This window comes from Hyphomicrobium sp. 802 (assembly GCF_000526135.1).
GTDB lineage: Bacteria > Pseudomonadota > Alphaproteobacteria > Rhizobiales > Hyphomicrobiaceae > Hyphomicrobium_B.
Window position 1 is genome coordinate 2340102 of sequence record NZ_JAFM01000001.1, and the last position, 456637, is coordinate 2796738.

General features: G+C 60.7%; 436 protein-coding genes, 4 tRNA genes, 1 pseudogene and 1 riboswitch (2 of these 442 only partly in view). Of the genes and pseudogenes, 197 read left to right on the plus strand and 244 right to left on the minus strand.

The genetic code is table 11. The annotated features are described in order from the left end of the window. Positions 1-288 carry the end of an FAD-binding oxidoreductase gene (locus HYP802_RS0111735; RefSeq protein ID WP_013947493.1) on the plus strand. The gene continues 825 nt to the left of window position 1, outside the view, so only the last 288 of its 1113 coding nucleotides appear in the window; the start codon falls outside the window, past its left edge; the stop codon is at positions 286-288. Positions 289-320: 32 nt separating this feature from the next. On the opposite strand, the gene choV is transcribed toward HYP802_RS0111735, so the two are convergent. The 4 genes from choV to HYP802_RS0111755 form a co-directional block, all read right to left on the minus strand. Next, positions 321-1511 carry a choline ABC transporter ATP-binding protein gene (choV, locus tag HYP802_RS0111740; RefSeq protein WP_013947494.1) on the minus strand — a complete coding sequence of 397 codons (1191 nt, stop codon included), beginning with the start codon at positions 1509-1511 and terminating at the stop codon, positions 321-323. Further along, complete coding sequence (choW, locus tag HYP802_RS0111745) at positions 1508-2362, minus strand: choline ABC transporter permease subunit (protein WP_024275816.1); 855 nt, start codon at positions 2360-2362, stop codon at positions 1508-1510. Before choW ends, choV begins: the two co-directional genes overlap by 4 nt. 96 nt (positions 2363-2458) lie before the next feature. Further along, positions 2459-3388, minus strand: a complete 930-nt coding sequence (choX, locus tag HYP802_RS0111750) for a choline ABC transporter substrate-binding protein (RefSeq protein ID WP_013947496.1) — start codon at positions 3386-3388, stop codon at positions 2459-2461. A 268-nt stretch (positions 3389-3656) separates the two neighbouring features. Beyond that, on the minus strand, positions 3657-4703 hold the full coding sequence (locus tag HYP802_RS0111755; RefSeq protein ID WP_013947497.1) for a GlxA family transcriptional regulator: 1047 nt from the start codon (positions 4701-4703) through the stop codon (positions 3657-3659). Between the two features lie 412 nt (positions 4704-5115). On the opposite strand from HYP802_RS0111755, the gene betB reads away from it, so the two are divergent. Both betB and betA read left to right on the plus strand, forming a co-directional pair. After that, positions 5116-6576 carry a betaine-aldehyde dehydrogenase gene (gene betB / locus HYP802_RS0111765; protein ID WP_013947498.1) on the plus strand — a complete coding sequence of 487 codons (1461 nt, stop codon included), beginning with the start codon at positions 5116-5118 and terminating at the stop codon, positions 6574-6576. A gap of 43 nt (positions 6577-6619) precedes the next feature. Then, positions 6620-8281 carry a choline dehydrogenase gene (gene betA / locus HYP802_RS0111770; RefSeq protein WP_024275818.1) on the plus strand — a complete coding sequence of 554 codons (1662 nt, stop codon included), beginning with the start codon at positions 6620-6622 and terminating at the stop codon, positions 8279-8281. 29 nt (positions 8282-8310) lie between these two features. On the opposite strand, the gene HYP802_RS0111775 is transcribed toward betA, so the two are convergent. Further along, positions 8311-9861, minus strand: a complete 1551-nt coding sequence (locus tag HYP802_RS0111775; protein ID WP_244421004.1) for a DHA2 family efflux MFS transporter permease subunit — start codon at positions 9859-9861, stop codon at positions 8311-8313. Further along, on the minus strand, positions 9848-10729 hold the full coding sequence (locus HYP802_RS0111780; RefSeq protein WP_013947501.1) for an HlyD family secretion protein: 882 nt from the start codon (positions 10727-10729) through the stop codon (positions 9848-9850). The genes HYP802_RS0111775 and HYP802_RS0111780 overlap by 14 nt, the downstream gene beginning before the upstream one ends. Positions 10730-11457: 728 nt before the next feature. Between HYP802_RS0111780 and HYP802_RS0111785 the strand changes: the two genes are divergently transcribed. Further along, entirely contained in the window at positions 11458-11952 is a 495-nt protein-coding gene (locus tag HYP802_RS0111785; protein ID WP_210164811.1) for a GNAT family N-acetyltransferase, read from the plus strand. Between the two features lie 100 nt (positions 11953-12052). Here the strand turns inward: HYP802_RS0111785 and HYP802_RS0111790 are convergent, their stop codons facing one another. The 3 genes from HYP802_RS0111790 to HYP802_RS23630 all read right to left on the minus strand — a co-directional run bounded on the left by HYP802_RS0111790 (position 12053) and on the right by HYP802_RS23630 (position 14921). Beyond that, entirely contained in the window at positions 12053-12235 is a 183-nt protein-coding gene (locus HYP802_RS0111790; protein ID WP_013947505.1) for a hypothetical protein, read from the minus strand. Positions 12236-12462: 227 nt separating this feature from the next. After that, positions 12463-14121: a L,D-transpeptidase family protein gene (locus HYP802_RS0111795; RefSeq protein ID WP_013947506.1), complete on the minus strand. Its 1659-nt coding sequence runs from the start codon at positions 14119-14121 to the stop codon at positions 12463-12465. Between the two features lie 239 nt (positions 14122-14360). Beyond that, positions 14361-14921, minus strand: a complete 561-nt coding sequence (locus tag HYP802_RS23630; protein ID WP_155831217.1) for a hypothetical protein — start codon at positions 14919-14921, stop codon at positions 14361-14363. A gap of 531 nt (positions 14922-15452) precedes the next feature. Here HYP802_RS23630 and HYP802_RS0111810 point away from each other — a divergent pair. After that, on the plus strand, positions 15453-16832 hold the full coding sequence (locus HYP802_RS0111810; RefSeq protein ID WP_244421005.1) for an undecaprenyl-phosphate glucose phosphotransferase: 1380 nt from the start codon (positions 15453-15455) through the stop codon (positions 16830-16832). Between the two features lie 264 nt (positions 16833-17096). Next, on the plus strand, positions 17097-17843 hold the full coding sequence (locus HYP802_RS0111815; RefSeq protein WP_013947510.1) for a DUF1194 domain-containing protein: 747 nt from the start codon (positions 17097-17099) through the stop codon (positions 17841-17843). 335 nt (positions 17844-18178) lie between these two features. Here HYP802_RS0111815 and HYP802_RS0111825 read toward each other — a convergent pair whose 3' ends face one another. The 4 genes from HYP802_RS0111825 to HYP802_RS0111840 are packed head-to-tail and all read right to left on the minus strand — an operon-like array spanning position 18179 to position 22862. Beyond that, positions 18179-18991 carry a formylmethanofuran dehydrogenase subunit C gene (locus tag HYP802_RS0111825; RefSeq protein ID WP_013947511.1) on the minus strand — a complete coding sequence of 271 codons (813 nt, stop codon included), beginning with the start codon at positions 18989-18991 and terminating at the stop codon, positions 18179-18181. Continuing rightward, positions 18991-19896 carry a formylmethanofuran--tetrahydromethanopterin N-formyltransferase gene (gene fhcD, locus HYP802_RS0111830; RefSeq protein WP_013947512.1) on the minus strand — a complete coding sequence of 302 codons (906 nt, stop codon included), beginning with the start codon at positions 19894-19896 and terminating at the stop codon, positions 18991-18993. Before fhcD ends, HYP802_RS0111825 begins: the two co-directional genes overlap by 1 nt. After that, positions 19893-21557, minus strand: a complete 1665-nt coding sequence (locus HYP802_RS0111835; RefSeq protein WP_013947513.1) for a formylmethanofuran dehydrogenase subunit A — start codon at positions 21555-21557, stop codon at positions 19893-19895. The genes fhcD and HYP802_RS0111835 overlap by 4 nt, the downstream gene beginning before the upstream one ends. 21 nt (positions 21558-21578) lie before the next feature. Further along, on the minus strand, positions 21579-22862 hold the full coding sequence (locus HYP802_RS0111840) for a formylmethanofuran dehydrogenase subunit B (protein ID WP_013947514.1): 1284 nt from the start codon (positions 22860-22862) through the stop codon (positions 21579-21581). Positions 22863-23085: 223 nt separating this feature from the next. Here HYP802_RS0111840 and HYP802_RS0111845 point away from each other — a divergent pair, with 223 nt between their 5' ends. From HYP802_RS0111845 to HYP802_RS0111860, 4 genes are all read left to right on the plus strand, one after another. After that, on the plus strand, positions 23086-23631 hold the full coding sequence (locus tag HYP802_RS0111845; protein WP_013947515.1) for an SRPBCC family protein: 546 nt from the start codon (positions 23086-23088) through the stop codon (positions 23629-23631). Between the two features lie 66 nt (positions 23632-23697). Further along, positions 23698-24594: a beta-propeller fold lactonase family protein gene (locus HYP802_RS0111850; protein WP_050976771.1), complete on the plus strand. Its 897-nt coding sequence runs from the start codon at positions 23698-23700 to the stop codon at positions 24592-24594. Positions 24595-24780: 186 nt separating this feature from the next. Continuing rightward, on the plus strand, positions 24781-25473 hold the full coding sequence (locus HYP802_RS0111855) for a hypothetical protein (protein ID WP_013947517.1): 693 nt from the start codon (positions 24781-24783) through the stop codon (positions 25471-25473). Further along, positions 25470-25844, plus strand: a complete 375-nt coding sequence (locus tag HYP802_RS0111860) for a hypothetical protein (protein ID WP_013947518.1) — start codon at positions 25470-25472, stop codon at positions 25842-25844. The genes HYP802_RS0111855 and HYP802_RS0111860 overlap by 4 nt, the downstream gene beginning before the upstream one ends. Before the next feature lie 57 nt (positions 25845-25901). Here the strand turns inward: HYP802_RS0111860 and HYP802_RS0111865 are convergent, their stop codons facing one another. Further along, positions 25902-26870, minus strand: a complete 969-nt coding sequence (locus HYP802_RS0111865; protein WP_024275825.1) for a quinoprotein relay system zinc metallohydrolase 2 — start codon at positions 26868-26870, stop codon at positions 25902-25904. Positions 26871-27317: 447 nt separating this feature from the next. Between HYP802_RS0111865 and HYP802_RS0111870 the strand changes: the two genes are divergently transcribed. The 10 genes from HYP802_RS0111870 to HYP802_RS0111915 all read left to right on the plus strand — a co-directional run bounded on the left by HYP802_RS0111870 (position 27318) and on the right by HYP802_RS0111915 (position 40783). Next, complete coding sequence (locus HYP802_RS0111870) at positions 27318-29138, plus strand: methanol/ethanol family PQQ-dependent dehydrogenase (protein ID WP_013947521.1); 1821 nt, start codon at positions 27318-27320, stop codon at positions 29136-29138. 293 nt (positions 29139-29431) lie between these two features. Further along, on the plus strand, positions 29432-30103 hold the full coding sequence (locus HYP802_RS23260) for a c-type cytochrome, methanol metabolism-related (RefSeq protein WP_244421006.1): 672 nt from the start codon (positions 29432-29434) through the stop codon (positions 30101-30103). Between the two features lie 181 nt (positions 30104-30284). Continuing rightward, positions 30285-31247: a substrate-binding domain-containing protein gene (locus tag HYP802_RS0111880; RefSeq protein ID WP_013947524.1), complete on the plus strand. Its 963-nt coding sequence runs from the start codon at positions 30285-30287 to the stop codon at positions 31245-31247. Between the two features lie 86 nt (positions 31248-31333). Next, a complete protein-coding gene (locus HYP802_RS22335) occupies positions 31334-31945 on the plus strand; it encodes a PQQ-dependent catabolism-associated CXXCW motif protein (RefSeq protein WP_013947525.1) in 612 nt (203 codons plus the stop codon). Positions 31946-32190: 245 nt separating this feature from the next. Beyond that, entirely contained in the window at positions 32191-34050 is a 1860-nt protein-coding gene (locus HYP802_RS0111890) for a monovalent cation:proton antiporter-2 (CPA2) family protein (RefSeq protein ID WP_013947526.1), read from the plus strand. 164 nt (positions 34051-34214) lie between these two features. After that, positions 34215-36224, plus strand: a complete 2010-nt coding sequence (gene tkt, locus HYP802_RS0111895; protein WP_013947527.1) for a transketolase — start codon at positions 34215-34217, stop codon at positions 36222-36224. Positions 36225-36267: 43 nt separating this feature from the next. Further along, positions 36268-37479, plus strand: a complete 1212-nt coding sequence (locus HYP802_RS0111900; RefSeq protein WP_013947528.1) for a phosphoglycerate kinase — start codon at positions 36268-36270, stop codon at positions 37477-37479. Between the two features lie 27 nt (positions 37480-37506). Continuing rightward, entirely contained in the window at positions 37507-38304 is a 798-nt protein-coding gene (locus HYP802_RS0111905) for a cytochrome c biogenesis protein CcdA (RefSeq protein ID WP_013947529.1), read from the plus strand. Between the two features lie 14 nt (positions 38305-38318). Next, positions 38319-39137, plus strand: a complete 819-nt coding sequence (thiD, locus tag HYP802_RS0111910) for a bifunctional hydroxymethylpyrimidine kinase/phosphomethylpyrimidine kinase (RefSeq protein WP_013947530.1) — start codon at positions 38319-38321, stop codon at positions 39135-39137. 455 nt (positions 39138-39592) lie between these two features. Further along, positions 39593-40783: an outer membrane protein transport protein gene (locus HYP802_RS0111915; RefSeq protein WP_244421007.1), complete on the plus strand. Its 1191-nt coding sequence runs from the start codon at positions 39593-39595 to the stop codon at positions 40781-40783. 66 nt (positions 40784-40849) lie between these two features. Here HYP802_RS0111915 and HYP802_RS0111920 read toward each other — a convergent pair whose 3' ends face one another. After that, the gene (locus HYP802_RS0111920; RefSeq protein ID WP_013947532.1) at positions 40850-41398 is read right to left on the minus strand and encodes a hypothetical protein; all 549 of its coding nucleotides are present in this window, start codon (positions 41396-41398) and stop codon (positions 40850-40852) included. A 152-nt stretch (positions 41399-41550) separates the two neighbouring features. Between HYP802_RS0111920 and HYP802_RS0111925 the strand changes: the two genes are divergently transcribed. Then, complete coding sequence (locus HYP802_RS0111925) at positions 41551-42756, plus strand: MFS transporter (protein ID WP_013947533.1); 1206 nt, start codon at positions 41551-41553, stop codon at positions 42754-42756. A 6-nt stretch (positions 42757-42762) separates the two neighbouring features. On the opposite strand, the gene dgcA is transcribed toward HYP802_RS0111925, so the two are convergent. Beyond that, positions 42763-43755 carry an N-acetyl-D-Glu racemase DgcA gene (gene dgcA, locus HYP802_RS0111930; RefSeq protein WP_013947534.1) on the minus strand — a complete coding sequence of 331 codons (993 nt, stop codon included), beginning with the start codon at positions 43753-43755 and terminating at the stop codon, positions 42763-42765. Between the two features lie 15 nt (positions 43756-43770). Beyond that, positions 43771-46590: a hypothetical protein gene (locus HYP802_RS0111935; RefSeq protein WP_013947535.1), complete on the minus strand. Its 2820-nt coding sequence runs from the start codon at positions 46588-46590 to the stop codon at positions 43771-43773. 378 nt (positions 46591-46968) lie between these two features. Here HYP802_RS0111935 and HYP802_RS0111940 point away from each other — a divergent pair, with 378 nt between their 5' ends. The 3 genes from HYP802_RS0111940 to HYP802_RS0111950 all read left to right on the plus strand — a co-directional run bounded on the left by HYP802_RS0111940 (position 46969) and on the right by HYP802_RS0111950 (position 48933). Further along, positions 46969-47364, plus strand: a complete 396-nt coding sequence (locus tag HYP802_RS0111940; protein ID WP_013947536.1) for an Hpt domain-containing protein — start codon at positions 46969-46971, stop codon at positions 47362-47364. A 157-nt stretch (positions 47365-47521) separates the two neighbouring features. Continuing rightward, complete coding sequence (locus HYP802_RS0111945; RefSeq protein ID WP_013947537.1) at positions 47522-47842, plus strand: 2Fe-2S iron-sulfur cluster-binding protein; 321 nt, start codon at positions 47522-47524, stop codon at positions 47840-47842. Between the two features lie 26 nt (positions 47843-47868). Next, entirely contained in the window at positions 47869-48933 is a 1065-nt protein-coding gene (locus HYP802_RS0111950) for an NAD(P)/FAD-dependent oxidoreductase (protein ID WP_013947538.1), read from the plus strand. A gap of 19 nt (positions 48934-48952) precedes the next feature. Here the strand turns inward: HYP802_RS0111950 and HYP802_RS0111955 are convergent, their stop codons facing one another. From HYP802_RS0111955 to HYP802_RS0111980, 5 genes are all read right to left on the minus strand, one after another. Then, positions 48953-49318, minus strand: coding sequence for an ABC transporter permease (locus HYP802_RS0111955; protein ID WP_013947539.1), 366 nt, complete (start codon positions 49316-49318; stop codon positions 48953-48955). Positions 49319-49348: 30 nt separating this feature from the next. Then, a complete protein-coding gene (locus tag HYP802_RS0111960; RefSeq protein WP_013947540.1) occupies positions 49349-49873 on the minus strand; it encodes a hypothetical protein in 525 nt (174 codons plus the stop codon). A 154-nt stretch (positions 49874-50027) separates the two neighbouring features. Beyond that, entirely contained in the window at positions 50028-51203 is a 1176-nt protein-coding gene (locus HYP802_RS0111965) for a VWA domain-containing protein (RefSeq protein ID WP_013947541.1), read from the minus strand. Between the two features lie 119 nt (positions 51204-51322). Continuing rightward, complete coding sequence (locus HYP802_RS0111970) at positions 51323-52609, minus strand: hypothetical protein (protein ID WP_013947542.1); 1287 nt, start codon at positions 52607-52609, stop codon at positions 51323-51325. A 396-nt stretch (positions 52610-53005) separates the two neighbouring features. Further along, a complete protein-coding gene (locus HYP802_RS0111980; protein WP_013947544.1) occupies positions 53006-54295 on the minus strand; it encodes a porin in 1290 nt (429 codons plus the stop codon). 1098 nt (positions 54296-55393) lie between these two features. Between HYP802_RS0111980 and HYP802_RS0111990 the strand changes: the two genes are divergently transcribed. Together HYP802_RS0111990 and mdoH are read left to right on the plus strand one after the other, a co-directional pair. Beyond that, positions 55394-56968, plus strand: a complete 1575-nt coding sequence (locus tag HYP802_RS0111990) for a glucan biosynthesis protein (RefSeq protein ID WP_013947546.1) — start codon at positions 55394-55396, stop codon at positions 56966-56968. Further along, complete coding sequence (gene mdoH, locus HYP802_RS0111995; protein WP_013947547.1) at positions 56953-58926, plus strand: glucans biosynthesis glucosyltransferase MdoH; 1974 nt, start codon at positions 56953-56955, stop codon at positions 58924-58926. The genes HYP802_RS0111990 and mdoH overlap by 16 nt, the downstream gene beginning before the upstream one ends. 28 nt (positions 58927-58954) lie before the next feature. Here the strand turns inward: mdoH and HYP802_RS0112000 are convergent, their stop codons facing one another. The 3 genes from HYP802_RS0112000 to HYP802_RS0112015 form a co-directional block, all read right to left on the minus strand. Next, positions 58955-59992: a TIGR01620 family protein gene (locus HYP802_RS0112000; RefSeq protein ID WP_013947548.1), complete on the minus strand. Its 1038-nt coding sequence runs from the start codon at positions 59990-59992 to the stop codon at positions 58955-58957. Beyond that, the gene (locus tag HYP802_RS0112005; protein WP_013947549.1) at positions 59989-61434 is read right to left on the minus strand and encodes a YcjX family protein; all 1446 of its coding nucleotides are present in this window, start codon (positions 61432-61434) and stop codon (positions 59989-59991) included. Before HYP802_RS0112005 ends, HYP802_RS0112000 begins: the two co-directional genes overlap by 4 nt. Before the next feature lie 337 nt (positions 61435-61771). After that, the gene (locus tag HYP802_RS0112015; protein WP_013947550.1) at positions 61772-62269 is read right to left on the minus strand and encodes a hypothetical protein; all 498 of its coding nucleotides are present in this window, start codon (positions 62267-62269) and stop codon (positions 61772-61774) included. 86 nt (positions 62270-62355) lie between these two features. Between HYP802_RS0112015 and HYP802_RS0112020 the strand changes: the two genes are divergently transcribed. Then, a complete protein-coding gene (locus tag HYP802_RS0112020; RefSeq protein ID WP_013947551.1) occupies positions 62356-63798 on the plus strand; it encodes a malonyl-CoA decarboxylase in 1443 nt (480 codons plus the stop codon). Positions 63799-63935: 137 nt separating this feature from the next. Then, entirely contained in the window at positions 63936-64898 is a 963-nt protein-coding gene (locus tag HYP802_RS0112025) for a neutral zinc metallopeptidase (RefSeq protein ID WP_013947552.1), read from the plus strand. A 98-nt stretch (positions 64899-64996) separates the two neighbouring features. On the opposite strand, the gene HYP802_RS0112030 is transcribed toward HYP802_RS0112025, so the two are convergent. Continuing rightward, on the minus strand, positions 64997-65800 hold the full coding sequence (locus tag HYP802_RS0112030; RefSeq protein WP_013947553.1) for an SPOR domain-containing protein: 804 nt from the start codon (positions 65798-65800) through the stop codon (positions 64997-64999). Between the two features lie 362 nt (positions 65801-66162). On the opposite strand from HYP802_RS0112030, the gene glmU reads away from it, so the two are divergent. From glmU to HYP802_RS0112055, 4 genes are all read left to right on the plus strand, one after another. Then, complete coding sequence (glmU, locus tag HYP802_RS0112040; protein ID WP_013947555.1) at positions 66163-67524, plus strand: bifunctional UDP-N-acetylglucosamine diphosphorylase/glucosamine-1-phosphate N-acetyltransferase GlmU; 1362 nt, start codon at positions 66163-66165, stop codon at positions 67522-67524. A gap of 128 nt (positions 67525-67652) precedes the next feature. After that, positions 67653-69473 (plus strand): glutamine--fructose-6-phosphate transaminase (isomerizing), encoded by a 1821-nt coding sequence (gene glmS / locus HYP802_RS0112045; protein WP_013947556.1) that lies wholly within the window; start codon positions 67653-67655, stop codon positions 69471-69473. Positions 69474-69593: 120 nt separating this feature from the next. After that, the gene (locus tag HYP802_RS0112050; RefSeq protein ID WP_013947557.1) at positions 69594-70973 is read left to right on the plus strand and encodes an SPOR domain-containing protein; all 1380 of its coding nucleotides are present in this window, start codon (positions 69594-69596) and stop codon (positions 70971-70973) included. Between the two features lie 45 nt (positions 70974-71018). Next, positions 71019-71849, plus strand: coding sequence for a DUF502 domain-containing protein (locus HYP802_RS0112055; RefSeq protein ID WP_013947558.1), 831 nt, complete (start codon positions 71019-71021; stop codon positions 71847-71849). A 173-nt stretch (positions 71850-72022) separates the two neighbouring features. Here the strand turns inward: HYP802_RS0112055 and recG are convergent, their stop codons facing one another. Further along, complete coding sequence (gene recG, locus HYP802_RS0112060; protein ID WP_013947559.1) at positions 72023-74137, minus strand: ATP-dependent DNA helicase RecG; 2115 nt, start codon at positions 74135-74137, stop codon at positions 72023-72025. A 199-nt stretch (positions 74138-74336) separates the two neighbouring features. Here recG and HYP802_RS0112065 point away from each other — a divergent pair, with 199 nt between their 5' ends. Together HYP802_RS0112065 and mfd are read left to right on the plus strand one after the other, a co-directional pair. Next, positions 74337-74612, plus strand: a complete 276-nt coding sequence (locus tag HYP802_RS0112065; protein ID WP_024275831.1) for a succinate dehydrogenase assembly factor 2 — start codon at positions 74337-74339, stop codon at positions 74610-74612. Between the two features lie 9 nt (positions 74613-74621). Beyond that, complete coding sequence (gene mfd / locus HYP802_RS0112070) at positions 74622-78107, plus strand: transcription-repair coupling factor (protein ID WP_013947561.1); 3486 nt, start codon at positions 74622-74624, stop codon at positions 78105-78107. A gap of 287 nt (positions 78108-78394) precedes the next feature. Here the strand turns inward: mfd and HYP802_RS0112075 are convergent, their stop codons facing one another. Both HYP802_RS0112075 and HYP802_RS0112080 read right to left on the minus strand, forming a co-directional pair. Then, the gene (locus HYP802_RS0112075) at positions 78395-79936 is read right to left on the minus strand and encodes a class I adenylate-forming enzyme family protein (protein WP_013947562.1); all 1542 of its coding nucleotides are present in this window, start codon (positions 79934-79936) and stop codon (positions 78395-78397) included. After that, positions 79933-81723 (minus strand): extracellular solute-binding protein, encoded by a 1791-nt coding sequence (locus HYP802_RS0112080; protein WP_024275833.1) that lies wholly within the window; start codon positions 81721-81723, stop codon positions 79933-79935. The genes HYP802_RS0112075 and HYP802_RS0112080 overlap by 4 nt, the downstream gene beginning before the upstream one ends. Before the next feature lie 344 nt (positions 81724-82067). On the opposite strand from HYP802_RS0112080, the gene HYP802_RS0112085 reads away from it, so the two are divergent. Next, a complete protein-coding gene (locus HYP802_RS0112085) occupies positions 82068-82880 on the plus strand; it encodes an invasion associated locus B family protein (RefSeq protein WP_013947564.1) in 813 nt (270 codons plus the stop codon). A 271-nt stretch (positions 82881-83151) separates the two neighbouring features. Here the strand turns inward: HYP802_RS0112085 and hspQ are convergent, their stop codons facing one another. Beyond that, on the minus strand, positions 83152-83484 hold the full coding sequence (hspQ, locus tag HYP802_RS0112090; protein WP_013947565.1) for a heat shock protein HspQ: 333 nt from the start codon (positions 83482-83484) through the stop codon (positions 83152-83154). 50 nt (positions 83485-83534) lie between these two features. Then, positions 83535-84596, minus strand: a complete 1062-nt coding sequence (locus tag HYP802_RS0112095; protein WP_013947566.1) for a CoA ester lyase — start codon at positions 84594-84596, stop codon at positions 83535-83537. Between the two features lie 584 nt (positions 84597-85180). Here HYP802_RS0112095 and HYP802_RS0112100 point away from each other — a divergent pair. Together HYP802_RS0112100 and HYP802_RS0112105 are read left to right on the plus strand one after the other, a co-directional pair. Then, positions 85181-85615 (plus strand): GNAT family N-acetyltransferase, encoded by a 435-nt coding sequence (locus tag HYP802_RS0112100; RefSeq protein ID WP_024275834.1) that lies wholly within the window; start codon positions 85181-85183, stop codon positions 85613-85615. A gap of 21 nt (positions 85616-85636) precedes the next feature. Next, on the plus strand, positions 85637-87280 hold the full coding sequence (locus HYP802_RS0112105; protein WP_024275835.1) for an isovaleryl-CoA dehydrogenase: 1644 nt from the start codon (positions 85637-85639) through the stop codon (positions 87278-87280). A 9-nt stretch (positions 87281-87289) separates the two neighbouring features. Here the strand turns inward: HYP802_RS0112105 and HYP802_RS0112110 are convergent, their stop codons facing one another. Further along, positions 87290-87676 (minus strand): YidB family protein, encoded by a 387-nt coding sequence (locus HYP802_RS0112110; RefSeq protein ID WP_024275836.1) that lies wholly within the window; start codon positions 87674-87676, stop codon positions 87290-87292. Positions 87677-87886: 210 nt separating this feature from the next. Between HYP802_RS0112110 and HYP802_RS0112115 the strand changes: the two genes are divergently transcribed. Then, complete coding sequence (locus HYP802_RS0112115; protein ID WP_024275837.1) at positions 87887-88936, plus strand: hypothetical protein; 1050 nt, start codon at positions 87887-87889, stop codon at positions 88934-88936. Between the two features lie 135 nt (positions 88937-89071). On the opposite strand, the gene HYP802_RS0112120 is transcribed toward HYP802_RS0112115, so the two are convergent. Next, positions 89072-89419, minus strand: a complete 348-nt coding sequence (locus HYP802_RS0112120) for a DMT family protein (protein ID WP_013947571.1) — start codon at positions 89417-89419, stop codon at positions 89072-89074. Between the two features lie 347 nt (positions 89420-89766). On the opposite strand from HYP802_RS0112120, the gene HYP802_RS23635 reads away from it, so the two are divergent. Then, entirely contained in the window at positions 89767-89922 is a 156-nt protein-coding gene (locus HYP802_RS23635) for a hypothetical protein (RefSeq protein WP_155831218.1), read from the plus strand. A 77-nt stretch (positions 89923-89999) separates the two neighbouring features. On the opposite strand, the gene HYP802_RS0112135 is transcribed toward HYP802_RS23635, so the two are convergent. Then, on the minus strand, positions 90000-90299 hold the full coding sequence (locus tag HYP802_RS0112135) for a hypothetical protein (protein ID WP_024275839.1): 300 nt from the start codon (positions 90297-90299) through the stop codon (positions 90000-90002). A 218-nt stretch (positions 90300-90517) separates the two neighbouring features. Between HYP802_RS0112135 and speB the strand changes: the two genes are divergently transcribed. From speB to HYP802_RS0112150, 3 genes are all read left to right on the plus strand, one after another. Continuing rightward, positions 90518-91543, plus strand: coding sequence for an agmatinase (gene speB, locus HYP802_RS0112140; protein ID WP_024275840.1), 1026 nt, complete (start codon positions 90518-90520; stop codon positions 91541-91543). Positions 91544-91672: 129 nt separating this feature from the next. Beyond that, positions 91673-91984, plus strand: a complete 312-nt coding sequence (locus HYP802_RS0112145; protein ID WP_013947576.1) for a hypothetical protein — start codon at positions 91673-91675, stop codon at positions 91982-91984. 135 nt (positions 91985-92119) lie between these two features. Then, positions 92120-92818, plus strand: a complete 699-nt coding sequence (locus HYP802_RS0112150) for a ParB-like protein (protein ID WP_013947577.1) — start codon at positions 92120-92122, stop codon at positions 92816-92818. 17 nt (positions 92819-92835) lie between these two features. On the opposite strand, the gene HYP802_RS0112155 is transcribed toward HYP802_RS0112150, so the two are convergent. The 3 genes from HYP802_RS0112155 to HYP802_RS0112170 all read right to left on the minus strand — a co-directional run bounded on the left by HYP802_RS0112155 (position 92836) and on the right by HYP802_RS0112170 (position 94740). Further along, on the minus strand, positions 92836-93234 hold the full coding sequence (locus HYP802_RS0112155) for a hypothetical protein (protein ID WP_013947578.1): 399 nt from the start codon (positions 93232-93234) through the stop codon (positions 92836-92838). A 318-nt stretch (positions 93235-93552) separates the two neighbouring features. Continuing rightward, positions 93553-94047, minus strand: a complete 495-nt coding sequence (locus HYP802_RS0112165; protein ID WP_013947579.1) for a DUF992 domain-containing protein — start codon at positions 94045-94047, stop codon at positions 93553-93555. A 270-nt stretch (positions 94048-94317) separates the two neighbouring features. Next, positions 94318-94740: a lysozyme inhibitor LprI family protein gene (locus tag HYP802_RS0112170; protein WP_013947580.1), complete on the minus strand. Its 423-nt coding sequence runs from the start codon at positions 94738-94740 to the stop codon at positions 94318-94320. Between the two features lie 168 nt (positions 94741-94908). Here HYP802_RS0112170 and HYP802_RS0112175 point away from each other — a divergent pair, with 168 nt between their 5' ends. From HYP802_RS0112175 to HYP802_RS0112185, 3 genes are all read left to right on the plus strand, one after another. Further along, complete coding sequence (locus HYP802_RS0112175) at positions 94909-95370, plus strand: DCC1-like thiol-disulfide oxidoreductase family protein (protein WP_013947581.1); 462 nt, start codon at positions 94909-94911, stop codon at positions 95368-95370. Between the two features lie 33 nt (positions 95371-95403). After that, on the plus strand, positions 95404-96327 hold the full coding sequence (locus tag HYP802_RS0112180; protein WP_013947582.1) for a pirin family protein: 924 nt from the start codon (positions 95404-95406) through the stop codon (positions 96325-96327). 235 nt (positions 96328-96562) lie between these two features. After that, the gene (locus HYP802_RS0112185; RefSeq protein ID WP_013947583.1) at positions 96563-96862 is read left to right on the plus strand and encodes a hypothetical protein; all 300 of its coding nucleotides are present in this window, start codon (positions 96563-96565) and stop codon (positions 96860-96862) included. Between the two features lie 42 nt (positions 96863-96904). Here the strand turns inward: HYP802_RS0112185 and queF are convergent, their stop codons facing one another. From queF to queE, 3 genes are all read right to left on the minus strand, one after another. Further along, positions 96905-97366: a preQ(1) synthase gene (gene queF / locus HYP802_RS0112190; RefSeq protein ID WP_013947584.1), complete on the minus strand. Its 462-nt coding sequence runs from the start codon at positions 97364-97366 to the stop codon at positions 96905-96907. A gap of 6 nt (positions 97367-97372) precedes the next feature. Continuing rightward, a complete protein-coding gene (locus tag HYP802_RS0112195; protein WP_013947585.1) occupies positions 97373-97759 on the minus strand; it encodes a 6-carboxytetrahydropterin synthase in 387 nt (128 codons plus the stop codon). A gap of 86 nt (positions 97760-97845) precedes the next feature. Then, complete coding sequence (gene queE / locus HYP802_RS0112200) at positions 97846-98478, minus strand: 7-carboxy-7-deazaguanine synthase (protein WP_013947586.1); 633 nt, start codon at positions 98476-98478, stop codon at positions 97846-97848. A gap of 64 nt (positions 98479-98542) precedes the next feature. Between queE and HYP802_RS0112205 the strand changes: the two genes are divergently transcribed. Continuing rightward, entirely contained in the window at positions 98543-99250 is a 708-nt protein-coding gene (locus tag HYP802_RS0112205) for a queuosine precursor transporter (protein WP_013947587.1), read from the plus strand. A 12-nt stretch (positions 99251-99262) separates the two neighbouring features. Next, on the plus strand, positions 99263-99751 hold the full coding sequence (locus HYP802_RS0112210) for a PaaI family thioesterase (RefSeq protein WP_013947588.1): 489 nt from the start codon (positions 99263-99265) through the stop codon (positions 99749-99751). Between the two features lie 180 nt (positions 99752-99931). On the opposite strand, the gene HYP802_RS0112215 is transcribed toward HYP802_RS0112210, so the two are convergent. The 3 genes from HYP802_RS0112215 to HYP802_RS0112225 are packed head-to-tail and all read right to left on the minus strand — an operon-like array spanning position 99932 to position 101232. Further along, positions 99932-100177: a hypothetical protein gene (locus tag HYP802_RS0112215; protein WP_013947589.1), complete on the minus strand. Its 246-nt coding sequence runs from the start codon at positions 100175-100177 to the stop codon at positions 99932-99934. Continuing rightward, positions 100156-100863, minus strand: coding sequence for a 7-cyano-7-deazaguanine synthase QueC (gene queC / locus HYP802_RS0112220; protein WP_013947590.1), 708 nt, complete (start codon positions 100861-100863; stop codon positions 100156-100158). Before queC ends, HYP802_RS0112215 begins: the two co-directional genes overlap by 22 nt. Before the next feature lie 9 nt (positions 100864-100872). After that, the gene (locus HYP802_RS0112225; RefSeq protein ID WP_013947591.1) at positions 100873-101232 is read right to left on the minus strand and encodes a GFA family protein; all 360 of its coding nucleotides are present in this window, start codon (positions 101230-101232) and stop codon (positions 100873-100875) included. A gap of 154 nt (positions 101233-101386) precedes the next feature. Between HYP802_RS0112225 and eno the strand changes: the two genes are divergently transcribed. The 4 genes from eno to HYP802_RS0112245 all read left to right on the plus strand — a co-directional run bounded on the left by eno (position 101387) and on the right by HYP802_RS0112245 (position 104757). Next, entirely contained in the window at positions 101387-102673 is a 1287-nt protein-coding gene (gene eno / locus HYP802_RS0112230; protein WP_013947592.1) for a phosphopyruvate hydratase, read from the plus strand. 153 nt (positions 102674-102826) lie between these two features. Next, positions 102827-103141 (plus strand): hypothetical protein, encoded by a 315-nt coding sequence (locus tag HYP802_RS0112235; RefSeq protein ID WP_013947593.1) that lies wholly within the window; start codon positions 102827-102829, stop codon positions 103139-103141. Positions 103142-103249: 108 nt separating this feature from the next. Then, positions 103250-103744, plus strand: a complete 495-nt coding sequence (locus HYP802_RS22345) for a hypothetical protein (RefSeq protein ID WP_013947594.1) — start codon at positions 103250-103252, stop codon at positions 103742-103744. Between the two features lie 20 nt (positions 103745-103764). Continuing rightward, entirely contained in the window at positions 103765-104757 is a 993-nt protein-coding gene (locus HYP802_RS0112245; RefSeq protein ID WP_013947595.1) for an SDR family oxidoreductase, read from the plus strand. An 11-nt stretch (positions 104758-104768) separates the two neighbouring features. Here HYP802_RS0112245 and HYP802_RS0112250 read toward each other — a convergent pair whose 3' ends face one another. Beyond that, the gene (locus tag HYP802_RS0112250; RefSeq protein ID WP_155831219.1) at positions 104769-105197 is read right to left on the minus strand and encodes a hypothetical protein; all 429 of its coding nucleotides are present in this window, start codon (positions 105195-105197) and stop codon (positions 104769-104771) included. A 212-nt stretch (positions 105198-105409) separates the two neighbouring features. On the opposite strand from HYP802_RS0112250, the gene HYP802_RS0112260 reads away from it, so the two are divergent. The 3 genes from HYP802_RS0112260 to HYP802_RS0112270 all read left to right on the plus strand — a co-directional run bounded on the left by HYP802_RS0112260 (position 105410) and on the right by HYP802_RS0112270 (position 107327). Beyond that, complete coding sequence (locus HYP802_RS0112260; RefSeq protein WP_024275845.1) at positions 105410-105598, plus strand: hypothetical protein; 189 nt, start codon at positions 105410-105412, stop codon at positions 105596-105598. Positions 105599-105773: 175 nt separating this feature from the next. After that, positions 105774-106649: a ParA family protein gene (locus HYP802_RS0112265; RefSeq protein ID WP_013947598.1), complete on the plus strand. Its 876-nt coding sequence runs from the start codon at positions 105774-105776 to the stop codon at positions 106647-106649. A 132-nt stretch (positions 106650-106781) separates the two neighbouring features. Beyond that, on the plus strand, positions 106782-107327 hold the full coding sequence (locus tag HYP802_RS0112270; RefSeq protein ID WP_029670964.1) for a peroxiredoxin: 546 nt from the start codon (positions 106782-106784) through the stop codon (positions 107325-107327). 60 nt (positions 107328-107387) lie between these two features. Here HYP802_RS0112270 and cysC read toward each other — a convergent pair whose 3' ends face one another. The 3 genes from cysC to HYP802_RS0112290 all read right to left on the minus strand — a co-directional run bounded on the left by cysC (position 107388) and on the right by HYP802_RS0112290 (position 109229). After that, on the minus strand, positions 107388-108029 hold the full coding sequence (gene cysC / locus HYP802_RS0112275; RefSeq protein ID WP_013947600.1) for an adenylyl-sulfate kinase: 642 nt from the start codon (positions 108027-108029) through the stop codon (positions 107388-107390). 211 nt (positions 108030-108240) lie between these two features. Continuing rightward, the gene (locus tag HYP802_RS0112280; protein WP_024275848.1) at positions 108241-108579 is read right to left on the minus strand and encodes a hypothetical protein; all 339 of its coding nucleotides are present in this window, start codon (positions 108577-108579) and stop codon (positions 108241-108243) included. 203 nt (positions 108580-108782) lie between these two features. Beyond that, the gene (locus tag HYP802_RS0112290) at positions 108783-109229 is read right to left on the minus strand and encodes a DUF1810 domain-containing protein (RefSeq protein ID WP_024275849.1); all 447 of its coding nucleotides are present in this window, start codon (positions 109227-109229) and stop codon (positions 108783-108785) included. 490 nt (positions 109230-109719) lie between these two features. Here HYP802_RS0112290 and HYP802_RS0112295 point away from each other — a divergent pair, with 490 nt between their 5' ends. The 5 genes from HYP802_RS0112295 to cysQ all read left to right on the plus strand — a co-directional run bounded on the left by HYP802_RS0112295 (position 109720) and on the right by cysQ (position 115434). Beyond that, positions 109720-110922 carry a YbfB/YjiJ family MFS transporter gene (locus tag HYP802_RS0112295; protein ID WP_029670965.1) on the plus strand — a complete coding sequence of 401 codons (1203 nt, stop codon included), beginning with the start codon at positions 109720-109722 and terminating at the stop codon, positions 110920-110922. Positions 110923-111077: 155 nt separating this feature from the next. After that, on the plus strand, positions 111078-111578 hold the full coding sequence (locus HYP802_RS0112300; RefSeq protein ID WP_024275853.1) for an anthrone oxygenase family protein: 501 nt from the start codon (positions 111078-111080) through the stop codon (positions 111576-111578). 127 nt (positions 111579-111705) lie between these two features. Then, entirely contained in the window at positions 111706-113571 is a 1866-nt protein-coding gene (locus HYP802_RS0112305; protein ID WP_013947605.1) for a sensor domain-containing diguanylate cyclase, read from the plus strand. A 208-nt stretch (positions 113572-113779) separates the two neighbouring features. Beyond that, on the plus strand, positions 113780-114598 hold the full coding sequence (locus HYP802_RS0112310) for a hypothetical protein (protein ID WP_013947606.1): 819 nt from the start codon (positions 113780-113782) through the stop codon (positions 114596-114598). Between the two features lie 11 nt (positions 114599-114609). Then, complete coding sequence (gene cysQ / locus HYP802_RS0112315) at positions 114610-115434, plus strand: 3'(2'),5'-bisphosphate nucleotidase CysQ (protein ID WP_013947607.1); 825 nt, start codon at positions 114610-114612, stop codon at positions 115432-115434. Positions 115435-115664: 230 nt separating this feature from the next. Here the strand turns inward: cysQ and HYP802_RS0112325 are convergent, their stop codons facing one another. Beyond that, positions 115665-116555 (minus strand): aldo/keto reductase family oxidoreductase, encoded by an 891-nt coding sequence (locus HYP802_RS0112325; protein WP_024275854.1) that lies wholly within the window; start codon positions 116553-116555, stop codon positions 115665-115667. Positions 116556-116649: 94 nt separating this feature from the next. On the opposite strand from HYP802_RS0112325, the gene HYP802_RS0112330 reads away from it, so the two are divergent. Further along, the gene (locus HYP802_RS0112330) at positions 116650-117546 is read left to right on the plus strand and encodes a LysR family transcriptional regulator (protein WP_013947610.1); all 897 of its coding nucleotides are present in this window, start codon (positions 116650-116652) and stop codon (positions 117544-117546) included. 126 nt (positions 117547-117672) lie between these two features. Then, positions 117673-118218: a hypothetical protein gene (locus tag HYP802_RS0112335; RefSeq protein WP_013947611.1), complete on the plus strand. Its 546-nt coding sequence runs from the start codon at positions 117673-117675 to the stop codon at positions 118216-118218. 28 nt (positions 118219-118246) lie between these two features. Here HYP802_RS0112335 and HYP802_RS0112340 read toward each other — a convergent pair whose 3' ends face one another. Further along, positions 118247-119221 (minus strand): arsenic resistance protein, encoded by a 975-nt coding sequence (locus tag HYP802_RS0112340; protein ID WP_013947612.1) that lies wholly within the window; start codon positions 119219-119221, stop codon positions 118247-118249. Between the two features lie 514 nt (positions 119222-119735). On the opposite strand from HYP802_RS0112340, the gene HYP802_RS0112350 reads away from it, so the two are divergent. Next, positions 119736-121541: an AI-2E family transporter gene (locus HYP802_RS0112350; RefSeq protein WP_244421009.1), complete on the plus strand. Its 1806-nt coding sequence runs from the start codon at positions 119736-119738 to the stop codon at positions 121539-121541. 90 nt (positions 121542-121631) lie between these two features. Beyond that, positions 121632-121823 (plus strand): CsbD family protein, encoded by a 192-nt coding sequence (locus HYP802_RS0112355; protein ID WP_013947614.1) that lies wholly within the window; start codon positions 121632-121634, stop codon positions 121821-121823. A 74-nt stretch (positions 121824-121897) separates the two neighbouring features. Here the strand turns inward: HYP802_RS0112355 and HYP802_RS0112360 are convergent, their stop codons facing one another. Continuing rightward, on the minus strand, positions 121898-122377 hold the full coding sequence (locus HYP802_RS0112360) for a hypothetical protein (RefSeq protein ID WP_155831220.1): 480 nt from the start codon (positions 122375-122377) through the stop codon (positions 121898-121900). A gap of 203 nt (positions 122378-122580) precedes the next feature. Here HYP802_RS0112360 and HYP802_RS0112365 point away from each other — a divergent pair, with 203 nt between their 5' ends. Next, positions 122581-123708 (plus strand): putative zinc-binding peptidase, encoded by a 1128-nt coding sequence (locus HYP802_RS0112365; protein ID WP_024275856.1) that lies wholly within the window; start codon positions 122581-122583, stop codon positions 123706-123708. 141 nt (positions 123709-123849) lie between these two features. Here HYP802_RS0112365 and HYP802_RS0112370 read toward each other — a convergent pair whose 3' ends face one another. Further along, positions 123850-124134 (minus strand): PepSY domain-containing protein, encoded by a 285-nt coding sequence (locus HYP802_RS0112370; protein WP_013947617.1) that lies wholly within the window; start codon positions 124132-124134, stop codon positions 123850-123852. A gap of 139 nt (positions 124135-124273) precedes the next feature. On the opposite strand from HYP802_RS0112370, the gene HYP802_RS0112375 reads away from it, so the two are divergent. From HYP802_RS0112375 to HYP802_RS0112400, 6 genes are all read left to right on the plus strand, one after another. Then, complete coding sequence (locus HYP802_RS0112375) at positions 124274-124597, plus strand: PepSY domain-containing protein (RefSeq protein ID WP_013947618.1); 324 nt, start codon at positions 124274-124276, stop codon at positions 124595-124597. Further along, a complete protein-coding gene (locus tag HYP802_RS0112380) occupies positions 124597-125262 on the plus strand; it encodes a response regulator transcription factor (protein WP_013947619.1) in 666 nt (221 codons plus the stop codon). The genes HYP802_RS0112375 and HYP802_RS0112380 overlap by 1 nt, the downstream gene beginning before the upstream one ends. Continuing rightward, positions 125259-126626: a HAMP domain-containing sensor histidine kinase gene (locus tag HYP802_RS0112385; RefSeq protein WP_024275857.1), complete on the plus strand. Its 1368-nt coding sequence runs from the start codon at positions 125259-125261 to the stop codon at positions 126624-126626. Before HYP802_RS0112380 ends, HYP802_RS0112385 begins: the two co-directional genes overlap by 4 nt. 212 nt (positions 126627-126838) lie before the next feature. Beyond that, positions 126839-127459, plus strand: coding sequence for a hypothetical protein (locus tag HYP802_RS0112390; RefSeq protein WP_013947621.1), 621 nt, complete (start codon positions 126839-126841; stop codon positions 127457-127459). A 64-nt stretch (positions 127460-127523) separates the two neighbouring features. After that, positions 127524-128288, plus strand: coding sequence for a hypothetical protein (locus tag HYP802_RS0112395; protein WP_245261496.1), 765 nt, complete (start codon positions 127524-127526; stop codon positions 128286-128288). Positions 128289-128386: 98 nt separating this feature from the next. Next, positions 128387-129130: a phosphatase PAP2 family protein gene (locus tag HYP802_RS0112400; protein ID WP_155831221.1), complete on the plus strand. Its 744-nt coding sequence runs from the start codon at positions 128387-128389 to the stop codon at positions 129128-129130. On the opposite strand, the gene HYP802_RS0112405 is transcribed toward HYP802_RS0112400, so the two are convergent. The 4 genes from HYP802_RS0112405 to HYP802_RS0112420 form a co-directional block, all read right to left on the minus strand. Then, positions 129122-130507 carry a HAMP domain-containing sensor histidine kinase gene (locus HYP802_RS0112405; protein WP_024275860.1) on the minus strand — a complete coding sequence of 462 codons (1386 nt, stop codon included), beginning with the start codon at positions 130505-130507 and terminating at the stop codon, positions 129122-129124. The two genes, HYP802_RS0112400 and HYP802_RS0112405, sit on opposite strands and share 9 nt — an antisense overlap. Next, positions 130497-131171: a response regulator transcription factor gene (locus HYP802_RS0112410; protein ID WP_013947625.1), complete on the minus strand. Its 675-nt coding sequence runs from the start codon at positions 131169-131171 to the stop codon at positions 130497-130499. Before HYP802_RS0112410 ends, HYP802_RS0112405 begins: the two co-directional genes overlap by 11 nt. A 425-nt stretch (positions 131172-131596) precedes the next feature. Further along, on the minus strand, positions 131597-132835 hold the full coding sequence (locus HYP802_RS0112415) for an MFS transporter (RefSeq protein WP_024275861.1): 1239 nt from the start codon (positions 132833-132835) through the stop codon (positions 131597-131599). An 86-nt stretch (positions 132836-132921) separates the two neighbouring features. Beyond that, a tRNA-Ser gene (locus HYP802_RS0112420) sits at positions 132922-133011 on the minus strand. Between the two features lie 230 nt (positions 133012-133241). Between HYP802_RS0112420 and HYP802_RS24125 the strand changes: the two genes are divergently transcribed. The 7 genes from HYP802_RS24125 (at position 133242) to HYP802_RS0112455 (ending at position 140803) form a co-directional block, all read left to right on the plus strand. Next, positions 133242-134456, plus strand: coding sequence for a septal ring lytic transglycosylase RlpA family protein (locus HYP802_RS24125; RefSeq protein WP_013947652.1), 1215 nt, complete (start codon positions 133242-133244; stop codon positions 134454-134456). A gap of 121 nt (positions 134457-134577) precedes the next feature. Beyond that, on the plus strand, positions 134578-135756 hold the full coding sequence (locus HYP802_RS0112430) for a D-alanyl-D-alanine carboxypeptidase family protein (protein WP_024275862.1): 1179 nt from the start codon (positions 134578-134580) through the stop codon (positions 135754-135756). Positions 135757-135786: 30 nt separating this feature from the next. Next, positions 135787-136416 carry a dTMP kinase gene (gene tmk / locus HYP802_RS0112435; protein ID WP_013947654.1) on the plus strand — a complete coding sequence of 210 codons (630 nt, stop codon included), beginning with the start codon at positions 135787-135789 and terminating at the stop codon, positions 136414-136416. Continuing rightward, positions 136416-137537 carry a DNA polymerase III subunit delta' gene (locus HYP802_RS0112440; protein ID WP_024275863.1) on the plus strand — a complete coding sequence of 374 codons (1122 nt, stop codon included), beginning with the start codon at positions 136416-136418 and terminating at the stop codon, positions 137535-137537. Before tmk ends, HYP802_RS0112440 begins: the two co-directional genes overlap by 1 nt. A gap of 49 nt (positions 137538-137586) precedes the next feature. Then, a complete protein-coding gene (gene metG, locus HYP802_RS0112445) occupies positions 137587-139137 on the plus strand; it encodes a methionine--tRNA ligase (RefSeq protein ID WP_024275864.1) in 1551 nt (516 codons plus the stop codon). Between the two features lie 53 nt (positions 139138-139190). After that, on the plus strand, positions 139191-140009 hold the full coding sequence (locus HYP802_RS0112450) for a TatD family hydrolase (RefSeq protein ID WP_024275865.1): 819 nt from the start codon (positions 139191-139193) through the stop codon (positions 140007-140009). After that, positions 140006-140803 (plus strand): MBL fold metallo-hydrolase, encoded by a 798-nt coding sequence (locus HYP802_RS0112455; protein ID WP_024275866.1) that lies wholly within the window; start codon positions 140006-140008, stop codon positions 140801-140803. Before HYP802_RS0112450 ends, HYP802_RS0112455 begins: the two co-directional genes overlap by 4 nt. Positions 140804-140831: 28 nt before the next feature. On the opposite strand, the gene HYP802_RS0112460 is transcribed toward HYP802_RS0112455, so the two are convergent. From HYP802_RS0112460 to rpsF, 11 genes are all read right to left on the minus strand, one after another. Further along, positions 140832-141224 carry a DUF930 domain-containing protein gene (locus HYP802_RS0112460; RefSeq protein WP_024275867.1) on the minus strand — a complete coding sequence of 131 codons (393 nt, stop codon included), beginning with the start codon at positions 141222-141224 and terminating at the stop codon, positions 140832-140834. A gap of 206 nt (positions 141225-141430) precedes the next feature. Beyond that, positions 141431-142162: an SDR family NAD(P)-dependent oxidoreductase gene (locus HYP802_RS0112465; protein ID WP_013947660.1), complete on the minus strand. Its 732-nt coding sequence runs from the start codon at positions 142160-142162 to the stop codon at positions 141431-141433. A gap of 41 nt (positions 142163-142203) precedes the next feature. Then, the gene (gene purF / locus HYP802_RS0112470) at positions 142204-143694 is read right to left on the minus strand and encodes an amidophosphoribosyltransferase (RefSeq protein ID WP_013947661.1); all 1491 of its coding nucleotides are present in this window, start codon (positions 143692-143694) and stop codon (positions 142204-142206) included. A 91-nt stretch (positions 143695-143785) separates the two neighbouring features. Further along, on the minus strand, positions 143786-144421 hold the full coding sequence (locus HYP802_RS0112475) for a CvpA family protein (RefSeq protein ID WP_013947662.1): 636 nt from the start codon (positions 144419-144421) through the stop codon (positions 143786-143788). 55 nt (positions 144422-144476) lie between these two features. Beyond that, positions 144477-145853, minus strand: a complete 1377-nt coding sequence (radA, locus tag HYP802_RS0112480; RefSeq protein ID WP_013947663.1) for a DNA repair protein RadA — start codon at positions 145851-145853, stop codon at positions 144477-144479. Positions 145854-145858: 5 nt separating this feature from the next. After that, on the minus strand, positions 145859-147001 hold the full coding sequence (gene alr, locus HYP802_RS0112485; RefSeq protein ID WP_013947664.1) for an alanine racemase: 1143 nt from the start codon (positions 146999-147001) through the stop codon (positions 145859-145861). A gap of 35 nt (positions 147002-147036) precedes the next feature. Continuing rightward, on the minus strand, positions 147037-148548 hold the full coding sequence (locus HYP802_RS0112490) for a replicative DNA helicase (protein WP_013947665.1): 1512 nt from the start codon (positions 148546-148548) through the stop codon (positions 147037-147039). A gap of 159 nt (positions 148549-148707) precedes the next feature. After that, the gene (gene rplI / locus HYP802_RS0112495; protein ID WP_013947666.1) at positions 148708-149289 is read right to left on the minus strand and encodes a 50S ribosomal protein L9; all 582 of its coding nucleotides are present in this window, start codon (positions 149287-149289) and stop codon (positions 148708-148710) included. A 42-nt stretch (positions 149290-149331) separates the two neighbouring features. Continuing rightward, the gene (locus HYP802_RS0112500; protein WP_024275868.1) at positions 149332-150282 is read right to left on the minus strand and encodes a DUF2232 domain-containing protein; all 951 of its coding nucleotides are present in this window, start codon (positions 150280-150282) and stop codon (positions 149332-149334) included. 276 nt (positions 150283-150558) lie between these two features. Continuing rightward, entirely contained in the window at positions 150559-150813 is a 255-nt protein-coding gene (gene rpsR, locus HYP802_RS0112505) for a 30S ribosomal protein S18 (RefSeq protein ID WP_013947669.1), read from the minus strand. A 3-nt stretch (positions 150814-150816) separates the two neighbouring features. After that, complete coding sequence (gene rpsF, locus HYP802_RS0112510; protein WP_013947670.1) at positions 150817-151356, minus strand: 30S ribosomal protein S6; 540 nt, start codon at positions 151354-151356, stop codon at positions 150817-150819. A 434-nt stretch (positions 151357-151790) separates the two neighbouring features. On the opposite strand from rpsF, the gene HYP802_RS0112515 reads away from it, so the two are divergent. From HYP802_RS0112515 to gmk, 9 genes are all read left to right on the plus strand, one after another. After that, positions 151791-152033, plus strand: coding sequence for a hypothetical protein (locus HYP802_RS0112515; protein ID WP_013947671.1), 243 nt, complete (start codon positions 151791-151793; stop codon positions 152031-152033). Between the two features lie 239 nt (positions 152034-152272). After that, positions 152273-152812: a VOC family protein gene (locus tag HYP802_RS0112525; protein WP_013947672.1), complete on the plus strand. Its 540-nt coding sequence runs from the start codon at positions 152273-152275 to the stop codon at positions 152810-152812. A gap of 148 nt (positions 152813-152960) precedes the next feature. Further along, positions 152961-153908, plus strand: a complete 948-nt coding sequence (gene fabD, locus HYP802_RS0112530; protein WP_013947673.1) for an ACP S-malonyltransferase — start codon at positions 152961-152963, stop codon at positions 153906-153908. Between the two features lie 10 nt (positions 153909-153918). Further along, positions 153919-154665, plus strand: a complete 747-nt coding sequence (gene fabG / locus HYP802_RS0112535) for a 3-oxoacyl-[acyl-carrier-protein] reductase (RefSeq protein WP_013947674.1) — start codon at positions 153919-153921, stop codon at positions 154663-154665. A 400-nt stretch (positions 154666-155065) separates the two neighbouring features. Next, complete coding sequence (locus tag HYP802_RS0112545) at positions 155066-155308, plus strand: acyl carrier protein (RefSeq protein WP_013215676.1); 243 nt, start codon at positions 155066-155068, stop codon at positions 155306-155308. A gap of 141 nt (positions 155309-155449) precedes the next feature. After that, a complete protein-coding gene (gene fabF / locus HYP802_RS0112550; RefSeq protein ID WP_013947676.1) occupies positions 155450-156712 on the plus strand; it encodes a beta-ketoacyl-ACP synthase II in 1263 nt (420 codons plus the stop codon). Between the two features lie 280 nt (positions 156713-156992). Then, positions 156993-158192 carry an endolytic transglycosylase MltG gene (gene mltG, locus HYP802_RS0112555; RefSeq protein WP_244421010.1) on the plus strand — a complete coding sequence of 400 codons (1200 nt, stop codon included), beginning with the start codon at positions 156993-156995 and terminating at the stop codon, positions 158190-158192. Positions 158193-158289: 97 nt separating this feature from the next. Further along, entirely contained in the window at positions 158290-159180 is an 891-nt protein-coding gene (locus tag HYP802_RS0112560) for a YicC/YloC family endoribonuclease (RefSeq protein ID WP_013947678.1), read from the plus strand. A 1-nt stretch (position 159181) separates the two neighbouring features. After that, on the plus strand, positions 159182-159853 hold the full coding sequence (gene gmk / locus HYP802_RS0112565) for a guanylate kinase (protein ID WP_013947679.1): 672 nt from the start codon (positions 159182-159184) through the stop codon (positions 159851-159853). On the opposite strand, the gene rsmA is transcribed toward gmk, so the two are convergent. The 6 genes from rsmA to lptF all read right to left on the minus strand — a co-directional run bounded on the left by rsmA (position 159850) and on the right by lptF (position 168112). Continuing rightward, complete coding sequence (gene rsmA / locus HYP802_RS0112570; RefSeq protein WP_013947680.1) at positions 159850-160722, minus strand: 16S rRNA (adenine(1518)-N(6)/adenine(1519)-N(6))-dimethyltransferase RsmA; 873 nt, start codon at positions 160720-160722, stop codon at positions 159850-159852. The genes gmk and rsmA overlap by 4 nt on opposite strands. Further along, positions 160719-161747, minus strand: coding sequence for a 4-hydroxythreonine-4-phosphate dehydrogenase PdxA (gene pdxA, locus HYP802_RS0112575; protein WP_013947681.1), 1029 nt, complete (start codon positions 161745-161747; stop codon positions 160719-160721). Before pdxA ends, rsmA begins: the two co-directional genes overlap by 4 nt. 50 nt (positions 161748-161797) lie before the next feature. Beyond that, on the minus strand, positions 161798-163120 hold the full coding sequence (locus HYP802_RS0112580; RefSeq protein WP_155831222.1) for a peptidylprolyl isomerase: 1323 nt from the start codon (positions 163118-163120) through the stop codon (positions 161798-161800). Positions 163121-163289: 169 nt separating this feature from the next. Then, the gene (locus HYP802_RS0112585) at positions 163290-165827 is read right to left on the minus strand and encodes an LPS-assembly protein LptD (RefSeq protein ID WP_013947683.1); all 2538 of its coding nucleotides are present in this window, start codon (positions 165825-165827) and stop codon (positions 163290-163292) included. Positions 165828-165830: 3 nt separating this feature from the next. Continuing rightward, entirely contained in the window at positions 165831-166925 is a 1095-nt protein-coding gene (gene lptG / locus HYP802_RS0112590) for an LPS export ABC transporter permease LptG (protein ID WP_013947684.1), read from the minus strand. After that, positions 166922-168112, minus strand: a complete 1191-nt coding sequence (gene lptF / locus HYP802_RS0112595; protein WP_013947685.1) for an LPS export ABC transporter permease LptF — start codon at positions 168110-168112, stop codon at positions 166922-166924. The genes lptG and lptF overlap by 4 nt, the downstream gene beginning before the upstream one ends. A 379-nt stretch (positions 168113-168491) precedes the next feature. On the opposite strand from lptF, the gene HYP802_RS0112600 reads away from it, so the two are divergent. Then, entirely contained in the window at positions 168492-170021 is a 1530-nt protein-coding gene (locus tag HYP802_RS0112600) for a leucyl aminopeptidase (protein WP_013947687.1), read from the plus strand. Between the two features lie 155 nt (positions 170022-170176). Here HYP802_RS0112600 and HYP802_RS0112605 read toward each other — a convergent pair whose 3' ends face one another. Both HYP802_RS0112605 and HYP802_RS0112610 read right to left on the minus strand, forming a co-directional pair. Further along, a complete protein-coding gene (locus HYP802_RS0112605; protein ID WP_013947688.1) occupies positions 170177-170530 on the minus strand; it encodes a hypothetical protein in 354 nt (117 codons plus the stop codon). 15 nt (positions 170531-170545) lie between these two features. After that, a complete protein-coding gene (locus tag HYP802_RS0112610; protein ID WP_013947689.1) occupies positions 170546-171274 on the minus strand; it encodes a hypothetical protein in 729 nt (242 codons plus the stop codon). 170 nt (positions 171275-171444) lie between these two features. On the opposite strand from HYP802_RS0112610, the gene mazG reads away from it, so the two are divergent. Beyond that, a complete protein-coding gene (gene mazG, locus HYP802_RS0112615; protein WP_024275870.1) occupies positions 171445-172377 on the plus strand; it encodes a nucleoside triphosphate pyrophosphohydrolase in 933 nt (310 codons plus the stop codon). On the opposite strand, the gene HYP802_RS0112620 is transcribed toward mazG, so the two are convergent. The 9 genes from HYP802_RS0112620 to dusB all read right to left on the minus strand — a co-directional run bounded on the left by HYP802_RS0112620 (position 172374) and on the right by dusB (position 183975). Then, positions 172374-173600, minus strand: a complete 1227-nt coding sequence (locus HYP802_RS0112620; protein WP_024275871.1) for an FAD-dependent oxidoreductase — start codon at positions 173598-173600, stop codon at positions 172374-172376. The genes mazG and HYP802_RS0112620 overlap by 4 nt on opposite strands. An 11-nt stretch (positions 173601-173611) precedes the next feature. Beyond that, a complete protein-coding gene (gene hflX, locus HYP802_RS0112625) occupies positions 173612-174910 on the minus strand; it encodes a GTPase HflX (protein ID WP_029670970.1) in 1299 nt (432 codons plus the stop codon). A 110-nt stretch (positions 174911-175020) separates the two neighbouring features. Then, positions 175021-175269, minus strand: coding sequence for an RNA chaperone Hfq (gene hfq, locus HYP802_RS0112630; protein ID WP_013947693.1), 249 nt, complete (start codon positions 175267-175269; stop codon positions 175021-175023). 182 nt (positions 175270-175451) lie between these two features. Then, positions 175452-176315: a D-amino-acid transaminase gene (locus HYP802_RS0112640; protein WP_013947695.1), complete on the minus strand. Its 864-nt coding sequence runs from the start codon at positions 176313-176315 to the stop codon at positions 175452-175454. Positions 176316-176326: 11 nt separating this feature from the next. Then, entirely contained in the window at positions 176327-177727 is a 1401-nt protein-coding gene (locus HYP802_RS0112645) for a sigma-54 dependent transcriptional regulator (RefSeq protein WP_013947696.1), read from the minus strand. A gap of 33 nt (positions 177728-177760) precedes the next feature. Continuing rightward, positions 177761-180127: a PAS domain-containing sensor histidine kinase gene (locus HYP802_RS0112650; RefSeq protein WP_024275873.1), complete on the minus strand. Its 2367-nt coding sequence runs from the start codon at positions 180125-180127 to the stop codon at positions 177761-177763. A gap of 250 nt (positions 180128-180377) precedes the next feature. After that, positions 180378-181823, minus strand: coding sequence for a nitrogen regulation protein NR(I) (ntrC, locus tag HYP802_RS0112655; protein WP_013947698.1), 1446 nt, complete (start codon positions 181821-181823; stop codon positions 180378-180380). Next, positions 181823-182992, minus strand: coding sequence for an ATP-binding protein (locus HYP802_RS0112660; protein WP_013947699.1), 1170 nt, complete (start codon positions 182990-182992; stop codon positions 181823-181825). The genes ntrC and HYP802_RS0112660 overlap by 1 nt, the downstream gene beginning before the upstream one ends. Next, on the minus strand, positions 182989-183975 hold the full coding sequence (dusB, locus tag HYP802_RS0112665) for a tRNA dihydrouridine synthase DusB (protein ID WP_013947700.1): 987 nt from the start codon (positions 183973-183975) through the stop codon (positions 182989-182991). The genes HYP802_RS0112660 and dusB overlap by 4 nt, the downstream gene beginning before the upstream one ends. 288 nt (positions 183976-184263) lie before the next feature. Here dusB and HYP802_RS0112670 point away from each other — a divergent pair, with 288 nt between their 5' ends. The 5 genes from HYP802_RS0112670 (at position 184264) to HYP802_RS0112690 (ending at position 188190) form a co-directional block, all read left to right on the plus strand. Then, a complete protein-coding gene (locus HYP802_RS0112670) occupies positions 184264-185448 on the plus strand; it encodes a bifunctional 2-C-methyl-D-erythritol 4-phosphate cytidylyltransferase/2-C-methyl-D-erythritol 2,4-cyclodiphosphate synthase (protein ID WP_024275874.1) in 1185 nt (394 codons plus the stop codon). After that, complete coding sequence (locus tag HYP802_RS0112675; protein WP_013947702.1) at positions 185445-186065, plus strand: cation transporter; 621 nt, start codon at positions 185445-185447, stop codon at positions 186063-186065. The genes HYP802_RS0112670 and HYP802_RS0112675 overlap by 4 nt, the downstream gene beginning before the upstream one ends. 184 nt (positions 186066-186249) lie before the next feature. Beyond that, complete coding sequence (locus HYP802_RS0112680; protein ID WP_024275875.1) at positions 186250-186735, plus strand: MarR family winged helix-turn-helix transcriptional regulator; 486 nt, start codon at positions 186250-186252, stop codon at positions 186733-186735. A gap of 106 nt (positions 186736-186841) precedes the next feature. After that, positions 186842-187333, plus strand: coding sequence for a CinA family protein (locus tag HYP802_RS0112685; RefSeq protein ID WP_024275876.1), 492 nt, complete (start codon positions 186842-186844; stop codon positions 187331-187333). Further along, on the plus strand, positions 187330-188190 hold the full coding sequence (locus tag HYP802_RS0112690) for a pentapeptide repeat-containing protein (protein ID WP_024275877.1): 861 nt from the start codon (positions 187330-187332) through the stop codon (positions 188188-188190). The genes HYP802_RS0112685 and HYP802_RS0112690 overlap by 4 nt, the downstream gene beginning before the upstream one ends. On the opposite strand, the gene HYP802_RS0112695 is transcribed toward HYP802_RS0112690, so the two are convergent. From HYP802_RS0112695 to HYP802_RS0112730, 8 genes are all read right to left on the minus strand, one after another. Then, positions 188180-188653, minus strand: coding sequence for an SRPBCC family protein (locus HYP802_RS0112695; RefSeq protein ID WP_024275878.1), 474 nt, complete (start codon positions 188651-188653; stop codon positions 188180-188182). The two genes, HYP802_RS0112690 and HYP802_RS0112695, sit on opposite strands and share 11 nt — an antisense overlap. Before the next feature lie 97 nt (positions 188654-188750). Then, positions 188751-189005 carry a GlsB/YeaQ/YmgE family stress response membrane protein gene (locus tag HYP802_RS0112700; protein WP_013947707.1) on the minus strand — a complete coding sequence of 85 codons (255 nt, stop codon included), beginning with the start codon at positions 189003-189005 and terminating at the stop codon, positions 188751-188753. Positions 189006-189075: 70 nt separating this feature from the next. Then, entirely contained in the window at positions 189076-189360 is a 285-nt protein-coding gene (locus HYP802_RS0112705) for a hypothetical protein (RefSeq protein WP_013947708.1), read from the minus strand. Between the two features lie 232 nt (positions 189361-189592). After that, entirely contained in the window at positions 189593-189964 is a 372-nt protein-coding gene (locus HYP802_RS0112710) for a hypothetical protein (protein ID WP_013947709.1), read from the minus strand. 216 nt (positions 189965-190180) lie between these two features. Beyond that, positions 190181-190510 (minus strand): DUF5076 domain-containing protein, encoded by a 330-nt coding sequence (locus HYP802_RS0112715; RefSeq protein ID WP_013947710.1) that lies wholly within the window; start codon positions 190508-190510, stop codon positions 190181-190183. Positions 190511-190638: 128 nt separating this feature from the next. Next, positions 190639-190965 carry a septum formation initiator family protein gene (locus tag HYP802_RS0112720; protein ID WP_013947711.1) on the minus strand — a complete coding sequence of 109 codons (327 nt, stop codon included), beginning with the start codon at positions 190963-190965 and terminating at the stop codon, positions 190639-190641. 142 nt (positions 190966-191107) lie between these two features. Then, positions 191108-191467, minus strand: coding sequence for a hypothetical protein (locus HYP802_RS0112725; RefSeq protein WP_244421011.1), 360 nt, complete (start codon positions 191465-191467; stop codon positions 191108-191110). Positions 191468-191722: 255 nt separating this feature from the next. Next, positions 191723-193081: a porin gene (locus HYP802_RS0112730; RefSeq protein WP_013947713.1), complete on the minus strand. Its 1359-nt coding sequence runs from the start codon at positions 193079-193081 to the stop codon at positions 191723-191725. 242 nt (positions 193082-193323) lie between these two features. Here HYP802_RS0112730 and HYP802_RS0112735 point away from each other — a divergent pair, with 242 nt between their 5' ends. The 3 genes from HYP802_RS0112735 to HYP802_RS0112745 all read left to right on the plus strand — a co-directional run bounded on the left by HYP802_RS0112735 (position 193324) and on the right by HYP802_RS0112745 (position 196427). After that, a complete protein-coding gene (locus tag HYP802_RS0112735; protein ID WP_013947714.1) occupies positions 193324-194529 on the plus strand; it encodes an FAD-dependent monooxygenase in 1206 nt (401 codons plus the stop codon). Between the two features lie 10 nt (positions 194530-194539). Beyond that, positions 194540-195529: a lipid A biosynthesis acyltransferase gene (locus HYP802_RS0112740; protein ID WP_024275880.1), complete on the plus strand. Its 990-nt coding sequence runs from the start codon at positions 194540-194542 to the stop codon at positions 195527-195529. A gap of 82 nt (positions 195530-195611) precedes the next feature. Continuing rightward, complete coding sequence (locus tag HYP802_RS0112745) at positions 195612-196427, plus strand: hypothetical protein (protein WP_013947716.1); 816 nt, start codon at positions 195612-195614, stop codon at positions 196425-196427. Positions 196428-196509: 82 nt separating this feature from the next. Here HYP802_RS0112745 and HYP802_RS0112750 read toward each other — a convergent pair whose 3' ends face one another. The 5 genes from HYP802_RS0112750 to HYP802_RS0112770 form a co-directional block, all read right to left on the minus strand. Further along, positions 196510-196758 (minus strand): DUF883 family protein, encoded by a 249-nt coding sequence (locus HYP802_RS0112750; protein ID WP_013947717.1) that lies wholly within the window; start codon positions 196756-196758, stop codon positions 196510-196512. A 240-nt stretch (positions 196759-196998) separates the two neighbouring features. Further along, complete coding sequence (gene thrS / locus HYP802_RS0112755) at positions 196999-198942, minus strand: threonine--tRNA ligase (RefSeq protein ID WP_013947718.1); 1944 nt, start codon at positions 198940-198942, stop codon at positions 196999-197001. 114 nt (positions 198943-199056) lie between these two features. Beyond that, a complete protein-coding gene (gene yidD, locus HYP802_RS0112760) occupies positions 199057-199335 on the minus strand; it encodes a membrane protein insertion efficiency factor YidD (protein WP_013947719.1) in 279 nt (92 codons plus the stop codon). A gap of 66 nt (positions 199336-199401) precedes the next feature. Next, complete coding sequence (locus HYP802_RS0112765) at positions 199402-200031, minus strand: hypothetical protein (RefSeq protein ID WP_013947721.1); 630 nt, start codon at positions 200029-200031, stop codon at positions 199402-199404. A gap of 316 nt (positions 200032-200347) precedes the next feature. Further along, positions 200348-200809 carry an iron-sulfur cluster assembly scaffold protein gene (locus HYP802_RS0112770; RefSeq protein ID WP_013947723.1) on the minus strand — a complete coding sequence of 154 codons (462 nt, stop codon included), beginning with the start codon at positions 200807-200809 and terminating at the stop codon, positions 200348-200350. A 256-nt stretch (positions 200810-201065) separates the two neighbouring features. Between HYP802_RS0112770 and hisI the strand changes: the two genes are divergently transcribed. Together hisI and HYP802_RS0112780 are read left to right on the plus strand one after the other, a co-directional pair. Further along, positions 201066-201479, plus strand: coding sequence for a phosphoribosyl-AMP cyclohydrolase (hisI, locus tag HYP802_RS0112775; RefSeq protein WP_013947724.1), 414 nt, complete (start codon positions 201066-201068; stop codon positions 201477-201479). A 170-nt stretch (positions 201480-201649) separates the two neighbouring features. After that, positions 201650-202648, plus strand: coding sequence for a patatin-like phospholipase family protein (locus HYP802_RS0112780; RefSeq protein ID WP_013947726.1), 999 nt, complete (start codon positions 201650-201652; stop codon positions 202646-202648). Here HYP802_RS0112780 and HYP802_RS0112785 read toward each other — a convergent pair. Together HYP802_RS0112785 and HYP802_RS0112790 are read right to left on the minus strand one after the other, a co-directional pair. Continuing rightward, entirely contained in the window at positions 202630-203058 is a 429-nt protein-coding gene (locus HYP802_RS0112785) for a CBS domain-containing protein (protein ID WP_013947727.1), read from the minus strand. The genes HYP802_RS0112780 and HYP802_RS0112785 overlap by 19 nt on opposite strands. Positions 203059-203249: 191 nt before the next feature. Beyond that, positions 203250-203987 (minus strand): rhomboid family intramembrane serine protease, encoded by a 738-nt coding sequence (locus tag HYP802_RS0112790; RefSeq protein WP_245261497.1) that lies wholly within the window; start codon positions 203985-203987, stop codon positions 203250-203252. A gap of 233 nt (positions 203988-204220) precedes the next feature. Here HYP802_RS0112790 and HYP802_RS0112795 point away from each other — a divergent pair, with 233 nt between their 5' ends. The 3 genes from HYP802_RS0112795 to HYP802_RS0112805 all read left to right on the plus strand — a co-directional run bounded on the left by HYP802_RS0112795 (position 204221) and on the right by HYP802_RS0112805 (position 206497). Continuing rightward, a complete protein-coding gene (locus tag HYP802_RS0112795; protein ID WP_244421039.1) occupies positions 204221-204856 on the plus strand; it encodes a PAS domain-containing protein in 636 nt (211 codons plus the stop codon). A 171-nt stretch (positions 204857-205027) separates the two neighbouring features. Continuing rightward, the gene (locus tag HYP802_RS0112800) at positions 205028-205657 is read left to right on the plus strand and encodes a PilZ domain-containing protein (RefSeq protein WP_013947730.1); all 630 of its coding nucleotides are present in this window, start codon (positions 205028-205030) and stop codon (positions 205655-205657) included. Positions 205658-205816: 159 nt separating this feature from the next. Beyond that, positions 205817-206497, plus strand: a complete 681-nt coding sequence (locus HYP802_RS0112805; RefSeq protein WP_013947731.1) for a transglutaminase-like cysteine peptidase — start codon at positions 205817-205819, stop codon at positions 206495-206497. A gap of 136 nt (positions 206498-206633) precedes the next feature. Here the strand turns inward: HYP802_RS0112805 and HYP802_RS0112810 are convergent, their stop codons facing one another. Genes HYP802_RS0112810 through cysE form a run of 3 tightly spaced genes read right to left on the minus strand, consistent with a single transcriptional unit; the run spans position 206634 to position 208246 of the window. Continuing rightward, positions 206634-207164: a gamma carbonic anhydrase family protein gene (locus HYP802_RS0112810; protein WP_013947732.1), complete on the minus strand. Its 531-nt coding sequence runs from the start codon at positions 207162-207164 to the stop codon at positions 206634-206636. 14 nt (positions 207165-207178) lie between these two features. Further along, on the minus strand, positions 207179-207394 hold the full coding sequence (locus HYP802_RS0112815) for a DUF3126 family protein (RefSeq protein ID WP_013947733.1): 216 nt from the start codon (positions 207392-207394) through the stop codon (positions 207179-207181). A 24-nt stretch (positions 207395-207418) separates the two neighbouring features. Further along, positions 207419-208246 (minus strand): serine O-acetyltransferase, encoded by an 828-nt coding sequence (cysE, locus tag HYP802_RS0112820; RefSeq protein ID WP_013947734.1) that lies wholly within the window; start codon positions 208244-208246, stop codon positions 207419-207421. A 201-nt stretch (positions 208247-208447) separates the two neighbouring features. Here cysE and HYP802_RS0112825 point away from each other — a divergent pair, with 201 nt between their 5' ends. From HYP802_RS0112825 to HYP802_RS0112835, 3 genes are read left to right on the plus strand one after another with little or no spacing between them, the layout of a single operon-like run. Beyond that, complete coding sequence (locus tag HYP802_RS0112825) at positions 208448-209251, plus strand: enoyl-CoA hydratase (RefSeq protein WP_013947735.1); 804 nt, start codon at positions 208448-208450, stop codon at positions 209249-209251. 8 nt (positions 209252-209259) lie between these two features. Next, positions 209260-210366, plus strand: a complete 1107-nt coding sequence (locus tag HYP802_RS0112830) for a polysaccharide deacetylase family protein (RefSeq protein WP_024275882.1) — start codon at positions 209260-209262, stop codon at positions 210364-210366. Between the two features lies 1 nt (position 210367). Next, positions 210368-210838 carry a GNAT family N-acetyltransferase gene (locus HYP802_RS0112835; protein WP_013947737.1) on the plus strand — a complete coding sequence of 157 codons (471 nt, stop codon included), beginning with the start codon at positions 210368-210370 and terminating at the stop codon, positions 210836-210838. A 694-nt stretch (positions 210839-211532) separates the two neighbouring features. Here HYP802_RS0112835 and metH read toward each other — a convergent pair. The 5 genes and pseudogenes from metH to HYP802_RS0112865 form a co-directional block, all read right to left on the minus strand. After that, a complete protein-coding gene (gene metH / locus HYP802_RS0112845) occupies positions 211533-214229 on the minus strand; it encodes a methionine synthase (protein ID WP_024275883.1) in 2697 nt (898 codons plus the stop codon). Between the two features lie 49 nt (positions 214230-214278). Beyond that, complete coding sequence (locus tag HYP802_RS0112850; protein ID WP_157135422.1) at positions 214279-214971, minus strand: class I SAM-dependent methyltransferase; 693 nt, start codon at positions 214969-214971, stop codon at positions 214279-214281. Between the two features lie 16 nt (positions 214972-214987). Then, a pseudogene (locus HYP802_RS0112855) lies at positions 214988-216037 on the minus strand (homocysteine S-methyltransferase family protein); the annotation flags it as partial. A 26-nt stretch (positions 216038-216063) separates the two neighbouring features. Beyond that, positions 216064-216978: a methylenetetrahydrofolate reductase [NAD(P)H] gene (metF, locus tag HYP802_RS0112860; RefSeq protein WP_013947741.1), complete on the minus strand. Its 915-nt coding sequence runs from the start codon at positions 216976-216978 to the stop codon at positions 216064-216066. Then, positions 216978-217991: a metalloregulator ArsR/SmtB family transcription factor gene (locus HYP802_RS0112865; RefSeq protein WP_244421013.1), complete on the minus strand. Its 1014-nt coding sequence runs from the start codon at positions 217989-217991 to the stop codon at positions 216978-216980. The genes metF and HYP802_RS0112865 overlap by 1 nt, the downstream gene beginning before the upstream one ends. A gap of 155 nt (positions 217992-218146) precedes the next feature. Between HYP802_RS0112865 and HYP802_RS22350 the strand changes: the two genes are divergently transcribed. The 3 genes from HYP802_RS22350 (at position 218147) to HYP802_RS0112885 (ending at position 220376) form a co-directional block, all read left to right on the plus strand. After that, complete coding sequence (locus HYP802_RS22350) at positions 218147-218767, plus strand: hypothetical protein (protein WP_024275885.1); 621 nt, start codon at positions 218147-218149, stop codon at positions 218765-218767. A 279-nt stretch (positions 218768-219046) separates the two neighbouring features. Then, entirely contained in the window at positions 219047-219496 is a 450-nt protein-coding gene (locus tag HYP802_RS0112875; protein ID WP_244421014.1) for an ABC transporter substrate-binding protein, read from the plus strand. A gap of 262 nt (positions 219497-219758) precedes the next feature. Then, the gene (locus HYP802_RS0112885; RefSeq protein ID WP_024275887.1) at positions 219759-220376 is read left to right on the plus strand and encodes a PRC-barrel domain-containing protein; all 618 of its coding nucleotides are present in this window, start codon (positions 219759-219761) and stop codon (positions 220374-220376) included. Between the two features lie 64 nt (positions 220377-220440). Here the strand turns inward: HYP802_RS0112885 and ettA are convergent, their stop codons facing one another. Continuing rightward, entirely contained in the window at positions 220441-222099 is a 1659-nt protein-coding gene (gene ettA / locus HYP802_RS0112890) for an energy-dependent translational throttle protein EttA (protein WP_013947747.1), read from the minus strand. A gap of 153 nt (positions 222100-222252) precedes the next feature. Here ettA and HYP802_RS0112895 point away from each other — a divergent pair, with 153 nt between their 5' ends. Continuing rightward, entirely contained in the window at positions 222253-222987 is a 735-nt protein-coding gene (locus HYP802_RS0112895) for a DUF1003 domain-containing protein (RefSeq protein ID WP_013947749.1), read from the plus strand. Positions 222988-223096: 109 nt separating this feature from the next. Here the strand turns inward: HYP802_RS0112895 and HYP802_RS0112900 are convergent, their stop codons facing one another. Together HYP802_RS0112900 and HYP802_RS0112905 are read right to left on the minus strand one after the other, a co-directional pair. Beyond that, positions 223097-223846: a type II CAAX endopeptidase family protein gene (locus HYP802_RS0112900; protein ID WP_013947750.1), complete on the minus strand. Its 750-nt coding sequence runs from the start codon at positions 223844-223846 to the stop codon at positions 223097-223099. A gap of 22 nt (positions 223847-223868) precedes the next feature. Then, positions 223869-224918 carry a mitochondrial fission ELM1 family protein gene (locus HYP802_RS0112905; protein ID WP_013947751.1) on the minus strand — a complete coding sequence of 350 codons (1050 nt, stop codon included), beginning with the start codon at positions 224916-224918 and terminating at the stop codon, positions 223869-223871. Positions 224919-225033: 115 nt separating this feature from the next. Between HYP802_RS0112905 and HYP802_RS0112910 the strand changes: the two genes are divergently transcribed. Then, the gene (locus HYP802_RS0112910; RefSeq protein WP_013947752.1) at positions 225034-225522 is read left to right on the plus strand and encodes an Lrp/AsnC family transcriptional regulator; all 489 of its coding nucleotides are present in this window, start codon (positions 225034-225036) and stop codon (positions 225520-225522) included. A 27-nt stretch (positions 225523-225549) separates the two neighbouring features. Next, positions 225550-226113 carry a hypothetical protein gene (locus tag HYP802_RS0112915; protein WP_013947753.1) on the plus strand — a complete coding sequence of 188 codons (564 nt, stop codon included), beginning with the start codon at positions 225550-225552 and terminating at the stop codon, positions 226111-226113. Between the two features lie 24 nt (positions 226114-226137). On the opposite strand, the gene greA (HYP802_RS0112920) is transcribed toward HYP802_RS0112915, so the two are convergent. The 7 genes from greA (HYP802_RS0112920) to carA form a co-directional block, all read right to left on the minus strand. After that, a complete protein-coding gene (greA, locus tag HYP802_RS0112920) occupies positions 226138-226626 on the minus strand; it encodes a transcription elongation factor GreA (protein ID WP_013947754.1) in 489 nt (162 codons plus the stop codon). Between the two features lie 125 nt (positions 226627-226751). Continuing rightward, positions 226752-230027, minus strand: coding sequence for a carbamoyl-phosphate synthase large subunit (gene carB, locus HYP802_RS0112925; RefSeq protein ID WP_013947755.1), 3276 nt, complete (start codon positions 230025-230027; stop codon positions 226752-226754). Between the two features lie 152 nt (positions 230028-230179). Next, a complete protein-coding gene (locus HYP802_RS0112930) occupies positions 230180-231403 on the minus strand; it encodes an MFS transporter (RefSeq protein ID WP_013947756.1) in 1224 nt (407 codons plus the stop codon). Positions 231404-231523: 120 nt separating this feature from the next. After that, positions 231524-232225, minus strand: a complete 702-nt coding sequence (locus tag HYP802_RS0112935) for a hypothetical protein (protein WP_013947757.1) — start codon at positions 232223-232225, stop codon at positions 231524-231526. A gap of 33 nt (positions 232226-232258) precedes the next feature. Further along, positions 232259-232888 (minus strand): hypothetical protein, encoded by a 630-nt coding sequence (locus tag HYP802_RS0112940; protein WP_013947758.1) that lies wholly within the window; start codon positions 232886-232888, stop codon positions 232259-232261. A gap of 115 nt (positions 232889-233003) precedes the next feature. Continuing rightward, a complete protein-coding gene (locus HYP802_RS0112945; RefSeq protein WP_013947759.1) occupies positions 233004-234041 on the minus strand; it encodes a ChaN family lipoprotein in 1038 nt (345 codons plus the stop codon). Positions 234042-234064: 23 nt separating this feature from the next. Then, positions 234065-235264: a glutamine-hydrolyzing carbamoyl-phosphate synthase small subunit gene (gene carA / locus HYP802_RS0112950; protein ID WP_013947760.1), complete on the minus strand. Its 1200-nt coding sequence runs from the start codon at positions 235262-235264 to the stop codon at positions 234065-234067. A gap of 174 nt (positions 235265-235438) precedes the next feature. On the opposite strand from carA, the gene HYP802_RS0112955 reads away from it, so the two are divergent. The 4 genes from HYP802_RS0112955 (at position 235439) to HYP802_RS0112970 (ending at position 240989) form a co-directional block, all read left to right on the plus strand. Next, positions 235439-235876: a GatB/YqeY domain-containing protein gene (locus HYP802_RS0112955; RefSeq protein WP_013947761.1), complete on the plus strand. Its 438-nt coding sequence runs from the start codon at positions 235439-235441 to the stop codon at positions 235874-235876. A 232-nt stretch (positions 235877-236108) separates the two neighbouring features. After that, positions 236109-238103 carry a DNA primase gene (gene dnaG, locus HYP802_RS0112960; RefSeq protein ID WP_013947762.1) on the plus strand — a complete coding sequence of 665 codons (1995 nt, stop codon included), beginning with the start codon at positions 236109-236111 and terminating at the stop codon, positions 238101-238103. Positions 238104-238214: 111 nt separating this feature from the next. Next, positions 238215-240194, plus strand: a complete 1980-nt coding sequence (rpoD, locus tag HYP802_RS0112965) for an RNA polymerase sigma factor RpoD (RefSeq protein WP_013947763.1) — start codon at positions 238215-238217, stop codon at positions 240192-240194. 300 nt (positions 240195-240494) lie between these two features. Then, positions 240495-240989: a VOC family protein gene (locus HYP802_RS0112970; protein ID WP_013947764.1), complete on the plus strand. Its 495-nt coding sequence runs from the start codon at positions 240495-240497 to the stop codon at positions 240987-240989. A 10-nt stretch (positions 240990-240999) separates the two neighbouring features. On the opposite strand, the gene greA (HYP802_RS0112975) is transcribed toward HYP802_RS0112970, so the two are convergent. After that, the gene (gene greA, locus HYP802_RS0112975) at positions 241000-241458 is read right to left on the minus strand and encodes a transcription elongation factor GreA (protein WP_013947765.1); all 459 of its coding nucleotides are present in this window, start codon (positions 241456-241458) and stop codon (positions 241000-241002) included. A gap of 37 nt (positions 241459-241495) precedes the next feature. On the opposite strand from greA (HYP802_RS0112975), the gene HYP802_RS0112980 reads away from it, so the two are divergent. Beyond that, the gene (locus HYP802_RS0112980) at positions 241496-241915 is read left to right on the plus strand and encodes a secondary thiamine-phosphate synthase enzyme YjbQ (RefSeq protein ID WP_013947766.1); all 420 of its coding nucleotides are present in this window, start codon (positions 241496-241498) and stop codon (positions 241913-241915) included. Between the two features lie 87 nt (positions 241916-242002). Continuing rightward, positions 242003-242578 (plus strand): carboxymuconolactone decarboxylase family protein, encoded by a 576-nt coding sequence (locus tag HYP802_RS0112985; protein WP_013947767.1) that lies wholly within the window; start codon positions 242003-242005, stop codon positions 242576-242578. Between the two features lie 6 nt (positions 242579-242584). On the opposite strand, the gene HYP802_RS0112990 is transcribed toward HYP802_RS0112985, so the two are convergent. Next, positions 242585-243205, minus strand: a complete 621-nt coding sequence (locus HYP802_RS0112990) for a TIGR02466 family protein (RefSeq protein WP_013947768.1) — start codon at positions 243203-243205, stop codon at positions 242585-242587. Between the two features lie 125 nt (positions 243206-243330). On the opposite strand from HYP802_RS0112990, the gene HYP802_RS0112995 reads away from it, so the two are divergent. The 3 genes from HYP802_RS0112995 to HYP802_RS0113005 all read left to right on the plus strand — a co-directional run bounded on the left by HYP802_RS0112995 (position 243331) and on the right by HYP802_RS0113005 (position 245408). Next, complete coding sequence (locus tag HYP802_RS0112995) at positions 243331-243765, plus strand: ketosteroid isomerase-related protein (RefSeq protein ID WP_013947769.1); 435 nt, start codon at positions 243331-243333, stop codon at positions 243763-243765. A 14-nt stretch (positions 243766-243779) separates the two neighbouring features. Continuing rightward, positions 243780-244388, plus strand: coding sequence for a hypothetical protein (locus tag HYP802_RS0113000; RefSeq protein WP_013947770.1), 609 nt, complete (start codon positions 243780-243782; stop codon positions 244386-244388). 111 nt (positions 244389-244499) lie between these two features. Beyond that, entirely contained in the window at positions 244500-245408 is a 909-nt protein-coding gene (locus HYP802_RS0113005; RefSeq protein ID WP_013947771.1) for a carbon-nitrogen hydrolase family protein, read from the plus strand. Positions 245409-245499: 91 nt separating this feature from the next. Here HYP802_RS0113005 and HYP802_RS0113010 read toward each other — a convergent pair whose 3' ends face one another. Further along, positions 245500-246228 (minus strand): SIMPL domain-containing protein, encoded by a 729-nt coding sequence (locus HYP802_RS0113010; RefSeq protein ID WP_013947772.1) that lies wholly within the window; start codon positions 246226-246228, stop codon positions 245500-245502. Between the two features lie 212 nt (positions 246229-246440). On the opposite strand from HYP802_RS0113010, the gene HYP802_RS0113015 reads away from it, so the two are divergent. After that, a complete protein-coding gene (locus tag HYP802_RS0113015) occupies positions 246441-247208 on the plus strand; it encodes a hypothetical protein (RefSeq protein WP_013947773.1) in 768 nt (255 codons plus the stop codon). A 97-nt stretch (positions 247209-247305) separates the two neighbouring features. Continuing rightward, positions 247306-247381: transfer RNA gene (locus tag HYP802_RS0113020), tRNA-Ile, on the plus strand. Between the two features lie 190 nt (positions 247382-247571). Here HYP802_RS0113020 and fae read toward each other — a convergent pair. Further along, complete coding sequence (gene fae / locus HYP802_RS0113025; RefSeq protein ID WP_013947803.1) at positions 247572-248111, minus strand: formaldehyde-activating enzyme; 540 nt, start codon at positions 248109-248111, stop codon at positions 247572-247574. Positions 248112-248540: 429 nt separating this feature from the next. Between fae and HYP802_RS0113030 the strand changes: the two genes are divergently transcribed. From HYP802_RS0113030 to HYP802_RS0113040, 3 genes are all read left to right on the plus strand, one after another. After that, positions 248541-249479, plus strand: coding sequence for a c-type cytochrome (locus HYP802_RS0113030; protein ID WP_244421040.1), 939 nt, complete (start codon positions 248541-248543; stop codon positions 249477-249479). Positions 249480-249542: 63 nt separating this feature from the next. Beyond that, the gene (locus HYP802_RS0113035) at positions 249543-250325 is read left to right on the plus strand and encodes a transcriptional initiation protein Tat (RefSeq protein ID WP_013947805.1); all 783 of its coding nucleotides are present in this window, start codon (positions 249543-249545) and stop codon (positions 250323-250325) included. Beyond that, entirely contained in the window at positions 250315-251289 is a 975-nt protein-coding gene (locus HYP802_RS0113040; RefSeq protein WP_013947806.1) for a substrate-binding domain-containing protein, read from the plus strand. The genes HYP802_RS0113035 and HYP802_RS0113040 overlap by 11 nt, the downstream gene beginning before the upstream one ends. A gap of 39 nt (positions 251290-251328) precedes the next feature. Here the strand turns inward: HYP802_RS0113040 and HYP802_RS0113045 are convergent, their stop codons facing one another. Beyond that, a complete protein-coding gene (locus HYP802_RS0113045; protein ID WP_245261498.1) occupies positions 251329-252987 on the minus strand; it encodes an autotransporter outer membrane beta-barrel domain-containing protein in 1659 nt (552 codons plus the stop codon). Between the two features lie 326 nt (positions 252988-253313). On the opposite strand from HYP802_RS0113045, the gene HYP802_RS0113050 reads away from it, so the two are divergent. Continuing rightward, the gene (locus HYP802_RS0113050) at positions 253314-254540 is read left to right on the plus strand and encodes an MFS transporter (RefSeq protein ID WP_013947808.1); all 1227 of its coding nucleotides are present in this window, start codon (positions 253314-253316) and stop codon (positions 254538-254540) included. Between the two features lie 7 nt (positions 254541-254547). Here HYP802_RS0113050 and HYP802_RS0113055 read toward each other — a convergent pair whose 3' ends face one another. The 4 genes from HYP802_RS0113055 to HYP802_RS0113075 form a co-directional block, all read right to left on the minus strand. After that, a complete protein-coding gene (locus tag HYP802_RS0113055; protein ID WP_024275889.1) occupies positions 254548-255684 on the minus strand; it encodes an alpha-hydroxy acid oxidase in 1137 nt (378 codons plus the stop codon). 51 nt (positions 255685-255735) lie between these two features. Then, entirely contained in the window at positions 255736-256116 is a 381-nt protein-coding gene (locus tag HYP802_RS0113060) for a cyclophilin-like fold protein (protein WP_013947810.1), read from the minus strand. 237 nt (positions 256117-256353) lie between these two features. Beyond that, positions 256354-257601: a beta-ketoacyl-[acyl-carrier-protein] synthase family protein gene (locus tag HYP802_RS0113070; RefSeq protein WP_013947812.1), complete on the minus strand. Its 1248-nt coding sequence runs from the start codon at positions 257599-257601 to the stop codon at positions 256354-256356. A 92-nt stretch (positions 257602-257693) separates the two neighbouring features. Beyond that, positions 257694-257963, minus strand: coding sequence for a phosphopantetheine-binding protein (locus HYP802_RS0113075; protein ID WP_013947813.1), 270 nt, complete (start codon positions 257961-257963; stop codon positions 257694-257696). 331 nt (positions 257964-258294) lie between these two features. Here HYP802_RS0113075 and HYP802_RS0113080 point away from each other — a divergent pair, with 331 nt between their 5' ends. After that, positions 258295-260019: a long-chain fatty acid--CoA ligase gene (locus HYP802_RS0113080; protein WP_013947814.1), complete on the plus strand. Its 1725-nt coding sequence runs from the start codon at positions 258295-258297 to the stop codon at positions 260017-260019. Beyond that, positions 260016-260456, plus strand: coding sequence for a MerR family DNA-binding transcriptional regulator (locus HYP802_RS0113085; RefSeq protein ID WP_013947815.1), 441 nt, complete (start codon positions 260016-260018; stop codon positions 260454-260456). Before HYP802_RS0113080 ends, HYP802_RS0113085 begins: the two co-directional genes overlap by 4 nt. 100 nt (positions 260457-260556) lie before the next feature. Here the strand turns inward: HYP802_RS0113085 and HYP802_RS0113090 are convergent, their stop codons facing one another. From HYP802_RS0113090 to HYP802_RS0113110, 5 genes are all read right to left on the minus strand, one after another. Beyond that, positions 260557-261870, minus strand: a complete 1314-nt coding sequence (locus HYP802_RS0113090) for a cyclopropane-fatty-acyl-phospholipid synthase family protein (RefSeq protein ID WP_013947816.1) — start codon at positions 261868-261870, stop codon at positions 260557-260559. Between the two features lie 85 nt (positions 261871-261955). Next, on the minus strand, positions 261956-263257 hold the full coding sequence (locus tag HYP802_RS0113095) for an acetyl-CoA C-acetyltransferase (RefSeq protein ID WP_024275892.1): 1302 nt from the start codon (positions 263255-263257) through the stop codon (positions 261956-261958). A gap of 149 nt (positions 263258-263406) precedes the next feature. Further along, positions 263407-265425, minus strand: coding sequence for a 3-hydroxyacyl-CoA dehydrogenase NAD-binding domain-containing protein (locus HYP802_RS0113100; protein ID WP_013947818.1), 2019 nt, complete (start codon positions 265423-265425; stop codon positions 263407-263409). Positions 265426-265462: 37 nt separating this feature from the next. Then, positions 265463-267940 (minus strand): acyl-CoA dehydrogenase, encoded by a 2478-nt coding sequence (locus tag HYP802_RS0113105; protein ID WP_024275893.1) that lies wholly within the window; start codon positions 267938-267940, stop codon positions 265463-265465. Positions 267941-268161: 221 nt separating this feature from the next. Next, positions 268162-269493, minus strand: a complete 1332-nt coding sequence (locus HYP802_RS0113110; RefSeq protein ID WP_013947820.1) for an FAD/NAD(P)-binding oxidoreductase — start codon at positions 269491-269493, stop codon at positions 268162-268164. A 206-nt stretch (positions 269494-269699) separates the two neighbouring features. On the opposite strand from HYP802_RS0113110, the gene HYP802_RS0113115 reads away from it, so the two are divergent. The 6 genes from HYP802_RS0113115 to HYP802_RS0113140 all read left to right on the plus strand — a co-directional run bounded on the left by HYP802_RS0113115 (position 269700) and on the right by HYP802_RS0113140 (position 274134). Then, on the plus strand, positions 269700-270194 hold the full coding sequence (locus tag HYP802_RS0113115; RefSeq protein WP_013947822.1) for a thiosulfate oxidation carrier protein SoxY: 495 nt from the start codon (positions 269700-269702) through the stop codon (positions 270192-270194). Between the two features lie 11 nt (positions 270195-270205). Then, positions 270206-270532, plus strand: coding sequence for a thiosulfate oxidation carrier complex protein SoxZ (soxZ, locus tag HYP802_RS0113120; RefSeq protein ID WP_013947823.1), 327 nt, complete (start codon positions 270206-270208; stop codon positions 270530-270532). Between the two features lie 353 nt (positions 270533-270885). Continuing rightward, on the plus strand, positions 270886-272001 hold the full coding sequence (locus tag HYP802_RS0113125; protein WP_024275894.1) for a hypothetical protein: 1116 nt from the start codon (positions 270886-270888) through the stop codon (positions 271999-272001). Next, entirely contained in the window at positions 271998-272294 is a 297-nt protein-coding gene (locus HYP802_RS0113130; protein ID WP_013947825.1) for a MoaD/ThiS family protein, read from the plus strand. Before HYP802_RS0113125 ends, HYP802_RS0113130 begins: the two co-directional genes overlap by 4 nt. Before the next feature lie 152 nt (positions 272295-272446). Next, positions 272447-272686 carry a hypothetical protein gene (locus HYP802_RS0113135; protein WP_013947826.1) on the plus strand — a complete coding sequence of 80 codons (240 nt, stop codon included), beginning with the start codon at positions 272447-272449 and terminating at the stop codon, positions 272684-272686. Between the two features lie 164 nt (positions 272687-272850). Then, a complete protein-coding gene (locus HYP802_RS0113140) occupies positions 272851-274134 on the plus strand; it encodes a cystathionine gamma-synthase family protein (protein WP_024275895.1) in 1284 nt (427 codons plus the stop codon). A 25-nt stretch (positions 274135-274159) separates the two neighbouring features. On the opposite strand, the gene cimA is transcribed toward HYP802_RS0113140, so the two are convergent. Next, complete coding sequence (cimA, locus tag HYP802_RS0113145; protein ID WP_013947828.1) at positions 274160-275791, minus strand: citramalate synthase; 1632 nt, start codon at positions 275789-275791, stop codon at positions 274160-274162. Next, a complete protein-coding gene (locus HYP802_RS0113150) occupies positions 275788-276297 on the minus strand; it encodes a GNAT family N-acetyltransferase (protein WP_013947829.1) in 510 nt (169 codons plus the stop codon). Before HYP802_RS0113150 ends, cimA begins: the two co-directional genes overlap by 4 nt. 298 nt (positions 276298-276595) lie before the next feature. Here HYP802_RS0113150 and HYP802_RS0113155 point away from each other — a divergent pair, with 298 nt between their 5' ends. Further along, a complete protein-coding gene (locus HYP802_RS0113155) occupies positions 276596-277033 on the plus strand; it encodes a hypothetical protein (RefSeq protein ID WP_013947830.1) in 438 nt (145 codons plus the stop codon). Between the two features lie 42 nt (positions 277034-277075). On the opposite strand, the gene HYP802_RS0113160 is transcribed toward HYP802_RS0113155, so the two are convergent. Then, on the minus strand, positions 277076-277912 hold the full coding sequence (locus HYP802_RS0113160; protein WP_013947831.1) for a helix-turn-helix transcriptional regulator: 837 nt from the start codon (positions 277910-277912) through the stop codon (positions 277076-277078). 90 nt (positions 277913-278002) lie between these two features. Between HYP802_RS0113160 and HYP802_RS0113165 the strand changes: the two genes are divergently transcribed. Continuing rightward, the gene (locus tag HYP802_RS0113165) at positions 278003-278890 is read left to right on the plus strand and encodes an SDR family oxidoreductase (RefSeq protein WP_024275896.1); all 888 of its coding nucleotides are present in this window, start codon (positions 278003-278005) and stop codon (positions 278888-278890) included. A gap of 142 nt (positions 278891-279032) precedes the next feature. Here the strand turns inward: HYP802_RS0113165 and HYP802_RS0113170 are convergent, their stop codons facing one another. Together HYP802_RS0113170 and cysS are read right to left on the minus strand one after the other, a co-directional pair. After that, the gene (locus HYP802_RS0113170; RefSeq protein WP_013947833.1) at positions 279033-280190 is read right to left on the minus strand and encodes a hypothetical protein; all 1158 of its coding nucleotides are present in this window, start codon (positions 280188-280190) and stop codon (positions 279033-279035) included. 169 nt (positions 280191-280359) lie between these two features. Next, positions 280360-281769: a cysteine--tRNA ligase gene (gene cysS / locus HYP802_RS0113175; protein WP_024275898.1), complete on the minus strand. Its 1410-nt coding sequence runs from the start codon at positions 281767-281769 to the stop codon at positions 280360-280362. Positions 281770-282027: 258 nt separating this feature from the next. Here cysS and HYP802_RS0113180 point away from each other — a divergent pair, with 258 nt between their 5' ends. Beyond that, a complete protein-coding gene (locus HYP802_RS0113180; RefSeq protein ID WP_013947835.1) occupies positions 282028-283311 on the plus strand; it encodes a DUF2865 domain-containing protein in 1284 nt (427 codons plus the stop codon). 67 nt (positions 283312-283378) lie between these two features. Here the strand turns inward: HYP802_RS0113180 and gltX are convergent, their stop codons facing one another. The 8 genes from gltX to rpiA all read right to left on the minus strand — a co-directional run bounded on the left by gltX (position 283379) and on the right by rpiA (position 291968). Beyond that, on the minus strand, positions 283379-284749 hold the full coding sequence (gltX, locus tag HYP802_RS0113185) for a glutamate--tRNA ligase (protein WP_013947836.1): 1371 nt from the start codon (positions 284747-284749) through the stop codon (positions 283379-283381). A 206-nt stretch (positions 284750-284955) separates the two neighbouring features. Beyond that, a complete protein-coding gene (locus HYP802_RS0113190; RefSeq protein ID WP_013947837.1) occupies positions 284956-286680 on the minus strand; it encodes an NAD+ synthase in 1725 nt (574 codons plus the stop codon). A 54-nt stretch (positions 286681-286734) separates the two neighbouring features. Then, a complete protein-coding gene (locus tag HYP802_RS23640; RefSeq protein WP_155831225.1) occupies positions 286735-286899 on the minus strand; it encodes a hypothetical protein in 165 nt (54 codons plus the stop codon). 92 nt (positions 286900-286991) lie between these two features. After that, positions 286992-288395 carry a 3-deoxy-7-phosphoheptulonate synthase class II gene (locus HYP802_RS0113200; protein WP_013947838.1) on the minus strand — a complete coding sequence of 468 codons (1404 nt, stop codon included), beginning with the start codon at positions 288393-288395 and terminating at the stop codon, positions 286992-286994. A gap of 137 nt (positions 288396-288532) precedes the next feature. Next, positions 288533-289288, minus strand: coding sequence for a glucose 1-dehydrogenase (locus HYP802_RS0113205; protein ID WP_013947839.1), 756 nt, complete (start codon positions 289286-289288; stop codon positions 288533-288535). Positions 289289-289345: 57 nt separating this feature from the next. After that, positions 289346-290728 (minus strand): glutathione-disulfide reductase, encoded by a 1383-nt coding sequence (gene gor / locus HYP802_RS0113210; RefSeq protein ID WP_013947840.1) that lies wholly within the window; start codon positions 290726-290728, stop codon positions 289346-289348. Between the two features lie 17 nt (positions 290729-290745). Next, positions 290746-291243 carry a DUF2059 domain-containing protein gene (locus tag HYP802_RS0113215; RefSeq protein ID WP_013947841.1) on the minus strand — a complete coding sequence of 166 codons (498 nt, stop codon included), beginning with the start codon at positions 291241-291243 and terminating at the stop codon, positions 290746-290748. Between the two features lie 2 nt (positions 291244-291245). Further along, positions 291246-291968, minus strand: a complete 723-nt coding sequence (gene rpiA / locus HYP802_RS0113220; protein ID WP_013947842.1) for a ribose-5-phosphate isomerase RpiA — start codon at positions 291966-291968, stop codon at positions 291246-291248. Between the two features lie 207 nt (positions 291969-292175). Between rpiA and HYP802_RS0113225 the strand changes: the two genes are divergently transcribed. Beyond that, complete coding sequence (locus HYP802_RS0113225) at positions 292176-292859, plus strand: HAD family hydrolase (RefSeq protein ID WP_013947843.1); 684 nt, start codon at positions 292176-292178, stop codon at positions 292857-292859. A 3-nt stretch (positions 292860-292862) separates the two neighbouring features. On the opposite strand, the gene HYP802_RS0113230 is transcribed toward HYP802_RS0113225, so the two are convergent. Continuing rightward, the gene (locus HYP802_RS0113230; RefSeq protein WP_013947844.1) at positions 292863-293240 is read right to left on the minus strand and encodes a DsrE family protein; all 378 of its coding nucleotides are present in this window, start codon (positions 293238-293240) and stop codon (positions 292863-292865) included. An 84-nt stretch (positions 293241-293324) separates the two neighbouring features. Further along, entirely contained in the window at positions 293325-295640 is a 2316-nt protein-coding gene (locus tag HYP802_RS0113235) for an MMPL family transporter (protein WP_013947845.1), read from the minus strand. A gap of 318 nt (positions 295641-295958) precedes the next feature. On the opposite strand from HYP802_RS0113235, the gene HYP802_RS0113240 reads away from it, so the two are divergent. From HYP802_RS0113240 to msrA, 5 genes are all read left to right on the plus strand, one after another. Beyond that, the gene (locus tag HYP802_RS0113240) at positions 295959-296486 is read left to right on the plus strand and encodes a hypothetical protein (protein WP_013947846.1); all 528 of its coding nucleotides are present in this window, start codon (positions 295959-295961) and stop codon (positions 296484-296486) included. 91 nt (positions 296487-296577) lie between these two features. Continuing rightward, positions 296578-296652, plus strand: a tRNA-Val gene (locus tag HYP802_RS0113245). Between the two features lie 310 nt (positions 296653-296962). After that, positions 296963-297445, plus strand: a complete 483-nt coding sequence (locus tag HYP802_RS0113250) for a hypothetical protein (protein WP_013947926.1) — start codon at positions 296963-296965, stop codon at positions 297443-297445. 211 nt (positions 297446-297656) lie between these two features. Next, positions 297657-298205 carry a YSC84-related protein gene (locus HYP802_RS0113255; RefSeq protein WP_013947927.1) on the plus strand — a complete coding sequence of 183 codons (549 nt, stop codon included), beginning with the start codon at positions 297657-297659 and terminating at the stop codon, positions 298203-298205. Between the two features lie 175 nt (positions 298206-298380). Then, complete coding sequence (gene msrA, locus HYP802_RS0113260; RefSeq protein ID WP_024275900.1) at positions 298381-299124, plus strand: peptide-methionine (S)-S-oxide reductase MsrA; 744 nt, start codon at positions 298381-298383, stop codon at positions 299122-299124. Between the two features lie 23 nt (positions 299125-299147). On the opposite strand, the gene HYP802_RS0113265 is transcribed toward msrA, so the two are convergent. From HYP802_RS0113265 to HYP802_RS0113285, 4 genes are all read right to left on the minus strand, one after another. After that, positions 299148-299540, minus strand: coding sequence for an ester cyclase (locus HYP802_RS0113265; protein WP_013947929.1), 393 nt, complete (start codon positions 299538-299540; stop codon positions 299148-299150). Positions 299541-299553: 13 nt separating this feature from the next. Further along, the gene (locus HYP802_RS0113270; protein ID WP_013947930.1) at positions 299554-300732 is read right to left on the minus strand and encodes a decarboxylase; all 1179 of its coding nucleotides are present in this window, start codon (positions 300730-300732) and stop codon (positions 299554-299556) included. Positions 300733-301009: 277 nt separating this feature from the next. Then, complete coding sequence (locus HYP802_RS0113275; protein ID WP_013947932.1) at positions 301010-303349, minus strand: DUF4384 domain-containing protein; 2340 nt, start codon at positions 303347-303349, stop codon at positions 301010-301012. Between the two features lie 576 nt (positions 303350-303925). After that, on the minus strand, positions 303926-305185 hold the full coding sequence (locus tag HYP802_RS0113285; RefSeq protein ID WP_013947934.1) for a threonine ammonia-lyase: 1260 nt from the start codon (positions 305183-305185) through the stop codon (positions 303926-303928). Positions 305186-305338: 153 nt separating this feature from the next. Between HYP802_RS0113285 and HYP802_RS22925 the strand changes: the two genes are divergently transcribed. After that, the gene (locus HYP802_RS22925; protein WP_013947935.1) at positions 305339-306019 is read left to right on the plus strand and encodes a hypothetical protein; all 681 of its coding nucleotides are present in this window, start codon (positions 305339-305341) and stop codon (positions 306017-306019) included. A gap of 125 nt (positions 306020-306144) precedes the next feature. Continuing rightward, a complete protein-coding gene (locus HYP802_RS0113295; protein ID WP_013947936.1) occupies positions 306145-307026 on the plus strand; it encodes an NAD(P)-dependent oxidoreductase in 882 nt (293 codons plus the stop codon). A gap of 11 nt (positions 307027-307037) precedes the next feature. Here HYP802_RS0113295 and HYP802_RS0113300 read toward each other — a convergent pair whose 3' ends face one another. From HYP802_RS0113300 to HYP802_RS0113310, 3 genes are all read right to left on the minus strand, one after another. Further along, positions 307038-307538, minus strand: coding sequence for an Lrp/AsnC family transcriptional regulator (locus HYP802_RS0113300; RefSeq protein WP_013947937.1), 501 nt, complete (start codon positions 307536-307538; stop codon positions 307038-307040). A gap of 126 nt (positions 307539-307664) precedes the next feature. Then, entirely contained in the window at positions 307665-308276 is a 612-nt protein-coding gene (locus HYP802_RS0113305; RefSeq protein WP_013947938.1) for a glutathione S-transferase, read from the minus strand. 3 nt (positions 308277-308279) lie between these two features. Beyond that, positions 308280-308843 carry a thermonuclease family protein gene (locus HYP802_RS0113310; RefSeq protein ID WP_013947939.1) on the minus strand — a complete coding sequence of 188 codons (564 nt, stop codon included), beginning with the start codon at positions 308841-308843 and terminating at the stop codon, positions 308280-308282. A gap of 204 nt (positions 308844-309047) precedes the next feature. On the opposite strand from HYP802_RS0113310, the gene HYP802_RS0113315 reads away from it, so the two are divergent. The 4 genes from HYP802_RS0113315 (at position 309048) to HYP802_RS0113330 (ending at position 313602) form a co-directional block, all read left to right on the plus strand. Then, entirely contained in the window at positions 309048-310640 is a 1593-nt protein-coding gene (locus tag HYP802_RS0113315) for a HAMP domain-containing sensor histidine kinase (RefSeq protein ID WP_245261499.1), read from the plus strand. A gap of 31 nt (positions 310641-310671) precedes the next feature. After that, a complete protein-coding gene (locus tag HYP802_RS0113320) occupies positions 310672-311370 on the plus strand; it encodes a TIGR02281 family clan AA aspartic protease (protein WP_013947941.1) in 699 nt (232 codons plus the stop codon). Between the two features lie 48 nt (positions 311371-311418). Then, the gene (locus HYP802_RS0113325; protein WP_013947942.1) at positions 311419-311988 is read left to right on the plus strand and encodes a TIGR02281 family clan AA aspartic protease; all 570 of its coding nucleotides are present in this window, start codon (positions 311419-311421) and stop codon (positions 311986-311988) included. A 108-nt stretch (positions 311989-312096) separates the two neighbouring features. Continuing rightward, positions 312097-313602: a phosphomannomutase/phosphoglucomutase gene (locus HYP802_RS0113330; protein WP_013947943.1), complete on the plus strand. Its 1506-nt coding sequence runs from the start codon at positions 312097-312099 to the stop codon at positions 313600-313602. A gap of 100 nt (positions 313603-313702) precedes the next feature. Here HYP802_RS0113330 and HYP802_RS0113335 read toward each other — a convergent pair whose 3' ends face one another. Both HYP802_RS0113335 and dusA read right to left on the minus strand, forming a co-directional pair. Then, positions 313703-314530, minus strand: coding sequence for a sulfite exporter TauE/SafE family protein (locus HYP802_RS0113335; RefSeq protein ID WP_013947944.1), 828 nt, complete (start codon positions 314528-314530; stop codon positions 313703-313705). 9 nt (positions 314531-314539) lie between these two features. Beyond that, complete coding sequence (gene dusA / locus HYP802_RS0113340) at positions 314540-315544, minus strand: tRNA dihydrouridine(20/20a) synthase DusA (protein ID WP_013947945.1); 1005 nt, start codon at positions 315542-315544, stop codon at positions 314540-314542. A 257-nt stretch (positions 315545-315801) separates the two neighbouring features. On the opposite strand from dusA, the gene HYP802_RS0113345 reads away from it, so the two are divergent. Further along, complete coding sequence (locus HYP802_RS0113345; protein WP_348623904.1) at positions 315802-316605, plus strand: LssY C-terminal domain-containing protein; 804 nt, start codon at positions 315802-315804, stop codon at positions 316603-316605. A gap of 78 nt (positions 316606-316683) precedes the next feature. On the opposite strand, the gene HYP802_RS0113350 is transcribed toward HYP802_RS0113345, so the two are convergent. Beyond that, positions 316684-317382, minus strand: coding sequence for a hypothetical protein (locus tag HYP802_RS0113350; protein ID WP_155831226.1), 699 nt, complete (start codon positions 317380-317382; stop codon positions 316684-316686). A gap of 316 nt (positions 317383-317698) precedes the next feature. Between HYP802_RS0113350 and HYP802_RS0113355 the strand changes: the two genes are divergently transcribed. Beyond that, a complete protein-coding gene (locus HYP802_RS0113355) occupies positions 317699-318397 on the plus strand; it encodes an SDR family NAD(P)-dependent oxidoreductase (RefSeq protein WP_013947949.1) in 699 nt (232 codons plus the stop codon). A 24-nt stretch (positions 318398-318421) separates the two neighbouring features. Here the strand turns inward: HYP802_RS0113355 and HYP802_RS0113360 are convergent, their stop codons facing one another. Continuing rightward, the gene (locus tag HYP802_RS0113360; protein WP_013947950.1) at positions 318422-320332 is read right to left on the minus strand and encodes a hypothetical protein; all 1911 of its coding nucleotides are present in this window, start codon (positions 320330-320332) and stop codon (positions 318422-318424) included. A gap of 449 nt (positions 320333-320781) precedes the next feature. On the opposite strand from HYP802_RS0113360, the gene HYP802_RS0113370 reads away from it, so the two are divergent. The 3 genes from HYP802_RS0113370 to HYP802_RS0113380 all read left to right on the plus strand — a co-directional run bounded on the left by HYP802_RS0113370 (position 320782) and on the right by HYP802_RS0113380 (position 323787). Further along, complete coding sequence (locus HYP802_RS0113370) at positions 320782-321237, plus strand: MarR family transcriptional regulator (RefSeq protein ID WP_013947952.1); 456 nt, start codon at positions 320782-320784, stop codon at positions 321235-321237. 129 nt (positions 321238-321366) lie between these two features. Beyond that, positions 321367-322377, plus strand: coding sequence for a helix-turn-helix domain-containing protein (locus HYP802_RS0113375; RefSeq protein ID WP_013947953.1), 1011 nt, complete (start codon positions 321367-321369; stop codon positions 322375-322377). A 198-nt stretch (positions 322378-322575) separates the two neighbouring features. Continuing rightward, complete coding sequence (locus tag HYP802_RS0113380) at positions 322576-323787, plus strand: extensin family protein (protein ID WP_013947954.1); 1212 nt, start codon at positions 322576-322578, stop codon at positions 323785-323787. 21 nt (positions 323788-323808) lie between these two features. Here HYP802_RS0113380 and HYP802_RS0113385 read toward each other — a convergent pair whose 3' ends face one another. The 3 genes from HYP802_RS0113385 to HYP802_RS0113395 all read right to left on the minus strand — a co-directional run bounded on the left by HYP802_RS0113385 (position 323809) and on the right by HYP802_RS0113395 (position 330795). Next, complete coding sequence (locus HYP802_RS0113385) at positions 323809-326316, minus strand: tetratricopeptide repeat protein (RefSeq protein ID WP_013947955.1); 2508 nt, start codon at positions 326314-326316, stop codon at positions 323809-323811. 102 nt (positions 326317-326418) lie between these two features. After that, positions 326419-329589, minus strand: a complete 3171-nt coding sequence (locus HYP802_RS0113390) for a multidrug efflux RND transporter permease subunit (RefSeq protein ID WP_013947956.1) — start codon at positions 329587-329589, stop codon at positions 326419-326421. Between the two features lie 15 nt (positions 329590-329604). After that, positions 329605-330795: an efflux RND transporter periplasmic adaptor subunit gene (locus HYP802_RS0113395; protein ID WP_013947957.1), complete on the minus strand. Its 1191-nt coding sequence runs from the start codon at positions 330793-330795 to the stop codon at positions 329605-329607. Positions 330796-331053: 258 nt separating this feature from the next. On the opposite strand from HYP802_RS0113395, the gene HYP802_RS0113400 reads away from it, so the two are divergent. The 11 genes from HYP802_RS0113400 (at position 331054) to HYP802_RS0113455 (ending at position 344586) form a co-directional block, all read left to right on the plus strand. Beyond that, entirely contained in the window at positions 331054-331692 is a 639-nt protein-coding gene (locus tag HYP802_RS0113400) for a TetR/AcrR family transcriptional regulator (RefSeq protein WP_029670981.1), read from the plus strand. Positions 331693-331825: 133 nt separating this feature from the next. Continuing rightward, positions 331826-331933, plus strand: a riboswitch (guanidine-I (ykkC/yxkD leader). Between the two features lie 199 nt (positions 331934-332132). Then, on the plus strand, positions 332133-333143 hold the full coding sequence (locus HYP802_RS0113410; RefSeq protein WP_245261533.1) for a putative urea ABC transporter substrate-binding protein: 1011 nt from the start codon (positions 332133-332135) through the stop codon (positions 333141-333143). A 45-nt stretch (positions 333144-333188) separates the two neighbouring features. After that, positions 333189-334007, plus strand: coding sequence for an ABC transporter permease subunit (locus HYP802_RS0113415; protein ID WP_013947960.1), 819 nt, complete (start codon positions 333189-333191; stop codon positions 334005-334007). Further along, positions 334004-334840: an ABC transporter ATP-binding protein gene (locus tag HYP802_RS0113420; RefSeq protein ID WP_024275907.1), complete on the plus strand. Its 837-nt coding sequence runs from the start codon at positions 334004-334006 to the stop codon at positions 334838-334840. The genes HYP802_RS0113415 and HYP802_RS0113420 overlap by 4 nt, the downstream gene beginning before the upstream one ends. A gap of 103 nt (positions 334841-334943) precedes the next feature. Next, positions 334944-335675 carry an urea amidolyase associated protein UAAP1 gene (locus HYP802_RS0113425; protein WP_024275908.1) on the plus strand — a complete coding sequence of 244 codons (732 nt, stop codon included), beginning with the start codon at positions 334944-334946 and terminating at the stop codon, positions 335673-335675. Next, positions 335675-336322: an urea amidolyase associated protein UAAP2 gene (locus HYP802_RS0113430; protein ID WP_013947963.1), complete on the plus strand. Its 648-nt coding sequence runs from the start codon at positions 335675-335677 to the stop codon at positions 336320-336322. The genes HYP802_RS0113425 and HYP802_RS0113430 overlap by 1 nt, the downstream gene beginning before the upstream one ends. 5 nt (positions 336323-336327) lie before the next feature. After that, entirely contained in the window at positions 336328-339948 is a 3621-nt protein-coding gene (uca, locus tag HYP802_RS0113435; RefSeq protein WP_013947964.1) for an urea carboxylase, read from the plus strand. Then, positions 339945-341729 (plus strand): allophanate hydrolase, encoded by a 1785-nt coding sequence (gene atzF / locus HYP802_RS0113440; RefSeq protein WP_013947965.1) that lies wholly within the window; start codon positions 339945-339947, stop codon positions 341727-341729. Before uca ends, atzF begins: the two co-directional genes overlap by 4 nt. A gap of 182 nt (positions 341730-341911) precedes the next feature. Then, a complete protein-coding gene (locus tag HYP802_RS0113445) occupies positions 341912-342733 on the plus strand; it encodes a quinoprotein dehydrogenase-associated SoxYZ-like carrier (protein ID WP_024275909.1) in 822 nt (273 codons plus the stop codon). A gap of 25 nt (positions 342734-342758) precedes the next feature. Then, positions 342759-344051, plus strand: a complete 1293-nt coding sequence (soxC, locus tag HYP802_RS0113450; RefSeq protein ID WP_013947968.1) for a sulfite dehydrogenase — start codon at positions 342759-342761, stop codon at positions 344049-344051. Next, on the plus strand, positions 344038-344586 hold the full coding sequence (locus HYP802_RS0113455; protein WP_013947969.1) for a cytochrome c: 549 nt from the start codon (positions 344038-344040) through the stop codon (positions 344584-344586). The genes soxC and HYP802_RS0113455 overlap by 14 nt, the downstream gene beginning before the upstream one ends. Positions 344587-344595: 9 nt before the next feature. Here HYP802_RS0113455 and HYP802_RS0113460 read toward each other — a convergent pair whose 3' ends face one another. Then, the gene (locus tag HYP802_RS0113460; protein ID WP_013947970.1) at positions 344596-345426 is read right to left on the minus strand and encodes a sulfotransferase; all 831 of its coding nucleotides are present in this window, start codon (positions 345424-345426) and stop codon (positions 344596-344598) included. A gap of 214 nt (positions 345427-345640) precedes the next feature. Between HYP802_RS0113460 and HYP802_RS22930 the strand changes: the two genes are divergently transcribed. From HYP802_RS22930 to HYP802_RS0113490, 6 genes are all read left to right on the plus strand, one after another. After that, a complete protein-coding gene (locus HYP802_RS22930) occupies positions 345641-346375 on the plus strand; it encodes a class I SAM-dependent methyltransferase (RefSeq protein ID WP_024275910.1) in 735 nt (244 codons plus the stop codon). 186 nt (positions 346376-346561) lie between these two features. After that, a complete protein-coding gene (locus tag HYP802_RS0113470; protein ID WP_013947972.1) occupies positions 346562-347776 on the plus strand; it encodes a saccharopine dehydrogenase family protein in 1215 nt (404 codons plus the stop codon). Continuing rightward, complete coding sequence (locus HYP802_RS0113475) at positions 347776-348213, plus strand: hypothetical protein (protein ID WP_013947973.1); 438 nt, start codon at positions 347776-347778, stop codon at positions 348211-348213. The genes HYP802_RS0113470 and HYP802_RS0113475 overlap by 1 nt, the downstream gene beginning before the upstream one ends. Positions 348214-348246: 33 nt before the next feature. Further along, positions 348247-349416, plus strand: coding sequence for a carboxynorspermidine decarboxylase (gene nspC, locus HYP802_RS0113480; RefSeq protein ID WP_013947974.1), 1170 nt, complete (start codon positions 348247-348249; stop codon positions 349414-349416). Positions 349417-349492: 76 nt separating this feature from the next. Further along, a complete protein-coding gene (pepN, locus tag HYP802_RS0113485) occupies positions 349493-352150 on the plus strand; it encodes an aminopeptidase N (RefSeq protein ID WP_013947975.1) in 2658 nt (885 codons plus the stop codon). A gap of 205 nt (positions 352151-352355) precedes the next feature. Continuing rightward, positions 352356-353402 (plus strand): HAMP domain-containing sensor histidine kinase, encoded by a 1047-nt coding sequence (locus HYP802_RS0113490; RefSeq protein ID WP_013947977.1) that lies wholly within the window; start codon positions 352356-352358, stop codon positions 353400-353402. A 43-nt stretch (positions 353403-353445) separates the two neighbouring features. Here the strand turns inward: HYP802_RS0113490 and HYP802_RS0113495 are convergent, their stop codons facing one another. The 16 genes from HYP802_RS0113495 to HYP802_RS22935 form a co-directional block, all read right to left on the minus strand. Next, positions 353446-353961 carry a periplasmic heavy metal sensor gene (locus tag HYP802_RS0113495; protein WP_013947978.1) on the minus strand — a complete coding sequence of 172 codons (516 nt, stop codon included), beginning with the start codon at positions 353959-353961 and terminating at the stop codon, positions 353446-353448. Further along, on the minus strand, positions 353958-354470 hold the full coding sequence (locus HYP802_RS0113500) for a hypothetical protein (RefSeq protein ID WP_013947979.1): 513 nt from the start codon (positions 354468-354470) through the stop codon (positions 353958-353960). The genes HYP802_RS0113495 and HYP802_RS0113500 overlap by 4 nt, the downstream gene beginning before the upstream one ends. 20 nt (positions 354471-354490) lie before the next feature. After that, positions 354491-355123 carry a sigma-70 family RNA polymerase sigma factor gene (locus HYP802_RS0113505; RefSeq protein WP_013947980.1) on the minus strand — a complete coding sequence of 211 codons (633 nt, stop codon included), beginning with the start codon at positions 355121-355123 and terminating at the stop codon, positions 354491-354493. Between the two features lie 120 nt (positions 355124-355243). Next, complete coding sequence (locus tag HYP802_RS0113510) at positions 355244-358201, minus strand: bifunctional [glutamine synthetase] adenylyltransferase/[glutamine synthetase]-adenylyl-L-tyrosine phosphorylase (protein WP_244421019.1); 2958 nt, start codon at positions 358199-358201, stop codon at positions 355244-355246. 4 nt (positions 358202-358205) lie between these two features. Beyond that, entirely contained in the window at positions 358206-359651 is a 1446-nt protein-coding gene (locus tag HYP802_RS0113515) for a HAMP domain-containing sensor histidine kinase (protein ID WP_013947982.1), read from the minus strand. Then, positions 359635-360315 (minus strand): response regulator transcription factor, encoded by a 681-nt coding sequence (locus HYP802_RS0113520; RefSeq protein WP_029670984.1) that lies wholly within the window; start codon positions 360313-360315, stop codon positions 359635-359637. The genes HYP802_RS0113515 and HYP802_RS0113520 overlap by 17 nt, the downstream gene beginning before the upstream one ends. 119 nt (positions 360316-360434) lie before the next feature. Then, on the minus strand, positions 360435-362018 hold the full coding sequence (locus tag HYP802_RS0113525) for a Do family serine endopeptidase (RefSeq protein WP_013947984.1): 1584 nt from the start codon (positions 362016-362018) through the stop codon (positions 360435-360437). A 129-nt stretch (positions 362019-362147) separates the two neighbouring features. Beyond that, positions 362148-362624, minus strand: coding sequence for a cytochrome c-type biogenesis protein (locus HYP802_RS0113530; RefSeq protein WP_024275913.1), 477 nt, complete (start codon positions 362622-362624; stop codon positions 362148-362150). Positions 362625-362626: 2 nt separating this feature from the next. Beyond that, entirely contained in the window at positions 362627-364606 is a 1980-nt protein-coding gene (locus tag HYP802_RS0113535; protein WP_013947986.1) for a heme lyase CcmF/NrfE family subunit, read from the minus strand. A gap of 12 nt (positions 364607-364618) precedes the next feature. Continuing rightward, complete coding sequence (gene ccmE, locus HYP802_RS0113540; protein ID WP_013947987.1) at positions 364619-365089, minus strand: cytochrome c maturation protein CcmE; 471 nt, start codon at positions 365087-365089, stop codon at positions 364619-364621. A gap of 29 nt (positions 365090-365118) precedes the next feature. Then, on the minus strand, positions 365119-366291 hold the full coding sequence (gene ccmI, locus HYP802_RS0113545) for a c-type cytochrome biogenesis protein CcmI (protein ID WP_013947988.1): 1173 nt from the start codon (positions 366289-366291) through the stop codon (positions 365119-365121). A 137-nt stretch (positions 366292-366428) separates the two neighbouring features. Further along, positions 366429-366920, minus strand: coding sequence for an RT0821/Lpp0805 family surface protein (locus tag HYP802_RS0113550; protein ID WP_013947989.1), 492 nt, complete (start codon positions 366918-366920; stop codon positions 366429-366431). Positions 366921-367080: 160 nt separating this feature from the next. Continuing rightward, positions 367081-368460: an ATP-binding protein gene (locus HYP802_RS0113555; RefSeq protein WP_013947990.1), complete on the minus strand. Its 1380-nt coding sequence runs from the start codon at positions 368458-368460 to the stop codon at positions 367081-367083. After that, positions 368450-369121, minus strand: a complete 672-nt coding sequence (locus HYP802_RS0113560) for a response regulator transcription factor (RefSeq protein ID WP_013947991.1) — start codon at positions 369119-369121, stop codon at positions 368450-368452. Before HYP802_RS0113560 ends, HYP802_RS0113555 begins: the two co-directional genes overlap by 11 nt. Positions 369122-369202: 81 nt before the next feature. Further along, positions 369203-369493, minus strand: a complete 291-nt coding sequence (locus tag HYP802_RS0113565) for a hypothetical protein (RefSeq protein WP_013947992.1) — start codon at positions 369491-369493, stop codon at positions 369203-369205. Between the two features lie 90 nt (positions 369494-369583). Next, positions 369584-370615: a putative peptidoglycan-binding domain-containing protein gene (locus HYP802_RS22935; RefSeq protein ID WP_024275915.1), complete on the minus strand. Its 1032-nt coding sequence runs from the start codon at positions 370613-370615 to the stop codon at positions 369584-369586. 212 nt (positions 370616-370827) lie between these two features. On the opposite strand from HYP802_RS22935, the gene HYP802_RS24130 reads away from it, so the two are divergent. Next, on the plus strand, positions 370828-370950 hold the full coding sequence (locus tag HYP802_RS24130) for a hypothetical protein (RefSeq protein ID WP_256380124.1): 123 nt from the start codon (positions 370828-370830) through the stop codon (positions 370948-370950). Between the two features lie 154 nt (positions 370951-371104). Here HYP802_RS24130 and HYP802_RS0113585 read toward each other — a convergent pair whose 3' ends face one another. From HYP802_RS0113585 to HYP802_RS0113645, 12 genes are all read right to left on the minus strand, one after another. Next, positions 371105-372346, minus strand: a complete 1242-nt coding sequence (locus HYP802_RS0113585) for a phage major capsid protein (RefSeq protein ID WP_013948006.1) — start codon at positions 372344-372346, stop codon at positions 371105-371107. Between the two features lie 202 nt (positions 372347-372548). After that, the gene (locus tag HYP802_RS0113590; protein WP_013948007.1) at positions 372549-373253 is read right to left on the minus strand and encodes an HK97 family phage prohead protease; all 705 of its coding nucleotides are present in this window, start codon (positions 373251-373253) and stop codon (positions 372549-372551) included. A gap of 540 nt (positions 373254-373793) precedes the next feature. Beyond that, a complete protein-coding gene (locus HYP802_RS0113600) occupies positions 373794-374132 on the minus strand; it encodes a hypothetical protein (protein WP_024275916.1) in 339 nt (112 codons plus the stop codon). 606 nt (positions 374133-374738) lie between these two features. Then, entirely contained in the window at positions 374739-375017 is a 279-nt protein-coding gene (locus HYP802_RS23645) for a hypothetical protein (protein ID WP_013948010.1), read from the minus strand. 14 nt (positions 375018-375031) lie between these two features. Then, entirely contained in the window at positions 375032-375742 is a 711-nt protein-coding gene (locus HYP802_RS24165) for an RNase A-like domain-containing protein (protein WP_348623907.1), read from the minus strand. Further along, positions 375669-376004 carry a hypothetical protein gene (locus HYP802_RS0113615; protein ID WP_013948012.1) on the minus strand — a complete coding sequence of 112 codons (336 nt, stop codon included), beginning with the start codon at positions 376002-376004 and terminating at the stop codon, positions 375669-375671. The genes HYP802_RS24165 and HYP802_RS0113615 overlap by 74 nt, the downstream gene beginning before the upstream one ends. Before the next feature lie 696 nt (positions 376005-376700). Beyond that, entirely contained in the window at positions 376701-377096 is a 396-nt protein-coding gene (locus tag HYP802_RS0113620) for a hypothetical protein (protein ID WP_013948014.1), read from the minus strand. After that, positions 377086-379023: a phage portal protein gene (locus HYP802_RS22365; RefSeq protein ID WP_013948015.1), complete on the minus strand. Its 1938-nt coding sequence runs from the start codon at positions 379021-379023 to the stop codon at positions 377086-377088. Before HYP802_RS22365 ends, HYP802_RS0113620 begins: the two co-directional genes overlap by 11 nt. A gap of 143 nt (positions 379024-379166) precedes the next feature. Continuing rightward, positions 379167-380660 carry a terminase family protein gene (locus HYP802_RS0113630; RefSeq protein ID WP_029670988.1) on the minus strand — a complete coding sequence of 498 codons (1494 nt, stop codon included), beginning with the start codon at positions 380658-380660 and terminating at the stop codon, positions 379167-379169. Then, positions 380578-381093: a hypothetical protein gene (locus HYP802_RS0113635; RefSeq protein WP_013948017.1), complete on the minus strand. Its 516-nt coding sequence runs from the start codon at positions 381091-381093 to the stop codon at positions 380578-380580. Before HYP802_RS0113635 ends, HYP802_RS0113630 begins: the two co-directional genes overlap by 83 nt. 256 nt (positions 381094-381349) lie before the next feature. Continuing rightward, on the minus strand, positions 381350-381781 hold the full coding sequence (locus HYP802_RS0113640; RefSeq protein ID WP_013948018.1) for a SufE family protein: 432 nt from the start codon (positions 381779-381781) through the stop codon (positions 381350-381352). A gap of 120 nt (positions 381782-381901) precedes the next feature. After that, positions 381902-382294 carry a DUF5330 domain-containing protein gene (locus HYP802_RS0113645; protein WP_013948019.1) on the minus strand — a complete coding sequence of 131 codons (393 nt, stop codon included), beginning with the start codon at positions 382292-382294 and terminating at the stop codon, positions 381902-381904. 257 nt (positions 382295-382551) lie between these two features. Between HYP802_RS0113645 and HYP802_RS0113650 the strand changes: the two genes are divergently transcribed. The 3 genes from HYP802_RS0113650 to HYP802_RS23650 all read left to right on the plus strand — a co-directional run bounded on the left by HYP802_RS0113650 (position 382552) and on the right by HYP802_RS23650 (position 384082). Further along, a complete protein-coding gene (locus HYP802_RS0113650; RefSeq protein WP_013948020.1) occupies positions 382552-383283 on the plus strand; it encodes a peptidoglycan-binding domain-containing protein in 732 nt (243 codons plus the stop codon). Between the two features lie 33 nt (positions 383284-383316). Beyond that, positions 383317-383661 carry a DUF1491 family protein gene (locus HYP802_RS0113655; protein WP_013948021.1) on the plus strand — a complete coding sequence of 115 codons (345 nt, stop codon included), beginning with the start codon at positions 383317-383319 and terminating at the stop codon, positions 383659-383661. 214 nt (positions 383662-383875) lie between these two features. Next, a complete protein-coding gene (locus HYP802_RS23650; RefSeq protein ID WP_024275922.1) occupies positions 383876-384082 on the plus strand; it encodes a hypothetical protein in 207 nt (68 codons plus the stop codon). A 230-nt stretch (positions 384083-384312) separates the two neighbouring features. Here the strand turns inward: HYP802_RS23650 and HYP802_RS0113665 are convergent, their stop codons facing one another. From HYP802_RS0113665 to HYP802_RS0113675, 3 genes are read right to left on the minus strand one after another with little or no spacing between them, the layout of a single operon-like run. Continuing rightward, positions 384313-384870 (minus strand): hypothetical protein, encoded by a 558-nt coding sequence (locus HYP802_RS0113665; RefSeq protein WP_013948022.1) that lies wholly within the window; start codon positions 384868-384870, stop codon positions 384313-384315. Continuing rightward, complete coding sequence (locus HYP802_RS0113670; protein ID WP_013948023.1) at positions 384867-385520, minus strand: DUF1214 domain-containing protein; 654 nt, start codon at positions 385518-385520, stop codon at positions 384867-384869. The genes HYP802_RS0113665 and HYP802_RS0113670 overlap by 4 nt, the downstream gene beginning before the upstream one ends. A 30-nt stretch (positions 385521-385550) precedes the next feature. Next, the gene (locus tag HYP802_RS0113675; protein ID WP_013948024.1) at positions 385551-387872 is read right to left on the minus strand and encodes a PBP1A family penicillin-binding protein; all 2322 of its coding nucleotides are present in this window, start codon (positions 387870-387872) and stop codon (positions 385551-385553) included. Between the two features lie 215 nt (positions 387873-388087). On the opposite strand from HYP802_RS0113675, the gene HYP802_RS0113680 reads away from it, so the two are divergent. Beyond that, complete coding sequence (locus tag HYP802_RS0113680) at positions 388088-388609, plus strand: YcgN family cysteine cluster protein (RefSeq protein ID WP_013948025.1); 522 nt, start codon at positions 388088-388090, stop codon at positions 388607-388609. Between the two features lie 201 nt (positions 388610-388810). Here HYP802_RS0113680 and HYP802_RS0113690 read toward each other — a convergent pair whose 3' ends face one another. The 3 genes from HYP802_RS0113690 to HYP802_RS0113705 all read right to left on the minus strand — a co-directional run bounded on the left by HYP802_RS0113690 (position 388811) and on the right by HYP802_RS0113705 (position 390781). Beyond that, positions 388811-389380: a DUF6456 domain-containing protein gene (locus HYP802_RS0113690; RefSeq protein WP_013948026.1), complete on the minus strand. Its 570-nt coding sequence runs from the start codon at positions 389378-389380 to the stop codon at positions 388811-388813. Next, on the minus strand, positions 389371-389808 hold the full coding sequence (locus HYP802_RS0113695; protein ID WP_013948027.1) for a helix-turn-helix domain-containing protein: 438 nt from the start codon (positions 389806-389808) through the stop codon (positions 389371-389373). Before HYP802_RS0113695 ends, HYP802_RS0113690 begins: the two co-directional genes overlap by 10 nt. A 565-nt stretch (positions 389809-390373) precedes the next feature. Further along, a complete protein-coding gene (locus HYP802_RS0113705; protein WP_024275924.1) occupies positions 390374-390781 on the minus strand; it encodes a MucR family transcriptional regulator in 408 nt (135 codons plus the stop codon). Positions 390782-391127: 346 nt separating this feature from the next. Between HYP802_RS0113705 and HYP802_RS0113710 the strand changes: the two genes are divergently transcribed. The 3 genes from HYP802_RS0113710 (at position 391128) to HYP802_RS0113720 (ending at position 394411) form a co-directional block, all read left to right on the plus strand. Next, entirely contained in the window at positions 391128-393299 is a 2172-nt protein-coding gene (locus HYP802_RS0113710; protein WP_024275925.1) for a S9 family peptidase, read from the plus strand. A 51-nt stretch (positions 393300-393350) separates the two neighbouring features. Further along, the gene (locus HYP802_RS0113715; RefSeq protein ID WP_013948030.1) at positions 393351-393662 is read left to right on the plus strand and encodes a YciI-like protein; all 312 of its coding nucleotides are present in this window, start codon (positions 393351-393353) and stop codon (positions 393660-393662) included. Between the two features lie 221 nt (positions 393663-393883). Next, the gene (locus tag HYP802_RS0113720) at positions 393884-394411 is read left to right on the plus strand and encodes a cytochrome P460 family protein (protein ID WP_244421042.1); all 528 of its coding nucleotides are present in this window, start codon (positions 393884-393886) and stop codon (positions 394409-394411) included. A gap of 511 nt (positions 394412-394922) precedes the next feature. On the opposite strand, the gene HYP802_RS0113730 is transcribed toward HYP802_RS0113720, so the two are convergent. Beyond that, positions 394923-395708: a pentapeptide repeat-containing protein gene (locus tag HYP802_RS0113730; RefSeq protein ID WP_013948034.1), complete on the minus strand. Its 786-nt coding sequence runs from the start codon at positions 395706-395708 to the stop codon at positions 394923-394925. Positions 395709-395914: 206 nt separating this feature from the next. Then, positions 395915-397246, minus strand: a complete 1332-nt coding sequence (locus HYP802_RS0113735; protein ID WP_013948035.1) for a hypothetical protein — start codon at positions 397244-397246, stop codon at positions 395915-395917. Positions 397247-398038: 792 nt separating this feature from the next. Between HYP802_RS0113735 and HYP802_RS0113740 the strand changes: the two genes are divergently transcribed. Beyond that, on the plus strand, positions 398039-399181 hold the full coding sequence (locus HYP802_RS0113740) for a hypothetical protein (RefSeq protein WP_024275927.1): 1143 nt from the start codon (positions 398039-398041) through the stop codon (positions 399179-399181). A gap of 5 nt (positions 399182-399186) precedes the next feature. On the opposite strand, the gene cutA is transcribed toward HYP802_RS0113740, so the two are convergent. Beyond that, entirely contained in the window at positions 399187-399513 is a 327-nt protein-coding gene (gene cutA / locus HYP802_RS0113745) for a divalent-cation tolerance protein CutA (RefSeq protein ID WP_024275928.1), read from the minus strand. A gap of 133 nt (positions 399514-399646) precedes the next feature. Here cutA and HYP802_RS0113750 point away from each other — a divergent pair, with 133 nt between their 5' ends. After that, entirely contained in the window at positions 399647-400429 is a 783-nt protein-coding gene (locus tag HYP802_RS0113750) for an NAD kinase (RefSeq protein ID WP_013948038.1), read from the plus strand. 3 nt (positions 400430-400432) lie between these two features. On the opposite strand, the gene HYP802_RS0113755 is transcribed toward HYP802_RS0113750, so the two are convergent. Further along, complete coding sequence (locus tag HYP802_RS0113755; RefSeq protein WP_024275929.1) at positions 400433-400933, minus strand: hypothetical protein; 501 nt, start codon at positions 400931-400933, stop codon at positions 400433-400435. Between the two features lie 288 nt (positions 400934-401221). After that, positions 401222-401797: a nitroreductase gene (locus tag HYP802_RS0113760; RefSeq protein ID WP_024275930.1), complete on the minus strand. Its 576-nt coding sequence runs from the start codon at positions 401795-401797 to the stop codon at positions 401222-401224. A gap of 114 nt (positions 401798-401911) precedes the next feature. Here HYP802_RS0113760 and HYP802_RS0113765 point away from each other — a divergent pair, with 114 nt between their 5' ends. Together HYP802_RS0113765 and HYP802_RS0113770 are read left to right on the plus strand one after the other, a co-directional pair. Continuing rightward, a complete protein-coding gene (locus HYP802_RS0113765; RefSeq protein ID WP_024275931.1) occupies positions 401912-403855 on the plus strand; it encodes a VWA domain-containing protein in 1944 nt (647 codons plus the stop codon). Further along, the gene (locus HYP802_RS0113770) at positions 403852-404925 is read left to right on the plus strand and encodes a hypothetical protein (protein WP_024275932.1); all 1074 of its coding nucleotides are present in this window, start codon (positions 403852-403854) and stop codon (positions 404923-404925) included. Before HYP802_RS0113765 ends, HYP802_RS0113770 begins: the two co-directional genes overlap by 4 nt. On the opposite strand, the gene HYP802_RS0113775 is transcribed toward HYP802_RS0113770, so the two are convergent. Further along, complete coding sequence (locus HYP802_RS0113775; protein ID WP_013948042.1) at positions 404912-405496, minus strand: hypothetical protein; 585 nt, start codon at positions 405494-405496, stop codon at positions 404912-404914. The genes HYP802_RS0113770 and HYP802_RS0113775 overlap by 14 nt on opposite strands. Positions 405497-405549: 53 nt before the next feature. Beyond that, a complete protein-coding gene (locus HYP802_RS0113780) occupies positions 405550-406587 on the minus strand; it encodes an amino acid ABC transporter substrate-binding protein (RefSeq protein WP_024275933.1) in 1038 nt (345 codons plus the stop codon). 187 nt (positions 406588-406774) lie between these two features. Here HYP802_RS0113780 and metC point away from each other — a divergent pair, with 187 nt between their 5' ends. Then, complete coding sequence (gene metC, locus HYP802_RS0113790) at positions 406775-407959, plus strand: cystathionine beta-lyase (protein ID WP_024275934.1); 1185 nt, start codon at positions 406775-406777, stop codon at positions 407957-407959. A 20-nt stretch (positions 407960-407979) separates the two neighbouring features. Here metC and HYP802_RS0113795 read toward each other — a convergent pair whose 3' ends face one another. Together HYP802_RS0113795 and HYP802_RS0113800 are read right to left on the minus strand one after the other, a co-directional pair. Further along, positions 407980-409893 (minus strand): L,D-transpeptidase family protein, encoded by a 1914-nt coding sequence (locus HYP802_RS0113795; RefSeq protein WP_029670991.1) that lies wholly within the window; start codon positions 409891-409893, stop codon positions 407980-407982. Positions 409894-410047: 154 nt separating this feature from the next. Continuing rightward, positions 410048-410123 (minus strand) — tRNA-Arg (locus HYP802_RS0113800). A 216-nt stretch (positions 410124-410339) separates the two neighbouring features. Between HYP802_RS0113800 and HYP802_RS0113805 the strand changes: the two genes are divergently transcribed. Further along, complete coding sequence (locus HYP802_RS0113805) at positions 410340-410690, plus strand: hypothetical protein (protein WP_024275936.1); 351 nt, start codon at positions 410340-410342, stop codon at positions 410688-410690. Positions 410691-410795: 105 nt separating this feature from the next. Continuing rightward, on the plus strand, positions 410796-411122 hold the full coding sequence (locus HYP802_RS0113810; RefSeq protein ID WP_024275937.1) for a hypothetical protein: 327 nt from the start codon (positions 410796-410798) through the stop codon (positions 411120-411122). Positions 411123-411213: 91 nt separating this feature from the next. Here HYP802_RS0113810 and HYP802_RS23655 read toward each other — a convergent pair whose 3' ends face one another. Further along, a complete protein-coding gene (locus HYP802_RS23655; protein WP_024275938.1) occupies positions 411214-411756 on the minus strand; it encodes a hypothetical protein in 543 nt (180 codons plus the stop codon). Between the two features lie 355 nt (positions 411757-412111). Here HYP802_RS23655 and ligD (HYP802_RS0113820) point away from each other — a divergent pair, with 355 nt between their 5' ends. Then, positions 412112-413791, plus strand: coding sequence for a non-homologous end-joining DNA ligase (gene ligD / locus HYP802_RS0113820; RefSeq protein WP_024275939.1), 1680 nt, complete (start codon positions 412112-412114; stop codon positions 413789-413791). A 121-nt stretch (positions 413792-413912) separates the two neighbouring features. After that, on the plus strand, positions 413913-414866 hold the full coding sequence (gene ligD, locus HYP802_RS0113825) for a non-homologous end-joining DNA ligase (protein ID WP_155831227.1): 954 nt from the start codon (positions 413913-413915) through the stop codon (positions 414864-414866). Between the two features lie 246 nt (positions 414867-415112). Here the strand turns inward: ligD (HYP802_RS0113825) and HYP802_RS0113835 are convergent, their stop codons facing one another. Next, on the minus strand, positions 415113-416012 hold the full coding sequence (locus HYP802_RS0113835) for a Ku protein (RefSeq protein ID WP_013948052.1): 900 nt from the start codon (positions 416010-416012) through the stop codon (positions 415113-415115). 332 nt (positions 416013-416344) lie between these two features. Here HYP802_RS0113835 and HYP802_RS0113840 point away from each other — a divergent pair, with 332 nt between their 5' ends. The 10 genes from HYP802_RS0113840 to HYP802_RS0113885 are packed head-to-tail and all read left to right on the plus strand — an operon-like array spanning position 416345 to position 423838. Next, positions 416345-417460, plus strand: a complete 1116-nt coding sequence (locus HYP802_RS0113840; RefSeq protein ID WP_013948053.1) for an alpha/beta fold hydrolase — start codon at positions 416345-416347, stop codon at positions 417458-417460. Positions 417461-417475: 15 nt separating this feature from the next. Then, complete coding sequence (atpD, locus tag HYP802_RS0113845; RefSeq protein WP_013948054.1) at positions 417476-418885, plus strand: F0F1 ATP synthase subunit beta; 1410 nt, start codon at positions 417476-417478, stop codon at positions 418883-418885. After that, the gene (locus HYP802_RS0113850; protein WP_013948055.1) at positions 418882-419295 is read left to right on the plus strand and encodes a F0F1 ATP synthase subunit epsilon; all 414 of its coding nucleotides are present in this window, start codon (positions 418882-418884) and stop codon (positions 419293-419295) included. Before atpD ends, HYP802_RS0113850 begins: the two co-directional genes overlap by 4 nt. Then, positions 419292-419579: an AtpZ/AtpI family protein gene (locus HYP802_RS0113855; protein WP_013948056.1), complete on the plus strand. Its 288-nt coding sequence runs from the start codon at positions 419292-419294 to the stop codon at positions 419577-419579. Before HYP802_RS0113850 ends, HYP802_RS0113855 begins: the two co-directional genes overlap by 4 nt. After that, a complete protein-coding gene (locus HYP802_RS0113860; RefSeq protein WP_013948057.1) occupies positions 419576-419857 on the plus strand; it encodes an ATP synthase subunit I in 282 nt (93 codons plus the stop codon). Before HYP802_RS0113855 ends, HYP802_RS0113860 begins: the two co-directional genes overlap by 4 nt. Continuing rightward, positions 419854-420549: a F0F1 ATP synthase subunit A gene (locus tag HYP802_RS0113865; RefSeq protein WP_013948058.1), complete on the plus strand. Its 696-nt coding sequence runs from the start codon at positions 419854-419856 to the stop codon at positions 420547-420549. The genes HYP802_RS0113860 and HYP802_RS0113865 overlap by 4 nt, the downstream gene beginning before the upstream one ends. Continuing rightward, positions 420546-420791 (plus strand): F0F1 ATP synthase subunit C, encoded by a 246-nt coding sequence (locus HYP802_RS0113870; protein WP_013948059.1) that lies wholly within the window; start codon positions 420546-420548, stop codon positions 420789-420791. Before HYP802_RS0113865 ends, HYP802_RS0113870 begins: the two co-directional genes overlap by 4 nt. After that, positions 420788-421516 carry a F0F1 ATP synthase subunit delta gene (locus HYP802_RS0113875; protein ID WP_013948060.1) on the plus strand — a complete coding sequence of 243 codons (729 nt, stop codon included), beginning with the start codon at positions 420788-420790 and terminating at the stop codon, positions 421514-421516. Before HYP802_RS0113870 ends, HYP802_RS0113875 begins: the two co-directional genes overlap by 4 nt. After that, entirely contained in the window at positions 421509-423002 is a 1494-nt protein-coding gene (locus tag HYP802_RS0113880; RefSeq protein WP_013948061.1) for a F0F1 ATP synthase subunit alpha, read from the plus strand. Before HYP802_RS0113875 ends, HYP802_RS0113880 begins: the two co-directional genes overlap by 8 nt. Next, a complete protein-coding gene (locus HYP802_RS0113885; RefSeq protein WP_013948062.1) occupies positions 422999-423838 on the plus strand; it encodes a F0F1 ATP synthase subunit gamma in 840 nt (279 codons plus the stop codon). The genes HYP802_RS0113880 and HYP802_RS0113885 overlap by 4 nt, the downstream gene beginning before the upstream one ends. Positions 423839-423896: 58 nt before the next feature. Here the strand turns inward: HYP802_RS0113885 and HYP802_RS0113890 are convergent, their stop codons facing one another. The 39 genes from HYP802_RS0113890 to HYP802_RS0114095 all read right to left on the minus strand — a co-directional run. Further along, the gene (locus tag HYP802_RS0113890; RefSeq protein ID WP_013948063.1) at positions 423897-424439 is read right to left on the minus strand and encodes a flavin reductase family protein; all 543 of its coding nucleotides are present in this window, start codon (positions 424437-424439) and stop codon (positions 423897-423899) included. A 650-nt stretch (positions 424440-425089) separates the two neighbouring features. After that, a complete protein-coding gene (locus HYP802_RS0113900; RefSeq protein WP_024275940.1) occupies positions 425090-425524 on the minus strand; it encodes a hypothetical protein in 435 nt (144 codons plus the stop codon). A 44-nt stretch (positions 425525-425568) separates the two neighbouring features. Further along, entirely contained in the window at positions 425569-425778 is a 210-nt protein-coding gene (locus HYP802_RS0113905) for a hypothetical protein (protein WP_024275941.1), read from the minus strand. Next, a complete protein-coding gene (locus tag HYP802_RS22370; RefSeq protein WP_024275942.1) occupies positions 425779-426384 on the minus strand; it encodes a hypothetical protein in 606 nt (201 codons plus the stop codon). Next, positions 426384-427394, minus strand: coding sequence for a hypothetical protein (locus HYP802_RS22940; RefSeq protein ID WP_024275943.1), 1011 nt, complete (start codon positions 427392-427394; stop codon positions 426384-426386). Before HYP802_RS22940 ends, HYP802_RS22370 begins: the two co-directional genes overlap by 1 nt. 46 nt (positions 427395-427440) lie before the next feature. Then, complete coding sequence (locus HYP802_RS0113920; protein ID WP_024275944.1) at positions 427441-428490, minus strand: contractile injection system protein, VgrG/Pvc8 family; 1050 nt, start codon at positions 428488-428490, stop codon at positions 427441-427443. Positions 428491-428494: 4 nt separating this feature from the next. Beyond that, a complete protein-coding gene (locus HYP802_RS0113925; RefSeq protein WP_024275945.1) occupies positions 428495-428716 on the minus strand; it encodes a tail protein X in 222 nt (73 codons plus the stop codon). Beyond that, positions 428716-429114 carry a phage tail protein gene (locus tag HYP802_RS0113930; RefSeq protein ID WP_024275946.1) on the minus strand — a complete coding sequence of 133 codons (399 nt, stop codon included), beginning with the start codon at positions 429112-429114 and terminating at the stop codon, positions 428716-428718. Before HYP802_RS0113930 ends, HYP802_RS0113925 begins: the two co-directional genes overlap by 1 nt. Next, complete coding sequence (locus HYP802_RS0113935) at positions 429114-431363, minus strand: phage tail tape measure protein (protein ID WP_155831228.1); 2250 nt, start codon at positions 431361-431363, stop codon at positions 429114-429116. The genes HYP802_RS0113930 and HYP802_RS0113935 overlap by 1 nt, the downstream gene beginning before the upstream one ends. Positions 431364-431490: 127 nt before the next feature. Then, positions 431491-432087 carry a phage tail assembly protein gene (locus tag HYP802_RS0113940; protein ID WP_024275948.1) on the minus strand — a complete coding sequence of 199 codons (597 nt, stop codon included), beginning with the start codon at positions 432085-432087 and terminating at the stop codon, positions 431491-431493. Positions 432088-432162: 75 nt separating this feature from the next. Further along, on the minus strand, positions 432163-432675 hold the full coding sequence (locus HYP802_RS0113945; protein WP_024275949.1) for a phage major tail tube protein: 513 nt from the start codon (positions 432673-432675) through the stop codon (positions 432163-432165). A gap of 76 nt (positions 432676-432751) precedes the next feature. Next, positions 432752-434248 (minus strand): phage tail sheath subtilisin-like domain-containing protein, encoded by a 1497-nt coding sequence (locus tag HYP802_RS0113950; RefSeq protein ID WP_024275950.1) that lies wholly within the window; start codon positions 434246-434248, stop codon positions 432752-432754. 79 nt (positions 434249-434327) lie between these two features. Continuing rightward, a complete protein-coding gene (locus HYP802_RS0113955; protein ID WP_024275951.1) occupies positions 434328-434675 on the minus strand; it encodes a hypothetical protein in 348 nt (115 codons plus the stop codon). Further along, the gene (locus HYP802_RS0113960; RefSeq protein ID WP_024275952.1) at positions 434672-435991 is read right to left on the minus strand and encodes a hypothetical protein; all 1320 of its coding nucleotides are present in this window, start codon (positions 435989-435991) and stop codon (positions 434672-434674) included. The genes HYP802_RS0113955 and HYP802_RS0113960 overlap by 4 nt, the downstream gene beginning before the upstream one ends. A 34-nt stretch (positions 435992-436025) precedes the next feature. Continuing rightward, positions 436026-436574 carry a DUF4376 domain-containing protein gene (locus HYP802_RS0113965; RefSeq protein WP_024275953.1) on the minus strand — a complete coding sequence of 183 codons (549 nt, stop codon included), beginning with the start codon at positions 436572-436574 and terminating at the stop codon, positions 436026-436028. A 12-nt stretch (positions 436575-436586) separates the two neighbouring features. Beyond that, complete coding sequence (locus HYP802_RS0113970; protein ID WP_024275954.1) at positions 436587-437273, minus strand: hypothetical protein; 687 nt, start codon at positions 437271-437273, stop codon at positions 436587-436589. Next, complete coding sequence (locus tag HYP802_RS0113975; RefSeq protein WP_024275955.1) at positions 437273-437668, minus strand: hypothetical protein; 396 nt, start codon at positions 437666-437668, stop codon at positions 437273-437275. Before HYP802_RS0113975 ends, HYP802_RS0113970 begins: the two co-directional genes overlap by 1 nt. Continuing rightward, positions 437668-438075 carry a hypothetical protein gene (locus HYP802_RS0113980; protein WP_024275956.1) on the minus strand — a complete coding sequence of 136 codons (408 nt, stop codon included), beginning with the start codon at positions 438073-438075 and terminating at the stop codon, positions 437668-437670. Before HYP802_RS0113980 ends, HYP802_RS0113975 begins: the two co-directional genes overlap by 1 nt. Positions 438076-438120: 45 nt before the next feature. Further along, on the minus strand, positions 438121-438489 hold the full coding sequence (locus HYP802_RS0113985) for a hypothetical protein (protein ID WP_024275957.1): 369 nt from the start codon (positions 438487-438489) through the stop codon (positions 438121-438123). Between the two features lie 21 nt (positions 438490-438510). After that, a complete protein-coding gene (locus tag HYP802_RS0113990; RefSeq protein WP_024275958.1) occupies positions 438511-439071 on the minus strand; it encodes a DUF4376 domain-containing protein in 561 nt (186 codons plus the stop codon). Next, entirely contained in the window at positions 439071-440963 is a 1893-nt protein-coding gene (locus HYP802_RS22945) for a hypothetical protein (RefSeq protein ID WP_024275959.1), read from the minus strand. Before HYP802_RS22945 ends, HYP802_RS0113990 begins: the two co-directional genes overlap by 1 nt. Before the next feature lie 40 nt (positions 440964-441003). Then, positions 441004-441228 carry a hypothetical protein gene (locus HYP802_RS0114010; protein WP_024275960.1) on the minus strand — a complete coding sequence of 75 codons (225 nt, stop codon included), beginning with the start codon at positions 441226-441228 and terminating at the stop codon, positions 441004-441006. Positions 441229-441285: 57 nt separating this feature from the next. After that, on the minus strand, positions 441286-443529 hold the full coding sequence (locus HYP802_RS0114015) for a hypothetical protein (protein WP_024275961.1): 2244 nt from the start codon (positions 443527-443529) through the stop codon (positions 441286-441288). A 16-nt stretch (positions 443530-443545) separates the two neighbouring features. Then, a complete protein-coding gene (locus tag HYP802_RS22950; RefSeq protein WP_024275962.1) occupies positions 443546-444859 on the minus strand; it encodes a phage tail protein I in 1314 nt (437 codons plus the stop codon). Continuing rightward, positions 444856-445722, minus strand: coding sequence for a baseplate J/gp47 family protein (locus tag HYP802_RS0114025; RefSeq protein WP_024275963.1), 867 nt, complete (start codon positions 445720-445722; stop codon positions 444856-444858). The genes HYP802_RS22950 and HYP802_RS0114025 overlap by 4 nt, the downstream gene beginning before the upstream one ends. Next, positions 445719-446120, minus strand: a complete 402-nt coding sequence (locus HYP802_RS0114030) for a GPW/gp25 family protein (RefSeq protein ID WP_024275964.1) — start codon at positions 446118-446120, stop codon at positions 445719-445721. The genes HYP802_RS0114025 and HYP802_RS0114030 overlap by 4 nt, the downstream gene beginning before the upstream one ends. 2 nt (positions 446121-446122) lie before the next feature. Further along, positions 446123-446305, minus strand: a complete 183-nt coding sequence (locus tag HYP802_RS0114035; RefSeq protein WP_024275965.1) for a hypothetical protein — start codon at positions 446303-446305, stop codon at positions 446123-446125. A 12-nt stretch (positions 446306-446317) separates the two neighbouring features. Next, complete coding sequence (locus HYP802_RS0114040; RefSeq protein ID WP_024275966.1) at positions 446318-446851, minus strand: phage baseplate assembly protein V; 534 nt, start codon at positions 446849-446851, stop codon at positions 446318-446320. Then, the gene (locus HYP802_RS0114045) at positions 446848-447639 is read right to left on the minus strand and encodes a hypothetical protein (protein WP_024275967.1); all 792 of its coding nucleotides are present in this window, start codon (positions 447637-447639) and stop codon (positions 446848-446850) included. The genes HYP802_RS0114040 and HYP802_RS0114045 overlap by 4 nt, the downstream gene beginning before the upstream one ends. A gap of 3 nt (positions 447640-447642) precedes the next feature. Continuing rightward, on the minus strand, positions 447643-448032 hold the full coding sequence (locus tag HYP802_RS0114050) for a hypothetical protein (protein ID WP_024275968.1): 390 nt from the start codon (positions 448030-448032) through the stop codon (positions 447643-447645). 11 nt (positions 448033-448043) lie between these two features. Further along, the gene (locus HYP802_RS0114055; RefSeq protein WP_024275969.1) at positions 448044-449057 is read right to left on the minus strand and encodes a major capsid protein; all 1014 of its coding nucleotides are present in this window, start codon (positions 449055-449057) and stop codon (positions 448044-448046) included. A gap of 91 nt (positions 449058-449148) precedes the next feature. Beyond that, on the minus strand, positions 449149-449520 hold the full coding sequence (locus HYP802_RS0114060; RefSeq protein ID WP_024275970.1) for a head decoration protein: 372 nt from the start codon (positions 449518-449520) through the stop codon (positions 449149-449151). A 52-nt stretch (positions 449521-449572) separates the two neighbouring features. Further along, complete coding sequence (locus HYP802_RS0114065; RefSeq protein ID WP_024275971.1) at positions 449573-450613, minus strand: head maturation protease, ClpP-related; 1041 nt, start codon at positions 450611-450613, stop codon at positions 449573-449575. A 4-nt stretch (positions 450614-450617) separates the two neighbouring features. After that, positions 450618-450857, minus strand: a complete 240-nt coding sequence (locus tag HYP802_RS0114070) for a hypothetical protein (protein ID WP_024275972.1) — start codon at positions 450855-450857, stop codon at positions 450618-450620. Between the two features lie 11 nt (positions 450858-450868). Continuing rightward, the gene (locus HYP802_RS0114075) at positions 450869-452542 is read right to left on the minus strand and encodes a phage portal protein (protein WP_024275973.1); all 1674 of its coding nucleotides are present in this window, start codon (positions 452540-452542) and stop codon (positions 450869-450871) included. A 7-nt stretch (positions 452543-452549) separates the two neighbouring features. Continuing rightward, entirely contained in the window at positions 452550-454595 is a 2046-nt protein-coding gene (locus HYP802_RS0114080; RefSeq protein WP_024275974.1) for a terminase gpA endonuclease subunit, read from the minus strand. Continuing rightward, positions 454525-455226, minus strand: a complete 702-nt coding sequence (locus HYP802_RS0114085; RefSeq protein ID WP_024275975.1) for a hypothetical protein — start codon at positions 455224-455226, stop codon at positions 454525-454527. The genes HYP802_RS0114080 and HYP802_RS0114085 overlap by 71 nt, the downstream gene beginning before the upstream one ends. Positions 455227-455357: 131 nt before the next feature. Continuing rightward, a complete protein-coding gene (locus HYP802_RS22955) occupies positions 455358-455918 on the minus strand; it encodes a hypothetical protein (protein ID WP_024275976.1) in 561 nt (186 codons plus the stop codon). 589 nt (positions 455919-456507) lie between these two features. Then, on the minus strand, positions 456508-456637 hold the final stretch of the coding sequence (locus tag HYP802_RS0114095; protein ID WP_024275977.1) for a hypothetical protein. Its footprint extends 212 nt past the window's final position; the window shows 130 of its 342 coding nt (coding positions 213-342); its start codon lies beyond the right edge, outside the window; it ends in the stop codon at positions 456508-456510.

A 456637-nucleotide genomic window follows, 5' to 3' on the forward strand; every position in this document is an offset into this window, starting at 1 on the left:
GTTGCGGCAGAATCTGTGCCGAGCGTCGGCTTCAAAATCGAGTTCACCAAGTCGGGCCGCACGATTGATTGCCGTCCCGATCAATTCATTCTCGAAGCGGCGAAGGCCGCTGGCCTGCGTCTGCCATTTTCGTGCAGCAAAGGTGTTTGCGGTACGTGCAAAAGCAAGAAAGTCGACGGTCAGGTGGTGATGACACATGGCGGCGGCATCCGGCAACGCGAGGTCGATGCGGGCATGATCCTGATCTGCTGCAGCAAGCCGCTCAGTGATGTAACGATCGAAAAATAACTGAGGTCGTGGGCAGCGCCTCCGCCGGAAAATCAATCTGAACGGCGCAGAATGGCCTGCAGTACGTCTCGGACGCCGATCGAACCGACGAAGCGGTCGTCATCATCGAACAGTGCAACCGGAGCTGTGCCCGATTTATGCATCGCGAGGATCACGGTCTTAAGGCTGGTACCGGGTCTTGCCCAGTAGACTGGTGAGAACTCGTCGGACGGCGTTTCTTCGATTTCGCCGCACGTCACCCAGCTTGCTTGTTTTCCGCGGCATTCGGCGGCTTCAACTTTGCCCGTGCCGTCGATCCTAAATTTGGTCGTTTGCCGCCGGTCGAGCCAGAGCCAGTTGTCGCCGGCTGTTTCAAGGTCGCGCTTGTCGCGCATGACGTTCCAGGCCGTCAGCACGGACAACGGATTGACGTTAGCGATGAAGTCGCGGACGTAATCGTCGGCTGGGTTAAGGACGATGTCTTCCGGCGTCCCCGACTGTACGATGCGTCCGCTTTCCATGATGGTAATGCGGTTGCCGATCTTGAGCGCTTCTTCAAGATCGTGGCTGACGAAGATGATCGTTTTCTTGATGGTCTTTTGAAGCTGCAGCAACTCATCCTGCAGCTTGGTGCGGATCAGCGGATCGAGCGCGGAGAAAGGCTCGTCCATTAACAGGATTGGGGCGTCCGTCGCAAAGGCGCGAGCGAGGCCGACGCGCTGCTGCATGCCGCCTGAAAGTTCGTGTACGTATTTGTCGGCCCAGCTATCGAGCCCGACGAGATGGAGTTGGCGATCGACGCGCTCCTTGAGTTCGGCGGCCGGAACGCCTGCCAGCTCCAAGCCAAGGCCGGCATTCTCGCGCACGGTACGCCACGGCAGCAGCGCGAACTGCTGAAACACCATCGCGACCTGGTTCTGTCGCATGTGGCGGAGGGTTGCTGCATCGCAGGTTGCGATATCGACCATGCGGTCGCCGTCCTTCACCAGGAGCGAACCACGCGAGACCTTGTTAAGGCCGTTGACTGCGCGCAGGAGGGTCGATTTCCCGGAGCCGGACAGGCCCATCAGAACGGAAATCTCGCCCTCGTTGACCGTCAGGTTCGCACCGGCGGCGCCGAGCACGGCTCCCGTTTTGGCGAGGATCTCAGCCCGCGTCGCGCCGGCATCGACCATAGCGAGCGTGCGGGCAACGTCCTTGCCGAAGATGATATCGACGTTTTTGAAATCGACCGCGACGCTCATTTGCGGACCTCCGGTTTAATGGCAAGGACGCGATCAAGGATGATGGCGAGGATCACGATTGCAAGGCCGGCTTCGATGCCCAGCGGAATGTTGCGGTTGGCCAACGCGCGGTTGACCGGATTGCCGAGGCTTGGTGCACCGATCAGCGTGGCGAAGACGACCATCGACAACGACAGCATGATGCATTGGGTGAGGCCGGCCATGATGGACGGAAGCGCTGCGGGCAGCTCCACCTTCCATAAGAGTTGGCGTTTCGTGGCGCCGAAACTTTCTCCGGCTTCCAGCATCGGCTTGGGGATTGAGGTCAGGCCTAGATACGTCATGCGCACGGGGGCGGGCATAGCGAAAATGATCGTGACGATCAGCGCGGGCGCAGCACCGAGGCCGAACAGGATCAGAATGGGGATGAGGTAGACGAAGGTCGGCATCGTCTGCATCAGGTCGAGGATCGGCTGTGTGATGCGCCAGACGTGAGGTTTATGCGCAGCCCAAATTCCGATGGGCACGCCGATGATCATTGAGAGCGCGGTGGCCGACAGAACCAGCACGAGCGTCTGGACTGTCTCTTTCCACAAGCCCTGGTTCAGAATGAACAGCAGGCCGATCAAAACGCCGACGGCGAGAACGGCGGAACGCCGAAGCCAATAGGCGAGGCCGGCGAGAATAACCGCCAGAACGAGAGGCGGGATTTGCAGCAGGAAATCGGACGTTCCGTCGACGAACGTCTCGAGAACCGTCGATATGGCATCGAAAAACCACTGAAAATAGTCAGTGACGAAGTCGAAGATCGCTTTGCCGAATTGTCCAACCGGAATTTTCCAGGCAGTTACAAGCTTCGATACGGGGTCCATCTGCGCCATTCCCAGTGCTCAAGCTTCATTCGGCAACGGACGGCCGCTTGTGAAGCAGCCGTCCAGTCCTTTGCCGGGCGGATAGTGACAGGACCCCTACTTTGCGAGGTAGGCCTTCAGCGCAGCCTGTGGGTCGCCACCATCGAACGTGGTTACGCCTGCCAGCCACGGTGTTACGGCTTCAGGATTTTTCTTGAGCCATTCGAGCGCGGTCGCCTTTGGATCGGCACCGCTTTTCAGTACCGGCTCCATCATAGCGCCTTCCATGGCGAGATTGAATTTTTCGTTCTTCAGGAACTTGGCGACGTTCGGGCATTCTTTTTCGTAGCCGGCGCGAACGTTGGTGCTGACGGTTGCAGCGCCGAAACCGGAATCGCCCATGCCGTCGAGGTAGTGGATTTTCATGGCGCCCATGACCGGGTGGGGTGTCCAGCCGAGGAAGACGATCCACTTCTTCTTCTTCATGTCCTTTTCGGCTTCGGTGAGCATGCCCGCTTCGGAGCTTTCGACCAATTCGAAGCCCTGGAGGTTGTTCTCCGGCTTGGCGATCATTGTGCTGATGATGCGATTACCGTCGTTGCCAGCTTCGATGCCGTAGATCTTGCCGTCGAACTGATCTTTATGGGCGCCGAGGTCTTTAAGGCTTTTGACGCCCGCGTCGGCGACGTAGTCGGGGACGACGAGACCGTAACCGGCGTTATCGAGGTTGACGCCAAGCACCTCAACGGACTTGTCGTCGATGTAGGGCTTGATGTCGGCGGTCATGCTGGGCATCCAGTTGCCCAGGAACACGTCGATGTCCTTGTTTTTCAACGAGGCGTAGGTGACGGGAACGGAGAGCGTCTTGACCTCGGGCTCATAGCCGAGCGCTTCGAGAATGTTGCTGGTCAGTCCGGTCGTCACTTGAATGTCGGTCCAGCCGACGTCGGCGAAGCGGACTTTTTTGCAAGTGGTACTGTCGGCAGCGTGCGCCGCTGTTGCGGCCAGGACGAGGGCAAAAGTGGCCCCAATCGCTATGCGTGTCATGACAACTCCTGTTGTTGGCAATGGCAGGCGTGATGGACAACAGTCCGCTTGCTGGGGATCTGAAATCGGATCGCCCTTCTGTCGGTTGCCTGTTGAAGGCGCCACCCGGCGTGGGCGACCCCACCAGCTAATAGCAGCGGCGGGCTATCTATTTTTGCAATTGCGACGCGATCTAGCGCTTACGCGCCTCAGGCTACACTCCTTTCGCGAAGGGTGTCCATTTGATCCTGCGTAAATCGACGGTCTTCCGGTGCTCGCGAGCGCCGATCTAAATCGAAGGGACGCGTGCGCGCACCACAGACTTACGCTGTCGTGGCAGCGGCGGCGCGCTGAATTCGGCTGGGACCGTCTGGGGCTGGCGTTCGCTGCGCGGCGTGCGTCCGTAAAGGGCCCGATATGATTTGCTGAAATGGCAAGTCGATTGAAAACCGCAGGAAATAGCGATCTGCGTGATCGACATTTGCGATTGCACTAGCAGCTCGCGGGCGCGCCGGAGACGCAATTGCAAATAGTACTTTGTCGGTGTCGTTTCGAGCGAAACCTGGAACATGCGCTGGACTTGGCGCAAAGAAAGGCCCGCCAATTTTGCCAATTCGACAGCTGTCAGCGGTTCTTCGAAATTGGCTTCCATGAGTGCGGCGATGTCCACCAGCGCACTGTTGTTGTATCCCAGGCGCGCCGCCATCGGGATGTGCTGGCGGTCGAACCCGTCGCGCACGCGTTCCAGAATGAATTGGTTGGAAATATCGGCAACCAGCGTTTTACCGAATGCGCTTTTCACAACGGAGAGCATCAAGTCGGCGGGCGCTATCCCGCCCGTGCAGGTGACGCGGTCGCGGTCGATAACGAAAAGCTCTTCCTGGAACTGCACGCGTGGATGGAATTCGCGAAGGCCCGCCATGTTTTCCCAATGGACGGTGCATTTGTAGCCGTCGAGAAGGCCGGATTTCACGAGCGCGTAGGTGCCGGTGCACAGGCCACCAAGCACGATGCCATCGTGCGATATCCGGCGGAGAAGATTGATGAGCTTGTCGCTGACGTATCGCTCGACGTGCGTGCCGCCGCAGACGAGTACCATATCGAGATCGCCGGCATCATCGTAGGTTTTAGCGTCGGCGAAAGACAGGCCATTACTGCAGGACGTCGGCTTGCCGTCGACGGAAAGGATGGTCCACGAATAGTGGTCCTGCCCGCTCAAACGGTTGGCCATTCGCAAAACCTCGATCGCACTCGAAAGCGCGATCATGGTGTATTCATTCAGTGTCAGAAACCCGATCCGACGGATCGTTCTGAGTTTCGACGGAACCTCATTCACGCAGCAAAAGCTCCCGGATGCTCCGCAAATCTATGGCCTCCGCTTCTAGTCAAAGACTGAGGCGGGGTGATCGTTACGCCTGAGTATGACATCGAGCAGATCATGAGAAAATCTTAGCACCGCGCCGTGTTTTGACAAGTTCCAGAAAGTTCAATTCCTGCCGCAGAAAGAGGCTTTCGGTGCTGCAAAAGAAGGCGGTTGCAGCGCGAGATCGTTCGACTTTCGTCGGTCTTCCAGTGCGGTTTCGACTGTCGCGGGGGATAACATTTGTGTCGTATCTGACAATGCTTTCAGGCCTCTGGACCGGCATAGCGTGATGGGTGATCGGCGCAGGTTTTGGCGCCGGAAGTTGCTGCGAGCGAAGGGTGCCGCGCTCGGTTTGCAGCATGGGCAAATTCAATGAGTGTGGTCGATGGCGAAAGTTCTCCAAAACTATATCGGGGGCCGTTTTGTTGCGGCATCGGACGGGGAGACGTTCGCGAATGTCGATCCGGCGACGGGCGAGTTGATTTCACAGGTCGAGATCGCGCTTGCGCCTGAAATCGATGCTGCGCTGCAATCAGCAAAAGAAGGACTCGCTCGCTGGTCTGGCATGTCCGGTGCGGAGCGTGGGCGTGTTCTGAACAAGGCGGCACGGATTCTTCGCGACCGCAATCGCGAGTTGGCCGAGATCGAGGTTCGTGACACCGGCAAGCCAATTCAAGAAGCGGAAGTCGTCGATATCGTCAGCGGTGCCGATTGCATCGAATATTTCGCCGGGGTGGCGGCCACGTTGCACGGCGAGCAGATCGCACTGAATAATGCGTTCGTTTATACCCGCCGCGAACCGATGGGAATTTGTGTCGGTATCGGGTCATGGAACTATCCGATCCAGATCGCGTGCTGGAAGTCGGCGCCGGCGCTGGCATGCGGCAATGCGATGATCTTCAAGACGTCGGAGATGACGCCGACGACCTCCGCCAAGCTTGCCGAGATCTACACGGAAGCAGGGTTGCCAGATGGCGTCTTCAATGTTTTGCACGGAGACGCACGCACCGGTTCAATGCTGACGACAGATCCGCGCGTTGCGAAAATCTCGCTGACCGGTTCGGTGGGCACTGGCAAGAAGATCGTAGCTGCGGCGGCCGCTACTTTGAAGCGTACAACGATGGAGCTCAGCGGCAAGTCGGCACTTCTTGTGTTCCAGGACGCTGATCTTCGGCAGGCCGTTTCCGCGGCGATGCTCGGAAATTTTTACACGCAGGGCGAAATATGCACGAACTGCACGCGCGTGTTTGTCCACGACGACATCTACGATGCCTTCGTCGATATGGTGGTGGAGCGGACGAAAAAGCTGCGCATCGGTTTGCCACTCGATCCTGAAACACAAGTAGGGGCGTTGATTTCGCGGCCGCATATGGAACGGGTCTTGAGTTTCATCGAGGCCGGAAAGGCGGAAGGCGCACGGCTCTGCTACGGTGGCGAACGAGTTGATGAGGTTCCGCTCGATCGCGGCAACTATGTGCGTCCGGCCGTTTTCACCGAGTGCACGGACGAGATGAGCATTGTGCGAGAAGAAATCTTCGGGCCGGTCATGTCGGTTTTGCGGTTCCGCGACGAGGACGATGTCATAGCGCGTGCGAATGCGACGCGCTTCGGATTGGCCGCGGGGCTTTTTACGCGCGATCTTGCACGCGCGCATCGCGTCGCTGCGCGCCTCGAAGCGGGCATCTGCTGGATCAACAACTATAACATCACGCCCGTCGAGATGCCGTTCGGCGGCATCAAGGAGTCGGGCTTCGGCCACGAGAACGGCCAGGTCGCCATCGAGCACTACACGCAGTTGAAGAGCGTCTATGTGGAACTGGGCGATGTGCAGTGCCCGTACGAATGACGCATCGTCAGATTAAGACAGAAAGACTGAGGTCCAAGGAACGATGAGCAAAACCCAAGACTTCGACTACATCATCGTCGGTGCCGGGTCGGCGGGATGCGTCCTTGCCAACCGCCTGACGGAAGACGAAGGGGTTCGCGTTCTCGTTCTCGAAGCCGGGCCGCAAGACAACAGCATTTTCATTCATATGCCGTCGGCGTTCGCGTATCCGCTGGCCGGCACGAAATACAACTGGTGGTACGAGTCGGAGCCGGAGCCTTATCTCGATAATCGGCGGATGTACTGTCCGCGTGGACGCGTCGTCGGTGGCTCGTCGTCTATCAACGGCATGATCTATATTCGAGGTCATGCCTTCGATTACGACGCTTGGGCGCGTCATCAGGGCTTGCAGGACTGGTCGTATTTCAACTGTCTGCCGTATTTCAAGAAGGCCGAGACGCGGCTCAAGGGCGGCGATAAGTATCGCGGCAATTCCGGGCCGCTTTATGTGACGACTGCGCCGTGCACGAATCCGCTTTACGATACCTTCATTGAGGCAGGCCGGCAGGCGGGCTATCCGGTGACCGAGGATATGAATGGTTACCAGCAGGAAGGCCTCGGCCGCATGGACATGACGGTCTACAAAGGCCGTCGCTGGAGCGCCGCTCAGGCGTTTCTGCGGCCAGCGCAGAAGCGTGGCGGCGTTGAACTCAAGGCGAAAACGCTCGTCACGCGCATCCTGTTCGAAGGACGTCGTGCCGTCGGCGTCGAGTTCAGCCATGGCGGCAATCTGCAGTCGGCGCGCGCAACGCGCGAGGTGATCGTCAGCGGCGGCGCGATCAATTCACCGCAAATCTTGATGCTGTCGGGTATTGGCAATGCGGATGAATTGAAAAAACACGGCATTCCGGTCGTGCAGGATTCGCCGGGCGTTGGAGAAAACCTGCAGGACCACATCGAGGCCTACGTCCAGTACGAATGCACCAAGCCGGTTTCGATTTACAGCGCCAATAATCCGCTGGCAAAATTGAAGATCGGCATCGAGTGGCTGCTGACGGGGAAGGGCCTCGGCGCGACGAACCATTTCGAGTCCGGCGGTTTTATCCGCAGTGAAGCCGGCGTTTTGCATCCCGATCTACAATATCACTTCTTCCCGATGGCCATCAGCTACGACGGCACGTCGGCGGCGAAGGGGCATGGCTTCCAGGCGCATATTGGGCCGATGCGACCGACGAGCCGGGGCTATGTGAAGCTTAAATCAGCCGATCCGCGCGAGTATCCAAGAGTACTCTTCAACTACATGCAGACGGAGCAGGACCGCAAAGAGATGCGGGCGGGCATCCGTTTAACGCGCGAGATCTTTTCGCAGCAGGCCTTCGACCAGTACCGTGGTGCCGAATTGGCGCCGGGGCCATCCGAAACGAGTGACGCCGCCATCGACGCCTTCATCCGTGCGAAGGCCGAAAGCGCCTATCATCCGTCATGCTCGTGCCGGATGGGAACCGATGAGATGGCCGTCGTTGACGGTACGGGCAAGGTTTATGGCGTCGAAGCATTGCGGGTGGTCGATGCGTCGATCATGCCGGATGTCGTCAGTGGTAACCTCAACGTGCCGACCATCATGATGGCCGAGAAGCTGGCGGATGCAATCCGTGGACGGCCGCCACTGCCGGCGGAAGAGGTGCCGGTGTGGTTCAATCCGAACTATCAGACACAGCAGCGATAAGCCAGGGTGCTGAAAGCTCGGCAAGCGCCCTAGTGCTTGCCGACGTCCCCGAAGGGTGAAGCGGCGCCGGTTTGCCGCAGCAACAGCACGAATGGAATAAGCAACAGGAAGCTCAGCGTTACGAAGCCGAAGGCTTCGATGAAGCCGATCATTGTCGATTGGCGTGTCAACTCATAGCCCAGAATCTGCATCGCACGCGGATCGGTTGGCAACAGTCCCGTCGAGTTAAGCCACATGTGCAGGGCGGGATTGTAGGGATTGATCCCGGCCGAGAGGGTCTGAAGGTTCTCGTGCGTCGCGCGCGTCAGAATCGTTGCGCCTATCGCGATGCCCAGCGAGCCGCCAATCGTACGTGCGATGTTGAAGATGCTCGCGGCCTGATCCGAAGCGTTTTTCGGTAGCGTTTGATAGGCGAGTGTCGAGAGCGGCACGAAGATCATGCCCATGCCGATGCCTTGGACGATGCTCGGCGCGATAATCCAGAAGCGATCGACGTCGAGGTTATATGTCGTCGTCACGTAGGTTCCGGCGGCGGACAGTGTCAGTCCGACGAATACCAGCCAGCGGGAATCGATGTGCTGGATCAGCGTTGCGACCACGACCATGCCAATGGCGACGGCGATACCGCGCGGCGCCATCACCAGACCGGCGGTGCTTGCCGGATAGCCGAGCAAATGTTCCAGGAACAGCGGCTGCAGCGCGATGGTGCTCAGCATGCCGACACCGAACGCCATGATCAGGAATGTCGACGTCGCCAGATTGCGATCTCGCAGAAGATTGAGCTTCAGGATGGCGTCCGGCCGATTGAAGCTTCGAACCGTGAACCAGGTTAGGCATGCGAAGGATAGGAGCGCGAGGCTGACGATCATTTGCGATGCAAACCAGCCTTCGCTGTTGCCGCGGTCGAGCAGCATTTGCAGGCTGCCGACACCGATTGCCAGGAGCGCAGCGCCGAGCCAATCAATCGGCGAGCCCGAATGGGGCGTCGCTTTGATGTAGGCGGAGATCAGAAGCAGGTTGATGATGCCGATGGGAAGGTTGACGTAGAATACCCATTGCCAACCGAGGTGGTCGGTGATGAAGCCGCCGACCGTTGGCCCCATGATCGGGCCGAGCAGGACGCCGATACCCCAGATCGCCATGGCCTTGCCGCGCTTCTCCGGCTCGAAACTGTCGACCATCGTCGCTTGTGAGAGAGGGACGACGCTTGCCCCGAATGCACCCTGAAGCAAGCGGAAGATGACCATCTGCATCAGTGAATGCGATTGGCCGCACAGCATCGAGGACACGACGAAGCCTGCGACGCTGACTGTCAGCACGCGTTTTCGGCCGAAGCGCTCAGCGAGAAAGCCGCTCATCGGAATGACGATGGCTTCGGCGACGATATAGGACGTTAAAACCCAGGTGATCTGATCGGGCGTCGCTCCAAGGGTGCCCATCATGTCGGGCAGGGCGACGTTGACGATGGTCATGTCGAGAATGACCATCAGCACCGCCAGCAGCACCGCGAGCGAACTCAGCAGCCTGCTCGGTCCGGCGGCGGCGTCGGCTGGGGCCGCGACCTGATTATTTGGTGGCACTACCCGCTCCATCGGACGTGGTGTCGATGGTTACAGACGCAGACGCGCCGACGCCCAGCGGCAGGTCGCCAGATTCGACCGTAAGGGCGATCCTGACGGGAAAGCGCTGGACGACCTTGACCCAGCTGCCCGTCGCATTTTCCGAAGGCATCAGCGAGAACGCCGAGGCGCTGGCGCGGCTCACGGCTTCGACCTTCCCGGTCAACTTTTTCGACGGATCGCTGTCAAGCCACACGGACGCCGTTTGGCCGGGCTTGATGCGGGCAAGGTCGGTTTCCTTGAAATTCGCATCGACCCACCACGTCGAGGTATCGACGAGCGGGAAGAGCGGTACGCCGGCTTTCGCGACTTCGCCGGGCTGGACGCGGACTTTGCCGACCGTGCCGTCGACCGGCGCCTTGATCGTCGCGTGCGAAAGTTCAGCATTGGCTTCGGCGACGGCGATATCGGCCTCTTCAGCATTGCCTTTGGCGGCTGCGGCCTGGGGGCCGGTCGCCTGGGCGGCTTGCTGCTTGGCGATGTCGCGGCGAATTTCAGCGCGTTTGAGGGTAGCGCGGAAAGGCGCTTGATTGAGCTCGATCAGAACGTCGCCTTGCTGGACGGTCGAGAATTCCTTGACTTTCACGTCCATGATGAGGCCTGTCACCAACGGCGTGATCTGGATTATATTGGCTTCGACCTGGGCGTTGTCCGTCGATGGATAGAGCGTTTCGTGCTGCCAATAGGCGTAGCCGGCAGCGATGAGGGCGAGGAGACAGACAAAGCTAAGAAGGCCTATGCCCCGCTTCGAAAGCAGCGGCTTTTTATCGGAAGGCGTGACCTGGCCACCGTTGGCCGGTGGCTTTTTTTCTGGCAATCGGTCTTGCATTGGCTTCTTCCGTTTATTCGAAGGCTGCAACTTCCGTAGTCCTTTTGCAGTTGCCAGGAACGGGAATGTCTGCCGCAACAGGCAAAATGGGCACGCACGCCGTCCGACGCCCAATCACGGTATACGACTGGCCCGGCCGAAATATTGAGCTTTTTGATTGCCGCCGGCGCGGAAGTCTATCCCGACGCGGCGCACAAAAAGAGACAATCGATGCCCCCTCTACAGGCTCTTAGGGGATTTGTCACCAACGCGACGATTACGCGTGCCGGGTCGCCGAAATGTCGCGGTAGTGGGCTTTCGGGCGAGGCCCGCCGTTTATCTTCGGCTGGCGCTTTCAACCTGAAAAACGGTCGGCTTTACGGATTCGTTCCGGCAGTTTCCGCTGGATCGGAGGCGGGACAGGGCCGGGTGGGGCAGCGTTAACGGTCGTTCCAGGATGCGTGCATCATCAGAAACCGAAGTTTTAACCGGTCGAAGGAGCTAGGCCCCGACGTTAACGGATCGGGAGCGATTGGGGGCGCAATAATCGGTTCTCATTCCTAAGCTGACTTTAAAAACCATCCGTATTGCAAAAGGATACTCCCGTCGTGATCGTTTCGGGGCGATTGGATGAGGCTGAGGCGAGATATTCCCGTCTCTTAGCGCAGCGCACGAAGACACTTCAGGAATCGGAGGACGTCGATAAGCGGTTGGCCACGCTTATTTGCCAGGAGCCGATCGTTGAGTTGATGACGAAAAGCCAGCGGCTTTTCTTCGTGAGCCGTGGAATCTCCGACGTCGGTGTGGTCTATCGTGTCTTCCGAACGGAGCTGTCGGCTATCATCGGCGAGGAGCCGATCGGGTTTTGCGATATCGTAAAGCCGAAGAACGGCATCTGCGTCATCAGCAGCGCCGAGGTTTCGCGGTCTTGTCAGCGCAAAGGTATCGCGAGCGCAGTGTACGATCTTATCACGGCCGATATGTCCAAGATCGGCGGCCTGCTTTGGCCGGTCTCACCGAAAAATATGTCGGACGCAGAATTCAAGGTTTGGTGGCGGCGTTCGCCCGCCCTGGTCTTTTATTACCCGCATCGAAGCCGACTAGGCCTCAGCCGTCGCGCTGAATTCGAAGAGTTGTTCGACGAGACGGTGAACCTGGGCGTCTGGGATCGACTTCTGTCGCATAGCTCGGTGCTGATGGCTCGCATGCGGCGGTCTTGGCGCCTTGGCTGCTTTCGCCGCTGACGATCCGAGCATAGTGATCGGGTGTAGTCACAGGGCATCTCTGCGCGGGGCAGCCGTTCCGTCGCCGGCCGTCGTTCGACTATGCCAATGCCTATTCCGGTCAGTCGTACCGGTTCTGGGCGCTCGCAAGTATGCGTTCCGCTAAGTCGAGGGCCTCCCGCACCTTGGTTGAGATGACGCAGCGTTTCTGAAGCTCGTTGTCGGCAAACTTCAGGGCGTCCCGAAGCTGCTCAATAACCCCCAATGCGGTAATATCGTTCGGCAGACGTTCGTGTGCGTTCATTGTGGTTCCTCCCGGCCCCTTATTCTGGGAGGCAATATCTTTCTCGCGGCAATTTCAAGGAATAGCCGCCTGCATGTGTCGGAGCGACCCTCAGGGCAATTCGCACGGGGAATGTCATGGCATCGCCGATAACGGCCGTGCTTGCAACCTACCGGGCCGCGGACCGGCAGAGCCACTTTGAAATCGATCCGTGCCGCTACGCAGGCGTGCCAAGATTTGGGATCGTTTCACCACCAGCCAAACATTGATCGTTGGCGAGGATAGGCCCGGCGCCCGTAGCGATCATAGCCGTAGTAGTAGTAGTCGGCGCTGTCGCTCATGAAATTATCGTTGCGGAAGAACTGTTTCGGCCGCTTCTTGATGCCGCCCTGAGGTTCCGTGCTGATGAGGACGATAAAATCTGTGGCTTTTCCGGTTTCCTTGCTCATCGGTTCGTCCGAGACGATCAGCGACGATCCCGGCCATACGGCGCTGCTCAACCTGGCGGACACATCCGGCGAGATAGTGATGCGATCGAGTGCTGCGCTCGCTTCGGCCACGTTGGTCGGGGGAGGCGTGCCAGCATCGTTGAGCCTATACCTGCGGTCTTCGTTAAACGCATAATCGGCGTTGTCGTTGTGTTCGAGCGAAACAGCCGTCCAGCTCACGTCCTTGCCGCCATTTTTGTATCCAACCGCCGTGAAGACGTGCGTACCGATAGGCTGTTGCGGATCGGCGATGGTGACGGGCGCGTCGAAAACGGGCTCATTGCCTTGACGGACATAGAGCCGTTGCGTCTTCAGGCTTATGAAGACGGAGATCGGCAACGCCTTGCGTTTGGCTTCATTGAGAACGGCAACCGCCTGATCTCGTGCCGCTAATGCCGGGGCGGCCTGATCTGTTGCCTTCTGCAGTTCGGCCTCAGCGGCCTGCAAAGCTTCCGTGGCCGTGGCAACTTTTGCAGCAGCTTCATCGGATTTCTTGGCGGCGCGTTCTTTCTCTGTTGTCCATTTCTTCTTGAGCTTATCGGACTTGGCGTTCGACAGGCGCTTGTCGATCGCGGCCAAGCTGCTGTCGGCAGACTTTTTGGCCGCTTCGGCTTTGCGCAGCGCTTTCGCGGCCCTGTCTCGCGGCGCCTTCTTGTCGGCGATGATCTGCTCCATCTCCTTGGCCTGATCGAGGGCGGCGTCGGCAAGGATCTGCTTGCCGTCGGCGATTGATTTTAGGGCATTGAGTTCCACTTGGCGTTCCGGCCATGCGCGGAGGTCGGGAGAGAACGTCGGGCTGGAATCGGGATCGTTCACGATCGGATCCTGGTACGACATCGGGATGGCCGTCGCGGTCTGGACGGATTGCAGCGGCGTCGGCTTCATCAGCAGCGGGTGAGAAATCTCGACCGGCGCAACGTCGTCGTAAGCAACAACGACACGCATGCCGAGTTTCGTCAGCGGGAAAAGGCGCTGGGCAAAGCTGTCGGGCATGCGAACGCAGCCATGGGACGCGGGATAGCCAGGCAACTGACCGGCGTGCAGGGCAATGCCTGACCATGTGATCCGCTGCATGAAGGGCATCGAGGCGTCATCGTAGAGGTTCGAATAGTGTTCTTCTTCTTTTTGAAGAACGCTGTAGACGCCGACCGGAGTTTCGTAGCCGTCGCGGCCGCTTGATACCCGGCCGCTCATGGAGCCACCGTTTGCGTCGTAGACCGTGACGCGTTGATCTTTGATGGAGACGATCGCGATGACGGGAGGGCCGGATAGGGTTTCCCGGGCCGTCTCTTCGATAGGGCGCTGATTGCGTTTTCCGGCGTCTGCGGGGGTGAAGGCGGCACTGATGGCCAGGGTTGATAACGCGATGGTTGCCAACCGGACGATCGAACGCTTCCACTGAAGACGCAAACTGAACATTTGTCAGACCTTAAATATGCAGCTGATGCGAGAAAACAGAGGCCTCCAACATAATCTCAATCAGGTTGCCTATTGATTAGCGCATGCTCCGTAATCGTTGTCTCTGCCAGGGCGTGTGGCTCGAAAACCTCAGAATACAGGTTAACGGCCAATCAAGACCATCGCTTGACGGCCGATAGGGAAAGCGCCCCAGAACGAAAAGGTTCGGGGGCGCTGGCCAAAATGGGTATCAGTTGCGCTCAATAATCCGGGCAGGCCCAGCGATGATAGCGGCTGCTCCACCAACAATCATCGCCATAGTCGTCATCATAGTAGCCGTCATCATAATAGAAGTAGGGATAGCCGCCGATGAAGAAGCGGTGACGGTGGTGATGACCGTGTCCATGTCCGTGATGGAAATGGCGACCGTGATTTAGGTTCGCGCGGGCCAGAGACTGGGTGCGGACGTGCGATCGTCCCGCCATGTGTCCACCGTGAAAGTGACCGCCGTGGAAGCCCCCGAAGCTGCCACCATGGAATCCACCACCATGGAACCCTCCGCCGCCAAAACCGCCATGAAAGCCTCCGCCCCCGAAGCCTCCGCTGTGACCTCCGCCGCCACCGAAGCCCCCACCGTGGCCGCCGCCACCACCGCCTCCAAACCCGCCACCGCCACCGGCGTGCACTGGGATGAGGAATCCTTGAACGTTGCCTGACGTCAGGGTTGTTAGTGGCGTTATTGGTCCCGCCACCGCGGCGCAGGCGCCGGCAGCCAAAGCGAAAGCTCCGGCGACCAGCGGAAATAAGAATCGTTTTGACATTGCTGTCTCCTTGATCAGATGCGAGTGCATTCGGCCTTCGTGCCGTCGAGTGGCGGGGCCTTCGCGCGCAGGTCTGAGGATTCAGGGACGTGCGTGGGGGCGCGGCTGCGTCGGATCGGGAAGGCCGACGAACGGAACGTCTCTCCGTTAGCCATAAGGTAGGAAGAGGTGGCCTGGTTACCTGTTCCCAAGGGAACAGCCCGCGCATGGGGATTGATGTCGAGATCAAAGGATCGCGGCCGAGCGTATCATTTTGCGGCACACAATTACGTTATCTTTGCCGTGCCGATTTTGTTTTGTGACCCTTTTCTATTCTACGGATGCCTCCGGCGCTTTCATTTACCAGAGCCTCACTGGCATGCGCGTATGCCCATTTTGGCAGTTGGCGGGTACGCGGTTTGCGCAATGATTGAGGAAACGGGTCGAGCCCGATCCATTTTCGAGAAGGATGCTTCGGCGCCCGTGTCGGAGTGGGCGCCTCGGCTGAGGTCGCTGTTTTTCGACCGTCGTGGCAACGCCTCAAGGCCAAAATTGCTATTCGCCGTCGCATGCGCCGACGCCCTGTCGGTGATGGCCGCTTGGCCGCTGGTCAACTTACTCCTTCATCAATCTTTCACGCCGACGTGGCGCAGCTTCTGGGCGACGGTCTTTGTGGCCGGGTTGTTCATTGCCGCGCTGCGCGTGCAGTGGTCATATACAATTCCATCTCTCCGCAAGTTTGTTCAGCAAGTCTGGAAAGTGCTGATTTCCGTTGCCGTCGTCTCGCTCGCGATATCGGGTGTGATTTTTCTTGCGGGTGAGACATCGGTGTCACCGGAGGACGTCGGTGGATGGATGGAGCTGTCAGCCGTCCTTTTGTGTTTCGTGCGTTTCGTTGCGGCGTTGGTGGCTCGTCGGTTGACACGCGCCGGCCTGCTGGTCCGCCGAACGGTCATCGTTGGCGGCGGTAAGGATGCGGAGCACCTTATCCGCGAGTTGAACAACGACCCGGACAATCACTTGTGCATTCTGGGTATCTTCGACGACCGGCAAGATGATCGCTCAGCCGGCGACTTCGGAGGTGTCGCGCGGCTCGGGACATTCGAAGACCTGGCAGACTTCTGCCGCAAGTCGAGTGTCGATCTCTTGATCGTTACGGTGCCGGCGCGCGCCGAAGAACGTTTGATGCAGATTCTCGACAAGCTGTTCGCATTGCAAGTCGATGTACGGATCTCGGCGCTGAATTCAAAGCTCCGGATCAACTCGCGAGCCTATAGCTTCATCGGTCAGGTGCCGATGCTGGCGGCGATGGACAAGCCGCTCGGCGACTGGGATCATATGCTCAAGGCGGTCGAAGATCGGCTGATCGGTTCGCTGCTGTTGATTCTGGCGTCGCCAATCATGGCGATCGTCGCGATTGCGATTCGTCTCGAAAGCCGCGGACCGATTTTCTTCCGGCAGAAGCGGTACGGATTCAACAATGAGCTGATCGAAGTCCTGAAGTTCCGCTCGATGTATGTCGACCAGCAGGACGCCACGGCGAGCAAGCTCGTTACGCGCGACGATCCGCGTGTCACTCGTGTCGGGCGGATCATTCGGCGCACAAGCCTCGATGAACTGCCGCAGCTCATCAACGTTGTGCAGGGGCAGATGTCTCTCGTTGGGCCGCGGCCGCATGCAACGGGTGCGCGCGCGGAGCGAGATCTCTACGAGAATGTCGTGCGGGGCTATTTCGCGCGCCACCGCATGAAGCCCGGTGTTACCGGCTGGGCACAGATCAATGGCTGGCGCGGGGAAACCGATACCCACGAGAAGCTTGTCCGGCGCGTCGAGCACGACCTCTATTACATCGACCATTGGTCGGTGCTGCTCGATCTTTACATCATCGCGATGACGCCGATTTCATTGCTGACGGGCAAGAACGCTTACTAGCGTTTCGTCGTGAGCCTGATCGACCTTTTGGCCTAGTCCGAGATCTCTCGCGCGGCGGGAAAATATGTGGCGATGCACAAGGATGCCTCTTCAGCGAGGAAATGGCGCGTAGCAGCGCGAGTATTACGACCGGCGCAGATGGCTTGCGCAATCATGCCTGTTTGCTAGCTTGGTAGGAATTCGGCGTTCGCGCCGCGCTCGCGCCTGCAGGAGCCTCGCATTTTTAATTTTGTCGGACAGGGACGAGCGACCATCGCAGCGATCTTGGCTATTGTCGCCGGTGTTGGCTTCGCTGTGACGTCTGCCAACGCGCAAGAAGGGCCGCCGGTCGATACGGCGCTGGTTGTGTCTGTCGACGTGTCGAACTCCGTCGACGAAGGCCGCTATAAGCTGCAGATGGAAGGTATTGCGAAGGCGCTGGAAGATCCCGGCGTCATCGATGCCATTACCGGCGGTTCGGCGGGCGGCATTCTGTTTTCCATGGTGACGTGGGCCGACACACCGTCGTTCGTCATTCCGTGGATCAGGATTGCGAACAAGGCTGATGCCTTGGCTGCGGCGAAGCGCGTGCGATCCCTGCCGCAGCAGGGCGGCGAATTCACATGCATGACGCGGATGCTGCGATCTGCGAACGACAAGATCGTGCCGCAGATTCCCGCGAAGGCGTCGCGCATCATCATCGACGTTTCGGGCGACGGCCCCGACAATTGCAATGCCGAGGAGCCGATCGACAAAGTCCGCAATGAACTCGTCAGCAATGGCGTGACGATCAACGGATTGCCGATCTTGCTCGACACGCCCGAGGATTCAGCGCTGCTGCCGAAGGCCGTTCCGGGAGGGAAGCCACCGCTCGAACAATGGTATCGCGCGCACGTTATGGGCGGTCCGAGCAGTTTCGTGCTGCCGGCGCTGGGTTACGGTGATTTCGAGCGGGCGATCCGGCAAAAGTTCGTCATCGAAGTCAGCAGCGTGGCTTCGCAAAAGTATTCGGTCGCCACGTCCGGCCGATGATCGAGACGGCTGATAATCAGGCCGCTTGATAGCTCAGATTTTATCTTCGCTGGTCGGACCGCAATGCCAGCGCTTAACAGTCCAGCCGGGATGATCTGCAGACCATCGGGCGAACTGTGGCTGGGCATGTGCCAAGCACGTTCTTGCGTCGACGTCCGCATCAATCGGGATTTTATATTCGCGGCAGACGTTTGGATCGTTCGTCAAGCAAGCCGACAAAATGAGGGCGATCATGGCGAGGTTCCCGGGCGATGCGTCTTTGAAGCGTCATCATACTGAGACGCTCCGCACCGGGAATCCGTTTCTTATGTCGGCCGACCGCAAAGGGCGGCAGCTTAAGCCGCCGGCAACAGGATTTCGCCCCGTCCAATTGTAGCGGTGTCACCGCCAATCTTCTGGACAAACAAGGGCATGGGCTTAGGCGCGAGATGGCCAAGCGTTTCCTTCAGATAGCGGGCGATGACGCGCAGGATCACGAGATCGTGTTTGCCGCAATCGACGAACGTCGGCAGCAGGCTTTCGACGCTCGGGCCGATCAGTGTGCCGCGGCGCATCATAAGACCGGGTTCGGCACCGAAGCCGCCTTCCGCCCAGATGGTGCCGCCGATCATACGCGAACCGGCGCCAGGGCCGGTCTTGCCTTTGACGACGATAACGCCACGACGCATCTTGTCTCCGGCGCGGGCGCCAATGTTGCCTTCGATGACAACGGTACCGCCGAGCATGCCGAAACGATCGCCGGTCGCGACGCCGCCGAGATTGTCTCCGGCGTTGCCGGAAACGAGGATCATGCCGCCGGTGGAACCCGACGCCAGATAGTCACCGACATTGCCGCGAACTTCGATCTTGCCGCCGGTCATCAGGCGCGCCGCGAACGAGCCGATGTCGCCGACGACGCGGATCGTGCCGCTATCGAGGCCGCCGCCGACGAAATCAATCTCTGACGTTGCGCCTTCGATGGTCAGGGTATCGCCGACGCTGCCGGAAATATCGAATGCATCGCCGAGGGCGACGCCGCCTTTTTCGATGCCGACATTCAGCTTGCCGATCTCGTGGGACGATAGCGCGGCGAGCTTGGCGGGCGTGATGCCGTCGAGAGTGATCCGCTCCGTCGCGGGCGCCTTGAAGCGCAGCGTGAGGCCGCTCATCAGATCAGATCCTTCAGATGATAATGATGCTGTCCGAGCTTGCCGCCGTAATTGCCGGCGGTGATCCGCGTAACGCCGCGGCTGGCGCCGACATCCGTCACGGCTTTGAGACCCGCGTGCATGGCATCGGCGACGGCTTTGGACGTCAGACCGTCGATGACGATTTCGAGCACGGCGAGGGTATCGGGCGATACCTCACTGTGCTTGATCGTGCCGCGCAGCGTCGGGCAGAACGCGTCGTTAGACGAAGCGTGCATGCCGGCGTATTTCGCGCCGACCTTCGAGCCCGAACGAACAATGCCACCGGGGAACGGCGTGATGACGTCGTCGATCTTGGCGATCTCTTCGACAGCGTGTTCGGCCGTTTCGAGCAGGCCTTTGCGGTCGCGGCCGACGATCAGCATGTTGCCGCCGCCCACTGCATCCGTCGTGACGCCGGTGTCTTCTTCGATGATGAACTCACCGTCCATCACAGGTACGCGCCAGTAGCGGCTATCGCCGAGTTTTTTAGCCGTCTGATAGCCGTCGCCGAATAGACGCGTGCCTTTTCCGAGAGGCATCGTCTTTTCGGCCTTGAGGCCCGCATAGCAAGCCGAGCCGGGACTCGTCAGCACGCACTGGCCGATACGATTGCGGACCTGCGGGAGCAGGGCGTCGGGCGAAAATCCGAAGATCAGGATGCGAACGCCGGGACGACCATCAGGCGTTTCGTCCTCCGACAGTTCCTTATCGATACCGCATTCAGCGCCGGCACCGATAACGGAGGTGCCGAAGCCTGTCGCAACCGTCGCTGCGATTTTGGCCCACTTCATCGAGTCGGCCGTGATGATGATCCCGGTGCCGCTCATGCCGAAGGCTTCGGCGAACGTATCGTCGATCGAGATACCGTTAACGGTCTTGCTCATGCTACGCGCGCCCCGGTCGGTTGGATGATCAGCGAGCCGCGGCCACCATTGATAATCTCGTCATCGGAGAGGCGGAAATTATCCATGCGGATCGTGTGATAATCTTCGAAGTAAGGTTTGAGAGATTTTTCGATCGACGGATCGTACGACGGCCGCGCGACGTGCGTTGCGCCGTTGATGACCTTGATGATCTTGCCGTTGCGCACGATGAGCTCGCCGTTCTTGAAGAGCAATTCCGGCGTCGTGAACATCGCCTCGCGGTCGGGATTATCGTCATAGACCGTGATGTCGGCCCAGGCGCCGACGCCCAGGTGACCGCGATCCTTCAGGCCAAGGCTGCGAGCCGGACCGGCGCGCGTCATGATCGCGATCTCGTAGAGCGAATATTCGCGATCGAGCGAGGCCAGCGTCGAATACTTCAGCGCGTCCGGGTTGATCTTCTGCATCATGTCGTTGCGGAAGGCTTTGTCCATCAGCAGGCGAATGAGGTGCGGATACCAGGTGAATGGACCGCCGTTCGGATGGTCTGTTGTGAGGAACAGGCGCCACGGATCGTTGACCAGCAGGAACAGCTCCAGACCGATCGCCCACTGCAGCGCGTTGACGAAGCTCTTGTCGCGATACTTGAACGGCACGACACCGCAACCGGCGTCGCACTCGATGTCCATCACGACCCACTTCTTCGGTGTAGCCGAACGAGACGTCACGAACTGGCGCATGGAGTCACCGGATGCCGTGCACGTCTGGCCGAACATGACCTGACCGACGTCGCACGAGACGTTCGGATTGTCGTTGATGGCTTCGGCGATGGGGGCGGCGGCCGACGAGAACTTGAGATCGCCTTCAGTGCCGTAGCTGTGGAACTGAATGTGCGTCAGGTGGATCGGCAGGCCTTCCGCGCCTTTGATCGTATCGAGCGTCGTTTCATAGCCGCCGGGCACACCGAGGTTGCAGCCGTGGATGTGCAGCGGGTGGACGACGCCGAGTTCTTTCAGGCCGCGCGCCAGCGTCACGATGATGTCTCGTGGAGTGACGCCGTAGTAGACGTGCTTTTCGTTCAAGTCGAGCTTACGCTGATTGAACTTGAAGGCGCTGATGCCGCCGGGATTGACGACCTTGACGGCGATCGCCTGCGCGGCGTGCATCGTCCAGGCGATGTAATCCTTGATCGCGGAGAAGTCTTTCTTGCCTGCGAGCTGGCGCAGGAAGAAGTCATCCGAGCCGAGCATGACGAAGGCGCCCTTGTCGATGATCGACGTGTCGGCCATCTCCATGTGCGCCTGGCGGGCGTTGGCAGGCAGCATCGCAGGCTCGAATGCCGCAGTGTAGCCCATCTCGGCGTAGCGATAGCCGGTCAGCATCGTCGACGGAACGGCATGGCCGACGCCCGCGCGCGTCAGATCGGTGCGTGCAACGGTGTCATGCATATGATCTTCGGGCAGCATCATGCGGGCGATCGTCATCTTGCCGCCGCCGATGTGCGAGTGAGGGTCGATGCCGCCGGCCATGATCACTCTGCCATGGAGCGCGTATTCATGCGCGACCTTGGCATTCGGATCCGGGGAGACGATGCGGCCATCCTCGATGAAGATATCGCGGACTTCGCCGTCGACCCCATTCGCGGGGTCGTAGACTTTGCCGCCGGTGAGCTTGATGAGCATTCGCGATCTCGGAATTGTGCCTTAGAGGGCAGCTTCAATTTTTTCGAGGACGTCAGCCGCGCGCGGAAGCGTCGACTGGCGAAGTTGTCTCAACGGCAGTGAGACGACATTGTCGACGCGCACCATTGTGCCGGCGTGATCGACGCCCGGCGTTCCCACCGGAATATAGACCTTCGGTGTGCGCGACGGCTTGATGCCAGGTGCGCCGAGGAAGATCGTCGGGACGTCCGTCTCAGGCTCCGTAATGTTCGACGAGAACGACGAGAGCCACAACAGGAGATCGCCTTCTTTCGCCGCGAGCAAACGGTTTGCCGAATAGCGCTCGGGGTCATAATCCGGTTTGCCCGATGCATATGATACGCGCAGAGGGAAGCCTGACTGCCAGCTGCACACCGCGCCGGCGGACGTTGCGCCGTCATGGCCGCCAAGAGAGAGGCCGGCGAAACGCGATGTCAGGTTGATCTCTTTGACGAACTCGGAGATCGCCTGGACGGTGAGATCAGCGTTCGGGAAGGTCAAGCTCGGCGGCGCCCAGATGATGACGCCGTAGCTCGCTGCCTTACAACGCGCGAGGAGATCTTCGACAGCGGCGCGCGGCAGATCACCGATGCTATCGCCCGAGACGGTGCCGCCCTTGTTCATGGCGCGCATGGCGTCGAGAATTTCGGCGATGCGATCGGGCTCAACGGGCAACGACAGAACTTCGCCGATGCGTTTGCCTTTTACTGCGGACTGGTCGAGCTGATCGCCAAGGAACACAACGGTCCGCTTCGGCGGATCATCGGCAAACATCGAGGCCTCGTTGCACACGATGCGCTCGAAGAAGCGCGGGTGATGCTGATGGATATCGCTACCCGCAACGATGAAGAGATCGGCGCGGTTGCGGGCTTCCGTCAGCGTCGTCAAAACCCAGCCCGTCGATTGGAGCACACGGAAATTGCGATACTGTCCATCGCTCAGTGCGTGATCAACGATGCCGCCGCCTTTTTCAGCGAGGGCGATGGCCGCGCGAATGCCGTCGACGTCGGTGCCAAGTCCGCCGAAGATCGGCAGACGGCTCTCATTGATGAGGCGGGCAGCGGCAGCGACGGCTTCGTCGAGCGTAACGTCCTTGCCATTGATCTGCGGTTTCGGCTCGCTGAGCGGCCGCTCGAAACCAGCAACAGATTTTACGCAGCCGTTCTTGAGGACTTTCAGTCCATCACCGGAAGGGCCGATATCGAGATCATCGCAAAGGATGCCACAAAACGGGCAGGCGACGTTCTCAAAATGGTTCGCGCCGTTCCTCGACTTTTCGGATTCCAAATCGAGCTCCTCATGGACCCAGAGCCTCTCGGCCGCGGGATTCGACCAAAGTACGCCGGCGCAGGTAAAACAACGCGACGCTAACGGTCAAGCACAGCGAAGGGGCAGATCGAATGCGACACATTTTGCCGTCTTTCCGTCCATCCTGAACACGCATAATGTCCGCCCGCTCGTTGTCGGGCTCAGGGCTGGGTCCCACACCAGAAATCTCCGGAGGAAATGCATGCTGAAACGCTTGGTGATCGCCGCAACGATCGTCGGACTGGCGCCGCTCTCGCTCGCTGGGGCAGCTTGGGCACATGGTCCGAGCCGCCAGAAGGTTACGGAAACAATTGAGATCAACGCGCCCGTCGACAAAGTCTGGAAGGTCGTCGGTAACTTCCAGGACATGAGCTGGCTCGGTATCGTCGCCAAGACCGAAGGCAAGGGCGGCAACGAAGTTAACGCCACGCGGACGCTCACACTCAAGAACGGTGGTACGGTCGAAGAGATGCTCGACAAGTACAACCCGGAAGATCACATGTACGCCTACGAGATCACGAAGGTCGATGTGAAGGTTCTACCCGTCAACGATTACTCCTCGCACATTACGGTTGAAGCTGACGGCGCCGATAAGTCCACGGTGACGTGGTGGGGTGGTTTCTATCGCGGCTACATGCTGAACGATCCGCCGCCGAACCTGACGGACGAAGTGGCGCTCAAGGCCGTGACTGACCTCTACAAGCAAGGTCTCCAGGACCTGAAGAAGAAGGTCGAGAGCGGCGGCTGAGTGCGTAAAAACGCACATAAATTGCGCCTTTTGAAACTTGGGCAAGGCCTGATCGCGGTATGCGCGATGGCCTTGCCCGCGTCGGCGCACGAAGCACTGTTGACGGATCAGACGTCCGATACGCTGTCCTTTGTCGATCTCGATACGATGAAGGAAACGGCGCGGCTGACCGTGACCGGCAAGCCTGCCGGCATTGCGCTTTCTCCCGATAAGGCGACGGCTTACATCACGGCGCCCGACAGCAAGGAGCTGATCGAGGTCGATGCTGTTGCGCGCAAGGTGAAGCGGCGGCTTTTCCTAGATGGCGGACCACTCGGAATTGCTGCCAATCCGGTGCGGCCGGAAGTCTACGTCGCCGACTGGTATACGCATAAAGTTCGCATCATCGATACGAAGAGCCTGACCGTTGTTGGGGAGGTCAGGGTTGGCGACTCACCATCGGGGCTCGCCGTGACGCCCGACGGAAAATTGCTCGTGTCTGCGGATCGCGACAGCGATGCGATTTCGATTGTTGATGTTGCGAGCCGTAAGGTGCTGGCATCAATTCCGGTCGGCAAGCGTCCTTTCGGCATTACGATCGACGCGCGCGGCGAGCGTGCCTATACCGCGAACGTGAAGAGCGACGACGCAACCGTCATTGATATTGCAGCGCGGAAAGTCGTTGGCAGCGTCAAGACGGGGCGTCGGCCATATGCTGTGGCGCTTGCGCAGGGGAATGGGTTCGTCACGGACCAATACGGAGGGACGGTTACGGTTTTCGATCTGGCAACGCTCGCTCCGGTCAAGCGGATCGACACGTGCGATCATGCGGAAGGTATTGAAGCCGATGCCGGGGAAAAGAATGTTTACGTCTCATGCTGGGGTGAAGACGTTTTGCTTCGCATCGATCCCGTGAAGCTCGTCGTTACGGGGAGGGCAGCCGTCGCTGACGGGCCGCGCGCCTTCGGTAAGTTTCTTCGTTAAATTTTGTAGGGTTACCGGCTTGTAAGTTGTGAGTTGCCGTTCTTCCGGCAACTTTCGGGATGTTTTGCAACCCGGCAAGCGGCCCTGCGGTGTTTGGCAGATTTCTCTCAATCTCTGTTCAAGCGATCCATGTCCCGCTAAATAGCCGGGAAAAATTACCTAGACGATCTAGGAGGATCGCCCTTTATGTCAAAGTTTTCATTCCGTTATGCCGGTCTGGCAGCTCTTGCGGTAATGTGCATGGCGTCGGCCAGCGTATCGGCGGAGGAAACTCCAAAGCCGGCCGACATTCTGTTCGAACGGCCTCACATTGCGTCCGTCGCGCCAGGTACAAACCTAGTCTACAAATTCGAGCGCGCACCATCGGATCCGAAGACTTTAGGGCCCGGCTTTTCCGATAACATTACGCTGACGGTCGAGAGCGATGGCGCTCCGGGCAAAAAGAACGTTCGGCTGCAGATCTATTCGGGTGACCGCGCGAGGGATCCGCAAGAAATCACCGACATGGACGGCAATCCGCTGCTCGTCGTCTATCTCGACGATGCGGTGGCGCATTTCAGGCTTCTTGCCGGTGGCGACGGCGCCTATCTCAAGAACATGTTCAAGAAGAGCTTGGCGCAGGACGCAAAGATTGCGCCGGTGAAGATCGACTACAAAGGGCAATCCGTCGATGGTTTTCGCGTGAGCCTCACGCCCTATATCAACGATCCGGCGAAGGCACGCATGAACGGCTTCGAGGGCTCGGTCTTCACGATTGCGCTATCGGACAAGATCCCGGGCTATTTTGCGAAGATGGTTTCGGACTATACGAACAACGACAAAAAAGGTCCGTCGCTCAAAGAGACGTTGACCCTTGATGGTGTAGGAGACGTCAAATGAAAAGCCGTCTTGTGAATGTCGGCGTGAGCGGTTTTCTCGCGATTGCGGCGATTCTCGTTCCAGGTTTCACGACGCACTTGTGGGCGCAGGAATTGCCGGCCAACGACTATCCGACCGTTGCACGCGCCGACTATGTTTACGCGTGCATGGCCGTCAATGGTCAGACGCGGCCGATGCTCGAAAAGTGCTCGTGCTCGATCGACGAGATCGCAAACATTCTGCCTTATGCGCAGTATGAAGAAGCCGAGACGCTCATCTCAGTCGGCCTGAAGGGCGGCGAGAACGTCGCGTGGACCCACGCGCCGGAATTCCAGGAAAAGGTCAAAAACCTGCGCCGCGCGCAGGTTGAAGGCGAATTGCGCTGCTTTTGATGTTTGTGCCCGGCGACTCCCCAAAGGGGAGCCCGCCGCCGGGCACAGCATCGTCTTTCATTCCCACTCAAGCTCGGTGTAGGCCGCTGTGACGTTGCGCGGATTGTGCTCGTCGAAAAGGGCCCATTTATCCCGCTCGGACTGAGCCGCAGTCGCGACGGCCTGTTCGAGCGTTTTTCCGTCCTTGATCATCTTGCGGACGTCGGTTGCCAAGACTGTCAGGTAGCGCTGCACGGGCAGGATGGCGTCAGGCCACGTCATGGACTTTGGCCCGTGGCCGGGGACGGCGCGCTCGGCCTTTTCCTGCATCAATTCGGGAATGAGCTTGAGCCAGCCGACGATCGAGCCATCGAGCGTCGGAATGTGCCCCGAGAACAAGAGATCGCCTAAAAAGAACGTCCCGGTCGGTTGGTCGTGGATCGTCAAGTCATTGTCGGTGTGAGCTGTCGGCCAGGCCTTGAGCGTCAGGACGCGCCTGCCAAGGTCGAGTTCGAGAGTGTCTTTGACGAGCACCGTCGGCGGGATGATTTCGGTGCCTTTAAAGGCGGCTTCGCCGAGGCGCTCGCGGGCATTCGCCAGATAGCTTTCCTTACGCGCGTAAAGTGCGGCGGGAAGCTTGTAATGGCCCACGAATTCCAGGTTCGACGCCTTGAAGGCAGCATTGCCCATCACGTGATCGGGATGCATGTGCGTGTTGATCACGTAGCGAATGGGCTTGTCCGTGATCTGCTTGATGGCGGCGTGGAGATCGCTTCCCATAGCGAATGATCCGCTGGTGTCGATGACGGCTGCCGCCTCCGAGCCGACGATACAACACGGATTGGAGATATCGCCCCGGTTGGCCTTGTTCACGAGCTGATATTTGCCGACGTGAACGAAAATTCCTGGAGCGATTTCAAGAACTCCGATCCGTTCAGCCTCGGCGCGCGAGATCTGGGGCAGGAGGGGCAGCAGTGCTGTCAGCGCAGCGCCTCGCAGAAAGTCTTTTCGGGAAGGTTTTCCAATGGGGAAGGGATAATCGATCATGCATGCGAGCCAGTTGATTACGGCTCCTAGTATGCGCCTCTTTCCGCGGCATTTGAATTTACGCCCTTCACGAAAGCGCGAGTTTTTGTGATCGGATGCCGCGATTTTCACATTCGGGAACAATTAGACGTGCAGCGCACCATTTTTGCTGCGCCGCAATTTTCCCCCATAAACACAGGGGTTTTTTGGGTCAGAAGGGTTGTCCTAATTTGCCGCACGAGAATGATCGTCGCACTTCGTGTTGCGGCTTGAAAAAAAAAGTGTCTACATGCCCCCCGTTCACGCGGACTACCGGTTTCTACACGGTTTCGTGAAGACTCCTGCTGCGGCCGGGCAAAGACGGGAAAAAATCCCGCAAAACCTGAGATCGGAGTTGGGAGATATCGGCAGTCCGCGGGATCGACTTGCAAGCGTGGCAAGACATTTGTCTTAAACGGAGGAAGCGCGATGCGCAAAAGTGCATTCGCATGCGGCTTGCTCGCAACTGCCGCATTCTCGGCGTCCGCATGGGCGAACGAGGATGTGATCAAGTTGTCGAGCAATCCGAATAACTGGGCGCAACAGTCCGGTGACTATGCTGGTACCCGCTACTCAAAGCTGGACCAGATCACGACCGAAAACGTCGGTCAGCTGAAAGTGGCTTGGACGTTCTCGACGGGCGTTCTTCGCGGCCATGAAGGCGGCCCGCTCGTGATCGGCGACGTGATGTACCTTCACTCGGCGTTCCCGAACATCGTCTATGCTCTGAATCTCGCTGACGAGCAGAAGATCATCTGGAAGTACGTGCCGAAGCAGGATCCGTCGGTTATTCCGGTCATGTGCTGCGACACGGTCAACCGTGGCGTGCAGTACGCTGAAGGCAAGATCTTCCTCCATCAGGCTGACACCGCTCTCGTCGCTCTCGACGCGAAAACGGGTAAGGAACTGTGGAAGGTCGTCGACGGCGATCCGAAGAAGGGCGAGACGGGCACGGGTGCTCCGCTTGTCACGAAGGATAAGGTGATCATCGGTATCTCGGGCGCTGAATTCGGCGTTCGCTGCCACGTCACCGCCTACGACATCAACACCGGTAAGAAGGTGTGGCGCGCCTACTCGATGGGTCCCGACTCCGACATCCTCGTCGATCCGGAGAAGACCATGTCGCTCGGCAAGCCGGTCGGTAAGGATTCTTCTCTGAAGACCTGGAACGGCGACCAGTGGAAGATCGGCGGCGGTTCGACCTGGGGCTACATGGCCTTCGATCCGGACCTCAACCTGATCTACTACGGCACGGGTAACCCCTCGACCTGGAACCCCGCTCAGCGTGCGGGACCGGATGGCAAGCCGATCGATCAGAAGTGGTCGATGACGATGTTCGCTCGCGACGTCGACACCGGTATCGCCAAGTGGGCCTACCAGATGACGCCGTTCGACGAGTGGGACTATGACGGCATCAACGAGCCGATCCTGGCCACCCTCGATATCAAGGGTCAGGAGCGCAAGGTTGCGGTTCACTTCGACCGTAACGGCTTCGGCTACACCTGGGACCGCGTCACTGGCGAACCGCTCGTTGCCGAGAAGTATGATCCGGTCGTCAACTGGGCGACTGGCATCGATCTCGACAAGTCGAGCCCGAACTATGGCCGTCCGATCCGCGTGAAGAAGTACTCGACGTTTGCGAACGGCGCGGACTTCAACACGAAGGGCATCTGCCCTGCGGCTCTCGGTTCTAAGGACCAGCAGCCAGCGTCGTACTCGCCGCTGACGAAGCTGTTCTACGTGCCGACGAACCACGTCTGCATGGACTACGAACCGTTCAAGGTCTCGTACACGGCTGGTCAGCCTTACGTCGGCGCCACGCTTTCGATGTTCCCTGGCCCGGATAAGCCGGAGCGTATGGGTAACTTCATCGCTTGGGACGCAACGAAGGGTAAGATCGTCTGGTCGAAGCCTGAGCAGTTCTCGGTGTGGTCAGGTGCTCTGACGACGGCCGGCGGCGTTGCCTTCTACGGCACGCTCGAAGGCTACTTCAAAGCCGTCGACCAGAAGACCGGCAAGGAACTGTTCAAGTTCAAGACGCCGTCGGGCATCATCGGCAACGCCATGACCTATGAGCAGGGTGGCAAGCAGTACGTTGCCGTGTTCTCGGGCGTTGGTGGCTGGGCCGGTATCGGTCTCGCCGCTGGCTTGACGAACCCGACCGATGGTCTCGGCGCCGTCGGTGGCTACGCTGGCCTCTCGGAGTACACGAACCTCGGTGGCTCGCTCACCGTGTTCGCTCTCCCATAGGCTCGAGCCTAGACATAAAGGAGCCGGTGCGGGGCAACCCGTGCCGGCTCTTTGCCGTGAAAATTGCGCCGAATTAATGCAGTGGCCGAAAAAACATCTTTCAAGAAAATGGCACAATCTGCTACGAGGGCGACAATTTGTAATAGTCTAACAGGCAAGTTTGCGCAGGTATTTATCCCGCGCACTGTTCTATCGGACAGCAACAAGGGGTCCATTTGGAAAAAGGGCTCCATAAAAAAAGACCAATGGGCGGTGGCGACCCACGCAATTCAATCCAGGAGAAGAGGATCCTCGTGAACAAGTTGATTAAGACACTTGCAGTCGTATTGATGACGTTCGGGGCTGCAGGCGCTGCCGCTGCGAAGGAGCAAACGAAGACTGACGAAGCACACGCAGCGGCTCCCGCTGCGAAGCTGATGCAAGTTGCGGAAGATGCCGCTCCCAATCCGGACGATCCGAACGCCCCGCCTCCGGGCTCGCGCAAGCCCGATGGCGATGCCGTCTATCCGAACCCTGTCAGTGAACTGGCGAAGAAGGATGGCATCAAATTCGAAGACGGCCGTTATCGCAACAAGGACGGCGATCCTGTGCCGGTCGTAACGAAAGACTACATGGTGGACTGGGGTACCTGGAACGGCTTCCGTCGCTATCATGACGCCTGCCACGTCTGCCACGGTCCGAACGCTTTGGGCAGCACGTTTGCTCCCGCTCTCGCCGACTCGCTGAAGACGATGGATTACAATACCTTCATTGCGACCGTTTCGAGTGGCCGAAAGGTGAACCGCGGCGGCACAGAGTTCGTCATGCCGTCGTTCGGCGAAGACAAGAACATCATGTGCTACATCGACGATATCTACACGTACATCAAGGCGCGCTCGACAGGGGCAATGCCTCCGGGTCGCCCGAACGGCCGTGAAGACATCTCGCCGGAAGCCAAAAAAGCTGCCGACGACTGCACCGGCTGAGGTCTGGAAGTTTTTTCCGACCTTCTCATATGAGAAGCCTGCGCCGCGCGTCGGTGTCGCGTGATGCAGTCCAGGACTATCGGCATTTCAATGGATCGGGGGCGGGTCGCGAACGCGACGTGCCCCCAGTCCATATCAAGGGCCGCGACGTTCACGCCGCCATAACAAAAAGGTTACTCACGTGAGGAAACAAGCGCTCAAGATTTCGAACTTCTCAGCGCCGACTTTGGCGCTCGGAGTGATCGCGACGACCGTGTCGATGGTCTTTGCATTCGCAGGTGCGGCGCAGGCCGCTGAAACTCCCAAGGCCGACCTCGTCAATCGTAAAGAGCTTCGCGTCTGCGCGGACCCGGCCGATCTTCCGTTTTCGGACCAGAAAGGCGAAGGCTTCGAAAACAAGATCGCAAACATTATCGGCGACGAACTGAAACTTCCTGTCGTTTATACGTGGTTTCCCAAGGCAACGGGCTTCATTCGCATGACGCTCAACGCCAAGCGCTGCGATCTGGTGATCGGTTGGGGGCAGGGCGACGACATGGTGCTCAACACCAACGCCATTTATCGTTCGACCTCGGCGCTCATTTACAAGAAGGGTACCGGCCTTGATGGCGTTGAATCGCTCAGCGATCCGCGTCTTCAGGGAAAGCGCATCGGCATGCAGCAGGGCTCGGCCGGCGCTACGCTCGCAGCGAAATACGGACTGATGGCCAACGTCCACGGCTATCCGATGATCGTCGATCGCCGCTATGAAAACCCGGCTGAAGACATGATGAATGATATCCGTAAGGGTGACATTGCAGCCGGTATTCTGTGGGGACCGATGGCAACCTACTGGGCGAAGCGCGATGGCGAGCCGCTGGTTGTCGTCCCCCTCGTCAAAGACAACGGTGCTGCACGTATCGCGTTCCGCATCACGATGGGCGTGCGCAACGGCGACGACAACTGGAAGCGGCGACTCAATGAGGTGATTCGCAAGCGTCGCGCCGACATCGACAAGGTGCTGCTCGACTACGGCGTGCCGTTGCTTGTCGATGATGATACATCGACCGAGATGGTCACCAAGCCGCGACAGTCGGAAACCGATCTGCCGGCGCCGTCGAATGCGGCCGCGACGACACCAGCACCAGCGGCTGCGACGCCCTAAACAAAACGCATTAGTGATATCGGCCCCGCTCGTCGTTTGGCGATGGTGCGGGGCCTATTCTTTAGGCTGCAATTGGAGTTCCGCGGATGCCGCTGAAATCGGCCTTGCCAAAGTTTCTGGCGGCGGTGATCGCGGCATCAAGCACGTTCGGCAGTCTTGCCATCGGCTCCGCCGATCGCGTGTTGGCCGAAGACGTCTCCGGGCCATCGCCCGTCGGCCCGCCGCCGCCCGAACCGAATAGCTATCGCACCGACAAATATCGTTCGCCGGTGCCGTTGACGCTGAAGGGCGCTACTGTCCTATCAAGCAGCCAGGCCATGAAAGTCTGGTCCGAGGGCCACACGGTATTTATCGACGTTTATCCGCATCCGCCGAAGCCCGCAGGGTTGCCGCCCGGTACGATCTGGCGGGAGACAACGCACATGACGATTGAAAATGCGGTCTGGCTGCCGAATGTCGGCTATGGGGCGCTGTCATCTGGGTATGAGAATTATTTCAAGCACAATCTGGAAAAGCTCACTGCCGGGGACAAGGCAAAACCGCTGGTCTTTTTCTGTCTCCGAAACTGCTGGATGAGCTGGAATGCCGCGAAACGGGCGCTGAGTTTCGGTTATACCAATGTCTCATGGTTTCGCGATGGTACTGACGGTTGGCAAGAGATCGGCGGCCTCGTCGTCGATGCGCACCCGCTGCCTTAGAATTTCGGATTGAAATCTCCGAATTCGTCACCGGCGGATTTCCTTCGGCGGCGGCCAATAATCCATTGACTTCAATGTGTCGCACCTGCTGCGAGACAAGACGTGAAATTCTGCGCGCGTCAGTCAGTCCACGTTCATTGGTGGTCCAGATTTGGGTTGTCATACAACGGCGTGGGGTGGCGTATTGCAGATCTCTGCTTAAATTGCCTTGAGCGTGCGAGGGTACCGCGACAACGGGGGACGATGTGACACTGAATGAACTGGCAATCTTGTTGGCCGCGTTGGCGCTTGCTGCTCCGCTTGCACGGTGGCTCGGCATAGCCGCTGTGCTTGGCTATTTGGTTGCCGGGGTCATTCTCGGTCCTTACGGAATTGGGCGCATGTTTTCCGTGCAGGACGCCGAGCAGGTTCTGCACTTCGCCGAATTCGGCGTCATTCTATTGCTTTTCCTAATCGGTCTGGAGCTTCGTCCGCGGCGACTATGGGCCATGCGTCAGGCCATTTTCGGGCTCGGAACACTGCAAGTCGCCATTACAGGCCTTGCGCTGGCGTGCGTCGGCATTTTCTTCCTGGGCAGCGAATGGCAGCCGTCGCTGTTTGCTGGGACGGCGCTGGCGCTGTCTTCGACAGCATTTGCACTTCAGGTGATGGAAGAGAACGGCGAGCTCTCGACCCGGCACGGCCGTTTAGGGTTCTCCATTCTGTTGTTTCAGGATATCGCGGCCATTCCGCTGATCGCTTTGGCGCCGTACTTCGCCGTGTCGGCAGTTAAGACTCATACTGGGATCGATTATTTTGCGCTCGCGAAGGGCTTGGGGACGATCGTTCTGGTCGTGGTCGTAGGTCGGTATGTTCTCGATGCGTTGCTGCGCCTCGTGGCCCTGTCGCGCGTCAAGGAAGCGATGACCGCTGCAGCGCTGCTGACGGTCGTCGGTATTACCCTGATCATGGAAGCTGTGGGGCTTTCAGCCTCTCTCGGTGCTTTCATCGCTGGCGCGCTGCTCGCAGAGAGCAGCTATCGACATGAGCTTGAAGCCGACATTGCGCCGTTTGAGGGCTTGCTGCTTGGCATCTTCTTCACCGCGATCGGCATGTCGCTCAATCTCGGGCTGCTGATTTCGGCGCCGGCACTGATCATATCGGCAACTCTCACCCTGATCGTGGTCAAGTCGGTCATTCTGTATCTGCTCGGACGCTGGCAGGGGCTTGACTCGGGACCGGCGCGACGGCTTGCGTTCGCGCTTTCGCAAGGCGGTGAATTCGCATTCGTTTTGCTGTCGGTTGGGCAAGCGGCGGGTGTGCTAGGCAGTGGCTCGTCGCAGATCATGGCGGTCATCGTAACGCTGTCGATGGCGATGACGCCGCTGTTGCTGGGCGTCGACCGGCTATTTTCGAAGAAGTCGAAGGTCGAGATGCGGGCATTCGATCCGCTGCCTGACAACGATGGGCATGTGGTGATTGCTGGCTTCGGCCGGTTCGGCCAGATAGTGGCCCGCGTGTTGCGCGCCAAAGGCGTGCCGTTTACGGCGCTCGACATCAGCGTCGAGCAGGTGGATTTCGTCAAACGGTTCGGCAACAAGGCCTTCTATGGCGATGCAAGTCGGCCGGAAGTGCTGGAGGCTGCGCAAACCGACAAAGCGAAAGCCTTCGTGTTGGCCATCGACGATGTCGAAGCGTCGATGCGTGCGGCGGAAATCGTCAAGACGCATTATCCGCATGTGCCGATCTATGCACGAGCGCGGGATCGAATGCATGCCTACAGGCTGCTCGATCTCGGCGTTGCTGCGATGCGGCGCGAGACGTTTCTGGCCTCTCTCGATCTCACAAGAACGCTGATGCTTGGACTAGGGTATTCTGAGCGTGTGGCGAACCGCACCGTGCAGACGTTTCGCGAGCATGACGAGCGGCGTCTGAACGAGGATTACAAGCTCGCGACCGATGTCGAGAAGCTCTTGGAACGGGCTCGGACGTCTCAGGCCATGCTCGAAAAGCTCTTCCGCGAGGACGAGGTCGAGGAGGCCAAGTTGGCGCAGGCTGAGAAGGCCCAACGCGACGCCAAGGGCCAGCGGGAGAGCAAGGTCAAGGCGGGCGGTATCGCGTCCTGAGCGTGACACTTGGTCCGTCGCGGGGCGGCGGGGCCTGAAACGCCCTGTTTTTTGCCGTGCGCTACCCTTGCGCGCGCGGTAGACGCCGCTGCAATCCCCCGGTAAATGTCCCACCACTTTACAGCGCGCCAGCGGCGCTTAGCGGAACGGACTTAAGTAAGATAATGAGCAAAGCTCAAGTCGTGGCGGAGACATCCTCAACGCCGAGCCTCGAGGATATGGCTAACGCCATCCGCGCGCTCTCGATGGATGCGGTTCAGGCTGCCAATTCTGGGCATCCGGGCATGCCGATGGGGATGGCGGACGTTGCCACGGTCCTCTTCACCGAAGCGCTGAAGTTCGACGCCGGCGCGCCACAGTGGCCCAACCGGGATCGTTTCGTTCTCTCGGCTGGTCACGGTTCGATGCTTCTTTATTCGCTCCTCTATCTTACCGGCTATCCGGAAATGACGATCGAGGAGATCAAGAATTTCCGGCAGTTCGGATCGAAGACGGCGGGCCATCCGGAATATGGTCATGCACCAGGCATCGAGACGACGACGGGGCCGCTGGGCCAAGGCATCGCCAATGCGGTTGGCATGGCGATTTCGGAGAAGCTGCTCGCGGCGCGGGTCGGCTCAGATCTTGTCGATTACCACACTTATGTCATCGCCGGTGACGGCTGCCTGATGGAAGGCATCAGCCAGGAAGCGATCTCGCTGGCCGGGCATTTGAAGCTCGGCAAGCTGATCGTGTTCTGGGACGACAACTCGATCACCATTGACGGCGCGACGAGCCTTGCCGTGTCGGACAGCGAGGTGAAGCGCTTCGAGGCGTCTGGCTGGAATACGATCCGCGTCGACGGTCATGACGCGGCGGCGATTTCAGCGGCGATCAAGACGGCAAAGGCCGATCCTTCGAAGCCGTGGTTAATCGCGTGCAAGACGCAGATCGGCTATGGCTCGCCGAACAAAGCTGGAAAATCGTCGGCGCATGGCGAAGCGCTGGGCGCGGATGAGATCAAGGCCACGCGCGCGCAGCTTGGCTGGCCATACGAAGCCTTCGAAATCCCTGAACACATCTTGTCGGCGTGGCGTGCTGTCGGAAGCCGCCATGCGAAGATGCGTGACGACTGGACGAAGCGCGAAGCCAAAGCGGATGACGCGACGAAGGCGCTGGTCTCGGGGCGCGATCTCAAGGCCACAGTTACGAATGCGATCATCGCCGCGAAGAACGATTTCGCGGCCGACAGCGCCAAGCGCGCGACGCGTGTCTGGTCGCAGATGACGATCGAGCGGCTCATTCCGGTGCTGCCTGAGGTCATCGGCGGCTCTGCGGATCTTTCGGGATCGAATGGCACCCGCACGAAACATCATGTGTCCGTTACGCCCGACAACTTCGCGGGCAACTATATGCACTATGGCGTGCGCGAGCACGGCATGGCAGCAGCGATGAACGGCATCGCGCTGTCGGGCTCGTTCGTGCCTTATGGCGGCACGTTCCTCGTCTTTTCCGATTACTGCCGGGCTTCGATCCGTCTCTCGGCATTGATGCAGCAGCGTGTGATCTACGTTCTGACGCACGATTCCATCGGCCTCGGCGAGGACGGGCCAACGCATCAGCCGGTCGAGCATTTGAGCGCGCTGCGCGTCATTCCGAATTTGCACGTTTTTCGTCCGGCCGATGGCATCGAGACGGCTGAGTGCTGGGAGTTGGCTCTCGTCACGGCCGACACACCGTCGGTGCTGGCGCTTTCACGCCAAGCCGTACCGAACCTTCGCACCAAGGGCGATCAGAACCTCAGCGCCAAGGGTGCCTACGTGCTGACACCGACGGAAGGCGCGCGCGACGTGACGCTTCTCGCAACCGGTTCAGAAGTTGGTCTGGCGGTCGAAGCCGCTGCAACTTTGGCAAAGGATGGGGTCAAGGCTGCGGTGGTTTCGATGCCGTCGTTCGAGCTGTTCCGCGCCCAGCCCGAAAGCTATCAGAACGAAGTTTTGGGAGATGCACCGCGTATTGCGATCGAAGCAGGCGTACCGCAGAGCTGGTACGAATGGCTGCGCAAATCGGATGTGTTCATCGGTATGCATGGGTTTGGTGCTTCGGCGCCGGCCTCGAAGCTTTACGAGCACTTCGGCATTACCGCGGCGCATGCGGTCGCGGCTGCGCGCAAGGCGATCGGAAAAACTTCGTGATGCACTGAAACGCAGGCGCAGCGCAAACCGTAATGGTGTCTTGATGAACCTCGATAAGTTGAAGACGACCGACGGCATCGACGTCGCAGGAAAGCGCGTGATCGTGCGGGCAGATCTGAACGTTCCGGTCAAGGACGGGAAGGTGACCGACGCGACGCGTCTGGAGCGCGTGCTGCCGGGCGTGAAGGCGCTGGCTGATCGCGGGGCGAAGGTTATCGTCATCTCGCATTTCGGACGGCCGAAGAACGGACCGGAAGCGGACTTGTCGCTGCGGCCGATCGCAGACGCGATGCAGCAGCTTCTGGGGCGGCAGATTGCATTCGGGCCGGACTGTATCGGGGAACAGGCACAAGCGACGGTCGGCGCGCTTAAGAACGGTGACGTCGCGCTGCTCGAAAATCTGCGCTTCCACAAAGGCGAAGAAAAGAATGATCCGAAATTCGCCGAAGAGCTCGCGAAGCTCGGCGACATTTTCGTGGGCGATGCTTTTTCGTGTGCACATCGCGCTCATGCATCTACGGAAGGACTGACCAACTTCCTGCCGTCTTTCGCAGGTCCGCTGTTGATGGAAGAAATCAACGCACTCAGAACGGCGCTGGAAATACCGCAGCGCCCGACGGCGGCCGTGGTCGGCGGGGCGAAGGTGTCGACTAAAATTCCGGTTTTGACGAACCTCGTCGCGAAGGTCGACAAGCTGATCATCGGCGGCGGCATGGCGAATACGTTTTTGCAGGCGTCCGGCGTGATGGTCGGCAAGTCGCTTGCGGAGCCTGAATTCGATGCGACGGCGCGCGATATCATGACGGAAGCCAAGCAGAAGGGTTGTGAGATCATTCTGCCGGTCGATGCCGTTATCGCGCGCGAGTTCAAGGAAGGTGCGGCGAATGAAGTGGTGGCGGTCGACGAGGTGCCGTTCGACGCTATGATATTGGATGTTGGTCCAAAGTCCGTTGCGCGCACCACCGATGTGCTTGCAGCGTCGAAAACGCTGCTATGGAACGGTCCGCTCGGCGCTTTCGAAATTTTGCCGTTCGGAGAGGGCACATTTGCGCTGGCGCGCGCTGCCGCGGAATTGACGAAAGCCGGTAAGCTTGTGTCGGTTGCCGGCGGCGGCGATACGGTCGCCGCCTTGAATGCTGCCGGTGTGACGGACGATTTCACGTATGTCTCGACCGCGGGCGGCGCGTTCCTCGAATGGCTCGAGGGGCGTGAGTTGCCCGGCATCGCGGCGCTCACGCGCGAGAAAGTGCATTAGCCCGCGGGCAGTTTGAAAGAAGGCAGCATGCTGGCAGATGTCCATATCTACCTCGGTGTCGCGCTCGCGGGACTGGTAAGTTTTCTCTCGCCATGTGTGTTGCCTCTGGTGCCCCCTTATCTGGGTTACATCGGCGGCACGACCCTCGATCAGCTGACAGGGGAAGACAAGATCGACCGGCGCGTCTGGTTGCGCGTCGTCGCGTCCGCTGTTTTCTTCGTGCTTGGCTTTACGACCGTGTTCGTCAGCCTCGGTGCGGGTGCAAGCACTATCGGTCAGGTTTTGCTGTCCTATCGAGCGGCGCTCGGAACTGCGGCCGGCGTCGTCATCATCCTGTTCGGCTTGCACTTCCTTGGCATCTTGAAAATTCACGCGTTCTATAAGGAAGCGCGCTATTCGGCGGCCGAGATGGAGGCAAGCTTCTTCGGTGCTTACATCATGGGGCTTGCGTTTGCGTTCGGCTGGACGCCGTGCATCGGGCCCGTGCTCGCAACCGTGCTGACGCTCGCAGCGAGCGAGAACAGCCTCGCGACCGGCGTCAAACTGCTTTTGATCTATTCGCTGGGGCTCGGGGTTCCGTTCATTTTGGCGGCCGTCGCTGTCAGGCCGTTTCTCGGCTTCATGCAGAAGTTCAAACGGCATTTCGTGACGCTCGAGAGGGTGATGGGGTTGCTGCTCGTCGTGACCGGCTTGCTGTTCGTGTTCGGCGCGCAGAACTGGTTCAGTCAGTGGATGATCGAAAACTTTCCGGCACTCGGCAGGATTGAATCCTACGTTACGCCGGCCGATCTCGGGGCCGAGATTTTGAAACAAGGGGCGCACTGAACGCTGTCGATGCCATGAGCGCTGAAACGCCTCCGATTGCGCTGACGATTGCTGGCTCGGACCCGTCGGGCGGCGCCGGCATTCAGGCCGATCTCAAGACGTTTGCTGCGCTCGGCGTTTACGGCGCCAGCGTCATAACGGCGTTGACGGCGCAGAACACGACCGGCGTATCTGGTGTGTTTGCGATCCCTCCGGATTTCATCGCAGCCCAATACCGGTCTGTCGTATCGGATCTTTCGGTTGGCGCGATGAAGACCGGCATGCTCGGAGATGTTGCGACCGTCGAGATTGTGGCGTCGCTTCTAGGAGAGACGGGCGCCGCGCCTGTCGTCGTTGATCCAGTCATGGTGGCGACCAGCGGCGATGTGCTGCTGAAGCCGGATGCCATTGATGCCGTGCGCCACGCACTAATTCCGCGCGCGAGCCTCATCACGCCCAACCTTCCCGAGGCCAGCCGTTTGCTCGATCGTCCGGAAGCGACGACCGAGGCTGACATGCGCGGACAAGCCGAGGCGCTTATGCAGTTCGGCTGCGGGGCTGTTCTGCTCAAAGGCGGCCATGGGCGCGGGGAGGATGTGATCGATATGTTGTTCGACGGCAAAACGCATGCGTCGTTTCGTAGGCCACGTATCGTCACAAGCAATACACACGGCACGGGCTGTACATTATCGGCGGCGATTGCGGCCGGTTTGGCTCTCGGCAAGCCTCTCGATGCGGCTGTCGCCGATGCCAAGGACTTCGTTTGGGGCGCGTTATCGTCGGGTTCGCACTTGCATGTTGGAAAAGGTCGCAACGGTCCGATCGACCACAATTTCGCACTCAGAAAACTGTAGGCTGATTTTCGGGGTTCAACGTTTTTGGGTTTCCAATATGCGATCTGTTGCGAGGGCGCATCGTCCAGCACCGACTCGCCTGCTGCGTAAAGAGTCAAGTCTTGCACCATCAGTAGGACTTTGGCAGCTTGCGCGCGATTTCGGTGGCACGTCCGCCGCTTAAGGACTCCGGGGGGAGCGCCAAGCGACGTTTCGAGGGATTGAGACTCGGCTTGGCAAGAACCGGTCCGCTTCGGCGGGCCGGTTTTTTGTTGCCCAGGAAGCACAGCGCTTAGGCATCAAATCCGAACACTGAGTTTCATGTTTGAAACCCTGATGTGGCGCGGAGGCGATGCAGCTATTGTGGCATTTGTGGGGAAGGCGCTGAGTCGTCCTGGGGGTCACGAATGCTGTCTTTGAGCAAAATCAACATAATAAAAAATGCGTGCCGCCTTTTGGGAATTAGCTCGGCAGCCGTGCTGGCGCACATAGGCACGGCTTCCGCCGGCGGTTTCGATATTCACGAGCAATCGACCGTGTTTCTGGGTTCGGCTTCGGCAGGGTCGGCGGCAGGCGGCAGCCTCGGCTCGATGTTTTGGAACCCGGCGGCGACGGCCCAGTTTCCGGGTTTGAACACTGAATCGTCCTACACATTGATTCTTCCCTACGCGAATGTGGACGTTAGCAATCCGTTGGTTGGCTCCGGGAGCAGCGGCAACATAGGCATCGATGCGGTGAGCGGTGCAAGTTATGCCGCCCTCCAGATCAACAAAGACCTCTGGGTTGGTCTCGCGCTGAATTCGCCGTTCGGCCTTGCGACGAAGCCCGATAACGTGAACTATCCGGGTTCCTATCTCGGCGTGACGACCAAGCTTTTGACGATCAATGCCAACCCAACGATCGCCTATCGCATCGCGCCTGGAATCACGATCGGTGCTGGACTTCAAATAGAATGGGCGCAGGCGAAGCTTCAATTCCGCGATCTACTGACGCAAAAACTCGATAGGTTCGGCGGGGCGGATTGGGCATTCGGAGGTACCGCGGGTGTCACCCTTGAGCCATTTACCGGGACAACCATTGGTCTCGGCTATCGATCCCAGCTGACCCATAACATTGATGGATCCTTCAGTGCCCTTGGCGGCCTGCCGGGGACCGCTACGGTCAACCTTCCAGATATCGTCACTCTCAGCGGGCGGCAGGTCATAACGCCGACGACGCGGCTGCTCGGTACCGTAGAGTGGACGAACTGGAGCCGATTCAAGAACCTCCCGCTATCGTTGCCATCGATCGGGGGTGGGCTCAATCTGCCGACGAACTGGGCTGACGGCTGGTTTTTTTCAGTTGGTGGAGAATACGACTATACGCCCTATTTGACGTTGCGAACCGGTGTCGCCTACGAAATGTCGCCCATCGATTCTGCGACGGGGCGGATCGTCCAAATTCCAGACAATAATCGCGTTTGGCTGAGTGTCGGCGCGAGCTATAAATGGACCGAAGCAACAACGTTCGATATCGGCTATTCGCACATCTTCATTCAGGACGGCGGTGTAGACATTAGTACGCCGGAAGGAACAGGCACCCTCGCCCCACTCCCAACCTTGGAATTCAAAGGCGAATCGCAAGCTGCGGTCGATCTTGTCTCGTTCGGCATGCGGACGAGGTGGTAAGATCAGCCAAGCCACAAAAAAGCCGGGCATGGAGCCCGGCTTTTTTTGTGTCACTATGCCCGGCAGCTAATCGGCCTCATCAACCTGCAACTCGTGCAGGATGCTTTCGAGAACGCCTTCGAGTTTGTTAGCCGATGTTTCAAGTGCGCTCGCGGCGGCGACGACGCGGTTCGATTGGGCGGCCTGCGATTGGCTCATGGCATAGAGCTTACCGGCATTGCGGGCGATTTGCTCGCAGCCTTGCGGATCAAACGGATTGGCCTGGAGCGACCAGGCGATATCGTGAATGTCTTCGGCAGCCTTGAGCATGGCATGTGTCGGCAGCACGCTTTCATCCATCGTCGGGCGTGCCAGGAGGGCGGCTCGGGTCTCGGCCATCTGGGATCGGACGACTTCGATTTCGGCCTTGAGCTGGCCGAGCAGCGCCGGCGGCTCGCGGAGGGAGCCTTGTAGACGGCGAATGGCGTCTTCAAGCAGGGCGCTGTCCAGGCGGCGCGCGCGGCGGCCGTGCTCGGCCAGGAACCAGCGTCCGCGAGCGGTTTCGAGCAGTGTCGCCTCAATGGCGCGGTATTCGGTTTCAATATCGTCGGTAACGGGCGAAGTGAGAGCCTGCATGCCAGTTGTGCTCCGCAAAAAATCGCCTCAACGGGTATGCGATTCGCAAGTGGCGAAGACACAACCTCCGGCTGAACTAAACAGGACTTATCGGGCAGCGCTACGCCTTCCGCGTTATAGTGTGGCATGAGCATAGAGATGCGAGGACGGGCATGGTCAGCGGGGATGACGCAAAGCGCAATTTCGCGATGCGCGTCGCGCTATTTTACGGTGCGTTGTTCGTCTTTTACGGCATGCACACGCCGTTTCTTCCAGTCTGGCTGAACTGGCGCGGACTGTCTGCCGGCGAGATCAGCACGGTAATCGCGGCGCCACTGTTCCTGCGTGTGTTCGTGTCACCCGTGGTTGCGATGGCAGCAGATCGGAGTGGAGCGCATCGCCGGTATCTGGTGGTGCTTGCGTGGCTGACGATCGCGCTGGTGTTGGCACTGGCCGCATCATCGTCGTTCTGGCCGGTGCTGTTGTTCGCGATTGCCCTGATGCTCTGCAACTCGACGATCATGCCGCTGATCGAGACGATCGCGGTGACGGGTGTTCGCCACCGTGGCCTGGACTATGGGCAAATGCGGCTGTGGGGATCGCTATCGTTCGTGGCGGCAAATTTTATCGGCGGGTTGGTGATCTACGCTTTCGGCGGTGGAGCCGGTATTTGGCTGATTGCGTTCGGGTGCGTTCTGACTGTTGCTGCCGGACATTTCCTGTCTCCCGACGAGCGATTTGAAGATGCGATCAAGCCAGCGCTGCCGTTGTGGCGGTCGTCCGTGTTGCACGATCTCCTAAGCCAGAAGCAATTTTGTTTGTTTCTCGTGGCGGCTGGTCTCGTTATGGCTGCCCACGCGGCGTTTTTCACATTCGGAATTCTGCTTTGGGAAAAGCAGGGCCTTTCGGCTGCTTGGTGCGGAACGCTGTGGGCCGTCGGCGTCTTTGCCGAGGTCATGCTGTTTTCCGTTTCCGGACGGGCGGTCGCGCGGATTGGATCATTACGCATGATCGCGCTTGCCGCGTTGGCGTCGATTGTGCGTTGGTCGGGGATGGCGTTCGAGCCGCCACTTGCGATGCTTATTCCGCTGCAATTGCTGCATGGCGCGACCTATGGCGCTTGCCACATCGGCGCGATCCACTTCATCCACGAAAACGTGGCGCGCGATAAGCAGGGCACGGCGCAATCACTCTACGCGACAATGGCTGCGGGTGTCGCGCTCGGTGCGGCGACGCTGGTCGCTGGATGGATCTACGTGCGCGCCGGGTCGCTGTCATATCTCGGGATGGTCGCGATCTCGATGGTGGCGCTTGGCGCAGCGCTTTGGCTGCTCCGCAACCGCAGCGGCTCGACGATGGCGGCGGCGGATCCAGTGTAAGGCGGGTTAGCCCCACAGCTCAGGGCTTGGCGGCTGAACGATGCCGTTGTCGATGCGCAGGCCGTGCTCGCGATCCCGCGCCAACAGAAGCGGGCCGTCGAGGTCGATCCAGTCGGCATACGGTGCCAGCAGCATCGCGGGCGCAACGGCGAGTGATGTTCCGACCATCGAGCCGATCATGATCTTGAGACCGTTGCGGCGTGCTTCTGCGACGAGGCTGATTGCACCTGTCAAGCCGCCCGCCTTATCGAGCTTGACGTTCACGGCGTCGTAGAGACCGATGAGATGCGGGATATCGTCGGCGGTATGAACGCTTTCGTCGGCACAAATAGGGACGAGGTGGGGAGTGTCGCGGAGGATGCCGTCCTGACTGGCGGGAAGCGGCTGTTCGATCAATTCGATGCCACATTCAGCAGCGACTGCGAGCAGGGATGTCAGGGTTTCTGCGGTCCAAGCTTCGTTGGCATCGACGACGAGATGCGCGTCTGGGCGGACCTGCCGGACGGCGCGCATGCGTGCGTCGTCGCCGGCACCGCCGAGCTTCAGCTTCAAGAGCGTGAGAGGGGCAACGCCAGCGGCTTTTGCAGCCATCTCCTCAGGAGCGGCGAGACTCAAGGTGAAGGCGGTGACTTTCGGCGCGGGTTCGGGAAGAGCAGCGCGCTTTGAAACCGGAACGCCGGTCTGCTTGCTTTCGAGGTCCCAGAAGGCGCAGTCGAGGGCATTGAGGGCCGCGCCGGGTTTCAGCTCGTGAAGCAAGTCGGCGTGTGTTGAAAAGCGGTCGGCGGCTGTTCGGATGGCATCGAGGACGCCATCGACTGTTTCGCCATAGCGGCCATAGGGCACGGCTTCACCGCGGCCTCGGTGCGTGCCGTCCGTTATTTCAACGACGACGACATCGGCCGCGGTTTTCGCACCGCGTGAAATGACGAAGGCTTCCCTGAGTGGCCATGCCTCGTGTCGTGCTTCGATGCGGACAGGCGACATGCAGACAGGCGACATGGCGGCCTTTGCCGGTTAGCGAATCCGGCCAACCGCGTGCGCGAGGAAGAGATAGACGCGGCCGGTATCGGACACGAGGTGGCTTTGGGCCGTGCGGCCCGACGGGTCACGCGTGTCGGCTTCCTTGATGATCCGTTCGAAGTCGGTGAGGTACCGGAAGATCGACTGCGACAGGTCCGCGTCGGTCTGGGCGCGGGCTGCGATTTCGTCGAACAGCATACGCGCTTCCGGAGCGTAAATGCTGCGGACCAGGACGTTCCTCTGACCCGCGCGAATGCGGTTCCAGATGGCGCCGGCCGTCTGCGGATCGAGCGCGCGGGAGATCATACCGACGTCGAGGCGCACCGGAGCGGCCGAGTGAGGGGGAGCCGAATGCGGTGGAGGTGCAGGTTCGGGCGCTGGCGGAACGTTGCGGACCGGCGCGTGGTCTTCTTCGTGCGAGGCGCGGGCAAGGAGATCGCCGAGCGACCAGCCCTCGCGTTGATCCTGTTGGACGCTGGTGCGGCTGCGGCTCGGCGCATTTTCCTGTTGGATGAGCGCGGAGGTCAGAGACGGTGTCGGCGCGAGACGCGCGGGCGCGGGAGCTGGTTCAGGGCGCATGATTTCGCGAGGTGCGTTGGCGCGCTGGGAAATTTGCGTCAGCTGTTCGATGGCGCGCAACTGATCCTGCAGGGCGCGGCGCATCGATTCTGCCGTCTCGCGCGTCGAAGTCGGGAGGCGAGAGGCTTCTTCGCGGATGCGGGCCTGCTCGCTCGCCAGGGTGGCGGCGGCCTCGGCTGCCCGGAGGCGGGTTTCTTCGGATGCCGATGAGAGGCGGGTCGATAGCGTTTCGAATTCGCGAGACAGTTCGCCCGATACGTTCTGGAAGCGATGACGGAGATCGGATAGCGCGCGATCGCTCTGGGCCTCGGTCTCATGCTTGACGCGATCGAGTTCGGCCATCAAGGCGCGCGAGCGGCTCTCGGCGGTGTCGCGCAGCTCCTCGGCAATGGCACGGGCCTTGAGTTCGATATTTTCGAGCGAGCCTTCGAGGTTCGACGAATAACCGGCGATGGTGCGGCCGAATTCGTCGGCTTTGCCGGAGAGGCGATCAATGGTGTGCGAAAGCTCGGCGTGCCGCGTCTGCAGCGTCGACTCGATGCGAAGGTTGGCAGTGTCGAGGACGTTGGCGGCTTTGAGGATCTGCTCGCCCTGGTTCTCGAAGCGGTTGGTGACGCCGTGGATCTGCTGGAACAGATTGTCGGCGACGTCCTGCAGGATGCCCGACTGTTTCGAAAGCCCGTCGATGGCCTTCATCGTCTGACGCGTGATGTTTTCGCTCGTCCGGCGGACGGCGTTGATGCCGTTTACGACGGAATCGTCGAGTTCTGTCGCCTGCTGCGCAATCGTTTCACGGAAGGTCTGCGAATGGAGCTGCAGGGCGTTCGTCAGCAGAGACGCCTTTTCGCTGACCGCGTGGTCGATGGCAGTCGTCGAGCGCATGATCTGATCGTCGAACAGCTCAAGCCGCTTCTGGAAGGCTTCATCGAGCGAACGCGTGCGTTCGACAAGCTGGATGTCGAGGGCTTGGGCGCGGTTCGACAGCGTGGTGTCGAGCGCGCGCGCATATTCTTCGAAAACGGTCTGGAGGTTTTCAGTGCGGTTGCCGAGCGTCGTGTCGAGGGTCTGCATGTAACCGTCGAACGTTGCGCGCATCTGTTCGGTGCGGGCGCCAAGCGCGCTCGAGAAGGCGGTGGTGTAGTCTTCGAGAACCGACTGAAGCTGTAGCGTGCGCGAACCGACGGCATTCTCAAAACGGCCCGTCGCGGTGGCGAGCGAGCCTTCAAGGTTGGCGAGGTTTTCGCCGGCGTTGGCGATGATGCCGCGGAGAGTTAGCTGTTGTGTCGAGAGCTTCTCGATCAGCGTCGGAATTTCGGTGCCGAGCGTTTTCAGCGTTTCGGTGACGTTGGTCGAAGTGTCGAGAAGCGCGTGGCGTTCGCCACCGAGCTCGTTGATCAGCTCGCGGATGCGGCGCTCGTTGTGCTCGTAAGAGCGTTCGAGTTCGGCGACGTGATTGTGCACGAGTGCTTCAAGCTCGCCGGCGCGACCAAGGGCGCGGGACACGGCGTCGTTCATAAACGAGACCTGACGGCGGACTGCCTGGCCCAGGCTCGCAATCGATTGTTCGGCCGTGCGGTCGGGCTCGGCGAGGCGAATGGCGACTTCGCTCATCGTCGCGGATTTAAGTGCCAGCGATGCGATGTGCCACGACAGAAGGGCTAACAGCCAGATGATGGCGATCGGCGCGATGATGGCGGTCGCGGTGTAGAACGTTGTCGGATGCAGCAGGAGCGACGACAGGGGCTCGCCTGCCTGCCATCCGGGTGCAAGCGTCAAGGCGCCAACGATCAGTCCGACGACGGCCCAGACGGCGCTGCCGATGGCGGCGTAACGAAAGACCTTGTTCGACGGCTTCTGTTCGAGCGCATAGATCAGGCCGCCGATGCTCGGGATGTCGTCGTTGGCGGCGATTTTACCACGGACGGGTCCTGCCGGACGGCGGCGCGCGACGCGGCGGGCTGGCGGCTCGGTCGTGGGTTCGTCTGCTGGCTGTTCTTTGTCGGGCGGCGGCATCGGCGCCGGCGCGGGAAGAGCTAATGCTGCGGCTGTCGCGGCTGGCGCCTGGGCGGCATCGATTGAAAGCAGCGGCGGGGGAAGGGAGGGCGCCGGTCTTGAGGCAGGCTCCTTGGCGTCTGTCGCGGTTTGCGCATCGCTAGGGATGCCGTCCAGGGACGGTTCGACGGGCGGTGTTCTGCCCGCAATAGCCATGAGTTTCGCAATCTGATCTTGCGACATTGCGCAATGTCCCCCACTCGATCCGGTACGCGGCACAAGCCCGTGCGCTTCAGGCCACCGGAACTCCCATTCGCACCCTATAAGAGTTTTAATTGCCCGCAAAATGGAAAGACATGCGTAACCATAAGAAATGTCTATGCATCTTAGGGGGTTAGCGAATTGGGACCGATAATACGGCCGGATTGCGGCGGCAGGCGCTCCTCCGATGCGGCTGCGGCCTCACGTCGTAGGTTAAGTAGCCGTTTATGACGTTGGCCGAAACACTCCGGTCCGATTTACCCAGAGTTATTGCGGTTCTGCGACTATTCTATCCCCAAAAGTTGCGGCCGGGATGGCGGGAATGCGCCGTTCTGACCGCCATCGGTTTAGGTGTGACGTATGGATGCTCCGCGGGCTCGATCGTATGATCTGCACACCCCGGATAGAAGCGACAGGCCGATCGACGTGCCGGTCGATCTCGCTCATCTGAGGCGATATACCCTTGGAGACAAGGCTCTTGAGGCCGAAATTCTCGGGCTTTTCCTCGCGCAGCTGCCTGAAACCATTGCCTCTCTGAGGTCGGCAGAGACTGAGCGGGACTGGAAAATCGCGGCGCATGCCCTCAAGGGATCGAGCAGGGCTGTTGGAGCGTGGCGGATCGCTGCGCTGGCGCAGGAAGCGGAGACGCTTCCGGCGAACATGAAGACCGGTGCTTGGTCCAAGGCGATCGCAAAACTTGAGGCCGCCGCCGCCGAAGCCAGTACCTTCGTCAAGGAAACGGCGTGTAAAGCCTAGCGGTGAGCCGATCTTCTGTGGCCCTCCCGCCGCATCCCCCGCGTTCGGCTTGAAATACTAGCGGCGTCCAATTAAGTGTGCCCGCTAACCAACGATCCCCATCCGTCTGAGGTCGTTCTCAACGGCCCATTCAAGCCTCAAGGACACACGCGCAACCATGACGAAAATTACGTTCATCCAGCCTGACGGCGAGAGTCAGACGGTGGAAGCGGAAAACGGTCTGACCGTCATGGAAGCAGCGAAGCTCAACGATATTGCTGGGATCGAGGCAGAATGCGGAGGCGCGTGCGCCTGTGCGACCTGTCATGTCTACGTTGACGACGCTTGGCGCGACAAGGTCGGCAAAGCGAGCGACATGGAAGAGGACATGCTGGATTTCGCGTTCGACGTGCGCGAGGGCAGCCGCTTGTCTTGCCAGATCAAGATCTCCGATGCGATCGACGGTCTGGTCGTCCGCGTGCCCGCAAAGCAGTTCTGATCAAAGACATTCAACGGACGATCGTGATGGCCGAAACGATTTCTATTGCATCCGCTTCTTCCGAAGTGAGCGCTCCAATCGAGACCGATGCCGTTATCATCGGCGCAGGTCCGTGTGGGCTCTTTGCCGTGTTCGAATTAGGCCTTCTCGATATCAAGGCGCATGTTGTCGATATTCTTGATCGGCCTGGCGGTCAGTGCGCCGAGCTCTATCCGGAAAAGCCGATCTATGATGTCCCGGCGCTGCCTATCGTGACGGGACAGGAATTGACCGAACGGCTGATGGAGCAAATCAAGCCGTTCAACCCAGTCTTCCATTTCAGCGAGCGTATCGACGGCTTGAAGAAGCACGCCGACGGCCGCTTTCACCTCATTACGGATGCCGGCACGGAATTCATTGCCAAGGTCGTCGTGATTGCAGCCGGCGGCGGATCGTTCACGCCGAAGCGCCCGCCGCTCAACGGCATCGAAGACTTCGAAGGCAAGTCGGTCTTCTATTCGGTGCGCAAGATTGAATCGATGCGCGGCAAGGATATCGTCATCGTCGGTGGCGGCGACAGCGCGCTCGACTGGACGCTCAACCTTGCTCCAGTCGCAAAGAGCCTAACACTGATCCATCGCCGCGACGAATTCCGGGCAGCCCCTCATTCCGTCGAAAAAATGCGCAAGATGGTGGAAGAGGCGTCCGTCCGGTTGATGATCGGGCAGGTGACTGCGCTCGAGGGGGCAGACGGGCAGCTGTCGGCGCTCGAAGTAAAAACAGCCTCAGGCAGCGAAAAAATTCCCTGCACGGCCATGCTGCCGTTCTTCGGTCTGACGATGAAGCTCGGCCCTGTCGCGGATTGGGGCCTCAATCTTCACGAGAATCTCATCCCCGTAGATACCGAGCGTTTCGAGACGAGCGAGCATGGCATCTTCGCCATCGGTGATATCAACACCTATCCGGGCAAGCTGAAGCTCATTCTGTCGGGCTTCCACGAGGGGGCGCTGATGGCGCAGGCCGCACAACGGATCGTCTATCCGGACAAGAAGGTGATGTTCCAGTATACGACGTCGTCTTCGAGCCTGCAGAAGAAGCTCGGCGTGAAATAACGTTCGCTGCCGCCCACGCTCAGGCGTGGGCGATTTCCAGAAATCCAAGGGCAAGCAGGACGACGGCACCGGCAGCGACGATCAATTTGCCGCGGCGCGTCGGGGCAGCGGCGCCCATGACCAGCGCCGCAATCAGAATTGCTGCAGATATCAGATTGATCGGCACTAGCGCGGCAGGTCCGATGGAGCCGCGAGCTTCAGGATACGTGAGGCCGATCCAGATGCTGACCGCGACTGCGAGTATCAGCGCGCCGGTGAGCCGCGGCCAGAGTCCGGAGTTCGGTTTCTCTATGCCGGCCAGAGCCAATGCGATGAGAGGGACCACGATCAGTACGACGCCGGTTGTCCCCTTGATCGCGATTTCAGCCCATAGAATCTGTTGCACGCATGCGCTCCGAGAAGCGTGACTGCGGTATTACTGGAAGACTTCCTTCATCTTCTCGCTGGTTTCATCGCCGGTGCCGCTGTTTCCGAAGCCGCTGAACAAGCCGCCGCTGTCTTCTGGCGCTTCGGAGGGAGGAGGCGTGTAATCGCCGGCAAGATTGCGATTGAGTGCTTCCTTAATCCGGGCCGTGCGATCAGGCGTGCAGTAGTCTTCTTCCTGCTCCTTCGCGGAGATCGCCTTCGTCACGCCGTTGAATGCGGTGTCGTAGACGTTGGATAATTTCTCGCCCAGCGTGGGTGCGGATGCCGTTTCGTAGGCGAGGTATTGGCTCTTCAGTTTGCCCGGGTCGAAATTGTAACCGCATTTCAGGGCACGGGCCGAGGTCGCGGCGACGCCCATGGCGCGGGCGACGGGATCGTTCGGGTCGCGGTTTTCTTTTGCCGTGCTCGAGCCGCCCAGAAGCGAACCGGTGGTCGGCAGTTTCGGCAGCGAGGCGCCGCAGCCGCCGAGAGCTACGGTCGCGGCCACAATCAGGATCAGTTTGGCGTTTCTCATTGGGAATGTTCCCCCCACCCCCGATATCGCATTTGAGATGGCCTAGTCGCCGCAGCCGGTCAATGGCCCAGGCGCCATTTCCCACGGTTTGAGACAAACGAGTCGCAATACAACTTTAAGGGTCATCGGCCACGAGTTGGGCCGAAACGGGGCGTCAGCGCATCAGGGCGCGCATACCGGCGTCAAGGCCGTCGAGCGTCAACGGATACATGCGTCCGCCAAGCAGCTTGCTCACGATGCCGATCGAGGGTGTCCAATCCCAGTGGCTTGGATCCACAGGATTGAGCCAGATCGTGTGCTTGTAGATGTCAGCAACGCGTTTCAACCAGACCGCACCCGGTTCTTCGTTCATGTGCTCGACAGAGCCGCCGGCAACGGTGATCTCGTAGGGGTTCATCGAGGCATCGCCGATAAAGATCACTTTGTAGTCGGCCGGATAAGTGTGCAGGACCTGCCAAGTGTCGATCTTGTTGGTGTAGCGACGGGCGTTATCCCTCCAGACGCCTTCATAGAGGCAGTTGTGGAAGTAATAGTATTCGAGATGCTTGAACTCCGAGCGGGCCGCTGAGAACAGTTCTTCGACTTCCTTGATGTGATCGTCCATCGAGCCGCCGATGTCGAAGAACATGAGGAGCTTGACGGTGTTATGCCGCTCGGCCCGCATGCGAATATCGAGGTAGCCCTTTTCGGCGGTGCCGCGGATGGTGCCGTCGAGGTCCAGTTCGGACGCAGCGCCCGTTCTGGCGAACTGGCGCAAGCGGCGTAGGGCAACCTTGATCGTGCGTGTGCCGATTTCCGCCGTACCGGCCAAGTCCTTGAACTCGCGCTTGTCCCAGACTTTGATCGCGCGGCGATGGCGGCTTTCCTTCTGGCCGATACGGACGCCAGCCGGATTGTAGCCATACGCGCCAAAGGGCGACGTGCCGCCGGTGCCGATCCATTTGTTGCCGCCCTGGTGGCGTTCTTTCTGCTCGGCGAGGCGCTTCTTCAGCTCCTCCATGATCTTGTCCCAGCCGCCGAGCGCTTCGATGCGCTTCTTGTCTTCTTCTGAGAGGTGAAGCGTGCTCACGCGGCGTAGCCATTCTTCCGGAATCTCGGCTTCGGCGGCGTCGGGCAGGCTTTCGAGGCCCTTGAAGACATGGGCGAAGATCTGATCGAAGCGGTCGAGATTGCGCTCGTCCTTAATGAGCGTGGCGCGCGCCAGATAATAGAAATCTTCGACGTGGCCGCCTGCGATGCCCGAGCGTACGGCATCGAGAAGGGTCAGATATTCCTTGAGCGTGACCGGCAGTTTGGCTGTGCGCAGCTCGGTGAAGAAGGCCTGGAACATGGGGCGAAACTAGGTGTTTTGGGGCGTCGAGACAATGAGCGGAGCGCCGCAAGCACGTTCTGACGCAAAGAAGCCGCCCAAAGGGGCGGCTTCTCGTATTTCGATCGTCTGGCTTCAGATCAGAAGTTGATCAGAGCGCCCATACCGACGTAGTCGAAGTTGTCGTAGGCAAGACCCTGGGTGTTGTTATCGTCATAGTCGAGGTGACGATACTTAACCCAGATCGACATGGCAGCCGCGTCGATTTCCTGAACCACGCCGAGACCCCAGACCTTCGTGGTATCTTCGGTCGCGCCGAGGAGGCCCAAGTTCTCAGACTGCGAGAAGACACCCGAGCCCTTGATGTGCTCGTACTCGCCGTAGAGCACCGTGTGGCCGAGCGGAACCCAACGTTGACGGATACCGCCCTTCAGGTAGTAGGTCTCAGACTGGCCAGAGCCGCTGAAGTCGTAGGTGTCGTGGCCATAAGCACCGTATGCGAACAGGCCCGTCGGGATGTGTTCGACATATGCGCCAGCCTGGAAGTACTGCTGGGTCGCGTTGTTCACGAAACCACCAGAGAAGCCGTTGAGGGCCTCGTCGGTGCTTTCAGCGTAAGACGCAACGGCAGCAACCTTGAAGTCATGCCATTCACCGGCGTAACGCGTGGTGATGGCCCAGATGTCGTCTTCACCCCACGATGCGGACACCGAGAAGCCGCCAAAGGTCGGCGAGTCGTAACGAACGACGTTGCGCGGAACGCCGAAGCAGTCACCCCAGGCGCCGCCTGCGCTCTGGCAGTAGTCGCCGCCCCAGTGTCCAAAAAGGCCACCAGTGTTGGTGCGAATGCCGAAGCTGTTGACGTCGAACGCCACCCAGTTGGCAGGAACGAGCGAGCCCGAACCGTCAACCAAGATCGCTGAGTTGTCAGCTGCGTCGGACTGCTTACCGACCGAGACCTTACCCAGCTGGTCGCTCTTGATGAACCAGAACGACTGCAGCGTCGAGACGCCGTTGTGCGTGCCGGTCAGAGCGTTAACGCCATCAGGCTGGCTTTGGCTGGTCGTCAAGCTGTCGGAGCCGATGGCTTCGATGTGCAGAACGTAACCCGCTGTCCAGCCCGGCAGGATTGTTGCCTGGCCGGTGAACTTCACGTGGCTGCCGAGCGTGGAGCCCAAGTCCGTGACGTAGGCATTCGACTCAGCGCCGTCGTCCCACCACATGACCTGCTGGCCAACCCAACCCGACACCGTGAGCGAGACCTTGCGGTTGCCCTTGCGCGCCGTGGTCGCTTCCAGTTCTGCAATGCGCTCTTCTAGATCTGCGCAGCAGTTGCCGCCCAAGTCTGCCGCAGAAGCGTTCGTCGCGGCGAAACCGCCAGCGAGGACGCCTGCAGCGACCAAAGCGCCTACCCTCATCTTCCTCATTCTACCTTCTCCCGTCTTCAATCACTTCTAGTAGTAGACGCGGTACTTGGCGTTCGCCGTATTGTCGGCCGCATCAAAAGCGATCCACGGCGGAACACCTACCAAGTGACTTCGCCGCTTGCCGGGAAAGTCCGTGATTCGTGGGTTGGCAACAATTGCGGTTTGCGAAACGACCGCGACGAATCCGACAATGTGGCGCAGGGGCAACTAGCCGGATTGTTGGGCAGATGCTCGAAAACTAGCCTAAATAGCTGTTTTTGAAGGCATTATTTTTGTGCGGGCCATGGAAGACGCACTGTGGGTTTTCCACGCATCAGGGAATTCATATGCACACAAATAAAAAGGCCGCCCGGCGAGGGCGGCCTTCAATTTCGATTTTGTGGCTTTGGCCGGGGATCAGAAGTTGATCAAAGCGCCCATGCCAACGTACTGGAAGTCTTTGTAGCCAATGCCGAGATCGTTGTTGTCGCTGTAATCGAGGTGACGGTACTTCACCCAGATCGACATGGCAGCCGAGTCGATTTCCTGGACAACGCCACCACCGATGACTTGCGTGCGATCGTGGGTTGCATCGAGGCCACCGAGCAGGTTCTCCGACTGGGAGAAGACGCCCGAGCCTTTGATGTTCTCGTATTCGCCGTACAGGATCGTGTGGCCAAGCGGCGTCCAGCGCTGGCGGATACCGCCCTTGCCGTACCACGTCTCCGACTGACCCGAGCCAGCGAAGTCATAGTCGTCGTGGCCATAAGCACCGTATGCGAACAGGCCCGTCGGGATGTGCTCGACATATGCGCCAGCCTGGAAGTAGCGCTGGGTCGCGTTATTCACGAAACCACCCGAGAAGCCGTTGAGGGCCTCGTCGGTGCTTTCAGCGTAAGACGCAACGCCCGCAACTTTGAAATCTGCCCATTCACCGGCGTAACGCGTGGTGATGGCCCAGATGTCGTCTTCACCCCACGATGCGGACACCGAGAAGCCGCCGAAGCTCGGCGAGTCGTAACGAACGACGTTGCGCGGAACGCCGAAGCAGTCACCCCAGGCGCCGCCTGCGCTCTGGCAGTAGTCGCCGCCCCAGTGGCCGAACAGAGCGCCGCTGTTGGTGCGGATGCCGAAGCTGTTGACGTCGAACGCCACCCAGTTGGCGGGGACGAGCGAGCCCGAACCGTCAACGAGGATTGCTGCGTTGTCAGCCGCGTCGGACTGCTTACCGACCGAGACCTTACCCAGCTGGTCGCTCTTGATGAACCAGAACGACTGCAGCGTCGAGACGCCGTTAGACGTGCCGGTCAGAGCGTTCTTGCCGTCAGGCTGGCTTTGGCTGGTCGTCAAGCTGTCGGAGCCGATGGCTTCGATGTGCAGAACGTAACCCGCTGTCCAGCCCGGCATGATCGTCGCCTGGCCGGTGAACTTCACGTGACTGCCGAGCGTTGAGCCGAGGTCTGTGACGTAGGCGTTCGACTCAGAGCCGTCGTCCCACCACATAACCTGCTGTCCAACCCAGCCCGACACGGTGAGCGAGACCTTGCGGTTGCCCTTGCGTGCCGTCGTCGCTTCCAATTCTGCGATGCGCTCCTCGAGGTCTGCGCAGCAGTTCCCCCCGAGATCAGCTGCCGATGCACTGCCGGTTGACAGGCTGCCCGCAATCAGGCCTGCCGCCGCCAGGGCACTCAGACTGTACTTGTTCATAGAACTACTCCCGTCTGCTTCGACTTGAGGAATGACAGGCAGGAGCGCCAGCGCCCGGCCCAACACTCTTCTTTCCGTGGTGTTATTTTACCCGTCCTCAAACCCGTCTTTGCGGCCAACGGGTTTCCCCCCGAATCACCGCTCAGGGTTATGTTTTAAGCAGATCTGATTCGGTCGGGGAATAGTGGACGGGCGTTCCGCTGTGGAATTGCGGGGATTTGTGACGGAAAAGTCACGAGCGTTGATGCTGCCACACGGCGGTCACGGGCCGACCTAAATTCGGACGAAGTGACTTCCTCGTCATGCCGGCGGGGAAGGAAAAATCACTGGTGATTCATGTGGTCGCCATGTGGATAAACGGCGTCCGCATGTCCATTCTTTGACCGATTTTGAGGACATCGTCGAGATGCAAAGGCCGAGATTATTACCAAAAGCGCCGACAGGTGTGTCACGACAACCATTTCCGGCTGGGTTGCCTAACTCGCGAGCACGAAGCGTTCATTGCGCTGGCCCTGGAAGGGATCGGTGCGTCTGAACGCGTGGCGAAATCAGTCCTGCATGGCGTCGAGCAAGCAGGCTGACGTCGATGAGCGCTTTGCCGTTTATCCACCCCAAAAAAGCGAGTCCAGCTTCGGCTGATCCGGCTGCGGGGACCTTTAAGCCCACCACCGCAGGGTCGTAAATCGGCGGAAGCGCGAACAACGCGATGTGGACAGTGACAAAAAAACTGTCTGAGGAAATCGACCTGCTTGCGGACCAGCAGGGACGTCGACCAGAGGGCTTTCCCGATGTAGGCATCCGCGTCTGACGTCTGGGACTGCCGTAGCCAAAGGCTGGGTATGAGCAACCTATGGCCGCAGACGGTTGACGAGGAAAATCCTTCGAGGGGATTTTATTGGTGGTTTTGCCCGGTAGAATGCAACGAATGGCGGGTTGCTAACTTCATAATTCGTTGACGAGAAAGTCACACGCCAACGTCTCGCGAGTGGAAAATCTGCCACAATCGGTGGATAGCAGTCGTGGACTGTTCGTCAGTGCTGTCTCGCGATAGCGTTGCGGCTGGAACGTGCGCGCCTCGAGGTTTGGCTGATATCGGAAATGACAGGAAAAATCGTCGATCGCCGGGTACTGCTTGAGAAGGCGGTCGCAGGAACTTTTGCCATGGGCCTCGCCAAGATGGCGTTGGCTGTAACGGATGCCTATGCGGATGGGGCGTCGCCGGCGCCACAACAGAGCCAGCAGGGGACGACCTTCGGAACGACGACGGTAAAAACCGAGGCCAAGCGGCTTTCGGACCAGCCGTTCGTCAAGCCGACGATGGATCTGCCGCCGCCGTTCAATAAGCTGAGCTACAGCCAGTACCGCGATATCCGCTTCCGGCCGGAGAAGGCGATCTGGAAAGGGGATCATCTCGATTTCCAGATCCAGCCGTTTGCCATGGGCTGGCTCTATGACGTTCCGGTCGATCTGTGGATCGTCGACGCCGGTAAGGCGGTTCGACTGGTTGCGGACAACAAGCTGTTTTCGTTTGGGCCGCTGATTGGTCCGGGCCCCGATGCGGCGCCGTTCGGATTTTCCGGGTTTCGTATCCACGGGCCGATCAACCGGTCCGACGCTTTCGATGAGTACACGGTCTTCCAAGGCGCGAGCTACTTCCGAGCCGTGGGCCGTGGGCAGGTCTACGGTGCATCGGCTCGCGGCCTGGCGCTCAATACCGCGCAGCCTGGCGGCGAAGAGTTCCCATTTTTCCGTAGCTTTTGGATTGAACGGCCGAAGCCGATCGCAACCGAACTGGTCATCCATGCGTTACTCGACAGTCAGTCGACGACCGGCGCCTACCGGTTTGCGATCTCGCCGGGAGAGACGACGGTTATGGATGTTGAGGCAACTTTGTATCCGCGTGTTGCCCTGAGCCATGTCGGGATTGGTCCGCTCACGAGCATGTTCTTCCATGGACAGTCGAGCCAGCGGCGGGTCGAAGACATTCGCCCCGCTGTTCACGACAGTGAAGGGCTCGCCATGATCAATGGTGGCGGCGAGCGGCTGTGGCGGCCGTTAAACAATCCGAAGACCCTGCAACTCAGCGCCTTCATGGACAAGGACCCGAAGGGCTTCGGGCTTTGGCAGCGCGACCGCGACTTCCACAACTACGAAGACCTCGAAAGTCATTTCGAGCGTCGGCCTTCGGTCTGGGTCGAGCCGGAAGGTCCGTGGGGGGAAGGGTTCGTCGAGCTTGTCGAGATCCCCATCGAAGATGAGATTCACGATAATATCGCCGCCTATTGGAAACCATCAAAGCAATTGGCAGCTGGCGGTCCGCATCTCTTTAACTACAAGATCTACTGGGGCAGGGATGTCCCGGAAGCCTGGGCCGGCGCCCGCGTCGTCAAGACGCGTGTGGGAAATGGCAAAAAGCCAGGCATCATTGTTTTCGTCATCGATCTGGCAGGACCGTCGGTCAAGGACGCGAAGGATCTGCCAGCCGTGGATTTGTCTGCGAGCGCTGGTCAAATTTCCAACATCAATGTCCAGCGAAATCCTGAAATCTCCGGCGTTCGTGTCTCGTTTAATCTGGCCACGGGCGACAATGAACTCATCGAACTTCGTTGCGTTCTGAAGGCAGGCGATCAACCCGTCTCGGAGACCTGGCTCTATCGATGGACAAAGCCGTAAACGAGAACTTCATAGGCGAGATGCCGGAAGTCACATCGTATTCCAAAACATCGCCCGACGCGGGACCGTGGCGGCATTTGCCGCCGACGGCGCCGCTCGATATGCCGACGCAGGATTTTTCCACGCCGGCGCACGCGAGCACTGAAGTTCGGCGGCGCGGATATTGGGTGCCGCGTACGGCGATCTTTGCTGGCGCTGCAGTGCTGACCGCCGCCTTTGGGCACGAGCTGTTCAGCATCCTGTCGTTCGTCGTCATCACGCCGGTCCAGTTTCTCTTTCTCATTCTGTCGACGATCGCGTTCGGATGGATCGCCATCGGCAGCCTGAGCGCGGCGTTGGGATTTCTGCCGCTGTTCATCGGCGAGCAGCCCGATACCATCGAGCCGCCGCCACCGTCGTCGCCACTGACCGGGCGCACGGCGTTACTGTTTCCGGTTTATCACGAAGACCCCGCGCGGATCGCGGGTGCGATCGAAGCGATGGTGCGTGAACTCGCAGACCTCGGCCGCAATGACAATTTCGACGTGTTTGTGCTTTCCGATACGCGTGGCGACGAGGATGGCGCGAAAGAGGCGGCCGTCTATCGGGCGCTTGCGCTCGAACTCGACGATATCGCGTCGGTTTACTATCGCCGCCGGATGAAGAACACGGCGCGCAAGGCTGGAAACATCTCCGACTGGGTCGAGCGTTTCGGGGCCTCTTATGAGTCTTTCATTATTCTCGATGGCGACAGCGTGATGTCGGGCGGCACGCTCGTTTCGCTGGCCGCTGCGATGGAAGGCGATCCCAAGGCAGGCCTCATTCAGACCGTCCCGCGTCTGGTTGGTGGTGAGACGCTTCTGCAGCGCCTGCAGCAATTCGCGTGCAACACCTACGGTCCGGCGGTAGCCGCGGGCATTGCGTTCTGGCATCGCGACCAGGGCAACTACTGGGGCCATAACGCGATCATTCGCACGGCGGCGTTTGCCTCGGCGGCTGGGCTGCCTGACCTTCCCGGGCGCAAGCCGTTCGGTGGTCACATCATGAGCCATGATTTCGTCGAGGCGGTTTTGCTGCAGCGCGCGGGCTATGGCGTGCACATGATGCCATCGCTCGAAGGGTCTTACGAAGGCATGCCGCCGAACATCATCGATGTGGTGGCGCGCGACCGGCGCTGGGCGCAGGGCAACCTCCAGCATCTGGCCATCGTTTCGCAGCCGGGGCTGACGCCGATGGGCCGCCTGCATCTCGGCATGGGGGCGGCTTCCTATCTGATTTCGGGCGTCTGGGCGATGTCGCTCATCGTCGGTGTCGTGCTGGCGCTGCAAGGCCAGCAGATGATTCCGAGCTACTTCCGCGACGACAAGACGTTGTTTCCAATCTGGCCGACGATCGATCCCGGCGCTGCGTTGCGTCTGTTCATGGGTACGATGGTCGTTGTTCTATTGCCTAAGGCCCTCGGCCTGCTGCTCGCCTGGAAGCAGATGCGCAAGGAGCGGAATTTCTTTGGCGCCATTCGGGTGACAATCGGGGTGCTGATCGAGACGGTCTATTCGATGCTCATCGCGCCGATCTTCATGGTGACGCAGACAGTCGGCGCCGCCGAAATCCTCGCCGGACGGGATTCCGGATGGAAGCCGCAGAAGCGCAACGATGGTGCGATCACGTTTGACGATGCGATGTGGTTTGCGCGCTGGCAGACGGCCATCGGCGGCATCGTCGGGGCCATCACATACACGGTTTCCCCGGCGCTTCTCGCCTGGATGTCGCCGGTGATCGGCGGGCTCATTCTGGCAGGACCGGTAAGCTGGCTGACGTCACGCCGTGCCGGTCCCATCGAGCGGTGGGCGCTGGCGACGAATGAAGACCGCAGGCCGCCGCCGGTTTTGGTCGATGCCGGGCACAGGTCGCGCGATTGGGAACGGAAGATGACGACGCCCGGCGCACTCAGTCCGCTGCCGGACGCTGCAGCGGCCTAGCGAGCCGTCCTCTCGCAGATGCTCTTGCCTAGCCTTCGGCCTGCTTGTCAGCGCCACGCAGCGAACGGACCAATTCGTTGAAGATCTCGCGCACGCGTAGGGGTTCGGAGTCGAGGTAGGGGAGCGGCCGGATCACCTCGACGGCAACTACGCCCAGGCGTGAGGTGAGCGCACCATTGAACGCGCCTTCGCCGAGACGCCGCGACAGTCGCCGCAGCACATCTTGTCCGACGAATTGGCCGAGCAAGTCATCCGTCATGGCGATGCCGCCGGTCGCGATGATGTGGCCGATGACGTTGCGTCCGAGGCGGAGGGCGCCAAGAAGACCCGGGCGTCCGCCATAAAGACTTGCGATCGCGCGGAACATGCGAACGTTCTCGACAAGCACGTAGCCCATCGCAATCCCCATGATGGGAGAAAGCGCGGTCACGGTTGCGACGCGTTTCGCGGATGCCAGGATGACCTTGCGGGCTTCGCCGTCGAGCGGACGCAGCAGCTCGCGATCCGATAGGCGAAGCAATTCGCCGGGCTCTAGAACATCGCCGGAATGGTCTTTGACCCGCGCCAAACCCCAGGAAAGATCGGGACGGCCGCGGTAATGGGCGAGCAAGGCAGAGACGGCTTTGCGTTCGGCCGCGACATCGGGCTTGGCGAGCGTCGCGCGGACGAGGGAACGCAGTTTTGCGAGGCGTGCAAGGCGGCGGAACCCGAGGAGTTCGCGCAGAACGATGCCGAGCAACGCCAGTCCAATAATGACCATGAGGCCGAAGGCGACCCAGCCGATCCAGTCCTGGCGTTCGAGCGCGATGGAAACGAAGCGCGTGAACCAGAGTCCTGCCGCAATCGATGCTAGCGCCGCCATTGCCGAAAGCATGACGCTGCCGAAGCGGAAGCCACGATTGATATCGTTGACCGACAAACGCCGCGCGGGAACGTCCGAACGCCGCGACGTCACGGCGCCGCCGTCGCGAATGTCGTCGGCGGTGAAGTCCGTATCTTCGGTGATGTCGTCTGCCTTGAAGACACGGGGTTTTCGCGGCGGCGGAGCGTTGTCCTCGAAGCTCATGAGAGATAGTCCGAGATCAGGAAATCGAGTGCGCGGTCCAACCGGATATGCGGGAATGCGGCTGGTTTGCCGTCGGGCAGTGTATCGATGAGCTTCGGCGGTGCGAAGCGGACGAGTTCAAGAGAGGCCGATTTTGCGTGGCGCGCCGCGTTCAGCGCAGCGGCCGGGTCGGCGGGAAGGTCGCCCGGAAAGATTGCGGCTTCGGCCGTTCCGTCGAACGTCACGGTGCCGATGCGTTCGCCTTTGATCGGTGTGCCGCGCAGACAGGGTAGGCTTTCGCCGCCTTGCTTGGCGGTTGCTTCGCGGGTGGCGCGCAGGGCTGACAACGCAAGCGCATGAACGCCCGCACCTTCGGTCTGGGCGCGCTTCACTGCTTCGTCGACGATTTCTTTCAGGATGGCTTCGAGCCGGTCGTGACTGGAGGCGGGCAGGTGGTCGGCCTTTGTCGCCGCGAACAGGACGCGGTCGATACGCCGTCCGAGGAACATCGAAAGCCACGAGTTGGCGCCTGGGCGGAACGCGCGCAAAATATCGGTCATAGCGCGTTCGAGATCGCCGACGGCGTCGGCTCCGCGATGCAGCGCTGTCAGCACATCGACCAGCACGATCTGGCGGTCGAGCCGGGCGAAGTGATCATTGAAGAACGGTTTGACGACAGATGATTTATAGCTCTCGAAGCGGCGCATCATCATCGCGGCGAGAGAGCCACGGGGCGGGCGTTCTTCAGACGTCAGCGGCATCGGAAAGAACGTCAGCAGGGGTGAGCCGTCGAGTTCGCCCGGCAGCAGGAAGCGGCCGGGGGCGAGTGTCGATTGGGCGCCGCTGTCGCGCATGGCGCGCAGGTAAGCCGTGAAGAGCTTTGCGCCGGTGATGGCGATCTGCTCGTCTTCGGCGGCGGCCGGATCGGTGCCGGCGAGAAAATCCAGAAACGGCTTGGCATACTCGGCGCGCGACGGCGAACGCGCGAGTGCCAGGGCACCAGCCGAGAAAGCGCGGAAGTCCTGCTCCAGCATCGGCAGGTCGATCAGCCATTCGCCGGGGTAATCGACGATATCGACGTGCAGCTTCGAATATCCGGCGAGGCGCTTAAGAGCGTAAGCCGAGCGGTATTCGATGGTGACGCGCAACTCCGAGATGCGCCTGGTGCTTTCGGGCCAGCGCGGCGGTGTTGCGAGCAGGTCCGCCAGATGCGCCTCATAGTCGAAGCGCGGAATGCTGTCGTCGGGCTGGGGTTCGAGGTAGGCGCGGACGATGCGGTGCTCGGCGTCGGCGGCGAAAAAGGGCAGGCGGCCGCCGCTGACGAGATTACGGACGAGCGCCGTAATGAAGACCGTCTTGCCGGCGCGGGACAGGCCCGTCACGCCGAGCCGGATCGACGGCGTCAGGTAATCGGTCAGGCGCGCCTGCGCATCTTTGATGAGAGAATATGAGATATCAGCCAAGAGGTGCCGCGTGTCGCCAATGAAAAAGGGGCCCGGAAAGGCCCCCCTTTAAGTGGCGTAACTTGCAGGTCGCGACAAGACGTTTCGGGCGCCTGTCTTGCGCCATATCAAGTGCTGCGGCTCAACCGTAGAAAAAGACGATAACGCCTGCAGCCATTACCGCGACGGCCATCAGCATGATGGCGCCTGAACGCAGAAATTCGGACACGGCCTTTCTCCTTTGCCAAGTCCCCCACAACCAGTGTTGGAAGGACCATAGGCTCAAAGGTTTGAATAAGCCCTGACGCGTAGGTTCAGGCGGCGTTCATGGAAGGAAACCGGCGGTTCAGGAGGGAAGTCAGGCGTCGTGGGCCTTGCGCACTTCGAATATTTCCATGATCCGGCAGCCGCGATGGGGGCCGTCGACCACGAACGTCCATTTGCCCTCGGTGAAGGTGTCGCACATCTTGACGCCCTTCACCAGAATCCAGTGGCCTTCCTTACCCTTGTGAATGGCCAAAATGTAATAGGCCCAGGCACTTCTGGGTTTTTGCATCCACGTCCAGAACGTCGGCCGTTCTTTCCTGGCGCGGTGCATGTGGCTTTCTTTCAGCTCCATGCGGTAACCGAAATAGGCGAGCGCGGCTTCGACCTCGTCGGAATAGGTTCCGCGCACGACCGGCTTGCGGTGCGGAGGCAACTCGCGACCTTCGCGAATAACATCTTCGATCTTCGAAATGCCGTAGCCGGTGATCGCGGAGAGCACATACGGACCGCAAAAGGCCACGCGGCCGGTGTCGTTATTTGCCGCGCCGAGACTCGACGACGGTGAGCCGGTTGAAAAGCGATCGGTCATGGGGAAAATGCCCTATACAAGCAACGACGGGATGCTCGACCGATACGGTTAAGCAAACGTTAACGACAGGAGCCCGATCCACACCCATGGCAGACCGCGTCAACGTCTCGTTCTTTCAGGAATTGATGGCCACAGTTGCCGAGCAGGGGCGGGCGCTGCTGCCGAAAGCGCTGTTCCGCGACAGCGCCGGTGAATCGATCGAGGTTCTGTCGCGGGCGCTGATGTCGGGACGGGGCGAAGCCTCAGGCGTTGCAATCGCGCGGCAGCTCCTCAATCAGCTCAAAAAGGCGAGCAGCGAAGAGCGGCTGGCGTTCTATCATTTTCTCGCCGAGGACCTGCAACCTGACGCCGCCGACGTCGCCGAAGCGGCGCGGAATTACCTCGACAACCCATCGGAGAAAACGCTCGGGCGGCTGCAGAGAGCCTCCTACAGCCCGAGACTGGAATTTTTCCGGCGGCTCAACCTGGCGCCGGGAGCAACGGCTGAAATTGTGGCGCTGCGGGCTGACCTTGTTCGTCATATCAAGTCGGACGAGGGGCTGGCTGCCGTTGATCGCGATCTCGAACGACTGCTCGGCTCATGGTTCAACCGCGGCTTTCTCGTGCTTCGCCGCATCGACTGGCAAACGCCCGCGGCGATCCTGGAAAAGATCATTCAATACGAAGCGGTGCACGAAATTCGCGGCTGGGATGACTTGCGCCGCCGTCTCGATCCGAAGGACCGGCGTTGCTTTGCGTTCTTTCATCCGGCGCTGGTCGATGAGCCGCTGATCTTCGTCGAAGTCGCGCTGATGCGCGATACGCCCGATGCGATCTCGACCGTGCTCGACGGCCGTTCAACCGACGATGATGCGCCACCGACGACGGCGGTGTTCTATTCGATCTCAAACTGCCAGGAGGGCCTCAAAGGCGTCTCGTTCGGCAACTTCCTTCTGAAGCAGGTGGTCGAAGACCTGGCGAGGGATGTTTCGACATTGAAGACGTTCGTGACGCTATCGCCGGCGCCGAGTTTCGCGCGTTGGGTCGATCGTGCGCTGGCAAGCGGCAGCGACGTGCCGGTCAGCGCCGAGGACCGCAAGGCGCTCACGCGCCTGCGCGATCCGCGCTGGGTCGAGGATGCCGTCAAGGATGCACCCGGCACGGACGAACTGAAGTCGGCGCTGATGGGGCTTGCCGCCTATTATTATCTCTCTGCGCGCTCGAGCGATGAACGCCCCGTCGATCAGGTTGCGCGCTTTCATCTCGGAAACGGCGCGCGGCTCGAACGGCTGAACTGGCTGGGCGATACATCCGAAAAGGGGCTGCGTGAGGCGCACGGCCTGATGGTCAACTATCGCTACGATCTTGCAGAGATCGAGCGCAATCACGAGGCATATGCAGATCAGGGAACGGTCGCTGCCTCACGCGCCGTTCGCGGGCTTCTGCGGCCGCTGGCGAAGACAAAAGGCCTTGCTGCAATGCCAGAACTACTGGCGCTGCCCGGTGTTTCGAAGACGAAGCGTGTTCGCGGCGAGGAACCGCAATCCTAGTCGCACGGCGCGGCCGGGGCCGCCAAGGAGGCCCTTGTAAAGGCTATTTCCCCGTGCAGTATGGGTGCAAAGTATTGCGCTCTGCGCTGATATTCGGCTGCCGGATCGTAATGCAATTGTCATGATGAAGGTCCGCGATGCGCTACGATCAAAACGACCGGGAAAGCAGCAATATCGAGGACCGTCGCGGTCAAGACGGCGGCGGTGGCGGTTTTCAGTTTCCGGGCGGCAATGGCATTCAAATTCCGATCGGCCGCGGTGGGTTCAGCATCACGACGCTGCTGATCATCGGTGCGGTGATGCTGTTCTTCGGCATCAACCCGCTCGACGTTCTGCTTGGACCGAATAGCCAGATTCAGATGCCGCGACTGCCGCAGACGACAGAGCGGCCCGATCGTTCGCCGTCGAACATTCCGGGTTTACCGGGATCGCAGTCGAAGACAGCCAACAACGACGATGCCGAGAAGGAGTTTATCGGCAAGGTTCTGGCCGATACCGAGGATGTCTGGACGTCGGTGTTCAAGAGCTTCGGCCGCAATTATCCCGATCCCAAGCTGGTCATTTATAATGGTGCCACGCGCACGCAGTGTGGCGTCGGCCAGACGGCGATGGGACCGTTCTATTGCCCGCTCGATCAGAAGGTCTACATCGACCTTGCGTTCTATGATGAGCTGAAGCGCCGCTTCAACGTGGCCGGAGATTTTGCGCAGGCTTACGTCATCGCGCACGAGGTTGGTCACCACGTCCAGAACCAGCTCGGCATTTTGCAGAAGGTGCAGGAGCTGAAGGAGCGCGCAGGCGACGAAGCGACGGCCAACCAGATTCAGGTTCGGACCGAACTGCAAGCGGACTGCCTGGCCGGTGTGTGGGCCAATCTCAACGATCAGATGAAGAAGCGATTACAGCCGGGCGACGTCGAAGAGGCGCTCAACGCTGCGTCTCAGATCGGTGATGATATGATCCAGAAACGGATGACGGGTCGCGTCGTGCCCGATGCATTCACGCACGGCACGGCAGCACAGCGCGTCCACTGGTTCAAAGCCGGTCTGGAGTCGGGTCGCATGGATGCGTGCGATACGTTCAACACGGCCAGCCCGTAACTCGCCGAGCGCATGAAAAAGGGCCGTCCCGGACGGCCCCTTTTTTTGTGTGCGGGCAACCAAATAGAGAAAGCCCGCCGCTTTCTTGTAGACGAGTTTTAGAGCACGTTGCCGCGATAATCGCTGACCTTGCAGCTGATCGATTGTGCCAGAAGCTCTTTGCAGAGCTTACGTGCTTCAGCCTTCGACTTTACCGGTCCGGCAATCAAACCGTAATTCGGATTGCCCGCGGTACCAACGTCGGCATAGCGGGCTTTCAATTGGCTGAGCTGCTCGGGGTGAATTTGCGACAGAGCTCCCCAAGTGATCCGTAGACCGTCGATCGAAGGATCGGTTGCGATCTGGATGCCGTAGGGGTGCGGTGCCGGTTTCACGACGGCCGGACCGAACGAAATCGGCTTGTTTGCGGACTTCTTATCAACGCTGCCGGTTTCGATCGGCGCGCCGACGCGTGGCGTCGAGTTGATGATCTTCGGCGGAGCAGGGCCGCCATCTGCGTCATCGACCGGGGCGGCGTCCGTGCCTGTGGGCTGGTCGGCCGATGCGGTGGTCGTGACAGCCGGCGCCTGGGCAACGCGGATCTTGTCGTCAAGCGCTGCCACTTGCGAACTCAGTTGCTCGGTGTGGGTCGCTTGCGTCGCGACATCGGCTTTGACCATCGAAATATCGCTTTCGATCTTGCTCAGCGACGCTTTCAGGGTCTCGACGTCCGCGGAGACCTTCATGACGGTCGTCTCGGCTGCGTGCTGACGGCCATGCGACAGATCGGGAAGGAGCTGCGGCGCAAAAAAAGCGATGCCAAGATATCCGAGGCCTGCAACACCGAGTACGGCCCAAGCGGCCGAATAGGGCGAAGCGTTGGCTTTCGGGCGCATCGGCTTATCGGTTGCGGGCTTCGTCATGGCGTGTGTCGTCCTACTGCCTTGCGGGTGCTCCGTGTGGCCGGAGCTTCCCCGAATCATTTTCACTACGTGGATGAGGTTGGTTCGGCCTTGCGGCTGCCGCAATGGCATGGCGGGGGAAACATGCGCGAAGCTGTGGACGAAGGCCGAGATGCTGCAGATCGGCTATCCGTCAGTAAAACCACGGCAAAGCGGCTGTGGCGGCATTTGGTCAAGCCATCTTTCCAAGGCGACTGAAGCGGTTGCGGATGCAGGCCTTGCAGCGCATGGAGGGCAGGCGGTATGGCAGGAGCGGGCTGTGCGCGCGGGCATCTTGGCGTTCGCGTTCAGACCCAGGCTGTAGTTGAAACGCAAGGTCATCCATGAGTCCCCGGCCCTGTCTCTATGTCGTGCTTGCCGCTGGCAAGGGCACACGGATGAAGTCGTCGCTGCCAAAGGTGCTTCACAAGATTGCCGGGCAGTCGATGTTGGCGCACGTTCTTGGAACGGCGTCCTCGACCGGCGGCAGATTTGCTGTCGTGGTAGCTCTCGGTGCTGAGGCCGTTGCTGCAGAAGCGAAACGGCTCGTCCCGGATGTTCAGATATTCGAGCAGGCGAACCAACGCGGGACGGCGGATGCTGTGCTGGCGGCCAAACCTGCGTTTCTGGATAGCAAAGGCCTCGACGTTATCGTGCTGTTTGCCGATACGCCGCTCGTCCGGCCGGAAGTGATCGCCGAGATGCGCGATGCTCTGGATGGTGGTGCTGGGATTTCGGTGCTGGGCTTTCGACCGAAGGACCCCACGGGCTACGGCCGGTTGCTGCTCGACGATACTGGCGCATTGACAGCGATCCGTGAGGAGAAGGACGCGAGCGATGCGGAGCGAAATATCGATCTCTGCAACTCAGGTGTCATGGCCTTTCGAGTGCCGGATCTTGCCGGTCTGCTGGCGCGCATCGGCTGCGACAATGCGAAGGGCGAATTCTATCTCACAGACGCCGTGGCGGTCGGTCGCGAGGCCGGTGTGCGTGCGACGGTTGTCGTATGCGACGAGCACGATGTCGTTGGCGTCAATAGCCGAGAGCAACTCGCGCAGGCTGAAGCGATATGGCAGCGGCGTATGCGTTCGAAGTTCATGCGCGACGGCGTGACGATGATTGCGCCGGAGACGGTTTGGCTGAGTTTCGACACCAGGATCGCGGGCGACGTCAGGATTGAGCCGAATGTCATATTTGGGCCAGGCGTCACTGTCGAAGAAGGTGCCGAAATACTGGGGTTTTGCCATGTCGAAGGGGCAGTCGTCGGCAAGGGTGCCAGACTTGGCCCATTCGCACGGCTGAGGCCGGGAGCACGTCTCGGTGAGAATGTTCACATCGGCAATTTCGTCGAGGTCAAGAATGTGACGCTCGGGGCAGGAGCCAAAGCAAATCATCTCTCTTATCTGGGCGATGGTAGCGTCGGCGCGGGGGCGAACATCGGCGCAGGCACGATCTTCTGCAACTACGATGGCTTTAACAAGCAGCTGACGGAGATCGGAGAGGAAGCGTTCGTTGGGTCGAATTCGTCGCTTGTGGCGCCGGTAAAGATCGGGAAGGGCGCCTACATCGGTTCAGGAAGTGTCATCACCAAGGATGTCAGCCCCGGCGCGCTGGCGCTGGAGCGGAACGTGCAGGAGGAGCGACCGGGGTGGGCAGAGAAATTCCGCATCATGATGTCCCGTCGCAAAGCAGCGCAAAAAAAGTAACTGTTAACCAGTTTCGGAATTTGCGTGCGTTCGTCAGGTGCGACGCTTTGAAATATACTGTGATTTGAGAACGTCCTTAACCGGCTTCATCGTCGGATACGGGGAAGCGCATTCGGGGGACCGGTCCAATGTGTGGGATCGTCGGAATTCTCGGGAAATCGTCGGTTTCGACCAATCTGGTCGATGCCCTGCGGCGGCTCGAATACCGTGGATATGATTCGGCCGGCATCGCGACGGTCGAAGGCACAGGTATTGAGCGCCGGCGTGCCGAGGGCAAACTTCGCAATCTCGAAAAGCGGCTGATCTCTGAGCCGTTGGGGGGTCGCACAGGCATTGGCCATACGCGCTGGGCGACGCATGGACGTCCGACGGAGCGCAATGCGCATCCGCACATGACGGGCAAAGTGTCTGTCGTCCATAACGGCATCATCGAGAATTTCCGCGAGCTGCGGACGCAGCTTGAGGCGAAGGGCCACAAGTTCGAGACCGACACGGACACCGAAGCCGTCGTTCATCTCATCACGGAAGAGATGGATCGAGGTGCGAAGCCCATCGAGGCCGTCCGCAATGCTTTGCAGCATTTGCAGGGGGCTTTTGCGCTCGGCATCATTTTCGCGGGCGAAGAGGATCTGATGATCGCGGCGCGAAAGGGTTCGCCGCTCGCAATCGGGCACGGTTCCGGCGAAATGTATCTCGGTTCGGACGCCATCGCCCTTGCACCGTTCACGGATGCAATCACTTATCTTGAGGAAGGCGACTGGGCTGTTCTGCGCCGTTCGGGCGCCGAGATCTTCAATATCGACGGTGTCCGCGTTGAGCGGCCGCTCGTCAAAGCCGTTGCGAGTTCTCTGTTGATCGACAAGGGCAACTATCGCCATTTCATGGCGAAGGAAATTCACGAGCAGCCGGAGGTGATTTCGCACACGCTGGCGAATTACCTCGACATGACGGCTGGGCGCGTTCGTTTTCCCGATCTCGGCGTCGATCTATCGACGATCAGCCGGGTTACGATCTCGGCGTGCGGCACGGCCTATTATGCCGGGCTCGTCGCAAAATACTGGATCGAGCGGTTCGCGCGCGTCCCGGTCGATATCGATGTCGCGTCCGAAATGCGTTATCGCGAGGCGCCGCTGCCGGAAAACGGCCTGGCGGTCTTCGTTTCTCAATCCGGCGAGACGGCTGATACGCTCGCGACGCTTCGGTACGCGAAGGCCAATGGCCAACGTATTGCGTCCATCGTGAACGTCCGGACGTCGACGATCGCGCGCGAATCACATGCCGCGTTGCCGACGCTGGCAGGGCCGGAAATCGGGGTTGCGTCGACAAAAGCGTTCACTTGCCAGCTTTCGGTTCTGGCTTGTCTCGCAATTGCGATCGCCCGGGCGCGGAACACGATCACGGCTGAGCAGGAGGCATCTCTCATCAAATCTTTGATGGAAGTGCCCCGGCATGTGGCGTCCATTCTGAGGAGCGATGAGGCCTACCTGGCCGTCGCTCACGAACTGGCAAAAGCGGACGATGTGCTGTACCTGGGGCGTGGGTCGAGCTTCCCCATCGCCCTCGAAGGCGCGTTGAAACTCAAGGAAATTTCTTACATCCACGCCGAGGGCTACGCCGCTGGTGAGCTGAAGCACGGTCCCATCGCGCTGATCGACGAAAGCGTGCCGGTCGTCGTGGTGGCACCGGAGGACGAACTGTTCGAAAAAACGGTTTCGAACCTTCAGGAGGTTGCGGCGCGGGGCGGGCAGGTCGTCCTGATTTCGGATGCCGATCCGGATAAGGCCGGATGTAAACTTGCCGGGCATATCCCGATGCCAAAGGTTGACCCATTTGTCGCGCCAATGATCTATGCTGTTCCTACTCAGCTCATCGCCTATCAGACGGCGGTGCTGATGGGGACCGACGTTGACCAACCCAGGAATCTGGCGAAGTCAGTTACGGTGGAGTAGCCCAAAGCCGGCGCATTGGGGGTGGGGGCCCTTAATTCGCCTCGTTCCGCTGGTTCAATTATCAGCGCGAAGGGAGGGTTACGCCACTTCAGAACGTGACCATTGGGGAAGGTACGGGAGATGACGCAATTCCAAGTGCTCGCGCGCCAGGCGGCGCTCGCTGCTACTGTGGCGTGCGTATTTGCAAGCACCCTTGCGGTTTGGCCGTCTATCGGCGAGGCGCGTAAGGCAAAAGCAGCGAGCGGGCCTGCAGGTCCGTCGGCGCAAGGTCCGCAGGCTGGTGCGGGTGGCGATGCCGCTCAGAAGGCTGCCGAGACCGAAGCGGCCAAAAAAGCCTATGATGCCGGCCTCAAGGCTTATGCCGCCGGGAAATTCAAGCCGTCGATCGAACAGCTATCGGTGGCGATTAAATCCGGCAAGCTGTCGTCGCCGGAATTGGCCAAGGCAATGTTCACACGCGGCCGGGCCTACAAAAAGGACAATCAAGCAGGTCTGGCGATTTCCGATCTCACAAGCGCGATCTGGCTGAAAAACGGATTGAGCCCCGATGAGCAGAAGTCGGCGATGGCCGAGCGGTCAGAGGCCTACAGCATGGCCGGCCTTTCGGATACCGGCAGCCGACCCGACCAGCGCGTTATCGGCACACCTGCCGTCGCTTCAGCACCGGCGTCGAATGTGACTGCGAATGCAGCGCCAGGACCGAACGCCGGTTCCGCAGGGCTGTCGGCCGCGGCCGTCGCCGAGGCCGCCAATGCCCAGAAGGCAGCCGCCAATACGGACGCGGCGTCGGCTGAGAGCACACCTTCGCCCGTCAACGGCGAAACGACACTTCAGTCTGCAGCTGCTGGCAATATCGCCGGGACCCCGGCAAAGCCTGCGTCATCGGGCATTGCGGGCTTCTTCGGCTGGGGACAGTCGTCCGCGCCGCAGTCACAACCGGAGCCCGCGCCTGTCGCAGCAGCGCCAAGCACAGGATCGTCATTCACTCAGACGGTCACCGCCATTCCGGGCAATGTGTCCGGTTTCTTCTCAAACATATTCAGCGGCGGCGGCTCGTCAACGCCAGCGCCAGCGCCCGCAGCACCGCCACCGGCTGGCGTGACGACGGCATCGACCGTTGCGGTTGCGCCCGAGACATCAAGCTGGAGCAGTGCGACGACTGTTGCAAACCACGGCCAACATGACGTGATCCGCGCCGAGAAGGCATCCTATTCGCGAGAAGCGCAACCTGTTGCTCCTGTCGTGACGAAGGGCAAGTTCAAGATCCATATCGCGGCGCTGCGCTCGAAGGCTCAGGCCGATGCGTTGGCTCAGAAGCTCATGGCGGAGCACGGCGCGGAGCTTGGCAATCATCGGCCGGTCGTCGATTCCGCAGTGATTGGCAGCATGGGCACCTTCTATCGGGTCCGTATCGGCGGCTATGCTTCGCAAGCCGAGCCGCGAAGCCTCTGCAACAAACTCAGAAGCAGTGGCCTTGACTGTCTGGTCGTGACAAACTGAGGGATGCCCGTCCCTCCGTCGGGTTTGATGCTCGAGTAGGAGAGAATGGTTCCTCCCCCGGTTGATCCTGAGCACGATGTCCGTCGCGTGATGGGCGTTACGCCGTCCGACGCGCAATTGACAGCGGGCCTCAAGCGCCTTGCGAGCGACAGCGGAAAAACAGGCTGGCGGCTCGGCTCGCGTTTTCGCAACGCGTTCCTGACGGGCCTCGTCATCGTCGGCCCCGTCACCATTACGCTTTGGCTGATGTGGGGCGTGATCCATTGGATCGACGCCTGGATCAAGCCGCTCTTGCCGACTTGGTTCAATCCCGACACCTATTTGCCATTTCCGGTTCCGGGCTTCGGGCTGGTCATCGCCGTTTTCGGTTTGACACTCATCGGCGCGCTCGCTGCAAACCTTCTCGGCCGTGCGCTGGTGTCTTCCGGCGAACTGATGATGTCGCGCACGCCGATCGTCCGTAACGTTTACGGCGCGCTTAAGCAGATCTTTGAGAGCGTGATCTCGACGACGGGTCCGAGCCAAAGCTTTCAGAAGGTGGGGATGATCGAATTCCCCTCGAAGGAGATCTGGAGCCTCGTGTTCGTGACGGGCGAGACGACCGGCGAGATCAAGGACGTGCAACCCGGCGGTGAGGGCGATCTGTTGACCGTCTTCATGCCGACCGGCATCGTGCCGCCGACGGGCTTCATCTGTTTTGTGCCGCGCTCGAACGTGGTGTTCCTGAACATGACGGTCGAGGAAGCGGCCAAGATCATTCTATCGGGCGGCATCGTCATGCCGAATACCGAGCAGGAAAAGCTCAAGCTTCTTGCTGAGGCTGCCGCGAAGAAAAAATCACGCTTCCGGCGCGGTGGCGACAAGCCGGCTGCTTAGATATCCGATTAACCCTCCCCCTTGCGGGGAGGGTGGCGCAAAGCGCCGGGTGGGGGGCTGCGATCAAGAGCCGATAGCCCCCACCCCTAACCCCTCCCCGCAAGGGGGAGGGGAATTTTGATGACGATCTTGAACGTTCGGACGCGGTGAGCGCTTGGGTGTCTTCGGCCGATCTAGGCAGCACGAAACAGTCGGACGGCTTCGTCGCATTCGAAGAGGTAGAGCAGCGTGCGCAGCGCTTGGCCACGCGGCGAGACGAGGTTCGGGTCTTTTTCGAGTATCAGCACCGCGTCGTCGCGTGCCGCTTCGAGGAGGGCATCGCGTCCTGGAACATCGGCGATACGGAATCCCGGGTCACCGCTTTGGCGCGCACCGAGAATTTCGCCGCCGCCGCGCAGCTCCAAATCCTTTTCCGCGATTTTGAAACCGTCTTCGGTTTCTTCCATCATCTTGAGGCGTGCTTCGGCGGTCTCGCCGAGCGGCGATTTATAAAGCAGCATGCAGAAGGATTCCCGCGCACCGCGGCCGACGCGTCCGCGCAACTGGTGCAACTGGGCGAGGCCGAAGCGCTCGGCATGCTCGATCACCATGATGTTGGCGTTCGGCACGTTGACGCCGACTTCGATAACGGTAGTTGCGACGAGAATTTTGAGCCGGTTCGCGGCGAACGCGGCCATCGTCTCGTCTTTCTCTTTTCCGCTCATGCCGCCGTGGAGCAAGCCCACCGTGTCGCCGAAGAGTTGGCGGAGATAGGCATAGCGTTCTTCCGCTGCGGCGAGATCGGTCAGCTCGGAGCTTTCGATCAGCGGGCAGACCCAATAGACCTGCGCGCCTTCCTCAAGCTGTACGCGGATGCGGTCGATCAGACGTTCGAGCAGTTCGAGCGGCGCGGCCTTGGTGACGACGGGTTTGCGTCCGGCAGGCTTCTCGGTGAGCTTCGAGACGTCGAGGTCGCCGTAATGGGTCATCAACAGTGTGCGCGGAATGGGCGTGGCGGTCATGACGAGGACGTTGGTGTCGCCATTCGTGCCTTTCGACTGCAAAGCCATGCGCTGGTGGACGCCGAAGCGATGCTGCTCGTCGATGACGGCAACCGCGAGATCCTTGAAGATCACATCGGATTGAAACAGCGCGTGCGTGCCGACGAGAATGTCAATCTCGCCCGATGCCAAGCGCGAGATGACCGCGTCGCGGGCTTTGCCCTTTTCGCGGCCAGTGAGAAGCGCAAGGCGCAGCCCGGCGGCGTCAGCGAGCGGCGCGATGGTGTCGATATGCTGACGGGCGAGAACTTCCGTCGGCGCCATCATCGCAGCCTGGGCGCCCGCTTCCACTGCGACCGCCATCGTCATCAGCGCAACGACGGTTTTGCCGGAGCCGACGTCACCCTGCAGCAGACGCAGCATGCGGTGGGAAGCTGCGAGGTCAGCCGAAATTTCTTCAAGCGCGTTCTTCTGTGACCCGGTCAGCGAGAAGGGAAGCGCGGCGGCGATTTTGGCGCGGATTTCGCCGTTGCCCGACAACCGGCGTCCGCGCTCGGTCTTCAGGTTGCGGCGGACGAGTGCGAAGGCGAGCTGTCCGGCCAGAAGCTCGTCGAAGGCGAGGCGCTGCCATGGTGCTGCGCCGCTCGAAACATCCTGCGCATCGCCGGGGCGATGGACGCGGGAGATTGCGTCCCTGAAGTTCGGCCAGTCGCGCGCCTTCAGCCAATGGGCCTCTTGCCATTCGGGAAATTCGGGGACGCGATCGACGGCCTGACGTGCGGCTTTCAACGCGATCTTTCCGGAGAGGCCGGCGGTGAGCGGATAGACAGGCTCCAGCATCGGCATCTCGTCGCGGGCTTCCGGCGAGACGATGTAATCGGGATGGGACATCTGTAGGTTTTCGCCGTAGCGTTCGATACGTCCGGAGACGAAACGGATTTCGCCGACGGGAAGCTGGCGCTCGATGAACTTGTGCTCGGCGTGGAAGAACACCAGATCGATGCGACCGGTCTCGTCCTCGCAGGTCACTTTGTAGGGCGCCTTGGTGTTTCCGCGCGGCGACGGCTTATGTTTCAGCACGCGGAGTTCCAGGGTGACGATGGTGCCGGGGATGGCCTCCGTCAGGCGCGGCTGGCTGCGGCGGTCGATGACGCCGGTCGGCATGTGCCACAGTACGTCGATGACCCTGGGTTCGCTGATGCCGGGGGGCAGGGCCAGGCACTTCTTCAGCAGCAGGATCAGGCGGGGGCCGATGCCGCCGAGCGTCTGTGCCGATGCGAAAAGCGGGTTCAGGAGGGCTGGTCGCATCGTCGAAAGGGGCCTGCGGTTGTTCGAATTCGCGGCCGCGCCCTAAGGTCGCGGCAATAAGCATCGTCCGCCGCGCTAGGCGAGCCAAGCTGCGGGCGCTATACGAGCCCTTCGCGAATGACGCACCGTGACGGCCGGCCGGCACTCCGTCAAGCTGCCGGCAGCGCTTTATACCATTGCCATGCAACCTGAGCTGCATATGACCGACGAACTTGAAACGCGCAGGCGGCGGGCGTCGTACCGCGCGCATCACCGCGGCACGAAGGAAATGGACGTCCTTGTCGGACGTTATGCCGATGACCGGCTGCCGGGCTATTCTGGCGACGAGATCGCGCGCTTCGAGCGGTTTCTGACTATTCCCGATCCGGCGCTGCAGCAATGGATCTTCTCGGGCGAGGGTTTTGCGGGCATCGAGTTCGAAGATCTTGTGAATGACATTCGCGCCTTTCATGGCCTGAGCGCCGCGGCGAGCTAAGACGAGTTGATGACGACAGACGTTCAAAATTCACGCGCAATCTTTTCAGGCGTTCCGGAAGGCTTCGACGGCCGCGTCATCGCGGACGTGACGAAGGCCGCGCGCTCGGGCGATCTGCCGGGCATTCATCTGCACGTGGCGCGCGACGACCGGCGGCTCGACGAGCTGCAGGCGGCGGTGGCGTTCTTCGCGCCCGACGTTGCAATCGTGCCGTTTCCGTCGTGGGATACGGTGCCCTACGACCGCACGAGCCCCAATCCGGAGATCGTCTCGAAGCGCATCACGGCGCTCGGCAAGCTCGCGGTTGGGGGCCGCAAAAAGCCGACGCTGGTGCTGACGACCGTCAATTCGATTTTGCAGCGTGTACCGCCGCGCAGCTTCATTCGCGGCGCGGTGAAGACGATTGCGCCGGGGCAGCGGCTCGATCCGGCCGATCTGATCCGGCGGCTGGAGTCCTACGGTTACGACCGTTCGAGCACGGTGATGGAGCCCGGCGAATACGCGCAACGTGGCGGCATCGTCGATCTTTATCCGCCGGGACGCAGCCTGCCGATCCGGCTCGATTTCTTCGGCGACCAGCTGGAGACCATCAAGGCGTTCGATCCCGAGACGCAGCGCTCGCAGAAGCCGGTGCCGAAATTCTCGCTGATGCCGGTCAGCGAAGTGGCGTTCGGCGAAGCGGCGACGGCGCTGTTCCGCACGCGCTACGTCGCGCTGTTCGGCGGCAACACGGGCGACGATCCGCTGTACGAAGCGGTCAGCAGCGGGCGCCGCTATGTCGGCCAGGAGCACTGGCTGCCCCTGTTTCATCCGAACCTCGAGACGCTGTTTGATTACCTCCCGGGTGTCGGCATCAGTTTCGATCATCTGGCCGATGAAGCGGTGCAGCGGCGCTTCGAACAGATCCGTGAGCACTATGAAGCGCGCGTCGACTCGCTCGAAGGCCAGCGTTTCGGCGCGCCGCCGTACAAGCCGGTGCCGCCCGATCAAATGTTCCTCGACGGCAAGGACTGGAAGGCGGCGCTCGATGCGCGCACCGTTTCGCGCCTGACGCCGTTCGACGATCCGGGCACGACGAACGTCTATCAGATGCACGGCAAGCGCGGGCGCACGTTCGCGGCCGAGCGCGCCAATCCGGACGCGAACGTCTTCGATGCGGCGGTCGGGCATATCCGGCGCGTTCAAGGCGACAACCGGCGCGTCATCCTTGCATGCTGGACGCCGGGCGCGCGCGAACGGCTCATCACTCTGCTTGAAGATCATGGCCTGAAGGACACCGTGAAGGTCGACGACTTCGCTGGCGTGCAGGCGATGCGCCCCAAGGAGACGGCGTTCGCGGTGTTCGGCATTGAGGAAGGCTTCGAGACGCCGGACTTTGCCGTCATCGCCGAGCAGGACATTCTGGGCGACCGGCTCGTGCGGCAGCGCCGCCGGGCGAAAAAGGCCGCTGACGTTCTCACCGAGGCGACGAGTCTTTCGGTCGGCGATCTCGTCGTGCACAGCGATCACGGTATCGGTCGCTTTCATGGGTTGCAGACGATCACCGCGCTCGGCGCGCCGCACGACTGTCTGGAACTGCATTACGCGGGTGGCGACAAGCTGTTCCTGCCCGTCGAAAACATCGAGCTGCTGTCGCGCTACGGCTCGGACGAGGGTGACGCGCAGCTCGACCGTCTCGGCGGCGTCGGCTGGCAGACACGCAAGGCCAAACTCAAAAAGCGGCTGCGCGAGATTGCCAACGAACTTATCAAGATCGCAGCGATGCGGGCAATGCGGGAAGCACCCGTGCTCATTCCGCCGACCGGCGCTTACGATGAATTCGTCGCGCGCTTTCCTTACGAGGAGACGGAAGACCAGGCGGCGAGCATCGATGCCGTTCTTGCCGACATGGCGTCAGGAAAGCCGATGGACCGCCTTGTTTGCGGCGACGTCGGTTTCGGCAAAACGGAAGTCGCCATTCGCGCGGCGTTTACTGCTGCAATGAACGGTTTGCAGGTTGCGGTCGTGGTGCCGACGACCTTGCTGGCGCGGCAGCACTACCGCACATTTGCGCAGCGCTTTCAGGGCTTGCCGGTGACGATCGCGCAGGCGTCGCGCATGGTCAGTGCGAAGGACCTCGCCGAGGTGAAGGCGGGACTGAAGTCGGGCAACGTCGACATCGTTGTGGGCACGCATGCGCTGCTTGGCAAGGGCATCGACTTCGCACGGCTCGGACTACTCATCATCGACGAGGAGCAGCACTTCGGCGTCAATCACAAGGAACGCCTAAAGAAGATGCGCGAGGACGTGCACGTGCTGACGCTGTCGGCGACGCCGATCCCGCGCACGCTGCAACTTGCACTGACGGGCGTGCGCGAACTTTCGCTCATCACGACGCCGCCGGTCGACCGCCTCGCGGTGCGCACGTTTATTTCGCCATTCGATCCGGTGATTTTGAAGGAAGCGCTCAGACGCGAACGCTTCCGTGGCGGCCAAACGTACTACGTCGCGCCGCGCATTTCTGATCTCGACGACATCGCGGAATTCTTGCGTGAAGCGGTGCCCGATCTGGCGTTTGCGCGCGCTACGGGGCAGATGTCGCCGACCGAACTCGAAGACGTCATGACGGCGTTCTATGAGGGCAAATACGACATTCTACTTTCGACGGCGATCGTCGAGTCCGGTCTCGACGTGCCGAATGCGAATACGCTGATCGTGCACCGCGCCGATATGTTCGGCTTGGCGCAACTTTACCAGCTTCGCGGACGCGTCGGCCGTTCCAAGACGCGCGCTTACGCGTACATCACGACGCCGCCCGATAAAAAGCTGACCGAGGGCGCGGAGAAGCGGCTCAAGGTTCTGCAATCGCTCGATACGCTTGGCGCGGGCTTCTCGCTGGCATCGCACGATCTAGATATTCGCGGCGCAGGCAACCTGCTCGGCGAAGAGCAGTCGGGTCATATTCGCGAGGTCGGCTTCGAGCTCTATCAGTCGATGCTCGAGGAGGCGGTCGCGGCGATGAAGGGCGGCGATCTCGAAGCGGACGACAAGTGGAGCCCGGAGATCCAGCTCGGTACGTCGATCATGATTCCGGAAAGTTACGTCACGGATCTACAACTTCGCCTCGGTCTCTATCGGCGTTTGTCGAGTTTCGAAAAGCGCTCCGAGATCGATGCGTTCGCAGCGGAATTGGTCGATCGCTTCGGTCCGCTGCCGGACGAAGTCGGCCATTTGCTCGACGTCATGGAGATCAAAGGGCTTTGCCGTACGGCGGGAATTGCGAAGGTCGATGCGGGTCCCAAGGGCGCCGTCATCACGCTTTACAAGGGGCGGTTTGCGAACCCCGAAGGACTCATCTCGCTCGTGCAGAATTCACGCGGGCTTCTCAAGGTGCAGCCCGATCAGCGGCTCGTCTATCGCTCGGATTGGGACTTGCCAGAGCTGCGTCTCAAGGGCGTGCGCGCGCTGGTGCAGCAGTTCGCCGACCTCGCCGCGAAAACCAAAAAGGCGGCTTAACCTGCCTTATGCGGGATCTTTCCTCCTCGTCATGCCGGCGTAGGCCGGCACCCAGACAACGATCCGCATCCGTTATTCAGAGGCATGACTGGATCCCGGCCTTCGCCGGGATGACGGCTATTTGGAATGGATGGCGGGACGCCTTGTTACAGTCATCCTCGGGCTTGCCACGAGGATCCATCCATCAGTAAGCGTATTGCACGATGGATACTCGGCATGAAGCCCAGGATGACACTCGGTGACTGCTTTGGGACTGAATGGGGCACGGCATTTGCCGCCCCCTCACCCTAACCCTCTCCCCGAGGGGAGAGCGGAAGTTTGAGCGCCTTCCGCTGCACCTTGCCGTTGGCGGTGCGGGGGAGTTTGTCGACGAAGACGATTTCTTTCGGCACCTTGTAGGCAGCGAGGCGTTCGGAGGCGAAGGCTTTGACGGTGTCGGCGTCGATTTTCTCCGCATCGTTGCCGACGACGAATGCGCCGATGATCGATACATCGCTCCGTGTGCGGAGTTCCGAACACGCGACTTCGGCCACGCCGGGGCAGGCTGCGAGTGCGGCTTCGATTTCGAGCGGCGAGACGCGATAGCCGCCCGCGTTCATCAGTTCGTTGGCGCGGCCCAGATGCGTGACGTAGCCATCGGCGTCGATGGAACCGAGATCGCCGCCGACGAACCATTCGCCGCGCATGACTTCAGCTTCCTCGTCTGGGCGGTTCCAATAGCCGAGCATCAGGCCGGGATCGGTGCGATGGACGGCGATCAGGCCTTCGTCGCCAGTCGGCAACGGTTGATTACCGCCGTCCGCGGGAAGGATTGCGATGCGGCGTCCAGCTTGCGGCTTGCCGACGGTACCGGAGCGATAGGGCACGTCTGGACCTGTCGAGATGTACGTCGAGATCTCGCTCATGCCGAGGGCTTCGTAGAGCGGCAGGCCGGTGGTTGCGGTCCATTCTTCGATCAAGCCGGGCGGCGGCGTTTCGCCGGCCGTCAGTCCGTGGCGAAGCTGGCCTAGGGTGCCGCGTTCGGGGCGCGCGTATTTCAGAATTTGGCGATAGACGCCGGGCACGGCGGCGAACAGCGTCGCGCCGGTTGAAGCTATAAGGGCTGGCCAAAGCTCGGGCGCCTTATCGCCGGTACAGACAATGGCCGTTGCGCCGTTCGCCCACGGGTCGGTCAAGCCGACGCCAAGCGTGAACGTCCAGTTGAAGGCACCTGCGTGCAGCATGCGGTCATCGGGCGTGATGCCATACCAGCCCTGATACATCGGGCGGCGGCCGAGAGCGGAGCGCTGTGCGTGCAGCACACCCTTGGGTTTCGACGTCGTGCCGGAGGTGTAGATCAGGAATGCGGGATCGTCGGCGGCGGTCGGTGCGTAGTCGGCGCGCGTCGGTCCGCGCATCAGTAAAGCGACGTCAGCGGATGTCAGGACGATCGCGCCAGGCATGATGTCATCGGTGAGCGGCGACGATGTTGCGATCGCCGTGGCGCCGCTGTCTTCGAGAAGCGATTTCAGTTCCGTTGCCGTCAACTGATCGGACAAGGGGAGAGCGATGAAGCCGCCGGCCATCGCCGCAAAGAACAGCAACGCCGATTGGCTGGAGTTACCAAGGCGAATGGCGATCCGGTCGCCGGGCTTTAGGCCGCGCTCTGCCAGTCCTGCTGCGAGGCGCAGGATAGCGTCTTCGATCTCGGCGAACGTCCAGCTTTCCTGCGGCCGTTCGGGCGTCGCGGTATCGTAGACGAGCAGCGCCGTTTTATCGGGCGTGCTGCGTGCGGCCCGACCGATAGCGTATTCCGCCATGTTGAAGGGCGTGCCGTCTAACGGTGTCATTTCGGCTCGGTCCACCATGTGTCGACGGAATAGCCGAAAAGAGGTGTCTTGTCGGGATGCTTGAGGCGCGCCCAATAGGGCACCCATTGGCGCGGCGTGTAGAACAGCGGCACGACGTAGTCGCCCGACAGCAGGACGCGATCCAATGCGCGTACGGAAGAGACAAAATCCGTTTCGGTGTTAGCGGCGAGCATGGCGTCGATCATCGCGTCGGCGGCTGGGTTTCTGACGCCGGCGAAATTGAACGAGCCCTTTGCGTCAGCCGTTTTTTCCGACCAGCGGAAGAGCTGTTCGTTGCCGGGAGAGAGCGATGCGTACCAGGTGTTCTGGATCATATCGTAATCGAATTCGGTCAACCGCGCCTGATACTGGGCGCTATCGACGAGGCGGACGCGCGCCTGGATTCCGAGCGGCGCGAGGCTTCGCGCGTAACTAAGAAGCAGCGCCTCCTGCGCGTTGCTGTTGGCAAGAATTTCAAAAGAAAGAGTCTGGCCGGTCTTGCCGTTGATCATGCGGCCGTCTTTCAGGACCATGCCCGCCTTTTTCAAAAGCGCAAAGGCTGCGCGTTGGGTCGGGCGGTCCTGGCCGCTGCCGTCAGTCGTCGGGAAGCGATAGGTGCCAGCCATGATCTCGGGCTTAACGGCATCCGGATACGGCGCGAGCAGCTTTTGTTCGTAAGCGTCGGCGGGATGGCCGGTGGAGGCGAGATATGAACGCTCGAAGTAGCTTTCGGTGCGCTTATAGAGACCGTTGTAAAGCGTGCGGTTGCACCATTCGAAATCAAAAAGCATCATCAAAGCGTGCCGGACCATGGGATCGGCAAAGATGGGCCGGCGGGTGTTGAAGACGAGCGCTGTCATGCCTGCCGGTAAGCCGATGTCGAACTCAGCTTTGATGATACGCCCGTCGCGGACGGCGGGGATATTATAGCCCGTGGCCCAGCGGCCCGGATCTTCTTCCAGGCGCAGGTCGATGTTACCGGCCTTGAAGGCTTCGAACATGGATGAGGCGTCGCGGTAGTAATCGAAGCGGATCTCGTCGAAGTTGAAGCGGCCGCGATTGACGGCAAGGTCCTTGCCCCAATAGTTCGGGTTGCGCTGGTAGATGATGGAGCGCCCGGCGTCGATTTTCGACACCGTGTAGGGGCCGGAGCCGACGAGCGGCGTCATCGAGGCAGCTTCGAATTTCTCCGGCGTGGTCGCGTGGGCGGCGAAGACCGGCATCAGGCCAAGGATGAACGGCAGTTCTCGATCGCTGGCGTCTTCGAACGTGAAGCGAACGCTGCGATCGCCGATCTTTTCGGCCTTTGTCACCTTGGCGAAATAGGTCCGGTGATTGGGGCGGCCTTTGTCCTTCAGCAGCTGAAACGAGTTGAGGACATCTTCGGCGGTGACCGGCTGGCCGTCGGAAAATCGCGCGGCTGGGTTAATGGCGAACGTCACGGATTTGTGGTCGTCGGCGATGTCGATCGTCTCGGCGAGCAGGCCATAGAGGGTGAAGGGCTCATCGAGGCTGCGCGCCATCAGACCTTCGATGACAAATTCCCGAATGCCGGATGCGGGCGTGCCGCCGACGATCAGCGGGTTGACGTTTTCATAGGAGCCGAGGACGCCGAGCGTCAGCTTGCCGCCTTTCGGCGCGTTCGGATTTACGTAGGGGAATGCCGTGAAATTGTCCGAAAAGAGCGGTTTTCCGTGCAGTGCGACGGCGCTAACCGGAGCGGCCTCAGCGCTCCAGCCAAGCGTGACCACGAGCAGCAGTGCGAGAGAGAATTTCCCAAATGACATTCCAGGCACCAGAAAGCCGTCCACGTGTTTGGTAAAGCGGGATAATTCCCGGCACTCAAGATGCCCATCGAATAAGCCGTGGGCATGTTCTAGCGGCGGTTTCGACCTGCTGTCCAGCTTGTCGCAGTTGCAGAGCGGCCACGTTTGAGAAGGCTGCGGAAAAGCCCCCAATAGGGGCTCGATCCGGTCACGGGATTGCCGTATTCGGAGCCTTACTCGGCTCAGGAACGGCAAGAGGTATATGCCGGGTCTGCGCGAGCTTGCAATGTCGAGCAAACGGCGCGGCGACTTTGAGGGGACGAACCGGCGGGGCTGGTTCAAAACAAGCGAGGATTTTTACGTTGATGGCAAACGCAGTATTGCGCACGGGCGGTAGGGCGCTCGTTTCAGCCGTTGCTATGTTGGCGGTAATCGCTGCTGCGTCCGCCGGCGCTCAGGCCGCGGACGCCAAAAAGGCGCCGGCGCCTGCGAAGACCGCCGCTGCTAAACCCCAAAGCGCATGGGTCAAGCTTTGCGAGAAGGCGCCTGTCGTCACGAAGGGGCCCGACGGCAAGGACGTCAAGACCGAGAAGTCGCTCTGCCTCACGCATCATGAGCGTCTCGACGGCAATACCGGCATGGTTCTGGTTTCGGCGGCGATCCGCACCGTCGAGGGCTCGCCCAAGAAGTCGCTGATGATCATGGTGCCGCTCGGCATGGCCATCCCGCCGGGCATTCGCGCTGCCGTTTACACGAAGGCCCAATGGGCCGCTGCGTCGAAGGGCGAGAAGATCGACGAGAAGCAGCTGAAGCCTATCGAGCTGCGTTATGCGCTCTGCCATCCGGCCGGCTGCACGGCCGAGACGGAAGCGACGCCTGAGATCTTGAAGGAAATGTCGACGGGCGGCGGCATCATGGTTCTGGCCATGAACGCTGCGGCACAGCCGATCGGCTTCCCGGTTCCGCTCGACGGCTATAACGAAGCCGCTGCAGGTCCTCCGGTCGACAACAAAAAGTACGCCGAAGCTCGCAGCCAGCTGATGGCGCAAATCCGCCAGCGTCAGCAGCAGGCGGCCGAGAAGTGGAAGGCCAGCGAGATGAAGAATCTGCCGCTCGATGGTCCAGGCGCACCTCCGATCGAGAAGGCGCCGACGACGACGAGCTCGACGAAGAAGTAATCGTCGGACGAGCGTTACTCTAAATCGAAACCGCCCCGATCCTGTCGGGGCGGTTTTTTGTTGCGTGGGTACGGGATGCGGTTCCAGGCAGACAGCGGTTGCCTCTCTCGGACTGACGCCGAGGGCGCTCTCTCCTTGGCGAGAAGTGGCAGGGCGCTTCGAGGGAGGGCTTGAGCCTTCAGAGCCGTCTTACGCTGGATTCCCGATCGGCTTCGCAGGCTCGTCCGATCGAGAATGACGATGTTACGAAGACGACGTTAGGTGAGAGGGGTCAGTTATTCGCTTCGGGGCGAAGCCGATAGCCGCCGTTGCCGTCGATGATGAAATGATCTTCGATGTCGGGATGGCGCAGCGGCTGCTGCGTATCGTCGAGCAGCAGGTTCTGCTCGGACACGTAGGCGAGGTAGGTCGTCTCGGCGTTCTCGGCGAAGAGGTGATAGTAGGGCTGGTCCTTGTGAGGGCGGACCTCTTCAGGAATCGACAGCCACCACTCTTCGGTGTTCGCAAACTCCGGATCGATGTCGAAGATCAGTCCGCGGAACGGATAAAGCCGATGGCGGACCACCTGACCGATCGAGAACTTCGCGTGCTTAATGTCACTCATGGCGTGAATGTGTGGCGGTTGCGGTCGTGGCGCAAGCCCATATCCGCGCCCTAGAGGTCGCCATAAAGTGCCGCGCGCTCAGCGTCTTTCGAGGCCACGATCTTGGCCAGATCGACGATGACCTTGGCCTGTTTCCAGGTGGCGTCGTCCTGCATCTTGCCGTCGAGCATGACGGCGCCGGTGCCGTCCGGCATGGCGTCGAGGATGCGCTTGGCGAATTTCACCTCGGCCGGATCGGGGGAGAACACGCGTTTCGCGATTTCAATCTGGGTCGGGTGCAACGTCCAGGCGCCGAGGCAACCCTGGAGAAAAGCGTTACGGAACTGGGCTTCGCAGGCGGCGAGGTCGGAGAAGTCGCCGAACGGGCCGTAGAACGGCTTCAGGCCGTAGGCGAGGCAGGCGTCTACCATCTTGCCAACGGTGTAGTGCCAAAGGTCCTGCTGGTAGAAGGCGCGCGGTGCTGACGGATTGTCCTTCTGGGCGTCGGCCAGCACACCGTAATCGGGGTGGCCGCCGCCGACGCGGGTCGTCTTCATGCCACGGGAGGCGGCGAGGTCGGCCGGGCCGAGGCTCATGCCGTGCATGCGCGGCGAGGCTGCGGCGATGGCTTCGACGTTGTTGACGCCTTCAGCGGTTTCGAGAATGGCGTGGATCAGGATCGGCTTCTTGACGCCGTGCTTGGCTTCGAGCTGGGCCAGAAGCTGGTCGAGGTAGTGGATGTCCCACGGGCCTTCGACCTTCGGTAGCATGATGACGTCGAGCTTGTTGCCGACGGCGGCGACGATTTCGGTGACATCATCGAGAACCCAAGGCGAATTCAGACAGTTGATGCGGGTCCAGACGCCGGTTGCGCCGAAGTCGTTGTCGCGGACCATCTCGATGAAGCCTTTGCGGGCGTTCTCTTTCTGGTCCATCGGCACGGCGTCCTCGAGGTTGCCGAGTACGACGTCGACCTGGGACGCCAGGTCTTTGATTTTGGAGCGGATTTTCTCGTTGTGCGGCGGCACGAAATGGATCATGCGCTCAAGCTTCACAGGCAGCGTGCGATAGGGCTCCGGCGCGCCAATGGCGAGGGGCGAAAAGTGCTTGGCGGGCGTGCGCGTCGAAGCCATCGGCAGCTATCCTGTTCAAACGTTTGGAGGATCGTGCATCCTTTAGGGGACGTGCGGCGGCTGTCAACTCTTTGAAGGCGCCTTGCGACTCCTCTGCGGGGAGCCGGCCGCAAGGCGCGCCACACACGCTCGCCGCCGCGTGCTTGTCGCACCGGCGGGAAAATCGGAGACGGAGCGCGCCGGCACCTGGTGCCGTTCTCGTTCCGAAGAATGAAACAGCGCCTTGGCGCGCTCCGCAGCTGGGATTCTGATCGACCGGTCCGGCATGGGAGGTTCCTTACTCCTCCGACGGTTGGTACCGTATTCGCGCGGATCACCGGACGGTTCGCTCCGTTCGGGCCTCGGGCCGTTACCCCCTTGTGCCGCAAACGTTCGACCAGCCGCTCACCCCCAATCTCCAAACGGTCTCGAGACTGTCCGTCGTATCTTCGAGGCGAGGTGGGGTTAGTATGCGGGCTGCTGGGAACGCGGGGATAAGTTTTTTCAAGACAGCCTGCTTTGCGGTTCAGCTTTGACCAGTCCTGAGATTAGCGGAAACAAGCGGCGCCGCGCCGGCGTAATTCGCGAAGGGGAGGAGCCATCGCGTGACCATCAATGTTTATGAGGGCAGAAGAACAGCATTGCTGCCGCTCTTTCGGCTTGCCGACGAGTCCGACAGCCAAATCGAAAGCTACTACCGTTTAGGCACAATTCTCGCTGCATTCGATGGAACGTCCATTGTCGGCATGGCGCATTTCGTCGAGGAAACGGATTATATCGAACTCGTGAGCCTCGCGGTTCGCGCCGAGTTTCAACGGCAGGGTTTCGGCACGCGCTTGATCGAAGCCGTCGTTTATCATTGTCGTGCGAATAAGATTGGCCGCCTGATTGTCGGCACGGGCGCGTGGGAAACCGACAACATCAATTTTTATCTTCGTCGCGGTTTCCGGATAATCAACGTCAACCGGGGCTTCTTCAGTCCAGAAAAAGGCTATGCTGACGGACGGCGCGATCAGGTGCAGCTGGAAATGTCGATTTAGCTGCAACGAGAGTGCCGCATCATGCCCGAAGGTGCGCCGATGATCGACGTCACGAACCAGCCGCCGCCGCTCGAAAATTACAATCTGCTGTCGAGCGACACGGTGCTTGGCGAGGCTTTGGCGCGCGAGAACGCAGGCTGGGCGGCCGCGCGTCTCGCGATGCTCGGGCGGCAACTCGGAACGCAGGAGATGATCGCGGCAGGCGCGGACGCCAACCGCCACGTGCCTGAACTCAAGATCTACGACCGCTATGGTCATCGTCTCGATGAGGTCCACTTTCACCAGAGTTGGCACAAGCTCTTGGGGCTGGCGCTGGAGGCCGGGCTGCACACAGCGCCGTGGGCCGAGCCGCGGAAAGGTGCGCATGTCGCGCGCGCGGCGGGTTGTTTCATGCTGGCGCAGATCGAGAGCGGGGTCTACTGCCCGGTGTCGATGACGTATGCGTCAGTCGCGACGCTGAAACACGCGCCCGCCATCGCGGACGAATGGCTGCCGAGGATTTACTCGCGAACATATGATCCGAGTTTCCGGCCCGTCGCGCAAAAGACCGGGGCGCTGATCGGCATGGCGATGACGGAGAACCAGGGCGGCTCGGATTTGCGCGCCAACGTCACGCGCGCGGAGTTCTATCGCAGCATCGGGACGCGTCGCTTCTACAAGTTGAGCGGGCACAAGTGGTTCATGTCGGCGCCGATGTGCGATGCATTCCTTGTGCTGGCGCAAACGGCTGCTGGTCCGACGTGCTTTCTCGTGCCGCGCTGGACGCCCGATGGCGTGTGCAATGCGATCCACATTCGCCGGCTAAAAGACAAACTCGGCAATCGTTCGAACGCGTCGAGCGAAGTGGAGTTCGAGGGCGCGCACGGCGAGCTTCTGGGAGAGGAAGGGCGGGGCATCCCGACCATCATCGAGATGGGCAATTATACGCGGCTCGACTGCGCCATCGGAACGTCGGGTCTGATGCGGCAGGGTTTGGTACAGGCGATCCACCACGCGCAGCACCGGCGGGCGTTTCAGAAGTTTCTCGTCGATCAGCCGTTGATGGCGAACGTGCTGGCCGACCTTGCGATCGAGTCCGAGGCTGCGACCGTGCTGACGATGCGGCTTGCGCGCGCCTACGACGAAGACGACGAAGCGTCGCTCGCCTATCGGCGCATCGTGACGCCCGCCGCGAAATTCTGGATCTGCAAGCGTGGCCCGGCGTTTGCGGCGGAGGCGATGGAAGTGCTCGGCGGCAATGGTTACGTCGAGGAGTTCAATTTGGCGCGCATCTATCGCGAGATGCCGCTTAACTCGATCTGGGAAGGTTCGGGCAACATCATGTGCCTGGATGTGCTGCGGGCGTTGTCGCGGTCGAAGACGGCGATGGACATGCTGGAGGGTGAACTGCGCGAAGCTGCGAAGGCGGATCGCAGGCTGGCGGCGTTCGTTACGAAGCTTCAGGAAAGCGCAGGGCGCCTCGATGAAGCGCAGGCGCGGGTGTTCGTTCGCAGCCTGGTGCTGGCCTTGCAGGCAGCGCTGCTGATCCGGCACGCGCCGAGCGAAATTGCAGAGACGTTCTGCGCGACGCGTCTTGCGGGCGAGGCAGGCGGCGCTTTCGGACTATTGCAGGCGGGAACGGACACCAGGGCCATCATCGAACGCGCGGCCCCGGTGTTGAATTAAGGCGTCCGGTCAGCCTTTCGGGTCGGGCGTGGATGATGCATCCGCCGACGCCGAAGGATTTGCGGCAGGACCTGCCGTCTCTGCAACCTGCGGCAGTTCCTTGGCAAGGGCTGCCAGGATGGCATCGACCGGAATGCCGAGCGACTTCGCGATCTGCTGGACGTGCTCATCCCCGAGCGCGGTCTTGATCTGGTCCGGCGTGATCGGCAGGCTGTCCTTGTTCTTGTCGAACCACGACTGCACCTGATCGCCGAAACCGGCGCTTTGCAATTTCGAAAGGATCGTCTGCAGGCCTTCGTTGCCGAGAACGCCCTTGATGAGATCGGGAAGGGCCGCTTGCTCGGCTTGTCCAACGAGATTGCCGACAACTCCCTTCAGCGCATCGCTCCAGGTCATGCATTGCCCTTTCTGTTGATAATTTTTGCCGATGGCGACTGCAAATTCTACGTGCATTAGCGGGGGCGAGCGCACGCGTTTCGTGCAGGAAACCAAACTCACAGTATACCAAAACTGTGCGACATTCCCGTAAATGCTGTCTAGGAAAAACGACCTATTAACGAATGGCATAGGAGGGTTTCGGCGGCCGGCGATTCACCATATCGCCACATGATGATCAAAGTTCGTGGCTACCTCGCACTCATGATCGTGAAAACCTCAATCGCCCCCCTGAGATATCGCAGCCTGCGTCTCGGCTGCGTGAGCCTCGCCGCCCTCGTTGCCGCCACCGCCGCCGCCCGTGCCGACGACTGTACGGACGTGACGACGACGACGGCGCTCACGACGTTTCAGCCGTGCGAAGGCTACAGTGTGGACCTTGACCTCAGCACGCAGCCAACGGACTTGCCGCAGCCGAAGAAGCCGGCGCCGAAGTCAGATGGCATTCCTTGGATCGCGACCGACACCAACGACATTCCGGCGACGTTCAGCACGACGGATACCGGCGTTTCGGTGCGGACCAGCCTTGGCACCTTGCGCGACTACAACAAGCGCAGCGCGTCCGTGACGCTGGAGCAACCCGCATTCGGCGAGACCATCAAACCCGACTTCGCAATGCCGGCGGCGCCGATCGAACGCAAGACGCCGCTCGACGTTTGGACCAACGTCGACCTCAACGGCTACAACGGGTCGCCCGATCAGTCGACGCGGACGGGTTTGGGCGCCGACTATAATTTCAACAAGGCGGCGAAGGTCGGCGTCTCGATCGAGCGCGGCGATACGCGTAATTACGGCACGCCGGGCGTCGTCGCGGATCAGAAGGCTTCTGCCTACGTGACCTTGCAAGCGACGCCGCTGTTGAGTTTTGACGCGCGCACGCAATGGCAAACCGGGAATGCCGAATTCGCAGAGTCGACGGGCGCCGACGAGCGTAGCTCTTTCATCCTAGCGCCGAAGATCAATCACGACTTCAAGCTCGACGATGGCTCGAAGCTTTCGCCCTATCTGAGCTATCAGCGCGAGTTCGATCTCTCGACGTCGCACAAGGACGGCATTGATACCTCGTTCGATGCGACGCAATCGGTCGGCGCGGGTGTGACCTACACGGATTCAAGTGCATACTCGCTGAGCGTTTCGGCCGGGGTCGATAATTTCGGCGTTGCGGATGAAGCGCAGAGCGTATCGAGCAAGTTGCAGTTGAACGTGCCGCTCAACAAATAGCGGAGCGCATTTGGCTTCGTCCCTTGGCGTCGTGCTTGGATGCCGTTTCCACATCTGCATTGCTGCACGATCGATCCTCGGCATAAAGCCGAGGATGGCGGTGGGTCGAGTTCGCTTGGTCGCGAAGTCGCGCTTTTACAGCGGCGCCTTGAAGACGAAGAACGCGCCGAGGGCGATGAACGCAAAGCCGACGGCGTGATTGATGGTGAGGGTTTCACCAAGATACGTGACGGAGAAGATCGAGAAAACCGTCAGCGTGATGACTTCCTGCATGGTTTTCAGTTCAGCGGGATTATAGACCGCGCTGCCGTAGCGGTTGGCGGGAACGGCTAAGCAGTATTCGAAGAAGGCAATGCCCCAGCTCACGATGATGACAAGCCACAGCGGCTTGTTCGTAAATTTAAGGTGACCGTACCAGGCGAAGGTCATGAAGACGTTCGACATCGTCAGCAGGACGATGGGCAGGAGCGACTGAGGGATCATCGGCTGTCCGTTATGGGGCGCGTTGCAGAATGCACATTCGAGGCGTTTGTTCCCTCGAAGTCTACCGCCTACGACGGATCACCAAAAAACGGAACCGGAAATAATCCGCACGCGTTCACGCCTCAGTTGCACGTGACGAGGTGGATGGATGTCTCGCAGCATTCAGGAAACGGTTCCGAAGCTCCTTAAGACGCTTTGGGAACTCGAGAAGGACTTACGCAGCGCTGCTCAAAACAGCGTCGTGCTGCGCCGGGATGAAGCCAAACGACATTTGGCGGACGCGCGGCGCAATCTAGATGCACTTCTCAGCCTCGCGCAAAATGCCCGTCCAGACGAACCGGCGCGACATGACGAACCGCACCGCGACGTTCCGGACGAGCCGCTTCCCACACCACCGGTCAAGCATTGAGGAGAAAAGAATGGCACGCGATCTCATCCTTTGGTTCGCCGGCGTTCCGCTGGTCGTCATCATCGGTCTGCATCTGTTCGGCTTCCTGCACTAAGCGCCGAGAGGCTGAACGGAACGCACAAACCCAGAGCGCACGCTCTGGGTTTTGTTTTGTTCGCCGCTCATGAGCCATCAGCTTGTGCTTGAATCGTCGGCTGCGTCGTCTTTCGCCAGCATGACGGCGACGTGCCGGTTCAGAGCATCTGATGCAAGCGTCGGGAGAAGGGCCGCTCCGATCGGTCCTTTCGAGGCGTCGTAGACCGTTCGCATCTCGCCGTTGCCGTTCCATACGATCAGCGCAAATCCAGCGACGTCGTTACCGACGGCTTCGATGGCGGCTTCGCATTTCGCTAGAAGTTCGGCGCGTGCCAGTTCGGCATCACGCTCGGCGCGCAGCAGTCTTTCAGCATCGAGATCGACGAGATCGGTCATGTTTCGCATCCATCAAGCCTATTCTCCTGTGCTAACGCGCTGACGGGGGAAGCGGTTCTTTTGGGCCCTTTTTGCCGGAAAAGCAGCCATGCGTTTGAGGGCTTGACTAGAATATTGGGTCAGGCATTCTCTTTCGGCCGCGAAACGGAGGCACCGGGCTCGGCCCGGTAGATTGTGAAGGTGTCGGCCGGACGACATCGTATACAATCGAGGTCGTCATGCATTCCGGTACCATTCCCGGCGGTGTGCACGCGAACGCGTGGACCGCATCTCCTTCTCCCGACTGTCTTTCTTCCGAACAAACCTATTCAGGGACGCACACGTTCCTGAGGTCGCCGCGCGTGAAGCAGGCGAAGGCGGGTGATTTCGCGGTCCTCGGTGTGCCGCTCGATATCGCGACGTCGAACCGGCCCGGCGCACGGTTGGGGCCGGATGCGGTTCGGTGCGCATCGGCGCAACTTGCCGAGCTCAAGGCGTATCCGGGTGGCTTCAATCCACTGAGCTATGTGAATGTTGTCGATCTCGGCGACGCGTGGCTCGATTACGGCTTTCCGCAAACGATTCCGGCTGCCATTGAAGATGCGGCGACGAAGGTGGTCGAAACGGGCGCATTCCTGTGCTCGCTGGGTGGCGATCATTTCATCAGCTATCCGCTGCTGAAGGCGCACGCGAAGGTGCACGGCCAGCTGACGCTCATCCATTTCGATGCGCACACAGATACGTGGACGCCGCGAGTCGGCAGGGACGGCAGCGTCGAACTTAATCACGGCACGATGTTCGCCCAGGCGATCGACGACGGGCTGATCGATCCGGCAAAGTCGAGCCAGATCGGCATCCGGACGTGGGTGGACGATCCGAAAGGCATGAACATTTTCGACAACATGGTCGTCGCCGATAAAGGTGCATCGGCCGTCGCGTCGATGGTGAAGGCGCTCACCGGCGACAATCCTTGCTACCTCACGGTCGATATCGATTGTCTCGATCCGGCTTTCGCGCCTGGAACCGGCACGCCGGTGACTGGCGGGCTGATGCCGCGGGAGCTACTCGCCATGTTGCGACAACTCGATGGTTTGAAGATCGTCGGCTGTGACGTCGTCGAAGTAGCTCCGTCTTACGATCAAGGCGGCGTCACGGCGTTGGCGGCCGCAACGGTCGTCTATGAGCAGGCGTGCCGGGTCGCGCGGCAAAACGGGGCCGTCGCGGCCTCATATCCGGTTCCGCGCGTCGGAAACGCTCCCGACTGACATTGGCATCGTTTGCATACGGATGACCCGTTTCGCCGGGAACAGCGGGAGGCTGCTGCCTGCCGCTATGTCTCCTCGTCACGAGAGCCGTGGTGGCTCTCTTTTTCAGCGACGAGAAGGAGGTTTCCCATGGCGTCTTGGACCTGTGTGCTGCGGACCGGCACCCGTTCGGCAGGCGTCTCGATCATAGCGCTGGCTACGGCCACACTGCTTGCGAGCAATGCCAACGCCGTCAGTCTTCGGGTGCAGATCGCGTGTGCAACCGACTATTATGCGCATTGCAGCGCCTATAGTCCGAACAGTCCGCAGGTACGGTCGTGCATGCGAGCCGTCGGTGCCGGGCTTTCGAAGCGATGTGTCGATGCGCTGGTTGCGGCAGGCGAAGTGTCGGCCAAAGAGGTCGCTCATCGGCGCGGCATCTCCGAGACGGCGGCGCGGTAAAATTTTCCGGTATCTCAAAGGCGTTTTGGGCGCGCTCGGCGGCGGACGATGCGCGTGTGCGAACGGGTGGCAATGAAATTTTAACCATGGCGACGAAATGATTAAGCCACTGTTCAATTCGCACTCTGGGAAGTCATGTCGTTGCTTGCCGTCTCGCGTGAACCGGCGTTCGCGTCGCCAGTTGTCCCCCCTTTCCTTGTCTCGCTGCCGCCCATTAGGGTGCAGCCTCGAAAATCAAAACTGCTGAGCGTGCCGCTCGAAGAACTGCGGCCGACGCAAATGGCGGTCGGCATGCGGGCTGTCGCCGCCAAGCGCGATAAAGTGGAGCGGCGGGCGCGCAACAACCGCAAGCTCCGCCGCTTTCTGGAAGACCGGCCGATCCCGGCCGTCCGCGGGCCGAACGACGATCTCTTCATTATCGATCATCATCATTTGAGTCTGGCGCTGCTCAAAAGCGACGTCGAAGAGGCGTTCGTGACGGTGGTCGGCGATCTTTCGCATCTGCCGCGCAAGAGATTTTTGCAGAAGATGGCCGAGCTCGGATTGCTGCACGCTTATGACGGGCATGGCCGTGCGGTCGCTCCGACGAAACTGCCCGAGCGGCTCGATGACATGCGGTGCGATCCGTACCGGGATCTGGCGTGGTCGGTGAGAGGGGCGGGCGGCTTCGCCAAGACGGGCAAGCCCTATGCCGAATTCCGATGGGCGGACTTCTTCCGCACGCGCATCCCGCGTTCGACGGTCCGGCGCGATTTTGACTATGCACACGACCGGGCCATGTGGCTTGCCCGGTCGCGAGAGGCGGCAAGAATGCCGGGTTACATCGGCCGCTGAACGGCCAACGCCGCAGATCAGTGGCGCGGTGTGTTGAAGCTGAACTCGAACTCGTCGTTCATGTTCTGCATGTTCTGAGCTGCTTGGCGCCAGTCGGCTCCGGCTGCCATGCCCGGCGGCGGTTCGATCTCGCCCTGGACCTGATGATGATGGTCCTGCTGATCGATGGCCTGAACAGGCTGAGCGGGTCCGCGAACCGGCAGCGCGCAAAGACGGGACGCCAGTTCCTGAAGTTCGCCGAGGATCGCTTCGCGGCGAAGCTCATGCTGCAGTGAGACGTTGCGGACGTCGCGCAGCAACTGCTCGTCGACGCGGCGTAGCGCATCGGACAGCGTGCGGACGAAGTCCTGCTCGGTGCGGGCATTCTCGGCGAGGCGGCTCAACATTTCTTCGACGTTTTTGGAAAGGTCCGTCATCGGTTTCTCCTCGCAGGGTTGTTGAGCCTTAGTAGACCAAACCGATTGATTCGCATGGCTAAAAAATGTTGCAGATATACTCAACGAATGATCTATGCACAGCTTGAGTCGTCGGCATGCGGACTTTCGTCGTGGTTCGTTTGGATGGCAGCGAGCAAATTAAAAGCGCCCCGCACGAGATGCGGAGCGCTATTTTTTCCGGGAAGATCAAGCCGTCGCAGATCGCGCGTTAACACCGCCGCGTAAGGACGATGCGTCTGGCTTCAGCCGGTGACGTCATCACCGACAAGGTAAGAGCGAGCCGCGACTGGCGATCGATTACGACCGCGTCAGCGTCAAGCCTGCAACACCCGCTGAGAGATTGAGACCCGTCTGGCCTTCGACGCTGACCGGCTGGAGTACGACGGACTGATTCGAGCCGCCGACGAGAGCGTTGGCGCTCGCACCGATCCCAACGGCCGCGCCCGCCGTGACGCCGCCGTAGCTTCCTTCAAGAGCGTCGCCCGGCATGGCGTTCGTGCCGCCGAGAACCGTCCAGACGAGCGTGCTGGCGCCGGTGAAGCCGATGTCGACGCCGACCTGGGTGATCGTCGCGTGATAGGGGAACACGCGTCCGCTGACCGCCGTCGTGAATTCGCAGTTCATGCTCTCTTTCGAACCGAAGATGAGGCCCACGCCACCATGGCCGTGGCAGGTCAACGTGCCGAGCGCGACCTTCGGGTCGGCTGATGCGGGCGAAACCGTTGCGAGCGCTGCTGCGAGGAGCGCGGCGCTGCCTGCCAACAGGCGCAAACGGATGGGCGAAAGGGTCATTGTCGTCTCTCCTGACATCGCTCGATCGTTCGCAGCCACTATTGGCCACGGACGACGCAGATAAGAAAACTCAAAACGGTCGGATATTTCGAGCCCCGTACTGACACTGTGAGGTAGCTTCCTAAAGGCACCCTACAGTGGCTGCAACTGATGTGGTGCAGACGTACCTCGGATGGAAGCGGACGCCAATTGATGCTTATCAATTAGACGGATGACGTCTCGGATAATTGACTTTTTATGCGCCGTTCAATCTTGAGCGAGTCGGGATGCCTACTGCGGTTCCAGCATCTCTTTCAATTCCTTGGTGCGCCGCAGCGTCTTGTCGGTCATGCAACCGAGAATCGCGGAGGTGGCACCGGTGCCGTTGGTCCATACCTGCGCCATGACATCCTTACAGTCGGCATCGCGGTAGGCGATCCAGGCGCGCTGTGAGCCCCGCAGCGCCTCTTCGAAACTTTTTGCGTCGTAGGGCTTCTCAAGGTTGCGGGCGCGGGTGACCTTCAACGCCGAAGCGTAAGCCGCGTTCAGGGCCTTGTCGGCGGCTTGATACTCCTTGTCAGCGCAGAAATTGATTTCGACGGTCGATTCCGCTTTGGCGCAATCGATCGGTTCATCGGCTGAGGCGGGTGCGGCGAACGCGAGCGATGAAACTCCGACGATCATGCAAAGCGTTCTGGCGTCGAGATGCGGCATGGGGCGAACTCCGGGCGGCTGTGGTTCCAAGTCGATGTGTTAGACGGAGCGGCGCCCTATCGGAAGGCTGTCGGAGCGAAGATTTCGGCAGCATGGCGAATGAAACGTTTTCTCTGCAATTGCCGTCTTTTACCGTAACCCCCACATTGTCTGGGGATGAGAGATCCGATGCGTGCCGAAGCTTACAGCTATCGCGACGATGCGGCTGTGCCGCCGTTCGACGACACGCGTCCGATCGTAATTTTCGATGGGCTCTGCGTGCTGTGCTCGGGCGGCGTGCAGTGGATGCTTGCGCGCGATCCCAAGGGCGAGAGCCGCTTCGCAGTCATTCAGGATCCGTTGCCGCAAGCGCTCTATCGGCATTACGGCCTCGACGCGGCGGCGTTCGATACATTCATGGTTCTCAGGGACGGTTTGCCCTATACGCGGTGGGCCGGTGTTCTCGCGGCGGCGCGGACGCTGCCGCAACCGTGGCGGTTCCTCGGTTTCGCCGGGCGCATTGTTCCCGATGCCATTGGCGACCGGATCTACGATTGGGTCCAGCGCAACAGACTGAAGTGGTTCGGGGAGCGGCAGGCGTGCCGACGTCCGACGCCGAGCGAGACCGCTCGCTTTCTGACCGAGCCATGACGGTCGTTTTTCGTTTGAATAATGGAGGTAACGATGAGCTGGCTGACCCATAACGATCCTATTCCGGGCGACCGGCGATCTTGCGATGCGGTGGAGCAAGTGATCGTTCCGCGGGCGCGCGATCTCGGCGGCTTCTCGGTACGCCGTGCTTTGCCTTCGGCACAGCGCCAGATGGTCGGGCCTTTCATCTTCTTCGATCAGATGGGACCGGCGCAGTTCATTGCGGGGAAGGGGATCGACGTCAGGCCGCATCCGCACATCGGGTTGGCGACGGTGACGTATCTTTTCGACGGTGAGATCACGCATCGCGACAGCCTCGGATCGGCGTTGTCCATTCGGCCCGGCGAGGTCAATCTGATGACGGCGGGCCGCGGCATCGTTCATTCCGAACGTACGGGGCCTGAGGCGCGCGCCGTTGGGCAAGACCTGTTCGGAATCCAGTCGTGGATGGCGCTGCCCAAATCGCACGAAGAGACGGCGCCGAGCTTCGTGCATCTCGACGTCGCCGCGTTGCCTCGGCTGGAAGGCGATGGAAAGCGCGTGCGCATCATCATGGGCAGTCTTTACGGCGAGACGTCGCCTGCCGAGTTTCCGCACGCCTCGTTCTATGCGGAAGCAATGCTGGCGCCGGGCGCAGTTCTGCCGCTCGATCCCGATTACGACGAGCGTGCCGTTTATATCGCGTCGGGCCGCATTGATATTGCCGGGCAGTCGTTCGATGCCGGACAGCTTCTCGTTTTCAAGCCGGGCGACCGGATTTCCATTCTTGCGGAGTCGAATGCACGGCTCATGCTGCTCGGCGGAGAGCCGATGGATGGGCCACGGCACATCTGGTGGAATTTCGTGTCGTCATCGCAGGACCGCATCGAGGCGGCGAAAGACGAGTGGCGGCAAGGCCGTTTCGACATCGTTCCCGGCGACGCAGAGGAATTTATTCCGCTGCCGGACGACCGCTAACTGGATTCTCATCTTAAAGTTCCGCGCGTGGCGATATTTTTCGAATAAAGCAACGTGTTAGCTGCGGTTCACTTGCGGGTCGCAAATCCGGCGGCAGTGACGCCCATATTTCATCCTGAGTTGGTGCTCCGTGGTGGGTGCGGATCACACCGTTTGCCGTTTCGCAGAACCGCATTTGGGTGGGCGGTGTGAAGGGACAAGCGAACTCGTGAAGCAACAATCTCGGGAGACCAAAATGCGAAACTTGTTCCTAGCCGTTGCCCTGGCGTTGGGCCTTGGCTTCGCTGCGACCGGTGCTCAGGCTGCGGCCGTCGGCGGCAACGTCGCTGCGATCGATGCGGTTGCAAAGAGCGGCAATAGCGCGGTCGAGAAGACGTACTACCGGCGCGGATATTACGGCCGCCATCGCTATTGGCGTCGTGGCTATTACGGCTATCGCCCTTATTGGCGCCGCCGTTACTACGGGCGTCCGTACTACTACGGTTATCGTCCGTACCGCCGTCACTGGCGCCACGGTTACTACAATCGCTGGTAATCGGACCTAAGTAGCGATCTCTCTCAGGGGGACGGGACGAGCTTAGCCTCGTCCCCTGTAGGGCGCGACGCCTTGATCGGGCAGCCAGATGTCCGCCGGCGCCGCGCCTGTTTGCCAGAAGACGTCAATCGGAATGCCGCCGCGCGGATACCAGTAGCCGCCGATGCGCAGATATTTCGGCTTGATGAGCGCGGCGATGCGCTTGCCGATCGCAACCGTGCAGTCTTCGTGAAACGCGCCGTGATTGCGGAACGCGGCGAGGTAAAGCTTCAGCGACTTGCTCTCGAGCAGCCATTTTCCCGGCACGTAATCGATGACGAGATGGGCGAAGTCGGGCTGGCCGGTCACCGGACAAAGCGAGGTAAATTCCGGCGCCGTGAAGCGGGCGAGATAATCCGTATCGGTATGCGGATTGGCAACGCGCTCAAGCTCGGCTTTCTCAGGGCTGTCGGGAATGCCGACCTGTTTGCCGAGCTGCGTGACGTCCGGCTTCGATGCCGCCATGGCGCGTTACTCCGCAGCCAGGCGCGTTTCGGGCGCGGGCCCACGGTAAATGCAACCCTCGTTGCAGCTATCGCGGTGAACTTCGACCTGGGCCAAACCGGGGATGCGGTTGGCGAGGCGGTTCCAGATCCACATGGCGATGCGTTCCAGCGTCGGCGCTTCGAGGCCATCGATCTCGTTCAGCATGCGGTGGTCGAGCGCGTCTTCGGTGTCGGCAAGCGCGGCGGCAAGCTCATCGAAATGAAAGATGTAGCCCGTTTTTGGTCCGGGTTCGCCGTCGATGACAATGCGCGCACGGAAAGAATGGCCATGCACGCGCGAATTCGGCGAGCCTGGCGGTGCCGACGGCAGAAAATGGGCCGCCTCGAACCGGAATTCCTTATAGATCTGCATGGCGCTCAAATAGGGGATTTTCCCGGCGTCCGCCACCCCCGGTAGCAGGCCAAATCCGCGCCAAACGGGCGCGGAAAGCCCGAACGTTAAGGGATTCCGAGCAATTTGTGGGTCTGCACCGACAGCCGCCAGGCCGGATTGGCCTTGCAGTAGGCGATAGCGGCTTGGGTATTTGCAACTTGATCGGGGCCGTCCATCGGCTGGAGGAACCGCTGCTCGAAGGCGAGATCGAGGTATCCGGCCGGATCAATGCCCGTTTGCGGGAAGACGAGCTTCAACTCGTGGCCGTGGCGCTGTTTCAGGTCGGCGCCTGCTTTCGGCGAGACGCAGATCCAGTCGATGGTATCGAGCGCGGGGAGCGTGCCGTTCGTCTCCATGGCGATGCGGAAGCCTTCGGCGTGGAGTGCATCGACGAGGTCCTGATCGACCTGCAGCATCGGCTCGCCGCCGGTTAGAACAACGAACTTCGGCGAATCCGTTGTGGGCATCGCGGCGTCGCGGCAGGCACGGGCGAGAACTTCGGCCGTGTCGAAGCGTCCGCCGCCTGGGCCGTCCGTACCGACAAAATCGGTATCGCAGAATTGGCAGGTGGCTTTGGCGCGGTCCTGCTCGCGACCGCTCCAGAGATTGCAGCCGGCGAACCGGCAAAACACCGCAGGCGTCCCGGCGTTCGCGCCCTCGCCTTGTAGCGTATAGAAGATCTCTTTGACGGCATACATGCCGGATACCTACGGCGCCGGGGGCGCCAGTCAAGTGCGACTTATCCAAGTCTCAGAGGGGGCAATGGTGACCGAGCAGCGCACCTATCGCTATTTCGACCTCGTGATGGTCGCCTTTGTCGTCGTCCTTATATGCTCGAATTTGATCGGGCCGGCCAAGGCCGCGACCTTGACGCTTCCGGTCATCGGGCCGGTAACGTTCGGAGCAGGCGTGCTGTTCTTTCCGATCTCCTACATCTTCGGCGACGTGCTGACGGAAGTTTATGGTTATGCGCGGGCGCGCCGCGTGATCTGGGCGGGTTTCGCGGCCCTCATTTTCGCGGCGGTGATGGCGGCCGTTATCGTCGCGCTGCCACCCGCACCTGGGTGGCCAAACCAGCACATCTACGAAGTCGCCTTCGGCAATACGTGGCGGATCGCGGGCGCTTCGATGATCGCGTATTTCTGCGGCGAGTTCGTCAATTCTTATGTGCTCGCGAAGATGAAGGTGCGCAGCGAAGGGCGGCACATGAGCTGGCGCTTCGTGGCGTCTACCATTGCGGGCGAGGCGGTCGATTCCTCGCTGTTCTATCCGTTAGCGTTCTACAACTCCGGGATCATGCCGAACGATCTCGTGCTGACGCTGATGATCTCGCAGTTCGTTGTGAAGACACTGGTCGAGATCGTGTTCCTGCCGATTACGGTGCGCGTGGTCGCCGCGTTGAAGCGGGCGGAGAACGAGGACTATTTCGACCGCCACACTGATTTCAATCCGTTCAAGCTGGACGCGTGAGGGAGCTTCATATTGGCTGACGAAAGCATGTCCGCAGGAGAGCATCACGCCATCATCGACGTCGCGACGATGGCGTCGATGAGCGGGCTGCAGTACCTCGAAGCGATGATGCGCGGTGACGTGCCGAGAATGCCGATCGAGGCCACGCTCGGGTTTCAGATCGTCGAGGCGGAAGAGGGACGGACGGTGTTCGAGTCCGAGCCGCAGGTCGGACATTACAACGCCATCGCGACCGTGCACGCGGGCTACACGGCTACGCTGCTCGATTCCAGCATGGCGTGCGCCGTACTTTCGACGCTGCCGAAAGGCACGGGCTTTACGACGATGGAGTTCAAGATTTCGCTGCTCAGGCCGATGACGAAGGATACCGGCCTCGTGCGTGCGGAAGGGCTCATCATGAGCCGTGGGCGGCGCGCTGCCACGGCTGAGGGACGTTTGACGGACAAGCGCGGCAAGCTCATCGCGCATGCAACGACGACGTGTCTGGTTTTCAGTTTTTGATGTTTGTTATCCTCGGATTTAGATCGGAGATGACCTGTTCTAGGTTTACGCCGTCTCTTCAATATCGTCATGCCGGCGTAGGCTGGCACCCAGACAATGATCGACATTTGCGGGGCTGCGGTTTGCCTGGATTCCGGCCCGCGCCGGGTTGACGTTGTTCTGCCTCGATATAAGGCCGGATCATTCTAGCGCTTCGGCGATGGCCTGAAGCTCGGCTTCGGGCGACGGGAAATCTTCATAGGCATGACCGGAGCCACGGTACCAGTAGCGGCTGTTGAAGCCGTCGCCTTCGATTTTGTGCAGAATGGCGTGCAGCCAGCGATGCATCGGATCGCGCTCGTCGCGCTGGGCAATCTGATGGGCGCCGTCCCAATCGCCTGCGATGGCGAGATCGACGGCGCGTTTCAGGTCTGCTGAGACTGCCATTCGATCCAGCCTTTCGCGCGCAGCTCGCACGCCGGGCAGATGCCGCAGCCGTACCCCCAGTCATGACGGTTGGTGCGGTCGCCCATGTAGCAGGTGTGCGTATCCTCGATGATGATCTTGATGAGATCGTCGCCGCCGAGTTCGGACGCCATCGCCCAAGTTCCGGCCTTGTCGATGAACATCAGCGGCGTTTCGATGGTCATCGGCGTTGCAAGGCCGAGCGAGATCGCCTGCGCGAGCGTCTGGATCGTTTCGTTGCGGCAGTCGGGATAACCGGAGAAATCGGTTTCGCACATGCCGCCGACGAGGGTGGTGATGCCGCGCCGGTAGGCCAGTGCTGCAGCGTAGGTGAGGAACAAGAGATTGCGCCCCGGCACGAACGTCGTCGGCAGGCCCGTCGCCGCGAACGTGATCTCGGTTTCGCGTGTCAACGCCGTGTCACTGATGCTCTGTAGGGCAGGAAGATCAAGCACCGCGTCAGGCCCGAGCCGCCCGCCCACCTTTCCCAACTTCGCGAGCTTGTCGCGAACGACGTGGCGTTGGGCAAGCTCGACGCTGTGGCGCTGGCCGTATTTGAACCCAATCGTTTCGACGCGGTCGTAATGCGCAAGCGCCCAGGCGAGGCAGACGGTTGAATCCTGGCCGCCGGAGAACAATACGAGCGCGGATGTTTCAGGTGTCGTCATGGGGTACGATCAGAGGCTCTTGCCGTCATACAGCGTCGGTTTCAGGGACGCCGCGTCGATCCCGTCAAGGCAGCGGACGTTGACGGCGACCATCGTCGCGCCGCCCGGTGTGGTGCCGTAGGAGTAGGAGCCGATGCCGCATCCCGGGCAGAAGGTGTGGTGGATCACCTTCTTGTTGAACTGGTACTCAGCCTGTGCGTCTTTGTCCGATAAGAGGGAAAAAGCGCTCTCCGGCACGAAGCCCATGATGGCGCCGCGCTTCTGGCAGAAGGAGCAATTGCAGATTTTCAGGCCTTCGAGGGCCAGCTCCGCCTCAAAACGGACGCGGCCGCAGTGGCAACCTCCGGTCCACTTCTTCGTTTCCGACATTGGTATACCTTGGTTCTCGGGTAAATGTCCTTTCGGGTAGGCGTTCGACTGCCCGCAGGGACTTTGCCTTATTAGCGATTGCGGCTAAAACCCGCCCGAACCTGTCACACCCGTCGTCTCTCGACAAGCCAACCAGAAAATATCGGAAACGCTCATGACCGCCATCGTTGACATCATTGCCCGCGAAATTCTCGACAGCCGTGGCAATCCGACAGTCGAAGTGGATGTGGTGCTGGAAGACGGCTCGGAGGGACGCGCAGCGGTGCCATCGGGCGCTTCGACGGGCGCGCATGAAGCCATCGAGCTGCGCGACGGGGACAAGGCGCGCTATCAGGGCAAGGGTGTGCAGAAGGCGGTCGATGCGGTCAACGGCGAGATCTTCGACGCGCTGTCGGGTATGGACGCGGAAGATCAGCGCGGCATCGACGCGGCACTGATCCAGCTCGACGGTACGGATAACAAGAGCCGTCTCGGCGCCAACGCGATCCTCGGCGTTTCGCTGGCCGTCGCCAAGGCTGCGTCGATTGCGAACAACCTGGCGCTCTATCGCTATGTCGGCGGTGTCAATGCGCACATCCTGCCGGTGCCGATGATGAACATCATCAACGGCGGCGCACATGCCGATAACCCGATCGACATTCAGGAATTCATGATCATGCCGGTGGCAGCGGAGACCTGCGCCGATGCGATCCGGATGGGTTCGGAAATTTTTCAGACGCTGAAGAAGAACCTGCATGACGCCGGCCTCAGCACATCGGTTGGCGATGAAGGTGGGTTCGCGCCAAACCTCAAAAGCGCTGACGAAGCGCTCGGCTTCATAACGAAGGCGATCGAGAAGGCAGGATACAAGCCGGGCGACGACGTGATGCTTGCGCTCGATTGCGCTTCGACCGAATATTTCAAGGGCGGCAAGTATGAGCTTGCCGGCGAGGGCAAGGCGCTCGACAGCGCGGCGAACGCCAAATACCTCGAAGATCTCGTCAACCGTTTCCCGATTATCTCGATCGAAGACGGCATGGCAGAAGATGATTGGGCCGGGTGGAAGATCCTGACGGATCTTCTTGGCAATCGCGTGCAGCTCGTTGGCGACGATCTCTTCGTGACGAACACGAAACGGCTTGCGGAAGGCATCGCGAAGGGAACGGCCAACTCGATCCTCGTGAAGGTCAACCAGATCGGCTCGCTCTCAGAAACGCTCGACGCCGTCAGCATGGCGCAGCGCGCGGGTTATACCGCCGTCATGTCGCATCGCTCCGGCGAGACCGAAGATTCGACGATTGCGGATCTCGCGGTGGCGACGAATTGCGGTCAGATCAAGACGGGATCGCTGTCGCGTTCGGATCGTTTGGCAAAGTACAACCAGCTCATCCGCATCGAAGAAGAGCTTGGCGATGTCGCCGTTTATGCTGGACGATCAGTAATTAAACGTGCCTCAGCATAAACTTTAGGGGCCGTTTTTTCGAACATTAGGGAACCGAGGGCGTTTTTCACCGACTTTCCGTCACTTTCGCTTGCGATCTTCTATGCTGATTTGATGTCGGAACGTTTTGCCCCTCGCGAGCGTTTCTGCCGCGAGTAAGAGGGTGGGTTAGTAATGCGACAATCGAGAGTATTGGCTCAGCAGGCGATTGCTCGCCCGCGACGGGTCGAGAATTTCCGGCGTAAATCGTGGACGCCACGAACAGTTCGCAGGTCCGTGCCGGTCGAGATTTCGGAACCGGCTGTTGCGAGCAACTATATTCCGGGCGAGTTCGAAGAGCCGCAATCGCCACTCTTCGTGGCGGTGAAGCGTACCATCTGCCTGACCTGGGACGTCACGATTTTAACAGCACTGTCGCCGTTCTTCGCAATCTGGTTTCTCTATCGTGGCGCGAAGCGATTGACGGATGCGAGGCCGCAAAAAGGCTGACGCCTACGTCTTCATGCAAGCCATTTGTTAAAGCCCCGCGTCGGGGCTTTTTCTTTGTTGGAACTGTCGCGCTGTCAGGTCGTTTGCCTCGCAAAGGAGAGCTGCGACATGAAACATTTAACAGCGATAGCCCTAACTCTGATCGCCGCTCCTGCTGCATCAGCGTTGGCACAGGACAACACGCTGCCGGAAAGCATGCGCATCCAACAAAGCGTGACGCAGCAGAACGCCAACGATCCGAACATGCCCGCCAACCGCGGAAGCTCGCAGCCGACGACGGAAGCGCCGGGCAGCGCGGCTGGACCGGTGGAACGGCATCGGCTCGATCCGGCGGCACCCAGTCCGCAACGACTGCAGATTGAAGACGGCACCAGCGCCGCGGTGCGCAATCCCGATGCGGACACGTTGCACCCGGGACCATCTGGATCGTCTTACAACACGATCATGCGCGGAGCCCCTTCGACAAGCGGGACGAGTACCGGGACCACCGGCATCGGATCATCGCCGGGAACGGGTGCGTCAAGTGTCGGCGCGGGTGCAGGTGGGAGCGCTGGTGATGCGGGCGGCAGCGCAGGCGGCGGAGCTTCGGGCGGCGGCCACTAGTCCATTTGCGAAGGATAATCATGGCAACGCAAGCAAAATCAAAACCTCAGCGCACGGCGCAACAAGGCCGCGACATTCAGGATGAGGTCGATCTCCTGGATGCCAAGGAGGCCGGGCAGGAGAAAAAGAAAAAATCAAAGCCGGTCATGCAGGCGGGGGCGCGCGAATACCCTTCGCATTTTCCGGCGCAGCATCAGGAAAAGTCCGGCGATGAAGCCGCGCTTCAACTTGCGCCGATGTATGATGCGCCGGGATATCAAGGTTCGGCGAAGCTCAAGGATCGCGTCGCGTTAATCACCGGCGGGGATTCCGGCATCGGCCGGGCTGTCGCCGTGCTGTTCGCGCGGGAAGGCGCCGATGTCGCGATCTGTTACCTGGAATCGCGCAACGATGCGCTCGACACGAAGGAAGCCGTCGAAAAGGAAGGACGACGCTGCCTACTGATCGAAGGCGATGTGTCGGATTCCAAATTTTGCGAAGATGCCGTCGCGCAAACGGTGAAGACGCTCGGCAAGCTCGACGTGCTCGTGAACAACGCGGCTTTCCAAGAGCACACGTCGGATATTCTCGACCTCAGCGACGAGCATTTCGATCGGACACTGAAGACAAATCTCTACGGCTATTTCTACATGGCGCGGGCTGCCGTTCCACATATGGCGCCAGGCTCCGCGATCATCATGACGGGATCGGTTACCGGCATCGAAGGCAGCAAAGAACTGCTGGATTATTCGATGACCAAGGGCGGCATTCATGCGTTTACGCGTTCGCTGTCGTCTCAACTCATAGAGCGCGGCATTCGCGTCAACGCCATCGCGCCGGGGCCGGTGTGGACGCCGCTCAACCCTGCCGATCGTCCGGCCGAGGATGTTGCCAAGTTCGGAACATCGGCGGCGATGGGGCGCGCGGCACAACCGGAAGAGATCGCGCCCGCGTTCGTATTCATGGCAGCGCCCTGCTGCTCAAGCTACATCACGGGCGAGATACTTCCCGTCATCGGCGGTTATGGCGCTTAACGACAACGCGCTTACTGCCGATGTTTCTTGTGGCTCGGTGTTGCCGGAGTCGGCGCCGGGGCCGGCATGTTTTTGAGCACCAGATCGATGTCGATCGGTTTGCAGCCGCCGGTGCGCAGCATCTCGTTCACGGTATCGGCGTCGCGACGCAAATTAGCGATTTGCGCGTAACTGTCGGGATCGACGTGCGTGTTCGAGCTGAACAAGCTGAAAACGGTGTTGGTCGGTCGCGCGGCTTGCGAGGCCTGTAAGGCGCGAATTTTTACGAGCTGGTCGTTGACGAATTTTGTCGGCTCGGCGCAGGGATCGCTGTTGGCCGTGGAAAGGCTTTTCGGCTTTTTGTGTTTGGCCCAGGCGTCTGTGGGCGGCGAGAGCCATCCTGACAGCACGGCAGCGATGACACCTGCAATCGCAAACCTAGCAGCCGATCTTAATCTCATCTCAATAGCATCTCGCAGCGGGATCGTTCGCACGACAGCAATGATGCGCGAAATATGCCGTGAGTGGGACGCGCAGATAACAAACTTCCAGTTTTATGACATGCGCGCCCGCGGTGTCCGTTTGTTATGATCGATTTGATTCTGCGGTACCGCTCGAAGGGGCGTCGCGCTCCGAAGGGCGAATGGCAATGTTATCGTAAAGGCTATCTTTGATGAGCATGCTCGGATGGATCCATCGGCGCGAACGCAAACCGGATGCGGAGGTGACGCCAACCCCGGTGCAGACGCCCGTCAACAAGCGGCCGAAGATCGATCCTGAAGTCGCCAGAGAGCGGGCGCGCAAAAATAGCCCGTGGCGGTACGACGACGGCCCGTCACGCCGTCCGGTCGGCGCCAAATAGGGCCGTTTACCTTGTCGGTCCGCGCGTTGTGGTATCGCCGGGCTGGCATTTGCTCGATGTGGAACGTAGTGTCTATCCCGGGGAGTTGGGGGCGTTCCGGTATGCTCGTGCGTGGTCTCGTCGGGCTTCTATACAACACTTTGACGTCCTGGCTGGTGGGCCGGGGAGTGTGGCGATGAGCGTTACGATTGCGATCGCCAATCCGAAAGGCGGCGTCGGCAAGACGCTGACGACGATGATGCTGGCCGATGGGCTGGCGCTTTCCTACGGCGCTCGCGTGCTCGTACTCGACATGGATCCGCAGGCCGGGGCGACCAAGGCGCTGCTTGGCATCGACGCGGAGCAGGAACTACGCGAGAGGCGGATCGGCCTTGGCGCCATGCTTCAGGCCTTTGCGCGCGGACGCGATATCCGTCTTGCTTCGCATCGGGTGGCGGCGAGCGATCTCGTCGAGCTTCAGGACCGGGAAAAAGGTTTTATCGATATCGTGCCGTCGAACCATGAGCTGCTGGGCGACATGGCCGACTTCGAACGTTCTGCGCACCGGAAACGGCGGCGCGACCGCCTCGATGTGCAGCTTGCGAAAGCTCTGCGCGCAGAGTTGAATAAATTCGATGACGAATACGATGCCGTTCTGGTCGATTGTCCAGCGGGGCCAGGACCGCTCGCGCTGGCGGGCATCCGGCTGGCGCATCATATCCTGGCGCCGACGAGCCTTGAGACGAACGCCTATTCGACGCTGACGGACTTCCTGAAGTTCATTCTCGCGGACGATCTCGATCTTGCGGCGCAGGTCAAGGTGCATCCGCTGATTACGCAGTATCAGGCGACGAATTCTCTACAACGCGAGATGCTCCAGCACATCAAAGAAGGGCTGGCGCATCTCAACGCGATCTCCAGGCCGGTGCCTTATACGGCGGCTCTGCAAAACGCTGCCGCGCATCCGGGGATGGGCAACCTGCGGACGGCGCGGCAGAAATACGGCAACGCATTGCCAGATGTCGTGGCGCTGACGAAGGCGGTTGTCGAGCGCGTGAGCGCAAATAGCTGATAGTCGGATACTGAGTGGATCAGCGACCATTTGGGGATGCCGGAGCCCGATGCGCGCGCTATAAGTCCGGCTATTCGAGCCAAGGTCGGATCGCCCTTCGGCTTTGGGTTTTGATAAGTGAGGGGACCAATCATGCTGATCCGTTTCCTGGGATACCTGCTGATTTCGCTGGCGGCAGTCACGACGCCGGCGCTGGCGCAGCTCAAGCCCGGTGACAAGGCGCCTATGTTCAAGGCGCAGGCGTCACTCGGAGGCAAGCAGTTCACGTTCTCCCTGCCTGAGGCGCTCAAGAAAGGGCCCGTCGTCGTCTATTTCTATCCGAAGGCTTTCACGTCGGGCTGCACCGAGGAGGCGCACGATTTCGCTGAGGCGATGGGGCAGTTCCATGCTTTGGGAGCTTCGGTGATCGGGATCAGCAACGACGACATCGCGACGCTCAACAAGTTTTCGACGTCGGAGTGCCGCAGCAAATTTCCGGTGGCGGCCGACAGTGGCCAGCGGATCATGACAGCTTACGACTCGGTGATGATGGGCTTCATGCCTTATGCCAGCCGGACGTCCTATGTCGTGACGCCGGACGGGCGCATTTCCTACGAGTACACGGCGCTCGATCCGTCGGAGCACGTGAAGAATACGCTGGCGGCGGTCAAAGCCTGGAAGACGAAGCACCACAGCTAAACGCGATCGCACTCGGCGATACAGAAGGTGCTTCGGGATGGGCTGGCTGCCGGGTGGCGGTCAGCCGTAAGGGCCTTCCAGGGCGCCCAATTCTTCGAGTTTGGAACGGATCGCGACCACGAGTTCCTCGGGATGCGCGCGGCCGTTCAGCTCGATTTCGGCATTCAGTGGCGGCTCGTAAGGTGCTGAGACGCCAGTGAACTGCGGAATGAGGCCCTGCCGCGCCTTCTTATAGAGCCCCTTGGCGTCCCGCTGCTCGCAGACGGTGAGGGGCGTGTTGACGAAGACCTCAAGAAATTCGCCGTTATCGAAGATCTTTCGTGCCGTTTCCCGGTGAGAAAGGAGCGGCGAGATCAGCGACACAATGACGATCAGTCCGGCGTCGACCATCAACTTGGCGACTTCGGCGATGCGGCGAACATTTTCGGCGCGTCCCGCTTCGGTGAAATCGAGGTCGCTGCAGAGGCCGGTACGGCAGCGGTCGCCGTCAAGCACGAACGTGTGCTGGCCGGAGGCATGCAAGGTCTGGTCGAGAAGATTGGCGATCGTCGTTTTGCCTGCGCCGGAAAGCCCGGTGAACCACAAGCAACAGGCTTTCTGCCCCTTAGCGTCGGCCCGATCGTCTTTGCAGACGGCTGTATCCTGCCAAAGCAGATTCAAAGCGCGATCTCCGCGCAAACTTTCCATGCCGATTTTTCTCATGGCTCCCCCCGGAGGTCACGGCCCAGGCTTCTGGGCGACCGCACGCCTCCAAGATAATCGTCATTGGACGGCTATGCCGAAAGATATAGGCTTTTTTGCACATCTATATCTTGCTCAGTAATAAGCTCGTCGAAGCGGTGCGGGGAGGCAACAAAAATCGCGCCCGGAGATACCGACGGCGACCATCTGACAGACTTTGGCGCGTCTCGCTCTACCAGCGGCGGCGTGGCGGATGCGGCGGCCGCGGGGGAGGCTGCCAATACGGCTGCGGCATGAACGCGACCTGCGGTCCCCACTGAGGGAACAGTCCGAAGTAGGGCATCGGGTACGGCGGCGCGTAGTAGATGCCGTTTTCCTCGTAAACGTAATTATAGGGGCGGGCGAGCAGGACCGGCGGCGGAATTGGCGTGACGAAAGCTTCTTCCGGCGGGGCTTCCTCGCCGCCGAAGTCGGCAGCGGACGCCAGTGCGGGCATAAAAACGATGAAGGCGGCCGCGAGGATCGGCAGAATTTTCATGGCTTGCAAGCGCTCGGTCCGAATGTGGCTCATTGCGATCTTTGGTCGGAATGGTGCGAGCGCTGTTCGCTACTTCAACGAAGCGCGCGGCCTTACAACTTGGGATCGCGATAGTCGTGAGCATTTTCGGGGACGCCGTGTAACGAACAGTTAAGACGGCGAAAAATCTTTTTTCCGGCTTGGGTGCAGGCCGCGTGCGGAAATCTTCCGCGGATTATGTGTCCGGACGAAGCCTGTCAGTCGAGCTTGCGCGATTTTGAGAGGAACTCCATCGTCTTTGGGTCGGGACCATTGCAAAACGTGAACAGTGCCCGCGCGTAAATGCTTTCGTGTCCAGTGACGGCGGCGAAAAGCGTCATCGAGGAATGGAATTTCAGATTGTCCGGATTGCCGAGAATCTGGAGGAGCGAATCGTATCGGTGTTCGAGGATCAGCGCCGTCATTTGTGCAAGTCGCGGACCGAGCACCGGGTGACAGACATAGGCGAGTGCTTCCTCGTAGCTGCCAATGCCATATTTCTCCGACATGGCGCTGGAGCCTAATCCGCGCATCTGCGGAAACGTGTACCACATCCAATGGGATTGCTTCTTGCCGGCCGTCAATTCGCTGACGACGCGCTCGTAGGTGTGCGCCTGAGCACTGACGAAGCGTTCGAGGTCGAATGGATCGGGAAGGTCTTGCATGGTCTCACCGCAGAAGCCGGTCGACGCCGTGCGCACAGGATTTAGCGTCGTTACGACAATCCTGAGGCGGCAGCAGCGGACGGTCCGGAAGTGTCAGATCGACAAAAGAGAAGCTGAAAGCGAACGTGAAAATCGACGTCAGCGCTGCGCTTAGAAGGCGCAGCCTGTTGTTCGCAGTTGCGAGATCATCGGCATTTCATTGGTCATCGTCTGCTCCGGAAAATGGCATGCTGAAAAGTCATAAAAGCCCCGCTCTTATAGGTGGTGCTCCGTATTCGCACAAATATTTCCCGGCCGTCTTTCCAAAGGAAGTTTCAGGCGAAGGCTGCGGCGCACGATGAATCGGTCGTCTGCGGATCGGCGTGAGATTTCGCTTGAATTTTGGGGCTCTTCGTCAAGGGGCCCGAGAGCAAAGGTGCCATCGCGGAGCGCCTATTGTGGATGCCCCGTGCTTGCGTATGGTCGCGCGCGAACAAAAAGGGATACCGGTATGGCGCGCACTGATGTCTTGCAGGCATCTTCTCCGAGAATTGCCAGAGCCATCATCTGTGCATTTTGTACCGGCCTCATCGGTATCGGGCTCGCGCGCTTCGCCTATACGCCGCTGCTGCCCGCGCTCGTCGATGCGCACTGGTTTGCGCCGGCGGACGCTGCCTATCTCGGCGCGGCCAATCTCGCTGGATATCTCGCAGGCGCCGTGCTCGGGAGACCAATTTCCGCACGCCTTTCCGTCGTCGCGGTGTTGCGCGCCATGATGGTCCTGGCGACGGCCGCCTTTTTCGCGTGCGCGTCGCCGCAAGGCTTTCTCTGGTTTTTCGTATGGCGTTTTGCTGCGGGCTTTGCGGGCGGAGCGATGATGGTTCTCGCCGCTCCGATGGTGCTTGCGCACGTTCCGCCTGCGCGGCGCGGATTGGCGGGCGGGCTGATCTTCATGGGGATCGGCGCCGGCATTGCGGCGTCGGGAACGGTCATTCCTTTCCTATTGCAGTTCGGAGTGCAGGCCGCATGGATCGGCCTTGGAGTGCTGTCGTTCGTGCTGACGGCTATTGCCTGGAGCGGCTGGCCGGATGGGCCGGGTCATGTGCCGACGGCCCCATCGGGCCATGTTCATCCGCCGCGCCTCGGTGCACTCCGCGCGCTTTATGTCGAGTATGCGCTCAATGCGGGTGGGTGGGTGCCGCACATGATTTTTCTCGTCGATTTCGTGGCGCGCGGATTAGGGCAAGGTGTGAAAGTCGGTGCGGAGTTCTGGGTCGCCTTCGGACTGAGCGCGACGGCCGGTCCGATTCTGGCTGGGCACATCGCGGACCGTATCGGATTTAGATCGGCGTTGCGCTTGGCGTTCAGCTTGCAGATCTTCGCAATCGGTCTGCTCGTGTTCGACGTGACCAGCACGCCCTGGCTGTTTCTGTCGAGCGTCATCATTGGTGCGTTCGTGACCGGAACCGTGCCGCTGGTTCTCGGGCGCATTCACGAGCTTCTGCCGCATCATCCGGCCGAGCAGAAGGCGGCTTGGAGCGTGGCGACCGTGGCGTTTGCGCTGTGCCAGGCTGCAGCCGCTTACGGATTTTCATTCATCTTCGCACATAGCGGCGGCGATTATCGCATTCTGTTTGTTATCGGCATGATTGCGATGTCACTGGCGCTCGTCATTGATGTCGGCGGGACTTTCCGGGAAAAAGCAATGCGCTAGGCGGCAAGGGCTCGCGTATCGCCAGCAAGGCGTTGGCCGAAAAATACTGCCGTTCATATTCTGCGCACTTCGTTTGGCTGCCAATAACTGCTTTGGGAAAGCCATCGGGACGCGTAGCTTCTCCTCGCGGACATGTCCGGCCGTCGGGAGTTGCAATGATGCAGACGATCGTGACAGCGCTGCTCTGGTTTTCCGCCATTGGGTGCGCCGTGATGGGCGGCGTTTACTTCGCGTTTTCAGCATTCATCATGGCGGCGCTAGGTCGGATCGACCATGCCGCGAGGATTGCTGCGATGAATGCCATCAACACAGACATTTTAAAATCGCTGTTCATGCCGCTGTTCTTCGGCACTTCGGTCGCCAGTTTGGCGTTGGCGGTTCTGGCGTTATGGCATTGGGGAAACGAGGGCGCCGCTCCGATGTTCGCGGGCGGCGTGATCTATGTCGTCGGCATGTTCATTGTTACAATTGTCTTCAATGTACCGCTAAACGACGCTTTGGCGGCTGCAGATCCGATGACGGCATCGTCAGGGGGCGTTTGGAAGCGGTACGTGTCCGATTGGACGATATGGAACCACGTCCGTACCGCTGCCTCGATTGCAGCGAGCACGCTGTTCATTTTCGCCCTGACGGCGTGGAATGCGCGTTCGGCCTAAATACAATACCGTCGGCTTTTTAAGCGTTATTTTCATAATATCCGAATACGGAATATCAGAGAACTGTTGGCGATATCCTAACGCTTTCTCAATGCCGGCGGCTTAGAATACCTTTTCAGAATACGGAATGAATTTTGTCGTGACGCGGTGGGTCACTGATTTGATGCGCGACAGCGATATTCCAACGCGCAGTATTGATTTGCTTCTGTCTCGACGCTCCGACAACGGCGGCCTCGCCGGGATTTCGCATTTCGATTGGCCGTCGTCGGGGCTGCCGCCGTTTCAGGACTGGCCCACGGCATTGAGCATGGCCGCGCGGCTTGTGGCCCACGCGTCCGTACCCATGGCATTGATGGTCGGACGGGAAGGTCACCTCGTGCCGAATGCGGCGGCGACCGTGCTATTCAGCGAATTTACACGCGGTGATTTCCTCGGCCGGCCGGTCGAAGAGGTTGTCGGGGAAGGGGCGAAATTCTACGCCGACGTTCTATCGCGCGTGTTCACCGGCGAAAGCTGCAGCTTCCATGATCAGCCGATGCGTCTCGTGCGCAACGGCCAATGGGCGACGCGCTGGTTCAATCTGCATTTCACGCCGGTCGCCGATGCGCAGGGACAGGTGCTGGGCGTGCTTGCAATCGCGTCGGAGGTTACGAGCCATGTCCAATGCGCGCGCAAACTTCGGGAGTCGGAGCAGCGGCTGAAGCTTGCGCTTGAATCGTCCGGTATGGTCGGCGTCTGGGACTTCGACGTCAAAACGAATATCAGCACGGCCGACGCCAACGTGGCGCGAATGTATGGATTGTCCGCCACTGGCTGTGTCCGCGGTGTCGATGACGGGCATTTCATACGCGCGATCCATAGCGGTGACCGCGCGCGCGTAGAGGAGACGCTGCATACCGCCATCGAGACGCGGACCTCTTATCGCTGCAAGTATCGTGTCCTGCCGCATGGCGGAGCGCTGCGTTGGGTCATTACGTCGGCCAAGCCTGTCTACGACGACCGCGGCGACCTCGTGCGCATGTCCGGCGTCGTTGTCGATGTGACCGATCAGATGGAAACGGCGTCGGCGCTGGCGCAGAGCCGCTTTCAATTTGAAACCCTGACGGAAGCGCTGCCGCAAATCGTATGGAGCTGCGATGCCGAGGGACGGCACGATTATTTTTCAGCGCGCTGGAGCGAATTTACAGGGATGCTCTCACACGAAATCAGCGAAGATACCTGGAAGATGCTGGTCTATCCGGCGCACTGGGATATGGTCCGCAAGAAGTGGGGCGACGCGATTGCAACCGGCACGCCTTACGACATCGACTATCGGTTCCGTCATCATTCCGGAGAGTATCGGTGGCTTCGCGTCATGGCCTTGCCGATACGGGACGACGAGGGAAACATCACGCGATGGTTCGGCACGAGCACCGACATCCATGACTCCTACCTCGCGGCGGAGGAACGCGCCCGGCTCACAAAAGAGCTGGAGCGCATGGCGACGGAGGATCAGCTTACCGAGGTGTTGACCCGGCGCGCTTTCATCAATAGCGCCTCTGCCGCAATAGCGCAGGCCTCAGCACACGCCGCACCCGTCAGCCTGCTGATGATGGATCTCGATCACTTCAAGTCGATTAACGATGAGTATGGCCATCCGTGTGGCGACCAGGTGCTGGCCGCTGCGGCAAAGCGGATCAAGGCCTGCGTCAAGAAACAGGATCTCGTCGGCCGATTGGGTGGCGAGGAATTTGCCATTCTGCTCAGCGGTTGTGGGGCGCGTGAGGCGAAGGCCGTAGCAGACAGAATTTGCGGGGCGCTTGAGGCCAGGCCGATCGCAATGGAGAACGGTCTCAGCGTTGCCGTGACGGTCAGTGTGGGGGCGACGACGCGATCGGCGCCGGACGACGATTTGGCGTCGCTACTTCTCGTTGCCGACAAGGCGCTCTATCAGGCGAAAGCGGCGGGTCGTAATCGCTCGGTCTTTCACGAGAGCGTAGCCGACCAAGCCTAATCGGCGCGAATGCGCGCCTCATTTCAGGAATAATTACGCAAAAACAGTCTGTTATATGGGTTTCGCGCCGCGCGAAGCCGCGATCCCCCGCGACCAAAAAGTTGTCCATTATGACTTTTAGGATAGCTCTCTCGGTGTGACTTGCCGATAATGTGATCTAAGCTGCTCAGTCTATCCGACGTCGAGCTATCACGGGGGGAAGTCTGGCATGCCGGAGCCGTTGCTCATCCATATCCACGTGCCGAAATGCGCAGGTACGACGGTTGAAAAGCATTTGGCGTACGAGCTGGGCCATTCGGGCGTGTGGTTTGCGCCGAAGCGGACGCGGCAATTTCCGCTCGGTTGGTTCGGTCGAAAATACAACGATAAGCCGCCGGCGCCGCTCGACCAGATCAAAGCCTTATCCGGGCATTTCATCGGCCGCTCGATCGAGGAGCAGTTCAAGGACCGCAAAATCGTTCGCTCGATCATTCTTCGCGAGCCCGAAAGCCTGATGCTGTCCTATTACAATTATCGCATGATCCGGTACATCCAGCAGGGACTGCGGCCCTATGGGTTCTCGCTGTTTTTGCGGGCAACGCGCCAGAACTTCATTTCGCATTTCCTCTTGGACCGCTGGCTCGAACTTCCGTGGCTGGATCTGGTGCGACTGTCGGATCAGCAGAAGATGCGTCTGCTCGACGAAGCGTTGGCGTCTGTCGATCATATTGCTCCGATCAGCGAGGCGGACGACCTGGTTCGCAAAATCTCGGCCGAACTCGGTATCTCGCCGGTGGCTAAACGGCAAAACACGACTGAGGACGGAAAAGCAAAGGCCGGTTGGACGATGGTGCGCCATGGCGATCTGTCGGAAGCTGAGCGCGTCGAGCTTAAATCGCGCACACAGCTTGATCGTTATCTGTGGCGACGGTGGGTGCTGAAAGAAGACGTCAGAGTTGCCCCCGATCTGCAAAGTCAATTCAGGCGCTCGGAGCTTCTGAGACCCCGCTATCAATGCGAGCGGCGCCTTGCCCGTTTGTTCGGGTAAGAGAAGAAGAAATGCTTGATACGCTCGAACGCATTGCCATCGAGGCCGGCACACTCATTGCCAAAATTCGGCAAGGTGGCGCCAACGTTATGACCAAGTCCGACGGCAGTCCGGTGACGGATGCCGATCAGGCGGCGGAAGATCTGATCGTGCGCGCGCTGCAGAGGGTCGCGCCGGATATTCCGATCATCGCGGAAGAATCTGCCGCTTCTTGCGTTGCAGATCATTCAACAAGCCGCGCGCTGTTTTTTGTCGATCCGCTCGATGGGACAAAAGAGTTCATTCGTGGCAGGCCGGATTATACGGTCAACATCTGCCTCGTCGAAAACCGGAAGCCGAAACTCGGCGTCGTCTTCGCGCCGGCGCGTGGCGAGTTGTTTAGCAGTGACGGCTTGGCATCTTACCGGTCCGCAATTTTGCAAGATGCTTCGATTGGTGAGCGCTCGCAAATTCGCGCGTCATGTGGAGATGGCCGCCTAACCGCCGTCGCGAGTGCTTCGCACGGAAATGTGGAAACGGAAGATTTTCTGCAGAAGCTCCCGGTCGATCGCAAGGTCTCGGTTGGCTCGTCTTTGAAGTTCTGTCTCGTGGCGATGGCGGACGCTCATATCTATCCGCGTTTCGGTCGGACGATGCAGTGGGACACCGCGGCGGGGGATGCGGTCTTGCGCGGTGCCGGTGGCTGCACGCTGACGTCGGACGGCAGAGAACTCGAATACGGCGTGCCGTGCGCGGCAGACGGGTCTTACGACAATCCGCATTTCATCTCGTACGGCGGCGATGCGGAGACCCTGCGGACGCTGCTGCAGAATTGCAGCGGCGTGATCGACGCGTAGCATCGCTCGCTCCCAGCACTTACCTTCCCGGCGGATGGGGCATCGGCTCGGCCGGATCGTCAATCGGGATCGGCGAGGGCTCAGGCGGCTTGTTCGGCTCAGGTGGCAGCGGCGGTAACTCGCCCGGCTCTTGCGTCGGGAAAGGGATGGTCGGGGGATCGTTGCCGTTTTCCATATTGGATTAAGGCGTCCGGCTGAGAATTCGTTCCCCCGTTCCTTCAACGTTCGAGCTAATGCCCGTTTGCCGGGGCGGTGTCTGCAGAAATACGATCCAATTCGCCCATCGCATCGTCCGGCAATTGCAGCTCTGCTGCCGCCAGATTTTCGCGAAGGTGCGCCAGCGATGACGTACCGGGGATCAGCAGGATATTCGATGCCCGCCGGAGCAGCCATGCGAGCGCGACCTGCATAGGCGTTGCGCCGAGACGGGCGGCGACTGCCGACAATTCCGACGACTGCAACGGTGTGAAGCCACCGAGCGGGAAGAAGGGCACGTAGGCCACGCCTTCAGCGCCGAGCTGGTCGATCAGGGCGTCGTCGTCACGGTGCGCGACATTGTAAAAGTTCTGGACGCAGACGATGTCGCAGATCTTGCGACTGTCTTCGATTTGCTTGCGTGTGACATTGCTGAGGCCAATGTTGCGGATCAGTCCCTCTCGCTGAAGGTCGGCAAGCGTAGAGACTTGCTCTTCAATCGAGCCCTCTGCGGGTCCATGCACGTCGAGCATGCTGCGGAAGTTGACGACATCAAGCACATCGACGCCCAGATTGCGCAGATTGTCGTGCACGGCTTGGGTCAGCTCTTTTGGTGAGAGCGCCGGGATCCACGAGGCATCGTCACCGCGGCGGGCGGCAACTTTCGTCACGATCACCATGTCGTCCGGGTAGGGGCGCAGCGCTTCGCGGATCAGTTCATTGACGACGTGCGGGCCGTAAAAATCGCTGGTGTCGATGTGGTTCACGCCCGACGCAACGGCCTCGCGCAAAACGGCAATGGCTTGGGCACGGTCTTTTGGCGGACCAAAAACGCCGGGGCCGGTCAGCTGCATGGCACCGTAGCCGAGGCGCGTTACGGTGCGGTCGCCGAGTTTGAAGGTGTCGGAAGTGTCGAGGGTGGTCATGGGCGTCTCCTTATCGTGCTGCGCGGAGACATAGCGGTTGTTTAGCATGCGATAATCGACAACAATCCGGACAAGCTGTACGGAATTTCGAACAATGGCCGTTGACCTTGCAGATCTGAACGCGTTCGTCGCGGTGGCGCGGGCAGGGGGCTTTCGGGATGGCGCCCGGGCGAGCGGCGGGAGCCCTTCGGGCCTGAGCGACGCGGTGCGTCGGCTGGAAGTGCAGCTTGGCGTCCGGCTTCTCAACCGGACAACCCGGAGCGTGGTGCCGACGGATGCTGGCCGCAGCTTGTTGGAGCGGCTTACACCTGCTCTCAATGAGGTCGAAGCCGCGCTCGATGTCGTCAATGTTTTCCGCGACCGGCCTGCGGGCACGCTGCGCCTCAACGTGCCGGTGAGTGCGGCGCGGCTCGTGCTGCCAAGGATCGTTCCGCCGTTCCTCGCCGCCTATCCGGACATCAAACTTGAAATCATTGCCGAGGACAGTTTTGTCGATGTGGTTCAGGCTGGCTGCGATGCGGGCATTCGCTACGATGAACGGCTCGAACAAGATATGATCGCCGTGCCGATCGGTCCCCGCGTACAGCGCTTTGCGACGGCGGCGGCGCCTGCGTATCTCGACCGTCACGGAAGACCTTCGCATCCCCGAGATTTGTTGCGCCATGCTTGCCTGCGCGGGCGGTTCGCGAGCGGCTCGATGATGTCCTGGGAATATGAGCGCGAGGGGGAGGTTATGCGCGTTGATACAACTGGGCCAATGATCGTCCAGGCGGGCGGCATCGTCGATCTCGCGATCGATGCTGCGGTCGCGGGTTCGGGCGTCATCTATCTATTCGAAGACTGGCTGCGGCCGTATCTGGACAGCGGTGCGCTGGAACCGATCCTCGAACCTTGGTGGCAAGCGTTTTCCGGGCCGTTTCTTTATTATCCCGGCAGGCGTCTCGTGCCTGCGCCGTTGCGGGCCTTCGTGGATTTCATCAAAGCCAATTAGCTGCAAATGCTCGGCTCGGTCATTCTTTCGACCCAGTTTTGGCATTACTGATCGTTTCGCGGGATTCTGAAACATATTGCGCCGGCAATCTAAATGCCGGGCGTTTGAGCGCATCCGGAGCCCGCCATGCCACCTGTTTCTCCTTCCGACGCCGAGCTTGTCGATCTCGAATACGACGCCAGTCAAACGGTTTGGCGCAGAGCCGAGCCGGATCGCGGCACGGCGCTGCTGCAGATTTTCGACGGCGAATTCAGGACGGCGCTTCGGCAAATGCACCGGCACGTCATTCTGCGCAACGCGCTGCGCCGTCCGCAGAACCTGGCGCAGATCCTGCTCTTCATTGGGGTTGGCGGCGGCTTCGCGGAAGTTCTGCCCGTTGACGATATTCTTGCCGACGTCGTGAAGGAGGCGGCAGCGGGCGACGGCGATCTTATGATCCTGTGCCACTGGAACGTCGACCGCGACGATAGGCCGGTTTTTCCCCATCAGCCTGGGCGCCTGATGGAGGTGCGGCGTATCCTGAAGCTCGAAAGTCTGCGCCAACAATCGTCGAACTTGGTGGCGTGGGTCGACGACTGTGTGGCCGAAGCCGACCAGAAGGGCGGAACGTGGCTTAAGCGACGGGCAGATGACATCGGCCAACGTCCGACGAAACGGCTGGCAGCCTTTTAGCTTGCAAAGCTGATATTGCGACGGCCGGTCAGATCGTTTCCGCCTCGCGATTGGTGGTCAGCTTCGGCATGAGGCGGACGTAGACGAGTTCGCTCAAAAGCTCGATCAGCGTCTGGGTCACGATGATCGCCGGAAGAACCGGCACTGCGCCGGGAATGGCAAGTCCGAGCGGCAGGATGACGAGCGAATTGCGCGTCGCGGCGCTGAACGCGACGGCGCGTCCTGCCGGTGCCTCAAGCTGAAACAGGCGTGCGATGCGCCATCCGATGAGCGGGGCGAGGATCGCGAAGGCGACATAGATCGGGACGACGCTCAGAGCTTTGTCGATGGCAGGCCCGAGCTGGGGCACGACCGCCGCGACGACAATAAAGAGAACGATGGCGGTGGCCGGAACGGGCAGAACTCCGAAGATAGAGGACAGGCGCGCGGCGGTAGCGTTGCGGGCGGCCCAGTACTGAAGAAGAGCCGCAAACGCCAGAGGAATGGCGATAAGCCAGATGAAGGCGTGCACGAACGGTCCGGCATGGACGAGGTCTGCCACGCGCGCTCCGAGAAATAACTGGAGGTAGATGGGCAGCAGCAGCATCTGCACGATGAGCAGGACGGGCGTGGCGGCTAGCAGCAGGCGGGCGTCGGCGCGACCGAGATGCGAAAACGTGACGACGTAGTCGATGCAGGGACTGAGCAGGACCAGCAGCGCCCCGAGCCTAATCATCGGATCATCGGGAAGGATCTGTACGAGAAGCGCGACGAGCAGCGGCATCGCGACGAAATTCGTGAGGAGTAGCGCGGCAAGAAACCGGCGGTGCGCGAAGGCCACGCCAAGATCGGCTAAGGGGACCTGTAGGAAGGTGAGGAACAACATCGCGGCGAGTGCGGGATTGATGCTGTCTTCCAGAACATCCGTCCCGCCGACAGTTAGAGCAAGCATTGCGGCCAACGCGACGGCGGCGAAATAGATCGAGACCTGCCGGCTTTCCAGTATCTCGCGGAGTTCAGCCAAAACTATTTCCCCACTTCACTCCAGGCCCGAATGAACCCCGTTCGCAAGTTCGATCGTGCCCACATTGCCACGCGTCATACGATCAGAGAACGTGGTCGATCGCCCCAAAAGACGGAGCTGCGGGGGCGACACTTGTGCTTTGGGAAAAGCGCAGTCTGAAGCTTTTCGCGAAAGAGCATTTATTGGCAACGTCCTGGAGATGGCCGTGGCTGGTGCGGCCTTTCAGGAAAGTGCACTCGCCCGGAACGGGTTAGATGTCAGCGCGTACCAATGCGTTGGTGTCGCAGCGAGAAACCGGCAAAATAGCTACGTCCATCATTCCCTGTTGCGGCCGGTTGCCACCGGGCGCGTGCATTCATTCAACGCGCGGAAGGGAAAAGAGTTCAGTTCACTGTTGAATAAGCACTGTCTGCGGGCTGGGAACAGGAGGGAAGGCAGCAACGTTAAAGCGCGACGCTTCCTCTAACGTCCGATATTTCATCCGATGCCGTTACTCGCAGATTCGATACGAAGTTTGTCTGCCACGCTCGTAACGGCGGCCCTCATTATTGCGGCGCTCGTTTTGGGCCGGGATATCCTGGTGCCTCTCGCGCTCGCAGGCATATCCTGCTTCGTGCTGGTGCCTATCGTCGTTTTTCTCAAGAAACGTGGCATTCCCCAAGGCTTTGCCGAAGGCACCGTCTTGCTTGTCGTGGTTGTGTGCATGACGGCAGCCTCGATCGGTTTGAGTTCGCAACTTCTCTCGCTCGCGGCCGATCTGCCTCAGTACCGCACGAATGTGCTGGAGAAAGTCAGAAGCATCGTTGGCTCCTCCGTGCCCAGCGGTCTTGTTGGCCGTGCCATCGATGCGGTCGAGACGTATCAGCGAATGATCAATAACGAACTTCAGTTCGGGGTCACTTATCCTGAGTCTCAACCGCCAGCAGAGAATGCTTCGGGTAAGGACGGCGGCAAGGTTCAGGTCGTCAAGGACGACAGCGAAAGCACGGCGCTCTACGGCCTTCGCATTCTCGCCGAGCCGCTGACACAGGCGGCCTTGACGTTCCTGTTCACGCTTTTTCTGCTGATGCAGTTTCGCGACCTGCGAGACAGGATCGTGCGCATTTTCGGCGTCGAGCATATAACTGAAACGACTGCAGCGATGTCGGATGCCGGCGATCGGCTCATCGCGCTTTTTACCGGACAGGTCATACTCAACGCATCGTTCGGGACGTTCGTCGGTCTGTCGTTATTTGCTCTCGGAGTTCCGAATGCGCCGCTTTGGGGTGTGATGGCGTTCGTCATGCGGTTCGTTCCGTTCGTTGGCTCCTACGTCGCGGCCATTCCGCCGATATTGTTGGCTGCGGCCGTCGATCCAGGCTGGACGAAAGCTCTTCTGACACTCGCGATATTTGCTATCGGCGAACCTATCATGGGGCAGGTTCTGGAACCGTTGGTTCTCGGACGGCGAGCTGGCCTATCTCCCTTTGCGATGATTTTGGCGACGAGCTTTTGGACGCTCACCTGGGGTCCCATCGGCCTCGTTTTAGCCGCGCCTATCACGCTCATCCTGGTGGTGCTGGGCAAATACGTGCCCGACCTTGAATTCATAACGGTGCTTCTCGGTGATGAGCCGCCGTTATCCGAGCAGCAGAACCTTTATCATCGACTCTTGTCGAGCGATGTATTCGCTGCGACGGAACAAATCGCCGAAGCTGAAGAAAAGGCCCCTTACGCGGAAGTTTTGGACAAGCTCGTCTTTCCGGCGCTGGCATTAAGCGCCCGGGATCGGCGGCGTGGTCGTCTGGACAAGGAAGCGCTGGCGGAACTCTCGAGCACGATTGGCGCCATCGCGGAAAAGTCCAAGCCGGAAAAGTCCAAGCCTGAAAAGTCCGATAAAGATCCCGTTATGGTGCTCGTCCCCGTGCGGGGAGAATTCGACGAGCTTGCGACCCGCTTTGCAGTCTCGGCGATTAATCGGGATCACCCGGGCCTGACGTGTGCCATGAATGAAGCTTCGGGGCTGACGGCTTTGGCCTTTCTGGCGGATATCGGTTACGCCGACTTGCAGAAGATCGTGCTTATGACGGTCACAGGGCTTGCCGAAGGCGGGATACGGATACTGGTCGATCGTGCCCGCTCTCTATTCCCAGGCGTCGAGGTCGTTCTGCTCGACGTCTCGTCAAGGCAGCTCTCTCTGCCTTCGTCACGCGACCGTTTCGTCGCTCCCGAGATATTTACCTCGTTTGCGCGGTTTACGAAATCATTGGAACATTCTCTCTCAAACTCTTCGAACACCGAGCCGCAGACCAGTCGAGAAGTCGCTCCGGTTTCACATTAACCGCGTGCGGACGGTTTGGCTTTCGCCATACGGAACCGTCGCGGATTTTCCGGCGTTACAGTGCGCTATCAATTGATAAGGAGGCGCAAAATGGGCGCACTGAAAGGAAAAATTGATACTGCTGTTGGCAAGGCTAAGGAGAAGGTCGGCTATGCCGTCGGCTCCGATAAGCTTCAGGCCGAGGGCGCGGCTCAGGCCGTGAAAGGTAAAGTCGAGACCGCCGTATCCGACAAGGTCAATAAGGTTCGCGATGCGGTCGATAAGGCGACCGACAAGCTGTAAGGCGACCAAGGGTCGGGGGGATCGTTATCAAATCCCCCTCGATCCAAATTGTGCGCAACCACGTTTTCCAATTGCTAATGCGGTAGGGGAATTACGCTTATTTCAGCCGTCCCGTTTGTGTTCACACAGCTGATTTGTGCGCGCTTCGTCTGCACGACAACGGTCCCTTCCTCGTCCTCGCCATCCTCTATGCTTGCTCTATCCCAGCACTTTTGTAGCGACGACGAGAAATCATCGCTGCCGAGATCGAGCGAAGTCCCGATATCGGCTAGCAGCGCGCTATAGGCAGCAAGGTCTCCACCGTGCCACTCCGCATCGAATGAGAGTACCTTATTTCCGCAGGAGACCGTTATCCGTGCGGGTGGAGCTGCACTCTCTAGGTAGAACGCATCGAAATTATCCGTGACGTGCGTTCGTTGTTTCAAAGTCAGGCCTTTTATTTGTGACTGTACATTGGAGAGACGATCCCCGCAGGTATCGGCGAGGACCTCCGATGTCGCTCCGGCCAAACAAAGCGTCGAGAGAAAAAGCGTTCTGCAAAGATCGGCGAACATGTGAAGCTCCATCGCAATCCAATCTCTTTGTTATGAGCTTCACTCCGCTCTGTAACGAGGACAAAAGATCATGGCTTCCCGACAGCCCGTCGGTTTGGAATATTTCCGCAAATTTCGGTTGCCCATGAGCAACTTTGATCTCCCTTCGGCGTTGCAGTGCCGATTGTGTACGCAATGTTTGCGGGTTAGAAGGAACAATTCCTTTGAAATTATTTGAATGCCAGAATTGTGGGCAGGTTCTTTTTTTTGAGAACACGCATTGTGAGCGCTGCCACCTTCAGGTCGGATATCTTCCGCCCCAGGAGACCATGAGCGCCGTAAAACCCAACGGAAGCACGTGGATCGCGCTGGCCGACAATCAGAACCAATATCGATACTGTGCCAATTGGGAGCTTCATGCCTGCAATTGGCTGGTCAACGCCTCTTCCGCAAAACCTTACTGTTCGGCCTGCGAGCATAACCGAACGGTTCCCGATCTGTCTGACCCGATCAATGTTTCACGTTGGCATCGTATCGAAGAAGCAAAGCGTCGCTTGATGTACACGCTGCTAAGACTTCGCCTCCCGGTGCCGACGACAGCGAGTGGCGATCCCGAGCCCTTGCTTTTTGATTTCCTAGCATCGGCTCCACAAGCCAAAGTTCTGACGGGCCACGACAATGGCATCATCACGATTTCGCTTCTGGAGGCGGACGATGCCGAACGTGAGAAGCTGCGCACACATCTTCATGAGCCTTATCGGACGCTGCTCGGACATTTCCGTCACGAAGTCGGTCATTATTATTGGGATCGGTTGGTCAGGGATGCCGGAAAGATCGAGGCATTTCGTGAAGTTTTCGGCGACGAAACGCTCGATTACGACGCCGCTCTGCAGGCGCACTATCAAAACGGTGCGCCTGCGAATTGGCGGGAAAATTTTGTCAGCGCCTACGCGACCATGCACCCGTGGGAAGATTTCGCTGAAACCTGGGCGCACTACCTGCACATAATCGATACGCTCGAAATGGCGCATACGTTCAATTTGCGGATTTCGCCGCGACTGGCGGCTACAGAAGGCTTAAGCGCAACAGCGGATCGCGATCCTTATGCCATCGCCGATATGGAAACACTCATGAGCGAATGGATACCGGTTACATTTGCCGTCAACAGCCTCAATCGCAGCATGGGCCAACCGGATCTCTATCCGTTTGTGCTCTCGCCAGCCATCATAGGCAAACTCGCGTTCATCCACCGCCTCGTCAAAGACAGGGAAGCGGAAACCGAGCGCAAGAGCGATGAGGAGGCGGCGTCGCCACGGCCTGGAATTCTTCGCCGGATCTTCGTCAAGAATTGATGGGTGCGGCGATTGTGCGTCTGCAACTGCCGATCTAGAAGTCCGTTCAAGCTCCCGATCCCGATATCGCCAAGCAGAGAAAGTGAGCCGATAGTCTCTGGCTCTGCGAGCGCGTGCTGCAGAGCCAGAGAATTTAGAGCATCAGTCGTCGTAGCCAGTCAGGACTTCGCCGGTCGCCGGGTTGGCATGACCTTCGATGCGCACGCCTGCGGCATTCGTCGCATCGAACTCGTAAACGCCGTCGTCGGCTTCGATCTTCGTCACCTGATAGCCCTGAGACTTCAGCTTCTGGATCACTTCGGAGACGGAGAGCCACTTATCGGCCGGCACGTTGAGCCGATACTTGTGGTCGTCGGCCTGCGCGGATGCTGCAAGACCGAAGATGATCACTGCAACGGGAAGAACAAGGTTACGGGCCTTCTGCATTGTAAAAACTCCTGTGTTTTGCCAAACCGTTGTCGGTCGAGCGTGACCTTGCCCGAGGCGCGCTGACGCCGGTCTGATCGCATCTGTCAGGAGTTTGTCAGCTCCGATCCTGCACGATGCTCACGCCATGGAACCCGTCATGAAGCGCCTTATCGTCCTGTCTCTGACCGCACTCACGCTGTTGTCCGCCGGTACGCTCACTGCGATTGCCGACGATGACGACGAGCGCGATCATGAGATTGCCCGCAAAGCGTTGAGCGAGGGCCGCATTCGTCCGTTGACGGACATCATGGACGAATTGAAGGCACAGTTTCCGGGCCAAATCGTAGGTGTCGAGCTTGAGGTCAAAAAAACAGGAGCTTTCGTTTATGAGTTCAAGATCCTGACGCCTCAGGGCAAGCTGAAAGAGGTCAACGTTGACGCGGCGACGGCAAAGATCCTGACGATTGAGGATGACGATTGATGCGCATTCTCATCGTCGAGGACGAACCCAAAATTGCAAAAAGCCTTGCAACGGCCTTGACCGCTGCGAACTACAGCGTCGATGCCGTTCACGACGGCGAGGATGCCTGGTTTCGTGGCGACACGGAGAATTACGACCTCGTGATATTGGATCTCGGCCTGCCAAAAATCGACGGGCTTTCCGTGCTCAAGCGCTGGCGCGCAGCGGGCCGAATGATGCCTGTTCTGGTTCTGACGGCGCGTGGTGCATGGATGGAGCGGGTCGAAGGCATTGATGCCGGCGCGGACGACTATCTCGTCAAACCATTCCAGATCGAGGAATTGATCGCCCGCGTTCGCGCGCTCATTCGCCGTTCGGTGGGGCAGGGGTCGGCGCTGCTAACGGCAGGCAAGCTTTCCGTCGATACCCGGCAGATGCGCGTTCTTATCGACGGTGCGTCGGTGGCGGTATCGCCGCTGGAATACCGGTTGATTTCCTACCTCATCCATCACAAGGGACGCGTCATTCCTCCGGCGGAACTGATCGAACATCTTTACGGCGACGACGACGCGCGAGATGCCAACGCGCTCGAAGCCGTGGTGACGCGATTGCGCAAAAAGCTCGGCCAGGATTTGATCGAGACCCGACGCGGCTTCGGTTACACCGTTATGGAAGTGCCGGCATGAGCGTGGGTTCGCTTCGCCTCAGATTGCTTGCTGCTGGCGTCCTGTCGATCTTGCTCGCGCTTGGCATTGCCGCTTTCGGTCTCACGGAATTGTTCAAGCGCCATGTTGAGCGCCGCGTCGATGCGGAGCTGACTGTTTACTTGAACCAGCTCGCAGCGGGGCTGACGCGCAAGCCGTCCGGCGAATTGGGGCTGGCGCATCGCCCGTCTGACCCACGGTTCGAAGAACCGCTGTCCGGGCTTTATTGGCAGATCGAAGGAGGATCGCCGGCGGACGATCTGCGATCGCGATCGTTGTGGGACACGGTTCTGTCGCTTCCGCCCGAAACCAATGTCGCCGATGTTTCTCGCAGGTACGAGATTGTTGGCCCACAGAACGCGCAACTTTACCTCCTTCAACGGTACATCGAGTTGCCCGATAATATCGGGGGCTCGAAAGTTCGGATCGCGGTTGCCGTGGACTCTCGGGAAGTCGGCCAATCGGTGCGAAGTTTTGCGTCTGAGCTCGCGCCGTTTCTGCTGATCATCGGTGCGCTACTGGTCGCGGCATCCTGGATACAGGTTAGTGTCGGTCTGCGTCCGCTGTCGACCATACGTGGCAGGCTTTCGAGCATTCGCTCGGGCAAACAACAGCGGCTTGGCGGTGCGTTTCCGAAAGAGGTGAGGCCGCTCGCCGAGGAAATCGACGCGCTGCTCGACGAGCGGGAGAAGGCGATCGAGAAAGCGCGGGGGCGCGCCGCAGACCTGGCGCATGGGCTCAAGACGCCGCTGCAGGTTCTGAATGGAGAAGTGACGCGGCTCGAAGAGAAAGGCGAGACGGGCATTGCGTCGGATATTTCCTATCTCGTCAATCTCATGCGCCGCCACATCGACCGCGAGATTGCGCGCGCACGCATTTCTTATGCCAACAGCAACGCTTCAACGAACGTCAGGACGTCAGTCGAACAAATCATACGTGTCGTCGAGAAGACGCCACGCGGGCAGTCCTTGAGCTGGACGATTGATGCACCGCCCGATCTGGAAGCGCGCATCGATGCCGTCGATCTGGCTGAGTCGCTCGGTAACTTGCTCGACAACGCGGCGCGCCACGCCAAGGAAAAGGTTTCCGTGAAGGCGCGCGCCGAAATGCAGAGTATCTCGATTTCCATTATCGACGACGGTCCGGGCATTGAAAAGGAACATCAGGCGGCGATGCTGATTCGCGGACAGAGACTCGATACGCACGTTGGCGGTGCCGGTCTCGGATTGGCGATCGTCACCGACATCGTCGAGGCATGGGGGGGAAGCCTGACGATCGAGAACGGCACGGTCGGCCTCATCGCTACGCTGCGTCTTCCTGCTGCGACGAACGATTCGGACGCCTGAGGGGGTTCGGACTCCGCCGCTGCAAAGCTCGGCCGAAGAAATTCGCGCGGAGATTGCTTCAGCACGGCTGGGCTCGCCCTCGGCCAGTGGACTGATCAGCTAAGCCACGCTGGCTGGCTCTAGTCTTACAATTCTGTGGCTTTGATGCCGCAAAATCACTGCGAAGCATTGTGCTTCCTCGGCACACGAAAGATGCCCTGGAGGCTCATCCCATGCATACGAAAGACTTTGCGAGCGCGCTTCGGGCTTTCGCCGCGATTGCCGACTTTGATCGCTCATACGAACTGCATCGACTCGCAGCCGTACTGGATCGCGGTCGTGACGAGACCATCGCCGCTCGCGTCAAGCGCATGTCTCCATCCGAGCAGTATCCGGGGCGACTCAAGGAAACGCTCGACGCTATTGCCGCCGGACTTCACGCCAGCGGCGCCGTCAAGGCGAGTTCGTCCGTTCGCGAGCTGTTGAAAATCTTTACAGGTCGGCCCGGCGCTTCAGTCGACGATTTTTGTACGGCGATCTGCCTTCCGCCTGCGCCGCAAGGCGTGGGCGCGCGCCGCTTCAAAAGCCAAAATGCGGCGCTTGCAAACGATATCTGCTCGGAGCTTACGCCCTACATCGATGATGCCGACGTTTTCCGGACTCGTCTCGATGCGTTGATTGCAGCAAGGCCGGCAGGGATCGCGACCTGGACTCTCGTCGCCAATCGACTGGTCGGCAATAATCGGACGTACCGGGATCGCAAATCGGCGGTTAGGGCGATCTTGAATTACATCGAAGCGAGGTCTCTGATCGCGCCTCTGGCACGTGGGCTGGAACTGGCGGGTCCGCAATGAAGTCATCTGCAGGTCACGCCGGGTGGCGTTCTGACGAAATCGACGACCTATGAGCTTTGCTGCAATGGGTAACGCTCAAGATCAGATCTCCAAAGTCTCGCAAGTGACGCTCGCCTTCTGGATGATGAAAATCCTGGCGACGACGCTGGGCGAAACAGCTGGCGACTTCCTCTCGATGTCGCTTGATCTTGGCTATTATCTCGGCCTTGCCATTACCTTTGCGATCCTACTGGTGTTACTTTTTCTGCAAGTCAGAAGCGAAATCTACCGTCCTCTGCTTTTTTGGTTCACGATCATTGCCACGACGACGGCCGGCACTGAAATTTCTGACTTTATGGACCGCTCGCTCGACCTTGGATATCTCGCGGGCTCCGTTATGCTCGCGACAGCTTTAGTGTCGACGTTGGCAATTTGGCGCTTTCGCGAAGGTTCGCTTCGAGTCTACCCCATTCGCGGACGCGACGCCGAAATCATGTTCTGGGCCGCGGTCCTGTTCTCCAACAGTCTCGGCACGGCGTTCGGCGATTATCTCGTCGATGATGCGGGTCTCAGTTTCATCCAGGGCGCGCTGGTGACGGCCGGTATTATCGGAGTTGTCGCCCTCCTTCATTATTTCTCTCGTATCAACGATGTCATCCTGTTCTGGATCGCCTTCGTTTTTACGCGTCCCTTCGGCGCGACATTCGGTGATTTCTTGACGAAACCCGTCGGCAACGGCGGCTTGAGCTTGCCGCGTGGGCAGGCATCGCTGGTGACGTTGGGACTGCTGCTGGCCATTCTTTATCTGTCTCTCGACCGACGCCGGCCGCACGTTTCGAAGCGCGGGTGAACGGTCGCCTTTTACTTACAGTTCTGAGACGTTCCGGCCGTAAAGGCTGCATGGAGTTTTGCCCAATGTGTATTCGCGAATAGGGGGGAGTATTCAGATTGCCGTTGGACAATGCAGAGGTGTGGAAGTCAAATCAGGCGTCCGCTTCGGATGTGGCATGTGCGCCGGCCAAAGCGATGCTTTTCGGCGCCGTTGCGTTCGGCATCTGCTTGATGATTTTCTATCTTGCGTATCCGCGCTTCGATCTCTCGGTGAGCCGAGCCCTTTACGTGCAGCCCCATCGCTTCATCGGCAGCGAATCCCTGTTCTTTGGCAGTCTTCGTAACGGATTTTCGACGTTGTTTTGCGCCGTCTGCGTGCTCGCCGGTGTCGGCTGCGTCGTCTCGCTGATCAGCATGCGCAAACGCTGGCTCAGTCTTTCCGCCAGTCAATGGCTATACCTTGCGGTATGCCTTTTGGTAGGGCCGCTTACGATCGCGAACCTCGGCTTCAAGGATCATTGGGGGCGGCCGCGACCTAATCATGTCATGGAATTCGGCGGATCGAAGATCTATGCGCCGCCCCTGAAACCATCGGATCAATGTAGCCGGAACTGCTCGTTCTTTTCAGGCGAGGCCTCGTCGATCTACATCATTTGCTTTGCCGCCGCTTTTCTGTTTCCCGCCGATGCTGCATTTTGGACGCTGAGCGGCATCGTTCTGGGAACGCTCGCGGGGTTCGTGCGCATGGCCGAGGGCGGACATTTCCTGTCCGATGTGGCGTTTGCCGGCGTATTCATGGCGCTAACGGCATCAGCGATTCATATGTTGTTTGCAGTTGTCGGCGGTCGATACTCAGACTGAAGAAGAAAACCATATCTCGACCAGCAAGCCGGGTTCATTGTCGGCAAGCGTAATGCGCGCTCCGTGCAAGTCGGCAATCGCCGCCACGAGGCTAAGACCCAATCCATTGCCTGCCGTGGTCCGGCTCTTTTCCAACCGATACAATCTGCGAAAGACGTTTTCGCGCTCTTCAGCGGGAATTCCTGGCCCAGTATCGCGAATGCGCACGACGGGACAGCCGCCGACGTTCGTGACTTCGACGCTGATGTCAGCCGGCTCCTGGCAATGGACGATCGCGTTCTCTATGAGATTGAGGAAGAGCTGGTTCAGAAGGCGGTGGTCGGCGTGCACGATAAAAGACCCCTCCGCCGCGATGAGAGGATGCAGGCGGTGACCTCGCTCCTCCGCGACCGCCTCCAACGCATCGACGATGTTGGTTAGCATGGGTTTGAGATCGACATCGGCAAATCTGTTTTTGCGGGCACCGGCTTCGATCTCCGAAATGCGCATTAGGGCATCGAAGGTTTCAGCAATGTTGTCGATCTCTGCGATCGAAGCGTCGGCCGCTTCCCGATAGGCCTCGATGCTATCGCCGCCTGAGCGCACGTGCTCCAGCCTTTGGCGCATACGGCTGATGGGCGTGCGCAAATCGTGCGCGATATCGACGGAGAGTTGGCGCAAATTTTCGAAGAGACGTTGCAGGCGGTCGAGGGCGGCGTTGATGAGCGCCGCAACGTGATCGATGTCATCCGACGCGGATACTCGCGGCACTCTGCGGTCAAGCGCACCGCTTGCCACGGCATTCAAGGCTTCCTCCATTTGCCCGATGCGTCGTTGCGCCCGGCTGCCGAGGAACCAGCCTCCGATAATCGCGCAGATCACCGACAGCCCGATGCCCCACATCAGGCCGTTGAGTTGCAGTCTCTGCGCATCGCGGATGTCGCCATTGCCGTCCCCAACAAACAGATAACCGCCATTGATCGTCGTCCATCGCCCAATCACCGCATCGCTCGCCCTGTGAGGAGACCAGTCGCCGAGAAGATTCAAGTCTCTCCAGGGAATGGTCCGCCAGTCCTCGAACCGTTCGAGAGACGCTACGTTACCAGCGATGCGTTTTCCCGAGCTGTCCGTCAGGAGATAAATATCTTCATCGGACTTCGCGACACGGGCATGGCTTTCGATCATCGCCGCGAGTTCTTGAAAGCCGTCGCTTTCTTTCCCTTGGACGTCGATCAGCGTTTTACGAACCTCGTCGATGTGCGCACGCAGATGCGCCGTCAATTGCGTGCTGAGGGAATAATAGAGCGCGGAGAAAATTACCGAGTTGACCAACGTAATGATCACAACGACCAGGGCGGCCAACCGAAAGGCGGTGCCGCGGGTTAGCCTATGCCGCATCAATGATGTATCCCAATCCTCTCACTGTACGGATCAAAGGTGGATCTCCGGGGCGTTCGATCTTCAATCGAAGCCGACTGACATTGGTCTGGACGATAGAAGTCTTCGTGTCGCGTTCCAATCCCCACATCTCTTCCAGCAGCATGGATCGCGTGACGACGCGCCCGCGATTGCGAAGGAAAATTTCAAGCAGCTTGAACTCGCGCGGTTGCAAATGAATCTCGTCGTTTCCTCGCCGGATTTGCCGCCGGATGAGGTTCACTTCCAAGGTGCCGATCCGGAAGGTAGCGTCCTGCTTGGGACCGGGGGGACGGCGGCCCAAGGCTGTAATGCGCGCAAGCAGCTCGCCGAGCGCGAAAGGCTTCACAAGGTAGTCGTCAGCGCCGCTTTCCAAGCCTTCGATGCGATCCTCGATGCCTCCCACTGCGGTGAGCAGAATGATGCCGGACAGCACGTCGGCGCGCCGAAGGCTTTGCACGAGGTGCAGTCCATCGAGGCCCGGCAACATCCTGTCGATGACAAGAACATCGAAGGTTTCAACCATCGCCGCCTTGAGTCCCTCGGCACCGTTGGTGGCAACTACGACGTCGTGTCCTTGGCCGATCAGGCTCTCACGTACGATCCTCACTGTTTCCTGATCGTCTTCGACGAGAAGTATGCGCATTAGATCGACGTCGTTGTTATCATCATAGCCACGAGCACCCCAAACCCTGGACCTCTGAGGGCAGCGTGACGCAATTGCGGTAGGAAAGTCACGATTTTGTATGCTTTCGGGGAAAGGCCCCCAACAGGGCGCCGCTTGCTATCGTTTTTCACCCAGAAATTCTAGCGGCCATCGCAGTCACGCTTGATTTACCGAGCGATTTCCCAACGGACGTCGAGCCCAGCGCCTGCATTAGCTTGATGCGAGGGGGCAATTAACACCAAAGACCGATATGGTTTTCCCGGAGGCGGAGAACGATCAGCATAGCGCCTTTTTATGTGATATGCGATGGTATTGGGCTCGTTAGGCATTCAGCACTGAGATGATTTTGACGGGACAAAATCATGAACCAGTTCATGCGTCTAACGGCCGTTCCCAGTCTGCATCTATACGCCTTGAGTCACTTGCCGCCTATGGGCCGGTGTCACCAGCATCAAGAGAACGCCAGCAATCAGGATGAGAATGCTGGCGAATTGGAATGTGGCGCTAAACGGAATGTCCTGCTCTTTCAGCCGCCCCCCCACGTAAGTCATGACACCGCCGGCAGTCGTGCCAACAAAATTGAGTAGGCCGTAGGCCATCGCCCGGCAACGCGGGTCCACGACCGTGCAGGTCGCGGGCATCAGATTGGCGTCCAGAAAACCTTGGGACATGCCCGTAATCAGCACGCATGCGAGAATGACGGGGATGGACTGCGCAGCTCCGAGCGCGAAGAGGAAAGGTGAGGCGATCAAGAAGCCGAACGCAGGGACAAGAGCCCGCGCCCGCAAATTCCGCGCCGCCCACCAATCCGAGAGACTGCTCGCAATTAGCATCCCGGTGAATGCCGCGCCGTTGAAGGTCATTGGCCCGTAAACGGGCGCCAATGCCGAACTCACGCCCAGTTCAACGCGAAAGAACTCAGTCAGCCAATTGCGAACGGGCCAATAAGCGGCGCCGTTGAGCAGGTTCATCAAGAGCAGCAGGCGAAACCCTTGAGCCGACAGGAGGAACCAAAGTGAAGCTCCTTCGGGAAACGAAGGAGCTGCATCTTCTGGAGAGTGGGGATAGGCGTCTTCCGTCTTCTGCGGAAACAGGATCAAAAGGACGAGGGCATAAGCGACGCCGAGCGCTCCCATCGCAAGAAAAACGGTGCGCCAGCCGAAAATTTCGGCCGTGACTCCACCAAGGCCGCCGAGAATAGAGCCCACATAGACGCCGCTGAGATGCAATCCGGTGGCGCGGCTGCGTGTCGGCCCCCGGTGGAATTCGACGATGAGCGAAACGGCGGCTGGCATGTAGAAGGCTTCGCTGATGCCGAGCGTTGCTCTTGTCAGGAGCATTCCTTCGAATGAGGTGACGACGCCACTTAGAAACGTCGCCGCCGACCAGATGAGGAGGCTGGCCATCACGATGGGTCGCTTCCCCACGCGGTCGGCAACATATCCGGCAATTGGCGAACAGATGCCGTAGATCCATAAAAACATGGAAGACAGCAGACCGAATTTCTCATCGCCGATTTTGAGGTCAGCTTTGATCATTCCAGGCATCGCGACGACAAGCTGCCGGTCTAGATAATTCAGCAGACAGACGACCCACAGCAAGCCGACAATTGTCCACGCCGCTTGGCTCGTCCGAAGTGTCATGCCCCCACCCAGTGTTTAAGCCGTTGTTCCCTCAGTCCTCTGGAACGCGACGCCAGCTTGGCGATTTACGGAATAGGGCAGGCAGCTGGCGGAGGGGGTGGGATTCGAACCCACGGTGGACTTGCGCCCACGCCGGTTTTCAAGACCGGTGCCTTAAACCACTCGGCCACCCCTCCAGGACCCACTGCGAGGAGGCCCCCTGGGAGGCGGCCTCGATGCGTATTGTCCCCGGATCGCCCCTCCTAGCGGGTTCCGGCGCCGGCCTCAAGCCCCGGGAGCCCCGCGCTTAACCTGATCCTAAGCAGCGTTTGTCATCATTCCAGCAAGCTTCGGCCATTCTCGCCGTGTGTAGTTGCGGTGTGGGTGCGCTTGGGCGGGCGTAGCGTATCGAGTTGGGTTTGCGTACATGGACAGGGGCCTTTACGGGAGGCTTGCCTGCCGGCTGATGCTGGCAGTCAGTGCCGCGGCGCTTTTGAGCGCCTGTTCGAGCAGCCCGTCGCCGCAATCCCTAACCGGCGTCAATCGCTCCACCTTCACGGAAGACGAATACGGCGTCAGCAGCAGTCCGCGGGTTGCGTCGGGTCGTGTTGCGAAGGGCGGCGGCAAGTTCAAACTTGGTTCGCCCTACAAGGTGGCGGGCAAATGGTACGTTCCCCGCGATAATCCGAATTACGACGAATACGGCGTAGCTTCTTGGTATGGCGCTGATTTCCACGGCCGCCGGACCGCGAACGGCGAGGTGTTCGACGCCAACGCGCTGACTGCGGCACATCCGACGCTGCCGCTGCCGTGCTATGCTTATGTGACCAATATTGACAACGGCCGGACGGTGCTAGTGCGCGTCAACGACCGCGGACCGTATGTCAACGATCGCCTGATCGACATGTCGTATGCGGCGGCCAAGCAACTTGGATTTGTCGGCAAGGGGCGTGCACGCGTCCGCGTGCGGTATGCCGGATTGGCGCCGCTCAATGGCGACGACAGCCGAGAACGGCACTTCCTGGCGCAGCAGAACAACCAGCCGTATCAGGGCCAGCCTTCGCCCGCGCGCGAATATGCGGCGGCCGAGACGAATGCCTCCGACTTGCCTGCAGATGCATCCGATCGGTGGGACCCAAACAGCTATCGCGCGGCGCTCGCGGGCAAGCCCGTGCCGCCAGCACCTGCTCCGGCCCAGAGATCACGGCGCCAGTTGGTGCAGACGGCGAGTATCGGCGAGCCTGATTTTACGCAGCGCATGTCTTTGACGGCCGCGCCGCAGCGTCAGCCGCAACCTGAGCCCGAGCCGTTCGACGCCCCGCAGCCGTTTGCGCCGGCGCAGACTTCGGCCGATAACGGCGACGCCTATCAGCCCGTATCGGCGTACGACGAGCCTGCGAGTAGCGGCTATTCCGGAACCGCGTATGTGCAAGTCGGCATTTTCAGAGATCGCTCCAATGCCGAGAGACTTAGGCGTGAACTTGGCGCTTTGGGTCCGGTGGAAGTAGCGCCTCTACAAGCCGGCAACGGTATGCAAGTCTATCGCGTCCGCGTTGGGCCTTTCTCGCAGGGCGAGGCGTCGCGCGCCCAGAGCCGCATTGCGACATATGGTGTCGCGAATACCGCGATCGTGATGGATTAAGCGGCTCATTGCACAATTCCCGTTAACCCGGCGTTGACCATGTCTCGATGCAGTCGGATACTTCGGTTTCCATCAGTCGGGTCGTCTAGCCAGGCGGCATCACACGGAAACGATTCGAGCGATGTGGAAGACGCGGAGCATTTGTCTCGTCATTGTTGCGATCGCAGGGCTGCTTGCGGTCGTGTTGCAAAATGCGGAAGCCGCTGAGACGGGGTTCGCGACCAAGGCACCGCATGCCATGCTGATGGACGCGGAAACGGGCGCCATCCTCTATCAGCACAACGCCGACGAGCTTTTCCCGCCAGCGAGCATGAGCAAGCTGATGACGCTGGAGGTGCTTTTCCGCGCCATCAAGGAAGGCCGCGTAAAAAAGACCGACGAATACAAGATGAGCGTCAATGCCTGGCGCAACGGCGGCGCACCGTCGGGCACGTCGGCGATGATGGTGCCGGTCAATACGACGGTGACGGTCGATGAGCTTATTCAGGGGGTCGCGGTTCAGTCGGGCAACGATGCCGCCATGTGCATCGCCGAAAACATGGCTGGGACCGAAGGCGCGTTCGCGCGGATGATGAACGAAGAGGCGCGGCGGATCGGCCTCAAAAAATCAACGTTCGGCAATTCGACGGGGCTGCCTGATCCCCACCAGCTGATGACGGCGCGTGAGCTTGCCATTCTGGCGCGCTACATCATCCGCGAATATCCGGACTTCTACCCGGTTTTCAGCCAGAAGGAATTTCGCTACCGCCAGCATCGCTTCATCAATCGCAATCCGCTGCTGTTCTTGAACATCGGCGCCGATGGCATAAAGACCGGGCATATCGCGGCTGCGGGCTATGGACTCGTCGGTTCGGCCGTTCAGGACGGCAAGCGGCTGATCGTCGTCGTCAGCGGGCTGGAGAAAGCGGATCAGCGAAAGGACGAGGCTGCGAAGCTTCTGACGTGGGGCTTTCAGTCCTTCAGCGCGGTCAAGCTTTTCAACGCGGGCGAGATCGTCGGGCAAGCGCGCGTCTGGGGCGGGAAGACTTGGTATGTACCGCTCGCCGCCAAGGGCGACGTGATGTTTACGATGCCTAAATATCCGGCAAATCAGCGGATCTCGGCAGAAATCGTCTATAAGGCGCCCCTGAAGCCGCCGGTGAAGAAAGGCGATCAGGTCGCGACGCTGCGTATTTCGAGTTCAAGCAGCGCATCGGCCGAAGTGCCGCTCTATGCTACGGAGGACGTTTCGAACGGCGGGATCGTCCGCCAGGGCGTCGACTCCCTTGTGCTAATGGCCTTGCGCCGGCTGGCACTCTAGATTACGCCCGCCGAAAAGCAGAGGCGAGCCATGAAGCGCGGAAAATTCATCACCTTCGAAGGCGGAGAGGCCACCGGAAAATCGACCCAGTCGAAGCGCCTGGCCGAACGGCTGGAACGCGCCGGCATTCCCGTGATAGTCACGCGCGAGCCGGGCGGCACGCCGGTCGGCGAAGACGTGCGCGCCCTTATCATGAAGGATCGTCCGACCGATCCGGTGACAGAGCTTCTGCTTTTCGCCGCGGCGCGGGCCGAGCATATGACGTCGGTGATCCGCCCAGCGCTTTATGACGGCACGTGGGTGATCTCGGATCGCTTCATTGATTCAACGCGCGTCTATCAGGGCAAACTCTATGGTCTGGAGCGCGCCTTTATCGAGCAACTGGAAAAGTTCATCGTGGCGCCGGACTACCCGGACTTGACGTTGATCCTTGACCTGCCTGCGAGCGCGGGGATCGAGCGGGCGGAGCTGCGCGGCACGCTATCGCGCTACGACGCCGAGCGCATCGAAACGCACGAGACGCTGCGCGAGGGCTTCCTCGAAATCGCCGAGCAGGAACCGCAGCGCTGCGTGCTGATCGACGGCCATCTGCCGGTGGCGAGCGTCGAGACGGCCGTGTGGCAGGCGGTTACCGCGCATCTGCTCGCTGAGGCCGATTGATGGCGCGTGCGCCATTGGGGGCTGACATCGAGGCGTTGCCGGAAGCGGATCGGCTCGATGATTTTCCGCACCCGCGCGAGACGCGCGCTCTCTATGGCCAAGACGCAGCGCAAGAGGTGTTTGCAGAAGCACTCGCCGGCGGGCGCATGCATCATGCGTGGTTGCTCGCGGGGCCAGCCGGTATCGGCAAGGCGACGCTCGCTTATCTCGTGGCGCGTGCGGCGCTCGCCGAACTCGACGAGCGCGATATGTTCGGGCAGGGTCTCACGATCGAACCGGACTCGCGGACGGATCGGCAGGTGCGCGCGCTTTCGCATCCGGCGCTGTTCGTCATCCGGCGGCCGTACGATCAGAAGACGAAGCGCTTTCCTCAGACCATCCCGATTGACGAAGTGCGCAAGCTCAAAGGCTTTCTGTCGCTCAGCTCGGGCGACGAGGGCCGGCGCGTCGTCATCGTCGACAGCGCCGATGAGCTCAATCAGAACGCGGCCAACGCGCTTTTGAAGTCGCTCGAAGAGCCGCCGGGGCGAACGATCTTCCTGCTCGTTACGTCGGCGCCGGGACGGTTGCTCGCGACGATCCGGTCGCGGTGCCGCGTCATTGCGATGCCGCCTCTCTCGGACAGCGATCTGAAGCGCGCTGCTGCGCAGGCGCTGACGGCGGCGGAGATGGCGCTCCCGGAAGAGCATGACTGGGACAAACTCTTGCCGCTGGCAGGTGGCAGCGTCGGGCGGGCGCTCATCCTGCTCGGCGGCGGCGGGCTTGGCCTGCAGGCTCGTATCGACCAGATTCTGGGCGGATTGCCGAAACTCGACCTCAGGACCGTGCACGGCCTTGCGGATGAGCTACAACCCATAGCCCAGGACCGGAAATTCCAGCTCTTCATGGACCTTTTCCAGGCGAGCCTGGGGCGGCTGATCTCGGCGGCGGCGACGGGCGAGGGGGCGCCGCGCGACGTGGAGCTGGCGGCCCGGCTGATCGGGCCTCAGCGCCTTGCGACTTTTGCCGAGCTATGGGAAACACTGGCCCGCGACAAGGCTGATACCGTTACGCTCAACCTTGACCGCAAATCGCTCATCCTCGGAAGTTTCGCGCGCCTCGAGGCAGCGAGCCGCGGCTGAGCAAGGCGTGCACGCGCGCCGCGTCTGACACTGCAGAAAGAATCCGAAAGTGGCGGAAAAATATTACATCACGACGCCGATCTTCTACCCCAACGGCAAGCCGCATATCGGTCACGCGTATACGGTGATCGCGAGTGATACGCTCGCCCGGTTCGCGCGTCTCGACGGCCGCGACGTGTTCTTCCTGTCGGGCACCGACGAGCACGGTCTGAAGATGAAGCAGACTGCCGACAAAGAGGGGATCACGCCGCTCGCGCTGGCTGATCGCAACTCAGCGATCTTCCGCTCGATGCTGGAGGTGCTCGGGACCTCGAACGACGAATTCTTCCGCACGACCGAGCCGCGCCACTACAAAGCCTGCCAGGCAATCTGGGAGAAGATGGCCGCTAACGGCGACATCTACCTCGGCAGCTACGGCGGCTGGTATTCGGTGCGGCAGGAAGCCTATTTCGATGAGAAGGAAACGACCGTCGGCGAGGATGGCGTCCGCCGCGAGCCGCTGGGGTCGCCCGTCGAGTGGACGGAAGAGCAGAGCTACTTTTTCCGCCTGTCGGCCTACCAGGACAAGCTGCTTGCCCACTACGAGAGCCACCCGGAATTCGTCGGGCCGCCTGAGCGCCTGAACGAAGTGATGAGTTTCGTGAAGTCGGGCCTGAAGGATCTTTCGATTTCGCGCTCGACGTTCGACTGGGGCGTGCCGGTTCCGGGCGACGACAAACACGTGATGTACGTCTGGGTCGATGCGCTGACGAACTACATCACGGCCTGCGGTTATCCGGACGAGACGAATGCGAAGTGGCGCTACTGGCCGGCCGACGTGCACGTCGTCGGCAAGGACATCGTGCGCTTTCACGGCGTCTATTGGCCTGCCTTCTTGATGTCGGCGGGCGTCCCGCTGCCCGAACGGGTCTTCGCCCACGGGTTTCTGTTCAACCGCGGCGAGAAGATGTCGAAGTCGGTCGGCAACGTCGTCGACCCGTTCGAGATGGTCGAAACGTTCGGCCGCGATGCCGTGCGTTATTTCTTCCTACGCGAAGTGATGTTCGGGCAGGACGGCAGCTATTCGGCGGACGTCATCGTCAACCGGATCAATGCCGATCTCGCGAACAACCTCGGCAATTTGGCGCAGCGCTCGCTGTCGATGATCTTCAAGAACTGCGACGGCGCCATTCCGCAGCCGGGCGCGTTCAGCGAAGCCGATGAAGCGATCCTCACTGCGACGGACGGGCTCTACGTCACCGTACGCGCGGAGATGGAACGGCAGAGCATCACCAAATATCTCGATGCGCTCTGGACGGTCATCGCGGATGCCAACCGTTACTTCGCAGCCGAAGAGCCGTGGGCAAAGAAGAAAACCGATCCGGCGCGGATGGCGACGATCCTGTACGTCACGGCTGAATGCGTGCGCCAGTTTGCGATCCTCATTCAGCCGGTGATGCCGGAAAGTGCGGCGAAACTGCTCGATCTGCTGGCGGTTGCGCCGGAGGATCGCACGTTCGCAAGTCTCGGGGCCACCGGACGCCTGAAGCCGGGGACGAAAAGCCCTGAACCACAAGGCGTTTTCCCGCGCTACGTCGCGCCGGAGGAAAGCAAGGCGTGAGCGGACAACGCGCCGCACGGCGCGGCGCGGCCTGTAGAGAGTAAAACGACCTGATGCTTGTCGATCATCATTGCCATCTCGATTTTCCCGACTTCGCGCCGGAGCTTGATGAAGTCGTTGCGCGGGCGCACGCGGCGGGTGTTGGCACGCTCGTCACGATCTCGACGCGGATCCGCGAGTTCGACAAGCTGAAGGCGATTACCGAGCGTTTCGACGATGTCTATTGCTCGGTTGGCACGCACCCGAACAACGCGCATGAAGAGCTCGACATTCCGCTCGAACAGATCATCGCACTGTCGAAGCATCCGAAGGTCGTTGCGATCGGGGAGGCGGGCCTCGACTATCATTATGATACCTCGACGCCCGCCGCACAGGCCGAAGGCTTTCGCCGCCACATCGCTGCGGCGCGCGAGACGGGCTTGCCGCTCGAAATTCACACGCGCGATGCCGACGAGGATACGCTCGCCATTCTCGAAGAAGAAACCGCCAAGGGTGCGTTTCCGGCCGTGCTCCATTGCTACACGGGCGGACGCAAGCTCGCGATGCGCGCGCTCGAGCTTGGGCTTTACGTGTCATTCACCGGCGTGATTACGTTCAAGAACTCGGAAGGCTTGCGCGAGATCGTGCGTGACGTGCCGCTCGACCGTCTGCTCGTCGAAACAGACGCGCCGTTCCTCGCGCCGATTCCGTTCCGGGGAAAGCGCAACGAGCCAGCCTATGTCGTACGCACAGCGGCTGCACTTGCAGAAGTCAAAGGCGTCACGCCTGACGAGATCGCAGCCGCAACGACGGCGAATTTCTTCCGGCTCTACAGCAAGGCGAAGCCGCCGAAATCTCTTCCTTCCATAGACGGCGGGTCTGCCGCAGCATGAGCTACAGATGCACGATATTGGGTTGCGGCTCTTCCGGCGGCGTGCCGCGCATTGGTATGAACTGGGGTGCGTGCGATCCTGAAAATCCAAAAAACCGGCGGCTGCGCTGCTCGGCGCTGATCGAACGCACGGGGTCGGGCGGACGGACCTCGGTGCTGATCGACACCTCGCCGGATTTTCGCGAGCAGATCCTGTCAACGCGTCTCACCGCGCTCGACGGCGTACTCTATACGCACGATCACGCCGACCACACGCACGGCATCGACGATCTGCGCATGGTCTCCTTTTCGATGAAGCGTCGCGTCGATGTCTATTTCAACAAGGCGACCGGCGACAGCTTGAAGTCGCGCTTTTCATATTGCTTCGAGACGCCGCCCGGATCGGCCTACATGCCGATGCTCAACGGTCATGAGATCGACGGCGTAACGCCGGTCGCAATCGCGGGCGGCGGCGGCACGATCACCGCACGGCCGATACAGCAGCATCACGGTTCGATCCTGTCGCTCGGCTACCGGGTTTCCAATCTCGCGTACTCTCCGGACATCAACGACATTCCGGCGGAGTCCATTCCGCTGCTCGAAGGGCTCGACGTCTGGATCGTCGATGCGTTGCGTCACGGCGTGCACGAAAGCCATTTCAGCGTGAAGCAGGCACTGATGTGGGCCGAACGCCTGAAGCCGAAGCGCACGATCCTGACGCACATGACGAGCGAACTCGATTACGCAACGCTGGCGCGCGAACTGCCGGCGGGCGTCGAGCCGGCTTACGACGGCATGATGATTTCATTTACCTGAGGAAGGGCGGCGAGAACGCCGCCTGACGTCATCGCCAAAGGCCGAAATCATCCCATTTCGCTTCCGGGATCAGGCCGCCGAGCTTGTACGTGAATGTTTTCGCCCGCATCTGGTCGGGCGTGACCGTGCAGGTGAAATCGAGAAAATACCAGCGGTTGTTGGCGCGCACCGCGCCGCCTTTCGCGGTGACGACGTTGTCCTTGAATATAGCCGGCTTCTGAATGGTCGTGGTGACGCGATCGATGCCCTTCAAATGACTGCCCTTGCGGACGGCGTCGATGCCGCGAAGATTGCAGACTTGGTGCGCACGTTCTTCCGGCTGAAGCTCCTTGAGCACGCGGTCCATCGAAGCATCCGCCAACGCCGTTTGCGTGCTGCCTGCAAACGTAAGCAACAATACAAGACTTCTCTTCGAGAGCATTCCCCTGACTTCCCCTTTGAATTCCCCATCAGTCCGGAACGACCGGAAGCGGCCCCCCGACCGCGATCGTCAAAACGCGCGTTGATGTGACCGTAATGAGGCAACATCCGTCACTGCAGACCTCGCCTGCGCCGCGTGACGGAGGTTTCAGCGATGTTTTGGGAGTCTAGGGACGGCAGCTGTCGAAAAAGTAAATATGGCGCTCGCTAGGCTAATGGCTCGCGCCATTCGCGGAAGTTTATGATCCCGCCGTTTCTTTCGCACTGCGGCGAGGCGAGTTCGAGAAAGAGCGGAACAAGATCTTCGGGAGGGGGAAGAGTTGCCGGATCTTCGCCCGGAAATGCCTTGGCGCGCATCTGTGTGCGCGTGGCACCAGGATTGATCAGATTGGCTTTGACGGACGTGCTCTGGAGTTCGGCAGCCCAAGTTTTAACGAGCGCTTCGAGCCCAGCTTTCGACGCGGAATACGCGCCCCAGTAAGCGTACTTACCGCTCGCGGCGCCCGACGTCACGAACACGGCGCGGCCGGCATCGGAACGCTTCAGCAGCGGATCGAGCGTGCGGATCAGACGCCAGTTGGCGTTGAGGTTGATGTCGATGGTGGAGAGAAAGCCCTCGTCCGTCGTGTGGCCGAGCGGGGAGAGCGGGCCGAGGATGCCGGCGTTGGCGATCAGAATGTCGAGGCGCTCCCAGCGCTGATAGATCGTCGGCCCGAGCTGATCGACCCGGTCGCCTTTTTTGAGGTCGAGCTGAAGAAGGGTTGCGGCGCCGCCAAGCGCCCGGATCTCATCGTCAACCGCTTCGAGCCCGCCGAGCGATCGCGCTGCCAGGATAACGTGAGCTCCGGATTTCGCGAGGCCTAGAGCAACGGCGCGGCCGATACCGCGGGATGCGCCGGTGACGAGCGCAATGCGCCCTGAGAGGGGAGTGTCCGTCATGTGTCACTCTTCAAAAGCAACGGACGGACAGGCCGCCCTCATCAGCCGACTTCGGCGAGAAGGGATAGCTGCCTCGGAATGGCTTCGCCACCGTAATCGGTGAGATTGGTCGGGTAATCGCCAGTGAAGCAGTGATCGGTGAACTGCGGCGCACGGTTATCGCGGCCTTCAAGACCGATGGCGCGATAGATGCCGTCAACCGACAGGAAGGCAAGGCTGTCGGCTTCCATGAAGTCGCGCATTTCGTCGAGCGACATGTTGGCGGCGAGCAGGTCTTTCTTGCTCGGCGTGTCGATGCCGTAGAAATCCGGATGCGTAATCGGTGGCGAGGAAATCCGCATGTGGACTTCGGCTGCGCCAGCGTCGCGGATGAGCTGGACAATTTTCTTCGACGTGGTGCCGCGCACGACGCTGTCGTCGATCAGGACGACGCGGTTGCCGCGAATGACGCCGGAGTTCGCCGAGTGCTTGAGCTTGACGCCCAGCTGGCGGATGCGCTGCTCGGGCTCGATAAAGGTTCGGCCGACATAGTGATTGCGGATGATGCCGAGTTCGAACGGGATGCCGCTCTGCTGGCTGAAACCGATAGCGGCGGGCACGCCGGAATCCGGGATCGGCACAATGACGTCGGCGGCGGGCGCGGATTCGCGCGCCAGTTCGATGCCCATGCGCTTGCGGATATCATAAACGGTCTGGCCGCCGACGATGGAATCCGGACGGGCGAAGTAGATGTATTCGAAGATGCATGGACGCGCCGGGCGCATCGGGAAGGGGCGGTGGCTTTCGAGGCCCTCGTCCGTGATGACGACGACTTCGCCGTTATCCACTTCGCGCAGGAACTCGGCGCCGACCATGTCGAGCGCGCAGGTTTCGGAGGCGAGCACATAAGAGGTGCCGAGGCGGCCGATGACCAGCGGGCGGATGCCGATCGGATCGCGGACGCCGATCATCATGTCATTGGTCATGCAGACGAGGGCGTAAGAGCCTTCGACCTGCCGTACCGCATCAACGAGGCGTTCGACGATGCGGCGCTTCTTGGAGCGGGAGAGAAGGTGAAGAATGACTTCCGTGTCGGAGGTCGACTGACAGATGGCGCCGGATGAGATCAGTTCGCGCCGAAGCGTCAGAGCATTGGTGAGGTTGCCGTTATGGGCGACTGCGAAACCGCCGGTATCGATGTCAGCAAAAAGCGGCTGGACGTTACGGATGAGGGGATCGCCGGTTGTCGAGTAGCGATCGTGGCCGATGGCCATGCGGCCTTTAAGGCGGGCGAGAACTTCAGGTTTCGAGAAGTTGTCGCCAACGAGCCCCATGCGGCGCTCGGAGTGGAAGTTGCGGCCGTCGTAGGAGACGATGCCGGCTGCTTCCTGGCCGCGATGCTGCAGGGCGTGAAGGCCCAGCGCCGTGATCGCCGCCGCATCGGGATGGTCGAAGATGCCAAAGACGCCACATTCTTCGCGTAGACGATCATCGCCATAGCGCGTGAACGTGAGGCCATCGATTTTCGTCGTCGCGCCGCCTTGCTGTGCCATAAGGCACCTCCCGCGATTGAGCCGCCCTGCTCCGCCCGATACGCCGGGTAACTAAATTCCGAACGTGCCGTCGCCGCTGACGCTAGCCGCGTCACGCGAGCGTCATATAGTACCGTTGGCCATTGATGACCAGCGCGACTGAACGACCCTTTTGCTCAAGAAATCCTTGCTGTCCAGGCTGTTCGTTTGGCGAAGCCGGTGGCGGCGTCGCGGACGGTTGCGGAATGACCTGCAGAAGGACATTGCGGATCGATTCACCCGTCGCCTTCACATACGGCCTAAAAAATGCATCCCGAACAAGGGGATGCTGCTTTTCTTTCTCAGGCGAAATGAAGGCCTCATAGGCCATGTAGGGTATGACGAAGAGAAGAAAGCCGCGCAGGATGCCGAAGATGAAGCCGAGAACCCGGTCGATCATGCCGACCTGACTATCCAGAATTGCATCGGAGATGCGCGCGGTAATCAGGTGCACGATGATGAGGACGATGAGGGCAACAGCAACCGCCACGCCGACTGTCGCGATTTGCGGTGGCAGGCCGGTCTGGGTTGCGAGATCGGCCGTCATCTCCTTCTTCGTGGCGAAGATCCAGTAGCCGACGCCAGCAGCGGAAATCCAGGAGACGATCGACAGCAGCTCGCGCGCGAAGCCCCGGTACATCGCAAGAAGACCGGATATGAACGAGACGGCGATCAGCGCCAGGTCTAGGTAAGTGAACGGGCCGACCATGGCCGTATCCCCTCTTTGGTCGCGTGCTCCCCGAGCATGAGACTCGCCCCAAGAATCAGTCGCATGACGCAGTAGCGTCTGCAAGCGACTTGAGGTGTGCGATGCGGGAAAGCGACAGCTTCATGCCCTGGACATCGACGTCGCCGTTTTCCGGCAGAACCGCCTGTCCAAATCCAAGTTTTGAGGCCTCTTTCAGGCGTGGTGTCATCATGGCGGCAGCGCGGACGGCCCCCGACAGCGAGACCTCGCCGAAATAGACGGCGTCGCGCGGCAAGGCAATGCCGGAGATGGATGACAAAAGCGCCGCGGCGGCGGCGAGGTCGGCGGCCGGTTCGGTAATCTTCAGTCCGCCAGCGACGTTTAGGTAAACGTCATGGTTGGCGAATGAAACACCGCAGCGGGCATCGAGCACGGCGAGCAGCATGGCGAGACGGTTACTATCCCAGCCGACGACGGCGCGGCGCGGGGTGCCGAAGCCCGACGGCGCAACGAGCGCCTGAATCTCGACGAGGAGCGGACGCGTGCCTTCGACGCCTGCGAAGATCGCCGAGCCGGGGCTGCGGCTGTCGCGATCGCCGAGGAACAGCTCGGACGGATTGGCGACTTCCTGTAAGCCGCCGCTGACCATTTCGAACACACCGATCTCGTCTGAAGGACCGAAGCGATTCTTCACGGCGCGCAGAATGCGATAGGGCATGCCGCGATCGCCTTCGAAATACAACACGGTGTCGACCATGTGCTCGATGACTTTCGGCCCGGCGATCTGGCCGTCCTTGGTCACGTGGCCGACGAGCAGCATGGCCGCTCCCGCCATCTTGCCGTAGCGGATCAGCGACAGCGCTGCGGCGCGGACCTGGCTGACGGTGCCAGGCGCAGCATCGAGCGTATCGGCCCAGAGCGTCTGGATGGAATCGATGATGATGAGATCCGGCGCCTTGCCGTCACCTAGCGTCGCCAGGATGTTCGACAGGTTCGTCTCGGATGCGAGGCCCACGGGCGCGTCAGCAAGGCCGAGGCGGTTCGCACGCAGACGGACCTGAGCAATGGCTTCTTCGCCGGAAAAATAGAACGCGCGGCCGCCGCTGCGGGCGAGGTGGGCTGCGACCTGGAGCAGAAGCGTCGATTTGCCGATGCCTGGTTCGCCACCGATGAGAATGGCCGAGCCCGGAACGATGCCGCCGCCCGTCACGCGATCAAGCTCGGCGATGCCGCTGGAAAAGCGCGGCGCTTCTTCAGCTTCGCCCTTCAGCGTTTCGAGCTTGATGACGCGGCCTTTGCTCTGACGCGTGACGCCTGCGCCGGGCGGCGGACCTGCGTCCGTCTCTTCAACGAGCGTGTTCCATTCACCGCAGGCGGTGCACTTTCCCGCCCAGCGCGACGCAGTCGCTCCGCAATTCTGGCAGACATAAAGGGAGCGCGAGGGCTTTGCCATGGCGCCTACGGATTCTCATCAAGATAGAGGCGCGTGAAGCGGTTGCCGAGGCGTGTCAGGATTTCGTAGCCGATGGTTCCGGCTGAGAATCCGGCGTCCTCGATCGTCAGACCTTCAGCAATGAGTTTCGCGAATTCGCCGGGCATGGCGGCACCGTCAGGCAGATCGGTGACGTCGACGGTGATGAGGTCCATCGAGATGCGGCCAACGATCGGCGCCAAGTGGCCGCTGATGAGAACGTGTCCGCCGGGGCGGCCATCCGGCGCGCTGGCGTTGCGCGGAACACCATCGGCATATCCGGCGGCAATCGTGGCGATACGGCTCGGGCGCTTGGCGCGCCACGTCGCAGAGTAGCCAACCGTTTCACCGGGGGCGACGTCGGCGACGGCGAGAATGCGCGCTGCAACGGTGACGGCGGCGTGTACCGGCGCTGGGGCGATTTGCGATGCCTGTCCGCCGTAGAGCGCGTAGCCGGGCCTGACGAGATCGAAATGATAGGACGGCCCGAGCATCAAACCATCGGAGGCAGCGAGGCTTCGCGCCACGCCGGGAAACAGCGCCGACAGCGTCTCGAACGTCAGCAGTTGCTCGCGATTTTTCGGATCGCGTGGATTATCGGCCGAGGCGAGATGGCTCATCACCAGGTCGAGTTCGATGCCCGCCATCATCGACGGTTCGGCGACGAGACGGCGAACGTCGCGCACGGGAAGCCCGAGGCGATGCAGGCCGGTGTCGATGTGAAATGCTGCGGGAAGCCGTTCGCCCCGCGCGCGGCAGAGCGCCGACCAGGCGACGACGTCATCGAGCGTCGATAGCACCGGCTTCACGGCGAGATGCGCGAACGCGGCGGCAGTGTTTCCGACCAGACCGTCGAGCGCGTAGATGTCGGCATCCGGCGCGATGCGGCGTGCCGTTTCGGCTTCGCCCGGAGTCGCGATGAAAAAAGCGGTGCAGCCCGCCCGCGCAAGCGTTGCGATGACGCGTTCGGCGCCAAGCCCGTACGCGTCGGCTTTGACGACGGCAGCGCAACGCGCCGGCGCGACCTTATCGGCCAGTGCCCGCCAGTTCGCAGCGATGCATCCGAGGTCAACGGTGATCGTTCCCGTCGCCCTTGCTACGCTCTCGGGCATTCGCGCATTGACCGTCATCTCACGTTCCCACCCCGGCTGCGATCCGGGCCCCTCTAGTGCTGGGGCAGCATATAGTCTCGGGCCAGATTGCCAAAGCGCGTGAATTGTCCTTCGAAGGACAGCTCGACCGTGCCGACAGGACCGTGACGCTGCTTGCCGATGATGACCTCGGCCTTGCCGGAGGCTGCGCTCATCTTCGTCATCCAATCGGCAAATTCGGGCGTTCCTTCGGCAGGCTTTGTGCGCTCGATGTAATATTCCTCGCGGAACACGAACATAACGACGTCGGCGTCCTGCTCGATGGAGCCCGATTCGCGAAGGTCGGAAAGCTGCGGGCGCTTGTCTTCGCGCTGTTCGACCTGACGCGAAAGCTGCGATAGCGCGATGATCGGAACCGCCAGTTCCTTGGCGAGCGCCTTGAGGCCAGTGGTGATCTCGGTGATTTCCTGCACGCGGTTGGCGCTGCTGCTCGCTTTCGAGCCGGCGAGCAGCTGAAGGTAGTCGACGACGAGAAGGTCGAGGCCATGCTGGCGCTTGAGCTTTCGCGCGCGGGATGAAAGCTGCGCGATGGTGATGCCGCCGGTCTGGTCGATGAAGAGCGGAATGCGCGACATCTCGGTCGCAACTTCCGAGAGCTTGCGGAACTCGGCCTCGTCGATCATGCCGCGGCGGATTTTTTCCGACGACACCTCGGCCTGTTCGGCGAGAATACGGGTGGCCAACTGCTCGGACGACATTTCGAGCGAGAAGAAGCCGACGATACCGCCGTCGACGGTATGCATCGAGCCGTCGGACTGACGTTCGCCACGATAGGCCTTGGCGACGTTATAGGCGATGTTTGTTGCAAGCGCCGTCTTACCCATCGAGGGACGACCGGCGAGGATGATCAAGTCGGAACGCTGCAGACCACCGAGCTTGTTGTCGAGATCGGAGAGACCGGTCGATGCGCCCGACAAATGCCCCGCGCGCTGGAACGCGCTGTTCGCCATTTCGATGGCGGTGGTCAGCGCTGATTTGAAGGTCTCGAACCCCTTGCCGTACTTGTTCTGCTCGGCGAGCGAGTAGAGACGGCCTTCGGCTTCTTCGATCTGGGCGCGCGGCGCATGATCGACGGCGCTGTCGTAAGCCGTGTTGACCATGTCCTCGCCGATGATGATCAGCGAGCGCCGGGTCGCGAGATCGTAGATCGTGCGACCGTATTCAGCGGCGTTGATGATGGTCGTGGCGTTGGCGGCGAGGCGGCCGAGATACTGCGGAACGGTCAGGTTCGAGTCGATCGGTTCGACGTTCTCGAAGAACGTCTTCACCGTGATCGGCGTCGCGGTCTTGCCGGCGTGGATGAGGGTGCCGAGCGTCTCGAAGATCCGGGCATGCAGCGGATCGAAGAAATGGTCGGGTGACAGGAAGCCGGAGACGCGATCGAGCGCCTCGTTGTTGACGAGGATCGCACCGAGAAGCGCCTGCTCGGCTTCAATGTTATGCGGCGGCTGACGGAAGGTCAGCGGCTCATTGGCCGAGACAACCTGTTTGAGTTTCTCGGTGGGGAGGACTGCGGGATCTGCCATGCGCCGGAAGCTAACCGATTCCGGGTCGCGACCGGGAGATTGTGCTCATGCAACCTGTGAAGCATCCCCGCTATCAACACGCTCCCGACAGGGCGCTGCAGAAGTGCTTGGCCGTGTTAAACTCGCAACGGCCAAGCAGTCCACAGGAGCGTGAGATCCTCAGGCCGATTCTTCGGCTTCGTCCTGCGGCGCGGCGCCTTCTTCGAACGCGGCGTCCGGATTGAAGGTCTCGAGTTCGAGGGCCTCTTCCTTGACGACGGCAACGTCTTCGCCGCGGGCCTGCTTGTCAGCTTCGTCCTGCGAGCGGGCGATGTTGAGCGAGATCGAGCAGATGACTTCCGGATGCAGCTGGACGGTCGCTGGCGTGACGCCCAGCGTCTTGATCGGCTTGTCGAGGATGATCTGGTTGCGGTCGACGGTGAAGCCGCCTTCGGTGATGACGGCTGCGATGTCGCGCGTCGAGACGGAGCCATAAAGCTGGCCGGTGTCGCCGGCGGCGCGAATCAGAACGAAGGACTGACCGTTGAGCTTGGCGGCGACGGCTTCGGCATCGGCTTTGTGGGCGAGGTTGTCAGCTTCGAGCTGAGCGCGGCGGCCCTCGAACACCTTCTTGTTGTCTTCCGTGGCGCGCAGCGCCTTCTTCTGCGGCAGCAGGTAATTGCGGGCGTAGCCATCCTTGACGTTGACGATGTCGCCCATCTGGCCGAGGCGGCCAATACGCTGAAGAAGAATAACTTGCATGTCTTTCATAGCTCCTGGTTTGAAATTGGGGGATTGCGATTTTCAGTTCGGCGCTTCCGGCGGCTTTCGTGCCGACCGGTAGCGGAAGACGGTTTCGGCGAGCCCCGTGATGGCGAGCAGCAGACCGAGGTGAGGGATGAAAAGGACTCCGATATAGAGAGCCGTCAGGATGAACGTTCGCCACTGCGAGCCACGCGTGAGCGAATGGATGAGCGCCAAGCCAACAAGCGCAAACGCCAGCGTGAAGGGCGCCGCAAAACCGGCGGCGAACAATCCTGGCATGCCGCCGACGAAGCTCAGTCCGATGGCGATCAAAAGTGCGAACGTCGCTCCCGGCGGCAAGGCGAATGCCGCGAAATCGGGCCACGGCCGCTGCAGCCGTCCGGATGCCAGCGTGATGCGGCCTGCGAGCCAAAGATTGATGAGGATCGTTCCCATTGCGAGAATGCCCAGCGCCCAAGGCAGGGAGTAAAGCGTCGAGCGGGTGATCTCGTCGATTTCAGACGCGCCGATTTCTGGAGCGCCGGGAATTTGCGACAGCTCCGTCTTGACGAAGCTTTCGACGACCGTGCGGAGCAACTTCGTCAGCGTATCGACGTCGCCGCCCATCAGCATCAGCGCCAGGATCGTGAAGCAGCCGGCGAAAATGGCGGCGGCGATGGTGATGCGGCCGACAGGATACCATTCGCGCTCGCCGTCATTCTCGCGGCTCAGCAGCGCGAGGCGCGTGCAGATGACGGCCGGCAGTGCGGTGCTGATGGCATAGACTTCGGCGGCGAGGGGGTTGGCCATAAGCAGCACGCAGGTCGTCGCGGTGATGGCGGCAATCGACGCGGCGATCGGGCCGAGACCAAGCCCGGTCAGATAAAGCGAGAGCGGCGTCAGCAGAAAGAGGACGATGCGGAGCAGGAATGCGCCCGTCGTCGCGGAGGCGAATACGACTGCGGAAATCAGGCCCGCGGCAAGGGCAAGTATGAAAGCGTTCGTCGGCATCTTCTTTTGCTGTCCCGCATCGGAGCGGTTAGAGCCAGATCCGGTTGCCCGTCCTGACCCAACTTCTTGGTTTGTGTCTTCCGACTCGCATTCTGCGAGCCGGCCGGAAGACACGGACATTTTCTTCGCGCCTCTCGACTCCGCTTCGCAGAGCCGGCCGGGAGGCGCGGTGGTTTGGTTTGCGTCTTCCTACTCTGCTTCGCGAAGCCGGCCGGGAGACGCGTTTGATGTCGCTCCAGGCGAGCGGCGCAACGCGCCGGCCCACCCGGATGCAGTTTACTTGATCACGTACGGCAGCAGGCCGAGGAAGCGGGCGCGCTTGATGGCGCGGGCCAGCTCACGCTGCTTCTTGGCCGAAACGGCCGTGATGCGGCTCGGTACGATCTTGCCGCGCTCGGAAATATAACGGCCGAGCGTGCGGACGTCCTTGTAGTCGATCTTCGGTGCGCCAGCGCCCGAGAACGGACAGGTCTTGCGGCGACGCTGGAAGGGACGGCGTGCGCCGCCGCCAGTGGAAGCGATTTCAGCCATGGATTAGCCCTCCGAACCGTTATTGGACTGACGCGGGCCGCGGGGGGCCTCGCCTTCACGCGGGGGACGCGGGCCGCGCGGGCCATCGCCGTCACGCGGGGGGCGCGAACGGAACGTCGAGCCGCCTTCACGGCCGCCGCCGAAGCCGCCACGGTCGCCGCGCGGGGGACCGCCACGGCCACCGAAGCCGCGATCACCACGATCACCGCGTTCCTCGCGGTCCTGCTTGCGCATCTGGACGCTCGGCTCGGTTTCGAGTTCTTCGACGCGCACCGTCATGAAGCGGATGACGTCGGTGTGGAGGCCCATGCGGCGCTCCATTTCGGTCACGGCCGCTGACGGGGCTTCGATATTGAAGAAGGCGTAGTGCGCCTTGCGGTTCTTCTTGATCTTGAAGGCGAGGTTCTTGAGACCCCAGTATTCCTGCTTCGTGATCTTGCCCTGGCCTTCTTCGACGACGCCCTGGAATTCCTTCATCAGAGCTTCGACTTGGGCCTGGGTCACGTCCTGGCGCGCCAGGAAGGTATGCTCGTAAAGCGGCATACGATTGGCCTTTCGGTTCGAGTTATAACGTCTTGCGACGTCTTATCTTTCCATCGGCGCAAAGCCCCAAAAGACCCGAGAAAGGCCGATCTGGCACCAAATAGGAGAAGACACTGGGGGACGGCGCTCGAAAGCCCCTCTCGAGATGCGGATGGTTAAGACGCCAGCGCAGCCCAAGCCCCCGTTCAGCCTCCTGCCGAACGGAAAGGCGGCCTTATACAGCATTTTCAGGCCGGGGCAAGTCAGGACAGATGCCGTCCAGCTCGGACAGGAAAGCTAGGCCAATGCCGTGCCGCCCTGCCCAAAAATGTGGCGTCCATGCAACTTTGAAATTTGACAGTCAACAATCATCGACGGTCACGGCGCAAACACGGGAATCATGTCCTAAAGGGGATTGCCGGGATCGATCCGGCGCGTCGAGGGAGACCAACGACATGAAGTATGCAGCTTACACTGAAGAGACGATCTGGGCGGTCGCGGACGATGAAGAGACCGCCCGTGAAGAGGGCGAAGAGAACATGGCCGAGAATGGCGTGACGGACACGTCAGCGCTTAAGGTCGCGCCGATCGACGACAACCTCGTCGAAGCGCTCGAGGAAGCCGAAGAATCCGGCGCCGACGTTCTATTCGATCTGATCGACGGCGAACTTTGCGAAGTCGAGACGGTCGAAGGCTAACCGTTTAGCAGGCGTCTCGCGGCAGGCCACGTCTCCCGTCGCCGGAGCGAACGGCGCCTTCTGGTTCTATTTTCGGCGTTTTTTCGATTGCGCATTTGAGCGTCGCGGCTTCGCGGCGCTTTTTTTTGGCAACTCGTCCAGGCGGTAAGCCATTGGCAATCTGCCACATTCGTCGAGCTTGCCCGGCGGCTTCGGTCGGCCCATGTCATCTTGAATGACAACCAGCCGAGGCAGATTTGATGGATGATATTCGCGAAACGCCGCATGGAGGCGCGACGCCGACCGAGGTCCGGCCAATCGACCCAGGCGTCAAGATCGGACACGTTCATCTGAAGGTCGCGGATCTCCAGAGGGCGCTTGACTTCTATTGCGGCGTTCTCGGCTTTACCCTTATGCAGCGTTTCGGCAGCCAGGCGGCCTTCATTTCGGCTGGCGGCTATCACCACCACATCGGCCTCAACACCTGGGAAAGCCGGGGAGGGACGCCGCCGCCTCCGGGCACGACGGGGCTTTACCATCTCGCTGTGCTCTATCCGACACGGGTAGCGCTGGCCGATGCCTTGCGGCGGCTGATGGCGGCTCACGTCCAGTTGACCGGAGCCTCCGACCACGGGGTCAGCGAGGCGCTCTACCTCGATGACCCGGACGGCAACGGCGTGGAACTTTACTGGGACCGGCCGGAGGCCGAATGGCCGCGCGACGCCGACGGCAATATTTCCATGTTCACGAAGGCCTTGGATCTGAGAGCCCTTTTGCGGGAACCGGCACCCAACGCGTAATGGCTTGCCGCCGGCAACGGGCTGGCGCGGCGGTTGGCGGAGCGCAGCGTCTCTTGACACCGGATGGGCGGGCGTGGACTAAGGCCGCCCAATATCTGCGTGCACGCAGGTCATTCCCAATTCCAGCCCAGGGAGCACTTTCTCCACGATGGCACGCGCTTTCGTTTTTCCAGGTCAAGGCAGCCAGGACGTCGGTATGGGCAAGGCGCTTGCCGATGCCTTTCCCGTTGCTCGCGCCGTATTCGAAGAAGTCGACGATGCGCTAGGCGAAAAGCTGTCGGCGTTGATCTGGGAAGGCCCGAAAGAAACGCTGACGCTGACGCAGAATGCTCAGCCCGCGCTCATGGCGGTATCGATGGCCGTCATGCGTGTACTCGAAAAAGAGAGGGGCGTATCGCTCGCAAGCAGCGCGAAATTCGTCGCCGGGCATTCGCTCGGAGAGTATTCGGCGCTCGCCGCGGCCGGTGCATTTTCTTTGTCGGACGCAGCGCGCCTCTTGAGGCTGCGGGGACAGGCCATGCAGAAGGCTGTGCCGGTCGGCGTCGGCGCGATGGCAGCGCTGCTCGGCGTCGGCATCGATGTGGCGGAGAAAGTCGCTGCCGAAGCTGCCCAGGGCGACGTTTGTCAGATCGCGAACGACAACGAGCCGACGCAGGTCGTCCTGTCCGGGCATAAGACGGCGCTCGATCGCGTGCCGGAAATCGGCAAGAAATTCGGTGTTCGGCGCGCGGTACCGTTGCCCGTGTCCGCTCCCTTCCATTGCGCGCTGATGCAGCCCGCCGCCGACGCGATGGCGGAAGCACTCGCGTCCGTGACGGTCAACAAACCTGTTGTTCCAGTCGTCGCAAACGTGCTGGCGGAGCCGATTTCCGATCCGGATGAGATCAAGAAGCGGCTCGTCGAGCAGGTGACAGGCACGGTCCGCTGGCGCGAATGCGTGGCGTTCATGGCGGCTGACGGCGTCACGGATTTCTATGAGATCGGCGCGGGCAAGGTCCTCGCAGGCCTCGTTAAGCGCACGGCTCCGAGCGTCAACGCTTCGAGCCTCGGCACCCCTTCCGATATCGATGCGGCGCTCGCCGCACTCACTTCATAAGGAGATTTGAATGTTTGACCTGACCGGCAAGACCGCCCTCGTCACGGGCGCGACGGGCGGACTTGGTGCCGAGATCGCACGCGTGTTCCACAAGGCTGGCGCGACAGTCGCGATCTCGGGACGCAAAGTCGAAGCGCTCGATGCGCTCGCGAAAGAGCTCGGCGACCGCGTGCATGTGTTGCCGTGCGATCTTGCGGACCGCGTAGCCGTCGCGAAGTTGATCGACGATGCCGTGAAGGCTCTGGGCGGTCGTCTCGACATTCTCGTCAATAATGCCGGTCTCACCAAGGACAACCTGTTCATGGTGATGAAGGACGATCAGTGGGATGACGTCATCGCGGTCAACCTGACGTCGACGTTCATGCTGTGCCGGGCCGCATCGCGCCACATGATGCGCTCGAAGACGGGATACGGGCGGATCATCAATATTGCGTCTGTTTCCGGCGTTTTCGGCAATCCGGGGCAGGGCAACTACGCAGCCTCGAAGGCCGGTATGATAGGTATGACCAAATCGCTCGCGCGCGAGGTCGCTTCGCGTGGGATTACGGCGAACTGCATCGCGCCGGGCTTCATCAAGACCAACATGACGGACGTGCTGACGGATAAGCAGAAGGGCGAGATCGCCCAGATGATCCCGGCGCAGCGCTTCGGCGATCCGGTGGACGTGGCTGCCGGGTGCCTCTATCTGGCTTCCAACGAAGGCGGGTACATCACCGGCCAGACGCTGCACATTAACGGCGGCATGGCTATGGTGTAATCAACTCCAGCCTATGATGGTAAACGCCGAGAATGCTTGATTTATCGGCGACTTTACGATTGAAGGTTCGGCTGTCGTCGGCTGCGTCACCACGTGCTTTGCAATGCTGGTGAAGTGTGTTAACGACACCACGGTTTTGAAACGTGAAAAACACGTTATCGGGACGGCACGAAGAGCTGGGGACAACTCGGCGAAGTGCTTCGTGGGGACGGTGCCTAAGCGGAAGACTCACGCTAGGGCGACTAAGGAAAAAGACTTTTATAACGGGGCGAACCCCTATCCGAACAGGCTACACTTCCCGTAAGTTGATATCCTGTCATGCGGTTTATAGCGGGTTCTGCAGGGCGAACAGGCGGGCCAGAAAAGGCCGCCAAAAATTAGAAAGACACGAGGATTAACGATGAGCGATGTCGCAGAGCGCGTGAAGAAAATTGTCGTAGAGCATCTTGGGGTCGAGGCCGACAAGGTCACCGACAATGCCAGCTTCATCGACGACCTTGGCGCAGATAGCTTGGATACCGTTGAACTCGTGATGGCGTTCGAAGAGGAATTCGGCTGCGAAATTCCGGACGATGCCGCCGAGCACATTCTGACGGTCGGCGATGCCGTCAAGTTTCTCGAGAAGAACGCGAGCGCGGCTTAAGCAGCCCTCTCACGTCTTAGATTTGTCCCCGGCGTAATTGCGCCTTCTGGGCAGAATTTAATGGGGGCTGGGTCACCAACCGGCCCCCTTTACGTGCCCAGTGTGGATCTCAAACAGCAACAGCGAACAAGAACAACATCGATGCGCCGTGTCGTTATTACAGGAATGGGTCTCGTCACTCCGGTCGGTTCAGGCGTCGAAGCGTCGTGGACCAATCTGCTTGCAGGACAAAGCGGAGCCCGGCGCGTCGAGGAATTCGAAGTTTCCGATATCACCTGTCAGATCGCGAATTTCGTGCCGCGCGGCGCGCAGTCCGAGGGCAAGTTCAATCCGGACGATTGGATGGAGCCAAAAGAACAGCGCAAGGTCGATGACTTCATCGTTTACGCCGTTGCGGCTGCCGATCAGGCGATCACGGATTCGGGCCTGAAGTTCCAGACGCCCGAAACGCAGGAACGCGCAGGCGTCCTGATCGGCTCGGGCATTGGCGGCCTTTCGGGCATCGCCGATACGTCGATCCTGTTGAAGGAGAAGGGGCCACGGCGCGTTTCTCCGTTCTTCATTCCAGGCCGTCTCATCAACCTCGCGGGCGGCTACGTCTCGATCAAGCACCAGCTCAAAGGTCCCAACAACGCCGTCGTCACCGCGTGTGCGACTGGCACGCACGCCATCGGCGATGCGGCGCGGATCATCGCGCTCGACGATGCCGACGTAATGATTGCGGGCGGCACGGAAAGCCCGATCTGCCGCATTGCGCTTGCGGGCTTCGCGGCTTGCCGGGCGCTGTCGACCGGATTCAACGACAACCCGACGAAAGCCTCGCGGCCTTATGACAAGGATCGCGACGGGTTCGTGATGGGCGAGGGCGCTGGCGTCGTCGTGCTCGAAAGCTACGAGTATGCGAAGGCACGCGGCGCGAAGATTTACGCCGAGATCATCGGCTACGGCATGTCGTCGGATGCCTACCACATCACGGCACCGGCCGAGGATGGCGACGGTGCCTATCGCTGCATGAAGGCCGCTTTGAAGCGCGCTGGCGTCGATCCGAGCGAGATCGATTACGTCAACGCGCACGGCACCTCGACGCCAATGGGCGACGAGATCGAGCTCAAGGCCGTCGAACGTCTGTTCGGCAACAGCAGCGGCAAGCTTGCGATGTCTTCGACGAAGTCGGCGACTGGGCATTTGCTCGGTGCAGCCGGTGCGATCGAGGCGATTTTCTCGGCGCTCGCCATCCGCGACAATATCGTTCCGCCGACGCTCAATCTCGACAACCCATCGGTCGAAACTGCGATCGACCTTGTGCCGCACAAGGCACAGAAGCGTGATATCAATATCGCGCTGTCGAATTCGTTCGGCTTCGGCGGCACGAACGCTTCGCTGGTTCTGCGCCGGGTGGCTTAAAACCGCGTTCTAATACGCGTTTTCGCCACATTTTACGGTGAGCGTCCGGCGCGGGTGGGGGATGGAGCGCTGGGTTTTGAGGCAATGACCTCGTGCACCGCGCTCCTTCAATGACGGTGCTCGCGGTAACATGAGTCAAAATCGGAAGCGTTCGGACGGAATTAGAACGTCACGAACAGCCGGGGCGCGAAGTCCTGCAGAACGGCTGGAGCCGGGGCGCGCACCGAGCCGTCCGCGCGGCGTTCAAGCGCGCGAGCCTTCGCGGGCGCTAGGCGGTATCGTGCGGGCCATCAGCAGCGTGCTGACCGTCGCCCTCGTGCTCATGGTGCTCATCGGCGGCACGTCGTTCCTCATTTTCCATCAATTCGAAAGCCCTGGTCCGCTGCCTCAGGAGCGCACCGTTATCATTCCCAAGGGCGAGGGGCGCATTGCGATCGCCGAACGGCTGGAGCGCGAAGGCGTCATCACGAACCGTTGGACGTTCGTCGGCGGCTATCTGCTTCAAGGGTTTCTCGGCGGCCACAAGGGCGGCGAGCTGAAAGCCGGCGAGTACCAAATCAAAGAACACGCCTCGATGCGGGACGTGATCGACACGCTCGCGGAGGGCAAGTCGATCCTCTACAAAACGACGATGCCTGAAGGGCTGACGAGCGAGCAGATCGTCGAACGCCTGAAAGCCGAGCCGAACCTCAGCGGTGAGATCTCGAGCGTGCCGCCGGAAGGGACGCTGCTTCCCGATACCTATTATTTCTCGAAGGGTGCCTCGAGGAACGAGATTCTCGACCGCATGCGGGTCGGCATGGAGAAGGCGTTGGGGCAGCTCTGGGATGAGCGCGATCCCGATCTTCCCGTGCGATCGACGGATGAACTCGTGACCTTCGCGTCGATCGTCGAGAAAGAAACGGGGCGCGCCGATGAGCGCGACCGGGTCGCCGCCGTTTTCTATAACCGTCTGCGCAAGGGCATGCGGCTGCAGTCCGATCCGACGATCATCTATGGTATCGTCGGCGGCCAGGGCGCGCTCGGCCGCGGCATCACCAAGGCGGATATCGAGACCAAGTCGCCCTACAACACGTATCAGATCAACGGACTGCCGCCGGGGCCGATTTGTAATCCGGGGAAATCGGCGCTTCTTGCTGCGCTGCATCCAGCGAAAACGAGCGATCTTTATTTTGTTGCCGACGGCACGGGCGGTCACACGTTCTCGGAGACTCTGAAGGAACACAACAACGCCGTCCAGAAATGGCGGCAGGTCGAGAAGCAAAAAGCTCAGGACGCAGCCGATCAGGACGACGATGCTGCGCCGATCCCAACTGCCAAAACCGCAAAAGCCAGCGCGTCCAAAGGGCAGAAATCGGCGAAGGCAACGACGCCGGCCTCAGGGGCGAGCGACGGCGATGGCGACGACTCTTCGCCGTCAGATACAGCTACCGACGCCTCCGGCATGCCGCTTCCTGTCCGCAAACCGAAGCGACAGTAACCTTCAGCCGGACGAGCCATCAGATATAGTTGGCGGATGCGATCCGAGCCGTTAAGTTGCGGCCCGCGTAACCCACCCGTCGGCGAGACATTCCCCTATGACCATATCCAGCATGACGGGATTTGCCCGCGTCGACGGCATGACCGATGGCCTCGCCTGGACGTGGGAGGCTCGCAGCGTCAACGGCCGCGGGCTTGATGTCCGCTTACGCCTGCCGCCGGGCTATGAAGCTCTGGAGCTGCCGGCGCGCGAAGCTGTCGCCAAGCGGCTGGCGCGCGGGAACGTCTCGATTTCGCTGAGCCTCGAAAAGCAGCAGACGAACGGCTCGGTGCGGTTGAACGAAGCGGTGCTTCAGGATGTTATCAAGGCCGCCGAGCGCGTGACGGCGCTGTCGGGGGCATCGGCGCCCGATGCGGCCCAGCTGATGATGATCAAAGGCGTTCTGGAGGCGGCCGACCAGATGGCTGAAGCCAGCGACGTTCGTGCGGCGCGGGAGAGAGCGCTCCTGAAGAGCCTTGAGGCTGCGCTCGACAAACTCACTGAAGCTCGCCGCGCCGAGGGCACGCGGTTGCACGACATCGTCATTGAGCAGCTCGTTCAGATCGAGCGGCTGGAGTCGGAGGTGCGCGCCTCGCCGTCGCGCACGCCGGAGGCCATCGTCGCGCGTCTCAAGGATGCGATTACCCGCCTGTTCGATACGACGGCGCCGCTCGATGCGGAGCGCCTGCATCAGGAAGCCATGCTGCTCGCAACGCGCGCCGACGTTGAGGAGGAACTGCAGCGGCTTTCGGCGCATGTGTCGGGCGCACGGGAAATTCTGGCGGAAAACGGCGCGGTCGGCCGCAAGCTCGATTTCCTGGCGCAAGAATTCAATCGCGAAGCTAATACGCTGTGCTCGAAAGCCAATGCGGTCGACGTCACCCGGCTGGGTCTACAACTCAAAACGATTATCGACCAGTTCCGCGAACAAGTGCAAAACGTCGAATAACATGAGCAAGAACGCGGAAGAGAAACCTAGTGGCGCAGCCGAGCCGCACATCGCGCGCCGGGGACTGCTTTATATCGTCTCGTCGCCATCGGGCGCGGGCAAGACGACGCTGGCGCGTCGGGTGCTGGCGGCGGACGCGAATGTCGAGATGTCGGTTTCGGTGACGACGCGCGCGCCGCGGCCCGGCGAACAGAACGGCGTCGACTATCATTTCGTCGATCACGCTGCATTCGAGCGGATGAAAGAGCGCGACGAGCTGCTCGAATGGGCGCGCGTGTTCGACAACTATTACGGCACGCCGCGGGCACCGGTCGAAGCCGCCATTCGCAGCGGCAAGGACGTGCTGTTCGACATCGACTGGCAGGGCGCGCAGCAGCTTTCCGAGAAGATGCCGGGCGATGTTGTGCGCGTCTTCGTTCTTCCCCCGTCGGGCCATGTGCTCGAAGAGCGGCTGAAGACGCGGGCGCAGGATCCGCCGGACATCGTTGCGAAGCGCATGGCGGCTGCATCGTCCGAGATCAGTCACTGGCCGGAATACGACTACGTGATTGTGAATGCGCACGTTGAAACGAGCGTGGCATCGGCGCTCGCAATCCTGTCCGCCGAGCGGCTGAAGCGCGGGCGGCTGCTGGGGCTCTCGGAATTCGTGCGGACCTTGCAAGTGGCGCTCTAAGCCGTCGAAGCTTCGCTTTCGTCAAGCACCAGAGCCAATCGTGCAAAATCCGCAACCGACAGCTCTTCGGCGCGGCGTTCGGGTGCCAATTGCGCACGCTGCAGAAGCAGTTCGGGAAACGCGGTGATCTGTTTGAGGCTCGAACGCAGCATCTTGCGGCGCTGTCCGAAGGCGGCCGCGGTGACGCGTGCCAGCGTTTTCACGCGACAGGCGGGCTGCGGCGATGCGATGGGGCGAAACTCGACGATGGCGGAGGAGACTTTCGGTGGGGGCGTGAAGGCTTCGGGCGGCAGGTTCATCACGATCCGAGCTTCCGTGCGCCACTGCGCCAGCACCGAGAGGCGGCCGTAGGCTTTTGACTTCGGTTGCGCAACGATGCGCTCGGCGACCTCGCGCTGGAACATCAGCACCATGCGGTCGTACCACGGCGGCCAAGGTTCCGTTTCGAGCCAGTTCACGAGCAGTAGCGAGGCGACGCCGTAAGGCAGGTTCGCGACGATCGACGCAGACGGGGCATCGCCGAGCAACTGCCGGCAATCGACGTCCAGCGCGTCGGCAGGATGGACATCGAGGCGGCCTGGATAGCTCGCCGAGACCTCGGCGAGCGCGGGCAGACAGCGGTCGTCACGCTCGATGGCGATAACGTGCTTTGCACCTTCCATCAGAAGAGCGCGCGTCAGTCCGCCGGGGCCGGGACCAATCTCTACAACTGTTCGTTCGCTCAGGTCGCCGGCGAGGCGCGCGATCTTGCGGGTGAGGTTGAGATCGAGCAGGAAGTTCTGGCCGAGTGACTTCTTGGCGTTGAGACCATAGCGCTCGATGACAGTGCGTAGGGGCGGGAGGCCATCTGGCCCATTGGCAGCGCTCATGGTGTTGCCGCAGCGCGGCGGCGGGCGCTCATGTCAGCTGCGAGCTTCAGCGCAGCCTTGAGGCTCGACGCGGAGGCGACGCCTTTTCCCGCAATCGAAAACGCCGTGCCGTGGTCAGGCGAGGTGCGCACGAAAGGCAATCCGAGCGTAACGTTGACGCCCTCGTCGAAGGCGAGCGTCTTGATCGGGATGAGGCCCTGATCATGATACATCGCGAGCGCCGCATCGTAGGTCTTGCGGGCGGCCTCGTGAAACATGGTGTCGGCGGCAGTGGGACCGGTCGCGTCGATGCCCTCGGCGCGCAGTCGCTCGACGGCAGGGCGGACGATGTCGCGATCTTCCGTGCCCAGGGTGCCGTCTTCGCCCGCATGCGGATTGAGGCCGGCGAGGGCGAGGTGTGGTTTCTCGATGCCGAAGTCGCGCTGCAAGGCGGCGTGGACGATGCGCGCCGTGCTGACGATCTTATCGGTCGTGAGAAGAGAAGGAACGTCCTTCAAAGGCACGTGGATCGTCACAGGCACGACGCGAAGCACGGGCGCGGCGATCATCATCACGGGTTCGGCGCGCTCGGACGGCCAGAACTCGTTTGCGAGCGCGCCGAGAAATTCGGTATGGCCGGGATGCTCGAAGCCTGCTTCGTAGAGAACCGACTTGGCGATCGGGTTGGTGACGACGGCTGCGGCGCGACCTGCTGCAACGTCAGCCACCGCCCGGCGGATCGCTTGGATCGTCGCTTCGCCGTTGGCGACGTCGGGGCTGCCTGCGATGGCAGGCGCCGACAGCGGAACCGGAACGACGGGTAGGGCATCGGGGAAGACCAGCGCAGCCGCACCGGCATTCGCAACCGGCATGATTGCGGTTTCCGGATCGAGGGCTGAGGCGCGGGCCTGTGCGCGCATCAGCTCGATATCGGCATAGATCGCAAAAGGCGGAATCGCGTCGGCGGATCGGTCCTGCCAGGCGCGCAGCGCCAGTTCGGGACCGATACCGGCAGGGTCGCCCATCGTCAGGGCAAGGGGAGGCATGGGGATAGGGGGCAGCTTGTGTAAATCCGAGTGAGGGGGCGCCTGGCCCTCTACTTGGAGCCGACGTCGATACGGTACTCGATGTGGGCATCCTCACGCAAATCCTTGAGATAGCGCTTGGCCATCAGCTCGAACTCTTTCTGCTTCAGCTCGCCTTCGGCCTGGTTGCGCTGGACCTCAGACGCCTTGACGGCATCGCGACCGCAGACGACCCATAGCTCAATGGCGCCGTTGTTCACGGCCGGCGGCAGCATTTCGCCATTGGCAGCGTTAAGGAGCAGCGTGCGGGTCGGTTCAGGGATGGTCGCGGGCCGCTGCTTGCCGAGGTTTTCGAAGCGGGCGCCGGTGACGCCCATTGCCGCCTGCGCCGTCGACTGGCAACCGGTGAATTTCTGCCGGATCTTGTCGGCGTCCTGGATGCGCGCCGCGATGCCGTGCTCTTCGATCTTGGCCGGCATGGCGATGCGGATGCGCTGAAGCTGCAACTCGATATCGTCGTTGGCGGATGTGGCCGAGGCGACGAGCTTATCGACGTCCCGGTTCGACACGTTGATCAAAGGCGCGAATTTTTTCTTCACGACCTCGTTCCAGGACAGCGTTGCACGGATGCGGCCCTTGATGGGTTCGAGGCTACCGCCGATCTGCTTCTGGAACTGCTCGACCGTCATCTTGTTGCGTTCGGCGATGCTCTTGACGATCATGTCGACCTGAGAGTCGTCGATCGTCACGCTTTGGCGTTTTGCTTCCTGCGTCTTGAGGCGGTCGTCGATCAATTCTTCCAGAGCTTGCTTTTTCATCGCCGGCAGGGCCGATGCGCGGGCGCTTTCGAAGGCCCGGCGCTGCAGGCTCATGCCGTATTCCTTCTTGCGTTGCTCGAAGATGGCGATGATCTGCTCACGCGATTTACCTTGGTTGTCGCGCGCCGTCTGCTGCAGGATTTCCTTCAAGTGCTCCGACGTTCTCGGGTCCTTGATGATGGCTTGGAAGTTGGCTTTCGCCTGGCTCTGAATATTCGTGCCGCTGAGCATCATGGCGCGCTGGTCAACTTCATAGCCGGTGATCGGCTCGTCGTTGACGAGGGCGACGATCGAGCGCTGCTCGGCCGTGGGCGGGCCGGACAAGTCGCGGCTCGCCGTGGCGGCGCTGCCGGGATCGATGGATTTCTTGCCGTGCCGTTTCTGGCCCTTGCCGGTGTCGGGCAAGGTATCGCCAATCGACGGCTTCTGCGTCGCCGCAGAGGTACCATCGCCGGTCACGGCGACCGTTCCGTTCTGAGCTGCGGCCGAGATCGAAAAGGCGATGCAGGCGGCAGCCGCCAGCACACAGCGTCCGATGTTTCCGGATCCCAGGGTTCCGGATAATCCTGCAGTCATGCTCCGTCTCAGCGGCATGCGTTAACGACACCCTGTAGCGTTCGATTCGGCCACGTGGAGCATAGCTCGGCCCCACCTGTTCAACCGGCCTTATCCACATGAAGAGTGGCCAAAATCCGGTTTTCGCGCTGTTTTCGAACTCAAGGTTCAGGACCAGCGCGAACAGGGATCAGTTGGTGCGCTGGTCGCCACCCAAATTGAAGTCGGTTCCCGTCGAGGTCGCGAAGTCGCCGAGGTGCTTAAACTCGAAGCGCAGCATGATCGTCTGATCAGGCTCGATCGATTCATCCGAGTAGTTCGACTGGATGTAGGACGCGGTCAGGGCGAAGCACTCGTCGACATACTTCAGGTTGATGCTGTCGTAGCGGAAGTTGCCTTCCTGGAGGTTGTAGCGAGACGATCCGCCGATGCTCCAGCGGTTGGTGAGCTGCAGGGTGGCTGCCGCCAATACTTCCTCTTCGCGTGAGAGCGTCGCGATGGTGTCTGGGTTTTCGGGATCGGTGAAAAGAGCGTCGGCATCGTAGGAGTAGCCGGCCTGGACCGACAACGGACCCCAGCTCGTGATCATGGAGGAATCCATACGCTTCAATGCGAAGGTCGACTGATCGAAGCGGCTCTGCGAGATGATGCGGAAGTTGCTCAGCGGCGCAAGGTAAGCACCGATCACGTAGTCCGAGCGATCGGTCTCGAGGCCATTATAGGGATTAAAGACGTAGTTGCCGTCGGCATTGCGGCCAGGGTTGAGATAAATGTTGTCGCCCGACAGATGATAGCTCTGACCGGCAAGGAAACGGGCATAGCCGCCGTCGTTGGACTGGAACGTGTACTGCAGACCGGCATTGACGCGCGTGCCCGTCTCGATGCGGTCATAGCCCGAGAATTTCGAGGTCGAGAACAGGTTGGTGTCGTCAAACACGAGGCTCTGCGCGTCTTCATCGGGTAGACGGCGCTGCGGAATGCTCTCCTGGTGCGCCACGATCTGGCCGATCGGCTCGATGATGTGCGTGCCGGCGGCGTTTGTCGCGGCCCAGGGATAAGACACGGTCATGCCGCCGTCGACGACGCCGCGCGTTACGGTGTCGGAGAAAACCTGGGACGACGCGACTGCGGTGCCGGCTTGGTTCAGCACAACGCTTTGAGGGTTCGTCGCGTTGTCATACTGATAGACGTCGCCACGGATATCCGCGAACGGCGTGTAGCTGATGCCGATGGCGTCCGTCAGGCGGCGGCGCCATTTGAGTTCGCTGACAATGCGGTTGACGTTCTCATCTGTCTGGCGGCCGGTCATTGGATCGACGAGGGCGCCATCCGCGCGCGTGAAGCTCAGGATGTTGGTGTTCCACCTGAGCTCGCCGCCGACCACAGGGTCCTTGAAGACATAATTGTAGTCGATGATCGGGTGCGTGTAGCTCTCGGTCTGCTGCGTGTCATTCGTGAGCAGGCCGCCGAACTGATAGAGCTTGGCGCTGAAGTAATTGCGGTCGGACTGGCCGGTCAAATAGATCTGGTTGACGCGGTCTGTGACGAGGATGCTGTCGAGCTTATAGAAGCGGCGGAACTGGTCGTCGCTTTCCACGATCGCGTCCCAGCCGAACTTCCACCAGCTCGACAACGAGAACTGACCGTGCGTCTCGACGCTGCCGCGCAGGCCATCGAGATCTTTGTTGTCCGCCGGCGCGCCTGGGAGATCGCGATAATTTTGGTCGATGCCCGCGAGACGAACATTGAACTGGCCGTTGGCCAGCCGTTGCCGCCACTCGGCCTTCATCATCAAGCCCTGATCGCTGAAATAGATTGGCTCGAGCGTCGCGTCGTAGTTCGGCGCCAGGTTGAAGAAATAAGGGATGCCGGTGATGTAGCCGAGCGTCGAGGAGTGGCCGTAGTCAGGCGTCAGGAAACCCGATTTCCGCTTCACGGTCGGGTCCGGGCTCTGGAAGTAGGGCAGGTAGAAGATCGGCTGGCCGTAGATCTCGAAGTAGGCGTCCTGGTAGGTGAGCGTTGCGGCCGACTGATCGTGGATGATGCGCGTCGCGCTGATACACCAGAGCGGCGGAGTACCACCGTCGCTTTGGCACGGCGTGAAGCGGCCGTTGTGGAACTCCGTGATGTTGCCTTCGCGCCGGGTCGCGCGGTCAGCGGAGATGTGAGATTTGTCCTTCGACGTGATCGAAAGCGCCGATACGAAGCCGTCACGGAAGTCGTCGGTCAGGGTGTAGCGATCAGCGTGGACGATGTTGCCCTGAGGCTCTTTCAGCGTAACGTTGCCGATGGCCGTGAGCGTGCCAGCGCTTTGATCGTAAACGACTTCGTCGGCGGTCAGGATGTAGTTGTTGTAGAAAATCTCGACGTTGCCGCGTGAAATGACGCGGTCGCCCGATTTGTCATAGATCAGCTGATCGCCCTGCAGACGCATGGGCTGGGCGCGGTCGAGATTGGTGTTGATCTTGCCGAAAATCGCACTCGGCGAGTTGGCCGCGCCAAACGATGAATTGGCGGATGATTTCTTTTTGCTGCCACCCACCGTTCCACTGGGATCAGTGACCTGCGCATCGTAGGTTTGAGCGCCCGCACGTGGGGCGAATTCGGTAGAGGCGCTGACGAGCGTCAGGACGCACAGAAGCGCACGAGCGATCCCGCCCACCTTCCGGTGGCGAGAACCCTCGCGTGACGACCCGCAACCCTCATGCGGTGTCCGCGCTTCACGCATCACTCAGCCATCCTCCTGGTGCAACAGCACCGTAGTCGAGATGATCAGAATAAGGATCACAGGCACCCACGCAGCGACCCACGCCGGCGCAAGCCCCGCGATCCCAATTTGCCTCGCAATTTCCGAGAACAAGAAGAAACTAACCCCACCGATCATCCCTGTCGTAACCATAGTCTGGATGCCACCAGAGCGGAATGACCGCAATGACACAGTGGCCGCCAAAAGGACCATCGCCATGCACAGGAGTGGACGGACCAGCAGCGACTGATATTGAACGCGCAAGCGTTCCGTCGAAAGTCCAGCCTTATCAGCGGCTTCTATGAGTTCAGGCAGGTCCCAAAACGAGACCGAAAAAACGGTGCCGAGGGCCTCTTGTACACGGTCCGGCGTCAGGTAAGTGGATACAAGGTACGACTTGAATTTTTCCGGCTGCTGGCCGAGGCGTGAAACCCATGCATCCTTGAGGTCCCAGTAGCCGTCTTTGAGCTCGGCTTCGCTGGCGTCGACACGCTCTGAGAAGTGCCCCTGACGATCATAAGCGAGGATCATCACGCCCGTCAGCGTCAGGCCACGGTTCGAAGCCGCTGCGGCGCCGAGAACTGATTCCCCATCGACGCCATCCTGTCGGATCCACGAGCCACCGCCTTGGGCCCGTAAGAGGTTGTTGTCGTTGCCGAACGCTTTGGCAAACACCTTTTCGGATTTGGCTCGGCCTTTGGCGGCCAGCGGGTTGTAGACCGTAACGCCCAGCACGCCGACGACGAGGCCGACGATCAGTCCCGGCACCAGAAATTGCCAGACGGACATGCCGCCCGCGCGCATGACGGCGAGTTCGCTTTTGCGGTTGAGGTGGAGGAGGGCGGCCAGCGCGCCGACGAGCACGGCGAACCCGAGCAAGAACTCGACATATGCTCCGAGACGCAGCATGGCGATCAGGACGAGTGTGTGTGCCGGGACGTTGCCGAACTTGCTCGATTGGCGGAGCAACTCGACAAAGTCGATCATAAAGATGAGCATTGCACAGACCGCGAGCGTCGAGGTGATCGCGACCAAAAACATCTTGGCAATGTAACGCCAGAGTATGAACGAGTTCCTCATGACGCGAATTTCCGGCGCGGCATGACAAGGCGAATGATATTGGCCCAGATGGCCGCGCCGGTATCAAGGAACAGTCCAACGATGCGGGATGGACGGCGTTGCCGATCGGCGCGCTTGATGACGATCAGAGACAGGATGATTGCTGAAATCGGCGTCCCGTAGAGGAAAAACAGCATCGTCGGATTGCGCGCGACGGCGCTGTTCAACGCCAGGCCTGCCATCCGGCATGCCGCGCCGAGCAGGAAGGTGAGAACGAGGCTTTGCATTCGGCTCGAACGGGTTGAGCGCGCCTGGCCGACAAAAGCGATGATCAGGAAAGCGAATGCGATCGGGTAAAGCGGACTGACGAGACGCTCGTTGATTTCGGCACGGAACTGTCCTGCCTGGGATTTATAGAGCTTGCTGTCCGGGTCGGGGTGCACCAGCTCATTCCAATAGCGCTCGCGCGGCTTCAGCTCGCCCGAGCCATCGCTCTGGGGTTCGAACTGGTCGAGATCGACGATGTATTTGTCAAAGGCGATGATCTGCGGCGGGCCTTCGGCATCTGAGCGGCGAATGATGTGGCCGGTCGTCATGACGAGGTAGGCGGTGCCGTCCTGCTTCACGATGGTGCCGTGCTCGGCGAGGTAGGTCTGCGATTGCGCCTTGTTGCGCGTGTCGTTCATGACCAGACCCAAAAGCTCGCCGTCTGCGGACCGGTCGCGGATATGAAACATCAAATCTTGCTCGGGGCTTGAAAAGCGGCCGGGCTGAATGACTTGTGTCAGCAGATCGCTGCGCACCTGGACCATGTACTCACGCAGCAAGCGCATGCTCCACGGCTGCGCGAAGTGGCTGACCAGGGCCAAGAAAATGCTGACGAGGAACGCCAGGAGGAGGAGGGGGCGGGCCACCGTCCATACCGTCGAACCTGCCGCGGAAAGGACGATCAGCTCGCTGTCGGTGTTCAGCCGGTTGAGGGTCTGAAGGGCGCCGATCAGCAGCGAGAACGGCGCGATGATCGCCATGAGGTTCGGTACCGCGAGAGACGTGACGCGGACGAGCATCCATGTGTCCTGACCCTGGCTGGTCACGACGTTGAACTGGCGCAGAGCCAGCGCGATCCAAACGATACCGGTCAAAGATATGAGAATGAGCAGGAACGAACTCGCCGCCTGCCTGAACACATATCTTGAGAAAATTCGCATGCCTTAGCCGTCCCCGCTTCCGTCACCCGACAGAAGCTCCCCCCGCTGTCACCGCCGGCTTCCGCAGTGATCCCTTCCGGGTCCCATACCACAGTGGCAGAATTTCGGCTGTTCAGAGTTGTCCCGCCGTGCGATATATTACAAAAAACCTACTTGCATCGCAGATAGTTAGGCCGTTTGAGGGCCTTAGCCGGAATTGCCTGCACAACGGCTTGCTTGCCACGCCTTTGCGAACGACTAAGTTGTGCGCGGCCATGCTGCCCCGTCCCGCCCGCCTTGACCAGGCCCGCGAGTCGTCCCGTGGATCGGCGTCCGCGTCCAGCCCCTGCTTTTCTCATCCCGGATCGGGATCTCATCTTAACTTGGAGTCGTCTTGAAAATGTCCGATCGCTTCGAAATTGCCTTTGCGCCTCTCAGTGCCGAACCGGAGACGGTGACCGTCGTATTCGCGGGCGATGGACTGGTGCTCGGCACGCGGGCGCGCGAGTTTGATACGAAGTCCGCAAGCGCGATCAGCAAGGCTGCTGCAGCTGCCGACTTCAAAGGCAAATACAAGTCGTCGATCGAAATTCTGGCGCCCGCAAAGCTCGGAATTGACCGGCTTATTCTCACCGGCCTCGGCAAGGCCGGTGCGCTGACCGAGCAGCAGGCCATCGATCTTGGCGGCGCGGTGCTGGCAGCCATCCAGGCGCGCAAGGGCAACACGGCATGTGTGATCGTCGACGTCGAAGGCACCGAGACGCTGTCGGCGGATGAGATCGCGGCGCTCATTGCCCAAGGCGCCATGCTTCGTCACTACAACTTCAAAAAGTACATGACGAAGAAGTCCGGCGATGAGAACGCGGACAAGGATGGGCTGAAGAAGCTCGTCATCCAGGTGCCGCATCCGGACAAGGCGAAAGCTGCCTTCCAACCGCTCAAGGCCGTCGCCAACGGCGTCAACCTGGCGCGCGATCTCGTCAACGAGCCGGCCAACATCCTTGGTCCGGTCGAACTCGCAGAGAAAACGAAAGCGCTCGAAAAGCTCGGTGTCGACGTCGAAATTCTCGATGTGAAAGACATGGAGAAGCTTGGCATGGGCTCGCTGCTGTCGGTCGGCCAAGGCAGCGTGCGGCCATCTCGGCTTGCGGTCATGGTGTGGAACGGCGCCAAGGGATCGAAGAAGCAGAAGCCGATTTGCTTCGTCGGTAAGGGCGTCGTGTTCGACACTGGCGGCATCTCGATCAAGCCCGCGGCCGGCATGGAAGACATGAAGGGCGACATGGGTGGCGCAGCAGCCGTGATCGGGACGATGCACGCGCTCGCCGAACGCAAGGCCAACGTCAATGCCGTCGGTCTCGTCGGCTGCGTGGAGAACATGCCGTCCGGCAACGCGACCCGTCCGGGCGATATCGTCACCTCGATGTCGGGCCAGACAATCGAAGTCATCAACACGGACGCCGAAGGCCGCCTCGTGCTCGCCGACGTGCTCTGGTACGCGCAGGAGCAATTCAAGCCGAAGCTCGTCATCGACCTCGCGACGCTGACGGGCGCGATCATGGTTGCGCTCGGCAAGGAGTATGCGGGTCTGTTCTCCAACGAAGACAAGCTTGCCGACGAGCTGCTGGCCGCCTCACGTGCGACCGGCGAGAAGCTATGGCGGATGCCGCTCGATAAAGCCTTCGACAAGGCGATGGATTCGAAGAACGCCGATATGAAGAATGCCGGCGGCCGCTGGGCCGGTGCAGCGACGGCCGCAGCCTTCCTGCAGCGCTTCATCCAGAAAGATACGCCCTGGAGCCATATCGACCTTGCCGGCACGGCGATGGACGGCAGCCGTAACGACATCAACCAGAGCTGGGGCGCCGGCTGGGGCGTGCGGCTGCTCAACGCGTTCGTCGCGGAGCATCACGAAAAGGGTGAGAAGTAATTTCAGCGGCCGAGCCAATTCGGTTCATCTGAGTTGGCTCAGCACCTTGTATCATTTTGAAACACATACCTCTCCTGTGCTTTGTTTCCATAATACATATTATGCGAAATTTATTCAGAATGCTGGAATGGTCGATTGCTGGCCCCGGCTCGATTTCAATCGGCGCTGAGAACTGTCGACTTCCGATACCAGAACGGAAATGGCGCTCCGATGATGAGCATGACGAACGCCAGGATTGCGTTGCGCAGCGGACGCCTTTCAAAAGCGGTGCTCTCAATCGAGGTGTAACCCGGCACAGGTTCGCCGCTCGCAATGAGGCGCTGGGCATCGGCAAGGTCATCCTCGCTGACGAGGAAAGATACGCCGCCGTAGAGGATCGCGAACTGCGGCGCTTGGCAAACGATGTCCTTCCCTGCAAGGACGAAGCGAATGCCGTGGGCATCGAGCAAGCTCTCGATGACAATCGCCTCCGGCAGCATCAGCGTGGTATGCGCGATCCGAAGCGGCATCGTTGTCTCTCGCGGCTAAGGTTCCCTTCGTTCGAGCGTTCGAATGCCTTCGGCGATCAAGACCGCATAAAGCGCCAGCACGAAGCCCGACAGCATGTTGACCGATACGACGGCGCCGATGGCTTGTGCCAGAGACGGATCGAACACCCAGGACAGCATTCTGACGACGATATCGTCGAAGCTCTGTTTCAAGAGGAACAGGAACTCGCTCGCCTGCTCCATGGTCGGCTTCGCTGGCAGATCGAACGTGGCGCGCGTTGCGAGTTCGGTGATGCCCGGCGCGGGAATGAACGTCAGCCCCGCGGAGAAGACCAGCCCGAGCGGCGCGGCGAGACGGAAGTAGCCCCAACGCAGCGGCCGGGCCTTCAGGCGGTCCATCAGGAAGCGGACGACCTGGACGCCGAGAAAGAGTGAAACGGCGAAGATGATCGCGACCAGTTTCAGGCGCTCCTGATCGGTGCCGAGAAACGTCAGCAGGCCGACGACGCCCGCCAGGATCGCCTTGGTGACCGACTCGATCACGCCGACCGCGACGATGAAGATGATCGAGCGGCCCGGCGTGCGGTCGAAGTAAAACGGGAACTCATACTTGAGGCGCGCGATTTCGAGCGCGGCACCGACGGCCAAGGCAATCAGCGCCGTTCCGGCCGCAAAGATCAAAGGCGCGGTGAAGCCTGCCCAAGCGACGGCGCAGATCGCCGCCAGCTCCAGCACCATCGTCAGGCCATTGAAGAGAATGTGCATGGCCGTCCCTCATCCCCGTACAAAGACTAGCAGACGCCGTGGCCTCAGCAAGCTCCGGCGGCGAAGTCTGTGCCCCTCGTCTTCTGGTCGCAGACGGCGTCGGTAGCCCGATGGCGTGTGGTCGATTAGTGTCCGGCCCGACCACATAGAGGACGGACATGGCGAACACCATGAAACCTTCGCGCGATATTGCGCGGCTTATCGAGATCATGGCGGCGCTGCGGACGCCCGTCACAGGCTGCCCCTGGGATCTCGAACAGACGTTCGAGACGATTGCGCCCTACACGATCGAGGAAGCCTACGAAGTTGCAGACGCCATCGAGCGACGCGACCTTGCCGACCTCAAGGATGAGCTTGGCGATCTCCTGCTTCAGGTTGTCTATCATTCCCGGCTTGCGGAAGAGCAAGGCGCGTTTGCTTTCGGCGATGTCGTCGAGGCCGTGACGAAGAAGATGATCCGGCGGCACCCGCACGTCTTCGGCGACGGCAGCGCGCGCGATCCGTCTGCCGTCAAGGCGACTTGGGATCAGCTCAAGGCGGAGGAACGCGCCGAGAAAGCAGCGGAGCGGGCGCGTCTCTCTGGCGGCAATACAACCTCTGCGGACGGGCCCGTTACGCTGGCCGACGTGCCCCCGACCCTCCCTGCTTTGACGCGCGCAACTAAGTTGCAGCACAAAGCCGCGAAGGTCGGCTTCGACTGGCCGAACCTGCTGCCGGTGTTCGACAAGCTGAAGGAAGAGATTCAGGAATTTGAAGAGGTCGCCCTTCCCCACGATCCTCGTGGGGAGTCTTTATTGGCGCCCGGCGACTCTCCTGCGGAGAGCCGGCCGCCGGGCGCAGCGCCTTCCGGCCGGCTCGCGGAACGCAAGTCGGAAAGCGCGATCAAAGAAGAGTTCGGAGATATCCTGTTCGTGATGGCGAACATCGCGCGGCATCTCGATATCAATCCGGAGGATGCGTTGCGCGGGGCGAACCGGAAATTTATCCGCCGTTTCGCCCACATCGAAAAGGTGCTGGCGGAACGCGGCAAGACACCGTCGCAATCGACACTCGAAGAGATGGACGCGCTCTGGGACGAAGCGAAGGCACTGGAGAAAAGCTAACGTCCGTTTGACGCGCGGATGTGTTGCGCGATGTGTTCAGGGCGGAAACCCAGACCCAAGACACGAGCAGTAAAGCGTGACAGAAACGGAAACGTCTCCACGAGCCGGACAAACCCCGGCGGCTTGAGCGGCCCTGTTGCTTTGAGGGCTTTCGAAATCACGCTGTTCTGAATGGCAAGCTGCAGGCGTTGGGTTGCGACAGTCGGAAATGTCCGGCGCGATTGGATCACTCGCAAATCGCTCATCTGCAGATCGCCCTCTTTCAAAGGCTGCCACAGGCGGTTAGCGGCTGCGACTGCATCCTGAACCGCGAGATTGATGCCGACGCCGCCAATCGGGCTCATGGCGTGCGCCGCGTCGCCGATGCAGAGGAAGCCGGGCTTCGACCACGTCTTCAGGCGATCGACGGCAACCGTCAGCAGCTTGACGTGATCCCAATCCGGAATGTCGTTCGCACGCGCCGGGTCGAATGGAAGAAGTGCGCCGACCGATTTGCGAAACGCTTCAAGACCGGCGGCTCGTGTCGCCGCGTCGCCGCCTTTCGGAATGATATATGCACACTGCCAATAGTCGCCGCGCGGGATCATAATGAAGATGTGCCCTCCCTCGAAGCGCCCTGCCACATCCGCCGCGTCGGTCGGAAGCCGCGGCAGGCGAAACCACATCACATCCATCGGTGCGCCGAAATTTTCCGGCACAAATCCGGCGGCTGGACGCAGCGTGCTGTTACGGCCGTCGGCTGCGACGACGAGATCGGCTTTGATCGTGAGCGGACCTGAAGGCGACTTCGCCGTGACGCCCGTAACGCGGTCGCCGTCGTAGATGAGTCCAGTCGCCTCCGTGCTCATCTTCAGATCGAAGCCTGGATAGGTGCGGCCCTTCTCAGCGAGGAAATTCAGAAAATCCCATTGCGGCATCAGAGCGATGAATTTCGTCGTGATCGGCAGGTGGCTGAAGTCCGCCATCTCGACGCGAGTATCGCCGAACTGCATGAAAAGGCGCTGCACTTCCTGATGCGGAAGCTTGAGGAATTCGTCGAGCCAGCCCAGCTCTTCCATCATGCGCAACGTCGAGGGATGGATCGTATCGCCGCGGAAATCGCGGAAGAAATCGGCGTGCTTTTCGAGAACGCAGACCTTCACTCCGGCACGCGCCAGGAGTACCCCGAGCATCATGCCCGCCGGGCCGCCGCCGGTCACGCAACAGGTCACGCGCTGATCCATGAGGATCGAGCTTATACGGATATTCCGTTCTTGCGAAGCTGCCCGATCACGCGATCTTTCTTTTCGCTCGGAATTCGGAGGCGCAGTTCAATACCGCCATCCTTGCGAGCTTCGCGGGCGAGTACGTCGGTCGTCTCATGCAGCCAGTTGAGCAGCGCCCCGGCGCTTCCCGGCACTATGACGTCGATGATCTCGTCGGAGGCGCCCAGGCGCGTGTCGATGGTTTCGAGCAGCGGCGCCATCCCCTCCCCTGTCTCGGCGGAGACGAGGACCGGTGGGCGGGCATTGCGCTGGACTTCGTGTTGTAGCTCGGAGCGGCGATCGCTCGAAAGCAGATCGATTTTGTTCCAGACTTCGAGGATGTTGCTTTCGATCGGCAGCGTGTCGATGCCAAGCTCAGACAGCACCTTCTCGACATCCTGCGCCTGCGCTTCCGTTTCCTCATGCGCAATGTCGCGAACGTGGAGAATGAGATCGGCTTCGACGACCTCTTCTAGCGTGGCGCGAAACGCGGCGACGAGCATGGTCGGCAAATCGGAGATGAAGCCGACGGTATCCGATAGGATGATGCGGCGCGCGCTCGGCAGCTTCACTTCGCGCATGGTCGGATCGAGCGTCGCGAATACCTGATCCATCGCAACGACGCCGGCGCCAGTGATCTTGTTGAAGAGCGTCGACTTGCCCGCGTTCGTGTAGCCGACGATGGCGACGATTGGATACGGCACCTTGCGCCGTCCCTTGCGATGCAGGTCGCGGGTTTTGACGACTTCAGCAAGGTCCTTCTTGATCGCATCAATGCGATCCTGAAGCATGCGGCGGTCGAGTTCGATCTGAGCTTCACCGGGGCCGCCGAGAAAGCCGCCGCCGCCGCGCTGACGTTCCAAGTGCGTCCAGGCGCGAACCAGTCGGCCCTTCTGATACGTCAGATGTGCAAGCTCAACCTGCAACACGCCTTCCCGTGTTCGCGCACGTTCGCCGAAGATTTCGAGAATGAGTCCGGTGCGGTCGAGAACTTTGGCGTTCCACGCCTTCTCGAGATTGCGCTGCTGCACCGGCGTGATGTTGTAGTCGACGACGACGAGGCCGATTTCAAGCTCGGCAACGCGGTCCTTTATTTCCTCGACTTTGCCCGAGCCTAGAAGCGTGGACGGACGCGGCTCGGCGATCGGCACGACGGCCGAGTCGATGATGTCGAGGTCGATCGCCTTCGCGAGACCGACAGCTTCCGCCAGTCGATTTTCAGGACTGTGGATCTGCGCATCGGCATTCGCGACCCCGCGCGTCTTCAACGGACGCTTCAGCGCGGGCACGACGACAAGCGTTCGCGTCCTCGGTGCCCGCGTTTCTTCTGAGGCTTTTCGACGTTTGCGCTTTCCCTCGCCCTCGCGCCGTTCGTCTTCGCCGTTTTCAGGGCGCGCGATCAACCGGCTCCGCTCTCATCCTGATCGTTGAGATTGACCGGACCGCCCGGCATGATCGTCGAGATCGCGTGCTTGTAGACAAGCTGGGAATGGCCGTCGCGACGGAGCAGGACGCAGAAATTGTCGAACCAGCTCACGATGCCTTGGAGTTTCACGCCATTGATGAGGAAGATCGTCAGAGGCGTTTTATTTTTGCGGACATAATTTAAAAAAGTGTCCTGCAGGTTCTGAGGTTTTTCGGCCGCCATTGTTGTTGTCCGTTTTTATCTCGACGTCTTGCTAGGCGTCTTGTCTGAAACGTGGGGCACTGTCACGTTTGGAAAGCAACGAAGCGCCGCAACGGTTTCGATTTTCACCGGGGGTGCGATGACGATCGAAGCGACGGCACTCTACATCCATTGATGCTTCGCACAATGCGGCAACGTTCGCACTACCCCTCTGAAATTTCAGCAACATGATGAAATCTCAAGCGTAGCTGGCGCGCCAGTGGGCCTGGACGGCCGTCGGCTACTGGACTGCCGTCAATATTGACCACCGGCATGACGATATTCGTAGCGGACGTCACAAACGCTTCCCGGGCGCGCAAGGCTTCCTCTTTCCCGAAGGTGCGTTCTTCGATTTTCAATCCCTCAGCCTTGGCGACGTCCATGACGGTAGCGCGGGTGACGCCGGGCAGAATATGGGGGCCGAGCGGGCGCGTAATCAGCGCTCCATCAGACGATACGATCCAGGCGTTGCTCGATGCGCCCTCTGTCACATTCCCATCGGCATCGACGAACCAGGCTTCTTTGGCCCCATTTCTGCGCGCCTCATCCTTGGCGAGCACCGCAGGAAGTAGCATCACGGTCTTGATATCGCAGCGGCCCCAGCGATTGTCTGGAATGGTTTTAACGGCGATCCCCGTCTTGGCGAGTTCGGCCGACCAGCCCTTGCGTTGGGCGCGCGCCAGAATGACGAGGGTCGGGACGGTTCCCTCTGGCGGCAGGGCAAAATCCCTCGGGCCGGCGCCGCGTGTCACCTGCATATAGACGATGCCGTCGCGGATGCGGTTACGGCTGATCACCTGTCTGATCACCTGCATCAGTGCCGCGTCAGACATTGGCGGTGCGATGCGAAGCTCCCGCAGGGACCGGGCCAGCCGGGCGAGATGGCGGGTTGCATCAACCAGATGGCCATCGAGCACCTCGATGACCTCATAGATGGAATCGGCAAATTGAAAGCCGCGGTCCTCGGCGTGGACTGCGGCTTCCGCATAGCGCTCGTAGGCGCCATTGACGTAGACGATGCGGGTCAAGCGCGCGGCTCCTAGGAGGCGGAACGCAGATCGCCGCTCCGCTGCTCGGACGAGACGCCCAGCGCCCGAAGCTTGCGGTGAAGTGCCGAACGCTCCATGCCGACGAACTCCGCAGTGCGGGAAATATTCCCACCGAAGCGGTTGATCTGCGCCAGCAGGTATTCGCGCTCGAAGATTTCACGAGCTTCGCGCAACGGCAGCGACATCAGATGCTCGGCCCCGCCGTTGACGGGCAGCGGCACGTTCGAACCGATTTCTTCAGGCAGCATGTCGGCCGTGATCGCCGCGCCCGCTTCGCCGCCTGCAAGGATCAACAGGCGCTCGACGTTATTGCGCAACTCGCGGACGTTGCCCGGCCAGTCGTGCGCCTGCAGCACCGCGATAGCGTCTTCGCCGATACGGCGCGGCGCGAGGCCCGATGTCTGCGCGACCTGCCCGATGAAGTACTGGATCAGTTCGGGAATATCTTCCCGGCGCTCGGCGAGGCTCGGCACGCGAAGCGTCACGACGTTGAGACGATGATAGAGATCTTCGCGGAAGCGGCCTTCGCGAATGTCCTGCTCCAAATCGCGCGAGGTCGACGAGATGATGCGGACATCGACCGACACCTTCTGCGAGCCGCCAAGACGCAGGAACTTCTGCTCGACGAGAACGCGCAGGATCTTGCCCTGCGTTTCCATCGGCATGTCGGCGACTTCGTCGATGTAGAGCGTGCCGGTGTGGGCTTCTTCGAGCGCGCCGACCTTGCGTGGCCCACCGGTGCGGTCCTCGGTTCCAAACAGCTCCTCCTCGACGCGATCTGGCACCATGGCGGCTGCATTCAGCACGACGAACGGGCCGTCGGCGCGGAGCGACTTCTGGTGCAGCACGCGGGCCGCGAGTTCCTTGCCGGAACCCGACGCGCCGCGCAGCATGATGCGGCTGTTGGTCGGCCCGGCCTTGTCGATGTTGTTCTTGAGCTGATTGATCGCGGGCGACTTGCCGATCATCTCGGCCGAGACGACCGAGCGCTCTTTCAGCTCTTTCACTTCGCGCTTCAACTGCGAGGCCTCGAGAGCGCGCAAAGCCACAAGCACGAGGCGGTCGGACTTGAACGGCTTCTCGATGTAGTCGTAAGCGCCGCGCTTGATCGCGGTCACGGCCGTTTCGATGTTGCCGTGTCCGGAGATGATGACGACGGGAAGATCGGGATACGTCCGCTTCATCACCGTCAGAACCTCGAGGCCGTCAAGGCGGCTGCCCTGCAGCCAGATGTCGAGGATGACCAGATGCGGCTTGCGGTCTTCGATGGCGCGCAGGGCCTCGTCACTGTCTCGCGCAAGGCGTGTGCGATGGCCCTCGTCCTGCAGGATGCCCGCGACCAGATCCCGGATATCGGCCTCGTCATCGACGATCAAAATATCAGCTGACATTGCTGCGCTCCTGGGGGGTTAAAGCGTTTCATATCATGCTCCGCCAACGGCATGTGCTGGAGAGCGCATGGGCTCGGCTGAAGTCACTTCAGAAGGTTTGGTTTTCAGAGGCAATGTTAGACGGACCAAGGCGCCGCGCGTGCGCGTCTCGGTCAAGGGTGCATCCTCAAGTGCTAGCGTGCCGCCGTGCTGTTCGACGACCTTTTGCACGATTGCGAGACCGAGGCCAGTCCCCTTCGCACGCGTCGTAACATACGGTTCGAGAAGCTTGGCGCGGTTTTGCTTCGGCAGGCCGATGCCGTTGTCGATAACCTCGATCGCGACACGATCCGCCGACGGAACAAGCCGGACCTCAATGTGGCCTTTGTAGTCGGGCGGCCGCCCTTGCGCTTCGCCATAGGATTCGATGGCTTCAGCGCCGTTCTTGATCAAATTCGTAACGGCTTGCGAGATAAGCCGCAGATCGAAGTGAGCACGGATGGGTTGATTGGGGATTTCGAGCTTGAAGTCGATATCCTTGTTGCCTTCGCGGAAGAGCACGGCGGGCTCCTGCACGGCGAGGCGCAAATCCTGGTCGGCCATGACGGGTTGCGGCATGCGCGCGAACGACGCGAACTCGTCGACCATGCTTTTGATCTGACCGGTCTGGCGTTCGATCGTCTGCGTCAGCGTTTCGAACAGGTCGCGGTTGTCGTCGATCTGCGTCCCGAACTTGCGGCGCAGGCGTTCGGCTGCAAGTTGTATCGGCGTGAGCGGGTTTTTGATCTCGTGCGCGATGCGCCGCGCGACATCGGCCCACGCACTCGTCCGCTGTGCCTGCACAAGCTCGGAGATATCATCGAACGTCACGACAGAGCCGACGTCGCCCTCATCCTCTTCCCGCTCGTGGGTAATGCGGACGGCGAACGTGCGCTCCTCATCGCCGATCTGTTTCTTGATTTCGTGCTGACCTTTATTTTTCAACCCTTGCTCATCGACAGGAGCGAGGACGGGTGCGAATTCGGGAACGACGTCGGTCAGAAGCTTGCCGACGGCTTCGACACTTTGCGTTCCGAGCAGGCGCTCGGCGGCGCGGCTCAGAAGTGTGATGCGATCGTTGCTATCGAGGCCGATGACTCCGGCTGAAACGCCCGACAGCACCGCCTGGATGAAATTCCGCCGCTCGGTGAGCTGCGCGTTGGTCGTGACGAGCGCGTCCTGCTGGGTTTTCAACTCTCGCGTCATCAGGTTGAAGGTGTGCGAGAGACGGCGAAGGTCCCCCTCCCCGCGCTTCTCAGGCAGCTCGATTTCGAGATTGCCGCGCGAGACCTCTTGGGCGCCGGCGATCAGCCGACGGATCGGGGCGACGAAACGGCCTGCGAACCACATGCCGACCCAGATGGCCGCCAGAAGCGACGTCAACGAGATCATGAAATAGATCAGCCCGTGGGCGACTTTGAGACCGCTCTTGGCCTGGCGCAGGCGGGAATATTCGTAGACGTTCTGCTCGGTACTTTTGAGATGCTGGATCACCTTCGGGCTGACACCGCGGGCGACGTAAAGATAGCGGCCGGGCATCGAGTCGATCTTGGCGATGGCCGAGATCCGATAATCGCTCGACGGCCGCGAGAGTGCCACCTGCCCGGCTTCCGCCTGCTGGATGGCCGATGGCGGCGGCACGACGTACGGCAGCTTCGGATCGTCGAGCGCGAGCACGATCGGCACGCCGTCGGAATCGATGATGTAGGCCGACGTCAGATCGCGCAGGCCGGCCTGACCGATAAGGAATTTCTGGAAGGCGTCGGGGTCGTCCTTGAGGGTTGCGGCCTCTCCGTTGATGTCACGGACCATGTTGACGATGTCGGTCCGGATGATCTGGCTGTGCTCGTCGACGTAGGCGCGGGCAACGTCATAAGAGTTTTCGACGATGGCGCTGGTGCGGCCCGAGAACCAGCCGTCGAGCGAGCGAGAGAACGTCGTCGTTGCGGCGACGGCAAGCAGCACCGCGGGCAATGCGGCGATCAAACTGAAGAGCGCCACGATGCGGGTGTGCAGGCGGGCGCCGGGTATCCTCTGCTTCCACGCGCGCCGGAGGCCCAGAGCCTGCCACGCGATGGTGCCGAACATCGTCAGGATCAGAACGGCGTTGATGGCGAGCGCACCCCAGACGTATTCGTTGCGGGGAGCAATCGCCGTCAGCCCGGTCAAAATCATGTAGCTGACGAGCGCGGACGTCAGCGACAGCAGGACGACGCCCAATCCAAACCAAAACGCACGGTCGGATGGATTGAGTGGGGTCGTCCCCTCATCCATGAGCGCAGCCATAGCCTCTCGGTCGCCCATAGCGTCAGGATCGCGCACGGCATCGCGATCGCCGCGAGCGATCGTGTCAGCTTTGCCATTGCTGTTGCCGGCGCTCATCAAATTACGACCAAGTCTGCTATCGCTATGAATTCGTTTTCTAATTTTCGTTCGATAGAATTCGTGCGCGACGTTGCCTAACGCTGTGCGTCGCCTGCTGGCGCGCATGGAGCGGCGATCCCGCATCACGTCGGGAGAAACAACAACGTAACTGTGACATTTTCGCGACGGGTGTGGCGCAGTTCAAGCGCCAAATTTTCCGTTACCGGCTGCCTGTGGATAACTTCGACGCCGTTTCCGGCCGAGGACGTCAGCCCTCGACCGTGCGGAATACCCTGATGTTGAGGTCGCGAATGCGGGCGCGGAGCGTGTTCCGGTTGAGCCCAAGAAGCTCGGCCGCCCGGATCTGATTGCCGCGCGTCGCCGCCAGCGCGGCACTTAGCAGCGGCTTCTCGACGTCGCGGATGACGCGGTCGTAGAGGCCCGGCGGCGGCAGGTCGTTGCCGAAGGACGAGAAGTAGCGCGACAGGTAGCGCTCGACCGCCTCGCCGAGGTCGCCGCTCTCGGGCTGCCCACCGATGGGCGGCGCAACGGCAGAGCCTGCAAGCTCCTGCTCGACGATCTGTGCTGTCAGCGTGTCCTGCGTGTAGAGCGCGACGAGACGACGGACGACGTTCTCAAGCTCTCGAACGTTACCCGGCCAAGGATGCGCCTTCAGGCGTTCGATGGCCGCGCTCTCGATCGATTTCTGGCCGAGGCCCTCGCGTGCGGCCTGACGCAGGAAGTGGCGGACAAGATCGCCGACGTCTTCAAGGCGCTCACGCAGCGGCGGCAGGCGGATCGGCACTACGTTCAGGCGATAGAACAAGTCTTCGCGGAAGAGGCCCTGCTGGATCTGCGTTTTGAGATCGCGGTGGGTCGCGGCTATGATGCGGACGTTGGTCTTGATCGGCGTGCGGCCGCCGACCGTCGTATATTCGCCCTGCTGCAGAACACGCAGCAGACGCGTCTGAGCTTCGAGCGGCATGTCACCGATCTCGTCAAGGAAGAGCGTGCCGCCTTCCGCCTGCTCGAAGCGGCCGGGCGTGCGCGTCTGGGCTCCGGTGAAGGCGCCCTTCTCGTGGCCGAACAGCTCGCTCTCGATCAATTCGCGCGGGATGGCGGCCATGTTGATCGCAACGAACGGACCGTGCCGGCGCTTGCCGTAATCGTGCAGCACGCGGGCGACGAGTTCCTTGCCCGTCCCGCTCTCGCCGTTGATCATGACGGTCAGATCGCTCTGCGTCAGGCGGGCGAGAACGCGGTAGATGTCTTGCATCGGCAGCGAACGGCCGATCAGCGGCAGCTCGTCGGATTCGCGCTCGGTCGCCGTCGCCTGGCGTTTGCGGCCCGGTTCCGATAGCGCCCGTGAGACGACGGCCACGACCTCGTTGAGATCGAACGGCTTGGGCAGATATTCGAATGCCCCCTTCTCCGCCGCAGTCAGCGCCGTCATCAGCGTGTTTTGCGCGCTCATGACGATGATGGGCAGATCCGGACGCAACTTTTTCATGCGCGGGATCAGGTCGAACGCATTTTCATCGGGCATCACGACGTCGGTGATGACAACATCGCCCTCGCCCTGACTCACCCAACGCCAGAGCGTCGCCGCATTCCCGGTTGCACGGGGGGCGAAGCCGGCGCGCGCCAGTGCTTGGTTCAACACCGTGCGAATGGCGGTATCGTCGTCGGCGATCAGTATGGTGCCTCTGGCCATCAAGTCTCTCTCGTGGTCGGCACGGCCGCGGGACGTGTGCGCTGCATCGGAAGCAGCACGCGGAATACCGTGCGTTTTGGTTCGCTTTCACATTCGATGATGCCGCCGTGATCGGCGATGATCTTCGCGACAAGGGCGAGGCCCAGTCCGCTGCCGGATGCCTTCGTCGTGACGAACGGATCGAAGAGATGCGGCTTCAGGTGCTCAGCGATGCCGCAGCCGTTGTCTTCGATCTGGATCATCAACGGCAGGCTGACGCGCGTATCGGAGCCCGGAAGCGACAGTCTTACGCCCGGACGAAACGCCGTCGTCAAGATGATGCGACCGCCATCTGTCTTTTCACCAATAGCCTCGGCGGCGTTCTTCAGAAGATTGAGGAAGACCTGAACGAGCTTGTCGCGATTGCCAAGAACAAAGGGCAGCGACGGATCGTAGTCTTCGACATAACGGACGTTGCGGCCGAAGCCATGCTCGGCGATGCGGCGCACATGGTTGAGGACGTCATGGATGTTGACGGCATCCTTGCTGATTGGACGCTCGTCTCCGAACACTTCCATGCGATCGACGAGATTGCGAATGCGATCGGTCTCGGAACAGATGAGCTGCGTCAAAGCGCGGTCCTCATCGGACAGTCCCGGCTCCAGCAGCTGCGCCGCGCCGCGAATGCCGGACAGCGGGTTCTTGATCTCGTGCGCCAGCACGCCGGCCATGCCGGAAACGGAGCGGGCCGCGGCGCGATGCGTCAACTGTCGCTCGATCATTTGCGCCATCGAGCGCTGCTGCAGCATGAGGAACATGTTGCGCGGCTCTTCAGGGAGCGGACCGCCGTAGATGTCTACGAGCTTGGCGCCCGAGAAGCGCGGGGTCGCGACTTCGATACCGTATTCGTTCACAGTTGCGCCGGTCGCCTGCACCTGCTCGATGAGGCCCAGCAGCGGACAGCCGAACGCGACGATCTCCGAAATTCGGCTGCGCGTGAGCGTCGTCGCGCTCATCGAGAAGAAGGATTCCGCTGCCGAGTTCGCAAACACGATCGACTGATCGTTGGCGATAACGAGGATCGGGTGCGGAAGCGCACTCAAGAGATCTTCGCAATCGACGATCGGTCCTGGTGGTGGCGCCGCGGAGGCGCGTTCGGATTGGCGTATCGACGCCGACTTGCTGCTCATGCCGCGAGAGACTCCGTACCAGAGTAAAAGGATTTAAGACCATCAATCACGCGCTGCGGTTCAAGCATCACACAAAGCTTTCCCCGCCAGGATTTGACGACTGCGTCGCTGGCCCCACTCGACGCCAGATACCAACCGATGTGCTTGCGCGCGTTGCGCAGGCCCAGCTCCCTGCCGTAATGACCGAGCATCATTTCGAAATGCTCGATCGCAATGTCGCGCTGTTCGTCAAGCGCCGGGTCGCCAGGGTCACGGCCCGATGCGAGAGACTTGGCGATCCGTCCTGGCATCCACGGCGCGCCGTAAGCGCCGCGTCCGACCATCACACCCTTTGCGCCGGAAGCTTCCAGTGCCGCGCGAGCGTGGTCGGGCGAGAGAATGTCGCCATTGACCAGGACGGGAAGCGAGGTGGCGTCGACGACGGCGCGCACCGCGCGCCAATCGGCAGCGCCGGTGAAGAACTGGCAGCGCGTGCGTCCGTGCACGGTGATGAGCTTGATGCCTTCGGCCTCGGCGCGGCGCGCAAGCTCGCCAGCGTTGCGGGTCTTGTCGTCCCAGCCGAGACGCATTTTCAGCGTCACCGGCACCTTGACGGCATTGACGACGGAACGAATGAGCGACTGGGCATGATCGAGATTGCGCATCAGCGCGGAGCCGGACAGCTTGCCTGTCACTTCGCGTGCTGGGCAGCCCATGTTGATGTCGATCACGTGGGCGCCTTTGCCTTCGGCGATCTTCGCGCCTTCGGCCATCCAGTGTTCCTCGCGCCCGGCGAGCTGAATGACGAACGGCGTTAAATCACGACCTTCCACCCGCCGCAGCACGTCGCGGCGCGCCTTCGCCAGTTCCTCGCTCGCGACCATTTCAGATACGACGAGCGTCGCTCCAAGACGGTGAGCAAGGCGGCGAAACGGTAGGTCTGTTACTCCGGACATGGGCGCCAGCACTGCGGGTGGCGCGCCGTTTACGATGTTTTCCAGCATACGGTCCTAGAGAGACGGCCCCATCGACTGCCTATTCATTGAGCAGAACGATCGTCTGCCGTGAGTTTGGGCAGACTAGGCAAGGAGGAATGATTTCGCAAGGGCGAACAATACATTTACAATTTGCCCATTTGACGCGGTCTCACCCTGTTCGGCTATGAAATTGGGCATAGCACGCCCGCCGTCAACGTCGCGGTTGCAAGGCGAGTGTTGCGAAAGTGCTCGCCAACAGGCAGGGAGTTGCAGCCTGACTTTCGGGCAGCATCCTGTTCTTGGGGGAGGTTTGTGTTGCGCATCGCCGCTTTAATCGTCGCGGCCGGACGGGGAACGCGCGCCGCCAGCCAAGGCGCGGGTCCGAAACAATATGCTCAGATTGGCGGCAAATCCGTCCTCGAACGGGCGATCGCCATCTTCGCGGGCCACGCCGAGATCGACGAGGTCAAAGTCGTCATTCACGCGGATGACGGTGAGTTGTATCGGCTTGCGACCTCTGCCGGCGGTGGGACGAAGCTTTCCGAACCCGCGATGGGCGGCGCCACGCGGCAGGCTTCGGTCCTTCGGGGTCTTGAAGCCCTCGCCTCCTCATCGCCGCCCGACCTCGTTCTGATCCACGACGCGGCGCGGCCGTTCGTTTCGGCTAAGACGATTTCGAAGGTTATTGCCGCACTCGGCGGACGGCCAGGAGCGCTGGCAGCTCTTCCCGTCACCGATACGCTGAAGCGCGCGGCCGACGGTATCGTGACCGACACAATCGCGCGCGATGGTCTCTGGCGGGCACAGACGCCGCAGGGATTTCACTTTACACCGATCCTGAACGCGCACCGCAAAGCGGCCGAGCAAGGCATCGACACATTCACCGACGACGCGGCAATTGCGGAATGGGCCGGGCTCGACGTAGCTATCGTCGAAGACTTAAGCAGCAACATCAAAATCACGACAGCAGAGGATCTCGACGTGGCGGACCGGCAATTGACGAGCGCATTGGAACCGCGGATCGGGAGCGGCTTTGACGTGCATCGCTTTTGCGAGGGCGATCACGTCTGGCTCGGCGGCATCAAGATCCCGCATACACACAAGCTCGAAGGCCATTCGGACGCCGACGTCGTATTGCACGCATTGACCGACGCTTTGCTCGGCGCCATCGGCGACGGCGATATCGGTCAGCACTTCCCACCGTCCGATCCGAAGTGGAAAGGCGCGGCATCGAAGCTCTTTCTTGAAGACGCTGTTCGACGTGTGCGCGATCTTGGCGGCCGGGTAGGCAATGTCGATATTACGGTGCTCGCCGAAGCGCCGCGCGTCGGTCCGCATCGCCCGGCCATGCAAGAGCTGATCGGTGGCGTGCTCGGACTTCCCGCACATCGCGTCGGCATCAAAGCGACGACGACGGAGCAGATGGGCTTCACCGGACGACGCGAAGGCATCGCCGCCATGGCGACTGCGATGGTCTTCTTACCCGCGGAGACAACATGAGCGACAAGCCGCAGCAGTCTTCATCAGACATCGCGACGAACACTGCGCTGCGGTTGACGGTCCGAAACGTGGCCGTCTTGAACCTCACCTATTTCGGTATCGAGTTTGCGGTAGCGCTGGCGATCGGCTCGGTCGCGTTGTTTGCCGACAGCGTCGATTTTCTCGAAGACGGCGCAATCAACCTGCTAATCCTTGCCGGGCTCGGGTTCACGATAGCGCAACGGGCCAAGCTCGGAATGGTGCTGGCTGTCATTATCCTGGTGCCGGGCCTCGCGACGCTCTGGACAGCGTGGCAGAATTTTTCAAGCGGCCTGGTGCCGGAGGCTATATCGATCACGGTCACCGGCATCGGCGCGCTCATCGTCAACTCAATATGCGCATGGATGCTGGCGCCGTTCCGGGCCGCGGGCGGCAGTCTGACGCGCGCAGCGTTCCTGTCGGCGCGCAACGACGTGGCGGCCAACATTGCGATTATTGCGGCGGGTCTGCTGACGAGCATCACACACTCGCACTGGCCCGATCTGATCGTCGGCCTCGGCATCGCCGCGATCAATGCTGGTGCAGCGCACGAAGTCTATGAAGCGGCTCGCGAAGAGCACGCGCAGTCACGCTCCTGACAGCGGTAGATATCCACAAGCGCAGGTGCGTCGAGTTGCAGCTGCGCGCATGGGCAACACCACAGCCGCAGATGCTGCTTTGCAACGGCTTTCGCCATTGACCCTCAAGGCAGAATCGCGGCATCAAATGAACACGTGGTTGTATTGCCACGATCCACACGAGAGTGCCCATACGGGAGCCGATATGAACATCATGCCCCAAAATCTCGACCGCCAGCACGTCGACGCAGCCATCAGCACTATTGCCGAGGCTCAAGCCGAGATGTGCTTAGCGACCCGTGTTCGTCAGCTCTCGCGTATCGTCACGAGGGTCTACGATGATGCCTTGCGCCCACTTGGCATCACCGCAAGCCAATACACGCTGCTTGCCCAGCTCGCGTCTCGTGACGGCATCACCGCCGTCGAGATCGGCCACGAACTCGACATCGAGAAGTCGACACTGTCCCGCAACTTGAAGCGCCTGCTCGCGCTTGGCCACATCGTCATGGATCCGCCCGCCGGACGACGGGGACGCGGTCTGCACCTTACGCCCAAAGGTCAGGCTGTTCTGAAGGATGCCTATCCGATCTGGCAGGATGCCCAGAAGCGTACTGTCGGTGCAATGGGGACTGACAGCAGGTCTGTACTCGACAGTCTGCTTTCGCATGCCGAGGTACTCGCGGCGGCCTGATCAGCTGGGCCGTTTGCACATTCTCCTCTCTCTAGTTAGCCTTTAGGGGGGCGCTTCATCGGAAGCGCTCCCTATTTTCTTTTTGGAATAAGCGACGAGGCCTCCAGTGTTCCCGGCAGACGTCCTCACCAACGCCAAGCATCTCATCGACATCCTTCGCGATCAGAATCGAACGCTGACGACGGCCGAGAGCTGCACGGGCGGGCTCGTGGCTGCGGCCATCACCGCCGTTCCCGGCTCCTCCGATGTCTTCTACGGCGGGTTCGTGACCTATTCGAACGACGCCAAGGAACACATGATCGGCGTCGATGCTGAACTCATCAAGCATCACGGCGCGGTCAGCGAGGCCGTCGCACACGCGATGGCAGAGTGCGCGGTCAGCACGACCGGCGCCGATCTCGCGGTTTCGATTACGGGCATCGCCGGCCCCGGCGGAGGAAGCCCGCACAAGCCGGTAGGACTGGTTTACATCGCCGTCGCGTCGGTATTTGATGCTCCACGCGTGGAACGGCACATGTTCGGCGAAGCCGGCCGCGACGAAGTACGCTTAGCCAGCCTCAGGGCGGCATTGAGACTGCTCGAAGAGGCGGCCAAATGAGCGAATGTCTGGGTTTGCGCAACCGATCCATCGGCGCGATCGCCGTGGCTATGTTCGGTGCCCTGCTCGGAACTACCTCAGTCTTCTCGCCGGTTTGGGCGGCCGATCTTTCGGCACGGGATATTTCGATCCTGCTGTTCCGCGCCGCGCCCGGTAGCCACCCAGCGCTCAACAACCGCAATCTGATGCGGCTCGATCTGGCATCGCTCGATTTCAAGAAAGCCGATCTTCGGCAGGCCAATCTGTTCGGCACGGACCTGACCGGCGCCAATCTCTCCGGCGTCGATCTGAGCGGCGCGCGGCTCGACCGGGCGGTTATTATCAGCGCGCGCTTCGACGGCGCCACTCTCGATGATGCCTCCCTCATGCGGCCGGCGACGACGTCAACGCTCGTGCCTATTCCGCGGGAGGCGCCGAGCCTGAAGGGCGCTTCGCTCAAACGCGTGAAGTTCTTTGGCGATTTTTCGGGGTCCGATTTTTCCGGCGCCGATCTGACGGATTCGGTCTGCGCACCGATCAACAGGACCGGTTTCATCGAACATCTCTGGCGCTCGGTTTTCGTCAGCGCGAACCTCTCTGGCGCAATCCTGACGCGAGCCAACATGGACCGTTCTCAGTTGAGCTTCGCCGTGCTCAAAGGCGCGATTCTGCACGCTACCCAGTTGCGAGGGGCCGATCTTTCAGGCGCCGATCTCAGCGGCGCCGACCTCACCGGAGCGGACCTGACGGACGCGGACCTGACCGATGCCAACATCACCGGCGCCGACCTGTCCGGCACGCGGCTTCACGGCGCGATCGGGCTCGAAAGCCTCAAGGGGCTGTCGCTCGCCAGAAACTCGGACAAGATCATTCGCTAGATGCGATCTTCGCGGCTGCGTTGCCGTAGATCTTGGCGGCCCGTTCCTCGAAGGCCTGCGTGAAGCGGCGGAACGCCTGATCGAACATCGAGCCCATCAGCACGCCGAGCAGCTTCGAGCGGAACTCGTAATCGATGAAGAAGTCGACCGCCGAGCCCGTTGCGTCGTCGATAAAGCGCCAGCGATTGTCGAGGTGCTTGAAGGGACCGTCGAGATAGCTGACGTCGATGCGCAGCTCTGCCGGGTTGGTTACGACGCACGTGGTAAAGTTCTCGGCGATGGATTTATAGCCGACGCTCATGCGCGCCGTCAGTTCCTCCCCCTCCCCTTGCCGGCGGCGTGACAGGACGGTCAAGCCGGTGCAGAGCGGCAGAAATTCCGGATATTTCTCGATGTCGGCGACGAGCGCATACATTTGCGCGGCCGAGAAGCGTACGTGGCGCTGGGATGAAAAAGACGGCATGGCGGCGCTTATGGCACACGATCAGATAAGATGAAAATGCGCATGACGTCATAGCTGCGCGAGGCGCTTCCCGCCCGGTCACAGCAGTGGCGATCACTTAAGCGATCAGCCGGGCCAGAAGGACGACGATGATGGCGCCAATGGCCGCAGTAATGATCTCAGTGACGAGGGCGTTGCCGATGCCGAGATTGATACCGAGCGCCTTGAACAGATAGCCGCCGACGAACGCGCCAATGATGCCGGTGATCAAATATCGGATCAGGCCATCACCGCCGACCACGAGCGAGGCCAAGAAGCCGGCAACGATGCCGATCAGGGCGAAGACGATCAAATCGCGGGTTTGGCTGTCCATCCGGCTCTCCGACGACATTTCCAGTGCCAGCAAGCGATCATCACAACTGACCGGCTTGCGACGTGGTGCTTTAGACGTGGCAGCGCGCGCCTAAATATTGATTGAGCAGGTCATTGTACTTGTCAACGTTGGCACGCTGACCGGCGCTGAGCTTGCCGCCGTTGCTCGCGCGTTCCACCTGCGCAGGCACGCCCTGAGAGTCCAGGCGATTGAGTTCGTTACGGATGGATCCGCACGACTGACCCGGTGGCAGCGGTCGCGCACCTGGATCGCCGTTTCCTCCGGCCGCGCCTCCGCAACCTTGGAGCGCCCCCGTCAGGACGGTCACAAGAACAACCGCTAGACTACCCCGCATTATCCGTCTCGCTCGCGTAAGTTCTTTTGGAAGTGAGAAGGAGCCCCTGCCCCCGCAATGGTCGCAAAGACCACAGCTCGATAGCCTTCGCAATCCCCCGTGGCGTTCCTGTGGCGGTGCAGCAGCACTCACCAATTTGAAAATAGCCCCAGGGGATACACTCTGCGCCAGCGCAGGCCCCGTTTTCGGAGCCCGCCGCGGGCGCTGCGCGATCATCGGCTTTCAGGCAAACTTATTTATTTGCCGCTGCCGTCTGCTGCGTGGGTGCTTGCGCCGCAGCCTGGTTCGGGACTGACGGGCCGCACCGGGTCTGGAACTGCTCGTAGGCTTTGTTGAGTTCGGCCTGCTTTTGCAGCGCCGTGCGCTTGACCGAGACCTTGCTCGTCTTGCCGTCTGCCGCCTGCTCGAGCCGATTGATGGTGCCGTCAGCTTTCAGCGTGTTGATCTGGCTTGCCAGCGAGACGCATACAGGGTCCGTCTTCGCGGCGGTCTGCTGGGGTGTGATCGAGCCCGTCGAGAGATCAAAGCCCCCGTTCGCGCAGCCGCCGACCAACGCTGTTGCAACGACGATCATTCCGACTTTGCCAAATGATACCGCAGTCATCGACCCACCCCCAGAAGTTGCACGCCGGCAACTTAACGCGCACGTCTCGTCTGCTTAGCGGCTGGGCGGAAGTGTGCGCAAGCTGGGTGGGGCTGGTCATCCCCTAGCGAAACTCTGCCGCCAGACCGAAGGTGTGGACATCGGCGCTCTGGCGCAACTCGGCAACACTCGATTCACGTCGAACCGAAATGGTGCGGTATCTCTCGGTGGAATGCGTCAGTGCGTGACGCGGCGGCGCATCTTGCCGTAGCTCGCAAGCTCGCTCTGCGGGAACGAGGCGTTGAAGCCTTTGCGGAGGGCTTCAATGGAGTGTTCCTCGCCGAGTTCTCCGCTCAGCGACGCCGCATGGGCGATGTGATGGCCGATCTGCGCAAGGACGCGCCCCCACTCTTCCAACTGGGGACCAAAGGCCTCGCCGTTGAGAGCCACCGCCAAGGCGCCGTCGGCGACCCAGGCCCGAATCAATTCGACCGCCTGTTCGGCTTCGGGAACCCCGTCGGGCACATCCAGCTCAAGGAGCGGATCCGAATCGTTAAAGTCAGACATCGTCGACGGACTCCTTGATTACGATCGCGTCGGCAAATTTAGCCACCACACACGTCACGGCTGACTATCGCTATTACTCACACTTGTGAGCCACAACGATATTGCAGGTTAGTAGTGAACTACGGTCTTTATCGGGCGACAACTATTTTGTCGTCGGGGCGGACGTAACCAAGTACGTCACGCGCGGTCTCTTCGACGATATCGGCGTTCGGAATTTCCGGCGACAACAACGCGACGTCGTGGCGAAGCCGCGTGCGGACTGTTTCGAGACCCTTGATTTCGAAGTCCAGCAGTGCGGAGCGATCCTTCAGCTCGGCGCGCGCCTCAAGGCCGTGCTGGCCATAACGAATATGATACGAAAAATAGGCCGTGAGCCCGAGACATGCGAGCGTCACCGAAAGCTGTTTGAGGAGCCAGATGGCTCCGCGGCGTCGCGGCGGACTCGCGTAATGCACGCGCATTTCCCTGAGTGAAAACGGATCTTGTTTTTATAGGGAGATGCCGATTAAGGCAGGGTAAACCGCTGGGCTGGCATTGCGGCACCGATGGCCGGACAGCCCGCCGAATCGAGGCGCTGCAGGCGCTCGTCCCGAATTGTCAGAAGCGGTGCTTAACGGTGCCGTGGATCATCAGATCCCGCTTCTCGTCGTCATCGGGCGAGTTGGGAAAGTCGGGCGTCGAGCGGTTGTTTTCTTCCTCGACGGCGCCGTAAAGGAGATCGAGGCCGAAGTCCATTTTCGGAAGCGTGCCGATCTTGCCGAGGCCGGGAATGCGGATTTCGGTGCCCGTGTCGGCTTTGGCGGGTGCAGAGTCTTCCTGCTCCTGCGCCTTGGGTGCATCAGGCACAGGTACGCCACCGGGGATTGCGCCCCGCTGTTCTTCCATGGCGATCACATTAGTGCTGTGCACGGCGGCAAGAGCCGCAAGTACCAAGAGCACCAGTCCTAGCCGTTTCACAAATACCTCGCGATGCCTCGCAAGCATGCACATGAGCTACTGATGCGCGGTAGATAGCAGAAACTCAATGGCAATATCCCAGGTTGTCTGGCTTCCCATCCGTTTCTCGGCAATCCTGTTGTAAGGTCGCCATATCGCCTGTTTGTCACAGGTCGAGGGGAAATTCCGGTAATGTATTTAAGCATTTCCTAGAAGAACAAAAAGGGGCCGCCCGACGGCAGCCCCAAGCATCTGTTCGCAAACGGGAGAGAGCGATCAGAACCTCATAAGTGCTCCAGCGATGACGGCATCGAAGGCATCGACACTCGTCGAGACACCAGCCGTGTTGGCAATATCGCCGTCAGCGTGACGATACATGACATAGAGGTCCATGGCCGCCGGCTCGATATTCTGGACGACACCAGCAGCGTAGAAGTTCAGGTCGGTTGAACCCAAAGTTCCGTTGCCGGCGCCGACGTTGGTGATGCTGATGTTGTTCTTGCTGCCACCATCATCATGACGGTATTCGCCGAAGATCGTCGTCTTGCCGAGCGGGATGAACTTCTGCTCGATACCACCCTGAATGAAGTACATACTGCTCGTCGCCTCGGTGCCGGGCGCATCCAGATCCGCAACGCGCTGGTCGCGATTCTGGCCGTAGCCGCCATAGACATAGAGACCCGTCGGAACGTGCATGACGGTCGCAGCGGCACCGAACAATTGGCAATCAGTGGGCGCGGTCTTCGTCGAGCAACCGATATTTTCGTCGGAGTTTTCGCCGTAACCGACCTTGGCGAGAACCTGGAAGTCGCCCCATTTGTTGGTATAGTTCAGCGACATGCCCCAATCGTCGTCCTCACCCCACGAGGCGGTCAGCGTAAAGCCGGCAATCGTCGGAGAGTCGTAGCGGACGACGTTGCGGCGACCGTCCTGGCCAACCGTGCCGTTGTCAATACCTTGCATAATGGCGTTCGAGCCGTTCCACGTCAGAGAAGACGAACCCTGAGTTGTCGGGGAACCGCCAATGAACGCGCCGTTGTGACGAAGAGCGAAGTTGCCCTGATAAACAGCGGCCGCCTGAGCGTCCGAGAAGTTACGCGTGTTGGCACCATCAGCGTCATCGAGCACGTGGTACATTGCCGTGCCGTCCTGACCGACGGTGACTTTGCCGAGGTCTTTGCTTTTGATGAACCAGCTGCTCTTACGCACCGATACCGAGTTGTTGCCGGTACCGTCGGCGTTGTTCTGGCTCCAGCCCGAGGAACCCGAGGAGTTTGCGCCAAGGATACCAAGCTCCAAGGTGTAGCCAGCCGACCAACCCGGAATGATCTGAGCTTCGCCAACGAAGCGGACGCGGCTCTGTTCGAGCTTATTGGTGCCGACGTAAGCATTGCTTTCGGTGCCGTCGTCCCACCACATGACGCTTTCATTGACCCAGCCAGAAACCGTCAGCGAAACTTTGCGGTTACCTTTGCGAGCGGTCGTGGCTTCGAGTTCAGCCACACGTTCTTCAAGATCGGCGCAGCAGTCGCCGCCCAAGTCGGCAGCAGCGGCCGGCGTAATGCCTGCGGCGACGAACCCGAAGGCCGCCAGCAAAGCCCAACGGCTGCTTGATAATTTGAATACCGAATTCATCGGTGCCCCTCTATTTTTACAGACCCCAGATAACTGACGGCACGCAATCCCCTAGCGCGCCGGGCGTTTTTCGCCAGTTTTGCCCGCAGTGCGTCTAAGCCATGTGGACAACTTAAGTGTCTGCTAACCGGTCTATTTAACAGTTGCGTGACAGTTGGCCGTCACAATCGTTGCTTTGCTGCAACATCTGGCCCTTTGGACCGTTTCTGTGCTTCAATAACAACACTTCCGGGACCTAAAGCATGGCTGGACAAGACATTTTTGACGTTGCTGTCATCGGAGCAGGTCCTGCCGGACTTGTCGCAGGCGCCGCATGTGCGATGTCCGGCCTCCGTACGGTGGTTATCGGGCCACCCTCCAACCCGCTCGATCGGAGGACCTCGGCGCTGTTCGGCGGCTCTATCGAGCTGCTGAAAAAGCTCGATATTTGGGCGCGGCTGCAGGCTCATTCCGAGCCTATCACCGGCATCCGGATTGTAGATGGAAGCAAGCACCTCCTGCGGGCGCCGGAGGTGCTTTTCGAGGCGCGTGAGGCCGGATTTGAAGCCTTTGGCTACAACATCCCCAATGTGCCTCTGACGGAGGCGCTAGAAGCGGTCTGCCAAGGCTCGACGACGCGCATTCCCGTAGCCGTCAGCCGGATCGACATCGGTTCTGAGAACGTCACGCTGACGTATCGCGATGACGCGACGATCACGGCGCGGTTGGTCGTCGCCGCCGATGGCCGTCGGTCGGCAGCCCGTACAGCGGCGGGCATTGACGTTGCATCATGGACCTACCCGCAATCTGCAATTGTAGCGACATTCCATCACCAGCGTGACCATCACGGCGTCTCGACCGAGTTGCATCGCCCCGTCGGCCCTCTCACGGTCGTGCCAGGGCCGGGCAAAACCTCGAACCTCGTCTGGATCGAGGAACCGGAAGAAGCGAAGCGCTTGCTGGCGCTTGATGATTCGGCATTCGAGCACGAACTGGGACAGGCGCTTAAGGGGCTGCTCGGCTCCATCTCCGGCTTGACGCCAAGACAAGCTTTTCCGCTTTCCGGCCAGAGCGCACGGATACTGGCGAAAAACCGGGTCGTGGTCGCGGGCGAAGCCGCCCACGTCATTCCACCGATCGGCGCCCAGGGCCTCAACCTCAGCTGCCGAGACGCGGCAACTCTCGCCGAGATTGCGGGAGAGGCTAAAACCCGGGGCGAGGATATCGGCGGCGACGCCGTGCTCAGCCGGTACGACAGTGCGCGGAAGGCCGACATCGGAACCCGGATCTTCGCGATCGACCTGTTGAATCGCTCGCTGCTAAGCAGCCACATTCCGGGCGTGAACCTTGCCCGTGGGCTCGGCCTCTTTGCGCTGGCGTCAAGTTCGACCCTAAGGACCCAGGTGATGCGCGAAGGCATCCTCCCGTCCGCTTCGCGGCCCGCTCTGATGAGTGGCGGGGAAATGTGACCGCCGAGGCTTGACGGCCAGCGGAGCGCAGGGGCATCTCGCTGCGGCATTCGCCATCAGGATAAGGAACCGGGAACTGTCCTCGACGGAAATTTCGCCACTGCGCGATCTGCAGTTCAGGCTGGAATACGGCCTGCTTCGCTTCATCGTCGGCATTGTCCGCTCGGTGCCGCTCGACACGGCGACGCATATTTCGGCGTGGTGTTGGCGGCGGCTGGCGCCGAAGATCAATCCAAAACGGCACAAGCGCGCCCTCGATAATCTGAAGATCGCCTTTCCCGAGATGTCGGACGAAGAGCGACTGACGATCGCCCTGCGTCACTGGGAGAATCTCGGCCGCGTCATGGCCGAGACGATGCGGATCGACCAGATCATCGCCGAACCGTCGCGTCTGACGATCAAGAACCCAGATGTCTTCAATCGCTATGCGAGCAAGCTCGGGCCGATCGTCGGCGCATCGCTGCACATGGGCAACTGGGAGCTGGCGATTTGGCCACTGACGATCGCAGGCGCCAATCCGGCGTGCGTCTATCGCTCCGTCAACAATCCTTACATCGACCGCTACATTCGCTATCAACGGCGCGACCTCTATCCGGGCGGACTATTCGGCCGCGGCAAAGTCGAAGGCGATCACGGCGAGAGCCAGAAGACGGCGCGCGTGATCATGGATTACGTCCGCAACGGCGGGCGGCTCGGTGTCGTGTGCGATCTTTGGGACCGGACCGGTTTGCCGGTTCCCTTCTTTGGGCACGACGCCCGGACCGTCACCATTCCGGCGATGATCGCCCGGCGCGTCGGCGCGCGCATCTGGATGTCTCGCTGTATGCGCGTCGGCAACGACAGCCGCTTCGAGATCGAGCTGAAAGAGCTGCGCATTCCGCGCACGTCCAATCATGGCGAAGACGTCAAATGGGCAACCGCCGAGATGACGCGCCAGTTCGAGGAATGGGTGCGCGAACTGCCCGAGCAATGGATGTGGTCCAACCGCCGCTGGAATTAACCGCGCTGGCCCACCACGGCTTTTTCGGAACTGCATGGGCGACGAGAGCGTTTTTTGAGGTTGTGCCTCAACGGAGCGCGGAATGAACGACGCCCTGACGCCATTACGCCTCTTTGTCGTTGCCATGGGGCTTCTGCTGCCAACGATCGCCTTGATTCCGCTCGGCAGTCTTTGGCTTTGGCAGCACGGCTATCTTATTCACTGGGCCGTTGCGACGCTCATCTGCACGGCGCTGGCCTTCGTATTCGAGCGGCGAACGCTGGGTCGACCGCCAGCGCGCACCGCGGATGTTTCTGAGGTTCAAGAGGTGTTGCCGCCTGAGACTGCGGATGTTGCCTCAGATATTCGCAGCGACGCGATGTCGGCGGTCGATGTGTTTGCGAACGACTCTAACTCGCGCACGATCTCGACCTGGAACGACCTTCTGAATACCGGCCTAGAGACGGTCGAGATCGTTGCTAAGGTTTATCACCCAGCCGACAAAGACCCTATGCTGCACTTTACGGTGCCGGAAGCGTTGACTCTCGTCGAACAGGTGAGCGCAAGGCTGCGGCCTGTGTTCGAGGGAACGATCCCGCTCGGCAATCGACTGACGGTGGCGCAGTTCGCGCAGGTCTATCGCTGGCGCGGAATTTATGACGTTGCCGGGCGCGCCTGGTCGGTGTGGCGCGTGGCGCGCATGGTCAATCCGGCGACAGCGGCAACGTACGAAATGCGCGAGCGTTTATCGAAATCGCTGTTTCAGTGGCTGAAGGGCACGATCTCCGAGCGGCTCGTGCGCGCCTATATTCACGAGGTCGGTGCGGCGGCGATTGATCTCTATAGCGGCGAGTTGAGAAAAGAAGCTCAAACACGAAAAGCGGATCTGCGATCGCAGCCGACCGCCCCGCGCAAATAAATCCACCGAGCGATCGCTTTTAAATCGATCTCTCGGCGGATGAATTTCTTAGCTGTCGGGTGGTCGACGACGGTGTTCGTCGTTACGACTTCCACAGCGCGCCGATGACGAAGCCGACCGCTGCTGCTGCAAGCAACGTCGTCACAGGCTGTTCCTTGACCGACTTGTCGATTGCACCCTTCACGTTGCCGGCGACTTCGCTGGCTTGCTGCTTGGCCTGACCGGCCATTTCCTGAGCACGATCGGACGCGTCATCGTAAGCTTGTTTCGCTTTGCTCTTTAGATCTTCAACGCTGCCTGATCCGTACTGAGATGCGGATGACGTAGCCATTTGGGGGGTACTCCGTTTGTTGCAACATCGACCGTGCAACGCGAACGGAGAGTGGAAGGTTTCATGGCAAATCGGTGAGCAATGTCCGAACGCTGTATTCCAACTAAGCTGGGACTTTGCACGAGGCACTTTGATTATTGCGTGGCCAGGATGGCGGGTTCCGCGGCCACGACGTTAGGGCAACCGAGTCAACGCATCGCCATTCCGACTTATGTCCGAATGGCGATGCGAATTATTCCGTTACCGCATATCCGGTGGAACCGCTTCCTTTGCCAACGCCGTTAGTGCCTCATCGAGGCCAAGCACGGTCTGGTCTTGCGAACCGAGGCGGCGTACGGAAACCTTCTTCTCTTCCGCCTCGCGCTTGCCGACGACGAGGATGACCGGAACCTTGGTCAGCGAATGCTCGCGGACTTTGAGGTTGATCTTCTCATTGCGAAGGTCCGTTTCGACGCGCAGGCCCAGCGCCTTCGCCTTCTCTGCGACTTCGACCGCGTAATCGTTCGCGTCCGAGACGATCGGCGCGACGACGACCTGCAGCGGCGCGAGCCACAGCGGGAAGTGTCCGGCGAAGTTCTCGATCAGAATACCGGTGAAACGTTCGAGTGAACCGAAGATCGCGCGGTGGATCATCACCGGCGTTTTCTTCTCCGACTTCTCGTCGATATAGAACGCGCCGAGGCGGCCCGCGAGGTTGAAGTCGACCTGCGTGGTGCCACACTGCCAGTCGCGGCCGATGGCGTCACGCAGCACGTATTCGAGCTTCGGTCCGTAGAACGCGCCCTCACCCGGCTGGATCTCGGTCTTGATCTGATCGTTCGAGCGGCGCTTCACTTCATCGAGCACGTCGCTCAGAGCCTTCTCGGCTTTGTCCCAAAGCTCATCGGAGCCGACGCGCTTTTCAGGCCGCAGCGACAGCTTGATGACGATGTTTTCGAAGCCGAAGTCTTTGTAGATCGAGAGCAGCAGATCATTGATCTTGAGGCATTCCTCCATGATCTGATGCTCAGTCAGGAAGATATGCGCATCGTCCTGCGTGAAGTGGCGCACCCGAAGCATGCCGTGCAGCGCGCCCGACGGCTCATAACGATGTACCTTGCCGAACTCGGCGATGCGCAGCGGTAGATCGCGATAGCTCTTCAGACCGTTCTTGTAGATCTGGACGTGGCCGGGACAGTTCATCGGCTTGCAGCAGAACACGCGCTCATCGGGAAGCACGGTCGTAAACATGTTCTCGCCGTAGTTCTCCCAGTGACCCGAAAGCTCCCAGAAGTGCTTCTCCATCATGTCCGGAGTGTTGACCTCGGTATAGCCTGCGCGCGCCTGCTGACGGCGCATGTAGGCGATCAAGGTCTGGAACAGGGTCCAGCCTTTCGGATGCCAGAAGACGGAGCCCGGCGCTTCTTCCTGGAAGTGGAAGAGATCCATCTCGCGGCCAAGCTTGCGGTGATCGCGCTTCTCGGCTTCTTCGAGCTGATGCAGATAAGCTTTCAGTTCATCCTCGGTCGCGAACGCGGTGCCGTAGATGCGCTGAAGGACCGGCTTGGTTGAATCGCCGCGCCAATAGGCGCCTGCGAACTTCATCAGCTTGAACGCTTTGCCGACTTGGCCTGTCGACGTCATGTGCGGGCCGCGGCAGAGATCGAGCCACTCGCCCTGCTTGTAGATCTTGACGTCCTGGTCTTCCGGAATGGCGTCGACAAGCTCGACCTTGAAGTACTCGCCCTTGTCCTTGAAGAACTCCTTCGCCTTGTTGCGCGACCAGACTTCCTTCGTAAAAGGCGCGTTTTTGGCGATGATCTCGCCCATGCGCTTTTCGATCTTCGGAATGTCTTCCGGCTCGAACGGCTGCTGCTTGGCGAAGTCGTAATAGAAGCCGTTGTCGATCACGGGGCCGATGGTCACCTGAGTGCCGGGCCAGATCGACTGCACGGCTTCGGCGAGAACGTGCGCGGCGTCGTGCCGGATCAGCTCTAAGGCTGCCGGATCGGTGCGCGAGACGAAGTTGATCGACGCATCCTGATTGATCGGATCGGCAAGGTCGGCCAGCGCGCCATTGAGCTGCATGGCGACGGTACGTTTCGCGAGCGAAGGAGAGATCGACTTGGCGATTTCGAGGCCCGTGGTTCCCGCTGCTACCTGGCGCTGCTTGCCGTCTGGGAACGTAATGGTGACGTCTGTCATCGTGGCCTCCTTTGCTCACTCGCCGCATACGGACGCGGCGTAAGACGATTTTCGATTGCGCTAATGGGGTGTGGGCGCGTCCAAGTCAAGCTGCGGCATGATCGAAAGCGAAGTCTACCGCCAGCGACCATAGCGCCAGGGCTGGAAGGTGTGTTTGACATCGCGGATGTCCGGCACGGGGTCGACGCCATGGGTGCCACCCGGTCCGCAGCGGACGAACCGCGACAGCGTCAGCCAGAAGCCGCGCCAGGCGCCGTTCAGCTCGATCGCCTGCAGCCCGTATTCCGAGCATGTCGGCCAATGGCGGCACTGGCCACCAACCAGCCATTTGAAGGTGTAGCGGTAGACGTGGATCGGCGCTTTCAGCAGCGTTTTGGCAAGCCTCGAACTCATGTCCGAAGCAGAGCGCGTTTCCACAGCGCTATGCAAGTGCGACGCTCTGATGGCCCGCGCCTCGCCTTACGGCGTCGGGGTTGCAGGAGCCGCGGGGGCCGGCGCGGCAGGCGTCGCCGGTTGGGCAGCCTTCGCAGTCTCAAGGTCCTTCTGAAGCGTCGCGATCTGACCCTTGAGGCTGTCGATCTCACCGCGAAGCGCAGCAGCTGCGGATTCGGCGTCGGCTTTCGCCTTATTGGCGGCTTCCAGCTCGGCCTTGACCTTGTTCGTCGCGTCGTCGGCCGTGGCGAGCTTGGCTTTCATTTCCTCGGCGGCGCCCTGGAGCTTGGCCTTCAGGTCGTCGTTTTCCTTGGTCACAGCCGTGACCTTGTTGTCGAGTTCGGAAACCTTGCCCATTGCCGTTGAAACGTCGGCCTTGCTTTCGTCGGCCTGGCGCTGGGCATCGCTGACGGCGGCCTTCAGGCGGTCGATCTCGTCTTGCGACGACTTTCTGACATCGGCGGCATCATCGACGGCCTTTTGCAGCGAGGTGACCTCTCCCTGCAGCGCCGACACTTGAGCCTCAGCCGACGTCTTCTGTTGCCAGCCATAGATCGCCACCAACGCCAGGATCGCGATAACGATCCATTTCAGTGCGCTGGTCGATGAGGCAGCACCCTCTGCGCGCGTGCCACTATCGTTATCCTGCGCTGACATCTGGATCTCCCGTTGTGCTCTAAGGTCTATTTTTTTCCAGCCGTTGCACGCCAGCCAATGCTTGGAGACGCGCCGGTTTCTTTCTTCGTTTTTGTGACTAACGAACCGACCGTTCGATGCGTCTTCTACTCCCAGTTTTTCTCAAACCGAAAGCCCTTCCAGCAAGCCGGGGGAAGAAAGATTCCGCCGAGTTGTCGAAATGGCTCGCCGCATCGATCCGGGGTGCAGTCGCAGAATATACAGCACGCCGGCTCGCGCCCGTCGATTGGGCGTACGGGCGTCGGTCAGAAATTTAGAGGAAAAATTGCGGTCAAGGTTAGCGTTCTGCCTGGACGTCGGCGCTCGCTCGCACCTCGGCATCCTCGAGCGCCTTTTCGACCGCATCGAACACCAGAAGTGTTGATGCATGTCGGGCCTTGTAGTTGCGGACCGGCTCAAGAACGGCGAGATCCGCCCAGCGCCCGGCGGGCGGCGGACCACCCTCCTTCAACATGGCGCGCATTTCCCGGCCGATGCGGCGAAGCTCATCCGGCGTCGAGCCGACGATCTCCCGCCCCATGACCGAGGCCGAGGCCTGACCCAGCAGGCAAGCCTTCACCGACTGGCCGAATTCGCTTACATGCCCGTCTTCGAGCTTTACGTCGACAGTCACGGTCGAGCCGCAGAGCTTGGAGTGTCCCGTGGCGCTGCCGTCGGGTTCGGTCAGGCGGTCGGTATGAGAGATACCGCCCGCGAGCTCCAGGATGCGCGTGTTGTAGATCTCATCGAGATTGGCCATAGCGATCTTCGCGTCTTCCGGTTCTCAGGATCCGTCTTTCGGATCTTTGGGCCGCGACCGACCCTCGTCCAAACGTTCCGGTCGCCGTATATAAGCCGAGCCGGTATCGAATGCGAGATGCGGCCGTTCGCCAGCTGCGTCAGTGGGCCGTCGAGCGAAAAACGGACTTTCCCTATGTGGCGTCGCGGTCATCACATATGCGCTTTTCGCTCAGGTGCATTGTGATGACGAGATGGCGCCGGAGAACTAAAGCGGCATGACCGAGACGATAGAGACGACCCATTCATTCAAGCCGAAGTTCAGCGCCGAGGGGCTCATTCCGGCGGTCGTAACCGATCACCGGTCGGGCGACGTGCTGATGTTCGCCTACATGAATCAGATGGCTCTCAATGAGACCATTGCCAGCGGCATTGCACATTTCTGGAGTCGCTCGCGCGGCAAGCTGTGGAAGAAGGGCGAGGAAAGCGGCAACCTTCTCAAAGTCATAGAGCTGCGGACGGATTGCGATCAGGATGTCGTCTGGGTTTCCGCCGAGGTGCAGGGCGACGGGGTTGCCTGCCATACGGGTGAGCGGTCGTGTTTCTACCGGCGCGTCGTAAAGCCGGATGGGACAGACGCCGCCGCGCTGGAGTTCGCTCCCCTCCCCGCACCTAAAACTCCGACCGCCTGAACCTGACGCTCTCATCACGTGTCGCCGGTCCGGCGTCCCGTTTGCCATGCTCGCGTTCATAACTTGCTTACCTCTTGGTAGCGGGACCTTAATCGGCTGGCGATAACGTCGCAGCGGATGTGTCGGCAAAAACCATCGCCGGCAGAGGGTGCGTATCGGGAGTGCCAATCATGCTTGGCAGGACGAGCGTGAGGATCGGATTAGCACTGGGTGGGGGCGCCGCGCGCGGATGGGCGCACATCGGCGTTTTGAAGGCTCTCGAACGCCATGGCATCCGGCCCGACGTTATTGCCGGAACGTCGATCGGAGCCGTCGTCGGCGGCTGTTATGCTGCCGGTCATCTCGACCAATTGGAGCGCTGGGCGCGTGAACTGACGCCAAAGCGCATCTTCGGATATCTGGATTTCAATTTCGCCGGCACGGGCCTCATCAGTGGGCAGCGGCTGTGCAGCCGGCTCGAGCAGCAGCTGGGCGACCGCAACATCGAAGATCTCGAGACGCGCTTCACTGCGGTCGCGACCGAGATCGGCACCGGGCATGAGCACTGGCTGTCCCGCGGACGGCTGGTCGACGCGGTGCGCGCCTCCTATGCGCTACCGGGCGTGTTCAAGCCGGTGAAGGTCAACGGGCGGTGGCTATTCGACGGCGCGCTCGTCAACCCGATCCCCGTTTCCGTCTGCCGGGCTCTGGGCGCGCGCTACGTCATCGCTGTCAATCTGAATTTCGACATCCTCGGCCGCGGCAGTGTCATCTCCTCGCCCGAAGCGATGTTCTCGGAGGCTGACGAAGAATTGCGGAACGCCGCGGCAGCCGAAACGGTTGGCAAGAAAGGCGTCCGCGGGCTCTTGCAGCGGCAGATCCTCGGCAAAGGCGACGGCGCACCGGGAATATCAACCGTCATGGTCGATGCGCTCAATATCGTGCAGGACCGGATCGCACGTTCGCGTCTCGCAGGCGATCCGCCCGACGCGATGCTGTCGCCGCGATTGCAGGAGGTCGGACTATTCGATTTCCATCGCGCGGAAGAAGCCATTGAACTCGGCATGCAGGCCGTCGAACGTCAACTCGACGACCTGATGCGCGAGATCGAGGTCTGCGAGCCAAAGCGGACGCGTACGGAGGACAAGCGCGTCGCCATCCAGCAGGACCTTCAGCCCGTCGCCAAGTAATCGCGCATGGCGGTGACTTCGAGCTGGACCTCAGCGATATGATGTTTGACGACGTCGCCGATCGAGATGATGCCGACGAGTTCGCCGTCTTCGAGGACAGGCACATGGCGGAAACGGCCTTTCGTCATCGTCTCCATGACGCCGTCAATCGTGCAGTCGCGCGTGCATGAGATGACGTCGCGCGTCATGCCGTCGTTCGCGGTCATGGCGAGCGCCTTCGGCCCATGCTCGGCGATGAGGCGAATGAGGTCGCGTTCCGAGATGATCCCGGCGAGTTTGTTGTTCTCGAGGATGACGATCGCGCCGATCTTGCGGCTCGCCAGACGTAGCGCGATTTCCTGAAGGGTGTCGGCGGGCGACGCGGTCATGACGCTTCTGCCCTTGGACTTCAATATCTGTCCGATAATCATAAAATCAGCCTCCGTTTGCGGAACGCTGTTCCGAACTGGAAACGTGGTCGCGCGCTTGCGCGTCACTTAGAGGCCCGCAAGCTAGCGCGGTCTCCCGCCGGCATTCCGCTGCGTTTCACACCCAATGAGATCCGCTCTGACGGCGGATTAATGCAGGAAGGCTGAGGCAATTCTTACGGGATTGCAAGCTTTCATTCGAGATCTGCAGCAGGCGGTAAATCATTTTGCATCGCGGGATTATCTGAACGGTCAAATAAACCAAATGCGAAAAGTCCGAACAGGTAGCCGCCGATGTGCGCCTCCCATGCGATCGCACCGGCCTCGCCCATTTTCCCGAAGCCGATTATCGCCAGAAGATTGATGGCGACGAACACGATCGACGACAGAACGATGCGGCTGTCTCGCAGCGCACCCATGATCGTCACGGCTGGAATGGCTGACGGGTTGTGGCGCAACAGATAGCCCTCGCCGCGATCGAGAGCGTTAAAGAGAAACCGCATCACGCCGCCCATCATCGCCGACACAGCACCCGACGCACCGATGACCGGAGCTGCCAATCCCGGATTGAAAAGCAGAAACAGCAATGCGCCGCAGATGCCTCCGCAGATCGAGAATATGATGAACCGCAAACCGCCGAGACGCGCGCACAGCACCGAGCCGAAGGCCAACAGCCAAAGGCCGTTGAAAGCGATGTGCGTGATGTCGGCGTGCACGAGCATGTGCGTCACGAACGACGTCACCTCGGCGACGCCGCCTCCGGGAATCTGATCGGCGAAGCCTGAGTACCGCGCCGGAATGAATGCGAGCGCCAGCACCCACCACGAATATTGCTCGGGCGGCAGCATGGACAGCGCAACGTGCACCGCAATCAACACGGCAAGGATGCCGAGCACGGCGCCCGGCACGTTAAACATTGGTTCTCGGTTCACGACTTCGTCCCACTTTGAGGCGATTCAGTCCGTAGCGACTGAACGGCCGTTGTTACCGGTTCACGCAAAAGCGGGCAACTGGACGGGCGAAACGCGGTTTTCGCTGCTTCGACGCGCGCTGGCATGAACGATGCTCATTCGACTGCCAGGGAGCCTTCGCGCTCCGAAATGGAACGGCGGGGGTCTGGGATGTCCGCCACCCAACAGAAAATTCAGGGTCGTAACGCGTGAGCATGCAAGAAGCCGTCAGCCAGTCGCTCTATTCATATTGGGACGCTCTCCGGGGCAATCGCCCGGCGCCGAAGCGTTTCGAGATCGAGCCGTCGCGCATCGCGAACAATCTTCCCGATACGTTCATTCTGGAGCGCATCAACTATACCAATGCGCGTTTCCGGCTCGCGGGCACACGGATTACCGATGCGCTCGGCATGGAGCTGCGCGGCAAGAACCTGTTCGAAATGTTCGATATCGGCGATCGGCGAACGTTGCAGAACCAGATGGAGCTGATCGCGTCGCGCTGCGCGGTCGGTCTGTTCCATATGTCCGCCGAAAGCGCCGACGGGAAGTCGACGACATTCGAGGTGCTGATCCTGCCGCTGACGCACACGAGTGATACGGTCGAACGCTTTCTCGGCTCTGTCGCCTCTCGAGAGAAGCCGGAATGGCTCGGCTCCGTGCCGCTGACAAGGCGGAAGCTCGTTCATCACGAGATCGTCTGGCCGAGCCGCGCCGCCTCTGAGGACGAGAGCGACTTTCAATATCAGGCACCCATCCTTCACACCCGGCGGGAAGCACGCATCGTGCGCTCGGCGCGGCGGCAGTTCCGCGTCTTCGACGGTGGGCTCAGCCTTTCCGGCGACGAGCGGTAATCTTCTTTCAATACATAATCTTCCGTTGCCCGCACCCGTCGAATTTGGTGCGCCGATTAGAACTTCATTAAGGACCCCACCCGCATAGTTCATGCGGGTGGTTTTCGCTCATTTCGCAATGTTCGAGAGCACGCCCGGCAGCAATTTCTGACGGCAGTTCAAAGGTCGGCCATGGCCGTGCATACGAGCATCATCCGTGACGTCCTGCATCCGACCGATGCCATCTTGGCCGGCGACATGCGCAAACATCGCCGTGTGCCGCTTTCGCTTGCTGGCCGCTTCATGCGCGCAGACCGCAGCGAATACACCTGCCAATTGAAAAACGTTTCCGTCGGCGGCGCAGCCGTTACGACCGCGCATCTACCTGAAGTCGGTGAGCGCGTCGTCGTCTACTTCGATCATCTGGGCGGATTTGAGGGCGTCGTCGCAAGAATTACGCCGGATGGTTTCGCATTCGTTTTCAAAGTCACGGAGCACAAGCGCGAAAAGCTCGCCGCGCAGATTACGTGGCTCATCAATAAGGATGATTTCCCCGGGGCTGCCGGTCGTATCCATGAACGTGTCGGAACTCGCGGGCGTCGTACGACGTTGAGGGTCGAAGACGGGGTCGTTATCGACGTGGAATTGCTCGATCTTTCAGCATCCGGCGCTTCGATTGCCACGCCTGCGCGGCCACCTATCGGCAGCTTCGTGGTTGCCGGAAAGACCCGGGCGATCGTCCGGCGTCACCACGAGCATGGAATTGGTTTGCAGTTTCTGTCGCTGCTGTCGCCGGAGGCGATGCGCGACAGGTTCCCTTGACGTTTTTGCGTTGGTTGTGTGATGCCGCAAATTGCTCGCCGAGTTGCCAAAATCGTTAAGTTAAATTTTTATACGAATTTAGCTCGAATGCTGCGGTGGGCATTCATGCTAAAACCAGCTGTGTCGCGTACTGTATCGTACCGTGTTCGAGGGCGTTTCATGAAGTACGGTAGCGTAGCCATCTCGGTGGCAGTGTGGTTGTGTGGTGCGGCGTTGCCGGCGGCGGCGCAACAGGTCGCGGTTATCAGTCCCGCGGTGCGTGCACCAGAGTTCATGCGTATTTATGGCAGCTCGCAGCCCCCTTATGGGTTTGTGGCCTTCTGCGAGCGGATGCCTCAGGAATGCGTCGTCACATCTTCCGACGACGCCCGGTTCCGGGCGACGCCACAGGCGTTGAGCGAGCTCGACGAAATCAACCGTTCGGTCAACCATGAGATCGAACCGGCGACGGACCAGGAAGTCTACGGCGTCACCGAATACTGGACGATCCCGAAGACGCGCGGCGACTGCGAGGATTACGCGCTCCTGAAGCGCCATCGCCTGATCGCCAGCGGCTGGCCGTCCGGCACCTTGCTCATGACAGTCGTGCGTGACGAGAAGAACGAAGGCCATGCCGTGCTGACCGCGCGGACGACGCAGGGCGACTTCATTCTCGACAACAAGATCGACGTCGTACGGCTCTGGAACCAGACGCCCTATCACTACGTGATGCGGCAGTCGTACCTCAACCCGAAGGTCTGGGTGTCGCTCGATCCGAACGATGCGGTCACGCCGCCGGCGCTGTCGGGCGTGCAGTCCGTCGATCCGTCAATGTTCGACGGCACGCCGGATTTCCCCTGAGGTAATTCCCTTCAAAATCATCAGAAACACTTACAGGCCCGGCCCCAGCCGTCCCCCGACCCAAACCGGACCTGTTCAGCGGGCCGCGCGCTTCCCCAGACGCCGGTCCGCATTTTTTTTGTGCGATTGCCCAAGCTCAGTCCTGAAGCGTCAGGCCTTCAGCGTAGCGGCGCCAATTTTTGACATAACGGCGGGCAGCGCCGCCGAAACGCTCGACTTCCTCGTCGGTCAACTCGCGGACGATCTTGCCGGGCGATCCCATCACGAGCGAGCGTGGCGGAATTTCCTTGCCCTCGGCGATCAGCGTCTTGGCGCCGATCACACACTCCTCGCCGATCTTGGCACCGTTCATGATGATGCTGCCGATGCCGATGAGGCTGCCGCGGCCGATTGTGCAGCCATGCAGCATCGCCATGTGGCCGACCGTGCAGTCCTCGCCGATCGTCAGCGGAAAGCCCGGATCGGTATGCAGAACGGAGCCGTCCTGCACGTTCGAGCGCGCGCCGACGGTGATCAGCTCGTTATCGCCACGCAGAACCGCGCCGAACCAGACGCTCGACTCTTCCTCGAGCTTGACCTTGCCAAGTAGGACGGCGTTTGGCGCGACCCAGAACGAGCCGATTGGAGGCGTTACGACACCTTGGCCATCGAGCGTGTAAAGCGGCATGGGACGGTTCGGCCTCAGACGCCTTCCAGATCCATGTCCAGGATCGCCATCTGGAACTGGTAGGACGTCTCGCCCTCCTCGACCTCGCGGTACAGCGTGGCGATGAACTCGCCGTTGACGAAGACCTCAGCCATGTCGTCTTTCTTTGGCTGCGCCTTCACTTCAAGCGACGCCGCTCCCAGCGTTTTACGCAAGTAAGCCTGCAGGCGAGCGAGCTCTTCCTTTTTCAATGTCTTGTCTCCTGAATGATCTTTTTAAAGTCCGCCGAAATCATCAACCCAGCCTTGCTCCATCGAGCGGGCCGGTTCGGCACAGCCGGCGCTGCCGACAATTTTGGCGGGCACGCCGGCAACTGTCACGTTCGGCGGAACCTCAGAGAGAACAACCGATCCGGCGGCGACGCGTGAGCAATGCCCGACCTTGATATTGCCGAGCACCTTGGCGCCGGCGCCGATCAAGACGTTATCGCCGATCTTAGGATGGCGGTCGCCTGTCTCCTTGCCGCTGCCGCCGAGCGTGACGGCATGCAGGAACGAGCAGTTGTCGCCAACCACCGCCGTCTCGCCGACGACGAAGCCGGTGGCGTGATCGAGCATGATGCCCTTGCCGAAGCGCGCCGCGGGGTGAATGTCCACGCCGAACATGCGCGACGACTGGCTTTGCAGGTAAAGGGCAAAGTCGCGACGACGGCTTTTCCAGAGCGCGTGCGCAAAGCGATGCGTCACCAGTGCGTGGAAGCCTTTGAAATAGAGAAGCGGGTCGAGATAGCGCGTGCATGCCGGATCGCGGTCGTAGACAGCCTGGAGATCGGCACGGAAGATCGTGCCAAGCTCGGGTTGCTCGGCCAGCACGCTCAGAAACGTCTGCGAAATGAGACCGGCGTCTACGTCCGTGTGGTTCAGCCGCTGCGCCAGGCGATGGCACACTGCCTCCTCCAGAGCCTGATGGCTGAGCACGGTCGCAAAGATGAAGCTGCCGAGCGCGGGCTCGGCTTTCATCGCGGCCTCGGCCTCGGTGCGGATCTGCGCCCAAATCGGGTCGACGACTTGGACCTTTGAGATCGCTGTTTTGGTATTCGACACGGGCAGCCTCTGGCTCGAAATCAGGTCCGTTAGCAATATGTTACCGCAGGCGATTAGCGTCCACACAGACGGCGGTCAATCGACCTCGCCGTAAAACTTATACACTTTCCGGCCGCCGCGTGCATCTGCCGCCGTGGAGCCCGTTTGCGACGCCTGCAAATGCCAATTAAATGGCCGCAAAGATCGAAAGGATACCCGTTTATGGCAGATGCGGCCGAAGTCGCCAACCCGACATTGAGATATGCGAAGGAGGGTGCAATCGCCTGGATCACGGCCGACAATCCGGCACGGATGAACGCCCTGACGGCTGCGATGTGGAAGTCCATCCCTGACGCGGTGGGTGCGGCCGTCGACGATCCGGAGGTGCGCGTCATTATCGTGCGCGGCGCGGGCGATAAGGCCTTCTCGGCCGGCGCCGATATTTCGGAGTTCGAAACCTCACGCACCGGCGATGCCGCCAAGATTTACGACACCTTGAACGATGCCGCCTTCAATGCGCTGATCGGATGCCCGAAGCCGACCATCGCGATGATCCATGGCTTTTGTCTTGGCGGTGGTCTCGGTCTCGCGCTCTGCTGCGACATGCGCATTGCCGACGATGCAAGCCAGTTCGCCATTCCAGCGGCCAAGCTCGGCATCGGCTACAATGCGCGCTGGGTGCGGCCCATCCTGGCGGCCGTGCCGGCAGCGCGCGCCAAGGAGCTGCTATTTACCGGACGGCGCTTCCGTTCGGCCGATGCGGAGGCTATGGGGCTTATCTCGCAACTCGTGCCGAAGGCGGAGCTGGAGACGACGGTGAAAGCATTGGCCGCGGAGATCGCCGCAAACGCACCGCTGTCGGTCGCAGCGGCGAAGAAAGTGATCGACGAGATCTCGCGCCATCCGGAGCATCCCGACATGGCAGCTCTCGACGCCGCTATCGCCGCATGTTTTGCAAGTGAAGACTACGCTGAGGGGCGCCGCGCTTTTCTCGAAAAGCGCAAACCCGAGTTCAAGGGCAAATGACTTTGACAATGCGCATCAGACTGTCTGCTCTCATCGTTGCGTCACTCGCTGTTTCCGCACATGCGAGGGCGGCCTTCGCGCGCGACGATGTTTTGCAGCACGCGTGCTATTCACCGGCGCTGCTTGCGGGCGTGCCGGGCGAGGAGAAAGTCTCGCGCGGCGTCCACACCTACGATGCGCCGATCAAGATCGCCGGTTTCACTCAGGCTCCGCCGGTTCCCGAAGCGCTGCGCGGATCGATCCGGCGCGTCGACGTTCCAAAGGGCGAAAAGGTCATCGCACTGACGTTCGACCTGTGTGAGCAGCGCGGCGAGATTGCAGGCTACGATGGGCGCATTTTCGATTATCTGCGCGAACAGGGCGTAAAAGCCACCTTTTTCGCTGGCGGAAAATGGATGGTCTCCCATCGCGCACGCACCGAACAGCTGATGACCGATCCGTTGTTCGAGGTCGGCAATCATACTGAAACACACGCGAACCTTCGGCTATTGAACGAAGCGGCCATCCGGCAGCAGGTGCTCGCGCCACAGAAAGCCTATGAGGATGCGCGCGCCGATCTCGCCTCGAAACAATGCGTGGCGGCGTCCCCCGAGGACATGCGCAGCATTCCCGCGCAGCCGACGCTCTTCCGCTTCCCCTACGGCACGTGCAATCCCGCCTCGCTCAAGGCTGTGAACGACGCCGGGATGCTCGCCATTCAGTGGGACGTCGCGACGGGCGATCCCGATCCGCATGAATCGGCCGAGCGTATCGCGGCAGCGATGGTGAACGAAGCGAAGCCCGGTTCGATCATCGTCAACCATGCGAACGGGCGTGGATGGCATACGGCAGATGCGCTGCGCATCGCGATCCCGAAGCTCAAAGCCAAGGGCTACACGTTCGTAACCGTCAGCGAACTGATGACGATGGGCAAGCCGGTGATCAAGTCGGAGTGCTATGATCGCAAGACCGGCGACGTCAATCGCTACGACTTCCTGTGGGCGCTGAAAAAGCCGTTGAACGCCAGCCCGAAGGCCGGCGCGAAGGTTGCCTACACGCCGCTCGCAGCGAAGAAAGTTGCGGTCAAAAAGAATACCAAGCCGGTTGCTCGCGCGGCAGGGCAATCAGTGAATTGACATGACAGCTGCGATCGCGTTTCGGCCAATGACATCGGAGAGCGCCGAGTTGCTTGGTGCGCCGCTCGCTGCGATCGATCCGTGGGCGCACTATCGCTACACGTCTGAAGCCCTCACGACGTTTTTGCGCGATGACGACCACGACGCGCCCCGGCTCGAAATTCTTGTCGACGGCACTCTCGCCGGAGCGTTCAGCATCCGTCGCACGTGGTTGCGCGGACCGTATCTGCAATTTCTGGGGATCCTTCCGCAGTTCCAGAACAAGGGCGTAGGTCACGCCGTTCTGTTGTGGTTCGAGGCCGAAGCCCATCGGCTGCAGGCGCGGAACATCTGGGTCAGCGCTTCCGAGTTCAACGTCCGGGCCGTCGCCTTTTACGAACGGTTCGGGTTCGTCCGCATCGCGACGCTCGAAGGGCTCGTCGCGGAAGGCACCAACGAAGTTCTTTTGAGAAAACGGCTAATAATCGGTTGATCCGAAGCCGTTGTTACGTTGCATAGACTGCGAGTCGAACGGCATTCCGAAAGCCCCGCAGCGCGCTTCGCATCAGGCGTCCGGCAGGATGCAAGCAAAATATTTTGGGATTATTTTTGTGCGTTGCATTGGCGTAGGCGCCGACGTGTAAGCGTCATTCTTCGATCACAATTGGTTACCGCGTTCGGCGCCGCTTCGCTAAAAACAGCTCTTTTAGCGGCATTTTCGTTAACTCCCAAATCGCGGGCGGGAACCGCTTTTGCTTCCGGCGGTTTGCGTTCGGAGCGATGCAACAGCGGTGACAGTTTCGCGACGGTCAAACGCTCTGCGGCGCAAAATGCTTTTTTCTTGTCAGCGACGCGGACTGCTAGGTAGCGTCCGGCCTGCGCTTCGAAGAGGGAAGCGAGGCGAATTCAGAAGCATCTCGACCTCGGAGGTGTGACATGAGTCTGCAAGGCGGTCTTAACGTTCTTGCCGTAGGAATGTCGTTTGGATTCGTGATTTTGGTCGTGCTCGGGACCTTTTGAGAGCGACCGTCTGGAGGAAATGCCTGAAACAGTAATCCCACGCACGATGCTCCAAGGAGCCAACGAGACGGGGGACTATTTCTGGGATGTCTGGCGCGAGCCAAACGACCATACGGCGCGGGTACACACCGCGCCGATTTTTTTGGCGAACGCAACGTCCAAGCTAATCAAGCGGCAGCGTTGACGGAACCTGTTCTTTCGTAGTTCAGGACCGGTGCCAGCCAGCGCTCCGCCTCTTCGACCGTCCAGCCTTTACGCGCGGCATAGTCTTCGACCTGGTCGCGCTCGACCTTGCCGACGCCGAAGTAATGGCTTTCCGGATTTGCGAAGTAGAGGCCGGAAACGGACGCGCCCGGCCACATCGCGTAGCTTTCCGTCAGCGTGATGCCGGTTTGCTTTTCGACGTCCATCAGCGTCCAAAGCGTTGCCTTCTCAGTGTGATCAGGCTGCGCCGGATAGCCAGGTGCCGGGCGGATACCTTGGTATTTTTCAAGGATCAGATCGTCGTTCGAGAGCGTTTCGCTCTTGGCGTAGCCCCACAACTCGCGGCGCACCTTCGCGTGCATCGCTTCGGCAAATGCTTCGGCAAGGCGATCGCACAAGGCCTTCGTCATGATGCGCGTGTAATCGTCGGTCTTCTTAACGTGGCGCTCGATCGCTTCTTCCTCGCCAAGTCCTGCGGTGACGGCAAAGCCACCGATATAATCGGCGAGCCCCGTCTCTTTCGGCGCGATGAAGTCGGACAGCGCGGTGTGCGCACGATTGCGCGAAGGATCGCGCGCGATCTGCTGGCGCAGCGTATAGAGCGTCGCCGTCTGCGCAGCGCGCGTATCATCCTGGTAGAGCGCGATGTCGTCGCCGATGCTGTTCGCAGGCCAGAAGCCGACGACGGCGGACGCCTTCACCCATTTCTCGGCGACGATGCGCTTCAGTAACGCCTGCGCATCATCGAAGAGTTTCTTCGCTTCAGAGCCGACCTTGTTGTCAGTCAGGATCTGCGGATAGCGGCCTGCAAGCTCCCACGTCTGGAAGAAGGGTGTCCAGTCGATATAGGGCACGAGCGACGCGAGCGGATAATCGGCGAACGTGCGTGCGCCGAGGAAGCTCGGCTTTACGGGCTTGTACGCGTTCCAATCGATCTTGAACTTGTTATCGCGCGCAGCTTTCAGTGTGATGCGTTGCTTCCTTGCTTCGTTCGCAAGGTGCGCTTCGCGGACTTTCGCATACTCAGTTTTGATATTCTGGACGAACGGCGTCTTCTCCGTGTCCGACAACAGGTTCGACACGACGCCAACCGCGCGGCTGGCGTCGAGCACGTAGACGGCCTGCCCGCGATGATAGTTCGGATTGATCTTGACGGCCGTGTGCACCTTGCTCGTCGTCGCGCCACCGATCAGCAGCGGCACGGAGAAGCCTTCGCGTTCCATCTCGGCGGCAACAAAGCACATCTCGTCGAGCGACGGCGTGATGAGGCCCGAAAGGCCGATCATGTCGACCTTCTCTTTCTTCGCCGTCTCGAGAATTTTCGCAGCGGGCACCATAACGCCGAGGTCGATGACCTCATAGTTGTTACACTGAAGAACAACGCCGACGATGTTCTTGCCGATGTCGTGGACGTCGCCCTTCACCGTCGCCATCAGGATCTTCCCGGCGGCGGGCTTGGCTTCAAGGCCGGAAGCTTTCTTCTCGGCTTCCAGGAATGGCTGCAGATAGGCGACGGCCTGTTTCATCACGCGCGCGGACTTCACCACCTGCGGCAGGAACATTTTGCCTGCGCCGAAGAGATCGCCGACGACGTTCATGCCCGCCATCAGCGGGCCTTCGATGACGTGCAGGGGCTTGTCGGCCTTGGCGCGGGCTTCTTCCGTGTCGATCTCGATGAAATCAGTGATGCCGTGAACAAGCGCATGCGTAAGGCGTGCCTCGACCGGTGCCTCGCGCCAGGACAGGTCTTTCTCTTTCGCCTTCGTGCCAGAACCATCGCCTTTGAACTTCGGAGCGGCTTCGAGCAAGCGATCCGTTGCATCCGGACGTTTGTTGAGGATCACGTCCTCGCAAAGCTCGCGCAGCTCGGCGGGAATGTCATCGTAAACCGTCAGCTGACCGGCGTTGACGATGCCCATGTCCATGCCGGCCTGAATGGCATAGTAGAGAAACACCGAGTGCATCGCTTGGCGCACCGGCTCGTTGCCGCGGAAGGCGAACGACAGGTTCGAGACGCCGCCTGAAATGTGCGTCAACGGCATCTTCTCTTTGATCTGGCGCGCTGCTTCGATGAAGGCGATGCCGTAACCGTTGTGCTCTTCGATGCCGGTTGCGACGGCGAAGATGTTCGGGTCGAAGATGATATCTTCCGGGGGGAAACCAACTTTCTCGGTCAAAATTTTGTAGGCGCGTTCGCAAATCGAAACCTTGCGCTCGATGGTGTCGGCCTGTCCGGCTTCATCAAACGCCATGACGACGACGGCCGCGCCGTAGCGCAGGACCTTGCGCGCATGCTCCAAGAACGGCCCCTCGCCTTCCTTCAGCGAGATCGAATTGACGATCGGCTTGCCTTGCACGCACTTCAGACCCGACTCGATGACGCTCCATTTCGAGCTGTCGATCATGATCGGCACACGGCTGATGTCGGGTTCAGACGCGATGAGGTTGAGGAACGTCTCCATCGCTTTTTCGGAATCGAGCAGGCCCTCGTCCATGTTGACGTCGATAACCTGCGCGCCCGCTTCAACCTGCTGGCGCGCAACGGCGAGTGCGCCGGCATAGTCGTTCTGCTCGATCAGCTTGCGAAACTTCGCGGAGCCCGTGACGTTTGTGCGCTCACCGACGTTGATGAACGATTGCGCTGCGTTGGCTGTGGTCATCAGTCGAATTCCATTTTGAATTGGCAGAAGATAAATGTGCTAACGGCTTTCATGCGAATGCCAGCCAACCCTTGATGGCAAGTCCGCGGAAGATCGGCGTCAGGCGCTTGAAACCGGCGCTCTCAAGCAGCTCCTCTTCGCGCTGCTCAGACACGACCGAGACTTTCTTGAAGTTCTCGGCATTGCTCGCAGCAACTTCGGCTGATATGCCGTTGCGAATGGCATGGCGCTTCCAGATGCGGCGAAGCAGCTCGGTTTGGTCATCGCCGGCAACACCCACGCCGTCAACGACGGCAAACGGCGCGCCCGGCTTCAGCCGCTTATAAATGGCCTCGAAGAAGGCCAGTTTCGCGCCGTCGTCCGGAACAAAATGGGCGGTCAATATGCACGTCGCAGCGTCGAAGTTTTTTTCTGCGAGATTGTCGATGGTCGTCGCATGCACCTTACTGCGCAAACCGACGGGCGTTCGGCCAAGACGCTTGTGCGCCAATTCGACCATCGGCTCATAGGTATCGACGCCGACGAACGACCAATCCGGATTGTTCAGTCCAAGGCGCAAAATTTCTTCGCCCCCACCCGCGCCGACGACCAAGATTTTGGCCGGCCCTTGCGGAATGAGTTCAAGAAGCGCGGATTCGACAATCGCGAAGATGGCTTGCCGGCCGGGAATGAATTGCTCGGCCAGCTTCGCGTAGTCATCGAGATCGGGCAGCTTCTGATCTTCGAATTTCAACGCTGTCATTGCATCATCCATGTACGAACGGTTCGAGGCCGGAGAGGCGCAAGCGCGGTTCGACTTTCGTGATCGTGCGCGGCTTGTAGCCTTTCGCGTGGCTCGCGATGTGGGCGATGTGATCGGGCGTCGAGCCGCAGCATCCACCAACGACGTTAATCAAGCCATCCGCCAGCCATGGCTCGATCTTGCAGGCCATATCGTGCGGGTTCTCGTCATACTCGCCCATGGCGTTGGGAAGACCCGCATTCGGATAGGCCGAGATGCGAACGTCGGCGACATGCGAAAGCTCGGCGATGTAGGGACGCATCAGCTCCGCGCCGAGAGCGCAGTTGAGGCCGATCGAAAACGGCCTCAGATGCCGCATCGAATACCAAAAAGCTTCCGCCGTTTGTCCTGAGAGCGTGCGGCCCGAACGGTCGGTGATCGTTCCCGAAATCATGACCGGAAGTTCGAGATCCTTTTCCTCGAAAACTTCGAGCGTCGCGAAACCGGCGGCTTTCGCGTTCAAGGTGTCGAAGATCGTCTCGATCAGGATGATATCCGAACCGCCGTCGATCAGCCCCCGCACCTGCTCTTTATATGCATCGCGCAACTCATCGAAGTTGACATTGCGAAAGCCCGGATTGTTGACGTCCGGCGAGATCGACGCGGTACGGTTGGTCGGGCCGACGGCGCCTGCAACAAAGCGCGGTTTGTCCGGCGTCTTCTTTGTCCACTCGTCCGCCGCGCGGCGCGCGATCTTCGCGGCCTCGACGTTGATCTCGTAGGCCAGGTCTTCCATGTGATAGTCGGCCAGCGAGATACGCTGCGCATTGAACGTATTCGTCTCGATGATATCGGCGTTGGCGCGCAGATACTTGCCGTGGATCTCTTCGATGATCTCCGGCTGGGTTAACACGAGCAGATCGTTATTGCCTTTGATGTCTTTCGAATGATCCTGAAAGCGCTCGCCGCGATAGTGGTTTTCGCCGAGCTTATACTGCTGGATCATCGTGCCCATGGCGCCGTCGATGATGAGGATGCGTTCGCTCGCAGCCTTTTCCAGCGCGGCCCAACTTGGTTTCCGTCTCATGTCACGCCTCGACTTTCCGAATGTGATTACGCCGCGTTGGCGTTGGCCGCTCTCGCCGCGCGAAGGCCAAGAAGATGGCAGATCGCGTAGACGAGGTCGGCACGGTTCAACGTATAGAAGTGGAATTTCTTGATGCCCTCGTCGACGAGGTCCATCACCTGCTCGGTCGCGACGGCGGCGGCGACGAGATGCGACGTCGCGCTGTCGTCTTCGAGGCCTTCGAAGCGGCGCGCGAGCCATGACGGGACCGTCGCCCCTGCGCGTTTGGCAAAGCCTGCGACCTGCTTGAAGTTGTGGATCGGAACGATCCCAGGCGAGATCGGTACCCAGATGCCTGCCGCGCGCGCCCGTTCGAGATAACGCAGGAAATACGCATTGTCGAAGCCGAACTGCGTGATGATGCGATCGGCGCCGGCATCGACCTTGGCCTTGAGATTATCGAGATCGGCTTCGATCGATTGACTTTCCGGATGCTTCTCCGGATAGCCCGCGACCGAGATTTCAAAATCCGCGATGCGCTTCAACCCCGCAACAAGATCGGCCGCATTCTGATAGCCGTCTGGATGCGGCTCGTACTTCGTGCCCGCGCCGTGGACCGGATCGCCACGCAGGGCGACGATGTGGCGGACACCTTCGCTCCAATACTGGCGCGCGACGGCATCGACCTCGTCCTTCGTCGCGTCAACACAGGTAAGATGAGCGGCAGGCTTCAGGTCCGTTTCCTTGAGGATGCGCGTGACGGTCGAGTGCGTGCGTTCACGTGTCGAGCCGCCGGCACCATACGTCACCGAAACAAATTCGGGATGCAGCGGCGCAAGGCGCGAGATCGCAGACCACAGCGTCTCTTCCATCTTTTCCGTCTTCGGCGGAAAGAATTCGAAGCTGACGACGATGTCGCCCGAGCCGAGCAGCTTGCTCTTGCGTTCGCTATTTTGTGCCATCAGCGTGCTCCCTCGCGCACGTCTTCAACGGGTGCGCTTATCTTTGTAATCGGCATTTGCGTGACCGGACGTTCGGCAAGCCAGACCGTGACGGTCAGCATGTCGTCGCGGCCATCGGCTTTGGGTGTCAGGTCTTCGACAGATTTCGGCGCCAGGCCGGCATCTTTCAGCCAGCCTGCTACTTGCTCGTGGGTAAAGCCGAGGCGTTCGTGAGCCTCGCGCGTGCGCAAGAATTCGAGCTCGTGCGGTGCGAAGTCGACGATCAGCAGCTTGCCGCCCGGCGTCAGCACGCGCGCCGCTTCGCGAATGGCGAGCGCCGGATCGGACAGAAAGTGCAGCACCTGATGCATGACGACGGCGTCGGCCTGTGCATCCGCCAGCGCCAGCGAATAGATATCGCCGTGGCGAACCTGCGCCTTGCCGCAGCCCTTGGCGTTCAGGTTGGCGCGCGCGTAGGTCAACATGGTTTGATTGACATCCAGACCCAGGCCGCGCTCGAAACGGTCGGCGAAAAGTTCGAGCGTGCGGCCGGTGCCGGTGCCGAGATCAACGAAGAAATCGAAAGTCCCATCGCCTAGCGCCCGGCGCATCGCGGCCTCGACGTCATTTTCCGCGACGTGAAGCGTGCGGATGCGGTCCCAGTCGGCGGCATGTTCTTCGAAGAAAGTCTGCGCGACCGACTCGCGTTCGCGCTTCAAGGTCTCGGCGCGCTCGCGGTCACGGCGGACGGAGGCTTCCGAGGGATCCACATCGGCCACGAGGCGCAGCGCCAAGCGCCCGCCCGGCTGGCGATCAGAAATATGAAAGTAGACCCAGCTGCCGTCGCGGAAGCGCTCGATCAGGCCCGCCTCGCATAGCAGCTTCAAGTGGCGGCTGATGCGCGGCTGGCTTTGCCCGAGGATCAGGGTCAGATCCTTGACGTTCAGTTCGCCGCCAGCGAGCAGCAGGAGAATGCGCAGACGCGTCGGCTCGGCGGCCGCCTTCAGCGCCGCCACCAAGTCAGCCGTTCGCATTTCCTCTGAGCTGGACATGCGCGGGAAGATATAAAGATATGTTTATATGTCAAGGGGCGTTTGGTGGTCGCGAAAACAGTACGGTGCTTAACCGCCTTTTAGAGAAATTTACCATAAGGTCGCCGGCAGTGCTCGCGCGGGGGTTGAGTTGCGTCATGCAGCGTTGTGGTTTTGAAGTCATTGAAGTCTCAGGCGATCCCGGTTGCCTTCCGATCACGATCCGACAGACAAATTCGAAAATGGCGAAACTGCCCGGCCTCTTGCTGATGACTGCGCTGGCGGGCTTGATCGTGCTGCCCCAGCTCGGGTTTGCGGTTTACGCACTTACCTCCGCGGATGTGCGCCGCGCCCTGGTTTCGAACCCGGTTGTGGCCATCGAGTTGGCGCTGGCGCTGGTCTTCTGGGTCGGCCTGATCATTTGGCCGCTGCGCAACATATTGATCGCGTTGATTTCCAGCCGTCTGGTCGATATCCGCGAAGGAAGCGTGAAGGTCGTCGACCGGACGCCGTTTTCGACGACGCTCTGGGATATGCCGTTGGCGAGTTTCGAGGGCGTCGCGCTACACACGCGCACGTCGCTGTCGGGCGTTCGCCAGGAAGCTGTATTGGTGCATCCGAATAAAAATCGCAGCATCATTCTGATGGCGGCAGATCGAATCGGTGGAACGGAATTCGATAGGCTTTGTCAGGCGTTGAGCCTTCCCGTCGTGTCGGCGGGGCGGCTCTACGATCTCGGCGATAAGCCTCGCGAACGACAAAATGCTGTGGCCGCATAGCCATCCAGCATTGTTTTGACGTGATTGTTGCCTCTGTAGCGTGACGAGAGGCTTGTTTCGATAGGGCGACAGTAGCAGAATCGGCCAAGAGCCCCTGCTACTTCGGGATGGTTTTGGGGACGACGAATGCGAGGGTTTGAGATGGGGTGGGCAATTTCACAGCGAATTCGCTCCGCCAGTTGGCTGGCTGTTTTGTTTGTATGTTTTGCAGGCGTTTCCGCGAGCGGCGCTCGCGCTGAATCTCCTGCCGTTTATATGCAGCGTGTCCAGAATGAGCTCATGTACGCGCAGCGTCAGGGCGGCATTTCCGCTTACGCCAACGTGCTGCGCCGGCACATGGATGTTCCCAACATCGGCCTGACGGCGCTCGGCCCGCACGCGCGGACGCTGCCGAAGGCCGATCGGCCTGCCTACTACAACGGCATGATCAACTTCATCGCGAAGTACGCCGCCACGCAGGGCCCGAAATACATCGTCACCAGCGCCGTCGTCACCGGACAGGGTCCGGGCGATGCGGGCGGCACGAACGTCGACAGCCACATCACGCTGTCTGACGGCTCGGGCTACGATATTCGCTGGCTCGTGATGAAAACCAAGGAAGGCTATAAGGTCCGCGACGCGCAGGTTGTCGGCTTTTGGATGACGACCTTCCTGGATGACCTCTTCCAGAATTATATCACCGAGAACGGCAATAATCCGCGGGCACTCGTCCTGGCGCTGAGCCGCTAAGACAATACCGTTCCATTCGGGCAGCTTTGGCATCTGACATTGCGCCAATTGCCCGGAAGTGTGCTTTTCAGGCGTCGCTCTTCGGGCGACGCCTGTTCTTTATCGACATCGGCGCTGTTCGCCCCATTTACGTCCAGCTTTGCATCGACAAAGCGCCGCACCCTTGCATCGCCATCGAGCATAGGGGAGCAAAAAGCCCGCATACGTTCTATATGAAACGCGGGTTACGTTGGTGGTGGGGATGGAATTGGGGTCCAGGTTTATGACGTTTTCGAAATTGCGTTTGGCGCCGGGAATGGCTCTCGTCGTCTCGATGTCTTGCTTTTGTGTGTCTCAGGCGCAGCCGGTCTGGTGCCAGGAACAGGATCAGCAGGCTCCCGCCGAGGGCGAACAGACCGCACCCGAACAGACCGCACCCGAGCAGGCCGCCCCGGCAGACGGCGGTGCCGCGGCGCAGCCCAGCGGCGACAGTGCAGAACCATCAGCCGCGCCGTCGGAGCAAGCTCCTGCGGATAGCGGGACGGAAGCGCCGCCTGCCGACAGCGGCGCAACAGAGGCGCCAGCTCAGCCCGAGCAACCAGCAGCAACCGAAGGCGCGCCTGCGGAAGGCGGTACCGCAATCAACGCCAGTCAAATTCAGATCGGCGCGGCGGTGTTCGGCTCAGATGGCGCCAAGATCGGCGAAGTCAACGGCGTGAAGTCTGACGACAGCGGCAAGGTGCAGGAAATTCTCGTCACCGATGGCATGCCCGCGGGCATCAACGCCAAAGTCTTCGAGGTTCCGGCCGACAAGATCTCGAGCGTCGCGGACGGCGTGAAGCTGTCGCTCACTTCGGAGGAAGCCAAGCAGCTTCCAATCATCGACAACAGCAACGGGTGAAGCTTTCGATTGTGGCTTCCGACTCTCCTTCGTCGAGCCGGCCGGAAGCCACATTTCCCCTTCCCTATCGCTCGAACCGCTTGAACTTGATGCGGTGCGGTTCGACGGCCTGATCGCCGAGACGGCGCTTCTTGTCTTCTTCGTAGTCGGCGAAGTTGCCTTCGAACCATTCGACATGGCTATCGCCTTCGAAGGCGAGGATGTGCGTGGCAAGGCGGTCGAGGAAGAAGCGGTCATGCGAGATCACCACGGCGCAGCCGGGGAAATCTTCGAGTGCCGCTTCGAGCGCGCCGAGCGTCTCTGTGTCGAGGTCGTTCGTCGGCTCGTCGAGCAGCAGCAAGTTGCCGCCCTCTTTCAGGAGCTTCGCGAGATGCACGCGGTTGCGTTCGCCGCCTGACAGCATGCCGACCTTCTTCTGCTGGTCGGCACCCTTGAAGTTGAACCAGCCGCAGTAGGCACGGCTCGGAACTTCCTTCTTGCCACCGAGCAGCATCTGGTCGAGGCCGCCGGAGATCTCCTCCCAGACGGTCTTTTTGTCGTCGAGATGGGCGCGTGACTGGTCGACGTAGGCGATCTTCACCGTGTCGCCGAGGCGGATCGTTCCGCTGTCGGGCTGTTCTGCCCCAGTCAGCATCTTGAACAGCGTCGTCTTACCGGCGCCGTTCGGACCGATGACGCCGACGATGCCGCCGGGCGGCAGCTTGAACGAGAGACCATCGATCAGCAGGCGGTCGCCGAAGCCTTTCGTCAGGCCGTCGGCTTCGATCACAACGCCGCCAAGTCGCGGGCCTGTCGCGATTTGGATCGAGGCGCGGCCGTTCTCCTCGCGGCCGGCTTCGTCAGCCAGCTTCTCATAAGCCGTGATACGGGCCTTCGACTTGGCCTGACGGGCCTTAGGCGACGAGCGGATCCATTCCAACTCGCGCGAGAGCGCCTTCTGCTTGCTTTCTTCCTGGGCCTTCTCGGTCGCCTCGCGTTTGGCCTTCTGTTCAAGCCAGCCCGAGTAGTTGCCCTTCCACGGCACGCCCTGCCCGCGGTCGAGTTCGAGCGTCCATTCGGTGATGTTGTCGAGGAAATAGCGGTCATGAGTGACGAGGATCACGCAGCCCGCGTATTCCTTCAGGTAGCGTTCGAGCCAGGCGACGCTTTCGGCGTCGAGATGGTTGGTCGGCTCGTCGAGAAGCAGAATATCGGGCTTCGACAGCAGGAGCTTCGTCAGCGCAACGCGACGCTTTTCGCCGCCCGACAGCTTCGTGACGTCGGCATCGCCCGGCGGCGAGCGCAAAGCATCGAGCGCCTGTTCGACCTGGGCGTCGAGGTCCCAGAGATCCTGGGCGTCAATCTGGTCCTGAAGAGCCGTCATCTCGTCGGCAGTCTCTTCGGAATAGTTCGCCGCGATCTCGTTGTAGCGATCGAGGATGGCTTTTTTCTCCGCGACGCCTTCCATGGCATTGCCGAGCACATCCTTTTCGGGATCGAGTTCCGGCTCCTGCGGCAGATAGCCGACCTTGATGCCGTCGGCGGCCCAGGCTTCGCCCGTGAAATCGTCGATCCGGCCAGCCATGATCTTCAGCAGCGTCGATTTACCAGCGCCGTTGAGGCCGACGACGCCAATTTTGGCGCCCGGCAGGAACGACAGCGAAATGTCCTTCAGCACCTGCTTCCCGCCCGGATAGGTCTTGGAAAGCTTATGCATGTGATAAACGTACTGATGTGCAGCCATGAACGGCGCCTCTATGACCTTAAGTTCGAGGGATTTGATCGGCCTTCTAGCCGATTGCGGCGGCTTGCTCAATTATATCATTGAGCGCGTGCGCGACGTGCCGCGGCCGGGTACCCCGGATATATAGGGACGCGTTTCCAAAAGAGGACAGGGATGGCGGATCAGATCCCCGAAAACGGTAAAGTGCCCGAAAATGGCAAGGCATCGAAGCCGAAAATAGTCTGCTCCTTGACGGGCAAGGAATATTCGCGCGGCGCCGTGGTCAGTATTGCGACGGTTATGCCCTCGCTGGTCGAGCGCATACGTAAAGATTACCCCGACCTGAAAGACGATGCGTTCGTTTCGCGCAAGGAACTTGATCGCTATCGCACGCTCTACGTGACGGAACTCCTTCGGGATGAATCTGGCGATGTCAGCGAGATCGAGAAGCAAGTTGCGGAAAGTCTTGCAACGCATGAAACGCTTGCCGAGAACGTCGAAGAAGAATTTTCGGCCAAGCGTTCCGTGGGCGAGATCTTATCGGACGGCTTGGCTCAGTTCGGCGGCAGCTGGACGTTTCTCATCGTGTTTGCCGCGTTCCTCGGCATATGGATGCTTTACAATTCCTATCGCGCCGGAGCAGCGTTCGACCCTTACCCCTATATTCTGCTGAATCTTATTCTTTCAACGATCGCAGCTGTTCAGGCTCCGATCATCATGATGAGCCAGCGGCGACAAGAAGAGAAAGACCGGCTGCGCTCGCTGAACGACTACCGCGTCAATCTCAAGGCCGAGCTGGAAATTCGCCACCTGCATGAAAAAATCGATCATCTGATCAATAAACAATGGCAGCGGCTGGCAGAGATTCAGTCGTTGCAGCTCGACAAATTGGCGGAGCGCAGGAAGTAGCGGGCTCTTTGGTTTGAGCTTGGCGACTGACAGTCCGCGAGCCCACCTCCCGCATGGCTTTTTGGGGTGCAGGCGACTCCCCTACAGGGAGCCGGCCGCCAGCACATTGTCACCAAGCCGGGTTCTTGACCCCGGTGAAGAAGTAGACGCCGAGGCCAATCGTAAAAACAAGCCAGCCCCACAGGACGTGCTCGATATAGACGGCCCAGAACGAGCGCGAGCGTTCGTAGCGCCACGCGAGCAGCAATCCGACGACGAACGTTCCGCCAACGGCGATCCAGTTGCGGAACAGGACATGGCCGAAGCCGAACGCCAATGCGTTCGCGAGAATGAGCGTCCAGCGTGAGTTGAACAGCACGCCGTAGCGGTGAAAGAAGAAGACGCGATAGGCGAACTCCTGCGCTAGGACCGACGTGAACGGATAAAGCACCATGATCTTCAGCCAAAGTCCGGGGCGCTCGGCCGCGAGGGAGAACAACCTGTCAGGCATGATCGCCGCGACGAGCCCGGCCACAACGAGACTTCCAATTGCGAAGATCAGGAAGATCGAAAGAAGCGTGGCGCGGTCGGGCCAGCGTGCCAGTTCCTGTTTCAGGCTGTAGCTTTTGTCGAAATAGAGAAACGCGATGAAACCGGCGAGCACAGGCGGGAGCGCATAGAACAGCGGCACACGGTAATCGAATACGGCGATGCGCATTAGCATCGGCAGCCCGATGTAGATGAGGCCGAATTCCAGCCATAGCTGCAATCGACGCGCGTCGGAGAGCGGCGGAATGGCAGCGCCATCATCGACAGTTCCGGCCGCCGTTATCCTGCCGGTGGCTCCGATGACGTCTTTTGTTAGGAAAGAGGCTGTCATCGAAACTCCCGCGCTGAACGGCTTAGGATCGGGTGGCGTTGACGAGCCCCGGCAGCATCGCGGCGCGCTTCAGCCAGCGCCTGCGAATTTCGTCGGCGATCGTGTCAGCGGAGTGAAGCGGCTTATAGCTCCACATTGATAACGGGCCGCCGGCAGCTGGCAGCGCACGGGTTGCTCCGTAGGCCGCAAGGGCTGCATGGAAACGGTCGAACTTCGGACTACCGCCCGTCGGTGAGAACAGGAAGATCGGACGGCCAGTGGCGGCGGCCTCGCAGATCATGCTGACGCTGTCGGCGGTGATGACGAAAGCATCCGCTTGCGCGAGGAAGTCCGGATAAGGGTTGGGACCGTCCCCGTTCCAGAAGATGGCAGGCTTACCGGCCATGGTCTGTTGAAGGCGCTTGGCCAAGCGTTCCGGCGTCCGCCGCGAGGTGGTGAGCATCAGACCGGCGCCGTTGTCGATAAGCGCGCCGAGGGAAGCCACGAGGCGCTCTTCGTCAGCGTCCGTGTAGTGATAATCGCCGTTCGGGCCACCGATGAGGCAGGCGATCCGAGGCGTCGGCAGCGCAGCGATCGCGGCAGGAATATTGGCCCTCAATGCTTCGAGCCGAGCCGGAGAAAACCGGTGCGGCGCAGTCAGCGTCGTGACGACGTTCGGACCGCGGCGGCTGTCATGCTGCGGCACCCAGATGAGGTCGGCGCTATTCGGACCGGTCTTTGGGTCCATCAGGATGACTGTGTATGTCTGCAGCCCAGCGTGGCGCCGCAGCGCGCGGATGTAGGGAATGGTCGTCCGCCCGGTGGCGAACGCGAACGCTGGCCACGGCGGACCCAGCGCGCTGCCGTTCTTGCCCATGCGCTCCCCTGCCGGAAGCGGTCCCCACGGCGCCATCAGCTTGTATATGCCCGAAAGGTTACTGCGCTTGACGATGGCGTTCAGGCCGAGCGCTTCGACGACGCCCTGACACTGAGCTTCGTGGCCAGCCTTGCCGTCCGAAAAAATCCACGCGGATCGGCCGGTAATCACCGGGGGATCGCTATCGGCTGGGATCAGGTCAGACACGACTGCCATTCCCGCTCATCGACATCGCGCTTATGCCGGAACGGCATTTAAAGAAATTTGCGAAACTTTGCGCGCTGGGGACCATTCCTGATATTACTCTAACGTTTCCTGCGACGGCGCGGTCATGGCATTAGAACTCGACGAAACAGACTGGCGAATTTTGCGAGAGCTGCAAGCCGACGGCCGCATCACCAACATTGCGCTTGCCAATCGCATCGGTCTTTCAGCTCCGCCCTGCCTGCGCCGCGTTCGGGCGCTCGAAGAAGCCGGGCTTATCACACGTTATACCGCGTTGGTGGACGAAGTGAGGCTCGGATACGGGCTGACGGCCTTCGCCATGGTCCGGCTGCACAATCAAGCTGAAGCGGACCTCCACGCCTTTGAGAACCGCATTCTCGGCTGGCCCCTCGTCCGTGAAGCCTACATGCTGTCCGGCGAGAGCGACTTTATACTGAAATGCATCGCGCGCGATCTGCAGGGGTTTCAGAATTTCGTGCTGGAAGAATTGACGGCAGCGCCCAATGTCGCAAGCGTCAAGACATACCTGACGATCCGGCGTGCCAAGCGCGAACCCGGCGTTCCGATCAGCGTCGCGGGGCCTGAGGGGACGTAACCGGGCGCGACGTATTTTGGAGGGTTGATGCGGACCTTTTCTGAATGGACGTCTTGGACGGCAAAAGCTGTCCTCCTTTCGATAATTCCAAGCACCTCAGTTGCCGTCGCAGCGACGTCTGACGAACTGTTCAATACTTATTTCGGCAATGTGCTCGGCGGACTCCCCTGCTTCGCCCAAACGTTCGACGATAGGGCGCTGGCCGCCAATCCACAGCAGCGCGTGCGCAAGATCGAAATAGATCTTTCCAAGGCGAACACCGACGGCACACCGAACACGCCGGATCGCTTCACGCTCGGGTTCGCCGTCATGCTGACGTCGGGATCGGACTGGTTCGGCCAGCGAGCAAACTGTCAAACCAACGACGACGATTTCGAATGCTATCTCGAAAGCGACGGCGGCATTTTCAGGCTCACCCCGAAGAAAGACGGTCTGAAACTCGTGACCGGCGACGACGGTATTTCTGTTGATGGTGGCGATTCCGAAGTCGAGCTGTCCGGCAAGGACGGCATCGACAAGACGTTCGACCTTGTGCCGTCAAAAGAGGAATGCCAGGACGCCGCGGCGTTTTTCGAAGGCGGCAACGACTAGCCGACCTCGAACGTCTGCTTAGCTTCAGGCAGGCGGGCTTAGGCCCCACTTCACCTGCAGGATCTCAAACGTGCGGACGCCCTTCGGCGTGGTGACGTCGACGCTTTCGCCCTTCGACTTGCCGATCAGCGCGCGGGCGATGGGCGAGGAGATCGAAATCTTGCGGTCGCGCAGATTGGCTTCGGTATCGCCGACGATCATGTAGCTGACCTTCTCGCCGGAATCCTCGTCTTCCAGCGTCACGGTCGCACCGAACTTGACGGTATCGCCCGACAGCTTGGTGACGTCGATGATCTCTGCACGGTTGATCTTATCTTCGATCTCGGCGACGCGGGCCTCGTTCAGTCCCTGCTGCTCTTTGGCGGCATGGTATTCTGCGTTTTCGGAAAGATCGCCATGTGCGCGGGCTTCCGAAATGGCCGCGATGATACGCGGGCGCTCGACGGCTTTCAGCCGCTGCAATTCCTCCTCAAGGCTCTTGTAGCCCTCAAGCGTCATCGGCACCCGTTCCATCATCTTCTCCAACGTCTCAATCAATTGCGGGGATGGCCCCGACACACGCTAACAGTAAGCTTGGCAATTAGGAAAGCAATGAAGGGGCAGCCGATCTCGGGTGCCCCGTCTGGTCGGCGAACGGCTTAGCGATGCGCGAAAGCCTGCAACGGAGCCACGTCCAGGGTGTCCGATGCCAGTGCTTTGATAGCCCGTGTAACCGCTACCGCCCCCGCCAATGTTGTATAGTAGGGGATGTGGTGAAGCAAGGCCGTGCGCCGGATGTCCTTGCTATCGCTCAGAGCTTTCGAACCCTCGGTTGTATTAAAAACGAGGTTGATATCGCCATTTTTGATGGCGTCTACGATGTGCGGACGGCCTTCCAGAACCTTGTTGATGGCATCGCACTGGATGCCGTTCGCTTCCAGGAAGCGCTTGGTTCCGCGGGTCGCGACGACCTTGAAGCCCATGGCGGCCAGCTCCCGGACCGGGGCCACGACGCGGGATTTATCGCTTTCTTTGACCGAGACGAACACCGTGCCCTTGGACGGGAGTTTCTGCCCGGCGCCGAGCTGGCTCTTGCCGAAGGCCATCGCGAAGTCGTGGTCGATGCCCATGACTTCGCCCGTCGAGCGCATCTCAGGTCCCAAAATAGGATCGACACCGAGAAAACGCGCGAACGGGAAAACCGCCTCTTTGACCGCAATATGCGTGTAGGTCGGTTTCGCGAGTTTGAAATCTGCGAGCGGTTTGCCAGCCATGACTTCGGCCGCGATCGAGGCGATCGGCAGGCCGATGACTTTCGCGACGAACGGCACCGTGCGAGACGCGCGCGGATTCACTTCGAGAATAAAGACCTGTTCGTCCTTGATGGCGAACTGCACGTTCATCAGACCCACAACGCGGAGCGCCAGAGCGAGCTCGCGGGCTTGGCGTTCAAGCTCGGCGACGATGGTCGTCGAGAGCGAGTGTGGCGGCAGCGAGCAGGCGCTGTCGCCGGAGTGGATGCCCGCTTCCTCGATATGCTCCATGATACCGGCGACGAACGTATCCTTGCCGTCGGACAGGCAATCGACATCGACTTCGACAGCGTCGGTCAGATAGCTGTCAATCAGCAGCGGGCGCTTGTCGGAGACGACGAGTTCCGACGGCCTATCGAGCGTTGCCGACAGGCGCGCGACGTAACGGTCGACTTCGGCGCCGTCGTGTACGATCTCCATCGCGCGGCCGCCGAGCACGTAGGACGGACGGATGACGACGGGATAGCCAATTTCTTCGGCAATGCCGCGGGCGGCTTCCGGCGTCTTGGCGATGCCGCTCTTGGGCTGCTTGAGGTTGAGCTTATCGATCAACGCTTTGAACCGGTCGCGGTCTTCGGCGAGATCGATGGCGTCGGGCGACGTGCCGAGGATCGGAACCCCTGCCTCTTCCAGCGCGCTGGCGAGCTTCAGCGGCGTCTGGCCGCCGAACTGCACGATGACGCCCTTCAGCGAGCCTTTTCGGCTTTCGACGCGGATGATTTCGAGCACGTCTTCGGCGGTCAGCGGTTCGAAGAACAGCCGGTCGGACGTGTCATAGTCGGTCGAAACGGTCTCGGGATTGCAGTTGACCATGATCGTTTCGAAGTCGGCGGCCGTCAGCGCGAAGCAGGCGTGGCAGCAGCAGTAGTCGAATTCGATGCCCTGGCCGATGCGGTTCGGGCCTCCGCCAAGGATGACGACTTTATCCTTTGCGCTCGGATCGGCTTCGCAGACGGGATCGCCGCTGAGGCCGGTTTCGTAAGTCGAATACATATAGGCCGTGGGCGATGCAAATTCGGCAGCACACGTATCAATGCGCTTGAATACGGGCGTGACGCCCAGATCCTTGCGCAGCTTGCGGACATCGGTCTCGCTGACCTTTCCGAGCTTCGCCAAGCGCGCATCGGAGAAGCCTTGCGCCTTCAGCGCACGCAGCTGCGGCGCAGTCTTCGGCAGGCCGTGCGCGATGATGCGCGCTTCGGTGTCGGTGATCGCCTTAATCTGGCTGAGGAACCACGGGTCGATTTTGCAATACTGATGGATCTCGTCGAGCGAGAAGCCTTCGCGGAAGGCCTGCGCGACTTTCAGAATGCGGTCGGAGGTGGGGCGCGAGACGGCGGCGCGGACGACGTTCTTGTCGTCGCCCTGCCCTAGGCCTTCGAGCTGGATGTCGTCGAAGCCGGTCAGGCCCGTCTCCATCGAGCGCAGCGCTTTCTGCATGCTCTCGGCGAACGTCCGGCCGATGGCCATGGCTTCGCCCACCGACTTCATCGACGTAGTCAGCGTCGTGTCGGCACCGAGGAATTTCTCGAACGCGAAGCGGGGAATTTTCGTGACGACGTAATCAATCGTCGGCTCGAACGACGCGGGCGTGGCGCCGCCGGTGATCTCGTTCTGAATTTCGTCGAGCGTGTAGCCGACGGCGAGCTTCGCCGCGACCTTCGCGATCGGGAAGCCCGTCGCCTTCGAAGCCAACGCAGACGAGCGCGACACGCGCGGGTTCATCTCGATGACGATCAGGCGGCCGTCTGCCGGATTGACCGCGAACTGAACATTCGAGCCGCCCGTCTCAACACCGATCTCGCGCAGGACGGCAATCGAGGCGTCGCGCATGATCTGATATTCTTTATCCGTCAGCGTCAGTGCCGGTGCGACGGTGATGCTGTCGCCGGTGTGCACGCCCATCGGGTCGATGTTTTCGATCGAGCAGATGATGATGCAGTTGTCCGCCTTGTCGCGGACGACCTCCATCTCGTACTCTTTCCAGCCGATGACGCTTTCCTCGACGAGGACCTGGGACGTCGGCGAGGCATCAAGGCCGCGGTCGATAATCTCGAAATATTCCTCGCGATTGTAGGCGATGCCGCCGCCCGTACCGCCGAGCGTGAACGACGGACGGATGATCGCCGGCAGGCCGACGTGCTCAATGGCGGACGCCGCCTCGTCGCGATTGTGCACCAGACGGGAGCGCGGCGTTTCGAGCCCGATCTCTTCCATCGCCTCGCGGAACAGCTTGCGGTCCTCGGCCTTGTCGATGGCCTCAGCCTTGGCACCGATCAACTCGACGCCGTAGCGATGCAGAATGCCTTGCTTGTGCAGCGCCAGCGCGGTGTTGAGTGCGGTCTGGCCGCCCATCGTCGGCAAGATGGCGTCGGGCTTTTCCTTGGCGATGATCTTGGCCACGACTTCGGGCGTGATCGGCTCGATGTAGGTTGCATCGGCGAGGTCCGGATCGGTCATGATGGTCGCCGGATTGGAATTGACCAGGATGATCCGATAGCCCTCGTCGCGCAGCGCCTTGCAGGCCTGCGTGCCGGAATAGTCGAACTCGCACGCCTGGCCGATGACGATCGGGCCTGCGCCGATGATAAGAATGGATTTGATGTCAGTGCGTTTTGGCATGCGGCGCAAAAATTTGGCCGAGGCTCGCGGGGTGACGCGGTCGGCTCAGGGGTGGATGGAACGACGGGCTAAGGGGGCCTTATAGGCAAAGCATCGTGCCGGGGGAACCCCCGAAAATATCGCGCTGCGACGTTCTTCGCCTCAAAAGCAATTTAAGCTGTTTTTACTTTGTCATATTCCGTCCGTTCGCCGGGCAGGAACACGGTCAAAAGTCCGAGCAATGGCAGATACGAGCAAATCTCGTAGACGTAGCCGACCCCTTTGGCGTCCGCGACAAGGCCAAGCACCGCTGCGGCGATGCCTGCGATACCGAACGCTGCACCAAAGAAAATGCCGGAGATCATGCCGACTCGCCCGGGGATAAGCTCCTGCGCGAACACCACGATGGCCGGAAAAGCCGACGACATGATCAGGCCGATGACGATCGACAGAATCACGGTCCAGGTGAGATCCGCGTAGGGCAGCGCCAGAGAAAACGGCAGCGAGCCCAGGATAGAGAACCACATCACCATCTTCGGGCCGAAGCGGTCGCCGAACACGCCGCCGAGGATCGTGCCGACGGCGGACGCTCCCAGAAACGCGAACAGCATCAGCTGCGACGTCTGCACGGAAACGCCGAACTGATGGATGGCATAGAAGGTGTAGAAGCTCGCAAAGCTCGCGGTGTAGATATTCTTGGAGAACATCAGTGCAGCGAGCACCGCCAACGCGACGGCCGTGCGACCGCGGGAATGAATGAGGCCAGGGCCAAGCGATGCGCCCTTGCGCTTCGGCGCGGCGCTTGATGCCCATTCGCCGACCTTCCACAAAATCACCATAGCGACCAGCGCGATGGCTGCGAACCAGGCGATGCTCGGCTGTCCGCGCGGGACGACGATGAATGCCGCGGCCAACGGGCCGATCGCGGTGCCGAAGTTGCCACCGAGCTGAAACAGCGACTGGGCGAAGCCGTGGCGTCCGCCCGATGCCAGCCGGGCGATGCGCGAGGACTCGGGATGGAAAATCGCCGAGCCGACACCCACCAGCGCAGCGCCGATCAGCAAACCGAGGTAGCTGATGGTGAAAGCCAGCAATATGAGACCCGCAAACGTCGAGCCCATCCCGACGCTGGTCGAATAGGGAACCGGGCGTTTGTCAGTGAAGTGACCGATGAACGGCTGCAGCAGCGAGGCCGTGATCTGAAACGCCATCGTCAGCAGGCCGATCTGCCAGAAATCAAGCCGGTAGGTGGCCTTCAGCATCGGATAAATGGCGACGAGCAGCGACTGCATCACGTCGTTGAGCATATGGCTGAAGCTCACGGCGAGCAGGACGGCGAGAGAGGCGCTGGCGACCGGCGCGCGAAGCGCGGCGCGGGATGAATCGATGACGGTCATGGGAATCTCCGGACGGGCTTCTAACGCCGGAGCACGCGAAACACATCGCGCACGCCGGCATGGCAGCCATCCGGCCGCGCATGGGCGTGCACATCGTTCTGAAAAGTGCGGAAAGTCCCGCTACTTGCCTTCAGCAGGCGCCGGTGTCGCAGGCTCTGGCGCCTTGTCCGGCAAAGCATCCTTCGGCGGCTCGATTTTCATGTCGATCGGGAACGAATAGGTCGTCTTGAAGATTGGCTTGTCTTCGTGACCCGGCGCAAGCAGCGCATTGCTTGCCGGCAGACCCGTCAGCGCGTCGACGTAGAACATACGGAAGGCTTGGTTCTGCGGCGAGCTTGAACCTTTCTCCGGCTCGCTTTCGAGCTTGTAGGAGAGCACATCGCGGCCATCGATCTGCGCGCGGCCTTTGCAGGAGTAATCGCCGACGTCGGTCTGCTGTCTGACGACGGTGTCGTCCATCTGCTCGCGAAGCTGCGCTGCAATCTGTTGCGGCACCGGCCGCCAGCCGCTTCCTTGGTCCGCCCAGGCGTGGTCACCAACCAGTATGAGTTGCGTGGTCTTGTTGGTGAGCTTGTCGGTCACTGTCTGACGCATCCGGTCAGGCAGAACGTAATCGACCTGCATCGACGTCGGACCGTTCTCCGTGATCATCTGGGTGTCCATACGGAACCACGATGATTTGCGCAGCTTCTGGAGCGCGGCCGAAACTTCGTCGCGACATGGATTGGCGTTCGGCTTTGCAGGCGCCGTCGGCGGGACTTGCGCCGCCGCGTCACCCGCGAAAACGGCAACTAAAATAAGAGCAAATGCACTGCGGCGCATGGAAATATCCCAAACGAAGCCGGATAAGCGGCGTTAATGGACCTTTTGCACCGGCGCGTTTTGAGGCGCAACGATGTTGATGTCGGTCGGATATGAATATTTGACCTCGCGCAGCGGCTTGGCGTTTTGGGCCAAGGTGGCGATGACATTATAAGCCGGCAGCCCGGTCTTTGGATCGACGTAGATCGTGCGCGTCATGATCTTCGCGCGATCTGTCTGCGGATGCGTCTTGTCTTCGAAGCGGTAGCCGACAAGATCCTGGTTCTCGTACTTCACCGGGCCGATGCAGTCGTAACCTTCGAGCTTGCTCGGCCGCGCCAAAGCTTCCGCCACTTCGGCGACGATCGACTGGGTGAACTGCGGCTGCAGTTCCTCGAAGCTGCCACCCGAGCCGGAGAATGCCCGGTTGTCGACCAGCATCGTCTGCTGCTCACCCGGCATCGCGGGCGACGTGACTGTCTGGAGCATCCTGAGCGGCGGCATGTAGTCGATCCGCATGTGGGCCTCGCCTTCGGCGGTTTCCTGCGAAAATTCGACCCGGAAGGCTTTCAACGATAGCTGCTTCCTGATGGCGCTAAGAACATCGGCCGAGCAATCCGTTCCGGCGGCGGCTGCCGGGGTCGCGACCGCGAGTGCCGCGACGGCGACAAAGAAAAGGCGCATCAAATTCCTCCCAGATTTTTTCCTGGGTTATAAGCAAATTTGCCGCAGACGCGACCTTAAAGTTCAGCAAGGTTGATGAGTGTGCGCCATAAAAACGAGCAGCGGCGCGTTCCGGCTATTTCTTGCGCATTTTCTCGCACGGATCGCCACGCTCGGCCGGTTGCGTGAAAACGATGAAGTCGGCTGCCGGCAGGCCATCGGGATCGCGCGGCACATAGGTATCTGGATCGGTGTTGTCCGTCTCAACCTCGACGAACATCACCGACACGACTTTCTTCTCCGGTGTCCGCTTTCGGAGGTACCACGGCACGGCGCGATCAGTCCGGGCGTGGCCCGTTCCGGCGATCAGAATGGCGGAGCCGTGCTGCTGCGAGGCTTTCAAGGCAGCATCGGCCAGATGCGCGTCGCGATACCGCTGCGCGAACGCCATGCCGTCGAACGCTTCCTTCGGCAACGCGCCGCAATGGGCATCCTCGATTTCCTTGATGGACGCGGCGTCGAACTTCGCACCCAGCGGAACATCGAGCGCAAGGCGCTTGCTAGCGTCGGCCGCCCCTGCCCCGTCTTTCGCCGCCTTCATGATTTCGGCGCGCGACACGTCGCCTGCATAGAACGGTCGCTTGGCGGCGATCACGGTTTCGAACAGCGGATCGTAGAGGTCCGGCCAGTTCGACTTCTGCCAGGCGACGGCGAGCTTGAAGTCGGCGACGGTTACTTTCTCGCCGCTGCGCTGCTTGGCGGTAAATTTGTCGATGCCGGGTTGCTGATCGTCACGAAGCTGCTCGAACACGATCGCGGTTTCGTTCGAAGGCTCCGACAGCGCAAACTCACGAATGGCTGCCGCCTGCAAGAGATGGTGCGTGGCGTTGTCATGCATCTCGCCGAGGATCAGGACGCCGCCGGCCGAGAGCGCAGCCGTCACGGCCGCATCGAGACGTTGCCATTGATCGTCCGGACACGGCGTTTTGGGATCTTCTGCCTCCGGCCGGGCGGTGGCGTAGATTTGCCCGCAGAGCGGATGGGCGCATGATTTCGATGTCTGCGCGATCTCTTTCAAAAAGGGACCGCGCCTGGCTGACGAACAGGCGTTCGCGTCGGCGGCCCAGCCGATCAACAGCAGGGCCGCAGCGATAAGACGATGGACGACGTGCATTACTTTCCCAGGGAGCGAGCCCCTCAGCGTTCGCGGCTCGTCGGCAGCCCCTTCTGCTCGCGCATCATGTTGACGAAGCGCGTGAAGAGATAGTGGCTGTCCTGCGGTCCGGGCGATGCCTCGGGATGGTGTTGGACGGAGAACACGGGACGGCCTTCGAGGGCCAAGCCGCAGTTCGAACCGTCAAACAGAGAAATGTGCGTTTCAATGACACCATCGGGCAGGCTGTCGCGATCGACGGCGAAGCCGTGGTTCATCGACACGATCTCGACCTTGTTGGTCGTGAAGTCCTTCACGGGGTGGTTGGCACCGTGATGGCCCTGATGCATCTTCTTCGTCGTCGCGCCCAGCGCGAGGCCCAGCATCTGATGTCCGAGGCAGATGCCGAACACCGGCTTGCCGCTGTCGACGAGCTTCTTGATTTCCGGGACGGCGTATTCGCCAGTTGCCGCAGGATCGCCGGGACCATTCGACAGAAAGACGCCATCAGGATTGCGCGCCAGGATGTCCTCGGCCTTTTCCTTCGCGGGAACGACGGTGACCTTGCAGCCGGCGGATGCGAGGCAGCGCAGAATGTTTCGCTTCAAACCATAGTCGACTGCCACGACATGGAACTCGGGGTTTTCGTTGCGCGGGTAGCCCTTGTTCCAGACCCAGCGCTGCTCATCCCAGGAATAGCTCTGACCGCTCGTCACTTCCGGGACGAGGTCGAGGCCCAAGAGCCCGTGCCAGGACTTGGCCTCGGCCTTCAGCGCTTCGATATCGAACTTGCCATCGGGATGATGCGCAATGACGCCGTTCGGCATGCCGCGCTCGCGGATGCGTGCGGTCAACGCGCGGGTATCGACACCAGCGATGGCGACGATGCCGCGGGTCTTCAGCCAGGCATCGAGATTTTCAGCGGCGCGATAGTTCGACGGGTCAGTGATGTCGGCGCGCAGGATGCAGCCGCGGACGCCTGAGCGCGATGCAAGGTTCGACGTCTCGGTATCTTCCGGATTGGCGCCGACGTTGCCGATGTGGGGAAAGGTGAAGGTGATGATCTGACCGGCGTAGCTCGGATCGGTCAGGATTTCCTGGTAGCCGGTGATGGCCGTGTTAAAGCAGACCTCGCCGACGGCCGTCCCCGTAGCACCAAGGCCGCGTCCGGCGATGACGGTTCCGTCATCAAGCACAAGGCGTGCGGTTAGAGGCACTTCTGTCCAGGGTTCAGGTGCGGTCATCTGTCGTCCATTCAAGGAATTGCAAGCGCGGGTCGCTCGTCGCGGCGGAACCTAGGGGAACGGCTTTACAACGTCAATTCCGGACACGGCAAGAAAGTCCGTGCTTTGTTAAAGGCTTGCCCCAGCCTGCGCGCAGACCGTAAACCAGCCCTTCGACCTCAAGGAGACCTACCCATGCGCGCGAAGATCAACGCAGACATCAAAACGGCAATGAAAGCCGGCGAAAAACAGAAGGTGGGCACCCTCAGGCTCATCAACGCGGCCATTCAATCCGCTGAAATCGAAGCGAAGAAAGACCTCGACGACGCGGCGATCCTTGCGGTCATGACCAAGATGGTGAAGCAGCGGCGGGATTCAATCGCCCAATATACAAGCGGTGGCCGTCCGGAGCTGGCTGCGACAGAGCAGGCCGAGATCGACATTATTGAAGCATACCTGCCGAAGCAGATGGACGATGCTGCCGTCACGGCGGCCATTGCCGAGGCCATCAAGGAAACGGGTGCAGCGTCGCCCAAGGATATGGGCAAGGTGATGGGCGCGCTCAAAGCCAAGTACGCCGGGCAAATGGATTTTCAGAAGGCCAGCGCGGCAGTCAAGGCGGCGCTAGGCTGATCGCCGGCTAGAAAAAGACATACATATCCTGTCATCCTCGGGCCAAGCTCGAGGATGACACCTGCGACGGGAATGCCTAATGCGTAGGCACTGTGGAAAGCGGGTATGGCTTTACGCAACAAGGCGTTGAATAGCCGGGCTTCTGAGCGAATCACCTATTGATCAGTCCGCTGCGGGCCTTCGCAAGAAGGTGCGGCGCAGCCCGTCGCTCTCCTGAGGCCTTATTACGCGCATGCGCTTCAGTCCAAACTTTCTGGATGAGATCCGGTCCCGGCTGTCGGTCAGCCAGGTGGTCGGCCGGAAAGTTGCGCTGAAGAAGGCGGGCCGGGAATTCCGCGGGCTGTCGCCATTCAAGGCTGAGAAAAGCCCGTCATTCTTCGTCAACGACCAGAAGGGTTTCTATCACTGCTTCGCGTCGGGCGAGCATGGCGACATCTTCACCTTCGTGATGAGGACGGAGGGGCTGGAATTTCCCGAAGCGGTTGAGCGCCTCGCGGCGGAAGCGGGCGTGCCGATGCCGAAGCAGCCCGAGCGTAACATCGAGCAGGAAGACCAGCGCGAACGCCTTTACCGGCTGCTCGACGCATCAGCGGAATTCTTCGAGACTTCGCTGCGTGCGGGTCCCGGCGGCGAAGCGCGCCGCTATCTCGAAAAGCGCGGACTGGCTGCCGAGACGATCCAAAGCTTCCGGCTTGGCTTCGCTCCAAATTCGCGGACGGCGCTGAGTGCGTTTCTCAAAGGCAAAGGCTTTTCCCCCGCCGACATGGCGACGGCGGGAATGTTGATCGCCGGGGCCGATATTCCTGAGCCTTATGACCGGTTCCGCAACCGCGTCATGTTCCCGATCCTCGATCTCAAAGGGCGCGTCATCGCGTTCGGCGGCCGCGCGCTCGATAAGGACGCCCAGGCCAAGTACCTTAATTCGCCCGAGACGCCCCTCTTTCATAAAGGGCACATTCTGTTCAACGCCGCCCGCGCCCGGTCGGCAGGGCACGACAAGAACCGTGTCATCGTCGTTGAAGGCTATATGGACGTCGTGACGCTTAGCGAGGCCGGTTTCGGCGAAAGCGTTGCACCGCTTGGAACGGCGCTGACGGAAGATCAGTTGAAGCTTCTGTGGCGTATAGCACCAGAACCGATCCTTTGCTTCGACGGCGACAGCGCCGGACAGAAGGCGGCTAACCGTGCCGTTGAGGTCGCCCTGCCCTGGGTCAAGCCGGGTCACAGCGTGGCTTTTGCCTTTCTACCGAATGGCCTCGACCCGGACGATCTGATCCGCCAGCAGGGCGCGTCCGCGATGTCGGAGGTCCTGGAAAAAACACGACCGCTGATCGACGTGCTGTGGGAGCGGGAGCTTAACGCCCAGCCGACGACCACGCCCGAGCAACGGGCGGCTTTGGAAGCCCGGCTTGGAGCACTGACCAACTCCATCCAGGATGCGGCAGTCCGCAACCATTACGCGCGGGAGCTTCGCGACAGGTTGTATCAGCTTGGGCGTCAGCGCTCGCCCATGCGCGGCGGTGCGGCTTCGGCGGGACGCTTTGACGGTGGCAAGGGCCAAGGGTCCTATGCGCGGCCTGTGGCGGCGCCCGACTGGCGCCAGCGCGACCGCACCCGGCTCGGGGGTGCATCCAGCGAGCGGCGCTTTGCAAGCCGGCGTGACGTGGTAAATGCCCTGCCCCTTGCCAGCCCGGAACTCACTAGCCATTTTCAGAGCATATCTCCGCGCGAAGCTCTGATCATGAAAACCCTTCTTAACCATCCGTGGTTGATTGATGAGTATTCCGAGGCGATTGCGGCGATCGAGTTTGCCGCGCCAGCGCTTTCGGTGCTTCGCGACGAAATTTTAGGGGTTCATGCACGCCAAAATTCACTTGACAGCGCAACTTTACGCACCCAATTGAGCAAATCGGGGGTTGCAAAGGTGGTGGACCTCGTCGCGCAAACGATTACGCACGCCAGCGACCGTTTTGCCGAGCCCGATGCCTCCGCCGCCGATGTCGAAGCCGCCTGGCACCATATTCTGGCGTTGCATCAGCGACAGGCTGCGCTCGGCGTTGCGCTGAAAGCAGCTGAGGAGGCTTGGTATCGGGATTGCACAGAAGAGGCCGAGATGCGCCTTCTCGACATCAAACGCCAGATCGCCCGCGAGGCGGCGATGGATCAAATGGACGAAGAGTTCGAGCAACCCGACGACGACGCTTCTGAGGTAAAGCGCGCTGGATAGGCGCGTATTTCGCATTCCGGCTTCGGCGCGCTGCGGCAGGCAGCAGTTCGGAGCCTAAATCAGAATTGAGCCGTTTCCGTGCGGAAGCGGCGCAGACGACAAGGAACGAAAATGGCACGCGCCCAGCAGGCAGTCCAGAAGACAGAAGACAAAGATCAGGCCGCCGATGCACCAGAACGCGACAGCCCCCTCCTCGATCTTTCCGACCAGGCGGTCAAGCGTCTTCTAAAGTCGGCGAAGGCTAAGGGCTACGTTACGCTCGATCAGCTCAACTCGGTGCTGCCGTCGGAGGAAGTTTCATCCGATCAGATCGAGGATCTCTACGCCACCCTCTCCGATATGGGCATCACTGTCGTCGAGAACGAGGAAGGCGAAGAGAAGGAAGAAGGCGGCGAGGACCTCGTTGACGAAGAAGAAGGCCGTTCGCTCGTCACGCAAAGCTCCTCCGCGCTGACGAAGTCGGAAGGCAAAGCCGAACCGGCAGAGCGTACCGACGATCCGGTGCGTATGTATCTGCGCGAGATGGGTTCGGTCGAGCTGTTGTCGCGCGAAGGCGAAATCGCCATCGCGAAGCGCATCGAGGCCGGCCGCGAAGCGATGATCGCCGGTCTTTGCGAAAGCCCGCTGACGTTCCAGGCCATCATCATCTGGCGCGACGAACTCAACGACGGCAAGATTTTGCTTCGCGACATTATCGACCTCGAAGCAACCTACGAAGGGCCGGAAGCCAAAGAAGTGCCGGCGATGTCCGGCGAAGGCGAGGAATCCGAGGGCGAGCAGGAATCGCAGTCGGGCGAAAGCGATGACGAGGACGAGTTCGAGAACGCCATGTCGCTTGCGGCGATGGAAGCCGAACTCAAGCCGAAGGTTCTCGAAACCTTCGATCAGATCGCAGGCACCTATAAAAAACTGCGCAAGCAGCAGGACAAAAAGCTCGAACAGCAGCTCGTCGGCGAGCAGGGTTCGCGCCAGCAGCAGAAAGCTTACGAGAAGCTCCGCGACGAGATCATCGTCGACGTGAAGTCGCTGTCGCTCAACAACAACCGTATCGAAAGCCTCGTCGAACAGCTTTATGCGATCAACAAACGCCTCATCGGTCTCGAAGGCCGCTTGATGCGCCTCGCCGACAGCTATGGCGTGCCGCGCCAGCACTTCATCGACGAATATTACGGCAATGAACTCGACCAGACGTGGCTCGACCGCGTTGCCAACAATGGCAAGAAGTGGGGCCAGTTCGTCAAAGTGGAACGCGCCCAGGTCGAACAGATCCGCGCCGAGATCCATCAGCTCGCAACCGAAACGGGTCTGGAGATTCCGGAATACCGCCGCATCGTGAAAGCGGTGCAGAAGGGCGAGCGCGAGGCCCGTCAGGCCAAGAAGGAAATGGTCGAAGCCAACCTTCGTCTCGTCATCTCGATTGCGAAGAAATACACCAACCGAGGCCTGCAGTTCCTCGATCTCATCCAGGAAGGCAACATCGGTCTGATGAAGGCGGTCGATAAGTTCGAATACCGCCGTGGCTACAAATTCTCGACCTACGCGACATGGTGGATCCGGCAGGCGATCACGCGTTCGATCGCCGACCAGGCGCGCACGATCCGTATTCCGGTGCACATGATCGAGACGATCAACAAGATCGTCCGCACCTCGCGCCAGATGCTGCACGAAATCGGTCGCGAGCCGACGCCGGAAGAGCTGGCGGAAAAGCTCGCGATGCCGCTCGAAAAGGTGCGCAAAGTTCTGAAGATCGCGAAAGAGCCGATCTCGCTCGAAACGCCGATCGGCGACGAGGAAGATTCGCACCTCGGCGACTTCATCGAAGACCGCAACGCGGTGTTGCCGATCGAAGCGGCGATCCAGTCGAACCTGCGCGATACGACCACGCGCGTGCTCGCCTCGCTCACGCCGCGCGAAGAACGCGTGCTGCGCATGCGCTTCGGCATCGGCATGAACACGGACCATACGCTCGAAGAAGTCGGCCAGCAGTTCTCGGTCACGCGCGAACGTATTCGCCAGATCGAAGCCAAGGCGCTACGGAAGCTGAAACATCCGAGCCGGTCTCGGAAGCTGCGGAGTTTCCTGGATAACTGATCCAGAATTTCAAAGGGCCGCGAAAGCGGCCCTTTCTCGTTTTGGGCACTCTCCACGGGGCACCGGAACGCCGTCACGCGTTCGAATGTTTTTCCAATAGTTTATCGAACTTTCGGGCATTTGCTGCTTATGCTGAACTTCGTTCGCTACTAGCGAAAACAGAGGTCTTGTCCCTTCTTTAAGTCGCCGTCATTGTTATTGAGACTGAACAGCCGGGAAAATCGGCTGCGGCGAGGTCAAAAACCTCAGCTTTTCCCGGATTTGAGCTGTACGGCAGCCCCATAAGAATTGGAGGAAACCGTGTCCCAAGTTCAGGAGAATGCCGGCGGCATCCGAAGCGAAAATTGCCAAGCGATCACCCCCCATCTCGTCTGCGCGGGGGCGGCTGACGCGATCGACTTCTACAAAAAGGCATTCGGCGCCGAAGAAGAAATGCGGCTGGTGGGTGCCAACGGGAAGCTGATGCATGCTGCCGTTCGCGTCGGTAACGCCCGCTTCATGCTGGTCGACGAGTTGCCGGAATGGGGTTCATCTTCGCCGATCACGCTCGGCGGCAGCCCGGTCACGATCCACCTCTATGTCGCCGATGTCGACGCATTCGTCGAGCGCGCCGTGAAGGCCGGTGCGATTCTGCGCATGCCGGTCGAAGACATGTTCTGGGGCGACCGCTACGGCATCATCGAAGATCCGTTCGGGCACAAGTGGTCGGTCGCGACGCACAAACGCGATATGAGCGAGCGCGAAATCAAAGAGGCGATGAAGAAATTCATGCCGTCGTCCGACCACGCGTCCTGAGCCGATCGCACTACTCGATCTTGATGATCTCGGCCTCGCCCGCGCCGGCCGTGACGGTGTCGCCAACGGCTTTTTCCATCAGCGCCTGGGCGAGCGGAGAAACGTAAGAGATCTTGCCTTTGGCGGGATCGGATTCGTCTTCGCCGACGATGCGGAATTTCTGCACGCGGCCGTCGTCGCGCTCGAGCGTGACGGTCGAGCCGAACGAGACGATGGAAGCGTTCGCCGGCGCGGCCTGGACTTCGGCCGTCGTCAGCCGCTGGTTCCAATAGCGCAGATCGCGTGACGTCCGTTGGATGGCATCACGATCTCCGGAGCGCTGGCCCTCGGCCAGCTCATCCTGAAGGCGTTCGACCTCGGCCTGGATCAGCGCTAAGCCTTCCGGGGTGACGAGGTTGCGATGCTCGGACACGAGCTTCTCGGGAAGCTCTTCGACGGCATCGGATTCTCTGACAAATGCTCTGCTCATTAAACCAATATAAGCATTTTCCGAGGCCGGTACCAGAATGCGGCAATACCAGCAAACATTGACCCTTAACACCCGTGGACAGGGTCTGTCCGAGTTTACGCTCGACGTGGTGCAGATCGTCAGCGACGCAGAGATCGAGGTGGGACTCGCGCACATTTTCTGCCGCCACACGTCGGCGTCGCTGCTGATCCAGGAGAACGCCGATCCAGACGTGCAGCGCGATCTCGTTGCCTTCTTCAAGCGCCTCGTACCGGACGGCGATCCGCTCTTCATTCACCGCTCGGAAGGCGCCGACGACATGCCGGCGCACATCAAGAGTGCGCTGACGCAGACGACCCTGACGATCCCGATCGCCAACGGGCGGCTGATGCTCGGGACGTGGCAGGGCATTTACCTTTTTGAGCATCGCGCGCATCCGCACGACCGACAGGTCATCGTGCATGTGATCGGCGATTAACGTCTGCGCTTTGGCATCAGCCTGAAACATCTCTAGCTTAACGGTGCCGAGACTGTCCCCCTCCCCTTCCTCCAAAGGAGTGCCCCGATGCGCCTGCCTCTGATCCCGCTGGATACGCTGACGCCCGAGCAGAAAACGCTCTATGCCGACATGAAGAACGGCATCCAGAACAACTTCAAAGGTTTCACCGCGATCAACGAGACCGGCCAGCTTATCGGGCCATGGAACCCGTGGCTGCGCTTTCCGCAGTTCGGCGGCGCGGTGTGGGAGTATACCAAGGCGATGTCGGCATCGCCGAAGCTACCGCGGCAGGTGCGCGAGATCGCCATTCTCGTCACCGGCACGAAGTTTCACGCGGCGTATGAACTCTACGCGCATGTGCTTGTCGCGGAATTGCGCGGGCTTCCCGACGAAAAAATCACGACCATCATTGCCGGAAACCGGCCGAACGATCTGACGGAAGAGGAAGCTGTCGCCTATGATCTGGCGTCGAGCCTCGTGACGGGGAGCACGCTTCCGGCGTTGACATATAACCGCGCCGTCGGCGCATTCGGTGAGGATGGCGCGGCGGAGTTCATCTATCTCGTCGGGCTTTATTGTGCAGTCTCGGTCATCCTCAATGGCTTCGACGTGCCGTTGCCTGACGACGGAACCGCGGATTGAGCGTTCTCAATCCAATCGGTAATTGAAGCTCACAGACACGCGCTCGGCTTTGGCGTGATTGACCGGCACTTCATGGCGAAGCCAGCTTTCCCAGAGCAGCAGCGTGCCCGGCGCGGGCGCGACTGAGACGAACGTTCTGTTCTTGTCCTTCGCCGAGGGCTTCTTCGGCGGGGCTGCCATCTGCATCGCCAGCCGTGGGTCTTCGTATTTGATAGCGCTCGCGTCCTTCGGCACCGCGAGATAGAGCGTGCCGCTGATGACCGAATGAGGGTGAATGTGCGCCGTGTGATAGCCGCCGGGCTTCAGGATGTTGATCCAGAGGCTGTCGAGCACGAGGCGGCGGCCGTCGAAGTCAAATTCGAGCGTCCGGCCAAAGGCCGCGACCTGGCGATCCAGCACCGCGACAAGATCGGCAAAGGCCGGATGCCGATCGGGGAGGTCGTTGAGTGAGGCATAGGATGTATATCCAGGATAATCATTGGCTTTCGACCATCCCTGCCCCGCCCGGTCGGCGGCAGCGATTTCGTGAGCGGCATCCAGAAGCTCGGCCATGAGCGCGGATGTCGCGCCGCGCTGGAGCTCCTCACGGTAAACGTGGGTGACGAAAAGCTCTTGAATGCGTGCCATGATCTCTTTCCGGATGGAAGGTGAAATGTCGCGTTTACCGCAGCATCCTTGCGCATGGAAGGCCGGGACCCGACCTGCTAAGACCCCCGGCAGATCGAATCGAAAAGCCCACCGGAGAACGACCGATGTCCGAGACGTCCGCTGAATCTGCGGCCCGCGCCGCAACCGCCGCCCTCATCCGCGACTACTATGAGGCTTTCAACCGCGGCGATACCGACGCGATGCTCAAATTTCTGACCGACGACGTCATTCACGACGTCAACCAGGGCGAGCGCCGTCAGGGCATCGAGAAGTTCCGCGCCTTCAATGCGCGCATGACGCACAACTACAAGGAAGAGCTGAAAGACATCGTCGTCATGGTGTCGAAGGACGCAACGCGCGCTTCCGCCGAATTCAACGTGCACGGCATTTACAAGAACACGGAAGAAGGTCTGCCCGACGCGGTCGGCCAGAAGTATGTTCTCCCGGCCGGCACGTTCTTCGCCATCCGCGACGGCAAGATTGCGCGCGTCACCACCTATTACAATCTGACCGACTGGATCGCACAGGTCGCAGGCTAAGGACTAGAGAGCGAATGGCCGCTGACGAAAAGAAGAAGCTCGAGGTCAAATCGGTGACAGGAGCGGATATCCTTCCGGTCCTGTCCGATCTCAGCCGCCTGCGCATGATCGTCTTTCGGGACTGGCCTTATCTCTACGAAGGCACGCTCGAATACGAGCAGAAGTATCTTGAGAAGTTCGCCAAGGCGAAAGGCGCGGTCGTCGTCTGCGCCTATGACGGAGATCAGATGGTGGGCGCTTCGACCGGCGCGCCGATGATCGAGCATGCCGACGAGTTCGGCGAACCGTTCAAGAAAGCGGGCTACGACATCTCCAAGATCTTCTATTGCGGCGAGAGCGTGCTGCTCAAAAGCCATCGCGGCCACGGCCTCGGCCATGCGTTCTTCGACGGACGCGAGGCGCAGGCGAAGAAGCTCGGCGGCTTTGAATACTCGTCGTTCTGCCGCGTCGTTCGGCCTGAAGACCATCCGTTGAAACCGGCGGATTACGCCCCACTTGATCCGTTCTGGAGAAAGCGCGGCTATGAACCGGTCGACGGCATCGTCGCCACCTACGACTGGCAGGATATCGACCAGACCGCCGAAACGACCCACGACATGCAATTCTGGATGAAGAAACTATAAGTTTGCGACTTCCGACTCCCCTGCGGGGAGCCGGCCGGAAGCCATTATTTCGTTGCGGCTTCCGACTCCCCTGTGGGGAAGCCGGCCGGAAGCCGCAAACGTGAGGACGCGATGACCGCCAAGAAGACACTCAAAGTTGCGAGCTCTCAGTACCCGATCGGCCAGCCGAAGACGCTTGCCGAATGGGAAGAGAAGATCGCGCTTTGGGTGAAGAATGGCGCAGCGACGGGCGCAGAGCTTCTGGTCTTTCCGGAGTACGCGGCGATCGAGCAGGCGGCGTGCTTCGGTCCGGAGGTCTATAGCGACCTGCAGGCGACGCTTGCCAAGGTGGCAGAGATCAAGGACGCGCGCGTTCAGTTTCACGTCGATCTCGCCAAGAAGCACAAGGTGCATATCCTCGTCGGCTCGGGACCTGAGAAGACCGCAGACGGGTTGTTCGTCAACTCGGCGCAGCTCGTCACGCCGAAGGGTTCGGTCGGCGTGCAGGAAAAGCTCGTCATGACGCCGTTCGAAAAGAACTGGGGCGTGACGGCGGGGAAGACGGTGCGCGTGTTCGAGACGTCGATCGGCACGTTCGGCATCGCGATCTGCTACGATAGCGAATTCCCGCTGATCTCTCGCGCGATGGCGGAAGCTGGCGCGCAAGTGTTGCTTGTGCCGTCATGCACGGAGCGCGTCTCGGGTTATCACCGGGTGCGCACCGGCTCGATGGCGCGCGCGCTCGAAAACACCATTGCGGCCGTGCAGAGCCCAACCGTCGGCGATGCGCCGTGGTCTCCGGCTGTCGACTTCAATGCCGGTGCAGCCGGCATTTACGTGCCGTCCGAGCATGGCATTTCCGATACGGGCGTGCTTGCGCAAGGCACGCTCAACGCGGCCGAGTGGGTCGTCGCCGATATCGACATTGCGCGGCTTACGCATTTGCGCGTTTCGGCCGAGATGCACAATTTCGGCGATTGGTCGGTGCAGCCCGGCGCTCCGACGCCAAAAGTCGACGTCGAAGTCGTGAAGCTGATTTAGTTTCGGCTTCCGACTCTTCCTTCGTCGAGCCAGAAGCTTTTTTGTTTCGGCTTCCGACTCCCCTCCGGGGAGCCGGCCGGAAGCCGATTTCTTACTTCAATGCCCAGGTGATCGTCACACGCGCTTCGAGCGTGCTGGTGCCGGCTTCGATGGGCACCGAGGACGTGGCAGCTTTCGCGAGCCGCGGTGCGTACATCACCGGGCCGTTCGACGAGGTCTCTTCCGAAATCTGTATCACGTCGCCGACGTCGGCACCCGCAGCTGCGGCGAGAAGCTTGGCACGGCGCAGCGCATTGGCGACGGCTTCCTTGCGCGCGTCGTCCTTCAGAGCATCTTCTTTCGACACCTCGAAGGCGAGGCCCTGAATCTGGTTGGCGCCTGCGCTCACGACATTGTCGAGGATCTCGCCTAGCTGATCGAGCTTGCGAACCAGAACGATCACCTGATTGCCGACGCGATAGCCGCGCACCTTCGGTGGCTGGCCCTCTTTATAGTCCATCACCGGCTCGACGTTGAACGAAGCCGTCTGGATATCTTTCGGGTTGATGCCTTTGCCTTTCAGCTCGTCGATGATCTTCGTCATCGTCTCGCTGTTCTTCGTTAACGCGTCACGCGCGGTCTCGGCTTCCGTCGAAACGCCGGACGTGATGCGCGCGCGATCAGGCTCTGCCTCGGCCGTGCCTGTCGCCGAGACGGTAATTGTCCGTTCCAATGGTTTATCGTCCGCGCGCGCCATGGCGGGCGAGAACATCAGCAGCGCGACTATGCCGCCGATTGCGAGAGCCGAAACAATATCTCGAGGACGCAAAGCGCTAAGCATGGGTGTCTCCGCCAGTTTTTCCTCGCTGGCTATAGTCGTTTCGAGGACAAATGAAGGCGAAATACTGTCGTTCGGATGAATGACACGTCGCTGGCCGTTGCAAAGCGGGGCTCGCCGCCTTGCGACGCCCAGATCTCCTGCTATAGCATTTGTAGCCATTGGGCCGGACCGGGCGGCGTTCATGGCTTCCCAAGGACTCCGAGACGGTCAGAATGGTCGATACCAAGCCGCGCGCAGACAGTGACATCAGAAACCATGGAGACGATATTCGCCAATCGTTCGGCGCGGATTTCGTGGTGATCGGTTTTTTCACGCCCAATTACGAACCCGCGGCGTCGGCGTTCTCTAAAAATCTCATCCAGCATCGCATCTCGCACCATCTCTATGCGCGCCCTGTTCTTGGCGACAGTTGGTATTCGCAGACGCGGCAGAAGCCGACGGTCATGGCGGATGCACGCCGCAACTATCCGGACCGGCCGCTGATTTTCATGGACGTCGATTGCACCGTCCGCGGCGACATTAGCGGCATCCTGCAATCGCCCGGCGATCTTGCCATGCGGACGAAGGGCACGGCGCTTGGCACAACGCGGCGCGCCTTGAAGCCCACGACGCGCGTGCTGCTGCTTCGACCCACGGCCGGCGCAGATGCGTTCATTGCCGCCTGGGAGGCGGGATGCCAATACGCCGGTAAGGGAGACTCCGCGGAAGCAATTCTGATCGAGGTGATGGGCGACAGCCCCGAACGCTATGCCGTCGGCACGCTCCCGCTCAAGTATGCCGGAATTGAGTTGCATGACGCGCCGACCGACGCCGTCGTCGTGCACGACAGCATTCACGATCAGACGCGTCCGGCCTGGACATTGCGGCGGGCGTTGCAGCGCTATTTCCGGGCGGGGCGGAACACGGCCTACCGGATCGCGACGGGGCAGACGTACGATGAGCGCTACGGCAAACGGGGCGCCCGGAACCGGACGAAATAGCCTCGCTAGCGCTTGCCGGGCGGCGACAGAATGCCTGACACAAAATCGTCGTTGAGGCTGTCCGCCCGGCGAACATCTGGTATGAGAAGCACCGCGTGGGCCCGTAGCTCAATGGTTAGAGCTGACGGCTCATAACCGTCTGGTTCCAGGTTCGAGTCCTGGCGGGCCCACCACATTTTTTGCGCGCAGCCGTCACACCGCCCCTGCGCGTGATGGTTTCGGTTCGAGGTTCTCCTCTCACCTCGACCAATTACGCGTCTGCTGAATTTCCCTTCTGATGCATCTGTCAGCACCCCCATCGACGGAGCGCGCGGATGATCGCACGGCTCCGTCGTTTAAGTGGTGGAGAGCTGACGTTGTGCGTCAGTAGTCGATGACGCCGTCCAAAGCGTAGTGCTTGATGGTCTTGCGATTCTTGATCAGCTCATCGATCGACGGCTCGCTCTTCAGGGCGCGTTCGATCGCCAGCTTCATAGCCTTGTAGTTCGTATTGTAGAGATCTTTCTTGTCGAGTTCGGCGTGCTCGGCGCAGCGCGGGTCCAGCCAGATCGTCACGACGATGCAGATCTCATCGACGATCGCCTTCGGAATAATTCCCTCAGCGACACTATCGACGACCGCATCAGCGATCGCGGCCTGCACGACACCGCCGAGCAGTTCGACATACTCGCCGGAGGCGATTGTCACCTTCGTCGTCATCATGGTGGCCGGACGCGCCATTTGGTTGAGATCGCGTATTGCGAAAAACCGGGTGTGGCCGACGCTCTGACCCATCATGCTGGCGAATGCATGCCCCACCGGGCCGTTGACCGAACCGATCAGCACCTCGGGCATAGCATCAGTGTACTGACCCGGAGCTGCGAGTACAGTCGCCTCACCGGCCTTGAAAATAATATCGCTCATGCAGTCCTCTCTTGATGGTTCCATTTCAGCCTGCGATCGGTGGACTGGATCAGCCTCAGACGATGCGCCCGGTCACCGCTTTCTTAGCTTGCAACCAACCGGCCGCCACGAAGAAAATCGAACAATAGAGTTGCGCCGCACCGACACCTCATGGTGTCACGCTCAGTTCAGCGCGGGCGGCAGATGCTGAGCGGCCGTGGTTTCAATTGGTCTGCACGGCTGGCGATTAATCTGATCGTTAATTTAAAACAATCATCACTTCGAATTGGAATACGGCGGAATAATCGCCGATCTTTCTGACAGCGCAGGTGTCATCTCTCACGGTTGGTGCTCACTCCAATGGCCATTTTGGGACTTTTCGACATGCCCCGTTCCAGCAACGCAGTTTTGGGCCTCGTAGCGGTGCTCATCGCTCTATCGACATCGCAGATGTGCCGCGCCGACAGCGCGGCGCCTGCGCCAACCAAGGACCATCAAACGCCTTGGGTCGTACCGGACATCGACAAGCTGCCGGATAATGATTGGGGCCGCACCGTACGTTATGGTCGCGATCTCATCGCCAAAACATCCTCGCTAATCGGCCCCGAAGTCAAAGATCCGGCGCACCGTTTCGCCGGCAACAACCTCAATTGCCAAAGCTGCCATATCAATGCCGGCACTAAGCAGTTCGGATTGGCACTGGTCGGCGTTTATGCCGATTTTCCGAATTATCGAAAGCGGTCGGGCAGCGTCGGCTCGATGGAAGATCGCATTCAAGGCTGTATGCAGCGCAGCATGAACGGCAAAGCTCTTCCCGAGGACGGACCGGAAATGATCGCCATGCTCTCCTATCTGAGGTTTTTGTCAGATGGCATTCCGGTTGGCGCAAAAACGTTCGGGCGCGGCACCGGCGCTATGCCCGAACTCAATCGCGCCGCCGATCCCGTCCGCGGCAAGACGATCTACGCGAACATGTGCGCCGCTTGTCACGGCGCCGACGGCCTGGGCCAGCGCGTCGGCAAAGTCGGCGATGCAAAGGGCTATATCTTCCCGCCGCTCTGGGGGCCTGACAGCTACAACGACGGCGCCGGCATGGACAGGCTGATCGACGCCGCCAACTTCATTCACAACAATATGCCGGCGGGTACGACGTGGAAAAATCCAACGCTGAAGCCTGAGGATGCGTGGGACGTCGCCGCCTACATCGACACGCAACCTCGGCCGCAAAAAGCGCATCTCGGTCGCGACTTCCCGAACCGGCTGCAGAAGCCTATCGACACGCCATATGGGCCTTATGCGGACGATCTGCCGGAGAGCGAGCACAAGCTTGGGCCGTTCGGGCCGATCATCGACGCCGACAAAAAGCTCAAGGACGACGCGAAGCACTAGCTCCCCCAGCCCTTCGGCGCGTTCGCGCTCCGAGTGGCCTCACATGAAGACCCGGAGTTGAAAATGACCATGACCGGCAGACGACAGGCGTTACAGGCATTCGGCCTGGCGCTAGCTGCGGCCTCAGTCGGAGGCTTCACACGCGAAGCCGACGCCGCTGCAGCCCATGACATTCCAGCGGGCGCGTCGGCTCTCGCAGACCTCACCGACAGGCTCGCCAAAACACCGCGCCGCCGTGACTTCAAAACCGTGCCGATGATTCTCGATCATTCCGATCAATGGGATGACGAGGCTCTGAAGGAAGTCCTCGCCTACAAGCCCGTCACCAAGCAGGCCTGGGACGTGACGGACATCGCAGGCCCTTGGCTCAATGTGATGCGCAATTCCATCAATGCGCAGATCTGGTCATTCAAGCATCCGGATTTTCTGGTCGTTTCAGCAACGCACGGCTCGGCGCATTACGCGCTCTACGATCAGGCGATGTGGGACAAATATCAGTTTGCGAAGATCGTCGGCAAAGGCTTCGAGAAGAATACACTGATCGTCGATAAGCCTGCAGCGTCCGCCAATCCTGCCGACTATGAAAGCCCGACGGGCGTGTTCTCCCCGCTGAACAACTCGATCCCGGCCCTGCAAAGGCGCGGCGCCGTTTTCATGTCGTGCCACAACGCCATCTGGGAGCAGGCGACCAAGCTGCACGAAAAAGGCGTCAATCCCGACAAGCTTGAAGTCGATGCGCTCGCAGCCGAGCTAACGAACCATCTGATCCCCGGCGTGGTTCTGATTCCCGGCGCCGTCGCGACACTTCCTGAACTGCAGCAGGCGGGGTTCCACTATGCGCGCTAATTCCATCGTTAAAGCGGTTTTCGGCGCGGCCATCGCCGGAACAGTGACTCTGGGAGCAATTTCAGCACAGAGCGCCGAGCAAAACGCGCCGAATATTTTCCCGCCTTGGCAGCACGGCTTCAACAACGACGCGACCGACCGCGGCTTCGAATTCACCGTACCGCAGGTCGATAACCTTGCTGATTTCCACGGCAGCGTCACCGATCCCAAGCTCGTGCTCTACGTCGGCGGCAACTACTTCTTCGCCATGGCGCCACTGGTGGATGAGTTCGAGAAAGCGCATCCGGAATTCAAAGGCCGGATCTATTGGGAGACGCTGCCGCCGGGGCTTCTCGTGCATCAAATCAAGGCGCACGGCGTCGTAACCTCGGGAAACATGACGTGGACTGCAAAACCGGATGCGTATTTCGCCGGACTTGTTGCCGTCAAGCGGCTCGTCGATGACGGCACGCTGGCGGGTCCTCCGGTTCCTTACGTCAAGAACACGCTGACGATCATGGTCCCCAAGGACAATCCTGGACACGTCTCTGGGCTTGCGGATCTCGGCCGGGCCGGCCTGCGTATTGCAATGCCGAACCCGGAATTCGAGGGCGTGGCGCGGCAGATCAAGGCGTCTCTGAAAAAAGCTGGCGGCGAGGCGCTCGAAAAGGAAGTCTACGAAACGAAGGTCGCCGACGGCGGCACGATTTTAACGCACATCCATCACCGGCAGACGCCACTGTTCCTGATGCAGGGTCACGTCGATGCCGGAGTGACGTGGCTGTCGGAAGCGATGTTCCAGGAGCAGGTCGGAAACCCGATTACGAACGTCGTCATTCCGGCGGATCAGAACACAACTGCGACTTACGCCGGAGCGATGGTCAAGGGCGCCGCCCACCCGGAAGCGGCCAAGATGTGGCTCGACTTTATCCACTCACCTTCGGCACTGAAGATTTTCGAAAAGTACGGCTTCACGCCTGCTTGAGCGGAGGCATTGAGCGTCAGGACATTGAAGGCAGTGCGCTTAAAACCGCGCACTGCCTTTGACGCTGATGCTGCTGAGGCTCGTATCTTCGGCGTAATGGCCGTCGTACTGCAGGCTCAGCGTTGCGCCGTGCATATTGATGAGATCAACGCCAGCGCTCACATCCGCAAAGAGTGTATCGAGCTTGGTGGCCGTCGTGAAGCCAGCAACGTCTGGCGCGTCGGCAAAATTGGCGCTGAGAAGAAACTGATCCGTGTCCTGCCACGTCAGACCGGCCCTTACGAACGGACGGATCGTTACGAAATCGTGGACGTTCTTCTCGCTGCCGAATTCGATGCCCGGCGACACGCTGACAACCGTATCGCTTTTTCCAGCAACCGCCAGCGCCGCTCCGCTGCCGTCATTTTCCGTGAAGCCATTGAGCGAGACATTGGTGATCGCTGCATCGACCAGCGGCTTCACATAATAGTTGTCGTGTTGGAAAGAATAGCCAGCGTGCAACTGGCCCGACACGTAGTTGATATCGTTTTTGGAATGCGCCGCGCTGCTGAAGTCACCGAACAGCATGGTACGGTCGGTGTCAGAAGTGCTCCAGCCGCCCGTAACGCCCGCTGCAAACAGCCACTGGCCAGGATTGTATTTGATGATGCCGCCGACGTTGGCGCGGTCGCCTTCGCTCGTTGCGACACCGCTCGAAAGGGAAACGCTATCGTAGCCGGCAGCGAAACCGAGCCGCCAATCCGGCGCGAGTGCAATCTGACCGCCTGCAGAGAACGAGCCCGTCGTCGCATGCGCGCCGATGTCTTCGGATGTGCGGTCGAAATCGGAGAAGCGCGCACGGGCACGGACCCACAGACACTGGCCTTCGCGCGCGATTGACACGCCCTGCTGCCCGGCGACCTTGCAGCTCATCAGATCGTTGGCGAACTGCTGGCTGCCGTAGAGCGTTTCGATCAGGCCGTAGTTATAGATCTCAGGCGACAATTGATTGAGGGCGACGGCCAGCGATTGCTGATCCGGCGCGCTCGCCAATGCATCGGTAACCGCCGGAACTGCACCCGCTTCCATCGCCGAATTGATAGAGGTGACGATGGCGGTCTGATTGCGGTTGAGGGATGCGAAAGACAGCGCATCCGGTCCGAGGTAGATCAGACTCACATCGTCGATGGCGAATTCGTAACCACTAATGGCTACAGCGTCGAACAACACCTGAACTGAACCGGCATTCAGTTTCACCACTGACGTCGCGCTTTCCATCGTCGTGTTGGTGATGTCCGATTTTGTGAAGACCGTAATACCGTCAACCTTGGCTGTCAGTGCCCACGTCTGGCCCGCCTGGACCGCATAATAGAACTGGAACTGGTATTTGCCGCTTTTGGTCAGGGAGACATCCTGCGTGAGGACGCCGCCACCGCTCCAAGGATTGGCGAAATAGCTGCCGCTGTGAGCCCGGATACCATCCTGGCCGTCAGGCCAAATATCGACGAGGCCGCTTTCGACCACCCATGGAGAAGGAACCATATACGGTGGAGACGCGAGGTCTTCGAAGCCTGGGTTTTGGATGAGGTTCTGCGCAGAAGCAGTCGCGGGCAGCATTGCCAGCGTGAGGAAGGGCACAACTGCGGCAGCGGGGAGTGACAGGGACCGCGGCAGGCGCGGCGTCCGAGAGAAAGAGGCGCCACTTGTCCGATCTGCCATCTGCGTCATCATTCCAATTTCGGTATTCCAATTGTCGGGCGCATCGACGTCCAGACGCTCCTGACCTATGTTCAGTTAGCCGATTCGGCACATTGCTCTAAGGCTCGGTGCGGGAGACTGTGGATTATTGAGTCTTTGGTGCATGTTCGCCACGCAAGCCCATAGAAGATTTGGATAAATACAATCCGCCCACGCCCATTTGATACCTCAACAAATCGGCCGTATTTGCCTTCCAGAAGCGGCTCCGAAACGTCGGCGATGGCTCGCGCGTTTCGGTTTGGGCAAACAGCGGCAATCCGCTTTAAGGAGACGGCACCCGCCGCCTGATGGACACGCAATCCTCGCAAACCGAACCGCAAACGCTTTGGCGCCATTCGCCGCTGCAGTACTTCCTGTGGGGGCGCGGTTTTTCGAAATTCGCTTCGCAGATTTTGACCGTTGCGGTCGGCTGGCAGGTCTATGCGCTGACGAGCAGCGCATTCGACCTCGGCATGGTCGGCCTCGTGCAGTTCCTGCCGACGGCCATTCTGGTGTTCGTGGCCGGGCACGCTTCCGACCGGTACGACCGCAAGCGCGTCATTCAGCTTTGCCAGATCGTCGAGGCGACGGCGGCGGTTTTTCTGGCTTGGGGCAGCTACCAGGGCTGGATTACGGTGCCGCAGATCTTCGTGGCTGTCGCCGTGTTCGGCGTCGCGGGCGCATTCGAAAGTCCAGCGACGGCGGCGCTGCTTCCGGGCGTTGCGCCGAACGGCTTACTGCAGAAGGCGACGGCGCTCTCGACCGGCGTTTTTCAGTTCGCGGCGATCAGCGGCCCCGCAATCGGCGGCCTCGCCTATGGCATTTCGCCTGCCGTGCCTTACGTCATCATGACCGTGTTCTGGATTGTTGCGTCAGTGCTTAATGGCGCCATCGTACTCGACCGGCCGGTCGCGCCGCGCGAATCGCCGACCGCCGGCGCGCTGTTTGCTGGGGCGCATTTCGTCAGAAACAATCCGGCGATCCTTGGCACGATCTCGCTCGATCTCTTCGCGGTGTTACTGGGCGGCGCGTCGGCATTGCTGCCGATTTATGCGCGCGACATCCTGCACACCGGACCGTGGGGCCTCGGCATGCTGCGCGGTGCGCAGGCCGTCGGCGCATTAATGATGACCGGCATTCTGGCGCACTATGCGATTACAAAGCACGTCGGTATGCGCATGTTCCAAGCTGTGATCGTGTTCGGGATTGCGACCGTCGTGTTCGCGCTTTCGAAGGAGGTTTGGCTATCGGTTCTCGCCCTCGCCGTGATGGGTGCGGCCGATACGATCAGCGTCGTCATTCGCGTGTCGCTGGTGCAGCTGGCAACACCCGACGACATGCGCGGGCGCGTGGGTGCGGTAAACTTCCTGTTCATCAACGCCTCGAACCAGCTGGGTGAATTCGAGAGCGGAATGACGGCGGCTTTGCTCGGCGCGGTCCCCGCGGCCGTTCTCGGCGGGCTCGGTACGATTGCGGTGGCGCTGGTCTGGATGAAGCTCTTTCCCGTGCTGCGCAACCTGCAGCGCCTGGAATGACGGTCAATCAGTTTTCGAGACAATCACGCGAGATCTGGTCGATGGTGCGAACACCCGCAAGCGCCATCGTGACATCGAGTTCCTTGGCGATGAGATCAATAGCTTTGGTCACACCTGTTTCGCCTGCCGCGCAAAGCCCATAAAGATAGCTGCGGCCCAGCCAACATGCGCGAGCACCAAGAGCGAGGGCGCGGAACACGTCCTGGCCGGAGCGAATGCCGCCATCGAAATGCACTTCCACGTCGTCGCCGACGGCATCGATGATGCGCGGCAACATCGAGATCGACGAGGCCGCGCCATCGAGCTGGCGGCCACCGTGGTTGGAAACGACGATCGCCGACGCACCGCTTTTGACGGCCATCCGCGCATCGTCGGCGTCCATGATGCTTTTGATGATGAGCTTGCCGGGCCATTGCTCACGAATCCAGGCGACGTCGTCCCACGACAGCGCTTGGTCGAACTGGCTGTTGATCCAGTCCATGTAGGAGAGAAGATTTTCGGTGCCGGGAATGCGCCCGGCGACGTTGCCGAAGGTCTTGCGCTTGCCCATCAGCACGTTCGCGATCCAGGCGGGTTTCGACGCGATGCGACCAATCGTGCTGAGCTTGATGCGTGGTGGAACGGTCATGCCGCTGCGCACGTCGCGATGACGTTGGCCGAGCACCTGAAGATCGACCGTCAAAACCAATGCGCTGCAATTCGCCTTACGCGCACGCGCAATGAGATCGGCGACGAAGCCGCGATCCTTCATGAAGTAGAGCTGAAACCAGAACGGCTTCGACACGGCTTCGGCCACGTCTTCAATGGAGCAGATCGAGAGCGTGCTCAGCGTGTAGGGAATACCAGCCTTCTCGGCGGCCCGTGCCGCAGCGATCTCGCCGTCACGATAGGCCATGCCGCTGAGGCCAACCGGCCCCAACACGAGCGGCAAAGGCTGCGTCTCACCGAGCACCGTCTGGATTTGATTGCGATTGGCAGCGCCCGCCAAGACGCGCTGGCGGATCTTGATGTTCTGAAGATCGCGAAGATTAGCGGCGAGCGTCGTTTCGGAATACGAGCCCGATTCGTAATAACCCATGAAGTCGCTCGGAACGCGCTGGTGCGCCAAGCGCCGGAGATCGTCGATGCAGGCAACCGATCGCAAAATCGCGGAACCAGACCGGAGCACGTCAGCAACTCACGAGGAATAGCGGCGTCAGCATTCGGCTTCGCTGACGGAGATGACGACGCCGGAATGTACCGACTTAAGCTGACGGACATCATCAAGCGCTTCCGCCCAGACATTGCAGGGTCCGGCTAAACGGATTTCACCGCGTGTCCGCGATAGCGGCGTTGGACCGAAGCCGATAGAAATTGCGTCGCCTTCCGGCCAAAAAACAATGTCACCGGCTTTGACGGTGACACGGGCATCAGGCTCGGCTGCTGAACTGACCGGAGCGTCGAAATAGATTTCGCCGCCCCAAGTCCGCGCCGCAGACTCGATGGGCAGTGCGGCCCATATCCGTTCGGCGGTGGGCGTGTCGAGCAGCCTTGCGCGAATGGCAACACTCCCGGCCCGGATCACGATCTTTCGCATACCGCACAAATCCCGATCAGCGCTTCGCGACCGGGACGAGAATACGGCCGCAATGGGGAAGTCTCTCATCGAGAACCGTCGCCATCAAGCTTTTTACGGGTCTCGAAAGCGAACATAATGTCCTGCGCGCATGAAAATCGCGCAGGATCTGCCGTTTGCGCAGCGCAATGTGGTTATTGCGATTGCGAAAGACGGCCGCGCCTGACGTCATTTGGCAACGGCCGAATTGCAATGCGATCACTTCGGCGCGGGTCCGAACACCAGCGAGGTGTTCAAGCCGCCGAACGCGAGCGAGTTCGACATCGTATAGCCGAGCTTCATTTCGCGGCCGACGTTCGGGATATAGTCGAGATCGCAGCCTTCGCCGGGCTCATCGAGACCAATAGTCGGCGGCGCCCAGTTTTCGCGCATCGCCATGATCGTCGCGACGGCTTCGATACCGCCGCCCGCACCGAGCGGATGGCCGTGCATCGACTTCGTCGACGAAATGGCGAGCTTGTAGGCGTAATCGCCGAAGACGTTCTTGATCGCCTTCGTCTCGTTGAGATCGTTGTCGGCGGTCGCCGTGCCGTGCGCGTTCAGATAGTCAATCTGCTCGGGCGTGATGCCGGCATCTGCGAGCGCATCCTTCATGGCAACGCTCGGGCCTTCGACGGTCGGCTTCACCATGTCCTGGCTGTCGGACGCCATGCCATAGCCGCAGAGTTCGGCGAGGATCGTCGCGCCGCGGGCCTGGGCATGTTCGAGGCTTTCGAGCACGAGAACGCCCGCGCCATCGGCGAGAACCGTACCGTTACGCTTCTTCGCGAACGGGAAGCAGCCTTCGGGGGAGAGCACGTGCAGCGCCTGCCAGGCTTTCATCGTGCCGTAGTTGATGACGGATTCGGACGCTCCGACGAGTGCGACGTCGACCATGCCGTCACGAATGTAATCGCGGCCGATGCCGATGGCGTGCGTTGCTGTCGAGCAGGCCGAGCAGGTTGCGAATGTCGGACCTTTGACGCCGAATTCGATGCCAACGTGGGCCGCAGCCGACGAACCGATGATACGCAGAAGCGTCAGCGGGTGCGTTGCGCGCTTGTTGTGAATGAAGAGATCGCGATAGGCGGTCTCAAACGTCGTCAGACCGCCGGCACCCGAACCGATGATGCACGCCGCGCGATACGGATCGACGAGCGGCATTTCGAGGCCTGCCATCTTCACGGCTTCATCCGCAGCAGCGGCGGCGAACCAGGAATAGCGGTCAGCGAGGGTGATGATCCGGTCGCGCTTGAAGTGCTTCAGGCGCTGCTTGGGATCGAATCCTTTGATCTGAGCGGCGATCAGAATTTTGAGATCGTCGACTGGAAAGCCTTCCAGTTCACTGACACCCGATTTGCCGGCCTTAATGCCAGCCCAGAAATCGGGAACGTTCTGCCCGATCGGAGTTACGACTCCGAGACCCGTGACGACGACACGGCGTCCCGGCTTACTATTCGACATCATCAATCTTTCTTGCCTAGCGAATGCGCGGAAACCCCCCGTAGGGGGTTCCGGCCTTCACATATTTAATTTCGACAGAAGATCGCTCGCGGCCATCAAGCCTTGGCTGCGGAAGCCTGCTTTTCGGCAATCAACGACTTCACGCGATCAACGACTGAGCCGACAGTCTTGAACGCTTCGACTTCTTCATTGGCGTTGTATGGGATCTCAATCCCGAAGCCATCTTCAATGTCGAAAACGATCATAGCAAGATCAAGTGACTCGATCTTGAGATCTGTAAGCTGGGTGTCGAGCGAGATATCGTCGCGCGGCTCCTTCATATGCTTCTTGAGGATTTCAATAACCTTAGTCGCGACTTCGTCCATCGGCCTCTCCCACCCTCGCAATCCCTGCGACGGGCCAGTTTTGCTTGGCATCTACTAAATCAAGAGCCCTTGATCAGCAAGCGGGGGGGTCACTTATCCTTAAACAACCGCGAAGTCTAGGTACGGACCGTCGCGCTTGCCCCCTCGTCGCCGACCTCGACCGCTCGCTGCCTCATCGACAGGTGTTTACATGAGCGATCAAGCGCTAGCGTTGGCCGCCGAAAATTGTCTAATATTCGCGCGTCCCTTGCTGGTTACTGCACGGTTTAAGACATCTTCAGCGAAGGTCAACGCGATCCGGATAAAATAAAATCGAGTGACCGGACAGACCATGACAGCAGAAGCCACCTCACCTGTGTCCCAGATGTCGCCCCGGTGGGTCGATCATTACCCGGCAGGCATCGATTGGCGCATGCCAATCCCCAAGGGGACCGTGCCCGGACTGCTGGACGAGGCTGCTGCCCGCTATCCGCAAAACCCCGCTATCGGCTTTCTGGGCCGCTCCACGTCCTATTCGGATCTAGCGGCCGAGGTCGACCGTGTGGCTGCCGGCTTGCAACGGATCGGAGTAAAACGGGGCACCAAAGTCGGGCTTTTTCTGCCAAATACCCCGACTTTTATTGTGTATTATTTTGGGATACTCAAAGCGGGTGGAACCGTCGTCAACTTCAATCCTCTTTATACTGTCGAAGAGCTGACGTTCCAGGCCAGGGACAGCGAGACGGAGATCATGGTTACCCATGATCTGGCTCTGCTGTTCACCAAGATCGAGGCTTTGCTGCAGGCGAGCGTCATTTCGCGCGCCGTCGTCGTGCCGTTCGCCAGCGTGCTTTCGCCGCTGAAATCTGTGCTGTTCCGGATTTTCAAGCGCAAGGACATCGCCAACGTCACACGCTCGCCAAGTGCGGCGCGGGTGGTCGATGGCCTCGAGCTGGCCGCGACGCGAACTCCGTTTTCGTCGGTTGCCATCGATCCCGACAATGATATCGCCGTTCTGCAGTACACCGGCGGCACGACCGGCACGCCCAAGGGCGCCATGCTCACGCACGCCAACATCGTCGCCAATACGAAGCAGGTCGTGGCCTGGGGCACGGTCCTGAAGCCCGGCGAGGAGTGCGTGCTGGGCGCCCTGCCGCTGTTTCACGTGTTCGCCATGACGGTCGTCATGACGGTCGGCATCGAGCTGGCAGCGAAAATCGTGCTCATTCCCCGCTTCCAGCTGATCGAGACGCTGAAGCTGATCAACAGCGAAAAGCCGACGATGATGCCAGTCGTGCCGACGATTCTGACGGCGATGCTCAATTTCGAGCACATCAAATCGTACAATCTTTCGTCGCTCAAATTCTGCCTTTCGGGCGGCGCACCGCTGCCGCTTGAGACGAAACTCAAATTCGAGGCGATGGCGGCCGGCTCGACAAAGGTCGTGGAAGGCTACGGGCTTTCCGAGACGTCGCCGGTCCTGACGGCCAATCCGCTGGACGGCGAGCCGGTTTCGGGCTCCATCGGCATGCCGCTTCCAGGCACCATGATTTCGCTGCGAAGTCTGGATGACCCGACGAAAGAGGTTGCGCAGGGCGAGCGCGGCGAACTTTGCGCCAAAGGGCCGCAGGTCATGAAGGGCTACTGGAAGCGCCCGGAGGAAACCGCGAAGCAGTTCGTCGGCGACTTTTTGCGAACCGGCGACGTCGCGGTGATGGACGAGAACGGCTATTTCGCCATCGTCGACCGCATCAAGGATCTCATCATCTGCTCGGGCTTCAACGTTTATCCGCGGCGCGTGGAGGAGGCGATTTATGCGCACCCGGCCGTCGAAGAAGTGACCGTCATCGGCGTTCCCGACCCCTACCGCGGCGAAGCGCCGAAGGCGTTCGTCAAATTGAAGGCCGGTATGACGGCGACGGCACCGGAGATGCTCGAATTCCTGAAAGCCAAAATCTCGAAGATCGAAATGCCAGCGGCTATTGAGTTCCGCGACAGCCTGCCGAAGACCATGATCGGCAAGCTGTCCAAGAAAGAGTTGACCGCCGAGGAAGCCCAGCGCGGCAAATCGGCATGACGGTCAAAACCGCTCCGCTCGCGCGCCCCGAAGCGCCCCAACGCGAGAAGCCGCGCGATGCCACGGCCTATTCGATTTCGGCGCTGGCGAAGGAATTCGGAATCACGACGCGCACCATCCGCTTTTACGAGAGCCGCGGCTTGATCTCACCGCAGCGGATCGGCACGACGCGGAAATATTCCAAGCGCGACCGGGCGCGGCTTATTCTTATCCTGCGCGGTCGAAACCTCGGGTTCACTGTTGAAGACGTCAGCGAATATCTGTCGCTTTACGATTCCGATCCTGCGCAATTGGCGCAGACGCGATTGCTGCTCGACAAGGTGACGGCCGCGATCGACGATCTTGAGACAAAACGGCGCGACATCGAGCGGTCGCTGGCCGATCTCAACGAAATCCGCGCGCGTTGCGATGCGCACCTGAAAGCGCGCGAGCGTTAGATTCTCGTTGTCGCGGGTGGCCTGGTTTAGGCCGATGATGCATTCCGACGCTCGTGCGGATGCCCGATGGATTGGTTGCGGAGCTACCGAGCCCGCGGCGCTAGCGATAAAGGTCCGCACGGGTTGGCGGGAGCATGGGCGTGCGTTTCGCTGACTTCGACGCGAGCGTCTGGAACAGCCGCAGCGTGCCGCGCGAAAACGCGAGGCTGACGCCTGCGAGATACGCGACCCAGATACGATACTTCTCTTCACCCACGTACTGAATCGCCTGGTCCTTGTTTTCCGTCAGGCGCTCGCACCAGAGCTGGCACGTGCGCGCGTAATGCAGCCGCCAGCCTTCGACGTCGTGCACTTCGAAGCCCGCGCGCTCCATGGCGGAGATCGAGTGGCCGATGTCGTCCAGTTCGCCGCCGGGAAAGATGTATTTGGCGATGGCCTTCTTCTCCGGTCGCATGCGACCTTTGAAGAAGCCCGGCTTGTGCTTCGGCGCACGGCGCGAAATGGCATGATTGAGGAACAGGCCGTCGTCGCTCAAAAGCGAGCGCACCTTCTGCATATACGTCGGGATGTTCTTAAGTCCGATATGCTCGTACATGCCGATGGAGGCGATCTTGTCGAACTTGCCGGTCAGCTTCGAATAGTCCGACAGTTCGAACGTCACGCGGTCGGCAATGCCGAGACGCTTGGCCTTGTCACGTGCGAACGCAAGCTGCTCTTCCGAAAGCGTCACGCCATGTGCGGTGACGCCGAAGTTCTGCACGGCATGACACAGCAGGCCACCCCAGCCCGCGCCGATGTCGAGCATTCTGTCGCCGGGCTTCAGACGCAGCTTCCGGCAGATCATCTCCAGCTTGTCGTGCTGGGCCTGTGCGATGTCGTTCGACCAATCCGTATAGTAGGCGCACGAGTAGACCATCTCGGGATCGAGAAAGAGCGCGTAGAAATCGTTCGACAGGTCGTAGTGAAATTGAATGTAGGCCTTGTTGTCGGCGGTCTTGCGGTTCTTGCCGGTAATTTCGCCCTCAAAGCCGTGTGCGTCACGTGCCTCCGATGGTTTCGCGAACAGGAACGGCGAGAGTTTCAGTGCGAGGCTCGCGATCTCGCCGGGCTTCAGCTTCACGCCCTTGCGGCCGTCCTGTAGGCCCTTGCCGAAATCGACGAGCGTGCCGCCGGAAAAGTCGATGCCCTTCTCGACGTATTGGCGAATGATGGAATCGAGCGATGGGCGGCGCAGGATCGCGCCGATCACGCCAGGGTCGCGGATCGAGATTTCGAAGTTCGATTGCGGCGCTTTGCTGAGCGGCAGGCGCGTGCCGTCCCACAGCCGCACCCAGCCATCGACGTCCAGACGCTCCGCCAGACTGCGAACGAGCGCGCGCGCCGCTTCGAGTTGCCTATCGTCTTTCGCGCCCATACGTCCCTTCCCTCGCCGCCAGTAACCGCGAGGGACATAGCGCATCGGGGCGCGAGAGTCTTCCCGACTCGTCCTGTTCAGGGCCTCAGGCGGCCTGAGCCTCGATGGTCATTGGGGATTCCATGATCGCCGTCACGCCCATGCCGCCAGCCGTGCAGACCGAAATGAGCCCGCGGCCGCCTTTGGTCGACAACAGCTTAGCGAGGTTGGCCACGATCCGGGCGCCGGTCGCGGCGAACGGGTGGCCAAATGCGAGCGACGAACCTTTGACGTTGAGCTTCGAGCGGTCGATCGAGCCGAGCGGCGCGTCCTTGCCCATATGCTGCTTGCAGTAAACGGGATCTTCCCACGCCTTCAGCGTGCACAGCACCTGCGCGGCGAAGGCTTCGTGCAGTTCGTAGAAGTCGAAATCTTGAAGTGTGAGGCCTGCCCGGTCGAGCATCTTCGAGACCGCAATGGTCGGCGCCATGAGCAGGCCGTCGCCGCCGACGAAATTATTCGCGACATGCTGCCCGTAGGTGATGTAGGCCTGGATCGGCAGATTGCGCGCTTTCGCCCATTCTTCGGACGCGAGCAGAACGCTTGCCGCGCCGTCTGTCAGCGGTGTCGAGTTACCGGCCGTCAGCGTGCCGCGATCCGATTTCTCGAAGGCGTTTTTCAGCGATGCGAGCTTTTCGAGTGTGATGTCCGGGCGCAGGTTATTGTCGCGATAGACGCCCGCGAAGGGAATGACGAGGTCATCCATGTAGCCTTCGTCGTAGGCGGCGGCGCCCTTCCGGTGGCTTTCGAACGCGAGCTGATCCTGGTCGGCGCGCGGAATATGCCATTCCTGCGCCATCAGTTCGCAATGCTGACCCATCGACAAGCCCGTACGGGGCTCGGAGACGGCGGGTGGCTGCGGCGCAAGCTCGGCAGGCGCCAGGCCTTTGAAGGCCTTGAGCTTGTCCATTGCCGACTTACCCTGCTGGGCTTCGATGAGGCGTTTGGAAAATTTCTTCGTGAAGACGATCGGTGCGTCCGACGTCGTGTCGGAGCCGACGGAAATAGCGCTTTCGATTTCGCCGGTTGCGATCTTGGCCGCCGACATCAGCGCCGATTGCAGCGACGTTCCGCACGCCTGGATCAGCGTGACGCCAGGTGTCGAAGGAGCGAGCTTAGTCGAGAGCACCGCTTCGCGCGCGAGGTTGAAATCCTTCGAGTGCGTGACGACCGCGCCGCCGACGACTTCGTCGATGTGCTGGCCCTTGAGGCCATAGCGGTCGACCAATCCGTTCAATGCGCCCGCCATCATGTCGAGGTTCGACTGGTCGGCGTAAAACGTGTTCGAACGGCAGAACGGAATGCGAGTACCGCCGATCACCGCAACGCGCCGAAGTTCTCTTGCCATCAGTGTCTCCGTCAATCCCCCTCCCCTCGACGGGGAGGGGTTAGAGGTGGGGTGATAATTTTCGCGATGAATGAGGTATCGCGGTTCGTCGGGTACCCCCACCCCAGCCCCCCTCCCCGCAAGTGGGAGGGGTCAAGTGGGGAAATTCGTTACTCAGCAGCGGCGGCTTGCGTCGCGGGCGACGGGCTTTTTGCGGCGAGGTTTTTCTTGTAGTGCAGCGGGCCGCCGCGGAAGGGCGCGAAGCCGGTGCCGAAAATCATGCCGGCATCGACGAGATCGGCGCTTTCGACCACGCCCTCGTCAAGCGACTTCTGGGCTTCGTCGATCATCGGCGCGACGAGTTCGCGGCCCAACGCGTCGAGTTCGGCTTTGGTGTATTTCTTGTCGGATTTGACGGGTTTGCCGTCCTTCCAGACGTAGAAGCCCTCGCCCGTTTTTTTGCCGAGACGGCCGGACGCCACGAGGCGATCGAGGCGCGAGCCTTCGCTCGACTGGCCAAGAATTTTCGCGACATGGGCGCAGATATCGAGGCCGACGTTATCGGCCAACTCAATCGGTCCCATCGGCATGCCGAAGGTGCGTGCGGCTTCGTCGATCTTCTCCTTGTCCTCGCCCTGCTCCAGTCGCGTCATCGCGGCGAACATGTACGGCGTCAGCACCTTGTTGACGAGGAAGCCCGGCACGTCTTTCGTTATCAGCGGGAACTTGTCGATGGCTGTGACGAAGGCTGCGCCCTTCTTCACTTCATCGTCGCGCGTATTCGTTCCGCGCACGACTTCGACCAGCGGCATTTGCGCGACAGGCGAGAAGAAGTGCAGGCCGATGAGGCGGCCGGGATCTTTGAGAGGCGCGGCGATGTCTTCGAGCTTCAGCGACGACGTGTTCGTTGCGAGCACGGCGCCCGGCTTGATCCTGGTTTGGAGATCGGCAAACAGCTTCTGCTTGATGTCGAGCCGCTCGATGATGGCTTCGATGATCACGTCGGCGTGGGCGACGCCCTTGCCTTCCGGATCGGCAATAAGGCGAGCCTTGGCGGCGTCGCGCGTCGCCTTGGTCTTGAACTTCTTTGCAAACAGCTTGCCCTGCGCCTTGATACCCTTTTCGAGCTGATCCGGCGAAATATCCTGCAGCGTCACTTCCATGCCGGAAGCGACGCAAACGCCTGCAATGTCTGCGCCCATCGTGCCCGCGCCGATAACGTGGACGCGGCTCGGACGCCACTTCAGGCCGCGCGGGGCCTGGCCTTTCAGAAGTTCGGTCAGGCGGAAGACACGGCGAAGGTTTTTCGATGTGTCCGACATCATCAGCGGCGCGAAGGCTTTCGTTTCTTCGCGCTTCATGGTCTGGAGGTCGCCGCCGTATTTTTCGAACAGGTCGATCAGGCGGAACGGCGCGGGATAGTGATCCTCGCGGACTTTCTTTGCCGTCTCCTGACGCATCTTGCCGGCGAGGAAGCCGCGCGCCGGCCATTTCGCCAGCAGCGCCTTCGCAGCGCCCGCGGATTTCGACTTACGGTTTTGAAGAACGGCCTTGCGTGCCGCCCAGTGCAATTCACCGGGGCTGCCAACAAGCTGATCGAGGAAGCCCTGCGCCTTCGCGACGGTCGCGCGGATCATGCCGCCCGTCAGCATCGCCTGCATCGCGGCCATCGGGCCGGCTTGCTTGATCGACCGCGCCGTGCCGTTGAAGCCGGGGAAGATGCCGAGCTTCACTTCAGGGAAGCCGACGCGAGTTGCATCATCGCGGGTGGCGATGCGGTAGTGGCAGGCGAGGATCAGTTCCAGGCCGCCGCCGACGCAAACGCCGTGGATCGCGGCGACAACTGGGACAGGCAGCTTCTCGATGCGCTCAAACAGTTCGTTGACGGGCTTCAACGCCGAGATCACGTCCTGCTCGCTGGTGAAGGTTTCGAACTCGCGGATGTCGGCGCCGACGACGAAGCCGCGATCCTTGCCCGACATGATGACGAGGCCGCGGATTTTCTTGGACACGGCATCGGCTTCAGCCCGCGTGATGATCGTCGCCAGTTCTTCGATCGGACGGCGGCCGAGCGAATTCATGCTTTCGCCTTCGCGATCGAAAATGGCCCAGGCAATGTCCTCGCCGTCGCCCCAGTAACGCCAGTCCTTGAGATCGAGAATGCTCGGCTCAGCCGCAAATTCCGTCATCGTTCGTCACCTCAACACAAATAGGATGCGGTAGCGGTCATTCCGCTGCCAGGCTCTCGGCGCCACGAACGTTGTGGCCGAGCGTCACGTAATTCGGTTTTACTTCCGCCGGATCGAAATGATCGACCGCGATGACACGCGCGACAAGCCGTTCGACCTCGCGAAGCTGTTCGGCTTCCGTCTCGGTGATCACAGTCTTGGCGACCGCTTCGGCAAACCAGTCGTTGCCATGATAGCGGCGCACGACGCCGTCGCGGATGGCTTTTTCGAGCTTTTTCTCGATAGGCTCGGCGGCGATCACCTTTTCCAGTGTCACTTCCAGGATACCGGTGGGGTCGTTGACGTCCTTCGAGACGTAGATATCGCGCGTCAGGCGATCGCGGACTTCGCCCGGCTGCAGGGCATGGCGCGCAACCCGATGCCCCAGCGTATCGGAGGCGGGCTTACGACGGCGGCCGAGCGGGAAGACGACAGCGCGCATCAGCGGCCGCGCCCAGCGAACCGGGAAATTGTCGATCACGCCGCTCATGGCTTCCTGGAAGCGATGGAGCGCATTTTCGGCGGCCAGCTGGACGACCAACTCGTCACCTTCCGGACGGCCGTCGTCTTCGTAGCGCTTCAAAGTGGCGGACAGCAGGTAAAGCTCGGAGAGCGCGTCGGCCATGCGGCCGGTGATCTTCTGCTTGATCTTCAGACCGCCGCCCAGAAGCGCGACCGTCAGATCCGCGACGAAGGCATAGGAGCGGCTGGCGCGGCCAAGCTGGCGATACCAGTCGGACATGCGCAGCGCGTGATCCGGCGCCTTTACGAAAGCGCCGCCGGTGACGTTGTGCACGAACGCGCCCGTCGCGTTCGATAGCGAAAAGGCGATGTGATTGTTGAAGGCGTTTTCGAAATCGTCGAGCCCACGTTTCTTGTCGGGGTTCTGGGCCGCCTGCACTTCCTTATAGAGATACGGGTGCGAGCGCAGCGCGCCTTGCGCAAAGGTGATGAGCGTACGCGTGAGAATGTTCGCGCCTTCGACGGTGATGCCGACCGGAACCATCTGATACGCCGATTGCAGATAGTTCGCGGGGCCGTCGCAGATACCGCGGCCACCGTGAATATCCATCGCGTCGTTGACGGCGCGGCGGAGCTTCTCCGTCGTCTGATATTTCATCATCGCGGAGATGACCGACGGCTTCTCGCCGCGTGAGACCATCGCGGCCGTCATGGCGCGACCGGCCTCATTGACGTAAGCCGTCTCGATCATGCGGACGAGCGCTTCCTCGATGCCTTCCATGCGCGAAACAGGAAGCCCGAACTGCTTGCGGATACGGGCATAAGCCGACGTCACGCGCAGCATCATCTTGGCGCCGGCGGTGCCCGACGACGGCAGCGAAATGGCGCGTCCGGCCGACAGGCATTCCATCAGCATGCGCCAGCCGTTGCCAGCCATCTTGTCGCCGCCGATGACCCAATCCATCGGGATGAAAACATCGTTGCCCCAGTTGGGGCCGTTCGGGAACGCCGCGCCGGACGGCAGATGGCGGCGGCCAATGTTGATGCCGGGATGATCGGCTGGGATCAGCGCCAGCGTGATGCCGACGTCCTCGCCCTTGCCGAGCAGGTTGTCCTTGTCGAACAGTCGGAATGCGAGGCCAACAAGCGTCGCCTTGGGTCCGAGCGTGATGTAGCGCTTGTCCCACGACAGGCGGATGCCGAGTGTCTCCTGGCCTTTGTGAGTGCCGCGCGTGACGTAGCCCACGTCGCGCATGGTGGCGGCATCGGAGCCGGACGTCGGTCCGGTCAGCGAGAAGCACGGCACTTCCTCACCCTTGGCGAGGCGCGGCAGGTAATAGTGCTTCTGTTCGTCGGTGCCATATTTCTCGATCAGTTCGCCCGGCCCGAGCGAATTCGGAACCATGACGATCGTCACGACGTCGGGCGAGCGCGAGGCGATCTTGCCGAGGATCAGCGATTGCGCCTGCGCAGAGAATCCGAGGCCGCCGTGCTCCTTCGAGATCAGCATGCCGAGGAAGCCGTTCCTCTTGACGAAATCCCAGATCTCGTCCGGCACGTCGTGCAGCGTATGGCGCACCTGCCAGTCGTCGATCATGCGGCAGAGGTCTTCGGTCGGGCCGTCGAGGAAAGCGCGCTCTTCGGGCGTCAGCTCGATCGGCGGCACGGATTTGAGCTTGTCCCAGTCGGGGGTGCCGGAAAAAAGTTCGGCGTCGAAGCCGACGGTTCCTGCTTCGAGGGCCTGCGCTTCGGTGTCGGAGACGCGCGGCAGAATTTTTCGGATCTGGGCGAAGACCGGCGCGATGATGAGGCTGCGGCGCACGGCCGGGATCGACAGCACGGCCAGCGCCACGAACGGCAGCCACGCGATCCAAGAGACGAGACCGATATGGCCATCCGTCGCCAGCAGCGTCCAGGCGCCGACGGCGGCCGCCCAGCCCCACAGGGGCGCCCGTACCATTCCCAGCGCCAGAACAGCGGCAAAAGCCACCAGGATCAGAACAATGGGTGCCATTTCCGTGCCTCCCGAACAGGGCTGCCGCTAGGCGATCAGTCTCAGCGCGCCCTATCATCCGTTGACGTATACGTCAACTTGGGTTGCCCGCCGCCAGATGTCCAGCGCGAAGGCTTCCAGGGTCTATTCTGAGCCTAATTAATCACGTTTGTACGGCAGTCGCTAATCTTGCAGATACATAGGCCTTCCCTTCGGCCCGGCCAGATGCTGCGCGATAAAGCTTAAGGATTGCGGAAGTTGGGAAGCGTCACCTGCTGGGACGGTTCATCGAACAGGTCTTCGACGATGGTTTGATACCAGTCGGCGCTTTCCTCGTTCACCTGGCGGCGGAGTTCGGCGTTGTCGTCCGGCTTCGAGATGAAGCCGTCCTTGATCTCCAGGTATGCTTTTCCGTCTTTGGTTGCAGGCACATAGTCGCCGCCGATCTTGGCGCTGTTGTCGGGCGCGAGCATCGACCAGCAGGTGTTGCGGTAGCGGCCGGGCGTACGCGGCTTGCCCTGCAGGTCGGCGATCATGTCGTTGACGACGACGCCCGCCTGGCTAACGGCGGAATAGGCTGATTTCGGCATTTCGTTCGCAATTGCAGCATCGCCGAGCACGTAGACATCTTTCGCCTTGGTCGACGTGAAATTCTCCGGATTGACCGGGCACCAGTCGCCCTCGGTCAAGCCGGCGCTCGCAGCGATGGCGCCCGCCTTCTGCGGCGGGATGATATTGGCGAGCGCGGCGCGTTCAGTCCGCCCGGCTTTCGTGGTGACGACGCCTGTCTTCGCATCGACCTTGATGACGGAGAAATCGTCAATCTCGTTGGTCAGATTGATCTCGACGATGTCCTTGTAATACTCGTTGAAGGCTTCCTCGAACACGGCTTGCTTGGAATAGGTTTTCTTGGCGTCGAAAAGCACGAGCCGAGCTTTAGGCTTCTTCGTTTTCAGGAAATGCGCGATCATGCAGGCGCGCTCATAAGGCCCCGGCGGACAGCGGTAAGGGTTCTGCGGCACGGCCATGACGACGAGGCCGCCGTCAGGCAGCGCGAGCAGCTTTTCCTTGAGAAGCCACGTCTGCGGGCCGCCCTGCCACGCGTGGGGCATGATTTTGGCGGCTTCCGGCGAATAGCCTTCGATAGCATCCCATTTGAAATCGATGCCCGGCGCGACGACGAGGCGGTCATACGTCAGCGTCGGGCCCTTGGCGAGCGTCACCTTTTTCGCCGTCGTGTCGATGCCCGTCGCGGTGTCGGTCAGAACCGTGATGCCGCGCTTTTTCACGCCTTCATAATCGTGCGTGATGGATTTGAAAGTGCGAAAGCCGCCGAGATACAGGTTCGAATAGAAACAGGTTGTATATTTTACCTTCGGCTCGATCAGCGTGATATCGAGCGTGGCGTCGGCCGATTTGAGGCGATTGGCGACCGCCGCGCCGCCAGGTCCACCGCCGATGACGACGATTTTCGCAGAACCTGCCGCCAATGCGGGACGCGGCAGCTCGGTCAAGGCGGCAACACCGACGCCCGCCGCCAATGCATTGAATTCACGGCGTGTAATACCGGTCATTCCCCGCCCCCAGACTTAATCCGTGTCTTGGCCCGATCTTGGTGCGCTGTCATGCGCCCTCTTTTCGTTCTTGACGGCCGTTTGATCGAGCTTTGCCACGGGCAGCCGGGTATGTCAGGAAAATAAATCGTAAGGTTGCGCGACCCGCCGGCGAACGCCATTCCTATATATAAAACAGCAATCGCTGCGATGTGAGGCAGGCTCGCGTGCATGACCGGATCGACATTGCCGTCCTGAGCCGCCGGACGTTCCTCATCGCCGGCGTGGCGGCGGCTGGTCTGGCGCCGTTCATCGCGCGCGCGAATGCCGACGCCAGCGCGTCAGACGCATTCGTGCCTAGCCAGGACTTCAAGGACGATTTCGCGCGCATCGTTGGCAATGCGAAGCCAATCGACGGCAAGATCAGCGTCGATCTTCCCGAGACGGCGGACAACGGCAATTTCGTGCCGATTACCATTGTGGTCGACAGCCCGATGACGGAAGCCGATCACGTCAAAGCCATTCACATTCTTTCGACCGCGAACCCGCATGCGCATGTCGCGACGTTCCGTCTGTCGCCAGTAAATGCCGTCGCGCTTGTGCAGAGCCGCATGCGGCTTGCGAAGACGCAGGAGGTGATCGTGCTGGCTGAGCTTTCGAGCGGTGACATGCTGGTGTCGACGACGCGCGTAAAAGTGCTTATCGGCGGCTGCGGGATTTAGGGAGCGATCGGATGGCTGCCACAGGTCCCCGCATCAAGCTGCCCGATACCATCAAGGCCGGTGACGTCATCGAGGTGAAGACGCTCATCCGCCATATCATGGAAACGGGCAACCGACACGACAAGAACGGCAAGCCGATCCCGCGCGATATCATCAATACGTTCATTGCGAAATTCGACGGCCAACAGGTTTTCCGCGCCGAGTTCGGGCCGGGCATTTCGGCCAATCCGTATCTGGCGTTTCAATTGCGCGTTCCCGGTCCCGGCACGATTGAGATCACCTGGATCGACGACGAAGGCGTTGCGGTCTCGGCGACCGCGCCGGTGACGCTTTCTTGATTGGTGCGCGGCGACCCGCCTGCCGCGCGCGGCAGGCGGGTAATGAACTCTTCCGTCATGCCGACGAAGGTCGGCACCCAGTCAAGCCTCCCCATCCGGCATGCTGCGGTCTGTCTGGATCCCGGCCTTCGCCGGATGACGGTGGGGCTTTTTGCTCACCCGTCATCCGATAAGACGCCCAGTGTGCTCGGGCCTGTTCCGAAGACGACAATCACAAAAGTCGTTCAATTCTTTTTTGCGATGCCCTGTCGGAATGGACGGCAGCCGTTCGTCTTGAAGTGGACGGCGACCGGAAAAAGGCCTTCAGTCGGGGCCACAAAGCGGATCGCCGGACAACGAGAACGGGAGGCGACATGACGAGCGTTCGATTGCTGGTTGGCACGCGGAAAGGGGCATTCGTTCTGACGGCCGATGGCGCGCGCAAGAATTGGGACGTCAGCGGGCCACATTTCGCGGGCTGGGAAATCTACCATCTCAAAGGCTCGCCCGCCGATCCGAACCGCATCTATGCATCGCAATCGAGCGGCTGGTTCGGACAGCAAATCCAGCGATCCGACGACGGCGGCAAGACGTGGGAAGCCGTCGATAATTCGTTCGCCTACGACGGCGTTCCCGGCACGCACCAATGGTATGACGGGACACCGCATCCGTGGGAGTTCAAGCGGGTCTGGCACATCGAGCCGTCACTCGCAGATCCCGATACGGTCTATGCGGGCGTGGAAGATGCGGCGCTGTTTCAGTCGAAGGACGGCGGCAAATCGTGGGTAGAGCTTTCCGGCCTGCGCGGCCACGGCTCGGGGCCGCATTGGCAGCCCGGTGCGGGCGGCATGTGCCTGCATACTATTTTGCTCGACCCGAAAGATCCGCAGCGCATGTTCATCGCCATCTCGGCGGCGGGCGCGTTTCGAACCGACGACGGCGGCGCGACGTGGCGGCCGATCAATCGAGGCTTGAAATCGGAATTCATGCCCGATCCGACAGCGGAAGTCGGACATTGCGTCCATCGCATCGCCATGCATCCGTCGCGGCCCGAAGTGCTCTATATGCAGAAGCATTGGGACGTGATGCGTTCCGATGATGCGGGCAATTCGTGGCGCGAGGTCAGCGGCAACCTGCCAACTGATTTCGGTTTCGTCATCGATGTTCACGCGCACGAACCCGAGACGATCTACGTGGTGCCTATCAAGAGCGACGCGGAACATTTTCCGGTCGATGGCCAGTTGCAGGTCTGGCGGAGCCGTAAGGGCGGCAATGACTGGGAAGCGCTGACCAACGGTCTGCCGCAGTCCAATTGCTACGTGAACGTGCTGCGCGATGCGATGTGCGTCGATGGGCTTGATCAGTGCGGCGTCTATTTCGGAACGACGGGCGGACAAGTTTACGGTTCTGCCGACGCCGGCGATACGTGGAGCGCCATCGTGCGCGATCTGCCGCCAGTGCTTTCGGTCGAGGTGCAAACGCTAACATGATCCGTGTCGTCCTGCCGTCGCATCTCAAGAAGCACGCCAGCATCAACGGTGAAGTCACGGTTGACGTCGACGCGCCGGTGACGCAGCGGTCGCTGCTCGATGCCTTGGAGAAAACGTATCCGGTGCTGCGCGGTACAATCCGCGATCAGGGCACGCAAAAACGGCGGCCGTTCCTGCGCTTCTTCGCGTGTCAGCGCGATCTCTCGCACGACGCGCCGGATACGCCGCTGCCCGACGACGTCGTGCGCGGCACGCAGCCGTTCCTCATCGTCGGCGCGATTGCGGGGGGATAAGCTTTTTGTCGGTGCGCCGCCTCCCCGCCGGGAGCTGACCGCCGGGCACGGCCGAGTTGCTTCGTTCTTAGCTGACAACCGTCGCCGCGTCGCGACCTCGACACATTCGCGCGGCATGGCGGGGGCGTTCGCAGATGAATTAGGATTCCCCCATGCGCAGAGCACTCCGTATCGTCATCATCACTATCGTGGCGTTCGTTATTTTCTTCGGTCAGCGCTGGTATAGTTACGTAACGAACAAGACGAGCCCGTATGATGAGACGGGCATTCAGATCAACAGCGCACTCCCCACGCCGATCCGCAAATGGGGTTGCGATAAGCTGCACGCGAACTTTCCCAACGCCCTGCCACCCGCGGGATGCCAGGCGGAAGACGGCAAGAGCTGGATGTAGCCTTGTCGCGCGCGCTTTAGGCAGACCGGCAATTCCAAAACATCGCGCCTCGTTTGACTCCGCCGCGCTCAAAGACAAACATACTGTCTTTCCGTTGAATCGCGTCTCGGATTGCGAATCTTAAGCGCCTTGCGATCCCGGCCGCCAACCCGAGGCCGCACGTCATGGCTCCTCCGCGCCCGTCTAAAACCCATATCGGCAAGCACAAACTTCACCCCGAAACATTGATGCTTGGCTACGGTTACGACCCGCTTCTGTCGGAAGGCGCGGTCAAGCCGCCGGTGTTCCTGACCTCGACGTTTGTGTTCAAATCGGCGGAAGAAGGCCGCGATTTCTTTCATTACGTTGCGGGGCGAAAGCAGCCGCCAAAAGGAACGTCGGCGGGCCTCGTCTATTCGCGCTTCAATCATCCCAACAGCGAGATCGTGGAGGAACGCCTCGCGGTCTATGAGGAAGCGGACGCGTGTATCTTGTTCTCGTCGGGAATGTCCGCCATCTCGACCACGGTGCTGACCTTTGCGCGGCCCGGCGACGTGATCGTCCACTCGCAACCGCTCTATGGTGGGACAGAAACGCTTCTGTCGCGGACGCTTGAACCATTGGGCATTCGTGCGGTCGGCTTTGCCAATGGCGTGGATGAAGCAAGCGTGCGCGCGGCCGTTGCGCTTGCGCAGACGAAGGGGCGCATTGCGCTCTTCCTGATCGAGACGCCGTCAAATCCGCTGAATACGCTGGTCGATATCGCGCTCGTCAAGCGCATTGCGGAGGAAACGTCAAAGCAGCAAGGGCATCGCGCCATTCTCATTTGCGACAACACGCTCTTAGGCCCGCTATTTCAAAGGCCCTTGGCGCTCGGAGCGGACCTGTCGATCTACTCTCTGACGAAGTATGTCGGTGGCCATTCAGATCTCATTGCCGGCGCCGTACTGGGAAGCACGGACCTAACCCGCCCCGTAAAACTTTTGCGCGGCGCGATCGGAACACAACTCGATCCGCATTCCTGCTGGATGCTTGGCCGTTCGCTCGAAACGCTGGAACTTCGCATGGAGCGTTCCAACAAAAATGCGACGGCCGTCGCCAAGTTTCTGCGCGATCATCCGGCGGTTGCCAAAGTCCACTATCTGGCTTTCCTCGTACCCCGAACGAAGCAGCATCGCGTCTTCAAAACACAATGCAAAGCCGCAGGCTCGACATTCTCATTCGACATTGCCGGCGGCGAGCGCCAGGCCTTTCAGTTTTTGAATCGGCTGGAAATTTTCAAGCTCGCGGTCAGCTTGGGCGGCACGGAATCGCTGGCGTGCCATCCCGCTTCGACGACCCACTCAGGCGTTCCGGCCGACGTTCGCGCAGCCATCGGCGTCTCTGAAGGAACGATCCGGCTTTCAATCGGGATTGAGCATCCTGACGATCTCATTGCCGATCTCACGCAAGCGCTTTCGTCAGTCTAGGTGACAGCGCTTGCAGTGAAGGCCGTCATCCTGCAGCGGCATTGTCGCGCAGGAGTTTGTAGTTGATGCTATCGAGCAGTGCTTCGAAGCTGGCGTCGATGATGTTGGGCGAGACGCCGACGGTGGTCCAGCGCTCGCCGGTTTCCATGTCTAGGCTTTCGACGAGAACGCGCGTGACGGACGCCGTGCCACCGTCACGCGTCTGCGTCAGGATGCGAACCTTGTAATCGACAAGCTCGACGTTCTCGATGTGCTTCTGATAGCGACCCAGGTCGTTGCGCAGCGCCTTGTCGAGCGCGTTCACCGGACCATTCCCCTCGCCGACCGACACCAGCGCTGCGTCGTCGCCTGCAATCGAAACGGTGACCACAGCCTGCGAAACGGTGCCGTTGCCGTTGCGGGCTTTGGAGCGCTCTTCCTTGCGCTCGACCGTTACGCGGAAATTGTCGACCGAGAAATAGCGAGGCACGGTCGCGAGCGCGCGCCGGGCTAGAAGCTCGAACGAGGCTTCGGCGGCCTCATAGGAATAGCCCTGATCCTCGCGCGCCTTCACCTCGTCCAGCAGCGCCTGCACGCGCGTGTCGTCCTTATCGGAGGGCAGGCCGAGGCGTTCAAGCGCCGACGTCAACGACGAGCGCCCGCCTTGCTTCGAGACGAGGATGCGCCGTTCGTTGCCGACGCTCTCGGGCGGAACATGCTCATAGGTCTCTGGTGCTTTCAGAAGCGCAGACGCGTGAATGCCGGCCTTGGTCGCGAAGGCGCTTTCGCCGACATAGGGCGCATGGCGGTTCGGCGCTTCGTTCAAAAGCTCGTCGAGAACACGGCTCGCATGCGTCAGCGTGCGCAGCTTCTCCGGCGTGACGCCGGTTTCGAAGTATTCTGCGAACTCGCTTTTCAGAAGCAACGTCGGAATGATCGACGTCAAGTTGGCATTGCCGCAGCGCTCGCCGAGGCCGTTCAACGTGCCCTGGATCTGACGGCAGCCTGCGCGGACCGCCATCAGCGTGTTGGCGACGGCGTTTTCCGTATCGTTATGCGTGTGGATGCCAAGATGCGAACCCGGCACGTGCTTGGCGACATCGGCGACGATGCGTTCGATCTCATGCGGGAGCGTGCCGCCGTTGGTATCGCACAGCACGACCCAGCGCGCACCGGCATCGTACGCGGTTTTGGCGACGGCGATGGCGTAGTCGCTGTTCGACTTGTAGCCGTCGAAAAAATGCTCGCAGTCGATCATGGCTTCGCGCTGCGTCTCGACGACGGCGCGCACCGATTGATCGACGGCTTCGAGATTTTCCTCGTTCGTGATGCCGAGCGCGACGCGGACCTGATAGTCCGACGATTTGGCGACGAGGCAGATGCTGTCAGCTGCCGACTGCAAGACTGCCTGGAAGCCCGGATCGTTCGAGACCGACCGCCCTGCCCGCTTCGTCATGCCGAACGCGGTGAAGCGCGCTGACTTGAAATTCGGACGGGATGCGAACAGGTCCGTATCTGTTGTGTTGGCGCCGGGATAGCCGCCTTCGATATAATCGATGCCGAGGTCATCGAGCACGCGCATCAGCCGGCGCTTGTCTTCGAGCGAGAAGTCGACGCCCGTCGTCTGCGCGCCGTCACGCAGCGTCGTATCGAAAAGATAAAGGCGTTCCTTGCTCATGACGGTTCGGTCGTTTTCTTCGTTTGGCTCTCGGCGAGCCGCTTTATCATGGTCGTGTTGGAAAGCCACTGATCGTCGCGCGGAACAGAATTGCGCTGCGTCGCGACGTAGCCTCGGCTTTCAAAGAACGGCACGGCCGTGTCGCTTGCGTCGACCGTGACAGCCTCGGTGCCCCTGGCACCTGCGATCTTCTCCAGCGCATCGGCCAGCGCGGTGCCGACCCCCTCGCCTGCGTAGTCGGGATGCACGTAGAGCATGTCGATGGTTTTATTGTCCTTAAGGGACCCGAAACCCAGATATTCACCGTCGAGCTGCACGACGAGCGTCAAGGCTGCCGCCAAGTGGGCACGGAATTCGGCAGCGTCTTCCGCGCTTGCGGCCCAAGCGAGCCTCTGATCTTCGTCATAGTCATCGACCGTCAGCTCGTCGATGGACTGGGCGAAAAGATCGCGCAGCGCCATCGCGTCGGCGGGCAGAAAGGGGCGGAGCGGATATTCGTTGGACATGGCTGCGTCTGAGGGTAAACGTCTGGGCTAAACAAACCGGCGCGGACCGGCGTTAACCGGCCTTCTCTGGTGTCGCCAGGGCTTATGGGATGCTGCGATGGGCCTACCCCCATGCGGGGGCCGATGCAAGCCCCCTGTTGACCTCCTTCGGTGCCATATTTTTCGCTCCTCCCTGAGCCATTACCCTCAGAATAACTAAAAATCGCCGCCGCAATTCCTTTGACGTTGCCCAATCCCTGTCCGAAACTGCCAGTACGGATTAACCGTGCACACAGCGGACCTTTGAACAGACCGACGAATGTCGCTGAACTTCGCAACGGCAAAAGCCATCATCGATGAGGCGCACCGCGCCTGGAGCGCCGGCGATATCGAGGGTGTCCTCCGCACCTATGCCGATGATATATGGTTTCAGCGCAATGCAGTCGACAGCACATCTCCTCCTCTGGTCATCCAGGGCAGGGACGCCATGGGCGTTTTCCTGAGAGACATCAACGCGAAGGCAACCGGCATGGCGGTGGTGGACGCTTTTCAATTTCACGCCGGTATAGGACGAGCGCGCGTCTCCTATTTCCTGAAAGATAGAGAAACGGGACAATGCCACTCCGGCACATATCGTCAGATCGTGATGTTTCGCGGCATGCAGATCTCGCGGATGGAGCAGTTTCATGACGCTGCCCGCCTCACGGCATTTTTCCGGCTGATTGACGGCGTGCCGCAACACGAAGGCCGCTCGTAGATCGCCGTCGGTCGCCGGCGAAAGGCAGGCAAGCTTTGCGGCTCAACCGCCTGCCGAACGGATCAAAGACTTTACCCGCTCGGCGTCTTCGGGTGTCGCGGGGTTGTATACGATCATTCCAAGATCAGGGCGGCAATCGACGGCAAATGCCGAATATTCGAAAGTGACGGTGCCGAGAACCGGATGCCGGAGCTTCTTCATTCCGCCCCCGTAGTTGCGGACATCGTTGTCGCGCCACAGCCGTGCGAAATCCGGGCTCGACTGGCAAAGCTCATCGACCAGTGCGCTCACGCGCGCAGTCGCGCCTATCCGCGCCACGTCCGCCCTGAAAACGCCCACGATGAACCGCGCAACGCTCTCCCAATCGTACTGCACCGAGCGAACGTGAGGATCGCCAAAGACGACGCGCAAGATGTTGCGCTTCTCCGGCGGTAGCTTGCCATAGTCGGTCAGGACGGTTGCGAACGCGCGGTTCCAAGCAACGACATCCCACATCGCGTTTTTGATCATCGCGGGACTGAGCTCGAAAGCGTCGACCACACGCTGCAGGCGCGGCGTGATGCTTTCGTCTTCCTTGATATGCACCTCCGGCGGGCGGCCAAGACCCAGAATGAACAGATGCTCGCGCTCGGCATCCGTCAGCATCAGCGCACGCGCGATACGGTCGAGCACGTCGGCGGATGGCGCACCGCCGCGCCCCTGCTCCAGCCACGTGTACCAAGTGGCGCTGACGTTGGCGCGCTGTGCCACCTCCTCGCGCCTGAGTCCTGGCGTGCGCCTGCGTACCAGCGGCAAGCCGAACGATGCGGGATCGAGCTTCGTCCGGCGATCTCTCAGGTAAGCGCCGAGCGCGCTTTCTTTGGTGTCCGACAAACTCATCGTATTAGTGATTATACCCGTATAAACTCACGTCTTTACCAGCATAGACGCTAGCACGAGATAGCCTCCGACGTAACTGAGGAGGATATCATGCGTGTTTTTGTGACCGGCGCGACGGGCTTTATCGGCTCCGCTGTCGTCGATGAATTGCTTGGCGCCGGACACCAGGTGCTGGGCTTGGCACGCTCCGACACGGGTGCGGCGGCCCTGACGGCGGCGGGCGCCAACGTGCACCGTGGCGACCTGCAAGATCTCGATAGCCTTAAAGACGGTGCTCGCGAGACCGATGGGACAATCCACTGCGCATTCATCCACGATTTCGCGAAATTCGCCGAGAATGGACAGATCGACAAGCGCGCCATCGAAGCGATGGGGGACGCACTCGAAGGCACGAACAAGCCTTTCATCGTCACATCGGGAACGGGACTCGTCGCACCAGGAACGGTCGTCACCGAGGACATGCGGTCCACCAATCCGCATGTTCCCCGCGTCTCGGAGCAGGTCGGGCTGGCTTATGCATCGCGCGGCGTGCGTGCGATGGCAATCCGCCTTCCACAAGTGCATGGCAAGAAAGGCAAGGCCGGTCTGATTTCTTATCTCGTTGAAGCCGCGCGCAAGAAAGGCGTGGCTGCTTATGCCGGCGATGGCAGCGAACGCTGGGCGGCGGCGCACGTTTTGGATGTGGCCCACGTCTATAAGCTTGCGTTGGAGAAAGGGATGGCGGACGGCGTCTATCATGCCGTCGGCGAGGAAGGCGTGCCGATGTCCCAAACGACGGAGATTATCGCGCACGCCGTCGGCGTCCCCGTGGTCTCGATCAAAAAAGAGGAAGCTGGCGAATATTTCGGTCCGCTCGCGATGTTCGCCGGTCTCGACATGCCGGCATCCAGTGCTTTGACTCAGCAGCGGCTCGGGTGGACGCCCAAAGAGATCGGGCTCATCGCCGACATTGGCCAACCGGGGTATTTCACAGGCTGAGAAAGTTTCTCTTTGTCGTCGGGCGTGCTGAAGACACGCCCCTCGGCCACTCAGCGGGGCCGGTCCGCAAAGCCTTATTCGCCCTTCTGGATCAGCGACAATCGTCGGCCCAATTCGGAGCGACCGTTCGGCTCATCTTCAATTAAGCGCCGCGGGCTTCGAACGGTGCTAACAGTCGTTGTTTCGTTACCTGAAGAGCCTGTTTCAACTTCCGCCGAGTGTTGCGAAGCCGCCTTTTCCGGTACGCTCGAGCCCCCCCGACCGCATGCGAGGTCCCATCCTCAGACGTTCTTTCCGCCATGCGCGTGATCGTAGCGACCAAAGCCTGGATCAGCTCTGCCTCTTGTAGGGCCGTGAAGCTATTTGGCTCGGGATCTGCTGGAACGTTCTCGGGAAACCATTTGCGTGACAGCCGACCGTCGAAATATCGCTTATCGAGTTCTTGCGTAACCTCGCTGAACCTCGCTTTGATCGCGTCAGATTCGTGTTTGCTCAACAGCCGCCCAAGCGGCTCGCCTTCAGGGATAAATTCCGTGACCAGGCCTCGAATGCATTGGGCACGCCGCCAACCGTCTGCGCACTCGCCGAACTTCGGCAGGGCCTCATTAATGTGGCGGAGAACTTCGAGGCGCTGCAAATCGAGTGAGATATTGCGGTCGTCATCGAGCAGCGGATCTCTGATCTCCACGCCGAGTTGCTCGCAGAAATCCCGCCGAATATCGCCGTCTGCCATTTGAGTGCGGTCGTACTCTCGCACGATCAAGTTGCTTCTGCCGAACGCTTCCGCCCATAAATCGAGTGTCTGCAAATGGTTGAAGAAACGAGCCTTAGGCAAAATCTGATCGGCGCTGAATCTGTGATGACTCCCGTTCCGAATGCTCTCGGACCATGACGCCAAAGCCAGCTCCGACGGCTCGCGAGCGTAAAAAACAATCTTGATGTCATCTGTCGGTAGTGCGTCGCGCAGCTTTTGAAGCTGACACAGCCGCGTGATACGCGATGAGAAATGCTCGCACGATAGGATAAGATTGCCGTCCGCCGCGCGTGCGCTTTGCGTTAGATGCGCCAATACCGACGGTAGCATGGGTTGCCGCTTCGCAGAGACGAACTCGACCTCACCGTCAATGAGAGCGCCAGCAACGGGAAAATGCGCATCGTGCTCGAAGCAGATGTCATTTGACGCACAAGGGTAATAGAAGCCCGCTTGTTTCAAAAGCTCGGCATTCCGTGTCAAAAAACGCTGCAGTGTCGTGGAGCCGGTCTTCTCTCCACCGATATGCAAGAAAGCGCGTTTGATCATCGGGCCCCCCAACCATTCAAGGCTGAGGCAGCGAGAGAGCTATGTCAAATGGCCTATGCCTGCCATCCACATTTGGTGGTCAACTCATAGCAACCGTGCATGATCGGCCCGAAGCTATTGACAGTCATCGCGATAGCCAATGTCGATGATTTGATTCGGGTGCAGTCACCTACCGAGCAACTTCCCAGGTGGTTTCGATCTCGCCGGTGTCCTTGTTTTTCACGTCTTTCAGCGTGATGCCCATCGCCGCGAGTTCATCGCGGATACGGTCCGATTCCTTGAAGTCCTTACGCTTGCGGGCTTCGAGGCGCGCCACGATCAGCGGCTCGATGGTCGCCGCGACGGCCTGGGCGCTTTCTGCTGCGCGCACGTCAGCGGCCTTCAAAGATGCCCCGTCGAAACCCAAGAGCCCCAGCGCAGCGCCGAGCCCCTTTACATCATTGGCGGCGGCCAGCCCGTGCAGTTCTGCAATGGCCTTCGGCGTGTTGAGATCGTCTTCGAGCGCTTCCAGAACGGCAGCCGGAATTGCATCGCGATTGCCGGTGTCGATGCCGTCGAGCGCGAACCAACCGGTGAGAATTTTCTGGCTCTCTTCCATGCCCTTCTTCGTCCAGTCGATCGGCTGGCGATAGTGGGTGCGCAGCATATTGAGCCGCAACACTTCGCCCGGCCAGCCGTCATTCAACAGCTCGCGAATGGTGATGAAGTTGCCGAGGCTTTTCGACATCTTCTCGCCTTCGACCTGTAGAAAGCCGTTGTGCATCCAGACGTTCGCCATTACCGGCGTGCCGTGTGCGCATCGCGACTGTGCGATTTCGTTTTCGTGGTGCGGGAACGTCAGGTCGATGCCGCCGCCGTGGATGTCGAATACAGGCCCGAGCAACGCGCCCGACATCGCCGAGCATTCGATATGCCAGCCTGGGCGCCCCGGCGTTTTGATACCGGCGGGCGACGGCCATGCCGGTTCGCCGGGCTTCGACGGCTTCCAGAGCACAAAGTCCATCGGCCCTTTCTTGTAGGGCGCGACCTCGACGCGGGCGCCGGCCTCCATCTCGTCGAGCGAACGGTTCGAGAGGCGGCCGTAGTCCGGCATCGAGGCGACATCGAACAGCACATGATCTTCGGCGACGTAGGCGTGGCCGTTCTTCACCAGTGTCTCGATGATCGAGACCATGTCCTCGCCGCCTTCGGGACGGCGGATGTATTCGGTCGCGCGCGGTTCGTACGTCGGCGGCAAAACGCCGAGTGCGTCGATATCCTTGTGAAACTGATCTTCCGTCGCCTGTGTGACTTTGCGGATTGCCTCATTCAGCGGCAGGTCGGGATAGTCGCGCGCAGCGCGGGCGTTGATCTTGTCGTCGACGTCGGTGATGTTGCGGACGTAGGTCACGTGACCCGGCCCGAAGATATAACGGAGCAGCCGGAACAGCAGGTCGAACACGATGACCGGACGGGCATTGCCGATGTGGGCATAGTCGTAGACCGTCGGGCCGCAGACGTACATACGGACGTTATTTGGATCAATCGGCTCAAAGGCGGCCTTCTGCCGGGTCAACGTGTTGTAAAGTTTCAGCGCCAAAGCCGGACCTCGTCCATCGTCATTCATGATTTCCGCAGTATGCCATAGCTGCACGGCGCGGGGATAAGTCTGCCGCCGGGCCTTATCCGCTCCTTTCCACATCCGTCAAGCTGCTGAAACCGCTTGTAAAACGTGGAATGTCTCAATTGCTCCCAATTGACCCGCTAGCAAATCGCTGCTTAGGGTCCGGAATGCGTGATTTTTGAGCGCCTTCGAGCGTTGCGCGCGCATACCGTCTAGGGGACGTTGGGAGCAGGCGTGAGCCAAGGAAGTCCAATCAACACGACCGTTCGCCGGCTGGCGCTTGCACTTGCCGCCGCGGCAATTGCCTTGCTTTTCGTCTCGGAGGTGGCCTCGGCGCAAAGCTGGTGGCCGTTCGGCGGCGGCGGTGACGACCGTCAGGACGGCGGCGACCGTCCGCCCGTACCGCAGGAGCCTGTCTACCGGGAACCTCCGCCGGCCCCCATGCCTCCGCCGCAAGGGCAGCCTCCTGCCGCGTATCCGTCGGCTCCGCCGCAACCCGGCTATCCGGCCGCCCCGCCCCAGGCCGGCGTTCCCGTGCAGCCCAGCGCGCCGCCGCAATCGTCTGCATCGAGCTATCGCAACCCGATCTGTCTGCAGCTTGAGCAGCGGCTTGTGCAGGAGAACAAGAAAAACGGCCAGTCGCAGGCCGATCTGCCTCGCATCGAAGGCGAAATTCGCCAGCTCGAAACCACCGTCGACCAGACGCAAGCGCGGCTCGATCGTGGCTGCTACGAATACTTCCTGTTCACGAAGTCGCTGAAGAACATCCCGCAGTGTAAGGACCTTGCCCGGCAGGTCGACAATTCGAAGCGGCGGCTCTCCGATCTCGATGCGCAGCGGCAGGATATCCTCGGCTCGTCGGGCCGGTCGTATCAGGACGACATCATCCGCGAACTTGCGCGCAACAACTGCGGCGCAAATTACTCTGCGATGGCCCGGCGCGAAGACGGCAACACCGGCGGCATGTGGGAAGACGAAGAGTCAAGCGGCGGCAATACCTGGAATCCGCGCGCTGCGAACGGTGCGCAGACCTATCGTACGCTGTGCGTCCGTCTATGCGACGGCTTCTATTTCCCGGTGAGCTTCTCGACGCTGCCCAGCCATTTCGATCATGACGCGGACGTCTGCTCGTCGCACTGCGCGGCGCCGTCGGAGCTGTTCTATTATCCCAATCCCGGCGGGACCGTCGAGCAAGCGGTCGCAATGAAAGATCAGGAGCCGTACACGAAGCTCAAGTTCGCGTTCCGGTATCGCAAGGAATACGTCAACGGCTGCTCGTGCAAGGCGGCTGACTATACCCCTGCCGATGGCGACAAGAGGGTTGAAGGCGCCCTGCAGACTCTTCAAGGACAGCACCGGGCCGATGCCGCCGCGCCGCAACAGCCGATGACGACCGGCGCGACATCCGTGCAAACGGAAACGCTACCCGACGCAACCGCCCAACCGCAGACGCAGCCGCAAACCGCTCCGTCCATCGGCGCCGGCGGCTGGCAGACTGAAGCCCAGCCGCAGCAGTAACTTTCGTCATCCTCGGCCGAGCGCGGCCGTAGCCGCGTCGAGAGTCGGGGATGACGATGGCGATCCGCTAAGCTCTCTTACCTTCCAGGCGGGCAAGGACGCGGTCGCGGCCCATCAGCGGCAGCAGGAACTTCAGCTCGGGTCCGGCTTCACGTGCCGTCAGCGCGAGGCGCAGGGGGTGAAAGAGCGCTTTGCCCTTTGCGCCGGTTTTGGCTTTGATCGCGCCGGTCCATTCCGACCAAGTCGCTTCGCTCCACGGCTCAGGCGGCAGCAGCGACGCGCCCGCGACGGTCACTTTCGAATCCTCGATGATCGGATCGATGTCTCCCGCCACAACCGTCCACCAGTCCTGCGTATCGGCGAAGAGTTCGAGGTTGCCGCGCACGGCGTTCCAGAAGTCTTCGCGACCTTCGATGCCGAGCGCGCGCAAGCGATCCGCAACGTCGGCGTAGTCGAGCATGTGCAGCAGCTTGCTGTTGAGCGTCTTCAGTTCGGCGACGTCGAAGCGTCCTGGCGCGGTCGAGATTTTTGCGAAGTCAAGTTTGGCGGCCAGCTCATCGCGCGACTTGAATGGCTCGATCGCATCAGAGGTGCCGACGAGCGCGGCGTGACAGAGCACCGCCATCGGCTCCAGCCCATCGTCGCGGAAGCTTTGCACGGACAGTGCGCCGAGACGTTTCGACAGCGCCTGCCCATCCGCACCGATGAGCAACGAGTGATGGCCGAATTCCGGCGGGGTTGCGCCCATCGCCTCGAAGATCGCCATCTGCACGCCGGTATTCGTCACATGATCTTCGCCGCGCACGATGTGCGTGATGCCGAACGCCACGTCATCGACGACGCTGGTAAAGGTGTAGAGATACGTGCCGTCCTCACGGATCAGCACCGGGTCGGATAGCGAACCAAGATCGACCGTCTGGTCGCCGCGGATCAAGTCGTTCCACGACACGAGCGTGGGCTGCGGCGCGAGACCGCGCTCCTCTTCCGTGTTCGGAAGTCGGAAGCGCCAATGCGGTTTGTCGCCACGACCGATGCGGGTTGCGATTTCGTCGTCGGACAACTTCAACGCTGCACGGTCGTAGATCGGCGGCTTGTGCATCGCGAGCTGGCGCTTGCGGCGGCGGTCCAATTCTTCTTCCGTTTCGAAGCATGGATAGAGCGCGCCACTGGCTTTCAGAGCTTCAGCTGCTTCGTCGTACAGGCCCGTGCGATCCTGCTGTCGCGCGAACTCGTCCCAGTTGAGGCCGAGCCATTTAAGATCATCACAGATCGCTTCCGCATATTCCTGTGTCGAGCGCACGGTGTCGGTATCGTCGAGCCGGAGCAGAAATGTGCCGCCGTACTTTCTGGCGAGAAGCCAATTGAGCACCGCCGTCCGGATGTTGCCGATATGGATGCGGCCCGTGGGGCTCGGAGCAAAGCGGACGCGTGGTTTCATGAAAAGCTCGATTGATGATCGGATTTGCGCGCAACCTAGCGTGCGCACCGTCGAACGCAAGTTCTGTTCGTCGTCCTCGTAAGGCGGCGGCGAGGCGCTTGATTCTTGCCGTCATCCCGGCGCAGGCCGGGATCCAGACAATTTCGACATTGAGCGATTGTCTGGGGTGCCGACCTCCGTCGGCATGACGGAGCGATGGTTTGGCGTCAGGCGCCTTTGGCAACTATTGGAGGTTTTGGGACTGGAGGCGCTTTCTGGTCCGCCTGCATCACATCCTCACGAAATTTGTTCGTGATCGGATAACGGCGATCGCGGCCGAAGTTACGCGAGGAAATCTTGACGCCGGGCGCGGCTTGGCGGCGCTTGTACTCGGCTAGATACAGCAGCCGCTCGATCTTCTTCACCGTCTCGACCGAATGGCCGCGCGCGACGACGTCTGCGAGCGGCATTTCCTTTTCGACGAGGCAATTCAGAATGTCGTCCAGTTCTGCATAAGGCGGCAGCGAATCCTGATCGGTCTGGTTGGCGCGAAGCTCCGCCGTCGGTGCTTTCGTCAAGATGCGCTCTGGGATGACGATGCCCGCCGGTCCTTTCGCTTCTTCCGGCACGTGTGCGTTGCGCCAGTGCGCCAGCTCGTAGACCTCTGTCTTGTAGAGGTCTTTAATCGGATTGAAGCCGCCGTTCATGTCGCCGTAAAGCGTGGCGTAGCCGACGGACATCTCGCTCTTGTTGCCGGTGGTCACGACCATGCCGCCGAACTTGTTCGACACCGCCATCAGGATCGTGCCGCGCACGCGGCTTTGCAGATTTTCTTCGGTGATGTCGGCGTTGGTCCCTGTGAAGAGATCCTTCAGGCTCCAGGTCAAACCGGCGACGGTGGGCTCGATCGAAACTTTGTCGTAGCGAATGCCGAGCGCATTGGCGCAGGCGGCGGCGTCTTCGAGGCTCTCGTCGGAGGTGTACTTCGACGGCAGCATCACGGCGTGAACGCGCTCCGGTCCCAGCGCATCAACGGCTATCGCCGCGACAAGCGCGGAGTCGATGCCGCCAGACAGACCGAGCACGACGCTCGGAAAGCCGTTCTTCTCGACATAATCTTTGAGACCCAGAACGCAGGCGTGGTAAGCGGCGGCTTTGCCTTCGGTGAGCTTCGCGACCTTATCCTTCCGGCAGACCCAGCCCGACGGCGTGCGGGTCCATTCCGTTACGGACACGTCTTCGCGCCAAGCCGGAAGCTGCACGGCAAGGCTGCGGTCGGCATTCAACACGAACGACGCGCCGTCGAACACCAGCTCATCTTGGCCGCCGACCTGATTGAGATAGACGAGCGGCAGGTTGCTTTCGGTGACGCGCGCGACGGCGACATTCATGCGGGCGTCGGGCTTCGGCCAATCGAACGGCGAGCCGTTCGGCGAAACGAGAATTTCTGCGCCCGTCTCGGTCAGCGTCTCGACGACTTCGGTGCTCCAGATGTCTTCGCAGATGGGCACACCGATGCGTACGCCGCGGACATTCAGCGGACCGGGTTGTGGTCCCGGTGCGAACACGCGCTTTTCGTCGAAGACGCCGTAGTTGGGCAGATCGACCTTCAGCGTCGTCGCCTGGATGCGGCCGCCATCGAGCAGCGCGACGGCGTTATGCACCTTTCGGCCTTCGGCCCAGATCGTTCCAATCAGGATGGCGGGTCCATCGGCGCAGGCGGCTGCCAACCATTCGAGCTTGGCTTTCGTCGCCTGCTGAAAGGCGGGTTTCAGAACGAGGTCTTCCGGTGGGTAGCCGTTGAGAAACAGCTCAGAGAAGACGACGACGTCCGCGCCCAGCTCCTTGGCGCGGGCGTGTGCGCGGGCGGCGCGTTCGGCGTTGCCTTGCAAATCCCCGACGACGGGGTCGAGCTGAGCGAGGGCGATCTTAAGCGAAGCGGGTGATGTCATGCCCGCTATTTAGGGCGCGGCGCGACCCAGGTCCAGAACCCCGAAGCCGCTGGCTTAATCGCCGTCTTCTTCGCAGGCGACGGGGAACTCCACGTCTGGGTCCCAGCACATGCCGCCGCCGTCGTTGACGGCGCTGAACGTCGCCGGGCGGCGGTCGGCCGCGATGGCTGCGGTTGCGGATGTCAAAACCGCCAACGCGGCAAAGATATGCAATCCCATGTGAGCAGGCCCTCGACATGAAAACAGCGGCCCTGCCAAGCGGGGCCGCTGTTCAGCATACACACAAACGTCACAAACAAAAGGCCCCGCCGTTAGGCGATGAGCGACTTCGGCTCCAGGTGCGTGTCCGCGTTCCGCTCTTTCTTCAATTGCTCTGCAACGAGGAAAGCCAGCTCTAAGGCCTGGTCGGCATTGAGGCGCGGGTCGCAATGGGTGTGATAGCGGTCCGACAAATCCTGCTCGGAAATCGCCGTCGCGCCACCGGTGCATTCGGTCACGTTCTGGCCGGTCATCTCGACGTGGATGCCGCCCGCGTGCGTACCTTCCGCGCGATGGACCTCGAAGAACGACAGGCTCTCCTTCAGGATGCGGTCGAACGGCCGCGTCTTGTAGCCGGTGACGGCCGAGATTGTGTTGCCGTGCATCGGATCGCACGACCAGACGACCGAGCGGCCCGCCTTCTTCACGGCGCGGATCAGCTTAGGCAGGTGTGTTTCGACCTTGTCGTAGCCGAAGCGGCAGATCAACGTCAGGCGGCCCGGTTCGTCCTTCGGGTTCAGAAGGTCGATCAGGCGCAGCAGGCCGTCCGCATCCATCGACGGGCCGCATTTGAGGCCGATCGGGTTTTTGATGCCGCGGCAGTATTCGACGTGGGCGTGATCCGGCTGGCGCGTGCGGTCGCCGATCCAGATCATGTGGCCGCTCGTGGCGTACCAGTCGCCGCTGGTCGAATCCTTGCGCGTCAATGCCTCTTCGTAGCCTAGAAGCAGCGCCTCATGGCTGGTGTAGAAGCTCGTCGTGCGCAGCTGCGAGGTGTTGTCGGACGTGATTCCGCAGGCGCGCATGAACTGCAGCGTTTCGGCGATGCGATCCGCCAGCTCCTGATAACGGTGGCCCTGCGGGCTATCCTTGACGAAGCCCATGTTCCACTGGTGCACGCGTTCGAGATCGGCATAACCGCCGGTCGCGAAGGCGCGGATCAGGTTCAGCGTCGCCGCCGACTGACGATAGGCTTCGAGCTGGCGATGCGGATCGGGGATGCGCGCTTCGGCCGTGAACTCGGTGCCGTTGATGATGTCGCCGCGATAGCTCGGCAGCTCTTGGCCGTTCTTCTTCTCGGTCGGCGAGGAGCGCGGCTTGGCGAACTGCCCGGCGATGCGGCCGACTTTCGTCACGGGCTCACCGCCCGCGTACGTCAGCACGACGGCCATCTGCAGGAAGACGCGGAAGAAGTCGCGGATGTTGTCGGCGCGATGCTCAACGAAGCTCTCGGCGCAGTCGCCGCCCTGGAGCAGGAAACCACGGCCACCGGCAATTGCAGCAAGCTGCTTCTTCAGCTCACGGGCTTCACCGGCAAAAACGAGCGGCGGGAAGGACGCCAGACGTGCTTCCACGTCGGCGAGGGCCTGGGCGTCCGGGTATTCCGGAACCTGCATGATGGGTTTGCCGCGCCAGGTATCTGGCGACCATTTTTCGGCTTGGGCGTTGGACGCCATCGTCAACTCCTGAAAAGCAGCTATCGGGCCCCGCCCGGAGGCGGTGCCTTCCCCTGCTCTGTGGCATATTATCTCGGGGCGCTTATAGGTGATATCGCCGCCCCGCGCCAGCCCACCTTGGACGGCGTTCCTTGCGATTAAAGCCCGGCTCCCATGCCGCCATCGACGGCCAGTTCCGATCCCGTGCAATATAGGCTGTCGTCGGAGGCAAAAAAGACCGCCGCGCCCGTCATATCCTCCGGGCGGCCGAGGCGGCCCATGGGGGTCTTGTCGATCAGGGCCTGTTTGACGGGCGGCAGCTTCAGCAGGCGGTCCGTAATGGCGGTTTCGACGTAGCCTGGCGCGATCGCGTTAACGCGGATGTTGAACGGCGCGTACTCGACCGCCAGCCCCTTCGTCAGCGCCGTGACGGCACCCTTAGTGGCGGTATAGGCCGCAAGCGGGCGCAGACCGCGGTTCGCCATGATCGACGAGATGTTGATCAGCGACGCGGACTTCGACTTTCGAAGCAGCGGCAGCGCATCACGCGAAATTCTGAGGATGGCGTCGAGGTTCACCTCGCGCAGCTTCGTCCAATCGGAATCGGAGAGCTGGCGGACTTCGCCACGAACGAGGATGCCGGCGTTGTTGACGACGACGTCGACGTAGCCGTGCGCGTTCTCGATGTTGCGGAACAGTGCGGTGATATCCTGGCCTTTCGAGACGTCGACGGCCATCGCCGTCGCGGCGCCGCCGTTGCCCTTGATATCGCGAACGGTTTGCTCGGCGGTCTCGCCGTTGATGTCGGTCACCCAGACGTGCGCTCCTTCGGCAGCGAAGCGATGCGCGATCGCCGCGCCGATGCCGCCGCCGGAGCCCGTTACCATTGCGATCTTTCCGCTGAGCCGCGCCATGTGAACCTCACGTCGTCGATTGGGGGGCCGAACCCATACGGCGGTGCACTCCCCCGATCAAGCCGCCGCTTCGCCAGGGGCCATCCATTTCTCGCGCAAAGTCACAAGTTCTTCTGCGGCCGATGGATGCAAGGCCATGGTTTGATCGAAATCGGATTTTTTTGCGCCCAGGCGCACGGCAATGGCGGCCGTCTGCACGATCTCGGCCGCATCGGGACCCAGGATGTGGACGCCCACGACGCGATCCGTCGCCGCTTCGACGACGAGCTTCATAAGCGTGCGCTCGTCGCGGCCACCAAGGATCGCCTTCATCGTGCGGAAGGCGCCTTTGTAAACATGGACGTCTCCATACTGGCTTTTCGCTTCCTGCTCGGTGAAACCGACAGTACCGATCTCAGGCGTTGTAAAGACCGCGGTGGGGATCGTCGTATAATCGACGAGCGTCGGCTTGTCGCCGAAGACGCTATCGGCGAAGGCGTGGCCTTCGCGAATGGCGACGGGCGTCAAGTTCACGCGATTGGTGACATCGCCGACGGCATAGATCGACGGCACCGTCGTCTGTGAATGGTTGTCGACGACGATTGCGTTCTCGGGGTCCATCTGGACACCGATGGCTTCTAGGCCCAGCCCCCGTGCGTTCGGCGAACGGCCAATCGCGAACAGGATCTGGTCGGCTTCGAGCGTCTCGCCGCCTGTGATCGTGCCTACGAGCCCCGACGCCGTTTTTTCAATCTTGGTGAAGACCTTTTCGTTGATGATGCGGATGCCGCGCGCTTTCATCGTCTCGACGAGGCCGTCACGCAGATCGTCGTCGAAACCGCGCAGGATTTTCTCGCCGCGATAGATCAGCGTGACGTCAGAGCTGAGCCCGTGAAAAATCGATGCAAACTCTGTCGCGATATAGCCGCCGCCAGCGATGACGATGCGGCGCGGAAATTCCTTCAAGTTGAAGACTTCGTTCGAGGTGATGACGTGCTCGATGCCGGGAAGCTTGCGATCGACGTTCGGGTGGCCGCCCGTCGCGATCAATATTGTCTTCGCCGTGATCGTCCGGCCGGACGCTGACAGGCGCACCTGGTTGGGCGACAGGCACATCGCACGTTCGGGAAAAATCTCGACCTTGTATTTGTCGAGCGTCGTACGATACGCGGCTTCGAGACGCGAAATTTCCTTGTCCTTGGCGGCAATCAGCGACGGCCAGTCGAATGTCCTCTCAGGCAGCGTCCAGCCGAAGCCTGCCGCGTCCTTGAATTCGTCGCTAAAGCGGCTGGCATAGACGAGCAGCTTTTTTGGAACACACCCGCGGATCACGCAGGTGCCCCCGACGCGGAATTCCTCGGCAATGGCGACTCGTGCGCCGTGGCTCGACGCAATACGGGCGGCTCTCACGCCGCCCGAACCTGCGCCAATGACGAAAAGGTCGTATTCGAAATCTGACATCGCTTGGCTATGCAGGCTTACTTCTGATCGGTGGGGATGGGCGGCGTCTGCCCGGCTTTGATTTCGTCGGCGATCTTGGCGCTGTATTTCATACCGATCTCCGCGCCCTTCTTCATCAGTTCAGGCGTCTTGGCGATAAACTTTGCACCCGGCCCCGAACGATAAAAGTCGGCAACCGTTTTCATTTCTTCAGCCGTGAACGTCTCGGCGTAGAGATTGGCAAAGTCGGTGATCATCTGGTCTTTATATTCGAGCAGCTTTTTCATGCTCGAATCGAATTGCGCCGAGAGCTTTTTGCCGGCTTCGGAATTGTCGGCGTTGGCGCCTTTGGCGAAGCCGCGCGACATGGCTTCGACCATGCCGTCCATCTGCTTCGTCACGCCGGTGACTTCAAGCAGATCGCGGGCGGCGGCGACGCGGGCCGGATCGGGTGGCGTTGCGGGCGAGTCTTCAGCCAGCGCCGCGGTCGAACAACAGACGAAAAACAGTGCAATTATTCGCAGCCAGCGGCCCATTTTTATTCATCCTCTTCGAAATCGATTTCAATTGCCGAAATGACTTCTACACCCATTGGTCCGGCAATAATGCCGACATCGGCAATGCCAAGGAAAAGACCGTTCTCGACGACGCCGGGAACGAGCTTCAAAGCGTCGTCCAGCGCCTCGGGATCGTCAATCGAACCGAACGCGCAATCGAGAATATGGTTGCCATTGTCGGTTACGAATGCCTTGCCATCCGTACCACGGCGCAACTTGATCTCGCCGTCTAGCCCCAGATCGTCGGCAAGCTTGGCGATCAGACTTTCAGTTGCCGCCAGTCCGAACGGCACGACCTCGACCGGCAGAGGAAACTTGCCGAGCACCTCGACGAGCTTGCTGTTGTCGGCAATGATGATGACTTGGTTCGAAGCCACCGCGACGATCTTTTCCCGGAGGAGCGCGCCGCCGCCGCCCTTGATGAGGCGCAGGTCTTCATCGAGTTCGTCGGCGCCATCGACGGTGAGGTCGAGCGCCGGTGTCTCATCAAGCGTCGTCAACGGAATATCGAGCGCTGCGGCTTGGGCGCGCGTCGCTTCCGACGTCGGAACGCAAACGACCTTGAGGCCGCTTCTCACGCGTGCGCCCAACAGCTCGACGAACTTCGCAGCCGTCGAACCGGTGCCCAGACCGAGCTTCATTCCGTCTTCGACATAGCCGAGCGCCTGCTCGGCCGCCTGCCTCTTCCAATCGTCAGTGCTCATCTTGCCCCCAAAGACCAAAATCGGCTGCTGCTCGCCGGGCCGTGCGCCTTGTCTAGGCTGGCGGTGCGGCGCTTTCAAGCCACGCAAATCTACCAGACATTCGTGACGCCGTGACAGAGCGGACCGAGACGACTACGGTCCAGCGTCGACGGTGGCGTGCGGAATGCGCGCCGCCGACGCCAACCAATGAAAATACGAGGAGATTTCATGCAGGGTTGGACGATCGTCTTCGATCTGGACGGCACCTTGATCGACACGGCGCCGGATCTGGCCGAAGCGACGAATCACGTGCTCTCGACGCTCGGCCTTGAGCGGATCAACGAAATGGAAATTCGCCCCTTCGTCGGCCACGGCGCGCTGGCGATGATCGACGGCGCGGTGAAGGCGCACGGGCGAAAACTTCCCGAACGCGAACTGCACGATCTATTCGAGGTTTTCCTGACCTATTATTCGGCCCACATTGCAGATCGCAGTGTCCCCTACCCGCACATCGTCGCAGCGCTCGACGGGCTGAAAGCCGAAGGCGCGACGCTTGCGGTCTGTACCAACAAGATGGAAGCGCAGGCGCGCGCCGTTCTCGAAGCGCTGAAGCTCGACGGTTATTTCTCGGCTCTAACCGGGCGCGACAGTCTCGGCGCCTACAAGCCCGATCCTCGGCATCTGACCGGCACGATCGCATTGGCCGGCGGACAACCGGGCAAGAGCATCATGATCGGCGATAGCGAAACCGACATCCGGACGGCGAAGGCGGCACAGGTGCCGGTCGTGGCGGTGAGCTTCGGCTACAGCATCGATCCGGTGCTGTCGTTCGGGCCTGACGTCATCATCAACGATTACCGCGAACTGCGTGGGGCGATCGGCAAGCTCGCGGGGATGCCGGTCAGTTCATAACGGCTAGTAGGTTAGAACGCGGCAATCGTCCGACATGATCTCTTCGATGAAATGCGCGGCGCCAATGACGCCGCTGCATTCGGCGATCAGGTCGTCCTTGCGCATGGCGCAGCTATCGAGGCCGGTTGAGAAGCAATGGAAGCGGACGCCTGATGCGTGTGCCTCCTTGATGAAGTCATAGACTGACCGGCACTCGGCCGCCTTGACGTGCACGGCTTCGGCGACGCCGTTGCGCAGAACTTCGGCGGCGCCGCCCGTGCAGACGACCTCGACCTGATAGCCCATCGACGCTGCGACGGAGGCTTGAAAGATCGGCGGGCAGATGGACTCGTCACTGTGCGGACTGGCGTTGGCCAATACGATGATAAGCTTGCGCGTCACGGCTGGCGTCCTGCTCGGAGACACTGCCGCCGAGACTAGGCTGCGACCGGCGTCGGCCGCAACCTTTAACGCGTGTTCAAGCCATCAAACGTCGTGACCGCTAATATAACGGCGGTAAACGAGGATCGTGGCCGGGAGGAACACAAGGTCGGCAACCAGCGACGCAATCAGCGTCACGCCGCAGACGAGGCCGAACAGCCGCAGCGACGGCAGGTCGGAGAAGATCGTCACGCCGAGGCCGAAGGCCAGCACGATCGTCGTCAGGATGATGGCCGGGCCGACCAGAACGCGCGCTCGACGAATGGCAAGCTCGGGCGGGACGCCGGGCTGCTCTTCCATGCGCAGTCGGTTCAGGAAGTGGATCAGCGCATCGACGCCCAGTCCGAAGACCACGATCAGCGCGACGACGGAAGAGAATTCCAAGCCGCCGCCCATGAAGTAGAGCATCGCACCAGCCGTCACGACCGGGAACAGACCGGGCAGCAAGCTGATGAACCCGACGAACACCGAACGGAAGGCAAGCGCCAGCAATACGGCTGCAACGAGCACGCAGAGCGGAATGCTTTCATCAAGCTGCGAGATCATGCGGTAGCTGTTGCGTGCCGCAAGCGCGGGCAAGCCCGTTACCGAGATCTGATATTCGGGATACGCCTTGCGGATCGGATCGAGCGCCTTATCGACCGAATGGACCAGCGGTAGAATCTTGCTGGCGTCAACGTCCGGCAGGCGGCCCGTCACGAGCACGGCTTTCTCGTCCTTGGCGATGAAGCGGCGGACGAGGTGCTCCGGCAGAAGGCCGACGTATTTCTTGATCGTCTCGACGTTGTCCTGGCCGCTTTCGCGCAGCCAGCGACGCAGGCTTTCGAGTGACCAGACGTTGCCGAGGCCCGCGGCTTTCTCAAGCGCCTCGTGAGTCTCTTCGATCACCTTCAGCGTCTTGGGATCGTAGAGGCTGGCGCCGTTCTTCCACTGGATCATGACGTGGAACGGGTTGGCGCCGGTGAGCTTGGAATCGATGCGGCCGGTCGCGGCAATAGCCTGCTCTCGGTCGGGCACCTGATCGGCGAGGCGATAGCGCGGTTCGAGCGCGAGATGCAGCGAGGCAAAGTAGGCAAACAGCGCAAAGGCGATGGCCGTGTAGACGACCGAATGCTTGACGACGCGATCGACAATGCCGCCGACGAAAATGCCGAGCGCGTCCATAAGGCCGTCGGCAGGCGTGTGGTCCTTGGCGAGCGTCTTCTCGTTGCGCACGAACAGCAGCGCCAGGATCGGCAGCACGACGATGACGGCGCAGAACGAGATGCAGACTGCCATAGCGCCTGCTTCGCCGAACGTGCGGATGAGGCCCGACTCCGAGAACAATAATGCCAGGAACGACAGCAACGCCGCGCCATGCGCCAGCACGCACGCGGGACCGACAACGAGGATCGCAAAGCGAACGGCCTGAAGCTTGGTATCGCCTTCGCGCAGCCGGATGCGGAATGCTGACACCATCTGCATACTGTCGGCAAAGCCCATCACCATGATGAGCGGCGTCATGACGTTCAGGAACAGATTGAGCTTGAACCCGAGCCAGCCGAGCAGACCCAGCGACCAGGCCACCGCAATGACCGGCGGCAGCGCGGCAACGAGCATCAGCGATACGCGGCGGAAGAAGATCGCTGCGATCGCGGCGCCGAAGAGAAGGCCGAGGCCGTTATAGACGATCTGGTCACGCTCGACGGCGTTGCGGATCTCAAGCTGCATGACCGGCGCGCCGGCGAGCTTCACCGACAGCCCGACAGGATTAAGATCATCCTTTGCGGTCTTCTCGATTTCGCCGATGACGGCTTTCGCGGATTTCTCTTCGACGACCTTGCGGTCGAGCGCCAGCACCATCAGCGCGAGCTGACCATCGTTCGACAGAAACTTGCCTTTGACGATGTCGTTGGTTTTCAGGGCGTCGACGATTTTACCGAACGCGACCGGATCGTCGGGCAGGTCGTCGGGCACGATCGGCGGCGGGTATCCGCTCGCGTCGGGTTTGCCGCGCGCAGACAGCATCGACACGATGCCGCTGACGCCGTCAATGAGTTGCAGATCGGCGGCGGCGTTACCAAAGGCCGTCAGCCCTTCTTTCGTCAGCAGCCTCTTGCCTTCGACGACGACCAGAACGTCGTATTCGCTCGATGGGAAGCGCTTGTCGATCTCTTCGTAGATCTTGAATTCGGGGGTGTTGGTGCGGAACAGCTCCGACAGGCTGTCGTCGACCCTGAGGCGGGAAATGCCGGCCGCCGCGGCAGCCGTTAGAATGAGAACGATGATTGCCGATATGATCGGCGCCCTGATGCCCAGTAGGCCAATCTTATTCAGGCCCAAAGAAATCAGGTTCGGGCGTTCCGGCTCCGCTGACTGCAAAAAATATCCTCCCCAGCGACTTCGATTTGAGAAGTCGCCACCAGCGCCCCCCGGCGTCGTTCGTCTTTGCCGGGAGACATGGCACTATGACGGTGTTCGACGCAAGGTCCACTTGGCCTCACGTCCCAAGGGAAATGCCCGAAATTCAAGGGTGCAATGCGATACTTGGCAACTTTGGCGAGAGAGAAGCGATGCACCCACGCAGCGAATCATGGCGGTACGTCGAGTTTCTCTTGCAACGGCCCGGCAGTGTATGTGACAGCGTCGGCGCCGCCGAACGATCCGGCGAGATCGGCGTTCCTAGCCTTGAGGTTTTACATGCCCGCGACATTCCCGTTCGTTCGCCTTGCTGCTGCTCTGCTCGCGGCTTTGGCGCTGTCATTGGTCATGGCGTCCGAAGCACTCGCGAAGACGGCGACGGTCGGCCCGGTCTCAGTCGAGGTGGCTGACGACTTCAAGAATGTGGCGGGCCAAGTACCGGCAATCCATCAGTACGCGTCGGGCATTACCGTCGAGGCGTCGCCGTTGCCGCCCGAAGCGCTGCACGAATTCAAGGGGCCTGCGTTCCTCGATTATCTGAAAAGTCTCGGCTTCACGGATCCGGCCTATGTCGAGGGCGGCGGCTTGAAGCGGACCGACGCGTATACGTTTGTCACTGCCGATGCCAAGGGCGCGCAAGGGCCGGAGACACGGTTCCTGCTTGTCATTGGTGGCGAGGGCCGCGCCGCGATCGTCACGGCTTATGCACCCAAGAGCGCATTGGCCGACGGTCACGCCAGCCGTGCTACGATCGAGGCCATCCTCGCCAGCGCCACGGTGACGCCTGCTCCTGCCACCAAGCCGTGATGCGCCGTCCGCGGCTTTCCGGCCCAGATCGCGGCCCGTTTGCGGCTTGACAGCGCGATCCGCCGCCTCGCATAAGGGCCGTTCCCAAATCGGGCGGTTAGCTCAGCGGTAGAGCACACGCTTCACACGCGTGGGGTCATAGGTTCAATCCCTATACCGCCCACCATATCCTTCTAATTGTCGATCGATATTTTACGCTCTCTCTCGATAGGTGCCGCCGCGAACCGCGGGATGCGATAGACGTGGATCAGGCGCACCCAATTCCACTCGCCAAACTTGTGGTCTCAAAGCGGTAGCACCTGCTGGGCGCGCCTACGCGCGGCCGACATGCCTTCAATCGATCTCTTTTCCAAATTGGTTCAATTGGACCAATACGTTGGATTTATGGGTCGGGACTGTCGATCTTTCGTTCATGGCCGGAGCGACGCCGAGGGGCGTGACCGTTCCGGGAGACGAACGAAAGAAGGAACAGTCTCATGGCCTTTACTTCGCTGTTGAACGATCGCTTCCCTCGCCAAGCCGAGGTTTGGCTCCCTCAAAGGCCCCGCCCGGTCACCGCCTCGCATGTGCCAACGACCGAAGCCGTGCCGAGCTATGACCTCTCCGTGCATCCGGCGCCCTTCGTCATCGGCCTCGCCTCCTGCGCTTGGTTTCTGGTTTTGAGCTGGACGTGTTTTGGCGCGTTCGACCTCCACACTGGTCTGGCCGTCGCCATCGTGACGATCATCTCGGCGATGTATCTCGGCGGTATTACTCTCGGCGCCTATAATTCCAGCAGCGCCGCGAATGACCGCGCAGCCGGGCAGCGTCGCAGCTTCCACCAGTTTCTCCACGGCCGAGTCGACATCGCGACGGGCCTCGTCAGCGGACGCGAGGCCCTGCTTCAGATCGCGCTCCTGCCGGTCAGTCTGGCTGCCGGCGCAACAGCTATGGCGCTGATCTGGCTGACGATCCAATAGCCTTCCACCCCAAGGACGCGGGCCTCATCGTATGATGGCCCGCCCTTCCCAATAGTCTCACCTTGCCGGAAAATCAGCGTCCGGCATTTGTGTTTGCGGCCGAACACCGTTAATCGCCGACTTAATCCGTGGGCCGAAATTTTTGGCCCGCAAGCGAAATTCGGCCATGAAGCGCAGGCAAGCGTCGGTCGGGGCACGAGGGAGACAAAACATGTTCATCAGACACCTTAGCGTGGCGCTCGTCGCGTGGTTCGCGCTCGTCGCAGCGTCGCCAGCAAGCCGCGCAGAATCGGGACCAGAGATCGATGCCGGCGTGCATGAGACCATGCAGCGATTTTTCCGCCAGGTCGGCGGCGCGCGCGAACTGGCGCACAAGGCTGTCGGTATTTTGGTGTTTCCGTCCGTCGTGAAGGCGGGCTTCGGCATCGGCGGAGAATATGGCGAAGGCGCGCTGCTGATCGGCGGCCGCACTGCCGGTTATTACAATACCGTTTCGGGCTCGTTCGGCTTTCAGATCGGCGTGCAGGCGCGATCGGTCATCATCGCGTTCATGACGCCCGAGGCGCTTCACCAGTTTCGCAAAACCGCGGGATGGAAGGTCGGCGCAGACGCTTCGGTGGCAATCATCACGGTCGGCGTCGGCGGATCAATCGACACCAACAAGATCACGAGCCCGGTCGTCGGCTTCATCCTCGACCCCAAGGGGCTCATGTATAATTTGACGCTCGAAGGGTCGAAGATCTCGCGCATATCGCGATAACGCAATTTATCTCGTGTCGCCTCGGCCGCTTTTTAAAGCCGCCGGGGCACATTCCGCGTGCGAGCGGTAAGGTTCAACAAGACGTTACCGCGGACGCTCGCGTAACGGATTGCGCACGGCAGACGTAGGCATTGGAGTGTGCGGAAGCACACGACCAATCCCCCCGGAGACGTCCATGGCAATCCAGTTCAAATCTCTTTTGCGGTCCGACCGCATTTTCTTTTCAATCGTCACCGTTGCGGCTGCCGTCTTTGTTCTGAGTACGGTCGGCGGCGTAGGCGTCGATGCGGAGGAAGGCATGCGCGTGCCGCCGCCCGCCATCGATGAGCCCGCACCTCAAAGCGCGCATCTTGAAACGGCCGTGCTGGCAGGCGGCTGCTTCTGGGGCGTTCAGGGCGTGTTCCAGCACGTTTCCGGCGTGAAGAATGCGGTCTCCGGATATACCGGCGGCGACGCGCAGGATGCGCACTATCGGATCGTCGGCACAGGCGCGACGGGCCACGCGGAATCCGTGCAGGTGACGTTCGATCCGCAGAAGATCAGCTACGGTAAGCTGCTGCAGATCTATTTCTCAGTGGCGCACGATCCGACCGAACTCAACCGTCAAGGGCCGGATTCAGGCACGCAGTATCGCTCGACGATTTTTCCGATGACGGCGGAACAGGCGAATGTCGCGAAGGCTTACATCGCACAGCTCGATGCCGCGCATATCTTCCCAGACAAAATCGCCACGACGGTGGAGCCCGGCCGCACGTTCTTTCCGGCCGAGAACTATCATCAGAATTTTCTGACGCTGAACCCAAACTATCCGTACATCGTGATCAACGACCTGCCGAAGGTCGCCAATCTGAAGCGGCTGTTCCCGGAGAACTATCGGGCCGAGCCGAAGTTGGTCGCGCTCGCGAAGGCGTCGAACTAAGGTCACGCGATTGCTTAAGAGGCTCAGACTTTGATCTGAGCCTCAATCGCAGCTTTATCTACGACCGACCAGACGTGCTGGATCTTCGCGTTCTGAAATTCGTAGATGACGTTCTCGGTGAACGACACCCTGCAGCCGTTTACGGTGAGCCCGAGAAAACTGCCTTTTGGCGTGCAATCAAAGCCCAGACGGCTTGCAACAAAGGGCGGTTCGCAAACCATCAGCAGAATGTGGAATCGGAGGTCGGGAATTTCCGAGACGTCGCGCTCCAGCATGTCTCGATAGCCGGAAAGCCTCAGCAGCTTGCCGTTGCGCGTCACGTCGTCGGCAACGAATGCAGTTAGCCGGTCCCAGTCCCGATTATTCAGGCACGCAATGTACTCGCGGTAGACATCCGCGATGTTGTCGCTTTCCATGCCTAACCGACTATCAGGCGTTGCGCGCGATCGGTTCGAGATCTTCCGTGTAGATCGAATACATCGGCTCGTCCTGCAGGATGACGTCGATGTATTCGCCGTATCCATTAAAGCGCGTGCCCATTGCGCGGGCATAGGCGCCAAGATTACCGATCTCGATGTAATCGCCTTCGCGCACCGAAGCGGGCAGCATGAACGGCCCCTTCATGTGGTCGATGGAATCGCACGTCGGTCCCCAGAACTCGAACGGCTCCAGCGGCTCGTTCGGATCGAGGCCCGGACGAATGAGGCGCACCGGGAAAACGAAGCCCAAATGCGCGCTGTCGAAGAGCGCACCATACGAACCGTCGTTGATGAAAAGCTGGTTGCCCGGTTTGCGCAGATCGACTTTCACGATCAGGCTTTCGGCTTCGGCGACGAGCGCTCGGCCGGGCTCGCAGATCAAGCGGCAATCCTCGGTCACGGGCATCTTCGCCATCGACGCTTTGATGACTTCGATGAAGTCGGACAGCCGCGCGGGCACGCTGTCGGTGTAGCGCGACGGGAAGCCGCCGCCGATATCGATCGCGTCGACCACCACGCCAGCCTTGACGATGTGCTTTTTTACTTCCTCGAACGCCATCGCGTAGGCGTCGGGCGTCGTCGTCTGCGAGCCGACATGGAAGGTGATGCCGAGTTCGTCAGCGACTTGGCGCGCCTTGACGAGCAGGCGCTGCGCCTTCTGGCCGGAGATGCCGAACTTGTGCTCAAGCGGCACGCGGCTGTTCTTGGCCGGAACCGAGACGCGCACGAACAGCTCAAGGTCTTTCGCGCCGTCCGTCTCTTCGATGATCTTCTGCAGCTCGTCTTCAGTGTCGAGCGCGAAGCATTTGATATCGTAATCGAAGTAGGCGCGGCGAATGGCGTAGCGCGACTTCACCGGATGCATGAAGTGCAGGCGCACGCCGGGGATCGTTGCGGCGTCCTCAAGCTCGGCGACGGAGGCGACGTCGAACTGCTTGATGCCCGCACCGTAAAGCGCGCCGAGAAGAAAGACGGAGCTATTCGCCTTGTAAGCGTAAGCGACCTCGCCCGGAAAGTTGTTGATGAACCACCGAGCGGCACGGCCCGCAGCGTGGGGACGCGCGGCGAAGACCGGAAGATCCGGCTTCATCTCGGTCACCATTTCGAGGGCGGTGGCAAACTTCTCCATCGCGAAAGAACCTCCTGAGGAAGCGCTATCCGGTTTCGCGCGCGGCAGCCGAGCGATGTCGGCTCTGGACACAATGTTGAAGGGGTGCATTTAGGTACCTCGGCTCCCTCTGTAAAGCCTTTCCGAACCCAAACGCTTTTTAGGGTTGTCGGATTCTCTCCCGAACGCGAGTGGCGGGATGCAATTGGCATACAGAGCGATGCGTTTCGGCACCTACCGTTTGCGACAGTTTTACGAAACGCCCTGTTTTCAGGCATTTGGCGCCGCGTTCGAGACGTCAGCGAAGGCCGAGGATGAGGACTGCGCGGCCGTCGCGGAGTGGCCGGTCCGTCACGATGTCGGGCCGCGGTGGCTCGATGCGCTCGCCCTGAGCTTCGCGGCGGCTGATGGCGCCAGCCCGGGCGATGCGGGCGCGCTCGGCCTTTTCCGGGTTGGCGCGCATCTCCCAATCGGTGACGAGCGTGTCGCGAATGAAGTTTTCCCAGTTACCGAGTACCGTGAAGCGCTGATGCACGAAGTCGTGCTCAATGCCGACCGGCGGGGTGGCGCTGGTCGAGCAGCGACCTAGAATCGTCTCGCTGCCCGTTGCCTTGTAGCGAAGCTGGAACGGCGCATCGGCCGACGGGATACTGACCGGCTTTCCGGCCTTGATCAGATTGTCGTGCTGGAAATCGGTCGGAAACAGCACGGTCCCAACGCCCTCGGCATCGACGCTAATGATCGTCAGGTAGCAGTCGTTGTCGGCTTCGGCCTTGATCGTCACGAGATCGCCGGGAACCGGGCGTGGCTTATCGAGCCACATGCTGAGCCCAATGTCTGTCTTTACTTCGCGCAGAAACCCGGCGGATGCCGTCTGCTTCGGCTTGTCCATGCCTTTGAGCAGCGAAAACAGCTGTTCGAGCTGCGCGCGCGACAGCACGCCGTGCAGAAGGCGGCGGGCGAGCGGCGCGGCTTGGCCTTTGGCGTTTGAAAGCTCTTTCAGGAAGTCTTTGCGTTCGAGGCCCGTCTCGGACAGCGCGACCTCAAAATCAGCGCCTTCGCGATAGCGGCGAGCAAGACCCGAAACCATCTCTTCGCCATGAATTCGAAGGTTGAGATCGACGCCGACCGATTTGGCGGCGGCGCGGAAGCGATCCGTGCCGCCAAGCATCAGGAGCGCATTTTCGCTGTCCGTGCCAAACAGCGGCAGCGCGGTGCGGCGGTCGGCTGGCATCGGTGCAGATGAGATATCGACTGGACCGGCAGGTCTGAAATCATCCTTGGCTTTGACCAATCCTTCGGTATGGCAAGCGAAGCAATCGGTGCCGGCCTTCGTTGTCGGCTCGACGGCGTTGGCTTCATCGCCCGCGTATGGCTTCTCAATGCCCGGCAGGACCCGATCGATGCGGTTGCCCGATGCATCGTAGAGCGCGAACGCATAAAAGCCGTTGGGTAGCGCGAACAGCGCGCGGACTTCATCCGTCTTGAAGGGCGACGCAGCGCTGGTTGCGGATTTGGGGCCCAACGGGTGATCGAAAACGTTCTGGTCGCCGGTGCTGGTCGCAAAGTCGTAGACCAGCCACAGTCCCGCATGATCGCCGGGGTGACGTTCGATCAAACGATTGCCGCGCGTCACTGCGCTCTCGCGAACGGCAATGCGGCGGACGGAGCCGGCACGAATATCGTCGTCGATCTTCGCACCGTTCATGGCGGCAAGAGAGGATAGTTTCTGCGGGATGCCAAGAAGACCGTAATAAAGCGGCGTTTCGCCTGCGGCAGCGGCAAGCCAATCGCCGTTGACGATGACTGCTTTCGTCTGCGCAGTTTTTAAAATGTCCGGCGCGACGGCGTGAACGAGCGCGGGCGGATAGGCGTCTTCGATCATCGCCCAGCGCGCCGCGTCCCAGCCGAAATCCGAAAGCCGGAACGACAGCACCGTTCCAGCCGCATCGAGCGGCGTCAGCTTCACGGGTTCGGGCGCCCAAGAGAGCGCGTTCATCAGCTTGTTCAGTGCGGCCGCATATGCCGCCATTTCGTCCGGTGTCGCGCACGCGTTGTAGAGGTGGGCGAGAGAAATGAAGCGGACATCCTTGCCCTGCTCGCGTTCCAGATGCTGAGCGTCCCGCATCAGCTTGTCGAGGTCGGGAAGGCTGATCGGCCGGCGCGACGGACACGTTTGCGCGGAATCGGGAAGATCCTTCAGCCAGCGGCGAAGGGCGAGAATGTCGTCGGGCTGCGGTTCCGCCGCCGCGTTGGCGCTGATAAAAACATCGAGCGGTGCATGACGCGTTTCCAGAACGTCGTACAGACGCGAGGCGTCGGGGAAACCAGGCTTCACCAAAATGGAATCGCGCGCCACATCGTCGATATCGAGAATGTTCGCGAGGCCGCCTGACGCCAGCGGGCGTTCAAGCTTGCCCGTCTGATGGCAGCGCGCGCAGTAGGTATCGAGGATGCTATAGGCCTTCGCGGCGAGCGGCTCTTCGGGGCGCGGCGGCACCGCAGACGATGCGGGCGACGTGACAGGCGCAGACGCGGCTTGCCGATCCGCCGCGACGGCAGCGAGCGCGCCGAAACAGGCGAAAGTCAGCAGGCCCGCCAGCAGCCGCGCATAAAACAACACGTCTTCGAATTGCACGTCGTCTCTCGTGTTCCGTCTTCCAGGCTCAAGACCGCCTCTGGCCGCCGTATCTTCGCGCATCCCTAGAGCCGAGGCGCGGCTGTAACGTGGCAACCGGCGGTCCGTCCCCACTTATTGGCATGCCAAATCGGAGCGCGGGTTTACACCTTGTTTACAGGTGTAAACAGTTCGTTAATCCGACCGTATAGCGATTAGTCATCGCAAGACTCCAAAATCGACCGCCTCGTAAAAGTCGGTTACAAGAAGCTTACTTCAATAGATTGAAGGCGGGCTTGTGCGATGGATCTCAAGGCAGCCAGTGATCAAAACTCCACGGTCGATCGTTTAACGCGTGCCGGTATGGCGATTTGTTTTCTGGCAAGCTGCGGACTTCTGATCGGCGCGCTCATTTTCAATAAGCTTCAAGACGACACCAAGTTGAAATTTCCGCTGCCCGTCCAGTTCACTTCGAGGTAGCCGCAATATTTTCGATGCCTCGTCAATTTCGATCCGACTCTTCCCCGATCCAACGATCCACTTAGGGCCCTCCGCAAAAGCCGAGGGCCCTTCTTTTTGCGCGTTGTTTTCTGGCGGTCAGGGCGCTCCGGCGCCGGTGGAACTCTTCACCATCACCGAATAGCCCGCCGCCTTCAGCCCGGCCACGACAAGATCGAGATGCGCGCGATCGCGCGTCTCGATGACGAGGTGAAGCTCGGTGCCTTTCGCAGGAACGTCGGTAAAAACGCGCTGATGATAAACTTCGACGACATTGGCGCCGACGCCGCCGATCACGCCCGCGACTTTGGCGAGCTGGCCGGGCCGGTCGGGAAGGTCGATGGCAAGGCGTGACAGGCGGCCGTCACGGGCAAGCTCGCGCGTCAGAACGCTGGCCAGCAGCCGCGTGTCGATATTGCCGCCGCAGAGAACCAGACCGATCTTGCGGCCCTTATAAAGCCTGTTCGCGCCGATCAACGCGGCGAGCCCGGCGGCGCCTGCGCCCTCGACGACCGTCTTCTCGATCGTGATCAGTAGTGACACGGCGCGTTCGAGATCGGCTTCTGAGACGAGCAGAATATCGTCGACCAGGGCTTCGACAATCTCTTGCGTCAGGCTGCCTGGCGTCTTGACGGCGATGCCTTCCGCGAGGGTATCGCCGCCGATGGGCAACGAGGCGTGTTTCACGGCGTTGAGCATTGACGGGTAGAGCTGCGCCTCGACGCCAATGATCTTGATCTTGGGGTTGATCGCTTTCGCGGCGACAGCCATGCCCGAGATCAATCCGCCGCCGCCGATCGGCACGATCAGCACATCGAGGTCGGGCGCGACCGCAAGCATCTCAACCGCAACCGTTCCCTGCCCCGCAATCACGGCCGGATCATTGAACGGATGAACGAAGGTCATGCCGCGCTCGGCCCCATAGGCGACGGCGAAGGCGTAGGATTCTTCCAGCGTCTGACCTTCGAGAATGACTTCGGCCCCATGGCTGCGGGTGTTCTCGACCTTGATGGTGGGCGTCGAAGCCGGCATCACGATTGTTGCCGGGATGCCGAGACGGTGGGCGTGATAGGCCACACCCTGGGCATGATTTCCGGCCGACATGGCGATCACACCATTTTGCCGCTCGACGTCCGACAGCGACAGGAGCTTGTTTAAGGCCCCCCTCTCCTTGTAGGACGCGGTGAACTGCAAGTTCTCGAACTTCAGCCAGATTTCGGCGTTGAGAAGGGTGCTGAGGGTTCGGCTTGGCTCGAAGCGCGTCGGAACGACGGCCCCGCGGATCGCCTCTGCCGCGCGGACCACATCGCCATAGGTTACGGATAGGGGCCGGGAATCAAGTTTCGCCAAATTTGTCATTATCGTCCGGGAGGTTTAATGGAAGGTCTTTCCTTAGCATATTGCTCGGCAGCGTGGCGCTACCAGCTTTTGGCCCGTCGCCATTCAGCATTTGCTCAGGCCCGTGCATCTACCGGCGATAACTTCCACCGATTCGCCGTCCGGAGAACGTAAATGGCCCGTCTGCCCCTGAAGTCGATTGCCGCGGTGGCGGCCCTGCTTGTGGGCTTTGCCCTGCCTGCAAGCGCGCAGACGTTCGAATACACGCCCTACAGGGGGGTCAACAATACCGGCGGCCAGCCGACCGACCCGCCGCCGGACAGCTACACGCCGAACCATCAGAGTTCGCCTCCCGGCGTCGGAGGCGCGGCGGCGCCTCCCTACCAAGCTGGTGAATCCGATGCCTATCAGAGCAGCGGCAATGCGCCCGCGCCTGCCGGTGACGCCTATTCGTCGCCGTGGGGCCACTACTCTCCCTCCCAAGATGTCTTTTCGCCTGCCCGGAACGGTGGTGGATCGCCTCCACCGTCAGTTCAACCGCCGCGCGGCGTGGGCGGACCGCCGATTCAAGATGTCGGCACCATGCCGCGGATCGAAGTCCAAGCCTCGGCCCCCGATGACGGTGTTCCCCTAAGCGTTCGGCAGGATGATGCCCGCCGGGCCGCAATCCAGGGCTGGCGCAGCAAGGTTGCCGACCGTTATGGCCCGGAATTTTCCGAGTGGCGTTCTGCCGTGGGAAAGAACGTCAATTGCCACAAGGACCGGCGCAACGGCGTCATCTGCATCGCGAGCGCTCAGCCGGTGCGCGGATTTGACCGCGGCAACCCGTGGGCCGCTCAGAACCGCCGCTACTAGCGGTCTCTTCGCAACATCAGTCGAGCAGACGCCGGGACAATGGCAGTTGATCCCGGCGTTGCTTTTTGTCATCAGCCGCCGTGGTCGGATGAGACGCACGGCGAAGCGGAACAGGAACAGACAATATGGCGAAGGTGGCTTGGCTCGGTCTCGGCGTCATGGGCTATCCCATGGCTGGGCATCTGAAGACGCGCGGCGGCCATGATGTCGTCGTCTACAATCGGACTGCCGCCAAAGCCCAGAAATGGCAGCAGCAGTTCGGCGGCACAGTCGCTGCTACGCCAGCGGAAGCCGCGCGTGGCTGCGAGGTGGTGTTTGCGTGCGTCGGGAATGACGACGACCTGCGCAGCGTCACGACCGGCCCAGACGGCGCTTTTCAGTCCATGGGTGCGGGCACGATCTTCGTCGACCACACGACAGCGTCGGCCAAGGTCGCACGGGAACTGGCGGCGGCGGCACAGTCCGGCGGCTTCGCATTTCTCGACTGCCCCGTTTCGGGTGGCCAGGCGGGCGCCGAAAACGGCGTGCTGACCGTCATGGCTGGCGGCGACAAAAGCGCATTCGAGAAGGCTGAGCCGCTGATCACTTGCTTCGCGCGCGCTGTCCGTCTCATGGGACCTTCCGGATCAGGGCAGCTTGCCAAGATGTGCAACCAGATCGCGATCGCAGGGCTCGTCCAGGGGCTGGCGGAATCGATCCATTTCGCCGAGTGCGCCGGGCTGGATGTGACGGCGCTGATCGAGACGATCTCGAAGGGCGCGGCGCAATCGTGGCAGATGGACAACCGCTGGAAGACCATGCACGAGCGCAAATTCGACTTCGGTTTCGCCGTGGACTGGATGCGCAAGGATCTCGCGATCTGTTTCGATGAAGCACAATCGAACGGCGCCGATCTGGCGGTGGCAAAAGTCGTCGACGGTTTCTATGCGGACGTTCAGGCCCACGGCGGGAGCCGCTGGGATACATCGAGCCTGATCGCGCGCCTCAAACCCAAAACGTCGGACTGACGGCTAGGCTCTTACACTTCGGCGCGCTCGCTCTTTCCCGAACGCTCGGTGATCGCGAACTGCAGCGGAAGGGCGGTCGTGTATTTGATCTGCTCCATCGCGAAGGCCGACGACACCTTGGCGATATCGACGCGCGAGATCAGCTTTTTGTAGAAGGCGTCGTAGGCCGCGATGTCGGGCACCGCGACGCGAAGCAGATAGTCGATCTCCCCGGACATCCGATAGAATTCGACAACTTCGGGAAATTCCGCGACAGCGGCGTGAAATTTTTCCAGCCAGTTGAGCGAGTGCTTGTCCGTCTTGATCGAGACGAACACCATCACGCCGGCATTCACCTGTTGCGCATCGAGAATGGCGACCCGGCGCTGGATGACGCCCGACTCTTCGAGCTTCTGCACGCGCCGCCAGCAGGGTGTCGTCGAAAGGCCGACTTCCTTGCCGATGTCAGCAACGGGGCGCGTGCAATCCTGCTGCAGAATGCGCAGGATTTTAACGTCCATTTCGTCGAGCATCGGCACCGCCCTGGCCAAGAGAACAACATTTTACGCTTTCGCGTCGCGTTTTGAGATTATTATTCTATATATTCTGTCTGTCAACGTGATGATTGGTAATATTTTCCACGTATCGTCCGATGGACGTCAAGCTTTTGCGCTCGGCCGGGCTGAAACCTCTCCGTGCCAACGCGTAACGTTGGCAAACACATCCGGTCTGCCGAGGCGGGCGGGCCGCATGAAATCGACGGCGACGAGAGCCGTGATGTCGGCGATCGTATAATCGTCTCCAGCGATAAAGCGGCTGTCGGCAAGGCGGGCATCGAGGCGGCCAAGTTCGAATGCAACTTTCTCTTTATTAGCCTCCCCCCACTCCGCGACCTGGGGCACTTCGAGATGGGCCATTTTCGGATGAAGGTGGCGGAAAACACTGAACACAGCGCTCGACAAACCCAGCTCGACGCGCCGGTTCCACATCTCGACTTCGGCCTTGCCGATGGCACCGACGCCCAACAGCGGCGGCTCAGGCTTTATCTCCTCGAAATAACGGCAGATTGCGACGGTCTCAGAAATCGTCCGCCCGTCATCGAGAACCAGAACCGGAACGCGATGCCAGGGATTGAGCTTAGCAAAGTCGCCGCTTTTAAGGTCTTCGGTCATCATATCGCGTTCCTCGCGCGGAACGACGATGCCCTTCTCGGCCAGGAATATGTTCACGCGTCTGGGGCTCGGAGCGGCGTGTGTCTCGATGATGTGCATGGTTCACCTGTCATCCCCGGAGGCGTGCTCGCGACGCCAATCGCGCGGCTCTTCAAAAGCTCCGGCCCAAATTCCTCTGCGCTCGGCACGCGCGACGGCCTGCTCGTCCCAGTATGCGCCATAGGCGACTGCCATGCCGGAGACGATCATTTGCGCATTAAGATCGCGGCCGCCAGCTGAGCAGCGACCCAGCATTCGGCCGTAGACGTCGCGTTCTTCGATGGCGCAGGTGACGTCATCATCGCCAATAGCACGGACCAGTTCGTCCCGCGCCGCCGCCCCGCAATCCCAGCGCGTGCCGTTTTTCTCGCAGCCTTGTCGCCATTCCGGCGCGTCTATGCCTTTGAGGCGCACCCCTTCTTTGCCGACCCATAGGCTGTCGCCGTCAATAGGATCTCCATAGCCGGTGACCGTTGGCGGATAGGGATCGGCCGGGTCGGCACGGTGCCACCGCGTGTTCCAGTGGCGGTGGCCGTTGACGATGACTGCGGCAAACAAAGTTAAAACCAGCGCAAGCTTAACAAAGGATGCCCAGTTTCGCCGTCTCCAGCGTCGCCAACGCCCCATTTGCGGCTTCCTTCGCTCTGGTTGTGTAGCCTCCTTTTCGACCGGCGAAGGAGACCTTTAAGGCTTGCTTTAACGAATTGCCGCCAATTTACGAACTGCGCCCGGCATGAGCACGCGCAAATTCATGGAATGGGAATAACGGCTCGCGGGATGGACGACAACGTTCAGAGTGTCGAGGCAACGGCTGTCGACGGAGCGCCCTCTATGCGGCAGACCCAATCTCGGAATGACCTTAGGTCTTTCCGGGAAAAGCTCACGCATGGCACCGCCAATAAGCCGGAATTCGAATACGAACTTCTGACGATGTTTGCGCGCAACGAAACGAGCGCGCCCTTCGCCATGCCGGCGTTGTGCTTCATCTTCTACATCACGTCGATGTTCTGGGCGTCCTTCACGGAGGCGACGACCTGGATTGCGATCGTGTCGATCTCGCGCGTCTATATGCTCGATCAGTGCCGGCGGCTGCTCTCCATTCCGCGCACCGAGGTGAATGTCGGACAGTGGCGCCGCCATTTCGTCCGCATCGAACTCGTCAACGGCTTTGCGCTCGCGGCGTTCGCGCTGATCGGCATGTCGATCCATGGCGGCGGCGGGCACCATCTTATGTCGCCCGCGACGTTCTCATCGCATGTGTTTATTTTCGCGACGCTGATGGTCGTGCTGGCGATCCGCATGACATTTGCATCAACGCTACCACAACTCTTTCTCGCAGGCACCGTGCCGATGACGGTTGCGGTTGCGGCGCGTCTCTTCTCCCTTGGCGATCCGTTCTATTTCGCCCTCGGCTCGATGGCGATCGGCATCCACGTCTTTTTCGTCTATCTGGCGCGCGGGCTGCACTCGACGGCGCTGGCGATGGTCGAATACCGAGCGGAAAAGGACGGCTTGATCTCTGAACTCGAAGAAGCCACAGCCATCTCGGACGAAGCCCGGCGCCGCGCCGAAGCCGCGAACAAGGCGAAGTCCCGCTTCCTTGCCACGATGAGCCACGAGCTGCGCACACCGCTGAACGCCATCATGGGCTTTTCGGAAGTCATGGAGCGCGAGTTGCTCGGCCCCATCGGCAATGACGTCTATCGCGATTACGCTCACAACATCTACAAGAGCGGCGACCACCTGCTCTGCATCATCAACGAAATTCTCGACCTCTCGCGGATCGAGGCCGGGCGCTACGATCTGAGCGAAGAACCGATCCGCCTGACCGATATTGCCGAGGATTGCCAGCGGCTGGTGAAGATCAAGGCCGATTCAAAAGCGCTGATGATCGTCGAAGATTTCACCCCGGACGTATCGCAGGTGTGGGCCGACCCGCGCGCGATGCGCCAGATTTGCCTCAATCTGCTGTCGAACGCACTGAAGTTCACGCCGAAGGGCGGCCGCATCACGCTGATCGTCGGAAATACCCAGGATGGCGGCCAGTTCCTGACGGTCGCCGACACCGGACCCGGCATTCCGAAGAATGAGATCCCGCGCGTCCTGCAGGCATTCGGCCAGGGCTCGCTCGCGCACGAAACCGCCGAAGGCGGCACCGGGCTCGGACTCTCCATCGTGCAGAACCTGATCCATCTGCATGGCGGCACGTTCGACCTGCAGTCTGAGTTGCGCAAGGGCACCGAAGTGACCGTAACGATACCGCCTCAGCGCGTTCTCAATCCGCTATCGCCGCTGCAGCCCGTGGGACAGGAACGTCACCGCGATCCCTGTGCGCCGCGGCAGCCGCGGCAACCGCGGATGCGCCCCTCGTCTTCATCGTTCGGTTCCGAAGCACCGATGCGGGTGGCCGGAGAGGCGCGCTAATCACCATCTTCTCACTCAACAAGGCCGGGGCATGCTGATCTTTCTGCTTTTCGTCGTGGTCGTCGGGCTCGCCGGAGTGCTGGGCGCGTCGATGCTTGGTGGCTTCAATTTCGATGCGATTCCGAACCTCCCAGTCGCAGCGTCCGTCATCGGCATTCTGCTCGCGCTCTACATCGCCACGCTTCTGAGCCATCGCGGCGAACGGCGGCTCGCCGTCTGGCCGACGCTGGCGGCTTGCATCGCGGGTGGGGTGCTCGTCATGGGTGCTTTCAACAAGGACGTGGCGTTCTCGCTTGCCGATGTCATGACCTTTGCGCGGCACGCGAACGATACCGCGGTACCGACGCCGCGGGATGCTTCGGCGTCCGTCCTCCTTCGCCGCGCAGACGACGGCGGCTTTCTGGCCAATTCGGAGATCAACGGCGCGGCGCTGACGGCACGCATCGATACCGGCGCGGCGACAGTCATCCTCAAACAATCGGACGCCGAAAAGGCCGGCATCGATGTGGGCACCCTCGCCTACGATACCCCGCTCAGGACCGCCAATGGCACGAGCTATCTGGCGCCGGTGCGTCTCAAATCCGTCCGCATCGGGCCGCTCGTCATGAATGATGTCGAGGGCTTGGTGGCGAAGGCTGGAACTCTTAACGAAACCCTTCTCGGTTCCAGTTTTTTAAGACGTCTCGGGTCATATGAAGTGGCAGGCAATTTCGCGACGCTTCGGCAATAGCTGCGCCCCGAGTCAAGGGTTCGCGGCGCTGTTGAAAGGGCAATGGAAATGTCGTCGGCCACGGCCAGTCTTTTCGCGTCCTTCGCCATCGCGGCTGTTGGCGCGGTTGGACTTGCCTATACCCTGACACATCCTGGCATCGTCGCCGGTATCATGGACCGGCTACATCCGGCACCTATGGTTGCCGATCAGACCGATACGGCACCCTCCCCCGCTTTGGATGCACCAGTCGTTGCCTCGCATGCTTCCAACTCGGTGACGCTGCCTGCTGGTCAATATGGCCACTTTCTGACGGAGGCCGAAATCAACGGCCGGGAAATCGGCGTGATGGTGGATACGGGCGCGTCTCTCGTTGCATTGACCTATAACGATGCCGTCAGAGCCGGAATTTTCGTGAAACCGTCGGATTTCACACATACGGCTCAAACAGCGAACGGCATTGCACGTGTCGCGCCAGTCACGATTTCGCGCATCGAAATCGGCGATATCACCGTGCGAAACGTCAAAGGCGTGGTGTCGGAACGAGGTGCTTCCGAACGCACGCTTCTGGGCATGTCGTTTTTGGGGCGGCTGTCGCGCGTCGAGATGCGCGGTGACAAACTCGAGCTTGAAGAGTGACTATTCCACTATTCCGCCCAGAACATTGCTGATAGAGCGGCCGTCGGAACCACGCGCATGCCAAAGCGCGTTAAGGTCCCCGAATGAACCACGTTCGAGGAGAACCTCATGCTACCGAAGCCACGCGCTGACCTGAAGGCCAACACCGCCGACTTCGAGCGCCTTCCGCTCGTCAAGCCGACCGGCTTCCGCGAATACGACGCGCGCTGGCTCTACCCGCAGGAAATCAACCTGATGGGCCTCAATGCCGTCGGGCTCGGCATGGCGACGCTGTTTGCGCGCCGAGGCGTGCCGAAACGCATCGTCGTCGGCCACGACTACCGCTCGTACTCCGCCGCGGTGAAGCAGGCGCTGATGACCGGCCTGCTCGCCGGCGGATGCGAGGTGCATGACATCGGCCTCGCGCTGTCGCCGATGGCCTACTTCGCGCAGTTCGAACTCGACGTCGAAGGCGTCGCAATGGTGACGGCAAGCCATAACGATAATGGCTGGACCGGCATCAAGATGGGATTGTCGCGGCCGCTGACGTTCGGACCCGACGATATGTCCGAATTGAAGTCGATCGTTCTCAACGGTGAGTTCGAAGCCAAGACCGGCGGGCGCTATATCTTCGTTTCCGATCTTGCCGAGCGCTATACCAAGGCGCTGACCAATCGCCCGAAGCTGAAGCGCCGCTTGAAGGTCGTCGCGGCTTGCGGCAACGGCACTGCGGGCGCCTTTGCACCGCAAGTGCTGGAAGCGATCGGCTGCGAAGTCGTGCCCCTCAACACCGATCTCGACTACACCTTCCCGAACCACAATCCGAACCCCGAAGACATGAAGATGCTTCATGCGGTCTCTGCAAAGGTTCTCGAAACCGGCGCGGATGTCGGCTTGGCCTTCGACGGCGACGGCGACCGTTGCGGTGTTGTTGCCAACGACGGCCATGAAATCTTCGCGGACAAGGTCGGCGTGATGCTGGCGCGCGATATTTCGGCGATCCACAAGAAGGCAAAGTTTGTTGTCGACGTAAAGTCGACGGGCCTGTTCACGACCGATCCCGTGCTGATCGCTAACGGGGCGACGACGAGCTATTGGAAGACCGGCCACAGCTACATCAAGCGCTATAATTTCGAACACAAGACGCTGGTCGGGTTCGAAAAGTCGGGCCACTTCTTCTTCAATGAGCCGCTTGGCCGCGGCTACGACGATGGCCTCGTTTCAGCGATTGCCGTTTGCGACATGCTCGATCGCAGTCCTGGAAAAACGGTTGCCGATCTGCGCGACGCGCTTCCCAAAACCTACGGCTCGCCGACGATGTCGCCGCATTGCGACGACGAGAAAAAGTACGGCGTCGTTGATCGGATCACCGAGCACTATACGAAACAGAAAGAGAGCGGAGGCACGATTGCAGGCCAGGCGATCCGCGATCTCATCACCGTCAACGGCGTGCGCGTGATGCTGGAAGACGGGACGTGGGGCCTTGTCCGCGCATCATCGAATAAGCCGGAGTTGGTCGTTGTGGTCGAAAGCCCGACCTCGGAAGCCAATATGAAGGCGATCTTCAAGGACATCGACCAGCAGCTTTCGCGCTTCCCCGAAGTCGGCGAATACAATCAGAAGATAGCTGTTTAAGCGTAGCGCGCGCCGGCCGCCGGTGCGCACATAATGTCTGCCTTCCTGCCACACATTTTGTGCTGGCGGCCGGCTCCCCGCAGGGGAGCGCCAGCGCCAGTCAAAAAAGCGTCCAGAGGAAACGCGAGACGACGGTCGTCAGGAAGATTGCGAACGCGAGTTCCAGTGCGCGCTTCGAGATGCCGTGCGCGAGCCTCACGCCATAGGGCGCGGCAAAGACTGCGAGCGGCGCGATCAGCAACGCGCCGAGGCTCACGTAGCCGAGCGAAAGCGGTGGCAATCCCTGCTCGCCCCAGCCTGAGATGATGTAGCCGGCGATTCCCGGAACCGCGATCACCGTACCGATGCCTGTCGCGGTTCCAACGGCTCTCAGTAACGGCATGCCATGTAGCGTGAATAGCGGCACCGTGAACGTCGCGCCGCCGATGCCCATCAGCGTCGATACCAAGCCAATCAGGAAGGCAGCGATTTCCAGCCACGGGCGACGTGGGAGCGTGTCGGCGATCTTCCAGTCGTCGCGGCCGAGATACATTTTGATGGCCAACGCTGAGCCGAAAACCACCCATATCCAGCGCAAAACTTCGCTGCTGGCGTAGTACGCGACGACGATACCGACGCTAACGCCGAGAAAAATCCACGGCCCCATGCGCCTGACGATGCCGGTATCGACTGTACCTCGGGCCCGATATTCGGCAAACGAGCGAAATACGGTCGGCGCGATGACGCCGAGCGTCGTGCCGAGCGTGATGTGCATGCGGATGTCTTCGGAAACGCCTGCCGCGCCGAAGACTTCATAGAGGACCGGGACGAGAACACCGCCGCCGCCGATGCCGAGAAGGCCCGACAAAAATCCGGCGAGCAGCCCCGCGCCAGCAAGCAGGGCCAGCAATTCAATCAGATGATGTGTCGGGAGTGCTGAGAATGCCATGCTGTCGGTTCAGGCTGCATCGGGACGGTCTTGCCGTCCGAAGCCATGCTCTGCGAGCGCAATCGCCTCGCTCAGCACCTCAGCGGTGGCGGAAGCGCTGGTTGCGCTCTCGCTCAACAGGCGGCGGAACGCGCGGCCACGCGGCTGACCGTGATAGATGCCCAAAATGTGACGCGTGACGTTCGACAGCCGGCCGCCGTTGGCGACGTGACGTTCGACATAGGGAAGCAGATCGGTCAATGCCTCGCCTCGGGTCGGCGGTGCGGATGCGTCGGCGAAGATGGCCCGATCGACATCCGCGAGAATATACGGGTTTTGATAAGCGGCGCGGCCGAGCATGACGCCATCGACGTGTTCGAGATGCGTCTCAGCATCGGCGATGGTTTCGATGCCGCCATTGATGACTATGGTGAGATCAGGCCGTCGCGCCTTCAGCCGATACACGCGCTGATAATCGAGCGGGGGCACCTCGCGGTTTTCCTTCGGCGAGAGGCCTTTCAACCAAGCCTTGCGAGCATGGACAACAAACGAGGTGCAACCAGTATCAGCGACGACGTCGATAAAGCGTGTCAGATCGGCCTCGGCATCTTGATCGTCGATGCCGATGCGGCACTTGACCGAGACGGGGACAGGCTGGCTTTCGCGCATGGCGGAGACGCACGCGGCGACAAGCTCTGGCTCTGCCATGAGGCACGCACCGAAGCGACCTTCCTGAACGCGATCCGAAGGGCAGCCGACGTTGAGGTTGATCTCGTCGTAACCGAGGTCCGCACCGATCCGCGCGGCGGTCGCAAGCTTCGCCGGGTCCGAGCCGCCAAGTTGCAAAGCGATCGGGTGCTCCTCGGCGGAAAATCCGAGCAATCGTTCGCGGTCGCCATGAATGACGGCATCAGCGGTGACCATCTCGGTGTAAAGCAGCGCACGCTTCGTCAGACGGCGGTGGAAGACGCGGCAATGCCGGTCAGTCCAATCCATCATCGGTGCAACAGAAAACCTATGTGCTTGATATTGCATAAAAACCTGGCAGTGCAGCAGCGTCGAATGCGCGCCATCAAAACAATGGTCACGGCCTCTTTGTACCTGCTTTGCGTGCCGATTGGAGGGGGCATTTGTGTCGCCGTCGACGCTGGCGCCGATGCATAGCGCGATCAACCACCCGCGCAAACTTCCTTTGCAACGCCAATCCAAACACTCTTAATAACGTCGGGTTTGTGCGATCGACCGGGCTGTAGCAGCGCATGGTGAGACGAGCAATTCGGCTTTTGCAACGCGTGGCCATTCTTGGCCTCGGCGCTTTGAGCATCTGGCTGATCGTCGACGTCTTCAAGTTCGTCGATCACCGGTTGCCACCGATCCTGGCGCTGAGCGTGGCCTACGCAATTGGCGCCTATCTCATCCTTCCGAATGCAGTCAGGATGGGTCTCAAAATCCAGCGGGCGCGACATGTACCAAGCTTCACGATCACGGGCGATGGACTTCCGGGCGATCCGATCAACGTGGCGCTGGCCGGGACATTCCAACAGCTGCGCGATGCCTTCGCCGCCGCGGGTTGGGTTGAAGCAGATCGTCTGACGCTGGAAAGCTCGTGGCGCATGGCGAAGGCCTTCGTCCTCAACGAACCCTATCCGACGGCGCCGTTCAGCACGCTGTACTTATTCGGACGCGGACAGGATATCGGCTTTCAAAAGGCAATCGATAACAGCCCGCGCAAACGTCATCACATCCGCTTTTGGGCGCAAGGGCTCGACTATGCGCAGGCGAACGCCAATACGCTCGACTTCTGGCTCAATACCGATCGTCCCGGCGAAGAGGAGCGCGTTCTTTGGATCGGCGCCGGCACACGCGACACAGGATTTTCCCTTACGCGGCTGACCTTCCAAATCACGCACGCGACCGACCCCGATACCGACATCGAACGCGAATTCATCGTCAGCGAATTGACCGGCTGCGGCGCCATCGCGGGTGCAAGACTCTATCGCGCTGGCGATCAGGTGAAGACCGGACGCGTCAACCACTATGTGACGGACGGTGACGTCGCCATTGCGGAAATCGCGATTACAGCAACGGCGGCCTAAAACACGATTTAAACGGGCGACGAACGAACTTCGCTAGTCCTCTTACGTCCCAACCGATGGCCGGGAACATTATGACAACTATTGTGGTGGTGCGTCCCCGCCTTTCGCTGAGCGTCCGGTCGTCGAATAGAGAGGCAGCGTGCCGACGTTGAAAGCGCGAGCGTCGTAATCGCGCAATTCCATGGCGAACGTTACTTCGGCTGGACCGCGATGGAAAAACTTGTCGAGCGGCCCGAAATCGTTCACTTCGGCTTTGTCGAGGACCAAGCGGAATTTGTAGACGCCGGGATCGCGAATGAGCTGGTCCGGCTTCTCTTTCGCGCCATCGGTGAAGAAAAGGACGGTCTCAGTCTTGCTCGCCTTGCCCGGCAAGGGAATGGGCGCGAACGCATCGAAAGCCAGCGAACGGGCTTTTTCCATGGACCAGCGGCCAAAATTGGCAGCGTAGAAATGCTTGGTCTCATTGGTTTTGGTGTTGGTTGCTTCCAACTCCATCGACATGACGGTTCCGGTCCGGCCGCCGTCGTTCAGGAGCGTGACGGGAACTTCTATGACTTCGAAGTTGCTGTTGTTATAAGGCGCGCTGAATTGAATGACAGGCGGCACGAAAATCTTGATATCCGGCGCTTTCAGCGAGCTGTCCCAAAGGCTGTAACCCGAGAATGCGAGTGCCAGCGCCGATATCGCTGCAGAAAATGACCGGCTGCTGATGCCGGAAGAATTTCCACTTTCCCGCTGCGAACCTTCACCCTCGATTTCATGCTGCTCTTTCGTCATTCCCCACGCTCCAACGCCTATGCGGGCGGCATAGCAATCAGCCTTGCCCGAGCGCGTCAAGAACTGAGCGCCGATGGCACGCAGCTTCCGGAAGCAGTGTGCTCGCGGCGAAACGCGGAGGGGCTTTTTTCCTTCATTCATAAAGCTCGCATTGATATTTTGAGCGCGTTGCCTGCGTCGCCGTTCTTTCTTGTCATCAAACCCTTGACACAACCGCACTCGCAACCGCGCTCTGGATGCACGATGTTTCGCGGTGTGAGACTGCGTCCGGGCGGGACCGATCTCAACAATTGGAATTATCGAAAGGAAACAATCCATGTCCGACAAAAGACTTTCAGCGTTGATTGTCGGCGCGTCGCGCGGCCTGGGCCTCGCCCTCGCCGAAGAATATCTGCGACGCGGCTGGCACGTGGTTGCGACCGTGCGCGGCCAGACGAAAACAGCGCTTCACGATCTGCAAGCGAGACACACCGGATCGCTCGAAATCGAAACGGTCGATATCGTGGCGCAAGATCAAGTTGCGGCATTGCATGATCGGCTGGCGGGGAGAACGTTCGACCTGCTGTTCGTCAACGCGGGTGTCGCTAACGATCCGGATGAAACGATCGGCAATGTTTCGACGGACGAGTTTATTCGCGTGATGGTCACCAACGCCCTCAGCCCGATGCGTGTGATCGATGCACTAGATGGGCTCGTCTCGCCGTCCGGCACCATCGGCGTCATGTCGTCGGGCCTCGGCAGCGTGGCCGATAACGAGCATGGCGGCTGGGAGGTCTATCGCGGGAGCAAGGCGGCGCTCAATACGTTCATGCGCAGCTACGCGGCCAGGCAACGTGGCAGCCGCCGCTCTCTCGTTATCATTGCGCCGGGCTGGGTCCGCACCGACATGGGCGGCCCACACGCGACGCTCGGGATCGAGGAAAGCATTCCGCGCGTCGTCGACACGATATCGGCGCAGACGGGGAATCCGGGCCTGAAATATGTGGACTATCTGGGCCGCACCGTGCGGTGGTGATGCCCGAGGCCTCGTTCATCTCGGCTAGGGCGAGGCTTTCACAGTCGATCCGACGACGGCCGCAACGGCCTTGGAGTCGCCTGGCGTCGGCTCGCGGTCGGCGGGCTCTTCGGTGGTGCCAGGTGCGTTCTCGATGGCATCGAGCCACTCGGCCGTCCGCGCGAAATCCGGATCGGCGCGAAAGCGTGCGCTCGCCACGAAGCCGTCCGACCGGCTGATGGCCTGAGCGATCAGCTTGCGAAATTCGGGCACGTCGAAATAGGACGCGTGCACCAGTTCTTTCCAGGTGAAATACGTGCTGATGGCAGTATCGGCTGTATGCGGCGGTACGGCAAACCGGATTTGCCCGATCGCGTGGCGGAACTTGGCGATCGTCAAACTTGCGGCGGCATTGGAGTAATTGGTGACGAGATCGGCGACCGCCGCCGGAAGGCGCGGCTGAGATTTTTCGACCCACGTCGGCCGGTCCAGGGCACCGATAGCAACCTCGCCGTCTGTGTCGTTGCCGTAAGCGGCGCGCTTTACTTCCGAGTTCGTGATGCCATTCAGGATTTTCGCCAATCCCGCGCTGACCACTGTCGCGATGCCTTGAATCACGACCATAAGAACGAGAGCCAAAATGCCAAGAATGGCTGGAACGATAATCGCGGGCACGAAGATCGTACCAAACCAGCGCAGCCGTGGGTCTCGCAGGTCTGTCGTTCCCAGCGCCCAAGATAATTCGTCGGTGACGACGTGCAGCAGAAGCCCGCTGTTTGTCGCGATATCTTCACCGTTTCCGCAGAGCGTCTCGCAGGGCTGCCCGTTCTTCTCGAAGAAGCGTTTCTTGAAGCGCATTCCCCGTTCGATGGCGTCAAGATTGGGGTATTTTTGCTCCAGTTCGTTGCGTTTCTGGCGATATTGCTGCCACGCAGCCTTCGGATCCGACGGCTTTGGAACGGCCGCGCCGCTGTCAGTCTTCACGGCCTCGCCTTCGCCGCGCCAAGCGGCCATCAGCTGGCTGCGAAGATCCTTCAACGCCGCCTCCGCTTCGGGTGAAGCGTTGGCGTCGTAAATCTCGGTTTTCATCCAGTTCGCGATTCCAACCATCTTGGCCGGCGAGAGCAGAATGGCAAAATAGATGATCGGCAGTGCAATGACCGACAGGAGCGTGATCGACGAAACGGCAAACGATTTATCAAAAAAATCGAGCTTGGCGTCAGGCAGCAGCGAGAGCCCTTGGATCGCTTCGTCATCGGGATGAGACAGCGGCAACCATCGCGGGGCGAAATTTGAGCGGGCACGGCTCGTCGTTCGTTTTCGGTAGCTGAGCAGACTGCGGCTGTCCAGCCAGTGCAGGACGACATAGAAGACCAAGGCCGGTAAGCTTGCAAGAACGCCGGTAAAGATCGATACGCGAGGAAAGACTCCGCCGAACAAGGTTCGTCCGCCGTCGAACTGTGTCGCGATCAGATACACGAGATACATGATCAGCAGCATCATCGAGGCGACGAAGATCACCTTCCGCATCAAGCTCAAACGGGTAAGTAACCAAAGCTCTTTCCGGAGCTTCAGGAATGGCGTGCCGACTGTGATCCAGCGCTTAAGGTTGGCGAGCGGATGGCGGCGGGCGGCGTTGCTCAGCAATGCGTCGGAGACGATGGAGCCGCCGTGGCTATGGCCAACGATGCAGTAGGGCTCGCTCTTGGTTTCGAGGTCGCGCATGACTTTCGTCAGCCGGTCGCCAGCCTCTCGCCGCTCGACTTCGCTGTTGTCACCGGCCCAAGGGAATGGAACGAAATTCAGTTCTCCGTCCCGCGCCTCGACGAAGGCGCGCATGTCCTTTTCGAACGTGCTACCCGCTTCCCACCACTGCAATTCCGGCATCGGACCGCCGTTCGGATCAGCCGATGTCGGCGCCGCAAACGTTCCGTGTACGGCAATGATCGTCGCCAAAGCCCCCTCCCCTGGTCGCCGCACGTCTTGCGCAGGCCTATGGGCGGATGATGGCGCATCCGACAGAAAGTATCATTCCACGGATACGATTTGGCGCGCGAAGTCCAGGCCGTGTTGCCACGAATCCCCTGCCCTTTTTACGTGCAGACGCGAATGGAATGGCTGATGTCTGCGAACAATTCGACCTTCGGCGAAATCCGACGCGCAATGTGAACCTTGTGCGTCAGGCACATGCGGCATGCCCGCACGCGCGGTTTTAGGTGCGGGTTTGTTCTCTCGCTCAGAACAATCTGTGCACGTTCACGCTCACCTAAATTTTCCGCAATCTCCCTCACATCCGACTTTCAAGCCCTGATGAGTAGAGAAAACAGAGGCCGACTACTGTTTTCTCCACTGAGCATTTGCGTGCTGATCAATCGCACGCTTTCTTATGGAGGGACACTTCGACAATGAGCCAGCAGCCTGCAGCCCATCTTCAGCGCTCGGTTATTCATCTTCTTCGGCGCGTCGATCAGTGCGCAACGCAGCTTTATTCTACGGAAACTGCCGACAACGACCTGACCCTTCGCCAGCTTGCCATCCTTACGGCGATCTCCCGCCAGGAAAACCTGAGCCAGACCGATCTCGTCACGATTACGGGCATCGACCGTTCTACGGTCGCAGGAATCGTCAGCCGTCTTATCCGCAAAGGCCTACTTGAGCGCAAACGCTCGCCGCTCGACGGTCGCGCCTATTGCGTCCGCCTCTCCAAGCGCGGCGCAAAAGCGATTGCGGGCGCTGACCGTCTCTACTCGCGCGTCGAAAAGAAACTGCTGGCGGGCGTCCCTGCTGCCGAGGCGAGCCAATTTGTCTCGACTCTAAAGTCGATCCTGTCCGCACACGACGAAACGGCAGCGTCCGCATAAAGAATAACCCATCATAACTGCCGACACCGCCGATAGTTCCATCCGTAGAATTATCGGCGGCTCCTCTCTCTTTGCGTTTGACGTTCATCCCTCGGGCCGTATCATCTCTCGGCGGGCAGGGATAAAAAAATGTTGCGCATTCTTGAGGATTCCACTCAGTCAGCCGGGGACGAGCTGACAGAATGGTCCATTTCCACATCAGATGTTCATCCGCGCGATCGGTTCGAATACTGGTTCGAGACGAGCCGTAAGGTATTCGGCCCTTTCGAGACGCGGCCAGACCAACCGACGCGTTTCGAGGGCTACCTGCGGCATCTGCGGCTGCCCGGCATGGCGATTTCGATTTTTCGCTGTAATGGAATGACGGCGTGGCGCACCAAGCGCCAGGCAGCCCAGCTTGCAGATGTCGTGCACATTGCAGTGCAGCTCGGCGGCAGTGTCCGAATTACACAAGACGGCCGCGAGGCCGAGCTCAAGAATGGCGATCTCTGCGTTGTCGATGCGGGGCGTCTCGGCACGTTTGTTCAATCCCCTGATGCTTACTGCCTGGTGATTGAAGTTTCGCGTCGCGATTGCGAAGTGCGGCTCGGTCCGCTGGCGCGATGGACCGCCCGGCGGGTCGATGGGCGGCACGGCGGTGGCGCACTGGCTTCGACGTTTGCCCAATTGCTGCCCGACCAGCTTTCCTATCTGAGCGCGTCCTCGCAATCGCAGGTCAAGCTGCAGCTGCTTGATCTCGTCGCACTCGCGCTGAAGGATTCCGAAGGTGACGATTTCGTTCATTCATCGGCACGTCTCGCCTCTCTCCTTCGGCTGAAATCCGTCGTCGATGACAACCTGTCGAATTGCAGTGCAACATGCGAAGACCTGGCCAGCGCTGCCGGCATTTCGGTCCGCTACGCCAATCAATTGCTTGATGCCGAGCAGACGTCCCTTCAGCGCCTATTATTCAGCAAAAGGATCGAAAAGTGCCAGGCGGCGCTTGCTGACCCGGCGCAAGCGCATCGGCAGATCAGCGACATTGCCTATTCGTGGGGGTTCGGCGACGTCTCGCATTTCGGACGGCTCTTTAAAGCCTTGGTTGGAATGACGCCACGAGATTTCAAAAAGCGTCAGCTCGCCCACGTTGACCGAATTTGAAGAAATCCCGGTCATAATCGCCGTCGGCGGAACTTCACGCCCTTATTAGCGTTTCGAAAGGCCCCTCTCGTTCGAAGGGGTCTGAGATTTTGCCTTTGCGCGCGGCTAAGGCCATCTGTCGTCAAATTTTAGGGCTATCGAACTTAAGCATTCAAAGCGCATCAGACCCCTCGGGAGCTTCAGCGAATAGGATCCGTCTTGAGCAGGCAACAGGAACTGTTAGCTCTGGCCTTGGCGTTTCGTTCCAAGGCTGCCGTCAAGGCAGATGAACTTGCGGTTCGCTCATCTGTTCTGCTCACGCGCATCGTCTTCTTCGGCCTGCTGCTGCTGCCCTTCTTCGAACCCAACAGCTTCTACATTGTTCGCGCCGGACGGCTGAGTTCGCCGCCTGCACTTGAGTTGCATGCGCGAGTCGATATTCCGCCGATTATTCCCTCATCACCGAAGGCGCCGACGCTTCAAGCCGACAGCCCGCCTGCCGACAAAAAGGCCGACGCGGCGCCGACGGACAAAGCGGCGGATGCGGCCGGACCGAATTTGCCGGCGTTATCGAATGCAGGCCAGACAGTTCCGACGCTGCCCGCCCAGAGCGAGGCCTCGGCGAAACCGGTGCCGCCAGGCAAACAGAGCGCGCCCGATTGGACCGAGACCGAGATCGCGTCGGCGAAGCAGGATTGTACGCGGCTGCTCGGCAAAATCACCGTCGTCAGCGAAGAATTGCCGCCGGTCCGCGAAGGTATTTGCGGCGCGCCGGCTCCATATCTTCTGAAGGCGGTCGGTGAGAGCAAGGTCAGAATTGAGCCCGCAGCAACGCTCAACTGCCAGATGATCGCCGGGCTCAACTCGTGGGTCACCGACAAGCTCGAGCCCGCCGCGAAAAAAAACTTCGGTTCATCGATTGTGCGCGTCATTGCGGGGGCCTACTCGTGCCGCAACCGCTACGGGCTTGCGCGTGCGCCCATCAGCGAGCATGCCCTGATGAATGCCATTGACGTCTCGGCCTTCGTTCTAGCGGACGGCAAGGTCATCCGCATTTCGAAGGACTGGGGCCCGACGGAAGAGGAACTGAAACGGGCGCAAAAGGCGAGCGATGCCGCAGCGCCCGCCGAGAAGGCAAAGTTCCAGGTCGCCGCGTCCAAGCTCGGCGCGCACGACATCGCCAAGAAGAACGATGAAAAAGACAAGAGCGACGAGAAACCCAAAGCCGATCCGAAAGCGAAGGCGAAATCTCCGGAAGAGCTAAAGGCGGAGCAGGAAAAGCAGGCCATGTCGGCCTTCCTGCACCAAGCGCACGATGGCGCCTGCAATATTTTCGATACCGTGCTCGGGCCTGACACGAACGAAGCTCACCGCGATCACCTTCACCTCGACATGAAGGAACGCAAGCGGCATCTGACACTGTGCGAATAGACGCGCTGCTTCAGCTTAGCTCTATTCCGCTGGAATCTTGATCGGAGATGGCGCGATATCCGTCGCCTCGGTCTCGATCACGGTGAAAGGACGTGGCGCGTCACCCGCGCGCTTGATGTCGAGCATCATCTCGAACGATCTTTCGAGATTGCGCGTATATCGCGCGGGATCGAAAAGCGGTGCGCTTTCTCTATTCGCCGCGAGCTTCTGTCGGATCGCGCCAAGCTTCGTTTTGTTCTGAGCCAATTCCAGCGCCAGGTCGCTGTAATCGGCGAGATTGGTCGTAATCAGTTCGGGCAACTCTATTGCCGACAGCAGACTGGCGGCGACGCGGCCCGCAAATGTGTCGCCGAGACACGTCAGGACCGGCAAACCGGCCCACAGTGCGTCTGTCGTCGTCGTATGGGCGTTACAGGGCAGCGCATCGAGGAAAAGATCGGCAAAGCGATGACGCGCGAGATGCTCGGCGATCGGCATGCGCTTGGCAAAAACGAGCCGGGATGGATCGACGCCCCTCGCCTCAGCCTCGCGGCGCAAATTCTCGGCGCACGTCGTATTCGGCACGAGCAACCATAGGACCGATCCCGGCACCTTTTGCAGCAACGGCATCCAGACGTCGAACATCGTCGCGTTGAGTTTGTAGCTATTGTTAAAGGAGCAGAACACGAACGCGTCTTCCGGCAATCCGAAATCGGCGCGAGACATCGGCGCGTCGGAGATTAGGCGCTGGCGATCATTCGGCTGATAACTGTGCGGCAGATGGACGATCTGTTCCGTGTAGAATTCCTGAGCACCCATCGGCGCGACCATCGCGTCGGCGATGAGGTAGTCGATGAACCCGGCGCCCATTGTGCCTGGATAGCCCAGGTAGTTCACCTGGATCGGTGCCGCGCGATAGGCGAAAATCTCGCTGCGCGCGTCTCGCGTATATCCTTTGAGATCGACAAGTATGTCGATGGCGTCATCATGGATGGACTGCGCCACGTCACGATTGCGCATCGTCCCGATTTTCTTCAGATGCTCGAACGACCGCAACAAGCGCTGGCGTGTGGCACTGTTGTCTTCGGGACTGTGGCAATAGCCAAAGATCTCGAAGCGGCTGCGATCGAGCCGCTCCAGCACCTCGGCGAAAAGCATCGCGGTTGCGTGCTCGAAGAAATCGCAGGAGACAAATCCGACGCGGATGCGCTGCCCGGCCCCGAGGCGGCTGCGATAAGAAGTAAACCGCGAAGACGGCGGAACGTCGAATGTCCTGGTATAACTCTGTGCCGCCTTGAGTTGATCGGCGGGGCTCGCGCGCAATGCGATCAGCTGGAAGGGCGCAATGCTGACGTTTCTCGTCCGGAAGATTTCGAGGCAGACGCGCTCTTCTTCATCGACGCCATCCCAATCGCAAATCAATCGCCGCAGATTTATGAATTCGAAGCGGTTGACGATGGCGTCCGGCGCGCATTCAAGGCATTTCTGGAATGCCGCACGCGCCTCATCGTAATTTTCGCGCTGCTTCTGGACGATCGCAAGGCTGTAGTACGCATTCGCCAGCTTCGGATCGAGCTTTATCGCGTGTTCCAGGGCCTGAACGGCACCGGCGTGCATGTTCATGCTGCTGAGAAGCATGCCAACACAAGCATATCCCTCTGCACGATTGGGGTCGATCGCGAGACCTGATTGATAACTCGCCAAGGCATCGTGGCGGTATCCCAGTCCTTCGTACGAGAGCGCCAGATTGAAATGATAATCGGCAACACCGGGGTTGGCGACGATGGCACGACGGCCGAGATCGGCTGCCTCCTCAAAGCGCCGATTTTCGCGCAGGTACGTGGCCAAGTGATCGAACTTCCTGGCGCGCTCCTGGGTAGAATCTGATTGGGCCTCGATTTCGGCGATGCGAGTCCCAGTCAAGCCGAGCATCGTCGAGAGACGCAGATCGAGAGTTTTTGCCTCATTGAGTTCCGGGTCCAACGCCAACGCTCGGTTGCAATAGGCCGTCGCGGATTCGATGTCGTTCGATTTGAAGTGAAGTTCACCGAGGCGCGCGAGAACGAGCGGCTGGTTCGGCTTTAAGTTGAGAGCATTGAGGTAAGCCGTCATGGCCTCAGCGTCGTTGTTGGCAACGCGCAAGAGATTGCCGAGAATAGCGTGACCATTTGCGTTCCCCGGCTGCAGAGCCAGACACTCACGGCAAGCCTCTATGGCCTCTTTCGAACGGCTCAGCTCGCCAAGGATGATTGCCAGGTTGAGCCACGCCTCGTGATAGTCGGGCTTGGCGGTGACGCTTTGGCGAATGAAATCGACCGCGCCTTCCAGATCGCGGCGCTGGAAGGCGATCAGGCCGAGATGGTGGAGGCTCGGCGGATGCTCAGGAACGAGCGAGAGCACACGACGATGAGCGATCTCCGATTCGTCGAGACGGCCCGCTTTCAAGGATTGTACTGCGTCGTGATAATGCCGGGCGACGTCGGCATTTCGACCGGACTGCGGTGCCGCTCGCGAAACTGCCTCTGCGCGCCGCCGCTCTCTTCTATTCATCGTCGCTGCCCGGTCCTCTCAGCCGCATAAAAAACGCCGGAGTCGAGTTTGACTCCGGCGTCATGTGCGAGGCTTGCACCGGTGAGGAACCGGCCGAGATTTTTATTCCGCCGGATGCGCGGGCGATTCGCTCTGCTCCGGCCGGCTGCGGCGCAAACTAGAGAGCCAACGACAGACGACGTAGAACACCGGCGTGAAGATCAAGCCGAAGAACGTCACGCCGATCATGCCCGAAAATACCGCCGTGCCGAGAGCCTGGCGCAACTCGGCGCCGGCGCCGACGGCCCAGACGAGCGGAACGACGCCGAGAATGAAGGCGAGCGACGTCATGATGATCGGCCGCATTCGGAGCCGTGCAGCTTCCGTCGCCGCCTCGAAGCGGTTTCTGCCCTGACCCTCAAGTTGCTCGGCAAACTCCACGATTAGAATCGCGTTCTTTGCCGCCAAACCTATGAGCACGATGAAGCCGACCTGGGTGAGGATGTTGTTGTCCATACCGCGGATGACGACGCCGGAGATCGACGCGATCAAGCTCATTGGCACGATCAAGATGACCGCCAGCGGCAGCGTCAGGCTTTCGAACTGCGCGGCCAGCACCAGGAACACGAACGCGACGCCGAGCGCGAAAGCGAACACCGCCGTATTGCCTGCACGGATCTGCTGGAAGGCGAGATCGGTCCATTCGTAACTGAAGCCGGGCGGCAGTGTTTCGTCAGCCATCTTCTCCATGATGCTGATCGCCTGGCCTTGCGAATAGCCGGGCGCGGCCGAACCATCGAGCTCGGCAGCCGGATAGAGGTTGTAGCGCGGAACACGCGACGGACCGGAAATGTCACTCACAGTCACGAACGATCCGAGCGGAACCGTATCGCCGTTGTTGTTGCGGACACGGATGTTCAGCGCATCCTGCGGGGTCAGGCGGAAAGCTCCGTCGGCCTGCGCAGTGACACGGAACGTGCGTCCCAGGATGTTGAAGTCGTTGACGTAGAGCGACCCCAGATAGGTCTGCAACGCCGAGAAGACGTCCGGAATATTGATGCCGAGCATCTCAGCCTTGACGCGGTCGATGTTGAGATAGAGCTGCGGCGTTGCCGTCTCGAACAGCGAGAAGACCTGCCGGACGCCCTGTGTCTGGGCAGCTTTGGCCATCATCGCATTGACGGCCTGCTGCAATGCCTGCGAGCCCGCGCCGCTGCGATCTTCGACCATCATACGGAAGCCGCCAGCGTTGCCGAGACCGCGAACAGGCGGCGGCGCAACGACCAGAACGAGACCTTCCTGAATCGCCGAAAACTTCTTCAGCAGTTCGGTGCGGATATTCGCCGCCGACATTTTGGGATCTTTGGCGCGCTCGGCGAAGTCTTTCAGCACCACGAAGACGGCGCCGGTGTTCGACGCGTTGACGCGTGTCGCACCGGAAAAGCCGACGAGGCTGACGCAATGGGCGACGCCGGGAATCTTCAGCGCCATGTCGACGATCCGCCGGTTCACCGCGTCAGTACGCTCGAGCGATGCGGCCGGAGGAAGCTGGACAACGGTGATCAGGTAGCCACCGTCCTGATCGGGAATGAAGCCGACCGGCGTCTTGCGGAACTCGTTCAGGCCAAACGCGATAAGACCCGCATAGATGACGAGCATGATCACCGCGAAGCGAACGGCGCGGCTAGCGAGCCAGCCGTACCCGTGCGAGAGCCTCTCGAAGCTCCAGTTGAACGCATTGAAGAACGCTCGGATCGGCCACGTGATGATGCTGTGGCGTTCGTGCTCGGCGTGCGGCTTCAACAGGAGGGCACAAAGCGCGGGCGAGAGTGTCAACGACACGATCAGCGAGATGACGGTCGCGCCCGCGATCGTCAGCGCGAACTGCCGATAGAACTGGCCAGAGATGCCAGTGATGAACGCCGACGGCACGAAGACAGCGCTCAGCACCAGGGCGATGGCGATCAACGCGGTGCCGACTTCTTCCATCGTCCGATACGCGGCTTCGCGTGGACTGAGCCCGTTCGACATGTTGCGTTCGACGTTCTCGACGACGACGATTGCGTCGTCGACGACGATACCAATGGCTAGCACGAGACCGAACAGCGACAGGTTGTTCAGCGAGAAGCCAAACAGCGCCATGAGGAAGAATGTACCGACAAGGGATATGGGGATCGCCACAATCGGGATGATCGCCGCACGCCACGTCTGCAGGAACAGCACGACCACGATCACAACGAGCACGATGGCTTCGAGGATCGTATGAACGACGGCATCGACCGACTGCTGAATAAAGTCGGTCGGATTATAGACGATCGTATACTTGAGGCCCGGCGGGAAATTCTTTGAAATTTCCTCCATCTCGTCTTTGATCTTCTTCGCCGTCTCGATGGCGTTCGAGCCGGGCAGCTGGAAGATGCCGAGACCGACAGCGGCCTGCTTATCGAGATAGGAGTTGATACCGTAGTCGAGACCCGCAAGCTCTACCCGCGCGACATCCTTCACGCGGACAACCGAATTCGATGTCTGCTTGACTATGATGTTTCCGAATTCTTTCGGATCGATCAGACGCCCGAGCGTCTGCACCGTAATCTGGAAAGCTCCCGGGTTCGGGAGCGGCGGCTGGTTCAACACGCCCGCCGCAACCTGAACATTTTGGCCGCGGAGCGCCGTCACGACGTCGTCGGCAGTCAAGCCGAGCGACTGCAGCCTGTCGGGATCGAGCCAGACGCGCATCGAATAATCGCGGCCGCCGAAAACCGTCACGGAACCGACGCCTTGAATTCGGGTCAACTGGTCGATGACGTTGACGTTGGCGTAGTTCGAAATGAAGAGCGTATCGCGCGAGTTGTCCGGAGACAGCAAATGCACGACCATCATCAGGTCGGGAGACGCCTTGGCGACCGTCACGCCGATGTTGCGCACGTCTGCCGGCAGACGCGGAAGCGCAATCTGCACGCGGTTCTGGACCTGAACCTGCGCGATATCGAGGTTCGTGCCGATATCGAACGTGATCGAAATCGAGAAACGGCCGTCATTCGTCGAGTTCGACGAAATAAACAGCATGTGCTCGACGCCGTTGATCTGCTGTTCGAGCGGTGTCGCGACCGTGGCCGCAACGATTTCGGCGCTGGCGCCCGGGTATTGCCCCGTCACGTTGACGACGGGCGGTGCAATTTCCGGATACTGCGCGATCGGCAGGCGGCTGACGGACACCGCGCCGATGATCACGAAAACGATCGAAACGACGGCCGCAAAGATGGGCCGGTCGATAAAGAAGTGCGAAAGACGCATGGAACGGTCCGTTCTCTAGTTGGTCCGGACCATTTGGTCCTTCGGGTTCGAAGCGTCAGCCGTCGCCTGTTGGGGCGTCACCTTCGAACCAGGCCGCACGCGCATCAGTCCGTTGACGATGATCGTGTCGTCGGCGGTCAGTCCGGCCGTAATGACACGCAAGCCATCAATCACCGGACCGAGGGTCACGTATTTGGGCTTCGCGACGTTGTTCTTGTCGACGGCCAACACAAACTTGCGAACCTGCTCGGTGCCGATGGCATCGTCGGGGACGAGGAGCGCCTCTTCGGGCGGATGGGAAGCGATGCGGATGCGACCAAACATGCCCGGCGTCAGGCGGCCATCGGCATTCTTGAAGACGGCGCGGCCGCGGATCGTGCCGGACGACGGGTTGATGGCGTTGTCGACGAAGTCGATGTGGCCGTGATGCACGAAATCCTTGTCGTTGATCAGCTTCAAGTCCGCATCGAGGCTCAAGCCGCGATCGACGCTGTCGGCGCGCTTGACCGAGGCGGCGTCGAGATAGCGGAGGTAAGACGCCTCATCCATCGTGAATTCGAAACGGATCGGATCGACGGAGACGATGGTCGCGAGCAAGGTCGTGTTGCCGCTCGTTCCACCAGTGACGAGGTTGCCGATGGACACGCGACGATCGCCAATGCGACCGGAGATCGGCGCAGTCAGCTCGGTGAACTCAAGATCCAGCGACGCTTGACGCGTCGAGGCTTCGGCGGCCGTCACGTTGGCTTGCGCGACGCGTTCGGCCTGCACCCGCTGATCGAGCGTCTGCTGCGTGATGACGGTTCCGACGGGCAGATTTTTGCCGCGCTCGAGATCGGCCTCGGCGAATGCCAAGTTGGCTTTTCCTTGCGCGATGGACGCTTGGGCCTGATCGAGCGCCGCCTGGAAGGGCCGACGGTCAATCGTAAAGAGCGGATCGCCGACTTTGACCATCTGGCCGTCGGTGAAATGGATCTTGTCGAGATAACCGGAGACGCGAGCGCGCACCTCGACATAATCGAGCGCGACGAAGCGGCCGACGTATTCGTCGTAGTCGGTCACGACCTTTTTGACCGGCTTAGCGACGGTGACCTGCGGCGGCGGAGGCGGCGCCGTCTGAGCTACGGACTTCTCCTCGCTGCACCCCGATATGGCTGCGGAAAGAAAGAGCAGAGCCGCGACGATGGGAGCGGATCGTTGGAACACGCTGTCTTTCTCCATCACGAAATTTTGCGTCAATGCATCAGCCGAGCGCTTCGGTAAACTCGTGGCATTGAACGTCAGATTCTACGGTGTCACGCACACGGGCGGGCTCACCAATATAATTTACTCGGACCCCACCCCATGGAGCGCAAGCGCTGAACAACCGAATGACAGGTCCAGGGAGTCGTGTTAGCGAGTCCCCGACGCAGTTACCGATCGGTAACACAGCTAACGACGGCTAACTTTTTCGTCAAGAGGGCGATGGGAACCACGCTGGACAAGGACGTGCGCAATTTCAGCGAGTTGCGCTCTGAAATTAGCGCGATCCTTGCCGGGAAGCCGCCGCGCGAGCGAATTTTGCTTGCGGCACGTGAGCTTTTCTATCGGTTCGGCGTGCACATCGTAGGCGTCGAAGCCATCGCCGAGACCGCCCTTACGAACAAAATGACGCTTTACCGGCACTTTCGTTCGAAGGACGAGCTTATCGTCGCCTACGTCGAGCAGCTGGCGGGAGAAAATGTCGAAATCCTGGACCGCCTGCTAGGCGAAGGCCTTGGTACGCCCGAACAAAAGCTCACCGCGTGGATCGATCACGTCGAAGACGTTCTATCCAACAAGAGTGAGCGTGGGTGTGCGCTCGCGAACGCCGCAGTGGAGCTCGATCCCGGACATCCGGCACGCGGGGTGATCGAAGCCTACAAGCGGCGGAAGCATGACCGGCTCGTCGAAGTTTTCCGCGCCGCACGCTATCGGGAGCCGGAACGGCTCGCAGACGAAGTCTTCCTGCTGTTCGAAGGCGCTCGCATCAGCCTGCAGTGCGGCGGCGCCGGACCCGCGTCGCGTCTCGTTGCCATGCTGCGCAGCCTTCTCGCCGCCAGCCCGCGTGACGTTGCAAAATAATCGCCGAACGCCGACGGGATGCCCACGCAGTAGGCGCCGTGCTCAAGTCACTAGCAGAGTTCCGCGCAACACCTCGATAAAATCACGTATTTTCGACGAATATGAACTGGCACAGCTTGTGCACCTCAGCAGTGCATAACGCCTCTAGGGTTCCGGCTTTCCCAAGCGTCAGGTCCGAGAGAGGCTCTCCCGCCTCGCGAGCAGCGCGGCGGAGCCACGGCGGGATAAAAGCCCGGGAGACCTACACCGCGAGTTGCTTCGGCTCTCGAACGGACAGGCCTCCCTCTGTGCGCATTTTCCGCGCGTATTCGAGGATCCCCGCCCGCTTCCTGAACCGGTGCCCTTGCGGTCTGATTTGAGTGATCAGCACAAGGACAGGGTCAGCAATGCGCTATTCCGTCACGAAAATTCTGAAAGCTGTGATTGGCGCCGCGGCCGTGATGGGGTTTGCCCTATCGCCGGCCAACGCCGCCGAGAAAAAAGACTTCAAGGTCGCCTGGTCGATTTATGTCGGCTGGATGCCGTGGGGATACGCGGCCGATTCTGGCATCGTGAAGAAGTGGGCCGACAAGTACGGCATCAACATCGAAGTGAAGCAGTTCAACGACTACGTTGAATCGATCAACCAATACACGGCCGGCTCTTTCGATGCCGTGACCGTTACGAACATGGACGCTCTTTCCATTCCGGCCGCAGGCGGCGTCGATACGACGGCCGTGATCGTGGGTGACTTCTCGAACGGCAACGACGCGATCATCCTGAAGAACAAGGACAAGCTCGCCGACATCAAGGGACAGGACGTCAATCTCGTCGAGTTCTCGGTTTCGCATTATCTGCTGGCCCGTGCACTGCCGACCGTCGGGCTCGCCGAGAAGGATCTGAAGGTCGTCAACACGTCCGACGCCGATATGGCGGCAGCTTACAAGACGCCCGACGTGACGGCGGTCGTGACCTGGAAGCCGATCGTCTCGACGATCCTGGAATCGCCTGACGCGCACAAGGTGTTCGACAGCTCGCAGATCCCCGGCGAGATCATCGACCTGATGGTCGTGAACACGAATGTCCTGAAGGACAATCCGAAATTCGCGAAGGCGCTCGTCGGCATCTGGTACGAGACGCTGGCCGCGATGAAGGACGGAACCACGGCGAAGGAAGCGATGGCAAAAGCTTCAGGCACCGATCTTAAGGGCTTCGATGAGCAGCTTGCGACGACGATGCTGTTCTCAGAGCCGAAGGACGCCGTGGCCTTTACGACGGGAGAGCAACTCAAGAAGACGACGGAACTGGTTTCGAACTTCCTGTTCGAGAAGGCTCTGCTCGGCAAGGACGCGAAGTCGGCCGGCGCGATCGGCGTCGAATTTCCTGACAAGACCGTCTTCGGCGACAAGGGGAACGTGAAGTTCCGCTACGACGCATCGTTCATGAAAGAAGCGGAAGACGGCAAGCTCTAGGCTCGCACACTTTTCATCCCACAATAATCGCAGGAAGGCGGATGCATGCGCGCCATAAACTATCGTCCTGACAGAACGTGGCGGCTTGCGCTTGCCCTCCTGCCATTTGCACTTCTAATTCTGGCCTACATGATCGGATCAGGCATCCGACTGGCGGAAAACCCGAACGACAAGCTGCTGCCGAGCTTCTCGAAAATGGGCCAGGCCATCGATGACTATGCGCTGAAGCCCGATGCGCGCACCGGCGACTATCTTCTATGGGAAGACACGACCGCGAGTTTGACGCGGCTCGTTACGGGTCTTGCGATCTCAACGATCATAGCGCTAGTTCTCGGCATCGTGCTCGGCTTGCTGCCGGTCGCCGGCGCAACGTTCGGGCCGGTCATTGCCGTCTTATCGATGGTGCCGCCGCTCGCCTTGTTGCCTATTCTCTTTATCATCATGGGCCTTGGCGAAGCTTCGAAGATTACGCTCATCGTCGTCGGTACGTCGCTGAAGCTGATCCGCGACATCGCCTTGCGCGTCGAAGACATTCCGCGCGAACAGCTCATCAAGGCGCAGACGCTTGGCGCGTCGAGCATGCAGATCGCGCTGCGTGTGATCCTGCCGCAGACGCTGCCACGTCTGCTTGATTCCGTCCGTTTCGAGATTGGACCGGCGTGGCTGTTCCTGATCGCGGCGGAAGCCATCGCGGCGGATGCCGGCCTTGGCTATCGCATCTTCCTCGTGCGCCGCTATCTCTCGATGGATGTGATCCTGCCGTATGTCGCGTGGATCACCCTCCTCGCCTTCCTGATGGATCTCGGTTTGCGCATCCTGCAACGGAAGGCTTTCCCGTGGTTTGCGCAAGCGAGGGCTCAATGAGCGCAATTGTCTTCGATAAGGTCTGGAAGGAATACGGCGATCATGTCGTTCTGGAACAGATCGATCTCAGAATCGCGCCGCGTGCCTTCGTGGCGCTCGTCGGTCCGTCGGGCTGCGGCAAGACCACGTTTCTGCGCATGCTGCTCGGAGAAGAGAAGCCGACGCGCGGAAAAATTACCGTCGCTGGCCAACCTCTGAAGCCCGAGCCTGACGCAGATCGTGGTGTCGTGTTTCAGCGCTATTCGGTGTTCCCGCACCTGACAGTACTCGGCAATGTCGTCATCGGGCGGGAATTTGAGAAAAGCGGCGGCCTCGGCCGACTGTTCGGTTCGAAGCGCAGGCAGGCTGAAGAAGAGGCTCGCGAGCTGCTCAAGGCGGTCGGGCTTTCGGGAAACGAGAAGAAATATCCGGTGGCATTATCGGGCGGTATGCAGCAACGCTTGGCGCTCGCGCAGGCGCTGATGCGTCGGCCGAAGATCCTGCTGCTCGACGAGCCGTTCGGGGCGCTCGACCCCGGCATTCGCGCCGACATCCACGTCCTGATGCGCCGCATCTGGAATGAATCGGAGCTGACCGTCGTGATGGTCACGCACGATTTGCGCGAGGCCTTCGCGCTCGGCACGCGCATCATTGCCTTCGAACGTACGCGTGACCGTCCGGAAGAAGCCGAGCGCTATGGCGCGCGGCTGTCGGCCGACATCGCGCCGGGCATGAACGGCGTCGCGTTGCCCCAGGGCGCGACCATCACCAAGGACATCGATATTTGGCCGCCGAAAATCGCGGGGTCGCCCGCCATTCCGGCGGATGGCGGGCATTCGGAGTCGCGTTCGTAAGACGACATGCCTCCGCCAGGGACGACCCTGGCGGCTATGACCAACCCGGGACGGCCCGGACCGGCACGCAAAGAGTGGAGTGCTCTTGCGTTGGGAGTCGACGATGGGAAACCTGATCTACACCGATACGCTACCGGGCGGTAAGCACTGGTCGCTGCTTATGCGGCGCAATATGCGGCTGCGGCTGACAGACGTCGAAGGCGGCGCCAATATCGGCATGCTGTTCTACAATCCGCAAAACCTTCTGGAGCGCTACAACGCGCCCGATACGCTCAAATGTCAGCACACGTTCAAGTTGACGACGGGTCATTGCCTCTACTCCGACATGGGGCGCATCTTTTGCTCGATCGTCAGCGACACGTTTGGCTGGCACGACACGGTCTCGGGCAACACGACGAAGGCCACCGTCACGCGCAAGTGGGGCGAGAAGAGCTATCAGGCCGCGCGCAACGACTGGCAGCAGAATGGCCACGACAGTTTCCTCGTCGAAGGTGCGAAATACGGCCTGACGCGGCGCGATCTCGCGGCGAACGTCAACTGGTTCAGCAAAGTCGTCGTCGCGGATAGTGGTGCGATGTCGCTCGATTCCGCTGCGGCGAAGGCCGGTTCGCAGGTCGAGCTGCGTTTCGAGATGGAAACGCTGGTGCTGTTCCACACCTGCCCACATCCGTTCAATCCTGCCAACAGCTATCCGCGCAAAGCCGTCGGATTTGAAATTTTCGAAGGGCCGCCCGCCGCTGAGGATGATCCAGCGTGCCTCTCGCGCCCCGAGAACGGCCGCGGTTTTGAGAACAACCGGATCTTTCTCGCCGGCTGCTGCGACGAGGCACACTGATGATTAAAGAAAGCACATTCCGCGATACCGACGCGATCTATCGGCGGATCGTCCCGGCGGGCGATTACTGGATGCACGTCGTCCGTGAGGGTGAGACGTTTCGCATTCTCGATCTCGAAGGCAACCAGGCCGCCGATACACTGTTTTTCAATGCCGACAATCCCGGCGAGCGTTACTCGGCGTCGGACACGATCCGTGAGCAGGGCAACATCTATCTGACGGCGGGAACGGTTCTGCTGTCGGACCTCTGCCGGCCGATGCTGACGATCACGGCCGATACCGTTGGCCGCCATGATACACTCGGCGGGGCGTGCGCAACCGAGAGCAACACAGTCCGCTATGCGCTCGAAAAGAAGTCGATGCATGCTTGCCGCGACAGCTACATGCTGGCGATCGCGGAGAACGAGCAGTACGGACTTTCGAAGCGCGACATCGGCCACAACATCAACTTCTTTATGAACGTTCCCGTGACGCCCGATGGCGGTCTGACGTTCGAAGACGGGCTGTCGGCGCCCGGCAAGTATGTCGAGATGACGGCGCACATGAACGTCATCGTGCTGATCTCGAACTGCCCGCAGCTCAACAATCCGTGCAACGCCTACAATCCGACGCCGATTGAAGTGCTCGTCTGGGCGAAGGGGGCGTAACGCAGATGTTTCGGAAAGTTCTGATCGCCAATCGCGGCGCGATTGCCTGCCGCATCATCCGTACGCTCGACCGGATGGGCATCGCGAGTGTCGCCGTCTATTCGGAAGCGGATCGTCATTCGATGCACGTCATGCAAGCGGGAGAGGCCGTCGCCATCGGCCCCTCGCCTGCGGCCGAAAGCTATCTGAAGTATGACGTCATTCTCGATGCCGCGAAGAAGACGGGCGCCGAGGCCATCCATCCGGGCTACGGCTTCTTGTCGGAAAATCCCGACTTTGCGGAAGCCTGCGAAAAAGCCGGCATCGCATTCATCGGTCCGAAGGCGCAGCACATGCGCGCCTTCGGCCTGAAGCACAAAGCGCGCGAGCTGGCGCTCGAAGCGAACGTGCCGCTGGCACCGGGCTCAGGGCTTATTCGCGATGTCGAGCATGCGAAAAGCGAAGCCCAGCGCATCGGCTATCCGGTGATGATCAAGAGCACGGCGGGCGGCGGTGGCATCGGCTTGCAGCTCGTCTCGTCCGCCGACGAGATTGCGCCGATGTTTGAGCGCGTCGAGCGTCTCGCTCGTAACAACTTCAAGGACGCTGGCATCTTCCTGGAGAAGTATGTGGCGCGCGGGCGGCACATCGAAGTGCAGATCTTCGGCGATGGCAAGGGTAACGTCGTCTCGCTCGGCGAGCGCGATTGCTCGGCACAACGGCGCAATCAGAAAGTCATCGAAGAGACGCCTGCTCCCAACCTGCCGGAGGCAACGCGCACGGCGCTTTGGGACACGGCGCGGCGTCTGTGCCAGTCGGTGAATTACGAAAGCGCCGGAACGGTCGAATATCTCTACGACGCTGAGACAAACGAATTCTATTTTCTAGAAGTCAACACGCGGCTTCAGGTCGAGCATGGCGTGACCGAAGAAGTCTTCGGCGTCGATCTCGTGGAGTGGATGGTGCGGCAAGCGGCGAACGAGTTGCAGCTTCCGGCGCAAACGACGCTTTCTCCAAATGGTGCGTCGATTCAGGTTCGCCTTTATGCCGAAGATCCTGGCCGCGATTTCCGTCCGAGTTCGGGCCGTCTGACGGAGGTCACCTGGCCGCCTGAGACACGCATCGAAACGTGGGTGCAGAGCGGATCAGAAGTCTCTCCGTTTTACGATCCGATGATCGCCAAGATCATCGTCAAGGGCGCATCGCGCGAAGACGCGCTATCTCGATTACAGACTTCGCTCGATGCGACGCGCATCGGCGGGCTTGAAACCAACCTCGATTATCTGCGTCAGCTGTCGCGCTCGGAGGTGTTCGGCACCGGTCAGATGCTGACGCGCACGCTGCAGACATTCGTCTACAATGGGGAGACGATCGAGGTTCTCTCCCCCGGCACTCAGACGACGATCCAGGATTGGCCGGGACGCGTCGGCTATTGGGCCGTTGGCGTACCGCCTTCGGGGCCGATGGACCCGCTGTCGCATCGTCTCATCAATCGCCTGCTCGGCAACGATGAGAGCGCGGCGACGATCGAGACCACGCTTTCCGGCCCGACGCTGCGCTTCAATACCGATACGACCGTTTGCCTGGGCGGCGCCGAGCTGGCCGCAACGCTCGATGGCGAGCCGGTAGCTTATTGGCAGCCGTTCGCCGTCAAGGCTGGGCAAGTTCTGAAAGTCGGCGGCGTTAAAGGTCCTGGCGTGCGCGCTTATATCGGCGTTCGCAGCGGCATCGATGTTCCGAGCTATCTTGGCAGCAAATCGACATTCACGCTAGGCAAATTCGGTGGCCACGGCGGCCGCGTGCTGATGACCGGGGACGTGCTGCATGTCGGCACGGAGGCGAACCAAGCGCCGGTGCCCGGCCTTTCTGCTGACCTCCAGCCGCCGCTGACCCATACCTGGGAGATCGGCGTTCTCTATGGACCGCACGGCGCGCCGGACTTCTTCGCGCCGGAGTACATCGACACGTTTTTCACGGCAGATTGGGAAGTCCATTACAATTCCAATCCGACCGGCATTCGCCTGATCGGACCAAAGCCCGTGTGGGCGCGGACCGACGGCGGCGAAGCGGGACTGCATCCGAGCAACATTCACGACAATGCCTACGCCATCGGTGCGGTCGACTTTACGGGCGACATGCCAGTGATCCTCGGCCCCGACGGTCCGTCACTCGGCGGTTTCGTCTGTCCAGTGACGATCGTGCAGGCGGAACTTTGGAAGATGGGGCAATTGCGCCCTGGCGATAAAGTCCGCTTCGTGCGATTGACGCCCGCAGCCGCGGCAGCTCGGCTGGCAAAGCAAGCGGCGGAAGTCGCGTCGCTGAAGTCGATCGCCGCGCCCTCGTTTCCGAACGGGAAGTGGGGCGCCGACGATTGCGTGATCGGTAGCCGTGAAGCGTCGGGCGACAACCCGCGCGTCGTCTATCGCCGTGCCGGCGACGCCTACATGCTCGTCGAATACGGGCCGATCATTCTCGACTTCACGCTGCGGTTCCGCGCACACGCTCTGATGACGGCGCTCGAACGGCGCAAGCTTGCCGGCATTCTCGATCTGACTCCCGGCATCCGTTCGCTGCAGATCCATTACGACGGTACGACGTTGCCGCTGGAAGATTTGCTGGCGGAGCTCTCGGCCATCGAAGACACGCTTGGCGATCTGAGCGATGTCGAGGTGCCGTCGCGCATCGTTCATCTGCCGCTGTCTTGGAATGACCCGGCGGTGCAGAAGACAATTGATAAGTACATGCAGGGCGTTCGGCCGGATGCGCCGTGGTGCCCGTCGAACATCGAGTTCATCCGGCGGATCAACGGCCTCGATTCCATCGAAGATGTTCTTCGCATCATCTTCGACGCGACGTATGTCGTGCTCGGCCTTGGCGACGTCTATCTCGGCGCGCCGGTGGCGACGCCGTTCGATCCGCGCCATCGCCTCGTGACCACGAAGTACAATCCGGCCCGGACGTGGACGCCGGACAACGTCGTCGGCATCGGCGGCGCGTACATGTGTATCTACGGCATGGAGGGACCGGGCGGCTATCAGCTCTTCGGGCGGACGTGCCAAGTCTGGAATACCTACCGGACGACGAATGCTTTCGAGGCCGGTTCGCCGTGGCTGTTGCGCTTCTTCGACCAGATTCGGTTCTATCCAGTTTCCGGCGAAGAGCTTCTGGCCTTCCGCGACAGGTTTCTCGAAGGTCAAGTGGACGTCAAAATCGAACCTTCGACGTTCAGCCTGAAGGACTATCAGGCGTTCGCCGCCGAAAACGCCGAGACGATTGCGGCTTTCAAAGCGCGGCAGCAGGCGGCTTTCGAAGCGGAGCGGGCGCGCTGGCAACAGAGCGACCAGGAAGGGGCGGCTAGCTCGGCCGACACCTTCGAGGACCATGACGCCGATGCCGCGTTGCCGCCGGGGGCGACTGCGGTAGAAAGTCCTGTGCCGGGGAGTGTCTGGAAAGTCCTTGTCGAACCGGGAACCACGGTTTCCGAAGGCGAGACATTGATTATCGTCGAGTCGATGAAGATGGAAATGGCCGTTCCTGCGCCGACCAGCGGCGTCGTTCATGAGGTTCGATGCGCCGAAGGTCGGCCGGTTTCGCTCGGACAGACACTCGTCATCTTGAAAGAATTGCAGGCGGAGGCGACGGCGTGACTTTATCGCTCGATATCGGCAATCTGACCGCGCTCTATGAAGCGAAGAAGATTACGCCAGAAGCCGTCATTGACGAGATTTACGCGCGCATTCAGGCCAAAGGTGTGCAGCCCGACTGGATCACGCTGGTCGATAAGGAAGCGGCAAAGGATCGAGCACGGCGTATCACCCAAGGACCGCTCTACGGCATCCCGTTCGCCGTCAAGGACAACATCGACGTCGCCGGACTTCCGACAACGTGCGCCTGCCCGGCCTTTGCGTACACACCGGAGCGATCGGCGACCGTCGTCCAGAGGCTCGAAGCCGCCGGTGCGATTTTGATCGGCAAGACCAATCTCGATCAGTTCGCGACGGGCCTCAACGGGACGCGCTCGCCCTATGGCATCCCGGCGAGCGTGTTCGACCCTGCGTATATTTCCGGAGGATCGAGTTCCGGCTCGGCGGTCGTCGTTGCAGGTGGCCTCGTGTCGTTCTCGCTCGGCACGGACACGGCCGGATCGGGACGTGTGCCGGCTGCCTTCAACAACATCGTCGGACTGAAGCCGACGAAAGGCCTGATCTCGACGCGTGGCGTCGTGCCTGCATGCAAAAGCCAGGACGTGGTTTCGATCTTCGCCCTGACTGTTGCGGACGCCGCGAGGGTTGCTGAGACCGCCATTGGGTTCGACAAGGACGATTGCTTCTCGCGCGCCGATGCGCCGCCGTTCACGGTCGAGAGTGTCGGGCGACCTTTGAAGGTCGGCGTACCGAATTCGCCGCTTTCGTTCTTCGAGGACAGCGAATACCGCCGGCTCTATCTCCATACGATCGACCGTCTCGCGGGCCTGGGCGTCGAAATCACGCCCTTCAACTACACGCCATTTCGCGACACGGCGGCGATGCTCTATGACGGACCGTGGGTCGCGGAACGTTTGTTCGCCACCGAAGATCTGGCCGAACACGACCTTAATCCGGTGGTCGCCGATATTGTTCGCGGCGGCAAAGCCAAGACCGCGCTGCAAACCTTCGAGAGCATGTATCGCCTCGCCGAGCTTCGTCGCGCTGCGGACGCCGAATGGAAGCGCATGGACGTCATGGTCCTGCCCACGGCCGGCACGACGTACAAGATCGCCGACATGCTTGCCGATCCGATCCGGCTCAATTCGAACCTCGGGGCCTATACGAACTTCGTCAATCTTCTTGATCTTTCGGCGCTCGCGGTTCCGGCCGGATTCCGCGAGGACGGCATTCCGTTCGGCGTGACCCTCATCGGCCGGGCGTTTGCCGACGGCAAGCTTGCGACGATCGGCGATGCCGTGCACCGAGCACTGCTCGATGCCAAGCTCGGCGCCACTGACGCAGCATTGGGCGATACGATGCGGGTCGCGGTTCGGCCGGCCAAGAAAAAGACGGTGCAGGTCGCCGTCGTCGGCGCTCATCTCAGCGGGCAGCCGCTCAACAGCCAGCTGACCGAGCGGGACGCCATCTTCCGCGAGACGTCGCGAACTGCTGCCGGTTATCGGCTCTATGCCTTGCCCGGAACGACGCCGCCCAAGCCGGGACTCGTTTACGAAGGCACCGGGCCGGGCGCGATCGAGGTCGAGATCTGGGAAATGGATGATGCCGCCTTCGGATCGTTTGTAGCGTTGATCCCGGCGCCGCTGGGCATCGGAACGCTGGTGCTCGAAGACGGGCGGCGCGTCAAAGGCTTCCTGTGCGAGAGCCACGCCACTGTCGGCGCCGAGGACATCACGAATTTCGGCGGCTGGCGCGCTTGGCTTAACCGGACGGCCGTCGCTTGACGCGGCCTCCTCTCGACCTAATTAGTAACGAATGGAGGCAGTTAGGCGTATCCCCAAGTGTGCGATGCAACAGGTTTTCGCGAAAAAGATGGCCCGGCCTTCTGGGTTGATGTAGTATTTCATTCCGAATTCGCCATTCAGTGCGCATGAAAGACCGCCAAAAGGCGGCGAGCGAGGAAACGATGCGGAAAATTGCGAGCGGACTTTTGGGATCCGCGATTTTGATCGCCGCGATGGGCGTCAGCGCTCTCGCCGCCGATGATGGAAGCCCCACTGTTAACAACCCAGGCGCATGGACAGACATTCGCAAGGATGCGTTCGGCCCGCGCGAAATTCTGGATGGTGCAGGAAAAATTACGCTTGAGGCTCCCAAGCGCGCCGAGGATGCGGCAACCGTCCCCATCACGATACGCATGCCGGCGCCGTTCGCCGCCAACGTGAAGTCGCTGACCCTGGTCATCGATCAGAATCCGTCTCCGGTCGTCGCAACGTTCAACTATGGCGACGCGGCAGGAACAGGCGAGCGTATGCTCGCGACGCGTGTGCGCATCGACCAGTACTCGGACGTTCGCGCTATCGCGGAAACGACCGACAACAAACTCTATATGACGACCGTCTTCGTGAAGGCATCAGGCGGCTGCTCGGCACCCGCGAGCAAGGACCCCGAAGAGGCCGCCAAGGAGATGGGTAAGATGCGCGTCAAGACGGCGGCCGGCAAAGAGGACGGCAGCGAGGTCGCGCAGGTGATGCTCAAGCATCCCAATACGTCCGGCATGGCAATGGATCAGATCACGCATGCGTATCCGCCGGCGCGCTTTATCGACAAGCTGTCGGTGACGACAGGTGGCAAGCTGATCTTTTCGATGGAAGGCGGCATCTCTATCAGCGAAGACCCAAACTTCCGCTTCACTTATAAAGGCAACCCGTCCGACCAAATGGACGTCAAAGCCGAGGATTCGGAAGGCACGCAGTTCAGCGGTCATTCGACGCCCAGCCAGTCCTGACGCTCACAACCCGCGGGACGGCCGCGTGGCCGGCAAGCTCACAGAAACTGATTTGAAGCCTGTTGCGGGCGGTGGTCTTCTAGATCGCCGCCTTTTGCTCAAAGGCGGCATCGTTCTGGCTTCGGCGCAAGCAGCAAGTTCACTGTCGGCCGCCGAGACGAAGAATGCAGTGCCGCCCGATCCCGCCGATCCGCCTTGGCTGCACCATACCGGCGGACCGTTCACAACGTATGGCCTGCCTTCGAGATACGAAAAGTATGTCATTCGCAATATCGGCGGCAATCGCACGCCCGCGGGCGATGGCGTTTCGTGGACGCCGCTGGAGGATCTCGCAGGCATCGTGACACCGAGCGGACTGCATTTCGAACGCCACCATGACGGCGTTCCAGATATCGACCCGGCGCTGCATCGGCTCGTCATTCATGGCCTTGTCGGTAAGCCGCTGGAATTCACGGTCGAGGATCTCCTGCGCTATCCGATGCAGTCGCGCTTTCTCTTCATCGAATGCGGCGGCAACAGCAACGCCGGTTGGCACTCGGAACCGATCCAACGCCCGGTAGGTGCATTCCACGGCCTCGTTTCATGCTCGGAATGGACCGGCGTGCCATTGTCGATCTTACTTGATGAAGCGGGCGTCGACGCGACCGAGTCGTGGGTGATAGCGGAAGGCGCGGACGCCGGATTGTTGAATGTCAGCCTGCCGCTGTCAAAACTTGCCGACGATGCCATGCTCGGCCTTTACCAAAACGGCGAGCGGCTGCGCCCAGAGAACGGTTATCCGCTGCGCCTGATCGTGCCGGGTTGGGAAGGCATTACGAACGTCAAATGGCTGCGGCGGTTGCACGTCACAGATCAACCGGCAATGACGCGCAATGAAACGGCGAAATACACGGAACTGCTGCCATCCGGCAAAGCGCGGATGTTCACGTTCGTCATGGACGCAAAGTCGCTCATCACGTCACCATCGCCGGGGCAGAAGATGTATGGCCCGAACATTTATGAAATTCGAGGGTTAGCCTGGAGCGGTCGCGGCAGAATAGCGAAAGTCGAGGTTTCCGCCGACGGCGGCAAGACGTGGGCTGAGGCGCATCTGCAAGAGCCGGTCATGGCGCATTGCTTCACGCGGTTTCGCGCTCCCTGGGCGTGGGACGGCAAGCCCGCGATCCTCAAGAGCCGCGCAACGGATGAGACAGGCTACGTTCAGCCTGAGCGCGATGTCCTGGTAAAGGAGCGCGGGCGAGACGGATATTTTCACTACAATGCGATCGTCAGCTGGGCTGTCGACGAGGATGGCGAGATTACGCATGTCTATGCTTAGACATATCGTCGTCGTGCTCGCCGTCGCAGCACCGTTCGGTGCGGCGTGGGCCGCAGACGGCGCCAAAGCTCTGGCGCCGCATCTCGGCAAGCCAATGACAAGTGCCGACGTCGCGACCTGGAATCAAACAATTTTCCCAGACGGACGTGGACTTCCTTCGGGGCACGGGACGGCCAAGGAAGGTCGTGCGCTTTACGTCGAAAAGTGCGCGCGTTGTCATGGCGCGCACGGCGAAGGCGCGACCGCCGAGGATCTTATCGGCGATCCGACGCCACCGACGCGCGATGATCCAAACAAAACCATCGGCGCTTATTGGCCGTTCGCGACGACGATCTTCGATTTCATTTCGCGCAGCATGCCGCCAGCGGCGCCGGGCTCCCTCTCCGCTGACAACACGTATGCGATCACCGCTTATCTGCTGGCAGCAAACAAGGTCATCGGCGAAAGCCAAGAGATCAATGCGGAGACGCTTCCGAAAGTCGAAATGCCGAACCGAACGGGCTTCATCTGGATCGACGTCAAGAAAAAGAAATGAGCATGGCGCTCACGGCAACGCCGTGTCGTAGCTGAAACGGGTAGCGACCCAGTCGAGCGTTTCGCCGAGTTGCGGCCTGATCGATTTCAGATAGGCGATACGGTTGGGATCGTTTCTGTATTTGTTCAGTGATCTGGTATCGATGCCGCGCAATCCGTGCATTGCAGATTCAGCCTTGCCGGATGGCTTGAAGACTGAGGCAAGCTCGCTGGCTGGCGTTCCGACTTCAAGTCCGAGTTCATCGGCAAGCTTTTTCTGAACACCCGCGGCGTCGGTCGCCAAGTCTTCGTAACGGACGATGCAAAAGTTTTGTCTGCCATCGTCGAGTGCTGCCCGCAGCGCCGACATTTCGCCGAGCCATCGTGCGACGTCGATATGATAAACGTGCGTGCTCGTTGGATTGTGGCTCGTCAGAACATCGAAGGGATGCCGGACTGCGTAGGCAATTTTGATGCGCGCAGGGATCTGCGACAGGCGTTCAAACGAGACGTTGTTGCGCTTCAGAACGAGCGTCCGCCCGGTCGTTGTCAGCTGCGCGAACAGCTCGACCGGAACTTCCTTGGCGACGACGCATGTGTCCTTGAACGTCGACATGAGCCCCGTCAACAACCACGTACCGGAGCGGCCGCATCCCATGACGAAGATGCGGTCAATCGGGCGGTGCACGTCGATCCGATCAAGGCGGGCTTCAAGAGCGCCGTCTCCGACGAATACCGCCACATCCTTCTTCTTCACACGAAAACTCAGCGGCTGAAGGCGTGCGTCACCCGATGTATGGAACCGCATTGCGCCAAAGTACATCAACCCCCGTGCGATGAGCGGATTGCTCCACGCGACCATCAGTCCTCCGATGATTTGCTGCCCGTCAGAGACTTGATCGAAATGTCAGAAACGAGGCGATCATCAGGCGACACGCGGTCCCGCCCACCGCGACAGAATACCAATTTCGCTCCCGAGATCAGCAAGATAGCCTATGCCTCACGGATAGCTGTTCGCTGCACTCGCATGCCGTAAGCCAATCCAACACGGTATGTCAGTGGAGCAGGATGACCCGATGGGGGTAATTACGCTTCGCGGCGCCTTGAAAAGCCTGTCGAAGGTCAAGGGTGCTGCAGCCGGCAAGTATACGGACCTCGTGCTTGACGGGAACGCCATCGCACGGGGCGAATACAAACAGCATCTCGGCGGGGGAAGCGAAGGATGGGATGCGCGCGGGCGCTTCCAGCTTGAGCTACTTCGGGCGGGTGGCTTGCAGACGTCTTCCAATCTGCTCGACATCGGCTGTGGTCCGCTGCGCGCGGGCGTCCATTTCATTCGCTACCTCAATGCCGGACATTACTACGGCTTCGATTACAATCTGTCGTTCGTCGAGGCCGCCCGCCGCCTGATTGCCGAGAACGGGCTTGAAGAAAAGCGGCCGACGGTCGTCGCGCTGGCGAATTTCGAGCTGAAGAGCATCGACCGGATGTTCGACCACGCTATCGCGTTCTCGGTGCTCAATCATTGCAACGAAGCGCAGCGGAGCTTGTTCTTCGCCAATATCGGGCGTTGCCTGGCACCGGCCGCCAAACTTTTCATTTCGCATGGCAATTGGCTCAAGGAAGAGGATCTTGCTCCGGCTCGGCTTGTGATCCTGCGCCGCTTTGAGGCGGCCGACCTCAATCTTGACAATACGGGTGGCCGCCGGAGGAGCAGCGTTCGGTCTGCCCCATCTACGAGCTTGGGCGGCTTCCGGATTAAGGAACGGGCTTCCACAGCCGGTGGTGGCCAGCGATCCGGACCGCGGTAAACGGCTTGGCAAGAAACTGTCATAATTCTCTTTTTGCAGGAATTGTATCGACTTCGACGTCGTTGTCGGCGGCAAACGACGGAACGTATTGAATTAATTGTGCGCCTGCCCTATTTCCGGCCCCCAGCGCGACTTTGCGCGCTACGCAAGCCGGTATGACCGGCCTTTCAACTTTGGGAGCGGTCGTTGGACAACGTACTCATCATCGGGGCAGGCGCTGCGGGCTCGGTCGTCGCGAAGAAATGCGCGATGAACCGCGACGTCTTCAAGAAGATCCATCTCGCGTCTCGCCGTCTCGAAAGCTGCAAGAAGGTCCAGGCCGAGTGCAAGACGCCGATCGAGATCTATCAGCTCGACGCAGATATCGTCGCGGATACGGTCAAGCTCCTGAACGAGATCAAGCCCGACCTCGTCATCAACATGGCGCTGCCCTATCAGGATCTGGCGATCATGGATGCCTGCCTCGAAGCGGGCGTCAATTACATGGACACGGCCAACTACGAGCCGCGTGAGGAAGCCAAGTTCACGTACAAATACCAGTGGCCGTATCATGAAAAGTTCAAAGAGAAGGGCCTAATGGCCGTGCTCGGGTGTGGCTTCGATCCCGGCGTCACGAACGTTTTCTGCGCCTATGCGCAGGAGAACCTGTTCGACGAGATTCACACGATCGACATCATCGACTGCAACGCTGGCAGCCACGGCAAAGCCTTCGCGACGAACTTCAACCCTGAGATCAATCTCCGGGAAGTGACGCAGCGCGGCAAGTATTGGAAAGATGGCGAGTGGATTGAGATCGATCCGCTGTCGATCTCGACCATGATCGATTATCCGGAAGTCGGGCCTGTCAAATCCTACCTCATCTATCACGAGGAAGAAGAAAGCCTGGTCGAGAACATCAAGGGCCTCAAGCAAATCCGGTTCTGGATGACGTTCTCTGATAATTACATCAAGCACCTTGAAGTGCTCCAGAACGTCGGCATGACGCGCATCGATCCTGTCGACTACAAAGGCACGCCCGTCGTCCCGATGGAGTTTTTGAAGTCGGTGCTGCCGGCCCCTTCCTCGCTGGCCGAAAATTATACCGGCAAGACGTCGATCGGCGTCGTCCTCAAAGGCGAGAAGAAGGGCAAGAAGAAGCGCTACATGATCTGGAACGTCTGCGATCATGCCGAGACGAACAAAGAAGTCGGCTCGCAGGCCGTGTCCTACACGACGGGCGTTCCGGCCGTCACCGGCGCGATCATGATGTTCAAGGGCATCTGGAAGGGCCAGGGCGTGTTCAACGTCGAGCAGCTTCCGCCGGAGCCGTTTCTTGATGAGCTCGCCGAACAGGGCCTGCCCTGGCACGCCAAGGAAATCGACAAATCCGACCAGAAGAAGCTGTTCGCGGTCGAGACCTGATGAGCGAAGCCGAGATCCTTTCGATCAGAAACGAATTGACCGGCATTGTCGTGTCGGTCTTTTCGGTGAGTTTCGGAATGATCTCGGCTTACATTGCCGGGTTGTGGCTCTTTCTTCGCGAGGCGCCCATTTCGCTGCGACTTCTGGCGTTCACGATGCTCACGTTCGGCTTGGCCTTCATGGGCGCGCTGACGTGGGGCTTGAACGACCTTCTTGTCGGCACCGAGCGCGCATGGTCGAAGCTCGCGACACATGCCAGCGAGATCACCGGGTTCGGTAATGCTCAGCCGCCTTGGCTGCATGGCCTGACGCTCTACGAGGCGGCGGTCCTTCTTGGCGGCGTGGCATTCGGGGCCATATACGTGTCGCTTGCGTATCTTACCTTCGTCTACAAATGGCCCGGCACGACTGCCGGACTTGTTCGCGTGGCGCCGTAAAGCGCTCTTTTCCTGTTTGATCGGTGGCTCGACGTGTCCGACCTTTCCAAATTGAACCTGCAGTCTTTCGACTGGGCGCAGTCCATCGCGACGCCGTCGTATGTGCTCGACGTGGCGGCGTTGAAGCGCAATCTGGCGCGGGCCGCAGAGGTCAAGCGCGAGGCGGGCTGCAAGATCCTGCTGGCGACAAAAGCGTTTGCGCTGCCGGCCGCCTTTCCGATCATGCGCGAGGTGCTGGATGGCACGACGGCAAGCGGCGAGTACGAGGCGCGCCTTGGTCACGACGAGTTCGGCAAGGAAGTGCACGTCTACTCTCCGGCCTACGCGCCGGGCGAGGTTGCGCGCCTGACGAAGCTCGCCCAGCACATCTATTTCAACTCGCCGCAGCAGATCATCGACAATCTCGCCGTGATCCGCGAGGTGCCTGGTCTCAAAATCGGCATCCGCATCAATCCGGGCTATTCGAACGCCACGCTTGGCGGTGCGCTTTACGACCCGTGTGCGCCCTTCTCGCGGTTCGGTGCGACGCGCGAGATGCTCGACAGCGTGCCGTGGGACGACGTTGACATCCTGCATACGCATTCGCTGTGCGAGTCGGACCACGAGGGATCGGTCGGGCTCATCGAGCACGTCGCGCGGGCGTTTGGCGACTATGTCCGGCGCGTCAAGGTCGTGAACTTTGGCGGCGGCCACTTCATCAACAAACCCGGCTACGACATTTCGAAGCTGATCGCCGCAATCAAGGCATTCAAAACAGAGTTCAATGTGGACGTTGTTCTGGAGCCTGGCGCCGGTCTCGTCGTCGATACGGGATACCTTGTCGGCTCCGTTCTGGGGCTACACCACAACGGCAAGGACATCGCTATTCTCGATGCCTCGGCCTCGACGCATATGCCGGATGTTCTAGAGGTGCCTTATACGCCACATGTTATCGGCGCGGCGGAACCCGGCCGAAAACCGCACGGTTATATCCTGGGCGGCAAGACATGCATGACCGGAGACATCATCGGCGAATACTCATTCGACGCGCCGTTGAAAGTGGGCGATCGCATCATCTTTACCGATATGATGCAATATTCCTTTGTGAAGAATAACACGTTCAACGGCGTGCCTCTGCCCGATCTCGCGGTTCTCAACGAGGACGGAACAATTCATGTCCTGCGGTCGTTTGGTTACGATGATTTCCGGCACCGATTAGGATAGAAGCTTTGCGGTTGCCGGTCGGCGGAACGCTTGGAACTTTCCCCGAAAGCGCCTATGACGTTCGCAGCGGGGTGCCATGAAAGCAGAAAATCCCAAACCAGTCCTTCTTGCGGATTACCGCCCTCCGGAATTTCTGATCGACACCGTCCATCTCGACATCGCGCTCGCGCCGACGAAAACGCGCGTCGCGTCGAAACTCGAAATCCGGCGCAATCCCGCTTCGGCGACGACCGGCAAGGTGCCCCTGAAGCTCGACGGCGAACTGTTGACGCTCGAGAGCATCACGTTGGACGGCAAGAAGCTGAAGCCGTCCTCCTATCGCGTCGGTGACGCCAGCCTGACGATCCTGTCGCCGCCGAAAGAGCCCTTCACGCTCGAAATCGTGACGACGATCAATCCCAAGGCCAACACGGCGCTGCAGGGCATCTATCTCTCGCGCGGGGTCTACTGCTCGCAGTGCGAGGCTCAGGGCTTCCGACGCATCACATATTTTCTCGACCGGCCGGATGTGCTCGCCAAATACACCGTGCGGCTCGAAGCCGATGTGGCGACGGCGCCGGTTCTGCTCGCCAACGGCAATCCGGTTGAGCGCGGCACGCTGCTCGGCGGCGAGCGCCATTATGCCGTATGGGACGATCCGCATCCCAAGCCGTCCTATCTTTTTGCCGTCGTCGGCGGCGATCTGTCGTCCATAGCGTCAACGTTCAAGACCCAGTCCGGCCGCGAGGTCGACCTTCGCATCTATGTCGAGCATGGGAAGGAAGAGCGGGCGCACTGGGCGATGGAATCGTTGAAGCGCGCCATGCGGTGGGACGAAAAACGCTTTGGCCGCGAATACGATCTCGACGTGTTCAACATCGTCGCCGTTTCCGACTTCAATATGGGGGCGATGGAGAACAAAGGCCTCAATATCTTCAACGACCGGCTCATTCTGGCGTCGCCCGAGACTGCGACCGACGCAAACTATGAATCGATCGAGAGCGTCGTTGCGCACGAATATTTCCATAACTGGACCGGAAACCGCATCACCTGCCGCGACTGGTTTCAGCTTTGCCTGAAAGAAGGCCTGACGGTCTTCCGAGACCAGGAATTCTCAGCCGACCAGCGCAGTGCCACCGTGCAGCGCATCGCCGACGTGCGGCAACTGAAGGCGCTGCAGTTTCCGGAAGACCAAGGCCCCCTCGCCCATCCGGTGCGCCCTGAAAGCTACGTCGAGATCAACAACTTCTATACGCCGACCGTTTACGAAAAAGGCGCGGAAGTCGTCCGCATGATCGAGACGACGCTCGGGCCTGAGAAATTTCGCGCCGGGATGGATCTCTATTTCGAGCGTCACGACGGCCAGGCCGTCACCATCGAGGATTTCGTTGCCTGCTTCGCTGACGTGAGCGGGCAGGATTTCTCGCAATTCCATCGCTGGTATTCGCAGGCAGGCACGCCCGAACTGGTCTGCAACCTGACCTACGACAAGCGGAAGAAGTCGGCGGAGCTGACAGTTCATCAGGTTCTGAAGCCGTCGCCGGGCAAAGCCAAGAAGCAGCCCTACTTCATTCCGATCAGCATGGCGCTGCTTGGCGAGAACGGCAAAGAGATGGATCTCGACGTCGAGGGCGGCGTCAAGATCCGCGACGGCGTCATGGCCGTCACCGAACGCGCGACGACGTTCACGTTCAAGGGCGTCGGTTCGCGGCCGGTGCCGTCGCTGCTCAGGGGCTTCTCTGCGCCCGTCGTGATCAACATGCCGCTCACCGATCAGGACCTAGCGTTTCTGATGCACCATGACAGCGACCTCTTCAATCGCTGGCAGGCGAGCAACGCCTACGCGACGCGAAGCATCCTGGCTCTGCTCGACGCGAAACGGCCGAAGTCGCTCGCCGCATCGAAAGCCGCGAAACTTACCGACGCATTGGGCTATGCGCTGCGCGACTCCGGTCTCGACGATGCGTACAAGGCCGAGCTTCTGAAGTTGCCGTCGGTTGCCGACGTTGCGCGTGAGAAGGCGACGAAGGTCGACCACGCGGCGATCTTCGGCGAGCACCGTGCATTCGCCCGCACGATCGGCGAGAGGCTGGCGAGCGATCTCGGAACGATCTACGCAGGCGCATCGCGCGAGAAGAAATTCTCACCCGATGCCAAGAACGCCGGCCGGCGCGCCCTGCGTAATGCCGCCCTGACGCTGCTGACAACGCGCGAGACCGAGGAAGACTTCGCGCGGCTCGAAGCGCACTATCGCAAAGCCACGAACATGACTGATGCGTGCCATGCGATGTTTCTCATCGCGGGTGTGAATGCTCCTGGACGCGAAAGCGTCCTCAATAATTTCTTCGAGCGCTGGAAAGACGATCATCTCGTCATCGACATGTGGTTTGCCGCGCAGGCGCAGTCCCCGCGAGAGCAAACGCTCGATGAAGTGAAGGCGCTCTGTCAGCATCCGCTCTTCAAGATCACGACGCCGAATAAGGTGCGCGCGCTCATCGGTACGTTCGCTTCAAGCAATCCGCTGCAGTTCAACCGTCCCGATGGAGCGGGCTATGAATTCCTGGCTGACAAGGTGCTCGAAATCGACCCGCTCAATCCGCAGGTCGCCGCACGCATGCTGGCTGCGTTCCGCAGCTATCGGGCGCTTGAGACCAAGCGAAAGAACCTCGCCAAGGCGTCGCTGAAAAGGGTGGCCTCGGCGCCGCGGCTGTCGCGCGATTGCTTGGAAATGGTCACGCGGATGCTCGACGACTAAACGGTTTCTGGAGCATTTCGGCCACAGCCGACGATCCTTTTGCTCGGGCCGTCGAAAAGAGCGACAAAATTGATTCTCTAGCGATTTTTTCTCCCTCGACGGTGAGTCGCAAATCGGCGAAGCTCAAATCATGCTCGGAGACATGATCGTCTTCGGCCTTGTGGGGCGGGGCACTTAGATCAAAATTCAGCAGGGGAATTTGAGGATGGCTCGGACTTGGTCCGTTCCTCAACGGGGAAGTATTGCCGCGTTCGGCGGCTTTGGATCGCAACACACCGGCGCACTCTACGCAGCCGCCGCAAACCGGACTTTTGCAAACCGCGGTCTCTTTCTGGTTCTCGCCGCCGTGCTGACGGCAGCCGGCGCCGTCATTCCCCAGCTCAGCCCCGATATGCTTTCGACCGTATTCTTTGTGGCTGGCGCAGGGCTTGCCGCCCTGGTCGTGATGCTGCCGTGGCAGCCGCTTGCGCGGGATGGCGCGGACACCACGCAGAAGCGCAGCGAGCCGGACCACCGCTCAGCCTTTAACGCCGATACCGGACGCCAGATGCGCTTCCCGGAGCTTCTGGGCACGCCCGCCGTACAACCAGGCCTGGATCGCGCGGCCTGGGCCAAGCTGACGGCCCATATGAGCCATGAGCTCAGGACGCCGCTTAACGCCGTGCTCGGTTTTTCGGAGCTGATGACGAACGAAGTTTTCGGGCCTCTCGGATCGAGCTACAGTGGCTACGCCCGCGATATTCATACGAGTGGCCGTATCCTGCTGAAGTCGGCGGAAGACGCGCTGGCGATCACGGCGCTGCTGACGGCTCCTGAGCGCAAGCGGGCTCGCGAGACGAGCAAGATCCGGGCGATCGTCGACGACGCCTGCGCCTTTGCTTCCCCCGATCTTGCGGCACAGTCGATTGCCATCGCGATTGACGTCAAAGGCGATGCCGAGATCGTTGGCGACCATCAGGCGACTCGCCAGATGCTCATCAACCTCATTGCAGAAGCCAGCCGCCGTGCGGCTCCGGGCTCTGTGTTGCGGATTGAAACGAAGGCCGCCAGCGAAGCCGTATATCTCTCACTGACGCTGATCGGCGGCATCCACGTGCAGCCGGAAGACGGCTTCGGAATTATCCTGGCGCGCACATTCTGCGAGCTGTCAGGTGCCGAGCTGACGAGTTCAGTTGCGGAAAATGGCGAGTGGACAGCAAGCGTGCGCCTTCTGCGCGCGGTTCAGGCTGACCTTTTCGCCATGGCGGCCTGAAGAAAACATAACGGCGGCATCCACTTGGTCGCCGCCGTTATTGTTATTTTGCCCTGTCGTCGTCTGGCCGTGGCGGTCCAGGCGGTTTCAGCATCGATGCGTGACGCTTCGCTCGCCATTCCTGCAGAAGCTTGCGCTCGTCTGGCGTCAACTCGCCTGCGGTATTTGCGACGCTCGTATAGATCGCGCCTTTGAAAGCATCTTCGGCCATCCGAAGCTGCATGAGTGCAGCCAAAAATTTATCTTTGTCGAAAGGCTTGGCCGTCAGCAGGGCGTTGGCATCGGTCCACGTCTTGCGCACGTTGTCGCGCAAACCTTTCATGGACGCGCGCGCCTCGATCACCTTTTGCCGGATCATCGTCTGCTTGTCGGCAGGCAACTGTTTGACGAAACCAAGGAACCCTTCGTCCCTCTTTCGCTCCTCTTCGTGATGATGCCAAACGGCGGTCGCAAACAAGCCGATGAACAGCAGGTTCAAGGCCAACGACGCAATAAAGCCCGGATAGAGCCAGCGCGGCCGATCCGCTGCCAGCCGCGATTGATCGACGTTGACCGTCACAGCAGATCCCCGTCTACAAAACTGTCACCGTCGTCCGTAAAGGCAATCTGTCGGCTGAGGGTTGACGAAGAGCCATCTTCACCGAGAAGCGCATCGGCGGTCGACGTGAAGACCTTCATTTGACCGGCGAATACGCCAAGCACGAGGGATGCAGCGAGAGCAGTCGCGGCCAAGCCATGGTGACGGCGAAGCGTGGGCCACGCCGGCCGAACAGCTGCCGCTGGCGAACGCTCCCGGCTCGTGACGAGCCGCGGCTGACGTTCTGCTGCAGCCGCGATGCGGTCGCTCAACTTCGAGAGGCGCGTCGCATCATATTGCGGAGCCTTGTCCAGCAGCCGATCGAAAGCTTCGGCATCCTTCAGCATTTTGTGGGCGTCGGGATTGCCGGCAATCAAGCCCGATAACGTAAGACGCAAGGGTGCAGGCCATCGCGTACGGTCTGCTCCGTACGTATCGAGCGCCGCCTCCAGTTTATCGAGCCCCACAGGGCCTAAACTATTGCGTGACATTGTCTGCAGTCTCCCGCACTTCAGAGTTCGCTATCATTTCGCAGCGACTCCCATTCCGATTTCAGTTCCGTCTTCAGTTGCCGTCTCGCCCGACTGAGCAGAGATTCGATAGCTTCGTCCGACACTCCCATGACCTGACCGATCTCGATCTGGCTCAGCCCCTCGAAATGAAAGAGCGTGAGCGCAAGGCGCTGCCGGTCCGGCAGTTTCTGCATCGCCGCTTCAACCCGGCGCTGCGTATCTTGACTTTCGAGGCCGGCGAGCTGTTTTGCGGGCTCGGGAACCTCGGGTAATTCTTCAACCACCGACACACGCCCCTGACCGCGCACGCGGTCGAGGCACAAATTCGAGACCACGCGACGCAGCCACGGCCTAATGCCGGCCGGGCCAATTTCCAGCGTTCCGCTCGAACGCCACAGTCGCAAGAAAGCTTCCTGCGCCAAGTCTTCCGCCTCCGCATCGTCCCGCAGCATTCGGCGCGCCACGGAAACGATGCTTCCGAGATGGCGGGCCATCAGCAGGCGAAATGCGTCGCCGTCGCCGCGACCGACCGCGGCAACGAGCATCGCCTCATCGGCTCGGCTTTCGGCCGCCGGTCGCGGTGCGGCCGGAGTGCCATCCGTCCTCGTTGCCGCCACTAATCCCCTCGACATCCTATTCGCCTGCCTTGCGCTCCAACGCCTCGGATGCTGCCGCCCGAAAGACGGCTTTCCGTGTCGGTTATCGCAAGAACGTCTCAGCCTGCCACAATCCGTCGCCGGGCCATAAAAACCCTAGACGATCAGCCGATTGAAGGCCTCCGCTACGTCTGCAAGCGTTTGTTTCAACTTTATTTCCAAGTCTTCAAAAGAGGTTGTATCTCCTGATCGGGCCAGGAGCAATTTCAGGCCTTTCGGCGCCGATGCCGGGTCGAAAGGCCCCTCGATGGTCAATCGGAGCACCTGCGTCAGATCGTGCAGCAATTGACCGGCATGTGCCAGCAGCAGGTAGTCGTCGTTATGGATAACACCCTCGGACGCGGCCGCAGCCAGGGCCACGAGCGTCGTCTGGTTGAGGATTGCCGGATGCTCGGCGGCATGCACCAGTTGTAAATACTGAACGATGAACTCCAGATCGACGAGCCCGCCGCGAACCTGCTTCAAATCCCAAATATCGGAGGTCGCTTTCTCGGCTTCGACTCGGCGGCGCATGTCGAGGACGTCGGCGGCGATCTTGGCGCGGTCGCGTTTGGCCGTCAGGACCTTGCGAATCTCGGCTTCGACACGTCCGGACAACTCGCGTGAGCCGGCGATGATGCGGGCCCGCGTCATGGCCATATGCTCCCACGTCCAGGCTTCGCTGGCCTGGTAGTTCGTGAAGCTCGACAGCCTCGTTGCGACAGGCCCTTTCTGACCGGAGGGGCGAAGGCGCATATCGACCTCGTAGAGCGCTCCTTCCGCCGTTCGCGCCGAGATGGCGGTGATGAGCCGCTGCGTCAGGCGCGTGTAATAATGCGGCGGCGCGAGCGGCTTTGCCCCGTCCGATTGTTCGGCGGCTGGATCGAAATCGTAGATGAGGATAAGATCGACGTCGGACGCCGCCGTCATTTCGCGGCCACCGAGCTTGCCCATGGCGATGACGGCAGCAGCCCCGCCCGGCACACGGCCGTGGTCCTGCTCCATCTCGCGCGTGACCTCACCCAGGAGGGCCGCGATCAGGCGCTGCGCGATCGTTGCGTAAGCGATGCCTGCTTCGGTCGCCGATATGCTGCCGGTAAGAATTCTGACGCCGACCAGAAAGGCCTGCTCGCTGCCGATCCGCCGGGCGGTATCGAGGATCTCCTGCATCGGATCGCCGTCGCTTGTCGCGCGGGCAGCGGCGAAGGCTTTTACAATGACGTCGTCGATGGCAGCGCCATTGAAATCGCCGCCCAGAACCTGCGGATCGAGCACGGCATCCAATAGCCGCCGGCGATGCGACAGGATGTGAGCCAAGCGCGGCGCGGAGCCCATGATGTCGGCGAATAGCCGGATCAACCCTGGCTGAGCCTTCAGCAACGAGAAAAGCTGCACGCCAGAGGGAAGCTCGGCGAGAAAACGGTCGAAGCTCGCAATCGCGCCATCGGGATCGACCGTATCGGCAAGCGCTTCGATCAGCAGCGGCTGGACTTCCGTCAGGCGTTCACGTGCACGTGGCGACCTGACGACCGGCGCGCGGCCGTGGTGCCAGCCTCGCACGATGGCCAGAACCTGTGTCGGCTGCGAATATCCAAGGCGCTTCAACTCTTCCAGCGTGCGCGGATCGTCCTTGGCTCCGGCGAAGACGAGATTGGCACCGGCAGGCGATGACGGCTGCGGCGGTTCTTCGAACAGACCGTCGTAGTGCTTCTCGACGGTTTCCAGCACTGGTAGCAAAGCAGCGGAAAGCTCCGCCACATCGGCATATCCCGCGAAATGCGCAAAAGACTCAAGCGCTGCGGGCTCTCCCGGCACTTCGTGGCTTTGCTCATCGGCGACCATCTGCACGCGGTGCTCCAGACGGCGGAGATAGCGATAGGCATCATCAAGATCGGCGCGAACGTCAGCCTTCACCCAGCCGCGCCGTTCAAGCGCTGCCAGTGCGTCCAGCGTGCTGCTGACGCGCAAATCGGGCTGGCGGCCCCCTGCGATCAACTGCTGTGTTTGCGCAAAAAATTCGATTTCACGAATGCCGCCGCGGCCAAGCTTCAAGTTCTGTCCGGCGACCGAGATCGGTCCGATCGCCTTATGCGCGTGGATCTGGCGCTTCATGGCGTGGATATCGGCGATCGCCGCGAAATCGAGATACTTGCGCCAGACGAAGGGCGACAGCTCGGAGAGGAATTCGGCACCGGCTTCGAGGTCTCCGGCAATCGGCCGGGCCTTGATCATCGCAGCGCGCTCCCAATTCTGGCCGACGGTTTCGTAGTAGCCATGGGCCGCAACGGTCGAGAGTGCGATTTGCGTCGCCCCGGCGTCGGGCCTCAGGCGCAGATCCGTGCGGAAGACATATCCATCCGGTGTGCGCTCATCGAGCAGCAGCACGAGATCGCGCGTCAACCGGACGAAGAACGATTGCACGTCGCCGTCGCCCACGAGCCGCGCCTTGTCACGATCGAAGAAGACCGTCAGATCGACGTCGCTCGAGTAGTTGAGTTCGAAGGCACCGAGCTTGCCCATGGCCAGCACGAAGTAACCAGAGTCGCGTTCGGGACTTTCCGCTTCGAGCGGCTGCCACTGTCCGCGTGTGGATGCCTGTCGAAACAGAAAGCGGACAGCCGTCCCGACAGCGGTGTCGGCGCAGTCCGACAAGGTCCGGGTGACCGTCATCACCGGCCAGACGCCTGCAAGATCGGCCAGTGCCGTCAAGAGCGCGACCTCTGACTTGTAGATGCGAAGCGCGCGTTTGGCAGAGCCTAGGTCCGAGGCCGCCTGCATTGCCGCGACGAGTTCGTCGGTAAGGATTTGAAAGCGTGAGGCCGGAGGCTCGGACAAAATACGTGCGAGGCGCGCCAGATCGCGGTTCGCGAGCGTCGTCAGATACGGCGAACCTTCGAAGACGCCCGTCAGCAGATTTTCGACATCGGAATTGAGAAGCAGTTCTGCGAGTTGCGGGCAGGCTGCCGCGGCTTCGGCCTTCAGGGATTGGAAGCGTTCGGCGCCGCGACCGTCAGCGGGGCTCTTCGGCCATTCGGATATGCGTTCGGCAACGCTTGGGGGAAGAGACTGATCCATCCCCTCATTGTGCCGCAAGCCCGGGTGCCGCGTCACCCTCCTGATCGGGCACTGCAACGAGACACCTTTGCGACAGGAGAAGCACGACCTTCAGGCCTGGTTGGTTATCCTCAAGCCGGATTTCGCCATGATGGAGGCGGGCGACCGCCGCAACGAGGCTAAGCCCTAAGCCGGTGCCCGGTTTGGTGCGGCTCGCTTCCAGCCGCACGAAGCGTCTCAGCACGCGCTCGCGGTCGATTTCGTCGATGCCGGGGCCATGATCACCGACCGAGATCACGGGCCGGCCATCAAGGCGATAGGCGCGCACGGTGATGGCGCTTCCAGGCTCACCGCCACGGGAATACTTGATGGCGTTGTCGATGAGATTAGCGATGGCCTGGCCGATCAGTTGCCGGTTACCGCGGACGAACACATTCTGCTCGACGTCGATCGTCAGGTTGAAGCCTGCCTCTTCGGCGGCGGGAGCGTAGAGTTCACTGACGTCGGCAACGAAATGCCCGAGATCGAACGTCTCGGTGCTGTCTTCGAGCGGACCGGCTTCCAGCCGAGCGATCAACAACAGCGCGTTGAAGGTCTTGATGAGGTCGTCAGCCTTTTCGATCGTGCGTTCAAGGCCCTCACGATAGGCCTCTTCGCCGCGCGGATCGCGAAGAGCGGCTTCGGCGGCGTTGCGCATGCGATTAAGCGGCGTTTTGAGATCGTGCGCGATGTTGTCTGAGACTTCGCGCAGACCATTCATCAGGCCCTCGATGCGTTCCAGCATCTCGTTAAGGTTGTTTGCGAGCGCGTCGAGTTCGCCTCCCCTGCCCGTCGTCGGAATGCGCCGCGAGAGATCTCCTTCCATGATCTGGCGGCTGGCGGCCGTGATCTGATCCATGCGGTTGACGATGAGGCGGCTAACGGCCAGTCCGCCCAGAAGGCCGATGATCGAAAGGGCGCCGAAACCAAGCAGAAAGACAAAGCGGATCGAATTGGCGAACGCGCGCTGATCTTCGACGTCGCGTCCGATGATGAGGTGGAGATTAGGGCCGAGATCGACAGGAATGGCGACGGCGAGATGCGACGGCCCTTCGTCGTCCGTCGGCTGGTAATTGAAGACTCCGCCAGGACTGTCGGCTTCCAGCTCCGGCGGAATGCGATTGAGGTTGCCGGCGATCTTCGCTCCCGTGCTGTCAGCGAGATAATAGAGCCCCGTTCCTTGCGGCCGCGACAACGCCGTGACGGTCTCGACCAGTTTCATCTGGCCGCCAACCTTCAACTCGGATGACAGAATGCGGGATTCAGCCGACAGGGTCGCGAGGACCTGATCGGTAAAGAGCTTGTTCGTCTGCCAGAACAGGAAGCCGACAACGATTGCCGCAGCGAACAAAAAGAACGCTACGGCCAACGCGCTCAATCCGAAGGTTGTCGTCGATGCCGCTTTTGCGACGCGATCAAACCGGGCCGTCACGAATGGTGTATCCTGCGCCCCTGACCGTGTGCAGCAGCGGCTTGTCGAAGTTCTTGTCGATCTTCGCCCGAAGCCGCGAAACATGAACATCGATCACGTTGGTTTGCGGATCGAAGTGATAGTCCCAGACGTGCTCCAGGAGCATGGTGCGGGTCACGACCTGCCCGGCGTGCTGCATCAGATACTCAAGCAGACGGTACTCGCGCGGCTGCAGCAGGATGTGTTCGCCGCCGCGCGTTACGCGATGAGAAAGCCGGTCGAGCACGAGGTCGCCGACGGAATAGCGGGTTTGCTGCTCTTCCGGCGCCGTCCGACGGCCGAGAATCTCGACGCGGGCCAAAAGCTCGGAATAAGCGTAGGGTTTCGTCAGATAGTCGTCACCGCCGGCACGCAGGCCCTTGACCCGGTCATCGACCTCGCCAAGCGCCGACAGAATAAGCACAGGGGTTCGATTGCCCTCCGTTCGAAGGGACTTGATCAGCGAAAGGCCATCGAGCAGCGGCAACATCCGGTCAACGATCAATACGTCATAGGCGCCGTCGGTCGCCATCGATAGGCCCGCTTCGCCATCATGAGCCAGATCAGCCGTATGACCGTTCTCTTTCAGGGATTTCTGCAGGAAAAGCGCGGTTTCTTTATCGTCTTCTATTACCAGCACGCGCATGGTTTGTGTCCGACCTTCGTCTTCTCTCCGCTCACTGTTTAACCGGATGTCCCCCAAACGTCGAGGCAGCCCCGCCGTTTGGTTGACGGAGCTGCTCGAGTTCGTCATTGCGCGCTACCTCAACCTTTTTTGGTCAACTGAACAGCGACAAAGCGCTTTTGGTCGGCCGATTTGACGTGCAGGAGAACCGCGGTGCGCTTCAGGTCCTGCGCCTTCTTGATGCCGGAGATGACGTCGTCGGGAGAGGACACAGCCTGGCCAGAGACCTCAAGAATGACATCGCCCGGCTTCAGGCCCTTCTCCGCCGCATCCGACGTCGGATCGACTTCAGCGATGGCAACGCCCTGCGTATCCTTGCCTTGAGCGTCCTTGCCGGTACGTGCCGGCATCAACGTGATGCCGAGCTGGCTCAGGTCGACGGACTTGGCGTCATCTTCGTTGCTGTTGCTGTTGTCGTCATTATTGTCGCCATTCATCGCAGCTTCGGCGTTCTTCGGGAACAGGCCGAGCTTCACCTTGATCGTCTCTTCGGCATTGTTGCGCCACACCTTGACGTCGACGTTCGAGTTCGGCGCCAGTTCGGCGATCTTGCGAGCAAGATCACGGCTGTCGGCGATCTTCTCGCCGTTGACCTGCAAGATCGCATCCTGAGTCTTGATGCCGGACTTCGAAGCCGGACCGTTCGGAGTTACTTCGCTGACGAACGCGCCGTGCGCTTCGGAAAGCCCGATGCTGGCGGCGGTATCTTCGTCGACGTTCTGGATCTTGACGCCGAGCCAGCCGCGGCTGACCGAGCCATCGGCCTTCAACTGCTTGACGACTTCGGCGACCGTATTTGCAGGAACAGCGAAGGCGATGCCGACGTTGCCGCCCGATGGAGAGAAGATCGCCGTGTTAACACCGATAACGTCGCCATCGAGGTTGACGGTCGGGCCGCCCGAGTTACCGCGGTTCACAGCGGCGTCGATCTGCAGGTAATCATAGGGGCCGGAGCCGATATCGCGTGCGAGCGCCGACACGATACCTGCGGTGACCGTGCCGCCCAGACCGAACGGATTGCCGACAGCCAACGCCCAATCGCCGACGCGCGGCGGCTTGCCGGAAAGCTTTATCGTCGGGAAGGTCTTCTTGCTTTCGATCTTGATGAGCGCGATGTCGGTGCGCGGGTCGGTGCCGACCAGCTTCGCATCATACTTCATCTCGTCGTTGTCGAAGCTCACCTGGATCTTGGTGGCGCCGTCGATGACGTGGTTATTCGTGACGACGTAACCATCCGGCGTAATGACGAAGCCGGAGCCCTGGCCCTGGACGATCTTCGGGCGAGCTTCCTGGCCGAATTCCTTCGGCAGGTTCTTGAAGAAGTCATGCAGCGGATGATCGGGCGGCAGATCGGGAAGCGAAAAATTCTTCTTGTCCTTATCGCCCTTCTCGTTCGAAGCAAGCTTCGAGGCGCCGCCGTCGTTGATGACGGAAACTGAAACGACCGCCGGCTTCACCTTGTCGACGATGTCGGCAAAGGAGAGCGGCGCGCGGCCGAATGGCGTTTGAATCGTCTGGGCACCGGACTCGGCCAGCACAGGGTGTGACGGCACCGCCAGTCCAAATCCCACCGCTGTAACAGCCAGCATCGCGACCGATGCCGGGGCAAACTTTGAAGTCAATTTTGAAGAAAACGTCGTCGACAAGCGGTGCGGAAATCGCATCCCAGGGTCTCCAGCTGAAAGGCAGGCTTCGCGAGCCTTACTATGACGCCTAGCGGAACCGGGGTTACGGCAGCATGTCAGGGACGTTAACTGTTGGTAATCTAACGCCTCGCCGGGGCGCAAAACGGCTTACGGATCCTTGGCCGCAAGGATCTCATTAAGCTTGGCTTTTTCCTGTTCCGTCAACGGCGTGCCGGTGGTCGGAGCGGCCGGCCGGGTAGCGCGGATCATCAATACGATGCCGGCAAGCAAAACCAAGATCGGCGTTAGCCATAGGAGCAGCGTCGATAGCTCGAACCGGGGTTTCAGCAGGACGAATTCGCCGTAACGCGCGACGATATAGTCGAGCACTTGCTGATCACTGTCATGCGCCATGATCCGCTCGCGCACGAGGCGGCGTAGGTCTCCTGCCAACGGCGCGTCGCTGTCGTCGATGGACTGGTTCTGACAGACGAGACAGCGCAGTTCGGCCGAGATGTTGCGCGCGCGCTTTTCCAGCGCCGGATCAGAGAGCATTTCGCCCGGCTGAACGGCGAACGCCGCGGGAGTGGCAGCGAGTGCCGCCCAAATTGCCAGCGCCAGAATTGCCAAGGGCCGCCGCACGATCATCACTCCGCCGGAACCGCAACGATGGGGCGCGAACGCGATGGAGCGCCGACACGCAGCCGCCGGTCGGACAGAGAGATGCCGCCGCCCAGGAACATGAACAGCGCACCGAGCCAGATGAACCGGACGAGCGGGTTGAAGTAGGCGCGCACGGCGTAACCGCCACCCGGCTGGCCGTCACCGATGACGACGTAAAGGTCACCACGCCACGCCGCGTGAATGCCGGCTTCTGTCGTCGGCTGCGGCGGCGCATCATAGAGGCGCTTCGCTGGCTGGAGCGTCGCGATGGTCTCGCCGTTACGCTTGACGTTAAAGTCGGCGATGTCCTCGGTGTAGTTCGGACCGCGGCCACGTTCGACCTTGGCGAAGGTCACCTCATAGCCGTCGACCATGACCTTATCGCCCGGCTTCATCGCCAGAATGTGCTCTTCGCGGTAGGCGCTGGTCGCGACGATGCCGACCATCAGCATGCCGACGCCGAAGTGCGCGAACAGCGTGCCGTAGGCCGAGCGCGGCAGGTTCGATGCGCGACGCATGACTTCGTCGCGTCCGGCGGAACCGAGCTTCACGCGGTTTGCCCATTCGACGATGGCGCCGACCATCACGTAGACACCCAGCGCAATGCCGAACGGCGCCAGCCAAGGCCCGCGATGTTCGACGGCGAAGACGGCGACAATCGTGACGAGCGCCGCGAGGAAGGCAAAGGCCAAGCGCTGCATGGCGCCGAGCAGATCGCCGCGCTTCCAGGCAAGCATCGGTCCGAACGGCAGCGCGATCAGCAGCGGGATCATCAGCGGGCCGAACGTCATGTTGAAGAACGGCGGACCGACCGAGATCTTCTCGCCCGTCAGGCCTTCGAGCGCCATCGGGTACAGCGTACCGACGAGCACCGTCGCCGTCGCAGTGACGAGCAGCAGATTGTTCAGAACGAGCGAGCCTTCGCGGCTGATCGGCTGGAAAAGACCGCCAGCCTGCATATCCTTCGCGCGCAAGGCGAAGAGCGCAAGGCCGCCGCCGGTGAAGAACACCAGAATGGCGAGAATGAAGACGCCGCGCGCCGGATCGACCGCAAACGAATGCACCGACGTCAACACGCCTGAGCGAACGATGAAGGTGCCCATCAGCGACAGCGAGAACGTCAGGATCGCAAGCAGCACCGTCCAGATCTTGAGCGCTTCGCGCTTTTCCATCACGAGCGCGGAATGGAGCAGCGCCGTTCCGGCGAGCCACGGCATGAAGGAAGCGTTTTCGACCGGGTCCCAGAACCACCAGCCGCCCCAGCCCAGTTCATAATAGGCCCACCAGGACCCCATTGAGATGCCGATCGTCAGGAACATCCAGGCGGCGAGCGTCCACGGACGCACCCAGCGCGCCCAGGCGGCGTCGATGCGGCCCTCAATCAGAGCGGCGATTGCAAACGAGAATGCGATCGAGAAGCCGACGTAACCCGTGTAGAGAAACGGCGGGTGGAACGCGAGCGCCGGGTCCTGCAGGATCGGGTTCAGGCCGTTGCCGTCCGAAGGCGCCGGATCGAGACGAACGAACGGGTTCGACGTCAGCAGCGAGAAGAGCAGGAACGCTACGGCGATCGACGCCTGCACGGACAGAACGCGGGCCTTCAATGTCGGCGGCAGATTGTTGCCGAACAGCGCGACGGCCGCGCCGAACAGCGCCAGGATCAGCACCCAGAGCAGCATCGAACCTTCGTGATTGCCCCAGACGCCCGCCATTTTATAGATCAGCGGCTTCGTCGAATGCGAATTTTCGGCAACGTTCAGCACGGAAAAGTCGGACGTCACGTAAGCGTGCATCAGAGCGAAGAACGCGACCGCGATCAGCAAGAGCTGCGATATGGCGGCGGGTTCGGCAACGCGCATCATGCGCTCGTCTTTGATTGCCGCGCCGAAGGCCGGAATGACAACCTGCACGACGGCAACCAGCAGTGCGAGAATGAGAGCGAAATGTCCGAGTTCGACGATCACGGCATTATCCTTCTAAGGCATCTCTGCCTTCATCTGATCGGGGTGAGCGCTGGCGCCGAGCTTCACGCCTTTTGCTTCTAGCGCCTTCGCGACATCGCGTGGCATGTAATTTTCATCATGCTTGGCCAGCACCGTGTCGGCCTTGAAGCCGCCGTGGCCGTCGAGGACGCCTTCAGTCACGACACCCTGTCCTTCCCGGAACAGGTCCGGCAGGACGCCCGTGAACGTCACCGGGATATCCTTCAGCGTATCAGTGACCTTGAATTTGATCGTCGTGCCCTGGCCGCGAATGACGGACCCCTTTTCGACGAGGCCGCCCAGGCGAATGCGCTGCCCCGGCGGAACGTGCTTTTCGACGATATCGCTTGGCGTATGAAAAAAGACGATACTGTCTTTCAGCGCGAACAGCACGAGGATCAGCGCAATCGCGAGTGTCGCGACGCCGCCTCCGATCAATACTCCGCGCTTTTGCTTGCGTGTCATGAGAACCCTGAGCGGATCTTATGTTGCCATCAACTTCCGAGGCCTAGCTGACGGGCCAGATCTTCGACCTGGGCCAGCCCTCCTTGATTGCCCTTTAAAGAAACGCGGGCATCGTTTAGCGCTTTCACGGCGTCGTCATGGCGGCCGAGAACCTGATACGCACGGATGAGCTTGACCCATCCGTTCGCGTCGCTGCCATCCGTCTTAAGTCGTGCCGCAAGATTATCGACCATTTGCGTGATAAACGCCTGGCGGTCCTCGGGCTTCATGTTCATGACGGCCCCGGCTTCGGGACCAGACGGCATGCCGGACGCCGCAGCGGGCGCGTTTGCGGTGCTCTTATCGTTTGCGAAAGCAGCGGCGCTCTGCGGATCGAGCTTAGCTAGGCGCTCCACCAGGACCGGACGCCACGGAGCATCGGGAGGCGCTTTCGAGATCAGATCTTTATAGTCAGCCGCTGCTTCGGTCAGATGACCGTCCTGCTCCTTCGCAAGCGCTAGCCAGATTTTCGGTTCTGTGGCGTTCGGATTGAGCACGAGAATGCGCTGCAGCGCTTTGCGCGCATCGTCGGGCACGATGCCGTTTTCCATCCGGATCCGAGCGTTCGCAAACCCTTGCAAGCGCTTCGGGTCTTCGCCGATCAATCGGATGGCTTTCTGATAGGCATCAGCAGCGTCAGCGTAACGGCCCATCGCATAGTAAACGGGGGCAATGACATCCCAGCCCCTGCCGTCTTCGGGATGCTCGCGAAGACGCTGCTCGACCTTGGCGATCAGATCGTTCGGAGTACTGGTCGCATTGGCTTCGGCCAACCGTTCGCTGAGCGGCTGAGCCGGCATGCCCGGTTTGCCATAGTCGAGATAAAGCGCGAGGCTGACGATCGGCAAGGCGATGCACGTCAGAATCGAGATGGGAACGATAAATCGGTTGCGCATGGCCGCCTCAGCGGCCGTCGTGGATTTGGAGTTGTCCTGCGTCACGCGCAGCAAGCGGCGTGCGATCTCGGCGCGGGCGCTTTCAGCTTCGTCGGCGCCGAGGGTGCCGCGCGCCTCGTCGGCCGTAATTTCTTTCAGCTGATCCTTGTAGACCGCAACATCGGCGCCAGCGGTAGCGCCGGCCGGCTCGGCAGGGCGCATCAGCGGCCTTACGATGGCCAGCGTGACGCCCGCCACGAGTACAGCCACTAAAATCCAAAAAACCATCGCCGCGCGATCCTCGAGCTTTTGTGGAGGGAATAGGATCGCGCGCCGGTCCAGGCAAGCAGTCAAAGCTCGCGGCAGCCCATCTGTCGCGGACCGGTTAAATTATGGAAATGTTTCCCGTGTTTTGCTGCAGTGCGTCAGCCTACAGACTGCCACTGACCGTCGGCACTCCGGCAGGCGGTTCCCCGCATCTGCTTCGGCTTGCCGTCGATGTAGACCGTATGGGTGTAATCGCGGCAGTCGGCAACACCACGTTTGTAGGGGCGGCTTGGCACGATTTCGCCATAGTTACCGGTGTCGGGATCACGCCATTCGCGCGATACGCCCGATTGGCCACGCTCAAGCGCGTCGTATTCGGCTTCCTGGGCATAGCGCCTATCGCGTTCATCCAGGCTCTTGCCGATCTGGCTGCCGACAATGCCGCCGACGACGGCGCCGGCGATTGTGGTTGCGACTTTACCGTCGCCCTTGCCTACGGAATTGCCGAGAAGGCCGCCAGTGATGCTGCCTATGACGAGACCGGTATTTGTATTATCGACCCCGCCGTTGCCGTTGCTGCAGCCCCCCAGCATGGCGATCGTCGCCAGCAGCGGCAGCGAAAAGCGCGCGATGCGCATGGTAAACCCCATTATCGGTTCATCCCCTCGCGCCGCTTTTCCCCACCGGCGCATAGTCCCTAGACTTGGCTAGACCGATATTGTGCCTTCGACAAGGCGGAAATCCACCACAATTCGGGCAAATCCCCACCGCAGTTCGATGCTGCGCCGCGACATGCGCACCAATTGAACTTTAGGCGGCAGGGAGATCTAGAACGGCTTTTAAACCGCCGTGCTCGGATGCGTCGAGGCGCAGTTTTCCGCGATATGATGAGGCCAGATCGCTGACGATGGACAATCCAAGGCCCGAGCCGGGCTTCGTCTCATCGAGACGTAAACCGCGTTTGCCGATTTTCGCGCGCTGTTCTGCAGATAATCCCGGTCCATCGTCTTCGACGGTGATTAGAAGTTTCCGGCGCATCGTGGTGTCTTGGCTATTGACGGTCGCGGCAAGGTAGACGCGCGTCTTTCCCCACTTGCACGCATTATCCAGCAGATTGCCCAGCATCTCTTCCAGGTCCTGCTTCTCGCCCTGGAATTTGGCGCCTGGCTGAACGGTAAAGTCGATCGATATGCCTTTGTCCTGGTGAATCCGTTCGAGGGCGCGGATCAACGGACCGGCGGTTGTGTCGACCGGCGTGACGCGGCCGATAGTGTTCGTTCGCGCAGCGATGCGCGCGCGGTCGAGATAATGGCTGATCTGATCGCGCATCAAGCGCGCCTGCTCGGCGACCTTGCTGCCAAACTGGCTGTCGTCTTCATGCGCTTCGTTGGTGATGACCGCGAGCGGAGTCTTGAGCGCGTGTGCCAGATTGCCGACCTGGGTGCGCGCGCGATCGATGATGTCCTGGTTGGATTCGATCAGCGCGTTGAGCTCGGCTTGCAGCGGTTCGATCTCGGCAGGAAGGTTGCCTTCGAGACGCTCGGCTTGACCCGAGCGAATACTTGCCAGACTTTTCTCGACACGGCGCAGCGGCAATAAGCCGAAGCGGACCTGAAAAACCGTCGCGGCCAACAGGCCCAATCCGACAAGCGCCAACGCACTCGTCAGGCGCGTTCGAAACTTGGCGACGGTCGCCTCGAACCAGTCCATCGGACCCGCAACGATGATCGAATACTTCGTCTTATCGGGATCGTGACCGGGAGAGTCTATGAATTCGAGAATGCGGATGGTCGTGCCGGTCGGGCCGGGCACGTTCATCCAGCGCGTACCGGTATCGTCGGTGGGGAATTTGCGATCGTAGGGAGACGGCAGCACGGCAGTCGCAAGCGAGGGCGATACGAGCGTTCGCCCCGGCGCGCCGTCGATTGGCCTGATCTGCCAATACCAGCCCGATTGCGTGACTTCGAACAGCGGCTCGTAGAGGTTCGGCGGAATGACGGGCTGGTCACCCATCGTGCTCATGCTGTCGATGGTGATCTGCGTCAGAAGCTTTTTCAGCTGAGCGTCAAAGCTCAGCTGCACATCTTCGCGGTACAGCGCATAAATGATGTAGCCGGCCAGCGGCAGCGCCAGAAGTGTCCACGCTGCCGAGGTCGCAAAGAGGCGCAGCGCAAGTGAATTAAGCCTCATCCGGTCCTTGGCTCATGCGGTATCCAAGACCGCGGACCGTCTGGATAACATCGCCTGGAATCTTCTTCCGCAAACGGCCGATAAATACTTCGATCGTGTTCGAATCGCGATCAAAATCCTGATCGTAGAGATGTTCGACCAGCTCGGTGCGCGAGACGACGCGGCCGTTATGGTGCATCAGATAAGCCAATAAGCGGAATTCGTGCGACGTCAACTTGACCGGGTTGCCTTCGCAGGTCACGCGCGCCGACTTGGTATCCAACCGGATCGGACCGCACTCGATCTCGGATTTGGCATGACCGGAAGCACGGCGCACTTGAGCGCGGACGCGGGCCAGAAGCTCTTCCATATGGAAGGGTTTTGCGAGGTAATCGTCGGCGCCGGCGTCCATGCCGGCCACCTTGTCGCTCCAGCGGTCGCGTGCGGTCAGGATGATGACCGGCATCTTGCGGTCGCTGCGGCGCCACTGCTCTAGCACTGAAATGCCGTCGATCTTCGGCAGGCCGATGTCGAGAATAACAATATCGTAAGGTTCGGTGTCGCCGAGGAAATAGCCCTCTTCGCCGTCAGCGGCGGTGTCTACGGCGAAGCCGGCGTCCGATAGCGCTGAGGAAAGCTGACGGTTCAGATCTTTGTCGTCCTCGACTACAAGTGCACGCACGGGCGTATCCCTCCCCTCCTACGGAATGCCGCGGATTATAGAGAGCGCTGACCGCGCCTTCCATCCGCAACAGCGAACCGGCTAGCGGCTCTTGGCATTCATAACGGTTGTCTTCAACTGTCCCGTCGGACTTCTGATGACAAGGCGATAAAAATATCCGTCGTCCGACCGGCAAAGCGTCGTCTTGACGAGTACCCCCACTCCGTCGGCCGCCAGCGATCGGGAAACCTCCTCTACTGTTATCAGATTTTGCCGGCGTACGATTTGTCCGGCCATACCCCAGTCGGTCATGCAGTCGAGAGCGCAGGCGGTGCTCCACGGCAGCAAGGCTGCCGCAGCCCCGAATGCCGCCGCTTTTCCCAAACCGACCATACGTCTCTTCCGGAAAAATCAGACCAGTTAAGATTAGCCTGTTGAATGGCCGATGAATACTGGAGTCCGTCCTCCCCTCCCAATTTGCAATTAACTTTTGCGGATGCTGAGGACGGAAGAGGCCGTAAACCGGCCATAAATGGCGAGCGCAGTGCCGATGAGACCGGTAACGGCCTGGGCCGCCGTTATGGCCTGGTCGCCGAAAGTCTGAATAACGTCGGCCGGCAGCGAGACCCCGATTGTGGGGGCCAGAAGCGGCAGCACGGTCGCCGCCGCCGTGATCACAGTTCCCCAGAGCGTCTTTGATTGCGCCCACCATTTGGCGCTGTCGTCGGTCGTGACCGTGGTCGATGTGTCGCTCATTGTCGTCTCTCCTTTTGCGTTTTGTGCGGGCTCCATCAGTCCGCGGATGATGCCGTCAGTGGCTGCCCACGATTTGCCGAGGGCCAACGTTGCATCGACGCGTTTCAGCCAGCCGCGGCCGAACCGCCAGAAGTGCGGGAGCGCGCGATAGCGCGCGCGGCGGATGTCGGCGTAGACTTCGATGAGATCGACGACGTTGCGCGCGCCGATGGCGCCGAGCGTCTCGGGACCGATCTCACCGTCGACCGTTACGCCGACGGACTGCTGCAGCATGCGGATCGCTGTGCCGACGCCGTGATTGAGGATGGCGTGCTTCAGCGGAGCCGGGACGCTTTCGCCGTCGGCTCCAAAACCCGCGCTGAGATCGATCTCGATCCCGCCCGCAGGAACTTGCGGCGCAGGCGGCACGACATTGTTCCACACGAGGCGCGCCGGACGCGCAGCGAGATCGACAAGATAACTTTCCGCAGAGACGACGTTCGCGGCGCCGCTTGCGTCTTTCACGCGAACTTCATCTACGGCACGCAGCGGCGCCAGCGGCAACTCTAAACTTCGGCCGCGTGGCCAACGATCGAGACGCAACGTCCACGACTGCGTGATAAGTGCCAAAGACAGCGCGGTTTCGATGTGCATCCGCGATGTCAGCAGCAGGCTCGCGAGCAGGATGTCTTCGTCGCTGTCGTCGATGCGCAGATGCGCTTTGATGTCGGCCACGGTCACCGGCTCCGCGGCTGGCGGGCTCGTCATCACGAGTGACATGAAGAATGTTCCTTATTTGATTGCGCTCGGCGACTCGCGATCCGCGAGCTGGCCGCCGGGCGCATGGATGCTTTGCCGTTCTTTTCCAACAAGGCCGTCCCTTACGGCCGGCTCCGCGTAGCGGAGTCGTAAGGCACAATTGAAAATGCGGAGCCGCGACCGGGGGGAAGTCGCGGCTCCGCACGCATCCCGCACGGGCGGGAGGGGAACCCGTGCGGGAAGAAGATTTCACTTCGCCACGTCGAATGTCGAAGCTATCGTTCCGCTTCAAGCGCTCCGTCATGCCGACGAAGGTCGGCACCCAGACAAGTTTCGACAATCGTTATGATCGCTGACTTGCATGGATCCCGGCCTTCGCCGGGATGACGGTGTTGTTGGTTGCATCGTAAGAATTTCGACCGATCACCATCGTCCTGTGCGTTACGAGGACTACGCGCCATCGGATGCGCTTGGCGGCCAGCGCGCGGAACGCTGTCGCCAAGCTCTCATTCAAGCGCTGAACTTCAGCAGCTTGATCGCGTCGAAGTCTTGCACGCCGCCGCCGACGCGCTTCGTCGTGTAGAACAGCACGTAGGGTTTGGCGCTGTAGGGGTCGCGCAGCACACGGATGCCGGCGCGATCGACGATGAGATAGCCGCGTGAGAAATCACCGAACGCAATCGCGGTCGCGTCAGCGGCAATGTCCGGCATGTCCTCGCTCTCGGCCACTGGATAGCCGAGCAACGACGGCCATTCGCCCGGTGCATTCGCAGGCTGCCAGAGATAGTTGCCCTGGCCGTCCTTCAACTTGCGGACAGCTGAGACGGTCGCGCGGCTCATCATGAAGGTGCCGTTGGCGCGATAAGGTGCTTTTGCCGCGTAAACAAGATCGAGGATCTTGTCGCCCGGATTGCTCGCCGGGAATGCACCCGCAGCGCCACTGGCGACGAAGCCGATCTCGCCCCAAGCCCACGATGCATTCGCGACCGTGTCGTAAGCGAGGAAGCCTTTCGGCTTATTCGTGCCATCGCCCGAAACGAACGCGGTGCCTTCCTGTTCGGCAAACGCGATGCGCACCTCCTCCGCCAGCCACTCGTCGATGTTGACGATGCTATCGTCGAGCAGCGTCTGCGATGCGGCCGGCATCGCGTAAAGTTCCATCGTCGGAAACTGCAGGTTGGCGAGCGTTGGCGTTGCCGTTTGGGTGCGCGATGCCGTTTCAGCCGACCAGCCTGTGCCGACGCCGGTGGTCGCGAACGGTCGGTTATAGACGGAGCCCGACACCTGGCGGATGCCCGAAATAGCACGCATCGGCGAGATGGCTTTCAGCGCACTGTTGACGGCGGCTTCCGTTTCAGCAGGCACGAGGTATCCGCCGTCGGCGCCCGAACCGGCAGACAGCGCTTTCTCTTCGATGCGCGCGAGACGCGAAGCATCGCCGCAACGGACGTAACCGTCGAAGGCTGCCTTGTGCGCAAGCTGCAACGTGGACGACATATTTCCGCCCGCGAGATGCGGACGCGCAGCTTTCAGCGCGAGGTTGTCAGAGACGCGCTTCGCAGAGTCGAGCGTCTCTTCAATGCGCGCGAGTTTCTCTGCGATGAGCGTATCGGACGTGCCGCGCTGCTCAATGTCAGCAAGGCGCTGGTCGTTCGTTTCCTTGAAGGCTTCGAAGGCTTCGAGAAATTCTTCGAAGGCGCGCGCGGTTTCCCCGCCCGCCCCCTTCGTTTCGAGGGTGGTCGTGTCGGTCATGTCGTTTTCCTATCAAGCAGAAGGTCGAAGTTTATGCCGTCGTTCGCATCCAACTCCGTCACACCGGCGAAGGCCGGGGCCCAGACAAACGTCAACACATGCGTTGCGCGATCATTCGCGACGAAGGTTCCCCGGGATCGATTTCGCAGGGGCCGCGCTCTGACTGGATCCCGGCCTGCGCCGGGATGACGGGAATTAGGAGTTACGCATGGAGCATCAGCCGCGCGGCGTCGCGGAAGCGAGAGGCGAGCACGGCATCGTCGTCGAAGGTCCGGCTCGCATCCCGCAGAGCCTTGAGACCAGGAAACCCTGAGTGAAGAACCGCGCGGGCTTCCGTTCGCGTCAGCCCAGCATCGCGCGTGAGCCAGCGCTCGAATTCTCGCATCGTCGGCGCGGTGACCGCGAACGGCCGCGTCTTAACGCTTTCGACGCGCGCGCCGGGCAGCATCGGAAAGGTGACGACGGAAATTTCCCAGAGATCGACTTTCTCCAAACGGCGCACGCCGGTTGACGCATCGCGCCGCGCCTTCACCGCCTTGAAGCCGATCGACAAGCCATCGAGCGCTCCGGCACGCATCAGGGCGAACACCTCGCGCGCTTTCGCGACCGCCGTCATCAATCTTCCGCGGACGTAGAGCCCGCGCGCGTCCTCGCGGATTTCGTCCCAGACGCCGATCGGCTCACCAGGATCGTGCTGAAACAGCATTTTTATGCGCGCGGCGCCTCGGTTCAGCAGGCTGTCGCGGAACGCGCCCGGCGCGATGACGTCGTGACCCAAGTCTTCGCGATTGAAGAGGCTCGCGTAGCCTTCGAACACACCATCATCGAGCGACTTCGCTTCAAGCGGCAGCGCGCGGCTGCGTTTGGCCAGAGATGCAGGCAGCAGAAAGGGTTCGGTCGAATGCATGAGCGAGTCCTTATGATTGTGCCTTGCGACTCCGCTGCGCGGAACCGGCCGCAAGGCACGTGTTTGCTGGACAATCAGAGCAAGTCAAAGCGCCGCGCGCGGTTGCCGTTGGTGGCAAGAAAGCTCGCGGCGTCATCGCGTCGAGCGTCCGGCTCGATGAAGGAAGAGTCGCTCGGCGCAATCAAAAGAGTGGCGTTTCCAGAGCGCGTCGCGTTCGGGGGCACCCTCGGGCTCAATCCATCTTCACATAATTCGCCTCCATCGGCTGTCCACCAATTCGGATAGTCGACGAAGGTCGGCGCGCCTATGCTACACGCGTTTGGCGATCGGTCTGGTTGCTTCCTGACGCAACGGCGCGGTCGGGCGTCGTGAAGAGGCCAAGCTCATCGTGGTAAGGATTGTACTTCGTGCCACCTGCGCTTCTATTTGCATCATAGCCCGCCGCTGCGCGCTTCTCCTCGGTGGTGAGGAAGCTCGCGGCTTCGAGGCGTTTCCAGAGCGCGTCGCGTTCGGGGGCGAGTGAGCCTAAAGACTCTCTACTTAGCTGGCGGCCGAATGTGTGGCCAAGCGTTCAATCTCTCCCAACGTCCAAGGAACGAATGGTCGAAGTCTTTGGCTATCGAGGTCCGCGATCATTCCGTCAAAAAGACGGTCGTTTGGGAGATGGGCTTTATGCTGAAGTACGGCAGCGCAGTATGACGTCAAAGCATGAATCAATTCATTCAACCCCGAAGCCATTGATACGAGCGACTGCTCGGGTATCTCTGTTGAAGCATGCCGAAAATCGATCGTAATCGCATGCATTATTCGCTGCAGATACGCCACTCGTGCTTCATCAGTCTGCTGCAAAAACCAATCCTTTAACTCTGAGGAATCCATGTCAGTTAGAATCTCCAAACTAGTTGAGAAAGTCACTTCTTCTCGGCCGCACGAGAGGTGATGGTTTTAGCCCTCCAATATCACCGGGACCTCTCATTCCGCCGCTACCACCACTCATTCCCCCGCTGCCGGACGTCGGATACGGTGTTCGGGGCAGCGAATTTACGTCATAACCACGCTCTTGAAGGACTTTAACTCTCGTATTTCCCTACATAATCGTCGCGTCAGGTTTCACCAGCAATGGTGAATCCGCACCGGGTTTGAGGCTTTCAACGAGTGCTTCCGTCGGTTGTTTCCGCTGATGCTCAATCGACAGCTTCGCACTTCCCTGCTCATAAGTTGAATCCGGATGCAATCGACGCAGCGGAGCTTGCCCCTCAGCTTGCGCGAGGCGAACGCGGCCGTCGGAGGTGCCGCTGATGCCGCCGCCATCCGTCCATTGGCCGCCGCCCGTTTGGCCCGCGGGGACACGTGGTTGGTCTTCTCTATATTTTGCGCTCGACGACTCTCCTTCGTCGAGCCGGCCGCCGAGCGCATATCCCGCCGCAGCGCATTTCTCGTCTGTGGCGAGGAAGGATGCTCCTTCGAGGCGTCTCCTATTTGGAATTATCCTTTCGCTATATCGTGAATCTTCTGGAAAAAGTCACGAACGTGTTCGTCATGAACCCCATAGCCCGGGCTACCACTTTGCCAGATTTTTTTAAGTTCAGTGACGCTCGGATTTCGCGCAAGAACGTCTGCCAGAAACGCCTTCACAACGGCTTGTTCACGCTCTCCGCACAGGTGGAGAGATCGAGCAATCCAGTCTTCCTCATCTTTGGCTTCTAGATCGCTGCCTTGCCAGAAGCATTGTGTTAGGCGTTTGAATTCTTCAGGGACTTCCATCTTTCCACGTCCATTTATTTTGACCGCTCGTTTACCGGGTACGCCGTATAAACCGTATAACCGCGTGGTGATCTAGGGTCGTGCCTTATCAAGATTCCGGCCGCATAGGTCGGCCTGACAATAACGGGCTCATCAGGCCCGGTACGATACGCCTCCTTACCTGTGACGTATCCAAATCGCTCTGCCAACCAAGACTCGTCTTGTGAGCCGCTCGCTACAGCGTCGACACTTGGGGCATTTTTCTGCAATATTTGATTGGTGAAATCATTTGCAGCTTCCAAAGACGAAAAGGAACCTTGGGCATCCTTGTATAAGGTGACGAAGGTGCCTCGGATGACCGAGCGCTCGACAACTTCTCTAAGCTCAGCGTCGCTTTTCGCAACGTGATCTCGTTTGGCGTGACCGCCCCTTGCGTCTTCTTCCTCTAGGTTGATCGAATATTTTCGGGGATCATTTGCCTGTGCGACGCGGACACGGGCATCATTTGATCCTGACCCGCCGTCGCCCCCGTCTGTCCATGGGCCGCCGCCCGTTTGGCCTGCAGGGACGCGCGGTTGATCCTCGCGATATTTAAGTTGTGGTGAAACGCTGCCGGGTTGCGCATCATACCCCGCTGCCGCGCGTTTCTCGTCGGTGGTGAGGAAGGATGCCTCAAGATAGCTTTGACCTAGGCAGTCGCAATGCTTCTGCAGCCATGTAGGGAACGATACTTTGCGTTCCGGGATCTTCGATCAGAGCCGACAATCCCTCTATGAAAGTTTCGTCGGGCAAGTGCGGGCCGCTTTCAAGAACCGCCGCGGCATAGGACGTGAGATGTCGAGTGAGCTCATTTGCTTTCTTCGCCACACCAATGATCGCCTCGCTTTGTTGAGTGGATTCGGCGCCGCGAAAATCCACAGTCATCGCATGAATTAAGCGTAGTACGTAGGCAACGCGCGATTGGTCTGTTTGCTGCAAAAACCAATCCTTTAGCTCTAATGAATTCATGTCGGTTTGAATCTCCAACAACTAATTAAGAAAGTCACTTCTTCTCGGTCGGAGGAGAGGTGATGGTTTTAGCCCTCCTCCAATATCACCAGGACCTCTTATCCCACCACTACCACCACTCATTCCCCCTCCTCCGCTGCGGAACGTCGTATACGGCGTGCGCGGCAGGGCATTGACGTCATAGCCTCGCTCCTCGAGAATTTTCACCCGCGTATTGCCTTGCATAATCGTCCCATCCGGTTTGGTGACGAGAGGCTCCCGGGAGCTTGGCTTCAGGCTTTCGACCAACGCATCGGTCGGTTGCTTTCGAAGATATTCTAGCGAATCTTTGGCGACCCTATCTGTTGCATATGTTTCATCTGAATGCAGACGCCGTAACGGCGGCGGAGTGTCATCCGCCTGTGCGATCTGCGCTCTCCCATTGCCCGCCGCACCTCCGCCGTCCGTCCATCGACCTCCATCTGGATTACCTGCGGGGACGCGCGGCTGGTCTTCGCGGTATTTGAGTTGCGGAGAGGCACTGTCGGGCTGGGCACCATATCCCGCAGCCGCACGTTTCTCATCGGTGGTGAGGAAGGATGCGGCCCTTACGCGCCGAGCGGCCGGCTCGACGAAGGAGAGTCGCTCGGCGCAACTAAAGAGAGGCGTTTCCACAGCGCGTCACGTTCGGGGGCGAGGGCTTCGATTTGGTCGAGGTCAATCCAACTTCACGTACTTCGGAAACTTGGGATCGGGACGCGCGAACCATGCGCCCTCACCGGCTAGCACAAGCGGATCGTCGGGAAGCGTAAGCCACTCCTTGACGACGCCTTCCGTGATCTCGTCAATTGTCGATCCGTATTTTGTCTCGTATGTGAACTCATATCCGTTGCCGGGTATATGGGTCACCGGAACCGCCCCTGCTTCGAGCAGGGCGCGAACAGAACGGCGCACATAATCAGTCAGTGCGTCGCCGGTAAGACCGAAATTAACGCGCCCGGTCGGCACAATGTGCATCAACGCCACTGCATCGTAGGGGAGCTCATTAGGATGCTGAGCTATAACCTCGCTCAGAGTTTCACCGGTCCGGCGATGGCGAGGCTCATTGGTCATTGAAGTGCACCTTATATCCATTTCCTAACGTCGAACCATCGAGTGATTTTATAACTTCAAGGGTTTCGCCGTGCTGTTCGCTCGTTCGCACACCTACAATTGAACCATCTGAACGACGAAACCATTTTCCAGTGTAGGCTGGTCGTGCCGGAACCTCGGTAGTTCCATCCAAGAGATCGGCTTTGAGCTTCTCGAAATCACTGCGATTGATGGTTCTGATTCCACTCGTAGCACCGCCCCTTCGTATGCCAAGTTCTTTCCCGCCTGGCTTCAAAAGATCTTCCAGCGTTTTTTCTGCGGGCTTCAGGACCTTTGGGTTTCGCAGCAAATAGCGCGCAGCACCCTGGATTATCTTTGCCATCGCAACGCGATCGCCGTCTGTCCATCGACCTCCATCGGGATTGCCTGCGGGGACGCGCGGCTGGTCTTCGCGGTATTTGAGTTGCGGAGAGGCACTGTCGGGCTGAGCATCATATCCAGCCGCTGCCCGCTTCTCGTCGGTGGTGAGGAAGGATGCGGCTTCGAGGCGTTTCCATAGTGCATCGCGTTCGGGCGCGAGGGCCTCGATCTGGTCGAGGTCCGGGCGAAGCTCCAGCAACATGTCCGTGCCTCGCGGCCGGCCGTGGTTTTTGTTTGCGCCGAGCGACTCCGCTGCGCGGAGCCGGCCGCTCGGCGCGCTAGATGTTGAGAAAGCAGGACTCAACCAGCTCGCCAGCGCCCGCGCCGTGCGGTTAACCAGCGGCAGCACGGTTTGCCGCCAGAAGGCACGCTGGGCTTCCTGATAATTGGAATACGTATTGTCTCCCGGAATTCCCAAGAGCATCGGGGGCACGCCGATGGCGAGCGCGATCTCGCGCGCGGCGGCGTTCTTCGCCTCGATGAAATCCATGTCCTTCGGCGACAGCGACAGCGGCTTCCAGTCGAGGCCGCCTTCCAAGAGCAGCGGACGTCCGGCGGCGCGCGCGCCTTGAAAGTTCGTCTCGAGCTCGCCTTTGAGGCGCGTGAACTGCTCGTCCGTCATCTGCCCGTTCGAGGCTGCGTAGACGAGCGCGCCGGAGGGCCGCGCGGAATTGTCGAGTAGCGCCTTGTTCCACCCCGACGCCGTGTTGTGAATGTCGATCGCGGTGGCAGCGGCCTCGATCGGGCTCATGCCGTAGTGATCGTTGACGGGATGAAAGAGGCGCACGTGCAGGATCGGGCGCACGCCATCGACGACGTCATCGATGAAGCGCACGCTTCGTCCGTTAGCGGTGTATTCGTAGCCTTCGGGCCAGCCGTCGAGGCCGGGGATCACCTTCATGCGGTCGGGGCGGAGAATGTGCAGCTCTCGCAACTCGCCATCGAGCGCCACCGCTTCGGCGTACGCGTTGCCCGAGACGAGGAGAAACCCGTACCAGGCTTCGAGGAAATCGGTGCCGGTGTGATCGAGGCTCGGCCGCCGGAGCAGCCCGATCAGCGGATGATCCTCGATCTCGCGCGTGCCCTCGTAGAGCAGCAAGGGGATCGAGGCGGCGGCCTCCGCTATCATGCGTACCGAGCGATAGACGATGGCATTCTGCATGAAGCCTTCGCGGGCGAAGGCAGCATAGTCGCGCGGCGCCCACACGGGCTCGCCGAGAGTGTGATAGGCGATGAGGGGACCCACGGAGGAACCCTTGTTGATCGTGTCTGGAGCTGAGCTTTTGATGGTGCCCGGCGACTCGCGTTCCGCGAGCCGGCCGCCGGGCACGGACATGTTGAAAGAGTCTTCGAACTGACCGGGCGCCTTCACTTCGCGGAGCCGGCCGGAAGGCGCGGATTGGTTGAGCGACGCACGTCCAACATCAATCTCGCTCGGCGGCCGGCTCGACGAAGGAGAGTCGCCGAGCGCAATCGAAGAGCTTGCGCGCGACGAGAATATTCTCGCGAACGTGTCGATCAACGACATGAACTGTCCTTTGAAATTTAAGGAAAGCGTTTGACCCACTCCGACCGTCATCCCGGCGGAGGCCGGGATCCAGCCAACCCGCGATACAGCAGATGTGGATCGTTGACTGGGTGCCGACCTTCGTCGGCATGACGGTGGTGCTGCTAAAGCATTCGAACAGAGGGTTTCATCGTATCGGCCAAGAGCAAATCGGTGATCGCCCAGACGAGCGCGTCGGCGCGATCGGGGCTGCGCCCACGCATCGTGCCGTCGGCGCCGAAGGAACACATCTGATCTTCGAGCGCATCGAAGCGTCCGACATGCGCCACGCGACCTTCCGCGTAGAGCGCCGCGACCGGCTCGGCGCGAACCCATTTTCCCCGCGTGGCGCGAACCTTGACAACGGGGAAATTCTCTCGAAACCTTTGCAAGACGGAAATGACGAGATCTCCGCCCTGATTGACTTCCGCTACCATGCGGTCGGCTTCATAATCATCGAACGCTCCCAGCGCCGCGTTCGCCCAGATCTCCGGTGTTCGGCCTTGGATCGTCCGATCGGCGAGAACGTAAGCGCGTTTATCGACGCCCAATCCCGCAACGATAATTCCGCAGGCGTCCGATGACGCAGTTGCGGTGACCGGCGGATCGAGCGCGACGACGATGCGCTGCATGTCAGGCGCGGCGTCGACGCGCGCCTCCTCGATCCAATGCCTGCGCCATAAACCGTCGCTTGCATCCTCGACGATCTCGCCGAGCAACTCCTGCCGCCCGATCGCGGAGCCCGCATAGCGCCGCGTCATCTCAGCGAGGAACGACGGCGCGAGGTTCGTCGCGTTGTCGGCGGTTGCGAGATTCACGGTCACGGTCGTCTCGTCAGCGATGATCTGTTTCAGCAGCTTGGTATTGCGCGGCGTCGTCGTCACGCAGACGCGCGGCGCATCGCCGAGACGGAGTGCAAACTGCAGCATGTCCCAGGCCCTCTCAGCGCCGCGCCACTTCGCAAGCTCATCGCACCACGCGGCCGTGAACTGCGGACCGCGCAGCGCTTCGGCTTCGTCAGCCGAGAACAATTCGGCGATTGCGCCACTCGGCCATGTCAGACGCCGCTTCGACGGCTCGAACTCCGGCCGCTCATGCGGGGGGTGAATTGCGAGCAGACCGGACTGGCCTTCGATCATCACATTGCGGACGTCGGCCAAAGTCTTGCCAACCAGCGCGATTCTTGGTGGCGCCTTGCGACTTCCCTCCGGGAAGCCGGCCGCAAGGCGCGGGCTTGTTTCGTCGTCACGGGCCAACCCCCGCACCCACTCGGCGCCTGCTCGCGTTTTTCCCGAGCCGCGACCGCCGAGAAGCAGCCACACGCGCCATTGTTTGATTGCCGCTTCCGACTCGCCTCCGACGAGCCGGCCGGAAGCGGCGGCCTTGTTGGACGAGTCTCGCGCATCATCGAGCGCACCCGGCGGCCGGCTCCCCGCAGGGGAGTCGCCGGGTGCAATCAATAAGGGTGCAATCTGATCGTCTCGCGCCCAGATTTCCCAGTCGTGGGCGATGAATTCCAATTCGGCGCGGGTCAGCTCATTCAGATCGTCGGCTAGGCGCCCGCTTGCGATTGAGGCGCTCAAGACGTTCCGCAATTTCGCGGCGTAGGTCTTCCGCATGCGCGAGCGCCTCCTTGGTCCTTGCTCCGCCTGCTCCCGTCGTTTTCCGTTTCGTCATCTCGCGTTGCATCTCAACGGCTTTCTCCAATGCGTTGACCATCTGCGACAGAGCCCGCGATGCGCGCTCGCGATCCTGGGACGTCAGCCCCTTCTGCTTCTCGAGCTTCGTCAGCTCGCCGTCGATCGTGTTGTAGACGCGCTGGACGAGGGATCTTTTCGTTGGCCCGGCTTTTGTTGGCCCGCTGCGACTCGCGTTCCGCGAGCCGGCCGCAGCGGGCGGGCTTGGGGCGTCGTTCTTTGATGGCGCACTCTTGGAGAGCATCTCGATCTTTTTCGCACCAGCGGTGAGCGTTGTGGCCGGTGCGTCGTCCGTCGTTGCCGTGCTGCGGGCCCGCTTCGCTGAGCCCGTAGCAGCGCGCGGGCTTGCTGCCATGCGCCGGAGACCTTTTTCAAATTTTGAATGGGAGCCGCGACGTGCGGATCACGGCCGAAGCCCGCTCTCACACTTTCCGCGTTATACAGAAATGATGCCTGAGAAGCGTCACGCTGTCAATCGACAAAATTCACATAAGCTATTGAAAATAAACATTAATATCAAGAAACTGAAATCAACCGGACAGTATAAACCGCACCGTTGGAGCGGGGATAAGTTTGGCGACATTTTTATAGAGCGTTGGACGCAACGAATTTTAAGCTGCGAGCATTTCGGCGGCGTCGGCGCGGATGCGCTTCACCATCGAAGCGAGGCCGTTGGAGCGTTGCGGCGTCAAATGTTCTTTGAGGCCCAAGCTCGCGAAAATGCCTTCGGCGTCGGTCTTCAGAATTTCATCGAGCGTCTTGCCACCGTAGATGATGAACAACAGCGCGACGAGCCCCTGCACGATATGGGCGTCGCTCATGCCCTGCATTTCGAGCTTATCGCCGGCGCTTGGCTTTCCCGCGTCACCGATCCGCCGCGTCGCCAGCCAGACCTGACTGGCACAGCCACGAACTTTATTCGCATCGGTCCGCAGCTCTTCCGGGAACGGCGGCAGCGCCCTGCCAAGCTCGATGACATAGCGATAACGGTCCTCCCAATCGTCGAGGAGCGCGAAATCGGCGCGGATGTCGTCAAGCGTCATGGAGAAATCCCGGCTTCGATCCCGACCACGTCGGACCGTTTCCCTACACATAGGGGGCCGGACAGGGAAAGAGCAAGGGCGACAGCCGGATCGTAAGCGGCGCGGCGCGCCGCTTAGCCGTCAAATACCGTTGCGGTTCGCGGATTTGCCGCGCCAGTCGGGCTGCTTGTCGAGCGGCGTCAGAGTGCCGCTGTCGCGTTCCAGAACGGCCGGAGCGAGGCGGCCGCCGGTCTTGCTGTCGTCGAGCTTCAGGCTCGCCGTGTTCATGCCGTCGCCGGCGTAATGCTCTTTCGCCATCTCATAGGCGAGCTGAGCGCCGAACTGCGCCTTGGCAACGAACTGGGTCCACAGCTCGGCACTCTTGGTGCATACGGTGGCGTTGCGGTCGCAGAAGGTGACGACCCATTCAGCTGTCGCTCCGGCGCGCTCATACAAATGCTGCTGCTGTTCCTTGTCGGAAGGAAGCAGTGCAATTCCGATTGCGGCGACAGTGGCTAGACGTAACAAACCCATAACACAAACCTTCGCGTCTGACGGCCAGGACACGCCCGGCACGGGAAGCGGATTGGACGAGGGCTTTTCCCCTCACCCTCATCGATACCAGCTCCGCATCAAGGTTAAGCTAGCCTGCGCCGCACAATTTGAACCGCATTTGCTTCGAATACGGGCGGCGGTTTTAACGAGTCTGAAACCGCTTTAAGCGACAGTTAAGGAGGTCTTAACGGCTGGCCCCGATAATCGTTCTCGGGGGAACGAGGGAACGTAGGCACATGACCGAGAGGGACCGAAAGCTTGCAGCCATCGTATCGCTGCTGGCGACCACGAGCGTAGCGCTGAATATGCTCGTTTTCCAGAATACGGGTGCCAAGACGAACAACGGCATCGAAACCGGCGGCATCACCACCGACCGTACGGCCTGGGTCGACGGTCCCGGCATCATTCTAGGGCCAACCGACCCTGGCCCCGGCGCGTCGGCGCAGTCCGCAGACGGCGTTCTGCCGCCCGCCCCGCTCAGCAGCAGCGACGACGCAGCTCGCGCCGAGATCACGAAGGGCGTGCAGCGCGAGCTGAACAACATCAACTACGAGCCAGGCCCGGCCGACGGCATTCTGGGCCTCGTGACCCGCGCCGCCATCTTCGCCTACGAATATGACAACGGCCTCGTGCTGACGAGCGAGCCGAGCGATCAGTTGCTGAGCCAGTTGATCCTCGGGTCGTCATCGCTGTCGCAAAGCTCGGCGCGTCCCGGCAAGACGATGACGCCCGATGCCGAGAGCCTCGTGCGGACCGTCAAGCAGCAGCTCGCGGGCCTCGGCTATCAGACCGGCGTGCCCGGTCCGGCTCTGACGCCGGAGCTCGCGCGTGCCATCCGCGAATTCGAGACGGATCAGAAGCTGAAAATTACGGGCCGCATTTCGGGGCCGATGGAAAGCCGCCTGCTTCGCCTGAAAAGCGAGCCCAAGGCGCGGCGCGATGCCATCGCCAAAGCTTCAAGCCGCTAGAGCCGGCGCGCGATCTTTTGCTAACGTGGCCGCATGCGTCTTAAATCTGAAATCTGGGTCAAAGCCTATTTGCGTCGCTGTCAGTACAACGGCGCAATGGGTGTGATTGCGCGCCATGGTGACGACGACGCCGGGGCGATTTTCATCAAGGTGGTACGGGCCGACGGCTCCGCGGCCGTCTTCTCGCCAGCGCCAGCGGGCCTCGACGATGCCGACTTCGACCGCCGGTGGGTGCCACGCTTCAAAAGCGAGTTCGTGCCCGAAGCCGAAGCAGAAGCCATGCTCAATCGCGAGGCCGGGTTCGATAGCGACATCTGGGTTGTCGAGATCGAAGACCGCGAGGGCCGCAACTTCCTCGGCGATGAATTGATGAAATAGCCACAGCGCGCCGCGCGCAGAATGGCACGGACATTTCCGCCGTTTACAAGCTCTTAACTTCTCGACGACTGTAATTCATCTGATGCGATGATTCTGGCGGCCGCAGCGCATACTCGCCACATTGGTATCGCGTCCTAAGTCCCGTGGCGGGAGCCTTCATGGCGGGGAAGTGCCGCACGATGCGAGCGATGCTCGCGTCTTCGGGGGATTGTCCATGGCGACAATACTGGAATTCAAGTCCGCGCCGAGGCCCACGGCAGCATCGATGCTGTCAGCGTGCGGGGCGGCAGCATCTGCAGAAATCGTTCTGTTTCCCGGTGTCCGGTACGAGCGGGACATCTACGAGCGGAACGGCCAAGACGATGCGGACGACCAACGCAAAGCGCAGCGTCACCGCAACGAGCCGGAACTCGAAAGCTGATGCACGCGCGTTCTCGTGCGCGTTGACGCATCGCGCGCCCGGCTTTTGCGCGGGGATTGCTGTCGTGGATGGCTTCCTGCGCGATCGTGATCTGGGTAAAGCCGTCAGCGGTTTCCCCTCGCAGAGGCTAGAAGCGAAATCGATCCTTCGGCATGACGCCGAGAATGACAGGCGGAGTGTACGCCCTAACTCCACCGTCACGGCCGCAGAGATGGCCGTCTACGACAAACTCATGCGCCGTCGAGTTTGCAGGCGGCTTTGGCGAGCACCGCGAGTTCGTCGGTGCGGTAGGGTTCACCTTTGTCGGGAGCACGAACGACGACGAGGCCCCTCGCGGCAGCAATCGTCTGCTGCGGGTCGACGTTCGCAGGGTTCGTCACCGGCAATCCCTGAAAGCGATCTTCTGATGAAATGATAGACAGGTCGATCGTCGTCTCGCGATCAGCGGAGGCAGCGGCGAAGTAGAGGTTCGTGCCGTCGGGCGCATAGACGCCGATGGTCCAGCCGAGATCGGGCAGCAGGGCTTTCACGCGCATCGTGCCGTTCTTCGTTTCGAACGGACAGAATGCATAGCGGGCGTCCGGCGCCAGGAACGGCAGCGGCTGCCGCCGCGGCGCGATGGCATCCGCGATCGTCATCTTGTTCTTGGGATAGGTGTGGGCGAGCCGCGTATAGGCCGAGGCGCGCGTGTCGTTGACAGCGAGAAACGTCATGACGAGATGCACGATCCCGGCCACGAGGAAGAAGATGATGAGCAATCGCCAATCGAAGCTGCGCAACAACCTCATGAGCAGCCCTCGCGCTTGATGATCGGCAGATCCTTGTTGCGCTCGGCGCGTTCTTCCGATGACAGGCCGGTCGCGGGATCGAGCACCGTGAACACCAGCACGAGACGGCCCGCGCCGCTTGTCGGCAGCCAGTTGCCGGGGCGCGCGTCGCGTCCGAGCGTGACGACGAAGGAGCCGTTCGGATTGGGGGCGATGGTGTCGGCGGTGAACTCGTAGCGGTCGGCATCGTTGGCGATGAGATTGCCGCGCGTATCGAACACGCCGATGCTCCACCACAGTCCGTGCATGTTCGCGCCGGTGACGACGTAATTGCACGACGAGTGCAGCCGCGCGCCTTCCGAATCCGTTCGCGCTTCGAACACACCTGCGCTGTCGGACGAGATCCGAAGCTTGCCGGTCGAGATCATGTGCGCCTTGGTGTAGGGGTCGGCGCTTTCGCGGCCGATGCGCGGCCACTGCTGCCATGGTCCATACGTCGCGACCGACAGCGGTGAGCCACGCGCAATCATATAGCGGCTTGACCATAGACCGGCGCCGATCGCGAGCATGACAACGAGCACGACCGTCACGGCACGTACGATAATGCCGACGATCGCGCGCAAGACGCTCAGTCTCGATGGGGCAGCAGGTTCAAGTCCGATCGATGCCACGTTCGTTTTGCTTTCCTATCGGATCCGCATTCAAGGCACCGCTGTCGCCGGGTTTTTCGCGCCGGAACCGCTAGCTGCTATTGGTGGCGACAGACCATCGGGCGGGATGCCGAACAAAGTCGCGCGCCGATCCGGCTTGGTCGCGGGCTGCGGCATGTCTTTCGGATCGACCGGAAGCGGCAAATGCGAAGCGCCGCCGCTGCCCGGGGCGGGCGCCGGTCCCTCGTCGTTAGCCTTGCGCAGCGCCGATGCCAGGACCTTCAAAACCTCGCGTGTCTTTGGCGGCATGATGCTCTGCGGCTTGGAAGCGTCGGTCTGCGCGGGCTCCAATCCCGCAGCCACCTGTTGCGCTCGGAGTTCGGCGAGCCGTTGCTGTTCTTCGACCTGCCGCGGATGCGGCGCAAGGCCTGGGATCGTCGGAATGTTCATGTCGGTGTGCGCGACAGTCATGACATCATGCCAGAGCGGGGCCGCCTGATGGCCGCCCGTCACGCCTGCGCGCATCGGCCGATTGTCGTCGTTGCCGATCCAGACGCCCGCTACGTATTTGCCGGTGAAGCCCATGAACCAAGCGTCTTTGGGTCCCGTCGACGTACCCGTCTTGCCCGCGACGTTGGTGAAGTCGAGGTTGGCCATGCCGCCCGTACCCTGCGTCACCACGCGATTGAGCATGACGTTCATCTCTTCTGCCACGTGCCGCGAGACGACTTGCGGCGTCGGTGGTTCGTCACGTTCGTGCGAGTAGAGCAGATCGCCCTTTGAGGTCGTGATATCGAGAATGCCATAGGGCTTGGCGAGCTTGCCGTCATTGGCGAACGTTGCGAAACCGCCAGTGTGCTCGAGGACCGTGAGACCGCCGTCACCGAGCGCCATCGAGCATGTCTTTTTCACGCCTTCGATGCCGAGGCGCTTCGTCATGTCGATGACCTTTTCGCGCCCGACGGCGAATGACAATTCTGCTGCGACAGTGTTGAGAGAGCGAGCCAGTGCGTTCCAGAGCGGGATGCGCGCGCCCGAGCCGCCGCCACCACCGTAATTCGACGGCGACCAGTTTCCGCACGACCGCGAGGCGTCGCGCACGATGGTGTCCGGCGTATAGCCGTTCTCCAACGCCGTCGCGTAGACGTAGACCTTGAAGGATGAGCCCGGCTGGCGTTTCGCGTGCGTCGCGCGGTTGAACTGGCTCTCGCCGTAATCGGGGCCACCGATGAGAGCGCGGACCTTTCCGTCGGTTTCCATCACGACGATGGCGCCGGAGTCGAAGCGGTCCGCCTTGCCGTCCTTGCGAAGCGCAGCGTTGAGCGCTTCCTGCGCCTGCCGCTGTAGCGTGAGATCAACCGTCGTCCGCGCCGTCAGCACGTATTGGTTCTTGCCTTCGGCGAGGCGCTGCACTTCCTCATACGCCCAATCGAGGAACCAGTCCGGACTGCTCGTCGCCCGTGCCTCGACGATTTTGGCCGGGTTCATTCGCGCGGCGTGCACCTGCCCTGCCGTGTAGTATCCGGCCTCGACGAGATTATCGAGAACCTGATTGGTTCGTGCCCGCGACGCCGCCAGATCGACCAACGGCGAATATTTCGTCGGCGCCTTGAAGAGGCCGGCCAGCACCGCAGCTTCGGCCATGTTGATGTCGCGGACGGACTTGCCGAAATAGTACTGCGAGGCGGCTTCGACACCAAAGGTGCCGCCGCCCAGATAGGCGCGGTCGAAATAGAGTTTCAGGATCTGCTTCTTCGAGTACCGGCTTTCGAGCAGGAACGACAAAAACAGCTCTTTGATCTTGCGCTGGATGGATCGTTCTGACGACAGGAACAGGTTTTTCGCGAGCTGCTGCGTCAATGTCGAGCCGCCTTGCACCACCTCGTTGGCCTGCACGTTGGTGACGAACGCGCGCAGCGTGCCCAAGACGTCGATGCCGTAATGCTCGAAGAAGCGCCGGTCTTCGGTTGCGAGCGTCGCCTTGATGAGCACATCTGGTATTTCGCTGAGCGGCACGGAATCGTTGTGCAGGATGCCGCGGCGGCCGATCTCATTGCCGTTGACGTCGAGGAACGTCACGGCATAGCGCCCGGTCGAAAACTTGCTTTCGTCGAACTCCTGGAAGGCGGGCAGCGCCAAGCCGTAAAGCACGACGAAGCCGCCGAACAGCATCGTCAGGCTTTCCGACGCAAATTCGTTCAGAAGCCGCCGCCAGCCGACAAGCTGAAAGCGCGCGAAAAAGCTCGAGCCGGCATTCCAATAGTCCTTGATGCGCGACCAGGCATCCCCGAGCGACGAATTGATTTTCGAATCAAGGGCGAGCCAGTCGATGAAGCGATCCCGTCCGCCCTGCTTGTGAAACCAGTCGTTCAAGAAGCGCCATCCCTTGCCGGCGTCTGTTGTATCAAGTCGCTCTTGTCACGCGCGAGACGCGGGCTTAAGCCCTTTACTGCAAGAATTTTATTTGCAACAGCAATTGCGACGCATCCGCCGGACGCGCCGCAAAGCGAGTTTGCCGACGTTAGACGTCGCAAGTCGACAAAATTGTGGTTATCCCGGCTCAAGCCAGAAGGGAAGAGCAAGACCTGATGTTGGACGGCAACGATCCACCGTTCTGGCGCACAAAAACGCTCGAAGAGATGAGTCCCGACGAGTGGGAGGCGCTGTGCGACGGCTGCGGCCGCTGCTGTCTCGTCAAGCTCGAAGACGAAGACACGGCGCAGATTTATCTCACGCGGCTCTCCTGCAGCATGCTCGACGTCCGCACTTGCCGCTGCAAGGACTACCCCAACCGCTTCGAGAAAATGCCAGACTGCCTGGCGATCGACATTCCGCGTGCGCGCGAGTTGTCGTGGCTGCCGAAGTCGTGCGCCTACCGCATCGTCGGTGAGGGTGGCGATCTGCCGTGGTGGCATCCGCTCGTCTCCGGCACGGCCGAGACGGTGCATCAGGCGGGCATCTCGGTCCGCAGCTTCGCCATGAGCGAGCGGCGCGTGAAGCAGGAAAACTACTGGAAGTACATCATTCCCGATCTGCCGGACGAAGCGGCGGAGCCGCCTCGCCCATCGCGTTCCGGCAAAGGCCGGAAGGCGGCCAAATCCGGGAAGTAAGTGAGCACGACGTCATCCTCGGGCCGGTCACCGAGACATCTAACCACCGTCATCCCGGCGCAGGCCGGGATCCAGCCAAGCGCCAAACATTCGTTGCGATGATGATTGCCTGGGTGCCGACCTCCGTCGGCATGACGATGGCGAGGGAGCGCGCGTAAGATATCAACATGCCGTCCTTGGACTCGTTCCGATGAGGCAGGTTCACCGAGGATCGATCTCGGGGCGGTAGTCGCTCGCGCCCCAGTGGCGGACGCGGACGGGACGGTCGGCGTGGGCAGTCGTCGGTGGCGGCAGCATTCCGTAATGGCGCGCTAACTGACGAAGCGCGATCTGCAGGATGATCTTGCCCGAGCGCTGCGGCCAGCCGCTTGCCTTCTCGCTGGCTTCAAGACCTTTCAAGTGACAGCAGACGTCGATCAGCACACCGGCAAGATCAGGACCGACGGCCGCCAACGCGCGCTTCACACGCTCCTTCGCCGCAACAACGGCATCGCGGATGTCGGGACCGATGTCCGGCGCGCCCTTGCCGCCACCGCCGCCAGAAAGCAGCAACGACCAGTTGGCGGTCGTGCGCGGCGTCATTTGAGCAAACCAGAAGTCCGCGCGGAGCTTTTCGCCAGCATCGAATTCGGTGTCGGTCAGCATCGGCTGGCCGTCCTTGTCCTTGCGCCGAGCGAGCCAGGCCAGCGGACTTTCGGCAAGGTTGCGTGTCGGCGTAGTACTTCCCTCTTGCGCGTTGACTGCGTTGCGGCGCGTGTTTCCTACAGCCATTGATGTTCCTCGATCTCCTCGCGCGGACTGATCCGATTGGGGGTTACGTCGCGCTGGACGAGCGTCGGCAACGCCCACCCCAAAACATCCAGCGCGCGATCGAAATTCGGGTCGTCGCGGCGGCACTCGACCTTGAGACAGGCATGCGCGACGGTGGTGCGATCGCGGCCGAACATCGTGCCGACTTCCGTCAGCGACATGCGGCAGCAAACATGTGCGAGGTACATCGCGACCTGACGCGCCTCGGCGATGTCTCGAACGCCGCGTGTTCCACTCCAGAGGAGGTCTGCATCAACGCCGAAGACGTTGGAAATCGCCAGATCGATTGCGACGCGCGTCTGGCGGTGGCGCAGGTCGTCCGCCGTTTCGCGATCGGCCACAAGACGCTGTCGCGTCTTCAGGGCCGACAAAAGCGAAGCCCGTGTCATCCCTTCTTCCCATGGTCTGACAATCGTACGGACGTTAACGCCCGTCGCGGATGAGTGAACATGTCTGGCCATTCGTCTCGGTTGTGTCATCGCCGAGCAGAATACGGGCGCCCGATACAGCGGGGATAAGTTTTTTTCGAGCGCTTACGTTCACCTTATCGGCGGCGACACTTGCGAAAGTTATCCCCGCGTTCGTCGGCGGCCTCACAGTCGCCAATCATGCACAACTGCGTATCAAATCGACACAAGACGACATCCGGCGATGCGGGGCTGTCTGTCTTTCGCAAGCGAGAGTCCAACTACGCGCCGGATGCTTTGCAACTTTTGCCCGTTTGGCCAAAGGAAATTGGCGATCGCACGGAGCAAGGACGGAGAAAAATTATCGCCATCATCGAACGGGAATTGCGGAAAGAGCGCCGTCGCGGCATTGTCGGAGACCGCGCCTACGATCTGACGCGGCACTCCCGTCTCGCCAGATTGTTAAAGCAAGAACGCGACGCGCTCGCCAAGCTTATTCACCGGTGAGTTCAGCGGTGCGGCCTGAGGAATTTGATCCGTTGCCAGATTATCTTTCGCGACGGGTGCCGAGGCCCATTTTCTTCGCAAGCTGCGAGCGGGCGTTGGCGTAATTCGGCGCGACCATCGGATAGTCGGGCGGCAGCCCCCACTTCTCGCGGTATTCTTCCGGCGACAAGTTGTAGTGCGTCCGCAAATGCCGCTTCAGCGATTTGAACTTCTTGCCGTCTTCGAGACAGATGATGAAGTCCGGCATGACGGACTTCTTGACGGCGATCTTCGGTTTCGACTCTTCGCGGTCCTGCGGCACCGTCCGCCCAGCGGCGCGGCTCAACGCGGCGTGCGTTTCGGCGATCAGGTTCGGAAGCTCGGTCGAGGCGATCGAATTGTTGCTGACGTACGCTGCGACGATCGTCGCCGTGATCGTCACAAGCTCAGGCTGGGCAGAACTGTCCATGTGCTCATCTTCCGCTTCCTCTGCCGGTCGAAAAACCTGCCCGGACCGCCCGTCCATGTCGACACCCCGCCGTTTTCCGTTTTAATCGACGAAGTCCGCCGGAAACCCCAGTAACGCGAATGCAGCCGACGAGATCAACTGGAATTCACTTGCGAAAGCTTTGACTACAGGTCGCATTCATTGTCAATCGCGGCGCAGAATTAGATTACGACATTACTAATTCTTGATCTGGGGGCATCTGCATTTGATCATTACTCGGTGACTGGAGCCGCGTTGACGTGCGCCCGCGGGCGGCCGAGAACCATCCCCCCGATCTTCACTCAAGCATCGAAAGGTTTGTAGCCCGATGACTGGTCCGACGACTGGCAGCTCCGACACGACCGTCCTTGCCGACGAGACGGCGCCGCCCTCCCCGCCGGTGGCGCGCCGCCTCCCCGTCGTCTCGACCTATCACGGCGTTACCCTTACCGACGATTACGCGTGGATCCGGGCCGACAACTGGCAGGAGGTGATGCGGCAGCCGCAAGAGTTGGCTGGGCACATCCGCGATCATCTCGACGCCGAGAACGCCTACACCAAGGCGATGATGGCGCAGACCGGGCCTCTGCAGGAGACGCTGTTCAAGGAGATGAAGGCGCGTCTCAAGGAGGATGACAGCCACGTCCCGCAACCGGACGGGCCGTTCGAATACTTCCCGCGTTTCGTCAAAGGCGGCCAGTATGCGCAGCTTTGCCGGATTCCGCGGGGGGGCTCGCAAGGCGATGCGCAGGTTCTGCTCGACGGCAACGCCGAAGCCGAAGGCAAGAGCTATTGGGACCTCGGGGCGACGGCGCACACGAACGATCACAAGCTGCTCGCCTACGCAACCGACGACAAGGGCTCGGAGCTTTACACAATCCGTATTCGCGACCTGGCGACGGGCCAAAACCTCGCCGACGAAATTCCGGATTCCCACGGCAGCCTCGAATGGTCGAGCGATGGACGCACGCTTTTCTACATCAAGGTCGACGAGCATCAGCGACCGCTGTTCGTCTACAGCCACGTACTCGGCACGCCGGTTTCCGACGACAAGCTCGTCTATGAGGAAAAGGATTCAGGCTTCTTCGTCGGGCTGTCGTCGACGCAGTCGCAGAAATTCATCCTCATCGACATTCACGATCACGATACGAGCGAAGTGCATCTGATTGACGCCGACAATCCCGCGGCCGGTCCGAGGATGGTGACGCCGCGCCGTGTCGGGCACCAGTACAGCGTCGAGCATCACGGCAAAAACCTCATCATCGCGACGAATTCAAACGATGCGGAAGATTTCCGCGTGGTGATGGCGCCGGTTGCCACGCCCGAAGAAGCCAACTGGCGCGAGATCGTCGCGCACAAACCGGGGCGACTGATCCTCGACGTCAGCGTGTTCCAGAACTTCGTGACGCGGCTTGAACGCGAGGAAAGCCTTCCGCGTATCGTCGTTACTCCGATCAAGGCGGGCGGCCGCGCCGACGATTTCTTCGACCTCAGCGGCGAGCACAGCATTGCGTTCGCTGAAGAGGCTTATGCGCTCGGCATGAGTTCAGGGTACGAGTTCGACACGACGCGTATCCGCTTCACCTATTCGTCGCTGACGACGCCCGCAGAAACCTATGACTACGATATGGCCACGCGCGAACGCACGCTGCGCAAGCGCCAGGAAATTCCGAGCGGACATAATCCAGCCGACTACGTGACGCGCCGCCTGCTCGCGCCTGCGAAGGACGGTGCGCTCGTTCCGGTGACGCTGCTCTACAAGAAGACGACGCCGCTCGATGGTTCGGCGCCGCTGTTCCTTTACGGCTACGGCGCCTATGGCATCGCGATGCCGGCTGCGTTCTCGACGGCGCGACTGTCGCTCGTCGATCGCGGTTTCATTTTCGCCATCGCGCATATTCGCGGCGGCAAGGATAAGGGCTATCGCTGGTACACCGACGGCAAGCTCAAGAAGAAGAAGAACACGTTCACCGACTTCATCGCGGCGGGCGAGCATCTCGTGTCGGAAGGCTTCACTACGCGCGGGCGGATCGTCGCCAACGGCGGCTCTGCGGGCGGCATGCTGATGGGCGCGATCGCCAACATGGCGCCTGACCTGTTCCTTGCCATCATCGCCGACGTGCCGTTCGTCGACGTCTTGAATACGATGCTCGATAAGGATCTGCCGCTGACGCCGCCGGAATGGCCGGAATGGGGAAATCCGCTGACGAGCAAGGACGACTTCGACTACATCCGCAGCTATTCGCCTTACGATAACGTCGAAGCGAAGGATTATCCGCACATCCTCGCGCTCGCGGGTCTTACCGATCCGCGCGTGACGTATTGGGAGCCGGCGAAGTGGATCGCTAAGATGCGGGCCCTCAACACGAGCGCCAATCTGGTGCTGTTGAAGACGAACATGGGCGCCGGGCATGGCGGTGCGTCGGGCCGCTTCGACGGCTTGAAGGATACGGCCTTCAACTTCTCGTTCGCGCTGGAGGTGGCGGGGCTCGGAGTGTAAGGCACGAGCCGGCGGGCGGGCGTCGCCCCGACGAGATGAGACGAGGCGATCATGCACTACGTTCTTTTTTACGATTACGTTCAGGATTACTTGGAGCGACGCGGGGCCCTTCGCGACGAGCATCTGGTCCTGGCAAGAGCGGCTGTCGAGCGGGGTGAACTCCTTCTTGGCGGCGCATTTGCAGATCCTGCGGATGGGGGCATGCTTCTCTTCTCGGGAAGCTCGCTTGCCGTAGCGGAGAATTTTGCCAAGGCCGACCCGTACGTCACCCAATGCCTCGTAACACGGTGGCGGGTGCGGGAATGGACGACAGTCGTCGGGAAAGATGCAGCCCATCCCGTGAAGGCGGTCACATCGGACTGAGCTTCGTCTCTTGCACTTTTATGACAGCGCGTGTGCAGGTCTCTCGACAAAATCGCGAGAGCCGCTAAGCTCCGTATCCTGCATATATTCCTGCAATCGAGACTGACGTTCCTTCCGTGCGTACAGGTCCGGAATATTTCCAGGCCCGATCTGGAGGCTGGTGCATGTTGCGTATTTCAACGGCTACTTCCTCAAAGACAAAGCTACTTAGCGCGTTCGCGATGATCGCGGTGCTGCTTGCCGCCGCCGCCGGATATGTCCGCGCCGCGCCTGACAAGTATAGCCTGAAAGTTCCCGACGGCCTCGCCTTCGCCGACTTCAAAGGCTACGAAGACTGGCAGACGGTAGCCGTGAGCCAAACCGACAGCGCGATGGCCGTCATCCTCGCCAATCCGATAATGATCGAGGCATATCGCTCGGGTATTCCCGAAAACGGCAAGCCGTTCCCGGAAGGCTCGAAGATCGCGAAGATCCATTGGAAGCCGGTGCCGAGCGGCGAGTCTCCGACGCCCGCGACGGTGCCCGGCACGCTTCAGAATGTCGACTTCATCGAGAAGGACAGTAAGCGCTTCGCCGACAGCGGCGGTTGGGGCTACGCGGCGTTCAACTACGATGCGTCCACCGATACGTTCTCGCCCGCGACGGCTTCCGACACGCCGCCCCAAGAGAACGACGCCAAGTGCGGATTCACCTGCCATACGATCGTGCAGGCGAAGGATTATATTTTTACGGCGTATCCGAAGAGATAGTGCTGTGTCGCCTCTTATTTGAGGCTGGGGTCATTGACTGGCCGGACCGCGGAGCTTTTCTCCGCTGACGTCTCTCGCCAAAGTAGCGTGTCGAAAGCGGGGGGATATCCGGCCGCGCGATATTCGTCCTCCGGGATCTCTGTTTCCTGCCCATCGGGAAACTTAATCCTGACGCTGTCCTGGGTCGTGAGACATTTCCAACCGTTGTGAATTCTGAAAAGACCATGCGTTTCCATTTGATGCTCCTCCAAAGAGTTCATTCGCTTGCGATGCAGCATTTGACGGGTGTCAGCCGTTCGCAGCCTCGCTCAGCGCGGAGATATGAGGCTGCGATCATAGGGAAACGAGATCCCTGCCGGTCCCACCAAATAAGAAAAGCATAAATGCCGAACCCGTCCGTAAGAGGAATTCGCTCGAATGCTATGGGCTTGTTTGTCGGCGTTTGCACATAAAAAAGCCCGCGAAGCGCGGGTCTTTCTCATTTATGCGTCGCTCCAGAAGACAGCCGGTTTCACTCAACGACGGCAAGTCCTTTTGCCTTGTCCGCGTTGCGGGCCTGCTTAAGGTTCTTGATGCCGTTGACGTTGGCGGACGTGAAATCGGCGTCCAAGAGATTAGCGCCTTTTACGTCCGCTCCATCGAAATTCGACCCGCCGAGTTCGGCGTCGTCCAAATTGGCGTCCGTCATGTCCGCACCCTTCAACGAAGAAAATTCGATCAACACCCGACGCATGTTCGCACCGCGGAACGACGCGCCGTCGAGCGTTGAATTGCGGAATGTGCCGCGCATCAGTCCCATCGACTGATTGGCCTCGTTTGGCGCCAAGTTGGCTTTATCGAAGTTCGCGTTCTGCAAATTCGCTTTACTGAAATCAGCCGCGACGTGAGCGCCGGAAAAATTCGCGCCTTGCAGGTTTGCGCCTTGGAGCTGGGTTTGAAATAGGCTTGCGCCTCGCAGCTGCGCGCCGCTCCAATTGGAGTTCAACGACCAAGCAGAATCGAGGTTCACGCCGTCGAGGTTCGAGTTCGAGAGGTTGGCGCGCATCAGGCGAGCGGCCTGTAGATTCACGCGGCGCAAATCCATCTTCGACAAATCCAGTCCGTTCAGCGCCTTTCCTGAGAGGTCGAGCTTTTCCCCTGCTTTCAGCTTAGCGAGAGCAGCACTGATGTCCGCTCGGCTCATCTCGGCCTTCGTATAGGCGTCGGAACTAAAATCGACCATGTCGGTCATGCTTTGCGCGGCAAGTGCGGGGGCGCCTAAAATCAAGAAACTTAGGACTGCCAATGCTCGCTTCATGTCAGTTCTCCAGGATCTGCATTTCGCTCAAAAAAGCCGAATACGGCGCTGGCGTATGTGACCAAAGTCACGCTGATTAGATTGGGACGAGCGAACCGAATGTTAATGATGGGCTGTCGGATCCTGAGCAGGTAATCGGTGCGTTTGCTCCCCCAAAAACAAAAAAGGCCCGCCGAAGCGGGCCTTTCGTTTCTAGGAGGCAGCGCTTAGGCTGCGACAGTGCCGAAGGTCAGCGATTTCGTAACCTCCTCGAGCGCCGTGTCGGATTTTAGTGCGATACCGATGTACCGGACTCGTCCGGCTACCTTCTCCTTTTTCACGCCAAGCTCGGCGAATTCACGGGCAAAGCTTGGAAGTGCTGCAGGCTCCTTGTTCTTAGAGTCACACCAAGAGCAATAGTCTTCATAGAGTTCAGTAGCCGTTACACTTGATCCATCACGGACCTCGACATTCTCCTTGTAGAAACGTTCGGTGTTGTTCTCGGGGACGAGGCGCGCAACCGGCGCCACGACCTTGCTTTCGACAACCGTGGGCTCTGCCTGATGCACTTCTGCGGGCGGAGCTTCGATTGCGCGCGCCGGGGCAACGGGTGTTTCGAGAGCGATCTCGAGCGACCGGTTGTCGTTGGCGCCAGAACGCGGCTTTTTCGTTTGCACGGTCACCGGTGTGAGCACCGGAACCGCCACCGCTGCCGCAGCGGTGCTTGCTTCCGTCAACGCCTTCGGCGAGACGGGCTTGGGCTGGCGATCATAAAGTCGCCACTGGCTGAATGCGACGTACATGCCGAATCCAGACCCGATCTCGAGCAGCAGGGCGACGAACAACGTCAACGCCATCTGCACGTTCTCGATCTTCACGTTCGGGAAGAACGCGTTCGCAAGCTCGGTCAAAACCTTCGCCTGCGGGTCGGCTTCCGACAGCGCAGGCGTACCTGCGGTCGCATCGATCTTCGACTTGAGCTCGGCAATATGAGCGTCGGCCTTCTTGGCCGAGGCCGCGGATGCAAGCTCGGCTTCAAGAGACGTCACCTGCTGACAGAGCTGGCGCCGCATGTTGGTCGTGACTTCTGTACAGCCTTTCGACCACTTCCATGCCTTGTCGAGCTTCAGCCCATCGATCTCGCTCTGCACCGTTTCATACGGACGATGCTGTGGGATCCAGGCCGCTTGCTCTTCCGCACGCTTCAGCTCGGTCCTCAGGTCCTGATAGACTTGAGCTTCCTGAGCGCGTTCCCCGGTCGAATCGAAGCGGTTCAACGCCGCGTGACCGAGTGCGGAGGTCATGGAATAGGTCGTTACGACCGTCCAGACCAAGGCGGACGCTGCCGCTTGCGACCAAATTCGATTGCGTACTGCGGCAAAGAAGAAAAACGGTACAAGAGCCTTCATGCAGTCGGCAGCAGCGGATGCTGCTCCGTAGATTTGGCCGTCGAGTTCGGTTCGTCCGAGACTGAAGCCAAAACGCCAGTTCATCGCAGCGGAAACGGCGAGCAATACGCCTGCTGCGAGAACCCCCAACACGCCTAAAACGTGTCTCATCGTGGTTGCCCTCTCCTGTGAAGGCCGGTCGGTAATTAAAAAAGACCGGCCACGTCGTTGTGGTCCCAGCGACCGAGGGTGCCGCCGACCAAGCTCCGGTACGCGAACGGGCAAGATTGCGAATGATCTCCGTTCGTTCGGCTGTGAGCTCCGATGTCATCCCCATGACAAATCGGCAGACGAGCGACGCGAAAACCGCACAATCAAGCAAACCAGAGCCGCCACATTCGAAGCCCGACTGGAGAATTCCGCCACGATTTCGCCGCAAGAAATCAGAGTGGAAAACTTTATCGTCCGGTTCGGACCGAAGGTGGAAAACTTACGCGAATTAAACTCCCCTCTCTTTCAGCCGTAGCTGAGTCGGGGGGCGATGTGAATCCGAAACGATAGAAGAATCAGAATTGTAGGGGCACGTGCCGACTATGACGCGAGTGTCATATGACGATGTCCACAAGCTTCCGGCAGCGGTTGAAAAGTCCCGGTTATCAAGAGGTTTTGCACCGGCCGCGTAAGTTTCGCACAAGCCTCAGATTATGGCGGGCGTGTGCCGGATGTCGTTCTTGGCATGGCGAGCACATGGCGGCCCCATGTCGCGCCCGTCACAAGGTATGACGCATTGTGCGTTTACCAAGCGCCCGGACTTGAGGCATTCTCATCTCGTGTTGGGCTTGCACATTGGAATGTGCAGCGTCGCCGGTTTTAATGGGCGGGGCTGACTGCTCATCGTTCCGGCCCGATCGTTTTCCGGACGACCGCGTGACTGATGTTCAGTGAGGTTGGTGGAGTCGCGTCATGTCACGCCCCGGTGCACTGCTGCTGATCACCGCCGGTATCGTTCTCGGAAGCCTGTACCTCTTTCCGTTCTCAGATCCTTCTGACGACCTCGCCGCCGTCACGCGCATTTCCGTCGCGCCCGACCGCACCGATCGGGAGCGAAACATCATCCCGACATTTGCGCCGACGTCTCCGTCTTGGCAAAAACCGGTTGCCGCCAATGCGAACGAGGTCGCGACGGTCGCGCTTCCGAAGCCCAGCACCTGGACGACGGTCGTGGCGGCCGGACGTTCGGTCGTGTCGCCGGTGCGATCCTCAGGCTCGTCAGATCCTGCGACCCGCACTCAGCTGGCACGCGACCTGCAGACCGAATTGCAGCGCGTCGGTTGCTATCGCGGCACAATCAATGGCAGCTGGACGCAATCGACACGGCGGGCCATGGCTGCGTTCCTGGATCGCGCCAACGCCGTGCTGCCGTACAATCAGCCTGACTACGTGTTGCTTGCGCTGGTGCAGAGCCATCAGGATGTGATGTGCTCCGCCGACTGCCCTTCCGGACAGATCATGCAGGGTGACGGCCGTTGCGTTCCCGCAGCGGTCATCGCGCAGGCCGAGAGACGGCAGAAGCGACAGGATGGACGTTGGCTGACGATCACGCGTCTTGCCGATGGACGCGCTGGCGAGCGCGCTGTGGCGTCAAAGCCGACCGAGCGCGAGGTGCTGCCTTGGCAGAGAAATCAGGTCGTCACCGATCCACTGCCGCAGGTCGCCGTTGCTCCGCGGCCTGATCCGTTGCCTGGGCGCATGTCGATCGGCGGGCCTCTCCCGCCAGAGGTGATGGCGCCTCCTTCGACTTCCGTCGTCACCGGTGCGTTGCCCGCTGTTACCGTTACGCCCAATGGGTCAGCGAAGCTCGCCGCTCTGCAATATGAGCCGGACGACGACAGTGTTTCCGACGACGCCGATGCGGCTGACGCTCTCCCGGTAACGCGCGACGGCGACATCGCGCCCGCACACAAGGTGAAGAAATCACGCCGCGCCGAGAGCGAGAAACGGCGGCGATATAATTCCTATGCTTACTCAGGCAAGCGCCGCCATGGCGATCCGCGTCCAGGCACGACACGCTTCAATCTCATGCAGTCGCTCGGCGGCGTATATTGACGGTCTTAAATCTCGGTGCCGTCTCTGACCCACCTCAGGTATGCGTCGCTCCCGCCTGTGACGGGGACGACAAGCACGGCCGGCGTCTCGTAGGGATGGTTGGCGACGATGTGCGCAACAGCGCGTTCGGCCCCCTCGGCCGCAAGCTTGACGATCATGACGGCTTCATCCGCCGTCTCGGTATTGCCCTTCCAGACGTAAACCGACGTCATCGACGGCAGGACGTTAATGCAGCCGGCCAGCCGCCGCTTGACCAGATCCTTGCCCAAAGCCAGGGCTGCGGCGCGATCCGGGAACGTCGCGTAAATCATCACGACGCCATCGGCTGGCATCGGGTGGCACTCTCCGCTATCCCGCACTGTACGACCTAGATGGGGGGGCTTGTCGTTTGACGGCACTTGAGCGAGCTTCCCTGCCTTGTTTCGCAGCCTTACAACCGCGACAGCATTTACCTGAAGGGCCTTGATGGCGAAAGAAAAGCACAAATTCGAGCGCATCGCCTTCGTCGCGAGCGAAGTGCCCGAAGCGATCGAAGCCCAGGCGGCCCTGATCAAACGCTATGGCGAAACCGACCCTGCGGAGGCTGACGTCATCGTGGCGCTCGGCGGCGACGGCTTCATGTTGCAGACGCTCCATCGGTTCATCAACGACAAGATCCCGATCTACGGCATGAACCGGGGCTCGGTGGGCTTCCTGATGAACGACTACCGGGAAGAGGATCTGCTTGAGCGGCTGTCAGCGGCCGAGACGAGCCGCATCCATCCGCTGGCGATGATCGCGACGGACGCCAACGGCAAGGCGCACAAGAGCCTCGCCATCAACGAAATCTCGCTATTCCGGCAGCGCTATCAGGCCGCCAAGTTGCAGGTAGCCATCGACGACAAGATGCGGCTCGAAGAGTTGATCTGCGACGGCATCCTGGTTTCGACGCCGGCCGGCTCGACGGCTTATAACCTCTCGGCGCACGGTCCCATTCTGCCGATCAAATCTCAATTGCTTGCCGTGACGCCGATCAGTCCCTTTCGCCCGCGGCGTTGGCGTGGCGCCATCGTGCCGAGCAAGGTGCGCATCACGATCTCGGTGCTGGAGCACGAGAAACGGCCTGTCAGCGCCGTGGCCGACCACTTCGAGACGCGCAACGTCATCAAGGTCGACATCGAGCAAGCCCGCGCCATCGAACTTTACATGATGTTCGACCGCGAGCACGGCCTCGAAGAGCGCGTGCTGGCCGAGCAGTTCAGGTATTAGACATCAAGCCTGCGTTGCGAAAAACGTTGTGAGTTTTTCGAAGCGCTTGTTGGCCAAGTCCATTCCGGTGAGATCATTTCCCGCAGCGTCTTTTTCGTCGGGGGGAAGATCCCCTCGATCCCAGTCCAAGGATGAGAGATCGAAGCCACTGGCGACTATCGAACCACCCGAGTTATAAATGCGCGCCACTTCAACGCCATGCCATTTGATGGTGTATGCGACAGGCAGGGGATTCCCCATCGCATCGGTAAAGCCTCCCTCATCGGTCAAAGGCTCGACAACGGAGCCCGACGCTGTAGTCAGCGGCGACGCAGATGGTTTGTAAGTACCATCATCGCTGCCGTCATTCTCGTCGAGCTTTGGCGCAAAGAGATCGGCGAAGGGATCCGAGATGCCACCCGCGCCATCCGTTTTGTCGGACGCTCCGTCATCCTCGCCTTTTGCTTTTTTGAGAAGCTGCAAGGCCGTGGTGTGGGTGCTGGAAAAGCCGACAATTGAAAGCATGGCGGGCCTTCGGTGACCATTTCGGTCAACGAACCTGCACTTATACAGCTTAAGAGTTCATTAAGTATGTTTCGGGCCGGGCCAAAACTAACTGGCCCTCCAGCGGGTGCTTGAGGCACGCGCGGAGGGCCATGATGTGGTCTGAAGTGCCGTTTCCCGATTTCCCGGCCGGCGGTGCTGATCCCGCGGCTCCCCGAATCGAGTTTGCCAACACGTATGCCGAGAGCTTGGCATCGCATGGTTAATGCTGGCTTAATGCCGCGGTACTGATACCGCTCAGATTCAACGTCAGGCCGGCCAATGCTTGACGATGGCTTCGAGCTTGGGGCGCTCGCGTTCCTCGGGCTTCTCCATCGGCGTGCCGACATAGATGAAACCAGCGATTTTCTCGTGCTCCGTCAGGCCGAAGGCTTCGCGGACCGTGGGGCTGTAGGCGATCCACTCGCTGAGCCAGGAGGTGCCGAAGCCCAGCGCATTGGCCGCTAAGCAAAGATTGAAGCAGAGCGCGCCGACCGACAGCACCTGCTCCCACTCCGGCGCACCGGGACGCGGCTTCACCGATGAAATGACCGCTATGACCATGGGCGAGCGCATGAATCTGGCCCGCTCCATGTCGAGACGGACATGCGACGGCGGCTCGCGCTCTTCCTTTTCGCAGGCCCGGGCAAAGATTTCCCCAGCCGACGCGCGCGCATCGCCCTCAAAAACGATGAAACGCCAGGGCGAAAGCTTTTTATGATCGGGAACGCGTGTCCCGACCGTCAGAATCTTGTTGAGTTCTTCGGCCGTTGGGGCGGGTGCGGCGAGTCGGTCGGGCTTGACCGAACGTCTTGCCGCAAGAAATTCAAAAAATGCGGTATTCATGGGTTGTTCCGTACCTTTGCGTGCCCGTCTCGCTATACGAGGCGTCGGGCTGTTACAAGCCACCCGTTACAGTCAGAGTCGGGATAAGGATCGAAGCGCTAAGGTGGTGGGGGAATGATGCGGCTGAAAATATCGAGGATCGTCGCACCGCTCGTGGCGGTTGCCGTGCTTGCCGCCGTCGGCCTCGCGGCGACGCGACCCGCTCTGAGCGCCGATGCGCCGACCGCCATGCTGATCGTCGACGGATCGGGCTCGATGTGGGGCCGGCTGGCGCCCGCCAACCGGCCGAAGATCGACGTCGTGCGTGACAAGCTCGGCGCGCTTCTGACCGAGCCCTCGTCCACCCGCGTCGGCCTCATCTCGTTCGGACATCGCCGCCGTGGTGATTGCAGCGACGTGGAGATGATCGCAGGTCCCGACAGCCCGCGTCAGAGCGTTCTCGATCCGCTCTCAAAGCTCAGCCCGAGAGGGCCAGGCCCGGTGACGGCGGCGTTGCGCATGGCGGCGGACGCTATTGGTTCCTCACGGCCGGCTCAGATCGTTATCGTCGGCGACAATGCCGACAACTGCCGCCAGGATTCCTGCGCCGCTGCGCGCGCCATCGCGAAGTCGTCGCCCGGTGTCGTCATTCAGGTGATCGGCATCGGACTTTCTGCGAACGAACGCCCGCGCATGGCGTGCATGGCAGAGGCGACGGGCGGCCGCTTCTACGACATCGCAGATTCCAACGGACTCGATGCTGCCATCGAAGAAGCCGTGAAGCTCGCGGTTCTGTCGCCGTCCGACGTTGCAGGCGGGGAAGCCAAATCGGTGGCACCGAAAGCACCGCCGCCGCCCGCCGGAGCATCGCTACGTGCCTCGGCGGCATTGGCTGAAGGCCGCCCTCTCATTACAGCGCCGCTGACGTGGCGGATCTACAAAGCCGGGGGCGCGAAAACGCTCGGCCAAGGCGTCGGCAAAGACATTTCAGCCAAGCTGCCGGCTGGTGATTACGACATCGAAGCCGAGCTTGGCGGCGTCAAGGCCCGGCACACGATCACGATTGCCGACGGCGAAGCGCAGAGCATCATCGTCTCGCTCAACGCTGCGCATCTCGTCGCGCGCGCTGTGGCCAGCAAGAGTGGCCCGCCCTCGCCCACCGCGACCTTGAGCGTGTCATCGAACGGCCAGCCTGTTGCCTTGAAGCGTGGCGATACGGTCGATCTCTATCTGCAGCCTGCCGAATATGGCGTGACGGCAGTCGATGGCGCGGCGCGTTCATCGCAGACAATCAATCTCGCTGCGGGAGACGACAAACGGCTCGATGTCGCGCTCTCGACTGGACGCCTCGACCTGTCGGCGACCGGCGCGAACGGCGGCGCGATCCAGGATGTGCTCTACACGGTCGAGACCGACGATCCGGAAAGTCCTGACGGCCGTCGCGAAGTGGCGCGGTCGCGCAGCCCGCAGGCGAGTTTCGTGCTGCCCGAGGGCACCTACTACATCGGCGCCAATGCCGGCAACGGCATCACCAGCAAACGCGTCGCCATCGGCGCCGGACAGACGGTCACGGAGACGCTTGCGATTGCTCTCGTGCCGGTCAAGGTCACGGCGCTCGTTGCCGGTGTACCGGCGAAGCCCGACGACAACATTTTCTATCGTGTCGACCGCATCGACGGCGACCGCGTCAGCATTGCGCGCACCATCGGCCCGGCGCTTGACCTCAGTTTATCTCCGGGGCGCTACCGGATCAGCGCTTCGCTTGCAACCGCACACCTGTCAGCCTCTAAGGAAGTGACGCTCGACGCGGGCAAGCCTGCAAAAGCCGTGATCGATATCGCGTCGGGACAGGTCAACTTCGTGCCGACAGCCGCCGCGGTACCCGCGTTCGGCGATTTGACCTGGGAAGTCGCCGATGAAAACGGCATGCCGATCTGGCGCGCGACCGGCGCGCAGGCGACCGCGATCCTGGCACCGGGAAAATATACCGTGCGCTTCGATGCGCGTAACAGTCATGGACAGGCTGCGTTCGAGGTCCGAGCGGGCCAGAGCCAGAAGCTTGAGATTGGACCCGGATGACCGAAGCGTTGCGTAGTCTAAACCCATTATCGCTGCGCCAGCGGTTGCGCCCTGTCGCTGTGCTCGTGCTGACGGCAATGGCGTTGTCGTTCGTTGCGGCGACGGCATCGTTCGCGCAGGAGCCCGTTCCGGACGGCCCAGCGCCAGCGCCCTGGGGACCGGTCGGCGGCAAACGGCAAAACACAACGACGGTTGAGCGCGGCAAGACGAAAGGCGGCGTCCGGCTCGTTGCGTTGCTGACGGGCGATGGCCAGCAGATTGAGCAAGGTCTCATCTGGCGGGTTTTTCGAACCGTGCCGCGGTCGACCAAGTCGAAACTCGTGTTGGAATCCCGCGAGGCGAGCCCCCTCGTGAAACTTCCACCCGGCGAATACACCGTCAACGCCGCCTTCGGGCGGGCGAACCTGACACGAAAGATCGTCATCAAGCCGGACGGGCCGCCGTTCGAGCCGTTCGTGCTGAATGCGGGCGGACTTCGCGTCGCGGCGATGATCGGCGGCAAGCCAGCGCCACCCGGCGCGGTCTCGTATTCAATCTACACCGATGATCGCGACGAGTTCGAAGGCAATTCTGCGGTTATCACCGGCGCCAAACCGAACCTGATCATTCGCCTCAATTCCGGCATCTACCGGATCGTCTCGATTTACGGCGACGCCAACGCCAAGATCGAGGCGGACGTGACCGTCGAAGCGGGCAAGCTGACGGAGACGACAGTAACGCACACAGGCGGCAAGGCGACGTTCAAGCTCGTCACGCGGGCGGGCGGCGAAGCGGTGCCCGACACGCGTTGGACGATCCAGACGACGGAAGGCGATACCGTGAAAGAGAGCGTCGGCGCACTGCCGACGCATGTGCTGGCGCCTGGGAAATACCTAGTGACAGCATCTTCGGGCGGCCGTCTCTACCAGAACTCGTTCGAGATCAAGGACGGCGACAACATCAGCGTCGAAGTGCTGATGGCCAGCGCGACCGACGACAACAGCAATCGGGTGTCGAGCGGCGCGACGACGATCGCTCCAACAATCGCCCCAACGTCCGGCGGCATGCCGATGGATTTCAGAAATCCGTAAGGACCCAATCGGTCGGACAGCCGTTATCGCGCATGCGCTTTTCGATCTGCGCATGTTGCGCGGTATCACCGCCTTCGAGGCAGGCTGTGCGCGCCAACTGCCATTGCTCGCAAGCGCTCGTGAGATCGCCCGCTTCGTGCGCTGCTTCACCCAGCGCCAGGCGCGCTGCGGCGTGAGCCGAATGTGGGCCGTGAAGCGCGCCATTCCCGGCGGCTGAGCGAAGCGCTTCCATCCGTGCACTCTGATCGCCTGCGCGGGCGTAAGCGGCGGCGAGATCGAGATAAAGTCCGGCAAGCGCCGTCTTTTCACCGTGGGCAGCCGCACTGTCGATTTTCGCTGCAATCGTCTCGGCGGTTTCGAGTGGCTTCTGCAAAGGCGGTGCTGCGGCTTCCGGCGACGGCTGCGCAACGGCGTGGAAAGGCTCGACGAGGCTATCCGAAGACGCTGGCAGAGCCCCGCGGCGATAACGCCGGGATGACCGCCACAGATAGAGGAGCATCAGGATGACGGCGACCGGGATCGCAAAGACGATCAGTTCAAGCAACATGTGATACGTCGCTGGGATTCCCATCACCCTTCCCCATCGTCACGCCCGCTGCCACAATTCCCCCTGCGGCGAAACTATCAGCGGAACGGCGCCGAGTACATGAGACCGCCCTTGCTCCACAAGTTGTTGAGGCCGCGATCGAGTTTCAGCGATGAGCTTTGGCCGAGCGTGCGTTCAAAGATCTCGCCATAGTTGCCGACGTCGCGAACGACCTGATAGGCCCAGTCGCGCGGCAATCCGAGCGGCGCGCCTAGATCGGCATCGAGGCCCAGGAAGCGACGGACCTCGTGCGAGGGCGACGCCTTCATGGTGTCGACGTTGCTGCTGGAAATATTCATTTCTTCCGCGGCAACGAGTGCCATCATCACCCAGCGGACGACGGCGAACCAGCCATCATCACCAAGCCGCACGGCCGGGCCGTACGGTTCCTTCGTAATCAATTCCGGCAGCAGCATCTGATCGGCGCCGCTGGCCAAGCGGCTCTTTTCGAAGGCGAGCAACGTCATGTCGCCGGTCAATACCGTGCAGCCTCCGTCGGAATAAGTTTTGACCAGATCCTCCCAGCGATCGGACTGGATGAGTTGGTAACGCATCTTCCGGCTGCCGAAGTAATCGGAGATTGCGGTCTCATCACTCGTTCCCGCCAGAACGCAGATCGAAGCGCCAGACAGCTCAAGAACGCTGGCGATCGAGTGATTGCGTGGAATGATGAAGCCCTGGCCATCGTAATAGAGCGTACCCACGAAGCGGGCGCCGAGTTCTGTATCGCGCGTCAGCGTCCATGCCGTCGCTCCGAGCAGAACGTCAACCTCATCATCCTGCAGCGATTTGAAGCGATCGCTGGCGTTGAGGCTCAGGAGCTTCACTGCGTCACGGTCGCCAAAGATGGCGGCGGCGAGCGCTGAACAGAATTCGATGTCCATGCCGCTCCAGGCACCGCGCGGGCTCACCTCGCTGAAGCCCGGTGCATGGTCCTGGACACCGCAGACGACCTTGCCACGGGCTTTGATCGTGTCGAGGATACTGATCGGTGCGCTTTCGGCCTCGGACGCCACCCCCAGCGCGACCACGAACAGCGCGATTGCTGCCGCCAAGACCCGCACAACGATGTTCATCTGCACTCTTCCGGCCAATGCTTCACTCGGGTCTCATCATTCCATACACGGAGCAGACAAAAGCGACGGGAGCGCCCATCGGTCCTAGCGCGCAGCCAGACATCTCGCGTCAGCGCGCAATGGTCAAGGCCTTGACCGGCAACCAAACTTGCGTCACGACGGCCGAACCCGCCCGGAGAGCTTTAGAATGACTGTAAAGAAGGAAGGTTCCGAGCGCGGAGAGCGTCCCGAGACCGACGTCGTGCACCTGGGGCGAAAGCCGTTCGAACAGCACGGCTTCGTCAATACGCCCGTCTATCGGGGATCGACGGTTCTCTATCCGACGCTCGACGCCCTTCGCGCCTATTCGCAGCCCTACACCTACGGCCGCCGCGCCACGCCGACGACGCGCGCGCTCGAAGAGGCAATCACGCAGCTGGAAGGCGGCGCCGCGACGATCTTGACGTCGTCCGGCCTCGGCGCGATCTCGACGGCGATTTTGGCATTCGCCGAGGCGGGCGATCACGTCCTGATCCTCGACAGCGTCTATCAGCCGGCCCGCACGTTCGCAGACAAAATGCTGACGCGGCTCGGCGTGGAGGTCACCTATTACGATCCGCTGATCGGCGCGGACATCGCGAAACTGTTCCGCCCGAATACGCGCCTCGTCATGGTCGAAGCGCCGGGATCGCAGACGTTCGAGATGCAGGACATTCCAGCGATTGCGGTGGCGGCTCACGCCAAGAACATCTGGGTGCTGGCCGATAACACCTGGGCGACGCCGCTCTTCTGCAAGCCTCTGGCGCTCGGCGCGGACGTGTCCATCCAGGCGGCGACCAAGTACATCGTGGGGCATGCCGATGCGATGCTCGGCACTGTCACGGCCAATGCGCGAGCCGCGAAGTTCATCGACGATGCGAAAGAACGTCTCGGCACCTGTCCCGGCTCGGAAGAAACGTATCTCGGCTTGCGCGGGCTGAGAACGCTCGCTGTTCGTCTCCAGCAGCATCAGCGCTCAGGCATTGCGGTCGCGGAATGGTTGGCGGCGCGGCCCGAGGTTGACCGCGTTCTCCATCCGGCATTGCCGAACGATCCGGGCCACGCGATCTGGAAACGCGACTTTACCGGCGCCTGCGGTTTGTTCTCGATCGTTCTCAAGCCCGTGCCACAGAAAGCGCTGGCGGCGTTCCTTGACGGATTGAAGCTGTTCGGGATGGGATATTCCTGGGGCGGATACGAAAGCCTCGTCGTGCCGTTCGACCCGACATCCTACCGCACGGCGACGCGCTGGCAGGGTCCGGGACCGGCACTGCGATTCCACATCGGCCTCGAAGCGGTTGAGGATCTCATCGCCGATCTTGCCGCTGGATTCGAACGGATGAAGAGCGCCTGAGGATCGGCGCTCTTTTCCATTTAGAAGCCAAGCACCTGGCGAATGATATCGCCGACGCCGCCATCGTACTTGCGATAGCTGCCGCTGCTGCTGCCATTGGTCAGGCCCATCGGCGGGGCGAGACGGTCGCTGCTGCGAGTGAAGCGCACCGCTTTCAAAGCCGCGGTATCGAGTGGCGGCGCCGTCGCGACGTCGATTGCGTCCCACTTGCCCGCAAGCGCTTGCTCGACGCGCTTTTGATGGCCGTACCAATCGTCGTAGTAGTGGGCCTTGCCGCCATCATCGACCCAGACCGTGAAATAGCCGACGTGGACGGGAATGGGCCGTTCGAGCTTGACCTCGTTGTCCATCGGACCGCGACGGATGAGCTGCTTCACGTTGGGCGCGGCGTCGCCCCTATCGATGTCCAGGATGGCCTGGGCGAAGACCTGCGGATTGCGTACACGCATGCAGCCGTGGCTGTAGAGCCTGACGGGCTTGTCGAAGAGATATTTCGACGGCGTGTCGTGCAGGTAGACCGAGTGCTTGTTCGGAAAGAGCAGCTTCACGACGCCGAGCGCGTTGTCGTCGCCTGCGGGCTGATAGAAGTTGTAGGCACTCAAGTTGGCTTTCGCCCAATTGACCTTGGTGCTGTCGATGCGGCGGCCGTTTCGCATGACGACATACCCCTGGCTCTCGATGGAGCGGCCTGACAGCAGCATCGAGAGCTTGATCGAATCCGGGATGTTCCAGCGCGGATTGAGGACGATTGTCGTCATATCCTTGGAGAAGATCGGGGTCTCCTTGTCGGCGGTGCCGACGACGACGCGATCGCTGAACAGCGTCTTACCGTCTTCTGTCAGTGCAATTGAGAATGAGGGCACGTTGACCAGGATGTGCGTATCGCCGAGAGAGCGCGGCATCCAGCGCCACTCTTCCATGTTGGCAATGACGGCTTCGATCTTGTCGGCTGTCGATTTCGTATCGTCACCAGCCAGCGCCGCGCGTGTCGCAGGACCTACGAAACCGTCAGCGGCAAGGCCGTTCTGTTCCTGAAATTGCTTGATCGCCGTTTCGAGCGCATCGTTGAACAGCGAAGCATCGTCGCCTGACGTTGCAATCGCAAAGCGCTGCTTCAATATTGCGACGTCGGGCGAGCGAGCGCCATTCGCGAGCATTGCGCCGCGCTTCGGAATTTGCGGCACGACCGGCTTGCTTTCATGCTCGCCGCGCAGGCTGGCGAGCAGAGCTTTCAGCTTCGGGAACTGATCCTGCTGGGGCTGGAAACCGCGCAGCACTGCATCAGGGTCGGGCTTGTCAGCAATCTGTGCCAGAACGCCGGAGGCTGGCGTAATGACCGGCTTGCGATCGAGATAATAGGAAAGCTGCTTTTCGGGGTCCGGAATGCGTGCGCCTTCGGCCTGATGGGCGTAGTGCAGAATTGCACCGGTGATTGCAATGTCGGCTGCAGCGAGTTCTTCGGGCGACGATTGTCCGTCATCGAGCATTTTCGTAGCGGCAGTGACGTTGAAATCGGACGCGTCGAGACCCCATTCGCCAGCGCGGCCCAATTCGGCGATCGCGAGGTCAGCGGCGTGCGTCAGTCCCTTATCATAGACCCACAGCGGTCGGCATTGCCGACCTTGATAGAATGAGACGACGTCGGCGCGGTCGCTTGTATCGAAGGCCAGCGTGGTCGAAAGCTTGGTGCAAAGCGCCGCTGGGACACCGGTCAGGGGAGCTGGCGTTTCCGCGGGCGGTGTCGAAATGGCTTGCGCGGCTTCGATGTTCGGAACGTTGGGGGGCGGCGCGGCATCCTCGGCAATGGCGAGCCCAGGGATCTGCACGACGGCAAGGGCGCCGCATATCATGAACGGCTTGACGAGCGACACGATGAGCGACCGGGCGCTCCAGGACTTGGATAGAACGTGAGGGCCGCGGGGGGACAAGGTCATGGTACGCACTCGCTACATTTCGGTGGTGACCGTGGGCAAAGCTAACCTAGGCAAGCTTCGCTCGGCTTCCAGCATAAGATTTTAAATCGTGCTCCAAGGTTAAATGTTGATAACGAGCACCGTTGCAATTTCCTTCGCAATAGATGCCAACGCGTGGCGATCCCGGCAGGGCTCGAACCTGCAACCTTCGGAGTCGAATTCCGACGCTCTATCCATTGAGCCACGGGACCAGATGTGACGCCTGTGTGCGACGACTGCGTGAAACCAACAATCGCCGCTTTCTGAAGTCAGTCTCTTCGCAACGCGAACGATGTGATTCCATCGCAATGATTGCATATTCCAGACAGTTGATAAACGCGATCATGAGTGGAACCGGCGATCAACGTTCGAGTTAGCGAAGAAAGCGGGGATGTTGGCTTTTTTCGTCAGGGGGACACTGTCGAGATATGACTTTCATCGAGCAAGCCTGCCATCGGCAGGCCGTTGAGCTTTGGAGAAACCGGCCGAATCTGCACGACTGGCGTCTGCGCATCTTTTCGCAAATTTTGCGGTATTGCGAGATTTCCGGCGAGCGCCCGACCACATCCGCATCCATCGTATTGCTCAGAGGCGTGGCGGCGGTGGGGGCAGATGCCTACCGCAAGAATGCTCCTCCATTATCGGAGCTGCGGCATTCGCTGGCGTCCGAGCCGCAAATGCTCGTGCGCAAGCTGACTGAGTTCTATGCCAAAGCCGAAGACGAGCTTCGTCTCCATCGCGAGATTGTGGAGCGGATGCTGCCGGAACGCGGGCGTTAGCGGCCACCTCGTTACCTTCTTTTCGAGCCAACGGGACGCGGAACCATCCGCGTCCGGGGTCCGTTTCCGGACTGCAAACGGCAACAAGAAAAGGAGAGAAACGCGATGAAAGGCTTCAAAGTCGGCGCCGCTGCATTGGCCCTCGTGGCAGCCGGCTCGCTCAGCGCGATGGCTGCGGACTATAGTTCCGGCGTCAGACCTGAGGTGCCGGGCAGCAAGCCGACAACGGTGACGCCTGCTCCCGCCAACGAAGGCGCGAGCACGGGCGAATCCGGCGCGACGAGCCCGGCAGGCATCCCGGCGGATCCGACAACGAACGAAAATGTTCAGCCTGGCCCTTCGACGGGAACACCGAATGACCCCGCGGCAGGGTCGAACCCAGGCGCTCGCGTCCCAAGCTCGCCGCAGGGAACGGGAAGCTCCAGCCCGTAACTCGATCTTCAAATCGGCATAAAAAATAATGAAGGCTCCGGATGCATTCCGGAGCCTTCTGCTTGGACGCTGTCTCTCTATCGAGACGCGTTCAATCTACGCATGCCTGATAGCGCCGCCACCAGTACGGGCTACCGGTACGCACGGCCCGGCGATACAGCCAGCCGCAATCGTCGCCGGCGTCATAATAGTAATCGTCATAATAGCCGTAACCGTAATATGGCCAGCCGCCATAGGCATAAATCGGATAGCCGCGCCAACGGCGTCCGTGCCGCCAGTACTTGCCGCCACCACGCCAGCGATTTGCGTTGGCGTATCCGTATCTCCTTCCGGGACGAAAGGCGCGGCCGCCGTTCGGAACGCGCGCGAAATTGCGCGGTCCGCGATACACTTGTCCGCGAAAAGCTCGCGGCCCGCTAAAGCCCGGTCCGCCACGGAACGAGCGCGCTGCAAAGCCACCACCACCCATGCGGCCGCCGCCGAAGTGCCCTCCGCCACCACGGAAGCCGCCACCTCCACCGTGGAAGCCACCGCCGCCGTGGAAGCCGCCACCTCCACTTCGCGCATCGGCAGTCGCGCTGCCGAGCGCCAGGAGCAACGCAGCTCCCAGCGCCGCGATCATCTTGAGGTTCATACTAAAAACTCCTTAGGTCTCTCAGGTGGATGCCCTCACGACATCCTTAGCGACTAAACTTCCGGGTAAATGTCGCAGTTCCGGAAGGGAACTCTTTGAGGTGGCGCAAACGCAAGTCCGTTCGTTGCAGGGAAATGGAATTGCCCAGCGGTCGAAATGTTGTGGAACAAGACGTGCCCGGTTGCCGTTGGATAGCCAGACGGATGCACCAGCGTACGTCAGGCGCCTGTCAAACGGCGCCCGGGCCGCTCGGGAGCCTTGCGCTCCCAGCGGCTTTGCTTTGATCTACGTCTAGCGCGCAGGCATTGCCGAGCCTTACACTTGTCGCGGCGAGCTCTGGTCCGGATGCAGTCGAATGGCGAAGAGAAAGCTTTCCGAATACCGCGCCAAGCGTGATTTCACCAAAACGGCGGAACCCAGCGGCACGTCGGTGGTCCGTCCGGCGCAGCATTTGCGTTTCGTCATTCAGAAACACGACGCGACACGGCTGCATTATGACTTCCGGCTGGAACTCGACGGCGTGTTCAAATCGTGGGCCGTGACGCGCGGTCCCTCCGTCGATCCGAAAGATAAGCGCCTTGCTGTCGAGGTCGAAGATCATCCGCTCGACTACGGCGATTTCGAAGGCACCATTCCCAAAGGTCAATATGGCGGCGGCACCGTGATGCTGTGGGACCGCGGTTTCTGGGCGCCGGTCGGAGACAAGAGCGCGGAACAACAACTGCGCGACGGCGAGCTTAAATTCGTGCTCGCAGGCGAGAAGCTCAAAGGCAGCTGGGTACTCGTCAAAATGAAAAACGATCGCTACGGCGGCGGCAAGCGCAATAACTGGCTGCTCATCAAGCATAAGGACGAAGGCGCGCACGCGGGTGACGCCGACAAGATCCTGTCGCAGGATCGCTCCGTCGCCTCGAAGCGGACAATGACGCAGATCGCAGCGGGCGAAGGCCATGGACCCGAACCTTTCGTTCTTCGCGGGCGGCGCGCCAAGCGGCCCGATGCGGTCTGGCATTCGAACGCATCACCGGATGACGATGAGCCTGAGCCTGCAGCCCGAAAGAAACCGCTGAAACGGACACCCGTTCGCAAGATGCGCAAGACAGGAACCAAGTCGCAATCGGATGCGCCGTCAACCGCCGACAAAGTGCTCGGCATCGCAATCTCTCACCCAGAGAAAGAGCTTTGGCCCGGCGGTACGGGAGAGGCCGTCAGCAAGCTCGATCTTGCGCATTATCTTGAAACTGTGGGTGAGTGGATGCTGCCCCACATCAAGGGGCGGCCCTGCTCCGTCATTCGCGCGCCCGACGGTATCGACGGGCAGAGCTTCTTTCAGCGTCACGCCATGCGCGGGATGTCGCCGGAAATCGACCTCGTGAAAATCTCCGGCGATCGCGAGCCTTATATCGAAGTCAATTCGGTGGAAGGCCTGATCGCGCTCGGGCAGATCGCGGCTCTCGAATTTCATCCTTGGAACTGTGCGCCGTTCGAACCCGACATTCCGGGGCGGCTGGTGTTCGATCTCGATCCGGCGCCGGATGTCGATTTCGGCCGCGTTGTCGTGGCGGCCAACGAACTGCGCGAGCGGCTCGAAGATGTCGGTCTTGTCGCATTCTGCAAGACCACTGGCGGCAAGGGAATTCACGTCGTGACGCCCCTGAAGACACGCGGCGGCGCGGGCGTGGGGTGGGACGAAGCTAAAGCGTTCGCGGGCGCCTTGTGCCAACAGATGGCCAAGGACAGCCCCGACGCCTATCTCATCAAGATGACCAAGAAGCTGCGCAAGGGCCGCATTTTTCTGGATTACCTGCGCAATGATCGCATGGCGACTGCCGTTGCACCATTGTCTCCGCGTGCGCGGCCAGGGGCGACCGTGTCGATGCCGCTGACGTGGGCGCAAGTGAAACAAGGGCTCGATCCCAAACGCTTCACCGTGCACAGCGTACCTGCGCTCCTCAAAAAATCATCCGCATGGAAAGACTATTGCGACAGCGAGCGGCCGCTGAAGACCGCGATCAAGAAACTTCTAGGATCGTGAGCCTGTGCGAAAAGCAGCGCCGGTAAAACGCCCGCGATCGGTCCCGTTGAAGGCTTCGGCGCTAAAATCCGGGCGCGGTCTAGTCTCACCATCCAAAATCGAAGGCGCGGTCAAGTCGGCCATGCCGTCATTCGTTGAGCCTTGCCTGGCGACGCTCGTCGCGAAGCCGCCAATCGGCGAGGAATGGGTGCACGAGATCAAGTTCGACGGCTATCGCATTCAGGCCCGCATCGACCGTAACGACGTTCGCTTGCTGACGCGCAACGGGCTCGACTGGACCGATCGTTTCGGCGGGCTTGCAAAGGCGCTCGCCGAATTTCATCGCGGAAAAGCCATCATCGATGGCGAGCTTGTCGTCGAAGACGCGAATGGTCATTCGAGCTTTTCGGCGCTCGCCGCCGCGCTGAAAAGCGGGCGCAGTGAAAAGTTCGTTCTGCACTGTTTCGATCTTCTCTATCTCGATGGCCTCAATCTCATCGGCGCGACGCTGCGAGATCGCAAACGTCTGCTTGAGAAGCTCTTCGTGCGCCGGGCGAAGGCCGGCCCGATCCGATACAGCGGGCATCTCGCCGTTGACGGCGCACGCATGCTTTCAGATGCTTGCAGTCTCGGCCTCGAAGGCATCATTTCGAAGCGGATCGACCGGCCCTATCGCTCGGGCCGGCACGACGACTGGCTGAAATCGAAATGTATTCAGGTCGATGAGTTCGTGATCGTCGGCTACCTCGTCTCGAGCGCCGGGCCGAACGCGGTCGGCGCGCTGGTCGTCGGCTATTACGACAAGAAGCGATTGATCTATGCCGGACGGGTTGGCACCGGGTACACGCATCGAACCGCGGCCGACCTGATGCGCAGGCTGAGGCCGCTTCATGTCGATGCGCCCCCGGTCCAGGGACCGCTGACGAATCTGCAGCGCAGAGACGTCGTCTGGGTCCGTCCCGATCTTGTGGCACAGATCGAGTATCGTGCCTGGACGGGCGATGGGTTGCTGAGACACGCGGCGTTCAAAGGCTTGCGGGAAGATAAGCCCGCAAAAGACGTTCGCCGCCCTATCACTAAAGTGATCGAGACTTAAATATCTCAGGTGAAGGGGAAGAACATCGTCTGAGCCAAGTGCGGCGTCAGGAACATCCACATCCAAAGCGCAAAGAACGGGTGCATTTCGAGCCTCCTGAATTTGCTGTTGCAATCAGGCGAGATCGCGACCCGTCTCACATTTTACGAGAAACCGCTGTGGACCTTCAAAGTCCGCTCAGCGAGCCGGAGCAATTCGCAGTGTTCGTGAAAGGTATCACGAGTCTGCGACATTTTGGACCAAAAATCACCGGCCGCGCGACTTCCGCTTTTGTGCTTTCGGCGGAGCCCGCTTGACGGGCTCGCGCTTCTGGCGTGCAGCTGCCGTTTTGGTGCGTGTGTTCGTGGGCTTGGCTTTCGACTTTCCTGTCGAGCGACGTAGCGCTTCCATGAAGTCGATGACCGTGCCGCCCGAAGGTTCGTCGCCGCCGCCTGCAACTTCCGTCGACAGGCCGCCTTCGACCTTTTCCTTCACAAGGGCGCGCAATGCTTCGGAGTAATGATTTTTGAAGTCCGACGGTTCGAACTTTCGCGTCCGCTCGTCGATGAGCTGCTTCGCCATGTTGACCAACTCGGGTCGCAGCTTGCTTGAGCCGATGCCGGAGAAGATCTCGTCAGCGTCGCGGATCTCGTTGGCATAGCGGAGCGTCTCAAGCATCAGGCCATTGCCGCAGGGCTTCATCGCCACGAGATTTTCGCGGCCGCGGATCGTCAGCTGTCCGACGCCATATTTTTCGGTAGCACGCAGCGCGTCGCGAATGATGCGATAGCCCTCTTCCGCCACGTCACCGTCGGGCAGAACATAATAAGGATTGTCAAAATAGAGCGGGTCGATGGAGCAAGCATCGACGAATTCTGTCAACTCGACCGTATGGCGGGTGTTGAGCTTCAGCTTGTCGAGCTCGTCAGGCTCGAATAGGACATAGTTGCCATCATCGAGTTCATAGCCTTGGACGATGTCGGCCTGCGGCACGACGCGGCCACCCTCACCCGCCACCTTCTGATAGCGGATGCGCTGCTTCGTCTTGCGGTCGACCTGATGGAGCGCGATCTTGTCTTCCGAAGCGGTGGCGCTAACGAGACGAATGGGAATGGTAACGAGCGCGAGGCGCAAATGTCCCTTCCAAAAGGACCGTGCCGCTGCCATGGCTCAACTCCTCAAGAACGCGATACTGACAGCCATATAGCACGCCACCGGCGTCGCGGCTAAGGGCCCAAACTGCGAACGCACGTTAACAAGACCCGGTTCCGGGCATTTTGAGTTCTCTCAAACTTGCTTAAATTCGAATTGCCGTTGCAGCGCTCCCATTCAGCGAACCTGATGCGCTCGCCGCCTGCCGCCTCCGCCGGTATTTTCCGAGCGACACTTAAGCGGCGTGAACGTGCTGCAAAAATCTCTAAACTTGATCTAGCCCAACGTTCGCACGCGGTTACGGTTTAGCGTCAGATGAGACTAGGAAGCTCTGGACGAGGCGCCTTATGCCCAAGATTGACAGTCGGCCCAAACAGGCTTCGACGCCGCTGTTTAGCGTACCGGTCTTTTGGCCGATGGCCTTGGCTGAGCAGCTAAGCGTCGATGGCCTGGACATCTATGCAAAGAACCTGAGGTTTCTCGACGAAGCCGTCAAGCTCGACACCGGCCTCAAGCCGAAGCTTGCGACGCCTAATAAAGTCCGCCTCGACCTGCGTGAAATGACGTTGCGCGACTACGGCGCCGAAGGCGGCATGCCCGCGCTGGTGATTGCGCCGTTTGCCGGTCACACCGCGATGATCGCCGACTTCAATAAGGGGCAAAGCCTCATCGAAACGCTCATGGGGGGCGGCATTCAGCACGTCGTGCTGACCGATTGGAAATCGGCGACGCCTGATATGAAAGACCTCGAAGTCGACGATTACCTAGCGGCTTTGATTGTCGCGATCGACGATCTCGGCGGCAAAGTCGATCTCATCGGGCTATGTCAGGGCGGTTGGTTCGCGGCAATGATCGCCGCCCGCTTCCCCGAAAAGGTCAACAAGCTTGTCCTTGCCGGCGCTCCCATCGATACCGACGCGGGAGACGGTCCGATCAAGCGGATGGCGCACACCTATCCGATATCATTCTACCAAGAACTGGTGCGTCTCGGTGGCGGCCTCATGAAGGGCCGCTTCATGCTGCAGGGGTGGAAGAACATGCACCCGGAGGAGCACTACTTTAAAAACTATGTCGATCTTTACGAGCACATCGACGATCCGGCCTATATCGCCAAGGAAGAAAAATTCGAGAGCTGGTACGAGAACCCACTCGATCTGCCGGGGCGTTGGTATCTCGAAGTCATCACTCAGATCTTTAAGGAAAATCGTCTGGCCAAAGGCGAATTCGTTGCCCTCGGCAGAAAATTGGATCTACGTTCGATTACGTGCCCAACCTATCTTCTGGCCGGTGCGGCGGATGATATCACGACGCCCGAGCAGGTTCTCGATGCCAGCAAATACATCGGAACACCGGCCTCCCTCATCGCCAAGCAAACCGTTCCCGGCGGACATATCGGACTGTTTATGGGCTCGCATACCCTCAAAGATAAATGGCCCAGTATCGTGAAATGGATTCGAACGTAGCCAACGGTTGTTGACATGTCGCCTCAACTGAATGGAACGGTGATCGCGGTCCGTGGAGCCGTCGTCGATATCCGCTTCGACGCCGGTCTTCCCGGCATTGAGACCGCGCTCGACGTGGCATGGAACAGACCGGGCCGGCTCGTGCTGGAAGTCCACAGCCATCTTGACGCCGCAACCGTGCGCGCTGTCGCGATGCAGTCGACGTCTGGGTTGAGACGCGGCACGCCGGTGCGGTCGACGGGCAGCGCGATTTCAGTTCCGGTCGGGCAAGCCGTTCTCGGCCGTCTTCTGGATGTGGTCGGCAACGTCGGAGACGAAGGCGCGCCGCTACCGGCCGATGTCCCGACACGCGGCATTCACGCCGCGCCGCCGCGTCTTAAAGATGAGACCGGCTCGTCGGCACTGTTCGAGACAGGCATCAAGGTCATCGATCTGCTGGCGCCGCTGCCGCAAGGCGGCAAAGCTGCGATGTTCGGCGGCGCAGGCGTCGGCAAGACGGTTCTGGTCATGGAACTGATCCATGCGATGGCGGAGAAATATCGCGGCATTTCGGTCTTTGCCGGTGTCGGCGAGCGGTCGCGCGAGGGCCACGAGCTGCTGACCGATATGCGCGGCTCCGGCGTTCTGGCACATACCGTGCTCGTCTACGGACAGATGAACGAACCGCCCGGCGCACGCTGGCGCGTGCCGATGACGGCACTGACGATCGCGGAGCATTTCCGCGATGCGCGCCACCAGAACGTTCTGCTGCTGATGGACAACGTGTTCCGCTTCGTACAGGCGGGCAGCGAAATTTCAAGTCTGCTCGGGCGGCTGCCGTCGCGCGTCGGCTATCAACCAACGCTTGCGAGCGAAGTCGCTGCTTTGGAAGAGCGTATCGCGTCGGTCGCCGGAGCCGCGGTCACTGCGATCCAAGCGGTCTACGTGCCCGCCGACGATTTCACTGATCCGGCCGTCACAGCAATTTCGACACACATGGACAGCATGATCATGTTGTCTCGAAATCTTGCGGCCCAAGGCTTTTATCCCGCCGTCGATCCGTTGGCTTCGTCGTCGGTGCTTCTCGATCCGCTGATCGTCGGCGCCGATCATTATGCGCTCGCCGAACGCGCGCGGGAAACACTCGCCCGCTTCAAGGATCTCGAAGACATCATCGCGCTGCTCGGCGTCGACGAATTGGGCAGCGAGGATCGCTTGGTTGTCAAACGCGCGCGCAGGCTGCAGCGCTTTCTCAGTCAGCCCTTCAGCGTGACGGAAGCCTTTACCGGAATGCCCGGCAAAAGCGTTTCGCGAAAAGAGACGCTGGCAGGCTGCCGCGCCATCCTCGACGGCGAGACGGATGATTGGGCCGAAAGTTCGCTTTATATGTGCGGCTCGCTGGAGGATGCTCGGGCCAAAGAGCACGAGGCGAGGACGGCGGCATGAGGCTTCGCATTACGACACCGCTGACCGTCGCCATTGACGAAGACGCCATCGTATCCGTCCGCGCCGAGGATGAAAGCGGCGGCTTCGGCATCATGAACGGTCATGCCGATTTTCTGACGAGCCTCACGATATCGGTCGTCGATTGGAAGCGTGCCGACGGCAGCCGGCATTATTGCGCCGTGCGTGGCGGCCTGCTGAGCGTTACGGCAGGAAAAGACGTTTCGATCACGACACGCGAAGCCGTGCCGGGCGATGATCTTGCGACGCTTCACGATGTGGTGCTCGCCCGCTTTCGCGACGATCTCGATGCCGAGCGTAACGAACGTGTCGGCGGGGCGCAGCTTGAGCTTGCGGCCATTCGCAGGATCATGCAGCGGCTCCGTCCCGACGGCGGGGGTCGATCGCTATGAGCGACGATCGCAAACAAAACGAAGATCCGCTGGCCGAAAGCGTGCAGTTGCGCAGCGAGCGCCACCGCCGATGGCTACGCGAGGGCGAGCCGACTGTCGCCAAACGTCTCGCGCAAATCGGCGTCCTCGGCTGGATTGTCGTGACTCCGATGCTGCTGGGACTATTCACCGGCCGTTGGCTGGACCGGGAATTCTCAAGCGGTCTGTTTTGGACGGCGCCGCTTTTGTTTCTTGGCCTCGCGCTCGGATGTTGGTCTGCTTGGAGATGGATGAATAACGCATGAGCTTCGCTGCCCTCCCCGAGACGATACAGTTGCCGCTTCTATTGCTTCATCCGGTCCTGGGTTTCGGAATCGGGCGGCTCTATTTTCATGGCGTTTGGAAAAGCGCGCATCTCATCCAGGAGAGCATGCTGACAGCGCTGACGTGGACAGGCCTGCGCCTTGCACTTCTTGCGGTGGCTCTGACAGGGATCGCAGCATTTGAAGGCGCGCTGCCGCTTCTGCTGACGACGCTCGGCTTCCTTGCGGCCCGGCATTTTGCGTTGAGGGCCGCATCGTGAAGTCGCCGCTTTCAATTGACGTTCTCTTCCACATTGGTCCGGTGCCCATCACCGCGCCCGTCCTGGTGACGTGGGCGATCATGGCATTCCTGGCGGGTGGCGCGTGGGTCGCGACGCGGCGATTGTCGCTGCAGCCTTCGCGATTCCAGGCGTTTCTCGAATTGATCGTGCAAACGGTCGACGGCCAGATCCGAGACACAATGCAGGCCGAGCCCGGTCCCTACCGCGCCTTCATCGGCACGCTCTTCGTTTTCATCTTCGTTGCTAACTGGTCCGAACTTGTACCCGGCATCGAGCCGCCGACCGCGCATATCGAGACGGACGCAGCGCTCGCGTTTCTCGTTTTCCTCGCCGTCATTTACTTCGGCATCCGCGCCAGCGGCGTGAAAGGCTATCTCTCGACGTTCGCTTCTCCGACGCCGCTGATGATCCCGCTGAATTTCGTCGAGAGCCTGACGCGGACGTTCTCACTTCTCGTGCGCCTCTTCGGCAATGTGATGAGCGGGGTCTTCGTCATCGGCATCGTGCTGTCGCTGGCGGGCTTGCTGGTTCCGATCCCGTTGATGGCGCTCGATCTGCTGACCGGAGCGGTGCAAGCCTACATCTTCGCCGTGCTCGCGATGGTGTTCATCGCAGGCGCGATCAGCGAAGGAAAACCCGAGAAAACTTCAGATGAAAGGACGACGAAATGAATTGGCTTTCCTTCGCGAGCATCATTGCTGCCGCGATGGCCGTCTCGTTTGGCGCCATCGGTCCGGCCCTTGCCGAAGGCCGCGCCGTCGCAGCCGCGATGGATGCGATCGCCCGGCAGCCTGAAGCAGCCAACACGATTTCACGCACGCTGTTCGTCGGCTTGGCGATGATCGAGACGATGGCGATCTATTGCCTCGTGATTGCGCTGCTGCTGCTCTTTGCCAATCCGCTCCTCAAATGACGATCGATTGGTGGACGCTCGGGCTGGAAGCGATCAACGTCGCCGTTCTGGTCTGGCTGCTTCAACGTTTTTTCTGGAAACCGGTTTCCGCAATGCTCGATGAGCGGCGCGCCGAGGCGATGCGAGATCTCACAGACGCGGCGGCGAAACGGGCGGAAGCTGACAAAGCCTTGTCGGCAATAAATGCCGAACGCGCGGGCCTGCAGAAGGAGCGAGAAGCCATCCTCGCAAAAGCCGCTGCGGATGCCGCTCAGGAGCGTGCTCGCCGCGTCGAGACCGCGACGAAAGAGATCGAAGCGCTGCGAACCGCATCGGAAGCATCCATTGCGAAAGAGAAAGCGGACGCTCACAAGGCGCTGCAAGGACAAGCGGCCGCCCTTGCAGTCGACATTGCTGCTCGTCTCTTAGCACGGGTCAATACCGCGTCGATCGAAGCCGGATTTCTCGACGGCCTTCGCGAGCAAATCGCGGCGCTGTCGGCCGGGCAACGTCAAGCGCTCGCCGGCCAACCGCTGAAACTCATCAGCGCATCGTCATTGACCGAGGACGAGCAGTCGGACTGCCGGCGCATGCTCAATGGTGCGTTAGGCACAGCGCCCGACATCGCCTTCACAACGGATCCCAAGCTCATCGCCGGATTCGTGCTCGACACGCCGAATATGGTGATCGGCAACAGTTGGCGCGACGATCTCGACCGCATCCGCTCGGAGTTGACGCATGAGTGACGCCGACGCCTGGCTCGTAAGATCGCGGCAGAAGGCAGCGACTGCCGCCATCGGCCCCTATGCCGAGGAAGTTGGCAGGGTGGAGAGCGCCGCCGACGGCATCGCCATGGTGTCGGGCTTGTCCAGCGTCCGGCTCGATGAACTCGTGCACTTCGAGCACGGCCAGCTTGGATTTGCGCAGACCCTTGATGACGATCGCATCGGCTGCGTTCTGCTCGATGCCGCCGTCGGTGTAGAGGCCGGACATCGCGTCTTCGGCACGGGCGACGTCGTTCGCGTTCCGGTCGGCGAAATGCTGCTCGGACGCGTTGTCGATCCGCTCGGCCGGCCGCTCGACGGATTGGAACCTTTTACGGCTAAGGACTGGCTGCCGATCGAAAGACCCGCTCCGAGCATCATCGAGCGCGATCTCGTTACCGAACCGGTCCAGACGGGAACGCTGGTGATCGATGCGCTGTTCGCGTTGGGGCGCGGGCAGCGTGAACTCATCATCGGCGACCGAGCCATCGGCAAAACTGCCATCGCAGTCGATACGATCATCAGCCAGAAAGCGAGCGACGTGGTTTGCGTCTACGTGGCGATCGGACAGAAAAGCGCGAGCGTTGCCCGTGTCGTCGAGGCACTACGATTGCATGGCGCGCTGGAGCGCACGATCGTTGTCGTCGCTGAATCAGCGAGCGCACCGGGATTACAGTGGATTGCGCCCTTCGCCGGTTTCAGCATGGCAGAATTTTTTCGCGACCGAGGCCAGCATGCGCTGATCGTCGTCGACGATTTGACGAAACACGCAGCCTGTCACCGCGAAATCGCACTGCTGACGCATCAATCGCCCGGCCGCGAAGCCTATCCCGGCGATATATTCTATGTGCATGCACGGATGCTGGAGCGCGCTGCAAAGCTCTCGAAAGAGAAAGGCAGCGGCTCGCTTACGGCATTGCCCATCGCAGAAACAGATGCGGGCAATCTGAGTGCGTACATTCCGACCAACCTGATCTCGATTACCGACGGCCAGATCGTGCTGGACTCAAAACTGTTCTATCAAGGACAGAAGCCTGCGGTCGATGTCGGCCTCAGTGTCAGCCGTGTCGGCGGCAAGACGCAAGCGCGGGCTCTGCGCGATGCCGCGTCGACCCTCAGACTCGATTACGCGCAATTTCTCGAACTTGAAATGTTCACTCGCTTTGGCGGCATGCCCGATGCTCGCGTGAAGCAGCAATTGACGCGCGGTGCACGCATTCGCGCGATCCTGGCGCAATCGCAGCTTGAACCGTATTCGCTCGCCGAAGAGATCGCTCTCGTTACTGCTGTACAAGACGGCCTTTTCGACACACTGCCGATTGAGAAAATCGGCGCGATACGCACCAGACTGAAGGACACCCTCGCCAACGTCACCGGCGGCGCGGTCAACCAAATCGCTGCAGACGGAACGCTCGATGACGCCGGCAAAGCTCAGCTTCGTTCGGCACTGAAAGGGCTCATGGCATGAGCGAACGTCTTTCGGACATCAACGCACATATCTCAAGCATTCGCGAACTCGGTACCGTCGTGAATGCGATGCGGGGGATCGCGGGGGCCCGCGCTCAACAGGCGCGCAGCGGGCTGATCGCGGTCAAGCTCTATGCCGAAAGCCTGGCGGCTGCGATCGGGCGCACGCTGGCGCTGCTACCGGACCGCGATCAATCGGGAGCAGCCGGCAAACGCGTCGTCGTGCTGTTTCTTGCTGAGCAGGGTTTCGCAGGCGCCTTCAGCCGGCGATTGCTCGACGCCGCGATTGCCGATTTGCGCGATGCCGAGGTTTTCATTGTCGGAACGCGCGGCGCGACGCTGGCGCTCGAGCGAGGCCTGAAACCCGTTTGGCAGGGCGCATTGCCAGCACATCCAGCGTCGATCCCTCGCTTCGCCGACCGGCTGATTGCAGAGCTTTACACCCGGATCGCCAAGGGAAGCGTCACACGCCTCGAGGCTTGGTTTGCGCACAACGGTCTTGAGAGACGTCATCTTTTTCCGCTGGACCCCAATGCGTTTCCGCAGAGCGCTGTCAATGATCCGCCATTGCTGAACCTGAAGCCGGCGCGCGTCCTCGCCAGCCTGACTGCAGACTACATTCACGCGGAGCTTTGCGACGCTGCGTTGAACGCGTTCGCCGCCGAGAACGAAGCCCGCATGGAAGCGATGGCGTCGGCCTATCGCGAAATCCAGAAGCAGCTCGGCGGCCTGCAGGCACGAAGGCAAATCGTGCGTCAGGAAGAGATCACCGCTGAGATCATAGAATTGGGCGAAAGCATTGCGGTCGGAAATCGAAAGTCTCATTCCGCCGGCTGAGCAGATGAGGCTTCGAATGACGACGCGGCGTCCTTCCAATGCGCACGTGGCCTTTGCTTCAAAGACCGGACGGAAGCTTGGAGGCCATCATCGTCTTGCGATCGAACTTGCGGCCATCAACGATAAATGTTCCGTCGCCGACGGCATGGATCATCCGCTTTTCTTTTCGCTGCGGATTGAGGTAAGCGGCGAGCGCCTCCAGCACGACGATATTGTGCGGCGAGACGAAGTCGACGACTTTGCATTCGATGTTGGCGAGGCATTCCTCGATCAGCGGCGCCTGGACGGACTTTCCAGCGCGCGCCGTCAGCTTGAACTTCGCGAATTTGTCGACATCGCTACCGGAACATGTCCCGATGCCCACGACCCGGTCCAGCATATCAATCGTGGGAATGGCAATAACGCATTCCCGCGTGTTTTGCAGGGCCGAGAAGGAATAGTTCCAGGCGCCTGTCGTGATCGCAAATACGGGAGTGAAGTCCATGACCATCGTCCATGAGATGGTCATGATGTTGTTCTTCTCCGCGTCGCGCGTGGTGACGAGCACAACGGGCCCCGGCTCGATCAGCGTGAACGCCCTGCTCAACTTCATCTCGTGCATCGCCAGCTCCCTTACACCGTCGAAAGAAGTCGCACGTGCGACTTTTCTCGAACAAAGGATTCCACTTATGTTCTCTCTGGGGCGGCTGCAAATGACTGAAATCAATGGCGATCCCGGCAGGACTTGAACCTGCGACCCTCTGCTTAGAAGTCTGGGCGATTCTCTTTTAAATCAAAGCCGTGTCCCAATTTCGTGCCTCAAATGCGGGTATTCTAACGCATTGATTTTGTTATGACTGCCGTTTCGAGTGAGACACGAAAATGGTCTGCCCCTCAAACAAAAAAAGCCCGCCCCTGCTACCACGCGGGGATGGTAGCAGAGGCGAGCGCGGCGCGCACCGGGAGAGAGGGCGCGCGCTATGAACCGACGAACGCGAGGGGGTTGCTCAACGTCGGCTCAGAACGAAGCTTGGCTATTGATGTAGCGGGCAGGATGGCGTTTGCCCGCCATGAGTCAAAATTGGGCGATTGGCGGCCGGTCCAAGTGCCGAACGGCCCCCGCCGACATTTCCGCAACGCGCCGGGCCGCCTCAATCCGCTCCTGTGCTGTCTCGTGATGCGACTCGCTCGATAGCTTGGCGTGCCGTGCCGGCGTCATGACAACGGCCACGGCCGCGCCGATCGACATGGCGAACGCCAACAGCCATAAACCTACTCGTGCCCTTCGCGGCCACTTGCAACGTAAGTATCGATTAGCCCCTTCAATGCTTCCGGATGGGACGCGACGCTGGCTGCTGCCACGATTATCGCGATGGCTATCGCGACTTCCTTCAGAGACGCGACCGCTTCGACGAACTCCTTCGCCGCCTTGATGAGTTCGATCAGAAGTTCGATCAACGCGTGTACCATGCTGCGCTTCTTTTCCGCCTCGTGATGCTCCGGCCCCGGCGGGCCTGTTAGACGGAGGTGCGTTTCGAGCGAAGCGACGCGCGATCCCAAATTCGCCATCTCCTTCGCCCCAACTTCCAGTCGAAAGTTGTAGTAATTGATCCAGTCGGTCGCCCAATTGTCCGTCTGGTCGATCCGCTCGATAAGCCGACCCAAAAGCACGCGCGAGTCGTTCTCGTCCCCCGTCGGCAAATTCATGGCCCGCGGCCCCCGATACCTGCGTCATTGTCCCCTCGATCGAGCTACTTCGTTTCGCCTTTGCACAACTCGGCTAAAGCGGCGTTAGTCCCTGCCGTCCACACGCGCGCGTCATCCGGCTTAATGTCGGAGACGCGGCCGGTGTATGGATCGAGAACGCTGCAGGCGCGCTCCTTCACCATCGGCGGCGGCGCCTTGGTCTCCGCACACGCCGCAAGCGCTAGCGTGGCGGAGATTACAAGAGCGGCTCGCATTTAGGTGCCGAACGCTTTCTTGATCTGAGTGACCCAAGCCGACCACGGATCAACCGTCTTTTTCGCTCGGATCGATGCACTCGATCGCGTGCGCTTCGACTTCGCAGCCGCGGCCTTGGCGTCGGCGAGCGCTTTCGCATTGGCATCGGCCGTCGCCTTGGCCACGGCGAGCGCCGCAGCCGTGTCCGAAGCTTTCTTCTCGGCGTCGATCTTCGCGCGCTCCGCAGCCTCGGCCTTTTCCTTCGCTGTCTTGGCAGCCGCAGCGGTTGCGTCCGCCTGCTGCTGATAGACGACCGCTTCCTGGCGGTAGGTTTCGAGGTCGCCCTCGCCCTGCTTGTGGCCGTTGTTCCAGCCGTACCAATTGCCAGCGACGAGCGCGATGCCGATGATGATGCCAACCCGCGGGTTTTTCACGCAATCAGCAATGGCCTTGGAGAGTTGCTCCCATACGAACGCGGCGGCGGTCTGAATGCCGCCGAGCAGCATCGAGAGAAGCGTGCCCCATCCGGGGAATGTGAACGATAGGCCCGTCTTCAGGAGACCGGACAGACCAATTTTGCCGACGACCCAAAGGCCGCCTTTGGCGATGAGATTAAGAATCCACATTAGTTGATACCCCCTCGGTTGAGCCACTTCTTGAGATCGATGTGTCGGCTGATCGCCCAGAGCAGCAGGACGACGCCCAACCAGGTCGTGACCGTCGTGAGATCGATCCGGGCGGTGGACGCCAGCCCGTTGATCACGCCCATCTGCGTGTCGACGTCGTTCTTGATGTCAGGCATCGATGAGAACGCCGAATTGAATGCCTGAGCGATGACGCTCGCGACGGCACCCGCTTTGAGAAGAAGTGTGCCCCAGAACGTGGCGTGCACCGTTTTGGACTTCAGAGCTTCGCCTACCGCAGAGGTGGGCGGCGCCGGCGCCGCGATCGCGAGTGGCTTCTCGGCGATCTTCGGCAGCAGCGGCTGCTCTTGCTCTCCGACGATCGACGGGTCGAGCTGGATCAGACACTGCAGCAACGGGAAGCAGCCCGGCTGCGGGTCGACGAACGACTTGCTAAATTTGCCATCGTCGACGTACTTGCCCTTCGTGTAGAGATCGGAACCTGCCAGCACGTAGGGCGATGGCAAGCCACGATTGAAGTAACCGCGGCCGTTGTAGTCTTCGAGAAACACGCCGGTCGCGCCGATCGTCCAAGGTCCGAACGTGTCGGCGTGCTTCATCATCAGCGCGTCGATGGCGCTCTCGAACCATTCGAACGGCGGCGAGCCCGCCTGCGGATGACCCTTGGGGACATGCGTGGTCCGCTTGGTCAAGGGATCGCCGTTGTGCAGATGCGTTTTGAAATCGCACGACGACTCGCGCTCGTGGATGCAGCCGACAACCGGCCACGGGATACCGAGTGCGAGTTCGACTTTCTTGTACTGCTCTTTGCCAGCGAGAACGCGCTTGGCCGCAACCATGGTGCCGCCCAGTCGCTCGGGACGCTGGTGCATTACGTCCCATTGCTGTTCGTATTTCGCGGCACGCGCTCTTTGGTCCTCGTCGAAAAACGCAGGTACAAGCGGTTCTGCAGACGCAAGCGCGGTCGCGCTCGCCTGGACAGGCAAGGTCATAGTTACCCCTCAATGTTTGCTGAAGTGAGCGCGAGAACGCTGCGCGTTACGCGATATCCGAATAATCGTCGCCGCCGGAGGCGCCGCCACCGCTGCCGCCAGCGTTCGGGATTTTCGTTTTGGCGGAAATATCGACCCGGTAGCCGCCGCCTTTGTCGAACTTGTGCGAGGCCGTCTCGATAATGACTGGCTGGCCATCCGCCTCGGGATGCACGCCTGCGTACATCATCGTCGCGCCGCCGCGCGCGCCGGTGTTGCCGATGATCCCGACACTCGTCGTCATCGAGTCTCGTTGAAGCTGATTGGCCTTCGCTGTGGCGACGCGCTTCGCTTCTTGCTGGTTCGCGACCTGGTGCCTAAGCGTCAACATCGCCATGCCGCGCGGCGCGCTCGCCGCAAGCTCATACTTCCGCTTACCCTCGTCGGTGTCGTGGTAGGCGGCGCGCACCTGCTTGTAGGCGCCGCGTTCGGTCCATTTGATGCTGCACGTATCCTTGATGATCATGGGCGGCGTGACGATCAGCGTGGGCAGCAAATTGCCGCTCGCCGTTGCCCCCGATCCCTTCTTCGCAAGGATCATTTTTCCGTCTTTGATCGCGAACACAGCATCGAGCCGACGAGCCATGCGATCGATGTAGTGCAATCCCGATTCCGAGAGTTGCGCGAAGTATCCATCTTTCCCGGCAAAACTCGCGATCTCGGGATCGACTTGCGCGACAAGGCCGTTCTCGCTGGCGACCTGCTGTGCCACCTGTCCGAATGTCGCGCCGTCCCAATGCCGGTTGCGATGCTGCTTGAGATCGTCACGCATGTCGGCGGACTTGCCTTGGATCGAAAGCGTGTAGGATAGACACTTCAGTTCAACGTCGTCGGCGGTGAAAGCTCCGAAATACTCACCTTCGATCCACGCGGCGATGATCGCCTTTTTTCGCGGCACGGCTAGGAACGGCGGCCCGGCGTTAAGCTGAAGGTCGATCGTGTCGGACGTCGTGCCTTCTTTGTCCGTGATCGTCACCGAAATCAGGCGATCGATAAACACTCCGGAGACGGGCTTGCCGTCTACGGTGATGATGATGGACGGATGTTCGGCCGACATTGCATCAGTCCCAGAGCTTCACGAGCGGCGTCTTGGAAAGCGTCGTCGGGAGATCGGGCAAAATGATCTTGATGCCACGCGGCAGGATCGCCGGTTGTTCTGAGAGCCGCGCGGCGTAGTTCGCGTCGAGCACAGCCTCAACTGCGCCGGATTGTTTGCCGTCGTAGAAACGATAACAGATCATGTCGATCATATCGCCGTCGACGGTGACGTAGGTCCGGGCCATCAGAGCGTCTCCAATCTTCTAAGCTCAATCGAATAGCTCGTCCGGCGCGCAAGACCGTCGTATCGGATCGCATCACGTTCCTGAGAAACGCGCTGTATCGCATGGCGGCCGTGGACCTTTCCCGAGAACGTCACAAGCATCAGCGGCGTGCCGCTCTTTGCCGACGCGCGGATACCTTCGAGCGACGACAGCCCGCCGAATTCTTCCTCGAACACGATGCCCTTGATCGCGAAGCGATCGTCGCGTGGGCCTGTCCATTGTAGGGCGGTCAGCCGGTAACAGACTTCGATTTCCGCCCACGGGGTATCGAGGTCGATCTCCTGCGTGTTGAACGAGAACCCGAGCGCGCGGAAGGCAAAGCCCCCCAGCGCCATCGGCGTCGGACCTTGTGCTGCCATCAGCGTGCTCCGTCGTGATAAGCACCGCGGAGCGCATTCGCGGCCGCCGCGGCCTGTGCGCTCGATGCGGCGGACTGAACGGCGGGAATACCCGCGCGCATGCCAGCGGCAAGGCTTTCCATGAGGCGCTGGCCTTCCGCCGAGAGATTGACGCCCGCGAAGATCGAACGAATTTGATCGGCAGTCTGTCGCGCGATCGCTATGACCTGATCGCTGGCTGCCGGGCCGTTCTGCCCTTGTGCACCGCCATTCGGAGCTTCAGCCGCTTGAGCGTCCCCGCCCATCCCCATTGTGAGGAAGCCCCACCCAAACGCTTTGATGGCGCTCAGGACGCTGCCGGTTTTCTGATAGTCCTTGTACGCAGCATAGATACCGGTGCCAGCAGACGCGCCTAGCATGACATAGCCGAGCCCAGGGATCAGAAGCGCGCCAGCGCGCGCCAGCAGGCTGCGGCCGGTCGTTGTGGCGGCGGTCGCGCCAGCAGCGCCCATGCCGGCGATCATAAGGTCGGAAGCCAACGCGCCGCGCGCGCCGGTCATTCCGAGGATCATTCTTTGGCTCGCGATTTTCGCGGCGGCCGAACCTGCCTTCCAGTTTTTCATGCTGAATAACGCAGCGCCACCGGCGGCACCCTCCGCTGCGCCGCCCCAGCCGAGCCAGCGCGCACCGGCGACCGCCGCGCGACCGCCTGCCTTTGCCAACCCTCCTAACGCCAGGAGCGGACCAGCCACTAAGCCTGCTAGAAGCAGCCCGCCGATCGCCGTGGTTACGGTGCCAGGGAGTGCACCGATGGCGGTCGAGAGATCAATAATCGCGCCTTTCGCCTTCTCGATCGCGCCAGTGTCCTGCAACTTTAGCTGCAATTCCTGCCACGCGCCGGCGACCTGATCGGCAGTGCCTGCCTCAGAATCCTTTCGGGCACTCATAGCGTTGTCGAGGAACGACCCGTCTACGGATTGAAGCTGCTGAAAGAGCGCGTATAGCTTGTCGTAATACTGAAAAATTGGCGTATCACGAGCATAGTGCTTGCCTTCGAAGATATCCATCAATGCGCCAGGACCGGCCTTTTTATCGACCAGCTCTTTGATGAAACCCTGAAGATCGAAATTTGAGCCGGTCGTCGTCACGGAGTTTGCGACTGCATTTCGAACCGACTCGCGATCGGCCTCCGTCGTCAAACCGCGATATTTCATCAGCCGGTTCGTCAGGTTCTGCTGGAATTCTGGGCTAGCCGTAATCCCTTTCTCTTGCGCGTGCTTTAGCTGCCTCTCGACCCATGCCTTCTGCCGTTTGCTAAGACCGCCGCCTAGCAGACTGTTTAACTGCTGCGTGGCTTTCCCCGGATAGGCGGCGACGCCGTCTGTATATTTGGCGCGATTGATGCCTAGCGCATCAAGCGCCTTCAGCCCCGCAGCGGTCGGCTTGATGACATGCGCCGCCATCGACTTAAAGGACGTCCCGAGTTCCGAAGCGCCGAATCCGTAGTTTGAGCCGTGCGCAAGCGCTGCCAGCGCAAACTCCGGCGAAATTCCCATCGACGCCCACTGTGGCGCGAACTGGCGCATGCCCTCGATGATGCTGCCAGGGCCGAGCGCGCTGGCGGCGCCGGCGACCGCAACCTTTCCGGCGATGCCCTTAATCCAAGCGTCAATGAAGCCTGGATCGTTAGCGTCTTTACCCATCTTCTTCGCAAGAGCTTCGCGCTGCTTTGCGTAGGCGTTGTAGATTGCGTTCATGAACTGCACGGCGTCTCCGGACGCCAACGCCTCGGGCTCGGTCATGTGAAGTCCGAGCGCGGCTTTCCATACGGAGTCTGCAGCCGGTCCAGATAGGCCGACCTTCTGCACTTCCTCACGCGCCTTCATCGTTTCATCGGCGGTCGTGCCAATGCGCGTCGCGAGTGCGCGAGCGCTTTTCGCCGTGGCGTCCATATCCTTTCGCCACGCCGCCCAGTCTGTTTTCCCGTCCTTCATGTAATCGGAGAGACGTGCGAAGCCGTAACCCCACTTCGACTCGTTAAAATTTTTAGTCGATTGCATGAAGGCATAGAGGCCCACGCCGGCGGCGGCTGTCGTCGTCGCCAGCGACCGGAAGTGCTCGCGAGCACGTCCGGCTTCCTCGCGCATAACGCGGAACGAGCTCGTCGTGGCCCGACTGCGCAATTGCTTCAGAGAAGTGGCGATGTTCTTCGCCGGACCCGATACGCGATCGGTCAGGCTAATAACGAGCCGTGAACTAAGATTAGCCACGAGGGCCTCTATTCGTCAGGAGGTTTCCGATAGAAGTTGACGGCTTCAATCCATTGGAAGGCATCATCGAGCTTGATGCGAAGCACGTCCGAGATCGACGAGTGCAGGCCGTCGCAGAGAGCGACGGCTATATTTCGCCATCCGGCATCGGGTCGGTATCGTTGAGAAAAGGGAGCAGCCATTCCTCCATCCGCCAAACGTCTTTCATTTGAAGCTTGGCGATAACCGGGATGGTGAGCCCAGACAGAACGGCGATCGACGCTGCAGTGACCTGATTGGGACCGCCCTTGACCTTCTCGATAGCAATGCCGGCCTCAAGGTCTGGCTCGCGCAGCGTGATCGTGGTGACTTTCCGGCCGCCGGCATCGATCGGATGCAGAAGCGTGAACGTAGCGCCGTCTGCTTCGGTGATCGGTTCCGGCGCATCCTCTGCGCGCTGCTCGATGATCGCCTGAAGCTTTCGAGAATCCTGCGTCTTCATCCGGCGGATCGCTTCCTCGGGCACGCCTGAGACGATCGCATAAAGCGCAATGACTTGGGCCATGCCTTCCGGCTTCTGATCCGACATGATGTGATCGGCGAGCGTCGGCTCCTTGATCGTGAGTTCGTTCCAGATCTGCGCCCCGTCGCTGATCGGCCGCGAAAGCGGCAATAGCGCCCCGGCGGTCGATTCCTGCGCAGGTTCCTGTGTGGCGGCGACGAGGCCGGTACGTTTGGTCGTCATAGTGTCTCTCCCTCAAAAATGAAAAAGGCCCGGCTTCCCCTGCCGGACCTTTTGGTTTGGTGACTGCGGTTTAGATTAGCTCACGAGCAAGGCGCGACGGATGTTCTGCGTTTGGCTTACGCCGCCGATCTTGATCTCGAACGGATCGATTTCGTAGATCGGCTGGCCGTCGATCTCGAGCTTGTAGTAGCGGAACGACATTTTGTAATCGACGTTCGCCACGTCGCCGCGCTTGTGAGCGTCCGGCGTCAATTCGCTCAGCATGCCGCGGAAGTAGGCCACCGCAGAATGCGTGGTGCCATCGTCGTCGACGAGAGCGCCGGTCGCCATGTATTCCGTCTCGACGCCGATCGCGAGGCCGAACAACGTCAGCACGGCCGGGTCGAAGCTCGTCATTTTGAAACCAAGCTCCGGAGCCTCATAGCCCATCGGAACTTCGATTTCGGTTTCCATACCCGCGTTGAAAACCTTCTCCATCTTTCGCTTGAGAGATGGGAAGCCGATTTCGCTCGCCTGCCCGATCTGACTGATGCGGTTGACCCAGAGCGTAGCGTTGCGCATCAAATAGCGCGGCCGTTCACTCGCCATTGCGTGAAACTCCTGTGTTCGATTGTTGCCGGTAGATGTGAAAGGTGGCCGACGAGAGCGCCGACCGCGCTAGTTGTTAGGTGGCGCTTGAGCCGATGCTCGTGCTCGTGCTCAGAGAGATCGAACCGCCTTCGATCGCCGCGCCGACGCGCTGCAGCAGCAGCGTGTAAGCTTGAATGTTCTGGTAGGCTTCGATGCGGATATCTTCCATCGGCGGCGGCACTTCGTACTTGATGGACAGCGTCACGCGGCCCTGACGAAGCTCGGTCGGCGCATTCAGTTCCTCATCGAGCCACACGTCCGAACCGCGCAGCAAGTAGCCCTCGGCTTCGAGCGTGCGCAGGAAGGCGCGGGCGCTTTCAACGAGAAACTTGAGATTGGCTTCGGTGAGCGGCTTGTCGACGAACTCAAGATAAGCCTTCTCGATCGCCTCGTTCACAAAGTCACGCGTGCGGCGGACCGACAGGAACGTGTTGGCCGTCGTGCGGTTGCCCCAGGTGCGATAGCCCTCGCCGAAATTTACGATCGTGGAGACGCAATTTTCGTTGAGGTAATCAGTCTGGTTGCCGTACACGATCGGCCGCGTGACGCCATCGATGCCGTAGATCAGCTCGTTCGATACCGACTTGACGAAGCCCTGATCGCGGTCGACGCGGCACTGGACGCCCGCGAAGCGCGCCGATGACGGCTCCGGAACGTAAGCGTCGAGATCGGTGTCATAGACCTGTACTTGCGGATCGCAGATCATGAACCGATCGGTGCCGTACTTTTCGCGCGTGATGACGGCCGCGTCGTCGGTCGTGTTCGGACCGTCGATGAAAGCCACGGCCTTCAATTGAGAGCAAATGCCTTCGAGTTCGTGGGCGACGGGATTGCCCACGGTGCCGATCGTGACCTGAAACGTGACGCCAGCGCCGGCACCGGCGTTGCTGACTTGGATCGTCGGCGCATCCTCCCCAGACTGGTAACCCCAGCCCGGCTTGACGATGGCGACGCCGGTGAATGCACCCTCGACAATGATCGGCGTGAGTTCTGCTCCATGACCGCTGCCGCCGACGACGGTCAACGTCGTATCCGGGCCGTAGTTCTCGCCCGGTGCAGTGACGGCGATGGCAGAGACGCCGTCCGAGGCCAGCGCCTGCGTGAAGCCCGGCGCAATGAAGATCCGCGGACCGAGGTTGCGGCCATAAAGACCTTCGATTTTGAACGCCGCGTGGACGCCGGTCATGGTCGGGCCATCGCCGACAATGTTCGATAGCGTCTCTTGGCTCGTCTGCCCCTGCTCGTGCCGCGTGACGTACACGTAGGCACCGAGGCGACTGTCGCCGCCCTGATCGAAGATGGCATCGAGCGCCTTGCGGAGCGTGCCCGTCGTCCCGAGCTTATCGGCGATCGAGTAGTTCGATGCACCCTTGATGAGGACGGGCATGTCGATCGGGAACGTGTCCTCGTCGGCGTCAGGCGCGGTGCCGTGTAGCGAGATGACCGCCGACTGCGACGTGCGGATGCTGATCACGTCCTCGTTGACTTCGAACGTGCGCGTGCCGTGGTGGAAAGAAATGTCGACTGCCATCGTGTGGGCTCCTTGCAGGTGAAAAAAAAGGCCGCCCTGCAAAGGCGGCCTGATTGGCGTTTCAGATTGTCGGTTAGGGTTAGGCGGGGAACACCGCCGGGTCGGCGTCGAGATTGCCAGAGGCGACGGTTAGGCTCGCTCCGGATGCGAGCGTCACCTCAAGTTCGTGCGTCCACTTGCCAGCGGGCAACTCGCCCTTCGGCACAGTCACGCGGGCGACATTGGAGGACGCGCCCATGATCACGATTCCGTCGTTCGGTAGAGACGACTTGGAAACCGTTCGGCCGCCCGCGATCAGGCGCGGCCTGATCCCCCAGCGCAGAATTGCCGTTGAGAGATTGATTGGCGCGCCGGTGTCTTCGTCGACGACGGCAACGTCGATAACGACCGTGTCGCCGGCCCGCGTCTTGATCGGAACGTCAATCACAATTTGACCTCTATCGTTACGTCGGCGCGCGTGAAGCCGACTTTTGCGGTCGCCGTGAACGGCGATGTTTTGAGCCCAGCCGTAACCGAAATGATCAGGCCGGCAGTCGGCGCACCGAGCACCGGCCTGGGCATCACAAATCCGAACTCGATGCCCTGCGCCGCAAGCGCATGGCGCTGGCGCAGGTCGGGCGGAACGATAATCGGGGCGCCGCCCGCAAGATTCGCAGCGCGAAGCTTTACGATGCGGCCGAGTGCGGGCGCTCCGACACTCGGCGCACCGGATGCAATCGACGACGCCTCAAGGACGGGAACTTTCCCCAGCGTCGGAGATCCGACGACGGGCGCGCCGGCCGTGGTCTCGACCGCGGTGAGCTTGTTCGTCTGCCTCAGAACCGGCCGATCAATGGCGGGCGATTTAGCAACGATTTTCTGCGCCGCGAGCGCATGGCGCTGGCCGATGACGGGCCGCCCCGCCGTAGGTGCACCGGCGTCATTCGACGAAGCCGTCAGGGCATGTTTCTGACCGAGAGTAATGCCATCCGCTACGGGAGCGGCGGGCGCGACCGAGAGAGCGGAGAGATCGTGCCGCTGTCCCATTGCCGGGCTGCCGACCGCCGGGATTCCCGCCGCGATGCCATCCGCGACAAGCTCACCTTGAACGCCCATCGTTGGCACGCCGACGCTCGGCGCTGCTGTCGTAAGGTCTCTGGCATCGAGCGCGTGTCGCTGGCCGATGGCGGCCTGTGCCGCTGCAGGTGTGCCTGCGCCAATCGACAAGCCCGCCAACGCGTGTTTCTGGCCGAGCGTGACGCTATCTTCCACCGGAGCGGCGGACGCGACCGAGAGAGCGGAGAGATCGTGTCGCTGTCCCATTGCCGGGCTGCCAACCGCCGGGATTCCCGCCGCGATGCTATCCGCGACAAGCTCGCCTCGAACGCCCATCGCCGGGACGCCGACGCTCGGCGCTGCTGTCGTAAGTTCTCTGGCGTCGAGCGCGTGTCGCTGGCCGATGGCGGGCTGTGCCGCTACAGGTGGGCCTGCGCCAATCGACAAGCCCGCCAGCGCGTGTTTCTGGCCGAGCGTGACGCTATCTGCCACGGGAGCGGCGGATGCGACCGATCGTGCAACGAGATCGTGCCGCTGTCCCGTCGCTGGGCTGCCGACGACTGGACTTCTCGACGAAACAGCGCTCGCATGTAGCGCGTGATTTTGGCCCAAGCCCGGAGCGCCGACTGAAGGCGGCGAAGCAACGATGCCATCGGCCGCAAGGTCAACGACCGTCGCTTTGTCAGGCGAGAAAAACAGTAGGAACATGCTCAGGCCCTACAAGAGCAGGAATTTCGGCGCATCAAGTCGTGATCGTCGCCACAGGCCAACCCATAACGCCAACCGTCGTCGGGTCCTCGACTTGTGCTGGCGTCGTGATCGTCCCGGCGTCGATCGCCGCGTAGACCGCGCGAAGCGTGACGTATCCCGCATCGACCCAATTGCTGACAGCAAGTCCCAGTGCGGTCGTTGTCTCAGCATTGAGATCGACGTCCACCCCCGGCGCGATGGTCCAGTGGCAGACGGCGTTTGGATCTTTGTCAGCGCGCTGCGCGGCGCCGCCGATCATGATCAGGCCTTTTTCGGTGGTCTCTACCGCGACACCGTTGATCGTCACGCCCGACGCTTGGAGAGCAAGGATCTTGCGATCGGCAACAGCAACGAGCCGAGCTTTGATTTCTTCCGGTGTTGGGTCTGGATCGGGCACTACGGTTTTTACGATCCCATGCGCCGCCAAATCGTCGTTGGATGCGATCGCCAGCCAATTCGCGGGATATGCAATGCCGCTTTCAACAAATGGCTGGCCGGGCGTTAAGGTCGCGCCGTTGAGGGTGTAGGTCGTAGATGCCACGATGTGCCTCGCTTATGGCGCCGTCGAATAGATCACGAACGCTGTTTGCAGATTTTGCGGGTTGTCGGATGTGTCCTGAGGGATGACGGGAGAGGTGTAAGACCCCGCCGGCGGCGTCGCAGAGTAGATGCCCATCGCAGCCTCACCCGTCGTTATAACGGTGTCGATGCCCGGCACGTCGTCTGAGACTTCGTTGAACCAGTTGTCATAACCTACGGAAAACACCAGAACGAGGGCGCCATCGGCTGCGACATTGACCGTTACCGGAACGCGCTCATCAGGATCGTCGCCGCTCGCCGTGGCAATCGTTCCGAATGGTGCGGCAGGATCGGCGCGACGGATCAGAATGTACGAGATACCGATGCGCGACACGCCATCGCCACTATACGATGTGCCGCCATCCTCGGACCCATCGCAGAAGCGATAGAATATCCACGACGCGATGTAGCCGTCGTCGGTCTGTTTGAAATCTGGGCCATGCAGTTGCGTCAGAAAGCCAACGTCCGAATGCATAACCATGTTGTTTGCAGCGCCGCGAGCCCCGACAAACGACACGATCAAGTCGCCCGGCTGTATGTCATCGGGCCAAGCGGCCCAGGCACTTGATGATGCGCCGCCGGACTGCGTAGCCCCGATGATGGCCGGCGCCGCAGATGGCGCAGTGAGCCCCTGCCCGACCATGGGGAACGTCGCGATCATCAGCCGTACCCTTTCGCGATGCCCACGAAGCGCAGTTTCAGCGTTCCGCCGATCGTCACCGCTTCGAATTGCAAAAGATCAGCCTTGCTCGCCGCCGTCGTTAGCGTCGGCGCGCCGGCTGTGCCGAAATCGAACGACCCCGTCCCCGTCGTCGCCCACGTCAGCGTGTGCGAGCCGGTGGCGTCCTGAATAACCCAGAGAAGATACGTGGTGCCCTCGACAGCATTCGAGACCGCGTTGATGGTTCGATTGCCGCCAAGCGTCACCTTGGCTTTCTGCGCCCCCGCGACGTCCCACGCGATGTTCGCCGCATCTGTGAGCGCCACCAGCGAAAAGGACTGCTGCTTTTTCCAGATGTTCGCGACGAGCGTTAGCAGCGGATTATAGAGCGCCATCAGGTCAACTCCGTCACGCGGGCGTAGCCGTTGGCCGCCGACCAAATGCCGTAGATCGCGCCCTGATAGCCGAAAGGCGTTTCATAGTAGCCGCCGGGCGGTATTTGCACCGTGTAGGCTGTCAGAGACGCAGCCGTCGCGAGCGCGAGATAGAGCGTCGCCGTCGACTCGTTCATGATCATTGAGCCGACGCGAGCCGCATTCGCCGCAAGGATCTGCCTATTTGCGGTCGCCGCCGCCACGCTCGTGAGCGATGGTGTTGAGCTTCTGAAACGGACGGCCGAGCCGTCCGCTTCGTTTAGAGACACGCGCTCGATATGCTTCGTTACGCTGTCCTCGGTGATGGTATTTGTCGCGACGAATTTGCCGGACGTTCCTTCACCGACTTCAAGTTTGTCGGTCGCCATATCTCACCTCGACTGCCGCTGTATTCCTAGATGCGCGAAGCGGACTTACGCCGCGTCCGGGATGCCGACGTCGAAGGCAGCGAGCGTGAACACGTTCCCGTTCGTCACTTCCTGCGGATCGCTGATCGAGCCGGTTGCGAGCAAGATGCTGTTGGCGACGTCGGAGATCGCCCAGAACGCCGCCTCACCCGTTGCCGTCACGGCTCCATCGGCGATCGCGGCGACTGTCACTTTCCGGCCATCCGGAGCGCGGTCGGCCGGGTTGCCGATGGCGATGCCGGTCTTGTTGCCGAGCGAGTCGGTGCCCGTAGCATCGGCGTAGGTCGTCGGCTCAGCCGAGCAAATGTCGAGACGAGTCGCTGTCTTGATCTTTGCGAGCGCAGCATCGAGAGCGGTGTCAGAGATAAAGGCCATGTTTCGTTCCTCTATGTTGGATCAGGTGTTCGAAGGCCATTGCGCAGCATCGATCTGCGCGAATGTCGTGATGGTGCTCGCGCGGATCTGCGCATAAATCGCTGAAAGGGCATCGTAAGTTGTTTGGATCCAATCGCCGACTGCGAGGCCGAGAGCGATTGCCGTCGCCGCGTCCAGCGCAATGGTTTGATCCGGCCCGACGACCCAATTGGCGATCGCGCTTGGGTTTTTCTCCGCACGCGAAACAGCGCCATTCAACAGCGTCATACCGCGGATCGTCGTCGCCACCGGGACACCGTTGATCACGCATCCGCCGGCCATAACGGCAGCGTGTTTCTGATCTGCGTACGCGATCAGATCATCCTGTGAAGCGACAAAGGACGCCGGCCCCATTGCGACCGCCCGCGCGTAGATCTCACGGCCGAACGGCTCATCGTCGTCTGGGCTCGCGGTAAAGGGCAATGGACCATGAACCGGATGAATGATGGTGCAGTCGATCGTGCCCCGCAGGTTGTACGTTGGATTTTGGATTTCGATCTGTGCGCCATCGTCTGCGCCGGGGGAGGCAGCTTGATCGGACATTACGCGATCCTTTGAAAGAGTGTTGTGTCGTCACTATCGGCGATGTAGCCGCACCGCCGCCAAGTTCCGGTCGGATGCGTGCCCGTCCATTCGTTGTCGCCATCCGCCCACGACAGCGTGCTACCCGCGACCGTCGCGCCAGCGCCGCCCATCGGGCCATTGAAAAAGCCATACGTGCCGATGCCGCCAAGACCGAGGTTGACCATCGCTGCGCCGACTTGAGAGGCGTTGCTGTAAAAGGATGCCGCGTGCAGCCCGTCTAAAGTGTCGGCGTCGAGACCGCTTCCGGAACCGTCATTCGCTTTTACTTTCGCCATGACGTCGGCGGCCGTGTAGGCGGCGGCATCAAGCGGCGTAAAGCCGAGAGTGGCCTGCTTTCCGGCAAGGGCGGTCGTTACGTCCGTCGCATTCGCTTTTCCCTGAAGCGCGCTATCGACTTCCGACTTCTTGTATGCGTCGGCGATGCCGTAGCCTGCGAGCGTCGTCGCTTTGTCTGCCTTGTTGCCGAGTCCCGTGGCGATTGAACCAGAAAGCGAGTTCATTGCCGTGTCGACTTCGCTTTTCTTGTACGCGTCGGCAATGCCGTAACCGGCCAGCGTCGTCGCCTTGGTGGCTTTGCCGCTCAAGGCGGTATCGACTTGGCCTTTGGTGTAGACCGCGGATGCGTCGGCTTTGCTTGAAACAGCCGTGTCGATTTCGTCTTTGGTATAGGCATCTGCGATGCCGTAACCCGCGAGCGTCGTCGCCTTGTCGGCTTTGTCCGTGATGCCGTCGCCGATTGCGACGTCGATTTCATCCTTAGTGTAGGCGTCGGTGATACCGTAACCGGCCAGCGTCGTCGCAGGGCTCGCCTTCGCTGCGGCGGCGGCGGCAATTTCTTCAAGCGCCGCGGCGACGCGCGTCGAAGTGATGTTCTCGCTCGGATCGACAACGATTTGCGCGGCGTTATAGTCGCCGTCTGCCGCCCCAACGACACCATCCCGGCCGAATACTGTCGTGACCGGCGTGTCCGGTGCTGAGATATAGGCGGCCACCCAACCGCCGATCGAGGATTTGAAAATGCGCATCTCGCCGACGGTGGTGTTGTAATACAAGATGCCGTTCGTAAGCGCCGCACCCGAATTGGTTTTCATCGGGTCTGCCGCCTTGGCACCGAGATAGCGCTCGTTGAAGGCCGAGTAATTGGCGCGCACCTCGTCGTTCATCGACTGGACGGCAGCGCGGATCTGCGAGACGAGAGTCGCGCTCGATGCCGCGGCATCACGAGCGGCGACGGCATCGGTAGCGGCCGTCGTCGCAAGCGTCGTCTTCTCGCCGATCGTGGCCGCAGCGGCGACGGCGGCATCCGACGCGGTAGTCGCAGTGGCCGCGGCTTGCGCGGCAGCCGCGGCGGCAGAGGCGTTGTCCGTCGCAGAGGCCGCGTGGATCTGCCAGTTCGCGCCCTGCCCCACACCGGTCACGCGGTCGATATCGACTTCGAGCGCCCCCGTCGTACTGTCGTAACTGACCGTCTTGCCAAGCCACGCCCGGCTCAGATCGTTAAAGACGAAGCCGGAAATGTATGCCGCTGGCGCGAAATACGTCCGGTCGTCGGCGTCGACAATCAACGTCACGCGGCCTTCTTCGAGCGGGATCTCGGTCGATGACCGGGCCGAGAACACCGTGTTAAGGCTCGCGAACGCCTGAATGCGCGCATAGACCGGCGCGAGGGCGGCGTTGACCTGCTCCGATCCGGTCTTGTTGAGCTTATCGACTGCGGCTTCCCAGGTTTTGTCGACGTCTTCGAGCGAGCCGACGCGCTTGTCGATATCCTGGAAGCGGAAATTTAGAACGTCGGGATTGCCGATGTTGTCCCGAAGCCGCAGTTTATACTGACCGTCGAACCTGTTCATGACTTGCCTCTGTGAGCCGAAGTGTTTTCTGCGGTTCGCGTCAGCCTTCGGGCATGGTGAGGGTGTAAGACTTCACCGCATCGCCGAGAGCGGTCACGGCGCGGCCTTTGAGCGTGTAGTCGCCGCTTGGTCGAATCTTGTGGTTGCCGATCGTCGCCACGCGATTGACCTTCACCTTGTAGAAGGCGTCCGGCTGGATCGGCAGTGCGATGCTAACTTCCGTCGCCTGAGCAGCAGGCGTCGCATTGGCCGGTGATTTAGCCATTAGGGATTCTCCAAATGTTGAGAGTGTTCGAGTGACGGGAAACGCTGCCGCGCCCGCTTATGCGAATTCAACGTCGACGCGCTCGGAGACGTGGAACACGTCAAGCGCAGACGACGTGGTGCCGTCAAAAACGATTTTAAAGCTGTCGTGGGCCGCCGCCAGATTGAACGTATAGGTCCGGTGGATGGCGTAATCGCTTTCGACAACGGTTTCCGTCACGTCCGCCGTCTCAACCGTATCGAAGGCCGCACCGACGAGCAGCGAGCAGGCGATCGTATGATTAGCGGTGTTCCAGTTCTCATAGCGAACCTGAACGCGAACCGTCGTCGTCGACACGCGCTGACATTCGGTCGAGATATGCTTGAGCACAGTCCGCGGACGCGAGACGAGCACCTGCGAGCCCGCCAGCTTCAGGCCCGGCATGATATCGCTGGTGCCGACGAAGACGGCGCGCAGCGGCAGCAGCGGAGGTAGCCCGATCAGAGCCTGAGTGTTGACTGAACTCAACGGAATCCAATTGCCGTTGACCTGCACCTCGAAGACAAGCTGGCACGCCGCCGAGACGATCATGTCGGCGTTAATGTCGATCGCCGCGATACCGCCGTCCAACTGCAGCGGTTGCATGGTAATGACGACGCGTGGGTTGTCGAACGAGGCGAAATTCAGCGTGATCATCGCGTCTTTGGTCAGATCGCCCTGATAGAATGCCCCGTCGGTCGAATAGAAAAACGTGCCCTGCGCGTAGGAATTCCCCGACGCCATCGCGATCCAGTGGTTCGCGTTCGTGGTGATGACGAGCGCATAGCGCGTGCCGGCCTTTAAATAGGTTGGCGGCACATCGACCAACGTCTGCGCCGGATAAACCTTCAGCTTGGCGTAATCGACGGTCGCGCTCATGACCGCCTTGGTGAGATCCGGCGCGCCGTTCGTCGTCTCGACGATTGTCAGTGTGATGTTGCCGTTGGCGGCCTTGCGGGTCAGATAGAAACCGACCTGAGTGAGCCAGCCGTCCTGCGAGTTCAGGAACGACTGAGCGACGAGCGCGCCGGTGATAGACAGATTATTGACGACGTAATCCCAATAAGGCTCTTCGTAGGTATCGACCCAGAATTGCTCCAAGCGGATCATCTGGTGATTCTTCGACGTGTCGCCGGAAAGCACGAGAAACGTCTCGCCGTTGCGCGTGAAGATGTGCGTCACCGGATCGTAGCTGCCGGACCGCCACCACGCGCTATTCGTGCAATAGGTATATGTGGTGCCGTAACGGATGCGCTGGCGCGACATCATCTTTTGCACCACGCTGACCGTCTGATAGCCGTACTGGCTGATCGAAACCTCGCCGGAATAGCCGGTGATGTTCAGGCGGGTGACGTTGTCATAGGCGGGCAGCAAGAGGCCGTTCGTGATGCTCTGGTTCGGATCGAACGCCGAGAACACGTTGAGTTCAGAAAGCCCGGCGTTTGCATCGGAAAAGCGAATGCCTTCCTCGACCTTCGCCAGAAAGTTGACGTTCGTGGTATCGGACTCATCCGTCGTCAGAAAGCGATCGGCTCCATAGGCCGCATAATCGTCGGGAAGCTCGGCGATCTCCTTAAGACGGGCGACGTCAGCAAAGAGATTGAACAGATCGCGGTTGTTAGCGACACCGTTGACCTGGTTCGCGAGGTTCGTAATGTCCGACGCGATCGTCGTGATGCGCGGCTCCGTGATCTCTTTCCAGTCGATGATGAGCTTGAGCTGATCGGCTACGTCGGAAAGGCGCGGCAGCCGGTTCTCGGCGACCATTTCGACACTTTCGATTCCGTTGGGGTTGAGCGTGACGATTGCGAACGCCAATTCGGTGTCGGCGATCGGCGGCAACTGCGGGTCAGGGCTTTCGACGCCGGCGCGCGGGCTTACGTTCGCAACGCGACGGCTTTCCATCGGCACCGACTTCGGCTGCGTTTCGCCGGTATCGACGTTGATCAGGAAGTCGCGACCTTCGACCTGAAGTTCGCCTGTCTCGCTCGCCCAGGTGACGAGCACGACTTTCTTTTTCGTGACCGTCGGCAGGTACGTGAAAAGCTCCGTCTTCACCGCATCGAGTTGGATATGGACGGCGCCGTTTGCGTAAAGGCGGCCCGGCTGCGACGTTACCTCGGTGGTGGCCGTCGCCGTGCTGTCGAAGCCCGCATAGGCCCTGTTGTTTTCGATGGCATCGAAAACGAGATCATCGAAGGACTCCCGAACGTAGGCCTGCAGATTATTGTGATCGTCGGCCTGCTGTTCCTGATTGTCGCGAAAATTGACTAGGCGCTCCATGAGCTTTCTTCTCCTGTTAGGATCGGGTGTACTGGCCGAGGATCAAATCGTTGCCCAAAAAGAGCGGCGTACCGATCCTGAGCGGGCGGGCGACCTCGGTGTCTAGAAGGACGGTGTCGCGAAGGCTTCGCGCCGTATTCATCGCCGTGACGGTATTCTGCAGGTTCTCTTTCGGAGCCTTGTAGAAGTAGCCGCCGACGAACCGATCAGCCGCCCACTTGGGGCGCTTGCCGGGCACCACGACCGTCAATTCGGCGGTGAAGTTCGGAATGCCGAAGCGCACATGGCCCATGAAGTTGTGCGCGCCGCGGCCGACTTGCGGCTGATCCGGGTCGCTCAGATAAACCACATCGTAAATTCGATATTTCGAGCCGCTCGGTACGAAATAGCGCTTGCCGTTGCGCGATGCGCCGTTCGGCAACGCAGGCATCGGCTTCGGAAACGCTCCCTCGAAGACAAGCCTGTTCGGCGCGCCGATCGGCGTGCCGCACATGACGGACCGCGGCGCGAATCCCTTTTCGCCGAGGCGCGTTGGAATGACGCTGACCGGCGTCAGTTTCGGAACGACCGGAAAACGATAGAGCAATTGCTCGACAGCGCTTGTGCGATCGACGTCGAGCGTAATGATCCGGCTTTCCGAGTCGCTCTTTCGGAAAAATCCGTTGCCCATAAAGCTCGTCGTGAAGATCGACCGACGCGCCGTCGCCGGGATCATCACCTGTTCGCCGCTGTCGGACAGCGCAGCCCAGGTCAACTCTTTCGTCACCGGCCCGTAAACGTACAGCGCGCGCGTCGTTTGCTTCGTGCCTCGATCGACGTCGCACGCGAAACAGTCTGGCTTTCCGCCCTCGTCACGGAAAAATTTGCCGTGTTTTCCCCGCCAGAAAGCACGGAAGCCCGCTTTCCCTTCGCGCCGATATGGAAAGAGCCGGATCTGCGGCAGTTTTTCGAGAAAGACCTCGCGCTCGGCCGGCGTCGTCGATGCCCCGAGGAAATTCTTGGCCGGAGGGCGGACCCAACGGTAAAGTTCGGAGCCCGCGAGGTCGATGTATGCGCGCTGGCCGCCAAGGGTGCCCTTCATCCGCTTCAAGGCGAACGAATTCTTGATCACCCACCGCTTTTTTTCTTCCGGCCAGCTATCGATCCAGAAATCGACACCGAGCGCCCACGCAAGCCACGGCAACAACGGCGTCGGGCACGTATCCCAACGCCAAAGGTCGCGCAACGGCGTGGGCACCTTGTCTATGCGCGCAGTCGTAGCGCTCAGTGCCTTCTCGAAGTCGGTTGACGTCTCCGGCAGCAGGTGAAGTGCGCGCGGAATGTCCGTCATCCGATGACCTCGCTCGTGATCGTGATCGTCACGGCTTCGGGAAAGCCGCCGTCAGGCGGGGTGATATCGGCGGTTGGGGATGCCAGCCGCACCTTTTCAACGCCGCCCACCGTCAGCGCCGCAGAAATTCCCGACGTCGTAGCTCTAAGACCGATCTTGCGCCGATCGGCGATGTACTTCGTCAGCGCCGTCTGGGCGTTCTGGACGACGACCGATGGCGACGGACCGCGCCCGATTTCGAGCACCGCCTCGACGTTGAAATTGATCGGCGTAGCCGCGAGCGTCAGCACATCGTCGGTCAACGGCCCGACGTTCTCCTGGGCAAGCCGCGTCCGCACCAACTGCAACACTGCGTCGACGTCGGCCCCCGTGCGGACCAGAACGAAGACGTGAATTTGCACGCGGCCGAGGCTATCGACGTATTTGACAGCGTCGGCGTCGATCACATCGGACGATGCCGAGCGCGCATGGAAGATGTAGGCGCCGCGCGGCCCGGCCGAACTGAAGGCTTCGGGTGCCTCCTGAATGCGCGTGCGCAGCAATTCGTCATCGGTTTCGCCATCGAGGCGAACGACGCCGTAGTACAGCCCCAGGTGATCGAGATCGCCGCCCTTCGATTCCGAAAGCATCACGGCGCGGGCGGCATCATTCACGCGTGCGCGCAACGCGATTTCGCGATAGGCGAGCACTTCCAGAACCTTCACAACGGGATCGCTTTCGAGCGTGCCGACGTTGAAATCCGGCCAGCGCGAAACGAGATCCGCTTTCACTTCTGCCAGAATGTCTTCGAAAGCGAGTACTTCGACGACTGGAGGTGGACCGAGTTCGGACAGATTGATAGCAGTCGCGGCAAATCGGGTCATGTTGCGGGGATCCAACCGTCGTCAACGAGAAGCAATGTCACCGACCGATCGGGGATCGTCGCCGGCGTGCGGTCGCCAAGGTGGCCGCGCGGCAGATAGGTGCCATCAAGGCGCAAAGTCGTCTGGCCGTCGCGACTCGCCGCTGTGAAATACACAGTATCGAGCGCAAAACGCGGCTCCCAACGATCGAGTGCATCAGCAGTCGCGACGTAGAACTTAATCAGCGACGCGTCCGTCATCGGCTTGTCGACCAGAAGCGGATTGTCCGAGCCGTAGTCGCGGCGCATGACGCGCGTGAGCTTGTACGTGGTGAGAATGTCGGCGATGGACTGGCAGACATGCGCCCAATCGATGAGGACTCGGCCCGTCCGCCGGTCCATGCCGATGCTGTCCGCCACGGTTAGCTCTGTGAAGTCATTTCAGGCGCGACGAGCTTCATAGCGTGCAATTGGAACTGCACCTGCGCCGGATAGAACTTCTTCTGCTGGCCCTTGCGGTAAAACGTGTTGTTGAACCACGAATCCTCGGTGAATTCGTAAAGCTGCTTTTCCGGCTTTGCGGGTGCTGGTGCGGGCTTCGCCATGTGGTGCTCCTGTTAGACTGCGTAGACCTTCGTCGCGGACGTTTCGGCAACGTCGCCTGCGCTATCGACGTCGCCTTTGCGGTGAACAAGCTGTCCGCCTTCCCCGCCGAGGTGAACGTCACCTTCGAGCACGATCGTTGCGGACGTGATTGTGGTTTTGTCGCCGGTCATCAGCAGGCGCGTGTTGCCGATCGCGATCACGGCCTCGTTTGCCTTGTCGTGAGGCCGCTTGTTGTCGTTCGACGGGATCGAGAAATCGATGTAACCGTCGGTGATATCGCCGGACTGCGAAACGAATTTCACCTGCTCGCCGACGACGGGCGGGAAATGCGTTTTGATGCCGCCCATCGCAAGCTCTTTCCAAGGCACCCACGGCGACTTGAACGGTTGGCCTGTTTCCTCGTCGACGTCGAATTGCACGCGGGCGAGGCCTTTTTGAACGTCGACGTCCGATATTTTCCCCGTCCACTCGCGAAATTCCATCCGTCGTTCAAGTTCTTCGAGGCGGTGGCGGTGATCGGCGAATATATCGGCGAGCGTATTCATTGCGCCCCCAGCGGAACGTAGCCTTCCGGCACCGATACCTGATCGTCGACGTCGGTTTTGACGTCGGCTGCGAAGTTTGGCGCGTCCGGAGCGATTGTCGGCAGCGGTCCCAGGCGAAGCGCCCCGGCCATGCTCTGCGACAGACCGAGAGCGGAGCGCAGCCGCTTAAATTCACTCCAATCCGTCGCGCCGCCGGTCGCGAGTGCAACGAACAGGTCCTTTTGCGTCTTAAGCTGATCGTCTGCCGAAAGCAGATCGACAAATTTCAGCCAGATGTTCCGCAACGGCGCGCCCGGCGTCGGTTCCGGGGTGACGTCGACCGTCAAGACGATCTGACGGCCGGCAAAGCGCACGCCCTTGCGGTCGGATGCCCCGCGCGACGACTTATCGGACTTCTTTTCGCGCACGAGCAACCGCCAAAACTCCGCCCAGGCGCTATCGGGATCGGAAAGCGCGGTGCGGATTTGCCGTTCGATGGCGTCGACCGTAATTTCGAAGCCCGCATCGGTCGACGGAATGCCCCAGCCGCCCTTCATGCGCGACGTGACGGCCATTTCAATGGTCAGATCGATGGACGTGCAGCGGCCAAAAAGGCTCGTTTCTTCGTTCGGCACGTCGGTGTCGGCGTTGCTTTCGTCGGTATAGACGACAATGAACGGCACCTCCGCGCCTTCAACCGACTCGTCGATCGGCCCGATCTCGCTGTCGCGGACCATTTCACCGGCGAACGTGCGCCCGCGCAGGGCCTGGACGGTCGCAATTCTGAGGGCGAGGCGGGAAAGGCTCATGGTTCACTCAAGGCTAGAGAGCATCAGGACGAGGCGGCCGGGGTGCTGCCGGTCGATCCAGTCGACTTTGTAGTGCTCGCCCTTGTCGGTCGCGTCGACGAGATCGTTTTCCCGAATGTCGGCGCCGGGCGGCAGGATGGATTTCGTAATTTCGAGGCGCGTGGGCGAAACACGGACCCGTGCGTTGCGGACGTGGCGGGAATTACCGCCGATATCGTTTTCGTCGCGATCGACATGAAGAAGTCCGATCGTTTTGATGGTCGGGCGCGCCGCGTCGCGCGCGGGCGTGGCGTAATCGGCGGGAAGCATCGGCGTTATGACGATTTCCTCGCTCATAACGCGGTCGACCGCCCGGTCCACGCGGCCCAGGCGGTCTTTCCAGCGATCTACCATGACGGCGGCGCTTAGGCGCTCAAGACGCCCTTGCGCAGCACGTTGGGCTGCGTGCAGATCGAGATGTGGTTCGACTGGATCTCGATCTCGACACCCTTGTCGTTGCGCATCCGGATCTGCTTGGCGTAGCGCGGCAGGCCTTTCGTGTTGACCGTTTCGATGTAATCGCCCGGCGCGAACCGGGTGATAAACAGTTCCGGAACGCCCATCGGCACCACGCGGCACTCGTTGTCGCCGATGAAGGCTGCGCCGGCGGCTGCCGTCGCCTTCTTGCCGGTGCGGTAACGCTCGAACGTGATGCCGCCGACGTCGAACGTATTCAACGTCCGACCGAGGTTCTCGGCCACTTTCTGCGCGTAGAGGAACGTCTCGCGGACGCTCTTGTGGTTGACGAGAGCCTGCCAGAAGTTCTTTCCGCAGAACGCATGAATGCCGGAATAAGGTGCGTCCAGTTCGTCTTCGATCTGAATGACCAACTGCTCGGCCTGCTGGCGCACGATCGTGTTCGTGTTGTCGAGCGCGAAATTGTAATCGGCCGCAGCGGCGATGCCGAACGACTGATAGAGATCGGCGAGCGTCTGACCGCCCTTCGACATGACGATGCCCTTGATTGCGCCGACGCGGCTGAATTCCAGCGTCGCGTCGAGATCGCGCGTATGCCGGGCCATCTTGTCGTTGACGATGCCCTCGACCGTCTGAACCTCGTCTTCGGTGCCGAATGAGCGGACGCCGTCGACTTCGTCCGCCATCACGGCGTCGTCGCGCTGGTAGTGCGGGATGGTGAAGGGTCGCAGCTCGGACTTGTCCTTAGCGACGTTTTCACCGGGGCCGCCGCGCGGAGACGGCTCAACCAGAGAGAGTTTTCCGTCGCGGCTTTCGACGACGATTGTCCGCGTCGCGACGCCGGCTTCTTCGAACAACTTCGTCGCAGAAACCTGACCCGGAACGTACGGGAGCTTGTTGACCTTCGCGGTCATTTCGATGAGCGAGAACGCATCGTTGTTGAAAATATCGAGTGTAGCCATTGGCAGGGATCTCCATTTTGCCGGGTGAGGTTGCGGGCGGCAGGCCCGTCAGGGCCGAGGCCGCGCAATGCACGGCCCGGCAATGCAGGGATTAGCGAACGACGATGCCGACGCTGGCGAGCGACGCGAAGACGGCTGCCTTCTCGGCGTCCGTATCGGTGGCAACATTCAACACGAGCGCATCCGCCCGGACTTCGCAGTCGCGCGTGTGAGCGGCGGCGACAACGTCGGCCGTGGTGGCGTCGACGCGTGCGTAATTGATCGCCACGGCGGTCTGCGAGCCGTCGGTTGCGGTCGGCGCATGCGGCACGTATTTGCCGGACGCGGTGATCTTACCGAGCACCGTGCCCGGATCGACGACGCCAGCGCCGCTGGCGATCTTGATGTTGTCGCGCGAGCGGTGGCCCTCGGCCTCGCTCAACAGATACTCGGCCGTGTGACGGCCTTCGGTCAGTGTCGTCATGGTTTAGTGCCTCCGTTTTTGGTGACGTTGGGCCGTGAAAATCCGGTCCGCGTTAGCGGCGCGCGGCGTAGATCGCGGTGTGATCGAGCGCGGGAGCGTCTTTCTTGGCGCTCGCGACGGGTGCGGCGAGTTCAAGGCCCGCGATCACGGTGCCGGGAGCCGAAGCACGCGCAGGTTCAGTCGCCGATGCCGTCGGCGCGGTCGCCATGGCGGCGATGGCGGCGGCCGGCGCAAAATCGGTCTCATAAGCAAAGTGCGCGGCGAGCTGCTCCCGTCCTTTTGCCTCGGGCGCCTGCAAAATAGCGGCAATGCGCTTGCGCTCGGTCGCGCGGGCGTCCGCATTCGCAGGCGACTGATCGGTTGACGGATCGGCCGCGGGCGTTTCCTTTTCCGCCGGTTCCGTTGACGGATTGGCCGCCGGGGTTTCCTCAGCCGAAGCAGTTGGCTTCGCTTTCTTGTCGGACATTGCGGGTTCCTTTTGCTTTGGCTTCCAATTGCGCTCGCTGGCGAGCGCGGTGAGCTGGGCGGGCGCGTGCGCATAGACGCGATAATCGAAGGCCGTCACTTCTTCGGCCTGCGCCTGGTCCGACTTGTCGGCGAACTTCTGAGCGACGGCCTCGTCGGCCGTCAGCCACGTCTCGACGCGCATGACCTCGCGCATCGCTTCCGCGCTTTCGCCGGTCTTCTCGGCGTAAATCGACGCCATTTGCGCAGCGAGCTTGCTCAGAACCTCGATTGATTTCTGGTGATCGGCAGCGTCGCCGTAAGTGATCGTCGACGGGTCGTGGATCATCATCAGGGATCCGACCCGCATGACGACCTCGTCGCCTGCCATTGCGATGATCGACGCGGCCGACGCCGCGATCGCATCGATGTAGACCGTCACCTTGCCGCGATGCGCGTTCAAGGCGTTAAAGATCGCAGCGCCTTCCCAGGCGACGCCGCCGCCTGAATTGATGCGAACCGTCACGTCGCTGTCGCGGCCGAGCGAGGCGAGCGCCTCGATGACGTCCATCGACGAAAAGCCGTCGCTCCAATAGCTATCGCCGACCGTGCCGTAGAGCACGATCTCACCATCGACCAGCACGTTCATGTGTTCACCTCATGCGCCCGACGAGGGCAAAGCGTTTGCGTTTGCCGGCGACGTCGGCTTTCAACACCGCGATCAGCCGCTCAAGACGCGGGATATCTGGCTTGTGGAAGCGAACGCGGCGACGGTCGGTGCCTTCGATTTCTTCTTCGCCGTCGCCCGCAAGCAGCCGGTAATAGAGCGGCTGCAGCTTTTCGAGCAGGGCAGCCGGATCGCTGTAGTCGAGGGCATCCCATTCGACGGCCATCGCGCACTCCGTTAATTGAGCCGCTTCGGCGGCGTCTTCTGATTGTCGTCATCCTCGGGCGGCTCGGCCGCTTCGCCGACGGGAAGCCGCGGCGGATAAGGATCAGGCAGGCCGTAGCGCTCGGCCAATTTGCGGTCGTGCGAGCGCTGTTCCATGACCGTCTCGGGATCGAGACCGTACTCGGCGCACTCATAGGCGAGTGAGGTCGTTCCATTCGTGAGGCGTTCGGACTGCGCGCGCGCCGTCTTGAAATCGTCGGCGGTCGGCTTTGCCGGTCCGAACCATTCGGCCTGCACCGTTTCATTGCGCATGGCGCGGAAACGCTCATAGCCGCCCGGAAACTCGATGCGCCCTTCGCGGATTTCCTCGTCGAGCCACGTCGAATAGATCGAATGTACGAAGGGAATGGCGATGCGCTGGCGACGCCGCATCGTGACAAACCAGATCGACGCCGTGCCCATGCGGACACTCGAATAGGTCGCGCCCTCGTAATCGCCGGTCATCGCTTCGTAGGTCGTGCCGATGCAGCGCGCGACCTCGCGCAAGAGGTTTTTCGAGAACGGCAGATAGGTGTCGGACGGATGTTTGGCGCTGTGAAGCTGGAATTCCTCGCCGGGAAACAGGCTTTGCACCTTGCCGTGGACGCCTAGGTCGATTGACTTGTTCTGCCACCACGCCGCGCGCGCGAGCATGTAGGCCTGCACTTCCTCCGACACCGGCAGATCCGAACCGCCGGAAGCCTCGGCCGTTCCCTGCAAGCCTTCGAACGCTTCGCCGCTCAAATTCGGAGACTTCAGCGTTGCGGCAATGATCGTTTGGATCAGAGCCGTCGTCAGCGTCGCGTCGGCAAGCTGATCGTACTGACGCAGCACTTTGAGCACCGGCGTCATTGGCGAGATCCCGCGGATTTGGTCGGGGGTGCCGTCAAAGATGTGAATGACCTGCTGGCGGCCTTTTGACGACCGTGCCTTGATCTCGATTTCCTCGTCGGCGCCGAGCGGTGTGCGGCGGAGAACACGATAGGCCGTCGGCAAACCGTTGGCGTCGGTGCGCACGCCATGAAACAGCCGCCCGAGTTCTTCAGTCGTATCCGCCATGCGGTGCGGTGAAAACATCATGACCTTGGTCGACGACTGACTTTCCGGCCGGCTGATGGCGGGAAGCAACGCCGTCACCTCTCCGAACGCAAAATGCTGCATGATCGCCGCATCGGTCATGTCGGCGACCGTCAGCTTCCCGCGCGCGTCGCATTCGAGCGGATTGTTCGACCAGATGCGCCAGCGGCGTTCGACGCGGCGGCACCATTGGTGCGCGAATTCATCGTTCCAACCCAGGGATTCAATATCGGGCTTGGCATTGAGGCGAAGGCCGGTGCCTATGGTGTCGGCGGAGGCCTGCGTGATCGCACCGGCGAGCCAGCCAGAGTTCTGCAGGCTATCGATCGTGCGCGCGGCGGCCTTACGCCAACTGACGCGAACATCGTCGCGCGCATCGCGCAGCGCCGGCTGCCACGAGGACAGGAAGCCCGCCGACGAGTCGCGCATGTATCGTGCAACAGGCGCGGCCCGCGTCGCGCGCGCCACGGCCTGCGACTGCGAAACGAGGCGCGTCGCGATACTGTTGATCGCGGATTTGAAACGGCCCGCTAGTGGCGCGGAACCGCTGATCTCGCCGGCATAAGCCATGTCGATCCTACTTGTTCAGAAGCGCCGAAATCTCGGCCCATGTTCTTCGCCGCGGAGGTGTAGCGGCGGTACGTGCTGCCGATCTCGATCCCGGCAGCGGATTCGGTAAGCGCTCGCGCTCTGGCGGCTCGGTCGTCTCGACCGTAACCTTGTCATCTTCAAGCGGAGCGGCGTCGCCGTGGCCCGACGAAAGCGCTTCGCGAAGCCCGCGACCTTCGCGAATGCGCTGGACGTTCAAGAGGTGGCCCGCCGCAGCGTTCAATGCCTCGCAATCGAGAAAGTGATTTTCCCGGCTGCGCTGAATCCATTGCACCTGTCCCGATGGCCGCTTAACGCGCGATTCCGAGACGATCTGATCAAGGTAGCCATCGTCGATATCCTCTGGCAGAAGCCACGCGCCGGCCGCGTCAATCGGATAGCGGATGTGTTCGTGAACGAAGCTCTTGGCCCAATCGGTGTTGATGAGCGTCAGTTCGAGCGAATACTTTCGCGGATCGCCTTTTGGCGTCACGTCGATTTTCGACTTCTTCACCGGCATAAGCTGCGTCGCGCGGCCCTTCGACGGGCGCGCGATCCGCGCATGGCGGCGGCAGAATTCATAGACGCGGTTGACCGGGACGCCGAATTCTTTGCCCGGACGAAAGCCCGAGTCGACCAATGCGAGCCGGATCAACATGCCGTGGATCGGCGTTTGCAACAGATCCGAAAGATCGCTCCAAACTTCTTCTTCGTGCGTCTCGCCGTAAAGCTCGCCGCGTTCGATTAGCCAACTCGTCGATCGCGCGCCCCAGCCCCGGATGGCATAGACCAGCCGGTTCTTCTGTACGTCGACGCCGGCCGTCAGATGCACCAAGCCCGCCGGGAGATCCCCGAGCTTGTAGGGAACGATGAGCCGTTTGAGCTCCGTCGACTCCGGCGCATCGCCACCGCCCGGCGACCATAGTTCGCCAAAGCCGGTGTTGATGACACCTTGCAGCTTCTCCTGGTCGCCCGAGTGCTTCGCCTCGACGTAAGCCGCGGCGCGTTCGCCGAATGTCACGAACGGCGAGCACAAGCCCGATGCCCAGAAAGATATTGTCGGCGATCGCGGCGGCAAACCGATAACGGTGCCGTCAGGGTCGACGCGCTGTCCCGGCGCAACGTAGACGCCGCGCGCGTTCATGTCCGCCTTATGATCGTTCTCGATGACGCCGCCACAGCGCGGACAGGTGACGTAAGCGTTTTCGAGCGCTTCGGACGCCGACCACTTGTCGTCGATCGCGAGCTGCTTAAAGCGCGGAATGAAGAATTCAGCGCAGTGCGGGCAGGGCCACGCGAAATGATACATCGTGCCGCTCTGAAAAAGCTTCCAGACCGGGCTTTCAATGTCCTCGGGCGGCATGCGTTTCCAGAACTCTAAGCCTGAGTTGGCGTCCTTCAGGACGTCGACGTTGCCGACGAGCGGCGTTGAGGTGACGCCGTACTTGCGGTCGCGAAACGTGAAGCCGCGAGCCTTCGTCAGAACGAGAGGATCGCCCTCGCCTTTGACGTTGCCCATCATGCGATCATATTCGTCGACGATCACAAGGCCCGCCGTCGTGCCCGACAACTGCGTCGCGGACCCGGCCCATGCGAACTTGAGCGGCACGCCGCCGATGACTTTGCGGAACCGCTTGTTCTTCTTTCCGCGCGCCAGCTTCTGTTGCAACGTCGGCGCGTTGTTGATGAGGTCCATCACGCGCGGCTCGATTTCATCAACGATGAAATCTTGGCTCGGCCCGACGTAGAGCGAAGGCGTCGGCCGCTGATCGAAGCGATGCCCGAGCACGTCGAGCACCGTTTCCGACTTACCCATCTGCGAGCCACAAACGAGCGTGACGGTCGAATAGCGCGGGTCCTCAAAGGCGCGCTCGAAATCAATGACGTAAGGCGTCAGCCTCGGATCACGTGGCCCCGGCCGATCCATGCTCGGCGGGTAGATGCGGTTTTCGAACGCCCAGGCGTCAGCCGTCTGCCGCTTCGACGGCCGAATAAGGGTCGCGGCCCTGTCGCATAGCGTCGCCAGCTTGTTCAAGCCGCTTGGCGAGATCCTTAAGGACGACCTCGATTGCATCTTCGATCCGCCGGCGTTCCGCGATGTCGTCCGTCACGCGCGCCGGGACGCCCGCAAGGCCCGCCTTCAGCGGCCCGACGATGACGTCCAGCGCGGTCAGTGCTTCCGGCATCGCCACCAGCAGCAATTCCCTTTCGTCGTTCTCAAGCTTGAGCTTGCGAGCCCGTTCGGCTTTCACGCGCTCGCCCGCCGATGTTTCCTCAGGGATGGCTCGCGCAACTTCGGACTCGACCTTGAATAGCGTATAGGCCTGCACCGACGCAGCGAGCGGATATCGGCCGCGCGCCGATTTCGTCAGAATGCCTTGCGCGTCCAACTGCTGGACCCAACGCTCGCCGACGCCGAGAACTTTGCCGAGATCCGTGACAGAAACCTCGTCGTCGACTTTCGCCGCGTCGAGCGCCCCCCTCACTTCGGTTTCGACAACCGTTCGGATGTAGGTCTGCACCGATGCTGCCAAGTCGTATCGGCCACGCTGCACCTTTTGAAAAAGCTTTTGTTTCACAAGCTTTTTTGCGGCGTGCATCGTAATCCCTAGAACATCCGTCAGGGCCTCCAACGTCACCGAGGCCTTTGGTTGTTCTGGTTGCATTTTTCCGAATCCGAAGTGGCGATTTTCGAAAACCGCAAATGAGCGAAAACCGGGCCGCCGCCGCGCCGCACGGCCGGCGCGGCCTGTACGGTCCCTAAGGTTGCACGCGGCATGGGGGTGCACGCATCGAGCTAGGTGACGGTGCCATCGGTCAAAACGCGGATCTCGTGCGCCAATCGCGGCGGCAGATCGGACGCGACGAGCGAAGAAAAGGCGTGCGCGACGTGCTCTTTCACCATTTCCTTTGGCACGTTCGGGCCAGCGATGCGCTCAATGGGCAGGCGCTTCGATCCGCCCGTTCGCCAGAAGACATGGCCGCCCAGCGAGGGCACGATGAACGCATGCCGGTACAGTTTGCGATTGTTCCAAGGTGAAGCTGAAACGCCCGCTCCCCCCTGTCTTGCCCTAAAATTTTTGATTGGAATTGGGCCGCCACGCGACACGATCTCGAAACGCAGACCACCCCCGGACGCGCGGTATTTCTTGATGTGCCCGTATTTCATGATGATCGACTGCGTTGTGCCGATCTCTTTCGAAAGCGAGCGCTTGACGCGCGTGAAGGCCTTGTCGCCGGTATGATTGATCGCACGGCGGAATGCTGTGTGGCGCTTGCCGTCATCTTCAAGATGCTCGGCAGCGACGGTCAAACGCTGCAGGCCGTTTCCGGTCCAGCTTATAGAGATCGTCGCCATTGCGAGGTGCTTTCCGATTTTGTTGACTGCGCAATTCCACGAAAATTATTCGGCGCTTTTCTGCATAAACGGGATCGGCCGGAATTGGCGGCTAAGGCCGCCACGCGACGACCGATCCCGCTCTTTTCCTCGCGTTACGCCGAACGCTCGGAAACTGAATTGGTGCCGGGCATTCCCCGCCCGGCTAGGGGCCGATCTTCGCCGATCGGCAAGCCTACTTGGGTCGCTCCACGTTTCGCTTTCGCGCTACTCCGCCTCAACACTTCCCGTTCGCCAGGAATTCAAACCAAACTCTCTCAATAACGCGCTCACTCGTGGTGGCGGTTACATGACGGCCTCCTGCACTGTGTGGCCATTTTGCGAAATCTAAGTCCGCATCGCCTTTGACGATGTTCGCTTCCGATTTCTTCGCGGCATTGGCTCTGCGGCTCTACGGGGGAGCATTGCGGGTGTAGCCTTGCCGGATCATTCGGGCGCGAAAAAACCCGGCTCGGAGCGGTCCGGCCGGGTTAACTCATACGTCTGGCGACGATAGATTTGATTCGAGCAGATTCGCGCGAAAGTGGGAAGTGGGGTATCTCTGTTTTTTCTAACTTTTTCCGCCTTCGCTTTCTAAATCGTCATTCGCCGCGTTTTCCGGGGTCAATTCGAGCGACGGATAGCCGTTCCGATCGCGCACCAATTTCAATTTTATTGGGTCCACCGGACATTCGACTTTC

Coding starts and splice junctions, on each gene's coding strand:
- ligD (WP_155831227.1), top strand. CDS start 413,913: ATGCCGTCATTCGTTGAGCCTTGCCTGGCGACGCTCGTCGCGAAGCCG.
- HYP802_RS0111850 (WP_050976771.1), top strand. CDS start 23,698: ATGGCCTTGCCCGCGTCGGCGCACGAAGCACTGTTGACGGATCAGACG.
- HYP802_RS23650 (WP_024275922.1), top strand. CDS start 383,876: ATGGCGACAATACTGGAATTCAAGTCCGCGCCGAGGCCCACGGCAGCA.
- rpoD (WP_013947763.1), top strand. CDS start 238,215: ATGGCACGCGCCCAGCAGGCAGTCCAGAAGACAGAAGACAAAGATCAG.
- HYP802_RS0112600 (WP_013947687.1), top strand. CDS start 168,492: ATGTCCGATCGCTTCGAAATTGCCTTTGCGCCTCTCAGTGCCGAACCG.
- HYP802_RS0113500 (WP_013947979.1), bottom strand. CDS start 354,470: ATGTCACGCAATAGTTTAGGCCCTGTGGGGCTCGATAAACTGGAGGCG.
- HYP802_RS0112165 (WP_013947579.1), bottom strand. CDS start 94,047: ATGACCCTTTCGCCCATCCGTTTGCGCCTGTTGGCAGGCAGCGCCGCG.
- HYP802_RS0112735 (WP_013947714.1), top strand. CDS start 193,324: ATGGCTGGACAAGACATTTTTGACGTTGCTGTCATCGGAGCAGGTCCT.
- fhcD (WP_013947512.1), bottom strand. CDS start 19,896: ATGAGCAAGACCGTTAACGGTATCTCGATCGACGATACGTTCGCCGAA.
- fabF (WP_013947676.1), top strand. CDS start 155,450: ATGCGCCGTGTCGTTATTACAGGAATGGGTCTCGTCACTCCGGTCGGT.
- HYP802_RS0112225 (WP_013947591.1), bottom strand. CDS start 101,232: ATGTCGGAAACGAAGAAGTGGACCGGAGGTTGCCACTGCGGCCGCGTC.
- HYP802_RS0112650 (WP_024275873.1), bottom strand. CDS start 180,127: ATGAGCGCCGGCAACAGCAATGGCAAAGCTGACACGATCGCTCGCGGC.
- HYP802_RS0112395 (WP_245261496.1), top strand. CDS start 127,524: ATGGGTAACGCTCAAGATCAGATCTCCAAAGTCTCGCAAGTGACGCTC.
- HYP802_RS0112475 (WP_013947662.1), bottom strand. CDS start 144,421: ATGGTCGGCCCGTTCACTTACCTAGACCTGGCGCTGATCGCCGTCTCG.
- HYP802_RS22945 (WP_024275959.1), bottom strand. CDS start 440,963: ATGAACAGGTTCGACGGTCAGTATAAACTGCGGCTTCGGGACAACATC.
- HYP802_RS0113310 (WP_013947939.1), bottom strand. CDS start 308,843: ATGGGGCGTTGGCGACGCTGGAGACGGCGAAACTGGGCATCCTTTGTT.
- hisI (WP_013947724.1), top strand. CDS start 201,066: ATGACCGAGACGATAGAGACGACCCATTCATTCAAGCCGAAGTTCAGC.
- HYP802_RS0111780 (WP_013947501.1), bottom strand. CDS start 10,729: ATGCAAGACCGATTGCCAGAAAAAAAGCCACCGGCCAACGGTGGCCAG.
- greA (WP_013947754.1), bottom strand. CDS start 226,626: ATGGAACGGGTGCCGATGACGCTTGAGGGCTACAAGAGCCTTGAGGAG.
- HYP802_RS0112935 (WP_013947757.1), bottom strand. CDS start 232,225: ATGCGCCGCAGTGCATTTGCTCTTATTTTAGTTGCCGTTTTCGCGGGT.
- HYP802_RS0112560 (WP_013947678.1), top strand. CDS start 158,290: ATGACCATATCCAGCATGACGGGATTTGCCCGCGTCGACGGCATGACC.
- HYP802_RS22940 (WP_024275943.1), bottom strand. CDS start 427,394: ATGACCTTGCCTGTCCAGGCGAGCGCGACCGCGCTTGCGTCTGCAGAA.
- thiD (WP_013947530.1), top strand. CDS start 38,319: ATGAGCGCTGAAACGCCTCCGATTGCGCTGACGATTGCTGGCTCGGAC.
- dusB (WP_013947700.1), bottom strand. CDS start 183,975: ATGCTGGAAAACATCGTAAACGGCGCGCCACCCGCAGTGCTGGCGCCC.
- HYP802_RS0112030 (WP_013947553.1), bottom strand. CDS start 65,800: ATGACGAAGCCCGCAACCGATAAGCCGATGCGCCCGAAAGCCAACGCT.
- HYP802_RS0113750 (WP_013948038.1), top strand. CDS start 399,647: ATGGCGAAAGAAAAGCACAAATTCGAGCGCATCGCCTTCGTCGCGAGC.
- HYP802_RS0113885 (WP_013948062.1), top strand. CDS start 422,999: ATGAGCGAACGTCTTTCGGACATCAACGCACATATCTCAAGCATTCGC.
- HYP802_RS0113125 (WP_024275894.1), top strand. CDS start 270,886: ATGACGAGCGTTCGATTGCTGGTTGGCACGCGGAAAGGGGCATTCGTT.
- HYP802_RS0112905 (WP_013947751.1), bottom strand. CDS start 224,918: ATGGCAGTCGTGTCTGACCTGATCCCAGCCGATAGCGATCCCCCGGTG.
- HYP802_RS0113030 (WP_244421040.1), top strand. CDS start 248,541: ATGTGCCGCGCCGACAGCGCGGCGCCTGCGCCAACCAAGGACCATCAA.
- HYP802_RS0113505 (WP_013947980.1), bottom strand. CDS start 355,123: ATGTCGAGGGGATTAGTGGCGGCAACGAGGACGGATGGCACTCCGGCC.
- HYP802_RS0113640 (WP_013948018.1), bottom strand. CDS start 381,781: ATGACGCTTGACGACATCCGCGCCGATTTCGCGCTCCTCGACGATTGG.
- HYP802_RS0113140 (WP_024275895.1), top strand. CDS start 272,851: ATGGCTCCTCCGCGCCCGTCTAAAACCCATATCGGCAAGCACAAACTT.
- ettA (WP_013947747.1), bottom strand. CDS start 222,099: ATGGCTGCACATCAGTACGTTTATCACATGCATAAGCTTTCCAAGACC.
- alr (WP_013947664.1), bottom strand. CDS start 147,001: ATGACGGTCAATGCGCGAATGCCCGAGAGCGTAGCAAGGGCGACGGGA.
- HYP802_RS0113420 (WP_024275907.1), top strand. CDS start 334,004: ATGAGCGCAATTGTCTTCGATAAGGTCTGGAAGGAATACGGCGATCAT.
- soxZ (WP_013947823.1), top strand. CDS start 270,206: ATGGCTGCCACAGGTCCCCGCATCAAGCTGCCCGATACCATCAAGGCC.
- HYP802_RS0113490 (WP_013947977.1), top strand. CDS start 352,356: ATGGCTCGGACTTGGTCCGTTCCTCAACGGGGAAGTATTGCCGCGTTC.
- HYP802_RS0113920 (WP_024275944.1), bottom strand. CDS start 428,490: ATGTCGGCCGAACATCCGTCCATCATCATCACCGTAGACGGCAAGCCC.
- ntrC (WP_013947698.1), bottom strand. CDS start 181,823: ATGGCCAGAGGCACCATACTGATCGCCGACGACGATACCGCCATTCGC.
- metF (WP_013947741.1), bottom strand. CDS start 216,978: ATGGCACAAAATAGCGAACGCAAGAGCAAGCTGCTCGGCTCGGGCGAC.
- HYP802_RS0114010 (WP_024275960.1), bottom strand. CDS start 441,228: ATGGCTAAATCACCGGCCAATGCGACGCCTGCTGCTCAGGCGACGGAA.
- HYP802_RS0113415 (WP_013947960.1), top strand. CDS start 333,189: ATGCGCGCCATAAACTATCGTCCTGACAGAACGTGGCGGCTTGCGCTT.
- HYP802_RS0112945 (WP_013947759.1), bottom strand. CDS start 234,041: ATGCACGTCGTCCATCGTCTTATCGCTGCGGCCCTGCTGTTGATCGGC.
- HYP802_RS0113445 (WP_024275909.1), top strand. CDS start 341,912: ATGCGGAAAATTGCGAGCGGACTTTTGGGATCCGCGATTTTGATCGCC.
- HYP802_RS0113975 (WP_024275955.1), bottom strand. CDS start 437,668: ATGGCGCTCTATAATCCGCTGCTAACGCTCGTCGCGAACATCTGGAAA.
- atpD (WP_013948054.1), top strand. CDS start 417,476: ATGTCGCCTCAACTGAATGGAACGGTGATCGCGGTCCGTGGAGCCGTC.
- HYP802_RS0112170 (WP_013947580.1), bottom strand. CDS start 94,740: ATGCCGCATCTCGACGCCAGAACGCTTTGCATGATCGTCGGAGTTTCA.
- HYP802_RS0113630 (WP_029670988.1), bottom strand. CDS start 380,660: ATGCGGAAGACCTACGCCGCGAAATTGCGGAACGTCTTGAGCGCCTCA.
- HYP802_RS0112785 (WP_013947727.1), bottom strand. CDS start 203,058: ATGATTATCGGACAGATATTGAAGTCCAAGGGCAGAAGCGTCATGACC.
- HYP802_RS0112175 (WP_013947581.1), top strand. CDS start 94,909: ATGCGTGCCGAAGCTTACAGCTATCGCGACGATGCGGCTGTGCCGCCG.
- cimA (WP_013947828.1), bottom strand. CDS start 275,791: ATGAGCAAGGAACGCCTTTATCTTTTCGATACGACGCTGCGTGACGGC.
- HYP802_RS0112385 (WP_024275857.1), top strand. CDS start 125,259: ATGAGCGTGGGTTCGCTTCGCCTCAGATTGCTTGCTGCTGGCGTCCTG.
- HYP802_RS0113875 (WP_013948060.1), top strand. CDS start 420,788: ATGACGATCGATTGGTGGACGCTCGGGCTGGAAGCGATCAACGTCGCC.
- HYP802_RS0113005 (WP_013947771.1), top strand. CDS start 244,500: ATGACCGCCAAGAAGACACTCAAAGTTGCGAGCTCTCAGTACCCGATC.
- HYP802_RS0113400 (WP_029670981.1), top strand. CDS start 331,054: ATGGGAACCACGCTGGACAAGGACGTGCGCAATTTCAGCGAGTTGCGC.
- HYP802_RS0113265 (WP_013947929.1), bottom strand. CDS start 299,540: ATGGAAAGCGACAACATCGCGGATGTCTACCGCGAGTACATTGCGTGC.
- HYP802_RS0112780 (WP_013947726.1), top strand. CDS start 201,650: ATGCTTGGCAGGACGAGCGTGAGGATCGGATTAGCACTGGGTGGGGGC.
- HYP802_RS0111990 (WP_013947546.1), top strand. CDS start 55,394: ATGACAGGAAAAATCGTCGATCGCCGGGTACTGCTTGAGAAGGCGGTC.
- HYP802_RS0112730 (WP_013947713.1), bottom strand. CDS start 193,081: ATGAATTCGGTATTCAAATTATCAAGCAGCCGTTGGGCTTTGCTGGCG.
- HYP802_RS0111855 (WP_013947517.1), top strand. CDS start 24,781: ATGTCAAAGTTTTCATTCCGTTATGCCGGTCTGGCAGCTCTTGCGGTA.
- HYP802_RS0111945 (WP_013947537.1), top strand. CDS start 47,522: ATGACGAAAATTACGTTCATCCAGCCTGACGGCGAGAGTCAGACGGTG.
- purF (WP_013947661.1), bottom strand. CDS start 143,694: ATGGCACAGCAAGGCGGCGCGACGACGAAAATCGATGGCCTCACGTTC.
- HYP802_RS0112605 (WP_013947688.1), bottom strand. CDS start 170,530: ATGCCGCTTCGGATCGCGCATACCACGCTGATGCTGCCGGAGGCGATT.
- HYP802_RS0113170 (WP_013947833.1), bottom strand. CDS start 280,190: ATGATCAAACGCGCTTTCTTGCATATCGGTGGAGAGAAGACCGGCTCC.
- HYP802_RS0114035 (WP_024275965.1), bottom strand. CDS start 446,305: ATGGCGAAGCCCGCACCAGCACCCGCAAAGCCGGAAAAGCAGCTTTAC.
- HYP802_RS0113855 (WP_013948056.1), top strand. CDS start 419,292: ATGAGCGACGATCGCAAACAAAACGAAGATCCGCTGGCCGAAAGCGTG.
- HYP802_RS0112795 (WP_244421039.1), top strand. CDS start 204,221: ATGCAAGAAGCCGTCAGCCAGTCGCTCTATTCATATTGGGACGCTCTC.
- HYP802_RS0113620 (WP_013948014.1), bottom strand. CDS start 377,096: ATGACCAATGAGCCTCGCCATCGCCGGACCGGTGAAACTCTGAGCGAG.
- HYP802_RS0113270 (WP_013947930.1), bottom strand. CDS start 300,732: ATGGAGAAGTTTGCCACCGCCCTCGAAATGGTGACCGAGATGAAGCCG.
- HYP802_RS0113770 (WP_024275932.1), top strand. CDS start 403,852: ATGACCGAAGCGTTGCGTAGTCTAAACCCATTATCGCTGCGCCAGCGG.
- HYP802_RS0112955 (WP_013947761.1), top strand. CDS start 235,439: ATGCGCGCGAAGATCAACGCAGACATCAAAACGGCAATGAAAGCCGGC.
- HYP802_RS0112050 (WP_013947557.1), top strand. CDS start 69,594: ATGACGCAATTCCAAGTGCTCGCGCGCCAGGCGGCGCTCGCTGCTACT.
- HYP802_RS0112360 (WP_155831220.1), bottom strand. CDS start 122,377: ATGTTCGCCGATCTTTGCAGAACGCTTTTTCTCTCGACGCTTTGTTTG.
- rpiA (WP_013947842.1), bottom strand. CDS start 291,968: ATGAGCACTGACGATTGGAAGAGGCAGGCGGCCGAGCAGGCGCTCGGC.
- HYP802_RS0112770 (WP_013947723.1), bottom strand. CDS start 200,809: ATGGCCAATCTCGATGAGATCTACAACACGCGCATCCTGGAGCTCGCG.
- HYP802_RS0112695 (WP_024275878.1), bottom strand. CDS start 188,653: ATGCCGTCTTTTTCATCCCAGCGCCACGTACGCTTCTCGGCCGCGCAA.
- HYP802_RS0112280 (WP_024275848.1), bottom strand. CDS start 108,579: ATGAGCCACATTCGGACCGAGCGCTTGCAAGCCATGAAAATTCTGCCG.
- HYP802_RS0114075 (WP_024275973.1), bottom strand. CDS start 452,542: ATGGCTTATGCCGGCGAGATCAGCGGTTCCGCGCCACTAGCGGGCCGT.
- HYP802_RS0112325 (WP_024275854.1), bottom strand. CDS start 116,555: ATGACCACCCTCGACACTTCCGACACCTTCAAACTCGGCGACCGCACC.
- HYP802_RS0112850 (WP_157135422.1), bottom strand. CDS start 214,971: ATGACAGCGTTGAAATTCGAAGATCAGAAGCTGCCCGATCTCGATGAC.
- HYP802_RS22335 (WP_013947525.1), top strand. CDS start 31,334: ATGCCGCTGAAATCGGCCTTGCCAAAGTTTCTGGCGGCGGTGATCGCG.
- HYP802_RS0112710 (WP_013947709.1), bottom strand. CDS start 189,964: ATGACTGCGGTATCATTTGGCAAAGTCGGAATGATCGTCGTTGCAACA.
- HYP802_RS23630 (WP_155831217.1), bottom strand. CDS start 14,921: ATGTCAAAACGATTCTTATTTCCGCTGGTCGCCGGAGCTTTCGCTTTG.
- HYP802_RS0113315 (WP_245261499.1), top strand. CDS start 309,048: ATGCGGCAGACCCAATCTCGGAATGACCTTAGGTCTTTCCGGGAAAAG.
- HYP802_RS0114070 (WP_024275972.1), bottom strand. CDS start 450,857: ATGGCCGTCGAATGGGATGCCCTCGACTACAGCGATCCGGCTGCCCTG.
- HYP802_RS0113760 (WP_024275930.1), bottom strand. CDS start 401,797: ATGAATACCGCATTTTTTGAATTTCTTGCGGCAAGACGTTCGGTCAAG.
- mfd (WP_013947561.1), top strand. CDS start 74,622: ATGACGACAGACGTTCAAAATTCACGCGCAATCTTTTCAGGCGTTCCG.
- HYP802_RS23655 (WP_024275938.1), bottom strand. CDS start 411,756: ATGAACCTCAAGATGATCGCGGCGCTGGGAGCTGCGTTGCTCCTGGCG.
- HYP802_RS0112985 (WP_013947767.1), top strand. CDS start 242,003: ATGCGCCTGCCTCTGATCCCGCTGGATACGCTGACGCCCGAGCAGAAA.
- ccmE (WP_013947987.1), bottom strand. CDS start 365,089: ATGACACGCAAGCAAAAGCGCGGAGTATTGATCGGAGGCGGCGTCGCG.
- HYP802_RS0112105 (WP_024275835.1), top strand. CDS start 85,637: ATGCCCGAAGGTGCGCCGATGATCGACGTCACGAACCAGCCGCCGCCG.
- HYP802_RS0113835 (WP_013948052.1), bottom strand. CDS start 416,012: ATGGCAGCGGCACGGTCCTTTTGGAAGGGACATTTGCGCCTCGCGCTC.
- betA (WP_024275818.1), top strand. CDS start 6,620: ATGAGCAAAACCCAAGACTTCGACTACATCATCGTCGGTGCCGGGTCG.
- HYP802_RS0111785 (WP_210164811.1), top strand. CDS start 11,458: ATGACGAAAAGCCAGCGGCTTTTCTTCGTGAGCCGTGGAATCTCCGAC.
- glmU (WP_013947555.1), top strand. CDS start 66,163: ATGAGTCCCCGGCCCTGTCTCTATGTCGTGCTTGCCGCTGGCAAGGGC.
- HYP802_RS0113190 (WP_013947837.1), bottom strand. CDS start 286,680: ATGACATCACCCGCTTCGCTTAAGATCGCCCTCGCTCAGCTCGACCCC.
- HYP802_RS0113225 (WP_013947843.1), top strand. CDS start 292,176: ATGCAGGGTTGGACGATCGTCTTCGATCTGGACGGCACCTTGATCGAC.
- HYP802_RS0113215 (WP_013947841.1), bottom strand. CDS start 291,243: ATGGGCCGCTGGCTGCGAATAATTGCACTGTTTTTCGTCTGTTGTTCG.
- HYP802_RS0113285 (WP_013947934.1), bottom strand. CDS start 305,185: ATGACAAATTTGGCGAAACTTGATTCCCGGCCCCTATCCGTAACCTAT.
- choW (WP_024275816.1), bottom strand. CDS start 2,362: ATGGACCCCGTATCGAAGCTTGTAACTGCCTGGAAAATTCCGGTTGGA.
- HYP802_RS0112460 (WP_024275867.1), bottom strand. CDS start 141,224: ATGCTCTCGAAGAGAAGTCTTGTATTGTTGCTTACGTTTGCAGGCAGC.
- HYP802_RS0112805 (WP_013947731.1), top strand. CDS start 205,817: ATGAAGTACGGTAGCGTAGCCATCTCGGTGGCAGTGTGGTTGTGTGGT.
- HYP802_RS0113040 (WP_013947806.1), top strand. CDS start 250,315: ATGCGCGCTAATTCCATCGTTAAAGCGGTTTTCGGCGCGGCCATCGCC.
- speB (WP_024275840.1), top strand. CDS start 90,518: ATGCATTCCGGTACCATTCCCGGCGGTGTGCACGCGAACGCGTGGACC.
- HYP802_RS0113350 (WP_155831226.1), bottom strand. CDS start 317,382: ATGACGAAAGAGCAGCATGAAATCGAGGGTGAAGGTTCGCAGCGGGAA.
- HYP802_RS0113780 (WP_024275933.1), bottom strand. CDS start 406,587: ATGAACATCGTTGTGCGGGTCTTGGCGGCAGCAATCGCGCTGTTCGTG.
- HYP802_RS0112835 (WP_013947737.1), top strand. CDS start 210,368: ATGACAGCTGCGATCGCGTTTCGGCCAATGACATCGGAGAGCGCCGAG.
- HYP802_RS0112095 (WP_013947566.1), bottom strand. CDS start 84,596: ATGGCTTCGACGCGCACGCCCGCCAAGCACTTTTCGCCCCTCGCCATT.
- HYP802_RS0113070 (WP_013947812.1), bottom strand. CDS start 257,601: ATGATGTCGAATAGTAAGCCGGGACGCCGTGTCGTCGTCACGGGTCTC.
- HYP802_RS0113665 (WP_013948022.1), bottom strand. CDS start 384,870: ATGAGGTTGTTGCGCAGCTTCGATTGGCGATTGCTCATCATCTTCTTC.
- HYP802_RS0112335 (WP_013947611.1), top strand. CDS start 117,673: ATGCCACCTGTTTCTCCTTCCGACGCCGAGCTTGTCGATCTCGAATAC.
- lptF (WP_013947685.1), bottom strand. CDS start 168,112: ATGCGAATTTTCTCAAGATATGTGTTCAGGCAGGCGGCGAGTTCGTTC.
- HYP802_RS0112250 (WP_155831219.1), bottom strand. CDS start 105,197: ATGAGATTAAGATCGGCTGCTAGGTTTGCGATTGCAGGTGTCATCGCT.
- HYP802_RS0113805 (WP_024275936.1), top strand. CDS start 410,340: ATGACTTTCATCGAGCAAGCCTGCCATCGGCAGGCCGTTGAGCTTTGG.
- HYP802_RS0112265 (WP_013947598.1), top strand. CDS start 105,774: ATGAGCGTTACGATTGCGATCGCCAATCCGAAAGGCGGCGTCGGCAAG.
- HYP802_RS0113905 (WP_024275941.1), bottom strand. CDS start 425,778: ATGCGAGCCGCTCTTGTAATCTCCGCCACGCTAGCGCTTGCGGCGTGT.
- pdxA (WP_013947681.1), bottom strand. CDS start 161,747: ATGCCTCCCCTTGCCCTGACGATGGGCGACCCTGCCGGTATCGGTCCC.
- HYP802_RS0113410 (WP_245261533.1), top strand. CDS start 332,133: ATGGGGTTTGCCCTATCGCCGGCCAACGCCGCCGAGAAAAAAGACTTC.
- HYP802_RS0114085 (WP_024275975.1), bottom strand. CDS start 455,226: ATGCAACCAGAACAACCAAAGGCCTCGGTGACGTTGGAGGCCCTGACG.
- rpsR (WP_013947669.1), bottom strand. CDS start 150,813: ATGGCTGAAATCGCTTCCACTGGCGGCGGCGCACGCCGTCCCTTCCAG.
- choX (WP_013947496.1), bottom strand. CDS start 3,388: ATGACACGCATAGCGATTGGGGCCACTTTTGCCCTCGTCCTGGCCGCA.
- HYP802_RS0112440 (WP_024275863.1), top strand. CDS start 136,416: ATGGCGCGTGCGCCATTGGGGGCTGACATCGAGGCGTTGCCGGAAGCG.
- carA (WP_013947760.1), bottom strand. CDS start 235,264: ATGACCGCACCTGAACCCTGGACAGAAGTGCCTCTAACCGCACGCCTT.
- HYP802_RS0112430 (WP_024275862.1), top strand. CDS start 134,578: ATGTGGAAGACGCGGAGCATTTGTCTCGTCATTGTTGCGATCGCAGGG.
- HYP802_RS0113130 (WP_013947825.1), top strand. CDS start 271,998: ATGATCCGTGTCGTCCTGCCGTCGCATCTCAAGAAGCACGCCAGCATC.
- HYP802_RS0112450 (WP_024275865.1), top strand. CDS start 139,191: ATGCTTGTCGATCATCATTGCCATCTCGATTTTCCCGACTTCGCGCCG.
- rplI (WP_013947666.1), bottom strand. CDS start 149,289: ATGCAAGTTATTCTTCTTCAGCGTATTGGCCGCCTCGGCCAGATGGGC.
- HYP802_RS0113680 (WP_013948025.1), top strand. CDS start 388,088: ATGTTGGACGGCAACGATCCACCGTTCTGGCGCACAAAAACGCTCGAA.
- HYP802_RS0113740 (WP_024275927.1), top strand. CDS start 398,039: ATGTCACGCCCCGGTGCACTGCTGCTGATCACCGCCGGTATCGTTCTC.
- HYP802_RS0112270 (WP_029670964.1), top strand. CDS start 106,782: ATGCTGATCCGTTTCCTGGGATACCTGCTGATTTCGCTGGCGGCAGTC.
- HYP802_RS0114040 (WP_024275966.1), bottom strand. CDS start 446,851: ATGAATACGCTCGCCGATATATTCGCCGATCACCGCCACCGCCTCGAA.
- HYP802_RS22370 (WP_024275942.1), bottom strand. CDS start 426,384: ATGTGGATTCTTAATCTCATCGCCAAAGGCGGCCTTTGGGTCGTCGGC.
- HYP802_RS0112025 (WP_013947552.1), top strand. CDS start 63,936: ATGCGCTACGATCAAAACGACCGGGAAAGCAGCAATATCGAGGACCGT.
- HYP802_RS0112390 (WP_013947621.1), top strand. CDS start 126,839: ATGCATACGAAAGACTTTGCGAGCGCGCTTCGGGCTTTCGCCGCGATT.
- HYP802_RS0113870 (WP_013948059.1), top strand. CDS start 420,546: ATGAATTGGCTTTCCTTCGCGAGCATCATTGCTGCCGCGATGGCCGTC.
- tmk (WP_013947654.1), top strand. CDS start 135,787: ATGAAGCGCGGAAAATTCATCACCTTCGAAGGCGGAGAGGCCACCGGA.
- HYP802_RS0113715 (WP_013948030.1), top strand. CDS start 393,351: ATGCACTACGTTCTTTTTTACGATTACGTTCAGGATTACTTGGAGCGA.
- HYP802_RS0113015 (WP_013947773.1), top strand. CDS start 246,441: ATGGTCGATACCAAGCCGCGCGCAGACAGTGACATCAGAAACCATGGA.
- metC (WP_024275934.1), top strand. CDS start 406,775: ATGACTGTAAAGAAGGAAGGTTCCGAGCGCGGAGAGCGTCCCGAGACC.
- HYP802_RS0112900 (WP_013947750.1), bottom strand. CDS start 223,846: ATGACAGCCTCTTTCCTAACAAAAGACGTCATCGGAGCCACCGGCAGG.
- rpsF (WP_013947670.1), bottom strand. CDS start 151,356: ATGCCGCTTTACGAGCATACCTTCCTGGCGCGCCAGGACGTGACCCAG.
- HYP802_RS0112185 (WP_013947583.1), top strand. CDS start 96,563: ATGCGAAACTTGTTCCTAGCCGTTGCCCTGGCGTTGGGCCTTGGCTTC.
- HYP802_RS0112295 (WP_029670965.1), top strand. CDS start 109,720: ATGGCGCGCACTGATGTCTTGCAGGCATCTTCTCCGAGAATTGCCAGA.
- HYP802_RS0111835 (WP_013947513.1), bottom strand. CDS start 21,557: ATGCTCATCAAGCTCACCGGCGGCAAAGTCTACGACCCCGCGAATGGG.
- HYP802_RS0113730 (WP_013948034.1), bottom strand. CDS start 395,708: ATGAAGCGAGCATTGGCAGTCCTAAGTTTCTTGATTTTAGGCGCCCCC.
- HYP802_RS0112310 (WP_013947606.1), top strand. CDS start 113,780: ATGCCGGAGCCGTTGCTCATCCATATCCACGTGCCGAAATGCGCAGGT.
- HYP802_RS0111935 (WP_013947535.1), bottom strand. CDS start 46,590: ATGTCGCAAGATCAGATTGCGAAACTCATGGCTATTGCGGGCAGAACA.
- HYP802_RS0112370 (WP_013947617.1), bottom strand. CDS start 124,134: ATGCAGAAGGCCCGTAACCTTGTTCTTCCCGTTGCAGTGATCATCTTC.
- HYP802_RS0114025 (WP_024275963.1), bottom strand. CDS start 445,722: ATGACCCGATTTGCCGCGACTGCTATCAATCTGTCCGAACTCGGTCCA.
- HYP802_RS0113320 (WP_013947941.1), top strand. CDS start 310,672: ATGCTGATCTTTCTGCTTTTCGTCGTGGTCGTCGGGCTCGCCGGAGTG.
- HYP802_RS22925 (WP_013947935.1), top strand. CDS start 305,339: ATGGCCCGTCTGCCCCTGAAGTCGATTGCCGCGGTGGCGGCCCTGCTT.
- HYP802_RS0113600 (WP_024275916.1), bottom strand. CDS start 374,132: ATGGATTCCTCAGAGTTAAAGGATTGGTTTTTGCAGCAGACTGATGAA.
- HYP802_RS0113090 (WP_013947816.1), bottom strand. CDS start 261,870: ATGGGCGCGAAAGACGATAGGCAACTCGAAGCGGCGCGCGCGCTCGTT.
- HYP802_RS22365 (WP_013948015.1), bottom strand. CDS start 379,023: ATGTCGTTGATCGACACGTTCGCGAGAATATTCTCGTCGCGCGCAAGC.
- HYP802_RS0112415 (WP_024275861.1), bottom strand. CDS start 132,835: ATGACACTTCGGACGAGCCAAGCGGCGTGGACAATTGTCGGCTTGCTG.
- HYP802_RS0113510 (WP_244421019.1), bottom strand. CDS start 358,201: ATGGATCAGTCTCTTCCCCCAAGCGTTGCCGAACGCATATCCGAATGG.
- HYP802_RS0113765 (WP_024275931.1), top strand. CDS start 401,912: ATGATGCGGCTGAAAATATCGAGGATCGTCGCACCGCTCGTGGCGGTT.
- HYP802_RS0113085 (WP_013947815.1), top strand. CDS start 260,016: ATGACGGTCAAAACCGCTCCGCTCGCGCGCCCCGAAGCGCCCCAACGC.
- HYP802_RS0113705 (WP_024275924.1), bottom strand. CDS start 390,781: ATGGACAGTTCTGCCCAGCCTGAGCTTGTGACGATCACGGCGACGATC.
- HYP802_RS0113880 (WP_013948061.1), top strand. CDS start 421,509: ATGAGTGACGCCGACGCCTGGCTCGTAAGATCGCGGCAGAAGGCAGCG.
- HYP802_RS0112875 (WP_244421014.1), top strand. CDS start 219,047: ATGTACGCGCAGCGTCAGGGCGGCATTTCCGCTTACGCCAACGTGCTG.
- HYP802_RS0113860 (WP_013948057.1), top strand. CDS start 419,576: ATGAGCTTCGCTGCCCTCCCCGAGACGATACAGTTGCCGCTTCTATTG.
- HYP802_RS0113045 (WP_245261498.1), bottom strand. CDS start 252,987: ATGGCAGATCGGACAAGTGGCGCCTCTTTCTCTCGGACGCCGCGCCTG.
- msrA (WP_024275900.1), top strand. CDS start 298,381: ATGGCAATCCAGTTCAAATCTCTTTTGCGGTCCGACCGCATTTTCTTT.
- HYP802_RS0113205 (WP_013947839.1), bottom strand. CDS start 289,288: ATGGCGCGGCTCAGCGGAAAGATCGCAATGGTAACGGGCTCCGGCGGC.
- HYP802_RS0112380 (WP_013947619.1), top strand. CDS start 124,597: ATGCGCATTCTCATCGTCGAGGACGAACCCAAAATTGCAAAAAGCCTT.
- choV (WP_013947494.1), bottom strand. CDS start 1,511: ATGAGCGTCGCGGTCGATTTCAAAAACGTCGATATCATCTTCGGCAAG.
- gltX (WP_013947836.1), bottom strand. CDS start 284,749: ATGAAACCACGCGTCCGCTTTGCTCCGAGCCCCACGGGCCGCATCCAT.
- HYP802_RS22350 (WP_024275885.1), top strand. CDS start 218,147: ATGCAGCGTTGTGGTTTTGAAGTCATTGAAGTCTCAGGCGATCCCGGT.
- mazG (WP_024275870.1), top strand. CDS start 171,445: ATGAAACCTTCGCGCGATATTGCGCGGCTTATCGAGATCATGGCGGCG.
- pepN (WP_013947975.1), top strand. CDS start 349,493: ATGAAAGCAGAAAATCCCAAACCAGTCCTTCTTGCGGATTACCGCCCT.
- HYP802_RS0112075 (WP_013947562.1), bottom strand. CDS start 79,936: ATGACACCGTTAGACGGCACGCCCTTCAACATGGCGGAATACGCTATC.
- ligD (WP_024275939.1), top strand. CDS start 412,112: ATGGCGAAGAGAAAGCTTTCCGAATACCGCGCCAAGCGTGATTTCACC.
- HYP802_RS0112115 (WP_024275837.1), top strand. CDS start 87,887: ATGATGATCAAAGTTCGTGGCTACCTCGCACTCATGATCGTGAAAACC.
- HYP802_RS22935 (WP_024275915.1), bottom strand. CDS start 370,615: ATGTCACTCGTGATGACGAGCCCGCCAGCCGCGGAGCCGGTGACCGTG.
- fabD (WP_013947673.1), top strand. CDS start 152,961: ATGGCACGCGCTTTCGTTTTTCCAGGTCAAGGCAGCCAGGACGTCGGT.
- rsmA (WP_013947680.1), bottom strand. CDS start 160,722: ATGAGCGCTGCCAATGGGCCAGATGGCCTCCCGCCCCTACGCACTGTC.
- dnaG (WP_013947762.1), top strand. CDS start 236,109: ATGCGCTTCAGTCCAAACTTTCTGGATGAGATCCGGTCCCGGCTGTCG.
- HYP802_RS0112545 (WP_013215676.1), top strand. CDS start 155,066: ATGAGCGATGTCGCAGAGCGCGTGAAGAAAATTGTCGTAGAGCATCTT.
- HYP802_RS0113655 (WP_013948021.1), top strand. CDS start 383,317: ATGCGTCTTAAATCTGAAATCTGGGTCAAAGCCTATTTGCGTCGCTGT.
- HYP802_RS0112585 (WP_013947683.1), bottom strand. CDS start 165,827: ATGCGTGAAGCGCGGACACCGCATGAGGGTTGCGGGTCGTCACGCGAG.
- HYP802_RS0112065 (WP_024275831.1), top strand. CDS start 74,337: ATGACCGACGAACTTGAAACGCGCAGGCGGCGGGCGTCGTACCGCGCG.
- HYP802_RS0113060 (WP_013947810.1), bottom strand. CDS start 256,116: ATGCGAAAGATCGTGATCCGGGCCGGGAGTGTTGCCATTCGCGCAAGG.
- HYP802_RS0114015 (WP_024275961.1), bottom strand. CDS start 443,529: ATGGAGCGCCTAGTCAATTTTCGCGACAATCAGGAACAGCAGGCCGAC.
- HYP802_RS0112455 (WP_024275866.1), top strand. CDS start 140,006: ATGAGCTACAGATGCACGATATTGGGTTGCGGCTCTTCCGGCGGCGTG.
- HYP802_RS0113520 (WP_029670984.1), bottom strand. CDS start 360,315: ATGCGCGTGCTGGTAATAGAAGACGATAAAGAAACCGCGCTTTTCCTG.
- HYP802_RS0113550 (WP_013947989.1), bottom strand. CDS start 366,920: ATGGGGTTTACCATGCGCATCGCGCGCTTTTCGCTGCCGCTGCTGGCG.
- HYP802_RS0113775 (WP_013948042.1), bottom strand. CDS start 405,496: ATGGGAATCCCAGCGACGTATCACATGTTGCTTGAACTGATCGTCTTT.
- HYP802_RS0113390 (WP_013947956.1), bottom strand. CDS start 329,589: ATGCGTCTTTCGCACTTCTTTATCGACCGGCCCATCTTTGCGGCCGTC.
- HYP802_RS0111790 (WP_013947505.1), bottom strand. CDS start 12,235: ATGAACGCACACGAACGTCTGCCGAACGATATTACCGCATTGGGGGTT.
- HYP802_RS0113050 (WP_013947808.1), top strand. CDS start 253,314: ATGGACACGCAATCCTCGCAAACCGAACCGCAAACGCTTTGGCGCCAT.
- HYP802_RS23635 (WP_155831218.1), top strand. CDS start 89,767: ATGACGAACCGCACCGCGACGTTCCGGACGAGCCGCTTCCCACACCAC.
- HYP802_RS0112000 (WP_013947548.1), bottom strand. CDS start 59,992: ATGAGCTTCGAGGACAACGCTCCGCCGCCGCGAAAACCCCGTGTCTTC.
- HYP802_RS0112260 (WP_024275845.1), top strand. CDS start 105,410: ATGAGCATGCTCGGATGGATCCATCGGCGCGAACGCAAACCGGATGCG.
- HYP802_RS0112300 (WP_024275853.1), top strand. CDS start 111,078: ATGATGCAGACGATCGTGACAGCGCTGCTCTGGTTTTCCGCCATTGGG.
- HYP802_RS0112080 (WP_024275833.1), bottom strand. CDS start 81,723: ATGTCATTTGGGAAATTCTCTCTCGCACTGCTGCTCGTGGTCACGCTT.
- HYP802_RS0113155 (WP_013947830.1), top strand. CDS start 276,596: ATGTCGCTGAACTTCGCAACGGCAAAAGCCATCATCGATGAGGCGCAC.
- HYP802_RS0112305 (WP_013947605.1), top strand. CDS start 111,706: ATGAATTTTGTCGTGACGCGGTGGGTCACTGATTTGATGCGCGACAGC.
- HYP802_RS0113980 (WP_024275956.1), bottom strand. CDS start 438,075: ATGGCGACCGACAAACTTGAAGTCGGTGAAGGAACGTCCGGCAAATTC.
- HYP802_RS0112195 (WP_013947585.1), bottom strand. CDS start 97,759: ATGCAGATCTATAAGGAATTCCGGTTCGAGGCGGCCCATTTTCTGCCG.
- HYP802_RS0113645 (WP_013948019.1), bottom strand. CDS start 382,294: ATGGGTTTGTTACGTCTAGCCACTGTCGCCGCAATCGGAATTGCACTG.
- HYP802_RS0113095 (WP_024275892.1), bottom strand. CDS start 263,257: ATGGCAAGAGAACTTCGGCGCGTTGCGGTGATCGGCGGTACTCGCATT.
- HYP802_RS0112620 (WP_024275871.1), bottom strand. CDS start 173,600: ATGGATCAGCGCGTGACCTGTTGCGTGACCGGCGGCGGCCCGGCGGGC.
- HYP802_RS0113930 (WP_024275946.1), bottom strand. CDS start 429,114: ATGGCAGCACAAGGTCCGACGCCGATGGCGCTGGGGGGCTTTGCCTTC.
- HYP802_RS0113720 (WP_244421042.1), top strand. CDS start 393,884: ATGATCGCGGTGCTGCTTGCCGCCGCCGCCGGATATGTCCGCGCCGCG.
- HYP802_RS0113200 (WP_013947838.1), bottom strand. CDS start 288,395: ATGGCGTCCAACGCCCAAGCCGAAAAATGGTCGCCAGATACCTGGCGC.
- HYP802_RS0114065 (WP_024275971.1), bottom strand. CDS start 450,613: ATGAACGTGCTGGTCGATGGTGAGATCGTGCTCTACGGCACGGTCGGC.
- HYP802_RS0113795 (WP_029670991.1), bottom strand. CDS start 409,893: ATGACCTTGTCCCCCCGCGGCCCTCACGTTCTATCCAAGTCCTGGAGC.
- HYP802_RS0113615 (WP_013948012.1), bottom strand. CDS start 376,004: ATGAATTCATTAGAGCTAAAGGATTGGTTTTTGCAGCAAACAGACCAA.
- HYP802_RS0112580 (WP_155831222.1), bottom strand. CDS start 163,120: ATGACTGCAGGATTATCCGGAACCCTGGGATCCGGAAACATCGGACGC.
- HYP802_RS0112290 (WP_024275849.1), bottom strand. CDS start 109,229: ATGCAAGACCTTCCCGATCCATTCGACCTCGAACGCTTCGTCAGTGCT.
- HYP802_RS0113240 (WP_013947846.1), top strand. CDS start 295,959: ATGCCCGCGACATTCCCGTTCGTTCGCCTTGCTGCTGCTCTGCTCGCG.
- HYP802_RS0111845 (WP_013947515.1), top strand. CDS start 23,086: ATGCTGAAACGCTTGGTGATCGCCGCAACGATCGTCGGACTGGCGCCG.
- uca (WP_013947964.1), top strand. CDS start 336,328: ATGTTTCGGAAAGTTCTGATCGCCAATCGCGGCGCGATTGCCTGCCGC.
- HYP802_RS0113105 (WP_024275893.1), bottom strand. CDS start 267,940: ATGGCACCCATTGTTCTGATCCTGGTGGCTTTTGCCGCTGTTCTGGCG.
- HYP802_RS0112055 (WP_013947558.1), top strand. CDS start 71,019: ATGGTTCCTCCCCCGGTTGATCCTGAGCACGATGTCCGTCGCGTGATG.
- radA (WP_013947663.1), bottom strand. CDS start 145,853: ATGGCAAAGCCCTCGCGCTCCCTTTATGTCTGCCAGAATTGCGGAGCG.
- HYP802_RS0113305 (WP_013947938.1), bottom strand. CDS start 308,276: ATGCACATCATCGAGACACACGCCGCTCCGAGCCCCAGACGCGTGAAC.
- HYP802_RS0112085 (WP_013947564.1), top strand. CDS start 82,068: ATGGCAAACGCAGTATTGCGCACGGGCGGTAGGGCGCTCGTTTCAGCC.
- HYP802_RS0112830 (WP_024275882.1), top strand. CDS start 209,260: ATGCGCATCAGACTGTCTGCTCTCATCGTTGCGTCACTCGCTGTTTCC.
- HYP802_RS0113555 (WP_013947990.1), bottom strand. CDS start 368,460: ATGAGGCTTAATTCACTTGCGCTGCGCCTCTTTGCGACCTCGGCAGCG.
- HYP802_RS0113010 (WP_013947772.1), bottom strand. CDS start 246,228: ATGCTTAGCGCTTTGCGTCCTCGAGATATTGTTTCGGCTCTCGCAATC.
- HYP802_RS0112865 (WP_244421013.1), bottom strand. CDS start 217,991: ATGCGAACGGCTGACTTGGTGGCGGCGCTGAAGGCGGCCGCCGAGCCG.
- HYP802_RS0113990 (WP_024275958.1), bottom strand. CDS start 439,071: ATGTCCGATCAAGCTGCCTCCCCCGGCGCAGACGATGGCGCACAGATC.
- HYP802_RS22950 (WP_024275962.1), bottom strand. CDS start 444,859: ATGACGGACATTCCGCGCGCACTTCACCTGCTGCCGGAGACGTCAACC.
- HYP802_RS22955 (WP_024275976.1), bottom strand. CDS start 455,918: ATGGCGACGATCTCTATAAGCTGGACCGGAAACGGCCTGCAGCGTTTG.
- HYP802_RS0113695 (WP_013948027.1), bottom strand. CDS start 389,808: ATGACACGGGCTTCGCTTTTGTCGGCCCTGAAGACGCGACAGCGTCTT.
- HYP802_RS0112680 (WP_024275875.1), top strand. CDS start 186,250: ATGAACATCATGCCCCAAAATCTCGACCGCCAGCACGTCGACGCAGCC.
- HYP802_RS0113325 (WP_013947942.1), top strand. CDS start 311,419: ATGTCGTCGGCCACGGCCAGTCTTTTCGCGTCCTTCGCCATCGCGGCT.
- HYP802_RS0112990 (WP_013947768.1), bottom strand. CDS start 243,205: ATGGCACGCATTCAAGAGCTTTTCGTCACCCACGTTTACCGTGAGGAG.
- carB (WP_013947755.1), bottom strand. CDS start 230,027: ATGCCAAAACGCACTGACATCAAATCCATTCTTATCATCGGCGCAGGC.
- HYP802_RS0113950 (WP_024275950.1), bottom strand. CDS start 434,248: ATGGCAGTCGACATTTCTTTCCACCACGGCACGCGCACGTTCGAAGTC.
- dgcA (WP_013947534.1), bottom strand. CDS start 43,755: ATGTCGCCTGTCTGCATGTCGCCTGTCCGCATCGAAGCACGACACGAG.
- HYP802_RS0112940 (WP_013947758.1), bottom strand. CDS start 232,888: ATGCGCCTTTTCTTTGTCGCCGTCGCGGCACTCGCGGTCGCGACCCCG.
- HYP802_RS0112995 (WP_013947769.1), top strand. CDS start 243,331: ATGTCCGAGACGTCCGCTGAATCTGCGGCCCGCGCCGCAACCGCCGCC.
- HYP802_RS0113900 (WP_024275940.1), bottom strand. CDS start 425,524: ATGAATTTGCCGACGGGGGACGAGAACGACTCGCGCGTGCTTTTGGGT.
- HYP802_RS0112885 (WP_024275887.1), top strand. CDS start 219,759: ATGACGTTTTCGAAATTGCGTTTGGCGCCGGGAATGGCTCTCGTCGTC.
- HYP802_RS0111965 (WP_013947541.1), bottom strand. CDS start 51,203: ATGTTCCAGGCCTTCTTCACCGAGCTGCGCACAGCCAAACTGCCGGTC.
- HYP802_RS0114045 (WP_024275967.1), bottom strand. CDS start 447,639: ATGAGCCTTTCCCGCCTCGCCCTCAGAATTGCGACCGTCCAGGCCCTG.
- HYP802_RS0113035 (WP_013947805.1), top strand. CDS start 249,543: ATGACCATGACCGGCAGACGACAGGCGTTACAGGCATTCGGCCTGGCG.
- HYP802_RS0113075 (WP_013947813.1), bottom strand. CDS start 257,963: ATGGACGAAGTCGCGACTAAGGTTATTGAAATCCTCAAGAAGCATATG.
- HYP802_RS0112810 (WP_013947732.1), bottom strand. CDS start 207,164: ATGCCGCTTTACACGCTCGATGGCCAAGGTGTCGTAACGCCTCCAATC.
- fae (WP_013947803.1), bottom strand. CDS start 248,111: ATGAGCGATATTATTTTCAAGGCCGGTGAGGCGACTGTACTCGCAGCT.
- HYP802_RS0113135 (WP_013947826.1), top strand. CDS start 272,447: ATGCGCAGAGCACTCCGTATCGTCATCATCACTATCGTGGCGTTCGTT.
- HYP802_RS22930 (WP_024275910.1), top strand. CDS start 345,641: ATGGGGGTAATTACGCTTCGCGGCGCCTTGAAAAGCCTGTCGAAGGTC.
- HYP802_RS0113890 (WP_013948063.1), bottom strand. CDS start 424,439: ATGCACGAGATGAAGTTGAGCAGGGCGTTCACGCTGATCGAGCCGGGG.
- HYP802_RS0111960 (WP_013947540.1), bottom strand. CDS start 49,873: ATGAGAAACGCCAAACTGATCCTGATTGTGGCCGCGACCGTAGCTCTC.
- HYP802_RS0113300 (WP_013947937.1), bottom strand. CDS start 307,538: ATGCTCGACGAAATGGACGTTAAAATCCTGCGCATTCTGCAGCAGGAT.
- HYP802_RS0113355 (WP_013947949.1), top strand. CDS start 317,699: ATGTCCGACAAAAGACTTTCAGCGTTGATTGTCGGCGCGTCGCGCGGC.
- HYP802_RS0113375 (WP_013947953.1), top strand. CDS start 321,367: ATGTTGCGCATTCTTGAGGATTCCACTCAGTCAGCCGGGGACGAGCTG.
- HYP802_RS0113565 (WP_013947992.1), bottom strand. CDS start 369,493: ATGGTCGGTTTGGGAAAAGCGGCGGCATTCGGGGCTGCGGCAGCCTTG.
- lptG (WP_013947684.1), bottom strand. CDS start 166,925: ATGAGGAACTCGTTCATACTCTGGCGTTACATTGCCAAGATGTTTTTG.
- HYP802_RS0113945 (WP_024275949.1), bottom strand. CDS start 432,675: ATGGCGAGTGAACGGCCGCGCTATTTGATGCGCAACGCTACGCTCTGG.
- HYP802_RS0113690 (WP_013948026.1), bottom strand. CDS start 389,380: ATGGCTGTAGGAAACACGCGCCGCAACGCAGTCAACGCGCAAGAGGGA.
- HYP802_RS0113000 (WP_013947770.1), top strand. CDS start 243,780: ATGGCCGCTGACGAAAAGAAGAAGCTCGAGGTCAAATCGGTGACAGGA.
- HYP802_RS0112610 (WP_013947689.1), bottom strand. CDS start 171,274: ATGCACATTCTCTTCAATGGCCTGACGATGGTGCTGGAGCTGGCGGCG.
- ccmI (WP_013947988.1), bottom strand. CDS start 366,291: ATGGTTTTTTGGATTTTAGTGGCTGTACTCGTGGCGGGCGTCACGCTG.
- betB (WP_013947498.1), top strand. CDS start 5,116: ATGGCGAAAGTTCTCCAAAACTATATCGGGGGCCGTTTTGTTGCGGCA.
- HYP802_RS0114060 (WP_024275970.1), bottom strand. CDS start 449,520: ATGACGACACTGACCGAAGGCCGTCACACGGCCGAGTATCTGTTGAGC.
- HYP802_RS0113475 (WP_013947973.1), top strand. CDS start 347,776: ATGAGCGAAGCCGAGATCCTTTCGATCAGAAACGAATTGACCGGCATT.
- HYP802_RS0113255 (WP_013947927.1), top strand. CDS start 297,657: ATGTTCATCAGACACCTTAGCGTGGCGCTCGTCGCGTGGTTCGCGCTC.
- HYP802_RS0111865 (WP_024275825.1), bottom strand. CDS start 26,870: ATGATCGATTATCCCTTCCCCATTGGAAAACCTTCCCGAAAAGACTTT.
- HYP802_RS24125 (WP_013947652.1), top strand. CDS start 133,242: ATGGACAGGGGCCTTTACGGGAGGCTTGCCTGCCGGCTGATGCTGGCA.
- cutA (WP_024275928.1), bottom strand. CDS start 399,513: ATGCCAGCCGATGGCGTCGTGATGATTTACGCGACGTTCCCGGATCGC.
- HYP802_RS0112135 (WP_024275839.1), bottom strand. CDS start 90,299: ATGACCGATCTCGTCGATCTCGATGCTGAAAGACTGCTGCGCGCCGAG.
- HYP802_RS0112915 (WP_013947753.1), top strand. CDS start 225,550: ATGCGGACCTTTTCTGAATGGACGTCTTGGACGGCAAAAGCTGTCCTC.
- HYP802_RS0113735 (WP_013948035.1), bottom strand. CDS start 397,246: ATGAGACACGTTTTAGGCGTGTTGGGGGTTCTCGCAGCAGGCGTATTG.
- HYP802_RS0112120 (WP_013947571.1), bottom strand. CDS start 89,419: ATGATCCCTCAGTCGCTCCTGCCCATCGTCCTGCTGACGATGTCGAAC.
- HYP802_RS0113810 (WP_024275937.1), top strand. CDS start 410,796: ATGAAAGGCTTCAAAGTCGGCGCCGCTGCATTGGCCCTCGTGGCAGCC.
- HYP802_RS0111870 (WP_013947521.1), top strand. CDS start 27,318: ATGCGCAAAAGTGCATTCGCATGCGGCTTGCTCGCAACTGCCGCATTC.
- HYP802_RS0112525 (WP_013947672.1), top strand. CDS start 152,273: ATGGATGATATTCGCGAAACGCCGCATGGAGGCGCGACGCCGACCGAG.
- HYP802_RS0111905 (WP_013947529.1), top strand. CDS start 37,507: ATGCTGGCAGATGTCCATATCTACCTCGGTGTCGCGCTCGCGGGACTG.
- HYP802_RS0112930 (WP_013947756.1), bottom strand. CDS start 231,403: ATGACCGTCATCGATTCATCCCGCGCCGCGCTTCGCGCGCCGGTCGCC.
- yidD (WP_013947719.1), bottom strand. CDS start 199,335: ATGAGTTCGAGGCTTGCCAAAACGCTGCTGAAAGCGCCGATCCACGTC.
- HYP802_RS0113585 (WP_013948006.1), bottom strand. CDS start 372,346: ATGACCGACACGACCACCCTCGAAACGAAGGGGGCGGGCGGGGAAACC.
- HYP802_RS0113110 (WP_013947820.1), bottom strand. CDS start 269,493: ATGACCGGTATTACACGCCGTGAATTCAATGCATTGGCGGCGGGCGTC.
- HYP802_RS23640 (WP_155831225.1), bottom strand. CDS start 286,899: ATGGGATTGCATATCTTTGCCGCGTTGGCGGTTTTGACATCCGCAACC.
- HYP802_RS0113940 (WP_024275948.1), bottom strand. CDS start 432,087: ATGACGACCAAACGTACCGGCCTCGTCGCCGCCACACAGGAACCTGCG.
- HYP802_RS0111940 (WP_013947536.1), top strand. CDS start 46,969: ATGGATGCTCCGCGGGCTCGATCGTATGATCTGCACACCCCGGATAGA.
- HYP802_RS0112150 (WP_013947577.1), top strand. CDS start 92,120: ATGTCGTTGCTTGCCGTCTCGCGTGAACCGGCGTTCGCGTCGCCAGTT.
- HYP802_RS0112645 (WP_013947696.1), bottom strand. CDS start 177,727: ATGTCAGCTGATATTTTGATCGTCGATGACGAGGCCGATATCCGGGAT.
- HYP802_RS0112490 (WP_013947665.1), bottom strand. CDS start 148,548: ATGGCAGATCCCGCAGTCCTCCCCACCGAGAAACTCAAACAGGTTGTC.
- HYP802_RS0111900 (WP_013947528.1), top strand. CDS start 36,268: ATGAACCTCGATAAGTTGAAGACGACCGACGGCATCGACGTCGCAGGA.
- dusA (WP_013947945.1), bottom strand. CDS start 315,544: ATGCAATATCAAGCACATAGGTTTTCTGTTGCACCGATGATGGATTGG.
- HYP802_RS0113635 (WP_013948017.1), bottom strand. CDS start 381,093: ATGGCAGCAAGCCCGCGCGCTGCTACGGGCTCAGCGAAGCGGGCCCGC.
- HYP802_RS0112660 (WP_013947699.1), bottom strand. CDS start 182,992: ATGAGCAGCAAGTCGGCGTCGATACGCCAATCCGAACGCGCCTCCGCG.
- HYP802_RS0112895 (WP_013947749.1), top strand. CDS start 222,253: ATGGCGGATCAGATCCCCGAAAACGGTAAAGTGCCCGAAAATGGCAAG.
- HYP802_RS0112020 (WP_013947551.1), top strand. CDS start 62,356: ATGGCAGACCGCGTCAACGTCTCGTTCTTTCAGGAATTGATGGCCACA.
- HYP802_RS0113385 (WP_013947955.1), bottom strand. CDS start 326,316: ATGAATAGAAGAGAGCGGCGGCGCGCAGAGGCAGTTTCGCGAGCGGCA.
- HYP802_RS0112700 (WP_013947707.1), bottom strand. CDS start 189,005: ATGGACAGCCAAACCCGCGATTTGATCGTCTTCGCCCTGATCGGCATC.
- HYP802_RS0113335 (WP_013947944.1), bottom strand. CDS start 314,530: ATGGCATTCTCAGCACTCCCGACACATCATCTGATTGAATTGCTGGCC.
- HYP802_RS0113925 (WP_024275945.1), bottom strand. CDS start 428,716: ATGGCCCGGACCTACGTCACCGTCGACGGCGATATGATCGACATGATC.
- HYP802_RS0113650 (WP_013948020.1), top strand. CDS start 382,552: ATGACCGAGAGGGACCGAAAGCTTGCAGCCATCGTATCGCTGCTGGCG.
- HYP802_RS0113710 (WP_024275925.1), top strand. CDS start 391,128: ATGACTGGTCCGACGACTGGCAGCTCCGACACGACCGTCCTTGCCGAC.
- HYP802_RS0114050 (WP_024275968.1), bottom strand. CDS start 448,032: ATGGTAGATCGCTGGAAAGACCGCCTGGGCCGCGTGGACCGGGCGGTC.
- HYP802_RS0112825 (WP_013947735.1), top strand. CDS start 208,448: ATGGCAGATGCGGCCGAAGTCGCCAACCCGACATTGAGATATGCGAAG.
- HYP802_RS0112155 (WP_013947578.1), bottom strand. CDS start 93,234: ATGACGGACCTTTCCAAAAACGTCGAAGAAATGTTGAGCCGCCTCGCC.
- HYP802_RS0112765 (WP_013947721.1), bottom strand. CDS start 200,031: ATGTCAGCGCAGGATAACGATAGTGGCACGCGCGCAGAGGGTGCTGCC.
- HYP802_RS0112750 (WP_013947717.1), bottom strand. CDS start 196,758: ATGGCTACGTCATCCGCATCTCAGTACGGATCAGGCAGCGTTGAAGAT.
- HYP802_RS0112375 (WP_013947618.1), top strand. CDS start 124,274: ATGAAGCGCCTTATCGTCCTGTCTCTGACCGCACTCACGCTGTTGTCC.
- thrS (WP_013947718.1), bottom strand. CDS start 198,942: ATGACAGACGTCACCATTACGTTCCCAGACGGCAAGCAGCGCCAGGTA.
- HYP802_RS0113840 (WP_013948053.1), top strand. CDS start 416,345: ATGCCCAAGATTGACAGTCGGCCCAAACAGGCTTCGACGCCGCTGTTT.
- HYP802_RS0112705 (WP_013947708.1), bottom strand. CDS start 189,360: ATGCGGGGTAGTCTAGCGGTTGTTCTTGTGACCGTCCTGACGGGGGCG.
- HYP802_RS0111860 (WP_013947518.1), top strand. CDS start 25,470: ATGAAAAGCCGTCTTGTGAATGTCGGCGTGAGCGGTTTTCTCGCGATT.
- HYP802_RS0111920 (WP_013947532.1), bottom strand. CDS start 41,398: ATGCAGGCTCTCACTTCGCCCGTTACCGACGATATTGAAACCGAATAC.
- mdoH (WP_013947547.1), top strand. CDS start 56,953: ATGGACAAAGCCGTAAACGAGAACTTCATAGGCGAGATGCCGGAAGTC.
- HYP802_RS23645 (WP_013948010.1), bottom strand. CDS start 375,017: ATGGAAGTCCCTGAAGAATTCAAACGCCTAACACAATGCTTCTGGCAA.
- HYP802_RS0113165 (WP_024275896.1), top strand. CDS start 278,003: ATGCGTGTTTTTGTGACCGGCGCGACGGGCTTTATCGGCTCCGCTGTC.
- HYP802_RS0112205 (WP_013947587.1), top strand. CDS start 98,543: ATGGTGACCGAGCAGCGCACCTATCGCTATTTCGACCTCGTGATGGTC.
- HYP802_RS0113370 (WP_013947952.1), top strand. CDS start 320,782: ATGAGCCAGCAGCCTGCAGCCCATCTTCAGCGCTCGGTTATTCATCTT.
- cysQ (WP_013947607.1), top strand. CDS start 114,610: ATGCTTGATACGCTCGAACGCATTGCCATCGAGGCCGGCACACTCATT.
- fabG (WP_013947674.1), top strand. CDS start 153,919: ATGTTTGACCTGACCGGCAAGACCGCCCTCGTCACGGGCGCGACGGGC.
- HYP802_RS0111970 (WP_013947542.1), bottom strand. CDS start 52,609: ATGAGGAAGATGAGGGTAGGCGCTTTGGTCGCTGCAGGCGTCCTCGCT.
- HYP802_RS0113080 (WP_013947814.1), top strand. CDS start 258,295: ATGACAGCAGAAGCCACCTCACCTGTGTCCCAGATGTCGCCCCGGTGG.
- HYP802_RS0112215 (WP_013947589.1), bottom strand. CDS start 100,177: ATGGCAGTCTCAGCAGACCTGAAACGCGCCGTCGATCTCGCCATCGCA.
- HYP802_RS0112980 (WP_013947766.1), top strand. CDS start 241,496: ATGCGGCAATACCAGCAAACATTGACCCTTAACACCCGTGGACAGGGT.
- HYP802_RS0112180 (WP_013947582.1), top strand. CDS start 95,404: ATGAGCTGGCTGACCCATAACGATCCTATTCCGGGCGACCGGCGATCT.
- tkt (WP_013947527.1), top strand. CDS start 34,215: ATGAGCAAAGCTCAAGTCGTGGCGGAGACATCCTCAACGCCGAGCCTC.
- queC (WP_013947590.1), bottom strand. CDS start 100,863: ATGACGACACCTGAAACATCCGCGCTCGTATTGTTCTCCGGCGGCCAG.
- recG (WP_013947559.1), bottom strand. CDS start 74,137: ATGCGACCAGCCCTCCTGAACCCGCTTTTCGCATCGGCACAGACGCTC.
- HYP802_RS0113985 (WP_024275957.1), bottom strand. CDS start 438,489: ATGGCCTTTATCTCTGACACCGCTCTCGATGCTGCGCTCGCAAAGATC.
- HYP802_RS0112330 (WP_013947610.1), top strand. CDS start 116,650: ATGGCCGTTGACCTTGCAGATCTGAACGCGTTCGTCGCGGTGGCGCGG.
- eno (WP_013947592.1), top strand. CDS start 101,387: ATGACCGCCATCGTTGACATCATTGCCCGCGAAATTCTCGACAGCCGT.
- HYP802_RS0113590 (WP_013948007.1), bottom strand. CDS start 373,253: ATGCATTCGACCGAACCCTTTCTGCTGCCTGCATCTCTGGCCAAACGC.
- HYP802_RS0112410 (WP_013947625.1), bottom strand. CDS start 131,171: ATGCGCATACTTCTCGTCGAAGACGATCAGGAAACAGTGAGGATCGTA.
- HYP802_RS0113460 (WP_013947970.1), bottom strand. CDS start 345,426: ATGGTCGCGTGGAGCAATCCGCTCATCGCACGGGGGTTGATGTACTTT.
- greA (WP_013947765.1), bottom strand. CDS start 241,458: ATGAGCAGAGCATTTGTCAGAGAATCCGATGCCGTCGAAGAGCTTCCC.
- HYP802_RS0112245 (WP_013947595.1), top strand. CDS start 103,765: ATGGCAACGCAAGCAAAATCAAAACCTCAGCGCACGGCGCAACAAGGC.
- HYP802_RS0113295 (WP_013947936.1), top strand. CDS start 306,145: ATGGCGAAGGTGGCTTGGCTCGGTCTCGGCGTCATGGGCTATCCCATG.
- queE (WP_013947586.1), bottom strand. CDS start 98,478: ATGTATGCCGTCAAAGAGATCTTCTATACGCTACAAGGCGAGGGCGCG.
- HYP802_RS0112910 (WP_013947752.1), top strand. CDS start 225,034: ATGGCATTAGAACTCGACGAAACAGACTGGCGAATTTTGCGAGAGCTG.
- HYP802_RS0113455 (WP_013947969.1), top strand. CDS start 344,038: ATGTCTATGCTTAGACATATCGTCGTCGTGCTCGCCGTCGCAGCACCG.
- HYP802_RS0113250 (WP_013947926.1), top strand. CDS start 296,963: ATGGCCTTTACTTCGCTGTTGAACGATCGCTTCCCTCGCCAAGCCGAG.
- HYP802_RS0112690 (WP_024275877.1), top strand. CDS start 187,330: ATGAGCGAATGTCTGGGTTTGCGCAACCGATCCATCGGCGCGATCGCC.
- HYP802_RS0113850 (WP_013948055.1), top strand. CDS start 418,882: ATGAGGCTTCGCATTACGACACCGCTGACCGTCGCCATTGACGAAGAC.
- HYP802_RS0113100 (WP_013947818.1), bottom strand. CDS start 265,425: ATGACGGAATTTGCGGCTGAGCCGAGCATTCTCGATCTCAAGGACTGG.
- HYP802_RS0112745 (WP_013947716.1), top strand. CDS start 195,612: ATGAACGACGCCCTGACGCCATTACGCCTCTTTGTCGTTGCCATGGGG.
- hspQ (WP_013947565.1), bottom strand. CDS start 83,484: ATGAGTGACATTAAGCACGCGAAGTTCTCGATCGGTCAGGTGGTCCGC.
- HYP802_RS0112800 (WP_013947730.1), top strand. CDS start 205,028: ATGGCCGTGCATACGAGCATCATCCGTGACGTCCTGCATCCGACCGAT.
- HYP802_RS0112145 (WP_013947576.1), top strand. CDS start 91,673: ATGGCGTCTTGGACCTGTGTGCTGCGGACCGGCACCCGTTCGGCAGGC.
- queF (WP_013947584.1), bottom strand. CDS start 97,366: ATGGCGGCATCGAAGCCGGACGTCACGCAGCTCGGCAAACAGGTCGGC.
- HYP802_RS0113425 (WP_024275908.1), top strand. CDS start 334,944: ATGGGAAACCTGATCTACACCGATACGCTACCGGGCGGTAAGCACTGG.
- HYP802_RS0113160 (WP_013947831.1), bottom strand. CDS start 277,912: ATGAGTTTGTCGGACACCAAAGAAAGCGCGCTCGGCGCTTACCTGAGA.
- HYP802_RS0113430 (WP_013947963.1), top strand. CDS start 335,675: ATGATTAAAGAAAGCACATTCCGCGATACCGACGCGATCTATCGGCGG.
- HYP802_RS0112110 (WP_024275836.1), bottom strand. CDS start 87,676: ATGACCTGGAGCGATGCGCTGAAGGGAGTTGTCGGCAATCTCGTTGGA.
- HYP802_RS0112355 (WP_013947614.1), top strand. CDS start 121,632: ATGGGCGCACTGAAAGGAAAAATTGATACTGCTGTTGGCAAGGCTAAG.
- HYP802_RS0112465 (WP_013947660.1), bottom strand. CDS start 142,162: ATGACGGACACTCCCCTCTCAGGGCGCATTGCGCTCGTCACCGGCGCA.
- HYP802_RS0113970 (WP_024275954.1), bottom strand. CDS start 437,273: ATGATCGCGACGTTCCCCATGGTCGGGCAGGGGCTCACTGCGCCATCT.
- HYP802_RS0112405 (WP_024275860.1), bottom strand. CDS start 130,507: ATGCGGCATAGGCTAACCCGCGGCACCGCCTTTCGGTTGGCCGCCCTG.
- HYP802_RS22345 (WP_013947594.1), top strand. CDS start 103,250: ATGAAACATTTAACAGCGATAGCCCTAACTCTGATCGCCGCTCCTGCT.
- HYP802_RS0113330 (WP_013947943.1), top strand. CDS start 312,097: ATGCTACCGAAGCCACGCGCTGACCTGAAGGCCAACACCGCCGACTTC.
- HYP802_RS0113960 (WP_024275952.1), bottom strand. CDS start 435,991: ATGTTCCTACTGTTTTTCTCGCCTGACAAAGCGACGGTCGTTGACCTT.
- HYP802_RS0112015 (WP_013947550.1), bottom strand. CDS start 62,269: ATGACCGATCGCTTTTCAACCGGCTCACCGTCGTCGAGTCTCGGCGCG.
- HYP802_RS0112515 (WP_013947671.1), top strand. CDS start 151,791: ATGAAGTATGCAGCTTACACTGAAGAGACGATCTGGGCGGTCGCGGAC.
- HYP802_RS0113150 (WP_013947829.1), bottom strand. CDS start 276,297: ATGTCCAACGAATATCCGCTCCGCCCCTTTCTGCCCGCCGACGCGATG.
- HYP802_RS0111925 (WP_013947533.1), top strand. CDS start 41,551: ATGGTCAGCGGGGATGACGCAAAGCGCAATTTCGCGATGCGCGTCGCG.
- HYP802_RS0112715 (WP_013947710.1), bottom strand. CDS start 190,510: ATGTCTGACTTTAACGATTCGGATCCGCTCCTTGAGCTGGATGTGCCC.
- HYP802_RS0112235 (WP_013947593.1), top strand. CDS start 102,827: ATGCGACAATCGAGAGTATTGGCTCAGCAGGCGATTGCTCGCCCGCGA.
- HYP802_RS0114055 (WP_024275969.1), bottom strand. CDS start 449,057: ATGGCTACACTCGATATTTTCAACAACGATGCGTTCTCGCTCATCGAA.
- metH (WP_024275883.1), bottom strand. CDS start 214,229: ATGACCACAGCCAACGCAGCGCAATCGTTCATCAACGTCGGTGAGCGC.
- HYP802_RS0111795 (WP_013947506.1), bottom strand. CDS start 14,121: ATGTTCAGTTTGCGTCTTCAGTGGAAGCGTTCGATCGTCCGGTTGGCA.
- cysC (WP_013947600.1), bottom strand. CDS start 108,029: ATGAGAAAAATCGGCATGGAAAGTTTGCGCGGAGATCGCGCTTTGAAT.
- hfq (WP_013947693.1), bottom strand. CDS start 175,269: ATGGCGGCCGAAAAACCTCAGAACCTGCAGGACACTTTTTTAAATTAT.
- HYP802_RS0113755 (WP_024275929.1), bottom strand. CDS start 400,933: ATGCTTTCAATTGTCGGCTTTTCCAGCACCCACACCACGGCCTTGCAG.
- HYP802_RS0111825 (WP_013947511.1), bottom strand. CDS start 18,991: ATGAGCGGCCTCACGCTGCGCTTCAAGGCGCCCGCGACGGAGCGGATC.
- gor (WP_013947840.1), bottom strand. CDS start 290,728: ATGTCAGATTTCGAATACGACCTTTTCGTCATTGGCGCAGGTTCGGGC.
- HYP802_RS0111980 (WP_013947544.1), bottom strand. CDS start 54,295: ATGAACAAGTACAGTCTGAGTGCCCTGGCGGCGGCAGGCCTGATTGCG.
- HYP802_RS0113525 (WP_013947984.1), bottom strand. CDS start 362,018: ATGCGATTTCCGCACCGCTTGTCGACGACGTTTTCTTCAAAATTGACT.
- gmk (WP_013947679.1), top strand. CDS start 159,182: ATGAGCAAGAACGCGGAAGAGAAACCTAGTGGCGCAGCCGAGCCGCAC.
- HYP802_RS0111950 (WP_013947538.1), top strand. CDS start 47,869: ATGGCCGAAACGATTTCTATTGCATCCGCTTCTTCCGAAGTGAGCGCT.
- glmS (WP_013947556.1), top strand. CDS start 67,653: ATGTGTGGGATCGTCGGAATTCTCGGGAAATCGTCGGTTTCGACCAAT.
- HYP802_RS0112500 (WP_024275868.1), bottom strand. CDS start 150,282: ATGCCGACGAACGCTTTCATACTTGCCCTTGCCGCGGGCCTGATTTCC.
- HYP802_RS0112675 (WP_013947702.1), top strand. CDS start 185,445: ATGAGCGACAAGCCGCAGCAGTCTTCATCAGACATCGCGACGAACACT.